Consider the following 446,245-nt stretch of genomic DNA (forward strand, 5'->3'; position numbering starts at 1 on the left):
GATAGGACCGGCGCCGACCCAGGCGGGCTGGATGTGCCGATCCGCCGCCAAACCCCTGAAAACCCACACGCCCGTACGCTGACCTTAACGCCTCTCCCTCCCCTATATGGGGAGGGTGGTCGCGCCAGCGACCGGGTGGGGAGGGCGAGGTGATCGCCTCGGCCCCGCCTGTCCCATGCGTCCTGGCCAAGACTCCACGGCAAAGCTAACCTCCGGTAGGCGGAGGGGCGATGATCGACCAATCTAAGGTAGGAACCGACTGGCAGGCGGACGAACTGGACGCCATCGTCGCGACCTATTTCACCATGCTGGCGGCCGAGCTTGCGGGGCGCCCTTACGTCAAGGCGCATCACGCCCGCGACCTGATGGCGCGCACGGGCCGTTCGCACCGCTCGGTCGAGTTCAAGCACATGAACCTGTCCTCGGTCCTGGCCGATCTCGGCCTGCCGACCATCCGCGGCTACAGGCGCATGGACAACATCCAGAACGCGCTCTTTCCGGCTGTCGAACGCTACCTCGACGCCCATCCCGACGCCTGGAGCCTCGGCCTGTCATTTTCCTCCCCATTCCATGGGGAGGGGGACCACGAAGTGGTGGAGGGGCCGACGCCACGCCAGCCTTCCGTCCACGAACCCGATCAACCCTTCGCCTCGCCATGGAGCCAGCCGGACGCGCCGCCGCCCGTCATCCTCCCCATCACCGCCCCGCCGCCCCTCGGCCCGGCGCGCAAGCCCCGGCCCGAGGGGCTCGCCCGCATCGTCCGCAAATACGACCCCGCCGCCCGCGATCACCGCAACCGCGTCCTCGGCCAGTGGGGCGAGCGTCACGTCTTCCACCACGAGCGCGCCTTCCTGATCGCCCATGACCGCCCCGATCTGGCCCGCAAGATCGAATGGACGTCCCAGGAGCGCGGCGACGGCGCCGGCTACGATATCAAGAGCTTCGATCCGGCGGGCCGCGAGCGCCTGATCGAGGTCAAGGCCACGCGCGGCGGCCCCGCCACCGACTTCTTCCTGACCCGCACCGAGCGCGAGGTCTCAACCGAATGCCCCGACGCCTGGCGCCTCTACCGCCTCCACGATCTCGCCGCCGCGCCGGGCCTGTTCCAGCTCAAGCCCCCGCTCGAAGCGGCGGTGACGCTAACCGCGGAGACGTGGCGGGCGGGGTTTTGAGGGCAAAAGAACAAAGGGCGGAAAGCACCGCCTTCCGCCCTTCATGATTTCATTTTCCTCGTACGAGGATCAATCCTCGTCCATCTTCAGGGCGGCGATGAAGGCTTCCTGCGGGATCTCGACCTTGCCGAACTGACGCATGCGCTTCTTGCCCGCCTTCTGTTTCTCCAGCAGCTTCTTCTTGCGGGTGGCGTCGCCGCCGTAGCACTTGCTGGTCACGTCCTTGCGCAGGGCGCGGACGGTTTCGCGTGCGATGATCTTGCCGCCGATGGCCGCCTGGATCGGGATGGTGAACATGTGGGGCGGGATCAGCTCCTTCATCTTCTCCACCATGCCGCGGCCGCGCGTCTCGGCGCGGGCGCGGTGGACCAGCATCGACAGGGCGTCCACCGGCTCGGCGTTGACCAGGATCGACATCTTCACCAGGTCGCCGACCTTGTAGTCGGTGATCTCATAGTCGAACGAGGCGTAGCCCTTCGAGATCGACTTCAGCCGGTCGTAGAAGTCGAACACCACTTCGTTCAGCGGCAGCTCATAGACGACCAGGGCGCGGCTGCCGACGTAGGACAGTTCGATCTGGCTGCCGCGACGGTCCTGGCACAGCTTGATCACGCCGCCGAGGTATTCGTCGGGCGTCAGGATGGTGGCCTTGATCCACGGCTCGCTGATGGTCTCGATCTGCATCACGTCGGGCAGGTCGGCCGGGTTGTGCAGGTCGATCTCGGTCCCGTCGCGCAGGCCGATCTTGTAGACGACCGAGGGGGCCGTCGCGATCAGGTCCAGGTTGAACTCGCGGCTCAGGCGCTCCTGGATGATCTCCAGGTGCAGCAGGCCCAGGAAGCCGCAGCGGAAGCCGAAACCCAGAGCCGCTGAGGATTCCATTTCATAGGTGAAGCTGGCGTCGTTCAGGCGCAGCTTGCCGATGGCGGCGCGCAGGTCTTCGAAGTCGGCGGCGTCGACCGGGAACAGGCCGCAGAAGACCACCGACTGCACGTCCTTGAAGCCCTTCAGCGCTTCGGCCGTGGGTTTCTTCTCGTCGGTGATGGTGTCGCCAACGGCGGCGTGGGCGACTTCCTTGATCTGGGCGGTGATGAAGCCGACCTCGCCGGGGCCGAGTTGATCGACCGGGGTGTTCTTGGGCAGGAAGACGCCGACGCGGTCGACCAGGTGCGACGAGCCGGTCTGCATCATCTTCACGCGCATGCCGGCCTTCAGCACGCCGTCGAACACCCTGACCAGCAGCACCACGCCCAGGTAGGGGTCGTACCAGGCGTCGACCAGCATGGCCTTCAGCGGGGCGTTGACGTCGCCCTTGGGCGCGGGCAGGCGGGCGACGATGGCCTCCAGCACGTCCTCGATGCCGATGCCCGACTTGGCCGAGCACATGACGGCCTCCGAGGCGTCGATGCCGATGACGTCCTCGATCTGGGCCCGCACCCGGTCCGGCTCGGCGGCGGGCAGGTCGATCTTGTTCAGGACCGGGACGATCTCGTGATTGTTGTCGATGGCCTGATAGACGTTGGCCAGGGTCTGGGCCTCGACGCCCTGCGAGGCGTCCACCACCAGGATCGAGCCTTCGCAGGCGGCCAGCGAACGCGACACCTCATAGGCGAAGTCGACGTGCCCCGGCGTGTCCATCAGGTTCAGGACGTAGGTCTCACCGTCCTTGGCCTTGTAGTTCAGGCGCACGGTCTGCGCCTTGATGGTGATGCCGCGCTCCTTCTCGATGTCCATATTATCAAGAACCTGTTCCGACATTTCGCGCGCGGTCAGGCCGCCCGTGAACTGGATCAGGCGGTCGGACAGGGTCGACTTGCCGTGGTCGATGTGGGCGACCACCGAAAAGTTGCGGATGCGTTCGATAGGGGGCGTCGTCATGGTTCGGCGCGCGTAGCACGGCCGGAGCGATTGCGCCACGACGCTGACGCGACCTTCAGGCAATCAGGCGCTTCGCCGTTCGGCATGAGCCCTTGCGGCTATACCTAGGCTTTTGAGCGTACGAGAATCGCCTTCCGATATGATTTCTTTGTTATTCCGTGGCTCACGCACGCGTCCCCCTGAGGGGCGATCAAAAATATGCCTAGCCGCGCACCCTGCTGCTGTTCCTAGTCCCCGTCACCTTAAACAGAATTCGAACAAGGCCCGCTCGGGTGGGCCTTGTCCTCCGAGTGCACTATCAAGAACCGCATGGAAACCGACACATAAAGCCCGCGGGCGAGGTGGGAAAGGCGCGTTCCTTGGGGGCGCGACAGGGGGCGGCATAGCCGAGCCGCAGTTCCTCATGCGTGCTTGTCAACCTTCGTCCGCTACCTCCGCCGCCTCAGTCGAAACCGCCGCGCGGCGGCTCGGCCAGGCGGGGCATCCCCTCCATCGGCGTCAGATATTCGCGCCAGACGTGGTGGGTGCGTTCCCGGATCAGCTCCATCTCGCAACTGGCGGCCATGACTGTACGGATCGTGCCCGGCTTCCAATAGGTGTCCACGGCACCACACGCCGTCTCCATGTAGCCCCGCCACAGCCGCTCACCCTCGCGGATTTCCGCGATCAGCGCCTCGGAATCTCTTTCGTCGTTCTCCCGCAGGACCGCATAGGCGGTGTCCGTATATAGGCGCAGGTTTTGCTCCAGGGCCCTGACGTCGCGCCCCGCACAGACGTTTTGTTCCATAGTCGAGCCTGCGTTGGCGCAGTCGACGTCGGACCAGTCGTCCTGAACCGCCGCCGAACTGATCGAAAGCGCACCAAACAAAACCACCAGCGCCGCCATCGCGATCTCCCTTGAATGGATCTAGTGCCCGATACTGGCATTGGCGGCGGATGATGGCCATTCGGGAAAAGGGCGACGCGCAGCCCACCCCCTGGCCCCCGGAGCCTTCCCATGTCCGACGCCCCATCGTGGGTTCGGCAGCCATTGAGCTGCGCAATGCGCCGGAAGATGAAAACCGACCTTCGCCAGGTGCAGGCTGGCCTCAAAGACTTCGGCGAGAAGGCTGGCCGACCGCTTCACGATGCGGGAGCACGACAACCTGGCGGACGACCTTCTCACCAACGCCGCCAAGGGATTGGGCAAGGAAGGCGGCGGCTTCTGGCCATCCATCGCCAGCGAGAGCCAACGGCAGCGGGCGGTGCGGATCGCGCCATATCGCAGGGGGCGGTGAGCTCCCCCGACGGCATGGCCGAGGGGCTCTTGCTACAAGCTTGCGCTTGATTCCCTTTATGTTACGGGCACATAAAGTAGGAAGTGAAGACTTTTGTAAGGTAATCGGCGGTGTTGCCAGTTCTGATTTCAGGCCCCTCGCAGAATAGCTGAACGCTGCCTACGGGCACGCCGTCGAGAAGATAAGTGATGATGAGGTACGGTTGTTCTGCCGCTACCGCGTTTGTCGGAAAGAGAGTTGCGGCGCCTGCAGCCGATGAAGCCATCAAAGCTGCAGCGAGGGCTAGATGGGCGAGTTTTTTCAAGGGTGTTCCTCCTATTTGCCTCCCTCCCGAAGGCACGGTCACGATTGGAAGTTGCGTAACTGAACGCCAATAACCTCTGCGTGATCGCGCTGTAGTGACGCAGTTGGTCGGCCGTGCTGCCAAATATCAGCGAATCCTTCTGCTGATCTTCCGCTCCCTGAAACTCGCGTATGGCCCGCTTTGGCGAGCCTTTTTCATTGGAGGCTGCATGGCCGTCCTTGTGCTTCCGTCTGTCCCAGCGCCAGCGGGCGTGGGCGTCGAACTGCTGACCCCTACGATGTCAACGCCGAGAATGCATTGTTTTTCCAACGTTTTCTGAAGGTTTGGGACTCAATTTAGGCCCCTTAATCCCCCGCTGGGCAGGAGTTTCGTGGGCGTATCCTGGGCTCTTGAACCCTGGGTTCTTTTACCGAAGACTGGCTTCGATCGTGTCCACGAAAGCGAGTTCGGCTGGGTCTAATACGCCATCTGCATCGACGATCCTTCGTAAGGATCGACGAAGGAGGCGGTTGTCCGCCTGCGCAACACGTGTGAGCGATTTATAGAAGCTGACGTGGTCAGGGGTCAAAAGAGACAGGCGCTGTCGCAGTCGTAATTCGTCTAGGGGACCCTCTTCGTAGCGATCGAAAACATGCACCAATAGTTGGTCTTGTTCATCTGGATCGAAACGCCCGTCGGCGGCGCCTACCGCAGTCAGGATAGTCAGGTCATCAGCGCAGAGACGGAATGCTCGATCCTCATGCGCCTCAGGGCGAGCGAGCAGGGGGTGACTTAGGAAAAAGGCTTTGGGTTCAGTGTGGACCTCGCCCGTTGAGGCGTCGAACACTTCCTGAACTCGCTCCAGGGCAAACCGACGAACCCTCTTCCTCAGATGACAGAAGCAAAACAGCATCGGGCCGGTTTTACCGACCTCAACCTTTCGGACAGTGACGATGCGTTGAGAGATACGGCTTCCAGCATCCTCGTAGATGATATGAAAGACGAGCGGTGCGGTATCCGCGGCGTCGATGTTCGCGTCCATCTCATCGCTATCGTCTTCTATGGCAGAAGAACGTCGCCCACCCGTGGCCAAGAAGCGTGCGGCGGCAGCTTCCCGGCCTAAGGCGGCCTTGACCGTCACGAAGTGATCCAAGCCCAACCAGCTCATGCCGTGGCCCTCACGATCAATTCGCCTTTTGTGCTAAAGATGCCGCCTTTTTCCAGCTCGGTGATGCGCTGTTGAAGGACTTCGCGCAGCTGCGCGCTGGTTGACGCGAACCCAAAGGCTCGTGACGCAGCCACGATGAGATCGTCACGACCCGCTCCGAAGTTTGTATCTACGATTTCCAGGAGGGCGGCGTCGATTTCAGCCGGAGGCAGAGCTCCAGGCTTGCGAAGGCTAGACGACCCCACCTGTGAGCGGTCTCTTACGACGATGGCCTGACCGGGCACGGTGTAGAATGGCCCACCCTCAATCAGCCCGTGCTGCGCCGCTGCTGAGACAGCGCGTTCCACGGCGGCGCGAATCCGCGATCCCGCACGACCAAGGCCCCATAAGATACGAATTCTGGCGATGATTTCATCAATGTGGACGGGGCCTTCGGCCTGCACGACTTTGACGACATAGGCCGCCATCTGGGCCAAGGGCGTCTCGTGAGGTTCGACGCTCCGGTTCACCAGAAAATCAGCTTCCGCATAAAGGCTGTGATGGTGCTCGAACGTCGAGCCCGTTTCCATCACTGCGGTGACGATATCCGTATGATCGTCAACTTGCTCGGCTTCGAATGACAGGGGCACTGCGCGGACGGGACGATAGCCGTCTTCGTCGCGGGCAGCCCATTCGGCTCGTGCAGCAGCGATGGCGTCTTCGATTTTCTTCAACTCAGCCTGCGGCCGCAGATACCAGTCAGCGCTCCATACACGGTGAATGATCCAACCATGGGATTCGAGCACCTGTTGGCGCAGCCGGTCACGGTCGCGAGCCGAACGAGAAGAGTGGAACTGAGCGCCGTCGCATTCGATGCCCAGCGTGAAGCGGCCGGGCTTGTCAGGGTCTGAAACCGCCAAGTCGACACGGAATCCGGATGCGCCGATCTGACGTTTGACGTCATACCCCAGAGCCTGGAGGCGTTCGCAGACTTGGATTTCGAACTCGCTGTCGAAGTCCTCGCCCGTCACCTCGCCGAGGCCAAAGTTCCCGGTCTCCGCGAAGGTCAGGAACAGCTTAAGAGCGGCCACACCTCTGGAGCGAGATCGCTCCAGGTCGATGTCCGCACCTGTGAAGTTGCAGAAAACTTCGCACCGCATCTTGGCTCGAGAGATCAAGACGTTCAGCCGCCTTTCGCCGCCCTCACCACTCAACGGACCGAAGGCGTGGGCCAGGTAGCCCGTTTCCGTCTTGCCATAGCCGACGGAGATGAAGATCACGTCTCGCTCGTCGCCTTGGATGTTCTCCAGATTCTTGACGAAGAAGGGTTCGTGTGACGCCCCGCTGAAGAACTCCTCAACGTCAGGGTTGCCGCGACGAAGGAGTTCCAGTTCCTTGAGGACGGCTTGGCGCTGCGCCACCGAGAAGGTCGCCACGCCGAGAGTTGTTCTGGGTGTTCCCGGGCATGCCGGATCACTGCTTCTGCGACCGCTTTCGCTTCTTTGGGGTTGGTGCGGGTGCCGCCCCGGTCATAGGCGGTGTCCTTCATCAGATTGAATTTGAGCCCCATGCCAGCGACAGCGTCATAGGGGCTGGGCACGATGAAGAGTTTGTTCTCGTAGAATTCTTTGTTCGAAACTGCGATCAGTGACTGATGCTTCGAACGGTAGTGCCAGCTGAGCATGCGGTGGGGCATGCCTTTGGCTAGGCAGAGTTCCAGTATGCTTTCAGCATCTTTCGCCTGAATGGTGACGCCGTCGTCTGTTTCCTCGCTATCGTCCTCACCGGTGAGCTTTTTGAAGAAGGCGGTCGGCGGAAGCTGACGCTCGTCTCCCACGACGACGATCTGGTTGACGCGTGCGATGGCGCCTAAGGAGTCGACAGGCTCGATTTGACTGGCTTCGTCCATGACCAGCAGGTCGAACTGGATGCCGCCCGGTTTCAGGAACTGGGCGACTGAAAGCGGGCTCATCATGAAGACAGGCTTCAACTGCTGAATCGCGGGGCCTGCCTCGTCCAAGAGGACGCGGATGGGCAGGTGCCTACGCTTCTTAGCCATTTCAGCGTTGAGCACGCCCAGCGGGCCTATGCCGCTGGCGCCGCGCGGACGGCCATCCGCATGGGCGGCGACAATCTGTTCTTGCGCGAGACTGATGCGCGCCTTGTCGAGTTGCCGGAAGGTCGCCACCCGATTGTTGTGATCGTCGCCATCGAACGCTCGAAGTTCGGGCCAGGTGGTGAACAACGCAACGCGCAGTACTTCTGCGTAGGCTTGTTCGAAAGCCGGAGGGAGCGACTTGTGGTCAAGCGTTCCATCATGGAGCGCGTTGACCAGAGATTCTCCGCCAAGATCAGACAGTGCACGCGCTCGGGAAGCGAAGGCGACAAAGCGGCTCAGCCCCTCGAGGTCATCTATCCATTCCGCCAGACGGGCTTCCAGAGTCTCTAGATGAACTTCCGCTACAGCACTGACTTCAAACGCACGCCGCAGATTAAGCGCCAGCTCCGTGAAAACTTGTTGGAGAGCAGTCTCCAATTCCGGCAGCGCCTCAGTCAGAGCGACGCGAGCGGATTCGATTGGTTTGATGTCTGTGGTTTCCGCCAAGAGACCCCAGGTCAGGCGCGGCAGGGCTTCGTGGGTGCGACGCCAAGTCAGTATGGCGTCCAACTGATCCCAGTTTGATCGTTCGCTTTTCCAGGCGGTGCCGAATGCCGTTCCGGCGGCTTCAGCGGCGACGAAGGCAGCCTTGGCGTTCTGAGCGGCGATCATGCGATCGATAAAAGCCACACGCTCTGTAGGTGACTTTGGCAATTCGATCGTCAGATAGGAGCGCAAAAGAGCGATCTGCGTGCGATATGCACCATCCAAGAAGCGCAGCAAGCTGGTCCCCTTGGTCACGACCGCCAATCGAACAGGAGCAAGGTCTGCCGTTCGGCCGGCGTCGTTGAAAACCTTTTCAGCATCTTCCCAGGCGCTGACGTAGGTTCGTCCCGCTTTGATAAGGTGCTGAAGCTCATCAAGGTCGCTCCATGAAGAGGAGACTAACGCAGTTCGATCAAGGCCAGCGGGCAGTGGCGTGATGGACAGGAAGCTGGACGCGCGTTGTAGATCAGCCATCGTCTTGACGATGGGTGCCGCAAGGCCTTCTGTTGCAACCTCCGCATGTCGCTTTGCATCCGCTAGGGACGCGGCGACTGCCTGAAGGCGGGTGTTGAGGGCTTGGCGCTGCGTCGGATCAAGGGCGTCACATTGTACGCCACGCCAGACATTGGCTGGAACAGGACCCAGGATACGTGATCGTTCCGCAACCTCAGCGACCATGGCGCGTCGAGTCGCGACGGCCTCGCGATCCCACTGATCAGCATTGGTAAGAGCGTAGCCAGACGGCGCTGTTGTTTCCTGAGAACGCGCCAAGAGGCCGAGGATGGCTTGGGGAGTGAGGCCGCTCGGTTGCAGAGGCTTGTGCAGCCGCTTGGCGAAGGAATTCAAAGCGCCGCTGGTCTCACCCAACTTTTCGATCACGCTGAGATCACCGCGTGGAGGCCGATGCTGCGCGTCTCGGGTACGCTTTAACTCTTCCAGGACTGTGCGCTTGTTCACCTTGTTCGAATGCAATTCGAGCGTCAGAGGGCCGAGGCCAACCTGTCGGAGTCGTCTGTGAACGACGTCCAGGGCAGCCATTTTTTCGGCGACAAACAGGACCTTTTTGCCCCGGGCGACGGCTGCGGCGATGATGTTGGTGATTGTCTGGGATTTACCGGTGCCTGGCGGTCCCTTCACAACGATTGAGCGTCCGCCTGCGGCTTCAGCAATGGCGACCGTCTGTGAACTGTCCGCATCAACGACGTGGTGAAGTTCCAAGGGGCGTATGACATCATCAATTGCGTCAGCGTCGCCAACGAGCGGCGTGCTTTCTGGGAAACCATCCCGTAGCAGTGCGCTGATCATTTCCCGGCTGTCTATGCCAGTTTGCTTGGGCCAATTGTCTGGGTCCAGATCCCGGTACATGAGGAATTTCGAGAAGGAGAAGAAGCCCAGAACCATCGCATCGGGCAGCACCTCCCAGCGTTTCTGGTTCGAAATGGTTTCAGCGATCCGGGCGCAATATCCAGCCAGATCGACTTCATCTTCATCTGTGAAATCTTCGATCGTGAGGGCAAACTCAGCCTTCATTTTTGCTTGAAGGGTCAAGTTCGGCGACGGAGGTTCGTCTCTCCAGCGCAGTTTGAATTTGTCGGCCGCGCTGGTGCGTTCCAGCTTTACCGGCAGAAGCACCAGCGGGGCGTGGCGTGCAACGTCGGAGCTGTCGCTGTCGAACCAGCGCAGCAGGCCGATAGCCAAGTACAGGATGTTGACACCCTGCTCCTGTTCCAGGGTCTGGGCGTCGTACCAGATATCGAACAGCCGCTTCTGAAGTCCTTCGGACGTCAGGCGGGTCTGAAGTCGGGTGTCGGTGTGACGGGAGGCGCGACCCTGTTCATCGACGTCGTTATTGTCCGGCTGGGGAATGCCACCGGTGACGTCATCGTCCGGATCGAGGTCAGCACGATCCGCTTCACTGAGCTGGACGCCAGGCACAAAGCTAAAAGCTCTATTCGACGTCAGCAACCGGAATACCTCGGCAGATTTTTCGTCGACGATTTCGATCGCGCGGTTGTTCTTGGTTCGCAGCGGCGTGTTCAGTAGGCGATTACGCGTAGACAGATCGAGCAGCGCATTGCGCTCTTTCAGCAGACGGTCGCGAATGGAAATAGTGACGTCGCCGTCAGCCATATCGAAGCCTTCCCCCAATTACGTGGCATTCAAACCCTATAATCATTCCCCAAGAGGATGCCAGATAGCGCAGATTTCTGAGTGAGGTTACGGTTTTTAAAACGCCAAGTGGGGTGCGGCTGGGGGTGAACCCCCCAGCCCCAGCCGCCCCCCTAAAACGGACAAATGAGTCACCCTTGAGGGGATTCGTGACTCAAAGATTTTTCCCTTGATATTTCAGCGTCTTACAGAAACGTGACTGCGTTTTTCCCTGTTTCGAGGCCAAATTCAACCAAAAGTAGCTCCAAAACGCCCGATCCGAGTCACGAATCTCGGCCGAAAACCTAAATGATTTCAACAAACGCCCGAATTCGCCCTGCCGCCCGGCTCCGAATTTCGTGACTGCCCCATTCGCGCCTCATTTGGCCCCGATCCGCCCTGGACCACCGCCTCCGACCGGCGAACCGCCCTCCAGCTCAATTCCGCCTTCACGAAAACCGCCCCATCCCCAGAGTCATCTTTGGAGGGTTTCGTGACAGTGGATTCCCCGCCCCGCCTGGCCCGCATGGCGATGCTTAACATGCAAAATCGCCTCCGCCTGTCCACCGCGCTGCGCCAGCCGCCGCCCATCTCGCAGGTGCGAAGACTAACGCACTGTTCATTCGATCATTGGCATGCCCTTGAAGATCGCCGACGACGGAAGGGGCGTCGTATCCAGCACGGTCCGGCCCAGGGCGGAGATGGTCTGGCGCAGGCGTCGCTGGATGTGGCTGTGCGACGCCTGCAACTCCCCGAAGCGCTGCGGTAGGCGATGTCGCGGCGGCGCGGATGGAGGATGAGGAAGTACTCCACCGCCGCGTCGCCCCAGGCCAGGTTCGTGTCACGCTGGGCGGTCGTGCGCGCGTTGTGGCGCAGAGACCTGAGCGAGATTGAGCGTCAGTTGGGTAATGTGATCGGTCGATCTGCTGATCGACTAGCAGGCGTATTGGGGGTGTCGATTGCGAAATTCTTCGTTCTGCCTGGGCCGGGAGAAGCCGCTCTGCAATCCCTGCCAAGTGGTCGTCACTCCAAGGCCTAAGGACGGCGCCTGACTCTTAAGAGACCTTCGGAGCGGCAGCTGGGAAGCCACGACACAAGGAGACCGCCATGGGTCGGGCGAGCCGCCGCGGACCTTCGAGCGGGCATGGAGTTGGGGCTCGGTCCCGGTCCCGTTTCACCCTTGCATGCAGTCGCTTGGGCAGGTTCCCAGCGGCGGCTCAACTTCGCCCAGATCCTGGAGAAGGTCGTGGTGCGCATGCCGACGCTGGAGCCGCGCTCCTATCCGTGCCGGCTGTTTATGTAGCGCAACGTCGGCTTGCTAGATCACGCCGATCCCAGCGGCGCCTAAGAATGGGCTCGGAGGATTGTTCCATCGATCCTGCTCCGCCACGTACATCAATAGGCGTTCTGCTCGGGTCACGCCGACATAGAACAGGCGCTTCTCGGCTTCGATGGCGTCATCGCCTCTTGCGTTGAAGTGTGGGAATGTGCCCTGGCGCAAGCCGATCATCGCGACGGCCGCGTACTCTCTACCCTTCGAGTAGTGGATCGTTGACAGACGGAGTGCTCTGGTAGGGCTTGCGAATAGTCCGAGATCGCTCACTGTCAGATTGGCGGTGTCGACTCCCTGGCGCGCCATGTCCACCTTCATCTCTTGGACTGACGCATAGAACATCCCCGCCTGCGCGCGATCAATGTACCCCGCGTTGAACAGGATTTCGCCGGTCCGGGCGGACATCTCGTCTAGCCACTGGATTGCGCCTCCGTACTCGGCCAGGCGCGTTGCTTCTCTTAAAAGACGTACAATGACTACGCGGCCCCCGTGGCTGAAGACATCGAGCCCAGCATGACCTGTTAGGTCTTGTACGGCGTGAAAGACGGCCCGCTCTAGTTGACGCATGGTGTCGGGTGCGACTTCTTCGGTGGCCGCGCATAGCTGCTCCGCTAGTCCCGCGAAGAGCCGCGACCGCCGATAGGGCCTCGCGCCAGGGCCCACTACCGGGGTGCCGTAGTCGCGGAGTTGCCGCGACAGCGCGATGAGCGAGGCCCAATCCTTGCCGAGGATGGTGGCATCGCCGAGCGAAATCCCTAACTCGTCCAGCTTTGGCAGGAAATGCTCGGTGATCGCTTGAAAGGAAGTGACGCCCCGAACAAGGATTGGGTCTGTGGAAGCATCGCGATTTCTGCCGTTGGCCGTCATCGGCGGCTTTCTCGGGAAGAGCCGCTCTGCATGGCCGACAATGCGTTCACTAGACCGGAAATTCTGACTTAATGAGAGGTCGGTACGTGCGTGAATGTGCGCGCCGAAAGGCGCGACAAGGCTTGGGTCAGCGCCGGTGAAGCCGAAGATCGATTGCGCGAGATCGCCGACCAAGAAGAAGCGAGATCGGCCCGTTGCGTGAATGAGCTTGAGCAACTCGATCTGAAGGTCCGTGGTGTCCTGAAACTCGTCGACAAGGAACCAAGGAAATTTGGCGGCCAGAGACATCGCGATCTGCGGATTGTCGCGAAGAACGCGGTACGATCCGTAGATGATGGTGCCGAAGTCGACGTAGCCGAGTTCGGCGCAGCGCTGCCACCAGTGGGGGGCGGCGCGCACGATTGCATCGTTTTTTGCAGCAAGTCCTACAATCTGCCCCGCCGCATTCATGGTCAGCGACTCGAACGCCTCGTAGTCGGCCGGCGTCAGGCGCAGCAAGTTCACGCGCTCGGCCGCGTACTGTGCGATGCGCTCGAAGTCTGGGTTTTCCCGGGTAATGACACGTGCCGCTCCGCGGAAGCCGGGGAGCAACCATCCATACGGGCGATAAATCTCGGTCAGGCAAAAGGCATGTATCGTTGAAACGGCGAAGTACTCCTCGTCGCCGGGTTGCGTCTCCAAGGCCGTTCGATGCTCGATCTCCTGCGCCGCGGTGTTCGTGTAGGTGATGCAGCAAATTTTTCGAGGTGTACCGCGGACGCGATCAATTTCCCGGATCGCCTTTGCGATCAGGGTCCGCGTCTTTCCGCTTCCTGGGCAAGCGGTGAGGAGCAAGTTCTCAGGGTGACTGACGGCCTGCCGCTGCTGTTCAGTCAACGTCACGGCTGCTGCAACCACTGAATAGCGTCGTGGATGTAGGCTGGTAGTTCCTCAGCCAGGGCAGCGTGCCCGGCTGTAACCTGTGCGAAGCGCGCCTTGCCGAAACGCTTGGCCGTTCGCAACACCTGCGCCTTGAGTGCTTCAGGAACAGGGCCTCCGATAAGTTCGTCCTGGAGGTTTAGTGCGGCCTGCAATCTGGGAGCGTGGAGTTCCTCTGCTGCCCGCGACAGCATCTTGAGGTTCCCGGGAAGCGTGATCTCGCGCTCAAAGGTGGTCGCGCCGACAAAGGCTCGCACGAAAGGGCCTTCGAGAGCCGCCAAGTTCTCCTGAACCGGTACATCTTCGTCCGCAACTACGTCGGCGGGCGGAATATCCGCATCTCCAACGATGGCGCATTTCTTGGGGAGGCTCGTCGCGCTGAATAGTCGACTGAACGCGCCAAAGTGGGTCCCATGAATCGCGATGACAGAAATGCCTTCGCGCTCCAAATCCACGCCGAGAACGCGCCTTGCTAGAGCAGGCACGAGCAGCAATTCCGCCGGACCTTCGACCAGCATCACCTTTCGTGCGAAGAGGAGATTCGCTTTCGTGGCGTCCAGAAACCGATTGAGGTCGCGCTGCTGCTCTCCAGTAAGCGCCGCAGCAGTCCCCGGGGTGGACACGAACGTCACACCGTCTGCCCCTGCGGTTAGGGTCACGAAGGACTTAATCGGGGCCTTTCCGGTGACCTGCGTGCTGTGGGTCGATACCATTGACTGGAAGGGAAGCGCCCGAAGGGCGTCCACCAGCGTTGCTTGCAGCTGCGGGTGAAGGTGCGCCTCCGGCTCCTCAATCAGGATCAGTTCACCGGCGGCCTTACCGATTGCGGCCCGCTTGCGAAAATACTCAACCAGCATGGCGATATAGAGAATGTTATTTAGGCCGAGGCCATTCCGACGCGCTTCGAATTGATTGACCAGGCCGTTGCTGAGCAGAACCACGAGATTGCGAACGATGGACTGGAATGTTGGGGCCGAGAGGCCTAGGTCCACGTCGAGGCTAAACGCCGGGCCGCTAATCTCTTTCAGGGCTTCATCAATGGACTCGGAGATCGCTTGGATCGTGGGCGATCCCTCAATCTCATCATTTGCTGTTTGAACTGCGGCCGTAAGCGCCGCCTGCTCGGCCGGAGGGATGGCGCACGCCTCCACCAGCCGTGCCAACGCGGAGTTGCGGCTCTGCTGGAGGTCAGCCTCCACGTTTCGCAGGGCGGGGAGGAACACGACCAGGTAGGATTGTAGATACTGCAAACCGACGCTTGTTGCGCCCAGGTCGCCGTTCTCATGGTTCCATTCAATGGCGGTCAGATCGACTTCCGGATTCCCCCCCCCAAAGAGCTCCCAACCGTAATCTTCAAGAGTTAAAGGATCGGCCTGCTGGTTCTGAGCAATGGCCTCGCGGACGGCACGCTTGGGCCTGAAGCGATAGAAGATCCGGGCGCGATTAGGCCCGATCTGCGTCCCGTGCAGGAGCGCTTCCTCGTTCTCATGACCTTCAAAGTCAGCAAACTCGACGCCGACTAGCACCTGGAACGGCTGGGTCTGGTCGACGTGACAGTGAACATCGTCCTTATGAAGTGAGCGGAAGGCAGAAGTTAGCTGGCTATCCAGGCAAAGGCGAATGGCCTGAAAAAAGTTGGATTTGCCTGTGTTGTTCTCACCGATGACCATCGTCGCTGGCTCGACAATTTGAACGTCGACGAATTTGAGCGACCTATAGTTCTTCACGACAACGCGGCTGATCCGCATATCCCCCCCCACCGATCGATTGTTTTCTCCAGAATGTCACTCTTGAGTTGAGTTTGGAACACAAACTTGGCCTTAGGCATCGTTTGGGGCTTCGCCTTCGGCGCGCCGATGGCTCCATGCGGCGGCTACCGGGAAGCGTGGTGGCGTGCACATGCAAGATGCTGCTGCGAGCCATGTAGGCGAGGTCCGCTTCTCGCATGGATGCCAAGACCGCTCCTGGCGGATTTCGTTGAAAAAGGCGGCTGTTAAGATCGCCGCCAGTAATGGGCGCGACGGCTTGGTGCCGCTTCAGGCGACCGCCGGAGCTGCTGGCGGGATCAGTTTGGCGAGTTTGCGCAGGTTCTGGGCGGTGGCGGCGAGGAGGAACTCGTCTTTGGCGCCGTTGGGGCCTCTCAGGCGCAGTCGGTCCAGCTTCAGAATGCGCTTGAGGTGGGCGAACAGCATCTCGACCTTCTTCCGTTCGCGCCGGGAGACGACGTAGGCGTCGGTCTTGGCGATGTCGCGGGCGAAGTCCCGGGCGCCTTCGTGGATGGAGCGCGTGACCTTGCGCATCGGCGTGTTGGGGCAGCAGCGGGGCTTGAAGGCGCAGGCCCGGCAGTCGGCCGTACTGGCGCGATAGCGCAGGGTGTCGTCAGGCGGCGCCTGGGTCCGGGGCGTCGAGAAGACGCGCCGACCGTGGACCAGCGTCTTGCCCGCCGGGCAGCGGTAGAGATCCTGGGCGTGGTCATAGGCGAAGTCGCTGCGCGAGAAGGTTCCGTCGATCCGCTCCGACTTGTCGATGACGGGGATGTGGGGCTCGATGCCCTGGTCGTGGACCAGCCAGTCCAGCATCTCGGCCGAGCCGTAGGCGGTGTCCGCCGCCAGCCGGGCCGGCCACAGATCATGATGCTCGCGCGCCCGCTCGATCATGGTGCGGGCCGCCGTCACCTCGGCCTGGCGCACCGCCGTGGACGGCTCGACATCGACGATGATCGCGTGGTCCAGGTCGATCAGGTAGTTGGTCGCATAGGCGAAGAAGGCCAGGCCCTTGTTGGCGCCGGTCCAGCGCGAGGCCGGGTCGGCCGGCGAGATGAACCTGGGCGTCACCGGGGTCGCGCCGCCGAAGGCCGCATCATCCAGCACGGCCAGGTACTCGTCGATGGCGCGGCTGGCGGCCTCGGGCGGCAGACCTTCGTCGCCGGGCACGCAGCGCTGGCGATTGGCGTCGGCCTTGATCAGGCTGGCGTCGACCGCGAAACCCTCGCCGCCGACCAGGCCCTCGGCGATGCAGCGGCGCAGCACCGTCTCGAACAACTCGCGCAGCAGATCACTGTCGCGGAAACGACCGTGGCGGTTCTTCGAAAAGGTCGAGTGGTCCGGCACGTCGCCGTCCAGGCCCAGCCGACAGAACCAGCGATAAGCCAGGTTCAGGTGAACTTCCTCACACAGGCGCCGCTCCGAGCGGATGCCGAAACAATAGCCGACTAGCAGCATCCGGATCAGCAACTCCGGGTCGATCGAGGGGCGACCGATGGCGCTGTAGAACGGAGCCAGATGCGTCCGCAGGCCGTCCAGTTCCACAAAGCGATCGATCGCGCGCAGCATGTGATCCGCCGGCACATGCCGCTCCAACGAGAACGCGTAGAACAGGGCCGACTGATCGACCCGCCGCTCGCCCATCATCGCTGCACCTCCGGTCTCAACGACCAGAGTGAATCAGCGCAGCGCCCTCATGCCAATTGCCCGGGACGCCTTTTTCAACGAAATCGGCGCGGAGCGGCTCATTGAAGGCGACAGAAGCGAGAGGTGGGCTCCGTTCCTAACTGGATCAGGCGTCGGCCGTTAGGCCCGCGCCAAGCCGTTGGGCTATACCAGCGATGCCAGACCTTGGCCTCAGGTGATCGGTCGTCGTAGCGTGCCACCGACTATTTAGGGTGGATTCACCGTGGCCGAATATTCGTCCGACATCAGTTTCATTTGCCCAAAGTGCAGTGAGCAAGTCGCGCTAACCGTGCGGGTCCCTGAACCGAACTGGTCGGGCGACAAAGCTGAAGAGCGCATGGTCGAGGACGAGACGGATGTCACCTGTCCCGAGTGCTCTACCACATTCGCCATAAACGTCTGGAATTCTGACGGAGCTGTACACGCTGAATTTGCTGAACATCTCGACGCGTTGATCGAGGCCAGCGGCGGTTACGACGCACTCCCCGATTACGATGAAGATTATTGGTTAGACGTTCCCCTCAAGCCGTTTGAAGTCCTCCGAGCGGCGATGAAAGAGGGTCACGATATAATCCGATCGACCGGTCATGACTTGGTGACTGTCGCCGCCAACCGAATGGTCCTCGTGCACTTTTTCGGCGCGTTGGAGGCCTACCTCAGCGACACCCTCCTGAATGCCGTTCTCAACGATCCTGACGCGCTAGCCGCCATCGTTTCGAAGGACAAAAATCTCGTTGGTGTGAAGATCGCCCTGAAAGACGTTTTGGCTGACCCGGACTGCGTCAAGCGCAAGGTGACCGACTACCTTCGAGGACTCAGCTATCACAACTTCAGTCTGATCTCTGAAATATACGAGGTCGCCCTTGGGCTGGAAATCTTCACTCAGCCCGAGATCAAGAAGAAATTGATGGCTAGCCTTCCGGTCCGGCACGACTGCGTCCATCGCAATGGTCAGACGAAGGAGGGCGAAGCGCGGCGAGGAATAACACGTCAGTATGTGGTGCAGGTTGGTGTCGCCATGTTCTCAATGGCCAGCTCCATTGAGAACCGGATTGTCGCCCGTCAGCTTGCAGAGGCTCGTCGAAAGGCCGGGATCATAGAGCCGGACGAGGTCTTCTGATTGCGGAGGCCCGTTAGAGCTAGTCGATCCCAGCCGCGTGCTAAATGTCGCCTTTGCGGCCCACAGTGAATGACCGCTCCTGGCGCTTAGTGGAAGTCCCGCGATCCCGGCAAGATGCGCACGTCGCGCGGATGCCGATGTGACGGGTGTCGCGGGGGTTGCGAGTTAGCGACGATATCGGCGCGGGCCAGTTGGATGTTGGTTTCGTGGTCTTCGGATAGGCGGGACAGTTCGGCGCTGCGGTCGATGACGCGGCGGGCGAGGACGTGGACCACGCCTTCGGGGCTTTTCTCAACCAGGCCTTCGATCTGCATCAGTCGGGCGCCCATGATCTCGCGTCGGTACTGGTCCAGCATGCGCGCCCAGAGGACGATGTTGGTGATGCCGGTCTCGTCCTCCAGGGTGACGAAGACGGCGTTGCCCTTGCCCGGCCGCTGACGCACCAGCACCACGCCCGCGACCTGCACCAGGGAGCCGCCGCGCCGGCCTTCCGTTTCGGCGCAGGTCAGGACTCGCTCGGCGGCGAAGACAGGACGCAGGATGGCCATGGGGTGGGCCTTCAGCGACAGGCGCGCAGTCTGGTAGTCGGCGGCGACGTGCTCGCCCAGCGGCATCAGCGGAAGTTGGGCGTCGGGCTCCGCGCCCAGTTCCCGGGCGCCGCGTTCGCGCGCCTCGGCAGCTGCGAACAGGGGCAGGGGATCGTCGTCGGGCAGGCGGCGCACCGCCCATAGAGCCTTGCGACGATCCTGGCCCAATGAGTGGAAGGCGTCGGCGTCGGCCAGCTTGCGCATGGCTGCGGCGGGCAGTTCGGCGCGCCGGGCCAGGGTTTCGATATCGGCGAAGGGCGCCTCGGCCCGCGCCGCCGACAGGGCTTTAGCCCACTCCTCCCTGAAGCCGTCGATCTGGCGCAGGCCCAGACGCAGGGCGGGCGCGTTCGCCGGCCCCTCCAGGCTGTTGTCCCAGTCGCTGTGCGAGACGTCGATAGGGCGCACCTCAACCCCGCCGACCTCCTCCGCCTCGCGCACGATCTGGGCGGGCGCATAGAAGCCCATGGGCTGGCTGTTCAATAGGGCGCAGGCGAAGGCCGCCGGGTGGCGGTGTTTGATCCAGGAAGAGACATAGACCAGCCGGGCGAAACTGGCGGCGTGGCTTTCGGGAAAGCCGTAGGAGCCGAAACCCTTGATCTGCTCAAAGCAGCGCCGCGCGAAGTCTGGATCGTAGCCGCGCGCGATCATCCGCCCGACCATGCGGTCTTCATAGGTGTGCAGCGTCCCGTCGCCCCGGAACGTGCCCATGGCCTTGCGCAGGCCGTTGGCTTCGGCGTCCGTGAAGCGGGCGGCGACCATGGCGACCTTCATCGCCTGTTCCTGAAACAGGGGGACGCCCAGGGTTCGGTGCAACACCTGCTTCAACTCGTCCGGCGGACCATAGAGGCCGCTGGGCGGGGGATAGTGAATTTCCTCCACGCCGTTGCGGCGACGCAGGTAGGGATGGACCATGTCGCCCTGGATCGGGCCGGGACGCACGATGGCGACCTGGATCACCAGATCGTAGAACTCTCGCGGCCTCAGCCGCGGCAGCATGTTGATCTGGGCGCGGCTCTCGACCTGGAAGACGCCGATGGACTGGCCCCGGCACAGCATGTCGTAGACCTCGGGTTCCTCCGGCGGGACGGAAGCGAGGTCGTGCTCGACGCCCGAATGGGCCTTCATCAGGTCGAACGCCTTACGGATGCAGGTCAGCATGCCCAGGGCCAGGACGTCGACCTTCATCAGGCCCAGGGCGTCGATGTCATCCTTGTCCCATTCGATGAAGGTGCGGTCCGACATGGCGGCGTTGCCTATGGGGACGGTCTCGTCCAGCCGCCCCTGGGTCAGAACGAAGCCGCCGACGTGCTGGGACAGGTGGCGCGGAAAGCCGAGCAGGCGCGTGGCCATGCGCACGGCGCGATCGACCATGGGGTTGGCGGCGTCCAGACCGGCCTGTTCGATCTGGCGGCCGCTGATCTCCGATCCCCAACTGCCCCACTGGGTCGAGGCCAGACGGGCGGTGACGTCCTCAGTCAGGCCCAGGACCTTGCCGACCTCGCGGATGGCGCTGCGGGGGCGATAGCGGATGACGGTGGCGGCGATGCCGGCGCGATGGCGGCCATAGCGCTCATAGACGTACTGGATGACCTCCTCGCGCCGCTCGTGCTCGAAGTCGACGTCGATGTCGGGCGGCTCGTCGCGGTTGGAGGACAGGAACCGCTCGAACAACAGGTCGTGACAGGCCGGATCGACGCTGGTGATCCCCAGGACGTAGCAGACGGCCGAGTTGGCGGCCGATCCGCGTCCCTGGCAGAGGATGCCCTTGTCCTCGGCCGTGCGGACGATGTCGTGGATGGTCAGGAAATAGGGGGCCAGGCTGCGCTTGGCGATGAAGGCTAGCTCCTTCTCAAGCAGGGCCGTGACCTTGGGCGACGCGCCGTCCGGATAACGGACCAGCGTGCGGTGGCGCACCAGCTTCTCCAGCCAACCCTGGGGTGTTTCGCCGGGCGGTACGGGCTCCTCTGGGTATTCATACTTCAGGTCGCTCAGATCGAAGTTCGCACGCGACAGGAAGGCGGTCGTCTCGGCCACCGCCTCGGGCGCGTCTTTGAACAGGCGGGCCATTTCGTCCAAGGGCTTCAGCCAGCGTTCGGCGTTGGCCTCCAGCCGGCGGCCGGCGGTTTCGATGGTCGCGCCTTCGCGGATGCAGGTCAGGACGTCCTGCAGGTCGCGGTCCTCAGTGGCGGCGTAGAGGACGTCGTTGAGCGCCAGCAAGGGAACCTGGGTCCGATCCGCCATGGCTTTGAGCCAGGCCAGCCGGCGCCGGTCGTCGCCGCGTCTGTGCAGGGCGGCGCCCAGCCAGACCGCGCCCGGCGCCGCCGCGTTCATGCGGGTCAGCGTCTCCTCCAGCCCTGCCAAACGATCAGGTGGCATGAGGATCAGCAGCAGGTCTTCAGGATCGGCCAGCAGGTCTCGCAGGCCGATCTCGCATTCGCCCTTCTTCGCCCGGCGGTTGCCCAAGGTCAGCAGGCGCGTCAGCCTGCCCCAGCCCGCCCGCGTCTCCGGATAGGCGATGACATCCGGCGTCCCGTCGTTGAACACCAGCCGCGTCCCTGTCAGCAGACGGAAGTTTGCCGCACGCGCCTTCACCTCTTCGGACAGGGCCCGATCGTTCAGCGGGTCCTCGATGAAGGCGATCTCGCCGGGACCGCCGCCCTCGCGCACCTTGTCCGGCGGAGCCAGACCTTCGGCTCGTAGCTCCTTCAGCGCGCTCCAGGCCCGCACCACGCCCGCCACGGTGTTGCGGTCGGCCAGCCCCAGTCCGGCGTGGCCGCGCAGGATCGCCGTCAGCACCAGGTCCTTGGGATGCGAGGCGCCGCGCAGGAAGGAGAAATTGCTGGCCGTCGCCAACTCCGCGTAGGCGCCGCAAGGATCGGGCGCGCTCATGCGAACAGGCCGTGGATGAACCAGCGCGGCTCGAGCGTTTCGCCATAGAGCCCCTGGCGGAACAGCCAGAAACGGCGGCCTTCGCGGTCTTCAACCCGGTAATAGTCGCGAGTGCGTTGGCCCGGCGCACGCCACCATTCGCCGCTGATCCGCTCGGGCCCCTCGGCGCGCGTCACCTCATGCAGGACGCGGCGCCAGCGGAACTTCAGCGGATAGCCGTCGGGCACCTCCGCCAGGGTTTCGACCGGCTGGGGCGGATCGAACATCTGCAGAGGGCGCAGGGGCGGATCGTCGGGATCGAGGTCGGGCCAGGTCTCGACGCCATGGCGGGCGGCGGCCGGGACCAGTCGCGCGGCGCGTTCGGGAATGTGCGAGGCGAAGGGTTCGAAGCGCAGTACGGCCTCCGGTCCCAGACGCGCGGTCAGCCGGTCGATCAGGCGGGTGAAGGCCTCCTCGCCGGGCGTCTCGCGCTCCAGCCCCTGCTGTGTGGGCGCCAAAGCCTGGGTCCAGGGCGCGGACATCCGCATCTGATCGAAACCGAAGCCGGGGTCCAGCGGGGTGGCCAAAGCCGCCATCCGCTCGCGGAACAGCCGCAGGGTCGCGGGGGCGTCGCGGGTCGGACGGCCGGTGCGGACGACGATGCGGCGCGTCTCGCCGTCCACGCGATAGAAGCCGGCCTCGAAGGCGCGGCCGCCCAGGCCCGTCTGATCCAGCCGGCTCATGGTCTCGACCAGCAGGTCGGACAGAACCCGCTCCACGTCCTCGGGCGCCGAGATCGGCTCGAAGAAAATGCGGTCGACGACCACGGGGGCGGGCGGGCGATGCGGGGTGATGCGCACGTTCTCATCGCCCAGAACCCGCGCCAGCCGGGCCGGAAAATCGGCGCCGAAGCGGGCGGCCAGGGGCGCGCGGGGCCGGTCGTCCAGATCGCCCAGCCGCTTCAGGCCCAGACGGCGCAGGGCCTCGTCCTCCTTGTCCGAAAGCTCCAGCGCGGCGACCGGCAGGCGGCGCGCAGCGGCGCGGTCCTGGCCGGGCTCGAACCGTCCGCCGGGTCCGAAACGGGCCAGGGCGCGGGCGACCTGGGGCGTGCCGGCTAGCGCGCATCGATTCTGAAGTCCCGCGCGTTCGGCCCGTGCCTGGACTGTCAGCATCAGGCCCGCTTCGCCGTCGAACAGATGCGCGCAGCCGGTGACGTCCAGCATCAGGCCGTGCGGCGGGTCCAGCGCGATCATGGGGGTGAAGCGGCCGAAATCCTCCAGCACCCGCCCCAGCAGGGCGTCGTCGAGTTCCGGTCGATGGGCGACGACGCGCAGGACGGGGGTCCGCGCCCGCGCATCGGCCAGGGCCAGGCCGGGCATTAGCCCCGCCCGCGCCGCCGCCGGATCGACAGCCGCCAGCCGCAGCGCGCCCTTGATCTTTTCAGCCAGGATAACGGGCGGCGCATCAGGCGGCGTGTCTGGTTCCTGACGCTGCAGCCGGTCGCTGGGCAACCAGGGGAACCAGACCGCCAGATAGCGGCGCGGGCGGGCGGAAGATTCGCTGTTCACGATCCCACTCCATGATCCAGGTCCCGGTCGCCCCGCCGCCGCGCCGCCGCAGCAGGGTCGCCGAAAAAGACGGCCGACCCGGCGCTCCGCCTTCCAGAGGTTCTGAAGCGCAGGACGCCACCGACCAGCGCGTCTCGGCCGCGCTGGGGCAGGGCAGGGCCCCCGCCCGCGCCAGGAACAGGGTCGCGCCGCCCGTCTCTGCCGCCAGAGCCAGTCGGCGGCTGGCCGTCAGGCTGAAGGCCTTGGCTTCGCCCCAGGCGCTCAACAACACGGCGCCCACGGCGGGACTGCGCAGGGCTTCTTCGCCGACGGCCAACAGTGTCTGCACATCGCGCGCCCGCACCAGCAGCAGGTCGCGCGGCGACAAGCCCATCTCATGCAGGCCCGGACCGTGCGGCCGTCCCGCCTCCTGCGCCATCATCTCATGCAGGCCCCAGACGATGGGACGCCCCGCCGTCGCCTGCAGCGCCATGCCCAGCCCAAAGGCGTTGACCGCCACCGCGTCGGCAGGGGCGACTGCATAAAGATCATGCAAAACGCCTTTGGTCAGTGGCGCAAAGACGTCGTCGCTTCCCGTGCGCACGCCCGCTCCAACGCGACGACCGCCGGCCCGATCCAGGGCCTCCAGGCGAGTCTTCAGCGCTATCAAAGAGTCAGGCTGTGAACAAATGTTCCTCATTTGTTCTATATGCGCGCTAACCCCCTGGGGGAGTCAAGCGAAGCGGGAGGCAAGGCTCAATACGGTTATCGACAACGACCGATTCTGGCGTTTGGTTGGCCTCACTCCCCACTTCGACGTCGTGCAAACGCGGGCGTGTCTGAAGCCTCCAGCCGAACGCCTGCCCCAATCGTGTCTTCAGCGGGCAAAAAAACCACCCCCAAGTTTTGAAGCACTGTGACCAACAGGTTGGCGTTTGCGCGGTTGACCGGCGCGAAGTCGTTCGTCGCTTCGGCACGCTTGATGGTGTTGACGGCCAGACCTGTGCGCTCCGACAGGTCCAGGACCGACAGATTCAGAAGGCCTCGCGCGCCGCGCAGCTGGGCGCCTGTCGGGTGATTGGGAGAGCGCGCTCGAGGTGTCTTCATAATTAAATTTGACTCTTTAGACTCATTTTGAATTTATAGACTCATTATCAACGAGGAGTCTTATCTGTCCATGAAGAACCAATTCGAATTGAATTGTCCCATTCATGGGGCGCATTTGAAGCGCGCGAAATGTCGGCGCTGCAACGCCCTCTATATGAGCGCCTACATGCGACAGCGACGTCGCCGCGATCCGGTGGCGGCCTTGCTGGAACGGGCGCGGGAAAGGGCGGCGCGCCTGGGCCTGCCGTTCAATCTGCACCGTCGCGATGTGGTGGTGCCGCCGGTTTGCCCTGTGCTTGGTGTGCCGCTGGCGGCAGGTTCCGAACGGTCGAGCGGATCGCCTTCGCTGGACCGCGTTAGGCCTGCCCAAGGCTATGTACGCGGGAATGTTCGCGTGATCAGCGACCGGGCCAATCGCCTCAAGGGCGCCTGTACGCAGGAGCAGGCCAGAGAGCGCGCTCAGTCGGCGCTCCCGCCGCGTCGACCTGATCTGGAAAAGATCGCGGCCTATATCGAACGGGAGGAACTTCTGGCGGAGGTGCGCCGGAAGGCCGCGCAAGGCGGTCGTGCGGGGGCCGAATGGGAGAAGGTGGCGATCTTTTTAGACAGGGCGTTTGTTTCTGCGGAGTGGTTGCAGAAAAAATAGAAGAGGCGCGGTCCAGATCAAGACCAATCAGAGTGGATTAGCAGAGTGAATCTATATGTTGCCTCTCACCTGTAACCGCTCACCGACCAGTTAGAAGATCAAGTGGATCAACATTCAGGACCTCTGCGATTCGCTCTATGACGCCCAGCGTCGGGTTCCTTTGTCCGCGCTCCAACTGCCCCAGGTAGCTGTAGGCCAGCCCGACCTCATGAGCGAGCGTTTCCAGAGTCATTTCCCGCTCACGCCGGATACGCCTTACATTTTCGCCAAGAACTTGGGCCATTCGCATTGCCCCAAGCGCAAGGAAATCTTCACCTTCATCCAGTCATTATAGTGACCAAATTGGGAGGGCGTGATGGAAGCTGTGGTTGTTATGTGTCTGGCCGCCTTAGCGTGGTTCGGTCGATGGATACATTTGCGGCTTCGTGTGACCGAGGTGCGGGTCGATGAGCTCCGCAGAGATTTAGATAGTCTGTCTGAACGACAAACGGTCAAATTCCCAGAATTTGGCCGACGCCTACAACGGCCTGATGTGTAAGAGATCGCGCGCTCGTAAATGGGACGGCTTCTAATGTCGCAGCGCGCGTGGAGGCTCTAAAGAACGTGACCTGCTGCTATACGCATATCATTTCTTAACAAAAACAATAAGATAACTGATTTTTCTTGTTGCGATCGGAACGCTGTTCGGTATATATAAACGGCGACGACAAATGACGCCCGCCGGGGTGTCTGTCCCGGTATCCTGCCGGTCGCCTCTAGCGATTGTCGTCTTTGACGATCGAGTTCGCTGTTTTGCCCCATGTAGAGCGTTATCTTCACGACCGCAGGTCTGACGCCATCACGTCTTCGACCCCGCTTCGCCTGACTGTGGCGGCGCGTCTCGCCTTTCCTGACGGCTCCGTCTCGGTGCGCACCCTGCGGCTGGAGGCCAGCCGGGGGCGCCTGGTCATCGAGCGGATCGGCAACAAGGATTTCACCACTCTGGCCGCCATCGAAGCGATGAGGGAATTGTGCCGCGTCCCGCCCAACCCCCGCGCCTCTATCTGCGCGAACGAAAGGGCCGTGAGGCCCGCTATGTCATCCTCGACCGTGGACGTGAAATCGGCACGGGCTTTGGCGAGTCAGACCAGCGAGGCGCTGAAGAAGCGTTCGGCCGCTATCTAGCCGACAAGCACCGGCCTGATTTCGGCGATGGCCATCCGTCCAAGGTCGCCGTCGCAGACGCGCTGACCTACTATCTGGAATCTCTGCGGGACGATCATTCCGGTCCGGAGCCCTATCATGTCGACCGTCTGCTGGAGGGGTTGGGAGACCTGACTTGCGACGCGATCAACATCGATGCCTGCCGGAAGTACGTGAAGGCAAGAACCGGCGGCGCCCATGGGCGCAGACCGGTGGTGGAGGCCACCGCCCGGCGTGAACTCGAGACCTTGGCGGCCGCGCTGAACCTGCTTCATCGGCATGGAAAACTGGATCGGCCCATCCCGATCGCGAAGCCGGACGCGGGACAGCCCAATGAGCGCTGGCTCACGCGGATGGAAGCGGCGCGACTTCTACGCGGGGCGTTGGGGTATGAGGCTGTCGGCGTTGACGATCAGGGCGGCGTCAAAGGGTGGCGTCGTGTCGCCGAGCCCAACTATCACGTGGCCCGTTTCATCCTGATCGCTCTTTATACGGCGACGCGCCATTCGGCCGTGCTGGCCTTGCGCTGGACGCGGAACCCGACGGCAGGTTCGGTCGATCTGGTCACGGAAACCATCCATCGTCGGGGCACGGCGGAGCGGGAAACGCGGAAGCGTCGGCCGCCCTGTCCGATCCCGCATCGGCTGATGCCTCATCTGCGGCGGTGGCGCAGACTGACGATCCACGGCCCCTGCGAATACGATGGGGAGATCATCCAGCGTCAGCGCAGCGGCTTTGAAAGCGCCAAGGAGCGAGCAGGTCTGGGAGCGGACGTGACGCCCCACACGCTGAAGCACACCTGCATCACCTGGCTGCTTCAGAAGGGCGTTCCCACCTGGCAGGTCGCCGGCTTCACCGGCACCAGCGAGGGCCTGATCACCAGGGTCTATGGGCACCACAGCCCGAACTACATGGAGGAGGCGCGCTCAGCGATTGGTCGGCGATGACCTGGGCGGGGAGCGTTTCCTGGGCGTTTCCTGGGCGGCGCACTCTCCCGAAAGAGGAGCAGTTCCAAAAAACCTAGGAAAGAGAATGGTGGACGCGACAGGGATTGAACCTGTGACCCCTACGATGTCAACGTAGTGCTCTCCCGCTGAGCTACGCGTCCGCCTGTTCTGCGGCCCGGCCGACTGATGTGTCGGTGGGCGGGAAGGCGGCGTCTATAACCCGCAGTTTGCGGGGCCTGCAAGGGGCTTTGACGCCTTTCTTCGACTTTTCTTTTGGTTAGGCCGCGATCATGCGTTCGACCTCGTTCACTAGGTCGCGCAGGTGGACGGGTTTGGACAGAACCTTGGCCTGGGGCGAGGCCTGGGCGGCGCTGAGGGCGACGGCGGCGAAGCCGGTGATGAACATGATGCGCAGGCCCGGCTGGCGGGCGGCGGCGACGCGGGCGACCTCGATGCCGTCGGCGCCCGGCATGACGATGTCGGTCAGCAGCAGGTCGTAGGGGCCCTGGTCCAGGGCGTCGATGGCGTCGTCGCCGTTCTCGCAGGCCACGACCTCATGATCGGCCCGCTCAAGGGCGCGGGTCAGGAAGCCGCGAAGAGAATTGTCGTCTTCGGCCAGAAGAATGCGCGCCATGATCGTATCGAAACCGTTGGGGAATTGGCGGCCAGCCTAGGCCCGACCGGGTAAACCGGCGATGAAGACGAACGGGGCAGCGCGGCATCGGGGCGCGCCTTCCGCTGCGAAGCAGGCTATGGCGAAGGCATGGATGCGCCTCAGTCGCCCTTCTGGATCGTTCCGGCGGACGCCGGGCGGGCGACGCCCCTGGTGTTCGCCTCGCCGCATTCGGGTGATCTCTATCCCGATGACATGGGGGCGACGGCTTCGGCGCGGGCGGTCCGCAGCGCCGAAGACGCGGCGGTGGATCAGTTGATCGACTGCGGGCCAGGAGAGGGGGCGAGCCTGATCGCCGCGCGTATCGGCCGGGCCTATGTCGATCTGAACCGGGCGCCGGACGAGTGGGATCCGGCCCTGATCGTCGATGCGGTCGCGCCGCGCGCCAGCGCCAAGGCTCAGGCCGGCTATGGCGTGGTGGCGCGGCTGGCGGGGGACGGGACGCCGCTCTATGGGCGTCGGCTGACGCGAAGCGAGGCCGAGGCGCGGGTGGCGCGGGTGCACGCCCCCTATCATGCGGCCCTGGCGGAGATGATGCAGGCGGCGCGGGCCGAGTTCGGGCGGGCGGTGCTGATCGATTGGCACTCCATGCCCGCACGGGCGACGAACGGGGTCGTGGACGTGGTGCTGGGGGACCGGCATGGGACCAGTTGCGAGGCGCTGCTGACGCGGCGTCTGCGGCGGCTGTTCGAGGCGCAGGGGCTGACGGTCGGGCTGAACCGGCCCTATGCGGGCGGCTATGCGACCCAGATCTGGGGGCGGCCGGAGGACGGGTTTCAGGCGGTGCAGATCGAACTGAGCCGGGGCCTGTACTGGGACGAGGCGGCCTGGGCGCCGTCGCCGGGATGGAAGCGCTGCCGCTCGGCCCTGCGTCGGGTGATCGCCGAGCTTTGCGTCGACTGGCGCGCCTGACGGCTGCGCTCGAGGCAAAAAAAGAGCCGCGCCAAACGGCGCGGCTTTGAAAGTCTATAGGGAGGAAACGCCCAGGAAGGGCAAGACGCTCGAAAGCGTCGAAAACCAAGTTAGTTTGCAGCGCACAAAAATACAAGTCTCGATTCAATCTTATACAATCACGGGATGTTACCGAGTTTGCCGCTCAATCCCATGATCCTGAAATGCGGCGCGTGCCGTTGATTTCGCAGTTGCGAGATCGTCAGCCCCGTTCAAGCAGGCGGCGCGCCTGCCGGATGGCGCCGGCGGCGGGCGATGCGAGCTGACGCCAGGCCAGGAGGGCGAACACCGACACGGCCCCCAGCATCAGCCACAGCGGTCCGAACAGCCAGGCGGCGGCCGCCAGGGCGAAATAGTAGCCGCGAACGCCCTGGTTGAAACTGGTCAGGGCGGGGTTCAGCACGCGCGCCACGGCGCGGCCATAGGCGACGCGGTCGGCCTCTTCATGGATTTCGGGCGCGGCGCCGATCAGGGCGACGGTGTAGTTCAACTGGCGCAGCGCCCAGATGAAGTCGAGGAAGCCGCGGGCGAGGCACAGCAGCACCACGGCCAGCTTGGCTTCCATCAGGCGCGGGGCGACGGGTTCGGCGCCGACGGCGGCGAAACCGCGCATGGCCGCCTCGCCGCCGAACAGCACGCCCGCTACGGCGGCGATCAGCAGCAGATTGGTCGAGGCGAAGAAGGAGGCGGAGTTGATCGAATGACCCATCAGCTGGCTGTCGATCAGCCGCATCTCGCGATGGGTCATGGCGCGCATCCAGGCGTCGCGCACCGACAGCATGTCCATGTTGAGGGAGCCGCTGCGTCGCGCCACCAGGCGGATCAGCGGGCCGTAGCCCAGCCAGGCGACGACAAAGACGAACAGGGCGATCCAATCGAACAGACTCATGCCTGATTGACGCCACGTCGGCCCGCGCAAGGCAAGCGTGATCGCCGCGACGCTTGCCGTAAAGCCGCGCAAAGCTTATCACGCGCGTCAATTCTCCCCGTTCGCACCTGCAACAAGAGCGTATCATGAACATCGACGCCATCCCGGTCGGCCCCAACGCGCCGTGGGACATCAACGTCATCATCGAGATCCCGCAGGGCGGCCTGCCGGTGAAGTATGAGATGGACAAGGAATCGGGCGCCCTGTTCGTCGACCGCTTCCTGCACACCGCCATGTACTATCCGGGCAACTACGGCTTTGTGCCGCACACCCTGTCGGACGACGGCGACCCCTGCGACGTCATCGTGCTGAACCCGACGCCGGTGGTGCCGGGCTGCGTCATCCGCTCGCGCCCGATCGGCGTGCTGAAGATGGTCGACGAGGCCGGCGGCGACGAAAAGATCCTGGCCGTGCCGGTCGACAAGCTGAACCCCTACTACACCGAGGTTTCCAGCTACCGTCAGCTGCCCGCCATCCTGATCGAGCAAATCGAGCACTTCTTCACCCGCTACAAGGATCTGGAGAAGGGCAAGTCGGTCACGGTCAACGGTTGGGGCGACGCCGGCGAAGCCGCCGAACTGATCGCCGCCGGCATGGCCGCCCACCAGGCCAAGCTGGCCGCCAAGGGCGAAGCCGCCGCCTGATTGGCGTCTGCATCTGAATATGAAGAGGCCCCGCTGGAAACGGCGGGGTCTTTTTTGTGGGCGAGGCGATCCTGACCTCGGTGCCTGAATGACCCGACCGCCCCCACCCGACTTGGCTGCTCCGCGCCGCCCTTCGGGTCGGCCTGACGGCCTCAGCCACCCTCCCCATGAAGGGGAGGGAGAGCCGTTTCTACTTCTTTCTGAACGCCGCGATCGCCTCGACGGTCTGGCGCACCTTGGCCTCGATGCCGGCCCAGTCTTTCGCCTGAATGGCGGCGTCGGTGATCAGTTTCGAGCCCATGCCGGTCGCCACGATGCCGGCGCCGAACCATTTGGCGATGGAGACTTCGTCCGGGTCGACGCCACCGGTCGGCATGATCTTGCTCCAGGGCATCGGCCCCAGCACCGCCTTGACGAAGTCCGGCCCGCCGACCGAGGCGCCGGGGAACAGTTTGACGATCTCGCAGCCCAGTTCCTGCGCTTCGGAGATGTCGCGCACCGAGCCGCAGCCAGGCGAATAGGCCACCTGGCGACGGTTGCAGACCTTGGCGACCTCTGGGACCAGGCAGGGGCTGATGACGAAGCGCGCGCCCGACGCCAGATAGAGGGCCGCCGTCGGCGCATCCAGAATCGAGCCGACGCCCATGATGATGTCGGGGTCGGTGCGCGCGAACTCTTTTGACAGGGCGGTGAAGGTCTCCCAGGCGAAGTCGCCGCGATTGGTGAACTCGATCGCCTTGGCGCCGCCACGCGCGCAGGCCCGGATCACCTCGGCGCAGACCTCGAAATCGGGGTGATAGAAGACCGGCACTACGCCCTGGGTTTCAAGGGCGGTGAACACGCTGAGGCGGTCGTGGCGCATGGGAACTCCTTCACTCTGAGGGGCGAAGCCTATTCGGCGGTGGCCAGCTCCACCAACCGCTTCACCATGGCGCTGTCGGGATCGGCCAGCGAGTCCAGCACGGTGAAATGGTCGGCCCCCTCGACGATCTCGACATGGGTGTCGGCGCCCTTGCCGCCCCAGGCGGCGGCCATCTCGCGGCTCTGGCGCACGAATTCATTGCTTTCGTTTCCGCCCACCCAGCAATCGAGCGCGGTGCCGCCGGGCGTCGCCCCGTTCGGCGCGGGCCAGTGGATCGGCGACAGGGCGCGCGCGACCGGCGCGTCCAGTCCCAGCGCCTCGTTCAGCGAGGTATGGACCAGCGGCTCCAGGTCGAACACGCCCGAGATCGCCAGCGCCGCGCGCGCCCGGCCTTCGGACAGCATCCCCGCCGCCATATGGCCGCCGACCGAATGGCCGAACACCAGCGGCCGCTTGCCGCTGCGGGCGCGGACGAACTCCGTCGCCTCGCGCATCTGGCTGATGATCTTGCCGACCGGGACGCCCGGCGCCAGGTCATAGCCCGGCACGGCGACGCTGATTCCGTGGTCCAGCAGAGCGGGCGCCACCCAGGCGAACCAGCCCCGGTCCAGCGCCTGCCAATAGCCGCCGTGCATGAAGACGGCGACCGGCGCGCCGGGCCCGGCGTCGAACCATTCCATCTTCTGGCGCTCGGACGGGCCGTATTCGAGGGTTTCAGGGCGGCGGGCGTCGATCACCCGCAGCGAATCCTTGCGCCAGCGGTCCAGAATGGCGGGGTGGCCCGGCACGCGGGCGCGGTTGTTATAGGCCGCCTCATAGGCCGCGGCCCGTTCCATCTGCGTCGCCTCGGGCGACAAAGCCTTACCCATGTCGTCTCCATCCGCTAGAGACCTCCGCTTGAACGGGAGGCTTGAAGGCCATGATGACCGCCATTTTCGTCTTCATCAAATGCGAGTTGGGCTACGCCAACGATGTTGCGGCCGATCTGGTCGATAATGTCGAGAATGTGAGCGAGGTCTATTCGACGTCGGGCCAGCATGACCTGCTGGCCAAGTTCCAACTGCCCAAGGACGCCGACATCGGGACGTTCGTAACCAAGCAGGTCCAGACGCGCCCGCACATCCGCGACACCTTTACCGTCATCACCTTCTCGCCCTTCCTGCCGTCGAAGAAGTAAGACGCACTCTTTCTCCCTCCCCTTCATGGGGAGGGTGGTCGCGCAGCGACCGGGTGGGGTGGGCTTGGTGATCCTGAGCGCACTGTGATTCCCTCCGCCCCTCATCGGCCCCCGCGCCTGAACAGCCTCGCCGCCCCACCCGACTTCGGCCTGACGGCCTCAGCCACCCTCCCCATGAAGGGGAGGGAGAAACCCTGTTCCGTTTTCAAAAAGGACCGGCTAGCGTCCTCTCCAAGCAAGAACGCGAGGGAGGGCGGCCATGGCCGATCTGGAGACGTTCCGCGCGCAAACGCGCGCCTGGCTGGAGGCGAACTGCCCGCCGGAGTGTCGCGGCGCGCCGCCGCTTGAGGCGGACATGGTCTGGGGCGGGCGCAACGCCGTCTATCCGACCCCTGCGCACAAGGTCTGGCTGGACCGCATGGCCGAACGCGGCTGGACCGCGCCGGAATGGCCGCGCGAATACGGCGGCGGCGGGCTGAATCGGGAAGAGGCCAAGGTGCTGGCCGCCGAGCTGCGCCGCATCAAGGCCCATCCGGCGCTCTACAGCTTCGGCGTCTGGATGCTGGGCCCGGCCCTTCTGGCCTTCGGCACGGAAGAACAGAAGCAGCGCTTCCTGCCGCCCATCGTGCGCGGTGAAATCCGCTGGTGTCAGGGCTATTCCGAGCCGGGCGCGGGTTCCGATCTCGCCTCGATCCAGACCCGCGCTGTCGATCAGGGCGACCACTGGATCGTCAACGGCCAGAAGATCTGGACCTCCTACGCCGACAAGGCCGACTGGATCTTCTGCCTGGTCCGCACCGACCCCGAGGCGCCCAAGCATCTGGGCATCAGCTTCGTCCTGTTCGACATGGCGACGCCGGGCGTGACGACGCGGCCGATCACGCTCATCAGCGGCAAGTCGCCCTTCTGCGAGACCTTCTTCGACGATGTGCGGGTCGAGAAAGAGAATCTGATCGGCGCGCTGAACCGCGGCTGGGACGTGGCCAAGGCCCTGCTGGCGCATGAGCGGACCATGATCGGCGCCATGGGCGACACCGGCGTCGGCCGCCCGCTGGGGCAGGTCGCGGCCGATCATCTGGGGCTGGACGAGGCCGGGCGACTGGACGCGCCGCTCCTGCGCGCCCGCATCGCCGACTATGACATCGACGCCGCCGCCTTCCGTCTGGCGATGGAGCGGGCAGGCGATCAGATGAAGGCCAAGCAGGCCCACCCGGCGATCGCCTCCATGTTGAAATACTACGGCTCCGAACTGAACAAGCGCCGCCACGAACTGGCCATGGCGGCGGGCGGATCGGACGCGCTGGAATGGGAAGGCGAGCGCTCGAACGACGGTCAGGCCGCCCGCGACTGGCTGCGCACCAAGGCCAACTCCATCGAGGGCGGCACCAGCGAAGTCCAGCTGAACATCATCGCCAAACACCTGCTGCAACTGCCGGGAGCCTGAGTTCATGCCCCTGATCCTGACCGAAGAGCAGACCCTGCTGCAGGACGCCGCCGACGGCTTTCTGAGCGAACGCGCGCCCATCGCCCACCTGCGCCAGTTGCGCGACAGCCGCGACGCTGACGGCGTCTCACGCGACCTGTGGCGGGCGTTCGGCGAGATGGGCTTTTCCGGCGTCGTCATCCCTGAGGAAGACGGCGGCTCGGGCCTCGGCGCCGTCGAGGCGGGCGTCATCGCCGAAAGTCTGGGCCGCACCCTGACGCCGTCGCCCTTCATGGGCTCGTCCGTGCTGGCGGCGACGGTGCTGAAGGCGGCGGGTTCGGAGGCGCAGAAGCAATGGCTGGGCAGGATCGCGGCGGGCGAGGCCATCCTCAGCCTCGCCGTCGATGAAGGGCCGAAGCACGCGCCGGCCAAAATCACTACGCGCGCCGAACGCTCCGGCAACGGCTTCAAGCTGAACGGCGCCAAGGGCTTCGTGCTGGACGGCCATGTCGCCGACGCCCTGATCGTGGCGGCGCGAATTCAGCAAGAGGGGGCCGACGACGGCCTGACCCTGTTCCTGATCGATCCGGCGACGCCGGGCGTGACGGTCGAGCGCACCGTCATGGTCGACGCCCACAACGCCGCCCGCGTGACCTTGAGCGAGGTTCAGGTCGACGCCGACGCCGTCATCGGCGCTGTGGGCGAAGGGCAGGGGCCGCTGGACGCCGCCCTGACGCTGGGCCGCGCCTGCGCCGCTTCGTCGCTGGTCGGGGCGGGCGATCAGGCGTTCAGGACGACGCTGGATTACCTCAAGACCCGCAAACAGTTCGGCAAGCTGATCGGCGAGTTTCAGGCCCTTCAGCACCGCGCCGCCCACCTGTTCACTGAGCTGGAACTGGCTAAGGCGGCGACGCTCGCCGCGCTTCAGGCCCTCGACGCGGGCCGCTCCGACGCCGAACAGGCCGCCGGAATCGCCAAGGCCAAGGCCGGCCGCGTCGCCGAACTGGCGGTGCAGGAGGCGGTCCAGATGCACGGCGGCGTCGGCATGACCGACGAGTTCGACGTCGGCCTGTTCATGAAGCGCGTCCGCGTCCTGAACGAGCTGCTCGGCGACGCCCACTTCCACGCCGAACGCCTGGCCCGCGCGCAAGGATTCTGACGCTTCCCGTTTGATCCAGGGCAAAGCCGTGCGGCTCGGGGTGACGGTTGGGCGAGGATCGCTTACACCTCCCGACAAGGGAGAAACGACATGACGCGATCCAACGCGCCCGCCTATCAGACAGGCTTCGCCAACCACTTCGCCACCGAGGCGGTGGACGGCGCCCTGCCGGTCGGCCGCAACTCGCCGCAGCGACCGGCGCTGGGCCTCTATGCCGAACAGCTGTCGGGCGCGGCCTTCACCGCCCCGCGCGACCACAATCTGCGCAGCTGGCTGTATCGCCTGCGGCCCTCGGCCCAGCACGGGCCGTATCAGCCGTTCGCGCAAGGCCGCGTGCGCTCCGGCCCCTTCACCGAGACGCCGCCCAATCCCAACCGGATGCGCTGGGATCCGCTGACCATGCCGGACCAGCCGACCGACTGGGTCGAGGGGCTGACCACCTATGGCGGCAACGGCGACGCCGATTCCGGGACGGGCGTGGGCGTCCACCTCTATGTCGCCAACCGCTCGATGGTCGACCGCGTCTTCTATTCGGCCGACGGCGAGCTGCTGATCGTGCCGCAGCAGGGAGCTTTGCGTTTCGTCACCGAGATGGGCGTGATCGAAGCGGCGCCCGGCCACTTGGTCGTCATCCCGCGCGGCGTGCGCTTCCGCGTCGATATCGACGGCCCAAGCGGCGCTGAAGTGCGCGGTTATGTCTGCGAGAACTACGGCGCGCCTTTCCGCCTGCCGGACCTGGGACCGATCGGCTCCAACGGCCTGGCCAATCCGCGCGATTTCGAGACGCCGGTCGCCGCCTTCGAGGACGTGGATCGCCCGACTGAGTGCGTGCAGAAATACGGGGGCCTGCTGTGGGCCACGACCTTCGACCACAGCCCGCTGGACGTCGTGGCGTGGCACGGCAACTACGCCCCCTATCGCTATGACACGGCGCGGTTCAACACCATCGGCACGGTCAGCTTCGACCACCCGGATCCGTCGATCTTCACGGTCCTGACCTCGCCCAGCGACACGCCGGGCACGGCCAACTGCGACTTCGTCATCTTCCCGCCGCGCTGGATGGTGGCCGAGGATACCTTCCGTCCGCCGTGGTTCCACCGCAACGTCATGAGCGAGTTCATGGGGCTGATCTTCGGCGAGTACGACGCCAAGGCGGGCGGCTTCGCCCCCGGCGGCGCCAGCCTGCACAACCGCATGAGCGGCCACGGGCCGGATCAGGCCAGCTGGGACGGCGCGACGAAGGCGGACCTCAAGCCGCACAAGATCGAAAACACCCTGGCCTTCATGTTCGAGACGCGGATGCCGATCCGCACCACGGCCTGGGCAGAGGCGACGCCGTTGATGCAGCTGGACTACGACGACTGCTGGACCGGCTTCGAGAAGGGCAAGGTCTGACCGCCTTCAAAGCGATATGGAAAAGGGCCCCGCCGCGATCGCGACGGGGCCCTTCTTCTGTGCGGTGTCCGCTTAGGACTTCGGCGGCGTGTTCGAGGTGGTCATGCCGCCATCGGCGTTGCCGGCCTCGGCCTTGATGGCGTCGGCTTTTTCATCGGCCTTCTTCTCCACGGCGTCCGCCTGGGCGTTCAGGGCGTCGGCCTGGGCTGCGGTCGGGGCGGCGTCGGCCTGGTTCTCAAGCTGGGTCGCCGTCACATCGGCCTGAGCCTCGACGGCGTCGGCGCGGGCGTCGGCCTCCTTCTCAACCGGGTTCTGGCAGGCGGCCAGGCCGGTCAGGGCGGCGACGGAGACGGCGGCGAGAACGAGTTTGCGCATGATGGTGCTCCAGATGGTTGAGCCTAGGAAACTCGCTGGATCACATTCGGTTCACACGCCTGTGATCACATTTTCAGCCCGCCTCGGCGAAGGCCACGCGCGCGGCGCCCAGAAGGGCGGCGTGCTTATGCAGGATCACCTTGGTCGGAATGGCGGCCATATAGTCCTGAAACCGACCCTTGCGCTCGAACCGTCGACGGAAGGGGCTGACCTGGATGAAGGGCAGGATGCGCGGTACGATTCCGCCGGCGATATAGACCCCGCCGCGCGCGCCGGTGGTCAGGGCGATGTCCCCGGCGACAGCGCCCAGCATGGCGCAGAAACGGGCCAGGGTGGCGCCGCAGGGGCTGTTCGGATCCTCCAGCGCCTGAGCCGTGATCTGGGCGGGATCGTCGATATGGGTCTCGCGTCCGTCGATCTCGGCCAGGGCGCGGTGCAGGTTCAGCAGGCCCGGCCCGCAGATCAGCCGTTCGATGGAGACGCGGTCGTAGCGGCGACGCAGGATGCGCAGGATTTCATCCTCGACTTCGTCGCCAGGCGCGAAACAGGCGTGGCCGCCCTCGCTGGGCAGGGCCATCTCGCGGCCGTGGGCGTCGCGCGCCAGGGCGGAGACGCCGAAGCCCGTGCCCGGTCCGACCAGGGCGATGGCGGCGTGCGGATCGCCTTGGGCCGGGCCGCCCAGGGACGCCAGTTCGTCTTCGGGCACGACCGGCGCGCCCCAGGCCAGGGCTTCGAAATCGTTGATCAGTCGGATCGGGTTCAGTCCCAGCGTCTGAAGCTCGCCCTCCGATACGCGCCAGGGCGAGTTGGTCAGGTCGATGGCGCCGTCCGTCACCGGCCCGGCCACGGCGATGACGCCGCCCGTCGGCTTGACCGGACAGCCGTCGAGGTAGGCCTTCACGCCGTCCAGAAAGGTCGGGTGAGTCTCAGCGGGGAAGCTCTCGAAATGCTCCAGAACGGGGCGGCCGTCGATCATGCGAGCCAGGGCGAAGCGAGCGTTGGTGCCGCCGACGTCGCCGACCAGAAGCAGGGGATCGGTCATGCGGTTCTCCTTCAGGCGTCCACGGCTCGGTCGACCAGGTTGGGATCGGGCGGGCCGTCGTCGTGGCCGTTCGCGCCGATGGGGGCGGCGAAACAGACGCTGGCCCCTTCCTCCGCCGTCGACACCGCCTGACGGAAGGCGCCGAACAGCTCACGGCCATAGCCCCAGGACGAGCCCTCGGCATGGGCGCGCGACCGCACCGCCGCCGGGCGCGCGCCCAGGTCGTCGATCCCCACGGTGGTCAGCACCCCCGCCTCCGGGTCCAACCGGATCACGTCGCCGTCGCGCACGTGGGCCAGGGGGCCGCCCGCCAGCGCTTCGGGGCTGACGTGGATGGCGGCGGGCGTCTTGCCGCTGGCGCCCGACATACGGCCGTCGGTGACGAAGGCGACCTTGAAGCCCTTGTCCTGAAGCACGGATAGAGCCGGCGACAGGCTGTGCAGTTCGGGCATGCCGTTGGCGCGCGGCCCCTGGAAGCGCAGCACCACCACCACGTCGCGGTTCAGCTTGCCGTCCTTGAAGGCTTGCAGGGCGTCCTCCTGCGTCTCGAACACGGCGGCGGGGGCCTCGACGATGCGGTTCTGCGGCTTCACCGCCGAGATCTTGATGACCGCCCGGCCCAGATCGCCCTGCACCAGCCGCAGGCCGCCCTCGCGGTCGAACGGGTCCGAGGCCGGGCGCAGGATGGTCAGGTCCAGACTCTCCCTCACCGTGTCGCGCCAGACCAGGGCGCCATCCTCCAGCCGGGGCTCCTTGAAATAAGATTCCAGCCCTTGGCCCATGATGGTGGTCACGTCGGGATGCAGGTTTCCGGCTTCGACCAGTTCGCGGGTGACGAAGGCGACCCCGCCCGCCGCCTGAAAGGCGTTCACATCGGCCGAACCGTTGGGATAGACCCGCGCCAGCAGCGGCGTGACCGACGACAACTGGTCCATGTCGGTCCAGTCGATCAACACCCCCGCCGCCCGCGCCATGGCGACCAGATGGATGGCGTGATTGGTCGAGCCGCCGGTGGCCAGCAGGGCGACGATCATGTTGACGATGGTCTTCTCCGACACGACGTCGGCCATGCGCCCGCGTCCTTCGCGCGCCAGCTCGATCGCCCGCCTGGCCGCCGCCGCCGTCAGGGCGTCGCGCAGGCCGGTGTCCGGGTGGACGAAGGCGGTCGAGGGCATGTGCAGCCCGGCGATCTCCATCATCATCTGGTTGGAATTGGCCGTGCCGTAGAAGGTGCAGGTTCCGGGCGAATGATAGGAGGCGATTTCGCTCTTCAGCAGTTCGGCGCGGCCGATCAGGCCTTGGGCGTATTCGGCGCGGACGCGGGCCTTTTCGGCGTTAGGAAGACCGCTGGGCATCGGCCCGGCCGGGGCGAAGACGACGGGCAGATGGCCGAACGCCAGCGCCCCCATGAACAGCCCCGGCACGATCTTGTCGCACACTCCCAGCATCAGGGCGGCGTCGAAGGCGTCGTGGGTCAGGGCCACCCCCGTCGACATGGCGATGACGTCGCGGCTGAACAGACTCAGCTCCATGCCGGGGCGCCCTTGCGTGACGCCGTCGCACATGGCCGGGGTTCCTCCCGCCACCTGGGCCGTGGCGCCGACCTCGCGCGCGGCCTTGCGGATGATCTCCGGAAAGCGCTCGAACGGCTGATGCGCCGACAGCATGTCGTTATAGGCGGTGACGACGCCGAGGTTCGGCTGGGCGCCCGTCATGGCCGTCAGCTTGTCCGTCACCGTCTGCCCGGCGAAGGCGTGGGCCCAGTTGGCGCACGACAGCTTGGCCCGCCCGGACCCTGATCCCGTCGCCGCATCCATGCGGCGCAGATAGTCGGCGCGGGTCTTGCGGCTGCGTTCGACGATGCGGGCGGTGACCTCGGCCACCACAGGATTGAGCGCCATCAGTCGGCCTCCGTCCAGAACACTTCAAGGGGGGCGTTCGCCGCGATCAGGGCGGCGATGGGGCTGGCGGCCGGATCGCCCGCCGCCTCACGTTCGAACACGGCGCGCTTCCTGCCCCCGGTCAGGGCCAGCACCACGCACCGCGCCGAGACCAGCCACGGCAGGTTGAGCGTCAGCCGCTCCTGCGGCGGCGCCGCGCCGTCGCGCCCGGCGGGCACGCCGTAGACGGCGGGTTTCAGGCTGGGCGTCAGCAGGGTGGTCAGCGTCGGACTGCCCGGAAACATGGAGCAGATATGCCCGTCCTCGCCCATGCCCAGCAGGACGGCGTCCAGCGGGCGGCCCTCGGCGTCCAGCGCCTGAGAGGCGAGGGCGGCGGCGCGATCCACCGTCACGGCGGGGCTGTAGAGGGGGATGAACCGCGCGGCGGCGGCCGGGCCGGTCAGCAGGGTGTGTTTCAGCAAGGCCGCGTTCGAGTCCGGCGACGTTTCGGGCACATAACGCTCATCCACCAAGGTCGCGGTGACCTCGGCCCAGTCGAGATCGGCCTGCGCCAACCGCGCATAGCTGGGCGAGGGCGTCGATCCGCCCGACCCGGCGAACAGGGCGCGGCCGTCGGCGGCCAACGCATCCGCCAGCGCTCCGGCCAAGCGGTCGGCGGCCGCCTCGGCCCAGGCCTCGCGGGTGGGAAGGGGCTGGATCATGCCGACACGCTCCTTCTCCCCTCGGGGGAGAAGGCGGCCTGCGGAGCAGGACGGATGAGGGGGACGCCGGATGCGGACACAACATCAAAGGTTGAGCGGTTAGACACAGCCCCCTCATCCGTCTCGCTCCGCGAGCCACCTTCTCCCCCGAGGGGAGAAGGAAGAGTGCTTGCGTTTCTCATCGCACGTTCCACTTCCGTCCCGTGCGCGACAGCAGCAGGTCGGCCGCCTCCGGTCCCCAGCTGCCCGCCGCATAGTCCAGCGGCTTGCACTCGCGACACGACCAGGCGTCGGCTACCTCATCGACCCATTTCCAGGCCTGCTCGGCCTCGTCCCGGCGCACGAACAGGGTGGAGTCGCCGTTGAGGGCGTCCAGCAGCAGCCGCTCATAGGCGACGCGGCGGCGCGGCGGGGCGGCGTCCTTGCCGTCTTGCCCCCACGACAGGCTCATCCGGATCGGTTGAAGCTGCATGCGCTGCTCCAGCCCCGGCTTCTTGTTCATCACCGACAGGGAGATGTCTTCGTCCGGCTGGAGCTCGATCACCAGTCGGTTGTCATAGATGTCGCCGCGCTCGCCGTGGCCGAAGATGGAGTGGGGCACGGGCTTGAACTGGATGACGATCTCGGTGCGCTTTTCGGCCAGCCGCTTGCCGGTGCGCATGAAGAAGGGCACGCCCGCCCAGCGCCAGTTGTCGATGTCGGCGCGGATGGCGACGAAGGTTTCGGTGTCCGACGGCTGGCCGCGTTCGGTCTCATAGCTGTCGACAGGGCGGCCCTCGACCTCCCCGGCCGTATACTGGCCGCGCACGGTCACGCGCTCGGCGTCCTCGGCCATGATCGGGCGAAGGGAACGCAGCACCTTCACCTTCTCATTGCGCACCGAGTCGGGGTCCAGATCGCTGGGCGGCTCCATCGCCACGAGGCACAGCAGTTGCAGCATATGGTTCTGCACCATGTCGCGCAGGGCGCCGTACTCGTCATAATAGGGCCAGCGGTCGCCGACACCGACCGTTTCTCCGACCGTGATCTGCACATGGTCGATGGTCAGATTGTTCCACAAAGGCTCGAAGATGGCGTTGCCGAAGCGCAGGGCGATCAGGTTCTGCACCGTCTCCTTGCCCAGGTAGTGGTCGATGCGGAATACCTGCCGTTCGTCAAAGGCGTCGGCCACGGCGTCGTCGATTTCGCGGAAGCTTTCCAGATCGCGCCCGACCGGCTTCTCCAGCACGATGCGGTCGTTCTTCTCGGCCAGGCCTGCCGCCTTCATGGCCGTGACGATGCGGCCGTAGAGGGACGGCGACACCGCCAGGAAGGCCGTGATCGCGCCCTTGCCGCAGCGCGCCTTCAACGGCTTCAGGCTTTCGGCGTCGGTGGCGTCGACGGCCACGTATTCCAGCCGCTCAGTCAATCGGCGCCAGCCGGCCTCGCTCCAGGCGTCGTCGGTCTCGGCGCGGGGCTGCACCGCCGCGCGCGCCTTCTCCAGATAGGCCTCGGTCGTTTCTTCGGTGCGGGCGGCGGCGATGATCTTCAGCCCGTCCGGCAGCAGGCCGTCGTGATCCAGAAAATACAGCGACGGCAACAGCATCCGCATGGCGAGGTCGCCCCCGCCTCCGAACAGTATCAGCGCCGCCATCCAGGTCTCCTTCGTCCGAGGCCCACCCGCACAGCGGGCCGTCAGCCTTGATCTGTAGCCGGTTCCGCCCTCCGGGCCAGAACGTCCAGCACGTCCTGGAACATCATGTCACGCGCGTGCAGAAGAACCAGCAGGTGATAGATCAAATCCGCCGCCTCGCTGGCGAGTTCCGCATTATCTCCCGCCGCCCCGGCCAGAGCCGTCTCGACGCCCTCTTCGCCGACCTTTTGCGCGGCGCGTTTGGGCCCCTGGGCGATCAGGCGGGCGGTCCAGCTGTCGTCGGGATCGGCCTGCGCGCGGACATGGATGGTGCGCTCCAGCCGCCCGATGCGGCCCAGGCCCGGCGCGTCCTCGTCGCCGAAGCAGCTGATGCGGTTCAGATGGCAGGCGTTGCCGACCGGGCGCACCTTCACCACCACGGCGTCGCCGTCGCAGTCGGGCGTCACCGAGACGACGTTGAGGAAATCCCCCGACGTCTCGCCTTTCCTCCACCGCCCGCCGCGCGAGCGCGAGAAGAAGGTCGCCTGTCCGCTGTGCAGCGTCTCGCGCAGCGCCGCCTCGTCCATATAGGCGAGGGTCAGCACCTGCAGGGTGTCGGCGTCCTGCACCACGGCGGGGATCAGGCCGTTTCCTTTGGCGAAGTCGATGGAGGTGATGTCGAGCATCATTCTAACCCGCTCATCCCGGCGGACGCCGGGATCCAGTAAGAGCCACGCGACGCGGCGTTGGAGATCATGCGTCCGAAAGCCTGCAAGTCTGCGCTTGCGGCCAAAGCACTGGATCCCGGCGTCCGCCGGGATGAGCGGGGGAGAGAGGCCAGATCATATCCTCACCTCCACGCCCTGCTCGTTCAGGTAACGCTTGAGTTCCGGGATCGCGATCGCGCCTGAGTGAAACCCGCTGGCCGCCAGCGCACCCGACACGTCGGCCTGCTGGAACACATCCCTGAAATGCTCCACCGCGCCCGCGCCGCCGGACGCCACCAGCGGAATGGTCAGCCGCCGCCGCGCTTCGGCCAACTGGTGCAGGTCATAGCCGCGCCGCACCCCGTCCTGATCGATGCAGTTCAGCACGATCTCGCCTGCGCCCAACCTCTGAGCCTCGACGATCCACTCCATGGTCAGCCGCCCGGCGCCGCGCCTTGCATTCGGGTCGCCGGTGTATTTGTGCACCCGCCATTCGCCGTCCTGAAAGGCGCTGTCGACGCCGACGACGACGCACTGTCGCCCTAGCCGCGCGGCCATCTCGCCGATCAGTTCGGGCCGCTCCAGCGCGGGGGAGTTGATCGACACCTTGTCCGCTCCGTGGTCGAGGCACCGCGCCGCCTGCTCCACCGTGCGGATGCCGCCCGCCACGCAGAAGGGAATGTCGAGCAGCCGGGCGATGTCCTGCACCCAGCCATAGTCCAGCGTCCGCCCCTCGGGGCTGGCTGTGATGTCATAGAAGACCAGTTCGTCCGCGCCCTGATCGCGATAGCGCGCGGCCAGTTCGGCGGCGTCGCCCATGTCGACGTGGCCCTCGAACCGTACGCCCTTGACCACGCGGCCGTCCTTCACGTCGAGGCAGGGGATGATGCGCCGGGCTGTCATCGGATCGCCTTCAACGCTTCGGCCACGGTGAAACGACCCTCATAGATGGCCCGCCCGACAATGGCGCCGTCGCAGCCGATGGCGCGCGCGGCGGTCAGGTCGTCCAGCGTCGCTACACCGCCCGAGGCCTGTATCTTCAGCTCCGGCCGCCGCGCCCGCGCCTCGCCCAGCAGGTCGAGGTTCGGCCCGGTCAGGGCGCCGTCGCGGCCCACATCCGTCATCAGCACATGGGTCAGCAGATCGGACGGATAGCGGTCCAGCACGCTCCACAGATCGACGCCTGCCGACTGGGTCCATCCCTTCAGCGCCGGGACCGGAACCCCGTCCTCATACTTCACGTCCAGCGCCAGGGTGATGCGCTCGGACCCGAAACGGTCCAGCCAGGCCAGCACCTCGTCCGGCTTCGTCACCGCCAGCGATCCGACCACGACGCGGCTGACGCCCGCCGCCAGCAGGCGCTCGACATCGGCTTCAGAGCGCACCCCGCCGCCCGACTGGATCTTCACCGCGACGCTGGCCGCCAGTTCTCCGATCAGGCCGTGCTGCATGGCGCGCCCGGCCTCGGCGCCGTCCAGATCGACAACGTGAACCCACTGGGCGCCCTCGGCCGCAAAGGCGGCCAGACGTGCGGGCGGAGACTCGTCATAACGGGTCACCTGATCAAACCGCCCGTGCATCAGCCGCACGCAGACGCCGTCCTTCAGGTCGATGGCGGGATAGACGATCACGCGGGCAGCTCCAGAAAGTTCTTCAGGATACGCGCCCCGGCGGCCGCCGAGCGTTCCGGGTGGAACTGGCAGCCCCAGCGATTGGCGCTGTTGACCACAGCGGGCACAGGCGCGCCGTAATCGGCGGCCGCCAGCGTCGCCGGGCCGTCGGGACAGACGAAGCCGTGGACGAAATAGGCCCAGTCGCCGTCCTTCACCCCATCCAGAAGCGGGTCGTCGCGACGGATCGTCAGGCGGCTCCACCCCATGTGCGGCGAGGGGCGAGACGGGGCGGGCAGGATGGCCTCGACCCGGCCGGGGATCAGCCCCAGCAGGTCGACGTCGCCGTCCTCCGCGCTGGTCTCGAACAGCAACTGCTGGCCCAGACAGACGCCCAGCAAGGGGCGCGTGAAGCGCCGCAGCGGCTCGACCAGATCCAGCGCCTTCAGCCGCTGCATGGCGTAACCGGCCGCGCCGACGCCGGGCAGGATGATCCGCTCGGCCTCGGCCACATCGGCCGGATCGTCGGTGATCCGCACCCGCGCGCCCAGCCGCTCCAGCGCGAACCGCACCGAGGCCACATTGCCCGAGCCGTAACCGATCAGGGTGACGTTCATCGCCCTTCTCCCCTCGTGGGAGAAGGTGGCTCGCGGAGCGAGACGGATGAGGGGGCTGTGTCCGCGCACGAGATGGAGGAGGGCGAAGCCAGCACACCCCTCATCCGAGCGCCTCTGGCGCCCACCTTCTCCCACAGGGGGAGAAGGAAAGCCGTCGCCTTCATCACAGCACCCCCTTTGTGCTGGGCACCACATCACCCTCGACCCGGATCGCCTGTCGCAGCGCGCGGCCCAGCGCCTTGAACACGGCCTCGGTCTTGTGGTGGTCGTCGTCGCCTGTGACGCGGACGTGGACCGCCGCGCCCAGATTTTCGGCCAGCGACCGCACCACGTGTGCCGTCAGATCGGTGCGGTAATCGCCCAGCATCGGCGTAGCGAACGTCCCCTCGAACACCGGATAGGGCCGCCCCGACAGGTCGATCGAGACAGCCGCCTCCGCCTCGTCCATCGGCAAGACGAAGCCGTATCGTCCGATGCCGCGCCGCTCGCCCAGCGCCTGCTTCAGCGCCTGACCCAGCGCAATGGCGCAGTCCTCGATCGTGTGGTGCGGGTCGATGTGCAGGTCGCCTTCGCACGCCAGACGGATCGAGAACCCGCCGTGCGCCGCCACCTGTTCGATCATGTGGTCGAAGAAGCCGACGCCGGTCTCGATCTTCACCGGCCCGGCGCTGTCCAGATCGACAGCGCAGACGATGCGCGTCTCCTTCGTATCGCGGATGGCCTGACCCGTGCGGTTGCGGCGGGCGGCGGGGCTTGCGACGCCGAGCGCGGCCAGCAGGCGGTCGTTGACCTCGGGCTTCAACGAGACGGGCAGGCGCAGCCGCTCGCCCGCCGGATCGGCGGCCAGACCATAACGGCGCAGGGCCTCCGCCGCGCCCGCCGGGTCGGAGGGCTTGGCGATGATCACCGGCCCGACCCCGGCCTCCAGCGCCATGATGCGCGACAGGGCTTCGGCCACTCGGGCGCGCTCGCGGCGCACGGCGCTGATGCGTTCGGCCGTCTCCATCATCCGCGACGGATCCAGCGCCTGCATCGCCAGCCGCACCGAGACCTCGGGCAGGGCGTAGGGCTCCAGCACCTCGGCCAGCCGCGCCAGCGTCTGCGCTTGCGCGATCGCCGCCCCGACCCGCGCCCCGGCCAGCCCATAGGCCAACGACAGGCTGCGCAGCACGACCAGATTGGCGTGATCCTTCACCACCGCCACAGCGGACGGCGCCTCGGTGAACTCGACCAGGCCTTCGTCCACGACCAGCAGGGCGGGGGCGACGCGCTCGGCCATCTCGGCCACGGCCTCGGGCGAGCCGAGGGCGCGGACGACCACGGCGGCGGTGTCGGCGTCTTCGGCCGAGCGGGCATAGAGGGCGGCCAGTTGCGTATAGGGCTCGGCGTCGGGCGCCTGCACCTTCAGTCCTTCACGCGCGGCGCGGCGCCAGATCAGTTCCAGCCCATGCGTCAGTCCGCGCGTCGGCAGCACCTGATCGGCGTCCACGCCATAGAGGGCGGCCATGCGGGCCGCCAGCGCGGTCGGCTCGGCCGGATAACGATCCAGACCGTCGCCGCCCGACACCAGCGGGGGATAGGGGGCGGGCAAACTCATGACCCTTCTGCCCCGGCATACTGTCCTTCTCCCCTCGTGGGAGAAGGTGGCCTGCGGAGCGGGTCGGATGAGGGGGTTGTGTCCGGGCACACGACGCGGGAGGGCGAAGCCAGCACACCCCTCATCCGAGCGCCTTCGGCGCCCACCTTCTCCCTCAAGGGGAGAAGGAAGAGGTCGTTGGTCATCCCGCGCTCCTCAGATCGGCGGCCCTGGCGTGGGCTTCCAGCCCCTCCAGCCGGGCCAGGGCGGCGGCGACGGGAGCCAGGGCGGCGGCGCCCTGTTCACTGACGGTCTGCACCGACATGGTCGTCATGAAGCTGGCGGTGGTGACGCCGCCCAGCGTCCGGGCCGCGCCGTCGGTCGGCAGGACGTGGCTGGGCCCGGCCGCATAGTCGCCCAGCGTCTCCGCTGCCCAGCGTCCGACGAAGACCGCCCCAGCCGCGCTGATGCGTTCGACCAGCCGTTCGGCTTCCTGCGTCTGGATCGACAGGTGTTCGGGGCCGTAGAGGTTCGCCACCTCGCACGCCTCGGTCCTGTCGCGCACGCGGATGGCGCGGGCCTCGGCCAGCGAGGCGCGGGCGATGGCGGCGCGCGGCAGGCTGTCGACCTGGCGTTCGACCTCGGCGATGATCTCGCTCAGGGCCGTGCCGCTGTCGGAGACAAGGATCACCTGCGCATCGGCGTCATGCTCGGCCTGACTGAGCAGGTCCGCCGCGACGATCTCGAAATCAGCGTCGCGGTCGGCGATGACCAGCAGTTCCGACGGCCCTGCCGGCAGGTCGCAGGCCGGGCCGCCGGGCAGGGACGAGGCGTAACGCTTCGCCTCGGCGACATAGGCGTTGCCGGGGCCGAACAGCTTGTCGACGGGGGCGATGACGCCGTCTTCCAGTTCGACGCCGAAGGTCAGGGCGGCGATGGCCTGCGCCCCGCCCAGCAGCCAGAGTTCATCGAGGCCCGCCTCGGCGGCGGCGGCGATCATGGCGGGGTGGACCGAGCCCTCCTTCGACGGCGGGGTGACGGCGACGCGCCGCCCGACCCCGGCCACGTCCGCCGGTATGGCCAGCATCAGCAGCGATGAAAACAGCGGCGCCGTCCCGCCCGGAACATAGAGGCCGGCCGAGCCGATGGGCCGCCAGACCAGCTTGGACTTCACACCGGGCGTCGTCTCGATGAAGGGCGTGTCCTCGGGCTTCGTCGCCTGATGGAAGACGCGCACATTGTCGGCGGCGACGCGCAGGGCGCGGGCGGCGGCGGGCGGCAGGTCGCGGCGGGCCTGGGCGGCGGTCGCCTCGGTGACTTCGATGCGGCGCGGGGCGGCGCCGTCCAGTCGGGTCGCCCAGTCGGTCACGGCCTCGCCGCCGCGCGCCTGCACGTCGTCGAAGATCTCGCGCACCACGTTGGAGACAAAGCCTTCAGTGCGGCGCTGCGGTCGGGCCAGGGCGTCTTTGCGCCCGGCGGCGTCCAGTTGGTTCCAGTCGATACGCTTCATCACATCATCTTCTCGATGGGCAGGACCAGGATGGCCGAGGCGCCCTCGGCCTTCAGCTTCTCCAGCGTCTCCCAGAAGACCGCCTCCTGGCAGACGGCGTGGACGGCCACGGCGTCGTCGCGTCCCGACAGCGGCATGACCGTCGGGGAGCCTGCGCCGGGCAGCAGGGCGGTGATCCGGTCCAGCGCCGCGCGCGGCGCGTTCAGCATCACGTATTTGGCCCCCTGCGAGGACACCACGCCCGCCATCCGCTCCACGATGCTGTCCAACAAGTGTTGAAGGCCCGGCTCGGGCGGGCTCGGCGCCTTGATCAGCACCGCCTGACTGTCCAGCACCGTCTCGCGCGCGCTCAGGCCGTTCGCCTCCAGCGTCGCGCCGGTCGAGACCAGATCGCAGATGGCGGCGGCCAGCTTCAGCCGCGGCGCCACCTCGACCGCGCCGCGCATGGTGACGATGTCGGCCTGGACGCCCGCCTCATCCAGAAAGCGGCGTAGGATCCTGGGATAGGAGGTGGCGATCCTCAGGCCCTGCAACGACGACGGTCCGGCGTAGTCCAGCCCCGGCGGCGTCGCGATCTTCAGCGTGCAGCGGCCGAAGCCCAGCGGCATGACGACCTCTGCGTTTGGCCCGCCGTTCCTGACCTCTTCCAGCACATTCTCGCCGACGATACCCAGATCACAGACCCCGTCCGCCACGAAGGTCGGGATGTCGTCGTCGCGCACCCGCAGTAGGTCGATCGGATAGTTCTCGATCCGATACAGCAGGTCGTTGTTGCCCTTGATCACGCGCAGGCCCGCATCGCGGACCAGATCGAGGCTGCGTTCGGCCAGACGGCCGGATTTCTGGACGGCGATGCGCAGCCGCCCCTGAACCGTACTCATGATCTCAACTCAGGCTTTCAATCTGTCCAGCACCAGCCGGTAGCCCTGGTGCGGCATGTCCTTCAGGGAGCGCGCGACACGCACCACGGTGGTCGGGCTGGCCGGAGCCTCGGCGGCGATCTCGCGATAGGTCTTGTCCCCGGCGTCCAGCATCCGCGCCACCTGCCACCGCTCGGCCATGGCGCGCAGCTCGGCCGGGGTGCACAGGTCGGCCAGGAAGGCGTCCGCCTCCGCTCGCGTCTTCAGCGAGAGCAGGGCGTCCAGCAGGGCGATTTTGGCGGCGTCGGTGCTCATGGCGCGTTCCATTATGCTGTAACAATGGAACGGTCAACCCGCTTTCCGATCTGTCGCGTGGGGAATGGGTGCAAAGGCGGTGGCGCTTCGCTTCCGGCGTCTCTATCTGCGCTGTCATGAGCAAGGTAGTGATCATCGGCGCGGGACACGCGGGGGGCTCGGCGGCGGCGCTGCTGAGGCAGTATGGGCATGAGGGCGAGATCGTCCTGGCGGGGCAGGAGACGGCGCCGCCCTATCAGCGGCCGCCCCTGTCGAAAGCCTGGCTGAAGGGCGAGGCGGGTCTGGAAGACCTGCTGCTGCGCCCCGAGAGTTTCTACGCCGAGCAGGACATCGTCCTGCGCACCGGCGTCACGGCGACCGCCATTGACGCGGACGCCAGGACCGTGACCTTCGCCGACGGAACGGTCGAGCCTTACGACACGCTGATCCTCGCCACCGGCTCGACGGCCCGCAAACTGACCATCCCCGGCGCGGACCGGCCCGACCTGCTGGAGTTGCGCACCCTTGAAGACGCGGAACGGCTGAAGGCGGTGCTGGCGCCCGGCAAGCGGCTGGCGGTGGTCGGCGGCGGCTATGTCGGGCTGGAGGCGGCGGCCTCGGCCCGCGCCCTGGGCGCCGAGGCGGTGGTGATCGAGCGCATGGACCGGGTGCTGGCCCGCGTGGCGTCGCAGCCCTTGTCGGCCTTCTTTACTGACCTGCACAAAAAGCACGGCGTCGAAATCCTGACCGGCGCCGAAGTGGCGGGGTTCGAGGATGCGGGCGTGCGCCTGGCGGACGGGACGCTGATCGCGGCGGACGCGGTGCTGGTCGGCGTCGGCGCCTTCGCTTGCGAGGCCCTGGCGCGTACGGCGGGACTGACGTGCGAGAACGGCGTGGTGGTCGATGAGACCGCCCGCACCAGCGATCCGAACATCTACGCGATCGGCGATGTGACGCGGCGGCCCATCCCGGTCCACGGCGGCGTCATGCACCGGCTGGAGAGCGTGCCCAACGCGCTTGAACAGGCCAAGCAGGCGGCCAGCGCGATCGTCGGTCGCGCGGCCCCGGCGCCGGAAGTGCCGTGGTTCTGGTCCGACCAATATGACGTCAAGCTGCAGATCGCGGGCGTGCCCTTCGACGCCGACCGGCAGCTGGTGCGCGGCGATCCGGCCGGCGGCGCCTTCTCCGTCTTCCATCTGAGTGGAGAACGCATCGTGGCGGTGGAAGCGGTCAACGCCCCCGCCGACTTCATGGGCGGGCGTCTGCTGATCGGAAAGGCGGCGCCGGTAGACGACGCCCTGCTGGCCGATCCGACGGTATCGATCAAGGCGGTCGCCAAGCCCCAGGTGTGACCTGCGTGTGACACCTGTTCCGCAAGTGCGATTTAGTCGCAGGAGTCAGATTGTCGCACCCTGAAATGGTGCTAATGCGAGCCGGTCTCATTCATTGACCGGTTCCTCCCCATGTCCGACACCCGCTCCGCCGCCCTCAAGGCGCTCCTGTTTGCGTCCAGCGCCGCCGGGATGCTGTGCGCCGCGCCCGCGATCGCGGCGGCTGACGAGGCTGCGCCCGCCGATGGGGTGATCAGTCAGGACGCCACCAACCTGGGCACGGTGGACGTGCACGGCCATCGCGTGAAACGCGAGCCGAAGGATCCGCAGTTCGTCACGCCCCTGGTCGATACGCCGCGCACCGTGACGGTGATCCCGCAGCAGATCATCGAACAGACGGCCGCCACCTCCTTGCAGGACATCCTGCGCACCTCGCCGGGCATCACCTTCGGCGCGGGCGAAGGCGGGCAGCCCCTGGCCGACCGGCCCTTCATCCGCGGTCAGGCGTCGGGCAACAACATCTTCGTCGACGGCATCCGCGACACCGGCGGCCAGCAGCGCGAGGTCTTCAACCTGGAGCAGGTCGAGGTCATCAAGGGCGCCGATTCCGTCTATTCGGGGCGCGGTTCGGGCGGCGGCAGCATCAACCTGGGCTCCAAGTCGCCGCGTCTGACCAACTTCGTCCACGGCTCGGCCGGTGTCGGCACGGACGACTATCTGCGCGGCACGGTGGACGCCAACTGGCAGGTCGGGCCGACCGCCGCCATGCGCCTGAACGTCATGGCTTCGCAGGGCGATGTGCCGGGTCGCAACGGCGTCGATTTCGACAAGTGGGGCGTGGGGGCTGCGGTCGCCGTGGGTCTGGGTACGCCGACGACGTTGACGGCCAGCTACTACCATCTCGACAGCAATCAGACGCCCGACTACGGCGTCCCGCTCTACACCAAGCTGGGCGGGGCGAACGCGCCGCGTCCGAACGCCTCGGGCATTCTGGATGTGCCTTATGACAGCTTCTACGGCCTGAAGGCGCGTGACTATCTGAACAATACGGTCGACAGCCTGACGCTAGAGGTCGAGCACCGCTTCAGCGACACCCTGGCCCTGCGCAACGTCACCCGCTACTCGCAGACGCTGAACGACTATGTCGTCACCAACCCCGGCGACGGCGGCGCGGCCCAGCAGATCAACGGCGTCTGGTGGATGAAGCGGGGCCTGAAGTCGCGCTGGAACCCGGCCGAGACCCTGGCCAACGTCACCGACCTGCACGGCTCCTTCCTGACCGGTTCGATCAAGCATGACTTCGACGTCGGTCTGGAGCTGTCGCGTGAGAAGAACCGCAACGCCTCCTATACGGTCACGACCCTGACCGGCACGGCCTGCCCGGCGCCGTTGACGGGCCTGGACTGCACCCAGGTCTATGCGCCGAACCCGAACGACCCGTGGACGGGTACGATCAAGCGCGGCGTGGTCAGCACGACCGACACGGATTCCGTGGGGGTCTACGCCTTCGACGCCATTCACCTCAGCGACAAGCTGATCGTGAACCTGGGCCTGCGCTGGGACGATTATTCGGTCGACGCGGTCAACGCCTCGGGCACGGTTTCGGCGCCGGTCTACAAGCCGGTCAGCAGCGGCTGGGACTTCGTCAACTATCAGGTCGGCCTGGTTTACAAGCCGACGGCGAACAGCAGCATCTACGCCTCATATTCCACGGCCTCGACGCCGCCGACCATTTCGGCCGGCGATCAGAACGGCGGCACGGGGACGGGATCGGGCGATCTGGCCAATGTCGTGCTGGACCCGGAAGAGACCGAAAACTTCGAGATCGGCGCCAAGGCCAATCTGTTCGGCGACCGCCTGGCGCTCAGCGGCGCCCTGTTCCACCTGACGCGCAAGAACGCGGCCATCCTGATCTCCGGCTCCGACTATGAGCAGGTCGGCGAAGCCAAGGTCCAAGGGCTGGAACTGGGCGTGTCGGGCAACGTCACCGACAAGTGGCAGGTCTTCGGCGGCTACACCTGGATGGATTCCGAACTGGTCAACGGGGCGGTCAACAAGGGCGCGCAACTGGCCAATACGCCCGAGCACAGCGCCAGCCTGTTCACCACCTATCGCGTCCTGCCGAAGCTGAGCCTGGGCGGCGGCGTCTACTACGTCTCCAAGTCCTGGGGCGGGAACCAGGGCGGGGCCGGCGGCGGCGCCAACCGCGTCTATGCGCCGGAATACACCCGCGTCGACCTGTTCGCCTCTTACGACATCAGCGACCGCGCCTCGGTGCAGTTGAACGTCCAGAACGCCGGGGATGAGGAGTACATCATCCGCACCAACGGCGTGCACCACGCCGACGTCGCCCCGGCGCGTCAGGCGATCCTGACGCTGAACGTCCGCTACTAAGAGGCCGCGTTTCGCGTCATCATGTCGGCCCCGTCGTTCGTTCGAGCGGCGGGGCCGATGCGTTTCCAGACGGTGAGAGAGCCATGCTGCTGCATATCCCCGAAGTCTTCACCAATGCCGAGGTGAAGGCCCTGCGCCAGACGCTGGACGCTGGACCCTGGGCCGATGGCAACATGACCTCGGGCCATCAGTCGGCGATGGCCAAGCGCAATCAGCAACTGCCCGAGGACAGCGCCCAGGCGCACGAGGTGTCGGCGCTGGTGGTCCAGGCGCTGAACGCCAATCCGATGTTCGTCTCGGCCGCCTTGCCGCACACGATCTTTCCGCCCCTGTTCAACCGTTATGAGGGCGGCGGCGAGTTCGGCACCCACGTCGACAACGCCATCCGCCAACGCAACGGCCATCGCATTCGCAGCGATCTGTCGGCCACCCTCTTCCTGTCGGAGCCTGAGGATTATGACGGCGGCGAACTGATCATCGAGGAGATGTACGGCGTCCAGTCGGTCAAGCTGCCGGCGGGCGATCTGGTCCTCTATCCGTCCAAGAGCCTGCACCGGGTGACGCCGGTCACACGCGGGGCGCGCGTCTCCAGCTTTATGTGGCTGCAGAGCCTGATCCGCGACGACGCCGACCGCGAGAACCTGTTCCGCCTCGACGTGGCGATCCAGCGGGTGAATCTGGACAAGGGGCCGAAGGATGCGGCCGTGATCGAACTGACCGGCGTCTATCACAACCTCCTGCGGCGCTGGTCCGAGGTGTGACGCCTCGGCGCGCTCAGGCCGCCTGCGCCGCCTCGCTGCGCGACAGGACTAGGCGGACGGCGTTCAGCAGGGCCTCGGGCTGGATCGGTTTCTGGGCCACGCCGTCCATGCCCGCCGCCAGATAGTTCGCCTCGTCGCGCGGATCGGCGTTGGCGGTCAGGGCCAGAATGGGCAGGGTTGCGACCGGGCCGGGCAGGGCGCGGATCGCCCTCGTCGCCGCCACCCCGTCCATCACCGGCATCTTCACATCCATCAGGATCAGGTCGAACGGCGCAGCAGCTGCGCGCTCCACCGCCTGCCGGCCGTTCTCGGCGGTCTCGTGGGTGCAGCCGAACAGCTCCAGCACCTTGCCCGCCACGAAGCGGTTGGCGGCGTTGTCGTCCACCACCAGCACATGCAGGGTCGCGTGGGCGGTTGGGTCGGCGACGGCGCCGTCTTCGCGCCGTCCGTCGGCCTCGGCCAGCGGCAGACGCAGGTCGAAGCGGAAGCGGGCCCCGCCCTGGGGCGAGCGCTCGACGCTCAGACGTCCCTCCATGCGATCGATGATCTGGCGACAGATGGCCAGACCCAGCCCAGCGCCAGCCCCCTGGCGTCCCGCTTCACCGGTGTTGAACGGCTCGAAGATGGCGCGCGCGGCGTCTTCGCTGACGCCGGGGCCGCTGTCGTCGACCGTGGCCGACAGGCGCACCTGTCCGTCCTCCAGCGCGGTGGTCAGGCGCACCTCGACGGCGCCGCCTTCCGTGAACTTCAGGGCGTTGCCGATCAGATTGTTGAGCAGCTGCTTCAGCCGCATCTCGTCGCCGATGATCCAACGCGCGGCGCGCAGATCGCCGTGGACGCGCAGGTCCAGCGCCTTCTCCTCGGCGCGGGGGCTCCACAGGGCCGACAGGTCCGCCGTCACCGTCTGCAGGTCCAGCGGGGCGGGCTCCAGCGTCAGCATCCCGGCTTCCGCGCGGGACATGTCCAGCGCATCGGTCAGCAGGCGCAGCAGGCTGTTTCCGGAGTCCAGTATGGTGCGGACATGGGGGCGCAGATCCTCCTGCGTCAGTTGGCGCTCCATCAGGGCGGCCACCCCCAGCACCCCGTTCAGCGGCGTGCGGATCTCATGGCTCATCACGGCCAGGAATTCGGACTTGGCCCGGCTGGAGGCGCGGGCTTCGGCCTCGGCGCGGACCAGGTTCTGGGCCAGCTCGGCCATGGCCTCGGCGCGGCGCTTGTGAATCTCCACCCCGGCCTGAAGCACGTGCAGCCCGGCGCCGACCCCGACATAGCGGCCGCGCGAGACGACGATGAACCCTTTCAGCAAGGCGCCCAGCCCCGCCGTGTCCATCGAGGCGAACAGGACGTCGGCGGAGGCGTCGGCCTCGACGATCATGGGCGCCGGGTCCATCAGCGCCGAGACCGGGCGCCGGGCGTAGAGGGCGCGGCCGAACTCGGCGGCCAGCTTCAGGGTGAAGGCGTTGCGCTCGATCAGGCCGACGGGCCGTCCGTCGGCGTCGGCCACGGCGATGACCAGGGTCTCGGGCTCGGCCTCGAAACGGGCGAGGGCGTCGGCCCCCGGCGCGTCCGGCGCTATGGGCGCCGAGGCGTCCATGAAGTCTCCGATCCTGGCCATTTCCAGCCGTCTCCTGCATCTTGCGAGAGCAGGGTTAGGCCAGGGCGCTTAACAGGCGATTTGCCGGAAGTGAATGTTTTGCAAGGCTAATCTGACAGATGATCCGAGAGCGGATGATCATAGGCGCGCCAGCAGTTCGGCCGCGAAGGTCGACAGGCTGTCGTCGCGCGCGCCCATGACCACGATCCGGTCGCCGGGCTGGGCGATCTCGACGATGCGGTCGCCGCAGTCGGCGCGCGTCGCCAGCGCCTGCGCCTGACGACCCGCCGCGCGGACGCCGGCCGCGATGTCCTCGCTGCCGACGCTGCGGTCGGTGGTGCCGCCGTAATAGACCGGCTCGGGCATCAGCAGCACGTCGTCACGGCGCATCAGACCGGCGAAGCCTTCGATGAACTCGCGCTGCATCAGCTTCAGCGGGCCGAAGCCGTGCGGCTGGAACAGGATCAGCAACCGCCCGTCGAAGGCGTGCAGGGTCTTCAGGGTGGCGGCGATCTTGTCCGGGTTGTGGGCGAAATCGTCGATGACGGTGACGCCGTTTCGCGCGCCCACCACTTCCAGCCGCCGCCGGATGCCGCTGAAGGTCTCCAGCGCCGTGAGCGCCTGATCCATGCCGACGCCCAGCGCCTTGACCGCGCCCAGCGCCGCCAGGGCGTTGGCGACATTGTGCGCGCCCGGCACGTTCAGCCGCGCGGCCCGCGCCGCTTCGCCGCGCGCGCGCAGTTCGAACGTCATTCCGGTGGGCAGCGGGTGCAGGTCGTGCGCCGACAGATCGGCCTCTTCCTCGCCCAGGGCGAAGGTGATCGCCTTGCCCGTCTCCAGCGTTTGCGCCAGCGCCGCCGTCTCGGGGTTGTCGAGGTTCAGCACCGCCGTCGTCGCCCGGCCGACGAAGCCGCCGAACAGGTCGCGCAGCTCCTCCATCGACTTGTGGTCCAGCGAGATGTTGGAGACGACCGCCACCGTCGGCTCATAGCGGGCGATGGAGCCGTCGCTCTCGTCCACCTCGGCCACGAACAGGTCTGGTCCGCCGATCAGGGCGCTGGCGAACGGATGGTCTGCGTCGGCGAAATTCTTCATCACCGCCCCGTTGACCACGGTCGGGGCGCGGCCCGCCTGATCCAGGATCCAGGCGATCATGCCGGTGATGGTCGATTTGCCGCTGGTGCCCGCCACGCCGATCGAGGTCGGGGCCGCGTTGAACAGTTCGCTGAGCAGCTGCGGCCGGGTCTTGATGAGGGCGCCGACGCGCTTGGCCGCGCCGATGTCGGGCACCGTGTCCTCGACGGCGCCGGTGGCGACGACCACCTGATCCTTGCTGACCACGCCCGATCCGTCCTGCGGGTGCAAGGTCACGCCGTGGGCGCGCAGCCAGTCGAACTTGTCCGGCGTGCGGCCCTGATCCAGGGCGCGATCCGAGCCCGCGATGCGGTTGCCTTGCGCCTGAACGATCATCGCCAGGGGCAGCATGCCGGAGCCGCCGACGCCGCAGAAGAAATAGTCTTTGTTCATCGGCTTGATTTCAGGGCTGGAAACCGGGGAATGTCCGGCGGCCTGACTAGCACGTGAGGCGCCCGAGGCCACCCCGTCCATGCAGACCAGACCGTTCCGAATCGGCGTCGTCAACGCCAGCTCCCGCCTGGACCCCGCGCGGGGCGAGGCGATCCGGGCCTGGGCGGCGGCCAACTGGCCGAACGGCGAGGTCGAACTGGTGCTGCATCCGGCCCTGTTCGAGGCGCACGGCCATTTCGGCGGCGACGACGCCACCCGCGCCCGCGCCTTCGTAGAGACCGCCAACGACCCCGATATCGACGCCGTCTGGTTCGCGCGCGGCGGCTACGGCGCCTGCCGCATCGCCGAGGCGGTGATCCCCGAGCTGACCGCCCACGCCTACGCCAAGCGTTACCTCGGCTATTCCGACGCGGGCAGTTTGCTGGCGGCGCTGTATCGCGCGGGCTTCCCCCATGTCGCGCACGGGCCGATGGCCTCGGACGGATCGCGCCATGACGCCACGGGTTTGCGGGCGGTGAACTGGCTGCGGAGCGGCGACGCGGCGTCGTTGGAGCCGTCCCTGCTGACCGACCCCCGGCCCGCCGTCGGCTTCAACCTGACCATTCTCAATGAACTGGTCGGCACGGGGATCGAGCCGGACCTGACCGGCCACGTCATCATGCTGGAAGAGGTGTCCGAGGCCCTCTATCGCGTCGATCGGATGATGTTCCACCTGACCGGCCAGGCCTCGATCCGCCGCGTCGCGGGCATTCGTCTGGGCCGGGTGTCGGACGTGACGGCCAATGATCCCGACTTCGGTCTGACGGCCGAGGAGATCGTTCGCTACTGGTGCGTGCGCTCCGGCATTGCCTATCTGGGCGGCGCCGACATCGGCCATGACCGGGACAACAAGGTCGTGCCCTTCGGTCGGCGCGGCTGAGGCGCGTTCAGCCCCTCAGGATCAGGCCGTCGGGCCGCGCCTCGAAGGCCGACAGCCGGCCGAGGAAGCTCATGCCCAGCAGGGCCGCAGGCATGTCGCGGTCGACGACCAGGGCCTCGACCGAGGTCATCTCGACCCCCGCCACCGAGAGGGAGGTCAGCAGCACCCGCGCGGCGGGCACCTGGCCCGAGGCGGTGTTCAGCGTCTGGTTGAAGTCGTGCGGTTTCAGCCGCACGCCCAGCCGTTCGGCGTCGGCGCGGCTCAGCGTCACCACGCTGGCGCCGGTGTCGACCAGCATCCGCATCGGCCGCCCTTCGACCGTCGCCTCGGCCCAGTAGTGGCCGTCGGCCGCGCGCGTCACAGACGGCGCCTCCTTCAAGGCCACGGCGGCGTAGGCCTGAGCCGGGCCTTCCCACCACATCAGGGCGCCGGCGCACGCCGAGGCCGACGCCAGGGCGGCGGCGAAGACGACAGCGGAGCGCGGGTCAAAGCGGATCATGAAGCGGACTATGCCGCCTTGGTCTTCCCATGCGGTGAAGCGACGTGGCGAACGAAAGGTTGACGCCAGACCGCTGATCGCTCCGCTTCATTCGCCCAGCAAGCGGGGGTCGATCCGACCTTTGCGGCTGGGCAGGTCGCGCATGACGGCGGCGCGAGCCTCATCTGTCATCCGGCTCCAGGTGGCGATCTCCTGAAGCGTGCGGAAACAGCCCAGGCACAGGCCCGATGCGCCGTCGACGGTGCAGACCATGACGCATGGGCTGGCGACGGGGCGCGGCGGGCGAGGAGCGGGGGCTTCGGTCATGATTCGTGACGCTATCGCTACAATGAGTCCGAGAACGGACTATAATTCTTGACTTTTTCCACAGCTTCGCTATCTTCATCCTCGACGCGAAACGACTGACAGGGTGAGAGTCCCAATAAGCACGACGTGTCTTCTTTCATCGTTCAACGAAAGGAGACGCCAAAAATGAACGAAAACAAAGAGCGCAATCTCCAGCACGCCATGATGTCCTTCGCCCTTTTCGGCGGGATGCTGGTGAACACGAAACAGATGAACGGCGCCGCCGACCGCGTGGTCAGCCACCCGTCCAACTTCGTGCCCATAACGATCAAACGGCCGCGCGCGTAGTCGCGAGACTGGATGATCCAGCCAGAAGCCCCGGTCAGAACGACCGGGGTTTTTCAATTCCGCCCTTGCCATTGCGCCGCCCCTTGGCCGACACCCGAGGCTCCATTTCAGAAGAGGAAGCGCGGCATGGGTCTGATCGTTGAAGAGCGCAAAGGCGCGGTCATGGTCTGGACGCTGGACCGGCCAGATCGCCTGAACGCCCTGCCGGATCTTGAGGACGGCGACGCCTTCGCCGCCGCCTGCGCCGCCATCAACGCCGACCCCTCGATCCGTTGCGTGGTGATGACCGGCGCCGGGCGCGCCTTCTCGGCGGGCGGCGACCTGAAGGCGATGAAGGACCGTCGCGACCTGTTCGAGGGTTCGGGCGCCGCCATCCGCGAGCGCTATCGCCGTGTCGTCCATCGCATCGTGCGCGCCCTTTACGGGCTGGAGGTTCCGCTGGTGACGGCGGTCAACGGCCCGGCCATGGGGCTGGGCTGCGACATCGCCGGGCTGGGCGACATCCGCATCGCCTCGGACCGCGCCAGCTTCGGCGTACCCTTCATGAAGCTGGGCATCATTCCCGGCGACGGCGGCTCATGGCTGCTGCCGCGGAACATCGGCTACAACCGCGCCGCCGAACTGTTGTTCACCGCCCGCTCGATCGACGCCGCCACGGCCGAGCAATGGGGTCTGGTCAATCGCGTGGTCCCGCATGAGACCCTGATGGACGAGGCGATGGAGACGGCCAGCCAGATCGCCGCCCAGCCGCCCCAGGCCCTGCGCATGGCCAAGACCCTGTTGCGCCAGGGCCGTGACATGAATTTCGACCAGATGCTGGAGCTGTCGGCCGCCATGCAGGCCCTGGCTCACCTGACCGACGACCACATTGAGGGCGTGACGGCGGTGCTGGAGAAGCGGAGCGGCGAGTTTACGGGGCGCTGAATCCCCGTTTGCCCCGGCGGACGCCGGGATGAGCGAGACAGTAGGCGGAAACAAAAAAAGGGGCCTCCTGCGAGGCCCCTTTCCTTATGCGGCGTGCGGCGGTCTTAGGTGCGCGCCGGCGTCTTCATGGCGCGGGCAGCGGGCACGCCGGTCGAGGCGGTCTCGCGCTTGGCGCCGGCCGTTTCGCCCGGCTTCATGAACTTCACCAGGACGCGCTGACCGATCAGCAGCGGGGCTTCGTCGACGGCGACCACCACCTCGACCACGCGCTCGTCGGTGCGTTGCGAGGGATCGTCCGAAGCCAGCTTGCGGGCGCCGAAGACAGCGGCGCGGCGCAGCACCTTGCCGACATAGACCTTGGACGGGTCGCCTTCGGGGGTGATTTCGACGGCCTGATCGACGGCGACGTTGGGAATGTCGGCCTCGACGATCTCGGCGCGGGCGATGCGCGGGGCGGCCGGCTCCAGGTCGAACATGTTCGACACGTTCAGGGTCGAGGCGCCGGCGCCGGGGTTGGCGTAGCGACGTACGATGCGGCCGTCGGCGGGCGCGCGGATGACCGTCATCTCGACGTTGTAGGCGGCTTCGTCGCGACGGGCGCGGGCGCTCTGCACCGCCGACTGCTGCGAGCCGAGGCGGGCCTGGGCCTGGGCGATGGCGTCGCGGGCCTGGTCCAGACGCTGGGCGGCGACGAAGTTGGTGGCGACCAGCTTCTGCAGGCGGTCATACTCGCGCTGGGCCGTGGCGATGTCGACGTTGATCAGGCGCAGCTGGCTTTCGGCTTCGCCCAGGGTGGCCGAGGCGGTCTGCAGCGCCAGGCGCGGCTCGTCGTCTTCCTGACGGGCCAGGATCTGACCGGCCTTCACCAGGTCGCCTTCCTGCACCAGAACCTCGCGCACCACGCCGCCGCGGCGGGCTGCGATCTGGATGATGCCGCCCTCAATGTCGATCTTGCCGTTGGCGATGGCGGAGTAGGGGCTTTCGACCTTCTTCTCGGCGGCCTGCGCCAGCTCGGCCTTCTTCGCGGCGCCGGCCTTCTGCATCATGCTGAAGCCGACGATCAGCACGATCAGCAGCGCCAGGCCGATCCAGAGCCATTTGTTTTTCAGAAATGCGGGCATGTGAGTCCTCAGAGGATCGGGGTCAGTGCGAGGCCAGGACGGCTTCGGGATTGGGGGTGCGGCGCTGATCGTCGATGATCACGCCGTCTTCGATGTGGATGACCCGGTCGGCCCAGGCTTCCAGGCGCGGGTCGTGGGTCACGCAGATGACGGCGGCGCCGTGCTCGGTCGCCGCGCGCCGCAGCAGGCGGATCACGATCTGGCCGTTCTCGCCGTCCAGAGCCGAGGTCGGTTCGTCGGCGAACAGGATCTGCGGGTCCTTGGCCAGGGCGCGGGCGATGGCGACGCGCTGCTTCTCGCCGCCGGACAGGGCCGCCGGGCGTTGATGCAGGCGATGGCCGAGGCCGACCTCCTCCAGCGCCAGGGTCGCACGCTTCCTGGCCTTATCCGGCGACAGGCCCTGATATTTGAGCACCGTCGTCACCTGCTGCAGGGCGGTCAGCGCCGGAAACAGGTTGAAGCCCTGGAAGATGAAGCCGCAGTGATCCAGGCGGAATTTGTCGATCCGACCGGCCGATAGCTTCCACAGGTCGTCCACGTCCAGGGCGTCGACGCGCCCTTCTTCGGGCCGCAGCAGGCCGGACAGGGCGGCGATCAGCGTCGACTTGCCCGAACCCGACGGCCCCATGACCATGGTCAGGTCGCCGTGGCGGGCGTCGAAATTCACGCCCTTCAGCACCTCGACGAAGGAGCGGCCGGACTTGAACCGCTTGGTCAGTCCCTTGGCCTCCAGGGCGAACTCGCCGTGCTTACCGTGGACCTTGGTGTGTCCGAGTGACAGGTCGTTCATCGCAGCAGGTCCGCAGGTTGGCTCTTCTTGAGGATGCCCATCGACAGGAACCCTGACAGCATGGAGATGCCGATCAGGCCGCCGCCGACCACGAGCAGCAGGCTCGGGGGCATGGAGATGATGACGGCGTTGGACAGGGCGAACAGCGACAGCAGCCAGGTCAACAGGATGGCCGCGCCGACCCCGACCATGCCGACCCAGAAACTCAGCTCCATGACGATGCGGCGCAGGGAGCCCATGCCGACGCCCAGGGCGCGCAGGGAGGCGAACTCCTTGATGTTGGCCATGATGGCGCCGCGCAGGGTCTGCCAGGTGATGGCCACGCCGATGATGATGCCCAGCACCACGCAGCCGCCGATGATGATGACCAGTATGCCTTCCTCGAACATGGCGCCGGCGTTGGCGTCGGCCAGTTGCTGACGGGTCCAGGCCTTCCACTGGCCGTTGCCCATGGCGTTCAGCTGGGCCACCACATGCTCGGCGCGGGCCGGATCCTTGATCTTGATCATCAGCGGCCCGACACGCGGGCCTTCGAATGCCTGACCCAGCATGCGCAGGCTGTCGCGCGACATGACGATGGTTGGCTGCATCATGTTGGGATAGCCGCGCAGCACTCCGACCACGGTCACGGTCTGGCCGTTGAACAGGGCTTTGTCGCCCAGCTTGACGCCCAGCGGCGTCAGCGCGGTCTCGTCCACCGCCACGGTGAAGGGCTGACGCAGGGCCTCGACCAGTTCCTCGGAATAGTCGCGCGGAATGGTGACCGAGCCGGGCGCCGTGTCGATGATGTTGACCAGGACGCTCTTCTGCTTCGGCGCCCCCTGCTTGGCGCGGTCCGCCGCCGACATCGTCGGGTCGACATCCTTGATGTTCTGGAAATTGCCGCCCGACATGTCGAGCGTCTTCACCTCGACCACCTCGGGGTGGTTATAGGCCAGGGGCACGAAGCGGCGCGGCATCCCCATCGGGCCGCTGAACAGCGCCTTGGCGCCCGGCTGCATGATGAAGATGTCGGCGCTCGAGCGCTCGATGGCGGCGGTGAACCCCTTGCCGATGCCGATGAAAACCCCGGTCATGGCCAGCACGAGCAGACCCGAAAGGGCCAGCGCCATGACGGCGGCCATATAGCGGCGCCACTCGAAGAGCAGCGTGGATAGCGCGAGCGACATGACGCGTTCTTATTCCCCTGACTTGCGCTGTTATCTGACCGCGCGCTGGTCCGGGGCCAAGTTAAATCGGGGTAAGGCTTCGGCTTCCCCCGGACGGCTTGCGGGATTAAGGGGGCTTGAGGCGCGTTCTTCGACGGCGCTAGTTATAAGATAACAATTGCGGGGCGTTGGGCCCTGCGCTCCGGGAGAGCCTGAATGTCGCTTCGCCGCACCGTTTCCTTCACCGCCTCGCTGGCCGCCCTTGGCGTGGCCGCCGTGGTGGTCAACGCTCCCGCGTCGGCCGCCCGCGCTGACGAGGGCATGTGGACCTTTGACAACTTCCCCATCCAGACGGTGAACGACAAATACGGCACGCGCATCGACCAGTCGTGGCTGGATCGCGTGCGCAATGCGGCTGTGCGCCTGCAGGGCTGCTCGGCCTCGTTCGTGTCGGGCGAAGGCCTGATCCTGACCAACCACCACTGCGTCATCTCCTGCGTCCAGGATCTGTCCACGGCCCAGAACGACTACGTCAAGAACGGCTGGATGCCGGCCACGCGCGAGGAAGAGAAGACCTGCCCCGGCCAGACGGCGGAAGTCCTGACCGACATCACTGACGTCACCGAGCGCGTCCTGGGCGCCGGTTCGGGCCTGGAAGGCGCGGCCTTCGTCGCCGCCCGCTCGGCCGAGATCGACGCGATCCAGAAGGAAGCGTGCGGCGACGACCGCAAGCTGACCTGCCAGGTCATCAGCTTCTATCGCGGCGGCAAATACGCCCTCTACAAGTTCCGCAAGTATGAGGACGTGCGCCTGGCCTTCGCGCCGGAGTTCCAGGCGGCCTTCTTCGGCGGCGACCCGGACAACTTCAACTTCCCGCGCTATGCCCTCGATGCCGCCTTCCTGCGCGCCTATGAGGACGGCAAGCCGGTCGCCAGCCCCAACCACCTGAAGTGGAACCCCAACGCCCCGGTCGACGGCGAAGTCACCTTCGTGGCGGGCAACCCCGGTTCGACCTCGCGCCTGCTGACCATCAGCCAGCTGGAGCGTCTGCGCGACCAGCAGATCCCGATCACCCTGATCCAGAGCGCCGAACTGCGCGGCCGTCTGGTCGAATATTCGACGACCGGCGAGGAAGAGAAGCGCGTCGCGCTGGACCCCATCTTCGGCCTGGAGAACAGCTTCAAGGTTTATTACGGCCAGCAGGGCGCCCTGACGGACCCGACCTTCATGGGCAAGAAGCGCCAGGAAGAGGCTGAACTGCGCCAGCGCGTCGCCGCCGACCCGGCCGTGGCCGAGCGCATCGGCGACCCGTGGGCCGATCTGGAAAAGGTGCAGGCGACCGCCCGCGACCTCTATCTGCCCTATCGCCAGCTTGAGGCGAACGCCGGCGGCGGCTCGACCCTGTATTCCTACGCCCGCGCCATCGTCCGCGCGTCGAAGGAACGCGCCAAGCCTGTCGCCGAACGCCGCGCCGGATACGCCGACAGCGATATCGCCGCCCTGGGCCGCCGTCTGGCCTCGGAGGCACCGATCCCGGTCGGCGTCGAGGAGATCCAGCTGTCGCACTGGATGCTGAAGACCCGCGAATATCTGACGGTCGACAGCGCCGACGTGAAGGCCATGCTGGGCGCTGAAAGCCCCGAGACGATCGCCGCCCGCCTGGTGCAGAGCCGCCTGATCGACCCGGCCTATCGCGCGCAGGCCCTGGCCATGACGCCGGAGCAGCTGGCCGCCTCGGGCGACCCGATGATCGCCTTCGTCCTGGCCAACGATAACGCTGCTCAAGCGATCCGCACCCAGTGGGACGCCGGCGTCAACGCCCCGACCGCCCGCGCCGCTGAAAAGGTCGCCCAGGCCCGCTTCGCCGTCTATGGCGACAACCTGTACCCCGACGCGACCTTCTCCTTGCGCCTGTCTTACGGTCAGGTGAAGGGCTGGACCTATCGCGGCGTGACCGTGCCGTCCTTCACCCACATGGGCGGTCTGTACGAGCGCGCCACCGGCGCCGAGCCGTTCAACGCTTCCGAGCGTTTCGTCGCGGCGCAGGACCGCATCAACAAGAATGTCGTCTACGACTTCGTCTCGACCAACGACATCATCGGCGGCAACTCGGGCTCGCCGGTGATCAACGCCAAGGGTGAAGTGATCGGCGCCGCCTTCGACGGCAACATCCACTCCCTGGGCGGCTCGTTCGGCTACGACGGCGAGCTGAACCGCACGGTGTCGGTCTCGACCGCCGCCGTCACCGAGGCCCTGCGCACCGTCTACAACCAGCCGCGCCTGCTACGCGAACTGGGCGTGCGTCGCTAAGCCTGTCGGATTCAGGTCCGGGATTTGAGGGGCGTCTTCGGGCGCCCCTTTTTCTTGACCTGCTTAGGACTACTGCGGCTTGCCCCGGCTTTTCTCGACGAGCACCGCCTGCTGCCAGCGACTGGGCGCCTTGTCGGTGCGGTGGATGCATCCCGCCCAGCAGCAGGGCCGCCGCTTGCCTTCGCGCAGTTCCTCGACCGCGCGCTCGATCCGCTTCTGGCGGGTGGCGTCCTGTTTGGCGTCTTCGACCCAGCAGATGAACTCATTGCGGCCCAGCGGGGTCAGGCCTCGCCACAGGGCCAGGATGTCGGCGTCGGAGGACAGCCGCGCCTGCATGTCTTTTCCGGCGACGTGCACCACGCCTTGGGGGAAGTCGTCAGACATGGCGTCAATCCCGTCCCGTTTCGTTATTCGCCGAATCTAGACCCGCGAACGCGCGCTGTGAATGCGCTCGTCAGGGGTTGCGGTTTCACTCCAGGTTCTGTTCAGACTGACCGCAAGACGGCTCTGGTTTCCAGAAGCTGCAACCTGGGCCTCGACGAGGGTCGAGGCGGCGACGCCGAGGATATTTCATGCGCCCTGCTCACACCCGTTCGCTTTTCGCCTCGGCCGCCGTTCTGGCCTTCGCCGCCGCGTCTTCGGCCAAGGCGGAGGAGGGCATGTGGACTTATGACAACTTCCCCATCGCCCGCGCCAACCAGACGCTGGGCACCGGCATCGACCAGGCCTGGCTGGACCGCGTCCGCCAGTCGTCGGTGAAGTTCGGCGGTTGCTCGGCGGGCGTCATCTCGGCCGAGGGGTTGGTGATGACCAACAACCATTGCGTCGCCACCTGCGTCGCCAACCTGTCCACGCCGCAACTGCAATACGCCGAGACCGGCTTCACGCCGAAGAGCCGCGAGGAGGAGCTGAAATGCCCCGGCGGCTCGGCCGAGATCCTGACCGACATCACCGACGTGACCGCGCGTGTCCAGAAGGCCGGCGAGGGCCTGGACGGCCAGGCCTATACCCAGGCGCGCGAGGCCGAGGCCGGCCGCATCGAGACCGAGGCCTGCGGCTCTGATCCCAAGATCCGCTGCCAGGTCGTCAGCCTGTATCGCGGCGGTCAGTTCAAGCTCTACAAGTTCCGCAAATACTCCGACGTGCGCCTGGCCTGGGCGCCGGAAGACCGCGCCGCGACCTTCGGCGGCGACCTGGACAACTTCTCCTTCCCGCGCTTCGCCATCGATGCGGCCTTCATCCGCCTGTACGAAGACGGCAAGCCCGCCGCGACGCCGACCCATTTCACCTGGAACCCGAACAAGCCGACCGAGGGCGAACCCGTCTTCGTCACCGGCAACCCCGGCTCGACCCAGCGCCTGCTGACCCAGGCCCAGCTGATGACCATTCGCGACGTGGTGCTGCCGCTGGATCAGCTGATCGCGTCGGAGCTGCGCGGCCGTCTGATCCGTTATTCGAAAGAGGGCGAGGAACAGGCCTTCATCGCCATGGATCCCATCGTCGGCGTGGAGAACACCTACAAGCGCGGACGCGGGCGCATGGCCGCCCTGATCGACCCGGCCTTCATGGACCAACTGGCCGGTCAGGAGACCGTCTTCCATCGTCGCGTCGCCGAGAATGAAGCCCTGTCGGCTGAGGTCGGTGATCCTTGGGCCGCCCTGGCCGAGGTGCAACCGATCGCGCGCGAGCTCTATGCCCCGATGGCCCTGCTGGAAGGCGGCACGGGCATGGGCACGACCTCGGTCGCGGGCGGCTCGCCGCTGTTCAGCTGGGCGCGGGCCATCGTGCGCGGGGCGCAGGAGCGCGCCAAGCCGTCGGACCAGCGTCTGCCCGAGTTCGCCGACAGCCGCCTGTCCGGCGTGCAGTCCAGCCTGTTCGCCGAGCGCCCGACCTATCCGGAACTGGAGCAGATCCGTCTGGAGTGGTGGCTGTCAAAGACCCGCGAATGGCTGACCGTCGACAGCCCCTACGCCCGCACCCTGCTGGGCAAGGAAAGCCCCGAAGTTCTGTCGGCGCGCCTGATCGAAGGCACCAGGCTGGCCGACCCTGCCGTGCGCCGCGCCCTGTGGGAAGGCGGCCTGCCCGCCGTTCAGGCCTCGACCGATCCGCTGATCCAGTATGTCCTGGCCATCGATGCCGACGCCCGCGCCGTCCGCACTGAGTGGGACAACAAGGTCAAGGCGCCGACCGACCGCGCCTCCGCGCAACTGGCCGCCGCCCGCTTCGCCGTCTTCGGCGACGCGGTTTATCCGGACGCCACCGGCACCCTGCGCCTGACCTACGGCCGGGTCGAGGGCACGGACGTTCCGGGCCAGCGCATCGGCGCCTTCACCACCTTCGCCGGTCTGTGGGATCGGGCGACGGGGGCCGAGCCCTTCAACGTCGCGCCCAAGCTGCTGGCGGCCAAGGACCGCATAGACCCCAACGCGGTGATGAATATGGCCGTCTCATCCGACACCATCGGCGGCTCGTCGGGCTCGCCCGCCGTCAACGCCAAGGGCGAGATCATCGGCGCCAACTTCGACTCCACCGTCCTGACCCAGCGCAACGCCTATGGCTATGATCGCAACGTCAACCGCAGCGTCATCGTCACCACCCAGGCCGTGACCACGGCCCTGCGCGACGTCTACGGCATGGATCACCTGATCCGGGAACTGGGCGTCCAGTGAGCGAAGCGACCTTCCGACCCGCCGCGCCGGACGATGTTTCGGCGCTGCACCGCCTGATCGAGAGCGCCTATCGCGGCGACAGTGCCAAGGCGGGCTGGACGCACGAGGCCGACCTGCTGGGCGGCCAGCGCACGGATGAGGCGGAGCTGCGCGATATCCTGACCGATGCGTCGCGGATGATTCTGCTGGCCGAGGTCGACGGCGTTCTGACCGGCTGCGTCCAGGTGGCGGATCAGGGGCAGGGGCTGTCCTATCTGGGTCTGCTGACCGTCGATCCGGCGCGTCAGGCAGGCGGTCTGGGCCGCTTGCTGATCGACGCCGCCGAGGCCGAAGCCGCCGCCCGCTTCGCCGCCACGCGCATGGAGATGACGGTCATCCGTCAGCGCGCCGAGCTGATCGCCTGGTACGAGCGGCGCGGCTATCGCCTGACCGGCGAGACGCGGCCCTTCCCGATGGATGACGAGCGTTTCGGCCTGCCGCGCACACGCGAGCTGGAGTTCGTGGTGCTCGAAAAGACGCTCTGACGTCCTTCTCCCCTTGTGGGAGAAGGTGGGCGCCGAAGGCGCTCGGATGAGGGGTGTGAGCGCGACGGCAAGAAAAAAGGGGCGCAGGCTGCGAAGGCTGAATTTTCAACCCGCGCCGCCGACACCCCTCATCCGTCAGGCTCCGCCTGCCACCTTCTCCCTCAAGGGGAGAAGGGCTTATAAATCCCGCATCTGCTTCTGGGCGGCGCTGAAATACTGCCAGCCGGTCCACAGGGTGACGATTGCGGCCAGCCAGATCAGGGCGTCGGAGAACAGCTGGAAGGCAGGCAGATAGTCGAACGGCAGACCCCAGCCGTCCCAGTTGCGGGCGAACAGCTGGCAGCCTAGCGCCACCATCTGCAACGTCGTCTTCCACTTGGCGGCCAGGGTGACGGGCAGGTTGATGCGGCCCGCCATCGTCTCGCGCAGGGCCGAGACCGCGAACTCGCGGAACAGGATCAGGCCGCAGGGAATGATGATCTGCTGCACCGAGCCGCTCGTCAGCACGCCCAATACGGCGCCTGTCACAAGAATCTTGTCAGCGATCGGGTCCAGGATGGCGCCCCAGCGCGTCGTGGCGTTCCAGCGACGGGCCAGATAGCCGTCGATCCAGTCCGTCGAGGCGGCGATGACGAAGATCCAGAAGCCCGTCCGGTACATGGCGAACTGGTCGTCGGGGCTCAGCCAGGCCGAGACGAAGGGAAAGCCGCTGGTCGCGCCCGCCAGCAGCAGGAACATGACGATCCCGGCCGCCAGGCGCAGGCTGGTCAGGATGTTGGGGATGGCTTTGTAGGCAGGGGCCATGACGTCTTCCGTTGCAACACGCCGGGTGTGCCACGGTTCGCGGCCAGAGGCGAGGGCGCCGTGCCGGACCGAACGCCTCAGTCCAGCCGCTCGAACCGCTTCGCGCTCGTCAGCTTGGTCAGGATGCCGGCGGCGATGCCGAAGTGCAGGCCGCTGAGGCGCAGTTCGCCCGCCGCTTCCTTTTCGGCGATCCAGGGGAAGGTGCGTAGGTTGTCCAGGGACAGGCGCACCACGGCCTCCTCGGCCACGGTCTCCCGCTCGTCGGCGGGAACGCCTTCCAAGGCGGCGCTGACGGCGGGCACGCCCTGAGCGACCCAGGGAGCGACGAAGTCCTGGCAGTTGGAAGGGGCGCCGTTCATCATGGCGTTCACCCCGCCGCACGAGGCGTGGCCCATGACGACGACGTGTTTGACCTTCAGCACATTGACGCCGAACTCCAGCGCCGCTGAGACGCCGTGCAGCTTGCCGTCGGGCTGATAGGGCGGGACCAGATTGGCGACGTTGCGCACCACGAACAGCTCGCCCGGCGCCGTGTCGAAGATCAGGGCCGGGTCGGCGCGGCTGTCGGAACAGGCCACGACCAGGGTGTGCGGCTTCTGACCGTTGGCGGCCAGGGCTTCGTATTCGGCGCGTTCGGACGGCCACCGATTCTGGCGGAAGCGGTGATAGCCCTTGGTCAATTCGTTGGTCATGAAGCGCTTCCTAGACCCGCGACGGTTGGTCGCTCAACCCGAAATCGGCGTCCCTCACGACTTGTGAAAGAAGCCGTGGATGCGTTCGGCCAGCGCCTGGCTGACGCCGTCCACCTTGACCAGATCGACGACCGAGGCGCGGCTGACCCCCTTGGCCGAGCCGAAGGCGTGCAGCAGGGCCTTCTTGCGCCCCGGCCCGACGCCCTCGATTTCGTCCAGCGGATTCTTCTTGATGTCCATCGAGCGGCGCTTGGCGTGGGCGCCGTTGGCGAAGCGGTGCGCCTCGTCCCGCAGCCGCTGGATGTAGTAGAGGGCCGGGCTCTTCAAGGGCAACATGAAGGGCGGCTTGCCGGGCATGAAGAAATGCTCCTTGCCCGCGTCGCGGTCCGGCCCCTTGGCCACGCCGACCACGGCGATGTCGTCCACGCCCAGGTCGGCCATGACGGCCAGTACCTCGGCCAACTGGCCCGCCCCGCCGTCGACCAGCAGCAGGTCGGGGCGCTCGACCGCCTCTCCGGCCTCCTCGTCCTTGACCAGCTTGCCGAAGCGGCGGCGCATGACCTCGCGCATCATGCCGTAGTCGTCGCCGGGGGTCAGGTCGTCGCCCCGGATGTTGAACTTGCGGTACTGGTTCTTGCGGAAGCCGTCGGGCCCCGCGACGATCATGCCGCCGACGGCGTTCGTTCCCTGAATGTGGGCGTTGTCATAGACCTCGATCCGCTCGGGCCGGGCGTCCAGACCGAAGGCCTCGCACACCTCGTCCAGAATCTTCGACTGGGCCGAGTTCTCGGCCAGCTTGCGGCCCAGCGCCTCGCGGGCGTTGGTCAGGGCGTGGTCGACCAGGCTGGCCTTGCCGCCGCGCTGGGGCCGGGCGATCTCGACCCTGTGTTCGGCCTTCATGCTGAAGGCCTCCTCCAGCAGCTCCAGCTCATGCGGGCGGACGTTGGACAGGATCAGGCGCGGGACCGGCTTGTCCTCATAGAACTGGCCCAGAAAGGCGGCGAGGATTTCCGAGTCGCTGTCGCTCTTGTCCACGCGCGGGAAATAGGCGCGGCCGCCCCAGTTCTGGCCGGCGCGATAGAAGAAGACCTGAACGCAGGCCTGACCGCCCTCGGCATGCAGGGCGAAGACGTCGGCCTCGGCCACGCCCTCGGCGTTGACGCTGTTCTCCATGGCGATGGCCGACAGGGCGCGGATGCGGTCGCGCACGCGGGCGGCGGTCTCGAAGTCGAGGTCGTCCGAGGCGGCCTGCATCTCCTGCGACAGGCGGCCGATGACGGCGCGCGACTTGCCGCGCAGGAACTGCTCCGCCTCCGTGACCAGATCGCCGTAGTCCTCAAGGCTGATCAGGCCGGTGCAGGGCGCCGAGCAGCGCTTGATCTGGTGCAGCATGCAGGGGCGGGTGCGCGTCTCATAGACGCTGTCCGAACAGGACCGCAGCAGGAAGGCCTTCTGAAGCGTGTTCAGGGTGTGGTTGACCGCCCAGGTCGAGGCGAAGGGGCCGAAGTAGTCGCCGGGAATCGTATGGGCGCCGCGATGCTTCCTGACCTGAGGCGCGCGGTGGTCGCGACGGATCATCAGTTCGGCGAAGGACTTGTCGTCGCGCAGCAGGACGTTGAAGCGCGGCTTCAGCTTCTTGATGAAGTTGGATTCGAGCAGCAGGGCCTCGGTCTCGGACGCTGTGACCACCAGCTCCATCGCGCGGGTCAGCGACACCATCAGGCCGATGCGCTGGGTGTGGAAGCGGCCTTGCGCATATTGCACTACGCGCTTCTTCAGCGACTTGGCCTTGCCGACATAGAGGCAGGCGCCGTCCTCGCCGTACATGCGATAGACGCCGGGCTTGTCCGGCGCGCGCCGGGCCTCGTCCGCGATCAGTTCGGCGGCCTGAAGCGGAAGGGCGTTCGCCTGAGAGTCGGGCGTCTCCGGAAGGTCGGGCGTCGGGTCGGTCATCAGCCGGGATATAGGCTCAGCCGCGCCGGACCAGAAGCACCCCGCCGATCACCAGCAGAACGCCGGCGACGCGGGTCAGGCTGATCGGCTGCTGCGGCACGCCCATGACGCCGAAATGATCGAGGATCAGGCTCAACGCCAACTGGCCCGCCACCATCAGGGTGATGGTCAGCGCCACGCCGATCTTGGGCACGCCCCAGGCGGCGGCCACCACGAAGACGCAGCCGTAGAGGCCGCCCAGCCACGCCCAGGCGGGCAGGGTCTTCATCGCCTGCACGTCCGGCCGGGCCTGCAGCGTCACGGCGACGAGGGCCAGGGCGACCGTTCCCACGAAAAAGGAGACGAGCGCCGCATTGACCGGCGAGCCGACGGCGCTGGCCAGCCGCGCATTGGTCGGTCCCTGCAGGGCGGTGGCGGCGCCGCCCAGGATCATGGCCAGCAGGGCGAGGACGGGAAGCTGCATCGACGGTCTCACCAGTTCGGATCGGGCGCGGCGCCGCCGAAGATCTCGGCCAGGCGGTCGCGGGTGGCGCGGGTGGCGCGGGTGGCGTCCTCGGGCAGGGCGCTCGGATGGAACCAGCCAATCTCGGCGATCTCGCCATGGCTGGTCCGCTCGGTCAGGTCGAAAGTGTCGACGCGGAAGACCAGGACGTGATCCCCGGGAAAGAAGCGTTCGTTGGAGTGAACCGACAAGAGGCGCGGCTCGCCCCGGACGATCAGTCCGGCCTCCTCGCGCAGTTCGCGGATGGCGGCGCCATGCGTCGTCTCGCCCTTGTCCACCCCGCCGCCGGGCAGCCACCAGCCGGCCAGATAGGTGTGCTTGACCAGCAGGACGCGACCTTCTGCGTCGACCGCGACGCCACGCACGCCCAGCGTCATGCCCCGGCTCATCCGCGACCAGGCGAAGAACAGCGGCCGGGTGAAGGGTTCTATGCGAGTGCGCCAGGTGGTCATTCGGCAAGCATGGCATGGCGGATGGTACGGCGCACCATGGCTTGTGGTAGGCTGCTGTGAAGAGGAACGGGGGACGACGATGTTGCTGGCGGCGGTCATGTTGGGGCTTCAACTTCAGGCGCTTTCGCCTGAGACGCAGGAGATCATCGCGCCAGTGAGCATGGCGATTGAAGAGGTGCGCGCGCGGCACGCCGTCCTTGGGACGGCGCTTGACGACAGGGCGCGCTTGGAGCGGATGGGGGAGTTGGATCAGGCGGGGCGGCAGGTCATTACCCGCTTGGATTTCTCGCGCATACCGGACACGGAGCGCATGGCGGCGGTTCGAGCTGCGGGAGCAGTGATCGAAGCGGTGGACCAGGAAAATCAGCAGGCGCTTCTGGCGATGACGCCGCCCGAAGGCTGGTTTCTGAAAAGTCGATATGGCGACAAAGCCTCTGCGGCCGCTTTCCACATTATCCAGCACTCGGACGAGGGTCTGTGGCGGCGTTTCCTTCCCGTACTGGAGCCGCTGGTCGCGACGGGCGAAATCGACGGTCAGAGCTACGCCATGATGTTTGATCGCTTGGCGACATCCGAGGGACGGCCCCAGCGCTATGGGACGCAGTTTCGTTGCGACAACGGCAAATGGCGGCCCTATCCGATCGAGAGTGTCGAAGACTTGGAGGCTCGCCGCGAGGAGATGGCCTTCCCCGTCCCCTTCGCCGACTATCGCGCGCACTTTGAAAGTCAGCCGCAATGTCCGCAGACCTTGTCGCCGCCTCCGCCCGGCATGGTCGTTGACGACTGAGCCATGGCTTGAACAGGGGCGCGCTTGCCCCTATTCGGGGGCGGAACAGGAGACCCATCATGCTGGCCATCGCCACCATCTTCGCCTTCATCGCCGTCGTCGCCGCCTTCAACTACTTCGAGTTCGGCCGGGTTGACTGAGCCCAGGTCGGCTGACGCCCCTTCGGGGGGCGTGGCGCTGGTCACGGCCGCCTCGCGCCGGATCGGGGCGGTGTTGGCGAAGGCGGCGGCCCAGGCGGGCCATGACGTCGTCGTCCACTATCGCTCGGACGCGCAAGGCGCGCAGGCCGTGGTCCGGGCCATCGAGGCCATGGGACGGCGCGCCGTCGCCGTCCAGGCCGAGCTGACGGACGCCGGGGCGCGCGCCGCCCTGATGGATCAGGCCGCCGCCTTCGGGCCGTTGCGGGCGCTGGTCAACAACGCTTCCCTGTTCGTCTATGACCAGTTGGAGACCTTCCAGGAGGCGGACCTGCGCCTTCACCACGAGGTCAACGTCCTGGCGCCCCTGGCCCTGATCCGCGACTTCGCCGCGCGCCTGCCTGACGGGGACGAGGGCGTGGTGGTCAATATGCTGGACTATAAGGTCACGGCGCCGAACCCGGACTTCTTCTCCTATACCGTCAGCCGCGTGGGCATCGCCCATATGACCGGGGCCCTGGCCCTGGCCCTGGCGCCGCGCATTCGGGTCTGCGGCATCGCGCCGGGTCTGACCCTGCCTTCGGCCGGGTGGCCCGAGGCCGACTATCTGGCCGGAGCCGAGGCCACGCCGCTGAAGCGGCCGGTGGCGGTCGAGGATCTGGCGGCCGCCCTGACCTTCATCCTGACGGCGCGCAGCCTGACGGGGCAGAACCTGGTGGTGGACGCCGGCGCCGGCCTGACCCGCCGCGATCGCGATCTGGAGTTCGCCTGAGGCGGTTCGTCCAAGGGCGTTCGTCGTCACATGACCTTTATTTGCCGATAGGTTGGTGCTTTAGCTGCCGCCATTCATCCTGAGACCTTCATGCCCGCTGTCCGTTTCACTCGCCGCTTCTCGATGGCGCACCGGCTGATCGCCGATGCGGGGTCGAAGTGCGCCGTGCCGCATGGACACAATGAGTTCGTGACGGTGACGCTGGAGCCGACGGCCGAGATCGCCTTCGGCGGCTCCAACCACGCGGCCTCGTTCGAGCGGCTGAAGGCGCGTTGGCACGGTTTCGTCGACCGCAGCCTGGATCACGCCTTCCAGCTGAACCGCGCCGACCCCCTGCTGGCCTGGTTCCAGCAGCATGAGCCGCATCGCCTGAACCAGGTGCTGACCGTGGACGGCGATCCGACGACCGAGGCCCTGGTCATCGCCCTGTGGCGCAAGCTGGAGGCCATCCTGGCCGCCGAGGGCCTGCCGTTCCGCCTGGCCGAACTGGCCATCGAGGAGACGCCGACCAACACCGTTCTGACGCGCGGCCTGACCGAGGCGGAGCGGGCCTGGGAGCTGGGCGCCTGGTGCGACCGGGCCGATTTCAGCATCAATGATCTTCTGCCGCCGGAGACCTGGTCTTGAGCGCCGTCGTCACCCCCCTGCCGTCCGTCGAACCGCGCCGCCTGGGCCTGAAGGTCATGGTCCGCGCCCTGAAGGTCGAGGCCTCCATCGGCTTCTACGATCATGAGCATGGGCGGCTGCAGCCCCTGGTGGTGGACGTCGAACTGGACCTGGGCGCCGCCCCGGTCGAGCGCCTGGCCGATACGCTGGACTATGACGGCGTGGCCCGCATCGTGCGCGAGCTGGCGGCGGGGCCTCACATCGCCCTGATCGAGACCTTCGCCGAGCGCGCCGCCGTCGCCTGCCTGGCCGATCCCCGCGTGCTGAGCGTCGTCGTGCGGGTCGAGAAGCCCGGCGCCATTCCCGATGCGGCGGCCGCCGCCTGCGAAGTCGCCTATTCGCGCTGAGGCCGGTTGCGCGGGGCCGTTCGTCCCGCCATCATCCCGGCCTGACAAGAGGTTCCGATGGTTCAGTCCGGCGATTACAGCAGCAACAGCGGCGGCGAGGTCTCGGCCGATCTGACGGGCCTCTATGCGGGTTACGCCCTGATCCTGCTGGCGGCGCCGACCTTCGGCGCGGCGGCGGCGATTGGCCTGCTGCGCGTATGGCGTCGGCCCGCGCCCGCCGATCCGATGCTGCGCAGCCACTTCGTCTTCCAGCAGCGGACCCTTCTGGCGGCGGTGATCGCCATTATCGCCGGGGCGGTGCTGATCTTGGTCAACGTCGGGGTCTTCGTCCTGTTCGTCATGGCGGTGTGGACCATCGTGCGCGGCGCCCTGGGGCTGAAGGATCTGCTGACCGGGCGACCCATCGCCGAGCCGCGTCGTCTCTTCTACTGAAAGGCCCGCCGTCATGAGCGATCAGAACCCTGCCGCGCCCGTCGCGGGCCGAGACGGCGCCGTGGTGGCGTGGATCCTCTATATTCTGTCGATCCCCAGCGCGAACCTGTTGGTGCTGGTCGGGCTGGTGCTGGCCTATATGAACCGGGGCTCGGCGACGGGGCTGGCGGCCCAGCACGTCGAGGCGCAGATCAGGCTGTTCTGGTCGGTGTTCTGGATCAGCGCCGTCCTGTGGGTGCTGGTGGCGGTGAGCGCCGTGGCCTCGGCCTTCCTGATCGGGATTCCGTTCCTTCTGCTGTTCGGGCTTCTTTTGCTGCTGGTGTCGATCTGGTTCACGGTGAAAAGCGTTCTGGGTCTGATGGCCCTGCTGACCGACCGGCCGGCCTGAACTGATCCATTCGGGAGGAGCCGCCGTGCCCGCCTTCAAAGACCACGCCGCCGACCGCCGCTTCCAGCAGATGTTCGCCGACGCGGACGGGACCGAGCATCCCGTCTGGGCCGAGTATGCGGTGCGCGGCCACGCCCGCGTCATCCTGCATGTCGAGGCGCACCCAGCCCTGCGCGGCGCGGGCGCGGCGGGCCGCTTCATGCAGGCCCTGGCCGAGCACGCCCGCGCCGAGGGGCTGACCCTGATCCCGCATTGCAGCTATGCGGTCGCCTGGCTGAAGCGCCATCCCGAGTACGAGGATGTGGTGGGGTCGTAGCGGGCCGCGCGGTCAGAAGGATCCGCCTTCTGGCTGTTCCGCGCCGCCCTTCGGCTCGACCCGACGCGGCCTGGCGCTTCGCGCGCGCTCAAGCAGCGAGCCGCCGCGCGGCGAGCGGTAGCGCCCTTAAATCAAGGATGACTCTTCGCCACGATGGCCTTCATGGTCTCGGCCTTGGCGGGCAGATCCTGGACCAGCCGGGCGGCCAGTTCGCGGGCGCCGACGGGATAGGCGTCGCCGCCGTCGGCGATCTCCTTGGCCATGTCGGCGGCCTTGCACAGGGCGGCTTCGAGGGCCTCGACCTGTTCGAGCGCCAGGGCGCGGGCTTCGGCCTGCAGGCGCTTGACCCGTTCGGCGGTGGTTTCGGGCGCGCGCATCAGGTCATAGACCTCGGCTTCCGGCGAGGAGACCACGCGCAGGGCGGCGCGGGCGTCGGATTCATTGCTGGACTTGGTCATCGGCGTCTCTCCTTAACGCACCATGCCGCATTTTCGCCGCAAGGTCGCATCCCATTTTGCGGCCAAGCTCAAGGGCGCGCCGCCATGTTGCCCGCAAGCCTCATGAACCGGGCCTCATGATTCGGAGATGAAAGGCGGCGTCGCCCAGCGCGCGCGGCGCCGCTCGGCGATGGCCCACAGATGGTCGATGCGGCTGGCCAGTTCGCGCCGTAGCCGACGCTCCTCGGCCGGATGCAGGGGGCGGTCGTCGTCATCGGGGACAGGCGAGGACGCAGCGGCGCGCGGCGGTCGGGGATGGGTCATGGAGTCCTCTTTCTTTGCAATAGTCGACACATTGCCTTCTCCCCTTGTGGGAGAAGGAACGCGGATGGCCGCCGCGCCTTTCGGCGGGCGGTTGGAGGGCTGGGCGGAGCGCCGGGCCGACGCCCGGAGTGTGATGTGTATTACCGTTTCGACGCCGACAGACGCTCCGCGCGGACGGGCTTCCACGAGCTCGGGGCAGGCGTCGGTCTTATCGGCTACCCCCGGCGCCCGCGGCGGGCGGGGGCCTGCTTGCGACAGGCCTCCCGGAACGGTCCGCGTAACCCCCGCGACCCTGGCCGGAACCTCTCTGACGGACGGGTCGAACGCCCCGTCACCAGGCTCCGTCGGCTCCTTGCTGGCTGCGGCCTACCGCCCTTCGGGCTACTTGAGGCCGCCTAAGCAGCCAGCGCCCGTTGGGTGGCAAGCCGGGCGACAGCGCCGGCGTTCGCCCGCTTTGCCGCCCTTCGCATCCTGGACCGCCCGGCGCGCTCCGCCCGACGCGCCGCTGGGCTCCCGCCCTCGACCGGCCGCCGCGACGGACGCCGCACGGTCCGACAAGAACCCCGCTCCATCCGCTCCCGCCGCCCGCAAGGTCGCAGGCCTCACGAGCCCTCCATGCGACGGAACGAGCGCAGGGTGGCATGGCGGGGAAGTAGGGCGGGCTGAAAGGGGATGGCGGAGGGGGGAGGGCGGGGATTTGCTGGGATTGGGGTGGGGAGGTAGGCGGGTTCGTCCTTCTCCCCTTGTGGGAGAAGGTGGCGGCCAGAGGCCGACGGATGAGGGGTTTCTCACCCGAGGGCAAAGGCGATCGGCCACCCGCAGCGCGACCCCTCATCCGACCTCGCTCCGCTCGGCCACCTTCTCCCGCAGGGGGAGAAGGAAAGCTTTAGGCCGCAGAGACCTTCGCATCATTCCGTCCCTTCGTCTTCGGCGAGGAGTCGGCGATTTCGTGAATGAGCGGCATGAACTCTAGTGCGTCCGAGAGCATCATGTGCATCATCTTACTGTCTGATCCGATCATCTCCATGAAGGGGCCATGACGTAAGAGCAGTATTGTTTCTCGAAAGCGCTCAGCGGATCGCTGGGCAGCGACGTGGTTGCCTTCACGTATTGTTCGATACGTGTCGCAGGCAAGTTCGTATAACCATGGAATCTCTTCGCGAAATAGGCTTGCGAATATGAGAATTTGGATGGGATCGTTTGGGCCTTGCGAAATGCGATGGGACAATTCCATCATCATGCCCGGATGAATGCGACGACGATACTTGCGCTGTATACGTGGCTCTTCGTCGGAAATGTCTCGGACGCGCATTTCCACTGAACGAACGCCAGCAACCAATTCTTCAAGAATTTCTGCTTGAGGACGCGCTCGTTTTTGTGCTGTTCCGCTTGCCGGAATTGCATCGATCTTCGCTTTTAGATCGGGCCACATTGGTTCGAATAGTCGATTGAGGCGATCGTCAGCGATTGCATTTGCAGCGCATTTGTTGAGGCTGGAGATGAGCCGCTTGACCCCTTCGTCATCTGCTTTTTCAGATTGAAATTGGGTAAGCGGGCCGGAAATGTCGCTTACATCTATATCTAGACGTAGAGGAATGACACGTCCGTCTTCCATTGACTTGGCTAAGGCGCCGGATTCAAAAAGAAGCCAAGGGGCCTCGAGATTGTCTCGTGTTACGCAAATAATTCCAAAGTTGGAATCCTGAAGACCCTTGGCAATTTCATTGCCCCAGCGGTCGCCGGATTTTATGTCCGCCGTGGAGAGCCAAGGCTCCGCATAGTGCAGTACTAAAGGGAGCCAGTCCCGGAGTGCGACAGCCATTGCTTGGCTCCGTTGACCACTCCAACTGATGAATATCTTCACGTTGCCCCCATATGTGCCTGCAGTATGGATACGGTGGAGCTTGTCGCAAAGCAACGTCTGGCAAGCGTCTCTACCGCCCCTTCCTGAACGCCTCCGCCTTCTCGGCCGCCGCCTCCTTGCGCCAGCGTTTCGGCGCTGACCTGTCGACCTCTTCCCCCGCGCCCGTTAGCGCTTCGTTGGCGAATTCGAGGTCGAGGAGCTTCATCTTCTTGATCTCGTCGCGCAGGCGGGCGGCTTCCTCGAACTCGAGGTTGGCGGCGGCTTCGCGCATGCGGCCTTCCAGATCCTTGAGGGCGGCCTGGAAGTTGGAGCCGACGAAGGGCTTGGCCTCCTCCGCCACGCCGGGGCGAGTCAGGCGGTCCAGGTCGCGGGACTCATAGGGGCTCTCGAGGATCTCCTTGATGTCGCGCTTGACCGTCTCGGGCGTGATGCCGTGTTCGAGGTTGTAGGCCTGCTGCTTCTCGCGGCGGCGGTCGGTCTCGGCGATGGCGCGCTCCATCGAGCCGGTCATGCGGTCGGCGTAGAGGATGACGCGGCCGTCGACGTTGCGCGCCGCGCGGCCGATGGTCTGGATCAGGGAGGTCTCGGAACGCAGGAAGCCCTCCTTGTCCGCGTCGAGGATGGCGACCAGGCCGCACTCGGGGATGTCGAGGCCCTCGCGCAGCAGGTTGATGCCGATCAGCACATCGAATGAACCGAGGCGCAGGTCGCGCAGGATCTCGATCCGCTCCAGGGTGTCGACGTCGGAGTGCATGTAGCGGACGCGCACCCCCTGTTCGTGCATGTATTCGGTCAGGTCTTCGGCCATCTTCTTGGTCAGGGTGGTGACCAGGGAGCGGTAGCCGGCGCGGGCGGTGGCCTTCACCTCGTCGATGACGTCGTCGACCTGGTTGCGGGTGGCGCCGGAGACGGGGCGGATCTCGACCGGGGGGTCGATCAGGCCGGTGGGGCGGATGACCTGTTCGGTGAAGACGCCGCCGGTCTTGTCCAGCTCCCAGACGCCGGGGGTGGCCGAGACGAAGACGGTCTGGGGCCGCATGGCGTCCCATTCCTCGAACTTCAGCGGGCGGTTGTCGATGGCGGAGGGGAGGCGGAAACCGTATTCGGCCAGGGTCGACTTGCGGCGGTAGTCGCCGCGGAACATGGCGCCGATCTGGCCGACGGTGACGTGGCTCTCGTCGACGAACAGCAGGGCGTTGTCGGGGATGTATTCGAAGAAGGTGGGCGGCGGCTCGCCCGGCGCGCGGCCGGTCAGCCAGCGGCTGTAGTTCTCGATGCCGGCGCAGGAGCCGGTGGCCTCCATCATCTCCAGATCGAAGCGGGTGCGTTGTTCGAGGCGCTGGGCCTCCAGCAGCTTGCCGTTCTCGACCATCCAGTCGAGCGTCTCCTTCAACTCGGCCTTGATGCCGTTGACGGCCTGATTGAGCGTCGGGCGCGGGGTGACGTAGTGGCTGGCGGCGTAGACGGTGACCTCGTCCAGCGCATTGGTCTTCTTGCCGGTCAGGGGATCGAACTCGTCGATGGCCTCGATCTCGTCGCCGAACAGGCTGATGCGCCAGGCGCGGTCTTCAAGGTGGACCGGGAAGATTTCGAGGGTGTCGCCGCGCTTGCGGAACATGCCGCGCTCGAAATGCAGGTCATTGCGCTTGTACTGCAGGGCGATCAGGTCGGCGCGCAGCTTGGCCTCGTCGATCTGGTCGCCGACCTTCAGGTTGAAGGTCATGGCGGTGTAGGTCTCGACCGAGCCGATGCCGTAGATGCAGCTGACCGAGGCCACCACGATCACGTCGTCCCGCTCCAGGATCGCGCGGGTGGCGGCGTGGCGCATCCGGTCGATCTGCTCGTTAATCGACGAGTCCTTCTCGATGTAGGTGTCGGTGCGCGGGACGTAGGCCTCGGGCTGGTAGTAGTCGTAGTAGGATACGAAGTACTCGACCGCGTTGTCGGGGAAGAAGGCCTTGAACTCGGAATAGAGCTGGGCCGCCAGGGTCTTGTTGTGGGCCAGGATCAGGGCCGGGCGCTGAGTCTGTTCGATGACCTTGGCCATAGTGAAGGTCTTGCCCGAGCCGGTGACGCCCAGCAGCACCTGTTCGCGATCGCCCTCGTCGGCCTGGGCCACCAGTTCGGCGATGGCCGAGGGCTGGTCGCCGGCGGGCTGGTATTTCGTCTCCAGCCGGAAGGGGATGCGCTTCTTGTTGGTCGGTCGATCGGGGCGGTGAGGAACCCAGTCGGCGGGGGCGGCGGGGGCTTCTTCAGGCGTCAGGCGCGGGCCGTTCACCGGCGCGAACATCGGCGCGCGGCCGTGGTCAAAGGCGACCGGCGCCTCGCTGAGACCGGGATTGGGCGTGTGGACGGGCTTGGTCGGTTTCGCGGGAGAACGGGCCATGAACATCAAGGTAATGCGCGCGCGCGCAAGGCGCTAGGGTCAAGCGAGCGGAGATCGAGGTCGGTGCGGCCGTCACGGCTTCGACGAAGCGTCGCCATAATCAGGCGATGAGGCTGCCGCATTTGAGGCGGTAATGGCTCAATGGGGACATATTTCGGAGAAAAATGTCCAAATTGGACAATATATCGGTATGAACTCGGCATTCGAGCGTCAAAATTGCCTCACAAATCTGCCTAACAACGATTTTTTGAAAGATTTTGGTTGATGGTATGTCGTTGCATCCATAGCCATGCTTTCAGCCAAGAAACGTAAAGTCGAACATTGGTATTCGCCTACGTTCATCGAACGTGGTGATGTTTATTAGTAATCGTACAGGTACACAGAGGCATATGCGCACTCGTAAAGACTACCTGCTTGGCACGACGATGGCGGCTGGAGCCGCTGCACTGTCGATGGCCATGCTTGTTCCGGGGGCGGCGCTTGCTCAAAGCGCCACGAACACTGACCAGGAAGCGACCCAGGTCGACGAAATCGTCGTCGTCGGCTCGCGCATTCGTCGCGACAACTACAATGCGCCGTCGCCGACCCAGGTCGTGACGCGCGAAGAAGCCACGCTGCAAGGCTTCGCCTCGACCACGGAAGCTCTGCAGAGCACGGCCGTCACCGGCGGTTCGTCGCAAGTGACCAACGCCTACAGCGGCCTAGTTACGGACGGCGGACCGGGAGCCAACACGATCGGCCTGCGCGGCATGGGGCCCAGCCGCACCTTGGTGATGCTGAACGGCCGTCGCGTCTCGCCGGCCGGTTCGCGCGGCTCGGTCGGCTCGGCCGACCTGAATGTCCTGCCGACCGCCATGATCGACCGCGTCGAAGTCCTGCGCGACGGCGCCTCGTCGGTGTACGGCTCGGACGCCGTGGCCGGCGTGGTCAACATCCAGACCCGCAAGAATTTCGAAGGCCTGATCTTCGAGGCCCAGCACAACGCTCCCATGGAAGCCAACGGCAATGGCGGCTCGACGCGCCTGTCGCTGACGGCCGGCGCCCGCGGCGACCGCTGGCGCGCCGCCGGTTCGATCGAACGCTATGAGCGTGACGAACTGACCATGCGCGACCGTGAATTCACGCGCTGCCAGACCGACGGCCGCCGCAACGGCCGCGACTACATCGATCCGATGACTGGAATGTCGAAGTGCTATCCGATCACCGGCACGGGGTCGAACGGTTCGTCGATCAACACCATCGGCACTGGCGCCCTGACCAGCGACGCCATGCTGGCCGGTCTGGGCGGGATCGCCCTGCGCCCGGATCTGGTGGCCGCCGCAGGCGTGCCGGCTGGAGCTTTGGCCAACGGCGCCTATTTCGACCGCTGGCGCCCGAATGTCGGCGCGACCACGGGCGTGGAGGGCTTTGAAGCTGTCGGCGGCGCCTATCTGGTCGATCGCAACGACCCGAAAAAGGGTCTGGCGGCGCTGAACTCCAACATCCGCGACACCTTCGACGATCGGATGCTGAACCGCTCGCTGATTTCGCCGGTCGACATCACCACCCTGTACGGTGAAGCCGGCTATCAGCTGAACGCCCTGGGCGACGCCGAAGTCTACGGCGAGTTCCTGCTGAACGTGCGCGAGTCGTCGCAGACGAGCTATCGCCAGCTGGCGCTCGACTACGCCAAGGACAGTCCGCTGATCCCGGGCAGCCTGACGTGGAGCACCTTCTCGGCCGATCAGGGCCTGAGCAAGGACAAGGACGTCGGCGTGCGCGCCTTCATCGGCTTCGGCAACGACCGCTCGACCCAGGAACAGCGTTTCAACCGCAACGTGATCGGCATCAAGGGCGACTTCTTCGTCCCGGAATGGCGCTATGACCTGTCGGCCAGCTATTCCAAGTCGCGTTCGGAATACACCAGCCAGCAGTTCCTGACCGATCGTCTGAGCGAGAGCCTGGACGTTGTCAGCAACGGCGCCGGCGGCTTCCAGTGCCGCGAGCTGGCGTCAAACCCGGGCTGCGTCGCGGCTCCGGCCCTGACGTCCCAGACCATCGGCGGCGTCCTGCCGAAGGATTGGGTCGACTACGTCTTCCGTCCGATCACGGGCGTCACCGAATACGAAGAGAAGATCGTCAGCCTGGGGCTGGACGGTCCGCTGTTTGACCTGCCGGCCGGCAAGGTGATGGGCTTCTTCGGCGCCGAATGGCGCGACTCGGAAATCGACGACACGCCGGCGTACGACTCGCAAATCGGCAACACCTACAACTTCTCGACGGCCGCCATCACGCGCGGCTCCGACTCGGTGTGGGAGGTGTTCGGTGAAATCGAAGCGCCGCTGCTGGCCGACGCGCCGTTCGCCAAGGAACTGACGCTTAACGCCTCGCTGCGCTACACGGACTATGACTCCTACGGCGACGACACGACCTACAAGATCGGTCTGGTCTACCGTCCGATCGACTGGGTGACGGTCCGCGGCACCTACGGCACCTCCTACCGCGCCCCGGCGCTGTTCGAGCAGTTCGTGGGCGCCACCACCGGCTTCCTGTCGGCAGGCGCGGACGTCTGCAACGACTATACCGGCGGCGACGTCAATCCGAACCGCGCCGCCAACTGCGCCGCCGACGGCTTGCCGTCGGGCTTCAACTCCAAGAAGGGCGTGACGGTCATCAACGAGGGCGGGGCCGCCGCCGGCCTGGCGGCTGAAACCTCGACCAATATGACCATCGGTCTGGTGCTGCAGCCGCCGCTCCCGCTGGCATGGGGCGACCTGGCCTTTGCCGTCGACTACTATGAAATCGAAGTCGAGAACGGCGTGGCTCAGTACGGCGCGACCAACATCATGGAGCGGTGCTACGATTCCAATCCGGAAGACTACACGGCGGGCGTTGGTTTCTGCTCGCTGGTGGACCGCGGGGCCGACCTGGCGCTGACGGTGCAGAACGGCTACGTCAACCTGGCGACCGACATCGTCAAGGGCCTGGACTACACCGTGCGTTACCGCAAGGATGTTGGACCGGGTACGGCCCTGGTCAACCTGGCCGTGACGCAATACACGGAAATGTCGAGCAAGCTGTTCGCTGACGATCCGCTTATTGACTACAAGGGCATGTTGAACACGCCTGAGTTCACCGGAACGGCGGACGTATCCTATGCCTGGGATCAATGGCGCGTTCGCTATGGCGTCGAGTGGATCCAGGGCATGGACAGCTACGACTACTATCGCCAGAATCCGTCGACTAGCCAGTACGACCTGGAGGTCGATGACTACTTCCAGCACAATGTCTCCGTGCAATATACGAGCGAAGGCTGGACGGTTACGGCCGGCGTACGCAACTTGCTGAACGAAGACCCGCCGACGATTTCGTCGGGCTATTACAACCGGGTCGGCAACGCCCCGCTGTACTCGGGTTACGACTACCTGGGCCGGACGGCCTTCGTGAACCTCACGAAGTCCTTCTAAGCCTGACCTGATTTCAGGTTGAGGAGAGGGCGGCGGACTTCGGTTCGCCGCCCTTTTTGCACGTCGCAATATGGCGAAAATGTTTCATCTGGAAGGCAAATATCAAAATAGCGACGCTATGCGGACGTAATTGCTTGCGCAGCGGAGGCGTTCGGGCGGAAAAGTCGCGCGTTGCGGACGAGGGGTCTCGCAACGCGTCTAGGAAAAACAAAAAATGCTCAGCAAAAATAAGCTGTTGGGATCGACGCTGATCGCCGGGATGGCGATCGCTGGCGGCATGGCCGTCGCGCCGACCGTCGCCTACGCTCAGGACGAACAGGTGAGCCAGGTCGACGAGATCGTGGTCACCGGTTCGCGCATTCGCCGCAGCCCGGCCAACTCGCCAACGCCGCTGATCCAGATCGGCCAAGAGGAGCTGATGCAGTCGGGACAAGTCAACGTCATCGACTTCCTGGCTGATATTCCCGCCCTGTCGACTTCTGTCGTGCCGGAAGACACCACTGGTTCGAACCTGAACGACGGCGGTCTGTCGCTGCTGAGCCTGCGCGGTCTGGGTTCGGTGCGCACCCTGACCCTGGTTGACGGCCGTCGTCACGTGGGCTCATCGCCGGGCGGTCTGTCGGTGGACGTCGACACCATTCCGCGTTTGCTGGTCGCCAGTACGGAAGTGATCACCGGCGGCGCCGCCGCCGTTTACGGCGCTGACGCCGTTTCGGGCGTGGTCAACTTCGTTCTTCGCAAGGATTTTGACGGCCTGGAGATCGACGGATCAATCGCCGAGATCAACCAGGACCACCAACTCAGCCAGCGTCTGTCGGTGCTGTGGGGCCAGAACCTCCTGAACGACCGACTGAACTATTACGTATCGGGCGAGTATCAGCGCAGCGACGAGGTGCTGGATGCGGATGTCGACTGGCGTCGTGAATCGTGGGCCCTGATCGGCAATGACTCCGATCCGGCCTCGGCGCCGTCGGACGGCGTGCCGGACCAGATCCTGATCCGCAATGCGCGCACCTACATCCGCGGCACCAACTTTGGCGGCATGACCGTGCTGGCCACCGGCGTGAAGCCCAGCCCGTCCAGCGATCCAGACGTGCCGTTCGGTAGCTGCTCGTCGACCTCCTTCGCCGCCAACTGCTTCGGCCTGGCGCCCGACAACCGCCCGGACAATGCCTATCTCTACGATGAGAACGGCGTGTCGCGCGGCGTGACCTTCGGTTCGATCCGTCAGGGGACGGGCATCAATCGCACCACCAGCAACGGCGGCGAAGGCCAGGTGTCGAACACCGAGCAGGGCCAGGCCAGCCGCTTGCCGGAATCGACCAACTACCGCTTCCAGACGGGCCTGAATTTCGACATCACGAACAACATTCAACTGTTCGCTGAAGCCAAGTATGTCGAGGAAGAAACCTACGACGCCGGCCAGCGCGTCTTCCATGACTTCAACATCCGCCAGCTGGCGCCGAACACCATGGGCGCCATCACCAGCACCTCGGCGTTCGAGATCGGTCTGGATAACGCCTACCTGCCGGAAAACGTGCGTACTGCGATCCAGAACAATCGTCGTGACGTATACAACTCGGCCGGCGTCCTGACAGGCAACGTCGCCGACGCACGCGCGCAGCACAAGCTATACGGCCCGGCCCGCAATCAACTGAACAACCGCGACCTGCAGCGCTACGTCGTTGGTCTGCGTGGTGATCTGGGTGACATCGGTTTCGTCAAGGACGTCAACTGGGAAGCCGGTTACACCTATGGCGAGATGAACAACAAGAACCGCGAACTGGGCGTGGACGTTGTCCGCTATCAGGCCGCCGTGGACGCCGTGGTCGACACCGCGGGCATCGTCAACGGGCGTGCGGGCGAGGTCGTCTGCCGCGTGCAACTGATGAAGGCGCGGGGCGTCGCCGTGCCGGACGCCCGCGTGACCAGCGGCGGCGTGACCACCACCTACTCGCGTCAGGGCGCGGTCATCGACGAGTGCGCGCCGATCCGCGTCTTCGGTCCGGGCGGCTTCAGCCAGGAAGCCCTGGAGTACATCCAGGCCTCGGTCACGGTCACGGACCAGAACAAGCAGCACGACTTCATGACCTATGCGTCGGGCAAGCTGTGGGACTTCTGGGGCGCCGGCCCGATCGGCGCATCGATCGGTTATGAATACCGCAAGGAACTCACCAGCGGCACCGGTCGCGACCGCGATCGTGCGGGCCGGTATCTGTTCCTGAACGCGGGGCCGGACTTCCCGGAAGCCAGCTACGACACCAACGACATTTTCGCTGAAGTCAGCATTCCGCTGCTGCGCGACTCCGTCCTGGGCCGCTCGGCTGAGATCAGCGGCGCCTATCGCTTCTCTGATTACTCGCACGTCGGCAAGCAGGACACCTACAGCGCTCAATTCCAATGGCGTCCGGTCGATCAATTCATGTTCCGCGCCACGACCGCAACCGCGATCCGCGTTCCGAACCTGGCCGAGACCCATGACCCCTACAGCCAGACCTTCGCAAACGGTTTTGTTGATCCCTGCAGCGCTACGGTCATCAATAACCTGGCTGACCGTTCGATCGCTACGAACCGTATCGCCAACTGCGGCGCCCTGGCCAAGGCGGCGGGCCTGGATCTGAGCTTTGCGGATCCTTCTGCGGCCAACGCCTATCTGCCAAACTATGGCAGCGGCTCAGTGACGGGCCTGGCGGGCGGCAACCGCTTGCTGAAGCCTGAAACTTCTGAGAGCTTCACAGTCGGCGGCGTCTGGACTCCTGACTTCCTGCTGCCGAACCTGCAGGTCGTAATGGACTACTATGACATCGAGATCAGCGATGCGATCGACTCGGTGACGGCGCAGGACGCGGCAAATCAGTGCGTGAACGGTGACGCTGTGAACACCGGCGCGTGCGCCACCCAGACCCGCGACGCCACGTCCTTCCTGGTCACGAGTTTCGTTCAGGGCTCGTTGAACTATGCGGCGCTGACGGCCAAGGGTGTGGATTTCACGGTCTCCTACCGCACTGACCTGCCGGAGTTCTTCGGTCGTCCGTGGGGCGAATTCAGTCATTCGGTCCGCGGCAACTGGTTGATCGAGCAGCACGACTTCGTCAACATTGAGGATCCGTCGGATGCGGACATCAATGAAGACACTGTCGGGAATCCACGCGTGCGCTTCCTCTCGACCGTAACCTGGTCGCCGACCTCGACCCTGGCCTTCTCCTGGGCCTGGGACTGGCAGGCCAGCCAGGAAATCCTCGACATCGACAACATGCGGGATAACCCGGACCTGTACGCGACCTCGAAGTACCTGGAGACGGGCGACTTCTCCCAGCACGACTTCTCGGTCCGCTGGGCGGCGCGGGACAACCTGACGATCCGCGCGGGCGTGGTGAACGCGTTCGACGCTGAGCCGGCGCGTTGGCTGGGCAATACGACCTCGGATAACTTCGACCTGTTCGGACGTCGTTTCTTCCTGAGCTTCAACTATCGTCCGTTCTAAGCCTGACCTGATTTCAGGTTGAGGAGAGGGCGGCGGACTTCAGTCCGTCGCCCTTTCTGCTTTTGAAACGGCAGTTTCCGGGTTGTGCGAAGCGGGGCGGGTCGCCAAGCTCCGCGCCATGAGTGAGCTTCGCGACGTCTTCATCACCGGGATCGGCGCCGTCCTGCCCGGCGAGCGGATCGGCAACGATCGGATGGAGGACTTCATCGGCCGCATCGGCGGGCGGGCGTCCGCCGTCGGGCGGCGCGCCCTGCGCTGGAACGGGATCGAGGGGCGGCATTACGCCCTGACGCCGGACGGGCAGCCGCTGCATTCCAACGCCTCCATGTGCGCGGACGCCGTGCGGGCGGCGCTGGATGGGGCGGGTCTGAGCCTCGGAGATTTGCAGCATCTGGGGGCGGCGGCGACGCAGGGGGACTATCTGGTGCCCGGCCACGCCAGCGCGGTTCAGGCCGAATTGGGCGCGGGGCCGCTGGAAGCGTTCAGCTATCAGTCCGTCTGCGCCAGCGCCCTGATGGCGGCCAAGGGGGCGTGGCTGAGCGTGCGGGCGGGGGAGGCGGAGGTCGCTGCCGCCTGTGCGGGGGAGTTTTCGTCACGCTGGTTCCGCCCTCATTTTTATGAGGGCACGGCGCTGGTGGACGAGAAGGGCCGAGCGCGGATCGAGGCGGACTTCCTGCGCTTCACCCTGTCGGACGGGGCGGGGGCGGTGGTGATGGAGCCGAGGCCCAGGCCCGAGGGCCTGAGCCTGAAGGTCGAATGGATCGACATGACCTCTCTGGCCGGGCGCTTCGATCCCTGCATGTGGGCCGGATCGACGCCGGAAGCGCGCGCCGACATGACCAGCGCCTGGAGCCACGCCGGACCGGCAGCGGCCCATGCGGCGGGGGCGGTGGCCCTGTTGCAGGACTTCGACCTGCTGAAGATCGTCATTCGCGCCTGGATCGGCGTCTGGCTGGAGAAGGTGGACGCCGGGCGGATCGTCCCCGATCAGGTCGATCATCTGCTGTGCCATTACTCAGCGCGGTCGCTGCGCGAGGAGATCGTCGGCCTGCTGGAAAGCACGGCCGCCATGATCCCGGAAGAGAAGTGGTTCACGACTCTGGCCGACAGCGGCAATGTCGGCTCGGCCTCGATCTGGGTCATGCTGGACGCCTTCCTGAAGTCGGGACGCGGAAAGCGCGGAGACAAGGTGCTGTGCATCGTGCCCGAGAGCGGGCGGGCGATGATCGGCTTCATGATGCTGGAGATTGTGTGATGGCGGAACAACTGGCCGAGGCGGCGGTCGCCGACACCCTACGGAAGCTGGCGGTTGTCTTCGCCGATTTCGAACAGCGGCTGGAGGCGACGCCGCTGATCCGCAAGCTGACGCGGGGGCGGTTCGAACTGGCCGACTACCACGCCTTTCTGATCAACCTGCGCCAGCAGGTGAAGGACGGGGCGCTGTGGATGAGCCGGGCGGCGTCGAACATCGGCGAGGATCATCTGGAGCTGCGCTCGACCCTGATGCGCCATGCGGTGACGGAGCATCGCGATTTCCGCCTGCTGGAGGCCGACTTCACAGCGGCGGGCGGGGCGCTGGGCGACATTCAGTCGGCGCCGAAGAACGTCGGGTCCGAGGCCCTGTCGGCCTGGATGTTCCATGAGGCGTCGAAGCCTGATCCCTTCGGCCTGCTGGGCGCCATGTTCATCATCGAGGGGCTGGGCTCGATCAAGGCGCGGCCCTGGGGCCTGAAGGTGCAGGAGCGGCTGGCGCTGCCCGACGAGGCGGTGCGCTTCCTGCTGTATCACGGCGACAACGACGCCGAGCATATGAAGGAGTTCGAGGAGATGCTGGGCATGGTCCTGCCCGACCCCTTCATCGCTGAACGCATCGTCACGACGGCCAAGGTGACGGCCCGGCTCTACGCCCTGCAGATCGAGGAGATCGCGGCGTGAGATACTACAAGCCGGGGGAGGATCCGTTCGACCCGGCGCGGTTCGACCCCAAGGATCCCGATCCGTGGATGGCGCTGTATCTGGACCACAGCCTGCCGATCGACGACGGGGCCAAGCGCGACCTGTTGCTGGGCGCGCGGTCGCGGTCGCGGCGCTGGCTGTTCCCGGTGGCGCGGCCGCTGGTGTTCCTGTTCTTCTGTCTGGTGAAGGTGCTGCGGGTCATCTCGCCGAAATACCCGAACCTGAATGGCCTGCTGCACAAGACCATCCATTGGGGACTGCGGACCTTTGTGACGCCCGAGGGCAACCGGGTGATCCTGCGTCACTTCCACGTCGGCTCCGAACTGACCGCCTTCGTGCGCGAAAACGCGGGGGTGGGCGACAAGGTGACGAAGTGGCCGCTGACGCCGACGCGGCTGAAGGACATCGAGCCGGACCTGTTCCTTCAGCACGACCTGAACATCTTCAACTTCGTCATCGAGATGAACGCCGTGCTGCGCGCCGAGGGGCGGGAGCTGACGCCGCCCGAGCGGATCGACTTCTCCATGATCTCGGACGAATTCCCGCCGTTCGAGGAGTTTCCGCGCAAGTGGCACAACTTCGTCGACGTGCAGACGGCGGTGGAGTTCTACACCCCCATCTATGCGCTGATGCTGCCGCGCGACGACTTCGTGCGGGCGTCCAGTTCGCTGCAGCTGGACGAGGTGATGGCCATCTATATCGCCCGCATTCTGGGGACGAGCTACCACATGGCCTTCGTCAAGAACGGCCATCCGCTGGTGGCGCTGTCGACGCTGCAGGCGGGCTATCGGTTGATGATGCACGGGTTGGATTCCGAGGCCATGCACGGCTGGCTGCGGGTGATGAAGGCGCGTCAGGCGGCGGGCCTGCCGCTGGACCCGGCCAACTCGGGCGCGCCGAAGTAGGGCGCTGCGGTCCAACACCGTCACCCTCGGGCTTGTCCCGAGGGCCCATGGCGGCTGCAAGCTGAAGGGTGCGTCGTTTTCATACCTGCGCCTCCACATCCTGCGCCAAGCCAAGAGGAACGCTGGGCCCTCGGGACAAGCCCGAGGGTGACGAGGGAAGAGGGTTGATTTCCGCTGGCGCGCGGCGCGGCGGCTGCTAGCGTGGCCGTCATGAAATCGGCGCGCTCCTTTCTGACCTCCCTCAGCACGATGGTGCTACTGTCGCTTGTGCTGGGCCTGCTGGCCGGGGCGGCGGCGCAGGCGTGGGGTCTGCCGGGCGGCCATGTCACGGCGGACTTCATTCAGGCGTTGGGCCAGCTGTGGCTGAATGCGCTGCGGATGACGATCATCCCGCTGGTGTTCAGCCTGCTGGTGACGGGCATCGCCTCCATCGCCGATGCGGCGCGGACCGGGCGGCTGGCGCTGAAGGCGGTGTCATGGTTCGGCGGGCTGATCGTCTTTGCGACCGTCTACGCCGTCGCGGCGGCCTATGGTCTGCACGCTCTGTGGCCGATCGATCCCGAAGGCGCGCGCCTGCTGCTGGCGATCAAGCCGGAGAGCGCTGAGGGCCTGGGCGCCGGCGCGCCGTTCAGCGAGTTCTTGAAGACCATCGCCCCGGCCAATCCGATCCGCGCGGCGGCTGAGGACGCCATCCTGGGCATGGTGGTGTTCGCGGTCTTCTTCGGCTTTGCGGCGTCGGGCCTGCCGGAACGGCTGCGGGTTCCGCTGATCACCTTCTTCGAGGCGGTGGGCGAGACGATGATCGTCATTGTCCGCTGGGTGCTGAAGGCGGCGCCGCTGGGCGTCTTCGCCCTGTCGATCGGGGTGGGGCTGACGGCGGGGGCGAGCGCGGCGGGGGTGCTGCTGCACTATGTGGCGCTGATCTCGCTCGCCTGCATCGGCATCGGCCTGATTTTCTATCCGCTGGCGGTCATCTTCGGCCGGGTGTCGCTGGGTCGGTTCGCGCGGGCGGCGGCCCCGGCGCAGGTGGTGGCCTTCTCCACCCAGTCGTCGCTGGCCAGCCTGCCGGTCATGGTCGAGCGGGCGGTCGACGAACTGGGCGTCAAGCGGTCGACGGCGGGACTGGTCCTGCCGCTGGCGGTGGCGGTGTTCCGCATCACCAGCCCGGTCGCCAACCTGGGCGTCGCCATCTATTGCGCCCATCTGTTCGGACTGGAGCCTTCGGCGGGGCAGTTGCTGGCCGCCATGCTGACGGCGGTGCTGATCTCGATCGGCACGGTGGGGCTGCCGGGTCAGGCCAGCTTCTTCGCCTCCATCGCCCCGATCTGCATCGCCATGGGCGTGCCGCTGGAACTGCTGCCGCTGCTGCTGGCGGTCGAGGTCGTGCCCGACATCTTCCGCACCCTGGGCAACGTCACGGCCGACCTGGCCGTGGTCCGCATCGTCCAGGGCGGAGAGGTCGAAACTTCAGACTGAACGTCGGTTGACGAGGCGGGCGCGCCGAGGTCAAGCTTTCCCCCGGGGCGTAAGGGGAATGACCATGAGCAAGACGATTCTGCGTGCGGCCGCCGTGATGGCGACGGTCGCGGCCATGACGTGCGGCGCGGCGGCGCCCGCCCAGGCCCAGCAGGCGGCGACGGTCGAGGCGCGCTCGGCGCCCGGCGGCGTGGCCGTGACCTGGCGCCTGGCCGAGCCGACGACGCGCGCGGCGTTCCTGACCACGGCGGTCATTCGCGACACGTGGACGGTGACGACGCTGGGCCTGACGCTGGCCGACGGCGCGGTTGAAGGCGCGGCGCCCTTCCAGGCCTTCGAGATCCTGATCACGCCCGACAAGGCCGAGGTGGACCGCATCTACATGAGCCTGTCGAAGGCGGGGGAAGGCCACGTCCTCTACGGCCCGGCCCTGACCTTGAAGGGCATGGACGCCGAACTGACGGCGCAGTTGGCGGCGGGCGAGGTCGCCGTGCCGACGGCCGAGGCGGTGAAGGGCTACCTCTATCTGGGGCCTGAGGCGGCGCTGATGCGTCGCGAGGGCGCGGCGGTGGTGACCAGCCCCTCGGCGCCGCCCGCCTTGACGACGCTGTTGCGGGACGGCTTCTTCGCCGCCCAGAAATTCTATGGGGCGCGGTTGGGCCATGTCCTGCCGAACGAGCCGACGCTGATCATTTCGACCGACAGCCCCGGTCCTACCGGGTTTCGCGGCGATGTGACCGATACAGGGCTGATCTCCCTGCGTTTCCACGGCGATATGTGGGCGTCGCCGCCGCCCGACGTGGCGGTGCCGCTGGGCACCTTGGTCTGGCACGAGGCTTTCCACCTGTGGAACGGCAATGGGGTGAAGATGAAGGACAGCGGCTCGGCGCCTTGGCTGCACGAAGGCATGGCCGAGTACGCCGCCCTGACCGCCGCCGTTTCCAGCGGCGTAATCGACGAGGCGCAGGCGCGTACGGCGCTGAACGCGCGGATGCGGGACTGCCGTTCCATGCTGGGCGACGACGACTATGATCCTGAGCGCCTTCGCAAGGGACAGGCCATCTACGACTGCGGCGTAGTGGTGCAATGGCTGGCGGATCTGGAGGAGCGTCGGGCTTCTGACGGCCGGCGCGACGTCTTCGATCTGTGGAAGGAAATGCTGGACGCCGGCCGTGGCGGAGACGGCTATGGCGTGACTGAATTCCGCGCCCGACTGCGCCCCGACACCGCGGTCGCCGTGCTGATGGACGGGCCGGGGGCGGAGCGGTGGGCTGAACTCGAAGCGAGGTTGACGGCTCTCGGCGTGACATTCGAGGACAAGCCTGGCGCTGGGGACTATCGCCGCACCGCCCTGTGGCACGTGGCGCGCCAGCACTGCACCGGCTCGCTGGGTTTCTTCGAAAATCAGGACGGATTGCAGCTGGATACGGGGAAGCGGTGTGGCGTCCTCTCGGGTGATCCCAAGATCGCCGCGGTCGAAGATCATGATCCGATGACCGGGGCGGAGGCCATGTTCCGCGCTGTTCAGGCGCGCTGCGCGGCGACTCAACCCGTACGCTATCGTATCTTTGAGGGGACGATTATCGAGGCCGAGTGCAACGCCGAAATGGTCATGCCGAGGGTGGCGGCGATAGGCGACGCCCCGCCGCTGGCGACGCGGGCGCAGTGATCGCCGGGAACTCGTAGCGGATCGCGCTGCGCTGGACGGAGGGCCAGGGCAGGAAGGCGTGATGGCGGCGCTCTGTCCGGGTCTGGATGATCAGGCCGCCGTCAGGGCCGACGGACAGGACGCCGAGGGCGCGGGTCTCGGTCATGGTCTCATACTGGGTGCGGACGGTGCTGAGGCCGATCCACAGCCGTCCGTTTGCACAACCGGCCACGCGGGAGCCATGGGCCGACCAGTCAGGGTCGAGGGAGGCGGGCGCTCTGTCAGCGGCCAACCGAACCTTGCCGTTAGCGTCGGACAGGAGCCAGGCGTCGTCGCCTGCGGCGCGGGCGATGGTCACGGTCGCGGCCGGTTCGGCGTTCACGGCCAGCAGCCGCGTAAGGCCCAGCTCACGGCCGAGCACGGACTGAAGCGTCGCCGCCTTCGTCTCGTCGCCCTGGGCCTGGCCGGTCGAGTCGTAGGCGCCGTCGAGCGCCGGACAGTCGCCGGGCGGGGCGGTCACGACCGGCGGGCCGTCGGCGCGCCACTGCACGGGCAGGCCGCCCACGCTGGAGGCGCAGCCGCTGAGCAGGACGGCGCCCGCCAACAGGGCGGGCCAGGCGGCGCGGCTCAATCCTCCATCGCCTCGAACATGGCCTCGGCCTCGTCGAAGGTGTCGTAGTCGAGCCGCTCGGGCGGGCGCAGGATGACGAAGCGGCTGATGACGGGCGCGTCCAGCTCGGGACGATGATCCCACTGCCAGAAGCTGCGGTCGATCCGGCTTTGCAGCAGGGTCCAGTCGCCGTCGTCGGCGGGCGGTTGCGGCGTCTGGACGGTCATGCGTGGTCAACTTCCCTGCGGGTGAAGGCAGGAAAGCCTTTGCGGCGTCTGGTGTCAAAGCCCGCCTGGTATTCCTTCTCCCCTTCTGGGAGAAGGTGGCCGAACGGAGTGAGGTCGGATGAGGGGTTGCGAGACCTCAGCCTCGGCCTCTCGTCAAACCTCAAACAGACCCCTCATCCGTCCGGCTTCGCCGTCCACCTTCTCCCACAAGGGGAGAAGGGATGTCAGTCGCCCTTCGTGCCTGACGTATGCGCCGGGCCGCGGAAGACGGCGTTGAGGAACAAAGGCTTCAGCCCTTCCAGGAAGGCGCGCATGGTCACGTCCTGGGTGAAGGCGACGACCTGGCCGCGACCGACTTCGGAGGCCATGGCGACGGGCTTGTAGGCCAGCTGGCGGCGGTTCTCGGCCCACAGCTGGCCGGACGCCAGCACCTGGTCCGGTCCGGCCAGGCGCACGACGTTGGTTCCCTGGTCGCGGGCCAGCGGCGCATAGATGTCCGAGCCGCGCACCATGACGCTGAGGGTCGGGGCGACGCCCGCGCCCAGCCAGTGCTCGTTGTCGACGACGGCGCTGGCCAGGACGCCGGCGACCGGATCGGGCGCCCCGCCGTGGTGGCCGGTCAGGGCCAGGTATTCGGCGTCGGTGGCGATTTCGCTGCCGCCGTCCTTTTTGTCTTTGTCGCCGTCGCCGGAAGCGGCGCTTTCGCGGCGGCTCTCCAGCAGCTTGGAGTCGGGGTCGGTCAGCAGGCGGCTGGCCGAGCCGACGCCGATCAGGACGCCGCCCGCCTGGACCCAGGCGCGCAGATTGGCGACGCCGCTCTCGCCGAGGATCTGCTCATAATTTCCGCCCGAGGGCAGGATCAGCACCTGGTAGCGGGACAGGTCGGCGTTCGCCAGGCGGCGGGTGCGGACGGCCGTGACGGGCCAGCCGTATTCGCGCTCCAGCACATGGCGGATGGAGCCGGCGGATTCCGGCTCGGTCGGGTCGTCCCAGGCCATGGCGACGCGCGGGGCGGCGATGACGGTGGCCTTGTCCGAGCCGATGCTGGGGCCGCTGGAGACCCAGGAGGTGGCCAACGGCGTCACCTGGGCGCCGCTGCCGGCGGCCAGGCGGCGGACGCGCTCGTCCAGGTCGGCGGGCGAGCCGGCGCGCGGCACGATGAAGGTTCCGCCCGGATAGGCGCGGCCGTCCAGGGTGAAGGGCTCCTCGACCGAGCGGACCGGCAGCTTGTCCGTCAGGGCGGCGGTAAGGAAACGCATCCCCGCCGTGCCCGGATGGATGGCGTAGCCGTAGGCCGCGTCGCCGGACGCCACGGCGGCGGGACGGATCAGTTCGGGGCCGACGGCGGCCGTCTGGACCGAGGGAGCGCCGGTGCAGCGCTGGCTCGGCACGTTGAACAGCAGGGGCAGGGACCAGCCGGTCAGGTCATAGATCTCGTCGCCCAGCCCGCGCGCGCGGCGGGCTTCCTGTTCGGCCAGGAATTTGGGGTCCAGCGGCACGTCCTTGGCCAGCAGGGTCTCGGCCATGCGGCGCTGGGGCTGGGCCAGGTTCACCACGTAGTCGCCCGCCTGATAGCTCTGGCCGCAGGCGGAGAAGGCGGCGGTGGCGCGTCCGACCTCCAGACCCGAACGCACCAGCAGGCCCGCCAGCTTGTCGGCCGCTGCCGGATCGGCGGCGGCGGAGCGCGACAGGACATAGGCGCCGCGTCCGCCCGAAATCCCGTCGCGGTGGAAGGCGTAGAAGTCGCTGAGCAGCTTTTCGCGGTCGCGGGCGGCAGTCTCGATGGTCGACAGGGTGGCGGTCAAATGGCCCTTGACCGTGTCGGCGTAGGTCAGCATCTCGCCCGATGAGCGGCGGGCCAGCAGACCGCGCGACGAGCCCTGTTCATAGGTCATGGAGACGGCGCCGAAATAGGCCGGCCAGCCGTCGCCGTAGCCGGGATAGAAGGCGTCGAAGGTCTCACGCGTGAAATAGTCCAGCCCGGCCTGGTCGAAGCGCCCGGCGGTGTTGCGGCCGAACCGTTCGCGGGCGTCCAGGATCGGCGGATAGATCCACGGGTTCAGCGGCTGGGCCTCGGGCGGGAAGAAGAAGCTGGAGTCGGTGCCCATCTCGTGGGAATCGACCACCACCTGCGGACGCCATTCGCGGATCAGGGCCGAGTGGCCCTGCGTCTCGGGCTGGGACTGGATGAACCAGTCGCGGTTCAGGTCGAACAGATTGTGGTTGAAGCGGCCGGACGGCCACGGCTCGGCCCGCTCGGCCGACAGGGGGTCGCCGTTGGGCTGGGCGCCGAGGCCCGCCTCGAAGCTGTTGATGAAGCGCTCGCGGCCGTCGGGGTTCTGGGTCGGGACGAAGACGACCACGACGTTTTCGAGCCAGCCCTGCGCCTCGGCGTCGAGGCCGTCGGTCAGGCGGCGCGCGGCGGCCAGGGCGGCGTCGGCGGGGCTGATCTCATTGCCGTGGACGGAATAGGCCATCCAGACGATGGCCGGGGTGTCGTTGATCAGGGCGCGGGCTTGTTCGGGCGAGGTCTTGCGCGGATCGGCCAGGGCGTTGGTCGCGGCCTTGACGGCGTCGAGCCGGGCGATGTTGCGCGGTGAGCCGACGGCGGCCCAGAACAGGGGGCGGCCTTCCCACGACTGGGCGTAGTCGCCCATGACCATGCGGTCGGGATTGGCGGTCCGCAGCGCCTCGAAATAGCGGCGCACGTCGGCGGAGCGGGTGATGCGCTCGCCGCTGTCGTGGCCGACGACGGCCAGAAGTTCGGGCGGGTTCTGTTGCGCCAAGGCGGGGGCGGCGCCCAGGGCCAGGCTGAGCGCCAGCAGAGAACAGGCGGCGCGGCGACGATACGACATGAGAATACTCCCCCTACGGAGCGCCGACCTTAACCGTGGAGCCGAGGCGAAGGGAAGCGGCGCCGCGCCGTCATTTCTTCCGCTTTTAAGCCAGAACTCAGCGGTAAGCGCAGGCGCGGCGCCATCGCCGAGCGACCGTCTCACCGCCGATAAAGGGTGCGCCCTTATGGCGAATGGGTCGATGCCGTGATCCGGCCTATGGGCGTGTTCTCCGGTCGCAAGCGTGTGTTTCCTCCATGATTTCCCTGCAGAACCTCGAAGGCTCCGTGGTCGTCGTTTCGGGAGCCGGCAGAGGCTTGGGCGCGGCCCTGGCCATCAGTCTGGCCGAAGCGGGGAGCCGGCCGATCCTGTGCGGACGCCGTCGCGGGGCGCTCGAGAGCGTCGCCTTGACCATTCTGGAGCGCACGGGCGTGCAGGCGAAGGTCGTTGAACTCGATCTCGGCGACGCCGCCAGCGTGGGGCGGGCCGTGGCGCAACTGAAGGCCGAGCACGAGGTCGTCGACATCCTGATCAACAACGGGGCGATGTGGCTCGAAGGGAGCACGGAGGACCATCGTGCCGAAGAGGTTCTCGGGGTGGTGAACGCCGCCGTCTCAGGAACCTTCCTTCTGACACAGGGGCTGATGCCCCTGTTGCGCGGATCGAGCCGCCCGGACATCGTGACCGTCGGATCGATCAGCGGCCTGCCCGGCGCGGCGATCCAGACCACGTCCGTGCCCTTTTACGCCGCCAAGCGCGCGCAGGCCGCCCTTGCTGAAGGCTTCGCCCAGATGTTGGTCGGGACGCCCGTGCGATCCCTCGTCGTTCACCCGCCCTATCTCGATGACGTCGAGCCGGGCGCAGAGGCGTGGGAGACTGCGTCCGAGCGCCGCAAGGGCGAGCGCGCCACCAATCGGGACATCGTGGAGGCGGTGCTGTTCGCCGTGACGCGGCCCCGGCACGTCTCCCTGTCGATCACCGTCGACGCCGACGAGGGCGGGCGCTTTTCACATCTCTAGGCGCCGGTGACCGCCTCTGCGGGCGGTCATGCGATGATGTCAGATAGCGAAGATCGTTGACAGCCTCGTGCAGTATGTCGCATACACTGTGTGTCACACACTATGTGGCGGCAGGTGAGGCGGCGCCGTGGACCGGGAACTGTTCGAGACGATGCGGCTGGAGCTGCGGCGCGGGACGCTGGTCCTGGCGGTGCTCGCCTGCCTGCGGACCGAACGCTACGGCTACACCCTGCGGCAGGCGCTGGCGGCGGACGGGCTGGAGATGGAGGAATCCACCCTCTACCCCCTGTTGCGGCGGCTGGAGGGGCAGGGGCTGCTGACCAGCGAATGGCGCGAGGAGGAGAAGCGAAAGAAGCGCTTCTACGTCCTGTCGCCGGGGGGCGAGGCCATGCTGGCCGCCCTGACCGAGGAATGGCGCGGCATCAACGCCTCGCTGGAACGGATTCTCTAAAAGGGATGGGAGAGGGCGCGATGAACATCATCGAACGCTATCTGGAGGCCGTGGCGGCGCAACTGCCGACCGAGGACCGCGAGGACATCGTCGCCGAGCTGCGCGACCTGATCCTGAGCCGCGTCGAGGCGCGCGAGGAGGAGCTGGGCCGGGCCCTGACGGATGATGAGAAGGAGGCGATCCTGCACGAGATCGGCCACCCGCTGATCGTCGCCGCCCGCTATCGCAAGGGGCCGGACAGCCTGATCGGCCCGGAGCTGTTTCCCTATTGGCTGTTCGGGGCCAAGGCCGGGCTGATCGTCATCGCGGCGGTTCAGGCGCTGGGGCTGCTGATCAGCGTGCTGGGCGCGCCGGCCGATTTCGGGCGGGCGATCAGCCAGGCCTTCCACGGCTTCTTCTCCGGGGCGCTGACCCTGCTGGGGGCGCTGACGCTGGCCGGGGCGACCTGGGAGTATTACGGCATCAAGCCGAAGTGGCTGACGAACTGGCGGGTGCGCGACCTGTCGGCCTTCGGTCTGGCGGATCCGGCGAAGTGGGGCGCGTCGATGGCTGGAAGCAACAAGGCTAAGGCCGAGTGGCTGCCCAAGGGGGCGAAGGTCTGGGGCGTGCAGGTTCAGACGCCGGCGGCGGCCGAGGCCCTGTGGTCGCTGATCGGCGGCGGCATTTTCGTCCTGTGGTGGATCGGCGCCCTGCACGTGCCCGGCCTGAACAATTTCGGCATGAGGGGCGGTGACGTGGTGGTGAGCGCCGCGCCGATCTGGAGCGTCTTGTTCGCGCCCATCCTGGCCTGGGCCGTGGCGGGGATCGCCGTGGACGCGACCGGCTTGATCTGGCCGTACGCAGTGAGACTGCGGGCCATGCTCAAGATTCCGCTGGCGGCGGGCGGGCTGTGGCTGGGCTGGCGACTATTACAGGCGGATAGCTGGTTCACCCTGACCAAGGGCGGTCAGGCGGCGCAGGTTGAGGGCGGCCCGACCAACCTTAGCATGGAGGCTTTGCGCGCCATCAATGAGGCCGGGCGTGGGGTGGTCGACACCGCCGCGACCCTGTCGACGGTGCTGAGCTGGGTTCTGGCGGCGTTGATGTTGGGGCTAGCGCTCGACATCCTGCGGCAGGTGTGGCGCATCGCGACGGTGCGCGAGCGCTGAACTCGCGCGGCGCCGTCATGTCCGAAAACCGCGAGACAGGGCGGCGCGGCGGGCGCATGTTGCGGGCATGGAAAACGCCCGCGACATGCTGGATCAGGAGGCCTGTTACCGGGCCGTCCTGACGCGCGACCCGCGCTTCGACGGGCGCTTCTTCACCTGCGTGAAGACCACCGGGATCTATTGCCGTCCGGTCTGTCCGGCCAGAACGCCCAAGCGCGAGAACATGCGCTTCGTCGCCAGCGCGGCGGCGGCCGAGGAGGCGGGCTTTCGCGCCTGCCTGCGCTGTCGGCCGGAGACGGCGCCCGACATGGGGGCGTGGCGCGGCACCTCCAACACCGTCAGCCGGGCGCTGAACCTGATCGAGGCGGGGGCTCTGGATGAGGGCGACGTCGACGCCCTGGCCGCGCGGCTGGGGGTGGGTGAGCGGCACCTGCGCCGTCTGTTCCGCCAGCACCTGGGCGCCGCCCCGGTCAGCGTGGCCCAGACGCGCCGCGTCCTGCTGGCCAAGGCCTTGATCCACCAGACCGATCTGCCGATGGCCGAGGTCGCCATGGCGTCCGGCTTCGGCAGCGTGCGCCGCTTCAACGAGACGTTTCAGGCCCTGTATGGACGGCCGCCGTCGGCGCTGCGGGCGCGGGCCGAGCGGCCGTGGGATGGAGGCGTGCGGCTGAGCCTGCCCTATCGTCCGCCCTATGAGGTCGAGGCCATGCTGACCGCCCTGAAGGCGAGCGGCGAGACGGTCGACGGCGGGGTCTGGCGCCGCGTCCTGACGCCCGCGACCGACGGGGCGACGGGCGAGGTCACGGCCCGGTTCGAGGCGGGCGACCGGCTGACGGTGACGGCGGCGCTGGACGATCTGAAGGCCCTGCCGGGCGTGCTGGCGCGGGTGCGGCGGCTGTTCGACCTGTCGGCCGATCCCGAGGCGATCCGGCGCGACCTGGCGGCTGACCCTGTGCTGGCGCCGCTGGTCGAGGCGCGGCCCGGTCTGCGCCTGCCCGGCGTCTGGAGCGACGAGGCGTCCGACATGGCCAGCGACCGGCTGGAAGACGAGCGGCTGGCGGGGCGGGCCGAGCGATGGCGGCCCTGGCGGGCCTATGGCGTGCTGCACCTGCGCGAGGCGGGGATCGACGGCGCGCAAATCATGGAGAACGACGATGAAAAAGACGCAGCCTGAAGCCTTCACCCTGGACCGCATCGCTACGCCGGTGGGCGAGGTGCTGCTGGTCACGGACGCGGACGGAACCGTGCGCGCCTTCGACTTCACCGACTATGAGGCGCGGATGATGAAGCTGCTGGCCCGCCACTACGGCGAGGTGCGGTTGACGCCGGGGCGGGCTCCTGAAGCGGTGCGGAGCGCCGTGGTCGCCTATTTCGACGGCGATCTGACGGCGTTGGACGGCCTCGCCGTGAAGACGGGCGGCACGGCGTTCCAACGCGCGGTCTGGGCGGCGCTGCGGACCATTCCGGCGGGCCGGACCTGGAGCTACGGCCAACTGGCCCAGGCCATCGGCAAGCCCGCCGCCGTGCGCGCCGTGGGCCTGGCCAACGGGGCCAATCCGATCGGCGTCATCGTGCCTTGCCACCGGGTCGTCGGCGCCAATGGAACCCTGACCGGCTACGCGGGCGGGCTGGAGCGCAAGCGGTGGCTGCTGGCGCACGAAGCGTCGCAGGAGGGAACGGTGCAAGGGGCGTTTGCGCTAGACTGACAGCGCCCTCCCTTTCGGCGCTCATTTCTGGAGTCTGATGATGAACCTGCCCAACGGGGCCCTGGTCGCCGTCGCCGACGGCGAGAAGCTGAGCCTGTTCCGCAACACCGGCCACAACCTCGACATCCAGCTCAAGCCGATGGCCGCGCCCGAGATCCCCGAACGCCTGTCCGGCGCGCCGGGCCGCCGCTCCAGCGACGCCAACCCCGACAACGACACCCAGGCCGAGGACGGCTTCGCCATGGGCGTGGCCGAGGCGCTGAACCACATGGCCCTGACCAATAAGATCGAGGCCCTGGCCGTCGTCGCCGCGCCCAAGACCCTGGGCCAGTTGCGCAAGCATTGGCACAAGGCGCTGGAAGAGCGTCTGGTCGGCGAGATCCCCAAGGCCCTGGCCGGCCGTCCGGCCGAGGAAATCGCCGAGGCGATCAGCCGAGCGTGAAGCCGGCGCTGCGGCGTTGACATCGGCCCGCCGGGCTTTTCTGGTTCAGGTCATGACGACGCCGCGGCGCAAGGCCCTGATCGATTCCCTCTGGTATGTGATCCCGCTGGCGATCGCGGTGGTTCTGAACGCGGTGGTGCGCCCGGTCATGACCGAGCGTCTAGGCGGTGAGATGATCCGCAGGGGCGCCGGCGTCAGGGGCTCGGATACATGGTGGACGTTCGACGCCGCCACGCGCGCCGCCCATCCATGGCAGACCGGCTTTCTGGAGATGTCGCACGGGACGGTGGCCTTTGCGACGATGGGGGTGATTGCGGTGCTGTTCGTCTGGCGCTGCGTCGCTCGGCTGAGAGGTTAGGACGCGCCGTCCAGGAACAGGCGACAGGCCGGGTTGTCCGTCTCGTCGACGTAGGGGTAGCCCAGTTCGTCCAGCGCCGCCTTGAGGGCCGCCTGTTGATCCGGCGGGACGCTGACGCCCGCCAGCACCCGGCCCGCGTCGTCGCCGTGGTTGCGATAGTGGAACAGCGTCAGGGCCCAGGCGGGCTGAAGGCTGTTGAGGAAGCGCAGGAAGGCGCCCGGCCGCTCAGGAAACTCAAAGCGCAGCAGCCGCTCGTGCGGCAGGCCGATGGTGCGACCGCCGACCATGTGGCGGACGTGCAGCTTGGCCGTCTCATTGTCGCTCATGTCCACGACGGAATAACCGTCGGCGGTCAGATGTCTGAGCAGGCTTTCGCGCTCGGCGGCGCCGTCGCGCAGGGCCACGCCGACGAAGATCTGGGCCGTGCCGTCGCCGGACCAGCGGTAGTTGAATTCCGTGATCGAGCGGCCATCGAGACTGCGCAGGAAGCGGTGGTAGTCGTCGCGCCGGTCGGGCATGGCGACGGCGAACAGGGCCTCGGCGCCCTCGCCGATCTCGGCTCGCTCGGCGACGTGGCGCAGGCGGTCGAAGTTGACGTTGGCGCCCGAGTTGATCGCGACCAGCGCGCCTGATCCGGGGTGGCGCGCGGCCCACGCCTTGAGGCCCGCCAGCGCCACGGCGCCTGACGGCTCGGCCACGGCGCGCACGTCGTCGAAGATGTCCTTGACCGCCGCGCAGATGGCGTCGGTGTCGACCAGAACAATCTCGTCCAGCAGGTCGCGGCACAGGCGGAAGGTCTCAGCTCCTGCGCGGCGCACGGCCACCCCGTCGGCGAACAGGCCGACCTGATCCAGATCGACGACGCGCCCGGCCTCGATGGCGCTTTTCATCGTCGGAGCCTCGGCGGGTTCGACGCCGATCAGCCGCGTTTCAGGCCGCAGGAAGCGGACGATGGCCGCGACCCCCGCCGCCAGACCGCCGCCGCCGATGGGGATGAAGACGGCGTCGATGGGGTCCGGGTGCTGGCGCAGGATCTCCAGCCCGACCGTGCCCTGGCCCGCGATGACGTCGGGGTCGTCGAAGGGATGGACGAAGGTCGCGCCGGTCTGTTTCTCCAGCGCGCGGGCGTGGGCGTAGGCGTCGTCGAAGCTTTCGCCGTGCAGCACGACCTGGCCGCCCAGCCCCTGAACCGCCGCCACCTTGATGCCCGGCGTGGTGGTCGGCATGACGATGGTCGCCGCCGCCCCGCGTCTGGCCGCCGCCAGCGCCACCCCCTGCGCGTGATTGCCCGCCGAGGCGCAGATGACGCCGCGCGCCAGTTCGGCCTGCGTGAGGGCCGCGATCCGGTTGTAGGCGCCGCGGATCTTGAACGAGAAGACCGGCTGCAGATCCTCGCGCTTCAGCAGGGCGGGGCGCCCGATCCGCGCCGACAGCCGCTTCAGCGGGTCGAGCGGGGTCTCCTCGGCCACGTCATAGACGCGGGCGGTCAGGATGCGGCGGACGGTGTCTTGCACGATGATCTCGGTCAGGCGGCGCAGGGGAGGATGAAGCGTGTCCCGGTCTAGGCGATGCTGCGGCGTATGAGAATGAAAATTGCGTTCTCGCCTTCTCCCCTTGCGGGAGAAGGTGGGCGCCGGAGGCGCTCGGATGAGGGGTGTCGGCGCGAGGCTGGGTCATTTTCGCTCCGACACGATGCAGAATCGGACGCCGGGGCGCGCACACCCCTCATACGTCTCGCTGCGCGAGCCACCTTCTCCCGCAAGGGGAGAAGGAAGGTTTAGGCTTGCGCCGGGTACGGAAGAGCCTACATTGCATCTGCTTATGCTAAGTTTGAGCATAAGTCGAGGCCGCGCAGACGGTCGTTGAGGGAGTAGGGACGATGGCGGACGGCGCTTTCGGTCTGACGAAGGAACTGGCGGAAGAAACCGCCCCGGTGTGGGAGAAGGTCAAGGACCATGTCACCCCGCTGGAATGGCCCGAACAGGCGCGGCTGATCAGCGAGATCAACCGGCTGAAGCGCGAGCGCGACGCGGTCATCCTGGCCCACAACTATATGACGCCCGAGATCTTTCACGGCGTGGGCGACTATGTCGGCGACAGCCTGGGACTGGCCAAGGAGGCCGCCAATTCGAAGGCCAAGGTGATCGTTCAGGCGGGCGTACACTTCATGGCCGAGACGTCCAAGATCCTGTCGCCGGACAAGACGGTGCTGATCCCCGACCTGCGCGCGGGTTGTTCGCTGGCGTCCTCGATCACGGGGGCGGACGTGCGGCTGATCAAGGAACGGCATCCGGGCCTGCCGGTCGTCACCTATGTGAACACCACGGCCGATGTGAAGGCCGAGACGGACATCTGCTGCACCAGCGCCAACGCGGTTCAGGTCGTCGAATGGGCGGCGAAGGAATGGGGCGTCGACAAGGTCATCCTGATCCCCGACGAATATCTGGCGCGCAATGTCGCGGCCCAGACGACGGTGGGCATCATCGCCTGGGCGGGGCATTGCGAGGTGCACAAGCGCTTCACCACGCAGGACATCGCCGACATGCGCGACGCCTGGCCGGACGCCGAGGTTCTGGCTCACCCCGAATGCCCCGAAGAGATTTTGCGCGCCGCCGACTTCGCCGGTTCGACCGCCGCCATGACGGAGTATGTCGAGCAGCGTCGGCCCAAGCGGGTGGTGCTGATCACCGAATGCTCGATGGCCTCGAACATCAAGGGCGACGTGCCCGAGGTGGAGTTCGTCGGCCCCTGCAACCTGTGCCCGCACATGAAGCGCATCACGCTGGAGAACATCCGCGACTGCTTGCTGCACATGCAGTTCGAGGTGACGGTCCCCGAAGACATGCTGGAGAAGGCGCACCTGGCCGTGCAGCGGATGATCGACCTGCCGCCGCCGTCGAAGCCCGCGCGCTATGATCTGGTCAAGGCGCGGCATCATGTCGATGTGGAGCTGATCTGACGGCCCTGCGGCGACGCGGCCCGTTGCGGGTCCGTCGTCGTGCGCCCAGTTCAAATCCATGAGCGACACAGACAACACCCTTCCCCCCGGCGGCCGCAGACCCGGGCCCTGGGATGCGCGGCCGGAAGAGGCGACGCCTGCGCCCGCGCGCGAGGCGCCCCGCTACAGCGCGCGCCATGAGGCGCCGTCGCAGGAGGACAAGGGCCAGCACCCGGTCTGGGCGGTGGTCTCGACCCTGCTGATGGCGGGGTTCCTGTGGTTCCTGACCGGCAGCTGGGTCGTGGCGGGGGCGGTGCTGTTCGGCCTGTTCGTGCACGAGTACGGCCATGTGCTGGCGATGAACCGGGTCGGCATGGGCCCGGCGCGCATCTACATCATCCCATTCCTGGGCGGGCTGGCGAAGGGCCAGCGCGAGCCGAAGAGCGAGTGGCACGGCGTGCTGGTGTCGCTGGCGGGACCGGCGTTCGGCCTGCTGGCCATGATCCCCTTCGTGGCCGTGGGTCTGGCGATGAAGTCGCCGGAATGGCTGATGGGCGCCTTCTTCATCGCCATGATCAATCTGTTGAACCTGCTGCCCGCCCCGCCGCTGGACGGGTCCAAGGCGCTGGGGCCGGTGTTGACGCGGGTGCATCCGCGGCTGGAGCAGGTGGTGTTGCTGCTCATCGGCGGCCTCGCCGTGTGGTGGGGCGTATCGACGGGGCGGTTCATCCTGGCGGTCTTTCTGGGGCTTGCGGTGTTCGGCCATCTGAAGCGCGGCGTCTGGCGCGCGGCGTGGGGGCGGCTGAGCTGGCCCGAGGCGGGGCGCAGCCTGGCCCTCTATTTGCTGACGGCTGTGGTCTGCGTTGCGGCGGCGATCGGCGCCCTGCTGCCGCTGACGGGCGGGGCGGTTGAACCGGCGTTCGAGATGGGCCTGCGGTTCTTCGGGCTGGGAGGCCGCTAGGCGAATGGCGCGCATCCGGCATGACGGGCCGCTGATCATAGGCGGCGGGCTGGCGGGCCTGTCGGCGGCGCTGGAGGCCGAAGCGGCGGGCGCGGAGGTTCTGGTGGTGACGCCTGAGCCGCTGTTGAGCGCCTGTTCCTCGGCGTGGGCGCAGGGCGGGATGGCGGCGGCCCTGTCGCCGCAGGACAGCGCGGCCCTGCACGCCAAGGATACTGAAGGCGCGGGCGCGGGTCTGGTCGAGGCCGAAGCGGCGCGCGCCCTGACGACGCGGGGACGCGAGACGGTCGAGTGGCTGGCGGCGCTGGGCGCGCCGTTCGACCGCGACGCCGACGGCGACTTCTCCGTCAGCCTGGAGGCGGCGCACAGCCTGCCGCGCGTGGCGCGGGTGGGCGGCGACGGCGCGGGGCGGGCGATCCTGTCGGCCGTGGTCGCCGCCGCGCGGGCGGCGAAGGCCATTGAAATCTGGGAGGACGGACGGCTGCGCGGCCTGATCCGCGACGTTGACGGTCGGGTACGCGGCGCGGTGATCGAGCGGCGCGGCGGCCGGTTGGACGAGGTGTTCGCGCCCGCCGTGGTGCTGGCCACCGGCGGGATCGGCGGCCTGTTCGAGGCGACGACTAATCCATCGGCCTTGCGCGGCGAGGGGCTGGCGCTGGCCTGGCAGGCCGGGGCCGAGATTCTGGACCCCGAGTTCGTGCAGTTCCACCCGACGGCGATCGATGTGGGACTGGACCCGGCGCCGCTGGCGACCGAGGCCCTGCGCGGCGAGGGGGCGCGGCTGGTCGATGGAGACGGCGCCTTCCTGCTGGGCGACCATCCGGACGCCGATCTGGCGCCGAGGGACATCGTGGCGCGGGCGGTTCATGCGGCGCGCATAGAGGGACGCGGTGCCTTTCTCGATGCGACCAGGGCAGTGGGCGAGGCCTTTCCGCATGAGTTTCCGGCCGTCTTCGCCGCCTGCATGAGGGCCGGGCTGGACCCGCGCGTCAGCCCGATTCCGGTGGCGGCGGCGGCCCACTATCACATGGGCGGCATCGTCGCTGACGACGAGGGGCGCACCACGGTTCCCGGCCTGTTCGCCATCGGCGAGTGCGCGGCGACGGGGGTGCATGGGGCCAACCGACTGGCGTCCAACTCCCTGCTGGAGGCGGGCGCCTTCGGGCGGCGCGCGGGCCGGGCGGCGGCGGCGGAGGTCCAAGCCGAGCGGCGGTCGCTGGCGGCGGTGCAAACGATGACGGATCTGCCGCCCGAGGCGCTGGCGGCCTTGCGCGCCGCCATGACGCGCCATGCGGGCGTGGTGCGGGACGAGGCGGGGCTGACGGCGCTGCTGGCCCTGATCGACGACCTGGCGAAGGCGCATCCGACGGCGGCGTGCCTGACGGCGGCGCGGCTGGTCGCCGAGGGGGCGCTGAACCGGCGCGAGAGCCGGGGCGGCCACTATCGCCGCGACTTCCCCGACAGCCTGCCGAGGGCCGAGCACACGCGGATGCGCGCAGCGCCTGCGCCTGCGCGCGACGAAGAGGCCGAGGCGGCGACGCTCGCCGTTCTGGCGGCTGTGATCTGAATGACGAAGGACGTTTCCGTGACCCGAACCCTGCCGGACCTGCTGATCGAGCCCGTGGTGCGCATGGCGCTGGCCGAGGATCTGGGGCGAACGGGCGATGTGACGGCGCAGGCCTGCATCCCCGAGAACGCCCGCTTCAGCGCTGTGTTTTCAGCGCGACAGGCCGGGGTGATGGCGGGCGGGGCGGTCGCGCGGATCGCCGTCCACGTGCTGGATCCGCAGGCGACGGTGGCGGTGAAGGTCGCCGACGGCGAGGCGTTCGAGGCTGGAACCGCGCTGATCGCGGTCGAGGCGAACGCGCGCGCCCTGCTGGCGGCCGAGCGGACAGCGCTGAACCTGCTGGGCCGGATGTGCGGCATCGCCACCCTGACGCGGACCTATGTGCAGGCGGTCGCGGGGACGAAGGCGCGCATCGCCGATACCCGCAAGACGACGCCGGGCCTGCGGGCGCTGGAGAAGCACGCGGTCGCCTGCGGCGGCGGGCTGAACCATCGCTTCGGTCTGGATGACGCCATCCTGATCAAGGACAACCACGTCGCCGTCTGCGGCGGGGCGGGCGAGGCGGTGCGCCGCGCCAGGGCCTTCGCCCCCCACCTGATGAAGGTCGAGGTGGAAGTCGATAGCCTGGGTCAGCTGGACGAGGTGCTGCCCGAGCGGCCGGACGTCGTCATGCTGGACAACTTCAGCCTGGACGACATGGCCGAGGCGGTGCGCCGCGTGCGGGACAGCGCCTTCGGGCCAGTGGTGCTGGAGGCGTCGGGCGGGGTGAACCTGAGCACCGTCGCAGGCATCGCCGCGACGGGGGTGGATGTCATCTCCGTGGGCGCCCTGACCCATTCGGTCATGCAGCTGGACATCGGCCTGGACGCCGGCTGAGCGGACGCGAACCGGGGTTTTTCGGGGAACGGGCCCGACGGAGGCCCGTTTTCATGGGCGGGAGGGCGCGACCTCGAAGGAGAGACCCCATGACCAGGGCCCCACAGCCGCCCAAGGAGCAACGCAGCTTCGCCGACCGCGGCGCGCAGTTGATGGACGCGGCTGCGGCGACGGCCGCCGACCGGCGCGATTGGGCGCACGGCGTGCAGTCCGGCCAACCGGGCGACGCGGACGTCAACCTGAGCCAGCAAGGGCGCTACGGCAATCTGCAGCAGAATCTGACGACCCACCGCAAGACGCACCCTTAAGGCGCGTGATCAGGCTTCGGCGTTGAGCGTGGCGGTTGCGGCGGGCTTGGCGGAGGCCGGGGTCACGGCGACCGGGGCGGCGGGCGCAGCGGCGGCGCGCGGCGCGGCGGCCGGACGCTCTTCCGTCTTGGCCGGCGTCAGGGCTTCGCGGGCCAGGACGGCGGTGTAGGCCACGGCGCCCGAAGCGTTGCGGGCGGTTTCGACCGGATCGAGGCTGGCCTGGATCAGGCGCGGAGCCTGCTCGACCGGACCCGACGGACGCGGGTTATAGGCGAAGGCCTGATTGGCGCCCGAACGACCGCCGAAGCGGTAGAACAGGTGGTCGCCGACCTGGTTCACGCGCACCAGGCTGTTACGCCACGACGGCGAGACGGCGGTGGTGTGGAAGTGGGTGGCGTTGCCGACGGCGGCGAACACCTGGCCCGACAGGGCCTTGGTCGCCACGTCGCGGGCGCGATCCCAGGCGGCGCGGTTGACCCGGCCGCGCATGGCGCCGTTGCAGGTGAAGCTGAATTGGCAGCCCGTGCCGCGGTTGGCGCCCTGATAGACGACGGCGCAGACGGTGTTGGGGAAGGCGGGGTGGCGGGCGCGGTTCAGCACCACCTGGGCCACGGCCTTCATGCCGTCGCGGCCTTCGCCGCGCGCTTCATAATAGGCGGCCTGGGTCAGGCAATCGAGGTCGCGCGACTGGTCCAGGGCGCCGTCGAGGCGGAAGGGACGGGCGGCGGAAACCTTGGTCGCGCCGTTTCCCTGCAGGCTGGCGCGGCGCAGGCCGTCCTGGCCCTGAAGCTGCTCCAGGCGGGCGGTCAGCAGTTCGGCCTGGCGATCACGCTGGGCCGAGCCGGCGACGGAATAGGGGTCATGGCGATGGGCGATGGTCAGGGCGCTGGCGTCCAGGCCGCCGGCCGCTTCGGCCAGGGCTTCCTGGGTATAGCCGCCGGCGCCGGCGCCCTGCAGGCGCTCGGCCTGGGCGCGCACGGTCGAGGCCTGGGCGGCCAGGCCGCCCAGATAGGCCCCTCCGACTGCGAGGCCGACGACGCCGCCGAACGCCGCCGCAGCCGTCGTGGGGCGCAGGCGGAATGAGCGGGCGGCGTGCATCAGCGCACGCGTCTGCGAGGAGAGAAACAAAGGCGTAGTCCTGTACAACAGGGCGAGGATGCCGCCCCCGTAGATCCCGAACCCCGGCGACAAGGACGCGTCGCGCTTAAGCAGGTCAGGCGAACGCCGACTGAACGCCGGCCCTCGAAGGCGGGCCTTTATCCACCCGATCATGGCCTCAATGTGACTGATTCGCTAGAATTGTAATTTCCTCAGCATAGTGGGATGTGGTGTTTAGTCGTTGTTTTATTTTTTTTAATCGTGACGAAAATGCGCCTTAGCATTTCTTGCGAGAACTGTATTTGTATGCTGGCGGAAGATTGTCTCTGATGTTTGTGGTGTGCGAATAAGCTATTGGGCGGGGTGTGACATCTTGTTCGTCAGAGTCGCGCCATAGATGGGAACTCGCCTGCGACTCTCGCGTTGCAAGCTGTGCTATTTCAAGGAGTTGACCCATGACCCGCATCGCTTCCCGCCTGACCGTCCTGGCGCTGGCCGGCGCCGGAGCCCTGGCCCTGTCGGCCTGCGGCCACAGCATTGAACAGAAGGCGGCCACCGGCGCGGTCGCCGGGGCGGTGGTGGCCGGCCCGGTCGGGGCGGCGGTCGGCGGCGCCGCCGGGGCGGCCGTCGGCCACGCCGAGAAGCCGCACTGATCCGCCGACATGGATGCGGCCGCGTCGTGCGGCCGCATCCTGCGTCTTGGCGGCCCCATTGCCGCTAAATCCCATGAAAACGGGCCGTAGAGCTTGATTTCGGCGCGAAATTCGGCTTTGGCCTCGCGCCGGGTCGAGCGCGTCGAGACGCGTCTTCCGACCTGATCTATGGCCGTCGCTCTGGCGATCGGCCTTTTTCGCCGTCTCCATTCCCTATCAAGGACACCCGCCTCTCAGCATGCGCGACCTCAAGAACACCGGCTTCAACGACCGCCTGTCCGCCCAGAAAGACGCCAAACAAGCCCTGCTGGCCCGGTTCAAGCCGAAGCCGACGGTTCAGGATCCCGAGTTCGAGAAACTGGCCGAAAAGCGCGCCGCCGAGAAGGAGGCGATCCGCCAGCAGCACGAACTGGCCAAGGCCGAGATTCGTCGCGAGAAGGCCGAGAAGGACGCCGCTCGTCTGGCGGCCGAAATGGCCGCTCAGGACGAGGTCGACGCCGCCAAGCGCGCCGCCCGCAAGGAGCGCAAGCAACTGACCAAGGAAGAGCAGAAGGCGGCCCGCGACGCGCGCTACGCCGCCCGCAAAGCGCGCCAGCGCTAAGCATGGGTCATGCGCCCCTTCCTTGACCGGGAGGGGCAACGCTCATGCGGCTTCAGCGTTACAGGAGCGAAGATTCCTGCGACGCGTCGCCGCCCGCCCCTTGGATCGTGCGTTCGACGACCTAACTGCAAGGCTGATCTTCACCCAGCACTGCCAACGGGAGCCGTCATGAACGCCATCGACACCGGTCTCAAGCCCAAGGAACGCGCCGACGTCGCGCGCGAACTGTCCAAGGCTCTGGCCGACAGCTACGCCCTCTATCTGAAGACGCACGGCTATCACTGGAACGTGCGCGGGCCCGAGTTCTTCAGCCTGCACAACCTGCTGGAAGAGCAGTACCGCGAGATCTGGGCCGCGCTGGACGATATCGCCGAGCGCATCCGCGCGCTGGGCGAGCTGGCCCCGCAGAGCGGCTCGGCCTTCGCCAATCTGACCTCGATCAAGGACGGCGATCCCGAGAAGGATTCGGCCGAGATGCTCAAGGAGCTGATCAAGGATCACGGCGTGGTCATCTCCACCGCCCGCGCGGCCCTGGACGCCGCCGACGAGGTCGGGGACGAGGCCTCGGTCGATCTGATGACGCAACGCCTGGCCGCCCACGAAAAGGCCGCCTGGATGCTGCGCTCCAGCCTGGGCGATCGTTAAGGCGAAGGGGATGGCCGTTCCCGCCTCACGGAACGGTAATCTTCGCGTCTGAAAAGCGCCGGATTGGGCGGTCATGCAGATCGCTGATTTCCGGCGCCGCCAGACGCCGCTATACGGACATCGCATGAAACTCGGCCGCCTCACGCCGCTGAAGACGACCGGACGCCGGGCAGCCGCTGCGGCGCCCGCCGTCATGGCCGTCACCGTGGCGGTTATGGGCGTGGCCATGTCGGCCAGTTCGACCCCCCGTCCCGACATCGACCGCACCGCCGAGGCGGTGGCGCGCGCCACCGGCGGCGACCTGGGCCCGAACGGCCTGGCGGCGGTGACGACGCGGATGGATGCGGGACAGTTGGCGATCGCCCGGCGGCACGACCCGGCCCTGGGCCTGCCCGAGCTTTACGGCCTGACCCCCGGTTGGGAGAGCCTGACCCTGGGCGGCAAGCCCTCTCTGGATCAGGGCGTGGCCGGCGTCGCGGCGCAGCAGTTGAACGCCGCCATGCCCAACGCCTTCGGCGCGTTGCAGCCCGCACGGCCCTTCCTGTTCCGCCCGGTGGACGAGGCGTCGCGCCGGCGCGCCCTGCGCTGTCTGACGCAGGCCGTCTATTACGAGGCGGCGCTGGAGCCGACCGAGGGGCAGGAGGGCGTGGCCCAGGTCGTGCTGAACCGGGTGCGCGATCCCAACTATCCGGCCAGCGTCTGCGGCGTCGTCTATCAGGGCGCCGAGCGGACCACGGGTTGCCAGTTCAGCTTCACCTGCGACGGCTCCCTGGCGCGCGGGCCGGTGCGCTGGGCCTGGGACCGGGCCGAGCGGGTCGCGGCGCGCGCCCTGAACGGCCATGTGTCCGAGCGCGTGGGCACGGCCACCCATTACCACGCCGACTACGTCCACCCCTGGTGGTCGCCCAGCCTGGCCAAGATCACCCAGGTCGGGGCGCATATCTTCTATCGCTGGAAGGGCGCGGCCGGAGAGACCGCCGCCTTCGTCACCGCATACTCAGGCCGCGAGCCGTCGATCGACGAGGCCCGCTTCGCCCAGTCCCGCGTCCTGCTGGCCACGGCCGCCGATAGCGTCGAAGCGGCGCTGGACGGCGCCAAGTCGGGCGAACTGCGCACGGTCGAGATCGACGGCCAGACCCGCGTCGTCGGCGTCGCCAGCCTGGGCGGCCGCCGCCAGGCCGGCAAGGACGAGATCGCCGCCATCAACGAACGGCTCAAGGCCTTCGAGAGCGGCGCCGTCCCCAGCGTGACCGTGACCGCCCCGCCGCCCGCCGGCGTCACCCCCATGGCCGTCGAAGAGGTCGGCAAACCGCAGGGGTGAGAGCGGGAGGGCGTTCAGCCTGTTCTGAGGGTTGCGTCGGGTTCAGCTTCAGGGGGCTCGACCGCCTATCTGGTCAACGCCGTGGACGGGCCGAAGCTGGTGGTAGGCGACGCGGTCAGCACCCGCCTGGGCTGGGAGCAGCGGATGCCGCAGCCGGTTGCGCCCGCCGCTCGCGCCGCCGCTGAAACCTCTGCCGAACGGCTACGCAGCTTTGCGGCCGCGCATCCTGGTGTGACGGTCTTCCTGGGCCATCAGTCCCGAACAGGGCAGGCGGAGGCGCGCTGAGGCGCCTCCTGTCTTCCCTCACCAGGCGCCGATCTTCTCGGCTTCCTTGTGGCTGATGGGGTGTTGGGCGGCCTTGTGGTCTTCCTCGGCGAGGAAGCGGGCGGCTTCGAGGGCGGCCATGCAGCCCATGCCCGCCGCCGTGACGGCCTGGCGATAGACGTCGTCGGTGACGTCGCCGGCGGCCCAGACGCCTTCGATGGCGGTCGCGGCCGTACCCGGCTTGACCCGCAGATAGCCGCCGGAGTTGGTTTCCAGCTGGCCCTTGAACAGTTCGGACGAGGGGGCGTGGCCGATGGCGATGAAGACGCCATCGGCGGGGATTTCGCTGATCTCGCCGGTCTTGACGTTCTTCAGGCGCACGCCCGTGACGTTGCGGGCCACGCCGTCGACGACGCCGACCACTTCCTCGACGGCCACGTCCCAGATCACCTTGATCTTGGGATGGGCGAACAGGCGGTCCTGCAGGATCTTCTCGGCGCGGAACTCGTCGCGGCGGTGAACCACGGTGACGGTCTCGGCGAAGTTGGTCAGGAACAGGGCTTCCTCGACGGCGGTGTTGCCGCCGCCGACCACCACCACCTGCTTGCCGCGATAGAAGAAGCCGTCGCAGGTGGCGCAGGCCGATACGCCGAAGCCCTGATACTCAGCCTCGGAGTCCAGGCCCAGCCACTTGGCCTGGGCGCCGGTGGAGATGATGACCGTCTCGGCCAGGATCTCGGCGCCCGAGTCCAGCGTCAGGCGGAAGGGGCGCTGGGACAGGTCGGCCTGGGTGACGATCTCGTGGATGACCTCGGTCCCGACATGCTCGGCCTGGGCCTGCATCTGCTGCATCAGCCAGGGGCCCTGAATGGTTTCGGCGAAGCCGGGATAGTTCTCGACGTCCGTGGTGATGGTCAACTGGCCGCCGGGCTGCAGGCCGGCGATGATCACCGGGTTCAGCGAGGCGCGGGCGGCGTAGATGGCGGCGGTCCAGCCGGCGGGGCCGGAACCGATGATGGCGACGCGGACGGTACGGGCTGGGACTTTGGCTTGGGTCATGACCCCTATTTAGGCGCTGATTCCCGATTTCGCGACGCCTGTCGTTCCGTCACGCTTCATGGAGGGATATGAAACGGGCATGACCGCCGAAACGCCCGCCGCCGCCCAGACCCGAAACCTGCTGCGCCGCCTGCTGGTCAGCGCCCGGCGCGGCGTGGATCACGCCGAGGCCGCTCAGGCCGTCTATGAGAACGGCGGGCTGAGCGGCCGCTATCTGATGATGACGGTGATCTCGGCCGCCATCGCCGCCCTAGGTCTGATGCTGTCGTCGCCGGCGGTGGTGATCGGGGCCATGCTGGTGTCGCCGATGATGGGGCCGATCGTGGCCCTGGGCTTCTCCCTGGCCCTGCTGGACTGGAACGAGCTGAAGCAGTCGCTGACGGCGCTGGGCGTCGGGGTGGGGCTGGCGCTGTTCGTGGCGATCCTGCTGACCCTGCTGTCGCCGCTGAAGGAGCCGACGGCCGAGATTCTGGCCCGCACCCGGCCCAACTTCTTCGACCTGCTGATCGCGGTCTTTTCGGGGGTGGCGGGCGCCTACGCCGTGATCCGCCAGCGCGGGGAGACCATCATCGGCGTGGCCATCGCCACCGCCCTGATGCCGCCGGTCGCGACGGTGGGCTTCGGCCTGGGGACCGGCGACCTGTCGATCGCGGCGGGCGCCTTCTTCCTGTTCATGACCAACCTGGTGGCCATCGCCCTGGCGGCGACGGTGACGGCGGGCTTCTACGGCTTCCGGCCGCGCCTGCTGGAGCGGCCCAAGCCGTGGCGCGGCGTGGCGGTCATGGTGGTCTTCGTTCTGCTGGCCGTGCCGCTGGCCCTGTCGCTGCGCAGCATCGCCCTGGAGAGCCGGGCGACGGCCGAGACGCGGCTGGCGGTCGAGGACATCTTCGCCGGCGGCGAATCCCGCATCACCCTTCTGGACGCGCGCAGCGAAGGGAAGGGCGTGACCGTCTCCACCCTGGTCAGCACGCGCAAACTGGTGGCCGACGCCCAGAACCGGCTGCAGGAGCGGCTGACGGCGGCCCTGCATGTGCCGGTGTCGGCGACCCTGGATCAGATCGTCGTGGCCGATCCGCAGGCGGCGGCGCGCGCCGTCCAGACCAGTCAGGCGAGCGCGCCCGATCCGGCGGCGGCCCTGCGCAACCGTCTGGCCGACGCCGTGCCCTTCGCCACCGATGCGGTGATGACCGACGCCGAGGGACGGCGGGCCATCGTTCTGCTGCGGCCCGACGCGGGACTGGATCTGGACAGCGCCTATGCTCTGGAGGCGGCCTTGCGGGCGCGGTTCGACGGGGTGGACGTGTGGGTGACGCCGCCGGTGCAGGAGCCGAAGGCGGTCGATTTGGGCGACGCTGCGGTGCGCGCCCGCATGGTCTGGGCCCTGGCGCGCTGGCGAGCCGCGCCGGCGGTGAGCCTGTGCCGACCGGCGCCGGGCGCGCCCGCGGCCGAAGGACGCGAGGCCCAGCCGGACGCCGGACAGGTCTTCCTGTCTGAACTGGCGGCGGCAGGGGTGTCGATCCGCGCCGAGAGCGGGCCGGCCTGTCAGCGCGGCGATCAGAATCTTGCCCGGCTGTCGCTGGGCTAGGTCGGGACTTCAACGAGGGGAGACGAGATGAAGCAGGTGAACAAGGCGGTCTGGATGCCGGTCGGCATCGGCGCGGGCATCGCGATCGGCGCCGGGATCGGCGCGGCGACCGACAATCTGGCGATGTGGCTGGCGCTGGGCGTGGCCATCGGTTCGGGTCTGGGCGTGGCCCTGATGGGGCTGAGCGGCGTCAAGCGAGCGGACAAGAAGACCGAAGAGGCTGCGCCGCTGACGGACGGCGTTCCCAGCGTGAACAGCCACCACAGCGACGGTGGAAGCGGAGGCACCGGCGGCGACGACTAGCCTCGACGTATCGCCGCCAGCACGGCGCGGGCCGCGCGTTCGGTCTCGTTCAGCGGTTCATAGGTCCACGGCGTCAGGGCGCCGTCGAAGGGGCGGGCGGCGCCGCGCGCCTGAAGATCGGCGTGCAGGCGGGCGAACTTGCCCGGCGCCTTCTTCGCGACCATCGGCAGGATGTGGACGGGTTTGCCGGTCGAGGCGGCCTCGGCGGCCATGTTGGCGCTGTCCTCGGTGACGAGGATGTGGTCGGCGCCGTCCAGCATGGCGAACAGGGGGTTGTCGCCCTCGCCGTCCCAGATCCAGCCGGGCAGGGCCGACAGGCGTTCGGTCATCGCCGCCTTGGCGGCTTCGGGCGTGCGGCGCGAATAGGTCAGCAACAGGGCGCCGTTCGCGGCCGATACGGTCTCGGCGATCCGCTCGGCCAGGTCGGCGGCGTGGGCGGGCGGCAGGTCGAAGGCGGCGGACGCTCCGCCCACCATCACCGCCACGCGCGGATGGGGCAGGGGGGCGATGCGCGCGGCGAAGGCGGGCGCGGCCTCGGCCAGACGCTCGCGGGTGATGCGGTGCGGGCTGCCGGTGATCGACAGGACGTTGGGGCCGTTGAGGCTGTCATGGGCTGGGGCGACGATCAGGTCGTAACGGTCGTTGCGCCAGCGCGGATCCTGGGTCTGGACGACGAAGGTCTTGCCGCCGCTCCAGTCGCGCACGCGCGCCGACAGCGGCAGGCTGGCGCGGCCCGTGGCGATCCACAGGTCGGGCCATTGCGTCACGGCGCGCGGATCGAACGACCCCGGCGCCAGCATGGCGGGGGTCTTCAGCGCCGACGGCCAGCGGTCGAAGGCGGGGCGCCAGCGGACGGTCTGGATCTTGATTTCGGCCGGGGTCAGGCGGGCGACGGCCTCGGCCAGCCCCAGGGCCTGGTTCTGGATGCCGCTGCGGCCGTCGGACACGACCCAGATGGAAAGAGGGCGCGCGGCTGTGCCGCGCGCCCTGCCTTCAGCCTCGATGTCGGCGGAGGTTACTTCCACTCGACCTTGAGGATCTCATAGGCCTTCACGCCGCCGGGCGTGTTGACCTCGACCACGTCGCCGACCTCTTTCGAGATCAGGGCGCGGGCGATCGGCGAGGCGATGGAGATCTTGCCCAGCTTCACATCGGCTTCGTGTTCGCCGACGATCTGATAGACGCCCTCTTCCTCGGTGTCCTCGTCCACGAAGGTGACGGTGGCGCCGAACTTGACCTGGTTGCCCGACAGCTTGGACACGTCGATCACCTGGGCGCGCGACAGCTTGTCCTCGATCTCGGCGATCGAGCCTTCGATCCAGCCCTGGCGTTCCTTGGCTGCGTGGTATTCGGCGTTTTCAGACAGATCGCCATGTTCGCGGGCTTCCGCGATGGCGGCGATCACGCTGGGTCGTTCCACCGATTTCAATTGCTTGAGTTGATCGTCGAGGGAGCGATATCCCTCGGCCGTCATCGGCACTTTTTCCATTGTGTCGTGAGTTTCTTGCTACGCCCGAAGACAGGTGAGAGACGTTCCGGTACCGCTGCGGCCACGGGGGCGTTGCGTGACCGGCCAAGGAAGGTAGGGCGCCCGACGCCCAAACTCAAGATGGCGAAACGGCGCCGCCCGGCGCGGCGCAAGCGCGCAGCCGTGTTTCAACGTTTTCTTACGGCCCGGAGGGCGGTGCGGGCGGGGACGACGGCCCGCGATCCTTGCTGAACGCGCGTCGCAGGGCCGTCCAGGCGATGAAGCCCAGGGCGGCGACGGCCAGAAGCATGAAGACGCCCGATACGACCGCGACCCCCGCGGCGATGAAGGCGATGACGAGACAGACGGCCGCGAACAGGGCGGCGATGACCTGGATAACGGACAGACGCATGAGAGGTTAACGCGGACGGCCGATCGAGGTTTCCTCTGCCTGATACAGTGCGGTCAGCGGCGCCGTCCGCTCCAGCGCTGACGCCGGTGCGGCGCGCGGGCGGCCCCTCCGCCCGGCGGCGCGCCCTGGATCGGCGCGCGGCGGCTCTTCCACAGCCGCCAAGCCAGGGTCGCCAGGGCGATCTTGCCCGCGTGGCGGGCGGCCAGACTGCGTCCTCGGCGTGACAGCAGCAGGCCGCCCAGCAGGGTGGAAAGGCGAGACAGGGGCATGGGCGGCGTTTCCTCTGGAAGCGGGTTCCTTAGAGGAACGGCCGGGACGCCGCCGGGTTCAGCGCCCTTGCCTGGCGTTTGGGCATCAGGGCTTCTGCGGCCCGGACCGGGCCTTCGACGCTCAGGGTCACGGCGGGCTCGGGCGTTATGACGCGCATGCACACTCTCTGCCGTCATCCTCGGGTCAAGCCCGAGGATGACGGCGACTATAGGGTGATGGCGGCGCCTAGGCGGGGCCACGAAAAAGCCCCCGGCGATCGCTCGCCGGGGGCTGTTGTTCAGCACGGGGCCTGATCTCAGTTGTAGCTCTGGATAGGGCGCACATCCATTTCGCCGTGGCGGACGGCGGCGATGGCCTGGGCGGCGGCAAGCGAGCCGGACGCCGTGGTGTAGTAGGGGATCTTCATCATCAGCGCGGTGCGGCGGATCGAGAAGCTGTCGGCCAGGGCCTGCTTGCCGTCCGTGGTGTTGAAGACCAGCTGGACCTCGCCGTTCTTCATGGCGTCGACGATGTTGGGACGGCCTTCCAGCACCTTCTTGACCAGACCGACCTCAAGGCCCTGTTCGGTCAGGTAGCTGTGGGTGCCGCCGGTGGCGATGACGGCGAAGCCTTGCGCCAGCAGGGTCTTCACCGCCTCGACGATGAAGGGCTTGTCGGCGTCGCGCACCGAGACGAAGGCCGTGCCCTCGGTCGGCAGGATGGTGCCGCCGCCGGTCTGGGACTTGGCGAAGGCGCGGGCGAAGGCGGGAGCCAGGTCGGCCTCGCCTTCGCGCTTCCAGTCCAGGCCCATGACCTCGCCGGTCGAGCGCATTTCCGGGCCCAGGATGGTGTCGACTCCGGCGAAGCGGGCGAAGGGGAAGACGGCTTCCTTGACCGCGATGTGGTCCAGTTCCTTGTCGACCAGACCGAAGGACGACAGCGGAACCCCGGCCATGACCTTGGCGGCGATGGCGGCGACCGGCTGGCCGATGGTCTTGGCGACGAAGGGCGCCGTGCGGCTGGCGCGCGGGTTCACTTCGAGGACAAAGATGCGCGGGTTCTCACTGTGCGGCTCCTCGATGGCGAACTGCACGTTCATCAGGCCGCGCACCTTCAGGGCCTTGGCCATGGCGGTGGTCTGGCGCTTCAGCTCGGCCACGGTTTCGGGGCGCAGGGAGAAGGGCGGCATGGAGCAGGCGCTGTCGCCCGAGTGGACGCCAGCTTCCTCGATATGCTCCAGAACGCCGGCGACGAAGACGGTCTCGTCGTCGCACAGGGCGTCGACATCCACCTCGGTGGCGCGGTTCAGATAGTGGTCGATCAGCACGGGGTCGTCGCCCGAGACGCGCATGGCCTCGCCGACGTAACGGTCCAGACCCTCGCGGTCGTGGACGATCATCATGCCGCGGCCGCCCAACACATAGGACGGGCGCAGGACGACCGGATAGCCGACCTCCTCGGCCTTGATCGCGGCTTCTTCAGCGGAGCGGGCCAGGGCGTTGGGCGGCTGTTGCAGGCCGATGGCCTGAAGCATCTGCTGGAAGCGCTCGCGGTCCTCGGCCAGGTCGATGCTGTCGACGCTGGTGCCCAGGATCGGCACGCCGTCTTCCTGAAGCGCATGGGCCAGCTTCAGCGGGGTCTGGCCGCCGAACTGGACGACCACGCCGATCAACTCGCCCTTCGAGCGTTCGACGTCGATCAGCTCCAGCACGTCCTCGGCCGTCAGCGGCTCGAAATACAGGCGGTCGGAGGTGTCGTAGTCGGTCGAGACCGTCTCGGGGTTGCAGTTGACCATGATGCTCTCGACGCCGATGTCGTCGAAGGCGAAGGCCGCGTGGCAGCAGCAGTAATCGAACTCGATGCCCTGGCCGATGCGGTTCGGTCCGCCGCCCAGGATGACGGCCTTCTTGCGGTCCGACACCTCGGCCTCGCAGGCCGGGATCTGGCCCAGGGCGGCGGTCTCATAGGTCGAATACATATAGGCGGTGGCGCTGGCGAACTCGGCGGCGCAGGTGTCGATGCGCTTGAACACCGGGCGCACGTCAAGGGCGCGGCGGGCCTTGCGGACCTCGCCCTCGGTCTTGCCGGTCAGGGCGCCCAGACGGGCGTCGGAGAAGCCCTTGGCCTTCAGCTTGCGGAAGTTGGTGGCGTCCGTGGGCAGGCCCTGAACGCGGACGTGGCCTTCGGTGCGGATCAGGTCGGCGATCTGGCGCAGGAACCACGGCTCATAGGCGCAGGCGGCCTGAACTTCTTCCACGGTCAGGCCGTGGCGGAAGGCCTGGGCGATGACGCGGATGCGGTCCGGCGTCGGCAGGCCCAGCGCGCGGATGACGGCGGCCTTGATCGCAGCGTCGTCCTCGGCTCCGGCCACGCCGTCGATCTCGATGTCGTCGAAGCCGTTCAGACCCGTCTCCAGCCCGCGCAGGGCCTTCTGCATGGATTCCTGGAAGGTGCGGCCGATGGCCATGACTTCGCCGACCGACTTCATCGCCGTGGTCAGCGACGGCTCGGAGCCCGGATATTTCTCGAAGGCGAAGCGCGGAATCTTGGTGACGACATAGTCGATGGCCGGCTCGAAGCTGGCCGGGGTCACCATGGTGATGTCGTTCTTCAGCTCGTCCAGCGTATAGCCGACGGCCAGCTTGGCGGCGATCTTGGCGATCGGGAAGCCGGTGGCCTTGGACGCCAGCGCCGAGGAGCGCGACACGCGCGGGTTCATCTCGATGACGACCAGGCGGCCGTCCTTGGGGTTGACCGCGAACTGGACGTTCGAGCCGCCCGTCTCGACCCCGATCTCGCGCAGCACGGCGATCGAGGCCGCGCGCATCATCTGATATTCCTTGTCCGTCAGCGTCATGGCCGGGGCGACGGTGATGCTGTCGCCGGTGTGGACGCCCATCGGGTCGATGTTCTCGATCGAGCAGATGATGATGCAGTTGTCCGCATGATCGCGGACGACCTCCATCTCATATTCCTTCCAGCCCAGCACCGACTCCTCGATCAGCACTTCGGTGGTCGGCGACAGGTCCAGGCCCCGCTCCACGATCTCGTGGAATTCCTCGACATTATAGGCGATGCCGCCGCCGGTGCCGGCCAGGGTGAAGGACGGGCGGATGATGGCGGGCAGGCCGACGAAGGCGAGGGCGTCGTCGGCTTCCTCAATGTGGTGGATGGCGCGCGAGCGGGGCGATTCCAGACCCAGCTTGTCCATCGCGTCGCGGAACTTCTGACGGTCCTCGGCCTTGTCGATGACCTCGGCCTTGGCGCCGATCATCTCGACGCCGTGACGGGCCAGGGCGCCCGAGGCGTTCAGAGCCAGCGCCGTGTTCAGCGCCGTCTGACCGCCCATGGTGGGCAGCAGGGCGTCCGGCTTCTCCTTGGCGATGATCTTCTCGACCATCTCGGGCGTGATCGGCTCGATATAGGTGGCGTCGGCCACCTCCGGGTCGGTCATGATGGTGGCGGGGTTCGAGTTGACCAGGATGACCCGGTAGCCCTCGGCCTTCAGCGCCTTGCAGGCCTGAACGCCCGAATAGTCGAACTCGCACGCCTGGCCGATGACGATCGGGCCGGCGCCGATGATCAGGATGGACTTGATGTCTGTGCGCTTGGGCATCGGCGTTCGTCTCAGTTCGTCACGACCGCGCACTCCCAGCCGTCGTAGTCGAGCTGGAAGGCCGCGGCCCAGGTTTGCATCATGGCCGACACAGGCGAAAACGACGCCTCGTCGACCGGCATGGTGGTCTCCAGGACGGTCATGTCGCCCTGGCCCCGCGTCAGGAAGCCCGCACGGCGGGCCACCTCGCACAGGTCGCCGTGCGCCTCTTCCTCGCCGTAGAAGTAGAACAGCGTATGGCGCGGAGTGATCCCGCTGTCGCCCTGCTCTGCGAGCGCGGCGCGCACCATGGCGTCCTTTTCTTCGTGGCTGGCCATTTCTTCTTGGCAGGTCAGGGCGGCGGTCTCCACGCGCGCAGACGGACGGGCGCGAGCGCGCTCGCGGCCGATCCGTTTGGGTTGTCGGTTAAGCGGCCCGTTTAGAGAGGGAGGGGCCGGGGGGCAAGACCCTATTGTCAGCATGCGCGCGATAGACGGATCCCGAACCTGGCGAGCTTGCGCGAAGATGGGGGCTTGCCCCTTCGCGCAAGAAAAACGGGGCGGCCCGTAAGGACCGCCCCGCAGATTTTCGAACCTTGTCCGTTCTTAGAAGGGACGGAAGTTCAGGCCGACGAAGAAGCGACGGCCGTAGGGGTCGTAGTTCGAGTAGATGGTGGTGCCCAGGATGTCGCGCTGTTCCGCGTCAAACAGGTTCACCACGCCGGCGCGCAACGTCAGGTCGTCACGGACATTGTAGCGAACCGTGATGTCGTGGCGCGTGAAGGCGCCGGTTTCCATCTGGTCACCCAGACGAGAGTCGGCGTTGTTGATGAAGTTGCGGGCGCGAACGATGTTCGCGCTCGACTGCCAGTCGGCCGTCCAGTTGACATTCCAGATGTCGTTCGGACGCCAGGACAGCGACGATGCCAGGCGGACACGCGGATAGGCATTGGTGCCGCTCAGGGTGATGCTGCCGGCCAGTTCATCATAATCCGACGGATCGGACTCGTTCAGGAACTGCTTCTGCTCGATCAGCCACGAACCGTTCAGACGCCAGTCGAAGGCGCCCCAGTTCTTGCCCCAATCCGCGGTGTCCCACGAATAGTTGGCGCCGAAGTCGAGACCACGGGTTTCCAGAGCGGCGTAGTTGAACGAACGCTCGATGAAGCCGCCGATCGGATCGCCGTTCGGCGCGCCGACGCCGAACGGAATGTTCGGGTTGTTGCGGAAGACCGAGTTACAGGCGTCCATGTTGAGTTCGGCGCCGCTGACGCAGTTGGCGGCGATGCCGGCGGCCGACACCGAGGCGATGACCTTGTCGATGCTGATCTCATAGTAGTCCAGCGACACGGTCAGGCCCGGCGCGAAGCGGGGCTGGAAGACGGTCGAGAAGGTGAACGATTCCGACTCTTCCGGTTGCAGGTCCGGGTTGCCGCCCGAGACGCCCGTCAGGCCCGAAGTGTAGTTCGGACGGAAGTCGTCGGTGTTGGTGGCCGTGGCGCCGGCGAAGTCGAACGACAGGCCTTGTTGAGCGGCCAGGGTCGTGCAGTTCTTCACGCGGTTGGCCTTGGTCTCCTGGTCGTCAAGACCAGCGATCGCGGCGGTGGAGCAGGGGTCGACAAAGTTGTTGGCGAACGTTTCGCCGTACGGCGAGAAGTTCTCACCCAGGTTCGGCACGCGAACCGAGGAGTTGAAGCTGGTCTTGAAGGTGATGTCGCGGATCGGACGGTAGACCAGGTTCACGCCATAGACATCGACGTTGCCGACGGTCGAATAGTCGGCCCAGCGGTACGAGCCGCTGAGTTCGGCGTACTCGCCCAGCTTGGAGTCGCGGAACAGCGGCACCGAGACTTCGGTGAACAGTTCCTTGGACTCGTAGCTGACTTCCGGGAAGTCCGCGCCGCCGTTCAGGAACAGCAGACGGTCGCCGGCGGTGGTGCTGCGGCCAACGGCCGAAGTGCTTTCCTTGCGCCATTCGCCGCCGAAGGCGAAGCCGAGGTTGCCCGCGCCCCAGAAGTCCCACAGCTCGGTCGAGATCGAGCCGATGGCCTGGTGCTGTTCGTTCATCTCCTCGACGCGAACGAAGGCGTCGACGTATTCCAGAGCTTCAGCCGACTGGTTGCCCGCGCCGAAGATGTTCAGCGGGGTGCACTGAGCGATGGCGTTGCGGCCGTACTCGGTGTCGCGCAGGTCGCCGCCACGGTGACGGTCGGCGATGACGGCGTCGCCGCGAGCGTTCATCAACGACGAACGGCAGACGATGGCGCCCGGGGTGCCCATGATGCCGGCCGTATCGACAACGGCGTCAGCGGCCAGGGCCATGCGCTGGCTGTCGACGGCGCGTTCGATGTTCTCGATCTCGGCCTTGCCGTAGGTGTAGCCCAGATCCCAGGACAGCGACTTGGCGAAGCCCACGGGGCCGTGGTTGCCGTCGAAGCCGACGACATAGCGTTGGATGTCGCGGGTGTTGGCTTGCGTGCGTTGCGGACCGAAGAAGGTGTGACGCGCGATCGGCAGGCTTTCGGTGCCGATCAGTTCGCCGGCGTTCGCGGCGGTCGGCGGCGCATAGATGTCGATGCGGTTGTTGGCGATGGCGTCCTTCACCGTCTGCGGCAGGAAGGCGTTGTCATCCCAGCGCAGGTCGAAAGCGGACGAACCCCAGATGGAGTTGGTTTGACCAGCGTCGTAGGAGTCGTTGTCCAGATCGACGTCGAAGAACGTCCGCTGGCCGCGCATGAAGGTTTCTTCGGTGACGTACTTGGCCGACGCGTGGAAGTTGATCGAGTCGGTGATCTTGAAGTTGGTCCCGACCTGATAACGCTGCGACTCCGAAGCCGGAACGCGGCTGAAGCCGGCGACTTCGCCCAGCGGCATGCCGTCGCCGCCGATGTTGTACGGGCGGTTGATGCCGACGTTGCCGACGCGTTGGCCGAAGTTGGCCGGGCGGGCGCCGCCGTTTTCATACCAGAAGGTCTTGCCCGGCATGATGCCGAAGCAGTTGGCGGCGTAGGAGAAGTTGCCGCCGGGGAGGCAGTTCTCGTAAGGCACGTTCGGGTTGGTCAGGTCGCTGGGACGCTGCAGGTTGGCCAGGGTGGTCTGGCCCCACGGCACGATGTCCAGGCGGTTCACGCCGTAGAAGACGCCGGCGTCCAGCAGGCCGTCGTACGGACGGTTGGTCGGGTCGGCGTCGATGGCCAGACGGATCGGGCCGCGACGGATCCAGTCGATGTCCATCGAATCGACGTTGTCGATCTTCTCGTACTCGGCGTGAGCATAGACGTTCAGGCGATCGTCCATGAAGTTCTTGCCGATCAGACCCGAGATGCGGCGGGTGGCTTCGCCGTTGTCGTTGATCTGACCGTAGTTGGCGTCGATCTCCAGGCCTTCGAAATCCTTCTTGAGGATGAAGTTCAGCACGCCCGAGACGGCGTCTGCGCCGTAAACCGACGAGGCGCCGCCGGTGATGATTTCGACGTTCTGGATCAGCAGGCGCGGGATGGTGTCGACGTCAACCGACAGGTCGCCGCCCGATGAGCCGACGTGACGGCGTCCATCGACCAGGGTCAGGGTGCGGTTGGAGCCGAGCGAACGCAGGTTGGCCAGCGACAGGCCGCCGGCGTTCAGGCTGGAGCCCGTGGTGTCGGACGGCACCGTCGAGTTCTGCAGGGCCGGGATGGTGGACAGGTAATCGATCAGGCTGGTCTGGCCCGTCGACAGGATTTCCTCCTGCGTGACCTGGATCAGCGGCGTCGGCGCATTGGCGGCGCTACGACGGATACGCGAACCAGTGACGACAATTTCACCGACTTCGGTGGCTTGGGCGTCTGAGGTGGGTTGTTCGACGACCTGGGCGGAAACGGCGCCGGCGGCGACGAGGGCGCCGATCAGGACAGTGCTGCCCAGAAGGCGGGAGCGGGTGAATCGCATACAGTTAAGCCTCACATAACGACACGGTATGAACCATGATCCGCCACAGGATTGCCTCATCCGTGTCGGGTCAAGTTGGATCATGCGCGATGTGGAGCAAGTGCGACGGTAATGTTGCCGTGTTGCAAATTTGGGACGAATTTTGTCCAATAAAGACGGAATTGTGTCTCGTTATTGCGTCAATTGAGGCAATTTGCGTTCGAAATTGGGCAAAGAAATCGTGTTACGGGTTGAGCGTGCGCAGCCGGTCCGGAACCTCGTCGAAACGGCTCAGGCTGACGTAGCGAGGGTGGCTTTCGGGCGCGTCGGCGAGCTCATGGGCCCAGGTAATATGGTACGGAATATGGATTCCCCAGGCGCCCGCAGCGATTGCCGGGAGAACATCCGACTTCATGGAATTTCCCACCATAGCTGCGTCGTCTGGTGCAACGCCATGGCGCGAAAAGATCGTTTCATAGGTCAAACGATCCTTTTCGGACACAATCTCGACGCCAGAGAAGTAGTCGCCGAGTCTGGAGGCGGCGAGCTTGCGTTCCTGATCCATCAGATCGCCCTTCGTGATCAGAATGAGGCGGTATCGCGTCGATAGATCGGCGACGGCTTCCGCGACGCCGGGCAGGGTCTCGACCGGGTGGACCAGCATCTCGCGACCGGCGGCCAGGATCTCGCGCACGATGTGGGGCGGGGCGGAGCCGTCGCACAGCTCCATCGCCGTCTCCAGCATCGACAGGGTGAAGCCCTTCACGCCGTAGCCATAGAGCCGCAGGTTGCGGCGCTCGACCTGGGCCAGGCGGTCCATCATCACCGGCTCTTCGGCGTGGTCGGCCAGAAGTTCGGCGAACCGCTTCTGGCTCAGGCGGAAGATGGTCTCATTGTGCCAGAGGGTGTCGTCGGCATCGAGGCCGACCGTGGTGACGGGCATGGGGGAGGCTCCAGAACTTCTGGCCGGGGCATTAGCATGGTTCCCTGTCCCGCTCATCCTGAAGGGAAGGCGGGAAAATCTTCATGGCGACGGCTGCGACATTTCGGTCTATGCGGCGAGCATGAGCCAAGTCGACATCCTGCCTGAACCCTCGCACCGCATCGGCTGGGGCCTGGCCGCCCTGGTGGTGGCGGGGAACATGATCGGATCGGGCGTTTACCTGCTGCCCGCCACCCTGGCGCCGACCGGCAGCAGCAGCGTCATCGGCTGGCTGGTCTGCGGGATCGGTGCGGTGACGCTGGCGCTGGTGTTCGGCGGTCTGGGGCGGATGCAGCCGGAGGCCGACGGCCTGTCGGACTTCGCCCGGCGCGGTCTGGGGCGGTTCCTGGGCTATCAGACGGGGCTGGCCTATTGGGCCGCCTGCCTGACCGGCAACGTCGCCGTGGCGGTGGCGGGGACCGGCTATCTGGCCTTCTTCTTTCCGGCGCTGAAGGAGCCGATGTGGGGCGCGGTCAGCAATCTGGCGCTGATCTGGCTGACCACGGCGGCCTATGCGGCCGGGTCGAAGACGGCGGCGCGGTTCGGGGCGATCACCCTGGTGCTGGGGCTGATCCCGATCGGTCTGGCCATCATCGCCGGCGTCATCGCCTTCAGCGGCGACACCTTCGCCGCCTCGTGGAGCCCGGCGGGCGAGCCGCTGATGAAGACGGTTCCGGCGTCGCTGGCCGTGATCTTCTGGGCCTTCCTGGGCGTCGAGAGCGCGGCGGCCCTGTCCAGCCAGGTGAAGAATCCGGCGACCGACGTGGGCCGCGCCTCGCTGGGCGGGGTTCTGCTGGCCTTCGTCGTCTATGTGGCGGCCAGCGTGGCGGTGTTCGGCGTCATTCCGGCCGATGTCCTGGCCCATTCGACCAGCCCCTACGCCGATCTGGTGGCGCGGGTCATGGGGGCCTCGGTGGCCGGGCTGGTGGCGGCCTGCGCCGTTATCAAGGCGACCGGCACCATCGCGGGCTGGACCATGATGGGCGGCGAGACGGCGCGCGCCTCGGCCGAGGCCGGGTGGCTGCCGCGCTGGTTCGGCGGGGCGCAGAAGGGCAAGACGCCCCTGTCCAATCCCCTGATCAACGGCGTCATCATGAGCGCCATGGTGATCGCCAGCGCCCAGCCGACCCTGGGCCAGCAGTTCGGCGTGCTGATCGGCGTGACTTCGGTGCTGACGCTGTGCCTCTACGCCCTGTGCTCGGTGACGCTGTGGAAGCTGACGACCAAGCCGGGCTGGCGTCTGCTGGCCGTCGGCGGGGCGGTGTTCTCGGCCTTTGCGGTCGCGGCGGCGGCGGGCGGCTACATCTGGCCCAGCGTCGGCTTCTTCGCCGTGACCAGCCTGGCCTGGCTGTGGGTTCGCAAGCGACAGGGACGCTTCCAGGCGGCATAATCAGAGGCCGTGTTGACACGGCCTCTTCATCTCTTTAGCGACGCCGCCGTTTGTCCGCCCGTATTCACTGCTAGGAGCCCTGCGCCATGACGACTCAAATCCTGTCCGGCGCCACCGGCGTCCTCGTGCTCGCAGATGGAACGGTCCTGTCGGGGATCGGCGTCGGGGCGACCGGCTCGGCCCTCGGCGAGGTGGTCTTCAACACCTCGATGACGGGCTATCAGGAAATCCTGACCGACCCTTCGTACATGAGCCAGATCCTGGCCTTCACCTTCCCGCACATCGGCAATGTCGGCGTGAACCTGGAAGACGTCGAGCAGATCGGCGAGGCGCCCGAGCGCGCGGCGCGCGGCGTCATCCTGCGCGACGTGCCGACTGATCCGGCCAACTGGCGCGCCTCGGGCGGGCTGGACGCCTGGATGAAGTCGCGCGGCGTCATCGGCCTGGCGGGCGTCGACACCCGCGCCCTGACCCAGCTGATCCGCGAGAAGGGCGCTCCGCACGCCGTCATCGCCCATGACCCCGAAGGCCGGTTCGACCTGGAGGCCCTGACGGCCCAGGCGCGCGACTGGAAGGGCCTGGTCGGCCTGGACCTGGCCAAGGACGCTTCGACCACTCAGGCCTTCGAATGGACCGAGGGCGCCTGGGAATGGCCGACCGGTTACGCCCAGCCCGAGGCCGGCGACAAGTCGGTGGTGGTCGTCGACTACGGCGTGAAGCGCAACATCCTGCGCGCCCTGGCCTCGACCGGGGTGAAGATCACCGTGGTCCCCGCCTCGACCACGGCGGAAGAGATTCTGGCCCGCAACCCCGACGGCGTGGTTCTGTCGAACGGTCCGGGCGATCCGGCCGCGACCGGCGAGTACGCCGTGCCCGAGATCAGGAAGCTGCTGGACAGCGGCAAGCCGCTGATGGGCATCTGCCTGGGCCACCAGATGCTGGCCATCGCCCTGGGCGCCAAGACGCTGAAGATGGAGCAGGGCCACCACGGCGCCAACCACCCGGTCAAGGATCTGACCACGGGCAAGGTCGAGATCGTGTCGATGAACCACGAGTTCTCGGTCGACCGCGACAGCCTGCCCGAGGCCGTGGTTGAAACCCATGTGTCGCTTTTCGATGATACGAATTGCGGGATTGCGCTGAAGGATAAACCCGTGTTCAGCGTACAGCATCACCCGGAGGCCTCGTCGGGTCCGACCGACAGCCTCTATCTGTTCAAGCGTTTCGTGGATTCCATGAGGGCGTAAATGGGGGCTCCCGCAGCGAAGTCCGCTTATCTCGGTTGGGTTTCTGCTGCGATCGCAGGGGAGAGGGGGGCCTCTCTCGCTGCTGCGGCGGCCGAGCATGATCTGATCCTGGGCTACGCCACAGGGTATGAGGCCGCCGACGTGGCGGTCTTCGTGCGCTCATTGCGCGCGGTCTACGCCGGCCCGGTGGTGCTGGTGACGGATCAGGAGCCTGAGCTGCTGGCCTTCCTGGCCGAGCATGACGTGGAGTCCGTACCGCCCGCGTGCCTGTGCAACAGCGCCTGGCGCCCGCATCCGGTGATGCAGCGGTTCGCCGCCTTCGACATGCTGATGAGCGAACGGCCCTGGGCGCGCAGCGTCCTGCTGACCGATGTGCGAGACGTGGTCTTCCAGGCGCCGCCGTTTGATCCGCCGCCCGCCAGGCCGGAATTCTTCGTCGAGTACGACGGGGGCCTGAAGGGGCATGCCTTCAACATGAAATACCTGCGTGGCGTCGGCGGCGAGGACGTGGCGCGCGCCCTGGCGGACAAGCCGTGCGTCTGCGTCGGCACCGTCATGGGGCCGCGCGAGTGCATGATCCGCTTCTGCCGCACCCTGTTGATGCTGGCGGCCATTCCCCGATCCGAGATCGGCGGCGCCTTCGGGGCCGATCAGGCGGCCTGCAACATCGCCCTGCATCTGGGACTGGTCGAGGGGGAGGCGGCGGCCAACTACGGCCGGATCTCCACGATCGGCCTGACGTCGAGCGAGACCCTGTCGCTGGCGGACGGCCGGATCGTGAACCCGGACGGCGGGACCAGCGCGATCGTGCACCAGTACGACCGTCACCCGGCCCTGATGGCCGCCATGCACGAACGCTGGGGCCAGGGCTTTGAGGTGCGCGAACGGCGCCGTGGCAAGAGCCTGTCCGAGCGCGGCCGCAAGCTGAAGGAATCCCTGGCGCGGCGCCTGCCCGAACTGCGTTGAGCCTCTAGGGCAGGGACGCAGGTTCGGCGCGACGCAAGGCGGCCGCCTTGCCGATGGCGATGACGGCGGCGTGCAGCCAGTAGTCGGCGTCCTCGCGGCGATCCTCCTGCCGCCGCAGCCAGCCGCGTTGACGCCGCAGGGCGGCGTTGGCCAGCAGGCGGGCGTGCAGGGCGCGAGGCTTGAGCAGGGGAACAGCGGGAGAGCCGGGGACGGCGACGGCGTCGGGGCCTTGGGGCTCCACCGCCGGGCGGGCGATGGCGATGAACATGAGAAAACCCATCTGACAACGGCGTCGTTCGCGGTCTGCGGCGGCTCCGTCTGGAACAGTCCCTGCTTCTCAGGGGTGCAGGAAGAATCCACAGGCTCTGTGGACAGTTCCGCCGTTATACGAAAAATATTGTTCGTAATCAGGTGGTTGTGGCCGCATTGCGGACAATATGGTTAACCGATTCCTAACCGACAGGCGGGGTGATGACGACCGCCGGCGGCGTTTGTTCCCTGTGGCGGCGGCGGGATTGACGTGGTTCCGACGGATCAACGCGCCGCTCGAAAGCGCGACCGGCCTGGGCCTCGTTCTCGCCCGCCTGGAACAGGGCGGTCATGTGGGCCTGGGTGAAGTCCAGGGTGTTGGCCTCGACGTGGTCGGGGATGGCCGCCACCGACAGGGTCAGGTCATAGCGGCGGGCGAACTGGGTGATGGCGGTCAGGTCGGAGCGCTGCAGGGCCTTCATCATGGTGTCGAAGCTGCGGGCGGCGATGCTGATCGCCGAGATGCGCGAGACCTCGAAACGCGGATCCCACTTGCCGTTGACCACGACCCAGATGCGGGCGTCGCCCAGGGGGCGGGCGTCGGGCGTCTCCAGCAGCAGGGCCTGGGGCACGACCAGGAAGCTGGAGACCGTGCCGCCGTCGACGTGCAGTTCCTGAATGCGGCGGCCCTGATGCTCGACGTCCAGCAGGACGGGCGGGAAGGCGCCGGGGATGCTGGCCGAGGCGATCAGCACATTGACGAACAGCAGGCGCGAGGCCGGGTCGGTGCGCTGGGCGATGGCGCCCATGTCCCAGACGACCTGGGTCTGGGTGTCCAGGCTGGTGGTCGAGACATAGAGGCGGCGGCCCTTGCGGTGCTCCTCGGCGATGGCCGCCAGCAGCTCGGGCGAGATGTTGTTCAGCACCAGATTGGTCAGGGGCTCGGGCTTGAAGACGCCGGGCAGCATCAGGGCCAGCACGCCGCGCGACTTCAGCAGGTCATCGGTCTGGCCGCTGGTGTAGGCGTGCTCCAGCGCCGGATCGAAGCGCGGGCCTGCGAAGACGAAGGGGGCGATCAGGGCGCCGGTCGAAACGCCCGTCACCACCTCGAACTGGGGCCGGTTTCCGGCCTGGCTCCAGCCGACCATGACGCCCGCGCCATAGGCGCCGTTGGCCCCGCCGCCGGACAGGGCCAGGATGTCGAAGGTTCCATCGCGGGTGGCGTTCTGGGTGTTGACCGTCTCGCGCACGAAGCGGTCGCGGGCCTCGGGGGTCAGGAAGTCGTAGCGCCAGGGCGGGCTGGCGGCGGCCAGATCGGCGGCGTCGAAGGCCGGGCGCGGAATGGTCTGGCAGGCGCCGAGGGTCAGGAAGACGGCGGGCAGCAGCAACAGAACAAGCAGACGAAATCGGTGCATGATCGCAAGGGCTCCGGCAGGGCTGGAACGACTTAAAGCCCAGTCGTGCGACAGAAGGAAGTCAGGCGGTTGTCCACGGACTTATCCCCAGGCGGTGTTTTGGTCGGGGGCCGTCGTCGCGGCGAGCGGGCGAGGGCTGGCCTTTGCCCGCCATCGGACGGCATAGGTCAGGCGTGCGATTTGACGAACGGTTCATCGAGGAGCTGAAGGCCCGCCTTCGGCCGTCCGACATCATCGGGCGGACGGTGAAGCTCAAGCGTCAGGGACGCGAGTTCGTCGGCCTGAGCCCCTTCTCGAAGGAGAAGTCGCCCAGCTTCTTCGTCAATGACGACAAGGGCTTCTTCCACGACTTCAGCTCGGGCAAGCACGGCGACGTCATCAGCTTCCTGCAGGAGACGGAGCGGCTCAGCTTCGTCGAGGCGGTCAGCCGCCTGGCGGGCGAGGCGGGCATGCAGTTGCCCGCCGAAGACCCTCAGGCCGCCGAGCGCGAGCAGAAGCGCCAGGGCCTGGCCGACTGGATGGATCTGTCCCAGAAGTGGTTCGCCGCCAATCTGCGCCGCAGCGTCGGCAAGGCGGCGCGCGAATATCTGGAAAAGCGCGGCCTGCCGGAAGACCAGTGGGAGCGTTTCGGCCTGGGTTATGCGCCCAACGACCGCGAGGGGCTGAAGCAGGCGCTGGTCCAGCGCGGGGCGCGGCCGGGCGATCTGGTCGAGGCGGGGATGCTGATCGCGCCGGAAGGCGGGGGTCAGCCCTATGACCGCTTCCGTGACCGGCTGATGTTCCCGATCCTGGACGCGCGCGGGCGCATCGTCAGCTTCGGCGGCCGGGCGATGAACCCGGACGACCGGGCGAAGTATCTGAACGGGCCGGAGACCTCGCTGTTTCACAAGGGGGCGACCCTGTACGGCCTGCCGGAAGCGCGGCGGATCATGGGCGCCGAGAGCCGGGGCGAGCAGGGCATCATCGTCGTCGAAGGCTATATGGATGTCATCGCCTGCCACCGGGCGGGCCTGCCTGCGGTCGCGCCGATGGGCACGGCCCTGACCGAGGAGCAGATGGAGCGTCTGTGGCGCGTGTCAGCCGAGCCGGTGCTGAGTTTCGACGGCGACGCGGCGGGCCTGCGGGCCGCCTATCGATCGATCGAGCGGGCGCTGCCGCTGCTGAAGCCGGGCAAGTCGTTCCGCTTCGCCCTGCTGGAGGGCGGGCAGGATCCGGACGACATTCTGCGCGATCGCGGGGCACCCGCCCTGCGTCAGGCGATGGCGACGACCCGGCCCTTCGCCGAGGTGCTGTTCCGCCGCGAGGTCGAGGCCGAACCGCTCGACACGCCCGAGCGCAAGGCGGGGCTGAAGGGGCGTCTGCGTCAGGCGGCCAACGCCGTGCAGGACAAGGATCTGGCCGAGCAATACAGGCGCGACCTGTTCGACCGCTTCGACGCCCTGTTCCCGCGTCAGCAACAGCAGCGGCCGCCGCAGTCGGGCGGACGGCCGGGGCCGGGCGGGCGCTGGCACGGTCCGCCGCCCTTGCAGGGGCAGACGGTGGAGGGGGCGCAGGCCATGCAGGCGCTGTTCCGCTCGGTCGAGCCGATCGCCGCCGCCCTGGCCCACGGCGCCATCGACGACCCGGAGCGGCTGGACGATCACATGGAGGCGGTGGCGCGCTACGGCTTCGGCGATCCGGCCCTGGACGGGCTGGCCCAGGAACTGGTTCGATTGCGTTTCTCGGGTCGGACCCTTGACTCCGCCGCCCTGCGCCGCCATCTGGCCCAATCGGGTCATGATGCCTTGATGCACGAGGTCGAGAAGGCGGCGGCGAAGTCCGGCGCGCCATTCCTGGCTGCAGACAAGCCCCTCGGCGAGGCGAGGATCCGGTGGTCGCAAGCGTTCGACGCTCTGACCCGCGCAGCGGCGTTGGACGAGGCGCTGGCTTCAGCGAAGTCGGAGGCTCATCGGGCCTTCGATAACTCGGCTTTCGCTCTGGTGAAGGCTGAGCGCGATGCCCTGCGGCGAGCCATCAAGACCGGAACGATTTGGGAAGACTCGGCTTCTTCGTAACCAACGAAGTCGTCGGGCGTTGTATTTTCGCCGCAGGGGACTGATCACCCCCGGCCGGCCGTGGAGACAGACTGAATGAGCGCGCAGACCGAGACGCAGGACGCCGAAACCAACGCCGACGGGCCCCTGCTCGATCTCACCGACGCCGGGGTGAAGAAATTCATCCGCCAGGCGAAGACGCGCGGCTACGTGACGATGGAGGAGCTGAACAAGGTTCTGCCGTCCGAAGAAGTCACGCCGGACCAGATCGAAGACATCCTGGCCATGCTGTCGGAGATGGGCGTCAACGTCGTCGAAGCCGAAGAGGACGCCGCCGAGGCGACCGGCACCGACGTGGCCGCCGCCGCCGAGACCTCGGTCGCCGAAGCCCCGGCCAAGGCGGCCTATGACCGCACGGACGATCCGGTGCGGATGTATCTGCGCGAGATGGGCTCGGTCGAGCTGCTGAGCCGCGAGGGCGAGATCGCCATCGCCAAGCGCATCGAGGCCGGCCGCGACGCCATGATCTCGGGGCTCTGCGAAAGCGCCCTGACCTTTGAGGCCATTATGGTCTGGCGCGAGGAACTGGCCAACAACCGCATCCTGCTGCGTGAAGTGATCGACCTGGACGCCACCTACGGCATCCTGAATCCCTCGTCCCTGCCGCACAACCAGCCCGCCCCGGCCCAGCCGACCGGCGAGCCGGACGGCGACGGCGAAGAGGATGACGACGAGGACTTCGACGACGGCGGCGCCATGTCGATCTCGGCCCTGGAGGCCGAGCTGCGCGACGGCGTCATGGAGGTGCTGGACGCCATCGCCGTCGATTTCGGCGAGTTCCGCAAGCTGCAGGACAAGCTGGTCGAGGCGCGCCTGAAGGGCGAAGTCCTGACCGCCAAGGACCAGAAGATCTATGAATCCCTGACGGCGTCCATCTCGGACCGCCTGAAGACGATGAAGCTGAACAACGCCCGCATCGAGGCGCTGGTCGAGCAGCTGTACGCCATCAACAAGCGCCTGATCGGCCAGGAAGGCCGCCTGCTGCGTCTGGCCGACGGCTACGGCATCTCGCGGCCCGAGTTCCTCAAGGCCTATTTCGGTTCGGAAATGGATCCGAACTGGGCTGAGCGCATCAAGGAGATGGGCGTCCGCTGGACCAAGTTCAGCGAGAACGAAGCCGCTCAGATCGACGCCATCCGCACCCATATCGCCAGCGTCGCCACCGAGGCGGGCGTGCCGATCGACGACTATCGCCGCATCGTGCAGATGGTCCAGAAGGGCGAGCGCGAGGCCCGCCAGGCCAAGAAGGAGATGGTCGAGGCCAACCTGCGCCTGGTCATCTCCATCGCCAAGAAATACACCAACCGCGGCCTGCAGTTCCTGGACCTGATCCAGGAAGGCAACATCGGCCTGATGAAGGCGGTCGACAAGTTCGAGTACCGCCGCGGCTACAAGTTCTCGACCTACGCCACCTGGTGGATTCGTCAGGCGATCACCCGCTCGATCGCCGACCAGGCGCGCACCATCCGTATTCCGGTGCACATGATCGAGACGATCAACAAGATCGTCCGCACCCAGCGCCAGATGCTGCACGAGATCGGCCGCGAGGCGACCCCGGAAGAGCTGGCCGAGCGCCTGGCCATGCCGCTGGAGAAGGTCCGCAAGGTGCTGAAGATCGCCAAGGAGCCGATCTCGCTGGAAACTCCGATCGGCGACGAGGAAGACAGCCACCTGGGCGACTTCATCGAGGACAAGAACGCCGTCCTGCCCATCGACGCCGCCATCCAGTCGAACCTGCGCGAGACGACGACCCGCGTTCTGGCCTCGCTGACCCCGCGCGAGGAGCGCGTTCTGCGGATGCGCTTCGGCATCGGCATGAACACCGACCACACCCTGGAAGAGGTCGGCCAGCAGTTCTCGGTCACCCGCGAGCGCATCCGTCAGATCGAGGCCAAGGCCCTGCGCAAGCTCAAGCATCCCTCGCGGTCGCGGAAGCTGCGGAGCTTCCTGGACAGCTGACAAAAAAAGGGCGGCTCGCGATGGAGCCGCCCTTTCTCATTCACGCGGGCGCCTCAGATATCCAGGATGGGCGTGAAGCCGCCGTAGATCATGCGCTTGCCGTCGAACGGCATCTCCATATTCGCCATGCGAGGGTCTTCCATCATTTTGGCCCAGCCCGCGTCCCGCGTCGCCTTGTCGGGCCAGGCGATCCACGAGAACACCACGCTCTCACCATCCTTGCGCTGAACTGACCGGCGGAAGTCGGTGACCTTGCCATCGGGGACGTCGTCCTCCCAGCATTCGACCACGCGCTCGGCGCCGAACTCTTTGAAGATGTCTGCGGCGGTGCGGGCGTGCTCCAGATAGGCGTCCTTCTTGTCATCCGGCACGGCGGCGATGAAACCGTCGACATAGGGCATGGGTCGTCTCCTTGGGTTGGGCTCAGGAAGGGGTGTGGACGTCGTATCGGACGAAAGTCATGCCGTTCTGAAACCTGCGCTCGTCTGTCAGGGTCAGGGACAGACGCAGGTCCGGAGGGAACATCGCGAGCCCGCCGCCCACGATGATTGGTGCGATGAACGCATGAATTTCGTCCACCAGGCCCGCCTTGAGGGCATGAGCCGCCAGTGTCGCGCCGCCGATGGCGATGTCGGTGGGCGCGTCCATTTTCAAGCGTCGAATTTCGTCGGCATCGAAGCTGGATTTCAGCCGGGTCTTTGTGGTGGCGATGTCATGAAGCGAGGTCGAATAGACAATCTTCTCGGCGGCGGACCAGATTTTGGCAAAATCGGCGCTTCCGTCTGACATTGCGGCGTACTGGGAATCCAGTTCCCAACCCTTCATCATCTCGTACATGCGCCGGCCGTAAAGGTAGCTGCGGATGGGCGCTTCCAGGGCATTGATGAAGGCTAGAACCTCCTCGTCCGGCCTGGCCCAGCCGAACCCCCCATCCTTGTCAGCGACGTAGCCGTCCAGAGAGACGAGATAGGAATAGATCAGGCGGCTCATGGGCCTTCTCCTCGCAAAGATCAGGCCTCGGCGGCGGCGCGCTCGATGGCGGCGATGTCGATCTTGTGCATCGTCATCATCGCCTCGAAGGCGGCCTTGGCGCGGGCCGGGTTGGGATCTTCGTAGAAGGCCATCAGGCGGCGCGGCGTGATCTGCCAGTTCACGCCCCAGCGGTCCTTGCACCAGCCGCAGGCGCTCTCGGCCCCGCCGTTTCCGACGATGGCGTCCCACAGGCGATCGGTCTCGACCTGGTCGTCGGTCATGATCATGAAGGACACGGCCTCGGTCTGGGGGAAATTCGGACCGCCGTTCAGCCCGACGTAGCGTCGCCCCGCCAGGGTGAACTCGACCACCAGTTCGGCGCCTTCGGGATTGGACGGATTGTCGGCGGGGCTGGCGACGACGCGGTCGATGCGGCTGTCGGGCAGACCCAGCGAGACGTAGAACTCGGCCGCCTTCTTCGCCTGGCCGAGGTCGTACCAGATACAGGGAATGATCTTGTCGTTCATGACGCGCTCTCCTGCGGGGTGAGGTTTTCGGCGACCTGGGCAAGTTGGTCGGCGGCGGCGCCCCAGCCGGTCTCGAAGCCCATGTCGCGGTGGGTCAGCATGGCCTGCTCGGTCCAATGGCGGGCGCGGGCGGTGTAGCGCGTGCCGTCGCCCTCTAGCTCGAACGTGTCGATGCGGACGAAGTTCATGTCGCCCGGCTGCGGAATCCAGCCCTCGGTGAAGGCGCCGGTCGTCACCAGGCGGCGGCCCGGCTCCACCTCCAGCACCACGCCGCGATACTCATGCCGCTCGCCCTCGGGCGACTGCATGACGACGTCGGCGCGGCCGCCGGGACGCAGGTCGTGGTCGACCGACACCGTGCTCCACGGGCGCGGGGTGAACCATTCGGTCCCGTGTCGGGTCCAGGCTCGCCACACCGTCTCGGGCGGGGCCTTGATGAAGCGGCTGACGCTGAGTTCGTAGAGGTCGCTCATGACTCAGCCCCCGCCGACCTGAGAGGCGAAGGCTTCCGGCCCCTGGGCGGCGGCTTCCGGGTCCATCCACATGACCTCCCAGATGTGGCCGTCGGGATCGGCGTAGCTGCGGCCGTACATGAAGCCGTAGTCCTGTCTGGCGTTGGGATCGGCCTGGCCGCCGGCGGCGGCGGCGCGATCGACCACGGCGTCGACGCCGTCGCGGCTGTCCTCCGACACGCAGATCAGCACCTGGGCCGTCTTGTGCGCGTCCGGAATGGCGCGGTCGGTGAAGGTCGCCCACTTCTCATGCGTCAGCAGCATGGCGTGGATGGTGTCGGAAAAGACCATGCAGGCCGCCGTCTCGTCCGAGAACAGCGGGTTCATGGTCGCGCCGACCGCCTCATAGAAGGCGACGGAGCGCGGAAGGTCGGCGACCGGCAGGTTGATGAAGATCAGCTTGGGCATCGGCGGTGGTTCTCCCTTGCGCGGCCCTCCCTCCCCGGACGGCCTGCCCTATGATGTTGGTCGTTCTGCGCCTTGATGTTATGTTAGTCAACCATGAAGTTAGAAAAAGTAACTACTAAGTCCGAATCCCGATCCCGGCGCTATCACGACGCCTGCGGGGCGGCGCATGGGCTGGACCTGGTGGGCGAGCGGTGGGCCTTGCTGGTCATCAGAGAACTCATGATGGGGCCGCGGCGTTTCAGCGACCTGCGAAAAGACCTGTGCGGCCTGTCCGCCAATGTGCTGACCCAGCGGCTGGAGGGGCTGGAGGCCTCGGGCGTGGTCCGGCGCCGCAAGCTGCCGCCGCCCGCCTCGGTCCAGGTCTATGAGCTGACCGACTGGGGCTATGAGATCGAGCCGGTCTTCATGGTGCTGGGCCGCTGGGCCGCACGCTCGCCCCAGCACGACCCGACCCTGCCGATCAGCGCCGTCTCCATCATGCAGTCGTTCAAGACCATGTTCGATCCCGCCCGCGCGCAGGGCGCCGAGATGCGGCTGGGCTTTGTTCTGGGCGAGGACCGGATGGTCGTAAGCGTGGCGAGCGGCGCCATCGACGCCGTGCGCGGTGAGGTCGAGGGCTGCGACGTCGTGGTGCGCGCCTCGGCCCAGGTCGTGGCCGCCGCCGTCTACGGCAAGGTTCCGCTGGAGGCGCTGGAAGGCGAGGGGGCGATGACGATCGAGGGCGATCGGGCGACGTTCGCGCGGTTCGTCGACTTCTTCCACCTGCCGGAAAAGGCGGGGTAACGGCTAGAGCCTAGACCAGAATATCCAGCAGGGTTCCCGTCATCTCATCCGCTGTTCGGGCGACGGCGGCGTTGGCCGAGAACTCGCTCTTGGCGCGGATCTGCTCGACCGCCTCGACGGCGTAGTCGTCCATGCGGCCCGAGGCGACGCGGCGGGCGCTGTCCTCCAGCCGGGCCGAGGCGGCCTGCATCCCGGCGGCGGCGGTGCTGAGCGGCGAGATCATGGATGATCCTTCGGCGGACGGATGTCTGAACCCAGCCAGCATCGCGCCTGCGTGGTCAACGCCCGGTCAATGGACGTGGTGAACGGCGGTCGATTTTGTACGATTCGGCCCCACCTCGGCCCTTATTCGTGTATAGGGAGCGCCTTCCCCGACGCCCGGCAGGCTGCGACGCCTCGCCGGGCGCGGCCGTTTGACGGTCGCCCTACATCTGCTTACCAGCATCTGAACTCCAGGCCTTTCATGCCCTTTCCCGCGATCCATCCCGCGCTTGACCGCGCCCTGCTGAACAAGGGCTACCTTGAACCGACGCCGGTTCAGGCCGCTGTCCTGGAAGGCCATGGCGAGGCGGACCTGCTGGTCTCCGCCCAGACCGGATCGGGCAAGACGGTGGCCTTCGGTCTGGCGGCGGCGCCGACCCTGCTGGGCGAAGACGAACGGTTCGGCCAGCCGGATACGCCGCTGATGCTGGCCATCGCCCCGACGCGCGAACTGGCGCTGCAGGTCGCGGCTGAGCTGGAATGGCTGTACGCCGAGGCGGGCGCCAAGATCGTCACCTGCGTCGGCGGCATGGACGCCCGCAAGGAAGCCCGCGCCCTGAACTACGGCGCCCACGTCGTCGTCGGCACGCCGGGCCGTCTGAAGGACCATATCGATCGCGGGGCGCTGGACCTGTCGGCCGCTCGCGTCGTCGTGCTGGATGAAGCCGACGAAATGCTGGACATGGGCTTCCGCGAGGATCTGGAATACATCCTCGATCAGGCGCCCGAAGAGCGCCGCACCCTGCTGTTCTCGGCCACCATCGCCCGCGACATCGCGATCATGGCCAAGCGCTATCAGAAGGACGCGGTGCGCATCGACACTGTCGACCGCAGCCAGCCGCACAACGACATCGAATACCGCGCCATGCGGATCGCGCCGAACGAGATCGAGCGCGCCGTGGTCAACGTGCTGCGCTATTTCGAGGCGCCGGGGGTGCTGGTCTTCTGCTCGACGCGGGATTCGGTGCGTCACCTGCAGGCCTCGCTGGTCGAGCGCGGTTTCGCCTCGGTCGCCCTGTCCGGCGAGATGGGCCAGCGCGAGCGTAATGAGGCGCTGCAGGCGCTGCGCGATCGCCGCGCCCGCGTCTGCGTCGCCACCGACGTGGCCGCGCGCGGTCTGGACCTGCCCGACCTGGGCTTGGTGATCCACGCCGAACTGCCGATCAACAAGGCGACCATGCTGCACCGTTCGGGCCGCACTGGCCGCGCGGGCAAGAAGGGGATCTCGGTCCTGCTGGTCCCGCACAGCCGTCGCCGCAAGGCCGAGATGCTGCTGGGCTCGGCCGGGGTCGAGGCCGTCTGGTCCGGCGCCCCGACCGCCGATGAAATCCGCGCCCAGGACGAGCAGCGCCTGCTGGCCGCCCCCGTCTTCGCCGAGGAAGGCGCGGACGAGGACGCGGGTCTGGTCGAAAAGCTGGTCAAGGAGCGCACGCCGGACGATCTGGCCCGCGCCCTGCTGGTGCTGCTGCGCAAGAACCTGCCGGCGCCGGAAGACCTGACGGATCCGGGCGAGGGCCCGCAGCGCAAGCCGCGCAAGGATCGCGATGCGGCGGGCGACGACGCCTACGCCCCCGCGCCGTGGCCGGGCGACCGGCTGCAGCCGGACGAAGTCACCTGGTTCCGTCTGGACATCGGCCGCAACCGCAACGCCGATCCCAAATGGCTGATCCCGCTGATCTGCCGCATCGGCGGCGTGACCAAGCAGCAGATCGGCTCGATCCGCACCTTCCCCGAAGAGACGCGCTTCGAGATCGCCCTGAGCCACGCCGATGCCTTCCGCGCGGCGGCGGCCCAGAGCAAGGAAGAGGCCCGCATCACCCCGTCCGAGGCGCCGACGCCCGGTTCGATGAAGGGCGCGCGCAACCGTAACTTCGAGCGCGACGGCGAGGCCCGCCCCTACGCCAAGAAGCCCTTCCGCCGCGACGAGGACGGTCAGGGCCGCCCGCCGTTCAAGAAGAAGCCGTGGAGCCCGGACGGCGACGCGAGCCGCAGCGCGGACGGTGAACGTCCCTTCAAGAAGAAGCCCTATGCCCCCCGTACGGATGCGGCGCCGGGCGAGGGCGGTTTCAACAAGAAGCCCGGCTTCAAGGACAAGGGCGACAAGAAGCCCTTCACGCCCAAGGCGGGCTTCAAGGGCAAGCCGGACTTCAAGGGCGGCGCCAAGCCCTTCGCCAAGGGGCCGAAGAAGGCCGGCAAGCGTTTCGATTGACCTCTGATCCCTGACTTGCCCCCGGCGCGATCCGGGGGCAGGCTGGGGTCATGAGCATCGAGCAACCCCAAGGGCGGTACGCCTCGTTCGAGGCCTTCTATCCCTATTACATCCATGAGCACTCCAACCGGACGTGCCGCCGCATCCATGTGGTCGGGACCGGGCTGGTGATCGCGGCCTTTCTGGCCTTCTGCTTCACCCTGAACCCCTGGTGGCTGCTGGCCATGCCGCTGGTCGGCTACGGCTTCGCCTGGGTGGGGCATTTCTTCTTCGAGAAGAACCGGCCCGCGACGTTTAAATATCCGCTGTGGAGCCTGATGGGCGACTTCCGCCTGTTCTTCGAGACGGTCAGCGGCAAGCGGAAGTTCTGAAGACGGGCCGAGGCCTAACGAAAAAGGGCGGCCGGTTCGATCCGGCCGCCCTTTTTGTCGTCAGGCTGAAAAGCCTCAGTTCGAGGCCGTTTCCCACGCCGGGGGGCAGCCGTCGAAATCGCCCGCGTCGGCGATGGTCAGGGTCTTCATGTTCAGGCTCATGGCCGGGCGCATCGAGGCGCGGCCGTGGCCGGTGTAGAGGTCGATCTTGGCGCCCTTGATCGCGCCGCCGGTGTCGGAGGCGTACCAGTAGCCGTCGTGCACCGTGCCGTCGTTCATGCGCAGGCCGACCGTCTCGCGGATGAACAGCTTGGTGCGGCGCGGGATGACGCGCGGGTCGACCGCGACCGTGCGCATCGGAATCGGGCGGCAGCCCAGGGAATCGTTGCCGGTCGCTCCGCCGCCGCCGGCGTGATAGAGGCGGGCCGAGGCGCGCCAGTCGGGATCGCCGGCCATCAGCTCGAGCTGTTCAGCCGACAGGTCCGCCGTTTCGGCGGAATCGATGGAACCGGGGGCCGTCGCGGCGGCTTCTACGATTGCGGCGTCGCGGGCGACGGCCGTTTCGTAAGGGACAGGCTCTCCGGACCCGGAGAAGGCCATGGTCCACAACATGGCAAGCGCGGCGGCCGTGCTCAACATCGATCAAACTTCATGCAGCACCGGTCCCGACACGCTCCGGCAGGGCGGTTTCTGACGACGAATTACGGCGCAATTGCGGCGAATAAGATCAGTCGCTGTATCGGTAGTGGATAAGGCGCAAATGGGGCCAGTCTATCGCGCATCTGTCTCAGACTATCGCGACTATATGATATCAGTATTGGTCGAATTTAAGTTCTATACTGGTGCGCGTCTCTTCGCCGTTAACATCTTGATCGTGCGCGCTAACACTTTATTGGCAAGAAAAGCTGGCCGCGGCGCCAAGATAACGACGGCGTGATCGGTGTTGCAGCTGGCGTGATCGGCGGGTGGAGGCCGGCGCGGGAATGGGATAAGCCGTCGTTTCCCCTTCTGAAATTTCCCACGGCGCCGTCTCATGAACCGACAAGTCAAACGCCTGATGATTTCCGCCGCCGCCTTGATGCTGGTCGCGGCGCCCGCCGTTCAGGTCGAGGCCTGGGGCAGTTCGGGCCACCGGGTGATCGGCGTGGCGGCCATGCGGGCCCTGCCGGGCGATCTGCCCGCCTTCCTGCGCACGGCCGGGGCCGCGTCTGACGTCGGCGAATATTCGCGCGAGCCGGATCGCTGGAAGGGCGCGGGCCAGCCGCACGACCGTGAACGCGACACCGCCCACTTCGTCGACATGGACGATCAGGGCCGGGTGATGGACGGGCGCGGCATGACGATGGCCGACCTGCCGCGCCTGAAGTCGGAATATGACGCCGCCCTGATCCGCGCCGGTCTGGACGTGGATAAGGCGGGCTACCTGCCCTACGCCATCATGGACGCCTGGCAGAATCTGGAGCGCGACTTCGCCTATTGGCGCGTGCTGACCGCCGCCGAAGCGCGCGAGCCGGACCTGGCCAAGCAGGCCTGGTATCGCGCCGACCGCGAACGCCGCGAGCAGTTGATCCTGCGCGACATCGGGGTGCTGAGCCACTTCGTCGGCGATGCGTCCCAGCCGCACCACACGACCATCCACTTCAACGGCTGGGCGGGCGAGACCAATCCCGAGGGCTTCACCAAGTCGCGCCGCACTCACGGGGATTTCGAGGGCGCCTTCACCAGCCGGACCCTGCGTCTGGATGCGGTCGAGGCGGCCATGGCGCCCATGAACGTCGAAGGCTTCGACCTGCGCGCCCGCACGGCCTCGCATCTGAACGCCACCCTGACGACCGTCATCCCCTTTTATCGGATGGAGAAGGCGGGCGCGTTCAAGGACACGGATCCGCGCGGCGCCGTCTTCGTCAATGAGCGTCTGGCGGCCGGGGCTTCGGAACTGCGCGACTTCGTGTCGGCTGCCTGGCGGACCTCGGCAAACAGCAATATCGGCTGGCCCGCGGTCAAGGTCGCCGAGGTCGAGGCGGGCCGCGTCGATCCCTGGACCTCGATGGTCGGCGAGGATTGAGTCGTGTAAAGGGCGATTGATTCAGGCGGCGGCAGGCGGCACACCGGATCGGTGAAACAGAGCCTGATCATTGATTGCGACCCCGGCGTGGATGACGCCACGGGGCTGCTGACCGCCTTCGCCTCGCCTGACCTCGACCTGCTGGCCGTGACCACGGTCGGGGGCAATGTCAGCGCCGCCAAGACCGTGCGCAACGCTCGCATCCTGCGCCAGATCGCCGGGCGCGAGGACGCGCCCGTGTTCGCAGGCGCCGACCGCCCCCTGCGCCGCGATCCGGCCGGGGCGGGCGAGTTTCACGGGCCTGAGGGGTTGGGCGATCTGACCCCCTTCGAGCCCGCCGCGCCTGTGGCCGAGGGAACGGCGGCTGAGGCGCTCGTGCGGCTGGTGATGGCGCGGCCTGCAGGGGCCGTGGCGCTGGCCGTCATGGGGCCGATGACCAATCTGGCGCTGGCCATGCGGGCCGAGCCGGCGCTGGCGGCGCATCTGGGGCCGGTCGTGGTCATGGGCGGCGCGCGCTCGGAAGGCGGCAACATCACCGCCTCGGCCGAGTTCAACATCTGGGCCGACCCGGACGCGGCGGCCGAGGTCTTCGCTTCGGGCTGCCGCATGATCGTCATGGGGCTGGACGCCACCCATCAGGTGCGGGCGACGGAAGGTAGGATCGCGGCGATCGAGGCCCTGCCCACGGCCTCGGCCCGCACGGCGGCGGCCATGCTGCGCTTCTCCCAGCGGGTGGAGCGGCAGGTGGTCGGCTGGGACGCAGGGCCGCTGCACGACCCCTGCACCGTCGCCTGGCTGCTGAAGCCGGACCTGTTCGAGCTGACGCCCTGCCGCATCGCGGTGGAGACGGACAGCGACCTGACCCGAGGCCACACGGCGGTCGAGTTCCGCGTCGAGGCGGCCGGGGCCAACCATTTCTGGGCGACGAAGGCCGACGCGGCCGGGATCTTCGCCCTGATCACGCAGAGGCTGGGAGAAGCCGCATGAGGATCACCGTCGTCGGCTCGATCAATCTGGATATTGTGGCGGCGGCGCCGTCCCTGCCTGCGCCGGGCGAGACGGTGACGGGGGCGACCTTGTCGCGCCATCCCGGCGGCAAGGGCGCCAATCAGGCTCTGGCGGCGCGTCGGCTAGGCGCCGAAGTCTCGCTGATCGGCCGGGTCGGCGATGATGAGATGTCGGGCGCGGCCGTGGCCCTGATGCTGGCCCACGGCGTTGACCTGTCGGGGGTGGAGACGGACCTCGCGGCGCCGACCGGCGTGGCCCTGATCACCGTCGATCCGACGGGCGAGAACCAGATCACCGTGGCCGCCGGAGCCAACCACTTCGTGACGCCTGAGCAACTGCCCGCCCGGATCGAGACGCCGCTGATCGCCCAGTTGGAGCTGCCGATCGAGACGGTGGAGGCGGCGGTCGGCCGCGCTACGGATTTCGTCTGCGTGAACCTGGCGCCCGCCGCGCCGGTGTCGGAGGCCCTGCTGCGCCGCGCCGACCTGCTGGTGGTCAATGAGACGGAGGCCGCCTTCTACGGCGACGCCCTGCACGTCGGCGGCGGGCTGGTGGTCGTGACCAAGGGCGCGCGCGGAGCGGTCATGTATCGGCGCGGAGTGGCGATGGCCTGGGCCACGCCGCCGCGCATCACGGCCGTGGACGCGGTGGGGGCGGGCGACGCCTTCGTCGGGGCGATCGCCGTGGCCCTGCTGGAAGGCATGGAGCCGGACGCCGCGCTTCACTTCGCCTGCGCCGCCGGGGCGCTGGCGGCGACCCGGCCGGGGGCGCAGCCGTCGCTTGGCGACCGCGCTGAGGTCGAGGCTCTGATGGCGGGCTAGGGGAGGCCTAGTCCCGGTCGTAGAGACGCAGCACGGCCAGGGCGCCGATGGTGGTCAGCACGCCCAGCGCAAAGGCGCCGACCAGCGAGCTTGTGGCCGCCGCGGTCGACACCGTGACGGGCCGCTTGGCGTACCACTGAACGATCTCGCCGGCGTGGGCGTGATCGATGCCCTCGTCATAGGCTTCGTCCAGATAGGTGTCGTCGGCGGCGGCCATCGGCGTCTCCAATTCATGCCTGCGCATAATCCCCGGCGCGTTCGGGCGGTTCCCCTCTCGTGACAGAGGAAGCGCCATCCAGTAAAGGGCGCCCCTCAGCATATTCGACATCTGGCGAGCGACTCCATGGCCGGCCATTCCAAATTCAAGAACATCATGCACCGCAAGGGCCGCGCAGACGCGGTCCGCTCAAAGCTCTTTTCGCGCCTATCACGGGAAATCACCGTGGCGGCCAAGTCGGGGATGCCCGACCCGGCGATGAACCCCCGGCTGCGTCTGGCGGTGAACAACGCCAAGGCCGAATCGATGCCGAAGGACAACATCGAGCGCGCCATCAAGAAGGCCTCGGGCGGCGAAGTCGATGCGATGGAGGAAATCCGCTACGAGGGCCGCGGCCCCGGCGGCGTCCAGGTCATCGTCGAAGTCCTGACCGACAACCGCAACCGCGCGGCGTCGGGCGTGCGCTCGGCCTTCGCCAAGAACGGCGGCGCCCTGGGCGAGAGCGGCTCGGTCACCTTCATGTGGGACCGGGTCGGCAAGATCCACTATCCGGCCGAAGCGGGCACTGAAGACGCCGTGATGGAGGCCGCCATCGAGGCCGGCGCCGCCGACGTCGAGAGCGACCTGGTCAAGCCCGACATCTATGAGGACGCGCCGGGCCACACCATCTGGACCGCCTTCGAAGACCTGAACGACGTGGCCGAGGCCATGTCCAAGGTGCTGGGCGATCCCAAGTCGACCGCCATCGTCTGGAAGCCGCAGTCGGAAATCGACCTGACGGGCGATTCGGTCGGCGTCCTGTTCAAGCTGCTGGACGCGCTGGACGGCGAAGACGACGTGCAGCAGGTCTATTCGAACGAGAACATCTCGGACGAAGACGCAGCCAAGTTCGCGGGCTGATCCGTACGCAATGATCCTGACCCCGGCGCCCTTCCCCTGCGGGAGCGGCGTCGAGGGTTCAGGAACCGGACCTGAGTCCGAAGGCTTCTTAAGGCGCAAGCCTTGCTGCGAGGAGCCCGCACTATGGACATCACCCAGCTGATTCTGGACGATCATGCCGAACAGCGCAGGCTGTTCTCGCTGATCGAGCAGATCAGCGCGGACAATGTCGAGGCGCTGGAGGCGGTCTGGGGACGGCTGTCGGCCTTTTTGGACGCCCACGCCGAGGCCGAGGAACGGCATTTCTATCCCGAACTGCTGAAGCTGGGCGAAGGCGCCAACGACGCCGAGGACGGCACGGTCCAGGGCGAGACCGAGGACGCCATCGAGGATCACAACAAGCTGCGCGATGCGGTCAAGGCCGTGGCCGGCCACACGGTCGGCAGCCGCGCCTGGTTCGACGCGGTCGGCGCCGCCAACGTCGTCAACTCCAAGCACATGGGCGAGGAGGAGCGGCAGGGGCTGACCGATTTCCGCCGGAACGCCGACCTGCAGACTCGGCACGATCTGGGCGTGCGCTTCGCCGCCTTCCAGGCCCGCCACATCACCGGGGTGAAGCCGGTCAACAAAGACCCCGAAGCCTACGTCGAGAAACATGGCTGACGCCGCCTGGCTGGAAACCGTCGTCCTGCCCATCGCCGGCGCCCTGATCGCCGGCGGGATGATCGGCTTCGAGCGCGAGTGGCGCGGCCGACCGGCGGGGTTCCGCACCCACATCCTGGTCAGCCTGGCGTCCTGCCTGCTGATGCTGGCGGCCATGACCCAGGCCGACTGGGCTTTCCGCGCGCTGCCGGACGAAAACATCGTCACCGACCCCACCCGCATGGCCCACGGGGTGCTGACGGGAATCGGCTTCCTGTGCGCCGGGGTGATCTTCCGCACCGGCTTCTCCATCCACGGCCTGACGACGGCGGCCTCGCTGTGGATCACCTCGGCCATCGGCCTGCTGTTCGGGGCCGGGCTGTTCGCCCTGGGCGCGGCTGGGACGGTGATCACGGGCCTGATCCTGGTCGCGCTGCGGCTGGTCAGCGCGCGGCTGCCGGACCGCACCCTGACCGACGTGGAGGTGTGCTGGCGTCGTGACGGCCCCTCGCCCGAGGCCGAGGTCGAGGCCGCCCTGCGCGCGATCGATCCGAAGCCCGCGCCCGACCGTTTCGAACTGATCGACGACGGCGCGGTGGTGCGCCGCAGCTGGCGCGTCCACGCCGAGGGCGAGACGGCGCTCAAGACCCTGGCGGGGCGACTGTCGGCCCTGCCTTCGGTCTGCGGCTACGTGCTGAATCCGCGCGACGACTGACGACTTGCCGAGGCCTGCGCGGAGGTCCAACCTGCGCGGTCGTTGGGAGCGTTTGGATCATGGCGATCGACTGGGGCGTGACGCATTGGGGCGTCGAGGAACTGAGCCTGCTGGCGCCGGTGGCCTCGGCCATGGTGGCGGGCGGGCTGATCGGCATCGAGCGGACCTATCACGGCCACCCCGCGGGGTTCCGCACCCACATCCTGGTCTGCATGACCTCCTGCGTCCTGATGCTGGCGGCCATGCATCAGGCCAGCTGGGGCTTCGTCGCCCTGCCCGAGCAGCGGCTGGTGATCGACCCGACGCGGATGGCGCACGGCATACTGACCGGCATCGGCTTCCTGTGCGCCGGGGTGATCTTCCGCGAGCGGTTCTCGGTGCACGGCCTGACCACGGCGGCGTCGCTGTGGACCACCTCGGCCATCGGGGTGATGTTCGGCGTAGGCCTGTGGAAGCTGGGGCTGATCGCGGCGGGGGCGACCCTGCTGGTGCTGGCCATTCTGCGCTTCCTCGACGCGCGCCTGCCGCACGTCGGCGTGCTGGACGTCACCCTGCGCTGGACGCGCGGCGCGGCGCCGGAAGAAAAGGCGCTGCGCGCCCTGTTGGCCGAGAACGGCCTCAGCCCCACGCGCATCGGCCATGTCGTCAGCCCCGACGGCCAGATCCACGAACAGCACGTCAAGGCGCGCGGCCCCATGCCGCTGAAGGTCGACGCCCTGTCCCGCGTCCTGGCCGACCAGGCGGGTCTGGCCGGCTTTTCCGTCATGCCGAGGGATGACTGAGCCAACGACTGAGCGCCCGGTCATTGTTCGCTAACCCTCTTTGGGGCAATAGGAACGGATGGCGAACGAAACGACTCGGATCTTGGGGCTGGACCCCGGCCTGCGCCGCACCGGCTGGGGCGTCATCGAAAGCGAGGGCAGCCGCCTGCGCTGGATCGCGCACGGCGTCGTCGCACCCGATGAAAAGGCGCCCTTCTCCGAACGGCTGCTGCATCTGCTGGAGCAGGTGGGCGAGGTCTGCGCCGCCTATGACTGCGACGAGGCGGCGATCGAGGAAGTCTTCGTCAACGTCAATCCGGCCTCGACGCTGAAGCTGGGCCATGCGCGGGCGGCGGTCATGCTGGCTCCGGCGCGGGCGGGTCTCAGCGTCGCCGAATACGCCCCGACCCTGATCAAGAAGGCGGTGGTGGGGGCCGGGCAAGCGGACAAGAGCCAGATCGCCTTCATGGTCAAACGTCTCCTGCCCGCCTCGGGCGATATGAAGGCCGACGCCGCCGACGCCCTGGCCGTGGCCGTCACCCACGCGCATCACCGCCGGTTCAAGGCGGTCGCGGTACGAGGCGCGGCATGATCGGTCGCCTGCGCGGAATCCTGGCCGAGGTCGGCGAGGCGGAGTGCCTGATCGACTGCGGCGGCGTGGGCTATGTGGCGACGTGCGGGGCGCGGACGCTGGGCCGCCTGCCGGCCCCGGGCGACGAGACCCTGCTGTTCATCCAGAGCCAGTGGAGCCAGGATCAGGGGCCGCGCCTCTACGGCTTCCTCAGCCGCGACGAGCGCAAGGTCTTCAACCTGATGCTGACCATTCAGGGGGTGGGGCCGAAGGCGGCGCTGGGCGTGCTGGACGTGCTGCCGCCCGCCGAACTGGCCGCCGCCGTCGCGCGCGAGGACAAGGCCGCCGTGGGCCGCGCCAACGGCGTGGGCCCGAAGCTGGCCCTGCGCATCGTCACCGAACTGAAGGGCAAGAGCCTGAGCGAGGGCGTCTTCGCTCCGACCGCGCCGGGCGTCCACGCCGAAACCGCCGTCGCCCCGCCGCCGCCCAGCGTCACCGGCGAGGCGGTCGCCGCCCTGCTGGGCCTGGGCATCGCCGAGGTCAACGCCCGTCGCGCCGTCGATCACGCCCTGATCAAGCTGGGCGAGGACGCCGAACTGCCGCTGGTCATCCGCACGGCCCTGCAGGAGCTGGGACGATGAGGGGCGCTGCATGACCGACGACCGCATCATCTCGCCAGCCCCCGCGCCCGGCGAGCAGTACGACCGCGCCCTGCGGCCCCAGACCCTGTCCGAGTTCGTCGGCCAGTCGGCGGCCAAGGGCAATCTGAAGGTCTTCATCGACGCCGCCCGCGCCCGCTCTGAGGCGCTGGACCACGTCCTGCTGTTCGGCCCCCCCGGTCTGGGCAAGACGACCCTGGCGCAGATCGTGGCCCGCGAACTGGGCGTGGGCTTCCGCGCCACTTCCGGCCCCATCCTGGCCAAGGCGGGCGATCTGGCGGCTATCCTGACCAACCTCGAACCGCGCGACGTCCTGTTCATCGACGAGATCCACCGCATGGCCCCCCAGGTGGAGGAGATCCTCTATCCGGCGATGGAGGACCATGTGCTGGACCTGATCATCGGCGAAGGCCCGTCGGCGCGCAGCGTGCGCATCGACCTGGCGCCCTTCACCCTGGTCGGGGCGACGACGCGGGCGGGGCTGCTGGCCACGCCGCTGAGGGACCGCTTCGGCATTCCGCTGCGGCTGGAGTTCTATACGCCCGAAGAGCTGACGGCGGTGATCCGCGGCGCGGCGCGCAAGATGGGTGCGGCCATCACCGAGGACGGGGCCATGGAGATCGCGCGCCGGGCGCGGGGCACGCCGCGCATCGCCGGGCGCCTGCTGCGGCGCGTGCGGGACTTCGCTGATGCTGAAGGCGGCCCCATCGACCGGCTGGCGGCGGCGCGGGCGCTGGCGCGGCTGGAAGTGGACGAAGCCGGGCTGGACAGTCTGGACCGCCGCTTCCTCAAGGCCCTGATCGAGAACTACGGCGGCGGACCGGTCGGCATGGACACACTGGCCGCCGCCATCGCCGAAGCGCGAGACGCGGTCGAGGACGTGATCGAGCCCTATCTGCTGCAGCAAGGTTTCATCCAGCGCACCCCGCGCGGCCGCATGGCCTGTGCCCGCGCCTATGAGCATCTGGGCCTGGAGGCGCCGCAAGCGCCGCCCTCGCCGCCGCCCGACCTGTTCGGAAAGTAGCGCGACTCTTTCGCAAGAGGGCTTCACCTCGACGGCAAAGCCGGTCATCCTTCGATTTCCCAGAAGGAGGCGGCCTTGGCCCATCCCCGCAGGATGAACCGGATGATCGTCGTGCTCGGCGCGGCGGTCGTCGTGCTGGGCGGTTTCAGCGTCTACGCCCTGATGCAGGGCGCGCATTTCGGACCGAGGCAGACGACCCCGGCCGAACGCGCCCTTGATCAGGTGCGCGAGCAGATGGGACCGCAGGCCGAAGTGCGCCATGTCGAGTCGGGGCGCGGCCGCGCCGCCTGCGGCTATGCCGGATTGAAGGGCAGCCGGGAGGCGGTGGCCTTTGTTTCGCGGCCCAACCGCATCCTGATGAGCAATGATCCGTTGACCGGCGAGTTCGCGACGTTGAAATCGCGCTATTGTCCGGGCTTCGACGCCCCGGCGCCCGTCGCTGCTTCCGGCAAGAGCTGAACCATGATCGACCAACCCAGCGCCGGCCGCTTCGACGGCCGCGATCATCTGTTGCCCGTGCGGGTCTATTACGAGGACACGGACTTCACCGGCCTGGTCTATCACGCCAACTACGTCCGCTATTTCGAGCGGGGTCGGTCGGACTTCCTGCGTCTGGCGGGGGTGGGGCATGTCGACCTGTTGGAGCAGGACGAGCCGCTGGCCTTCGTGGTGTCGGACCTGGCGATCAAATACCTGAAGCCCGCGCGGATCGACGACGCCCTGGTGGTGCGCACCCGCTATGAAGCGATCAAGGGGCCGCGCCTGATCATCCGCCAGACGGTCGAGCGCGACGGCGACGTATTGTGCCGGGCCGATGTGACGGCCGTCTGCATCCATCTGGACGGGCGTCCGCGCCGTCCGACGAAGCGGCTGGTCGAGCTGGTGACGCCCTGGCTCTCCGGTGAAGCTTCGCAATAACGAGGTTGTCAGCGGGCGCCCTCGTGACGCCGGGCGCGACGCCCGTTAGACCCGCCGCCATGAAACCGCCATGTCCGCCCGGTGCAAAAGGCAGATGAACGGACTTTCCGCCAAGGACCAAGCATGACTCCGCCCGCCGACGCCTCCCTGCTGAATCCCATCGAGCTGTTCATGACCGCCGACTGGGTGGTTAAGACGGTGATGATCGGCCTGGCCGCGGCCTCGGTCTGGTCCTGGACCATCATCATCGACAAGGCGGTGCGCTTCTCGCGCATGAACGCCCGCGCGACCGAGTTCGAGAAGCAGGTCGAGAGCGGCCGCTCGCTGGAGGAGGTCGCCGCCCAGGCGGGGCCGCAGCCCGTCGATCCCCTGCCGCGCATGCTGGTGCTGACGCTGCAGGACTGGCGCGAGGCGCGCACGCGCGGCGCCATGACGGACACGCAAGGCTCCATGCTGATCGCCCGCATCGACCGCGCGCTGGATTCGGTCATCGCCCGCGAGAGCCAGAAGGTCGAGAACGGCCTGGGCGTGCTGTCGGTGGTCGCCACGGCCTCGCCCTTCATCGGCCTGTTCGGCACGGTGTGGGGCATCATGAACGCCTTCGACAGCATCGCGGCGGCGGGCAACACCAATCTGACGACGGTGGCCCCGGCCATCGCCGAGGCCCTGTTCGCCACGGCCATCGGCCTGGCGGCGGCCATCCCGGCCTATATCGCCTTCAACGCCTTCTCGGTGTCGGCGGGCAAGTTCACGGGCCGTCTGGAGGCCTTCGCCGACGACCTGCAATCGGCCATCGCGCGGCGTCTGGGCGCGCCGGCGACCCCACCGCCGCCCCCGCCGCCGCCGTCCGACCTGAACCTGCGCCGGAGCGCCTGATCCATGGCCATGGGTGGTGCAGGAGGCTCCAGCGGCGGCCGCGGCCGTCGCCGCGCGCGCAAGCGGCCGCTGAGCGAGATCAACGTCACGCCGCTGGTGGACGTCATGCTGGTGCTGCTGATCATCTTCATGATCTCGGCGCCCCTGCTGACGGTCGGCGTCCCGGTCGAACTGCCCAAGACCGAGGCCAGCGCGGTCGAGACGACCGACAAGCCGGTCACGGTCAGCATCGACCAGAACGGCGTCATCTTCATCGGCGAGGGCGAGGTCCGCTGGGAACAGCTGGCCCTGCGCGTGGCTGAAGAGGGCGGCGAGAAGGCGCGCGAAAAGGCCATCTTCATCCGCGCCGACGGCCGCGCCCCCTATCAGGCCGTGGCGCGCGTGATGGCGCGTCTGTCGGCCTCGGGCTTCACCAAGCTGAACCTGATCACCGACACCGCCGCCGACGAGCCGACGGAGGGCTGACGGACCTTGCGCCGCCCCAGCCCCGCCATCCTCGGATCCATCGCCCTGCACGCGGGGGTGGTGGCGCTCGCCTTCGTGTCCTGGTCGTCGAAGGACGAGCCGAAGCCGCTGGTGAACTCCGTGCCGGTGTCGATCGTCTCTGACATCGAGATCGCCGCAGCGCCTGCCGACAATCCGCAGGAAGAACCTTCTCTGGAGGATGGCGAGACGGCCCCCGTCGAGGCGCCGCCCGAGCCGACTCCGCCTGAGCCCACGCCGCCGGCGCCGCAACCGCGCCCGACGCCGCCCGCGCCGCGCCCGACCCCGAGCCCGCCCGAGAAGAAGGCCCCGACGCCGCGCCCCACGCCCACGCCGCGTCCGACCCCGACGCCGCCTGAGAAGAAGGCGCCGACGCCGTCGCCCCGGCCCACGCCGACGCCGCCCGAGAAGAAGGCCCCCGCCACGCCGCCGCGCGCGCGTCCGACGCCCGGACTGGACCTTGACGCCCTGGCCGGTCCGCCGCGCCCGACCCAGAACCGGGGCCGTCCGGCGCCGGGCCAGCAGGGCGCGGGCTCCGCGCCGCGCGCGACCGGGCCGCAGCTGGCCGCCCTGGGCGCCCAGGTGACGCCGAACTGGAACCTGAACTGCGACATGCCGGGCATGGACGACCTGGTGATCCGCGTGACGGTGCGGTTGAGCGCCGACGGCCAGATCATCGGCACGCCGCGCCTACAGGACACCCAGAACGACCCGACCTGGCGCGCGGCGTCCGAGGCCATGTTGCGTGCGCTGCGGGCGACCTCGCCCTTCACCGTGCCTGACGGCTTCCAGGCGCAGGAAGTGCCCTTCCGCTTTGAAACCAAGCGTCAATGCGGGAACCGTTAGGACGTAAATCGCCTATCACCCCAAAGTCGCCCAAATCCCCGTGAAGCTGGCGATCATCCGCCGCGCTGATGCTAAAGAGGGGCGGCCAGCCTGACCGTAACGACCCGAAGGATCGACCCATGCGCCTGAACCGCCTTCTCGCCTCGGCCGCCGTGCTTGCGATGACCGCGCCCCTGGCGCTGGGCGGGTCTGTCCAGGCGCAATCCGCCCCCGCCGTCGGGGCGCCGATGCAGGATGTGGTGGTGGACGAAGGCGTGCTGCGTCCTCTCCAGATCGCCGTCGTGCCCTTCACCGGCCAGAACGGGTCGCAGATCTCGGGCGTCATCAGCGGCAACCTGAAGCGATCCGGCTTCTTCGATCCGCTGAACCCGGCCAGCTTCGTGGAGACGGGCCTGACCCTGGCCAACGCTCCGAACTTCCCGCAGTGGACCTCCATCGGCGCCCAGGCGGTACTGTACGGCGGGGTGACGCCGCGCGCGGACGGGCGGATCGACGTGGGCTTCCGCCTGTACGACCCCTATCGCCAGTGCCAGCTGGTCTCCTATCAGTTCACCGCCACCTCTGAGCAGTGGCGCCGGATCGCCCACAAGATTTCGGACGTGGTCTATCAGCGCCTGACCGGCGAGGCGGGCTTCTTCGATTCCCGTGTGCTGTTCGTTTCGGAAAGCGGCACCCAGTTGAACAAGCTGTCGCGCCTGACCATCGTCGACCAGGACGGCTACAACCCCGTCTTCCTGACCCAGGGCGACGAGGTGATCATGTCGCCGCGCTTCTCGGCTTCGAACCCCGATGAAGTGACCTATGTGGCGCTGGGCAAGGACTACAGCCGCATCTACCTGTACAACCTGTCGACCGGTCGCCGCGAAAGCCTGGGCGAGTTCGACGGCCAGGTGCTGGCGCCGCGCTTCTCGAACGACGGGTCGAAGATGGCCTTTTCGATCATCCGGGGCGGCAACACCGACGTCTATGTGATGAACCTGCGCAGCCGCCAACTGTCGCGCCTGACGACGGACCCCGGGATCGACACCTCGCCGTCGTTCAGCCCCGACGGCAATCAGATCGTCTTCACCTCGGACCGCTCGGGCTCGGCGCGGCTCTACACCATGCGGGCGGACGGCTCGGGCCAGCGCCCGATCAGCCGCGGCGGCGGCAGCTACACCGCCCCGGCCTGGAGCCCGCGCGGCGACCTGGTGGCCTTCACCAAGCAGCAGGGCGGCCGCTTCCACATCGGCGTGATGAAGTCCGACGGCACGGGCGAACGCATCTTGTCGTCCTCCTATTTCGAGGAAGGTCCGTCGTGGGCGCCGAACGGCCGCTACATCGCCTTCGCGCGTCAGAGCCCCGGCGGCGACACCCGTCTGTGGACCGTCGACCTGTCGGGCCGGGTGGTGTCGCAAGCGGGGTATGACGGACGCGGTTCGGACCCGGCCTGGTCGGGTCTGCTGGACGCCCCGCCGGTCAACCTGGGCGTCGGCCAGGGGCCGGATTCCTGCCCGGCCTGACGGGCTTACGGCTTCGTGAGATCACGAGCGGAGCCATTCCCATAAACTGTGCGTTATCGCGTCTGGCGCGGCGCTGCGCCGCGCGTTAGCAGCGCTCGCATACAGTCAAGCTAGAGGCGTCGGCCTCGAACCGAATGAGAAGGAGACGATCCATGAACACCTCCACCCTGATCCGGCTCGCCGCTGTCGGCGTCGCCATGGCCTCGCTGGCCGCCTGCACCAAGCCCAAGGTCGAGCCGGCCGTGCCGGTCGAAACGCCGCCGCCGGCCGTCGGCCCGCAGTATCCGACCGCCCCGACCGGCCCCGTTAGCGGCGGCAACGTCGGCGCTCCGGCTCCCGGCTCGGAGCAGGACTTCGTCGTCAACGTCGGCGACCGTATCTACTTCGACCTGGACTCCTATTCGGTCCGTTCCGAGGCCCAGCCGCGTCTGGACGCCCAGGCCGCCTGGCTGGCCCGCTATCCGCAGGTCACGGTCCGCATCGAAGGCAACGCCGACGAACGCGGCACGCGCGAATACAACCTGGCCCTGGGCGCCCGCCGCGCCGAGGCCGTGCGCTCCTACCTGATCAGCCGCGGCGTTCCGGCCGCCCGCATCGACACCATCAGCTTCGGCAAGGAACGCCCGATCGCCGAGGGCTCGAACGAGTCGGCCTGGGCCCAGAACCGTAACGGCCGCACCGCCATCGTGTCGGGCGCGCCGCGCTAGGCCGCACGGCGAAAAAAAACAGACGGATAGAGGCGTCGGCGCAAGCCGGCGCCTCTTTTCTTTGCGCCTTCACGCGGTCAAAGTCCGCCGCGAATCCTGGGGAGGGACGGCATGGATCTGGAAGCGGCGGGCGGGGCGGTGACGGCGGGCGTCATCGCCGGAGCGATCGAGAAGCCGACCGGCCATGCGGGCGCGCCTCATGGCGCGTGCGCCGACTGCGGGGCCGAGGTCACGGGCAACTTCTGCTCCAACTGCGGCCAGGCGGCTCATGTTCACCGCACCCTGCTGCACCTGGGCGAAGAGATTCTGCACGGGGTCATGCATTTCGACGGGCGGTTGTGGCGGACCCTTCCTCTGCTGATCCTCAATCCAGGGCGGCTGACGCGCGAATGGGCCCAGGGCAAGCGTACGCGCTACGTCTCGCCGCTGGCGATGTTTCTGTTCACCCTGTTCGTCATGTTCTTCGCTCTCAGCTTCATGCCGCATCAGGCGGTGACGCTGCCGTCCCTGCCGCAGCAGATCGAGGCCCAGAAGGAGGCGATAGCCGAAGCGGAGCAGGTCGCGGCCGCCGCCCGCAAGGAAGTCGATGCGGCTGCGACGGCGATGGAGACGTCGGACGGTTCGCCGCCGGCGTTCAACAGCGGCGCGCGGGCCGGCGCCGCCGCCGGCGTTCTGGCCGGGGCCGAGGCTGGCATCATCGCTGAAAAGGCCAAGCTGGAACGCCTGCAGAAAGACGCGATCGAGGGCCGCAAGGACGGTCTGGCCTCGGGCAGCTGGCAGGCGCAGGTGGCGGACATCGCCGCAAGCGCGGGCGAGAGCGGGCAGACCAACGGCCTGACCAAGGCCGTCGCCAAGAAGCTGAAGAACCCGGACCTGGCGCTCTATAAGTTGCAGCAGACCATCTACAAATTCGCCTTCCTGCTGGTGCCTTTGTCGATTCCCTTCGTGGCCCTGCTGTTCCTGTGGAAGCGGGGCTTCACCCTGTACGATCACGGGGTCTTCGTCCTCTATTCCCTGACCTTCATGTCGCTGTTGCTGATGGCTGTGGTGCTGGTCGCGACGACGCTGAAGGGGGCGGGCGCGGCGGCGGGAACCATCGCGGCCCTGATCGTGCCGGTGCACATGTTCGCCCAGTTGAAGGGCGCCTACAGCCTGAAGGTCTTTTCGACCCTGTGGCGGACGGTGGCGCTGCTGATCTTCTGCGAGATCGCGGCGACGCTGTTCATCGTCTCCATCATCTATCTGGGCCTCGGACATTGATCGGGGCCTTGCCGTCGCCGCAAATCGATGGGACGACAGGACCATGCTGAAGACGCCATTCCGCCTCACCAAACCCGCCGTGCTGACGGTGATCGGCCTGACCCTGATCGGGGGCGCGGTTGTCGCCCAGGTCCAGCCGATGGAGCCGATCCAGTGGGACAAGCGCCGCCTGGACCAGTTGGACCGCAACGTCCGCCGTCTGGAGCGCGCCCTGACCCAGCGCAACGCGGCCGGCGAGCCGGTGCTGGTCGAGACGGACCCCGAGGTCGTAGCCCTGCAAGGCCAGGTCTCGATCATGGAGCGCCGCCTCAGCGACGTGGAGCAGACCTTCCAGCGCATGAACGCCGACAGCGAGCGTCTGACCTTCCAACTGGACGAGGTCACGCGCGAAAATACGCAGATGAGCCGCCGCCTGCGCGATCTGGAAGGTCGCGTCGAGCGCGCCGAAAAGGCCGCCGAGGAAGCCGCTGAACTGAACGGCCCGATCGTCGCCCACTCGCCGACCGGCGACGCGGCGCAGGATCTGCAGGCCGCCATGCGTCTGGCGGGCGAGGACGCGGCGCGTGGCGGACGCGCGCTGGAGACCGTCATCGTCACCTGGCCGAACACGCCCCAGGCGCGCGAGGCTAACAGTCGTCTGGGCGACCTGCACGTCGCCTCGCGCGACAACGCCTCGGCCGTTCAGGCCTACGCCGCCGCCCTGAACGGCTGGCCGCGCACGCCGTGGGCGCCCGAGACGACGCTGAAGCTGGCCGAGGCCCTGCGCGCCACCGACCGCGCGACCCAGGCCTGCGGCGCTCTGACCGAGTTCGGCCGCCGCTACGCCGAGGCGGCCACGGCGGCGCAGAAGACCCGCGCGACCCAGCTGCGGACGCGCGTCAGCTGCAGCTGATGGGCGACCTGGCCGGCCGGGATCTGCTTCGGCGGATTTGGGCCCGGCTGGACGCACGCCTGAACCACACCGGGCCTGAGCCGGTCGCCCTAGCTTTATCGGGCGGGGGCGATTCCATGGCCTTGCTAGACGTCGCCGCCGAATGGGCGAAGGCGAGGGGGCGGCGATTGCTGGCCTTGACGGTCGACCACAATCTCCACCCCGACAGCGCGGGCTGGACCCGTTTCGCCGCCGAAGCCGCGCGCGCGGCGGGCGCTGACTGGCGGGGGCTTGTGTGGGAGGGCGCGCGCGGCGGGCCCGGCGCCCCTGCGCGGGCGCGAGCGGCGCGCCACGCCCTGCTGGCCGAGGCGGCGAGGGAAGCAGGCGCGCGCGTCATCCTGATCGGCCACACCGTTGACGATGTCGCCGAGGGCGACTGGATGCGGGCGGACGGCGCGACGCTGGGCCGCCTGCGCGAGGCGTCGCCGTCGCCTGCCTGGCCGGAAGGGCGCGGGCTGTTGCTATTGCGGCCTGTGCTGGGCGAGGGGCGTGTGGCGCTGCGGGATCATTTGCGCGCGCGCGGCCTGACATGGCTGGAAGACCCCGCCAACGCGGACCTGCGCTACGGGCGGGGCAGGGCGCGGGCGGCGCTGGCGCAGGCAGAAGTCCCTGCTGCGTTATCGGCGACTGTTGCTTATGCGAGCGCGGCCCATGAGCCGGGCGATCAGGCTTGGGCAGGGGTTCTGTCTTTGTCGCGTGATCTGCCCGCCTCGACGCTGGCCGCCGTCTTGTTGTGCGCAGGCGGAGGCGCGACGCCGCCGCGCGGAGACAGGCTGGCGGCTCTTCACGCGCGGCTGGCGGCGGGGGAAGACTTCACCGCGGTCCTGTCCGGCGCTCGCGTCGAGGCGTCAGGCGAGCGCGTTCAGGCGATGCGCGAACCGGGCGAGTGGAAGCGTCGTCCGCTTGCCTCTCTGGCCCTGACGCCGGGGCGGCCGGCCGTCTGGGACGGGCGTTTCGAGATCAAGACCGAACAGCCGGGTCTGCGCGTCGCAGCGGCGGCTGGACGGCTGGCGCAGTTGTCGGAGCGGGATCGCGCGGCTCTGGCGCCGCTTCCGCCCGCCGCGCGGGCCGCCGCACCGATTCTGATCGACCCCGAGGGGCGGGCGGTGCTGGCCTGGCGCGGGGCGGATGTAAGGGCGCTGGGGCTGCGTCGCCTGGCGCTCGCTTTGGCGGCTTTCGGGGGCGAAACGACGCAGGAAGACGGACTCTTTCAAACCCTTCATGGCGAAACGCCGCCGTCTGACCTATTTTCAGACGAAGACTGCTGATCGACGGGCCGAGCGCGGCCCCGTCGAGGAACCGAGGACCGAATGAACCTGCGCAATTTCGCCATCTGGGGCGTGATCCTTCTGGGACTGGTGACGGTCTACGCCGCGATCAGCCAGAACGGCGGCGCCCCCGCCATGCCGGGCGCCAAGGGCGCGGCCGCCGCCGGCCGCCCCGAACCCATCACCTATTCCCAGCTGATGACGGCTGTGGAGCGTCAGGAGATCAAATCGATCGTCGCGCGCGGCGAGACGATCACCGGCGTCTTCAAGAACGACAGCAAATTCACCGCCGTGACGCCGGTGCCGAACGCCGAGCTGGTCGAGCAGATCCGCAAGTCGGGCGTCGAGGTCGAAACCAAGAGCACGCGTCAGCCGTGGTGGTCGGGCCTGCTGGGCCTGCTGCTGCCGGTGGCGCTGATCATCGGCTTCTGGCTGTTCATCATGAACCGCATGCAGGGCGGGGCGAAGGGCGCCATGGGCTTCGGCAAGTCCAAGGCCAAGCTGCTGACCGAGCACAAGGGCCGCAAGACCTTTGACGATGTCGCCGGCGTGGACGAAGCCAAGGACGAGCTGCAGGAGGTCGTCGACTTCCTGAAGGATCCGGCCAAGTTCCAGCGTCTGGGCGGCAAGATCCCCAAGGGCGCGCTTCTGGTCGGCCCTCCGGGTACGGGCAAGACCCTGCTGGCGCGCGCGGTGGCGGGCGAGGCGGGCGTGCCCTTCTTCTCGATCTCGGGTTCGGACTTTGTCGAGATGTTCGTCGGCGTCGGCGCCAGCCGCGTGCGCGACATGTTCGAGCAGGCGAAGAAAAATGCCCCTTGCATCATCTTCATCGATGAGATCGACGCCGTGGGCCGTCACCGCGGCGCCGGCCTGGGCGGCGGCAACGACGAGCGCGAGCAGACGCTGAACCAGCTGCTGGTCGAGATGGACGGCTTCGAGGCGTCCGAGAACATCATCCTGATCGCCGCGACCAACCGTCCCGACGTGCTGGACCCGGCCTTGCTGCGTCCGGGCCGCTTCGACCGTCAGGTCGTGGTGCCGAACCCCGACGTTTCGGGCCGCGAGCGCATCCTGCGCGTCCACATGAAGGACGTGCCCCTGGCCGCCGATGTGAACGTCAAGACTCTGGCGCGCGGCACGCCGGGCTTCTCGGGCGCGGACCTGGCGAACCTGGTCAATGAGGCGGCCCTGATGGCGGCCCGCAAGGACCGTCGCATGGTCACGCACCGCGACTTCGAGGACGCCAAGGACAAGGTCATGATGGGCTCCGAACGGAAGTCCATGGCCATGAACGAGGAAGAACGCCGCCTGACCGCCTATCACGAGGCGGGTCACGCCATCGTCGCCATCAACGTCAAGATGGCCGACCCGGTGCACAAGGCGACCATCGTCCCGCGCGGCCGCGCCCTGGGCATGGTGATGCAGTTGCCGGAAGGCGACCGCTATTCCATGAAGTTCCAGCAGATGATCGACCGCATCGCCATCATGGCCGGCGGCCGCGTCGCCGAAGAGTTGATCTTCGGCCCGGAGAGCATCACCTCGGGCGCCAGCTCGGACATCGAACAAGCGACCAAGCTGGCGCGGGCCATGGTCACGCGCTGGGGCTTCTCCGAAAAGCTGGGCACGGTGGCTTATGGCGAGAACCAGGAGGAGGTCTTCCTGGGCCACTCGGTGTCGCGCAGCCAGAACGTCTCGGAAGAGACGGCCCGGATCATCGACGAAGAGGTCCGCCGCATCGTCACCGAAGGCTGGGAAGAGGCGCGCCGCATCCTGATCGACAAGGCCGGGGACCACGAGAAGCTGTCCCAGGCCCTGCTGGAGTACGAGACCCTGTCGGGCGACGAGATCAAGGATCTGCTGGAGAACGACCAGCCGCCCAAACGCGACGACGAAAACGACACGGTCGCCAAGCCTTCGGTCTCGGTGCCGGTGACGCCGGTGTCGGACGGCGTCGAGGTCGAGACGGTCAAGTCGTCGGAACCGGCCGCCGCGCCGACGACAAGCGTGCCGACCGTCTGATCTTCCGGACAGGCTGAATGAAGGAGGGGCGGGCCGCGAGGCTCGCCCTTTTTTCGTGCGTGCTGACACATAATTCGACTCATGAAGACTTGTTTGTAATTTAAACTAGTCTGTGAGATATGGCGTTATCCGAAGCAGGAGGGCGCCATGACGGCATCCGCATTCGAACAAACCGAACGCGTTCACGGCCTCGACGGGCTGCGGGGCGCGGCCTTGCTGCTGGGGGTGGTGCTGCACGCCACCCTGTCCTTCTTTCCCGCCCAGATCTGGGTTGTGGCCGACGACCAGAAGTCGGTCTGGGCCAGCGGGCTCTTCTTCGTCATTCACCTGTTTCGTATGGGGAGCTTCTTCCTGATCGCCGGCCTGTTCGCCCGCATGATGCTGAAGCGGCGCGGCGTGATGGGCTTTATCAAGGATCGGATGGTCCGCATCGCCGGGCCGCTGGCGGCCTTTTGGGGGCCGGTGCTGGCGGGGATCGTGGCGGTGCTGATCTGGAACGCTTCGCTGATGGGGCTGGCCGCCGCCGACGCCCCGCCGCCGCCCAAGTATGACTGGACCAACATCCCCCTGACCCATCTGTGGTTCCTGTGGGTGCTGCTGTGGCTCTACGCCGCCCTGGTGATCGTGCAGGTCGTCGTCGCTCGGCTGGACCAGGCGGGGCGTCTGGGGCGAGGGCTGGACCGGCTGGCGGGCGGCCTGATCGGGCCGTGGGGGCCGCTGGTGCTGGGCGCGCCTTTGGCCCTGGCCCTGTGGTTCGAGCCGAACTGGATCGCCTTCTTCGGCATTCCGACGCCGGACGCGGGTCTGGTTCCCGAGTCTTCGGCCCTGGTCGGGTTCGGGCTGGCCTTCGGCGTAGGCGTGCTGCTGGACCGTCGGCGCGACCTGCTGAAGCGGATGGAGGTCTGGACGCCGGCTTGGCTGGGGCTGGCCCTGGGCGCGGGGACGACGGCGCTGATGCTGTCAGGCGGACCGGCGCCCGTGCTGACGCCGATGATCGATCCGGCGACCAAGGCCATGACGGCGGCGGCCTTCGCCGTGGCGACCTACGCCAGCATGTTCGCCGTCGTTGGCCTGGCCCTGAGGTTCTGGTCGGGCCACAGCGCCCTGAGGCGCTATCTGGCCGACGCCTCCTACTGGATCTACATCGTCCATCTGCCGCTGGTGATGGCGGCCCAGGTGGTGGTGAAGGACTGGCCGCTGGTCTGGCCGGTCAAGCTGGCGATCGTGACGGTCGGGGTCATGGCCGTCTGCCTGGCCAGCTATGAGCTGATGGTGCGCCACGGCTTCATGGGGCGCTGGCTGAACGGGCGGCGCGTGCCTTGGCGCAAGGCGCGTGTCAGCGTCCCCGTCGCCGCCGAATAGCTTGCCAACCTTGGCGGCTGCGTCCATCCGAGAAGGCAGCCGCGTCGCGCCAGGAATCACCCGATGATCGACAAGTCCCGCACGCCCGAAGCCGACCTCGCCTTCATGCGCTCGATCGTTGAGGGCAACGGGCGACCGCCGATGACCCTGGCGGTCTGTTATCTGGCGGGGGGGCTGCTGTACGGCCTGCAGTGCCTGTTCCACGTCGGACAGGTGATCGGCCTGATCCGCTGGCCCGATCTGGCCAATCTGGTCTTTGTCGTCGGCATCACCGTCGCCTTCCTGGCGGTCCTGACCTGGGCGATCCTGAAGGACCGCAAGGCCGGCGCGTCCAACCGGGGGCCGCTGGCGACGCGGGTGACGAACGCCGCGTTCAGCGCCACGGGCATGGCCAACGCCGCCGTGGTCATCGTCTTCGCCGTGGGGGCGGTGCGGGACCAGGACTTCGCCGTCTGGCTCTATTACGCCGCCATCGTCTTCGCCCTGCAGGCGGCGGCCTGGTATGTGGCCTGGGTGCTGAAGAAGAAGGGCTGGATGCTGGCGGTGTCGCTGGGCGGATGGGTCACGGCGGTGGCCCTGGGCGTTTTGGTGCGCCAGCCGGTGGCCTATCTGGGCGTCTGCACCCTGGCGCTGTTCCTGCTGTTCGCCCTGCCGGGCTGGATTTTGTTCCGCGACGCCCGCGCAGGCGTGAAGGCCGACTGACGCCATGGGTCTGGCGGACGACTTTGGACGGATCGACGAGGTCATCCACGGCCGCATGCGGCTGGGGATCATGGTCTATCTGGTCGATGTCGAAGCGGCGGACTTCACCGAACTGAAGACGGTGCTGGAGGCGACCCAGGGCAATCTGTCGGTCCATCTTAAGAAGCTGGAGGAGGCGGGCTATGTCGCCATCAGCAAGAGCTTCGTGAACAACAAGCCCCTGACCCGCATCGCCATCACGTCGGAGGGGCGGGCGGCGTTCGCCGCCTATCTGGACGCCCTAGGCGGACTGATCGGACGAAAGGGCTGACGCCGGGGCGGCGTCAGCACCGATTATCTAGTGAGCGGCGGCCTGGGCGAGATCTTCGTCCTCGACCTTGACCAGGGTCAGCTTGCGCACGGCGCCGGACGGGTCCGGCCAGGTGATCGACTGGCCTTCCTTCAGACCGATCAGACCGGCTCCGACATAGGACAGGATGGAGACGCGGCCGGCGTCGATGTCGGCTTCCTTGGGCAGGACCAGCTGAACGCGACGCACGTCGGGGCTGTGATCGTCTGAGTACTGAAGCCATCGATTCAGGGTGACGACGTTCTTGGGCATGGCCTTGGGCTCGCACACCTTGGCGCGGTCCAGTTCCTGTTGCAGCAGGCCTGCGGGGCCCGAGCCGGGCAGGTCGCCGACCAGGCGGTCCAGGGCGTCGAAGTCGTCGCTGCGAAGCGTGATGGCGGGCAGGGCGCCCTTGCGGGGGGTGGTCATGAGGAAAACTCTCTGGAAATTCGGGCGACGTCAGGCGGCCGAGGGGCCGTCATCGTCGGGATGTTTTGGGTCAAGGTGTTCTGGGTGGGCATGTTCGGGGTCGGACGGCGCCTCGGGCGCGGTCGGCCTCCGAAAGGGAATGATGTCGGCGCCGCGCGGCGGTTCGCCGGGACGGTTGTCGTCCGTGGTGTCTGGGCGGCGTGTCATGCGCAAATCTACGCGAGCGGCCCCAGGCCGGCGCGGTCCTGCAAAATGAATGGGGAAACAGGAGACTTAAAGCAACTTGGTCCCGTAACGGGCGCCCGGCGCAGGGCGCACGGCGGACCGCTACGGGTTAAAGGCCTTCGACGCGGCGTCCCGCGTGGGTGAGGCGTCGAGCCTGGCTGACGAAGCGTTCCATTGCCTTTAGAGGCTGGACCCAGGCGCGGTGAAAGTCAAACCGCGCTCTCTGGAGTCGATGTCGCATGACCCATCAATCCCTCGTGAAGCCGCCGCTCGTCATGGGCATCGTCAACGTCACGCCGGACAGCTTTTCCGACGGCGGGCGGCACGCCACGATCGAGGCCGCCCTGGCGCATGCGATGAGGATGATCGACCAGGGCGCCGATGTGCTGGACATCGGGGGCGAAAGCACGCGGCCCGGCTCGGAGCCGGTCGGTGAAGCCGAAGAGATCGCCCGCGTCACGCCGCTGATCGCTGCGATCCGAGCGCGCTGGGACGGCCGGATCAGCATCGACACCATGAAGCCCGGCGTCGCCCGCGCCGCCGTCGCCGCCGGGGCGACGATGTGGAACGACGTGACGGCCCTGAGCCATGCGCCCGACAGTCTGGCGACCGCCGCCGAACTGGGCTGCGAGGTGGTGCTGATGCATATGAAGGGCGCGCCCAAGACGATGCAGGACGACCCGCGCTATGACGACGTCGTGGCCGAGGTCGTCGCCCATCTGGCGGCGCGGGCCGAGGCGGCCATGGCGGCGGGCGTGGCGCGCGAGAAGATCTGGCTGGACCCCGGCATCGGCTTCGCCAAGACGACGGCGCATAATCTGACGTTGACGGCGCGGTTGGACGCCCTGGTCGATCTGGGCTTTCCCGTTCTCTATGCCGCCAGCCGCAAGCGGCTGATCCAGGATGTGGACGAGACGGCCGTCGCCGCGACCGACCGGCTGGGCGGCTCCTTGGCTTTGGCGATGGAGGGGGCGCGCCGTGGGGCAAGGATGGTTCGGGTCCATGACGTGCGCGAGACGGTCCAGGCGCTGAAGGTTCAGGCCGCGGTGGCTGACCTGTTCTCAGTCCGGCGTTGACGTCGCGGACGCGGCGGCCGGCTCCGCCTGGTCGCGGCCTTTGGCGTAATAGCCGCCGCACAGCTTGATAGTCCCGTCCAGAGACCGGCCGGTTCCGAACACGGCGGGCGTATGAACGGCCTGGGTGATGGGGGCCGAGACATTGGGGAAGTTGGCGGACAGATAGGCGCGAACATTGTCGCGCCAGCCTTCGACCCGGTCTGGCGGGGTGAGGTCCGGCCGCGGCGTATCGAACAGGTAGAAGAACTGGTTCTGCATGGCCTGACGCGGAACCCGGCCGTCTCTCGTCGCTTCTTGCAACTCCGTCAGGCTGGTGTTGGGGTTGTAGCGACCGACGAAGACGACTTCGCCTGGCCGGACGTCGAAACGAACCGTGCCGTTGTTGTAGCAGACGCCCCATTGGCTGATCCGCAAATCGGCAATCGCATAGACTCCGGGTTTGGCCTGTCCGACCAGGTAGGATCGCTCGCTGACTGCGGCGGACTGGGGATCAATGCCTGCCCAGCCGCCGAAGAAGTTGGCGGTGATCTTGCCGGTGGCGGGGTCGAACGCCATGACGCCGAGATTGTACTGGGCGTGAGCGCGCAAGTCTTCGGTCGGCTCCACCTCGATGACTACAAGGCCGATATCAGACGAGGAAGAAACGCTGATGTCCTTTGGCGTAGCCGCGCAGGCGGCCGTCATAAGAACGCCCAAGGCCACGAAGACCATACGCAGGTTCATGTCATCATTCCCTGATACCGGCGTTCACTGGTACGGTAGGAGCGAGACTTCGCCAAGAGGGAAGAGCGCGGCCCAGGCAGGCGGTCGGCTTAAACCTCGGGCTTCCAGGCGGCTGCGACCTGATCGGGAAAGCGGTCGATGATGAAGGACGGCTCGATGGCTCGTTCCAGCCAGAGCTTGGCCCCGGCGAGGACAAGGGTGAAGCCTTCCATCGCTTCGAGAGCGGCCTTTACGCCTGAATCGGAGGTTGCGAAGCCGCGATTGGTGATTTCGACCCAGGTCGCGATTCCACGATCCTCGAATGTCCATTCGACCTCGGTGGGAACCTCGTCCAGATCCCATTCAATCAGGATGCGGCGGTTCGGCTCCAACGCCTTGACCAGCAGTCGACTGACGACGCCGTACATGCCCCATGTCCAGGTAACGTGGGCGCCTGGCGTCAGGCGCCGGTCCGCATGGGTGAACCAGAACCATGACGTCACCCCTGGCTCGGTGAAGGCCTGATAGACTTCGTCGGTCGGCCGACGGATCAACATTCCAGTCTTCACCAAAGGTGCTTCCATGTACCCATCCTTACCATGAAATTCGTGTGACGAAGCTCATCAGATCGCGATCTTTGCATCGGACTTGCTGAATTCTACCAAATCCGTCTGCTCTTTTCTTAAGAACGGTGTGCATTGTTTTTTGGTCTGAGTATCAAAGTTCGATCTTCAGCCCTCTTTTGAGGGGGGCAGTCGGGGCTGGGCAAGAAGACGGTTCTGTCTTGTCTGAGGCGCCGCCATCGGCCATGCAGCCGTCATGTCCTGGCTTCTGTCTATCAATCCGTGGTTGGTGCTTGTGGTTGCGGGCCTGTTTGAGGTGGGCTGGGCCTCCGGCGTCAAATATGTCGGTGTTCAGAGACCGCTGATCTCATTGGGCGTGGCCGTGGCCCTGGCCGCCAGCATGGTGGGCCTGTGGGCCGCCACGCAGAAGTTGCCGGTGGGCACGGCCTATGCGGTCTGGACCGGCATCGGTGCGGTTGGCGCGGCTGTGGTCGGGATCGTGGTCTATGGCGAGCCGGCGACGGCGGTGCGGGCTGTCTGCATCCTGTTGATCGTGGCCGGCATCGTCGGGCTGAAGCTCTTCTCGGGGGCGCACTGATGACCCAGGATGCGGATTTGGTGAAAGAGGGCGGGCGCGGGCGCGTGCTGATCCTGGCGGGCTCGGACTCCGGCGGCGGAGCGGGCGTGCAGGCCGACATCAAGGCCGTGACCATGCTGGGCGGGTTCGCCGCTACGGCGATCACGGCGATCACAATCCAGAACACCCTGGGCGTTCACGGCGTCCATGCCTTGCCGCTAGAGGTCATCGAGGCCCAGGCCAAGGCGGTGTTGGACGACATCGGAGCCGATGCCCTGAAGACCGGCATGCTGGGCTCGATCGAGGTGGTCGAGACGGTCGCTGAACTGATCGACTATGCCGGCAACACGCCGACGGTGGTGGACCCCGTGATGATCGCCAAGGGCGGCTCGCCGTTGCTGGAGGACCGTGCGGTTGAAGCGGTCCGGCGGCTGATGGTGCCGCGCGCGGCCCTTTTGACCCCCAATGCGCCCGAAGCCGAAACCCTGACAGGGATCGCCGTGGCCGATCTGGACGGACAGCGACGAGCCGGCGAGGCCCTGCTGGCGATGGGCGCGCGGGCGGTGCTGATGAAGGGCGGCCATGTGCCCGGCGAGACGGTCGTCGATCTGCTGCTGACCGCGAACGGCGAGACGGTGCTGGAGAGCGAGCGGGTCGATACACGTCATACGCATGGGACCGGCTGCACCCTGGCCAGCGCATGCGCTGCGGGGATCGCCAAGGGCCTGCCGCTGCAGACCGCCGTGGCCGAGGCCTGGGCTTACGTCGCCGAGGCTATCCGCCGCGCGCCGGGACTGGGCCAGGGGCACGGCCCGCTGGATCACGGCTGGCCCTTGCGCTGAAATCCCATGCCCCATGGATCGTCCATGAACCTTGAGACCCGACTGATCGACATCATCCGCGCGGATGCGGACGTGATGCAAGTCCTGATCGTGGTGCGAGAACTGGATCTGCCGGATTGGCGGCTGTTCTCGGGGGCGGTCTATCAGGGCGTGTGGAACGCCCGGACGGGACGCGCCCCAGGCTATGGCGTCAAGGACTACGACATTGGCTATTTCGACCCTGACACCTCCTGGGCCGCGGAGGATGCGGTGATCAAGCGGGTCGCGGCTGCTTTCGACGCGCCGGTGCGCGAGCGGGTCGAGGTGCGCAATCAGGCGCGGGTCCACATATGGTTCGAAGGCAAATTCGGCGAACCATACGAGGCCCTGACCAGTACCGATGAAGCGCCGGCTCGGTTCGTGGCGCCGGCGTTTGCGGTCGGGTTGCGGTTGGAGAAGGACGACGCCCTCAGCGTGGTCGCGCCGTTCGGGCTGGAGGACGTATTCGACATGGTGATCCGCCCCAATCCGACGCGGGGTCTGGCCAAGGGCTGGGACAAGGCGATCGCCAATGCGCGCGGGCGCTGGCCCGAGATCACGGTGATCGAACCGGCATAGGAAAAGGGCGCGACCCTTGCGGATCGCGCCCTCGGCAGAGCCCCTGACAGGGAGGGATGGAGCCCTGATTCCATGCCGCCGTCAGTGGCGGCGGTCGTTGTGGTCGCGGCGCTCATAGCGGATGCCGGCCGACAGACGGTCATAGCGGCGATCCAGATCCTGGCGCTCCCAGCGAGTCAGGCCGCCGCGCTGATAGCTGCGTTCCAGACGAACCAGTCCGTTCAGCTGGTCCTTCAGGCGCGATGCCTCGCGGTAGCTGAGCTGGCGGTTACGCAGACCCTGGTCGATGCGGCGATCCAGGTTGTATTTGCGCTGGTTGATCGATTGCCAACCGCCGTAGTTCTGCTCGTAGCCGTGGCCGCGCGAGGGACCGTGGCGATCATAGGATTGAGCCGCAGCGGGCAGGGCGGTCGAGGCGACCGTGACGGCCAGGGCGGGGATCAGCAGGTTTTTCATGATCTTGCTCCTTCGGTACTTCGCAACCGGATCGGGCTGCGTTGACGCCACAAGACCACCCCGGGCCTGAGCCGCATCTGAACGGCGCGTTTCAGACAGCGTTCATCAGCATGAGACTTTCGTCATGACGGGCGGGTGACGAATTCGTCCTGCGGCGCCGGGGCGACAGCGACGGAGAATCCCTGCGCGAGCGTTCCTTGTGCGGGTGAACGGCGATAGACTGCACGTTCAGCCCCCGTTCAGAGGCCCCTGTCTAGAAGACAAACCATGATGCGTATTCGAGCCCTCCTGCTGGCCGGCCTGATCGCCATCGTCCCGTTGACGGACGCGGCGGCCCAGTCGCGCGGCCGCGACCGGGATCGCAACGACGATCGCTTCCAGGATCGTCGCGAGGAACCCCGGAGCTATCCGGGCCAGGGGCTGCGGGACGCGCCTCGCTCGGCCCCTCGCGCCGATCCCGGCGACATCGCCCGCCGCGTCCAGTCGGGCCGACCTGGTCGGATGCTGGGCGTACGCGAGCGCGGCGGCGACTATGTGGTGCGTTGGGAGTATCCGGGCGGACGCGTGTCGGACATACAGGTTGACGGCCAGTCCGGCCGGGTTCGCGGAGACGACTGAATGCGGGTGCTGCTTGTCGAGGACGACGTCGATCTGTCGCGCCAGTTGAAGACGGCCCTGAGCGACGCCGGATACGCCGTGGACCATGCCCCGGACGGCGAGGAGGCCTGGTTCCTGGGCGACACCGAACCCTATGACGTGGTGGTGCTGGACCTCGGTCTGCCCAAGATCGACGGGGTCTCGGTTCTGGAACGCTGGCGGCGCGAGGGCAAGGCGACGCCGGTGCTGATCCTGACCGCGCGCGGCGCCTGGTCGGACAAGGTGGCCGGCTTCGACGCCGGGGCCGACGACTATCTGACAAAGCCCTTCCACACCGAGGAGCTGCTGGCCCGCCTGCGCGCCCTGCTGCGCCGCTCGGCCGGTCATGCTGCGGCGACGCTGAGCTGCGGCGGCCTGCGCCTGGACCCGCGCGCGGCGCGGGCGACGGTCAACGGCGAGCCGCTGCGGCTGACGTCGCTGGAATACCGGCTGCTGCACTATCTGATGATGCATCAGGGCCGGGTCATCAGCCGGACCGAACTGGTCGAGCACCTGTATGATCAGGACTTCGATCGAGATTCCAACACCATCGAGGTTTTCGTCGGGCGCCTGAGAAAGAAGATCGGTTCGGACCGGATCGAGACGGTGCGCGGCCTGGGCTATCGCCTGTCGCCGTTGGCCGGTGAAAGCGACGCGGCCTGATCGTCCTTCCATGATCGAGCACATCACCGACCTTGGGGGCGAGGACGCGGCGTCCCTGCCGCCCGTCAGGCGCGAATGGGCCCGTTGGTTCGGCCGCCCCGGTCGGTCGCTGACGCGGCGGCTGATCTGGTTGGCGGCGGCGTGGATCCTGATTGGCCTGGCGGTGGCGGCGGTGGTGCTGACGTCGGTGTTCCAGGAGGCGGCCTTGCGCCGGCTGAGCAACACCCTAGGCGACACCATTGACGAGGCCGTGGTCGCCTCCGTCATCACGCCCGAGGGCGAGGTCTTCGTCGGCGAGATCCAGGACGCCCGCACCCAGCGTCTGCTGTCCGGCAAATACTGGATGGTCGCTGAGCCGGGGCGCGACGGCAGGCTGCACGTCCTGGCGCGGTCCGCTTCACTGGGCCAGGCCGAACTGGACTACGGTCCCGAGTTGGCCGAGCGACTGCGGTCGGCCTTCGGCCAGACCATCAGCTACAACGCCGAAGACGGCCCCAAGGGCGAGCCTCTGCGTATCGCCGCCAGTATGAAGCAATTGCCGGATCGCCAGCGGCCGGTGGTCTTCTTCGCCGGTATCGATCGTTCGGACGTCGACGCCGACACCCGCCAGTTCGCCACGGTGACGTGGATCGCCATGCTGCTGCTGGGGGCAGGGCTGGTCTCGGCGGTCTTTATCCAGGTGCGGGTGGGTTTGCGCCCGCTGTTCGACCTGGGCGACGAGATTTCCAACGTCCGCCAAGGCCGCACGCATCGGGTCGAGGGCGACTATCCGCTGGAAATCCAGCCCCTGGCCGAGCAGGTCAACCGCCTGCTGGCCCACAATCAGGAGACCGTCGAGCGTCAGCGTACCCACGTCGGCAATCTGGCCCACGCGCTGAAGACTCCGCTGGCGGTCATGCTGGCCGAGGCCAACGGCCAGCAGGGCGCGCTGCCCGATCTGGTGCGCCGTCAGACCAAGGTGATGCAGGATCAGGTCGATCACCACCTGCGCCGCGCCCGCGCCGCCGCTCGCGCCGCCCACGGTCTGGGCGAACGCACCGACGTCAGCGAGGTTCTGGATGAGCTGGCGGTCATGCTGGAGCGGGTGTTCGAGACCAAGGGCGTCGAGATCGACTGGCGTGCTCCGGACGATCTGGCCTTCCTGGGCGAGCGGCAGGATCTGCAGGAAATCTTCGGCAACCTGCTGGAGAACGCCGCCAAATGGTGCAAGCGCCGGGTGCGTATTTCGGCCGGACCATCGACGCCGGGCCAGATGATCGCCGTGGTCGAGGACGACGGCCCCGGCCTGCCCGCCGACCAGCGCGACACCGCCCTGAAACGCGGCACGCGCATGGATGAGGACACGCCCGGCACGGGCCTGGGCTTGTCGATCGTCGACGAACTGACCCGCGCCTACGGCGGCCGCGTCACCCTGGCCGACAGCGACATGGGCGGCCTGAAGGTGGTGCTGGAACTGCCCGCGGCGGAGGGGTGAGGCGGACAGTGTCGCAGCAATGAGCGTGAAGCTGTTAGATCTGGGTTGCAGACAGTCAGCCTTTGGCGCCTACTTTATCAAAGCAACTGAGGGGAAAGCTGCAATGAGACTTGAGAAGAATTTTCTTGCGGTGACCGCATACGTTGGCCTTGGCGTGTTGGCTATTGCGACGATCACAGTCGGTGCGCTTTACCACTTTGCGAGCAATGGTGATCGTTTTCAGCCTTGGCTGCTTCCCATGTGTATTTTGACTTTATTCGGTTCTGTTGTGGTTGATCGTTTTGTGAAGAGCCGATCGAACTGATCGCACAGAGTAAGCGATGGGAAGTCCCTAGCGGCTTGTGAACGCTCGTTACGACTTGTCGCTCAACTCTGGGATCAAGGAGCTGAGCGTGGCGCCGGGGGTCCAGAGCGCCACGCGCCACCCGCGCGCACGTGCGGCTTCGACATTCTTTTCGGTATCGTCGATGAAGGCGATCGCCGATGCGGGCAGGCCCAGGCGTTGCTCGACCGCCGCATAGAACTCCTGTGACGGCTTCGAAACGCCAAGCTGCGCGGCGTAGTGCATGTCGTCAAACCGGTCGCGAAGCTTGAGCGTATCCCACAGATAGGACGCGCGTTCATGCTCCTGAACGGTCGCCAGATGTAGAGGCGTTCCTGACGCCCGGACCTCGGCCAATTGAAACAGCAGGGCCTCGTCCAGATGGGCGTCGCTTTCGAACCAGTAGCGGATCAACTGATCACAGCTGACGTGCGGCGCGACGTCTGCGAGCGCAGGCGCCAATCGGTCCCGAAGCGTTGCGCGACCATGAACGACGTCGTCCCACCATGGTTTGAAAAAGCGATCTTGCAGAGCCCGGCGTGGAATGCCCAGATCCTCTTCAATACGAGCGGACCATCCTGATGGATCGGGGTGACGAACCACGACGCCATCGACATCCACCATCAACACGGCCGGTTTCATCAGACCTGCAGCCCATCACACCTCGAGACAGAGGCATTCTGCTGGTTTGCAATCCGGCTGCAAGGGACGCGAAACGAGGTTCGCTTATAGATCGGTGGAGACGTCACTGGCGAAGGGCGTGCGATCCTGCCCCTGCTGTCGCACACGTCTCAAAATCCCCTGTTAACCCGCGACGGGGCACCCTCAGCGTCTTGGCCGGGAATCAGTTCGGTCGAAGGAGCCGGGATGGCGGACCTGTCGGGCGTCCAGAGGGCCGCCTTGGCCCATTTGATCGAACGGTGTCCGGACCGGATCCTGTCGCAGCTGCTGGGGCTGGCGGGAGCGATGGCGGGCGACCGGGCGGGCGCGATGCGCGAAATGGTCGAGGTCGAGTTGCTGGACCGTCGTCGTCGCGATGTCGCTTTCGGGCCTCTGGCTCCGTTGTTTCATCCGCGTGAAGACGGGCTGGGCGGGCTGGATTTTCCGGCGGACCTTCTGGTTCGGCTGTGGCGCGCGGCGACGCGCGGCGAGCCTGAGCTGCTGCCTCAGCTGGATCGCGACGACGACCTGTCGCGCATGGTCGCCGACCGCCTGTGCCACAGCGCCGCCGTGGTGCTGCGCGATGCGCCGGATGTGGTCTGGCCTGACGTCGGGCCGGAGCGGGTCGAGACCATGGCGGCCTGTCTGGATCTGGCGCCGGTGATGCGGCGGGCGCTGCCGTATCTGCCGGCTTGGATCGGACGGCCGGGCGTCGCCGAGCTGGCGGAACTGAAGCTGGCTTTGCGGCAGGCTTCGGCGGTTGGTCCGGGCGGCGTCGAGCGGCTGCTTGAGATTGTCTTCGCCCATATGCCGGACGCGCGGCTGATGTTGCGTGTGCTCGGCTTGATCGGCGCGTCAGGGCGCGAGGCGGCGACTGGGCGTGAGGAAGCGGATCGATTGATCGATCGGGTCGTGTCGGCCCTGGCGCAGCGCGCCGCCGAGGTCGTCGCACTCAACCCCGTCGCAGATGAGAATGAGCATAGGCGGCTGGCGGCCGGGCTGAACTGGTGCGCTGAAACCCTGGCCGAGATTGATGTCGCACTGTCGCTTGGAACCGACAGCGTCTGGGCCAAGGCCGTGCGTCAGGCGCGCCTGAAAATAGCGCTGCGCCTGTCCGAGCATTTCGCCGCAGCGGAGAAGGCGGTCGACGCGGTTCTGCCGGTCGAACGGACGGCTTTGGCGGGACGGATGACGCGGCCTACCCCGCGTCTGGATCAGACGCCGGACCTGCAGGCGGCGGCGAAGGCGCGTGCGCTTTTGGCGCTGACGGGGCAGGTGCGCGACATCACTGCGGTGTTCGGCTGTGAAGCCGAGCGCCGCCAGACGGCCGAGGCCCTGACCGGGCGGTTGGCGACCTGGGCGGATGAGGCGATCGAGCGGTTGAACGACGGCCGGGCCACGGATGAGGTCGTGGCGCGCAAGCGCATCGGACTGACCGCCGAACTTCTGGGCCTGCTCGGAGCGCGGGACGCTTCGCGCACGGTGCGGCGGCGATTGGCTATTGCAGGTTCCAACGCAGGTGCGGCGTCGCGCGCCTCGCCTCCGGCCGCCTGATCCGCTACAGCGGCGGCCATGACGATCTTCTGGATCATGACGGCCCTGGCGACGGCGCTGGCGGGCCTGGCGGTGCTGTCCGCCGCGCGACGCGGGGCGGAGGCCGAGAGCGTGGCGGATCGTGATGCGGGCGCGCGCGAACTGGCCGAGCTGGACCGGTTGAAGGCGCGGGGCCTGCTGGACGAGGCGAGCTGGACCGCCGCGCGAGCCGAGGCCGGGCGTCGCCTGCTGGCCGCCCACCGCGCGGATCGCCGTCCGGTGTCGCGCCCGGCCGACCGCTATTGGGTGCTGGGGGGGATCGGAGCCGCGGCCGCCGCGTCGCTGGGCCTCTATGTCGTCTTCGGCGCGCCCGGCATGAAGGATCAGGCCTATGAGACCCGCGTGCGCGAATGGGCCTCGACGCCCGAGGCGCTGGAGCCGGCGCAGGTCGCGGCCGTGCTGGGACAGGTGGTCAAGGACCGGCCAGATGACCGCCTGGCCCTGACCATGCTGGGCGCCGCCCGGTTCGAGGCGGGCGACCCCATCGGCGCGGCTTCGGCCTTCCGCCGCGCCCTGGCCATACAGCCGGACGACGCCCAGAGCTGGGCGCGTCTGGGCGAGAGCCTGGTGCGGGCCAATGACGGTGCGGTCGACGGCGACGCCGAGGCGGCCTTCCGCCAGGCGGTCAAGCTGGACCCCGACCAGCTGGGCGCGCGCTTCTATCTGGGCGAGGCCGCCCTGGCGCGCGGCGACCGGGCCGAGGCCGAGGCCATGTGGACGCCCCTGATCGCCGTGCTGGCGTCGTCGGATCCGCGTCGCGCCGACCTGCAGAACCGCCTGGCCGAGGCCGCCCTATGAGCCGTTGGCCCGCCCTTAACCTCGTCCTATACGCGGTGGTGTTTTCCGCCGTCCCCGGATCGTCGACATGAGCTGGTTGCCCAAATCGCCCAAGGCGCGCCGCCGCCTGTGGGTCGTCATCGCTGCGGCGCCGGTGCTGGCTCTGGCCGTCGGCCTGTCGCTGTGGGCGATGAAGGACAATGTGACCTTCTTCTATTCCCCCTCGGAGGTGACGCCGCAGAAGGTTCCGGCCGGTCAGATGATCCGTCTGGGCGGTCTGGTCGAGGCGGGCAGCGTGCACAAGGCCGCCGACGGCTCGGTCGTCTTCGTCGTCACCGACAACGGCGCGACGGCGCAGGTGATCTATCACGGCGACCTGCCCGACCTGTTCCGCGAGGGGCAGGGCATCGTGGCGCAGGGCGCCTTCCGTCCCGACCGCACCTTCGAGGCCAGTCAGGTGCTGGCCAAGCACGACGAGACCTATATGCCGCGCGAAGTCGCCGACCGGCTGAAGGAAAAGGGCGAGTGGCGGCCTGACGATGCGACGGCGCCCGCCGTCGCAGCGGCGACCGTGCAGCAGGGGGCCTAAGCCTTGATCGTCGAACTGGGCGCCTTCGCCCTGATCCTGGCGCTGGTGCTGTCGGTGCTCAGCCTGGCGCTGACCACGGCGGGCCGTCTGCGGCTCAGCCCGGTGCTGGCCGGGGCGGGGGGCGGCGCCATGCTGGCCTCGGCCGCGGCGATCGCCCTGGCCTTCGCCGCCCTGATCTACGCCTTCGTGGTGTCGGACTTCTCGGTGTCGAACGTGGCCATGAACAGCCACACCGACAAGCCGGTCTTCTACAAGGTCGCCGCCGCCTGGGGCAGCCATGAAGGCTCCCTGTTGCTGTGGTGTCTGGTGATGACGGTCTTCGGCGGGGCGCTGGCGCTGGCGCGCGGCCTGCCGTTCGGGCTGAAGACCTCGGCCGTCGCGGTGCAGGCGGCTCTGTCGAGCCTGTTCCTGGCCTTCGCCGCCTTCACCTCCAACCCCTTCTTCCGGCTGGACCCGGCGCCGGTGCAGGGCGCGTCGCTGAACCCCCTGTTGCAGGATCCGGCGCTGGCGGTGCACCCGCCGCTGCTCTACGGCGGCTATGTCGGCTTTTCGGTCTGTTTCTCGCTGGCGGTCGCCGCCCTGATCGAGAAGCGCGTCGATCCGGCCTGGGGCCGCTGGGTGCGGCCGTGGGCGCTGGCGTCGTGGGCCCTGCTGACCGTCGGCATCGCCCTGGGCTCCTTCTGGGCCTATTACGAACTGGGCTGGGGCGGCTGGTGGTTCTGGGATCCGGTCGAGAACGCCAGCTTCATGCCGTGGCTGGCGGGCGCGGCCCTGCTGCACTCGGCCATCGTCACCGAGCGGCGCGGGGCGCTGGCGGGCTGGACGGTCTTTCTCGCCATTCTGGCCTTCACCTTCTCCATGCTGGGCGCCTTCCTGGTGCGCTCGGGCGTGCTGACCTCCGTCCACGCCTTCGCCGTCGATCCCCAGCGGGGGATGATGCTGCTGGCCATTCTGGGCGTGGCTGCGGGCGCGGCCTTCATCCTGTTCGCCCTTCGCGCCCCGGCCATCCGCTCAGGCGCCGCCTTCGCCCCGGTCAGCCGCGAAGGCGCGCTGGTGCTGAACAACCTGTTTCTGACGGCGGCGGCGGCGACGGTGCTGTTGGGCACCCTTTATCCGCTCATTCTGGAGGGCGCGACGGGGGCGACCATCTCGGTCGGCCCGCCCTATTTCAACGCCGTCTTCAACCCGTTGATGATCGTGGCCTGTCTGATCCTGCCCGCCGGGCCGTTGCTGGCGTGGAAGCGGGGCGATCTGAAGGGGGCCTTGCAGCGCCTGTGGCTGGCCGCCGCCCTGGCCATCGCCGCCGCCTTCGCCGCCTTCTTCCTGTTCGAGCCGAAGAAGGCGCTGGCCGCCGCAGGCCTGGGCGTCGGGGCGTGGCTGATCTGCGGCGCGCTGGCGGAGCTGGGCGTGCGCACCAAGGCGTTGCGCGCGCCCTTGGCCGAGACCCTGCGCCGGGCCAAGGGCTTGCCGCTGGGCGCCTGGGGCATGGCGCTGGCCCACGCGGGGCTGGGCGTCTTCATCCTGGGGGCCGTGGTCGAGACCAGCTTCAAGGCCGAGGCCGCGCTCGCCCTGCCGCTGGGCGGGGAAGTCGCGGCGGGGCCGTGGAAGGCGCGGCTGGATGCGGTTCAGGTCATCGAAGGTCCGAACTACCTGGCCGAGCAGGGCCGTCTGACCATCATGCCGGTCGACGGCCGCGCGCCCGAGCGCGTCATCACCGCCGAGCGCCGCTTCTTCCCGGCGGGCGGCCAGACGACGACCGAGGTCGGCCTCGACTTCCGCGGTCTGGACGATGTCTACGCGGTCATGGGCGACCGCGCGGCGACCGACGACGGCGAGCGCGCCTGGATCGTGCGCATCTACTACAACCCGTGGGCGCGGCTGATCTTTCTGGGACCGGCTCTGATGGCGCTGGGCGGACTGATCTCCCTGCTGGACCGGCGCCTGCGCGTCGGGGCGGGTTCGCGCGTGAAGAAGGCCGCCCAGCCGAGCGAGCCAGTCGAGGCGCAGGCGTGAGGCGCGCCGCCGCCCTGTTCGCCGTCGTCCTGCTGGCCGGCGCCGCCGCGCCCGCGCTGGCCGAGCCGCCGCCTGCGCCCGACCGGCCGCTGACCGACCCGGCTGACGAAGCCCGCGCCCGCGCCCTGTTCGGCGATATCCGCTGCGTCGTCTGCCAGCACGAATCCATCGCCGACAGCCCGGCCGGCATCGCCGCCGACCTGCGCGGCCTGGTGCGCGAACAGATCGCCGCCGGAAAGACCGACGACGAGATCAAGGCCGACCTGCTGCGCCGCTATGGCGACTATGTGCTGTTCCAGCCGCCGCTGCGGATCGGCACCTGGCTGTTGTGGTTCGGCCCCTTCGCCCTGGCGGCGGGGGCGGGCGTGGTGCTGGTCCTGCGGGCGCGTCGGCGCAGTGCGGGCGAGGCCGCGCCCCTGACGCCGGAAGAAGAACGCGCCCTGGCCGCCCTGACGGCGGACGACGAAGCGGGGCGCTGAGCTACGCCCTATCTCCCGCTCATCCCGTCGGACGCCGGGATCCAGGTCTTTGGGTGTAAACGTGGCGGATGATGTTCTCACTGAGCCCCGGCGTCCGCCAGGGTGAACGGAGAGAAGGGGCTGGCTCCTGTCCATTTGGAAAGCCTTTCGCCGCCTTCCTGACGCAGACGCGCCACACGTCGAACGACGATCAGGAACAATCATCGCGACGGCGTGCATTGGCTTGAGCCGTAACGCCCTATATCCATGGGCGAACGGAGCTTTTCCGTATCCGCCAGTAAAGACTGCAAGGACGACGATGCTGAAACGCAAGGAGTTCATTCTGGGGGCCGCTGTCGGCCTGACCTTCGCCGCCGCCGCGACGGCGGGCGGGGTCATCACCTGGCCGGGCGCCAACGCCGCGCCCGCCGCCAAGGTCGGACAGCTGGTTCCCTCGGCCGGGGCCGGAGCGCTGGCCTTCGCCCCGCCCCAGGGCGCGCCGCTCAGCTTCGCCGACATCTTCCAGCAGGTCGCCCCCGCCGTGGTGCAGATCGACGTGAAGACCCGCGTCCAGCGCCCGCGCGGCGGCGTGTTCCAGATCCCCGGCTTCGGCGCCGTGCCCATCCCCGGCGCGCCGGGCGGCTCGGGCGAGGAAGGCGAAGACAACTCGACCACGGCCCTGGGCGCCGGTTCGGGCTTCCTGATCTCGGCTGACGGCTTCATCGTGACGAATAACCACGTCGTCGAGAACGCCGAGGAGATCAACGTCAAGTTCAGCGACGGCCGCGAGTTGAAGGGCAGACTGATCGGCCGCGACGAGGGCACCGACCTGGCGGTCATCAAGGTCGAGGGTTCGGCCTTCCCCTTCGTCAGCTTTGAAGAATCCGCCGAGCCGCGCGTCGGCGACTGGGTCATCGCCGTGGGCAACCCCTTCGGCCTGGGCGGCACGGCGACGGCGGGCATCGTCTCGGCCAAGTCGCGCGACATCGATCCGGCCGGCTACAACGAATATCTGCAGATCGACGCCGCCATCAACCGGGGCAACTCGGGCGGACCGACCTTCGACATCTATGGCCGCGTGATCGGCGTGAACACGGCGATCTTCTCGCCGTCGGGCGGCTCGGTCGGCATCGGCTTCGCCATTCCGGCGACCACGGCCAAGGCTGTCACCGACAAGCTGATGCGCGGCGAAAGCGTCGAGCGCGGCTATCTGGGCGTTCAGATCCAGACCCTGTCCAAGGATGCGGCGGCCGCCCTGGGGCTGAGCGAAGACACCAAGGGTGCCTATGTCGCCGAGGTGACGGCCGGGGCCCCTGGCGAACGTGGCGGAATGCAGATCGGCGACGTGGTCGTCAGCGTTAACGGCGATGCGGTCGACAGCTCGACCGAACTGACTCGCCGCGTGGCCCGCGCCAAGCCCGGCGACACGCTGCGGCTGGAAGTTCTACGCGACGGCAAGCGCCAGACGTTGAACATCCGCGCGGGCACCCGTCCGTCGGAAGCCGAACTGAACGGCGGCCAGGATTCGGGCGCTCAGCAACCGGGCGAGGATGGCGCAGCTGTCGGCCAGTCGATCGAGGGCATGACGGTGACGCCGATCACTGCGGCCCTGCGTCAGCGCTACTCGATACCGGAGGATATGCAGGGCGTGGTGGTCACCGCCGTCGCTCCGCGTTCGGAAGCAGGCAAGATGCGGATGCCGGTCGGTACGGTCATCCAGCGCGCCAACAACCGCGTGGTCCGCACCGAGGCCGATCTGAAGGCGGCTGTCGACGCGGCGCGGGCGGCGGGGCGGCCGGGGGTCTTCCTGTTGGTGCGAACCCCGGCGGGCAACTCTTCGGTGGTTCTGCCCTTCGCCAAGTCTGAATAAGGCGTAACTCACGAGATCGGCGGCGATGCGCTAACATCGCCGCCGAATCTTTTTTGGGAGGCTGCATGCGTATTCTGGTGGTTGAGGACGACGCTGAAGCCGCGACCGCCATGGTGCGCGGCCTCAGCGAGGCCGGGCACGAAGTCACCCATGCGGTGGACGGCGCCTTCGGCCTGCTTGAGTCGCAGAAGGGCGGCTACGACGTCTATGTCGTGGACCGCATGATGCCGCGCCTGGACGGCGTCGGCATGGTCGAGACCATCCGCAAGGGCGGCGATCAGACGCCGGTCCTGTTCCTGTCCGCCCTGGGCGAGGTCGAGGATCGCGTCACGGGTCTGAAGGCGGGCGCCGACGACTATCTGGTCAAGCCCTACGCCTTGGCCGAACTGGTCGCGCGGGTCGAGGCCCTGTCGCGCCGCCGCGAGACGGGCGGGGTCCAGACCGTGCTTAAGGTCGGCGACCTGGAGATGAACCTGATCGCCCGCACCGTCCACCGCGACGGCCAGGAGATCGACCTGCAGCCGCGTGAGTTCCAACTGCTGGAATTCCTCATGCGCCACGCCGGCCAGTCGGTGACGCGGACCATGCTGCTGGAGAAGGTCTGGGAGTACCACTTCGACCCACAGACCAACGTCATCGACGTCCACATCAGCCGCCTGCGCTCCAAGATCGACAAGGGCTTCGACAAGGCCATGCTGCAGACCGTGCGCGGCGCGGGGTACCGGCTGGAGGCTTGAATCTTTCTCCGTCCCCTTCATGGGGAGGGTGGCCGGCGCAGCCGGACGGGTGGGGAGGGCTTGAAGACGATGGCGATCATCGCCCGGGCCCGCGCCATGCGGAAATCGCTGACGCCGCCCGAGGCGCGGTTGTGGACGCAGTTAAAGCTGTTTCGCGCTCAAGGGTTTCATTTTCGGCGGCAGGCGCCGTTTCGAGGCTATTATCTCGACTTCGTCTGCTTTGATCGGCGTTTGGTCATAGAGGTTGACGGCGTCACTCATGTGGTCGAGGCGCAGGCGAACAAAGACAGGGTGAGAGACGCCGTGCTGGCAGGCGAAGGGTTCACGACGCTGAGGTTCGACAACGTCGCTGTTCGCGATGATCTCGACGGCGTGATGGCGGGGATCATGGGCGCGCTTGAAGCCCGCCCCACCCGGTCGCTGCGCGACCACCCTCCCCATGAAGGGGAGGGAGAAAGCTGAAGTGAAACTGCCCTCGCTCTTTCGACGGACGCCCTTCCGGCTGACGCTGCTGTTTCTGGCGCTGTTCGTGGCGACGGCCAGTGCGGTGCTGGCTTATGTCTACTTCGCCTCGGCGTCCGAGGCGCGGGCGCGGGCCGAGGCCAGCGTCAAGGCCGAGGTCGAGGGGCTGACGGCCGTCTATCGCACCCGGGGCCGCGACGCCCTGAATCAGGTGTTGGTTGAGCGCACGCTGAAGGGCGGGCCCTACCTCTATCTGCTGATGGCGCCGGATCGTTCGGTCATTACCGGCAATGTCTCGGAATCGCCGCTGGATCCGCCCAGGGAAGACGCGCCGCCGTCCACTGCGCGCTGGGACGACTTCCGGCTGACCGATACGGACGAGGACGGCCGCGTGCGCCGTCGCGGGGCCATCGGCGTGGAGATGACCCTGTCCGGCGGCGAGCACCTGTTCGTGGGAGAGGACATCGGAGACATCGAAGCCTATCTGGCGCGGCTGACCCAGGCCCTGTGGGGGGCGATGGTCATGGTGCTGGTGCTGGGCGTCGGCGGCGGGCTGTGGATCAGCCGGGGCGTCGAGCGCGCCATGGCCGGTCTGAACCGCGTGGTGGCGGCGGTGCAGGAGGGCGACCTGAAGACGCGCGTCCCGATCCGCCACTCCGGCGACGAGCTGGACGAACTGGCCGAGGGGCTGAACGGGATGCTGGACCGGCTGGAGGGCTCGATGGCCTCGATCCGCCACGCGGGCGACGCCATCGCCCATGACCTGCGCACCCCGCTGAACCGGATGAAGGCCAAGATGGAGGTCGCCCTGATCGACGCCGAGGCGGGGCGGACATCGGGCGTCGACGCCCTCAGCGTGGCGCTGGACGAGGCGGACGCCCTGCTGAAGACCTTCAACACCGTGCTGGCCATCGCCCGTCTGCAGGCGGGCGGGGCGCCGGATCCTAAGGTGTTCGACGCCGCCGACCTGGCCGCCGACATGGCCGAGCTGTACGAACCGGCGGGCGAGGACAAGGGACTGGAGTTCGCCGCCGAGATCGAGAAGGGGCTGATGATCGAGGGCAATCAGCCCTTCCTGGCCCAGGCGCTGGCCAATCTGATCGACAACGCCATCAAATATACGCCGGAGGGCGGGGCGGTGATGTTCCGCGCGCGCCGCCGTTCGTCGGGCGATGTGGAGTTTTCCGTCACCGACAACGGGCCGGGCGTGCCGGACGAGGATCGCGAGCGCGTGCTGCAACGCTTCGTCCGTCTGGACAACAGCCGCACCGAGCCGGGGTCGGGCCTGGGTCTGTCGCTGGTGACGGCGGTGGCCGAGGCGCACGGCGGGCGCATCCAACTGGACGAGGGGCCGGGCGTCTATGACGGGCGCGGGCCGGGCCTGCGCGTGGCCCTGATCCTGCCCGCCGCCAGCCGGGCGCTTGAGGCTGAGGCGTGAGCGAAGTGTTGGCGACGCGGTTGCGCCCGTGCGGTCCCGTGCGCGACGCCGAGGCGGCGGCGCGCCTGCATGAACGTCTGGCCGAGGCGGCGGACGCCGACGGCTGGCGCGCGCCGCTGGATGCGGCATGGACGGCGCTGACGCCGGTCTTCGCCGCCTCGCCCTATCTGGCGGGCTTGGCGCGGCGCTGGCCGGATCGGCTGCGGCGAACGCTGGACGCCGATCCCGAAGCGCGGCTGGCGGAGATTCTGGCGGCGACCGACGCCCTGACCGGCGCGCCGGACGAAGCCAAGGCGCCGCTGCGCTGGCTGAAGGCGGAACTGCATCTGCTGACGGCGCTGTGCGATCTGGGCGGGGTCTGGGATCTGGATCAGGTGACGGGCGCCCTGTCGCGCTTCGCCGATGCGGCGGCGCGGGCGGCGCTGAGGATCACGGCCGACGATTGGCGCAGGCGCGGGCGGTTGATCTCGGCGCCTGACGATCCGCGCGGGCCGGTGCCGGGCCTGTTCGTCCTGGCCATGGGCAAGGGCGGGGCGTTCGAGCTGAACTATTCCTCGGACATCGACCTGTCGCTCTTCTACGAGCCGGAGGCGCTGGAAACGGCGCTGGCCGAGGGCGTGGAGATGCAGGGCTTCGTCAACCGCCTGGCGCAGGGGCTGACCGCCCTGCTGGCCGAACGGACGGCGGACGGCTACGTCTTCCGGGTCGATCTGCGGCTGCGGCCTGATCCGTCCTCGACCCCGCCCGTGGTCGCGGCGCCGATGGCGCTGGCCTACTATGAATCCGTCGGCCAGAACTGGGAGCGGGCGGCCTTCATCAAGGCCCGCGTCTGCGCCGGGGATGCGGCAGACGGCGTCGACTTCCTGAAGGCGCTCGTCCCTTACATCTGGCGGCGCAGCCTGGACTATCAGGCGGTGCTCGACATCCAGTCGATCAAGAAGCAGATTCACGTTCATAAGACCGGCGAAGGACTGGAGGCGGCGGGCGCCAATCTGAAGCTGGGTCGGGGCGGCATCCGCGAGATCGAATTCTACGTTCAGACCCAGCAACTGATCCTGGGCGGCCGCGACCGGTCCCTGCGTTCGCCGCGCACCCTGGAGGCGCTGGACGCCCTGAGCGCCGCCGGCCACGTCGCGCCCGAGGCGCGCGATGAACTGCGCGCCGCCTATGTCGAGTTGCGCGCGCTGGAGCATCGGGCGCAGATGCTGGCGGACGAACAGACCCACATCCTGCCCGTCGATCCCGAACGTCGCGCCGATGTGGCGGCCCTGGCGGGGCAGGGCGATCTGGCGGCCTTCGACGCCGAAATCGAGCGCCTGCTGGTGCGGGTCAACGCCCGCTATGGCGAACTGTTCGAGGGCGGCGAAGACCTGTCCTCGCCCTACGGCAGCCTGGTGTTTACGGGGGTGGAGAACGACCCCGGCACGCTGGAGACCCTGGCGCGCATGGGCTTTTCCGAACCCGCCACGGTGTCCGACACGATCCGCAGCTGGCACCACGGCCGCATCCAGGCCACGCGCACGGCGCGGGGGCGAGAGCTGTTCACCCGCCTGGCGCCGCAACTGCTGACGGCGGTGGCCAAGACGGGGGCGCCGGACGCGGCCTTCCGCCGGTTCGCCGTCTTCTTCTCGGGCCTCAGCGCCGGGGTGCAGGTGCAGGCCCTGTTCCTGAACCAGCCCAAGCTGTTCGACCTGGTGGTCGGGGTCATGGCCTTCGCGCCGCGACTGGCGCGGGCGTTGGGGCGTCAGCCGCAGGCCCTGGACGGGGTGCTGGACGCGCGCTTCATGACGGCCCTGGGCACCGACACCGGCCTGGCCGATCAGGTGGTGCGCGAGGCGCATGAGGCCGGCGATTTCGAAGGGGCCATGAACGCCGTGCGCCGTCTGCACCGCGAACAGACCTTCCGCATCGGCATGCATGTCGTCACCGGCCGGACCACGGCCGAGCAGGCCGGGCTGACCTACACCTCCCTGGCCGACGCCTGCATGAAGGGGCTGGCCCCGGCGGCCCTGGCCGAGGCTGAGCGAATGGGCGGGGCCTTCGACGGCGCGGTCGCCGTGGTGGCCCTGGGCAAGGCCGGGTCGCGTGAGATGACGGCGGGGTCCGATCTGGATCTGATGACCGTCTATGCGGCGCCGCCCGAGGCGGTGTCCGCCGGGCGCGGCTGGAGCGCCGAGACCTTCTACGGCCGCTTCACCCAGCGGCTCATCGCGGCCCTGTCGGCTCATACGGCCGAAGGCGGCCTGTATGAGGTGGACATGCGATTGCGGCCGACCGGCTCCAAGGGGCCGGTGTCGGTGCGGCTGGAGACGTTACAGGCCTATTACGCAGAAGAGGCGGACACATGGGAGTTCATGGCCCTGACGCGCGCCCGGGTGGTCTGGGCCAGTGATGCGACGTTCGGTCCGCGCGTCACGACGGCGCTGGAGGAAGCCTTGCGGCGGCCTCGACCGGGCGTTGACGTGGCGCACGACGTACGCGCCATGCGCGACCTGATGGACCGCGAGCGGCGACCCAAGGGGTTCTGGGATCTGAAGCTGTCGGCGGGCGCGCAGGTGGATGCGGAGTTCGTCGGCCAGTATCGTCAGCTGACGGCCGCCGCCGCCGGCCGACCGTTGACCGTCTCGACGCTTGAGGCGCTGAAGGATGACCCGATCCTGGCTGACAGCTGGCGCACGCATCAGCAGTTGTCGCAACTGACGGCCTGCGCCTTCGAGGACAGGAACGACCCGGATCAGGAGCCGTCAGGCTTTCAGAAGCGCCTGGCCGCCACGATAGGCGCGCCCGATTTCGATACGCTGAAAGCGCGCCTGATTGATCTGCGGATGCGGGCGCGGCGGGCGTTCGATGCGGTCCTGCCCCCTATCCGCGACGGAAACTGATCCGGATCGCGTTCAATCTCTCGACAGGGATGCTTTCGGGGCGGCTTCGCCCCAGGAGACCATCGAGATGAAGACCACATTCGCCGCCGCCGCTGTTTCCGTCTTGCTGTTGACGCTGGGCGGGGTTGCCGCCGCACAGACCACGGCCCCCGGAACGGCGCCCCAGCGCCAGGCGCGTATGGCCCAGCCGGTCACTCAGGCCGACTTCGTTCAGCGCCGCGTCGAGCGGCTGCGCGCCGCAGATGCGAACCGCGACGGCCAGGTCACGGCCGAGGAGATGCACGCGCACGCTCAGGCGCGCCGCGCCGAACGTCGCGCCGCCCAGTTCGACCGGCTGGACGCGGACAAGAACGGCGCCGTCAGCCGCGCCGAATTCGAGGCTCCCCGCCAGCAGATGCGGGGGGATGGTCGTGAACGCGGCGGCCGTTGGGGCCATGCGCGCCGGGACGCAGGACAGGGGCGTGACATGCGCGGTCGGAACATGCGCGGCGAGGCTGACCGCTTCCCCATCGCCATCGCCGAGGTTGAACGCAAGGCGGCCGAGACCTTCGCCCGCATGGACGCGAATCGCGATGGAACGCTGACGGTGGAGGAGCGCCGCGCCGCCATGCAGGCGGGCCGCGCCGAGATGCGTCAGAGGCGCGAGCCGCGCCCGGCGTCGCCTTCGGCGCCGGTTTCGGAGTAAGGTGATGTCGGGGACGGCGGATGGACCGCTCGCCCTTTTCTCGGCCGACCAAAGAGGCGTGATTGGCGAAGACCGCCGACCCCGACGAGGACCTGGTGAAGCGCGTAGGCGCGGGCGATCCTGCAGCCGTTCAGGCCATGGTCGCACGCAAACTGCCGCGCATGTTGTCGCTCGCCCAGCGAATGCTGGGCGATGCGACGGAGGCTGAGGACGTGGCCCAAGAAGCGATGCTCAGAGCCTGGAGGCAGGCGCCGCGCTGGACGCCGGGGCAGGCGCGCTTCGACACCTGGCTGCATCGGGTGGCCCTGAACCTCTGCTACGACCGGCTGCGGCGACGGCGCGAGATCGCGACCGACATGCCGCCGGATGGAATCGACGAGGGCCCGGCGCCGGACCGGGGCCTGCTGGCCGCCGAGACCGGGGTCCGGGTTGAAAGCGCGCTGGCTCGCCTGCCTGAGCGCCAACGCGAGGCCATCGTCCTGTGCCACTATCAGGAGCTCGGCAATATCGAGGCGGCCGCCCTGATGGAGATCAGCGTCGAGGCGCTGGAAAGCCTGTTGTCGCGCGGGCGACGGGCGTTGCGGACGGCGCTCGCGGACATGGCGCCGCATGGCGCTGCGAAGGCGATGGGGAGATAGGGGGCTGAAGATGACGACGATGAACCTGGAACGTTTTGAGTATCTGGCCGACGCCTATGGCGCAGACCTGCGACGCTGGCCCGAGGCCGAGCGCGAGGCGGCGCGGCTGCTGATGGCCGCTGATCCGCGCGCCGGTGTCGTGCTGACCGAGGCCGACCTGGTGGACGCCTTCCTGGACGCCGCGCCGCGCCAGGCGCCGTCGCATGCGCTGCGTGAGCGGGTCATCGCCGATGCTGCGGGCGCGCGCCTGGGACAACGCCGGCGCGGGCTGGGGCCTCTGGCCTGGATGTCGGGCGCAGGCTGGGCGGCGGCGGCCTGTGCGGGCGTGGCCTTCGGCATAGTGCTGACCGGTCAGATGACGGCTGAGACCCGCGCCGACACCGTGCTTTATCAGGCCAGTCTGACGGCGCCTGACGACGCAGAAATCCTGGCCGCAGGCCTGGGGAGATAAGCATGAATAAGGGTCTGAAGATCGCCCTGGCCGCGTCGGTCGCTTTGAATATCTTCGCCGTGGTCGGCGGGGGCACCGCCTGGGTGCTGTCGCGCAAGGCGGCGGAACAGGCGGCCGAGGGGCGCAAGCCGGGCCGCAGCGAACCGGTCTGGGCTGTGGTCGAGGCGCTGCCGTCGGCCGTTCGTGACCAGGTGAAGGGCGAACTGCGCGCCAACGCCCTGCAGGCGCGACCGGACTTTGAGGACTCGCGCGCGGCGCGACGCGAGGCCATTGCCTTGACGGCGTCCGACAGCTTCGACGCGGTGGCGGTCGCAGCCTTACTGGAACGCTCTCGCGCGTCCGAGATGCGTGGACGCGCCCGTCTGGAAGCCGGGGCGGTCGAGACCCTGGGGCGCCTGACGCCGGAAAACCGCAAGGCTTTGGCGCCCATTCTGTCGCGTCACAAATCGAAATCGCGCGACAAGTGCAATCCGACGCCGCCGCAGGCGACGGAAAAGGCCAAGGATCAGGCGGGTGATCAGGCCGCCCGCTGAACCCGTTGAATCGGGGCGCCGAGCGGGGCCATAGCGCCTGCGGGAGCGCACACGGGCAGATCAAACCAGACCGTGGTGCCGCGTCCAGGTTCGCTGTCGATCGTCATCTGGCCGCGATGCAGCTCGATCAGGGACTTGGTCAGGGCGAGGCCCAGTCCCGTGCCCTGCGTCGATTTGGAATGCTGGCCCTCGACCTGTTCAAACGGTTGAGCCAGACGGCTCAGATCCTGCGCCGAGATTCCGATGCCGGTGTCCGCGACGGCGATCCGCATCGTCTCATTGTTCAGCGGGACGACGCTGACTTTTACGGCGCCGCCTTCGGGGGTGAACTTCACGGCGTTTGAGATCAGGTTCAGCAGCACCTGCTTCAGTCCGCGCTGATCGGCTTCCACGCGAAGGTCGTCGGGGCAGGACAGGCTGAGGCGCAGTTGTGATTCCAGCGCCTTGCCGCGCATCAGCCGCACGGCGTCGGCGCACAGCTGGTCCAGGGCCACGACTTCATAGTGGAGCGTCAGTTTGCCGGCTTCGATCTTGGCCATGTCCAGGATGTCGTTGATCAGGCTGAGCAGGTGCTGGCCCGAGGCGTGGATGTCGGCGGCGTAACCCTTGTAGCGATGGTCGCCCAGGGGGCCGAACATCTCGCCCGCCATGATTTCCGAGAAGCCGTTGATGGCATTCAACGGCGTGCGCAGTTCATGGCTCATATTGGCCAGGAACTCGGACTTGGCGCGGTTGGCGTCCTCGGCGCGGGTCATGGCGACCTCGTATTTGCGCGCCAGCAGCGACAGCTTGTCCTGGCTGGCCTCCAGTTCCTCGACCATGGCGCGCAGTTCGTCGGCGGCGCGGCGGCGTTCAGCCTCCTGGCGACGCACAACGGTGATGTCGGCGCAGATGACCACCGTGCCGCCGTCGCCGGTGAACCGTTCAGCCATCTGCAGCCAGCGACCGTCCTTCAACTCGACCTCGCGCACGCCCGCGCGCCCTTCGACGGAGGGCCGTTCGGTCTTGATGGCGTCTGCGGCGATCCGCGTCAGCTCGTCCTTCAAGGCGCCGCGCCGCACCACGCCCGGCGGAAAGGCGAAGGCGTCCTGGAAGCCCTGGTTCCACAGGATCAGCCGCCCGCGCCGGTCGAACAGGACGAAGGCGTCGGACACGCTTTCGATGGCGTCGCGCAGGCGGCTCTCGGCGGCCTGGGCCTGCGCCTTGGTGCGGCGGGCGTCGGTGACGTCCAGCGCAACGCCCATCAGGCTGACGAAAGCGCCGTCGCGGCGCGGCTGGCGCGACTGGCCGCGTGCATCGATCCAGCGGATGCTGCCGGACTTCAAGGGGACGGGGAAGGCGGCCTCGAAGGCGCCGTTCAGGGCGGCCTCGTCCAGCGCCTGATGCAGGGCGTCGCGATAAGAAGGGTGGACCCGGTCCATCAGCGCCTGCGTCGTCAGACGCGACCCGTTCTCGACCTCAAGCAAGGCGGCCATGTAGTCCGAGAGGACCATTTCGCCGCGGCCGATGTCCCATTCCCAAACGCCGCAGCGCGCCGCCTCGACCGCCACGCGAAAGCGTCGCTCGGTTTCGGCCCAACGCCGCCCGGCGCGCATCTGACGCCAATTTTGCACTGCGATCACAGCCAGCATCAGCACCACCAGCAGCAGAGGGCCGGCCAGCACCCAGGCGTCTTCGAGCCAGGCGGCCAGGCCATGGGCGTGCGGCAGTGCGGCGACGACTGACAGGCCCGTGTCGCCGATGGGGGCGACGGCCGCCAACTGCGCCCGACCGTCCGGCCCCTTGACCGCGCGGCCCGGCTCGGCCGGAGTCTGACCGGACGGCATGACGCTCAGGGCGGCGTCTTTCAGCGTGGCCTTCAGCGACGGCAGGGGCGTGCGGGCCAGAAGCACCGTCCCGCCCGCTGCCGTGACGCTTTGGGTCAGGCCGTCGTCGCCCAACTGGACGGCGTGAAGGGCGATTGCCGGCGCGGAGAGCCGTGCGCCGCTGGCGGCCAGGACGCGGCCTTCGGCGCTCAGGATCATGAAGGCGGCTTCGGGGGCCAGGGCGCGGGCCTGATCCAGGGCGGCGGCGGGTTGACCGGGGGCCTGGGCCAGTGCGCGCGCGCCGGCGCGCAGGGCCAGGGCGGCGCGATCCGCCTGGGCCTCGACCTGAGAGGCGGCCAGGCGGGCCTCCAGCGCCAGAGCCTCGATGCGAGCGGCTTCGGCTTCACGGCGCGGACGGTCCGCCTCACGCAGCACCAACAGAGCGTAGGCGGCCAAGGCCAGGGCGACGGCGAGCGCCAGGATGCGCACCCAGGGCGCGGATCGCGCGTCCTGCCGGTCCGTGGCCCTGCGGCCCGGCCCATAGCTGCGCCGCTCTGTGCCCTGCAAAGGCGACCTCCTGTGCCGATTCAACGCGGAATCTAGGCTGCGTCGCAGACTCCTGTCGAGGGTCGGCGGGGCCGGAGGCTGCGCCGGGGCGCTAAGCGTCGGTTTCGGAAAGGGTTACATCTTCGCGGGCGGCGGGCCGCGTCGCTTCAGGCGGGGGCGCCAGGACGTCGGTGATCCGGCGCAGCACGGTCTGGGCCTGACGCGCCAGGCGCACGGTCTCCGGCGGGGCGTCCTCGGGCGCTTCCGCGACCGAGGCCAGAAGTTCTCGCGCCAGCCCCATCAATTCCGGCGCGGCGGCGATCAGACGCGACTGGAATTCGATGCGTTGGGGATCGCGGTCGTATTCCGCGCCCGGCACGCGCCAGCCGCCCCAGTCCGCCTTGTCCGTGACGACGACCGGATAGCTGCCGGGGAAGGGATGATGGGCGCAGTCGGCGGCGTCCTGCCACTTGTTTCGGGCGCGCAGGACGCGCCAGTCGCCCAGGGCCGTGGCCGCGCGATCCTCCGTCGGGAGTTGCAATTCGCCGCCGGCGAATTCGCGGCCCAGGCCCACGTCGTAAGTGATGCGGACAGGCTCGTCGAAGCCCTTGGCCCAGACAGGGTTGACCTTTTCGACCTGGGCCCAGACGCCGACGCTCTCGACCCAGACCTTCTGGCCCTTCTGGAACTGGGCGCGCGCCATGCCGGTCTCCCCTCGCGATCAAGGGGAGAGCATGGCGCGCCAGCCGTTATCGCGGGGTTCCGCGAGATGGTTAGCGAGACCTTAAGTCATCATCCGGGGCGGGAAATCTCTTCCAGCGCCTCGCCGGCGTAGCGTTCCTTGACCCGCGTCGACAGGTCGCCCAGCGAAACCACGCCGACCAGGCGACCGTCCTTGTCCACCACAGGCAGGCGGCGAATCTGGCGCGAGGACATCAGGTCCAGCGCGACCTTCAGGTCGTCGTCGGCCCGCACCACCAGGGCGTCGCGCGACAGGACGTCCAGCACCCGCGCCTCCGGCCCCGCGCCCGAGGCGACGGCGCGCACCACGATGTCGCGGTCGGTCAGGGCGCCGATCAGCCGGTCGCCGTCGGCCACGGGGATGAAGCCGAAATCGCCCGCCGCCATGCGTCCGGCGACGTTCTGAAGGGTGTCTTCGGGGCGGGCGACCTGCACGTCCTTGCTCATCACGTCGCGAATCTTCATGGCCATCTCCCTTGGCGCGGCCGTTGCGGCCTGGCCTTAAGGAACCCGCGCCGGCGGTCGCGGTTCCGGCGGCGCGGGCAGGCTAGGGTTCGCGACGTTCGGGCAGGCTCTGGGCGGCGCGAACCAGTTGCACGAACTCGGCCCGCTCGCCGTAGGGATCGGCGCCGCGCGCGCCCTGGGCCAGGTCCAGCACCCGATCCCAGCCGTAGTCCGGCGCCATCCAGGGATCGCCGCGCAGCTTCTGGCCGAAGGCGGCGACGGCCAGGGCCCAGCGGGTCGCCTCGGGCGGAGTGTCGGCGCGCGAACGGTCGGTCAACGGCTGTTGGATCAGTTCCGAACGCTGCTGGCCGGGCTGTTTGTATCGCACCTGGATGAAGCCCAATTCGCCGTTCGGATCGCCGCCGCCGGTCGCGATGCGGTTGTCGGCGTAGCGGCGCTCGGGAATCTGGGTCGGCCCGCCGACGGGCGTGATTTCATACAAGGCCGTGACGGAAGCGCCCGAGCCGACCTCGCCCGCGTCGACGGCGTCGTTGCTGAAGTCCTCTTCGTTCAGCAGGCGGGTTTCATAGCCGATCAGCCGCCATTCGGCGACGCGCGCCGGATTGAACTCGACCTGGATCTTCACGTCGTCGGCGATGGGAAAGGCGCCACGGTCGAACATCGGCCCGAACAGACGACGCGCTTCTTTCAGGTCGTCGACATAGGCGGCCGTTCCGTTGCCCGCCTGGGCGATCGCCTGCATCCGGGCGTCCTGATAGTTGCCGCGTCCGAAGCCGTAGACGGACAGGTAGATGCCCGTCCTGCGCTTGTCGGCGACGTAGTCCTCCAGCCGCTTGTCGTCGGTGACGCCGACGTTGAAGTCGCCGTCGGTGAACATCAGGATGCGGTTGACCTTGTTCCGGCCGAAGCTGGCCTGGGCCTGGTCATAGGCGTTGGTCATGCCGGTGGCCCCGGCCGTGCCGCCCGAAGCCCGCAAGGAGGCGACGGCGCAGCGCAGCTTCAGCTTCTGCGTCCCGGCGGTGGGGGCCAGCGTCGTGCCGGCGCCCTCGGCGTAATAGGCCACGGCGACGCGATCCTGGGGCCGCAGGCGGTCGATGATCAGGTTCATCGACTGCTTGGCCAGATCCAGCTTGTCCGGGCTGTTCATCGAACCGGACACGTCGACCAGGAAGGTCAGGTTCAGCGGGCTGCGCTGGTTCTCGGGCAACTCATAACCCTGAAGGCCCACATGGACGATCCGGCGACCTTCGGACCACGGCGAGGCCGTGGTGGTCGCCGTGACGGCGAAGGGCCGCGCGGCCGAGGTCGGTCGGGCGTAGCCGTAGTCGAAGTAGTTGATCATCTCCTCGACCCGCACGGCGTCGCGCGGCGGAGCCCTGCCGTTGTCGATGAAGCGACGGACGTTGGCGTAGGCGGCCGTGTCCACGTCGATGGAGAAGGTCGAGACCGGCTGGTCCGCCGTGCGCTTGACCGCATTGAGCGTGGCGTCGGGATAGCGTTCGGTATCGACGGGACGCGGCGGCAGGGGAGGGCCGGGGGGATAGGGACCGATGCGCGACCCGCTGACGACCACGCCGTTCACCGTGGGGGGCGGGGCGGCGTATTCGACCCGGTCTTCCTTCTTGGTCGCTTCGATCGGCAGGGTGACGGGCGGCGGAGGAGGCGGAGGAGGAGGAGGCGCAAGCGGCGCCGGATGGGGCGGCCGTGATCGCAGGACGGGCGGACGCGCACGGGACGGCGGCGACAGGTCGAAGCCGAGTTCGCGACAGGCGGCCGGGCTGGGCGTTCCGTCCTGCACCACAGGCGGCGGAACGGGCGCGGCGCCGACCGGGGCGGCGGTCATGAGGGCGGCGACGGCGATTAGCGTCAGGCTCGCCGGGCGACGCTGGAATCCGGCGGCGCGGCGCCGTGGATGCTGGGACATTGAGCGATCTCCTCCAACCCTGTCTCGTCCATGAAGAATGACGATGTTCGGCGGAACTAAGGCGAAGGTTCTTCGCGTGGGCGCATCGCCGTCGTCCTGTGGCGCAGATGCTGTGGTGAGGAACCCCCTCGCTATTCAGTCCTTTCGTCCCCACTATGAAGGCTCAAGCATAAGGGTGAGCGATGGCCGAGGCTGCGACGGGACTGGAACTGGGCCATGTGGCGGCCCTGCTGGCGGCGGGCGTGGTGGCCGTGCCGATCTTCCGCAAGCTGGGGCTGGGCTCGGTGCTCGGCTATCTGGCGGCGGGCGTCGCCATCGGTCCTTTCGGCCTGGCCCTGTTCCGCGAGCCGCAGACCATCCTGCACGTCGCCGAGTTCGGCGTGGTCATCTTCCTGTTCATCATCGGTCTGGAGATGCGGCCCAAGCGGCTGTGGGGGATGCGCAAGGAAATCTTCGGCCTGGGGTCGGCTCAGGTCGGTTTGGCGGGACTGGCTCTGACGCTGGTGGCCATGGCGGCGGGCGTGTCGGCGCCGGTGGCCTTTGTCGGGGCCATGGGCTTCGTCATGTCCTCGACCGCCGTCATCGTGCAGATGCTGGAAGAGCGCGGCGACCTGCCGACGCCCAGCGGACAGCGGGCCGTGTCCATCCTGCTGTTCGAAGACCTGGCCATCGTGCCCCTGCTGGCCATCGTGGCCCTGCTGGGCGCCTCGATGGGGCAGTCGGCCGAGAGCACGACGCCGCTGTGGCAGTCGATCGGCCTGGCCCTGGCGGCCCTGGTGGGCGTGCTGGTCGTGGGCATCTACGCCATCAATCCGGTGTTCCGCTTCCTGGCCCGCAACGGCGGGCGCGAGGTGATGACGGCCGCCGCCCTGCTGGTGGTGGCGGGCACGGCCTGGATCATGGACGGGGTCGGCCTGTCGATGGCCATGGGCGCCTTCCTGGCCGGGGTGCTGCTGTCCGACTCGACCTTCCGGCATCAGCTGGAAGCGGATGTCGAGCCGTTCCGCGCCATTCTGCTGGGCCTGTTCTTCCTGTCGGTCGGCATGGCGCTGGACATCGGCGTGGTCGTCAACGACTGGCGCATCGTCGTGGCGGGGCTGGCGGCCTTCATGGTGGTCAAGGCCCTGGTCATCTATGTCGTCGCCCGCGTGTTCAAGGCGCGTCACCATGAGGCGATCGAGCGTGCGGCCCTGTTCGCCCAGGGCGGCGAGTTCGCCTTCGTCCTCTACAGCGCCGCTGCGACGGCGGGAGTGATCGACGCCCAGGCGGGCGCGGCCCTGACGGCCATCGTCATCCTGTCGATGGCGCTGACGCCGCTGACGACCCTGGCGCTGAAACGGCTCCTGCCCAAGGAGGCGGACCTGTCGCCGGAAGACGCCGAGGGCGTGGACGCCGCCGACGGCCTGGGCGGCCAGGTGCTGATCATCGGTTTCGGCCGTTTCGCCCAGGTGGTGTCGCAGCCGCTGCTGGCGCGCGACGTGGACGTGTCGATCATCGAGAACGACGTGGAGATGATCCAGGCGGCCGGCAACTTCGGCTTCAAGGTCTATTACGGCGACGGCACGCGCCTCGACACGCTTCGGGCCTCGGGCGCGGGCAAGGCCGAGGCGGTGCTGGTCTGCGTCGACAAGCCGGAGGCCGCCGACAAGATCGTGCAACTGGTCAAGTCCGAGTTCCCCGGCGTGAAGCTGATGGTGCGGGCCTTCGACCGCGGCCACTCGCTGCGCCTGATCCAGGCGGGGGTCGACTATCAGGTGCGTGAGACCTTTGAGTCCGCCCTCCGGTTCGGCCAGGCCGTTCTGGAGGAGCTGGGCCTGCCGGAAGACGAGGTCGCCGACGTCATCGCCGACGTGCGCCGTCGCGACGAGGCGCGCCTGGACCTGGACCTGACCGGCGGGCTGAAGGCCGGGGCCGCCCTAATGCGGGGCAATATGCCGACGCCGCAACCGACGCCCTACATCAAGCCGCACCGCGAAGGGCGTCTGGTCAATGAGGACGAGGCCCCGCCCGAGGCTGTCATCGAGCCGGCTGCACAGAAGGCGGACTGATCCGGCATGGCGAGCATCGACCTGGCCAAGCGGGCCTATGACCACGGCTGGCGTCTGGACCCCATCGTCCGCAGCCTGCTGGACACGGACTTCTACAAGCTGCTGATGCTGCAGCTGATCTGGCGCCGGTTCCGCGACGTGCCGGTGAGCTTCTCGGTCATCAATCGCACGACTTCGGTGCAGCTGGCCGAGGAAGTGGACGAGGCTGAACTGCGCGCCCAGCTGGACCATGCCCGGTCCCTGCGCTTCACCAATCGCGAGCTGATCTGGCTGGGCGGCAACACCTTCTACGGCGTGAAGTCGATCTTCAGTTCGGACTTCCTGGCCTGGCTAGCTGAGTATCGCCTGCCGGACTACGACCTGTCGCGCAGCGCCGACGGCCAGTATCGGCTCGAGTTTTCGGGAAGCTGGGCGGACGTCACCCTGTGGGAAATCCCCGCCCTGTCGATCCTGAACGAGCTGCGCAGCCGCCGCGCCCTGCGCCGCATGGGCCGGTTCGAACTGGACATCCTCTATTCGCGCGCCAAGACCAAGCTGTGGAGCAAGATCGAGCGCCTGCGACAGCTGGAGCCGCTGGCCCTGTCGGACTTCGGCACCCGCCGCCGCCACGGCTTCCTGTGGCAGGGCTGGTGCGTCGAGGCGCTGAAGGAGGGGCTAGGCGGCGCCTTCATCGGCACCTCCAACGTACTGCTGGCCATGAACAACGACCTTGAGGCCATCGGCACCAACGGTCACGAACTGCCCATGGTGCTGGCCGCCATGGCGGGCGAGGACGAGGCGGCTCTGCGCGCGGCGCCTTATCGGGTGCTGGAGGAATGGCGGGCGGCCTATGACGGCAATCTGCTGATCGCCCTGCCGGACGCCTTCGGCACGCAAGCCTTCCTCGACGACGCGCCCGATTGGCTGGCCGACTGGAAAGGCTTCCGCCCCGATTCCGCCCCGCCGATCGAGGGCGGCGAGATCATCATGAAGTGGTGGGCGTCCAAGGGCCGCGACCCGCGCGAGCGCCTGCTGGTGCTGGCCGACGGGCTGGACGTCGACGGCATCGAGGCGGCCCACGCCCATTTCAAGGGGCGGGTGCGCACCAGCTTCGGCTGGGGCACCAATCTGACCAACGACTTCCGTGACTGCGCTCCGGTCGAGGCGCCCGAACTGCTGCCCCTGTCGCTCGTCTGCAAGGTGACGCAGGCGGCGGGCCGTCCGGCGGTGAAACTGTCGGACAACGTCGAAAAGGCCACCGGCGACCGGGCCGAGATCGAACGCTATCTGCGCGTGTTCGGCGAGGCGGGGCGCGGGCGTCAGGCCGTGCGCGTCTGAGACGGAACCGCTAAGCTTGGTTGGACATTTGGCTATCAGCGGCGCCGGGCGCCGCCCATAATTTCAGCGGGACGCCTCTCATGACCACCTATAACGTCGGCTACATCATCGGCAGCCTGTCCAAGGGCTCGATCAACCGCAAGCTGGCCAAGGCCTTGGTCAAGCTGGCGCCCGAGAAGCTGCATTTCCACGAGATCGGTTTCGCCGACCTGCCGCTCTATTCCTATGACTACGACGCCGACTATCCGGCCGTGGCCGAGACCTTCAAGGCGGCGATCAAGCGCTCGGACGCCATTCTGATCGTCACGCCGGAATACAATCGCTCCATGCCCGGCGGGCTGAAGAACGCTCTGGACTGGGCCAGCCGCCCCTATGGAACCAACGCCTTCAAGAACAAGCCGACGGCGGTCATCGGCGCCTCGCCCGGTTCGATCGGCACGGCGGTGGCCCAGCAGGCGCTGCGGCCCGTCCTGGGCTTCCTGCAAGCGCCGCAGATGAACACGGTCGAAGCCTATATCCAGATGACGCCGGGCCTGATCGACGACGACGGCAACGTCACCGTCGCCAGCACCGAACAGTTCCTGCGCGACTATATGGAAGCCTTCCATCAGCACATGGCGCGGGTGCTGACCGTCCTGCCGCGCGACGCCTGAGGCGCTTCTACGCCTCCAGCGCCCAGACCCGCGTGCGCTTGACCTCCTGGTCCTCCAGCTCGCGCGTGGTCGGCACGCGGTATTCGGCCAGCAGGCTGAGGCCCTCCTTCGGGAAGTAGGTGCGGCCGGGGTCGCCGACCCGCACCTCGGCCCCCGCCGCGCGCGCCTGCTTCAGCCAGGCCAGCATCGCCTCGGCCATCGGTCCTTCATAGAAGACGTCCCCGGCGCAGATCAGATCGAACGCTTGGGGCGGGGCCTCCAGCAGGTTGTCGGCGGTGAAGGCGATCTCGACGCCGTTGGCCTCAGCGTTCGCCGCCACCGCCGCTGCGCAGAAGGGATCGATGTCGGCGGCCAGCACCGAGACCGCGCCCGCCTTCATCGCTGCGATCGCCACCAGACCCGAACCCGTCGCCAGGTCCAGCACGCGACGCCCGGCGACTTCGTCGGGGTGGTCCAGCAGCCAGCGCGCCAGCGCCTGTCCGCCCGCCCAAGCGAAGGCCCAGAACGGCGGCGGCAAGCCCATCTCGCCCAGTTCTTCCTCCGTCAGCTTCCAGATGGGCGTGACCTCGTCGGCCAGCCACAGGGCAATCTCGGGCGTGTGGGAGACGGGCTGAAGGCGGGTGTTGTCGCGAATGAAACGGGCGGGGTCGGCGATCCGTCTAGTCGAGCTCACGGGCGCCCTCGATCACGGCCTGATAGACCAGCGACCGATCCGGTCCGCGCGTCATGTGCAGCAGCACCCAGGTCGAACCCTTACGCGCCACGACCACCCGCAGCTGATCGTTGAACACGCCGTCGGCGAACCCGGCGGGCGCGACCTTGTCGCTGAGCAGGATCAGCGACCCCATGCCCGAGCCGCAGCGGGCGATGCCGGTGCAGGCGAAAACGGTTTCATAGCCGCCCTCGCGCAGAGCCTCCTCATAGTGGCGCGCCATGTCGATCGGCGCGACGGCGGGGCGGATGGCGTAGTCCAGGTGACTGATCTGGCCCTGCAGGCGCAGGGCGTTTTCGGGGGCGGCGCCTTCAGCCACCGGACCGGTCGGCAGGGTGATCTCGGCCACCGACAACTGACGCCAGGCGCGGATGCGCGCGCCGTCCATGCGCGGCAGGTCGTCATGGTCTCTCGCGCCCCGCACGTCCTGCTCGACCGGGGGCGGGGCAGGCGAGGCGGCGGACGCCGCAAGGGGCGCGACGGCCGTTAGGACGGCCAGGACGAAGGCGGGAAGGCTACGCATGACGACAAGCTAGGGGCCGCCGAAGGCGCTGGCAACAAAGTCAGGACAGGCTGATAAAAAGTCAGGTTGACATGACATGAGGTCGGTGTCAGGTTCGCCTTACACAAAGTCAGGAGCGCCTGCCATGATGACTTTCTCTTCCCGAACCGCGACGCCGGCCGCTCGTCGGTACTTCCTGCGTACCTTCGCCTTCATGGTTCCGTATGTGGCGATCTGCGTGGCGATGATAACGACGGACGCATTCGACAGCATCATGGGGCGCCCGGCCGCATGGTTGCTGGCCTTGGCTGTCGCCGCCCCGATCGCCGGACATATCTGGGCAATGCTCAGCTTCATGCGCGATTCTGATGAGTTCGTGCGCGCGGTGACGGCCAAGCAGTTCATTGTCGCCGCTGGGGTGGCCATGGCGCTGTTCAGCGCCTGGGGCTTTGCCGAAAGCTTCGCTGGAGCGCCTCATATCGAGGGTTGGCTGATTGTCCCGTTGTTCTGGGGTGTTTTCGGCCTGGCCTCAGCCTTCATCCGGTCGTCGAACTGATGAAGAACCGGCTGAAACTGCTGCGAGTCGAGCGCAACTGGACCCAGGAGCAGCTGGGGCAGGCGCTGGGGGTGTCGCGCCAGGCGGTCAACGCCCTGGAGACCGAGAAGCACGACCCCTCGCTCGACCTGGCCTATCGCATCGCCGCCCTGTTCGAGCGACCCGTCGAGGATATCTTCGAGAACCCGCACGCCTGACGCGTAAAGTCAGGAAAACCTTACTTCATAATCTCCCGCTTCACCGTCATCCTCGGGCTTGACCCTAGGATCGAGCCCCGCTGCGCGCGTCATGTCGCTAGGGTCGCGCAGGCGGACAACGCGATCCTAGGGTCAAGCCCGAGGATGACGGGGCGGGGGGAGCGATCAGTGAAGCGCCAACACACAAAGGAAGAGCCATGACCAAGATCTCCGCACCCGCCAAGACCCTGCGCGCCTTCATCCTGGCCGCCGCCGTCGGCTTCAGCGCCGCCAGCATCGTGTCTCCCGCCCAGGCCGAACCGGCCCGCGCCCAGGCGCCCGCCTTCGTCTCCGATCGGCTGTCGGTCGAGGTGATGGGGCAGGGGCCGGACGTGATCCTGATCCCCGGTTTCGCCTCATCGCGCGAGGTGTGGCGTCCGCTGGCCCGGCGCCTGTCGGCGACACATCGCGTCCATCTGGTGCAACTGGCCGGTTTCGCGGGCGAGGCGTGGACGCACGGCGACGGCGCCTTCGTCCAGCCCGCTGTCGATGAACTGGCGCGCTATGCGGCGACGCTGGACCGGCCCGCCGTCATCGGCCATTCGATGGGCGGGCTCAGCGGCCTTCTGCTGGCGCAGCAGCACCCCACGGCGGTCAGCCGCGTGATGAGCGTCGACAGCCTGCCCTTCTTCAGCGCCATGTTCGGCCCGCAGGTCACGCCGCAGACAGCCCGGCCCTTCGCCGATCAGGCCGCCGCCTCCATCCTGAACGCGGACGATGCGGCCTTCCGTGTCCAGCAGGAACGCACCGCTGTCGGCATGATGCGCGACGAGGCCGGGCGCGCCGCCATGGTCGACTGGTCGATGGCCTCGAACCGCCAGGCGATGGCCTCGGCGATCCGCGAGGTGATGACGACCGACGCGCGTCCCGGCCTGGCGGCCATGACCACGCCGGTCTGGGCGGTCTATGCCTCGGACGCGGACGGCGGGGCGCCCGCCGCCATGGCCGACGCCCTGTGGAGCCGCGAATACGCCGCCCTGCCGGGCGTGACGCTGAAGCGCGTCGACGACGCACGGCACTTCATCATGATCGATCAGCCCGAACGGCTGGACGCCCTGGTCGACGCATTCTTGAAGAACGAGGACTGATCGCGGATCAGGCGGCGGGCGCCTTCAGCCGCAGGTCGTCGGTGACGTCGCCCGCCTTGGTCGGGGCGCCCGCGAACTCGCCCGCGTATTCCGGCGACAGGGCGCTCTGGAAGGCCGACAGCGGCAGGGTCAGATAGTAGGCGCCCTCGACATAGGGACCGACCGCATAGGCGTCGAGCAGGAAGGTCAGACCCCCCGCCTTGTCCGGCGTGGAGCCCGGCGCCAGCGTCACGGCCACGTCTTTCAGCTTGGGGCAGGTCCACATCTCGCCGGTGGTCGAGACGGGCGTGGCGCCGGGACGCTTGGTCTTGGCGGTGTTCACCGCCTGGCACAGGGCGCGCTCCAGATTGGTCGTGTCGGCCTTGTCGGCGAACAGTTCGGCGGCGGCGATGCGACGGGCCTCGGCCTTGTCCCACAGCAGGCCGGTGGCGACCGTGTTCGGGTGGGCGCCGCCCGAATAGTCGAAGTCGGTCCGCATCAGGCTGAACAGGCGGCCGGTCTCGACCGGGGCGCCGTAGACGATGGTCTTCTCATAGGGCGGCATGCCCTCGGGCGAACCGGCTTCGGTGCGGTCGGCCTGGGCGCCCTCGGCGTATTCCTTCAGCTTGGCCACCTCGTCGCGGTACAGCGGGGTGTAGAGCGCCGGATAGGACAGCACGTTTTCCGGCAGGTTCAGGCTGACCTTGGCGTAGGGCGTGGCGCTGTCGTACTTCAGCGGCCCCTCGACGGCGTGGGCGGAGGCGGCCGGCGCGGCGGGCGTCTCCTTCTTCTCATTGCGCTGGCAGGCGGCGAGCGAGGCCGCGACGGCGGCGGTGACGAGAAGGACGCGAAGGGGGCGCGAAGGGATCATGCCGGGCTCCTTGGGAACGGTTCGATCAGAAAGCTAGGCCGTTGAACGCGATGGCGGCCAGAAGGATCAACCCCGCATCGCGATTTGATTTGAAAAGACGCAGGGACAGCTTCGGATCGTCCGGCCGCAGCCGCCGCACCTGCCAGACGAAATGCAGGGCGTAGAGCGCCAGACCGACATAGAAGACCGGCCCCAGACCCGCGACGTAGCCCGCTGCGCCGGCCAGGGCCACGGCCAGGATGTAAAAGACGGCCACGCCTTCCTTCACCTTGCCGCCCAGCGCCCGCGCCGAGGACTTCACCCCGGCCATGACGTCGTCCTCGATGTCCTGAAGCGCGTAGATGGTGTCGTAGCCCAGGGTCCAGAAGATCCCGCCCGCGTAGAGCAGCCCCGCGGACAGGGCCAGGTTCCCCATGCGGTTCAGCCCTTCCGCCATCCAATAGCTGTCGCCGCTGAGCTTGACCTGCAGCACATAGAGCCAGCCCAGGGCGAACAGCCCCCCCGTCGCGGCGGCGAAGCCCAGCAGAGCGCCCCAGTTGAAGGTCAGGCCCAGCCACGCCTGCGGCCACCAGGTGATGCGCTTCATGAAGGGATAGGCCGCCACCAGCCCCAGCGACAGGGCGCCCAGCAGCACCGATATCAGGTTCATCGTCAGCAGGATGCACAGGCTGACCAGCGACAGGCCGCCGACGAAGGCCCAGGCCTGTTTGACGCTGATCTGGCCCGCCGGAATGGGGCGCAGGGCGGTGCGGGCCACCTGGGCGTCGAAGTCGCGGTCGACGATGTCGTTCACGGCGCAGCCTGCTCCGCGCATCAGGGCGGCGCCGATGGCGAAGCCGACGACCAGCCACAGCTCATAGCCGCCGAACGGCCGGTCATACTGGTTCAGCGCCAGCATGATCCCCTGCCAGCCGGGCAGCAGCAGCAGCCACGTCCCGATCGGCCGGTCGAAGCGGCCCAGCTTCAGCCAGGGCTTCAGCCGCTCGGGCGCATGGCGGTCGACCCAGTTCTGGCCGGCGGCGTCGGGAAGCGGGGCTGTGTTCATGCAAGGCGTCTTAGACCTGGATGACGCTGCGGGTGAAGAGGGGGCCGTTGAAACGATGTTTTGCAAGACGTTGCATCGGCGCGTCAGGCCGCCTTTACTGACGCCGAAGCAGAGAGCGAGTCGCCGATGATCGAAGCGCCGATCAAGGGCCCCGCGTCCTACTTCCCCTCCATCGAGAAAAAGTACGGCCGCCCCGTCGCCGAGTGGAAGGCGGAGATTCGCGCCGGCTATCCGGCCAAGCACATGGAATTGGTCGCCATGCTGAAAGACGAGCACGACATGGGACACGGTCACGCCAACGCCCTTGTGGCGCACACCCTGGCGGAAGACGGATTGAAATAGCGCTCTGACCGCCCTCTGGAGGAAAGGCAAAGTCGCAGATTTATGAAGTTTGCGGCCCAGGCTGGACAGTGAGCGCCGTATCCGCCACTGGGCGCGAATGGCTCGCAGCTCCATCCCCCGCAGCGTCTGGATTCTGGGCGTCGTCAGTCTGTTGATGGATGTCTCGTCGGAGATGATCCAGACGCTTCTGCCCATCTATCTGGTGGTGGGGCTGGGCGCCTCGGCGGTGATGATCGGTCTGGTCGAAGGCTTCTCCGTCGTCGTGGCGACGGCGGTGAAGTTCCTGTCGGGCTTCTGGTCCGACCGCATTGCGCGGCCCAAATGGCTGGCGGTGGCGGGCTATGGACTGGCGGCCCTGTCCAAGCCGATCTTCCCTCTGGCGGCCTCGGTCGAGGGGGTGCTGCTGGCCAAGGGGGTGGACCGGATCGGCAAGGGCATCCGCACCGCCCCGCGCGACGCCCTGGTCGCCGCCGTGACGCCGCCGGACATTCGCGGCCGCGCCTTCGGCCTGAGAAAGTCGCTGGATACGGTCGGGGGCTTTGTCGGCCCCTTGCTGGCGATCGGGCTGATGGTCCTGCTGGCGAACGACATCAAGGCGGTGTTCTGGCTGGCCTCCATTCCCGCCTTCCTGGCTGTGGCCCTGCTGGTCGGCGGCGTGTCCGACCCGCCGCGCCCGGACGAGGGAGCGAAGAAGCCGCCCAGCCTGAAGGGGGCGCTGCGTCTGGACGCCGCCACCTGGACCATGATCGCCCTGACGGCGGTGATCGGTCTGGCGCGGTTCAGCGAGTCCTTCCTGCTGATGAAGGGGCTGGACGTCGGCGTCCCTGCCGCCTTCGCGCCGGCGGCCATCGTTCTGCTGCACCTGGTGTTCGGTCTGGCGGCTTTCCCGGTGGGGGCGCTGTCGGACCGCATCGGCCGCACCTCCCTGCTGCTGCTCAGCCTGGTCTTCCTGGCCGCCGCCGACGTGGCGCTGGCGCTGGCCGGAAACCAGGTCGTCTTCTATCTGGGCGTGGCGCTGTGGGGCCTGCACATGGGCTTCTCGCAAGGCCTGCTGATGACCCTGATCGCCGATGCGGCGCCCGCCCATCTGCGCGGCTCGGCGTTCGGCCTGTTCGCCCTGATCTCGGGCCTGATCGCCTTGTTGGGCAATGTGGCGGCGGGTCTGTTGTGGGACGGCTTCGGCCCGCAGGCGACCTTTGCGGTCGGCGCGGTGTTGAGCCTCGTCTGCACCCTGGGCATCGCCGGGTGGATGCGGCTTCAGGCGGCGCGCAGCCGCTCCAGCGCCTCGGAGTAACGACGCGACAGCGGGGCCTCCAGAACGCCCAGCTCCACGGTCCAGTCGCCTGAGCCTTCGGGCCGCAGGCCGGTCATCCGCGCGGCGTTGACCAGCCAGCCCCGGTGCGTCCGCACGAAGCCGAAGCGCGCCAGCTCGCCCTCGACCGCCGCCAGGGTGACGCGCATCAGGGGCCTGCGCCCATCGGCCAGCACGAACTCGACATAGTTGCCCGCCGAGGTCGCGGCCAGAATGTCGTCCAGCGGCGCCCGGATCAGCCGCGTCCCATCGCGGATGTCGAAGCTGACGGGCCGTAGCGGCGTCTCGCGCGCCTCCCGCAGACTGCGCACGCCCCAGAAGACGCCGATGAACAGGGCGTAGCTCAGCCCATCCTTGCGCAGCTCATAGATGAACTTCTCCAAGGGTGGGCCATAGTCATAGACCTCGCCCAGCAGGGCGTAGACGCCGTGCCGCATCGCCACCATCAGCACGACGTGCAGTAGGCTGTAGAGGCAGGCGGCGCCCAGATGCACGGCCAGAAACCGCCCTCGCGCCCGCCAGCCTTCGTGCAGCAGCGATGACGGCGCGGCGCCCGCCGCCAGCCACGGCAGCCAGATCACCAGCGCCAGCGCCAGCGCGCTGGACCCCTCCCACACCCACGGCGCCCATGCCCGCAGGCCCGGCCAGTCGGCCTGCACCGTCAGGGCGTTGACCACCAGGAAGCCCAGGGTGACGGCGATGATGATCGGCCCGCCGGTCAGCAGGTCGCGCCGGTCCGCCCCGTTCGTCCCGACAGACGCGCCGCTCGTCCCGACGCTCCGCGATCCGGCCCCGGCGTCCGACCGAACGGCCCCTGCGCCTTGTCGGGGGTGCGGCGCACGCGGCACGGCGGATGGCGTCGTTTCCGTCATTTCAGGTCGTCCATGTCGTCAGAACCCCTCGCACCCGAAAGCCTCGCAGTCGCCCGCCGTCATGACCTGGACTGGATCCGGGTCGGGGCCTTCCTGCTGCTGATCCTCTACCACGTCGGCATGTTCTACGTGCCCTGGGACTGGCATGTGAACAGCCCGCAGCCGGTCGAATGGCTGGAGCCGGTGATGCAGTTGACCAATCCCTGGCGGCTGACGCTGCTGTTTCTGGTCTCGGGCGCCGCGACCCGTTTCCTGTTCGACAGCTTCCAGCGTGAGGGAAGGGGCGCCGCGCGCCGTTTCGCCGGATCGCGCACCTGGCGGCTGCTGCCGCCGCTGCTGTTCGCCATGTTCGTGATCGTGTCGCCGCAGTCCTACTACGAAGTGGTCGAGGCGGCGCAGGGGTTGGGCGTGGTCGATCCGGCGCGCTCGCCCTGGCTGGCTGACTTCTGGTTGAAATACGCCACGGCGTCCGGCGGCTGGTGCGACGCCGACGGCTGCCTGACCACGCCGACGTGGAACCACATGTGGTTCGTGGCCTATCTGTTCGTCTACAGTCTGGTGCTGGCCGGTCTCCTGGCGTTCGGGCGGGGGTTGCTGCCTGTGATCCAGTCAGGGCTGGAGCGCGCCCTGAAGGGCTGGGGCCTGCTGATCTGGCCGGTGCTGTGGCTGTTCCTGCTGCGCTGGACTCTGGCGCGGATCTTCCCGACGACCCATGCCCTGACCGACGACTGGTACAACCACGCGGTGTCGTTCAGCGCCTTTCTGTTCGGCTTTCTCAGCGTCCGCTCGGCGGTGCTGAAGGCGGCCTATGAGCGGCTGCGGCGACCGGCGCTGATCCTGGCCCTGTGCGCCTGGGCGGGATGGGCCGCCTATGCCTGGACCTATCGCGACGCGGGAACGCCGCCCGAAGCGCTGAGGGCCGCCATGCGCCTCGTCTATGCGCTGGATCAGTGGGCCTTCATCGCCGCCGTGCTGGGCTATGGCGCGCGTTATCTGAACCGGGGCGGGCCGTGGCTGCGCTATCTGACGGGCGGCGTCTTCTGCTTCTACATCGTGCATCAGACGATCACCGTGGTCGCGGCCTATCACCTGTCGAAGCTGGGCCTGCCGCAGGGGCTGGAGGCGGGGCTGCTGATCGCCGTCACCTTCGGCGGCTGCTGGGCCGCCTATGAGGTCGCGCGTCGCCTGGGGCCGCTGGGCCTGCTGCTGGGCGTGAAGACCCGCGCCGGGCTTGCGCGCCGGGATCGTCCCGTTACGCTCGACCGCCAGGAACATCAGCCGGTCGGACAGGACGGATGACGACACGCACCAAGCCCCCATTCCCCTGGCTGCTGGCCTTGACCTGGCTGGTGCTGCTGGGCGCGGCTGTCGGGGGCTTCCTGACCGGCGAGTTCAGCGTCACCTTCGTCGGCGCCGGGACGTTTCTGCTGACCCTGGTTCCGTTCTGGCTGGCGCCGCGCGTGGGGCTGAACCTGCCGATCGGCTTCGTCACCGCCATCGCCGTCTTCCTGTGCGCCACCCTGTTCCTGGGCGAGATGGGCGACTTTTACGAGCGTTACTGGTGGTGGGACGTGGTGCTGCACGGCGGTTCGGCCGTGGCCTTCGGCCTGGTCGGGGCCCTGCTGATGCTGATGCTGGTGCAGGGCAGCCAGTTGAAGGCCGCGCCCCTGACGGTGGCCTTCTTCGCCTTCTGCTTCGCCGTGACCATCGGCGCCCTGTGGGAGATCTGGGAGTTCATGCTGGACCAGGTGTTCGGCCTCAACACCCAGAAGTCCGGCCTGGTCGACACCATGTGGGATCTGATCGTCGATTCCATCGGCGCGCTGATCGGGGCGGGCGCCGGCTGGGCCTATCTGAAGGGGCGCGAAGGCGGGCCGCTGGTGCGGGCCCTGCGCGCCTTCATCGATAAGAACCGGCGGCTGTTCGACGGCTGAAGAGGCCTATTCAGCCAGCCGCCCTTTCGCCTCATCGGCGGAGAAGACGACCGACGGGTCCGGCTCGCGGCACTCCAGGCCGGGGCGGTTCAGGCGGCGCAGGACGTGGCGCAGGATGTTCAGCCGCGCCGTCTTCTTCTTGTCGGTCGCCACCACGGTCCAGGGGGCGTAGTCGACATGGGTCCGCTTCAGCATCTCGTCGCGAGCGGCGGAATAGGCGCTCCAGCGGGCCTGGGCTTCGGCGTCCAGGGACGAGACCTTGAAGCGTTTCAGCGGGTGGTCGACGCGCTCCTCCAGGCGGCGGGCCTGTTCGTCGCGGCTGATGTCCAGCCACAGCTTGATCAGGATGACGCCCGACTGGGTCAGCATCCGCTCGAAATGCGGGGCGTCGTGCAGGAATCGCTCATGCTGTTCGGGCGTGCAGAAGCCCATGACCGGCTCGACCCCGGCCCGGTTGTACCAGGAGCGGTTGAAGATCACGATCTCGCCCGCCGCCGGCAGATGGGCGGCGTAGCGCTGGAAATACCACTGGGTCGTCTCGCGGTCGGTCGGCTTGGGCAGGGCGACGACGCGCGTCTGCCGCGGAGCCATGTATTCGGTCATGCGCTTGATCGCCCCGTCCTTGCCGGCGGCGTCGCGCCCCTCGAAGACGATGACGACCTTCAGTCCCTGTTCGATGGCCCAGGCCTGGGTCTCGACCATCTGGATCTGCAGGGCTTCCAGGATGTCGGCGTAGTCGTCCTTGGCCATGGGCGTGTCCTTGTGTCGCGATCGGCGAACCTTGCGGCGAATTCACTGGCGTCGCCAGCCTCGCCGTTCAGGGTGCAACGCAAAAGGAGCCGAAAATGATCAATCGTCGTCATGTCCTGGCCGTCGGCGCGGCGGCCGCGGTTGCACCCACGGTGGTGCGCGCGGAAGGCGAGGCGGCGTTCGACGCCGCCCTGACGACAGCCTTCGAGACGGTCAAGCCGGTCGCCCTGGCCGGCGGGCTCGTGACGGCTCAAGGTCTGGCCTGGTCCGGCGTGCGCGGCGTGCGGCGCGCGGGAGGGGACGATCCGGCGACGACGAATGACCGCTGGCACCTGGGCTCCAACACCAAGGCGATGACGGCGGCGCTGTTCGCCCGCCTGGTCGAGCAGGGACGGGCGCGCTGGGCCATGCCGCTGACCGAGGCCTTTCCCGACCTGGCGATCGACGCGGGCTGGGATGGCGTGACGCTGGACGACTTCATGACCCACACGGCGGGGCTGAAGGACGAGGCGGTCATGGGCATGGCCTGGCTGATGACGGCCCGCGCCGATCCTCAGTCCCTGGCGGAGCAGCGCCGCGCCATCGTCGAGAAGGCGCTGGCCGCCCCGCCGACGGGCGCGCGCGGGACGTTCGCCTATGGCAACGCCAACTATGTGCTGGTCGGGGCGGCGATCGAGGCCGTCACCGGTGTATCGTGGGAAGAGGCCATGCGGGCCGAGGTGTTCGGCCCTCTGGGCCTGGCCTCGGCGGGGTTCGGCGCTCCGGCCGGAAGCGACAACGCCTGGGGCCACCGCCGCATGGGCGAGACGGCGGCGCCGATGGATTCGGCTGATCCGGGGGCGGACAATCCTCTGGCGCTCGGCCCGGCGGGGACGGTTCATATGACGGCGGCTGACTACGCCCGCTTCCTTCAGGTCTTCCTGACCGAGGGCGGCGGCTGGCTGAAGCCGGAGACGGTGCGGCGTCTGGTCACGCCGAGCGAGGGGCGCAACTACGCTCACGGCTGGATCGCCCTCCCGCCCCAACCCTGGGCCAAGGGGGCGGTGATCGCTCATGAGGGCTCCAATACCCTGTGGCACGCCATCGCCCTGGTCGATCCGGCGGGCGGACGCGCGGTCTTCGGCCTGTCCAACGACGGCGGGCGCGGCGGCCCGGCCTGTCAGGCTCTGGCGATGGGGATCCTGCACGCGCTCTGAGCATTGGCTCAGCGATGACCTCCCCTCCAGCGCCGCGAAGGTCCAAGCCACCGCCGTCCACGCCGCTGGCAGATCTCTGGAGCGAGGCGTGGATGCTGGCCCTGGCCGCCTGCGGCGCCTTCGCCATGATCGATGCATGGGCCCCGCCGCAGGATCTGCCGTGGAAGCCGCTCGACCTGCGCCTGCCCATCGGCGCCGCCACGGCCGCAAAGATACGGGCGCTGGACCTGCCGCCGACGGCGACCGCCGCCGAGGTCGAGACCGGCACGACGCGCTGCATCATCCTGCTGCGCCAGGCGGGCGTCGCGGTCGAGCGGGCGTCGGATCGCGACGACGGCGGATTCTGCGTCGTGCAGGGGGCGGTGCGGCTGACCGGCGGCGATTTGACGCCCCTCGACCCGCCGGGCGTGGCCATGCGCTGCCCCATGGCGGCGCGGCTCCTGTTGTGGGATCGCGAGGTCGTGCGTCCCGCCGCTCGCGAGATCATGGGCGCAGAGGCCGTCCGGATCGACAATCTGGGAACCTACGCCTGCCGTCGCGTCTACGGCTCGGCCGACACGGCGGCGCGCCCCAGCCAGCACGCGCGCGCCAACGCGCTCGATGTGGCGGGCGTGGGCCTATCGGACGGCCGCCGGACGACGCTGGCCGCCGATTGGGACGGTCAGGGCCCTTCAGGGGCCGCCGGGGCGGCGTTTCTTCGGCGTTTGCGCGAGGGGGGATGTCGTCTGTTCGGCAATGTGCTGACGCCGGACTATAACGCTGCGCATCGCGACCACTTCCACCTGGACGCAGCGGGCCGGGGAGTATGCGCGCGGCGACGAAATTAACTGTAACGACTGTCAGCGGGATTTCGCTTTACAGTTGACCGCTGTGGATAGTCGGGTGACAACATCGCTGCAGCCCGGATTTCACGTGGGGTCCAAACCCGCGTCTTGCTCCTTCGCCTGAACGAGCTTGTCCAGATGGGCTGACGGGCGCTCCTGCTAGGACGTCCGCCTGGAAAAGCGCGTTTACGGAGACGCAATATGGCGACCGGCACGGTCAAGTGGTTCAACCCCACGAAGGGCTTCGGCTTCATTCAACCCGACACGGGCGGCGCGGACGTTTTCGTCCACATCACCGCTGTGCAGAAGGCTGGTCTGGCTGGCCTCGATGAAAACGCCAAGGTCGAGTACGAGCTGGAATCCCAGCGCGGCAAGACCTCGGCTGTGGACCTCAAGGTTCTCTAAGGCCCCGAACCCATAGGGTTCTAGGAAAGGACGCGGGGGGCGACCTCCGCGTCTTTTTTATTTTGCGCCTGTTTTGGGATCAGAGCTTCAACTCGGTCCTGAGGTCTTCTGGCGTCAGCCCGCCTTCCCGCAATTCGGCCAGCGTGACCGAGCGGTCGCGCTTGGCGTAGCGGCGGCCATCCGGCCCAGCCAGCAGGCGGTGGTGATGATAGACAGGTTCGGGCCAGCCCATCAGCGCCTGGATCAGCCTCTGGATGTGAGTCGCTTCGAACAGATCCCGGCCCCGGATGACATGGCTGATCGCCTGCAGGGCGTCGTCGTGCGTCACGGCCAGATGATAGGCGGTCCCGGCGTCCTTGCGCGCCAGCACCACGTCGCCCGCCGTTTCGGGCCGCGCCCTGACCCGGCCGGTCTCGCCGTCGAGGCCTGAGCCTTCCTCGACGAAGCTCAGGGCGTCCCACGCGGCGCCGCCCAGCGCCTCCTTGGCTCGATCCAGCGACAGTCGCCAGGCGAAGGGGCGTCCTTCCGCCAGCAGTCGCGCCTCTTCATCGGCCGGATGCGGGCCGGGGCGGGCCGCCTCGGCGGGGCCGTGGGGCGCATCGCCGATGGCGTCCAATATCTCCTTGCGCGTGCGGAAGCAGCGATAGAGCAGGCCGCGCCCATTCAGCGCCTCGACCGCGGCGGCGTAGTCGGCCCGATGATCCGACTGGCGCCGCACCGGCGTCTCCCAGTCCAGCCCCAGCCAGGTCAGGTCTTCATGGATCCCGACCTCGAACTCGGGCCTGCACCGCGTTGGGTCGATGTCCTCGATCCGCAGCACGAAGCGCCCCCCCGCTTCCTTCGCTGCGCCCCACGCCGTCAGGGCTGAGAAGGCGTGGCCCCTATGCAGGCGACCGGTGGGCGAGGGAGCGAAGCGGGTGGCGAACATGGCGCATCAGAGCGGGTCAGACCCGCTTCAATACTCCGGACTTTTCGGCTTGGTCCACGGTGGCGCGAATGTCGGATTCGGGCACGAAGTCGAACTGGGCGATAAGGTCTTCCAGAGCAAAGACATGTTGGGACAGCGCCCAGTGCATCGCGTGTGCGACGGGACCGGCGTAGAGCGGAGCCATGACGGCGGTGCGGCTGTATCGGGTCAGCGGCGCTCGCTCGGGCAGAGTGAAACGGTGCGTGCGCGGCGTCAGCCGTTCCTGGGTCATGGCGACTTCATCGCGGAAGGCGGAAGAGGCTGCGAGTTGCGCCAGCTTCTGGCCCAATCCGGCCAGGTGTTGCTGCAGGGCGCGACCGCCGTCCTTGTCCGGTGACGGCAGATAGGCACGGAAAGCCGGATCCTGCATTGCGGCCTGCTCAAGCAGATTGAAGATGATGCGGCCGTAAAGGGAGGCGATGGAGAAGGTGACGTGAAGGGAGGCCGCGTCCTGGGCCAGGGCGTCATGGTAACAGCCGCGCGGCAGATAGAGGACGTCGCCGGGACGCATCATCACTTCGGCCTGCAGTCGGCCCCGCGTCTGCTCGAACCAGCGTCGCATGTCACCCACGCCGGACGGCATCTCGACCGGGGCGTCTGCGCGATTTTCATAGATGCGCCACAGCTTCTCGCCTTCGGTCTGGACGGCGAAGACGTCGGTCAGGTCAAAATGGGCGCCGAAGGCCTGAACCCCCTTGAACGAGCAATAGATGTTGGCGCCCATGCTGGCGGCGAAGGCGCGCCCCAGCACGGACGATAGATCGGCGATCGGCGGGGTCAGATCCTGCACGTCGCCTGCGATCAGACTGGCGCCGTCGGCGACGAAAAGCGCGACCTTGGCCGGATCGGGGCGGAAGACGGCGCCGGACTGGGTCTGGACCGTGCGGCAATAGCGTTCGGGCGGAACCGGCTGGGTATTGTGCACCAGCTTCAGGCTCTGGGCGGTCCAGATCGATGGTTGGTTCAGCAGGCCGTTGAACGTGGACCAGTCCAGCAGCGCACGCTTCGGCTCACCCTCGCCGGCCGGGATGTGCAGCGGCTTTCGGGCATGGAAGTCGGCGAAGAAACGATCAGGGGTGATCGGGTGAAGAAGATCGTCCAGAGTGCGCATGGGCGCGATGCTAGAGCGGCGCTGTTTTCCTGTCGATACAACCTCATGGCCCTTGCTCCCTCCGCTTCTTCCGTCGCCGCCGCCCGTGAGGCTCTGGCCGCCGCCGATCCGGCCCTGGCCAAGGCGCACGCCTCGACGCCCGTGTTCGAATGGCGGCTGCGGCCCGGCGGCTATGAAGGTCTGTTCCGCATGATCGTGGAGCAGCAGGTCTCGGTCGCCGCCGCGGCCTCGATCTGGAAGCGGGTGGTCGAGGGGCTGGACGGTCAGGTGACGCCGGACGCCGTGCTGGCGCGCGATGTCGAGACGCTGCGCACGTTCGGCCTGTCGGGGCAGAAGGCGAAATACGGCCATGAGATCGCCCGCGCCCATGCCGACGGCCATATCGACTTCGACCACCTGGAGCGGCTGGACGACGCTGAGGCCATCGCCGCCCTGGTCGCCATCAAGGGCGTGGGCAAGTGGACGGCCGAGACCTTTCTGATGTTCTGCGAGGGGCGGCTGGACGTCTTTCCCGGCGGAGACGTGGCCTTGCAGGAAGCCATGCGCTGGGCCGACCGCGTCGAGGCCCGTCCGAACGAGAAGCAGGCCTATGCCCGCGCCGAGATCTGGCGGCCGCATCGCGGGGTGGCGGCGCATTTGCTCTGGGGGTGGTATGGTGGCGTTCGGCGCGGCGAAATCGCGCTGGACGAGGGCGTCTAGCCTTCGGCATTCATGAAGGTTGGGGGCGACCCCGAAGACGGCGCCGCGCGGCGCCCTGGGGATGATGACGATGTTGGAGCCGATCGCGGGCGCAGACCTGGTTCGCCCGGCTGCGGTGCTGCCGCTGCTGGATTTTGCGGGCGTGGCCGTGTTCGCCGCCACCGGCGCCCTGGCCGCCGCGCGTGAGAAGCATGACGTCCTGACCTTCGCCTTCTTCGCCGCCGTGACCGGCATGGGCGGCGGCACCCTGCGCGACCTGCTGATCGGGGCGCCGGTCTTCTGGGTGCAGGACTGGCGCTATGTCGCCGTCTGCATGGTGGCGGCGGTCGGCTTCTGGATGCTGGGGTCGCGGTCGTGGCGTTTCCGCGCCCTGCTGTGGCTGGATGCGGTCGGGCTGGCGGCCTATGGCGTCATGGGGGCGGCCAAGGCGGCGTCCTATGGCGTGACGCCGCTGATCTGCATCGTCATGGGCGTGCTGACGGCCTGCTTCGGCGGCATCGTGCGCGACGTGCTGGCGCACCAGCCCTCCATCCTGCTGCGGCGCGAACTGAACATCACCGCCGCCCTGGTGTCTGCGGCCCTGTTCGTCGGACTGAAGGCCGTGAGCCTTCCCACATGGCCCGCCGTGGCGGTGGCTGTCGTGGCCGGGTTCGGCGTGCGGGCCGGCGCCCTGAAATGGGGCTGGAGCCTGCCCGCCTTCCCGACCGCCGCTTCGCGATATTGAACCCAACTGACGAGAACGCAGATGAACGACCTTCCCGCCGCCTATGCGGCCGCGCCCCGTTGGCCCTTTGGCGACAGCCCCGAATTGGCTGATGAATTGCTGGCCCTGGTGCTGGCCGGCGGTAAGCGCGCGACCTGTTCGTCGCTGGCGTCGTGCGAGGCCGACATCATGCCGACCGTGGGCGAGGTCAGCGTCATTCTGGACGGCGCCGGCGTTCCTCGCTGCGCGATCCGCACGACCGAGGTCGAGATCATGCCCTTCGAGCAGGTCAGCGAGGACTTCGCCCGCGCCGAGGGGGAGGGCGACCTGAGCTACGAATGGTGGCGCGACGCCCATGAGGCCTATTACCGCCGCGAAGGCACCTGGGCGCCGGGCATGAAGGTGGTCTGCGAACGTTTCGAGCTGGTCGAGGTCTTCTAGGGGCGCGTCACGAAAACGCGCCGTATCTGTCATGGCGATGCGGGAGAATCAGGCGTAGGGTTTCGCCATCAGACCAAGGAAGGAGACGTGTCTTCAGTCCTGTCGCGTCGATAACCCCCCGTATGAGCGGGAGGGCCTGATGCAGGTCCTGTCCCGCCCGCCGTCCGGCTTTCCGGCCCTGGTGCTGAACGCCGATTTCAGGCCCTTGTCCTATTTTCCCCTGTCGCTCTGGCCGTGGGAGGAAGTGGTCAAGGCCGTGTGGCAGGACCGCGTCGACGTGGTCGCCACCTATGACAAGGTCGTCCGCAGCCCCTCGCTGGAGATGCAGCTGCCCAGCGTGGTCTGTCTGAAGTCCTACGTGGATCAGGACCGCAAGCCGGCCTTCACCCGTTTCAACGTCTTCCTGCGCGACGGTTTCGCCTGCCAGTATTGCGGCGCGCCCGGCACGTCCCAGGATCTGACCTTCGATCACGTCATCCCCCGTTCGCGCGGCGGGCGCACGACGTGGCAGAACATTGTCGCGGCTTGCGGTCCCTGCAACCTGCGCAAGGGCGGCCGCACGCCCGGTCAGGCGCACATGCCCCTGCGCCGCACCGCCCACCAGCCCAGCGCCTGGCAGCTTCAGCAGGCGGGGCGGCGTTTCCCGCCCCACTTCCTGCACCAGAGCTGGCTCGACTACCTCTACTGGGACATCGAGCTCGAACCCTAGGGTTTACCGGTGTTTCTGTTTGTTGCCCAAGTGCCTGTTTTCATGGCGCAAAGAGGGCAAAGGGCGATTGCCCGTGATGACCGCCTTATCCTCCGACTTGCTCCGTTCTGGTGGCCATGTGGTGACCAGAAATCGGGCTCTAACCCCGCCGCGGCGGGACGGAGGAAATATGTCTGGTGGCCATGTGGTGACCAAGCGGCTCACGAAAAGGGTAGTCGAGGCTTTGGCACCTCGGGACGAGCGGTACGTCGTGTGGGATTCCGATCTCAAGGGATTTGGCGTCCGGATCTCTCCGCAGGGGCGGCGAACTTACCTCGCCAGGTTCCGAACGCACGGCGGCGCGGACCGGCTGATGGCGCTGGCCCCACACGGAGTCATCACTGCGGAAGAAGCGAGGGAGCGGGCTCGGCTCGCCATCGCTGAGGCAGCTCAAGGTGGAGATCCTCAAGCCGACAAGATGGAGCGGCGAGGCGAGATGACGATGGGCGAGCTGTGCGAGCTCTACATGGCCGAGGGTACGGCGATGAAGAAGGCGTCGACTCTCCGGATCGATCGCATCCGCATCGACCGGCACATCAAGCCTCGCGTGGGACGGATGAAGCTGGGCGATGTTTCGCGGGCCGACATCCAGCGCCTGATGATTGATGTCGGGAACGGCAAGATCCGGGCAGAGGCCACGCCCCATACCCGGGGCGGCAAGCACGCGGCTGCGCGTACCGTTGGGCTACTCGGCGGTATCTTCAGCTTTGCGATCGAGCGCGAGCTCATGACCGACAATCCGGTCCGCGGATTGAGGCGTTACAAGGACAATCGGCGTGAACGTTTCCTGTCCGCCGCGGAGATGGCGAGGCTTGGAGACGTGCTGGCTCGGCTTGAGCAGGATGGTGGTGATCCCCGACACGTGGCCATCATCCGCTTGCTGACCCTGACTGGCGCGCGCAAGAACGAGATCGCGCACCTTCGCTGGCAGGAGGTGGATCTTGAAAGCGGGCTGCTGCGCCTGAAGGACTCGAAGACGGGCCCCAAAGTGATCCGGCTGGGCAAGGCTGCGAGGACGCTGGTGGGTTCGCTGCCGGTTCATGATCGCGAGTGGGTCTTTCCGGATCGCCGCCATGCGGGGAAGCCGGTGGCCAACCTGGACTGGGCTTGGGTGAACATTCGCAATCAGGCCGGTCTGCCGGATGTGCGCATTCATGATCTCCGACACAGCTTCGCCAGCGTCGGGGTAGCGGGCGGCGAAGGTCTCACGCTGATCGGCAAGCTCCTGGGGCACCAGCATGTGGTTACGACAAGCCGGTATGCCCACCTCTCCGACGATCCCTTGCAAGCGGCGGCAGACCGGATCAGCGATCGGTTGTCGTCGATGATCATGCCCGCCCCAGCGGATGGCGCAGGCGAGCCAGAGAGCCCTCAAGGCAGCACTGGTTGGCCCGACGAAGTGGCCGGATTTAACAAGTCGGTTTCAACGTGTTAAAAAAAACAAGAATAACGAACACCTCCGGCTGGTCATGTTAAAACCTACCTATTCCATTCCTCGCCTTCCGCCGAAGGGGGATCTTGAAACGGCGGCGGTGCTTCGCGAAGCGGCTCGCGCGCACCGCCATCTGGCGGAATTGAAGGGGCGCGCCCGGAGTATTCCGAACCAGGCCATCCTCATCGACACGCTCGCGCTTCAGGAGGCAAAGGCAAGTTCGGAAGTCGAGAATATCGTCACGACCCAGGACGAGCTGTTTCAGGCGAGCCTGCACTGGGATGGCGCCGGCTCCGCCGCGGCCAAGGAGGTCGCCAGTTATCGTGACGCCCTCAAGAGGGGGTGGGACCAGCTCCACGCGAACCAGGGGCTGCTGACCAACAATGTCATCGTCGAGATGTTTCAGGTGCTCAAGCGGACGGATGAAGGGTTCCGCGCGACCCCCGGGACGGCTCTGCGCCATCAGGCGACGGGGGAGCTCGTTTACGTGCCGCCACAGGATCGCCGGGAGATCGAAGCCCAGATGACGGCTCTCGAAGCCTTCATCAACGACGACGCGGCGAGCGATCTGGATCCTCTCGTGAAGATGGCGCTCATCCATCACCAGTTCGAGAGCATCCACCCCTTCTCGGACGGCAACGGCAGAATCGGCCGGATCCTGAACGTCCTCTACCTGACGCGAACGGGGCTGCTGGACATCCCGGTGCTCTATCTCAGCCGCTATGTGACGGCCAATAAGGCGGACTATTACCAGATGCTGCAGAGCGTTCGGGACAACGGCGACTGGGAGCCTTGGTTGCTTTACATGCTCCGCGCCGTATCCACGACGTCCCGCCAGACGCTAGCTCTGATCGACGGCATGAGCGCCTTGATGGCGGACTACAAGCAACGGCTGCGGGCGCACGCGACAATCCGCTATTCGCAGGATCTGCTGAACAACCTGTTCCGGCACCCCTACACGCGGATCGAGTTCCTCCAAAACGATCTCGACGTCACCCGTCAAACCGCTGCCAAGTATCTCGACCAACTCGCCATTGCGGGGTTTGTTGAGAAGCATCAGGCCGGCAGGAACAACTACTACATCAACCGCCCCCTGGTGGACCTGCTGATGCGAGTGTCGGACTGAGCGGGGAAAACGCGGTCGGTCCGTCGGTCATCAGAATCCACCAGCGGTAAGCAGACGCAGAATGAGGGGGGCGGGAGGGCAAGATAAAAGAGGGGTGTGTTCGCTTCGCTTTTGTCCTTTCGTTTCCACTCGCTAGCGAGCGCTCCCGACCGGTTCTGCGACTTGTGACGACTTGCGGCGGTTGAGGGCGTTTTCGCTCCCCTTGGGAGGCGTCGTCATTACTGTCCGCAGCATCATCGAAGACCGCATTTCCGCCCTGTCCGCCTCGGACGATGGCGAGCTTCAAGTACGCCTTGCGACGAGCCTGAAGCGAGACGGCTCTGTCCGCACGTCGATGCTGAAGCGGCTCTCGTCGTCGATGCGGTTCAGCTATGGCGCCAGGGCGGGCGCGCTGAAGACGGCCGCGAAGCGATCCGGCAGCGCCTTCCGCGTGGACGTGCGCCAGCGGGTCATCGTCAAGGCGCTGGTGTCGCGACACATGGGAAAAGGCATGGCGCGCGCCGGGGCGCTGGCCGCCCATGTCCGCTATCTCGGTCGTGAGGGCGCCGGCCACGAAGGGGAGGCGGGGACCTTCTTCGACCGGAACGAGGAGGCGGTGGACGGCGCGGAGCGCATCAAGGACTGGGCCGAGCATCGGCACCATTTCCGCTTCATCATCTCGCCTGAGCATGGCGACCGGATCGCCGACCTTCAGGACTACGTGCGCGATGTCATGGGGCGGGTGTGCGCCGATCTGGGCGAGCCCGAACTGCCTTGGATGGCGGTATGCCATTACGACACGGACCAGCCCCACGCCCATGTCCTGATGCCGGGGCGTCGGGCGAGCGGACGGGACCTGGTTATTCCCCGCGACTATGTCGCCTATGGCTTCCGGGCGCGGGCCCAGGAGGCGGCGCAGGAGGAGCTGGGCGACCTGTCACGACTCGACGCCGAGCGCCGCGTTTGGCGCGAGACGCAAAGAGACGGCTTCACCAGCTTCGACCGGCGGCTGCTGGCGTCGATGGACGGGGAGGGTGGCGTCGGTGACGCAATGGGCGGCAAAAGCGCCTGGGCGGCGCTGACCCGGGGTCGGTTGGCCCATCTGGAGGCTCTGGGTCTCGCGGAGCGTCAGGGGCGGCGCTTCAGGCTCGACGAAGATCTGGAGGGCGAACTGCGGCGGCTGCAGATTTCGAAGGACGTCATCCGCACTCTCAACCAACGTCGGCTGGAGACAGGCAAGACCGCCGAGGTCTTCCGGCAGGGCAGGGTGACCGGAAAGGTGATGAAGGTGGCCTTCCACGACGAGCTCGGCGTTTCGCCGTTTGCGGTTGTCAGGGATGCCCAAGGCGTCGAGCACTATGCGCGGCTGGCGGTAGGGGCGGCCTTGCCGGCGGTCGGCGCCCCCGCGACGCTGGGCATGGACGCGCGCGGCGTCGCGCAGGTCATCCCGGGCGTGGGGCGAGGCGGGGAGGGCCTGGGGCTGTAAGCCGAAGCCGCCCCCAGTCAGGGGCGGGCTTCTTCTCCATGGCGTGGCGCGCTCCAGTCGCCGGAGCGCCGGGGCTGGCTGGAGGACGAGCGAAGGGCCGTCAGCTGGCTGCGCGCCCATTCATGCAGCTTCTGGCGCGGATAGTAAGGCGTGCGGCCCAGATGCATGCATGGCGGGCCGTCGGATCGCGTGCTGAAGACCTTGGCCAGGGTGGCCGGCGAGCGGCGGATGCCCATGCGCAGCAGTTCGGTCGACGCCTCCTTGCGGTTCAGCAGGATGTCTTCAGTCTCTCCAAGGTAAAGGCCAGTCATTGCGGGTGCTCCTCTGTGAGGGCGCTATCCGGCGACGATTATCCACAGGCGGTCAATGCGGGCGCTGGAGGGCGATCACGGACAGGATCGTTTCAGGAATGTTCAGGCGGTTTCAGGCGGTTTCAACAGGTCCGATCCGTTCACGCGGTCTCTCGCGAACGTGATGGGAGGCAGCCGTTTGCGTCCACAGATTAGGCGGTCTCGGCCTTCGCTTTCAGCTCGGCGATCCTGGATTGGCAGTGGTCGGCGACGAGGTCGCGCAGGATGCGGGCGCGGGCCGTCAGCCAGTCCAGGTCCTCGGCCGAGGCGTCGTACTGGTCGCTATAGCGGGCCTCGACATAGGCGCGCTTGAGCAGTTCGAAGCGGCGGCGGTCAGCGCGCTGCTCGCGGGGCCAGGCCTCGACCAAGCGCGTGTCCACGTCCTCGGCGAGCGAGCGCAGGAACTTGATGTTGTGGGAGCGCGGGAAATAGAAGGTGTGGACCAGCAGGAAGCAGGCGTAGGCGGCTTCGACAGCCTGGTGGAGGCTGAAGGCTGCGAGCTTGCGGAAGCCTTCATCTGAGGCAGCCTTGAGCGTCTGGTATTCCGCCGTGTCGATCCATCTGGAGAGATCGGCGGCTTTAGCCGTGTAATGCCGGATTGCTATCTCGACGGCATCTTCCGGTGTCATCGGCTGCGGCGTCGCTAGCGGATGACCCGGCACGCTGTAGAGCGAGACGCCATCGCGCACGATGTCGGTCCAGAAGTACTCGCCGCGCTTGAGGGCGTCGTTCACCTCCTGGAGGTCGTGTACGATGATGTTGACGGTCCGGCCGATGGACGGGTCCCGCAGGATCTGATCCTCGGAGTTCCACCAGTAGTCGGCGATGTTGGTCATCTTCGCGGTGTTGACGACGATCAGCAGATCGAAATCCGACAGATAGCCGTTCTCCGGCTCATCGACCCAGTCACCGCGCGCATAGGAGCCGAAGAGGATGATCTTCAGCACCATCCCGCCGCGACGCCATTCCTGCGTGCCGCCCCCGCCGCCGTTCTTGGCAGCCTCGAATCCGGCCAGCAGGGTATCGCGCACACGCTCAAGCTCGCGCTGCTGCCGTTCCGGAAGATGGTGCAAATCAGACCGCATGAATGGAGTCTAGCCGAAAACTCCGAGGCTGCACCAACCAACGATCAAGGTGGCGGCGCTTTAGGCCTGCGACGACTGCTTAGCGCCATAAGCGGACTTCCGGCCATGTGCATAAAGCGGACGTCGTATCGGCCTTAAGGGGCGGGGCACGGGGCTGAGAACCACTAAGCCTGAAATATACTTTGCCTATGAAACCGCAACCTCTAATGGTTTTCTGCTGTGAGGCTTGGGGGCGTTTGTGGCCGCGACAACACCGACTGAATCCGCGATCCTGTTCGCCCAAGCGGCGTTGAGCGCGACTCCTGTGATCATCCTGGGGAGCGGCGCATCGGCGGCGCACGGTGTTCCCGGCATGGATCGGTTGGGCAAGCATCTCGCATCACTCAGCGTGCCGGCTGCATGGTCGACCGGGGAGTTGGATGAGTGGAACGGCTTTCTCGCGAACCTCGCCAAGGGCGATGACCTGGAGACAGCGCTCGGCGCGGTGAGACCAAGCCCGCGACAGAACCAGTTTGTAGCCGAAGCGACGCGGGCCTTTCTCTTCCCTTCCGATCGCCAAGCCCTTGTCGGCCTGATTTCCGATCGACGTCACCTGCCGTTGTCGCGGCTGTACAAACATCTGTTCACGAGCACGCATAAGACCCTGAATGTCGTGACGCCGAACTACGATCGGCTCGCGGAGTACGCCGCCGACGCCGTGGAGTTCGCCGTCTTCACGGGTTTCAATCACGGTCATCTGCAACTGAGAGCCAGAGAGGCGGACACCCGCCTGATGCCCAATGGCCAACAGGTCCGGACTGTGAAGGTCTGGAAGGTCCACGGGTCGCTTGACTGGTTCCAAGACGCCGATGGTGGCATCATCGCCCTGCCCCAGATGGAGCACACGCCCGCCGGATTCACGCCGTTGATGATCACGCCGGGTCTCGAGAAATACCGTCTGGCCCATGGCGAGCCATTCCGCACCATCTTCACCTGCTCGGACACCGCCTTGGAGAGCGCGCGCTCTTATCTGTGCGTTGGCTACGGGTTCAATGACGAGCATCTTCAGACCAAGCTAGTCGAGCGATGCAACACGGATTCCGTCCCGCTCGTGGTCGTCACGCGAGACTTGACTGACACGGCCAAGGCTTTCCTCAAGGGCGGGAAGTGCCGCAAGTACCTCGCCATCGAGGCCGCCGGCTCGGGAAGCCGTTTCTACACCCACGAGCACCCGGACGGCTTCGACGTGCCGCACCTGGAAGCCTGGCGGCTTTCCGCATTTCTCGACATGACCATTGGAGTACAGGCGTGAGCATTCTCGACTTCAGCGACAGCGACGCACTCGGACGCGTGCTGTCCGTGGACACGGCGACGGTCGTTGTGCGGGTGGACGACATCGACTCGCTTCGGTCCCTCCAAGTCAACCGGCTGGTGGCCCTGCAGAGCAGCTTGGCGGGCCAGAAGCTGATCGGGATCATCCAGAAGATCACCCGCACCGCGGTCGAGGAAAGCAAGGCCGGCGATCTCGAGAAAACGGATGCGGTCCATCCCGAGATCAACCTCGTCAAGATCACCCTGATCGGCACCCTGATCGATCTCGTGGGCGGACGGCCCAATGTGTTCCGGCGCACCCTGGAGACGGTGCCCGAGATCGACGCGAGCTGCTTCGCGCTCGAGGGCGAGCGGCTCACCCGCTTCATGGGGGTGATCTCCGCAGTGACGGCGACCGGCCAACGCCTGTCTCTGGGGACCTACACTCTAGATGCTGAGGCGGAGGCCTTCATCAACGGCAACAAGCTGTTCCAGCGCCACGCCGTCGTGGTCGGCAGCACCGGCTCCGGTAAGTCCTGGACAACGGCCCGACTGCTGGAACAAGTCGCCGAACTGTCCAGCGCCAACGCCATCGTGTTCGATATGCACGGCGAGTACGCGGCCATGGCGGGTGATGGCTTCGTCCACCTGCGTATCGCGGGGCCAGCGGATATCGAAGCCGCTCGCGGACTGGCGGAAGGCGTGCTGCACCTGCCGTACTGGCTCATGAGCTACGAAGCGCTCCAGTCGATGTTCGTCGACCGGTCGGACCAAAACGCGCCGAACCAGGCCATGGTCATGTCGCGGACGATCGTCGAGGCCAAGAAGGACTTCCTCACAAGCGGCGGCCATAAAGAGGTGCTGGCCAACTTCACCATCGACAGCCCGGTCCCGTTCCACATCGCTGCGGTGTTCGAGGAGCTAGAGCGGCTGAACGCCGAAATGGTGCCGGGTGCGTCACCGGGGAAGGAAAAGCAGGGCGACTTCCACGGCAAGCTCAGTCGGCTCATGCAGCGGCTCGAAGGCAAGCAGACGGATCGACGCTTGGGCTTCCTCTTCCCGCCGACAGGGATCGCGGACGACTACGACTGGCTTAACAAGGTCGTGGAGCTTCTGCTCGGCGGTAGGTCCGCCAAGGGCGGCAAGGGCGGTGTCAAGGTCATCGACTTCTCCGAGGTCCCCTCGGACATCCTGCCGCTCATGGTCGGCATGGTCGCGCGCCTGGCCTTCTCGATCCAGCAATGGCTCCCCTCCGGATCGCGGCACCCGGTCGCCCTCTTCTGCGACGAGGCCCACCTCTACATCCCGCAGGAAGCAGGATCCGGCGCCGCCGAGAACGCCGTCGCGACATTCGAGCGGATCGCCAAGGAAGGCCGCAAATATGGCGTCGGCCTGGTCGTCATCACCCAGCGCCCGGCCGAGGTCAGCCGAACGGTCGTCAGCCAGTGCAACAACCTCATCGCCATGCGCCTCACCAACGGCGAAGATCAGGCGGTGGTTCGCCGGCTGTTGCCGGACAGTCTCGGCGGCTTCGGAGACCTGCTGCCCGTGCTCGACACCGGCGAGGCTCTAGTCGTTGGCGACGCCATCCTACTGCCCACGCGGATCCGGATCGCCAAGCCGGACAACGAGCCGCTCAGCGGCACGATCGACTTCTGGGATCGCTGGTCGGATGACAAGAGCGCCGCGGCGCTGGACAAGGCCGTGGAAAGCTGGCGGCGACAGACACTTATTAAATAGTGCGTCGGCCTGCGTCGGATTCGCTAGCGGGTTGGCGAGTTGTCACGAATGCCTTGGAAGCGCCAAGAGCGGACACTGGCGCGCCGGCGTGGTCGCGGGGGAAGAGGGCAGACGGCGGCGGTCGATGGGCGTGCTAGCGGACGGCGTTGCGCGCGCCGCGACAACCTGAAATCGTCAAGCCGAACAGGAATCATCCATGTCGTCCGCTCATAGCCAGCCCCATCTCGCACGATGCGACCGACATCGGAACCCCGGCGGCGCGCGCGGGTGAGCACGCCAAGCGAACGGATCCGGGCCAGCCACGACGGCAACACGTTCCACGTCCTGTGGGCCGGGCGGCGCGCGCTCGAGCTGCTCTCGCCGACCAGCGATCTCGTGGCGGTGGTGGTCGAAGGCCCCTCCCCTCGAGAAGGCGCGGAACGGTCGGTGGAGACCGGGGAGGAGGTCATCGACGTCGCCGAGTATCGCGGGTCCGAGGTCCTCGCCGAGGCGACCCGGATCGACTACATCCAGCTCAAGCATTCGACCTTACGGGAGACCGAGGTCTGGACCGCGTCTGATCTCGCGACCACCCTGAAGGGCTGGGGAGCGCGCCTGCCCAAGCTCGCGGCGGCGCGGGACGTCGCGGCGCTTCTGGGCCGGATGCGTTTCCGGTTCGTGAGCAACAGGCCGATCGCGACCTCGGTCTTGGACAGCGTCGCCGACCTTGCGTCCGGCGCGGCGCCGCGCCATCCGAAGGCGGCCGAGGCGCTCACCAAGGCCACAGGCTTGCCCGAGCCTTTCATTCGGCCTTTTTTCGACAGACTGGACGTCTCGGGCCGCGAGGCGGGGTTCCGCGTCCAGAAGCAGCTTCTGGACGCGGAACTTCGAGAAATCGTCGTCGATCCGGAAGACGAGCCGGCGCTCAGGATCAAGAACCTCTTCTACGACAAGCTCGGTTCGGGTCCCGCCGACAATGTCGTCCGAAAGAGCGACCTTGAGCTCGCTCTGAACATCGGACCGGAAGATCTGCTGCCGGCCGAGGTCAGGATCGACGACCTGCCGCACGCGGTGGCCCGCGAACAGGAAGAGGACCTTCAGGCCAGGATCCTCGCAGCGTCGGCGCCGCTAATCATCACGGCCGACGGCGGCGTCGGAAAATCGATTGTGGCGACCCGGCTTCACCTCGGCCTCCCCAAGGGCTCCGCCTGGGTTCTCTACGATTGCTACGGGGGCGGGGACTATCGCCGCGAGCCGCATGAGCGGCATGCCTATCGCGTGGCCCTGACCCAGATGGCCAATACCTTGGCCGTGCAGGGCCTTTGCATGCCGCTTCTGCCCCGCCGCGCCAATGACGCCCTGATCCTGGCGGCCTTCCTGAAGCGACTGCGAGCCGCCGTGCGTCATCTGCAAGCCTCGGAGCCGGACGCGCTCCTGCTGCTGGTGGTCGACGCGGCGGACAACGCTATGATGGGTGCCAAGGGTTCGGCGGAGCGGGCTTTCGTTCCGGGGCTGCTTCAGGCGGACCTGCCGGCGGGCGTCCGCCTGGTCATGCTGTGCCGCCCCGATCGTCTCGATCTGCTGAAGGCGCCCGCCGGCCTCGATACGGTTCCGCTGCGGCCGTTCAGCCTGGCCGAGACCGGCCGGCATCTACGCGCGCGCCATCCGGACGCGTCTGACGCCGACGTCGTCGAGTTCGATAGACGGACCTCTAGCAATCCGCGCGTGCAAGCCAACGCCTTCACCGCCTCCACGACCCTGGCCGGGGTTCTGAGAGCCTTAGGCCCCAAGCCCCAGACCGTCAGCGCCATTATCGCCGGACAGCTGGAGGGCGCGCTCGACAAGGTTCGGAACGAGGCGGAGGACCCCGGTGCCATTGACGAGCTGTGCAAGGGGCTCGCCACCCTGCGCCCCCTCATACCGATCGAGACTCTCGCTCGGCTCGCCGCAGTGGACGCCAGCGCGGTGCGCAGCTTCGCCCATGACTTCGGCGACGGCCGGTGGCTGCTCACCGCCGGCGACGGCGTCCAATTCCGCGACGAGCCGGTCGAGGATTGGTTCCGCAACCGATATGCAGCGACGCCGGAAGCGATGGCCCGGTTCGCCGATCGGCTCGCGCCCCTGGCCGACGGTTCGGCCTACGTCGCCGCCGCGCTTCCCGGTCTCTGGCTTCAGGCGGAGCGGCCGGATCGCCTCACCACCCTGGCGCTGTCGACCGAGCGTTTGCCCTCCGGCAGTCCGCTGGAAAGGCGCGAGATCGACGCCATGCGCGTCCAGTTCGCCCTGCGCGCCGCCCTGAAGGCCGGACGAATGCCAGACGCCGCCCGCCTAGCGCTCAAGGCGGGCGAGGTCGCGGCGGGGTCGGGCCTCCAGGACAAGCTTCTGCGTGATGAGACCGACCTGTTCGGCGTCGCCCTGGACGTCCCTCGGCTGCAAGACATTGGCGCACGCCGGATGTTGGGCCGCTGGGTGGGTTCGCGCTACGCCGCCGAGGCGGCGGTGTTTTCGCAGAAGCCGGAACTGGAAGGCGACGCCCGGTCCCGGCTGAGAAGCGCCGAAGACCTGCTGGACGCCTGGTCTCGGGCGGGGCCAACGGAGCAGGGAAAAAAGCCCTATGACACCCGCGAGCGGGCGGATTTCGCCTTTGCCTTCCTCAATCTCGAGGGGCCCTTGCGGGCCGTTCAGGAGATCACCCGTTGGCGGCCCAAGGAGATTTGGTTCGAGACCGCGCACGCCCTCGCGGACCGGTTGATCGACCACGGCCGGGCTGAAGAGGCGCGCGTCATGGCCGAACTGGCCATGACCCGGGCGCCCGCCCTCGCGGCCGGCGTTTGTTTCGCCTTGGGGTCGCTGGATCTGCCTCTGCCGCCGGCCGTCATCAAGGCACTGCTCGCACGGCGCACGGAGCCTCGGCCGTCTGACCCGGGACGTCGTACCGTCTGGGATCGCAGCCCCGCCGTCGTCGTGAGACTCGTGGAGGGGGCGCTCCGATCGGGCGGCTTCGACCCTGACACGCTGGCGCGCCGTCTCGACAAGGTGCTGCCCCCGCATCGGCCGCGCACCCTCGCATCCCGTCTGGTCGATGAACGCACCCGCTATCTGCGGGCTCGCACCCTCCGTGACGCCCTGCGCGGAACGCCGACCGCCTTCGAGAGCCTGAAGCCCGAGCCGCGGCGGCGCGGCAAGCCGAGCCATCTCGTCGATCCCGACCCGTATGAAGATCGCGAACTTCGCGTTCGCGCCGGAGCCGTCCTGCCCTGGTGGAACGCCCGGGCGCAGGTTCTCGCGGCGGCTCCGGTCTCGGCGACGCAACTGGACCACCTGATCGCCGAGGCGACTAGGGGCATGAACGCAGCGGTCGCACGCCATTCGAACGACGTCGAGGAAGTCCAGGACGAGATCGTGGAGATCTGGCACGACCTCCTCGTCGAAAGCGGACACGCGACCCCGGACCGCCTGGGCGCGCTCGATTCGTGGATCGGGGCTTTGCGCCGACCGCTCTATCTCCCGACATGGCGGAAGCTGGCCCGGAAATCCGGGTGCCGGCCCGAGCTCGCCGACCGCGCCGTTCGATACGCCCGGCGCGCCGGCGCTAACGAATGGAACAGCGCGGCGGTGGCGGCGCGCGATCAGATCGAAACCCATGTGGCGGCGACCCGGGCTCTGCTCGAGGCCAACCGCCCGGAGGCGCTCGCCCATCTTGATCAGGCCGTCGAGGTCGCCGGTCTGCTGGGGGACGAGGTTCCCACCCGATGGGCCGCCCTTCTTGCCCTGGCGACCCGGGCCGGTCCCGTCTCGGGCGCCTGCGCGCCGGAAACCGCCTGGCGATTGGCCCGGGCGGCCGAGTTCGCGGCCGGCTACATCGAGGACCAGTTTGACTGGAGCGGGACCGTCTCCGCCCTCACGGCGATCCATCCGCCCTCGGCTGCGGCCGCGGTCAGTCGCTGGCGGGACCGAAGCGTCGGCGAAACGTCCAGTCTCCTGGTGCTACTTGAGGAAAACCTCCGCAAGGCGGGGGCGCTCGATCCCGTTGCGGGGCTCGCGCTGCTCGGCTTCGAGGGCGACTGGCCGGTGGCGGAGATGTTCGAGGCGGCGCTCATCGCGGAACCCCCGCTGGCGAAGGAGATCGTGGACGCCGTCTCGCGCCATGCGATCCGGGCCCGCTTCAGTCCCGGCGCACGGCAGACACTCGCCGACGTCGCCCGGCGCCATGGTCTGGACGCGCGCGCCTTCGGAAGGGCCGGGCGCTCGCCGGCCATATCCCGGCGGGTGGAAACTCGGCGGCGGCGCGCCGATCCCTGGCTCAGAGACCTGAGCCGGGCGTTGGCGGACCACGCGCCCCGCACCTATGCCGACGCCGCGGCGCTGCTGACCGATTTGAAGACCCGCCACCGGTACGTGTCCCCGGGCTGTGCCTGGGGCGTGATCCTCGCCGCCGTCCCGGCCGCATCGCTACCCGAGGTGATCGAAACCCTCCTGGCGACCGACGAACTCCGCCCATCCCTGCTGGCGGATGTGCTGGACAGCCTGCCCGAACCGGCTCGCGAAGCGCTCGCCGTTCGGAATGCCGTGCAGCGAAGCGTTCTGGCGCGGGCGCGGCGGGATTGCTGGTCGATTCGGGGCTGGGGCGGATACGGCGACGTCATCGAGGATCTTGCGGCCGCGTCCGGCCTGCCGCCCGGCGCGATCGCCGGGGCGGTATTGGACGGCGTGGCGGAGGATGTTCGGGGTGCCGACTCGGAAGACCTGTTCAACCTCCTGCCCCTGATGGCGCCCGAACTCTCCCCGGCGGACGCGCAGGCCGCGCTGGAATTCGGTCTGTGTCAGTTCGAAAACGTCATGCCCCCCGGATTCGGAGACGGTCCGTTCGATCCCCTGACCGCGCCGTCGTCAGATCCGGACATGGCGGTCGCCGGCCTGATCGCCGTCGCCCTCGCCGCTCCGGCCTATCGCGTGCGCTGGCAGGCCGCCCATGCCGCGCGCACCGTCCTGACCCTGGGCCGGACGGGCGTCGTGACTGCCCTGGCGTCGTTCGTCGCGTCCGGCAAGGCCGAAGGCTTCGCCGCTCCTGGCCTGCCCTACTACGCCTTGAACGCCGAGCTCTGGTTCCACATCGTCGTGGCCCGGGTCGCGGGAGATCGCCCTAATCGGGCCGCGGCCTTGGAGCCTCGATTGCAGGCTACGGCCCAGCCGACAAACGACCATGTCCTCCTGCGGGGTTTCGCCGCCGACGGTCTGTTGAGCCTGCACGCCGCGGGTGAGATCGTGCTTTCACCGGGTCGAATCGCCGAGCTTCAGCGGCTGAACACGCCTTCGAAGCCGTCGAAATCCACCGAGCGGATCGGCGGCCGCGACTGGTATTCGGAGTCCCGCCGACCGAGCCGTCGGTTCAGCTTTTCCTACGAACAGGCCAAGGGCAGCGCCGGGCGTCTCGCGTCCGCCTTCGGCCTGTCGCCGGATCAGCTCGAGCGAAAAGCCGAGACCGTCATCTTCCGAACTTGGAAGTCGAGCTACGACCACAAAGCCAAGGATCCGCGCGCGGGCGATCCCGCCTGGTCGGATGCTGACAGCCGAGGCGGTTATCACGGATTCCGCGAATACCTCGGCTACCACGCCCTGTTCTGTATCGCGGGGCAACTCGTTCGGACGACGCCGCCGTTGCGCTATCCTGGCGCGAGCCGCGACGAGTTCGCCGACTGGTTGGCCGGTTTCCAGCTGACCCAGCTCGACGGAAGCTGGACGTCCGACCGCCTCGATCTCGCGCCGCCCCTGCCCGCCCTGCCGTCGCTCGAGGAAGAGGAAGATCGGGCCTTCTGGCCGTGGTCCGTCCAGCTCGCGGAGTTGGACGGCGTGCTTCGCCACGCCGACGAGATCGTCGTCGCCGGCGACTGGCATCAATGGCGGGGACAGGCGGAACAGGACGTGGCGGTGTCGAGCGTGCTCGTCTCGCCCGCAACCTCGGCCGCCCTGCTCGCCGCCTGCCAGACCATCGAGAACCCTTGGGAATACCACCTTCCGTCGGAAGACGACGCGAAGATCGACGCCCCGCCCTATCGGCAAAAGGCCTGGATCAACGACCATCGGCCGGAGCCGCGTCTGGACCGATCCGACCCGTGGATCGGCGCCATGTCGAGCTCATCCCCGCGACCGGCAAGCTGGCTCGTTCGTCGTCTCCGGCTCCGCCCGACCGGTCTTGAGCGCGCCTGGCGCTCCGCGGCGCGCGGCCGGCCGCTCTTCCGCGCGGAAATCTGGGCTGGCGCAACATCCCGCCGGTCAGAGACCCTGCCGCCCCACGGTCAACGCCTGCTGATCCCGGCGGCTCGCCTGCCACGTCTTCTCCAGCGGTTCGACATGGATCTTCTCGTGCACGTCCAGATACGTCGCACGCTACGGTCGGACCACGACGAGTCCCGGTGGGACCGCACACCCTCCCCGCCGTACTTCCGGCTCTTCCTGTTTCGCAAGGACGGCTCCCTTGAAACGCTCTGACGATGTCATCGCTCTTGGCCGACGGCTCGTCGACCTGCTCGATCGCGACGGCCGCAACGACCTTCTGCAGCGATGGATGGCGCATCATGTCGCCGAACTGATGGACGCCGCGGCGGCCCCGGGGGCGTCGGACGACGACAAGGCGCGGTGCCGAGACGCCGTTCTCGCGCTCTGGGCGCATCGGAACGACCTGCCCGAAGCGGTCCGACCCTTCAGGAATCTGGCGGTCGTCGTCCGCACGCTGGAACGGCTCGATCCCGCATGGAAAGGCAACCTCTACCTGCCCCCGGAGATGCCGCCGGCCAACGATCCGTTGCGCGCCGCCCTAGCGATCGACAAGTCGGCGCGCGAAGCGATCGCGCTCTGCCTGGAAGATGCGCTCGCGACCCTTCGCGACGAAGATCGCGCAATGGTCGAGGCCGCGTCTGCCCTAGACCTATCCGGGCCGGAGTTTCCGTTCCTGGAGATCATTCTGTCGGCGGAGCGCGAGCCGGCCGAGAAGCGGGCGCGACGGCGTAGCCTGCAGAGCCAGCTCGAGGCGGCGCGAACCCTGAAACGGGAAGCTGATCGGGTGTCGCGTCGCATCCGGGCCGAACTCGGGGCCCTCGGGCCTAAGCCGCCGCCCAGCGACGACGAGCGTGTATAGACATCCGGCGGAGCCGCGAGCCGGACGGGGCCGACACACGACGTGGCCAAGAGATCGACCGACTGTTGGATAAGCCGGTGAGGCGGACTGGCGGTTACTTCCGCGAACAGATCCTCAAGCCGGTGAAGCGCGTCCGGCGCGGAGGTCGCATGGATCGTGGATAGGCCGCCCAAACGGCCGGTGTTCCAAGCCTCAAGGGTTTAACGGGCGGCGTCGTCGCGCATCTCCTCAATCACGATCCGGTCCGATTTCCTCTTCGATAGAGCTATATCCCCAACGCTCCGCCTGCCTTGAGATCGGCGGCCCTGCGTCGGAGTGAATAGAGTGACACCCTCTCGCATCGTCTTGCCTAAATACGCCGTCAATTGTGCTCGCCCGAGCTAAAGCCCGCTCCAGAGTTCAGATCGCGCGTCGACGATAACCGTCAGCGCATGGCTGATGGCCTGACCTAGCTGGTCAGGACCCTAAAGCGGACGTTGCCAACGGCTCTGATGAGTCAGGAACTGTCATTGCCTTCGATCTCTCCGCGAAAGGCTGAAGCTGACTCAAAGCGGAATTTGGCAAGGACCCTTTTCGGCCGGGCTATCGATCAGCCGTCGGACGGGCAAATCTGACTCGTTACGTCTCCCCCTGCATTGGCCGACGAGCGGCAGTTCGCGGATGCCGCCAGAAATCACCTGGCATCCTGCAGATCGTGCAAACCTTCGCGCCAGACAATCATCGCGTGGAGCGCTTCGGCTCTAGTGTTGCATAGCGTTGGGATGCATCCTCGCCATCGGTTCAGTGCGGCGGTGCCGGCCTATGGGGGATTTTCAGTGACCGACTTCCGATTTCTTCACGCCGCCGACATCCATTTGGATAGCCCGCTGCACGGCCTGTCCCGCTACGAGGGGTTGCCGGAAGCGGAGATCCGGGGCGCGACACGGGCTGCGTTTGACAATCTGGTTCGCTTGGCGATCAACGAAGCGGTGAATTTCGTCGTCCTGGCCGGGGACCTGTTCGACGGCGACTGGAAGGACATGGGCACGGGACTGTATTTCGCCCGGGCGATGGGCGAACTCCATCTGGCGGACATCCCGGTCTTTCTCCTCGCCGGCAACCACGACGCTGCCTCCGTGATCAGCCGCAGCATTCCCTGGCCGCCCAATGTGCGGGTGTTCGACGCGCGCAGACCTCAGACGCACCGCCTTGACGATCTAAAGGTCGCGGTTCATGGCCAGAGCTTCTCGACTCCCGCCGTGACGGACAATCTTGTCCTGGCCTATCCGGATCGGCTGGAGCACCACTTCAATGTCGGCATGCTTCACACCGCCCTGGCTGGGCGGTCAGGCCATGCGCCCTACGCCCCCTGCAGCCTCGACGACCTCAAGGCCAAACACTACGACTATTGGGCGCTCGGACATGTGCATGAGTTCGAACGGGTCTGCGAAGCGCCGCACGTCATCTTTCCCGGGAATCTCCAAGGTCGGACTATCCGAGAGGCCGGCCCCAAGGGGGTGGTGCTAGTCTCGGTGCGGGACGGCGCGGTCGAGGCGGTGGACCGGGTCGCTTTGGACGTCCTCCGATGGGCCGCCGTCACCGTCGATTGCACCGATGCATCGGCGCAAACAGCGGCGGATCTGATTCAGGCGGCGCTAGCGTCGGCCTGGCAGAGCCAGACCCAGAGCCTGCCGCTGATCGCCCGCCTGACTCTCGTCGGACAGACGGATGACGCCGGCGCCCTGCTCGATGGCGCGAGCGGTCTGCGGGACGTCGCCCGGGCGCTGGCGGCGGCGATCTCGCCGTACCTCTACATCGAAAAGGTCCGCGTGCAGGTGCATGCCAAACCGGTCTCGACCAAAGATTTCGTGAGCGAGGACTTCACCGCGGCCCTGGCCCAGGCGGCGTCGGCCCCCGAGCTGGCCGCCCTGCTGGCCGAAGATCTCCAGCCCTTCCTGCTGGCCGCCCAGACGGGGCTGGACACGCCGGATGATACGGACCTCAGACGGTCGGCGGCGGACGGAGATTGGGGCACCATCCTCGACGCCGCCGCGCTCGCTTTGCAGTCGCGTCTGCTGAGGGCGGCATAAAATGCGGTTCTCCAGCCTGAATCTCGAACGGTACGGCCGCTTCGAGGGATGCGAACTGCGTTTCCGCGCGGGCAGCCCGGACTTCCACATAATCTACGGACCCAACGAGGCGGGAAAATCGACATCCCTGTCCGCGGTGTCGGATCTCTTGTTCGGTTTCCCCGCCCGTTCTGCTTATAATTTCCTGCACAGCTATCCCTTGCTCCGGGTCGGCGCCGTACTCGAAGACGAGGTTGCGAGCCTAGCGGTCCGACGCAAGAAGGGAACGAGTGGCACCCTGCTGGACGCTGACGACCGGGTCATCGACGAGGGGCCGCTGCTGGCGATGTTGAGGGGGCAGACGCGCGAAACCTTCGCCTTGGGCTTCAGCCTGGACCAAGACGGTCTACGCGAAGGCGGGCGCGCCATGATCGCGGCGCGTGACGATGTCGGCCGGGCGCTGTTTGCGGCGGGAGCCGGACTGACCGGCGTCACCGAAGAACTCGCCCGACTGGAGAGTGAAGCCGACGCCATCTGGGGACCGCGCGCCGCCGCGCGTCGGACGTTTACCCAGGCGCAACGCGAGTTGGACGACGCCATGCGTGCAGTGCGCGACGAGGCGCTCAAGCCCAAGGCTTGGTTGGACGCCAGGACTGCGCTGGCGCAAAGTCAGGCCCGGCTGGACGACGCGCAGCGCCGGCGCGACACCTTGCTGTCGAGCGCCAGCCGGCTGGAGAGAATCCGCCGAATCGCGCCCCACGTCCGGGTACGGGCGGACCAGTTGGCGGCGCTGGCGGCGCTGGCAGGCGTCGTCGACATGGGTGAGGCGCGCGAAGCGGCGGCCGAAGCGGCCATGGTCGAGGCGGACACGGCGTCGCGGGATAAAAGCGTGGCCGAGCGACTCCTCGCCGAAGCGAAGGAACGCGCGACCCGGTATGCACCCGATCGAACCGTCCTGAACGCCGCAGCGGAGATCGACGCCTTGGTCGTCGCCTCCGGCGCAATCCACAAGGCGCATCAGGATCTCGGGCGGATTGAAGCGGAGTACGCCGCAGGCGCGACACGAGTCAGTAGGCTGCGCGAGGAAGCCGGGGCGCTCGGCGCAGCCCCGCCGACACGGATCGTCAGCGGCGGACTGCGTGAACTCGCCGCGGATCAGACGCGCGACAAGGCCATTTTGCGCGAGATCGAAGAGGCGGAGCGTCAACTGGCGGTGCGGCACCTAGAGGCGGCGCCGGACGCCGCCTCCCCGGTGCCGGAGGCCGAAATGGCGGCCCTCAAGGCGGCCGTGGCCGCCGCCCGAGGTCTGGGCCTCGACATCGACGAGCGCTGTCTCACTTTGCAGCGGCGTGCAGAAGCGGCCGCCGGGGCCCTGGATGCGGCGATCACGCGTCTGGCGCCTTGGAAAGGCGAGATCGGGACGCTGCGCAGGCTGCCAAAACCCGCCGTGCGCGAGATCGATGAGGTCGGACAAGGCTTGGCGGCGAATGCTGCGGAGGTCGCTAGGGAGACGGCCAATGCGCGGCGAGCCCGTGAAGAGGCCGAGGAACTGGCGCTTCAAGTCGAGCAACTGGTCGCAGGCGCGGGCGTATCCGAAGCGGATATCTCCGAGGCGCGGGCGACGCGGCAAGACCGTTGGACGCCGATCCGTGACCATGTCGTCGCCGCCGCGCCGCTCGAGGCGGCGCGTGAGGCAGTCTTGGCGTTCGAGAGCGCGCTTGAGCGTGCAGACGAACGCAGTGATCGAAGGTTCGCGGCTGCCGACGCCTCTAGCCGCCTGATGGACTTGGGACAACGCCGCGCGCGGCTGACGCTCGAGGCGGCTCAGGCGGACGCGAGAGCGATGAAGGCGGCGGAGGAGAGGGCGGCCGTTCTTCAGGCCTGGAGCCTGCGGTTGACGGCCGACGGTCTGCCGGACCTTGAACCGAGTCGGTTCCAGGACTGGTCGGGCGAGCGCGACGCGGCCCTCGTCGCCGCCGCTGCGGCGGACCTGGCCGAGGCGGAGACTCGCTCGGCGCGCGAGGCGCGTGACCGCGCACGCGAGACCCTGCAAGGCTTGCTGGCACCCTCATTCGAGGCGACCGGCGACGAGGCGCTTCACCCCCTGTTGCGCGAGGCCGAAGAGCGGGTCGACGCCGCCGAGCGTCTGGCCCAGAAGGCGCAGGTCGATCAGGCGGCCCGCCTTCAGGTCGATCGGGAGGCGGCCGCCCTAGAGGCCCGACGCGCGACGCTGGTTCAGGCGATGTCGATTCGAGAGGCCAACTGGTGCGATCGCACTGCTGCCGCCGGACTCGGGCTCGAGATGCAAGATGCGGCGACCGCGCTCGTTGTGGTCGAGGAACTCCGCGCCGCCCTGAGCGCTCAGGCGGATCTCCAGGCGCGCATCGACGGGATCGACCGCGACAGTCGCATCCACGCGGCCCAGGTGGCGGCCTTGCTCGGCCCGGAGATCACGCCCTCGCAGGACGCGAACCAGGATTTGAACCGGCTCAGGGAGCGGCTTGCAGAGGCGCGCGCCGCCGCAGCCGGGCTCGCGACCCTTGAGGAGACCATCGAGGGCCGTGAGGCCGAGGTGCGAATGGCGCGCGCGCGCGCGGACGCCGCCTCGGAGACCCTTTCGAGCTTGGCGACGGATATCGGCCTGGCGGACCGCGAAGCCTTGTCTGCGGCGATCAGCGGATCGCGCACTCTGAGAAGGCTGCGCGCTGGCTTGGCGGACAGCGAGCGCGCAATCCTTGCGGCCGGAGACGGCAAAACGGTCGAGGCGCTCGTCGCCGAGGCGCAGGATGCGGACATGGACGCCCTGTCCGGACGCACCGAGACCCTGGCGGCCGAGATCGACGTTTTGAACGCCGAAGTCGCGGAGTGCGCCGCCGCCAACGGCGACGCACGCCGGGCCTTTGCGAACCTCGAAACAGACGGCCTGTCCGCAAGCGCAGCGGCGGGGGCGGCGGAAGAGGCCCGCGCCGAACTCGGTGAACTGGCCGAGCACTACATCCTCAAGCGGGCCCAGGTCGTCATGCTGCGGTGGACCATCGAAACCTACCGGGCCCGACACCAGGATCCGCTTCTTCAACGCGCCAGCACACTGTTCAGCCGCCTGACCTCAGGGCGATATGCGGCGCTGCGGGTCGAGGCGGACGGCGCGTCGCCGCAGCTTCTGGGGGTTCGGGACGACGGACGGACTGCGGTCGAGATCGATGGGATGAGCGAGGGAACCACCGATCAGCTGTTTCTGGCCCTGCGGCTCGCGGCGGTCGAGCAATCCGTCGCCAAGGGCGTCCGCCTGCCGTTCATCGCCGACGACCTGTTCGTCAACTTCGACGATGAACGCGCCGAAGCCGGAATTCGGGTCCTGGCGGAACTGGCGCGATCGACCCAGGTGCTCTTCTTCACCCACCACCCCCATCTCGTCGCGATCGCTCGCGAGGTCGTGGGATCAGACCTCCACTCGGAGTGCAGACTGGCCTGAGCCCGCGACCTCAGGCGGCGGGGGCAGGGGGCATATCCGGCTCCTGGCCGTCGGCCGCGGCAAGGCCCGCACCGGCCATCAGTTCGGCCGCCTCGGCTTGCCCAGCGACATCCGCAACGACCTCTTCAGGGGTGTCGTGCGGCAGCTTCATCATCATCCGATAATGGGCGTCGTGACCGCTCCGATCGAAGATGGCTTTGAACACCGCGAGGTAGCGGTCGGCTGTGGCTCCATCGGCGGCGACGTAGAGATCATCGGCGAAATTGTGGGATCCGTCGTTGATCCACGAGAACAGTGACCCGCAGACCATTTGGTCTTTGCCCTGGAATTTGGCGATGATATCGTCCCGGTCTACCCCGCCCAGAATGGTGAAATAGTGCTCCAGAATGCGGCGGAGGACATTCTGGATGGTCAGCTGCGACCGGCTCGGGCTGCGCACCTCTTCCCACAGGAGCTCGTAGCCTGTCCGGATCGGATTGGTCTCGTGCCCTTGGAGCGTCGACAGTTCACCGACCTTGCGCACGGTCCAGAAGGTCTCGGACTTCAGGGCGTCCCGCTGTGACCGCTTGGCGTCGAAGGTCACCTCCTTGTGGAAGTAGATGTTGTGGGTCAGGATGAAGACCTGCTTGATCCGCCCCTTGCCGCCGGTCGCCTCAGCAAGCAGCCGCTTGATCAGGGCGCTGACGATGAACAGCACATCGCTGTCCAGGCTGGACACAGGGTCGTCGATGACGACGATCCGATCGTGGGTAACGCCACTCGCGGTCGTGCCGCCCTGCGTCAGGTGATAGAAGTACAGGAAGGTGACGAAGCACCGCTCGCCTTCGCTCAAGGTCTCACGGGCGTCGGCACCGTCGCCCCTGACGATCTCGTAAAACTCTTCCTTATCGCCGGCCGTTTTGAGCCGGAAGCTGGTGAACCCAAACGAGGCGAGGGTCGCGTTGATCGCGTTGACCGTCGGCTTGACGCTGGTGACGCCTTTTTCCAGGTTCGCCAGGACGGTCATGGCCTGCCCCAGCTTCTCGCGCTTATCCTCCAGCGCCTTGCCCATGGACTCGATCGCCCTGTCGAGCCCTCCGCTGTCCGTCGAATAGGCCGTGATGGACGCCTTGCGGTCTTCGACCAGCCGGCGCCAGATCTCACGCGTCAGGGTGGCGCGTTCGGTCTTGATGTTGGCGATCAGCGTATTGTGGCGCGCAATCTCCACATTGGCAGCATCGACGACGGCGCGGACCGCCTTGTAGGCCTCGGCGACGGGTTCAAGCGCGACGGGCGTGCTCGGTTCCTTGCGCTTGCGTTCCAGGTGGCCGTGGTTGAGCGCGATCTGGGCGGCCAGCCGTTCGACGAGGGCGGCGAGGGAGGGCTGGTCGACATAGGAGCACGGCGTATCGGCTGCGGCCCGGGCGGAGGCGAGCAGGCGAGCCCCTCTATCCTGATAGGCGGCCTCGACCCGGGTGATCGCAGCGATGTCGGCGTCGTAGGCTGCGTCGAAGAAGTCGGTCAGTTGATGATGGAGCGAAGCCTCCAGCGGCTTCTGACAGAAAGGGCAGGGGGCATCGGACTCGGCGTAGACTAGGCCCTGGCGCACCCAGTCGCTGTTGCCCAGTCGTTTGATCAGACTGGCGACGTCGATGTCTTCCTTGCCGACGATCTTCTTCGTGAGGATCGGGTCCGCCTCGAGGTCGAGAAGGTCGTCCGCCTCAAGGATCGCAAGCGGAGCCATGGGCGCGGCGACGTCAGCATAGACGACGGCTGCACGGGCTTTCAGCGCATCCACGGAATGGAGCTGCGTCGTGCTTACAGCGGCCTCGGTCAGGACGCGGTCGCAGAACTTCACCTTTGAGGATCGTATTCCCTCGAAAGCTCCGGCGAAGTGGGCGTCGTGCGCCGCCTTGATCTCCCAGCATTCCGCTTCGAATTTTGTGCGCAAGCCTGCCCGTTCTGCACGCCGTCCCGCCGTGTCGTCATGTCCGATCAATCCGCTCAGGGAGGTGATTTCGCCCTGCAGGTTCTCGACGGTTTTGCGGGCAGCTTCGACGTCCTCGAGCGCCTTTGCGGACGTGTCGCCCAGGGTGAAGACGCCCTTCAACCGAGCGCCGTAGTTCCGGCTGGTGAAATCGCTGTTGTAGACTAGGGCCGGCAAAGCCTGCGCCTTCTTCCACGCGACCCCGCAGGATGGAAATGCAGCAGGATCCGCGACCACGCGCGATAGGGTGGTCTTGCCCGAACCGTTCGTGCCGAAGACGAAGTTGACCGGCCGCAGGCCCGCCATGACCTGGGGCGGGCCGCGATAGGTAGCCGTATCTTCAATCCGAATTTCTTCGAGCATGGCTCGCTTCCCCACATAGCGTCTTAACGACGTCTCGGTGGAATAAACGGCTCCGTAGCGTGTTTGGCAACATGGGCGCGTAATAGGCGAACGTCTGGTTTGTGGCGTCCCGCCAATGACTGCTTCTGGCGCGTCGCAGCCGTTGGCGGCGACTTTTCCGCTGGTTTCTGGTAGCCTCTGTCGCGTGCTGGAAATCGCTGCGATTTCCGTCGCTGTGGTGGCCATATGGTGACCACGGGCATCGGACAGATTGGCCGATGTGAAGTTCTGTCAATGCTCTCAGGAGCTTATCGGCGCGGATACGGCGGTTTCAGCTACCTCTACTGGGACATCGAGCTGGAGCCGTAGGGCGGGCGTCTTTGATCGTCGTGCGACGGTCTGCGTCGTTCGGGCGCTTCACAGCTCTTGCAAAATGCCCTTCAACAGGTGTTGGAGGGGGCATGAGCCGGGATACGAATTGGCAGCGGCTGACGGAACGGGAGCGGCAGGTTCTCGCCTATGTCGCCGCCCACCATCAGAGCAAGAGCATCGCCAGGATGCTCGGCACGGCTCCGAAGACCGTGGACGCCCAGATTTCGTCCGCCTGCAGGAAGCTGGGCGTCGCCAATCGCAACGAGGCGGTGCGCCTTCTGCTACAGGATGAGAACGCCTTTCTGGACATAGGGGGTAATCCCCCACCGGCTTCGTCCCCAATGGCTGTGGGCGTCGTGGGCGGCTCCTTTCTCCCTGTCGATTTCAGGGGAGTTGATGGAGACAGCCACGATGCTTGGAACCTCGCCAGAGGACGTTCTGCCGACCATGACCTACGCGGATCTGGCGGCGGCGTTGGAGCAGGTGGCGTCGAACGAAGCGCATCGGAACATGGCGCCCTATCTGGTTTCGGCATTGCGCCGACAGGCCCCGTTTCTGACGGGGCGGATGGTCCTGTTCGAGATTCTTCGCTCGGCCAACTGTTTGGCGGACATTCCGGCGGCAAGTTCGAATTTCTGACCCAATCGGCTGGCTGGCGACGGCTGGCCTGGGCGGTGGCTGGGTCATTGGTCCTGGCTTTCGCCTTGCCGCTCGCGCTGAAAGGCGCGTTGTGGCTCCAGAAGCTCGTGCACTCGATTCAGTAAACCCTGACCGACGTCTTTCAGACGCGCCGCTGCGGCGGCAGGAGGTCCCATGTCTCAACGAGAAGCGACGGCCACAAGGGTCGCCGCCTATATCAATCACGCCGAGCAATCGCTCGACGAAGCCCTGTCGCGCACGTCGATCCTGGTCAGCGAACTGCCTAGCCTGCAGCGTGACGCAGGGCTGAACGCGGCCTGGGCCCAACCCGCCGTGGCCTCGGTCTGCGTCGCCTTGAACAACCTGACGAGCGCTCGGGCCGCTCTGATTGACGCACACAAGTCGCTCTCGGCCGTGCAACGCAAGCTGGGCGTGACCACGTTGGAAACTCCAAACAACGACAAGCCAGCTGAAACCGGGCCGTTCGCCCGACAGGCGGAGGCTGCGGTCGTCGTGCCGATGCGCGCCTAGGCGTCTTGACGCGGGCGAGGAGCGCGGCGACCTAGGCACATGGCCGCGCTTCTCGCCCCGTTCGATCAGATTCAGGAAATCCTCGGACTTGCGGCTGTGGTCGTCACTGGTCTGTTCGCCGTCTTCATGGGGCGCCGAGAGGTCAGGGTCGCAGGGGTTCTGCACCTGATCGACGGGTTCAGCCTGACCCTGGTCGGGGCGCTGAGCCACGGTGCGACAAGCTTCATCTCTGCCGATGTGAAGGCGATCCTGATCTGGTTTGCTTACGCGCTGATGACCTTGCGCTGGCCCGGCCGGTGGCTGGTGGTGCTGACGGCGTTGCAGGGCCTGGCGGTGCTGATCCGTTGGTCCTTCTGGCTGGATGCGGAACTGCCGCGCGCCACCACCTCGCTGATCCTGAACCTGACCGGATGGATGATGCTGTTCATCCTGCTGGGCGCGACGGTGGCCTATCCGCGCCGTCCCTGGTTCTCGGCCAAGCCGGCCTGATGCGCGATCCGTGGTTAGCCGCCTGACTTGTTCTGCGACGCCTTCCAGACCTCCAGATACTCGAGCCGACGCAGAACCTTTGAGCCGGGGTCCAGCAGGATGTGGGCGCCCGCCGGAGCGGTGAAGGTCGCGCGGCCATTGGTCATGGGCAGGGCGCGCAGAACGCCGTCCACCTCGACCTCGACGGGCAGGGGGAAGGAGCGGCTGTTTCCGGTCTTCCATTCCAGGCTTACGCGCTCGCCGTCGCGGGTCATGACCAGATCGGGCAGAGCGGCCTGATAGAGGTAGGCGTCGAAGAACCAGCCCATGTCGCGGCCTGTCACCTCATTGACAATGGCCACATAGTCCGACGTCGTGGCGTAACGCGGCTTGAAATTCCCCGGTTGCGGATCGGGGCGGCCATAGACCAGACGGCGCAGGCTCTCATAGAAGGCGTCATCGCCGATGAAGAGGCGCAGGGTGTGGGCGATCAGGGCGCCCTTGTAATAGAGGTCCAGCGCCGGGCCGGTCTTGTCGTCATAGACGGTGGCCGCGTCCTGCGGCCTGCCTGACACCACGGGGAAGCGGTTGGCCAGGGTCAGCCGCATGGTCTGGAGCTCGGCCTGCATGGCCCGTTCGCCGTTCAGCCAGCGGGCGTAGAGGGGCTGCATATAGGTGCCGAACCCTTCGTGTAGCCACATGTCGTCCCAGTCGGCGTTGGTCAGCTGATTGCCGAACCATTCGTGCGCCAGTTCGTGCTGCAGCAGCCAGTCGTAGCCCTTGCCGTCCAGCTTGTAGCCGTTGCCGTAAGCGTTGATGGTCTGGTGCTCCATGCCCAGGTGCGGCGTCTCGACCACGCCCATCTTCTCGTCGCCGAAGGGGAAGGGGCCGATGCTTGCCTCATAGAAGTCGAGCATCTGCGGGAACTCGTCGAACAGCGCCTGCGCCTTGGCCGGATCGGCTGTAGCCAGACGCCAGAAGCGCAAGGGGATCACATTGCCGAACCGGCTCTGATAGTCGGCGGCCATCTCCACATAGGGGCCGACGTTCAGGCTGATGGCGTAGGTGTCGGGCTGGCGCGCGGTCCAGTTCCAAGTGGTCGTGCCGTCGCCGTTGTCGCTCTTACCCAGGAAGCGGCCGTTGGCGGGGGCGCTGAGGGTCGAGGGAACGGTGATGTGCATATCCACCCGCTCCGGCTCGCCCTGCGGATGGTCGATGCAGGGCCAGAACAGGTCGCAGCCCTCGCCCTGAACCGCGCTGGCGATCCACGGCTGGCCGTCGGGCGTCGTGGTCCAGACGAAGCCGCCGTCCCACGGCGCGCGCTTGGCCTGATGCGGGCGGCCCGCATAGGCGATGCGGACGGAAACTCTGTCGCCCGCTGTCAGGGGCCAGGGCAGGGGGATGGTCAGCCGTCCTTCGGGGTTGGACCAGTCGGCGACCGCCTGCCCGTCCACGGCGATGGCGGCGATGGCGAAAACAGCGTCCAGCTCGACCACGACCGCCGACGTCGGCGCCGTGGCGGTGAAGTCGAGGACCGCGACGCCCTCCAGCGACTGGCTTTCCGGCAGCAGCTTGAACGACAGGTCCGCCTTGTCGAAGCGCAGCGCCAGCTGCTCCGCCGTGCGCGGCGCGCCGCTGGACAGGGTGAAGGCGGTGGTTTCGCGCGCCGCTTCCTGCGCCAGAACGGGCGACGACAGCAGGGCTGTGGTCAGGCAGAGGGCGACGAGAGGACGCAAGGCTGAAGCTCCGGCAGGACGAACCCTGAGGTTAGCCGCGCGGCGCGCAAAAGAAAAAGGCCGGTGTTTCCACCGGCCTCTTCAAAATCCGTCAGTCGACGCCGATCAGGCGGCGGCTTGCTCGGCCAGCTTGGCGCGGACCTGACGCTTGATGCGCTGGGCGGCGATCGACAGCTGTTCGTCGCGAGCCTTGACGATGAAGGCGTCCAGGCCGCCCTTGAAGTCCAGGGTGCGCAGGGCGGCGTTCGAGATACGCAGCGAGAAGGTCTGGCCCAGAGCTTCCGACTGAACCTTGACCGTCTTCAGCGACGGCAGGAAACGGCGCTTGGTCTTGATGTTGGAGTGGCTCACGTGATGGCCGACCATGGGGCCGATACCGGTGAGTTCGCAGCGACGCGACATCTGAAGATCCTCAAGGTCACATCCGCGATATCGGTGCGGACGCATGAAACAGGGACGCAACGAACAAAGAGGCCCGCGCGAGAGGGGGCCGTATAGAGGAATGACTCGCCGGGCGTCAAGGCTGGAGTCATCGGGCGACGGGATTGGAGTCATTCTGAAGGCGAGGGATCGCCTTCGTTCAGCAGTCGTTCAAGGCGTGACTATATAGAGCAGACCCATGATGAGTCCCATGAACGGCAAATCCATGAAGACCTTGATCCCCTTCGCCCGGCTGATGGCCGTCGTCGCCCCCGTGGCCGCCGGCGCCGTGATGCTGGCCGCGCCCGCGTCCGCGCCTCAGGCCCAGTCGGCCGCCCAGTCCGAGGTTCTGCCCGGCTACTGGGAATACACCACCAGCGTCATGGGCGCCCGCGACACAGAGCAGAAGTGCGTGCGGCCCAGCGAGATCAACCGATTCTTCGGCGGCTTGTCGACGCGCAAATGGCGGTGCACCTACCCGACCCGCGAGGTCGGGGACGGCCGCGCGCGCTTCGAGGGCAGCTGTCAGGACCGCAAAGGCCGCCGCATCAACGTGCGCCTGAACGGCACCTATGAAGAGCAGGCCTTCCGCTTCAACGGCGGCGCGCAGCTGGCGCGCGGCACGCCCTATATTCCGGCCAGCATCACCGCCCGTCGCCTGGCCGCCCAGTGCCCGGCCGGGGCGGAGTATTTCTGATCTAGGACGCCGCGCGCGGCTAGATGCGAAAAGACCTCGGCGCGGCGCACCGAGGTCTGATCTTCGTCACGGTGATCGACGGGGTTACAGGCTGCGGGCCTGCTCGCGCATGCGTTGGGCCGAACGGACCATATCGTCGGCCTGTTGCGGCAGGGTGCGTGACAGTTCGATCAGCTGGGCGTGAGTGACCTCGTTCCCGCGGGCGCGGTTTTCGGCGATCACCTCGGCGCGACGGGCTGGATCGCGCAGACGCAGGGCGTTGGCGCGCATGGTCTCGGCGCCCTGATCCATGTCGTCGGCGCCGCGCAGCATGCTGGCGCGCGCATCGATCATGGCGACGCGGGCGTGTTCCCTGGCCGCGTCGGCGGCGACGCGGGCGCTTGCGGCGGCCGCCGCGGCGTCGCGAGTGACCCGTTCAATGGCGTCTCGGCTGCTGCGGGCGGCGGCTTCCGCTTCGCGACGACCGTCCTGGGCGTCACGCCGAGCGGCGTCAGCAGCCAGGCGGGCTTCGGCCCTGGCGGCCTCGATGTCGCGCCGCTCGCCGTCTTCCAGCATGTCCAGATGGATGGTGCGGCCGTTCTCGACGATGAGGCTGGACGTGGTCTGGACCGATTTCGCAGGCTGCGCCGGGCGTTCAGGGGCGGCGGGCGGAGCTGGCGGCGTAGGCGGGACCGGCGGGGCGGGCGGCGTCCAGGCGACGCTTTCGGCCGCCGCTTCGGCGGCGCGCGGGATCAGCTCAATGGCGGCCAGGGGCGTGGCCACAGCCAGCAGGGCGCCCACGGACAGGGCCAGGGTCAGCGGGCGGGACGGAGTCTTGCGAGGGGACGTCATGATGCGGCTTATCCTTTTGGTGAGAGAGGCGTGGGATCCGGCGATGCCCAGGGCGGCGCCGGTGGAAGAAAAGGGGGCGGTCGAGGCCAGGTCGACCAGGACGCGGGCGTAGAGACGGCGGTCCATGCCGGCGACGGCCAGGGCGTCGGCCGCCTCCTCCGTCCGGGCGGACAGGCTGTGGTGCAGCAGCCAGACCAGGGGGTTGAACCAGAACAAGGCCAGAGCCAGGCGCGACAGCAGGGCGAAGATCCAGTCGCCACGGCGAATATGGGCCAACTCGTGGGCGAGCACGGCTTCGGCGGCGGCGGCGCGCGAGACGCAGTCCTCGCCGATCAGGATGACGCCCGGCGGCAGGCCCCAGCTGAGCGGCGTCTTGACATGAGCGGAGGCGATCAGGCGCGTGCGGCCGTCGGCGTTCAGACGGCGCAGGGGCGTCGTCCAGGCCGGTGCGGATACCGTGCGGCCCTGGCTGGTCCAGCGGCGCAGGGTCCACAGACCGACGAGGAAACGGGCGCAGACCGCCAGAAGGCCTGCGGCGTAGGCGAGAGCGATCAGTAGGGCCCAGGGCGCGCCGGCCGGCAGCTGTCCGGCGACCGAGGCGTCCGCCATCGGCTGCAGGCTGACGGACCAGGAAGCCGCCGAGGCAGGCTCGACCGAGGGCGGCGGCGTCAGCCAGGCCAAGGGCAGGCTGGGCCCGACCCACAGGAAGACGGGCAAGGCGACCAACAGGCAGACGGCGATGCGCAGCACCAACGCCCGTTCCGCGGCCGGACGCCGGCTCAGGAAGGCGGACAGGGCCAATCCCGCAGCGGCGACGCCGCCAGACTTGACCAGAAGCTCCAGCAGCAGGGCCCCGGTCACGCCTTGCTCTCCCCAGAAGCGTTGTCGTCAGCATCGTCGATGGCGCGGCGCAGGGCGGCCGCCTGCTCTGGGCTCAACGTCTTGGCCATGCCCAACAGGGCGGTGGCGGCCGTTACGGCTGATCCGGCGAAGAAGGTGTCGACCATGCGCCGCAGAGCGCTGTCGGCCAGGGCGCCGGTCTCGGGCGCCGGGCGCCAGACAGAACCGGACGTGCGCTCGACGAGCTTCTTGGCTTCGAGCCGTTTCAGCAGGGTGCGGACGGCTGAGTCGCTGAGCGGGTCAGTCAGGGCGTCCCGGACGGCGGCGGTCGAAGCCTGGCCCAGACGGCACAGGGTCTCGAACACCTCTCGCTCTCTGCGGGGCAGGGTTTCGATCATGGCGCGCCCTTTTCTTTCGCTACATATGTAACGCTACAAGCGTAGCGAAATGCGGCTTAATTGGGGCGGATCATGTGAACTTTCGGAAAGGCGCAGCAGGGGGGGCGGGCAAAGAAAAAGGCCCGGCGTCGCCGCCGGGCCTTTCGCGTCGTTTGCGGATCGCCTGAGGTCAGGCGGCCTCGGCTTCAGCCTCGGCGGCCGGCGCGACCGGCTTCTTGGCGCTGAGCGACTTGCCCAGCAGGGCCATGGCGGCGTCCTTGTCGATCTTGTTGGCGGCGGCGACTTCGCGGGCCATGCGGTCCAGGGCCGATTCATAGAGCTGGCGCTCGGAATAGGACTGTTCCGGCTGGGTCTCGGCGCGGTGCAGGTCGCGGACCACTTCGGCGATCGAAATCAGGTCGCCCGAGTTGATCTTGGCTTCATACTCCTGGGCGCGGCGCGACCACATGGTGCGCTTGACGCGGGCGCGGCCCTTCAGGGTCGTCAGGGCCTTGGACACGGTGTCGTCGGCGGCCAGGGTGCGCAGGCCGGCGGTCTTGGCCTTCTTGGTCGGGACGCGCAGGGTCATCTTCTCGTGCTCGAAGGTCACGACATAGACTTCCAGCGCCATGCCGGCGACTTCCTGAGTCTCGATCGCGGCGACCTTGCCGACGCCGTGCGCGGGATAGACCACCGCATCGCCAACCTTGAATTCCAGACCGGTCTTGCTCGTCATGTCATTCCTTTCCCGAACCGTAGGGATGAGATCGTCGCCACGCTGATAGTGAAAAACCGCCCCTCCGCCGAGCGCTGGGCCCGGCGGTTGAGGCGGAGGATCGCACTGTCAGACGCGAAAACGGATCACCAAACCTCTGGCCGACCTCGTCTCTAGCGGCGAGGTTCTGTCGTAAATGCGGGCGGCGCGCAGAGTTGCGGAACCGCCCGTTTCGAATAGGGAGGAACCTATCATAAAATTAGGAAATCTCAAAACATCCACAGGGCGCGCGGCGATGACCGGCGCATTGTGACCGCATTGTGGCGAATTCTTAGGAGCCTTTGCCCGGCTTGGGGCTGAAGTACTTCTCGAACTTGCCGGTCTCGCGCTCATACTGTTCGCGATCCGCCGGGGGCACGCCCTTGACTGTGATGTTGGGCCAGACCTTGGCGTATTCGGCGTTGACCTGCAGCCACTTGCCGTCGGGCTCGTCCTCGGTGTCGGGGACGATGGCGTCGACGGGGCATTCCGGCTCGCACACGCCGCAGTCGATGCATTCGTCGGGCGCGATGACCAGGAAGTTCTCGCCCTCATAGAAGCAGTCCACCGGACACACCTCGACGCAGTCCATGAACTTACATTTCACGCAGGCGTCGGTGACGATGTAGGTCATGGCGTTCGGGCGGGCCTGTGGCAGCGAGGGAGGTCGAGGGCGGGCACATGGCCCCGACGGAACCAACTGTCAACCGAAGGCGCTGTTGCAAAGCTGTTCAGGCCCGATGTCGCCGGGCTTTGCTCTACATTCGTGACGCCCGATCATCGTCCATCAGGAGGCTCCACCATGCGTTTCATCACTCGCTCAGCCATCGGCCGTCTCGGCGCGGCGAGCCTGGCGCTCAGCCTGCTGGCCGGCGGCGCGGTCGTCGCCCAGTCCGCCCTGACCAAGGTTCCGTCCGAGGTCCAGGCCGGCGACTACAAGCTGGACCCGGAGCACGGCAAGATCACCTGGTCGGTCGATCACCTGGGCTTTTCGACCTATGTCGGCCAGTTCGTGAACGTCCAGGCCGAGCTGAAGCTGGACCCCGCCAACCCGTCCGCCAGCACCCTGACCGCGACCATTCCCCTGACGGACGTGGCGTCGAACTCGGACGGGCTGAACCGCCATCTGCAGACGGCGGACTTCTTCGACACCGCCAACCATCCGGTCGCGACCTTCCGCTCGACCCGGATCGTGGTTGACGCCGATGATCGCGACGAGGCGACGGTCCACGGCGAGCTGACCCTGCGCGGCGTGACCCGTCCGGTGGTCATGGAGGTGGAGTTCAATCAGGCCGGGCCGACGCGCGGCGGCTACAAGGCCGGCTTCGACGGCGAGGCGACCATCAAGCGTTCGGACTTCGGCATCACCTTCGGCCTGCCCGCCCTGGGCGACGAGGTGAAGCTGCACATCGAAGGCGAGTTCGTGAAGGCGGCGGGCTAGGTCGGCGCGTCCAGCGGCTCATAGAGGGCGCGGGCTTCCTCGGGCGGGCCGCGCCTTTCGCCCATCTGCACCACGCGCACGGCGATAAGGCGCCCGCCTTGGGCGAACAGCACCTCGTCGCCGGGGTGGACGCTGCGGCTGGGCTTGTCGAGCCGGGACTGGGCGCCGTTGTGCGTCAGACGGATCGCGCCCTTCTCGACCATGACGGCGGCCAGGCTGCGCGTCTTGGCGAAGCGCGCGCGCCACAGCCAGACGTCGATGCGGCAACTCTCGAGGCTCATTCGGCGTTCTGGCCCGCCCCCTGGGACGCGGCGCGTCGCGGGCGACGCCGGGATCTGCGCGCCGCCTTGGGTTTGGCGGAGGAGGCGGGACGGGGCGGCTGCGTCAACTGCGCCAGGGCGGCGAAGGGCGAATCCTTGGGCGGCGGCGCCGACTTGCCGGGATGCGGCGCCCGTTCGGCGCGCGGCATGCGCAGGGCGGCCTGGATGGCCCTGGCCTGATCCGCCGTCCAGCCGAGGCTGTTCAGGGCTTCATCCGACAGCGGCGTTTTGCCTGCCGCCCGTTGAGCCTCGGCGAAGGTCTCCAGCGTCTCGACCGGCGCGGTCCAGCGCCCGACCGCGCGTCGCCCGAAGGCGGACAGGGCGCGCGCCGACGGCGGCGGTTCGGGCAGAACCGACAGGCCTTCGCTCACGAGGCCGTTGATCGCCTCGCGCGGCAGGAAGGCCTGCGCCAGGGCCGCGCCGCGCGGTTTCATCACGCCGGGCAGCCACACCGAATGGACGCCGACCCGGATGGCGAAGGTCTTCAGCGTGCGCCGCTCATGCTGGCTCAGGGCTGCCAGATCGCGCTCGACCTCGCGTCGGGGGATCAGGCCGCCCGCCTCGATCAGCCGGAAGGCCAGACCGCGCGGCAGGCCGGTCAGGGCGCCGCTCTCGATCGCATGGCGCAGCCGCTTCAGCGGCTTCAGCGCCCGCCCGGCCTCGGCCGCCAGCCAGGCCTCCATGCGCCGCTCGGCCCGCTCGCGCGCCGGGATCGGCCCCAGTTCGCCCAGCAGCCGCACGCGGGGCGAGAACGGGTCTTCATTGACGATCCGCCCGGTCAGGGCGCCGTTCCACAGCACCCCGCCGTCGGGCGTGACGGAAAAGGCCGCATCCTCGTCCGCCGCCAGCCGCCCCAGCCGCCGGGCCACCTCCGGCCCCACGGCCCGCGTCGCCGCCTGCCGCAGCGCACGGTCGGCCAGGGCCGAACCGCCCGCATCGACGGTGAAGCACACCCCGTCCAGATGGCCGACCACCTCGCCCTCGACCGTCACCTCGCCGTCCTCGGCCACGCCCGCCAGCACGTCGCAGCGCACGTTCAGCGCCCGCATCAGCGCCGCCGTGCGCCGGTCGACGAAACGCGCCGTCAGCCGCTCGTGCAGCACGTCGCTGAGCCGTTCCTCCAGCGCCTTGGTCCGGTCGCGCCACTCCTGGGCGCCCGCCATCCAGTCGGGCCGGTTGGCGATGTAGCTGAGCGTCCGCACCCCCGACAGCCGCGCCGACAGCTGGTCGATTTGCCCGTCGTCGCGATCCAGATCATTGAAGCGCGGCGCCACCCAGTCCTCGGTCAGCCGCCCGCGACGGCTGGTCAGGGCGGTGAAGATTTCCTTCGACAGACGGGCGTGTTCGTCCAGCGTCGTCTTCTGGAAGTCGGGCAACTGGCACGCCTCCCACAGCCGCATCAGAGCGCCGCGCGAACGGGCGATCTTCCTGACGTCTTCATCGACCGCAAAGCGCCGCAGCAGCGTCTCGTCCAGCGCCTGCGCCGTCAGCCGCAACCCATGCCGGTCCGGCGTCACGGTCAGCGACCGCAACAGATCGGGCAGCGTGTCGAAATCCAGTCGTCCGCTGCGCCACTCGGCCGCCTCGACCGGGTCGAAGCGATGCTCGACCACCTGTTCGACCAGATCCTCGTCCAGCTCTTCGGCCTCGCCGGTGACGCCGAACGTGCCGTCGCGCAGGTGCCGCCCCGCCCGCCCGGCGATCTGGCCGATCTCGGCGGCGTGCAGCCAGCGCGTGCGCCGCCCGTCGAACTTCCTCAGACCCGCAAAGGCCACATGGTCCACGTCCATGTTCAGCCCCATGCCGATGGCGTCGGTGGCGACCAGGAAGTCCACCTCGCCCGACTGGAACAGCTCGACCTGGGCGTTGCGGGTGCGGGGCGAAAGCGAGCCCATGACCACGGCCGCCCCGCCTCTCTGGCGACGAAGCAGTTCGGCGATGGCGTAGACCTGCTCGGTCGAGAAGGCGACCACGGCGCTGCGCCGAGGCAGGCGGGTCAGCTTCTTCGATCCGGCGTAGCTCAGCGTCGACAGCCGGTCGCGGGTGACGATCTCCGCATCCGGAACCAGCGACCGCATCAGCGGCGCCATCGTCCCGGCGCCCAGGAACATGGTCTCGAACCGGCCGCGCGCGTGCAGCAGTCTTTGCGTAAAGACGTGGCCGCGCTCGGGGTCGGCGACCAGCTGGATCTCGTCCACCGCCAGAAAGTCGACCGACCGCTCCAGCGGCATGGCCTCGACGGTACAGACGAAATAGGCCGGGCGCGGCGGGACGATCTTCTCTTCGCCGGTGATCAGGGCGACCGAGGCCGCCCCGCGCCGCTTGACGATCCGCTCATAGATCTCGCGCGCCAAGAGGCGCAGCGGCAGGCCGATCATGCCCGAGGCGTGACCCAGCATGCGCTCGACTGCCAGATGGGTCTTGCCGGTGTTGGTGGGGCCCAGGATCGCCGTGACGCGCGAAGGGGCCATGCCTGCAGAACGGTCGCTCATGACCGGCCCAAGGTGGCGAACCTCGTCGGGTTTCACAAGCGACGCGGCGGTTTGGGGGAGGGCGAAGAAGGAATGGTAAGCGGAACCTTGCCGCCCCCTGGAACACGGGCGAAACGAATCATGACCGAATCGGCGACGTCCGCCGATTCAGGCTTTGTTCCATACTAGGGATTGTAGCTTAACGGCTCTTAACCACAAGGCGGAACCATCGCCGCCGCCTCATCCCGCGCCCGTGGCGCGCAGGGGCTTCCCTGACGCCGCAACCTCCTTTAGGCAGACGCGCGTGGCCCCGTAGCTCAGCTGCATAGAGCAAGGCTTTCCTAAAGCCGAGGTCGGAGGTTGGAGTCCTCCCGGGGTCGCCATCGCTTTGGGTCGCAAACACCTTAGGGTTCGCGACCAGACGCGGCCAACTTCCTGGCGGATGCTTCGGGTGCTCACGGAATCGGGTCGTCATCTTTCATGCGAGTCGGCGCCGGTTTTAGTTCAGGGCGCGGCATTTGCAGTTGGCGTCGTTTACCGATGGGCTGTCGATCATGCTGGTGATGTATTTTCTGCCGTCGGTGAGGATGAACGAAAACGAGTTCTCGTTGTTCTGAAACATCTCGGTCTGGTCGTTGCTGTAGGCGACGATCCTCCATCCGGCGTCCAGGAGTTCGGTCATCGACTGGGGTACGGGTGTCCATTCGGTGGCGCGCTCATGAAGATCGGCGCGAGGTCTTTAGCGTGATTGGGCTTCTGCGATCGTGGGCGTGATTGCCGGCAACGCGAGAAGCAGGCCGAGTTTTCTCATTAATTTCGTCCTTGAGGATCAATCAGACCGACCCTTGTTGACTAATTGAGCGCCGTAAAGATCTTGGCGGCCTTCGTTTCCAGTGCCGCAAAGAGCATGGAGCAGAGGTGTTGACCTTCCCTTGATGGGAAGGTTTACAGGTGTCGTCGTCAAAGGTTTACGAGGACGACGTCATGGCCGCCGAAGGCTTGAGAACACTGGATCTGCCTGTCCTGGGCATGACCTGCGCCAGCTGCGTAGGGCGCGTCGAAAAGGCCATCCGCGCCGTGCCGGGCGTGACGGAGGCCCAGGTCAATCTGGCCGCCGAGCGCGCTCACGTCGCCTTGTCGAGCGAGGGTTCCGCCGCCGCCGTCGCGGCCGCCATCAAGAGCGCGGGCTATGAGCCGATGGAGGAGGAGGTCGTCTATCCCGTGCGGGAGATGACCTGCGCCTCCTGCGTCGGCCGCGTCGAAAAGGCGCTGGCCGCCGTGCCGGGCGTGCTGTCGGCCAGCGTCAATCTGGCGACCGAGCGGGCGACGGTGCGCTTCCTGTCGGGGGCGACGACGTTCCAGGATCTGGCCGCAGCCGTCGAACAGGCCGGCTATGTGCTGGAGGCGCCCGAGGACGCGGGGCCGGACGCCAGCGATCGCGAACAGGCCGCCCGCGACGCCGAGATCAAGAAGCTGGGCCGCGCGGTGCTGATCGCGGGCGCGGCGACCCTGCCGCTGTTCGTGCTGGAGATGGGCTCGCACTTCGTGCCGGGGATGCATCACTGGGTCAGTGAGACGATCGGCGCCTTCAACTGGAAGGTGATCAGCTTCGTGCTGGCGACCTTCGTGCTGTTCGTGCCGGGGATCATCTTTTATCGCAAGGGCGTGCCCGCCCTGCTGCGCTGGGCGCCGGACATGAACTCGCTCGTCGTGCTGGGCGCGACGGCGGCGTGGGCCTTCTCGACCGTGGCGACCTTTGCGCCGCAGTGGCTGCCTGCGGGCACGGCCAACATCTATTTCGAGGCGGCGGCGGTGATCGTCACCCTGATCCTGGTCGGGCGCTGGATCGAGGCGCGGGCTAAGGGCCGCACCGGCCAAGCCATTCGCCGCCTGATGTCGCTTCAGGCCAAGACCGCGCGCGTGGTGCGCGATGGCGTCGAGCAGGACGTGGCCGTCGATGCGGTCAAGGTCGGCGACGTGGTCGTGGTGCGCCCCGGCGAGCGGGTGCCGGTCGATGGCGTGGTCACGGACGGCGCCTCCTTCGTCGATGAATCCATGCTGACGGGCGAACCGATCCCGGTCGAGAAGACCGCCGGGGCTGACGTCACGGGCGGTACGCTGAACACCACGGGCGCCTTCCGCTTCGAGGCGCGTCAGGTCGGCTCGCAGACCGTGCTGGCCCAGATCGTCAAGATGGTTGAGGCCGCGCAAGGGGCCAAGCTGCCGATCCAGGCGCTGGTGGACAAGGTGACGGGCTGGTTCGTGCCGGCCGTCATGGCCATCGCGGCCCTGACCTTTGTGGTGTGGTTCGTATTCGGACCCGATCCCGCGATGGGGATGGCGCTGGTCGCGACCGTGTCCGTGCTGATCATCGCCTGTCCGTGCGCCATGGGTCTGGCGACGCCGACCTCCATCATGGTGGGCGTAGGGCGTGCCGCCGAACTGGGCGTGCTGTTCAGAAAGGGCGAGGCGCTTCAGGCCCTGCAGGGCGTGGACGTGGTCGCCTTCGACAAGACCGGCACCCTGACCGAGGGCAAGCCGACCCTGACCGATCTGGTCACGGCCGAGGGCTTTGACGAGGCGACGGTGCTGGCCCAGGTGGCGGCGCTGGAGATCCGCTCCGAGCATCCGGTGGCCCGCGCCCTGGTCGCGGCGGCCGAGGCGCGCGGCGTGACGGTGGTCGATCCGCAGGACTTCGCCTCCATCCCCGGCAAGGGGGTGACGGGTCTGGTCGACGGGGCGCGCGTCGCCGTCGGCGCCGACCGCTACATGGCTGAGCTGGGCTGCGACGTGGCCGTGTTCGCCGAGGCGGCGGCCCGTCTGGGCGACGAGGGCAAGACGCCGCTCTACGCCGCCGTGGACGGTCGACTGGCCGCCATCATCGCCGTGGCCGATCCGGTCAAGGCGACGACGGCCGAGGCCATCGCCGCCCTGCACGAGCTGGGGCTGAAGGTGGCGGTCATCAGCGGCGACAACCGCCGCACCGCCGCCGCCGTCGCGCGTCGCCTGGGCATCGACGAAGTCCACGCCGAGGTCATGCCGGACGGCAAGGTGGCGGTGATCGAAGCTATGAAAGAAAAGGCTGGGAAGGCGGGCGGGCGCAAGGTCGCCTTCGTCGGCGACGGGGTGAACGACGCCCCGGCCCTGGCGGCGGCGGACGTGGGTCTGGCGGTCGGCGGCGGCTCGGACGTGGCGATCGAGAGCGCGGACGTGGTCCTGACCGGCGGCGACCTGCGCGGCGCGGTCAGCGCCATCGGCCTGTCGCGGGCGACCATGGGCAACATCCGCCAGAACCTGGCCTGGGCCTTCGGCTACAATGTCCTGCTGATCCCGGTGGCGGCGGGGGTGCTCTATCCGGTCTTCGGCCTGATGTTGTCGCCCATGCTGGCGGCGGGGGCCATGGCCCTGTCCAGCGTCAGCGTGGTGCTGAACGCCCTGCGCCTGCGGGCTTTCAAACCCCATATCGGTTCGAACAGCGTCAATGGAGCGGCATGATGAACATCGGCAAGGCTGCACAGGCCAGCGGCGTCACCCCCAAGATGATCCGCTATTATGAGGCGCAGGGGCTGATCCGCCCGGCGGACCGGACCGAAGGCAACTATCGCGACTTTTCCGAGCGCGATCTGAACGACCTGCGCTTCATCCGCCGGGCGCGGGGGCTGGGCTTCTCGATCGAGGAGATCAGCCGCCTGCTGTCGCTATGGCGCGACGGCGCTCGGCCCAGCCGCGAGGTCAAGGCCATGGCTGAGAAGCATCTGGTCGACCTGGACGCGCGCATCCTCGAGATGCGCGAAATGGCCGACACCCTGCGCCATCTGGCCAATTGCTGCGCCGGGGACGAAAGGCCGGACTGCCCGATCCTGTCCGACCTGGCGGGCGATCCGTCGCAGGGCGTGGCCGATGCGTCCGCTTGACCTTCCTATGATGGCAAGGGGTCCAATGAACCGTCGCGTATCAAGAAAAGGAGCATCGTCATGATCTCGCTCAACATCCCGAAAATCCGCTGCGGCGGTTGCGTCGCTTCGGTCGAGAAGGCCGTCCTGTCCGTCGATCCGGCGGCCAAGCTCACGGCTGACGTCCCGGCGCGCCGGGTCGAGGTCGAGACGACGGCGTCCCCTCAATCCCTGGCCGACGCCCTGGCGGCGGCCGGCTATCCCGTTCAGGAGAACTGAAGATGAAGATGCCTGTTAAGCTGGCGGCGATCGCTGTCGGGGCGCTGGCTGTCGGCGGCGGCGTGGTCCTGGCCGAGGGCTTCGCCCGGCCCGCCGAGGCCGCCGAGATGACCGTCTACAAGAGCGATTCCTGCGGCTGCTGCGGCGGTTGGGTCGATCACATCCGGCGCTCGGGCATAGAGGTGAATGTGATCGCGACCGACGATCTGGCGCCGGTCAAGCAGCGGCTGGGCGTCCCGCAGTCGCTGTGGAGCTGCCATACGGCTGTGATCGACGGCAAGGTGATCGAGGGCCACGTCCCGGCGGCGGGCGTGAAGGCCTTCCTGAAAAAGCCCGGTCAGGCGCGCGGCATCGGCGTGGGCGGCATGCCGACCGGCTCGCCGGGCATGGAGGCGCCCGGCTATGCGCCCGAACGCTATGACGTCATGAGCTTCGGTGCGGGCGCGCCGGCGCGCTTCATGACTTTCGTGGGCGCTGATCCGGCCTGATCCGGCCCCGGATAGGCTGCAAAGACGACGGCGGCGCCCCTTGCGGGACGCCGCCGTTTCTCGTTCCGGCCGGGGCATGAGGCCGGAGCGAAAGCCTTCAGCCGTTAGGCCAGAACCATGATGGCGACGCGGCGGTTTTGCGCGCGGCCGTCACGGGTGTTGTTCGGCGCGACCGGCTTGGAGGCGCCGTAGGAGATGGTCGCCATGCGGTTCAGGGCGATGCCCTGATCGCTCAGGAAGCGACGCACCGCTTCGGCGCGTTCCTGGCCCAGACGCTCGTTGATCTGGTCATTGCCGGTCGAGTCGGTGTGGCCCTGGATTTCCAGATAGACGTTGGCGTTCTCGGCGCGCAGGCGCTGAACCAGTTCGGCCAGGCGCTGCTCGGCTTCCGGCGACAGCTCGGTGTGGTTGACCGGGAACTTCACCGAGTTGTCCGACAGCACGACCTCGTACAGGAACTTGCCCTGCGCCAGTTTGTGCGCGGCGTTGGCGCGGGCCAGGGCTTCGCCCGCCGTGCCTTCAACCTGGGTGACGTGAGCGTCGACGCCGTCGACGCGCTCATTCACGACCTGCACGTTGTCGCGGACGAACCGGTGGCTGGCGCAGCCGCTGACGGCGATGCCGAGAACGGCGACGGCGCCGATGACAGCGGTCCTAGATGCCAATTTGATCAAATTCAGTCTCCTTCGTGCCCGGCCCAACTCCGGGGGATGTTACGCGCCGCACCGGTGTCGGTTGCAAAACGGCGGAGCAAAGACGCGCGAAGAAGTGAAAAGGTTCAGCTTGACTGTAAAAAAATTTCAACAATCGACGTTTTGCTGTTTTGAGTCGATTTATGGTCTGGCTTGTTGGCGCCATTTTCCTGACGTGCTGGGATGGTCATTGTCGAATATCAAAGGGCGAGGAGAATCTATTGATAGCTTTGGTGTTTGGGGGCGACCAAAACTACAAGTCCCATGACGGCAAGGCTTGGGGAGTTTCGGGGTGAAGCCGGGGCCTCGTCGCCATCGGAACAAGGCCGGCCCGATCCTGGGCAGCTTGATCGCGCACGGTTTGATCCTGGCGCTGATCATTGCTGCGCCGGTTGAACGACCGCCGGAGGCTCCGGTTCCGCCGGTGATCGAGGTGATGCTGGTCGAACCGCCGCCCCCACCGCCGCCGCCGCCTTCGGAACCTGCGCCGGGCGACGCGCCTGCAGGCGGCTCGGAGCCTGCGCCGGCGCCCAAGCCGGAACCGGCGCCCGCCGCGCCTGCGCCCGTTCCCGCCCAAACGCCCGAGAAGGCGCGGCGCACCGCGCCGACGCCGCCGACCCCGCGGCCCAGCCGTCCGACGCTGCGCCCGGCGACGGTCGAGCCTCTGCCCATCTCCGCGCCGGAGCCCAGCGTCTCCTTCGTCCTTCTGGGCGAGGGGGCCCTGAGCGGCGCCCTGACCGCAGGACAGGGCTCAGGCGGGGGCGGCGGCGCAGGGGCGGGCGTCGGCGGCGGCAGCGGCGGCGGGTCCGGTTCGGGCGTGGGCGGCGGCTCGGGCCAGGGCTGCGACATGGTCAAGCGCATCCAGGACGCCCTGCGCAACGACGCGCGCATCAACGCCGCCATCGGCCAGGCCTATCGCACTTCAGGCGCTTCGGGCCGCGCCATCTTGATGTGGAACGGCGACTGGCTGCAAAGCCCCGGCGAAGAGGGCAAGGGCCTGGCCGGGGTGCGTCAGGCCATCGCCGTGACGGTCGGCTTCTCGTCGCGCGCCTGCAAGGCCGAGACGGTCAACGGCTATGTGCTGCTGACGCTCAGCGACCAGCCGGGCGCGCCGCGCGTGGCGCTGGGCGGCGGGCGCTGGCGCTGGTCGGACCTGCTGTCGCTCTAGGCGCCGAAGGCCAGGCCCAAGGGACCGTAGAGCCAGGTCAGCCAGGCCCCGACGGCCAGGAAGACGCCGAACGGCAGGCGGTCGGTGGAGGCCACGGGACGGCGCAGCACGAGCTTGGCCGCCACCAGGCTGAGGCCGGTCAGCGACGCCCACAGCAGCACGCTGGGCAGGCCCATCCACCCGACCCAGGCGCCGATCGCGCCCAGCAGGAACGGGTCGCCCCCGCCCAGACCGTCGCGCCCGCGCAGGCGCTTGTAGAGGAAGGCCAGCAGCCACAACCCGCCGAAACCGGCCGCCGCCCCGATCAGGGGCGTCTTCAGCGGCCCGATCAGCGACCACTTCATTCCGCTCTGGATGTTCGCCGGGTCCAGGGCCACGGCGGCGAACAGGCCGCTGAGGAACAGCGGCAGGGTCAGGGCGTCAGGCAGCCAGAAATGCTCGGCGTCGATCACGGCGATCAGCAGAAGCTGCCAGCCCAGAACGGCCCCGGCCAGGGCCCAGGCCGGATCGGGAAAGCACAGGGCCGCCCAGACGCCGACGGCGCCGGACGCCAGCTCGATCAGGGGATAGCGCAGGGGAATGACGGCGCCGCAGTCGCTGCACTTGCCGCGCGACAACGCCCAACTGACCACCGGGATCATCCGCCAAGGCTTGAGCGGGCGCCCGCAACCGCCGCACCGCGAGCGGCTGACCACGATGTCCTCGCCGCGCGGCAGGCGCAGGCTGACCAGGCTCAGGAAACTGCCGACGATCAGCCCCAGCCCGCCCATCAGTAGCGCCAGCATCATGTTTTCGTCCCATGGTCTGTTTTCGGAAGGAGTGTGGCGCGGGGAGCGCAGAATGGCGCCATCATTTGCCTTGCTCGCCTTGGTTGTGACTCTCTATCGAGAGAAGAGAGCGGCTAGACTGGACGGACGCCGTTCTGAACGGATAGTCGGATTCTGTGCCCATGAACGCGAAGATCGACAAGCTGACGCCGCGCGAACGGGAAATCCTCCTGCTCGTGTCGCATCGCCTTGGCGACAAGGAGATCGCGCAGCAACTCGGTCTGTCGCCACGCACCGTTCAGAACCATCTGCATCGCGCCTATGAAAAGCTGGGCGTTTCCGACCGTCTCCAGGCCGCGCGCGTGTTGAGTAATTCCTACTCAGGGGGATCATTCCCCCTGTCGCCGTCCCCCGTCGTATCGGCAGAAGGGGGCGTCCTCGCAGGGTCTTCGGAAGATGTCGAGGGCGGGAGAACGCCGTGGCCGACACCTTTCTATCGGTCGTATGCGAGCCTCAGAACCTGGCGCCGGCCGCGCAAGATCGGCGGCTCCGTCTTGTGGCTGATCGTGGGCTGGGCTTTCGCCTGGATCCTGATCGCCGTGGTTGCGGCCACTCTGATGCGTCCCGTCCTGGAGATGATCCACGCTCTGCGCTGACGCTCTTTGCTGGTGGAGAAGCGCATGACTGACGGGAAATAACGGCTTGGCGCTTGGATAGGCTGGTCAGCCGGAGGCTTTGATGGACTTGGTTCAATTGGCTTTGCTGTTCCTCGGTTTCGTGGGGCTGGGCCTTTTGTTGTGGCGTGGCGGTCCTGGCGATCGCGCGGCTGCCGCCGTCATGCTGATGACCCTGGCCGCTTCCTATGTCGTCGAGGATTTGACGTGGAACGGGCTCTATCTCGGCCTGATGATCGTCGATGGCCTGGCTTTCGTGGCGCTGTGGCTGATTGCCGAGCGCGCGGGTCGCTGGTGGATCGTCCTGGCGTCCGCGTTCCAGCTTGTCGGCGTCCTGGCCTACTGCGCTCCGCTCCTGTCGTCGGAGCCTCTGGCATGGGCGCTTTTCACGCTGATTTGGGGCCTGTGGTTCCTGATCGTGCTCACATTCTTCTTTGGCGTCTGGGAGGTCGAGGCCGACCGGCGCTTCGCCCTGGGGGGGCGAGATGGCTCAACAATGGACGATGGAGGCCGCGCGCGCGCTGCTCCGTCAATGGAATGACAATCGGCTGGAGGTCTCGGTCCGCGAGGGGGGGCTGACAGCCGAACTGGGGGCGCTTGAGGTCTGGTTGCTGGAACAGCGACCGGAGACCTTGGCTGAGGCCGAGCGCCTGCTGGATTTGATCACATCGCATCAAAGCGGCGGCGGGCGCGGGTTGGAGCAACTGTGTCGCATCGGCGGCGGCGTGCGCAACGACGTGGCCCCGCATCGCAGCCGGGTGGAGCATAGCTTCGCGCCGCGCGCTTCGGGACCGCTGGCCGGGCGGGCCTGAAAGTCATCGTTTGATGATCGTCGGTCGGGGTTCCGCCCCGCCGACGGGGCTGTTACATCCGCTGACAGTCCGCGACGAAGCCTTGCGCCGTCGCTCCGCAAAGCGGTTTTTCCTCCCATGATTTCTGCTGTTCGCGCCGCGTCCCTCGCGTCCGCCTCCTTGTCTGTGCTCGCTTTCGCCGCGCCCGTCATGGCCGAGACGGCCATTGACGAAGGACCGACCCAGGTGTCCGAGATCGTGGTCACGGCCGAGCGGCGCGAGGCGCCGCTGGCGGCCACGCCCCTGTCGCTGACGGTGGCCGGCCAGCCCCTGCTGGACGGCGTCGGCGTGCGCGACATCAAGGATCTGCAGATCCTGGCGCCGGGGCTGATCGTGGCCTCGACCTCGAACCAGACCTTCACCACCGCCCGCATCCGCGGCGTCGGCACGGTGGGCGACAATCCGGGCGTGGAGAGCTCGGTCGGCGTCATGATCGACGGAGTCTATCGTCCCCGCAACGGCGCGGCCCTGGGCGATCTGGGCGAGGTCGAGCGCATCGAGGTGCTGAAAGGCCCGCAGGCGACCCTGTTCGGCAAGAACACTTCGGCGGGCGTCATCAACGTCGTCACCGCCGCGCCGTCGTTCGATACGCGCATGGCGGGCGAGGCGACCTTCGGCGACTATGGAATGTATGGCGGCTCGGTCTCCCTGACCGGCCCGATCGTGGACGAGGTTCTGGCCGGGCGGTTGTATGTCGCCGCGCGTCGCCGCGACGGCCTCTATGACGTGAATACCGGGGAGGGGCCGCGCACCTCGACCGACGATCAGACCGAGAATTACGACACCGTGCGCGGTCAGTTGCTGTGGCGCGCCACGCCGAACCTGACCGCCCGCCTGACCGCCGACTGGACCGAGCGGAACGAACGCTGCTGCGTCGGCGTGCAACTGGTGACCGGCGCGACGGCGCCTCTGCTGGCGACCTTCGCGCCCGACGGCGGCGTGGCGGCGACGCCGAAGCCGTGGGATCGCGTGGCCTATTCCAACCGCGACACCAACACTCGCATCCGCGACAAGGGCCTGGTCCTGCACCTGAGCGCCGATCTGGGCTGGGCGAGGCTGGACAGCACCTCGGCGGTGCGCGACTGGCGCGGCGTCATCAGCCAGGACTGGGACTTCACCTCGGCCGATCTGGCCTATCGCCCGGACGACGGCAGCTGGTCGAACCGCTTCCGCACCCTGACGCAGGAGTTCCGTCTGTCGGGTCAGCGCGGAAAGCTGGACTGGTCGGCGGGCGCCTTCTTCGCCGATGAGAAGCTGACCCGTCGCGACAGCCTGTTCTACGGCGCCGATTACGAAGGCTACGTCAGCCGCCTGCTGTCGCGCTCGGCGTCGACCCCGCTGGGCGACCCGGCCTTCGTGTCGAGCATCACGGGGCTTCCAGTCGGCGCGAGCTTCGTCGAGGGCGAGGGGCAGCTGGACCGCTATTGGCAGACGGCCCGCAGCGCCGCCCTGTTCGGCCAGGTCTCCTACGCCGTGACCGACCGCCTGACCCTGACCGGGGGCCTGCGCCGCACCCATGAGACCAAGGAGATGACGGCCGCCTATCACAACACCGACGGCGGCCGGGCCTGCGCGGCGGCGCTGGCCAACGGCGTCAGCAACGCTATCCTGTGCCTGCCGTGGTCGAACCCGGCCTTCAACGGCCTGAGCCAGTCCGAGACCGTCAAGGACGAGGCCTGGACCGGCATGGCCCGCGCCGAGTTCAAGGCGACCGAGGGCGTGCGCTTCTACGCCTCCTGGTCGCGAGGCCGCAAGAACGGCGGCTTCAACCTGGACCGCGGGCAGACCAATCTGGTCCCCGACGCCTCGCGCGCCTTCCCGGCCGAGAGTGCCGACGCCTTCGAGGCGGGGATCAAGAGCGTGATGCTGGACCGGCGCCTGCTGGTCTCGGCCGCCGCCTTCCGCCAGACCTATGACGATTTCCAGCTGAACACCTTCCTGGGCACGACCTTCCTGGTCCGCTCCATCCCCGAGGTGCGGGCCAAGGGCGTCGAGGCGGACTTCATGTTCCTGCCGTTCGAGGGTCTGTCGCTGCAGGGCGGCCTGACCTACGCCCAGACGGAATACGGCGACGACGCCGTGCCGGGCCTGCCGCTGCTGGCGGGCAGGCGGATGAATTTCGCGCCCTTGTGGAGCGGGTCGCTGGCCGGCACCTATGAGCGGCCGGTGGCGGCGGGGTTGACGGGCCGCGTCACCCTGGCGGCCAAATATTCGTCGGAATACAACACCGGCTCGGACCTGGACCCGGCCAAGAGCCAGCCGGGCTTCTGGCTGGTCGACGGCCGCGTCGCGCTGGCGCGCGACGACGCCTGGAGCGTCGAGCTGTGGGGCCGCAACCTGTTCGATCAGGACTATCGCCAGGTGGCCTTCGGCGCGCCGTTCCAGACGGGGACGCTGGGCGCCTTCCTGGGGGCGCCGCGCACGGTGGGCGTGACCCTCCGGGTGGTGCGATAGACGTCTTTATTTCAGGGAGAGAGCAGGCTGGCGATCCCTCCTTCTCCCGGAGGGGGAGAAGGAGGGAAGGGGAAGAAAGAGCGACGAGAACGTCAGTCCTTGTCGCGGGCGGCGGCCTTGGCGGCGCGTTCAGCCTGACCGCGCCAGCCGTAGCCTTCGCCGTGCTTGCCGACGCTGACGAAGGTGGCTTCCTCGGCCTTGTGGAAATACTGCTCGGCCACCATCCAGCCCTTGAAGGGCCGCAGCACCCACAGGCACATGGCCGCCAGGATCGGGAAGGTCACGACGAAGTGGACCCAGATCGGCGGGTGCACGGTGAACTCGAAGATCATGAAGGCGATCATGCCGACAACGCCGACCGCGCACATGACGAAGAAGGCCGGGCCGTCCGCCGGATCGGCGAAGCTGTAATCCAGGCCGCATTCCGGGCAGGATTCGCGCAGGCTGAGATAACCCTTGAACACCGGGCCCTCGCCGCAGCGGGGGCAGCGGGCGCGCAGGCCGGTCTTGAGCGGGCTCAACGGGGGATAGACAGGGTCGGACACGAGGCTGTTCCTGAAAAGAACGATGGCTGATGGTTTCGGCCTTCGGGCGCCCCGACGCAAGCGGGTGTTTTGTCCTATCCACGTGGGAAGGTTGGCGGGCAGGGCTTTGTTTTCCGCGATTTAAGCCCCGTTAACCGCGATTAAAGCCCTTCGCGCGAGCATGCGCGCGATATGTCCGGGGCCACCGCCAAGAAGCGCGTTCTGCAGACGACCGTGGCGGCCGCCGCGGCGGGCGTCGTCGTCTTCGCGCCCCTGGCGCCGGCGCCCTCGCTGGCCCAGGGACAGTCTCAGGCGGGCGCGCCGGTCGAGATCCGCATCGGCGCCAACGCCGGCTTCACCAAGATCGAGTTCGCCGGGGTCGTGGGATCGCGCGCGCGGGTGCGCCAGGACGGCCGCACCGTCGTCGTCCGCATCGGCACGACCGCCGCCCCCGACGTCAGCCGTCTGCGCGTCGATCCGCCCAAGGGGCTGGAGAAGATCGAGACCCGCGCGGCTCAGGGGGCGACCGAACTGATCCTCACCCTGGCCGAAGGCGCGGGCGCGACCAGCGGGACCGCCGACGGCGCCGTCTGGCTGAACCTGTATGCGCCGGGCGCGCGGGCGGACGGCTCGCGACCCTCGCCCGTGCCGATCGGCGGGGCGGTGCCGGTGGCGGCCGAGGTCAAGGGCCAGCAGACGGTGATGCGCTTCGCCTGGAACGGTCCGGTCGGCGCCGCCGTCTTCCGACGCGGCGAGGCGGTCTGGGCCGTCTTCGACCACGCCGCCCGCATGGAGATGAAGGGCGAGGGGCTGAACGGCGCCCGCTGGGCCGCCGGACCCGACTTCACCGCCGTGCGCATTCCGATCGAGCCGGGCCAGGCCGTGGCCGCCCGCGCCGAAGGCTCGACCTGGGTCGTGACCATCGGCGGAACCGCGCCCTCGCCCAGCGGCGTGGACATCGCGCGTGACGACGCGGTCAAGGCGTCGCTGACCGCGCGCATGGCCGGGGCGACCCGCACCGTCTGGCTGACCGATCCGATGATCGGCGACCGCTTCGCCGCCGTCACCGCCCTGGCCCCCGGCAAGGGGCTGAAGACCGCACGCCGCACGGTGGACGCGGGCTTCCTGCCCACCGCCCACGGCCTGGCGATCGAGACGCCGACCGATGATCTGAGCGTCACCGCCGACGGCGACCTGGTGACGGTGACGCGCCCGCGCGGTCTGACCCTGTCCTCGCCCACGGCGGGGTTGGAGGCGGCCGAAGAGGGAGGGGACGCCCCGCGCGCGGCGTCACGGCCGTCCCTGATCCTAGCCGACTGGTCCGCCGATGCGGGCGAGGGCGGCTTCACCGCCCGCCATCGCGCCCTTCAGGACGCCGCCGAGCGTGAGAGCGGCCGCGCCGTCGAAGATCCGCGCGCCCCGATTGAGGCGCGGCTGGCCTATGCCCGCTTCCTGGTCGGGCACGGTCTGGGGTTCGAGGCGGTCGGCGTGCTGAACGCCCTGATCAAGCAGACGCCCGCCATGCAGGGGGTGGCCGAGGTGCGCGGTCTGCGCGGCGCCGCCCGCGCCTCCATCGGCCGCTTCGCCGAGGCCGAGGCCGACTTCTCGTCCGGCGCCCTGGCCGGGGATCCCTCGACCAAGGTCTGGCAGGGCTATATCGCAGCCCAGCAGGGCGACTGGGCCAACGCCCGGCGGCTGTTCGCGGCCGGGGCGGGCGTGGTCGACGGCTTCGCCCCCGAATGGCGCGCGCGCTTCGGCGCCGCCCACGCCATGGCGGCGGTCGAGACCGGCGACGCCGACGCCGCGCGCGAACTGCTGGCCTATGTCTTCAGCCAACCGAACGTCTCGGCCCCGGACCAACTGACCGCCCGCCTGGTGCAGGCGCGGCTGTTCGAACTGGATCAGAACCCCGAGCGCGCCCTGGCCGTCTACAAGGCGGTGGCGCGTGCGCCGCTGGACGGCATCGCCACGCCCGCGCGTCTGGGCGTCATCAAACTGGAGATGGCCAAGGGGACGCTGAAGGCCGACGCGGCCGCCGCCCAGCTGGAGGCGCTGAAATGGCGCTGGCGCGGGGATGCGACCGAGCTGGCGGTGATCCGCACCCTGGGCGAGCTGTACCTGTCGCAGGGCCGCTATCGCGAGGCGCTGACCACGCTGAAGACGGCGGGGCCGAAGATCGTCACCCTGCCGGGCGGCGACCGGCTTCAGGCCGATCTGGACAACGCCTTCCGCGCCCTGTTCCTGGAAGGGGCGGCCGACGGATTGCAGCCGGTGCAGGCCCTGGCCCTGTTCTTCGACTTCCGCGAGCTGACGCCCGTCGGCGCCGACGGCGACGAGATGGTGCGGCGTCTGGCGCGGCGCCTGATCGACGTCGACCTGCTGGATCAGGCGGCGGAGCTGTTGAAATATCAGGCCGAGAACCGACTGGACGGGGTGGCCAAGGCGCAGGTGTCGACCAATCTGGCCGCCGTCTATCTGATGAACCGCCAGCCGGAAGAGGCGCTGAAGGCCCTGTGGTCGTCGCGCACGACCCTGCTGCCGACGGCGATGAACCTTGAGCGCCGCGCGCTGGAGGCCCGCGCCCTGATGGAGCTGGGCCGTTATGAGCATGCGCTGGAGGTGCTGGGCAAGGACGCCTCGCCCGCCGCGCGCGACGTGCGCGCCGACATCCTGTGGAAGCAGCAGCAGTGGGGGGCGGCCGCCGCCCTCTATGAACAGCGCCTCGGCGACCGCTGGAAGGAGACGGCCGTGCCGCTCAGCGAGGTCGAGGAGACGCGCCTGATCCGTGCAGGCGCGGGCTATTCCCTGGCGCAGGACGCCGGCGCCCTGAGCCGCCTGTCGAAGAACTACGCCCGTTTCGCCGAAGGGGCGCGCTCGCCCGGCGCGATCCGGGTGGCGCTGGCGGGGCTGGATGGAGCCGACGGTTCGGGCCGCCCGCAGGACTTCGCCGCCCTCAGCGCCGGGGCCGACGCCTACGCCGGCTGGATCGCCCAGACCAAGGCCGAGTTCCGGGCGAAGAGCGGGGCGGGACAGTAGTCGCTCCACCTTTGCGGTTATCGAACTGCCCCAAATCCCGCTCATCCCGGCGGACGCCGGGATCCAGTGCTTTGGCTTCAAGCCTCTTCGCAAAAAGAGAGGAAATCACCAGTTCGGCGCTCTTACTGGATCCCGGCGTCCGCCGGGATGAGCGGAGAGGGAATGTCTGCGCCTAATAAAAAACCCCCCTCCCGACGGGAGAGGGGTCTTTTGCGTCTATCCCCGCGAGGGGGATCGAACGCGCCTGTAAGGCTTAGCCGTTGACGGCGTCCTTCAGAGGCTTCGACACGCGGAAGCGCACGGCCTTCGAGGCCGGGATCTTGATCGTCGCGCCCGTGGCCGGGTTGCGGCCTTCGCGCTCGGCGCGCTCGGCCGTGTCGAACACGCCCAGGTTCGAGATGCGAACGTCGTCGCCGCCCTTCAGGGCCTTGTGGATGTTCTCGACAATGGCGGTCAGCACCTTGCCGGCGTCAGCTTGCGACACGCCCGCGTCTTTGGCGACGGCGGCGATCAGTTCAGCTTGAGTGGTCATGAGGGTATTTTCCCGATGGTGGTCGCCCGGAAAGAAGCGCCGGACGAGGACCGGGGGATCAACGACGGTTTTGGGGAGCTTGGCAAGCCCGCATCAGCGCGCAGGCCTTGCAGGCTGGGGATTTATCCGGTTCCGGAGGCTCTCTGGAAGCTCTCGACCAGGCTTCCGGCGACCAGTCGCCACCCGTCCACCAGCACGAAGAATATCAGCTTGAACGGCAGGCTGACCACCACCGGCGGCAGCATCATCATACCCATGGACATGAGCACGCTGGCGACCACCAGATCGATCACAAGGAACGGAACGAAAAGAAGAAATCCGATAGTGAAGGCGGTCTTCAACTCACTGATCATGAAGGCCGGCGTGACCACCCGCAGGGGCAGATCCTGCACGTCCGCCGGGGCCTCCACACGCGACAGGCGAGTGAACAACGCCAGGTCGTCCGGCTTCACCTGGGCCAGCATGAAGGTTTTTACCGGTTCGGACGCCGCATCGAAGGCCTGAGGCAGCTCCATCTGCTGATCCATCAGGGGGCGGATGCCCGAATCATAGGCGTCCTGCCACGTCGGACCCATGACGATGGCGCTCAGAAACAGGGCCAGGGACACCAGGACGGCGTTCGGCGGCGACTGCTGCATCCCCAGCGCGGTGCGCAGCAGGGACAGCACCACGACGATTCGCACGAAGCTGGTGGTCATGATGACGATGGACGGCGCCAGCGACAGCACTGTCATCAGCCCGACCAACTGCACCACGCGCTGCGTCAGGCCGGCGCCGCTGCCCAGGTCGATGTTGATGGCCGAGCCGCCCTGCGCCGCCTCCTGCGCCAGGGCGCCCAGCGGCCAGATCAGGCACAGGGCGGTGGTGGTCAGCGACAGCAGGGCCGCGCGCTTCAACTCGTCGCGGGTCGGCATGCCGAACAGGCTCTGTTTCTCCCTCCCCTTCATGGGGAGGGTGGTCGCGCAGCGACCGGGCGGGGAGGGCTTTACGCAACGCGCGGCGCTCGTCTTTGCGGTCGCCCCCACCCGGCCTCGCCCTTTCGGGCTCAGCCACCCTCCCCATGAAGGGGAGGGAGAGGCGTTACGACGGCCGATCATTTCACGCCTCCCGGCTGGCGGGGCTCGATCAGTTCGCGGCCTTCGCCCAGCAGGATCAGCCGCTCTTCGTCATCGACGCGGATCAGCACCAGGCGGCGCGATGGGTCCAGCACCAGGGTCTCGACCACCTTCATGCGCCGCACTTGGCCTTGCGGTCCCTGGAAGCGGGCCAGGATCTCGGGCGCATAGCGCCGCGCCGCCCAGGCGGCCAGGCCGATGATGCCCAGGGTGATGGCCAGGCCGAAGATCGCCCGGAACAGATCGAGGAAGTTCATGCGGATGCAGCCCCAGACGCATACGGCGGCGGCGCGCGGACGCGGCGCTTCGGGGGCATGTTTCAACGGACGTGGTTAACGGCGCGTTTAGGGATACGAGATATTAACCATGCAGGCGGCAAATTCTGCCGATCACCGTCCGAGGGATTCGCGTGTCCGTCACCGACCTGCCGCTGCTGAATCAGATCAAGGGCCGCCTGGGCTGGCTGGACGACCGCCAGCGGGTGATCGCCCAGAACGTCGCCAACTCCGACACGCCCGGCTATGTCGCCCGCGACCTGAAGACGCCGACCGACTTCGCCGAGGCGATGCGGACGGGCGGCGGCCTGCGCATGACGGCGACCAACGCCCGGCACATCTCGCCGCCCGGCCAGGCGGCGCGGTTCGACGCGACCCGCGCCCCGGATTCGGAGACCACGCTGGACGGCAACTCGGTCGTGGTCGAGGAGCAGATGCTCAAGATGGCCGAGAGCCGCATGGCCTATGACGCCGCCATCGGCTTCTACCAGAAGTCGATGCAGATGATCCGCCTGGCGGCCAAGAAGCCCGCAGCCTGAGGGAGACTGAACCATGCCTGATCCGATCAACGGTCGTCCCGTCACCCCGCGCAACACCGCCATGGCCGTCGCCTCCAGCGCGCTGAAGGCGCAGCAGTCGCGGATGCGCATCATCGCCGAGAACATCGCCAACGCGGAATCCACGGCCAACGTCGCGGGCGGCCAGCCCTATCGCCGCCAGACCCCGGTGTTCCAGGCCCGCAATGTCGCCGGGGCGACCGGCGTGGTCCTGGCCGAGGTGCGGCCGGACCAGAGCGACTTCCGCATGGACTACGACCCCTCGCACCCGGCGGCGAACGCGGAAGGCTATGTCCAGAGGCCCAACGTCGACACCCTGGTCGAGGCCATGGACATGCGTGAGGCGCAGCGCGCCTATGAGGCCAACCTGAACGTCATCGAGACGGCGCGGAACATGGACTCCCGCACCCTCGACATCATCAAGAAGTAAGAGGGTCTAGGGCATGAACCCCATCATGGCCGCCCGCGCCTACGCCTCCGTTCAGGGCGGGGGCGGCGTCAATGTCGCCACCTCGGCCAATGCGGCTGCAAGCACCGGGCCGAACGCGGCCGGCGGCTTCGCCGATCTGCTGCAGAACGTCATGACCCAGACGACGCAGCAGACCCGCGCCGCCGAGACCCAGATGGCCCAGTCGGTGCAGGGGCAGGGTAATCTGATCGACGTCGTCACGGCGATTTCTTCGGCCGAGGCTTCGCTGGAGACGGTCATGGCCGTCCGCGATCAGGTGATTTCGGCCTATCAGGAAATCATGCGGATGCCGATCTGAGGGCTCGCGATGATCGGCGGCTAGTCGGCGAAATAGCCTGAGGCGTCGACGAAGGCCTGGACGGCCGCCTGGTCCGAATAGTCCAGTTCGAGCATGGTCTTCAGCGCCGCCGCCTTGTCCGGCGCGCGATCATGATAGCCGCGCGTGATCGCATAGCCGACGTAATAGCCGAGATCGCGTACGCCGAAGGGGTTGTCGGCGCTGTTGTAGAGCCAGCCGCTGAAGTCCTCGCCCGCCATATCCTGGCGGAAGGCGGCCTTGATCGCCGCGTCATGCGCCGGGCCATAGGTCACATAGGCCAAGTCGGGCATCCGGCCCGTCACCTGTTCGGCGACGAAGTCGGCCACGCCCTCATAGACGGCCTGGGCCAGCAGGCTGGGGCGCTCGCCTTCTTGCTGGGTGTGGACCACCTCGTGCACCGCCAGCAGGTCCAGGTTCTCCAGCGGCTTGCTGGCGAAGTAGGAGGCGAAGAAGCGCTGAAGCCCGGCCGGCATTTCAGAGGTGTCGACGCTTTCGTCGCCGGTGGCCATTTCGACGCCCAGCAGAACCTTGTCGCCCTGCGTCGTCCCGGCGGAGCGCAAGGCGCCGACCTCGAAATAGATCCCGGCCGGGCGCAACTCGGGATAGAGGGCGCGGAACCGTTCCAGATGCCCCTCAAGCCGCGTCAGGGCGCCGGCGGCCAGCGCCGTGCGGGGCCGCACCGAATCCCAATAGGCCGGATAGGCGCGGATCGCCTGAAGATAGGTGTCCGTCGTATAGCCCTTGGCCTCCATGAAGGCGGCCAGACCCGGCGTTCCGGCGTCGATGTAGAGTCTTTGGAACACGGCCTTCTGGGCTTCCGGCGACGTCTCCGCGCGAACGGCGTCATAGGCTGTCCAGAAGCGGGCGACGTCGCTGTCCTCCAACCGGATCGGGGAGGAGCTCGATTGAGCGGCTGCGCCCGTCGCCAGCAGGCTCAGGCCCAGGGTGATCGTCAAAGCCAGTCGGCGCATGGGTTTTCCTGTTCTCAATGGATCGGAAAAGGAGAACCGCTACGCCTGCTGTGTCAAATGAAACGCCGGTAATGTCGGGGCGGAGTCACGCGACAGGGATCGTCCTCGCCTGCGGTTGGTTGTCTCCTGACAAGGGAGAACCATCATGCTCAAGGACAAGAACTCCTCGGCCATCGTGGCGGTGAAGGATCTGGAGGGCGCCAGGGCCTTCTATTCCGACGTGCTGGGTCTGAACCTGGCGGACACCGGCATGGACGGGGTGCTGGGCTATCGCACCGGGAACACCTGGCTGACGGTCTATCGCTCGGACTTCGCCGGGACGAACCAGGCCAACGCCGTGACCTGGGACGTGGGCGTCGAGGTGGACGACATCGTCGCCGACCTGAAGACCAAGGGCGTCGTCTTTGAACGCTATGACGGCATGGCGCATGACGGCGACGTCCATGTCGCCGGGCCGCTGCGTCTGGCCTGGTTCAAGGATCCGGACGGCAACATCCTGCATCTGGTCGGCGGGGCGGGCGGGGCCTAGCCCTCCAGCGAGACGACCGGCTGGCTGACGGCGGCGCCCTTGCCGCGCGCCTTCAGCCAGGCGCGGATGCGGTTCTGGATCGGCTGGTCGATCAGATAGTGCAGGCCGAAGGCGAAGACGAAGGCCGCCAGCACGCCCAGAACCCACAAGCCCCAACGCCAGGTCTCGCCCAGGGACAGCTTGTTGGCGAAGGCTTCGGCCAGGCCGAACCAGGCGATGCGCACCACTTCGTTCGATATGAACATGGAGAAGGAGACCATGGCCGCCGCCTCGACCAGCCTGGACGGCCGCTTGGTCGGCACGGCGCCCGCCGCCAGGATGATGATGGAGATGAAGACCAGCGACAAAAGGGCGTTCTTGTCGAAATACTGGGCGACGGCCAGGCCGACGGCGGCCAGCACCCCGGCCCAACCGGCGACGCGGGCGTTGATCCACACGCCTTGCGCGAACCAGGCCAGCCCCATGCCCAGGATGAACAGGGGCAGGGCGCGCCAGATGCCCAGGTTCAGCGGCATCTGATAGACGGGATATTTCAGGATCGCCCAGCTCAGCTCATTGGCGGCCAGATAGCCGACGACGACCAGGATCAGCGCCGTCCACGGCCCGATCCGGCTGAGCCCTCGCAGCACGAAGGGGAAGGCGACGTAGCAGCCCAGCAGGGCCGAGATCGACCAGGTCGGGGCGTTCCAGCCCAGGCCGCCGTGCACGCCGAACGACTGCACCAGGGCCGCCTGGGCGGGAAGCTGATCCCAGGCGAACCACTCGGGATGGCTGGGCGGCATGCCTGCGGCGGTCGCCGCCAGCACCAGCGCCACCAGCAGGCCCAGTACGATCAGATGCGCCGGGTAGACCCTCAAGGCCCGCTTCAGGAAGAAGTCGCTCTTCGACATCCGGCCCGACCCGACGGCGCGGCCATAGACACGCATCAGCACGTATCCGCTGTCGATCAGGAAGAAGTTGGTCAGCAGGAAGCCGCCCCGCTCGAACACGGGATGCAGCCCCTCGGCCAGGGGGACGGGCGCCGACATCTGAAAGTGATGCAGGATGATCAGGGCGGCCACGATGAAGCGCAGCGCGTCCAGCCAACCGCCGCGCATGATCGGCGGCGGTTCATTCCGGGACGAAAACACAGCCTGCAGCATCACGACCCCCTTGTTCGAATGCTGTTACGCAAGAACGGGGCCGTGCCCTCCTTCACAGTCAGAAAAGGAGGGAAAGTGGCTTTTAGCCTCGCGCCAGCCGCATGAATTCCTCGCGCGTGCGGGGGTCTTCGCGGACGACGCCCAGCAGGCAGCTGGTGATCAGGCTGGCGCCGGGTACGTCCACGCCGCGCATGGTCATGCAGCTGTGTTCGGCCTCGATGACCACGCCGACGCCGTGGGGGCGCAGCACGTCCTGGATGGCGTTGGCGATCTCGGACGTCATCTTCTCCTGGATCTGCAGGCGGCGGGCGAAGCCGCGCACCACGCGGGCCAGCTTGGAGATGCCCACGACCCGGTCGGTCGGCAGATAGGCGACGTGCGCCTTGCCCACCACCGGCAGCATGTGATGCTCGCAGAAGCTGACGAAGCGGATGTCCTTCAGGACGACCAGTTCGTCGTAGCCGCCGACCTCTTCGAAGGTCTTCTCCAGATAGTCGCGCGGTTCGACTTCATAGCCCTGGAACAGCTCGCGATAGGACTTGGCCACGCGCTTGGGCGTCTCGATCAGGCCTTCGCGTGCAGGATTGTCGCCGGCCCAGCGGATCAGGGTGCGGACGGCGGCTTCGGCTTCTTCCTGGGAAACGGCGGGGGAGGAGGGGGTCTGGTCGCTCATGACAGGCTGCATACCTCCCCTGCACAGGTTTTGGAAACGGCGCCGCTGTTTAAAACCGCTTCTGCCCCGATCAGGGCAGGCGAACCAGTTCGACGCGGCGATTGCGGGCGCGGCCCTCGTCGCTGGCGTTGTCGGCCAGCGGCTTGTCGGCGCCGAAGCCCTTGGCCTCCAGCCGCTTGGCGTCGATCCCTTGCTGCGTCAGGGCGGCGACCACGGCGCGGGCGCGTTCTTCGGACAGCGGACGATTGCGGGCGGGCGCGCCGGTATTGTCGGTGTGGCCCTCGACGGACAGGCGCAGGTTCGTTTCGTCCTTCAGCATCTGGGCCATGGCGTCGATCTGGGGGCGCGAGGCGTCCAGGATGTCGGCCTTGTCCAGCGCGAACTCGACCGGCACCGCGACGCGGCCGTCGGCGGCGATCTTGCGCGCCAGTTCGCCGGCCGGCAGCAGGCCGGCGGTCGGCGCCAGGGCCTTGGCCTCGACCACCGCCATCGAGCCTTGCGCGCTGCCGACATACAGGTGGACCCAGACCGTGCGGTCGGCCTGGCGGATCACCCAGGTTTGCGACGGACCGTTATAGATGTCGCCGATGCCGTTCAGCGACGCCATCTGCACCGCCTCGGGCAGGGCATGGGCGGCGTCGCTGGGAATTTGGCCGTCAAAGATGCGAACGGCGCCCGCCTCCTTCAGCGCGTGCTCCATGTTCCGCAGCAGCTCCAGCCGCGAGAAGCTCTTGCCGGTGTCGTTGGTGATCTGGGTCTGATCAACGCGGCCTTCGATCATTTCGAACCGGGCGCCGGTCCAGAAGGGGAAGTCGGCGAAGTCGTGCGCCTCGCTGTTCTGCGGCTTGTAGCCCTCGGGCAGGCGCAGATAGGGGAAGTCGCCCAGGCTGGCGGTCGACAGGGCCACGCTGTTCACGTCGAAGGGACCGACGGCGGCGGCCGAGGCGCCCTCGGCCGGAGCCGTCGCCGTTTCAGTCTGTTCCGGCGCCTTGTTGTCGCACGCGGCGACCAGCAAGGCCGAGGTCGCGATCGTCAGGACGGAGGCGAGACGCAGGAACGGTTTCATGAGGCATCCTTCAGGCGTTGATCGGGGGGAGGAGGAAAACGTTCGTCTAGTCGCCGCTGTTGTCAATCGCATGAAGCGGCATCGACCGGAACATCGGTCTCATTTCATCGTCCTAACGTCGCGTTAACCATCCTGTCGGCATTTTCTGCCCACTGTCCCGTGCGTGTGTTCGGGGCGTCTCGGGGATCGGCGATGAGCGGCGCGGAAGTTCTGGATGTGGGTCGCGACGCCCTATGGCTGACGATCCAGCTGTGCCTGCCGGCCCTGATCGTGGCCCTGGTGGTCGGCGTGGCCATCGGCCTCTTCCAGGCCCTGACCCAGATTCAGGAGCAGACCCTGGTCTATGCGCCCAAGATCATCGCCATCTTCGTGTCGTTGCTGCTGTTCCTGCCGCTGATGGGCGCCCTGCTGGGCGGCTTCATGCGCGAGATCGCCGCGCGCATCGCGGGCATGTAGGGCGGGCTGTAGGGCAGGGACATGGAGCCTTACGCCACGGCGGAACAGGTCTGGGCCGGGGGGCTGATCTTCGCGCGCGTCGGCGCGATCCTGATGATGCTGCCCGGTTTCGGCGAATCCTATGTGCCGCCGAGGGTCCGTCTGTCGTTGGCCCTGGTGCTGTCGCTGGCGTTGTGGCCCATCGTGGGCTCCAGCCTGCCAGCCCTGCCCGCGACCCTGGGCGCCACGGTCGGTTGGGTGATGCGCGAGGTGCTGACCGGCCTGGCCATCGGCGCCATCCTGCGCAGCTTCATGACCGCCCTGACCACGGCGGGCGAGATCGTCTCCCTGCAGACGACGCTGGGCTTCTCCCAGACCGCCAACCCGCTGCAGGCCCAGCCGGGCACGACCCTGTCGGCCTTTCTGATGCTGCTGGGCGTGACCCTGGTGTTCGCCACCAACACCCATCACCTGTTCATCGGCGGCATGGTCGGATCGTATGAGGCCATCGCCCCGGCCAAGCCGCTGATCGTGTCGGACTTCACCGAGATGGCGGTGAAGACCCTGAGCCAGAGCTTCATGCTGGGGGTGCAACTGGCGGCGCCGGTGCTGGTCTTCGCCCTGATCTTCAACCTGGCCTCGGGCCTGGTGGCGCGGGTCATGCCCAGCTTCCAGGTCTATTTCGCCGCCGCGCCTTTGAGCGTCATCCTGGGTCTGTCGGTGTTCGCGCTCAGCCTGGGCGTGGTGGGGACCGTCTTCATCGACCGCTACCGCTCGGTGGCGGCCTTCTTCACGGGAGGCGCCGTTGGCTGACGGCCCCGATCCCGAGTCGAAAACAGAAGACGCCACCCCGCGAAAACTCGAAGAGGCGCGGAAAAAGGGCGACGTCGCCAAGTCGCCGGACGTGGCGGCGGCGCTGTCTCTGGCCGGGGCGGCGGCGGTGCTGCTGGCGGGCGGCGGCTGGTTTTCGACCCGGATCGCCCAAGCCCTGACCCCCTTCCTGGCCCAGCCGCACGCCATGATCGGCGGGCTGGAGGCGGGCGGAGGCGTCGAGATCGGCATGCACGCCGTCTGGGCGGCGGCGCCGTTCCTGGCGGCCCTGATGTTCGCGGTCATCATGGGCGGGGTCGGCGGCAATCTGGCTCAGTCAGGCCTCATCTTCACCGCCGACAAGGTCAAGCCGAAGTGGTCCAAGGTGAATCCGCTGGAGGGCTTCAAGCGCATCTTCGGCCCGGACGGCCTGGTGCAGTTCCTCAAGACCTTCATCAAGCTGGTCGCCATCGGCGCCGTCTGCTGGTGGGTGCTGAAGCCTCACGCGCGCGAGTTCGAGAACCTGGCCGCCATGAGCCCGGCGATGATCCTGCCGTTTGCACGCGACCTGGCGTTGGCGTTGATGCTGTCGGCCCTGGTCTTCCTGTCGCTGACGGCGGGGGCTGACTATCTGTGGCAGCGGATGCGCTTCGCCAAGCGGATGCGGATGACCAAGGAAGAGCTGAAGGAAGACTTCAAACAGTCCGACGGCGACCCGCACGTGAAGGCCAAGCTGCGTCAAATCCGCATGCAGCGCGGCCGTCAGCGGATGATGCAGGCCGTGCCGGACGCCACCGTCATCATCACCAACCCGACCCACTATTCGGTCGCCCTGCGCTATGAGCCGGATCAGGGCGACGGCGCGCCCGTCTGCGTCGCCAAGGGCGTCGACGCCCTGGCCCTGCGTATCCGCGAGGTGGCCAAGGAGCATAATGTGCCCATCGTCGAGAACGTGCCCCTGGCCCGCGCCCTCTATGCGGCGGTCGAGGTGGACGGCGTCATTCCGCGTGAACACTTCGAAGCGGCCGCCAAGGTCATCGGCTTCGTCATGCAGCAGAGGAAGCGGCGATGAGGGCTGCGGCGGAGGAACGGCGTATGCTGACGAACCCTGATTCGCGAGGGCGAGACGCCATGACCATTTCCCGCCCCCAAGACCGGCTGAAGGCGCGCTCGACACGACGACCGACGTTCGATCCCTTGCTGGTGGTCATGGCTGTGGGGTTCGCCCTGGCGGTCGCCGCTATCGCCTACCCGGCGTTTCGCACCAACGCCTTCAGCGCGCCGGGCCTGATCTTGATCTTCGCGGCGGGCGCCACGGCGCTGATCTGGCTGTTCGCCTTCGGCCGGGCCGAGGTGCGGCGCGCCACCGGCGACACGGCGGTCGAGATGCTGGACGCCCTGGCCGAGCCTGCCGCCCTGGTATGGCCGTCGGGCCAGGTGCTGGCCTACAACGCCGCCTGGGCCGAGGAGAACGGGACGGTCACCACCCTGCCGCGCGGCAAGTCGGCCCAGGCCCTCTACATGGCCTTCGCCCAGGCGCGCGAAGGCGATCAGGGCCGCGCCATCGTCCAGATCGGCGCGCGCGAGAAGGAGGTGCTGATCGGCCTGGCGGGACAGGGCCGTTTCCTGGTGCGCGCGGCGCCGGACGCTGTCCTGCCGATGGCGCTGCCACAGGCTGTGGCTCCCCAGCCCGCGGCTCCCACCGGCGAGGCCCGCGCCATGGCTGCGGGGGCGCCTTTCGGCTCAGCCGTCATTGGCGGCGAGGATCTGTTCGCGGGCCGGGTGGAGGAGCCCAACGCGGCGCTCGCGCTGCTGACCGGCCCGGCCGTTTCTGGCGACGCCGCCTTCGGCCATCTGTTCGATCCGGCGGGCGTGGCCGAAGCTCGCGCCAAGCTGGAGGCCGGATCGTTTGGCCCGATCGAGTTGATCGCTCGCGCCCATCCGGATCGGCAACTGCACCTCTATGTCGCGCTCGAAGGCGACAAGCGCCGCGTCTGGCTGTTCGACGTGGCGGCGCAGAAGTCGATGGAGCTGCAGCTGTCGCAGGCCCAGAAGATGCAGGCCGTGGGCCAGCTGGCGGGCGGCGTGGCGCACGATTTCAACAACCTGCTGACGGCGATCCAGCTGCAACTGAGCGGCCTGCTGGAGCGCCATCCGGTCGGCGATCCCTCCTATGATGGGCTGAACGAGATCCGCCAGACGGCCATCCGCGCGGCGGATCTGGTGCGCAAGCTTCTGGCCTTCTCGCGCAAGTCGACCGTGCGACGCGAGCGGTTGGACCTGGGCGAACTGGTCGGCGAGTTCGCCGTGCTGCTGCGTCGCCTGCTGCGCGAGGACGTGCGGCTGGAGACCGACTACGGCCGCGACCTGCCGCTGGTGCTGGCCGACAAGAGCCAGCTGGAGACGGCGGTGATGAACCTGGCCGTCAACGCCCGCGACGCCATGCGCGGGGTGGTCGAACCGGGCGCGGGCGTGGTCACCATCCGCACCCGTCGTCTGACGGGGGGCGAGGCGCGGGATCTGGGCTGGCGCGAGGCGACGGACGAGGTCGCCCTGATCGAGGTGTCGGACACCGGCCCCGGCGTGCCGACGGCCCTGCTGGACAAGATTTTCGAGCCCTTCTTCACCACCAAGGCGGTGAACGAGGGGACGGGCATGGGTCTGGCCACCGTCTATGGCATCGCCCAGCAGGCGGGCGGCCACATCACCGTCGCCAATCTGGAAAACGCGGGAGCCGCCTTCCGCATCTTCCTGCCCGCCGCCACCGCCGAGGAACTGGTCGAGGCCCCGGTGGTCGAGAAGGCGGTCAAGGCGCCGCGCGACCTGTCGGGCGCGGGGCGTATCCTGTTTGTGGAAGACGAGGCCGCCGTGCGCGGCATCGCCGCCCGCCTGCTGCGCCAGCGCGGCTATGAGGTGATCGAGGCCGCCGACGGCGAGGAGGCTCTGATCCTGGCCGAGGAATGGGCGGGCCAGATCGACATGCTGATCTCGGACGTCATCATGCCGGGGCTGGACGGGCCGTCGCTGTTGCGCAAGGCGCGTCCCTTCCTGGGCGATGCGCCGGTGATGTTCATTTCGGGCTATGCGGAGAGCGACTTCTCGGACCTGTTGCAGGACGAGGTCGGCGTGTCCTTCCTGCCCAAGCCGCTGGACATCAAGACCCTGGCCGAGCGCGTGAAGCAGGAATTGCACGCGGGCTGAAAGCGCGCCTGCGGGGCGCGCCTAGGAGCGCTGGGCCTCGTCGCCGGTCTGCGTGCGTTCTACCGTCGTAACGCTTTCACCGTTCGGCCCAACGGTCGTGGTGGTGGTCGTCGTCGTGCCCCGCTCCCACAGGGTGCAGTTCGTGGATGAGCCGCCGCCCGGCTGCGGCGTGGTCCGGCATTGCGCATTGGCGGCAGCAGTGTCAGCGGACCTCAACATTTGCGCCGGGCTAGTAGAGCAGGCGGCAAGCGTAAGCCCTGCCGCCGCGACGGCGCAGTATCGCAACATCATGAATCCTCTCCTGCAATCCCGATCGCGATCTTGCTCAGCCTGGGGCGCAGCGCAAGCGGCTGGGCTTGCAGAGGCGTGCTGGCGCTTTGAGAGGTTCAGATTCTCAGGTCCAGCCGGTCGTCGCTCCAGCGGCGTTCGCGCGCGGCGTCGTGCAGGGTGTCGGCCAATTCCAGCAAGTGGCGTCGTTCTAGACGCGGAATCACTTCGAGAAGCTGTAGGCGCAGAGCCTCAACCTCAGCGTCCGTCATCAGCAGTGGGCGGGCGTGTTCGGGCATGACGTGCTTTCAGCCGTTTTCAACGCGACCTGATCAAACGGTTCGAGCCTGATCCGGTTCCGATATGCGAGAAAAACGGGAAAACTGAACAAAGGTCGTGGTGAAGGCTTGGGTATGGCGCGTGCGGCCCTAGATAGGGTCCAGAGGAATCAAACGCCGTAAAGAGGAGTCTCCCATGGCCTTCACCCTGCCCCCGCTGCCCTACGCCTATGACGCGCTGGAGCCGGCCATCGACAAGGAGACGATGACCTTCCACCACGACAAGCACCATCAGACCTATGTCGACAACCTGAACAAGTTCGTCGACGCCACGCCCGAGGCGCAGGGCAAGTCGCTGGAAGACATCTTCGCGATCATGTCCAAGCTGCCGAAGCCGATCCGCAACAACGGCGGCGGCGTGTGGAACCACAGCCTGTTCTGGGAGCTGCTGGCCCCGGTCGGCGCGGGCGGCGAGCCCTCGGCCGAACTGGCCGCCAAGATCGACGCCGAACTGGGCGGCATGGACAAGTTCAAGGCTGACTTCGACGCCGCCGGCGCCGGTCAGTTCGGTTCGGGCTGGGCCTGGCTGATCCTTCAGGACGGCAAGCTGAAGGTCACCTCGACCCCGAACCAGGACAACCCGCTGATGGACGACGCGGCCGAGAAGGGCGCCGTCCTGCTGGCCGCCGACGTGTGGGAGCACGCCTACTACCTCAAGTACCAGAACCGTCGCGTGGACTACCTCAAGGCCTTCTGGTCGGTGGTGAACTGGAACAAGGTCAACGAACTGTACGAAGCCGCCAAGGGCTGAGCCGGTTCTCGACTGAAATGAAGACGGCCCCGGAATCGCTTCCGGGGCCGTTTTTCTTTGGCCGTCGGCGGCGCCTCAGGGCGCGGTCGGCAGACGCATGGCCAGGATTTCGCGCGTGCGGCGCGTGATGCCGTAAAGGACGCCGGGCGTGCTTTCGTCCCAGTCGACGGCCTGGCCCTCGGCCTCCATGCCCAGGGTCTCGACGTGATCCAGGGTTCCGCCGCCCTGGGGGAAGGCGACGACATAGAGTTCGGGATGGTCGTGGCCGCTGAGGTAGAGCCGCCCGTCCGGCCCCCAGCCGCCGCCGGAGATGCTCATCGGCGCCACCCGCTCCAGGATGGAGGCCGGGACGGCCCAGCTTTCGGTGCGCCGCCACTGGTCGTCGAAGCGGACCAGGGTGGTGTGGCGGTGATCGCGCGGGGCCTCGCCGCCGCGGCCGTCATAGTTGGCGAACATGCCCCACCAGGCGCCGTCGCGTCGCTCGATCCAGGTCAGGGAGCCGGTTCCCAGGCCCAGGGCGACGGTGCGCTTGTGATGCAGGTCGACGGGGTCGAACACCTCGACCGTGCTGACGTGGGGCGTGGCGGGAAAGTTGGAGGCGGCGCAGACCAGCTCGGCCTCGATCAGGGTGCAGGAGTTGATGTGGGGAAAGCGCGCGGGCTCTCCGGCCCATGCGGCGCGCTTTTCGCCGGTGGCCTTGTCGTAGCGGGTCAGCGACCAGTTGGAGACGGCGTAGACGTCGTTGGGACCGACAGCCACGCCCTGACGCGCGTCCGAGGCGTAGCGCCGGACGGTTTCCAGACGGCTGGTGATCGGGGCGGCGGCTTGAGGCGCGGCGTCGGGCGCGCTCAGGGCCAGAAGGGCGAGAGTGGAAATCAGCATGGCGGGGCCTTTGGAAGCAGGAAGGCCGCCCTCCGGTCTGGAAGGCGGCCTGAAGGGGATCAGAAGCTGGCGGAGACGCCGAACCAGAAGGTGCGGCCGTATTCGGCTGATTCTTGCAGATAGCCCTGGTTCGGGCCGGTCACTTCGCGGCGGCCCGCATCGTTCAGGTTCTGACCTTCGGCGAAGATCGTCACCCCGTTGTCGAAGCGCCAGCTGATCGAGGCGTCATACAGGTGACGGCCCTTCCAGTACTGATCGGCGTTGGGGACGGTGTCGTTGATCGTCTCCAGGAAGCCGCCGACGTAGTTGTGCGAGATCCGCGCCTCCAGCGGCCCGCGCTGATAGTAGATCGAGGCGTTGGTGGTGGTGTCCGGCTGCTGGAACAGGCCGGTGTGGCGCTCGCCCTTCGAGGTCAGGAAGGTGAACTCCGTGTCCAGGAAGGTGGCGTTGGCGCTGACGCCGAAGCCGTCGAAGGGCGCGGGCAGCATGGTCAGGGCCTGCTGGAAGCCCAGTTCGATCCCGCGGATTTCGGCCGACTGGGCGTTCATCGGGGTGGAGACCTGGACGTCCTCCATGCCCCGGCCCACGTCCATGCGCTGGACGGAGCTGAGGGTGAAGATCTCATTGTCGATCGACTTGGCGAAGACCGCGACCGAGATCAGGCCGTCCGTCGGATAATATTCGAACGACAGGTCGAAACCCTCGCTCTCGCGCGGCTCCAGATTGGGGTTGCCCCGCGACAGGGTCGGCTGGGAGCCGTCGAAGCTCAGGCTCTCGCTGGCGGCCAGGGAGCCGAAGTCCGGGCGGCCGATGGTGTTGGTCCAGGCGGCGCGCACCACCATGTCCTCGCGCACGTCCCAGCGCAGGTGGACGCTGGGCAGCCAGTTCTCATAGCCGCCCTGGTTGTGCGCGGGCGTCAGGACGCCGCCGGTGTTGCGGGCGGCCTGGGATTCCACCTCGGTCTTCTCGTAGCGCACCCCGCCCAGGACGGTGACGTCGCCGATGCGATAGCTGGCCTGGCCATAGGCGGCGTAGACGTCTTCGGTCACCTCATAGTCGCCGGTCGGCAGGGCGGTCGTGGCGACGAAGCGGTCGCGGTTGGCCTCGAAGAAGCGCTCGGCCAGACCGGCGTCGATGCGGGCGCCCAGGTCATAGCGGCCCTGGATCAACTCGCTGGGGCCGGCCACGTCCACCTCGTCGAAGGTGAAGGCGAAGCCGGGCGCGGTCTTATAGTCGGTGCGGCTGCTGGCGTAGGAGCGGTCGCTGGAGCGGATCAGGCCGCCGAACTTCATCTTCAGGTTCCGCTCATGGCCGCCGTCGTCGAAGGCGGCGTTGAAGCGGGCCTGCACCGTGTCTTCATCGCTGGTGGTCAGGGACACGCGGCGTTGTTGCAGGTTGTAGAGCGAGGCGTCGCGGAAGGCGGCCGGATCGGTCGGCGTGAAGACCGGGAAGAAGTCCGACGTATCGTAGCTGAAGCCGAAGTCGGAATGGGCCGCCGTGCGGAACTCATACGAGGTGTTCGGCGTCTCCAGCGAAGCCTTGGAGTAGGAGAGGTCGCCGTCCAGCGTCCACTGGCTGGTGGCGTCCCACTGGAATCCGCTGCGGACCAGGCCGATCTCGCGCTGGGTGATCGGCTGGTTCAGGCCGACGATGTTGCGTCCGGTCGCGAAGACGCCCGAAGTCTGCGTCTGGTTCGAGACGTTGCCGTTCGGCTCGGTGCGGAACTCGATGCGCTCCTCGTCGTCCTCCATGCTGGCCCACAGGGCCGAGGCCTCCCAGCGGAAGGTGTTGGACGGACGCCATTCCAGCTTGCCGTTCAGGCCCGAGCGCTGCTTGGTGTTGTTGTACCAGAACAGGCGGTTCTGCGTCGGAACCTGGATGCCGTTGCCGGTCGCAGAGCCGGAATCCACCGGCTTGCCGTCGGCGTCGTACTCGCGCACCGACGGCGCGGCGACCTCGACCTGAGGGATGTCGTAGTCGAGCTGTTCGTGCGAGGCGCCGACCACCACGCCCCATTCGTCATTGGCGCCGAAGCGGCGGCCGGTGGCGAAGCTCAGGCGATAGGACGGATCGTCGTTGCGCACGTCGCCGTGGCGCTCATAGACGCCGTAGGAGGCCATGCCGTCGAAGAAGGGGCCGTTGCGGTCAAAGGCGCTGCGGGTGCGCACATTGATGACGCCGCCGATGGCGTTGCCGTCGTTCTCGGGCGTCACCGTCTTGATGACCTCCAGACGGCCGGCCATGACCGAGGGAACGATGTCCATCGGCACGGTGCGGGCGCTCTCGTCGACCGAGCCGACGAAGGCGCCGTCGATGGTGGTGCGGTTATAGGTCGAGGCCAGGCCGCGCAGGATCGGCCAGCGCGGCTCGCCCTGGTCCTCCATGATCGACACGCCGGGAATGCGGCGCAGGGCGGCGGCGGTGTTGTGGTCGGGCAGCTTGCCGATGTCGTCCGACGACACGGCGTCCATGACCTCGAACTGGCGGCGCTTGACGGCGATGGCGGCGCGCTGGGCCTCGCGCTGGCCGGTGACGACGATCTCGCTGACCTCGACGGCGGCGTCCTGGCCTTCGGCCTGGGCCGAAATTTGGGCCGAAATTTGGGCCGAAGTCTGGGCCTGGGCGAGGGCGGGCGCGCACAGGGCCGAGGTGGCGAGCAGCCAGGCGGCGGCGGGGCGAACAGAGGTCATGTTGGGAATCCCCGAAAGCGATACTGATGTCAGGGGGCGAGCTAGGCTTTAGCGGCGACGAAACGGTTTCAGCTCGATGGGGCTTTCATCACCGTTTGGCGTCCGTTCGGCGAAGAGTGATCCAGAACCGGAATTCGCCAAGACTGGAGGGACCGCCGACATTGACTCCCGGCCGCGTCGCCTTCATAAGCCCGGCCTTCTCGCATCGGGTTCCGCCCGAGGCGCGAACTGACTACGGACGATGCGTGAACCGCCGTTGAGATCGCCGCTCCAATCGGGGAGCAGCCGGGCCGCATCATGATAAAGAGTGACACATGTCCAAGCGCCATAGCGCCAAGTACAAACTCGACCGGGCCATGGGTGAAAACCTGTGGGGTCGCGCCAAGTCTCCCGTCAACAAGCGTTCCTACGGCCCCGGCCAGCACGGCCAGCGTCGCAAATCCAAGGTCTCGGACTTTGGTCTGCAGCTGAAGGCCAAGCAGAAGCTGAAGGGCTACTACGGCAACATCACCGAGAAGCAATTCGCGGCGACCTACGCCGAAGCCGCTCGTCGTAAGGGCAACACCTCGGAAAACCTGATCGGCCTGCTGGAATCGCGCCTGGACGCCATCGTCTACCGCGCCAAGTTCGTGCCGACCGTCTGGGCTGCTCGCCAGTTCGTCTCGCACGGCCACGTGACCGTCGACGGCAAGAAGGTCGACATCGGTTCGTACCGCGTCAAGCCGGGCCAGGTCATCGAGGTCAAGGAAAAGTCGCGCAACATGGCGCTGGTGCTTGAAGCCCAGCAGTCGAGCGAGCGCGACCTGCCTGACTATCTGGAACTGGGCGATCGTGGTTTCTCGGTCCGCTACGGCCGCGTGCCGGAACTGTCCGACGTGCCCTATCCGGTGAAGATGGAGCCGAACCTGGTCGTCGAATACTACTCCTCGTAAATTCGACGGACCTTTCTGGTTCATGGAAAGGCCCCGACATCGTCGGGGCCTTTCTTTGTCTGGATTGAGGCCTTTCCGGTTCACTTTCGGACCGAACGGGCGCAATATGAATTGTTGCCAGCATCGCGCCAAGGGAGGCCGAACATGAGAGGCGTCTTCTTCGGCTTCGTTCTTGCGGCGGGGCTCGCCGCTTGCGCTCATGCGCCCGGCGAACTGGTGCGAACCGAAGGCATGCCGGGCCAGTTGGAACCGATCCACGCCGCCGCCTTCACCCGCGACCTCGCCGTATTCCGAGTCAGCTCCAACGGCTGCACCGACAAGAGCGACGTGAAGCCCTTCATCACCCAGTTGAAGGACTCGGCGGTGATCACCTTGCGCCGCATGGGCGAGGACGTCTGCACCCGCCCGGTCAAGGACGGGGTCCAGATCCAGTGGACCTTTGAAGAGTTGGGCCTGCCGGCCGGCGCCAATGTCGTGGTCAATAACCCCTATCTGATGAACGGCGATCAGGGCGTAGCGCAGTAGGGGGACTGAATCTTCAGGCTTCGTTAGCCATGCTCAAACAGCGGCGTTTAAGACCTGGACGATAGAACGGTCGACCCGTTCCTGTCTGCTTGGCATCGCCACCTATGCGCGTTCTTTCGTGTCTGACTGAAGACCATCATTTCGGTCTTGTCGCCTTGGCCGCCCTTATCTGCCTCTTGGGCAGCTGGATCACCACAGGCCTGTTGCGCAGGGTGCGAGAGGAGCGGGGCGTCGCCCAGGCGTCCTGGATGTTCCTGGGCGCCCTGGCTGGCGGGGCTACCATCTGGTGCACCCATTTCGTCGCCATGATCGCTTACCGGCCGGGCGTCGGCGTGGCTTACGAGCCGCTGCTGACAGGCGTCTCCCTGGCTATCGCCATCCTGGGCGTGGGGCTGGCGCTGGGCGGGGCGACGACGCGGGGTCGCTTCGCGCCCGCTGCCGGCGGCGCGTTGTTCGGCCTGGCCGTCGCCGCCATGCACTTTGTCGGCATGGCCGCCATGGCGGTGGAGGGCGTGGTCCACTGGTCGAACGGCTATGTCGCCGCCTCCATGATCGGTTCGGTGGCGTTCGGCGCGATCGCGTTCCAGATGGCCGCCGACGTGCAGGATCGCTTCGCCCGCCTGAAGGGCGCGGCCGCCATGGTCCTGGGCATCGTCTGCCTGCACTTCACGGCCATGGCCGCCATGACCATCATTCCCTTTGCGGCGGCGGACGGCGTGCTGACCGGCCAGGACGCGCAGAACGTGCTGGCGCTGGGCGTCGCGGGCGTTGGCCTGCTGGTGCTGGGCGCGGGCGCGGCCAGCCACGTGCTGGATCGTCAGTCGCACGCCCTGCACAGTGAACGGCAGCAGTATCTGATCGAGAGCGGCGTCGACGGCATGGCCATCGAGCGCGACGGCGTCGTCATCGCCGCCAATGAGGTTCTGGCCGCCCTGCTGGGCGTCTCGCGCGAAGCCCTGATCGGCGCCAGCCTGGAGCAGTGGGTCGAAGACGCGCACCGTCTGGGCGACGGCTCGGTGGCGCAGACCGTCCTGCGGTCCGGCGGCGAGGAAATCCCCGTCGAATTGTCGGCGCGTCGCGATCAGACCACGGGCAGCCGCACCATGATCTATGCGGTGCGCGACCTACGCGCCCGCATGGCCCAGGAGCGCCGCATCGCCCACCTGGCCCGCAACGACAGCCTGACCGGCCTGCCGAACCGCGCCTCCTTCCTGGAACGCCTGACCCGCCAGAAGCAGACGGCCGCCGAAGGCGAGGCGCTGGCCCTGTTCGCCCTGGACCTAGATCGCTTCAAGGAGGTCAACGACCTGTACGGCCACGCGGTCGGCGACCAGCTGCTGTGCATCATCGCCGAGCGCATGAAGGGCGTTCTGCGCGAGGGCGAATTCATTGCGCGTCAGGGCGGGGACGAATTCCTGGCGCTGGCCTCGGTCTCCACCCGCGATGAAGCTCGCGCCGTAGCTGAGCGTCTGCGCCAGGCCGTGATCCAGACCGTGACCCTGGACCATGCCGACGTGTCGTGCGGCGCCAGTATCGGCGTGTCGCTGTGGCCGGAAGACGCCCAGGACGTGTCGACCCTGATCAACAACGCCGACCTGGCCATGTACCGGGCCAAGGCGTCGCTGACGCAGGATGTCTGCTTCTATGAAGCGGACATGGATCAGGCCGTCCGCGCCCGTCGCCGCGTCACCCAAGCGCTGCGCGAAGCGCTGGAGCGCGAACAGTTCGAACTGCACTATCAGGTCCAGGCGTCGGTCGAGACGGGCAAGGCGACCGGCTATGAAGTGCTGTTGCGCTGGAAGAACGACGAAGGCCGTTACATTTCGCCAGCAGACTTCATTCCTGTCGCCGAGGAGACGGGGCTGATCCTGCCGATCGGCGAGTGGGTGCTGCGCCAGGCCTGCCGCCAGGCCGCCGCCTGGGCCGAACCGCATCGCATCGCGGTCAATCTGTCGCCGGTCCAGCTGAGCCATGTCGACCTGCCGCGCCTGGTGCATCAGATTCTGATGGAGACGGGCCTTGCGCCGTCGCGTCTGGAGCTGGAGATCACCGAGACGGCGATGATCACCGATATGGAGCGGACGACCCACGTCCTGCGTCAACTGAAGGCTCTGGGCGTGACCATCGCCATGGACGACTTCGGCACCGGCTATTCCTCGCTTTCGACGCTGAAGGCCTTCCCGTTCGACAAGATCAAGCTGGACCGCTCCTTCATGCTGGAGCTGGAAGGCGAGGCGCCGCAGTCGCGAGCCATCATCCGCGCGGTTCTGACCATCGGCGAAAGCCTGTCGATCCCGGTGCTGGCCGAGGGCGTGGAGACGGCCGAACAGCTGGCCTTCCTGCGCGCCCAGGGCTGCAATGAGGTTCAGGGCTATCTTCTGGGTCGTCCTCAGCCGGAAGCCGACGCCCTGTCGAACGGCGCCGCCGTGATCGCGACGATTCCGTCCGTCGAGGATCAGGCCGAGCGCGCAGCCGCGTAGCCGGGCCAGTGTTCGGCGGCTGCTCGTTCATACTGAACGGGCAGGGCTTCGGCGGCTCCGAGGGAGACGGCGGCGTGATGGCCCCAGTTGGGGTCGTCCAGCACGGCGCGCGCGACCGCGACCAGATCAGCCTTGCCCTGGACCAACAGCGCCTCCGCCTGTTGCGGGGTGACGATGAGTCCCACGGCCATGACGTTCGCTTCGGGAATCGCCGCCTTCACCGCCTCGGCGAAGGGAAGCTGATAGCCTGGCTGGTCTCCAGGGATGCGGGCGGTCGCGACGTTGCCGCCGCTGGTCAGGTGCAGGTACTCATAGCCCATGTCGTGCAGGGCGCGGCCGAAGACGGCCGCCTCGACCGGCGTGATGCCGCCGTCGGCCCAGTCCGAGCCGTTGAAACGGGCGCCTAGGGCCTTGGTCCGTGGCCAGGCGTCGCGCAGAGCCTGGGCGACGCGCAGCGGGAAGCGCATCCGGTTCTCCAATGAGCCGCCGAATTCGTCGGTTCGTTCGTTCGATAGCGGCGAGAGGAACTGTGTCAGCAGATAGCCGTGGGCGGCGTGTAACTCGACCAGGTCGAAGCCGGCGCGGTCGGCGCGCGCGGCTGCATCGACGAAGGCCGCGACCACGCGATCCATGCCCGCCGGATCCAGCGCCGTCGGCATGTGCCAGTCGTCGCGATAGGGTTGGGGAGAAGCTGAAAACGTCTCCCACGCCTTGTCTGACGGGGCGGGGCCGCCATGATTGACCCACGGCGGATTGGTCGAGGCTTTGCGGCCGGCGTGACCCAACTGCACCCCGATCGGCGTGTCCGAATAGGTGCGGATGTCGCGGATGATCCGGGCGAAGGCGGCTTCCTGTTCGTCGTTCCACAGGCCGGTGTCGGCCCAGGAGATGCGGCCCGCCGCCTCGACGCCCGTGGCCTCGACGATCACCAGGCCGGCGCCCGACAGGGCCAGTCGGGCGATGTGCTGGGCGTGCCAGGGCTGAGGCACGCCGTCCACGGCCGAATACTGGCACATGGGGGCGATGACGATGCGGTTCTTCAGCGTCAACGGCCCAATGGCGCGCGGGGTGAACAGCAGGCTCATGCATGACTCTTTCGATGGCCCCCGGGGAGGCGGGTCACAGTAGCTATGACTGTGGCGGTTAGGTTCAAGCCCACCCTTTCCGATTATTCACGTGATCCCGAACCGCGACGCTGGCAGTTTGCCGCCAACCAACAAGGGGAACACCTCATGCGTCGTCTCGTTATCGCTCTCGCCGTCGCCGCGCTCGCCGCGCCCGTGCTGTCGGGCTGCATCATCATCGCCACCGAAAAGCCGACGACGCGCGTCATCCACTCGTCCCCCGCCGAGGCGAACTGATGCGCCTCGGTGCTGCCGCCGTCGCCGCCCTGCTGCCGCTGCTGGGCGGCTGCGTCATCTATTCCAACGAGGGCGGTGAAAAGGTTTCGGTCGTCACTGACCAGAATGCAGCCCGCACCGAAGCGCTCGAAGCTGTCCGCAAGGTCGACTTCGACGGCCAGCGGCTGAACGTCGTGGTCGGCTCCAACGGTTGCACCGAGGCGTCCAGCTTTGAGGTGCGTATCAAGGACGCCGATCCGGCGGAGCTGACGCTGGTGCGCCGCTCGCCTGATATGTGCAAGGCCCTGGTCCCCGAAGGCAAGACGGTTAGCTGGGGCTATGATGAACTGGGCCTGGAGCGCGGCCAGCCTGTACGCGTGCTGAACCCCATCAGCCTGTAAGAGGAACTTCTTCTACAAGAGGAGAAGGGCCGCCTATGCCTTGAACGGCCCCAGCATCTCCGCCGGGATGCGGGCGGGGCGCAGGGTCTGGGCGTCGACCAGGCACCATTCGGACAGGCCTTGCGCGCACAGGCGGCCCTCGGTGTCCTCGATGCGGACATAGCGGTTGAAGCGCGGCCCCTGCGGATCGCCGACCCAGGTGCGGGCGACGACGCCGGTCGCGTCGGGCGCGATGGCGCGCAGGTAGTCGATCTCGTGTCTCAGGGCGATCCACGACCAGCGGGCGCGCGTCTCGTCGTCGAAGCGCGCGTTCCAGTGGGCCGTGCCCACGTCCTGAAGCCAGCCGACGTAGACGACGTTGTTGACGTGGTTGTTCTCGTCAATGTGTTCCGGCCGCACGTCCAACGGGACGACGAAGACCTCGCGGTCCTCACGCGGTTGCAGCTGCGGCCGGGCCATCGGCGCTTAGGCCTCGCCGAGGGCGACGCCCTTTTCGGCCATCAGGGCGGCCAGTTCGCCCGACTGGAACATCTCGCGCACGATGTCCGAGCCGCCGACGAACTCGCCCTTCACATAGAGCTGGGGGATGGTCGGCCAGTCGGTGAAGGCCTTGATGCCTTCGCGCAGAGCTTCGTCCTGCAGCACGTCGACGCCGACGAAGGCCGCGCCCACGTGGTCGAGAATCTGGACCGTGACCGAGGAGAAGCCGCAGCGCGGCGAATCCGGCGTGCCCTTCATGAAGAGCACCACGTCATGCTCGGCCACCGTCTGGGCGATGAAGGCGTGGACGGGATCGGCGGCGGTTTGTTCGGTCACTGTGTCGGAACCCTTCTGCGAAGCCCGTGAGCTAGGCGCCCAATGGGGCCGGGTCAAGGCCGGGCGGACGTTCAGTCTCAGGCCGATTGCGTCCGCAAGGACAGACGCTCGGCCCGTTCCGCCAGCACCTGGGCGCCATGTTCACGCGCGGTTTGCGCCGCTTCAGTCAGCATCAGACCGACGCCGCGCGGTATTTCGCCCGTCCAGCGCGCACGCGCCAGCGCCACGCGCGCCAGGCCGATCTGTTCGGCCGCCCAGTCCAGCGGCGTGGCCGTGACTGAAGGGCGCACCAGACGTCGCCGCAGGCTGGTTTCAATGTTCATCAGGGCCGTCAGGTCGCCTGCCGCCCCGGCGCGGGCCGTGTCTTGGGCCACGCGCTGTTCATGGGCCAGCGCGCCTAGGATCAGGCCGCCGCCTTCGGTCAGGGTTTCCGCCTGAATCAGTACGACCGGCGACAAGGCCTCGCGCTCGGCGCGCAAGACCTGGATAGCGGACCAGTCCAGCGGGCTGTGGTCGGGGGTGAACATCTGGGCGGCGGCGTCGAACATGGCCTTGGCCTGATCCCGGGCTGCTGGAGCTTCGGCTATGGCGGCCAGGGCGGCCATGCCGGCCGCACAAAGCGCCAGGGCGCGGGCGCGGCTCAGCGGTCTCTGTTCGGGAGCGGCGGCCTCGACCAAGGCGCGCAGGTCGCGCCCGGCCTTGTCCAGCATCCTGGCGTCGCGCGTATTGAGCCCGGTTTCCAGCGCCAGGGCGGCGCGATCGAGGCGCAGTTCGTCCTCCAGCGTGCGCGCGCCCTTCAGGTTCGCCAGGGCGGCGTCCAGGAGCTTCGCCGCCTCGCTCAGTTCCGACAGTCGGCCGGACAGCAGGGCCAGTCGCGCGCGCAGGCGGGCATGCAGGGCTGCTGCTGCGGCGACCGTATCCAGTCGGCGCGCCGGCGGCAGCTCGCTGAGAAGGTCCAGGGCGGCCGTCAGCCGATCGGGACCGCCGCGCAAGTCAAAGGCCAGCATGGCGGTCTGAGCCAGGTCCAGGGCGGCTCGAACAGCCTGATCGCCGTTGGCGGCGTGCTTAGCGGCGTCGCGCCCGGCGCTCTCGGCGCGTTCCAGGCTGGAGGCGACGCCACAGCGGCGGGCGTGTTCACGCCACAGGGCGGCGGCGCGCAGTGAGGCGTCGAAGGGGCGGGGGCAGGAGACGCGACCCGCGTCGGTTGATTGTTGACGCGCTTCGATCTCGACCAGGCCGACGCCGATCAGCTCGAGCCAGCCCAGGTCGTCGCTGTCGCGCGCCTTCTCGAACAGCCGTCTAAGGTCTCTGCCGAATTCGAACATTCGCCTGTGTCGTCCCGCTTCGGGATTACGGGGGGGATCCCGCTGCCGACCAAGCAAACGCAGCGCCGTAGGAAGGGTTCGCCTTAACCATACCGACAAATTGTGAACTCGAAGTCGACCGACAGCCTCGCGGAGGAAAACTGCTGGAGAGGTCAGCCCAGTTGCGGCGCTTTCTGACGGCAGCGCTGCAGAGCGGCGCGAGCCTCGGATTCTCCGGCGGAAAGGCGACGCACGGCGTCCAGGCGGGCGCGTGTCTGTTCGGCTTCCGCCACCGCCGGGTTGCGGCCGGCGACGGTCGCGGCCTGCATGGCCGCGAGCGACCAGTAGAGGGCGGCGTCATAGAGCGCGCGGCCGTATCGGCTTTCTCCGCCCTCAAGTTCGGACGCCGCTTGTGTCAAACCGGCGCATCTGACCGCCTCGTCATAGGAGACGAGCCGGGCGCTAGGTGCTTGAGCCGGGGCCTGGGCGGGCGCCGAGGCCTGGGCCAGCGCCATGGCGGCGGTGACGGCGACGATGAACATCAGAACTCCACGGGCGCGGGGAGCGCCGATCAGGCTCTACTAAAGAACCACGTCCGGGTGACGGATGAAAGCGGTGTTCAGAAAAGCTTCAGGTTGCATCCGCGAAAGGCGGCATGGCGCGTCCTAAAACACGGCGGGCAGGAGCGGATCGAGCGCCGTCCGCCGCGGCGCCTTGCGGTCCAGTCCGCCCCAGGCCGCCGCCAGCCTGACCACCGCCAGGTCCAGCTCCGCCTCTTCGCGGCTGAAGGGCAGGCGGATGAAGCGGTCGAAGGCGCCGTTGATCCCGAACCGCATGCCGGGCGCGATCCGCACCCCATGATCGGGCGCGGCGATGGCCAGGCGCACGCCGTCCGGCCGGGGCAGCTCGACCCATAAAGACAGGCCGCCGTCGGGCCGTCGCGTCCGCCATTGCGGCAGATGCTCGGCCAGCCGCGTCCGCAGATGGGCCTCGCGGCGCGCCAGCAGTCGCCGCCGTGCGTGCAGCGGCGTCGGGTCGCCTGTCAGCAGCATGGCGGCCGCCAGCTGCTCCATCACGGGCACGCCCAGATCCAGAGACGGCCGATGGCGCACCACCGCATCGATGACCTCGACATGGGCGCGCAGCCAGCCGACGCGCAATCCGCCCCAATAGGGTTTGCTAGTCGAGCCCAGCCGCACGACATGGGGGCCGTGATCGACGGGCGGCGGCGGCGGGCGGTCGAACCACAGCTCGCGCAGGCTGTCGTCCAGCACCAGCATCGCGCCGACGCGGGCGGCGGCGGCGGCGATGTCGGCCTCGTCCTGGGCCGACAGGACATGGCCTGTCGGATTGTGGTGCGCGCCGATCAGATAGATCAGTCGCGGGCGGACGCGGGCGATGGCGGCCAGCATCCCGTCCATGTCCCAGCCCTGGGGCGTCATGGCGACGGGGCTGAGCGCCAGACCGGCCTGGGTCAGGGCGTCCAGCGCGTGGGGATAGCCGGGGTGTTCGACCACCGCCCGGTCGCTGGGCCGCGTCGCCGCCCGCAGCAGCAGGGCCAGACCGCCCAGCGCGCCCGCCGTGACCACCACCTGCTGCGCCGTGGTGGCCATGCCCTCGTCGCTGTAGCGGTCGGCGACGACGCGGCGCAGGGCCTCGACGCCGATCGGCTCATAGCCCGGCCCCGGCAGATGAGCGGGCAGGGCCTCCAGCGCGCGGGCGTAGGCGGCGTGCACCTGTTCGTCGGCGGCCATGGCGGCCGAGGCCATGTCGATGACGCCCGGCGCATCGACCCTCTGCATCGGCCCGTCCAAATAGGTCACCGGCGGGGACGCCGGGCTGGCGGGCAGGGCGGTGAAGCTGCCCGACCCAGTCCGACTGACGATGAAGCCGTCGGCCCTCAATCGGTCCAGGGCGGCGCTGACGGTGATGCGGCTGACGCCCAGGGTTTCGGCCAGCCGTCGCTCGCCGGGCAGGCGCGCGTTCAGCGACAGCCGCCCGTCCAGGATGATGAGCTTCAGCGCCTCGGCCAGGCGGCGATAGGCGGGCTCGCCGTCCGGCCCGCGCCAGCCGTTCAACTGACGCGACAGGGAGGCGGCGTTGACCAGGGTGTCGCGCATAAGGCCACCGTCTCGAAATTGGCCCTATAAAGCAAGGCCGATCTAGGGGCCTATGGCGCACATGTTCATGCGTCGTTTCATCCAGCTTCAACTGGGCCTGTGCCTGTACGGCGTGGCCGCCGCCCTGATGGTGCGCTCCAACCTCGGGCTGGACCCGTGGAACGTCTTTCACCAGGGCCTGTCCCTGCGGACGGGCATCAGCCTGGGGACCGCCTCGATCATCATGGGCGTCCTGGTGATGCTGACCTGGATTCCGCTGCGTCAGAAGCCGGGCCTGGGCACGCTGTTCAACATCTTCGTCATCGGCCTGTCGATGGATGCGGCCCTGGCCGTCCTGCCCGAGATCACAGGCCTGCCGCTGCGGCTGGCCTTCATGACGATGGGCGTGCTGCTGACCGCCATGGGCGGGGCCGCCTACATCGGCGCCGGCATGGGCACGGGGCCGCGCGACGGTCTGATGATCGGCCTGAACCAGCGGCTGGGCTGGTCGATCCGGGTGTCGCGGATGCTGATCGAGGTCAGCGTCCTGGCCGGAGGCTGGCTGCTGGGCGGCTCGGTCGGTCTGGGCACGGTGGTCTTCGCTGTGGGGATCGGCCCGCTGATCCAGATCTTCCTTCCGTGGTTTCAGGCGCTGGGACGCGAACCTCGCGTGGCGCCCTCGACCTGAACGCCGAGTCCGAACCCCGCCAGACCACGCGGTGAAGGCATGAAAGGAAGACGGCCTCTTTCACGCACGAGGTCGTCATGCCTGCACTCATCGACAAGGTCGCTGTCATCACCGGAGCCAGCTCCGGCATCGGCGCCGCCGCCGCCCGTCTGTTCGCCCGCGAAGGCGCGGCGGTGGTCGTCACCGCCCGGCGCGAGGCCGAGCTTCTGGCCCTGGTTGCGGGGATCGAGGCCAAGGGCGGCCGCGCCGTAGCCGTGCCGGGCGACATTCGCGACGAGGCCCTGGCCGAGCGGCTGGTGCGGACGGCGGTCGAGTGCTTCGGCGGTCTGGACATCGCGCTGAACAACGCCGGGGCCATCGGCGCCAATGAACCGACGCCGGAGATCGCGCTGGAGCGCTGGCGCGAGACGCTGGACGTCAACCTGACCGCCGCCTTCCTTGGCGCCAAGCATCAGATCCCGGCCTTGTTGAACCGGGGCGGCGGCTCGCTGATCTTCACCTCGACCTTTGTCGGCCACGCCATCGGCATGCCGGGCATGGCGGCCTATGGCGCGGCCAAGGCGGGGCTGATCGGCTTATCGCGTGTCATCGCCACCGAGTTCGGGGCGAAGGGCGTGCGCAGCAACTGCCTGCTGCCCGGCGGCACGGACACCGAGGCGGGCCGCGAATTCGCCCACACGCCCGAGATCATCGCCTTCGTCGAGGGCATGCACGCCCTGAAGCGGATGGCGAGCCCGGAGGAGATCGCTCGCGCCGCCCTGTTCCTGGCGTCGGACGCCTCCAGCTTCATGACCGGAACGGCCATGCTGGTCGACGGCGGGGTATCGATCAGCAAGACCTGAGGGGTCAGCCCCGTTCCTTGGTCTTGGTGAAGGCGATCTTGGGGAAGCGTTCGGAGACGTAGCCCGTCTCCCAGCTCGACTTGGCCAGGAAGACCGGGTTCTGGTCGATGTCGACCGCCATCTGGGGGCGGTATTTGCCGGCGAAGTCTTCCAGGTCGGCCTTCTCGCCCGCCACCCAACGCGCCTCGGCGTAGGGCGACGGTTCGAAGATGACGTCCAGGCCGTATTCCTCGCCCAGGCGGTCGGCCATGACCTCGAATTGCAGCTGGCCGACGGCGCCGACGATGAAGTCCGCGCCCAGTTCGGGGCGGAACAGCTGGGTCACGCCTTCCTCGGCCAGACCCTCCAGCGCCTTCTTCAGGTGCTTGGCCTTCAGCGGATCCTTGACGCGGACGCGCTGCAGGATTTCCGGGGCGAAGTTGGGCAGGCCCGCGAAACGCACCAGGCCGCTCTCCGACAGGCTGTCGCCGACGCGCAGCACGCCATGGTTCGGAATGCCGATCACGTCGCCGGCGAAGGCGTCCTCGGCCAGTTCGCGGTCCGAGGCGAAGAACATGATGGGGGCGTTGACCGACAACTGCTTGCCGGTGTTCTGCACCTTCAACTTCATGCCGCGCTTGAAGCTGCCCGAGGCCATGCGAAACATGGCGATGCGGTCGCGGTGGTTGGGGTCCATATTGGCCTGAACCTTGAAGACGAAGCCGGTGACTTCGTCCTTGCTCGGTTCGACCGCGATGTCCTCGGGCGCCGGGGCGTTGCGGGTTTCTGGCGGAGCCTCCTTGCGGGCCTTCATGGTCTTGGGCGGCGGGGCCCATTCGCCGATGGCCTTCAGCAGTTCCTCGATGCCGAAGTGGCGCAGGGCCGAGCCCCACAGCACGGGCGTCATATGCCCTTCCAGAAACGCCTGATGATCGAACGGCTTGTAGCCCGCCTCGACCAGTTCCAGCGCATCGACCATGTCGGCCTGCTCCGCGCCTTCGAAGAAGGCGGCGGCCTGATCGAAGGGCAGGGGGGCGGGGTGCTCGCCGTCGTTGTCGGAGGTCTTGCGGGTGTAGGGCTGGAACCGGCCCTGGCCGCCGACCTCGGCCAGACCGCGCAGGCGGTTGCCGCTCTCGGCCGGCCACCAGATGGGCGAGGGGTCCAGCTGCAGGCGGGACGCGATCTCGTCCAGCAGGGCCATCGGATCTTGAGCCTCGCGGTCCAGCTTGTTGATGAAGGTGATGATCGGAATGTCGCGCAGGCGGCAGACCTCGAACAGCTTCAGCGTCTGCGGCTCGATGCCCTTGGCGGCGTCCAGCACCATGATGGCGCAGTCGGCGGCCGTCAGGGTGCGATAGGTGTCTTCTGAAAAGTCCTCGTGCCCCGGCGTGTCCAGCAGGTTGAACATCTTGCCGTCGTGCTCGAACGTCATGACCGAGGCGGTGACCGAGATGCCCCGTTCCTTCTCGATCTTCATCCAGTCCGAGCGGGCGCGGCGGTTTTCCCCGCGCGCCTTGACCGCCCCGGCCGCGCGCACGGCGCCGCCCGCCAGCAGGATATGCTCGGTCAGGGTCGTCTTGCCGGCGTCCGGGTGGGCGATGATGGCGAAGGTCCGACGGCGGTCGGCCTCCTGGGCGAGGGTCAGTTTGGACATAGAGCTTCCTTTAGGACGCGCGACCTACCGCGCCGGGGCTCAATTGTCGACGTTCACGATGTCGTGAAAGACCCTTCGCGTATGATGGTTATTCGAGGCATGCTCGTTTTCGGGAGACGGCGGGCCATGAGTCCGTCGTACAAGGGAAGGGAAACGTCATGGCTCTGGTTCACCCAGGCAAGGTCGCGCCCGTACAGAACGAGCGCAAGATTCACCCGTTGGTCTGCTTTCTGGCGGGGTTCGCCCTGATCGTCCTGGCGGCGATCGTGGTGCACACAGTGTTCGGGGTGCTGCTCTAGGAGGCAGGGAGCGGCCTCGCATCGGACGTCGTGTCTGGCGCGCCTATGTCATCCTGCGGTTCTTCGGGCTCGGGGGCCTCTTCCAGCGGGGCCTGACCCAATGCTTGTCGCGCCTGGTCGATCATTTGTCGCGCTCGACGTTTGTAAGCGCTTTGGTGAGGGCTGTTGGAAACAGGCGTGAGAATCGTGATCGCTTCAGCATTCATGTCGCGCGCCATATAGGCATGCCCCAGACGGGTGCGGCAGTCGAACGATTGCGGAGCCAAGGTGCAGGCGACCTCCAGCGTGGAGATATCGTTGTCCGTCGGATAGCGGGGCTGCCCGCGCCGCACGTCGTTCAGACCCAGATAGATGCGGAAATCCAGCGGTTCGGCGTCCATGGCGCGCGCAAGATAGGCGGCGGCCTGACGGCGAAGCTCGTTGGCGTCGTCGATCGAGGACGCTGACTCGGTCTGATCCAGCAGGGCCAGGGCGGCGACCCGCAAAACCTTGGCGTTGGTTGCGTGGTCGCCGAGACTGGGTTCCAGCACTGCCAGCGCCAAGTCTGGGCGCTGTGACAGCCGGTGTGCGCGAGCCGTGAGCAGTCGACCGACATCGGAGTCCGCATAGCGTTCACCCAGGGCGAAGGCTGAGCGGATGAGTTCGGCCCGGTTCTCATTGGTCTGTCGTCGATCCCGAGCCCGGCGCGCCTTTTGAGCGTCGGATTGCGTGTCGCCCTCCGCCTCTTCCTCTGCGGGAAGCTTGATCGGCGCATTATCAAGGCGAACATCCAGCCAGATGGCGTCAGCTTCGGCCTTGGACATTTGGCTGACCGTCACCTCGGGATGTGTGACCGGGATCTGTGGCGAGGTCACATTGATGGAGCCGGAAGTATAGCGCCACACGTCATCCTGAAGCTGAGCCGCAGTCCGGCCTGTCGCCGCCTGCATGGCGACGACGGAGTCCTCTCCGCTGGCCACAGCCGCCAGATAACGTCTCAGCATCTGGGTGCGTTCAGGCGTGCTCATGAAGTAGTGAGTCATCGCCCATGATTGGGCGTAGTAGAGATGCGCGGGGAAGCGCCCGGAATCTGAAATGCGCCACTTCAGAACGTCTTCCATCCTGGCCCAGGTGTTGAAACCCATGTTCAGCGAATTTACCCGGCCTGGGTTGTGTCGTCCGAATTGGATGCGCTCGTCTGTAAGATTGGCGGTGGAATAGTATTCTGCGAAGCCTTCAACAAACCATGAGGGATAGGCGTTAGCCTTCATCTGGAACATGAAGTGGTGAGCGTATTCATGGAAGACGACGACATCGCCCATGGAGCTACGTGTGTCGACGACTGTATAGATTCGGCCGCTGTTAGGCGAATAATAACCCGCCACGCCTTCGCCTATGCCGGGAGAAATGCGATTCATGTCCCGTCGTCCTTCGGCCATGAAGATCTCCAACTTGGGAATCTCATGATCAGTCTGAATCGGGTAGTAGGTTCGCAACAGGGCGTCGAAGCGCTCGACCTTGCGTGCGTAGCGTCTTAGGCTCGCTTCCGACGTGTCGCCGTAAACGACGAAATGCTGGGTTTCCGCTTTTAGCCATTCAGCTTGGGCAGGCAGCGCGATGAATGCGCTCAACATGACCCCAGTTGTCAGGATGCGCAAAGGCTTGGCCTGCGCGCGTTCGCTTCTCTTGGTCATGCTCTGCCCCATGTCACCGTTCAAGGCATAAAGAACGGCGGTGTTTTAGGGAAGTGGTCAGGCCGCCAGACGCCCCCAAACCGCCTTGTCGGCGGCGACGGTGGACAAGCGGCCGTGGGAGGCGCGCGACTGGAGCTGACGCATGACGGCCTCGGGGAGGGCGCAGAAGCGCGGTTCGACCAGTTCGGGCGCGCAATCGGCTTCGGGCGCCGCAAACAGGGCGGCGTTGACCCCTTCGGTCCGGTGGGCGATCAACCACGCGAGGCGACGCGCCCTCGCCGGATCTTTGCGGTGCAGCAGCGGGTCTTCGGCGAACAGTTCGCAGCCCATCTCCAGCACATAGTCGAAGGACAGGCTCTCGAACCGGCGCACGTCATGACTCGGGGCCGGGCAGGCCTCGTCCAGATCGAAGACGACATCGTTCAAGAGAAACAGCATGGACCGCGTCCGCTCACAGGACCGTTCTGGCCCCCATGCGACGGGTTGTAGGGCGACCGCGCTTGCGGTCCGGTTCACGAACGCGGTGAACAGGCCGGTTACTATTTTTAGTTCGCCCTAACGCGCTTTGCGCTGCTTGAGGGCTTTGTAAAGAGGCCCTACCGGCCTTCGGCCTGCTTGAGGGCCGATGAAGCCTTTCGCGGCGGGAGAGGGTCAGCCCTGCGTCTTTTCGGTCAGGAAGTGTCGTCCCTGCCGGTCCTCGATCTCGATGATCCAGAGGTCGGGGTCATAGCGGCGCTGGCGGTCCAGATAGGCGTCTAGTTCGCTTTCGAATTCGCTGGCGACGGGCTGGATCCACAGGGGGTCGCCGTCTTGGCCGGTCGCCTCGGTCCACAGGCGGGCGCTGCGGTTGGCGGTGTCATAGGCCTTGACGATGACGGCCCCGGCGCGGGCGTCGCCCTTCTTCACCACCACGGCGTTGGCGCCCTCCAGCTCGGCGCGGCGGATCAGGGCGCCGACCCAGACGTCAGTGGAAAGAAGCAATTGGTTCACCCTGTTTGGACACGGACCCGGAACCGGCGGCGGCTAGGGTGGCGGCATGAAGATAGCGCCGTCGCCCCGCATAGTCAGCAGAACGCTGGCCGCGATCGTCGCCCTGACCCTCGCGGCGGGGACGGCGACTGCTGGCCAGAACCTTGGGGGCGACGTCTATTATGAGCGGGCCTTCGTGCGGGCGGCGCAGGACAAGTGCCGCCTGTTCGAACCGCGTCTGACACAGGCGCTGGAGGCGGCGACCCTGCAGGCGCGCGGGGCGGCCCTGCGCGCCGGGCGCCCGGCGACCGAACTGGCCGCCACAGCCGCGCGGGCCACGGCGCGGGCCGAGGCCACCCCCTGCAACGACGCCGAGCTGGGCCGGGTCAAGGCGCGGGTGCGCCACGCCTTCGCCGGATGGTCGCGCGCGGCGCGGATCAACTTCCCCGGCGACAAGGCCGTGTGGAGCGCCGACCGTTTCGAGAGCAGCCGCGACGGCTGGCGCCTGTTTCAGGACGGGGCGACCGGCGCCTCGCCCGTGCGGTTCGGCCTGACCGGCAAGGCGCCGCAGGATGCGCGCCCGGCGGCGGTCGTCTCCTTCGTCGGCAAGCCCCGGCCCTATGCCGCGCGCATCGTCATGCGGGATGCGGCGCGCTCGCCCCGGCCGTGGCTGGCGGGGGACGGCCTGCCGCCCGAGGCCGCGCGCCGCGCCGTCTTCGCCGCCGGATCCGATCTGGCGCCGCGCGACCTGCTGGCGTCCGGGGCGCGGGCGGGCGAGGTCTGGCGCTTTCCCGACAGCGCGGCCGAGGCTCTGGCGGCGCTGGACCCGCGCGAGCCCTTCCTGATCGAGTTCCTGTTCCGCGACGACAGCGTGGCGACGGCGCGGTTCGAGGCGGGCGACTTCGCCGCCGCCCGCGCCTTTCTGGCCATGGGGCCGGTTTAAACGGACATACCGCATCGTCACCCTCGGGCTTGTCCCGAGGGCCCATCGTTTTGACAAGCACCGATGTTTGGGCAGCACGCGGCGGTTTGGCATCGTCTTCTCGCGTGACCTGATCCGCCTTGGGCCCTCGGGACAAGCCCGAGGGTGACGATCAAATCAGGGCTCCAGCCGACGCGGGGCGGCGGAGCCGTAATCCTCATCGCCATAGATCATGACGGGGACGGGCGCGCGTCCGGCGCGGGGCCACAGGGACTCGATCCAGTCGGCGGCCGTATCGACGATGGCGTCCTGAACGCTGAAGCCCGGATCGCGTCCGAACATGGGCAGGTCAGGCTCGAAGCCTTCCTCGCCGTGGATGACCTCGAACAGGGTGCGGTGCGGCTCGATCGCCTTGTTCAGGACGTAGAGATCGGGGCCGTCCAGACTGACGTGGACGCTGAAGGCGCCTTCGCCGTCCTGATCGGGAAAGACGACGACGTTGATCTCGCGCGCCGCCTCGGGCAGGGCGGTCAGCAGGGCGCGGATGCGCTCCAGCGCCGGGCCGTCGTGGGCGTCGAGCGTGGCGCGCAGGGCGGCGCGATAGGCGGTTTCGTCCATGAGCATCCTCGTCGGGCCGGAGGCGTCTTTCCTATGCCGGGCGCGGCGGCGTCGTCCAGTTTGGCGGTTGCGGCAGGGGCGGGCGGCGTGTTCCAGTGCGCGCCATGTTCGATCCCGCCCTGTTCGCCGCCTTTCTGGTCGCCATCACCCTTCTGACGATCACGCCGGGGGTGGATACGGCGATGGTGCTGAGATCGGCCGCGGCCGAGGGCGGGCGTTCGGCCGTCTTCGCGGGGGCGGGCATCCTGCTGGGCTGTCTGATCTGGGGCGCGGCGGTGTCGCTGGGATTCGGCGCCCTGCTGCGGGTGTCGGAGCTGGCCTATACGGTGGTGAAGTGGGCGGGCGCGGCCTATCTGGTCTGGCTGGGCGCGCAGATGCTGTTCAAGCCGCGCAGGAGCCTGGGCGCGCCGGGCGCCGCATTACCCCCCAGCGGCCCGGTCGCCTTTCGCCGGGGCCTGCTGACCAATCTACTGAACCCCAAGATCGGCGTCTTCTACGTGACCTTCCTGCCCCAGTTCGTGCCGCAGGGGGCCAATGTGGCGGCCTTCACCTTCTTCCTGGTCGGGGTGCATGTTGCGCTGACCATCGTCTGGTTCGCCGGGCTGATTTTGGCGACGGCGCCGCTGGGCCGGTTCCTGCGCCGACCGGCCGTAGTGCGGGGCATGGACCGGGTGGTCGGCGTCGTCTTCATCGGCTTCGGCCTGAAGCTGGCCGCGTCGCGGATCTGACGGATCAGACGTCGGCCAGGACCGGCAGGCGCAGGGCGGCCGCCGTGCCTTCGCCCAGGGTGCTGTCGAGGCTCATCGTTCCGTCATGCAACTGAGCCAGGGCGCGGACCAGGGCGAGGCCCAGTCCCGTGCCCTTCGCCTTTTGCGCTGCCTCGCCCGCCTGTTCGTAGGGGCGCCCCAGTCGCGCCAGATCAGCCTTGGCGATGCCGACGCCGGTGTCGGCGATGGTTAGTTCCAGCATGGTCCCTGCCGTCTGGGCTGTGGCTGTGACCGTTCCTCCGGCGGGGGTGAACTTCACCGCGTTCGACAGCAGGTTCAGCGTCATCTGCTTCAGCGCCCGACGGTCGGCCTGGATCATCAACGGTTCGGACGGAAGGACGGAGGTCAGCTCGACCCCCTTGTCCTCGGCCTGGAGGCGGACCAGGGCGAGGGCGGCGGCGACCGTCTCACGCACGTCGAACCGTTCCAGCGACAGTTCGTAGCGGTCGGCCTCGATCCGGCTGACGTCCAGAACGTCGTTGATCAGGTCCAGCAGGTGGCCGCCCGCCTCATGGATGGAGCGGGCGTAGTCGGCGTATCGTGGCGGGACCGGGCCGAACAATTCCTGCCGCATGGCGTCGGAGAAGCCGATGACGGCGTTCAAAGGGGTGCGCAACTCGTGGCTCATGTGGGCAAGGAACCGCGACTTGCCTGCGCTCTGAGCCTCGGCCTCGACGCGGGCGGCGTCCAGTTCGACCTCGCGGGCGTACTGCAGGGTGGCGTCCAGCGCTTGAACGATCAGGCGTGGTCCTTCGCCCATTCGCCGTGCAGCCAGAAGGATGCGGCGGTCCAGCGCCAGACGCGGGGTAAAGCGGACCTGGGCTTCGCCAACGCTACGCGCGCGGGCCAGGGCGACGAGGACGGCGGGACGGTCGGCGGCGTCGACGGCGGACAGCAGGCCGTCCTTGAACAGAGGCTCGACCGGCAGGGCGGCGGGCGCCGCGCCATAGGCGGCCAGGGCGCGCAGATCCTCGTCCAACGCCAAGGTCAAGCCGGGCTGGCCGGCCAGCAGGGTTTCGACCCCCGCCACGTCGGCCGCGGCGGTGTTGAAACGACGGGCCGCCCGGCGAGCGCCGAGGATCAGCGCCGCCGTCGCCGCTCCCGCCACGACCAGCGCGGAGACGCTTGCCGTGGTCGTCGCCGTGGGCGGCGCGCCCAACAGCCAGCCGGAGAGCAGGCCCGCCGCCGTCGCGCCTGTCGCGGCCAGGGCGGCGAGCAGCACCCGGCGGCGTCCGCCCAACGCTAGCCCGGCGGCCAGGGGCGCAAAGACGAAACCGGACAGGGGGCCGCCCGCGCCGCCGCTGAGCGCCGCCGCCGACAGGGCGGCCAACATCCACAACGTCATAAGGGCGGAGCGCGCTTCATCGGTGTCGCGACGCAGCAGGATCAATCCCGCCAGTCCGGGCCCGGTCATGACCGCCAGGGCCAGAAGCACGGGCGAGGCTGCGCCCGAAACCTGGCCGGTCATGGCGCCGGTCGCGACCAGGGCCGTCACCCCGACCGCCGCGGCCCAACCCGCATGCCAGGCGGCCACGGCCGCGCCGTCCCCGGGTGCGTGGACTTCGGGGCGTCGGATGGGATCAAGCAGGGCGGCGTGAGGCTTCAAGTCCACCTGGTCGGAGAAGGATCAAGGACAACTCTATAGTCTAGGCCGCGTCGCGCCCGGCCCCTAGGCCGCTCGCCTGTGGGGGGAGCATTATCCGACGGCTGGGGCGCCCGGTTGTGATCGCTGTCGCCGCGGCCTATGTCGCGGCCATGACCTTCACTGCCGCTCCCGCCCGCTCCATCGACGAGACCCTGGCCGAACTGGTCGAGGAGTTCGACCTGCTGGGCGACTGGGAGGGGCGCATCGAATACGTCATCGACCTGGGCAAGGACTTGCCGCCCTTGCCCGAAGAGGCGCGGATCGAGGCGAACAAGGTGTCGGGCTGCGCCGCCCAGGTCTGGCTGTCGACGCGGGCCGAGGGCGATCGCCTGTTCTTTGACGCCGACAGCGACAGCGCCCTGTCGAAGGGCAACATCGCCTTGCTGCTGCGGCTCTATTCGGGACGGCTTCCGGCCGAGATCCTGGGTTTCGACGCCAGGGCGGCCCTGGACCGTCTGGGCCTGCCTTCGGCCCTGACGCGGCAACGCGCCAACGGCCTGAACAGCATGGTCGGCCGTATCCGCGAAGCGGCGCTGGCGGCGGGCTGACCGCGCTTCTCGCTTCCGGTCGAACGCGATCGGGCGCATGATGGGGCGTCTCATCCTGTGCGGAGCGGTCCGATGTCGGTCCTGACGAAACGCGCGCCTTCCTTCTTCAATCCGATCCGCACGGCCGGCTGGAGCGCGGTCGGGCTGATCCTGCTGACGCCGCTGGTGGCCATGCAGTTCACGTCCGAGGTCGCCTGGGACGCGCAGGACTTCCTGTTCGCCGCCGTGCTGCTGATCGGGGCGGGGCTGCTGCTGGAGCTGCTGTTGTGGAAGGCGCGGACGCCGCTGGCGCGGCTGGCGCTGGCCGGGGCGGTGATCCTGGCCGTGCTGGTGATCTGGGCCGAGGCGGCGGTCGGGATCTTCTGAACCCCGACCGACTTGTCGCGGCCTACTGTTGCGGGCCCAGGAAGGGGAAGGCCCGCGCGTTGCTGAACTTGGCGGTGGCGTCGCCCGCGTGGGTGTTGATCTGGTTCTCGCCCAGCTCCAGCCGCTTGACCGCGGCGCGTGGCGAGAAGTCGATCTTCTTCAGGTCCACCCAGAAGGTGTTCGGCGTCAGGGCCGACTCGAAGAAGTAGAGCTGACGCTTGTGATCCACGACCGTCCGCCAGCGGGTCGAGGAGATGTTCGGCTGGTCCGGGGTCGAGATGCCGAACGGCACAGAGACGTTGCGGATTACGCTGAACACGCTGGCCACGGCCATGTTCTGGTCTTCGAACTTGGGGATGGCGTTGACGTAGAAGGAGGCGCGCGCATAGCGGTCGGCCGCCCGGTTGGTGCCCGGCAGCATGACCGTGCCGCCGATGCCTTCCCAATAGGTGTTCAGCGCCAGCTGCTGGTCGAAGGTCGGCGAGTTGGTCATCACCTGGTAGTCGCGGCTGTGGTGGATCACCAGCTTGCCGTCGATGTATTCGAAGATGGCGCTGTCGCCGGTCGAGTCCGACAGGGACAGGTGCAGGGTGGTCAGGCGTTCCTGACCGGGCACATTGTCGCTGACCAGAACGAACGGCTCGTCGCGCAGGCCTTCGACGGCTTCGGCCACGGTGGCGTAGTTGTCCAGCGCGTATTGCGCCCAGGCGGCGATGCTGCGGGCGGGCTTGTTCGGATCGTGGGCCGGGTATTCCGACTCCACCAGCCACAGGACGTTGGCGACCAGGCCCATCTCGTTCACGCCGTCGACGGTCGAGATGTCGTAGCCGCTGGCGATGACGCTGCCGTATTTGGACGTCCACGTCAGGGAGTTCGGGCCGCCGGACCCGTCCCGCGCCATGCCGCGCGGAAAGATCCAGAGGTTGGTCATGATCTCGTCCTTCCAGTCCATCGACCGGGCGGTGATCACCGCGCCGTCGTGACCATGGTAGACAAGGCGGGTGCAGGCCTCGGCCGCCGGAACGGCCAGCATGAAGGCTGCGGCCAGGGCGGCGACGCCCTTCTTCATTCCAATACGCATGTCGTCTCCTGAGGTGAGAGGATCGTCGGGGGAGGGAGGATCAGTAGGTCAGCGACAGGCCCAGCACCGGGCCGTGGCGGGTCACTTTCCAGTCGAAGCGCTGGCCGGTGAAATCGTCCTGCTCATAGTTCTGATACAGCATGCGATAGCCGGCGTTGATCGAGACGGCGCCGCCCGCCAGCGGGGTGCGATAGGAGGCCAGGGCCTGCCAGGCCAGGCTGTGACGGTCGTTGTCGCCCAGACCGCCGGCGTCGACCTGGGTCCGCAGGGTCCAGCGTTCGGACACGTCGCTCTCGACCCGCAGGCCCAACAGCAGGTCGGTCCATTCGGCGCCCTTCTGCGTGGCGCCCAGCGGGGTGTTCAGCTCGGCCCGCAGCTTGCTCCAGCGGGCGCCGATCAGCGGCTCGACACGGAAGCTGCGCGCGTCGCCGAAGGCGGTGCGGCCGCCCACGGGATCGTCGATCAGGCGGAACAGCACGCCGCCCGAGACGGTGGTCGACCGGGTGCCCAGCTCGGCCGGAACGCCCATCAGGGACACGCCCTCATTGGTCTTGGCGTACTGATAGTCGACGAAGGCGCCCCAGCGGCCCTTGCGCACCTCGACGTCGCCCATGACGACGCTCTCCAACTGGTCGAAGGCGGCCGAGGCGGACACGTCCACCGGCGCCTTGTGCCCGGCCAGGGTGACGTTGCCGTCCAGGGAGGTGGCCCAGACATAGGGGCTGACGGTGACGCGCCACTGGTCGTCGGCGCCGGTCTGGGCGCTGGCGGAACCGGCGACGGCGAGGCCCGCCAGTCCGAGAAAGAGCGAGACGGGGCGGAGGAACGTCATGGGGAGTCTACTCACTGCGACCGAGAGGATCGCCCTTGGGTAGAACGGCCATGCTTAAGTAATCGTAGATCAGCAATCTTTGATTGCATCCTCCCGCTCGGCTCGCTCCGTCATCTGAAGCCGTAGTGATCGGCCAGCGCCTGCAGTCCCTGTTTCAGCAGGGTCTTGCCCTGACGGCGGCGCAGGGACAGGGCCTGCTCCGCCAGTTGCAGCGACGTGCCGTGGATGCAGACCTGTTCGACCAAGGCGCGCAGTCGCGGGCCGCAGGCGTCCAGCGCCGCCTTGACCCGGCCTGAGGCCGACAGGGCGCGGTCGCCCGGCTCGATCCGCCCCGTGCCGCCGCCCGAACCCGAGCGCGGCAAAGCGTCCCAGCGCATGGTCAGGGACGGACCGGCCGCCGCGATCTCGGCCTCGGCGCGCAGCCGTTCGCCCGCCGCGACCTCGGCCGGGGTCAGCCAGGGACGGCCCGACTGATCCTTGCGACGCGCCAGCCACAGGATCGGACTCTCGCCCAGATTGGCGCGGCGCATCGTCAGGCGGCCGTCCGTTTCCATCACCGCCCGTTCGCCCTCGATGACGCCGGGGCGGCCGGGCGGGGACGAGGCGGGAGCATGGTCGTTGGCGGCGCGGGGCAGCCAGCCGCCGCCTTCGCGCAGCCGCAGGCCCGGCCGTTCGATCACGGCGCGGAAGACGGCCTCGTCCAGGGTCAGCACCACCCGGCTGCGCCGGTCGCCGCCGAGGCGCAAGGGATAGGCGCCGTTCGCCTGATCCAGCCAGGCGCCGGGGCGTTGCAGCAGGCTGCGGGCGCGTTCCAGTTGACGGCTCATCGGCGGGCTCCGATCTCGGGCGCCAGATCGACCAGGGGCAGTTCCATCACCGCGCGCAGCGCCCCCTCCAGCCCGTCCATCAGGGCGTCGTAGTCGGGCCGGTCGCGCTCGTCCTCGGCCCAGCGGCAGGCGGCGCCCGCCGTCGCCCGGTTCAAGCCGAAGGCGTGGGCCACCCGCTCCAGCGGCCAGCCGAAGGAGACGTGCGCCAGATACATGGCCGACCAGCGCGCCCGACAAGCCCGAGGCCGCACCCGCTCGCGCCGCGTCATCTCGGCGGTCGGCACGCCCAGGGCCAGGCCCGACAGCGACAGGGCCGCGTCCGCCCGGATGCGGTCGCCCTCCGTCACCGGCACGCGATAGGGTTCCATGATCTGCGCTTCCTCCCGTCATTCCTGTGGATGCCGCCATTATGAGTGCGTTCGGCGACCGAGATAGGAATGTTGTCCTATAGAACGTCAGAAACGGTCGCTTCCCCAGGCGGGGTCCGGCATCGGCGGGGGCGGTTGTGCACGTCCCCTGTGGAAGACGCGTCAGACGTCAACAGGGGAATGAGGGGGCGACGCCAAATAAATTAACGAATCCTTGACTCAGAACTCTGGACGGCGATTCGCAAATCACCTTAGGCGTTTCATATCGGGATGCGTTAACCCTTCTTAAGGTTTTGGCCCGTTAACGTTGGAACAAGGTTACCCGGCCGTCGCTCCCGCGCGGCTATCCCAAGCTTTGCCTGGAGGGGCAAGAATGCGCGTCCTGCTGATCGAAGACGACCACGCGACAGCCCAAAGCATTGAGCTGATGCTCAAGTCGGAAGGCTTTAACGTCTATACGACGGACCTGGGTGAGGAAGGCATCGATCTGGGCAAGATCTATGACTACGACCTCATTCTGCTGGACTTGAACCTGCCGGACATGAGCGGGCTTGAGGTTCTGCGCCAGCTGCGTAACGGCAAGATCAATACGCCGGTGATGATCCTCTCGGGCAGCCATGAGATCGACACCAAGGTCAAGACCTTCGGCGGCGGCGCTGACGACTATCTGACCAAGCCCTTCCACAAGGACGAGCTGATCGCGCGCACCCACGCTGTGGTCCGTCGCTCCAAGGGTCACGCCCAGGCCATCATCCACACCGGCGAGATCGCGGTGAACCTGGACGCCAAGACCGTCGAGGTGAACAGCCACCGTGTGCATCTGACCGGCAAGGAATATCAGATGCTGGAGCTGCTCTCCCTGCGTAAGGGCACGACCCTGACCAAGGAGATGTTCCTGAACCACCTGTACGGCGGCATGGACGAGCCGGAGCTGAAGATCATCGACGTCTTCATCTGCAAGCTGCGCAAGAAGCTGGCGACGGCCGCCGGCGGCAAGCACTACATCGAGACCGTCTGGGGCCGCGGCTACGTCCTGCGCGACCCGGCCGAAGGCGCGATCACCGTCGCCGCCTGAACAGATCCCGTCTGAGCCTCCACTCAGGAACGATCCAGAAACGCCCGCCGATGAACTCGGCGGGCGTTTTTATTTGTCCTTCTCCCACAAGGGGAGAAGGGATTACCGCGCGAACGCCTCGGTCAGCACGCCGAACAGCGGGTTGGGCCGCCCCTCGTCATTGAACAGCAGGGGGCTGTCCTGGCCGTCGTCGTTCTCGCCGCGACGCAGCCAGGAATCGCTGTCGCGCACCCCCCAGACGGTGAAGGCGAACCGCTGGGCGGGCGGCAGGGCCATGAAGGCCCCGGCCAGTTCCGCCACGCGCGCCGTCTGCTGCTCGCGCCGCTGGGCGCGAGGGCGTAGGTCGGGCAGACGGCCGCCGCGTTTCAGCGAGGCGTCCAGTTCGGAGACATGGATGGGCAGGCCGAACTGGCGGGCCTCGTTCATGAAGCTCGCGATCTGGCCCTTGGGGATTTCGATATCGAGGTGGGACTGGACGCCGATGCCCTGAACCGGGGCGCCCGCCTTCAGCAACCGCTCGACCAGACGCAGGAAGGCCGCGCCCTTCTTGGGCGTGTTCTCCAGATTGTAGTCGTTCAGGAACAGGGTCGCCTCGGGCGCGGCGATGCGGGCCTGTTCGAAGGCGCGGATGATATAGGCGTCGATGCCGCCCAGGCCCCGGCTCCAGACGCAGTCGCGATAGCCGCTGCCGTCATCCTCGACCGGCTCGTTGACCACGTCCCAGCCGATGATCTGGCTGCGCCAGCGTCCGGCGACCTCGGCGATGTAGCGGTCATGCTCGGCGATGAAGCGCGGTCGGTCATTGACGATGGCGGTGAACCAAGGGTGGTCCTGCGCATACCAGATCAGGGCGTGGCCGAAGAGGCGGACACCCAGATCACGCGCGAAATAGGCGATGCGGTCCGGCGCGTCGAAGCGCAGGGAGCCGTCCTCCTGAAGGATGTACTCCATCTTCATCTCCCACTCGGGCGTGAGTTGGGAGAAGTGGGTGGAGACCAGCCGGAACCAGTCCTGATCCGACAACTGGCCCGACATGGCGACAGTGCCGACCGGGAAGGGGGCGACGGCTTTCAGCGGACGGATGGGGCCGGTCGGCGGCGTGGCGGGCGCCTCGCCCGCGCCGCAGGACGCAAGCGCGAGGGTCGAGGCCAGCAGGGCGCGACGGTCGATCATGACGCTTCTCCCTCCCCTTCATGGGGAGGGTGGTCGCGCAGCGACCGGGTGGGGAGGGCCTGGTGATCTTGGCCTCGGCGCTTGAATGGCCTCGCCGCCCCCACCCGGCTTCGCCCTGACGGGCTCAGCCACCCTCCCCATGAAGGGGAGGGAGAGGCGCAGGCGCCGTTGCGTCGTTCAGCCACGGCGGCGCAGGCCCATTTCGTCATAGGCGGCGGCCTCACGCTTGGCGGCGGCCGTCAGCTTGTTCAGCCGGGTGGTCTCGGCGACATGCTCGAACTTCTTCAGCTCCTCGAAGGCGCCGGTCAGGGCGTCGCGGGCGCCTTCCTCTTCGGCGGCGACGGCGGCGACCTCGGCCTCGGCGTCGGCGCGGCGCTGCTTCCAGCCGGCCAGATAGGCCTGCAGCATCATGCCGGAGGACGGGTCGTGCCGCGCGTTCTCACGCTCGACCTCGGCCTCGGCGTCCAGCACGGCGACGCGCATCTCGGCCTCGGCCTTGCGGGCGCTGATCTCGGCCAGCCGCTTCTGCAGCGTCTCGACCTCATAGTTGGAGATGCGGATCAGGGATTGGGCCCAGGCCGTCATGCGTCGTCTCCCGCGATCATTGGTCCACCATGCCCTGGTTCAGGATGGTTTCAAGTCTGTCGAAACTGTCGTTCAGCCGCGTCACGTCGTCCTTGTCCTGGGTCAAGAAGCCTTCCAGGGCCGGATTCAGGGCGATGGCGCGGTCGACGATGGGGTCGGCCCCGGTGCGATAGGCGCCAATGCGGATCAGCTCTTCCATGTTGGAATAGGCGCTCAGGCACTGGCGCGCACGTCGGTTCAGTTCGCGCTCGGGCGGGGACTGGTTGCCGGGCATGGTGCGGCTGACCGACTTCAGCACGTCGATGGCGGGGAAGCGGCCGCGCTCGGCGATCTTGCGGTCCATAACGATGTGACCGTCCAAGATGCCGCGCACGGCGTCGGCGATCGGCTCATCATGGTCGCCCCCGTCCACCAGCACGGTGAACAGGGCGGTGATCGGCCCCGCCTCGGTCCCGTCCGGCCGGATCGGCCCCGGCCCGGCGCGCTCCAGCAGCTTGGGCAGTTCGGTGAAGACGGTGGGGGTGTAGCCCTTGGTCGTCGGCGGTTCGCCCGCCGCCAGGCCGATTTCGCGCTGGGCCATGGCGAAGCGGGTGACGCTGTCCATCAGACACAGCACCTCCAGCCCCTGATCGCGGAAGAACTCGGCCACGGCCATGGTCATATAGGCGGCCTGGCGCCGCTTCAGCGCCGGCTCGTCTGAGGTGGCGACCACGACGACGGCGCGTTTCAGCCCCTCTTCGCCCAGGGTTTCCTCGATGAACTCGCGGACCTCGCGGCCCCGTTCGCCGATCAGGCCGACGACGACCACGTCGCAGGTCGCCTGACGCGCCAGCATGGACAGCAGCACCGACTTGCCCACGCCCGATCCGGCGAAGATGCCCAGACGCTGGCCCCTGCTGGTGGTGGTGAAGACGTCCATCGCCCGCACGCCCAGATCCAGCCGCTCGCCCACCCGGCCGCGCGAATGGGCGGGCGGCGGCGGCGCGCGTAAGGGGTAGGGGACGAGGCCGGGCGTCAGCGGCCCCAGGCCGTCGATCGGCTCGCCGAAGGAATCGATGATGCGGCCCAGCCACGCCGTCGTCGGGCGCACGCTCGCGGCGGCGTTGACGATTCTGATGTCGGCGCCCGGCGCCACGCCCTCGACCGGGCCGAAGGGCATCAGCAGGGCCTTGGCCTCGCGAAAGCCGACGACCTCGGCGGGCAGGGGCGGCTGGCCGCGCCGCTCGATCTCGGCGCGGGCGCCGACGGCCAGACGGGACAGGCCGCCGCGCGACTCGATCAGCAGGCCGCTGACGCCCGCCACCTTGCCGGTGACGACCAGCGGGTCGATCGCTTCGACGGCGGCGACGAGATTGCGCAAAGAAGGCCCCTGGGCCGCAAGAGGCGCAGCCGTTCCCCGCAAACATGCTCGATCATGGTTAACAGGCGATGAAGTCAGGCATAATTTTTCAACTTATGATTGCAAGTAATAAAGATGAAACCTTTGAAGCGCCGTTGTTATCGACAGGCTTGTCTAATCCATCGCCGTTATTCTGAAGGGGAGCGGTTCGGATGTTCAGTGGAAGTCGTCGGTTAAAACAGGCTGCGGATCGAGAGCGGCTCGAGGAACTGGACCGCCGCATGGCGGCGATCGGACGATCCCAGGCGGTGATCGAGTTCGACCTGGACGGCACGATCCGGGACGCCAACGACAATCTGCTGCAGACCATGGGTTACGGCATGGACGAGATCCGGGGCCAGCATCACCGGGTGTTCATGGACCCGACCGAGGCGGCGACGTCCGACTACGCCGCCTTCTGGCGCGAGTTGAACGAGGGCCGCTTCGTCGCTCGCAAGTTCCGCCGCATGGCCAAGGGCGGGCGTGAGGTCTGGCTGGAGGCCTCCTACAACCCGGTGCTGGACGAGACGGGGCGGCCGCTGAAGGTGATCAAGCTGGCCGTCGACATCACTGAGGCCGAACAGGCGTCGCAGCGGGCGGAGCAGGCGCGCATGGCGGCCGAGGCGGCGCAGGCCCGGCTGGCCGGCGCTCTGGCCGAACAGCTTTCACGCCTGTCGGACGGTGATCTGAGGGCCGCCATCGAACAGGAGATGGAGGGCGCCCATCAGGCCGTGAAGGCGGACTTCAACGGTGCGGTGGCCAGTCTCAGGACGGCGTTGGAGCAGGTGCTGGCGGCGGTGACGGCGCTGCGCGGCGGCTCGGACGAGATCAGCCAGGCGTCCGACGACCTGTCGCGCCGTACGGAACAACAGGCGGCGTCGCTGGAAGAAACGGCGGCGGCGCTGGATCAGATCACCGCCACGGTTCAGCGCAGCGCCGAGGGCGCGCGGCAGGCGGCGTCGGTCGCGTCAAAGGCCCATACCGAAGCGGGTCGCTCGGGCGAGGTGATGCGCCGCGCGGTCGCCGCCATGGACGGCATCAGCCGCCGCTCGTCCGAGATCGGCGACATCGTCGGCGTGATCGACGAAATCGCCTTCCAGACCAATTTGTTGGCCCTCAATGCGGGGGTCGAGGCGGCGCGGGCGGGCGACAGCGGGCGCGGCTTCGCCGTGGTCGCGTCCGAGGTGCGGGCCCTGGCCCAGCGTTCGGCCGAGGCCGCCAAGGAGATCAAGACGCTGATCGCGGCGTCAGGCGTCGAGGTGGCGCAGGGCGTGGAGTTGGTCGCCGAGACCGGCCGCGCCCTGGAGCTGATCGCTGGACAGGTCAATGAGATGGACAGCCTGGTCGCCGAAATCGCCGCCTCGGCCCAGGAACAGGCCTCGGGCCTGGGGCAGGTCAATCAGGCGGTGAATCAGATGGATCAGGTCACCCAGCAGAACGCGGCGATGGTCGAGCAGACGACGGCGGCGGCCGCCAATCTGAAGACCGAGGCCGAGCACCTGGCCGAACTGGTCGGTCGCTTCCGCACGGGCGCGAACGACGGCGTGGGGCGCGAGCTGTCGAAGCGCGGCGGCCCGCCGCCGGCGCTGGAGGCGCAGCGCGCCCGCCTGCGCGCCGTGGTCAACGGTCCGGCGGTGGAGGAATGGACCGAGTTCTAGAACCTAGAACAGCAGCTTCACCGCCACGCGCATCAGCAGGGCCAGCACGGCGCCGAACACCAGGCAGGCGATCAGGTTGGGGACCGGCCGTTGCAGCCGGGACAACAGGAACTTCATCGAAACGCGCCTGTGGTCAGGCCGGAGCGGCCGGATCCTGCAGCGGCTGATCCTCGTCCGACGGAGAGGTCAGGACTGCGCCGACCGAGGCGGTGATGATGGCGGCGATGGCCAGCCATTGCAGGGTGCTGAGGTGTTCGCCCAGGACGAACAGCCCGGCCAGGGCGCCGATGGCCGGATCGCCGCTGACCGCCACGCCGAAGGTGCGCTTGGGGATGTGGCGCAGGGCGATCATGTCCAGCGTATAGGGCAGGGCGCTGGACACCAGGGCGACCACCAGGCCCAGGACCAGGATCTTCGGGTCGAACAAGGCCAGGCCCGCGCCGGCGATGCCGAACGGCACGACCGTCATAGCCGCCACCGACATGCCGATGGCGACCGTCGCGCCGCTGGGCAGGTGGCTGACGCGCTTGCCGAAGACGATGTAGCCCGCCCAGAACACCGCGGCCGCCGCCGCATAGGCGCAGCCGACCGGATCCAGCGTCGCCACGCCGCCGTCCAGCGGCAACAGCAGGCCCAGACCCAGGATCGCCAGGCCGACCCAGGCGAAGTGGATCAGACGGCGCGAGTTGAACAGGGCGACCGACAGCGGTCCCATGAACTCGATCGCCAGCGCGACGCCCAGCGGAATGGTGTTCAGCGCCATGTAGAAGCTGAGGTTCATCAATCCCATGACCGCGCCGTAGATGGCCAGGGCGCGCAGGTCGCTGCGGGTGAAGGCGCTGCGCCAGGGCCGGAAGACCAGCAGAAGGAACAGGGCCGACAGCCCGACGCGCAGGGCCGCCGTCCCGGCCGGTCCGACCATGGGGTACAGCGTCTTGGCGAAGGAGGTGCCGGCCGAAAGCGACACCATCCCGCCGATCAGGGCGAGGTAGGGCAAAATGGCCGCGATGCGCGGCGTGCGAAGGGCGAGCGTCAGGGAGGACATGGCGCGGAACCTAGCCAAAACCCGTCTGTGTTTCTCGCTGATTTCACCTGCCATGATGCAAGAAACAGGCGTATATTTTCATCCAATGCAAGAAAACATCGATCTCGATTCCTTCGATCGCCGACTGCTGGCCCTGGTCCGCCGCGACAACCTTCAGCCCGCGCGCGTGCTGGCGGAAAAGGTCGGCCTGTCGGAATCGGCGGTGTCGCGACGGCTGCGGCGCCTGCGCGACGAAGGGGTCATCATCGCCGATGTCTCCGTGGTCGATCCCGCCCGGCTGGCGCGCGCCCTGACGATGCACGTCCTGGTCGAGATGGAGCGCGAAGGCACCGCCGTTCTGGACGCCCTGATCGACAAGCTGACCGCCCGACCCGAGGTCCAGGCCGCCTGGTATGTGACGGGCGACACCGACCTGATCCTCTATGTCGTGGTGCCGACGATGGAGGCCTATGAGGTCTTCACCCGCGAGATGCTGAACGATGACGCGCGCGTGCGCGCGTTCAAGACCCTGATTTCGATCCGGGAGGTGCTGCCTTTCGACCCCGCGCGGCGGGCCCTGGCGCGATGAAATTCGGTTTCAGGCCTTGATTCAGTTTCGCCGCTGAATCGCCTTGAGAATCCGGATAGGCTGATTTCATGCATGGTCGTTTTCCGATCCTCTACATCGCCGAGGCGGACGCCGAGGAGGCGGTCCTGTCGTCGGGGGCGCTGGCCCAGCTTGTCGAGGCCATCCCTCAGGCGACCTTCACCGTCGTCGGTTCGCCGGCCAGCGCGCCGCTGTTCGCCGACCTGCCGCGTCTTCAGCGGCTGATCACCCTGGACCGCGACGGGCGCTGGGACTGGATCGCCCTGTGGAACCAGGTGCGCGAGACCAACTGGGGGCTGGTGGTCGACATGCGCGGCTCGACCCTGTCGGGCAAGCTGCGGCGTCAGCGTCGGGCGGTGAAGGACAAGGCGGCGCCGGGCGTGCATCTGGTCGAACAGGCGGCGCGGACCCTGCAACTGGACGAGATTCCGGCGCCGAAACTGTTCATCAGCCGCGACACGCAGGAAGCCGCCGACGCCCTGATCTCGCCGGGTTCGGGCCCGATCCTGGCCATCGGGCCGGGCGCTGACTGGATCGGCAAGCGCTGGCCCGCCGATCGCTACGCCAAGATCGCCATCTCTCTGCTGGGCGAGGGCGGACCGCTGGCCGGCGGGCGGCTGATGATCGTGGGCGAGGAGGCGGACCGCGACGCGGCCCAGACCGTCCGCTCGGCGGTCAAACGCGACCGGGTGATCGAACTGCAGGGGCGGCTGACGCGACTGCAGACGGCGGCGGCCCTGTCGCACGCAGACCTCTATCTGGGCGGCGACTCCCTGTGGACCCAGCTGGCCGTGGCGGCGGGCGTTCCGGCGGTGGCGGTGTTCGGCCCTTCGGATGAGACGCTGAAACGCCCGTGGACCGGCGTCGCCGTACGCGGCCCGCGCACCCTCGACGAGTTCCGCGAACTGGACCCGCGCCTGAACCAGCACATCCAGCACATGATGGACCTGCCCTATGAGCGGGTGCTGAAGGCGGCGAAGAAGCTGCTGGCCGAACGGGCGGCCTGATCGCCCCTCGGCTTGCGTCTCTAAGCCTTCGGCGCGCATAAGCGCCGGAGTTTCAGGAGATGCGCGATGACCCAGACCTATGACCTGATCGTTCGGGGCGGCGAAGTGGCCAACCACGCCGGGCGGGGCAAGGCCGACGTCGGCGTCATCGACGGCCGCATCGCCTTCATCGGCGACCTGTCGCAGGCTTCGGCGGGCGAGGTGTTCGACGCCACGGGCCTGACCGTCCTGCCGGGCGTCATCGACACCCAGGTCCACTTCCGCGAGCCGGGGCTGGAATGGAAGGAAGACCTCGAGACCGGCAGCCGCGCGGCGGCCCTCGGCGGCGTCGTCGCCGTGTTCGAGATGCCGAACACCAACCCCAACACGACCGATCCCGACACCATGGCCGACAAGCTGGCGCGGGCGCGCGACCGGATGTGGACGGACCACGCCTTCTACGTCGGCGGCACGCATGAGAACGCCGAGCATCTGGCCGATCTGGAGCGCCTGCCCGGCTGCTGCGGGGTCAAGGTCTTCATGGGCGCCTCGACCGGCGACCTGCTGATCGCCGACGATGAGGGCGTGCGCAAGGTGCTGTCGAACGTGCGCCGCCGCGCCACCTTCCACTCCGAAGACGAATACCGCCTGGTCGAGCGCCGCAACCTGGCTCGCACCGGCGACTGGACCAGCCACCCCGAGGTCCGCGACGCCGAAAGCGCCATCATGTCCACCCGCCGTCTGGTCGGACTGGCGAAGGAGACCGGCGCCCGCATCCACGTCCTGCACGTCACGACGCGCGACGAGATGGAGTTCCTGCGCTTCCACAAGGACGTCGCCACCGTCGAGATTACGCCCCAGCACCTGACCCTGGTGGCGCCCGAAGCCTATGAACGCCTCGGCGCCGACGCCCAGATGAACCCGCCGATCCGCTCGCAGGAGCATGTCGACGCTCTGTGGCTGTGGGGGATGCAGCAAGGTGTGGCCGATGTGCTGGGTTCAGACCACGCGCCGCACACCAAGGAAGAGAAGTCCAAGCCCTATCCGGCCTCGCCCTCGGGGATGCCGGGGGTGCAGACCCTGGTGCCGCTGATGCTGACCCATGTGGCTGAGGGCCGCCTGTCGCTGGAGCGCTTCATCGACCTGACCTCGGGCGGGGCGCAGCGCGTGTTCGGCACCGCGAACAAGGGGCGGATGGCCGTCAGCTATGACGCCGACCTGACCATCGTCGACCTGAAGGCGAAGAAGACCATCACCCACGACCAGCAGGCCACGCGCTGCGGCTGGACCCCCTTCGACGGCTTCGAGGCGACGGGCTGGCCGGTGGCGACCATCGTGCGCGGCCGCGTGGTGATGAAGGACGGCGAACTGATCGGTCAGGCGCATGGCCGCCCAGTGCGGTTCCAGGAGACGCTGGCGGGGTGAATCAGACCGTCACCCTCGGGCTCGTCCCGAGGGCCTAGGGTTGAATGGGCAAGAGGGCCGGATCGTCTGGCCTGATCCAATTGGACGGGAACCGGCGGCCGCAGAGATGGACCCTCGGGACAAGCCCGAGGGTGACGAGAACTTGGGAAGCGGCGCGACACTCCAACTCGGCCTGATCGGCTTCGGCGCCTTCGGGCGACTGACGGCGAAACATCTGTCGCCGTGGTTCGACATCCTCGCCCATGATCCGGAGGCCGGCGATGACGAGGGGCTGGCGCGGCTGACCACGCTGGAAGAGGCGGCCGCCTGTCCGGTGGTGGTGCTGGCCGTGCCGGTCGGCGTGTTGGCGGAAACGGTCGCGGCGATCGCGCCGCATCTGACGCCGGGCGCCCTGATCCTCGACGTCGGCTCGGTGAAGGTGAAGCCGGCCAAGGTCATGCGGGAGGGGCTGCCCGAGGGCGTGCAGATCGTCGGAACCCACCCCCTGTTCGGCCCCCAGAGCGGCAAGGACGGCATCGCGGGGCTGAGGGTCGCCGTCTGCCCGGTGCGCGGCGACAAGGCGGCGTGGCGCGTCGCCGCCTTCTGCAGGAAGGCGCTGGGGCTGAAGGTCTTCGTCGTCACGCCCGAGGATCATGACCGCGAGGCGGCGACGGTGCAGGGCCTGACCCATCTGATCGCCAAGGTGCTGCTGGCGATGGAGCCTCTGCCCACGCGAATGACGACGACCAGTTTCGAGCGCGTCATGCAGGGCGTCGACATGGTCCGCCACGACAGCGCGGCGGTGTTTCGCGCCATCGAACACGACAACCCCTTCGCCGCCGAAGTCCGCCGCCGCTTCTTCGATTTGGCCGAACAGGCGCGGGCGGAACTGGACGATTAGAGCCTAGCGCGGTTTCAGGATGAAATCCGCCACGGCGGGCGCGACTTCGGCGCCCAGGGGAATGGAGGCGTCGCCATAGGTCGCGGCGTTGCCGGCGCGGTCCATCGGGGCCGGGCGCAGGACGTGGTTAAGGCCGTCGAAGATCACGACCTCAGCCCTGGGTTGGGCCTTCGCCAGGCGCTCCGTATTGGATGGGGGCGCCTGGATATCGGTGGAGCCGTGACCGAGCAGGATCGGACGGTCGTAGTCAGCGATCAGCGCCTCGGGATCGACCACGAAGTAGGAGATCAGGTACGGCTGGACCGACGGGCGAAACAGGGCGGCCAGGGCGGGCGGCGTCTGGGCGACGGTGCGTCCCGCTTCCAGTTCGTCTAGAATGGCGAAGGCGTCGGCCTTCATGGCTTCGGGCAGGGCGGCCTCAAGCTGGCGGCGTACGGCGACGCCCGCACGCTCACCGACCGGCGACAGCAGGACCAGGCCGCAGACCAGAGGGTTGTCGGCCGCCGCGGCCTGTCCGATCAGGGCGCCTTCGCTGTGTCCGATCAGCCAGACGCAAGGCTGGCCTGTCCGCTCCGCCGTCGACCGGGCCCAGGCCTTGGCGTCGTCGATCATGGTGTCGAAGGTCAGATTGGCCTCGTCCGTCGCCGCCGCCGTGCTGGCGGCGATACCGCGCTTGTCATAGCGGACGGTCGCCACGCCGCGCTCGGCCAGGCCTTCGGCCAGTTGGCGATAGACGCCGCCCGTCACGCCGATCGGACTGTTCCCATCGCGGTCGGTCGGGCCGGAGCCGGCGATGATGACGGCGGCGGCGCGTGTCTGATCTTCCGGTGTCAGCAGGGTTCCGTGCAGGGGAGCGGGCGTCGAGGCCAGCTCGACCGGCGTCGAAACCGGCGAGAGCAGCAGGGCGGCGGCGAGGGTCAGCATGCTTGTCTCCGTCTTGAGATCAGAAGGGTTGGCGGTCGGGATCGGCGCGCCACACACGCCAGCTTTCGAACACGGACCAGAGGGCGGCGATCAGGACGCCGCCGATCAGCAGGCTGAAGCCCAGGGGCTGGGGCGCGACGGGGGCGGTGATCAGGCCGAGCACGCCCAGCCAGAAGAAGAGGCGGCCCGCCAGCCGGTTGGAGCGGTCCCAGGCCAGGCGGCTCTTGTAATTCCAGGGGGTGCGCAGGCCGACGATGGGATTGGGCGCGACCCGGCCCATGAAGGCGCCCATGACGGCGAACAGCAGGCTCATCAGGGCGCCGATCAGGGTCATCGACGGAGCCGCTTGCGACGCAGCGTGGCCCAGGATCGTCCAGACCATGAAGGCGCTGACGCCGCCAATGGCCAGCAGCGAGACGAGTTGGCCGACCTCCAGCCCGCGCCGCCGGGCGGTGTCAGGCGTGCGCTTGGCGTACCAGCTCATCGGTCCGGCCGTGATCGCGGCCATGACGGCCATGAAGCCGATTACGCCGGCCAGTTCGTTGCGATCGCCCCAACGATCGGGCTGGCCGTGGATGTCGAAATGCATGGGCAGGGGCGTGGTCGGACCTGCGGTCAGAATCCAGACGGCGAGGGCGACGAGGCCTGCGACCGTCAAGGCGGTGAAGGCGTCCAGTACTGTGAAGCGGGTTCTCGTCATGTCGGCGTCTCCTTCTCGTCCGTTCCGCCTGTTCCGCTGAGGTCCATCAGGAAGGCCAGGGCCTCCTCGACCGCCGAGATCTCCAGCCGATAGCGGATCGACTGGCCGTCGCGCTCAGGGCTGACCAGACCGGCTTCCTTCAGCGCGTTGAGGTGGCCGGTGATGGTCGGCCAACTCATGTCAAAGGCGGCGGCGATGTCGCCGGACGCCAGCGGTCCCTTGCGCAGCATGGCGATGATGCGCCGTCGCACAGGATGGGACAGGGCCTTGAACAGGCTGTTCATAGGCAGAACCCTAATTAGGAAATTTCCTAAATGCAACCCTTGTTCTTTAAGGGGCGGCTGGCCTTGGCGGCGGGCGCGGCCTATGGCTGAGGTTGGTTCAGAATTTGCGAGTTGTTCTCATGGAAATCCGCGATCAGATCGTTCTCATCACCGGCGGCGCGCGCGGCGTGGGCGCGGCGGCGGCGCGGGCCTTTGCGAGGCAGGGCGCGCGGGTGGCGATCAACTGGCGCAACAGCGGCGAGCAGGCCGAGGCGCTGGCGGCGGAACTGGGCGAGCGCGCCTTCGCCGTTCAGGCTGATGTGACGGACCGCGCGGCCGTGGACGCCATGGTGGCGAAGGTTCAGGGCCATTTCGGCGGGGCGGTCAGCACTGTGGTCAACAATGCGCTGGACTACAGCTTCAACGGCGACGCCCGCGCCCAGATGGCCGACATCCCGTGGGAAGATATGGAGCGTCAGTTCGCGACCGTGATCCGCGGCGCCCTGAACGTCATTCAGGCGACGGCGCCAGGCATGGGCGCGCAAGGCTTCGGCCGGGTGATCAACATCGGCACCAACCTGTTCCAGAATCCGGTCGTGCCCTATCACGACTACACCGCCGCCAAGGCCGCCCTGCTCAGCCTGACGCGGACGGCGGCGGGCGATCTGGGGCCGTCGGGGATCACCGTCAACATGATCTCGGGCGGGCTGCTGCGGACGACTGACGCCAGCGCGGCGACGCCGGAAGCCGTGTTCGACCTGATCGCCAGCATGACGCCGCTGCGCTCTGTCACCACGCCGCAAGAGTTCGCCGACGCCGCCCTCTTCTTCGCCTCGCCGTGGAGCCGGGCGGTGACGGGGCAGAATCTGGTGGTCGACGGCGGGCTGGTGCGGGATTAAGTCGGCTGGGCAGTAAAGCCTCAAGGACGGACATCATGAGCGGCGTCATTCTGATCACCGGAGCCACCTCGGGCATCGGCCGGGCGGCGGCGCGTCGTTTTGCGGGCGCGGGCTGGAAGGTGATCGCCACCGGCCGCCGTCAGGAGCGTCTGGACGAACTGGTCGCCGAACTGGGCGCGGATCGGGTCCACGCCGCCCCCTTCGACATGAGAGACGAGGCCGCTATCGATGCGGCGCTTGATGCGCTTCCCGAAGGTTTCCGCGACATCGACGTGCTGATCAACAACGCCGGACTGGCGCTGGGCACGGCGACGGCGCAGGAGGCGGACCTGGCCCAGTGGCGCCAGATGATCGACACCAACATCACCGGCCTGGTGACGCTGACGCACCGCCTGCTACCGCGCCTGATCGCGCGCAAGGGGGCGATCCTGAACATCAGTTCGGTGGCGGCGACCTATCCCTACAAGGGCGGCAACGCCTATGGCGGGACCAAGGCCTTCGTGCGCCAGTTCTCGCTGGGGCTGCGCTCGGACCTGCACGGGACGGGTGTGCGCGTCACCTCCATCGAGCCGGGCATGGCCGAGACGGAGTTCACCCTGGTCCGCACCGGCGGCGACCAGGCGGCCTCCGACGCCCTCTATGGCGGAGCGGCGCCGATGACCGGCGAGGACATCGCCGAGACACTGTTCTGGGTCGCTGCCCTGCCTGCGCACCTGAACATCAATGCGCTGGAGCTGATGCCGGTCAGCCAGTCCTTCGCGGGCTTCCAGGTGGCGCGCGGCTGATCCCGACAGGGCCGGTCGCCAATCCGCCCCCTTTTCTCTATAGGGGCGGGCCATGAGCCAGCATCCGCCGCACCGGTTTTCCGTCGCCCCCATGATGGACTGGACTGACCGCAATTGTCGGGCGTTCCATCGGGCCCTGAGCACGCGCGCCCTGCTCTATACGGAAATGGTGACGGCCCCGGCGGTGATCCACGGCGATCGCGACCGCCTGCTGGGCTTTGACGCGGTCGAGCACCCGGTGGCGTTGCAACTGGGCGGGTCGGATCCGGCGCAGTTGGCCGAGGCGGCGAAGATCGGCGAGGCCTATGGCTATGACGAGATCAATCTGAATGTCGGCTGCCCCTCGGATCGGGTGCAGTCGGGCCGGTTCGGCGCCTGCCTGATGCGCGAGCCGGAGCTGGTGGCCGACTGTATGGCGGCGATCAAGGAGGCGGTCCGCGTCCCCGCCACCGTCAAATGCCGCATCGGCGTGGACGATCAAGACCCTGAGATCAGCCTGTTCGCCACGGTCGACGCCTCGGCGGCGGTGGGGATCGACAGCTTCGTCGTCCATGCGCGCAAGGCGTGGCTGAAGGGCCTGTCGCCCAAGGAGAACCGCGACGTGCCGCCGCTGGACTATGCGCTGGTGCGCCGGCTGAAGCGCGAGCGGCCGCATCTGACCATCTGCATCAACGGCGGCATCGGCGATCTGGATCAGGCCGAGGCGCATCTGAGGGCCGACGACGGCGTGCAGCTGGACGGCGTCATGCTGGGCCGCGCGGCCTATCATGAGCCTGCGCTGATGGGGCAGGTGGACCGCCGCCTCTTCGGCGAGACCACGCCGGACGTCGACGTGTTCGAGGCGCTGGAGCGTTACCGACCCTATATGGCCGCGCGGCTGGACGAGGGCGCCAATCTGGCGAGTATGACCCGGCACATGCTGGGCTTGATGCATGGCCGGGCGGGGGCGCGCGCCTTCCGCCGCATCCTGACCATCGAGGGCGTCAAGTCCGGCGCGGGGCTGGAGGTCGTCGATCGCGCGGTCGAAGCCGTGCGCGAGGCCGAGGCGCGCAAGGCGGCTTGATATGCGTTCTCCTCTCCACCTGGTGGGGAGGCGGCGCGCCGCCGAAGGCGACGTGACGGAGGGGCTGCTCGTTTCCGCCGTAGGCCCCTCCACCACTTCGTGGTCCCCCTCCCCATTGCATGGGGAGGAAAAGGCTGACGGCGTGACGGCGGACGGCTAAGCCATTGGCCATGACTCTGCCCTTGTCCGAACTTGTCCTGATGGTCGCCGCCCTGGTCGGGGCGGGGGCGGTCGCGGGCGTGATCGGCGGCCTGTTCGGTGTCGGCGGCGGGACGGTGCTGGTGCCGGCGCTGTTCTACGCCTTCTCGGTGCTGGGCGTGGGCGGGGAGGGCAATCTGCACGTCGCCATCGGCACCTCGCTGCTGACCATCGTCGCCACCTCGCTGCGATCGCTGGCGACGCATCGGGCGCACGGGGCGGTGGACGAACAGGTGCTGAAGACCTGGACGCCCTGGGTGGCGTTCGGGGGGCTGGTCGGGGCGGCGGTCGCGGGTTTCACCTCCATGGAGGGGCTGGCGATCGTCTATGGCGTCTGTCTGCTGCTGATCGCGGCGCAGATGGGGCTGCTGCCCGAGCGATTCACCCTGCGAAAGGATCTGCCGACGGGCTGGGGGCGGCGCGGCGTGGGCACGGGCATCGGCCTGCTGTCGGCCATGATGGGCGTCGGCGGCGGCAGTTTCGGCGGCATGACCATGACCCTGTGCGGGCGGCCGATCCATCAGGCGGTGGCGACGGCCTCGGGCTTCGGCCTGGCCATCGGGTCTGCGGCGGCCCTGGGATTCGCGGTGTTCGGCTGGGACGCGCCGGGGCGGCCGCCGCTGTCGCTGGGCTACGTCAATGTGCCGGCGGCGGTGATCATGGGGCTGCTGACGGCGCTGACGGCGCCCTATGGCGCGCGGCTGGCGCATCGGCTGGATCGAAAGATGCTGCGCCGGGCCTTTGCGGTCTATCTGTTGCTGACGGCCCTGTCGGTGGTGCTGAAGGCGCTGTGACCGCGATTAAGTAGATGCCCGCAGGCGGGCGCTAACACTTTGTCGAACAACCGCGGGCTAGGAGCGAGGCTGAACCTCCCTCCCCGAGCCTTGAAGTCATGTTGCAGAACCTGTCGGTCCCCAAGAAGCTGATCCTGTCTTTCATGGCGGTGATCGCGGCGTGCGGGGCGGCGACCCTGATCGTCCTGTGGTGCGTGGCGTCCTTGCAGCGCGCCGATGCGGCGGACACGGCCTCACGCGAGGTGATGAAGGCGTCGGACCGCCTGATGGCCGCCGCCGTCGAGCAGCAGAACGCCATGCGCGGCTATGTCGCCAGCCGCGACCCCGGTTTCATCGAAGCCTTCAATCAGGGCGGCGCGGACGTGAAGTCGCGGATGGCGGACCTGGCCGCGTCGGACGTCGACGGGGCCTACGCCGCCGAGCAGACGGCGCTGATCGCCGCCACCGCTGAATTCGAGAAGAGCGCCCAGGGGGTCATGGCCCTTGCGCGCGAGCCTGCGACGCATGAAGCCGCCCTGGCTCAACTGGCCTCGGCCGCGCGCCTGTCGGACATTCGACAGGCGGTCGGTTCGATCCAGAAGCAGGAAGTCGTGCTGGCCGAGGAGCGGGCCAAGGCCAAGGCCTTCGCCTTCACCGAGGCCTATGTCGCCTTCGCTGTGGGCGGGGTGCTGGCGCTGGGCATCGCCGTGGGCGCGGCCCTGTGGCTGATCGGGGCGTTGAGCCGTCCGGTCGAGGCCATGACCCGCGCCATGGGGCGCCTGGCGGGCGGCGATCTGAATGTGGCCATCCCCGCGATCGGCCGCCGCGACGAGATCGGCCGCATGGCCGACGCTGTCCTGACCTTCAAGCAGAACGCCGAGGAAAAGGTGCGCCTGGAAGCGGAGGCCGAGGCCGCGCGCGCCGCCGCCGAAATCGAACGCCAGGCGCAGGGCGCGCGCGACGCCGAGGCCGCTCGCCAGCAGGCCCGCGTGGTCGAGGGCGTGGCCAAGGGTCTGGACCGGCTGTCGCACGGCCAACTGGCCTTCCGCCTCAACGATCCGTTCGCGCCGGAGTATGAGGGGCTGCGCGCCGACTTCAATGCGGCGATGGACAAGCTGCAGGGCGTGATGCGGGTGATCGTCGAGCGCGCCGCCGCCATCGGCGCCAGCGCCCGCGAGATTTCACAGGCGTCCGACGACCTGTCGCGCCGCACCGAACAGCAGGCCGCCAGTCTGGAGGAAACCGCCGCCGCCCTGGAACAGATCACGGCCACCGTGGCCCGTTCGGCGGAGGGCGCGACGGAGGCGGGCGGCGTGGTGCGCGGCGCCCAGTCCGAGGCGGTGGACGGTCAGGCCGTGGTCGGACGCGCCATCGCCGCCATGGGCGAGATCGAACGCTCTTCGTCCGAGATCGGCGCCATCATCGGCGTGATCGACGAGATCGCCTTCCAGACCAACCTGCTGGCGCTGAACGCGGGCGTCGAGGCGGCGCGCGCCGGCGACGCCGGTCGCGGCTTCGCCGTGGTGGCCTCTGAAGTGCGCGCCCTGGCGCAGCGTTCGGCCTCGGCGGCCAAGGAGATCAAGACCCTGATCACCGAGTCGGGCCGTCAGGTCGGCGCGGGCGTGGCCCTGGTCGGCGACACCGGCCATGCGCTGGAGCGCATCGCCGGTCAGATCCAGCGCCTGACCGTCATCGCCGAAGAGATCGCCGCCTCTTCGCACGAACAGTCCAGCGGCCTGCAGCAGGTCAACATCGCCGTGAACCAGATGGATCAGGTGACGCAGCAGAATGCGGCCATGGTCGAGGAATCGACCGCCGCCAGCCATGCCCTGGCCTCCGACGCGATCGAGCTGGATCGCATGATGGGGCAGTTCGCCCTGGACGATGTGCGCGACCTGGACGCGCGCGGACGCATGGACGCCCTGGCGCGGGCCGTGGCTTAAGCGTCAAACTCTCCCTCCCCATGAAGGGGAGGGAGAGGCGCGCGCTTTCCGCGCCTACGCCGCCGCCTTCAGCGTCACCGCGTTCAGGGCCTGGGTCAGGTCGGCCAGGATGTCGTCCTGATGCTCCAGCCCGACCGACAGGCGTAGCAGGCCGTCGGTGATGCCGGCCGTCACGCGGGCCTCGGGCGTCATGGCGGCGTGGGTCATGGTGGCTGGGTGGGCGATCAGGCTTTCGACCCCGCCCAGGGATTCCGCCAGGGTGAAGACGTCCAGCCGCTCGATCACCTGACGCACCGCCTCGGTCCCGCCGTTCAGTTCGAAGCTGAGCATGGCGCCGGGGCCCGACTGTTGCCGCGCCGCCAGGTCGTGACCGGGATGGCTGGTCAGGCCCGGATAGTGGACAGCCTTGACCGCCGGGTGCAACTCCAGCACCGCCGCAACCAGGCTGGCCGTCGCCTGCTGGCGCTCGATGCGAGTGAACAGAGTCCGCAGACCGCGCAGGGTCTGATAGGCGTCGAACGGCGAGCCGGTGACGCCCAGGCAGTTGGCCCACCAGGCCAGCTTTTCATGATCGGCCGGATCGGCCGCGACCACGGCGCCGCCGACCACGTCGGAATGGCCGTTGATGTATTTGGTGGTCGAGTGGACCACGATGTCGGCGCCCAGCTCCAACGGCCGTTGTAGGGCCGGCGACAGGAAGGTGTTGTCGCACACCACCTTGGCCCCCACGGCATGGGCGCGGCGACAGACGTCAGCGATGTCGGTGACGCGCAGCAGGGGGTTGGACGGGGTCTCGACCAGCACCAGCTTGCACCCGTCGGCCAGGGCGGCGTCCAGGGCGGGGCCGTCGTTCTGATCGACGAAGGCGACGCGGAAGTGACCCTTCTTGGCGCGGGCGCACAGCAGACGGTGCGTACCGCCGTAACAGTCATGCGGCGCGATCAGCAGGTCGTCCGGCTCCAGCAGGCTGAGCGGCAGGTCGACCGCGGCCATGCCGGTGGCGGTGATGACGGCGCCAGCGCCGCCTTCCAGTTCGGCCAGGGTCTCGGCCAGGACGTCGCGGGTCGGATTGCCCGAGCGCGAATAGTCGTATCTGCGCGGCTGGCCGAAGGCGGCGAAGGAATAGTTGGACGACAGATACAGCGCCGGCATGACCGCGCCGTGGGCCGTGTCCGTATCGACGCCCGAGCGGGCGGCGATGGTGCGGGGATCGGCGGGACGGGCGCGGCTCATTGGTCGATGTCCTTCAATACGGAGGTCAGGATGTCGGCGACCAGCCTGTCTTCCTTCAGGAAGGCGTCGTGGCCGTAGACGGAGGGGTGTTGTTCAAAGCGCCAGAGGTTGGGCAGGCGATCGGCCAGCTCTCTCATGTCGTCGATGGGGCAGAGGCGGTCGGTGGTGAAGCCGACCAGGGTGACGGGGGCGCTGATCGCCTCGGGCTCGACGCGATGGCGGTCGATGGAGTCCGACAGGGTCAGCCAGCGCGAAGGCGTGGTGCGGTCGCGATAGGCCCGGCCGCGCGCCTGCAGATAGTCGCACACCGGATAGGCCTGGCCCGCGTGGCTGGGAGCCTCGGAATCGAAGCGGTCGCCGAACTCTTCCTGGGTGCGATAGGTGGTCATGGCCAGTTCGCGCGCCAGGCCGACGGCCTGATCGATGCGGCCAGTCTCAAGGCCCAGTTGCAGGATGCGGCGCTGAATACCGCGCCAGGCGGTGGCCAGCGGGTGCGGGCGGTGGGCGGCCGACACCACCACCAGTTGCTCGGCCCAGTCAGGGAATAGCTCGCCAAAAGCCAGGGCGATCATGCCGCCGTAGGAACAGCCGATGAAGGCGGCGACCTTCTCCACCCCAAGATGGTCCAGCAGCAGGGCCAGAAGCCGCGCCTGATCCTGGGTCGTGATGGTCAGCGGGGTCTTGGCGTCCTTGACGCCTTCGCCGAATTCAGGCGCGAAATCAAAGGCCAGGACGCGGAAGCGGGTCAGGTCGATCGGGGCGCGCACGCCGACGGCGCCGGACCACCAGCCCAGCCCCTTCGTCTCGGTGCGGTGGACGTAGCGGTCGGCGGAAATGCCGCCTGCGACCACGATCAGCGGGGCGTTGGCCTTGCCGTGCAGGCGTCCGATGATCCGCTTTTGGGTCAGGGTTCCGCCGAAATCCAGTTCGAAGCCGTCGGGGATCGCAACCGCGACGTCATGGGCGCCGTCGCGCTGAAGCAGTTCCGACGGACGGCGCGCGGCCCGGGCGCCGATCTGGGTGCCGCCCTTGGGCGCAGGCGCAGCGGCGGAGACCTTACAGGAAGGCTCTTCGGTGGTTTCGGTGGAAATCAGGGCCAGGGTCATTGCATCACTCAAAGGTTCGGCTCACCGGCGAAACCCATGCGTGACAGATCTGTGGCGCGCCGCCTTATCGACGCTCCACCCATCTCTCGCGGTCCTTTCAGGCAAGCCCGAAGAACCCCGCAGGAGTTGGCACCGTTTCGGGCGGAACCCGATGGTTGCCCCGGCGTCAAAGGGCCTAATCCCTCAGCCGGTCTTGATGAGTGAGCTTACGGTGCGGTTGCGAAGAGCGCCGGTCAAGCGAAAAATTTCACCCCATTTCTGCGCATGTGGCTCATGTGGGTGGCGAAAATGGCGTCCTGAGACGATGTTGCGAAAAATTCTTTCGAGACGGGGTTGACGCGGCGCGGCACCCTGGCTCACCCTAAGGCACGATTTTCAACCGGACGCCGCCTGTGCCTTACCGCCTCGCCAGCATGAAGACGACCGCGATCGCCGCCTCGGCGACGGGCCTCTTTGCGTCCATGATTACGACCACCGGTACCACCACCATGCCCTTGCGGGCGGGGACCGGATGATGCGCGCCGTCTAGGCGAGAAAACGCAGAAAACCGATCACCCGCCCGGACCCCCGGGCGGGTTTTTTATTGGCCCGAACCCACCTCCGACCTCTCCCGAAATCCCCCCAGATCCAGCCTTCAGGAAACGCCCATGTCCGCCTCTCTCGCCCTCGTCGCCGATCAGTCGAAACCGGTCGCAGCCCTCGCCCCCGCCGCCGATGTGGTGGTGCTGAAGTTCGGTTCGTCGGTCCTGCGCGATGCGTCCCAGGCCCCCGCCGTCGCCAGCGAAATCTACGGCCACGTTCGCGCCGGCCGGAAGGTGGTGGCGGTGGTCTCGGCCCTGGCCGGGCAGACGGATCAGCTGCTGGCCGACGCCCGCAGCCTGGGCCTGGATCACGAGAACGAGCTGCTGCCCGCCTATGTCGTGCTGGGCGAGGAAAAGGCCGCTGCCCTGGTCGCTGTCGCCTGCGATCGGGTGGGACTGGACGCAGTGGGTCTGTCGGTGCGCGAACTGGGCATTGTGGCGGAAGGCCCGGCCCAGCACGCTCGCCCGGTCGGCGTGAAGAGCGAGCGCCTGCATCAGGCGCTGGCCGAACATGAGGTCGTCGTGGTGCCGGGCTTCGGCGCCGTGCGTCCGAACGGCCGGGTGGCCCTGCTGGGGCGCGGCGGATCGGACCTGACGGCGGTGGTTCTGGCCGCTGAACTGGGCCTGAAGCGGGTGCGTCTGGTGAAGGACGTCGACGGCCTCTACGACCGCGATCCGGCCTGTGAAACGGGCACGCCGCTGCGCTATCGCCGCGCCAGCTGGGACACGGCGCGCCAGGTCGGCGGCGCCCTGGTCCAGCACGATGCGATCGACCTGGCCCAGGCGCGCGGCGTGGACATTGAAGTCGCTGCTCTGGGCCGCGCCGAGGGCACGATCGTCGGCGAACGCGGGGCTCCTCCCGGCCCGGTGCAGGCGGCTGAACCGCTGAAGGTCGCCGTGGCCGGCTGCGGCGTCGTCGGCGGCGGTCTGCTCAGCCGCCTGCTGCCGGATGACCGCTTTGAAGTGGTCGGCGTCCTGGTGCGCAACCCCTTGAAAAAGCGCGACGTCTCGGCGCCTGCCGAACTGTTCACCAATGACGTCGAGGCCCTGCTGTCGAAGAAGCCGGACCTGGTGCTGGAGGCCCTGTCCGAGGGCGAGGCGGGGCATGCCCTGATCCGCCGCGCGCTGGAGGCGGGCTGCGACGTGGTCAGCGCCAACAAACAGGCCGTGGCCCGCGATCCCAAGGGGCTTCAGGCCCTGGCCGACGCCAACGGCTGTCGCGTCGCCTGGTCGGCCTCGGTCGGCGGCGGCTCGCCGATGATCGAGACGTTGCGCGCCGCCCGCGCCGGCGGTCCGGTGGCCGGTTTCGAGGCGGTGCTGAACGGCACGGTCAACTTCATGCTGCAGCGTCTGGGCGAGGGGGCGACCTTCTCCGACGCCCTGGCCGACGCCCGCGCCGCCGGCTTCGCTGAGGAAGACCCCTCGTCCGATCTGGAAGGCTTCGACGCCGCGGCCAAGGTCAAGCTGCTGTCGTTTGAGGCGTTCGGCCGCTCGCCCGACGACCTGCCGCGCGATGTCCTGGCCGCCGAGACGCCGCTGGGCGAGGCGCCGGTGCGCCAGATCGGAGCCTGTTTCGAGCGCGAGGGCGCCCTGGACGCCTATGTCCGTCTTGACGGCGCGCTGGAGGACGCGCTCTTCCTGTCGCTGAACGGAGAGCGCAACGCCTTGAAGGTCTATGGTCAGGACGGCCGGGTGTGGACGTGCAAGGGGCGCGGCGCCGGGCGCTGGGCCACGACCGAGAGCGTGCTGGCCGATGTCGCCGACGTCATGCGCGCCCGCCGCGCCGCTGCGGAGCTTGTCTAGTCATGGCCGTCTTCACGCCCGTCACGCCGCAACAGGCCGACGACTATCTCATGCGCTACCCTCTCGGCGGGTTGGTCGAACTGACCCCGATCGCCGAGGGGGTCGAGAACACCAACTATCGCCTGGTCACGGAGCAGGGCGCCTATGTCCTGACCCTGTTCGAGGGGCGGACCGAGGCCTCGGCCCTGCCGTTCTGTCTCGGCCTGACGGGGCGGCTGGCGGCGCAGGGCTTTCCGACGCCCGCGCCGGTGGCGGACCTGCACGGCCAGGTGATCGGCCGCCTGAACGACCGCGCCGCCGCCATCGTCGAATGGACGCCGGGCGCCTGGAAACGTCAGCCGACGGACAAGGATCAGTATCGCGCCGGTCAGGTGCTGGCCCTGCTGCATCTGGACGCGGCCGACTATGACGGCGTGCGCGAGAACCCGGTCGGGCCGCGCGCCTGGGCGGACCTGGCCGCGCGCTGCGATACGGTCGCTGCGGGCGAGGATCGCCGGATGCTGGAGCAGATGCAGCGCCTGCTGCCGGATCTGGCCCGGCCGTGGAGCGACCCTTCGCTGCCGCGTGGGCCGATCCACGCCGACTACTTCCCCGACAACGTCCTGTTCGCGACGAACGAGCATGGGGCGACGGATGTGGGCGGGGTGATCGACTTCTACTTCGCCTGCGTTGACGTGCTGGCCTATGATCTGGCCATCGCGCTCAGCGCCTGGGGGTTCGACGCCGAGGGGCGGCCCATGCCGTCGGCTCTGCGCGCCTTCCAGAAGGGCTATGAGTCGGTGCGGCCCCTGTCGGACGCCGAGCGTCAGGCCCTCCCCGAGCTGGGCGCGGCGGCGGCGGTGCGCTTTACCCTGACGCGCCTGCACGACCGGCTGTTCCACGACCCTGCCAACCTGGTCACGCCCAAGGATCCGACGCCCTTCTTCCGGCGGCTGGACTACTGGAAGGCGGCGGAGCCGGCTTAGGTCTCACATACGCGCCAGCATCCATACGGCCATGGCGATCATCATCAGGTTCTCGGTCAGCGACAGGAAGCCGAGCGGAACCTTGCTGTCCCCGCCGACGCAGGCGCACTTCAACTCGCGCCTGTCGATATAGACGGCCTTGAACACCGAGGCGGCGCCGATGCCGCCGATGAAGAGGGCGACGGGCGCGGATAGCCAGGTGAGGGCGTGGGCGGTCATCAGCACCCCCGCGCCCGTCTCCGCGAAAGGATAGACCCAGCCGTAGGGAACCCAGCGTCGCGCCAGAAGGTCGTAGTTCAGGAACATGGTGGCGAAGCCGTCGAGGTTCTGCAGCTTCAACATGCCCAGGACGCACATGCTGAACGAGATGAACCACTCAATCGTCCGGCCGGTCAGCGGCGCGCCATAGGCGGCATGGCTGGCGGCCAGCGCCGTCAGAGCCGTGACCGCGAAGACGACCAGGACGGGCGTATAGCTGGTCGCCTCGGGATCGCGCACCCGAAGCCCGAAAAAGCGGCGCAGGTCGTCGAAGCCGCCGATGCGGCGCTCGTCGATGAAGGTCTGCGGCGTGGTTTTCACGCCATGCTCGGCCTTGAAGGCGTCGGTCGCTTCGCGTGTCTCCAGCCAACGGTCATCAACCTGATAACCTTTGGATTTCAGCAGGTGTCGCGCTCTCAGACCCCAGGGGCAGACATGATCGGGCATGACCATGCGATAGAGGACAGCGACAGGACGTGTGTTGCGGGTCATCGGCGTCTCCTTCGCCGATGACAACGAACCAGGACGGTTCAGGCTCCTCTGGGGATGGTCCTACCCCGCAAACCCCTTCACCGCCGCCAGGGCCGCTTCGGGCGTGTTCTCGATCACCGTCAGCCGCTCGGGACGGTCGCCCAAGGCGCGGATGACGGGGGCCGGTTCCGGTTCTACGCCGATGACGCTCGAGACGAAGGCGCCGAACTTGGACGGGTGGGCGGTGGACAGGGCGACGATGGGCGCGCCGTTGCGGTCCAGACGGCGCGCGGCGGCCAAGGCGACCGCCGTATGCGGGCAGACGATGCGGCCCCAGGCGGCGTGGGCGTGGGCGATCTCGGCCTTGGTCGTCGCCTCGTCGACTGAGACGGCGGAGACCTCGGCGCGCAGGGCGGCCAGCAGGTCGGCGGGCAGGCTCACGGAACCTTCGCGCGCGAAGGTTTCGAACACTGCGCGGGTGGCCTCGGCGTCGCGGCCGGAGGCCTCGAACACCAGACGTTCGAAGTTGGACGGCGCCTGAACGTCCATCGACACGCTGCCGCTCTCGACCGCCGGGCGGCGGGCGTAGACGCCGTCGTTGATGGCGCGGGCCAGGGCGTCGTTCTGGTTGACGGCGGCGACGAAACCGGCGGCGGGCAGGCCCATCTTGCGGGCGGCGATGCCGGCGAAGGCGTCGCCGAAATTGCCGGTCGGCACCACGAAGGTCGCCGCCTGGCCCAACTGGGCCGTGGCCGAGACGTAATAGGGAATCTGGCCCGCCAGACGGCCCCAGTTGATCGAGTTGACCGAGGACAGGCGGCCCTGTTCGCGCAAGGATTCCTCGGCCAGCAGCCCCTTCACCAGACGCTGGCAGTCGTCGAAGTCGCCACGCACGGCCAGGTTCAGGACGTTGTCGGCCTGAACCGTCGTCATCTGTTTGCGCTGCACCGGCGAGACGCGATCCAGAGGGTGCAGGACGACCAGTTTGATGCGCTCGGCGCCCGCAAAGGCGCGCACGGCGGCGGCGCCGGTGTCGCCGCTGGTGGCCGTCAGCAGGGTCAGGGTCTCGCCCGTCGCGGCCAGGGCCTCGTCCGACAGGGCGGCGACCAGTTGCATGGCCAGATCCTTGAACGCCGCCGTCGGGCCGTGGAACAGTTCGAGCACGAACAGTCCGGGCTCCAGCTCGACCAGCGGCGTCACCAGCGGATGGTCGAAGCCCTTGGTCAGGCGGTCCAGGGCGCGGTCCAGCGCGCCCGCAGGCAGGGCGTCGCCGATGAAGGGCGCCATCGCCGCCTTGGCGATCTCGGCGTAGCCGCGGCCGGGACGGGTGGCGTCGGCGGGCAGGGGAGGCCAGGCCTGCGGCATGTAGAGGCCGCCGTCCGGCGCGATGCCGCGCAGCAGGGCGTCGCTGAAGCGAGTCGGAGCGGCGTCGCCGCGCGTCGAGAGGTAACGATCAGGGGAGGCTGGCATAACGGGTTGTTTCTAGCCGTGATCTGCGACTTCGTCATGAATATTTTGCGCGTGCGAACGGAATTGTTGCAATACGGCGCAACAACCTGGCTCAACCGGCGCCAAGGCGGCGGCCGGCGCGCGGAGATGGGAAAGGGGGCTGGCGCCGCGCCGCCGGCCGGTTCATGTCAGGCGGATGAACCGCCGTTCCCTTCTCATCCGTGCCGGAGCGATTGCCGCCGCCGTCGGCGGCGGCCTGTGGCTGAAGGACCATGTGCTGTGGCGGCGACCCAGCGTGACGTTCGGCGCCGATGGGACCAGCGGCTGGCTGCCTTTCGTCGCGCCACGGACCCTCTTGCCGACGGTGCGCGTTCGGCTGGCGGGGCGGGAGCTGACCGCCCTGATCGACAGCGGGGCGCAGTATTCGGTGATCGACCGGCGGCTGGTGACGGAGCTGGGGCTGGACGACCTCTTCGACATGCCGTTGATCGCCTATGGCGTGGACGGGCGCGCCCAGATGGGGCGGGGCGTGACGCTGGATCTCGCCGTTGGGACGGCGCGCGTGGGGCGTCTGCGTGCGGGCATTCTGGACCTGGGGCCGTTGGGGGGCGACGAGGGCCTCGGCGCGCCGCTGATCCTGGGGCAGGATCTGTTGATGGAGGCGGTGCTGGAGATGGACTTGCGTCGACGGCGGTTGCGGCTGTTCGGCGAGGCCCAGACGGGGCTGACGCCCGCCTATCGGTCCTTGCCCGTTCGACGTTCGGGCACGGCTCTGATCGCCGAGGTCGTGGTCGAGGGCGCGCCGGTCAAGGCGGTGGTGGACACCGGTTCGTCCTCGCTTCTGGCGCTTAGCGACGTGGCGGCGCAGGCATCGGGTCTGTTGGACGGACGGCCCGAGCAATCGGGGTCCAGCATCGTCCTGGGCGGGGTGGCCAGAACGCGGATGATCCGTGCCCAAAGCGTGGCGCTGGGCGGCGAGGCGTGGCGCAATGTGGCGACCGCTGTCTACGCCAGCCGGGCGCTGCCGAACTATCCTGAAGCGCTGCTGGGCATGGAGGCTTTCGCCGATCGCGACGTTATTTTGGATTTGGGCGACGGACGGCTGCACCTCGCACCGTTGATGGATGTGACCATTGTTTAGTCTTGTTGATTTCCCAATGGTCGAATCCATTTTATCCGCAGCCTGAACGAGGATAAGCGGCCCGTATGACCGCCTTGCCGCCCAGCATCACATCGGCGTCGTCCAGTCAGCGGCTGGAGAGCTTGGATCTCCTGCGCGGGTTCGCCCTGTGCGGCATCCTGCTGGTCAACATCATGATGATGGGCGGGCTTTGGGGACAGTATCATCCGGACTTGCCGCCGACGCTGGCCAATCCTGACTGGTCGGCGTGGATCATCCAGCACCTGTTCGCGCAGGGCTCGATGCGCGGTCTGTTCACCCTGTTGTTCGGGGCGGGGATGCTGCTGATCACCCTGCGCGGCGAAGACGGACGCGGGACGATCCAGGCGGCCGATGTCTATTTCCGCCGCTGCATGGCCTTGTTGGCGCTGGGCGTGTTCAACGCCACCGTTCTGCTGTTTCCGGGGGACATTCTCTATGTCTACGGCCTGTCAGGGTTTCTGTTGTTCGTTTTTCGGGCAGCCCGGCCGCGCACGCTGATCGCGCTGTCAGCCGCTCTGCTTCTGCTGCTGACCGTCGAATCGGCCGTGGTTGGGGCGTATCAGGCGATGGAGGCGCGACGCGGCGCCGAACTGGCGACCCAGGTCGAGGCCGGTGCTGTCCTATCGGCCGAGGACGCAGAGGCGATGAAGGTCCATGTGCGCGCGCAGGAGGCGCAGACCCTGACGCCTGAGACCATCGCCGAAGAAACCGCCACGCGCACGGGGGGCGTCGTCGGTCTGCTGAAGTGGAGCGTGCGGACCTGGCTGGACTATGCGGCTTCCAGCTACACCATCACCCTGGTCATTGAATCGGTCGCCTTCATGTTGCTGGGCATGGCGCTGTTCAAGCTGGGGGTGTTGGGCGGGGCGCGGTCGCTCGGCTTCTATCTGGCGCTGGCCGGGGGCGGTTACGCCCTGGGTCTGGCGGTGAACGGCGCCCAGGCCGTGATGCTGTGGACCAGCCAGTTCTCGTCCGAATCCTGGACGGCTCAGACCAGCTATGAACTGGGTCGCTGCGCCATGACCCTGGGGCACGTCGGTCTGCTGCTGTCGCTGTGGAAGATGAACGCGCTCGGCGTCGTGGGGCGCGCCCTAAGGAATCTGGGGCGCATGGCCCTGACCAACTACCTGGGTCAGTCGGCGATCGCGGGCCTGCTGTTCTATGGCCTTGACCTGTGGGGCAGGCTGGACTGGTGGGGCCTGTGGGGCGTGGCGGCGGGAATCTGGGTGTTCCAGATGGCTTTCAGCGCTCTGTGGCTGCAGGTCTTCAGCATGGGGCCGCTGGAATGGGCGTTGCGCTGGTTCGCCTATGGACGGCCTTCGCCCCTGAAACGCACGAAGGCCGCCTGATCCATCAGGTCTAGAGCTGGGCGAAGGTGTCGCAGGCGGCCGGATCGCCGGTCTGATAGCCGCGCTGCAGCCACTCGACCCGCTGAGCCGAAGAGCCGTGGGTGAAGCTTTCGGGCGAGACGCGGCCGCCGCCGCGGCGTTGCAGGGCGTCGTCGCCGATGGCCTGGGCCGTCTTCATGCCTTCCTCCAGGTCGCCCGGCTCCAGCGCCACCTGGCCGTTCGACACGGCGGCGGCGTTGCTGGCCCAGACCCCGGCGTAGCAGTCGGCCTGAAGCTCCAGCGCGACGGAATAGCGGTTGCCCTCGGCCTGTGACCGCGCCGCTTGCTGGGCGCGCTGCACCTGCTGGCTGGCGCCGGTCAGGGTCTGGACGTGGTGGCCGAACTCATGGGCGATGACATAGGCCTTGGCGAAGTCGGCGCCGGACGCGCCCAGCTTGCTTTCCATCTCGCGCCAGAAGCTCAGGTCCAGATAGACCTTCTGATCGGCTGGGCAGTAGAAGGGCCCCATCGCCGCCTGGCCGTAGCCGCATCCGGTCTGGGTGCCTTGCTCATACAGGACAGTGGTCGGCGGCGTGTAGCCGCGCAGCTTGGTCTCCCACACGTCGTTGATGTTGGAGCCGACGACTTCGACGAACTGGCCGTCCTGATCCTTGGGCGAGCCCATCTGGCCCTGCTGCTCGGCCTGGCCGGCGCCGCCGAACTGGCTGGCCAGCTGCTGGGTGGTGTTCGGGTCGATGCCGAAGACGAAATAGCCGATGGCCGCCAGCACCAGCACGCCAATGCCGCCGCCCGCGACTGCGCCGCCGCCCATGCCGCGCCGGTCTTCAACCCCGCCGCCGCGCCGTCCGCCCTGCCAACGCATCTGTCGCTCTCCGCTTTCGTCGTCTGGTCCGAAGCTAGGCTGAAACGCAGGGGCAGGTGAAGAGATGCAAATGTAACGCTGTGGTCAGTGCGGCGAACGGCTCAGCCAGGCGTCGATCTCCGTCACGCCGGGCGCGGTCTGGTCGAGCGGCGGCGTCAGGGTCGCCGGTGCGGGCAGGGTTGTCGGGCGCGGCGCATAGGCCGTCGCAGGCGGCGTCGCCGGGAGCGGCGACCGCGCAGCTTCAAGCCGCTGCAAGGTCTGACTGGTCTGAAGCCTCATGCGGGCGGCCTCGGCCTCACGCTGGTCGGCCTGAAGGCGCAGACGCTCCATGGCCTGGGCGTGCTGCTCGGCGCGGGCGATGTGGGGATCGTAACCCGCCGGAGGAGGGCCGGGCCAGCCGGGCCAGGTCTGGGCGCTCGCCGCCAGGGGCGCGGCGCAGAACAGCAGGGTCAGGGCGAACAGGCGCGTCATGCCCATACAGATGGGTGTGTTACGCCTCGCCGCCAAGCGAGGCCGTTTGCGCGGTTCAGATCGCGAAGCTGACGCCGCAGCCGCAGCTGGAAGAGGCGTTGGGATTGCGGATCACGAACTGGGCGCCCGCCAGTTCGTCCACGAAGGCGATCTCGGAATCCTTCAGGAAGGGGATGGAGACCGGGTCGATCACCACGGCCTGGCCGTCGCGACGCACCACCAGATCGTCGGCCTCGGGACCGTCGACCAGCTCGAAGCGATACTGGAAGCCCGAGCAACCGCCGCCGTCGACGGCGACGCGCAGCAGGACCGGCTTGCCTTCCGCCTCGGACAGCTTGGCCAGACGGCGCGCGCCGCTTTCGGCCAGGGTGATGCCCTCGGGCGACCGGGTTGCGACCGACAGCGACGGGTCGCGGGCTGATTCTGTGGATTGGACGGTGCTCACGGCCCTCTATATGAGGGGCCGACAGGCGTTCGCAAAGGCCTGTCGCCATCACGAAGTCCTGCCGCCTTGAGCCAGACCCGCGCCCCCTACGCCGAAAACCCCGCCGCCAGCCGCGGCCGCCATGTTTTCGAGCCCGCCAGCCGCACCCGCACCGCCTTCGCTCGCGACCGCGATCGCATCATCCACGCCACCGCCTTCCGCCGCCTGAAGGAGAAGACGCAGGTCTTCGTGGCGCATGAGGGCGACCACTATCGCACTCGGCTGACGCACAGCCTCGAGGTGGCGCAGATCGCCCGGTCGTTGGCCCACGCCCTGCGGCTGGACGACGATCTGGCCGAGACGGTCGCCCTGGCCCACGATCTGGGCCACCCGCCGTTCAGCCACGCGGGCGAGGACGAACTGCACGCACAGATGAAGGCGTTCGGCGGCTTCGATCACAACGTCCAGAGCTTCCGTGTCGTGACCGAGCTGGAGACCCGCTATCCTGGCTTTCCCGGCCTGAACCTGAGCTGGGAGACGGTCGAGGGCGTGGTCAAGCACAACGGCCCGGTGGCGCATCAGCTGACGGACCCTGCGTGGAAGGCGGTCGCCGCCTATGCGCCGGGCGGGGCGGCCGACTGGGACTTGCGTCTGGGCACCTTCGCCTCGCTTGAGGCCCAGTGCGCGGCCATCGCCGACGACATCGCCTATAACAACCACGACGTGGACGACGGGGTGCAGGCGGGGCTGTTCAGCCTGTCCGATCTGGCCGACGTGCCGCTGATCGGGCGCTGTATCGCCAGTGCGCGCGCCGACTGGCCCGACATCGACGAACGGATGCTGCGGCTGGAGGCTGTGCGCCGCATGATCGGCGTCATGGTCGATGACGTTCTGGCCGAGACCGAGGCTCGTCTGGCCAAGCACCGGATAGAGACGGTCGAGGATGTCCGCAACGCGCCCGAGACGCTGGTGCAGTTCTCAAGCGGCATGATGGCGGAACTGGCGGTGCTGCGCCGCTTCCTGTTCGAGCGGATGTACCGCCATTACCGCGTCAACCGCACCCGCAGTCAGGCGCGCCGCGTGCTGGCCCAGCTGTTCCAGCTGTTCATGGCCGAGCCGGAGGTGATGCCGCCGGAATGGCAGGCCTCGGCCCTGACCGACGACCGGGACGCGCGGGCGCGGGCGGTGTGCGACTACATCGCCGGTATGACAGATCGTTACGCTATCGAGGTCCACAGGAAGCTGTTCAGCCTCGACCTCGCCCTCGATCTGTGATTCGAGAAGGGCTTCACGGCGCGTTAGACTGAGCGCCGACGCGCGCCGATTCGCGCGCGTGTCCCACGACCATCAAGGCGCGACCCAATGTCCTACGACGACGATCACCGAGGCAACCCTAACGCCGGCCCCGACCGGGGCGCCTATACGCCGCCGACCGACGACGACCTGCCCTTCACGCGCGGCGGCTATGACCCGCGCCGGGCCCCGGCCGCCAAATCGCCGCCGATCACCCTGATCATCAGCGCCATCGTCCTGCTGCTGCTGATCGTGGCGGTGGTGGTCTTCTATCGCTCGGGCGTGCGCTCCTCGACGGACGCGCCGCCTGCCGTCGGCACGCCGGTCGAGAGCATGAAGGTCGAGGCCCCGCTGGACGCCCAGCCGGTCGACCCGGAAGCCGACATCCGCGTCTATCGCGACGGCGGCGCCTCGACCGACGCCGCGCCGACCTTTACCCCCGGCCCGGAAGAGGTGCTGCCGCGCCCCGCGCCGACGACCCCGGCCGCGCCGGTCGAATCCTCGACCCTGCCGCCCGCCGCGCCTGCACCGGCGACCAAGGCTCCGGCCGCGCCTGCGCCCGCAACCCCCGCTCCGGCGACGAAAGCCCCGGCTCCCGCGCCCGCTCCGGCCGCGACGGGCGGATCGTCAGGCGTGCAGATCGGCGCCTTCTCCTCGACCGCCATCGCCGACCGTGAATACGCCGCCGTCGCCGCCCGCTTCGGCCAGTACGCCTCGGGCGCCGAGAAGCGCGTGCAGGAAGTCACCGCCGCCAACGGCTCGACCGTCTATCGCACCACCTTCACCGGCATGAGCCGTGACCGAGCCGTCGCCTTCTGCAATGCGCTGAAGGCCGCGGGCCGCGACTGCATCGTCCGTTAGGGATCGCGCGCAACATGACCTCCGCCGCCATCTACGGCTGTTCCGGCCACCGGCTGACGGCGGAGGAACGCGCCTTCTACGCCGAGGCCAAGCCCTGGGGTTTCATCCTGTTCCGCCGCAATGTGGACAGCCCCGAACAGGTCAAGGCGCTGGTCTCCGAACTGCGCGACAGCGTGGGCCGCGACGACGCGCCCGTTTTGATCGATCAGGAAGGCGGCCGGGTCCAGCGCCTCGGCCCGCCGCACTGGCCGAAATATCCGCCCGGCGCCGCCTATCTGAAGGCGACCAATGATCCGGCGGCGGCGCGCGAACTGGTGCGTCTGGGCGCGCGCCTGATCGCCCATGACCTGCGCGAGCTGGGCATCACCGTCGACTGCGTGCCGGTGCTGGACGTGCCGGTGCCGGGCGCCCACGACATCATCGGCGACCGCGCCTATGCCCAGGATCCCGCGACCGTGACCCAACTGGGCCGGGCCGCCGCCGAGGGTCTGCTGGCGGGGGGCGTCCTGCCGATCATCAAGCACATTCCCGGCCACGGCCGCGCCTTCTCGGACAGCCACCACGACCTGCCGGTGGTCGAGACGGCGATCGAGGAGTTGGACGCCTGGGACTTCGCGCCGTTCAAGGCGCTGTCGGACATGCCGATGGCGATGACGGCGCACGTCGTCTTCACCGCCGTCGACGCCAAGCGCCCGGCCACGACGTCGAAGAAGGCGATCCGCCTGATGCGCGAGCGGCTGGGCTTCTCCGGCCTGATCCTGTCGGACGATCTGTCGATGCAGGCCCTGTCGGGCACCCTGACCGAGCGGGCCGAACAGTCGCTGAAGGCGGGCTGCGACGTGGTGCTTCACTGCAACGGCGACCTGAAGGAGATGGCCGAGGTCGCCGCTGGAACGAAGAAGCTGAAGGGCGAGGCCAAGCGCCGCGCCGAGGCCGCGCTGAGCCGCATCGTCCGCGCGCCTGAGCCGCTGGACGCCGCCGAAGGCCGCGCCCGGCTGGAGGCGGCGCTGAACGGCCGCTTCGACGCCGCCAAGGGGCCGGATGTCGGCGAGGCTCAAGCCTAGATGGCGGGGGAGGGCGCATGAGCGAGGCCTTCCAGCCGAATCTCGACTTCACCGCCGTCGAGCAGGTCGAGGCGCAGGAGGCCTTCGTCGTCGATCTGGAGGGCTATGAAGGCCCGCTGCACGTCCTTCTGGCCCTGGCGCGGACGCAGAAGGTGGACCTGCTGAAGCTGTCCATCACCCGTCTGGCCGAACAGTATCTGGCCTTCGTGCATGAGGCGCGGCGGCGCAATTTCGCGCTGGCGGCCGACTATCTGGTGATGGCGTCGTGGCTGGCCTATCTGAAGTCGCGCCTGCTGATCCCGCGCAACGAGAAGGACAAGCCGGAGGAGCCGCCGGCCGAGGAGATCGCCGCCGCCCTGGCCTTCCGCCTGCAGAAGCTGGAGGCCATGCGCACGGCGGTGGAGGCCATCACCGGCCGCCCGCAACTGAAGCGCGATGTCTTCACGCGCGGCGACCCGCAGGCGACGGTCATCATCCCGTCGGACCGGGTGGACGCCAGCCTCTATGAACTGATGAGCGCCTATGTCGCCCAGCGCCGCCGTGAGGAGCGCCGCAAATACGCCCCCGGCCAGCGGGTCGAGGCCTTCCAGCTGGAGGCCGCGCGCGACTGGCTGCGCGAGATCATGCCGCGTCTGGCCGAATGGACGCCGCTGGAGCGCGTGGCGCCCCAGAAGCCGGAGGGGCAGGAAGGCCCCAGCCAGGCCAGCTATACCGCCTCCACCCTGTCGGCCAGTCTGGAACTGGTGAAGGAGGGCGGCATGGACATCCGGCAGGAGCGGCCATTCGACGCGGTGTGGCTGAAGCGCAGAGGGCTGGGCCAGCCGCTGGAGCTGACGCCGTGAGTCTCGACTTCACCCCGGACCACCTCGAGATCGAACGCCGGGTCGAGGCCCTGCTGTTCGCCGCCGCCGCGCCGCTGTCGCTGGCCGAGATCGCGCGCCGTTTGCCGCAGGGCGCCGACGTCGGCGGGGCGCTGACCGCGCTTCAGGAACGCTATCAGGGACGCGGGGTCGAACTGGACTGCGTGGCCGAACGCTGGCGGTTCCGCACTGCGCCCGACCTCGGCTTCCTGATGACCGAGGAGCGCGAGGAGCCGCGCCGCCTGTCCAAGGCCGCGCTCGAGACCCTGGCCATCATCGCCTACCACCAGCCCTGCACCCGCGCCGAAGTCGAGAGCGTGCGCGGCGTCTCCTTGTCCAAGGGCACGCTGGACCTGCTGCTGGAGATGGACTTCGTGCGCCTGCGCGGGCGTCGTCGTACGCCGGGCCGGCCCGTCACCTACGCCACGACCGACCGCTTTTTGGAGCATTTCAGCCTGGCCGGCCTCTACGATCTTCCGGGCGTGCAGGAGATGAAGGCGGCGGGCCTGCTGGACCTGTCCATGCCGGTCGGTTTCGAGGTGCCGGACCCCTCGCGCGCTGGGGATGACGAGGGCGAGGATCTGCTGACCGGGCTGGACGACGGCGCGCCGGAATTCGCCCAGGATTTCGTCAGCGAGGACGAAGAGTCGCAACCTTAGCCGGGACGGAACGTCGCGCCCCCAAGAAGTGTCGGAAAGTCATGGACTTAAGTCCAAGGCGCGCCGCCTTGACCTGAAGCCGTCTCGCCTATAGGTTCCGCGCCGAAATTCAGACCCGTTTCGGCCCTGCGCCGGACGCTGAGCGAACAGGCCCATGTCCCCGACGAAGGAATCGCGCGAAGAGGCGATCAAACGCCTCCACGAAAGCGCATCCGCATTGGAGGCGAAGGCCCAGGCCGGGCAATCGGCCGAGTTCGCCGCACACGCGGTCACGGGCCAGGCCTATAAGATCATCGCCGAGCTTCTCGGCGGTGTTTTCGTTGGTTTGGCTATCGGTTTCGGGGTGGACCGGTTCTTTGGAACCTCGCCCTGGGGCCTTCTGGTCGGAGTTCTTCTGGGCTTCGCACTGGCGATCTACATGGCGCGTCGCACAGCCAACCGGCTGATGGCGCAGGCCAAGGCGGCGGGTGTGACGGGTGAAGCCGTTCCCTACGTCGAGGCCGGCGAAAAAGAAGACTAAGGAGCGAGAGGCCCGTGGCCGATCCGATTCACCAGTTTCAGGTTACGCCTCTGGCGGATTTCGGCAGCGTCACGCTTCCGTTGGTCGGCGAGGTCAGCCTGGCCTTCACCAATTCGCACCTGGCGATGACCATCGCCTTCGGCATGGCCGTGCTGTTCCTGACCGTGGCCACCTCGGGCGCTAAGGTGGTGCCGGGCCGGATGCAGGCGGCGGGCGAGACCCTGTTCGGCATGATCGACAACCTGGCCGCGTCCACGATCGGCCATGAGTCGCGCAAGTATTTCCCCTTCGTCTTCACCCTGTTCATGTTCATCCTGATGATGAACCTGCTGGGCATGTTCCTGACCTTTACCGCCACCTCGCAACTGGCCGTGACGGCCACCCTGGGCGTGCTGACCTTCCTGGTCGTGGTCGGCGTCGGCATCGCCAAGAACGGCTTGGGCTTCTTCGGCCTGTTCTGGCCGACCAGCGCGCCGCTGGTGCTGCGCCCGGTCGTCGGCCTGATCGAGTTCTTCTCCTTCCTGCTGCGCCCCTTCACCCTGGCCCTGCGTCTGTTCGGCAACCTGCTGGGCGGCCACCTAGCGCTGAAGATCTTCGCCGGCTTCGTGGTGTCCCTGGGCGCCCTGGCCGTCGCCGGCGGCGTGGGCCTGTTCGCTCTTCCGGTCGCCGCCCTGTCGCTGGGCATGGTGATCGCCCTGACCGCTTTCGAGTTCCTGGTGGCCTTCCTCCAGGCGTTCGTCTTCGCCGTTCTGACCTGCATCTACCTCAATGATGTGGTCAACCTGGGCCATGGCCACTAAGGCTGCGGACCAGTAAGTAAGCCCACCCTCCAAACGCTCCAAGAATTAGGAATATCATCATGGAAGCTGAAGCCGCCAAGTTCATCGGCGCCGGTATCGCCACCATCGGTATGGTCGGTTCGGCTCTGGCCGTCGGCAACATCTTCGGCCAGTTCCTGGCCGGCGCCCTGCGCAACCCGGCTGCCGCCGCTTCGCAAGTCGGCAACCTGTTCGTGGGCGCCGCCCTCGCCGAAGCCCTGGGCATCCTGGCCTTCGTGCTCGGCATCCTGATCTGGCTCGGCTAATACCGAACCCCTGATCTGCGGCGGCGCGCCCATCAGCGGCTGCGCCGCCGCATTTGCTTTCACGACGGATCATTATGGCAGCCACTCCCTCAGCTCCGCCGCCGGTCTTGCCGGTGGAACAGGCCGTTGAATACGCGGCCGAAACCGGGCACGTGCCCGCCAACGCGGCTGCCGCCGCCGCCGAGCATGACGCTGGCGGACTGCCGCAGTTCGAGTTCCAGCACTGGGCCGGGCAGGTCGTTTACCTGCTGATCCTGTTCGTCATCCTGTACCTGCTCATCGCCAAGATCTTCGCGCCGCGCCTGCGCCGCGTGATCGACGAGCGGGCCGACACCATTTCCACGGCCGTCGCCACGGCGCGCTCGGTCCAGACCGAGGCCGCCGCCCAGGCCGACGCCGCCCGCGCCGAGGTCCAGAAGGCCCGCGCCGACGCCCGCGCCGCCTCGATCGCCGCCAAGGCTCGCGTGACCGCTGAAATCCAGGCCCGTCAGGCCGAGGACGAAGCCGCCGTCGCCGCCCGCATCGCCACGGCCGAAGCCGGCATCGCCGCCACTCGCGACGCTGCGCTGGCCCACGCCGGCGCCATCGCCGCCGACACCACTCGCGCCATCGTCGAGCGTCTGACGGGCCAGGCCCCCAGCGCCGATGAAGCCGCCGCCGCCGTCAAGGGAGCCGCCTGATCATGCCCGCCTTCCTGCACGGCAGTTTCTACGACCTGTCCAACGCCGAACTCTGGGTCGGCGTCGGCCTGCTGATCTTCTTCGGCATCCTGGTCCTGGCCAAGGTTCCGCGCATGGTCGCGGGCGCCCTGGACGGCAAGGCCGCCAAGATCCAATCCGAACTGGACGAAGCCGCCCGCCTGCGCGCCGAAGCCGAAGCCATGCTGGCCCAGATCCGTCAGGAGAAGGCCGAGGCTGAAGCCCAGGCCGCCGACCTGCTGGCCACGGCCGAAGCGGACGCCAAGCGTCTGGAAGCCGACGCCAAGGCGCGTATCGAGGAATCGACCGCCCGCCGTCAGGCCCTGGCCGAGCGTCGCATCGCCCAGGCCGAGGCCGAGGCCACGCAAGAGGTCAAGGCCGCGGCCGCCGACCTGGCCGCCAAGGCCGCGCAACAGATCCTGGCCGCCCGCATCGCTGGCGCCAAGACGGACGCTTTGATTGATCAGGCCATCGCTCAGATCGGCGGCAAGCTGAACTGATCGCGTTCAGCCGTGCTGAAAAACATCAGGCCCCGCCGGCGACGGCGGGGCCTTTTGCTTTGTCCGGATCCGGTTGTCGGGATGGCGGACGGATCAATGCGCCGGCGCTGCGCCGATCGGGGCGGAGCCGCGCTTCTCACGCTCGACCAGTCGAGCGTAGATGTTGCCCATCACGGCGCCGAAGACCATGTGGAGCGCCAGCATCCAGCCGATGGTGCCGAAGCCGGACGAGCCTGTGAAGGTCCGATAGTCGCCGACCATGGTGATCAGCAGCATCATGCCGACCCAGGCGCCTACGGCGAAGGCGATGCCCTTGGTGATGGGCGTGCGGGTCGGAAGCCGCGGATAGGCGACGCCGAACAACGACCCCAGCACGAAGGTGCCGATCACCAGATGCAGGGCCCATCCGGCCGCCATGTTTCCTGGCATGCCGAACAACTGGGCGACGATCCCCGGAAAGGGATCGAACATATGGTTGAGGAACAGATTGGCGAGCTCAAGCACGGAAACCGCGACGGTAGCGACGAAGCCGGCGATGATTCCCTTTTTTACGCGTGACATCATGTGAACAGCGCCTCCCAACGCTATCAACTTCGAGACTACGCAAGGGGGAGCATACGCCGTTCCAGGCGGAAACGGCGTGAACGTCGTTCACATTCCTGTGTTTGCCTTAGCTTGGCCTTTATCGCCGGAAGGCGCGCCAGGCGCGGCGCAGACGCCGACGGAAGCGCGCCAGGGGGCGACGACGGCGGCGCAGCACCATCTTTTCGGCGCGCAGGGTCTGCTGCCAGAAGACCGGGGCGATCTCGGGTTTTTTGCGCATCAGACGGCGGAAGGGATAGATCCATTTCGGCCGTGCGCGCTGGGCGCGGATGAACTGCCGCTTGGCCCACCAGGAGTTGCGCAGGACGATGACGAGGCCGAGCGCGATGACGGGCACGCCGCCGGGGCCGGGCAGGGGCGCGATCAATATGCCCAGCAGGATGATGACGAAACCCACGGCCATCAACGCCAGACGACGCAGACGCCGCGCCAGCCCCGGACGGGGCGGCGGAGGCGGGCGCAGCGATGGCAGGACCAGGGTCACGGGGCGGCGTCTCGAACAAGGGTTCGGCCAGGGAGGGCCGACAATCAGTAAACGCACGAGACAAGGCCGAAAGGCGGCGTCGCCATGACGCTTTCGTAAGTCGGCCCCGAAATGCAGAACGCCGTGTCCCGAAAGACACGGCGTTCTCTATGTTCAGGCCTGTTCCGACCGGGTCAGCCGGCGCGGTTGGAGCCTTCCGGCGCGGCCCAGCGCAGACGCGGCGAGCGCGCGGCGCGGGTCTCGTCCAGACGCCGCAGGGGCGCATGGAAGGGCGCGCCCTTGAAGCGTTCGACGTCGCCGGCCTTGGCGGCGCCCGCCAGCAGGCGCATGGCGTGGATGAAGCGGTCCAGCTCGGCCTTGGACTCCGTCTCGGTCGGCTCGATCAGCATGGCGCCGTGGACGACCAGCGGGAAATACATGGTCATCGGGTGGAAGCCCTCGTCGATCATCGCCTTGGCGAAGTCGAGCGTGGTGACGTCCGTGCCCTTCAGCCATTCGTCGTCGAACAGGGCCTCGTGCATGCAGGGGCCGTCGGGGAAGGCCGGGCTCATCAGGTCTTCCAGACGGGCCTTGATGTAGTTGGCGTTCAGCACGGCGTCCTCGGCCACCTGACGCAGACCGTCGGAGCCGTGGGACATCATGTAGCTGAGGGCGCGCACATACATGCCCATCTGGCCCTGGAAGGCGCACAGGCGGCCGAAGGCCTGTTCGGCCTCGTCTTCCTCACGCTCGACCAGTTTGTAGCCGTCGCCGGTGTTCACCACCCACGGGGCGGGCGCGAACGGGGCCAGGGCCTCCGACAGCACGACCGGACCGGCGCCCGGACCGCCGCCGCCGTGCGGCGTTGAGAAGGTCTTGTGCAGGTTGATGTGCATGGCGTCGACGCCCAGGTCGCCCGGGCGCACCCGGCCGACGATGGCGTTGAAGTTGGCGCCGTCGCAATAGAAGTAGGCGCCCGCCTCGTGCGTCAGGCGGCTGATCTCCAGGATGTCGCGCTCGAACAGGCCGCAGGTGTTCGGGTTCGTCACCATGATGGCGGCCACGTCCGGGCCCAGCTTGGACGCCAGATCGGCCACGTCGACGCGGCCGTCGTCGGTCTGGGCCACTTCGACCACCGAATAGCCGACGAAGGCGGCCGTGGCCGGGTTGGTGCCGTGGGCCGAGGTCGGGACCAGCACCTTGCGGCGCTGCTCATGCTCGCCCTTGGCTTCGTGGGCGGCGCGGATGGCCATCAGGCCGCACAGTTCGCCGTGGGCACCCGCCTTGGGCGACAGGGCCACCGCAGGCATCCCGGTCAGCGTTGTCAGCCAGTGGGCCAGCTGGTCCATCAGCTCCAGCGCGCCCTGCACCGTTGACTGCGGCTGCAGCGGGTGGATGTCCGAGAAGCCCGGCAGGCGCGCCATCTTCTCGTTCAGGCGCGGGTTGTGCTTCATCGTGCACGAGCCCAGCGGATAAAGGGCCAGGTCGATGGCGTGGTTCTTCTGGCTCAGGCGCACATAGTGGCGCATGGCCTCGGGCTCGGACAGGCCGGGCAGGCCGATCGGATCTTTGCGGACCAGATCGCCCAGGTCCGAGCCGTTGCCGGCGGGCTTGGGCAGGTCGACGCCGGTCTTGCCCCAGCCTTCGCCTTCAAAGATCAGCGGCTCGTCCTGCAGCAGGCCGCGCCCGCCGGTCAGGGTGGCGGGCTTGTAGGACGCGTCCGAGGCGGCGTTCGGGGCGGTCGGGCGGCCGACAGTGTTCATCGTGCTCATGGTTCCAATCTCCCCTTAGGCGGCCAGAACCTTGGCGAGCGCACCCGCCAGGATCCTGATGTCGGCGTCCAGCGTCGTCTCGGTGGCGGCGACCAGCAGCACGTCGTCCAGGCCCGCATCCGGGTTCAGGCGGCTGTAGGGCACGCCGCACAGGACGCCGTTGTCGGCCATCGTCTGAACCACCTCAGCGGCGTTCTTCGGCAGCTTGACCGCGAACTCGTTGAAGAAGCGCGGGGTCAGCACCTCGACGCCCGGAATGGCGGCGAGCGCGTCGCGCGCGGCGAGCGCCTTCTCGTGGTTCAGCAAGGCCAGCTGGCGCAGGCCCGTCTCGCCCAGCAGGCTCATGTGGATGCTGAACGCCAGGCAGCACAGGCCCGAGTTGGTGCAGATGTTCGACGTGGCCTTGTCGCGGCGGATGTGCTGCTCGCGCGTCGACAGCGTCAGGACGAAGCCGCGCTTGCCCTCGGCGTCCACCGTCTCGCCGCAATAGCGGCCGGGCGTCTGGCGCAGCAGCTTCTCGCGGGTGGCGAACAGGCCGATGTAGGGGCCGCCGAAGTTCAGGGCGTTGCCGATCGACTGGCCCTCGGCCGCGACGATGTCGGCGCCCATTTCGCCGGGCGATTTCAGCAGGCCCATCGACACGGCTTCCGTCACCACGACGATCAGCAGGGCGCCGGCGGCGTGGGCGGCCTCGGCGATCCTGGTCACGTCCGTGGCGGTGCCGAAGACGTTGGGGGTCTGGACGACGACGCAGGCCGTGTCCTTGTCGATGGCGGCGATGACGGCGTCTTCGGCGTCGACGGCGGCGGTCAGGGCCTCGGTTTCGACGCCGACGGCGTGGACCACGGTTTCGGTCGCCTTGACGTAGTGGGGATGCACGCCGCCCGAGATGACGGCCTTGTTGCGGCGGGTCACGCGGGAGGCCATCAGCACGCCCTCGGCCATGGCGGTCGAGCCGTCATAGAGCGAGGCGTTGGCGACTTCCATGCCGGTCAGGTTCGCGACCTGGGTCTGGAACTCGTACAGGTACTGCAGCGTGCCCTGGGCGATTTCCGGCTGGTAGGGGGTGTAGCTGGTCAGGAACTCCGACCGCTGGATCACATGGTCCACGGTAGCCGGGATGTGGTGCTTATAGGCCCCGGCGCCGCAGAAGAAGGGTGCGGTTCCCGCCGTGGCGTTCTTGCTCGCCATGGCCGAGAGGGCGCGTTCGACCTCCAGTTCGCCCGCCACGCGGGGCAGGTCGACGAAGCCGTCGCGGCGCGCGGCCTGCGGCACGTCGATGAACAGGTCGTCGATGGATTTGGCGCCGATGGCGGCCAGCATGGCCTCACGGTCGTCGGGCGTCAGGGGGAGGTAGCGCATTACAAGTCCTCGGCGGCATCCCGGAGGTCGCGCGGGCGACGCTCCGGGAGCGCTTCAAGCGGCGGGGAATCCGGCGATCCCGGATCGGCGCGCCGCGCCGTCCGGGGACGACGGCGGGTCTTAGAGGGTGGTCAGATAGGCGTCGTAGGCGGCCTGATCCATCAGGCCGTCCAGCACAGAGGCGTCGGACACCTTGATCTTGGCGAACCAGCCTTCGCCTTCGGGATCGGCGTTGACGGTTTCCGGGGCGTCGGCCAGGGCGGCGTTGCCCTCGATCACTTCGCCGGCGATGGGGGCGTAGACGTCCGAGGCGGCCTTGACCGATTCCACGACGGCGAAGCTGTCGCCGACCGAGACGGTCTTGCCCGCTTCCGGCGTCTCGACGAACACCACGTCGCCCAGGGCGTCAGCGGCGTGCTTGGAGATGCCGACCGTGGCGACGTCGCCGTCCAGGCGAACCCACTCGTGATCCTTGGTGAACTTCATGTACTGACCCCTCTTCAGGCCTTGGGTTTGCGATAATAGCGGGTCGCCACGAAAGGCGTGGCGATGACTTCGGCGGCGGCGGGACGGCCGCGCACCAGAACCTTCAGGGTCGTGCCCAGCTCGGCGAAGGCCGGCGGCACATAGCCCATGGCGATGTTGTGACCCAGCGTCGGCGAGGGGCCGCCCGAGGTGATCTTGCCGATCACGGCGCCGTCGGCGTCGGCGATCTCAGCGCCTTCGCGGGCGGGGGCGCCTTCCTTGACGTGCAGGCCGACGCGGACGCGAGCCGGGCCGTCCGCCAGTTGTTTCAGGATGACGTCAGCCCCGGCGAAGTCGGCGCGTTCCTTGCGCGACTTGGACAGGGCGAAGGTCAGGGCGGCCTCGACCGGGGTGGTCTCGGCGTCGATGTCGTGGCCGTGCAGCGGCAGGCCGGCTTCCAGACGCAAGCTGTCGCGTGCGCCCAGGCCGACCGGCTTCACGCGGGCGTCGGTCAGCAGCAGGTTCCACACGCGCTCTGCGGCGGCGGCCGGAACCGAAATCTCATAGCCGTCCTCGCCGGTGTAGCCCGAGCGCGAGACGATGCAGTCCTCGTCGAACAGACGGATGGTGCGGCAGTCCATGAAACCCATCTCGCCCAGCGCGGGTTCGTGCTGGGCCATGACTTCGGCGGCTTCCGGCCCCTGGATAGCCAGCAGGGCGCGGTCCAGCACCTCCAGCTTGGCGTCGCCCGACAGATTGGCGTTCAGGAAGGCGAAGTCGGCGTCCTTGTTGCCCGCGTTGACGACGACATAGAGGCCGTCCTCGAACGGCTTGCCCGCCATCAGGTCGTCCATGATCCCGCCCTGGCCGTTCAGCAGCAGGGAGTATTTCTGCTTGCCGGGCTTCACGATCGCATAGTCGCCGGGCACGAAGCGCTCGAACTGGGCGATGGCGTCGGCGCCGGTGATGCGCGCCTGGCCCATGTGGGAGACATCGAACAGGCCGGCGTGCTCGCGGGTCCAGCGGTGCTCGGCCAGAACGCCTTCATACTGGACCGGCATGTCATAGCCGCCGAAGCCGACCATGCGGGCGCCAAGCGCGCGATGCGCGGCGTTGAGGGGGGTAGTCTTAAGGGCCTGATCGCTCATGGCGTCGCCTCCGGGTCGCGGGTTGCGGCGATAGCTCCGCCGTCGTCGCGCCCCCGCTGTCCTGAAGCCTGAGAGATTCCGACCGTTCCCTCCCAAGGGGCGGCCTTGCTCCGTCGGCGCGCCCTCGGATTCTTGACGATCCTTCGGCGACTTTCCAGCGTCCGTGCGCTTTCGCGGTCCTTTTGCCTGAGCGTTTCCGGGGCGGTTGCGCCTTCGGCTCCGGGCGCCGCGAACGGACCCGATCTCTCCCGCGAGAGCGTTCGACCTAAGGCCCCGACTCCGGCGCGAAGTCAAGCGGCGCCGGACTTGCCGCCGACGATCTGAACGGCCATGAGGGGGCGGAACCGCGCTTCGCCCACAGGATTTCAAGGACGTCATGACCGCCCGCACCGATCTCGCCGCCCACCTCGCCTCCCTCGACCTGCCGCAGGGACTGGTCGCGACGCTGACGACGGCGGCCGCCGCCTGCGTCGAGATCCGTCAGGTGGTGGCGGGCGGCGCCCTGGTCGGCGCCCTGGGGGCGTCGGGCGCCGTCAATGTGCAGGACGAAGAACAGAAGAAGCTGGACGTCATCGCCGACGACCTGCTGACCGACGCCCTGCTGGCCTGTCCGGCCGTGGCGGGCGTGGCGTCCGAGGAAAAGGACACGATGCAGCCCTCCACCAACCCGGCGGGCGAATATCTGGTGCTGTTCGACCCGCTGGACGGCTCGTCCAACATCGACATCAATGCGCCGGTCGGCACCATCGTTTCGGTGCTGAAGGCGCCGCCGGCCCAGCCGACCGAGGCCGACTTCCTGCAGTCGGGCCGTCAGCAGGTCGCCGCGCTCTACGCCGTCTACGCCGGTCAGGCCATGCTGGTGCTGACGACGGGCAAGGGGGTGGCGGGTTTCACCCTGGCGCCCGACGGCCGCTGGCTGATGACGCATGAGGACGTGCGCATCCCGGTCGATACGAAAGAGTTCGCCATCAACATGTCGAACCAGCGCCACTGGGCCGAGAGCGTCCAGCGCTACGTCGACGGCTGCCTGAAGGGCGCCGACGGCCCGCGCGGCAAGAATTTCAACATGCGCTGGGTCGCCGCCATGGTGGCCGACGTGCACCGCATCCTGATGCGCGGCGGCGTCTTCCTCTATCCGTGGGACAAGCGCGAGCCGAACAAGCCGGGCAAGCTGCGCCTGATGTATGAGGGCAACCCCATGTCCTTCCTGGTCGAACAGGCGGGCGGCAAGTCCACCACGGACGGCAAGCAGGCCATCATGGACGTGACCCCCACCGAATTGCACCAGCGGGTGCCGGTCGTCCTCGGCTCGGCCAACGAAGTCGACCAGATCGCGGCGGCCTGAGGCCATGCAGATCGCCGCCACTGACGCCCTTCTGGTCATCGACGTCCAGAACGATTTCTGTGAGGGCGGCGCCCTGGCGGTGCAGGGCGGGGCGGCGATCATGCCCCTGATCAACGGGCTGGCTGAGCGGTTCAGCACCGTCATCGCCACCCAGGACTGGCACACGCCGGATCAGATCAGCTTCGCCTCCAACCACGCAGGCAAGGAGCCCTTCACGCAGATCGAGGTCGCCTACGGCCCCCAGATGCTGTGGCCGGATCACTGCGTGCAGGGGACGCCGGGTGCGGACTTCCACCCCGACGCAGCGCCTGCCGTGACCAGGGCGCGGGCCGTGGTCCGCAAGGGCTACAGCCCGGCGGTCGACAGCTATTCGGGCTTCTATGAGAACGACCACAGGACGGCGACGGGGCTGGCGGGCCTGCTGCGCGATCTGGGCGTGAAGCGGCTGTTCCTGTGCGGTCTGGCCTATGACTACTGCGTCCGCTTCACCGCCGAGGATGCGGTGCGCGAAGGCTTCGAGGCCGTGGTCATCGCGGACGCCTGCCGCGCCATCGCCCCGGACACGGCCGCCGCCGCCAAGGCCAGCTTCAGCGCGCTGAAGATCGCCGAGATCGCGGCTGCAGACCTGATTTCTCACTCATAGAAATCCGCCTCGTCGGGGATGCGGGTGAAGGCGATCTTGGCGCCGATATAGTCGGGCAGGCCCGCCTTGGGGCCGATGCTGACCGTGTCCTTGCCATAGCGTTTGTTCAGCGCATCCAGCGCCTGCGACAGGCGTAAGGACGGCGCGTCGCCGCCCTGATCCGGGCCGATGTCGAACAGATCGGCCTCAAAGGCGTCGCGCGCCTTCAGGCCGTGGACGCCGACGCCGACATAGCTCAGCCGTCCGGCCTCCAGCTCCGGCTCGACCCGGCGCCACAGCGCGTCTAACGCGGCTAGCAGGGCGAAGGTGTCCTGCGTCGGGGCGACGGCGCGGGTCAGGCCCGTCGTGTCCCAGCCGCGCTTGGCGCCCTTCGGCCCCATGTCGAGATGCAGGCTGATCCCGGCGCCGGTCAGCCGCATCCGCCGCAGTCGCGCCCCGCATTTGACCATCAGGCGCCGCGCCACCGCCCGCGCCTTGTCCGGGTTGCGCATCGCCTGGGCCAGGACGTGGCTGTGGCTGATTGAGGCGGGGGGCTTTTCCGGCGTCGGCTCGCTGTCGAGGCCGTGCAGGCCACGCCAGATACGCTCGCCCTCGATGCTGTTCCAGACCGCGCGCGCCTCCTTTGCCGACATATTCCACAGGCCCGCCGTGTCCGTGACGCCCGCTGCGGCCAGCCTTTGCTGCATGCGCGAGCCGACACCCGGATACTGCGACAGCGGCAGGTGCAGGATGGCGCCGGGCAGTTCATGGGCGCGCAATATGGTCAGCCCGGCGGGCTTCTTCATGCCGCAGGCCGTCTTGGCCAGAAACCGTGAAGGCGCCAGCCCGATGGAGGACCGCAGGCACTCGCCCACATTCTCCATGATCCCCGCCTGAATGCGCCGGGCCAGGGCGACGGCGTTCGCCTCGCGCCGCTCCGGCCCGATCAGTTCGCACGAGCATTCGTCGATGGAGCCGACCTTCCACACCGGCACGTGCTGATCGATCTCATGCATAATCTGTTTGTGGACCTGAACGTAGAGGTCGGGCCGCGCCTCGGCGACGATCAGGTCGGGGCACAGGCGGCGCGCCTCGGCCACCTGCATCCCGGTGCGGACGCCGAAGGCCTTGCTCTCATAGCTGGCGGCGATGGCGCCGGAGTATTCGCTCTCGACGGGGCGGACGATGACCGGCTTGCCGCGCCAGTCGGGGTTCTGCTGCTGCTCGACGCTGGCGAAGAAGGCGTTCAGGTCGATGAACAGCCAGCGTAGGCCTGCGGCGTCTTCATCAGGCTGTCGGCCGGGGTGTTCCATGACGTGAACATATCAGGAACATTGTGCGTGTGGGAGTCGGATGTCGGATGACCGGCCTGCTCCCCACTGCCGTCATCCTCGGGCTTGACCCGAGGATCCAGCCAGGCCGACAGCCACGGTATGAAACACTGGCACCTGCACGGATCCGGCCGGAACGGTTCTGGATCCTCGGGTCAAGCCCGAGGATGACGGCGAAGAGGGGGAGGGCGGCTCAGTTCGCCGCCGCGTAGGCCTCCACCTCGGCGATCCGCGCGGCCTTGTCGGCGTCGCTGAGGAAGCTGCCCTCGAAGCTGTTCTTGGCGAGTTGCACCACCTGTTCGCGCGTCAGGCCGACCGCCTCGGCTAACTGGCTGTAGTTGGCGTTCACATAGCCGCCGAAATAGGACGGGTCGTCCGAGTTCAGAGTGACGTGCAGGCCGCGGCGCAGCATCTCGGGGACCGGGTGGTCCTTCAGATCCTTGACCACGCACAGCTTCAGGTTCGACAGCGGGCAGACCGTCAGCGTCATCTGTTCGGCGGCCAGACGGGCGATCAGGGCCTCGTCCTCCATCGAGCGGTTGCCGTGGTCCATGCGGTCGATGTGCAGCAGGTCCAGTGCTTCGCGGACGTATTCGGGCGGGCCTTCCTCGCCGGCGTGGGCGCACAGCTTAAGGCCTAAGTCGCGGGCGGCGGCGAAGACGCGCTGGAACTTCGACGGCGGGTGGCCGACCTCCGACGAATCCAGTCCGACGCCGATGAAGTGATGCAGATACGGCTTGGCCATTTCCAGAGTGGCGAAGGCTTCGTCCTCGCTGAGGTGGCGCAGGAAGCTGAGGATCAGGCCCGACGTCACGCCCAGGTCCGCCTTGGCCCGGTCCATGCCCGCGATCAGGCCCTCGACGACAACGGCAAAGGGCACGCCCCGGTCGGTGTGGGTCTGGGGGTCGAAGAAGATCTCGGCGTGGCGGACGTTGTCGGCGGCGGAGCGCTGGAAATAGGCGAAGGCCAGATCCTCGAAATCCTGACGGGTCAGCAGCACGGCCGCGCCCGCGTAATAGATGTCGAGGAAGTCCTGCAGGTTCGAGAAGTCATAGGCCGCGCGCACGGCCTCGACGCTGTCATAGGGGATGGCGACGCCGTTGCGCTGCGCCAGCTCGAACATCAGTTCGGGCTCGAGCGAGCCCTCGATGTGCAGGTGCAGTTCGGCCTTGGGCAGGCCGGCGATGAAGGCGTCGAGGGACATGAGGGGAGGCTCCTTGGCGGTCGCCTCCCCCTTATCACATTACATCCGCTCGGGGGTCTCGATGCCCAGCAGGCGCAGCGCCGTCTCCAGCTGGTGCAGGGTCGCGGCGGCCAGGGCCAGGCGCGAGCCCTTGGTCGCGGCGTCCGGCGCCACCAGGATCGGGCAGGCGGCGTAGAATTTCGAGAAACTCTGCGCCAGCCGATAGGCGTGCTCGGCGATCAGGTTGGGCGAGCGCTTGTCATAGGCGTCGGCCGTGGCCGCGTCAAAGGCGTCCAGTGTCAGGGCCAGGTCGCGTTCGGCGGCTTCCTCGATGACGATGGGGGCCAGGGCCACGCCCTGTTCCGCCGCCTTGCGCAGCAGGGATTTCACCCGCACGGCCTGATACAGCAGATAGGGGCCGGTCTTGCCCTCGAAGCTCATGAAGCGGTCGAGGTCGAAGACGTAGCTGGTCGTGCGGTTGTTCGACAGGTCCGAGAACTTCAGCGCGGCGACCGCCACCTTGTGGGCGATGTCCTCGAACTCTTCGGCGGGCAGGTCGTCGCCCAGCTTGGCCTCGTGCAGACGCTCGCGCGCCTTTTCCGTCGCCTGATCGATCAGGTCGCGCAGCTTCAGCACGCCGCCCGCGCGCGTCTTGAACGGCTTGCCGTCCGCGCCGTTCATGGTGCCGAAGCCGAGGTGCTCCAGCGACTTCTCGGGCGCGTATCCGGCCAGATAGGCGGCGCGGAAGACCTGTTCGAAATGCTCGGCCTGACGCTCGTCGACGACGTAGAGGATCAGGTCCGGCGCAATCGACTTCTTGCGGTCCAGGATCGTCGCCAGGTCGGTCGTGCCGTACATGGCTGAGCCTTCGGAGCTGATGACCAGCAGGGGCGGAGGCGACGGGGCCTCGATCACCGAGCCGTCGGCCAGCTTCTTCTTGCGGGTCTCGCCGTCGCGGGCGACGTGGACCACCTGGGCGCCGTCGTCCTCGACCAACAGGCCCTTGGCCTTCAGGTCGGCGATCATCTCGTCCATCAGGGGGTCGGCGTCACTTTCGCCGTTCCACAGGTCGAAGTCGACCGATAGGTCGTCATATTCGCGCTTCAGCGCCTCGCGGCTGACGGCGACGAAGTGGCGCCACAGGGCGCGATAGCCGGGGCGGCCGCCCTGCAGTTCGGCCGTCGCCTTGCGGGCGCGGTCGCGGAAGGCGGGGTCTTCCTTGGCCTTGCCCGCCGCCAGCGGATAGAGGCGGTCCAGATCAGCCAGAGTCACCGGCGTCTCGGCCGGGAAGGGGCCGTCGCCTTCGGCCATGAAGGCGTCGGCCAGACCTTCGTCGCCGCAGGCGGTGATCAGCAGGCCCATCTGGAAACCCCAGTCGCCGAAGTGGGCGTCGCCGGTCACGTGGTCGCCGCGCAGGCGGAACAGCCGCTTCAGGCTCTCGCCGATGATGGCGCTGCGCAAATGGCCGACGTGCATCGGCTTGGCCACGTTCGGGCCGCCGTAGTCGATGACCACCTTGCGCGGTTCGACGCGCGAGGCGCCGGCCAGTTCCTTGTCCGCCGCGACCTCGGCTGCGCGCTGGGCCAGGGCCGCATTCGACAGCTTCATGTTGATGAAGCCGGGACCGGCGACCTCGACCGACGATAGGCGCGGATCGGCGGCCAGACGCTCGGCCACCTTGGCGGCCAGTTCGCGCGGATTGGCCTTCAGCGCCTTGGCGGCGGCCAGGGCGCCGTTCGACTGGAAGTCGGCCAGATCGGGACGGTCGGACGCGGTGATGCGGGCCAGGGCCTCGTCCACGCCTTCGGCGGCGAAGGCGGACCCGACCGCTTCGCTGAGAGAAGTCTTGAGGTCGGTCATGTCTTAGTTGGTCTGCTGGCCCGAAGTCGGGCGGAATCGGCTGCCGGATCGGTTGAACTCGGCCATCTGCGGCGTGACGTCGAAGCCGATCAGGACTTCGAAATTGCCGCCGCTGGTGGTGGCCTCGGCGCGCGGGATGACGATGGTCTGGCTGGCTTCGGCCTGGGTGCGATCGGCGCCGCCGAAGGTCACGGGCAGGTCGAAATATTCCTTGGCCAGGACCGCCGAGTTCCGCTCGGTCACGGCGATCCAGTAACGATAGGTGCGGGCGTCGCCCTGCGCCTGCGGACCCTTGCCCAGGCTGAACAGCAGGTTCATGTCCAGGCGGATGGGGTCGTCTTCACGATAGACGCAGTCGGAACTGACGCCCTCGATCTCGCCGGTAAAGCCCACGCCGTTGGCCGAGGGGCGCTCATAGTCCGACAGTTCGACGTAGCGGGCCGCGTCGTAGAGAATCTTCACGAAGGGGCAGGGGCCGGCGTTGGCGCGACGGCTCAGCGGCGCGATGCGCGCGGGACGTGCGGGGGCCTTTTCGGCCTGCTGGCCTTGTTGCGGGCGTCCGCTTTGCGCCTCAGCGGCTTGGGGGATCAGCGCGGCCGTGACAGAGAAGGCGGCGAGGGCGGTCAGGACGCGACGCATCAGGAGCTTTCCGGCAGTCGATGGGGGCGCGGACGATCAAACATCCGATCGAACCACGCTGGGTGGTGATAGCGGCTAAAGAGAGGCGCGGCAAACGGCCTGCGCATCCTTGGGTGATGAAGGTGGCGACGACGCCTGCGAAGGACTAGGTTCCGGCTCATGAACGCGCCCGTGCCGACTTCCGATTTTCAACGCCGCCCCCTGTCCATTCGCATGGCGACGCCGCGCGGCTTCTGCGCCGGGGTGGACCGGGCCATCCAGATCGTCGAACGCGCGATCGAGAAATACGGCGCGCCCGTCTATGTGCGCCACGAGATCGTCCACAACCGTCACGTCGTCGACCGATTGAAGGGGCTGGGGGCTGTCTTCGTCAAGGATCTGGACGAGTGTCCAGACGACCGGCCGGTGGTCTTTTCGGCCCACGGCGTGCCCAAGTCGGTGCCCGCGACGGCCCGCTCGCGCGAGATGCTGTTCCTGGACGCGACCTGCCCTCTGGTGTCCAAGGTCCACGTCGAGGCGGAGCGCAACTTCGCGGCGGGCCGCCACGTCATCCTGATCGGCCACGCGGGCCATCCCGAGGTCGTCGGCACCATGGGCCAGTTGCCCGCCGGCGCCATCAGCCTGGTCGAGACGGTCGAGGATGCTGAGGCGTTTCAGCGTCCTGGCGACCAGCCGCTGGCCTACGCCACCCAGACCACTCTGTCGGTGGACGACACGGCCGAGATCCTGGCGGCGCTGAAGCGGCGCTTCCCCGAACTGCCCGACCCGCACAAGGAAGATATCTGCTACGCCACCACCAATCGGCAGGAAGCGGTGAAGCGTCTGGGCGAGGGATGCGATCTGGTGCTGGTGGTGGGGTCCAAGAACTCGTCCAACTCGGCGCGGCTGGTTGATGTGGCTCTGCGCGCCGGCGCCAGGTACGCGCGTCTGGTGGATGACGCCGGCGATCTGGACTGGGCCTGGTTCGAAGGAGTCGCGGACGTGGGACTGACGGCTGGAGCCTCGGCGCCCGAACCGCTGGTGCAAGGCGTTATCGCCGCGCTTGAACAGCGATTCGACGTGACCGTGACGGAAGACGACGGCGCCCGCGAGACCGTGACCTTCAAGCTGCCTCGCGTCTTGACGACCTGATCCGGGCACAGAAGAAGGGCGCGTCCGTCGAAACGAACGCGCCCTTGAACATGCGGAATGTTCGGTAGCCTTACAGGCCTGGCAGCTTGAAGCGGGTGTCGCGGCGCGGCGCGATGGTGATGCCTTCGCGGCCGCCTGTCAGGGCCTGCAGACGCTCATGTTCGGTCGAGGCGTCGATGGTCCGGGCGCCTTCGCCGGTCTGGGCCACGGTTGCAACCTGGCTGGCGGCGTCGTCCTTGCGCCAGAACATGATTCGATTGGCCCAGCTTTCTTCCTTGTGGGCGATGTTGCCGAACTCGTCATCGACAACATAGCGGGCTAGGGGGTCGGCGCGATCGGCGCCGGCCTGGGCGGTCAGCGCCTGCTCGCCGGCGGTGCGGGTCACGGCCTGGCGCTGGCCCAGCAGAATCTGACGCGCGGCGCTTTCAGGGGCCAGCTCCTGCGGGCGCGGGGCGCCCGGTGAAGGCGGGGTCAGGCCGTATTCCGGCGGCACCACCAGCGGGGCGCTGGCCACGGTGACGAATTCGTCCGGCACGACCTTGGACAGGCCGACGCTCTGCTTCATCGATCCGCAGGCGCTCAGGCTGAGGGCCGCGCCGGCGGCCAGGGTCACGATCAGGACAGGACGGTTACGCATGGGTCGTTCGGCTCCGGGAGGCGCGCCGCACGGGCGCAGGCTCGGGTCGATAAGTTAAGTGGGTGTGATTACGACTTTTCGTGGGCCGCGCCAACTGTCGAACGGCGCTCGAACAGGAAGCTGTCCAGGATCAGCAGGACGACGCCGACGGTGATGCCGCTGTCGGCGATGTTGAAGATCCAGGGGAACAGGCCCGTGCCGGAAAAGTCGAGGAAGTCGACCACGCCGCCGAAGCGAATGCGGTCGATGACGTTGCCGATGGCGCCGCCCATGACCAGGCCGATGGCCGCGACCAGCAGACGGCGGTCCGCCCGCGTCGCCCACCAGGCCAGAAGCCCAGCCACGACGACGGAGAAGACGCTCAGGATCCAGCGCCCGGCGCCGCCGCCGAACAGGCCGAAGCTGACCCCGGTGTTCAGCACATAGGTCAGGTTGAACACCGGCGGCGCCACCTCGGCGATGCGGAAGCCGTCGGGAATGTAGGTGATGTGTTCCGCGCCGATGGCGCTCAGCACCCAGGCCTTGGTCAGCTGGTCCAGCACGATGACGGCGAGGGCGATCAGATAGGCGCCCAGGGCGAGACGGGAAATCTTCATGCCGAGCGGGTTAGCAGGAAGACGTTCGGCGGCGAAGAGGGAAATCGAAGAGGCGCGGATCGTCCGCACGGCCTTTCCCCCCGGTTTTCCCCCGCTATAAGCGGGGCATGACCCTGCCTCATCCGCTGCCCCGCCTGTCCGCCGTCGCCGACGACTACGACATCCTGCTCTGCGACGTCTGGGGCGTGATCCACAACGGGCGCGAAAGCTGGCCCGCGGCCAGCGACGCCCTGACCCAGTTCAATGAGAAGGGCGGCCATGTCGTTCTGATCTCCAACTCGCCGCGCCCCTCGCCGGACGTGGTGGCGCAGCTGGACGCCCTGGGCGTGCCGCGCAGCGCCTGGAAGGCCTTCGTCACCTCGGGCGACGCCACCCGCATGGAACTGGCGCGCCGCGCGCCCGGACCGGCCTGGATCATCGGGCCGGACCGCGACTTCGTCCTCTATGAAGGTCTGGACCTGACCAGCGCCCACGACGCGGGCGACGCGGCCTTCATCTCCGTCACCGGCCCCTATGACGACACGACCGAGACGCCCGAGGACTATCGCGAACGCCTGACGCCCGCCGTCGAGCGTGGGCTGGAGCTGATCTGCGCCAACCCCGACCGCATCGTCCAGCGCGGCGATTCCATCATCTACTGCGGCGGCGCCATCGCCGATCTGTATGAGTCCATGGGCGGCCGCGTGGTCATGGCGGGCAAGCCGTTCGCGCCCATCTACGCCCTGGCGCTGAAGGAGGCCGAGGGGCTGATGGGGCGGCCGGTCGATCGTTCGCGCGTCCTGTGCATCGGCGACGGCGTGGTCACGGACGTTCTGGGCGCCGCCGAGCAGGCGCTGGACTGCCTGTTCATCGCCCAGGGTATTCACGGCGACGCCGCCAAGGGGCCGGACGGAACGCTCGATCCCGCCCGCGCGGCCGAATTGCTCCGTGCCGAGACGACCTTCGCCCGCTACGCCGCTCTGGAACTCACGTGGTGAGTCTCGCCATTTCGTCGCACCTGCCTTAAAGGGCCGCTCATGGTTGATCTGGTCCAAGCGCACCCGTCGGGCGGTTACATCCTCGACGAACTCCACGTCGGCATGGCCGCAGAGAAGACGGTTCACGTCACCGAAGAGCGGATTCGTCTGTTCGCCGAGGCGTCCGACGACTTCAATCCGGTGCACCTGGATGAGGCCTTCGCCGCCAAGACGGCCTATCGCGGCCGCATCGCCCACGGCCTGCTGTCGGCGGCTTTCGGCTCGGCGGTGGTGGGGACCATCCTGCCGGGCGCGGGCTCGATCTACATCTCCCAGACGCTGGCCTTCCACTTCCCGGTGCGGATCGGCGACACGGTGCGGATCGTCATCACCGTCATCGCCCTGGATCATGACAGCGCGCGCGGCGAGCTGCGCTGCGAAGGCTTTGTCGAGGACAAGCTGATCATGGACGGCGTGGCCGTCGTGCGCGTGCCGCGCCGCCGCAAGCCTTCGGCGCGCTGAGAGCCGTCCGCATGGTCGAGGTCATTCGCGACTGGCGCGGTCTGACCGCCGCGCAGCAGGGGGCGGCCGTGGCCGTCGGCGCCTTCGACGGCGTGCATCGCGGCCATCAGGCGGTCATCGCCTCGGCGCGCGAGGCGGCGGATCGCCTGGGCGTTCCCTTGGCCGTCGTCAGCTTCGACCCCCATCCGCGCCGCCTGTTCCAGCCCGAAGCCGCGCCCTTTCGCCTGATGACGCCGGACCAGATGGCGCGCGCCCTGGCGCCGCTGGGCGTCGACCGCCTGTATCTGTTGCCGTTCGATCGCGAGATGGCGGGCATGTCGGACGAGGAATTCGCCCGCCGCGTCCTGTCCGAGGGCCTGGGGATCAGACACGCCGCCGTCGGCTTCGACTTCACCTTCGGCAAGGGCCGTTCCGGCTCGCCGGCCCTGCTGCGGACCTATGGCGAGACGCTGGGCTTTACGGTCTCCGTCACCGACCGCATCGACGACGCTTCGGGTCTGAAGCTGTCGTCCAGCGCCGTGCGCGAGGCGTTGAAGGCCGGCGACATGGATCGCGCCGCCGCCATCCTGGGCCGCCCCTTCGCCATCCAGGGCGAGGTGATCCACGGCGACAAGCGCGGCCGCACCATCGGCACGCCGACCGCCAACATCGCCATGGGCGACTATATGCGCCCGGCCTATGGGGTCTATGCGACCCGCACCCGGCTTCCGGACGGGCGGGTGGTCAAGGGTGTCGCCAATCTGGGCGTGCGTCCGATGTTCGAGGTCGAAGAGCCCCTGCTGGAAGTCTGGCTGCTGGACTTCGACGAAAGCCTCTACGGCCAGGTGCTGGAGACCGAGCTGATCGCCTTCCTGCGCGGCGAGATGAAGTTCGACGGCCTCGACGCGCTCAAGGTCCAGATCGACGCCGACGCCGCCGCCGCCCGCGCGCTTCTGGGCTGAGGCCTGGGCGCCCCTGCGGCGTGACTCATTTGTAAGTCGGAACGGCGTTCGTCCTGAGCTAGCCTCTGCGTTCAACAGCGGAAGAGGCTCGCCATGAGGCAGGGATTTTCGCGTGTAGTTCTGGCGGCGGTTCTGGCCGTCGCGGCCGGATCGGCGGCGGCCCAGGCGCCGCAGGTCGTCACCTATAAGACGGCGGGCGAGCAGGCTCTGTCCGCCCATCTGTTCGCCCCGAGCGACGCCGCAACGGGGCCGCGACCGGCGATCCTGATGTTCCACGGCGGCGGCTGGGTGGCGGGCGAACCGGCCTGGACCTATCCGGCCGCGCGGCGGATGCAGGCGCAGGGCCTGGTCGCCATCCCCATCGAGTATCGCCTGTCCGGCGAGACGGCGACGCCCGCCAACGCCTTGTCCGACGCCTGCGACGCCTTCGCCTGGGTGCGCGCCCATGCGGCGGAGCTGGGCGTCGACCCGCAGCGAGTGGCCGGCTACGGCGTCAGTGCGGGCGGGCATCTGGCCGCCGCCGCCGGGCTGGGCGGCTGTGCGGAAGGGATCAAGGGGCCGGACCTGCTGCTGCTCTGGTCGCCCGCGCTGGACCTGGCCCAGGACGGCTGGGTGCGGCGGCTGCTGGGCGGAGCCGATCCGGCGACGATCTCACCGCTGAGTTTGGCGGCGCGAGGCGGTCCGCCCGCCGTCATCGTGCAAGGCGCGGCCGACACCTTGACCCCTGCGCGCGGCGCTCAAGCCTTCTGCGACGCCCTGGTTCAGACGGGCGGGGCCTGCGATCTGCATCTCTATCCGAACCTGGGGCATCTGCTGACCCGCAACCTCGACAATCAGGAAAGCGACTTCGACCCCGATCCCGTCGCCCGCGCCGACGGCGAAGCGCGGCTGGACGCCTTCCTGGTCGCGCACGGTTACGGATCAAAGCCATAGCGGGCCGCTTGCGCGCCGCGCCCTGCGCGACCAGATGAAGAACGGCGTTCACGGGAGCGGCGAATGCAGAGTGATAATCCAATGGCCTGGCGAGCGATCGCGGGCGTCTGCGCCCTGTGGGCCGCCGCGGCGGCGTTCAGCGGGGCGGGCGTGTCGGCGCCGCTGCTGATCGGAGCCTTGGCGCTGATTTGCGGAGTCAACGCCGACGCCCGGCGCTGGACGACAGGCAAGCTGTCGTGGGCCTTGTCCGGCTCGGCGTTGCGGCTCGTTCTGGTGATGATCGGCGTGATGATGCTGTGGCAGACCGTCGGCCTGGAACTGGCCCTGTTCGCCGCCGGTGACGTGCTGGCCTATCTCGAAGTCCTGACGGCGGTCAGCCTGATGACCGCCCAGGCGCGGCTGGCGCCGGTCAGGGCGGCGATGACGCGGCGCGTGACGGCGCTCATGCAGCCGCTGCGCCGCTTGAAACTCAGAAGTCGGGCGCGCCGTATCCGGCCGAAGACGCCGCCGTCTTCCAGCGACGCCGACGGACCGGCGGGCGTCTGGGCCTTCGCCTGAGGCTCTAGCCCTCCGCCTTCTCGGCGATGGCCATCAGGTCGTCGTGCAGCGACTTGCCCTTGTCGTCGATGATGTCGGCGATGCGCCACATCGGGCCTTCCTTCACCAGCTTCAGCGTCTGGCGACGCTCGCGGCCGTGGTTGGTGAAGACGACCTCGGCGGTCGCGGCCTGGGGGCCGTCGGGCGTCATCGTCACCGTCTTCAGGGCGAAGCTGTCGGCGTCCTGGCAGGCGCAGATGGGGTCGTAGTTCAGATAGGGAACTTCGTCGCGAGACTGAGCCTCGCGGAAGTCGACGCCGATCAGGGCGTTCAGGGTGCGTGAATAGAGCGGGTCGCGGCCGGGGGTGATCGCCGCCTCGGCCGGGTCTGGCGCATCACGAGGTTCCGCCGCGCGGGCGTAGAGAGCGCGCACGAAGGCTTCGGCATCCTTTTCGCCTGCCGCATAGACGGCGGCGCGGCCGGTCAGGGCCGACGCGGCGGCCTCAGCCGGAGCGGGCGCCTCCTTTTCCGCCGAGCAGGCCGCCGCCGTCAGGGCCAGCACCGCCGCCGTCGCCAAGGCCTGAAGTCGCATCCGATCCGTCTCCCGTCTGTTCGCCTGGACTATGGCGCAGGGGGCGTGCGGTCTGCTAGAGCTTTCCCATCATGACCGTTCGCGTGATCCGTCCGATTTCGATTAGCCGCCCGGCGTAGCGCTGCAGGGCTGACAGCCCCGCGCACGTCGGGATTTCTCGAAACATTTCGCCGAGACGACGCCGCCTTGAGCCATCAAGGCATGGGCCGTCCGGCGCCTTCACGCTAGACTGACGCTCGACGCCGTTTCCAAACGGCCGCGCGCGCAAAGACGAAAAGACATTCCATGGCCGACGCCGACACCCAGACCCCTTCCGGCCGCGACTATCGCGACACCGTCTTCCTGCCCGAGACGCCGTTCCCGATGCGCGGCGGCCTGCCCAAGAAGGAGCCGGAAATCCTGGCCCAGTGGGGCGACCTGTACGGAACCTTGCGCGCCCTGCGTCAGTCGCAGAAGGCGCCGCTCTATGTGCTGCACGACGGCCCGCCCTACGCCAACGGCGACATCCACATCGGCCACGCCCTGAACAAGACGCTGAAGGACTTCGTGGTCCGCTCGCGCTTCCTGCTGGGCTATGATGTCGACTACGTCCCCGGCTGGGACTGCCACGGCCTGCCGATCGAGTGGAAGATCGAGGAGCAGTTCCGCGCCAAGGGCCGCCGCAAGGACGAGGTGTCGAAGGAAGAGTTCCGCACCGCCTGTCGCGATTACGCCGGCAAATACATCGACCTGCAGCGCGACCAGTTCCTGCGTCTGGGCATCACCGGCGACTTCGCCAACCGCTACGCCACCATGGACTTCACGTCCGAGGCGGCCATCGTCGCCGAGTTCCACAAGTTCAAGAACTCGGGCCAGCTGTATCGCGGCTCCAAGCCGGTGATGTGGTCGCCGGTCGAGCGCACGGCGCTGGCCGACGCCGAGGTCGAGTATCACGACCACGTCTCGCCCACGATCTGGGTCAAGTTCCCGGTGGTCGGCGCGACCGACAGCCACCCGGACGACCTGCTGACCTTCCGCGCGGCGACGCCCTCGATCGTGATCTGGACGACCACGCCGTGGACCATTCCGGCCAACCGCGCGATCAGCTACGGCCCCGAGATCAACTACGGCCTGTATGAGGTCACGGCCCTTGAGGAAGGGCTGGACTATGAGCCCTGGGCCAAGCCGGGCGACCGCTTCATCCTCGCCGACAAGCTGGCCGAAGAGGTGTTCAAGGCCGCCAAGATCGCCGCCTGGACGCGCGTCTACGACATCGACCCGTCGGGCCTGGAGTGCGCCCACCCGCTGGCCGCGCTGGACAGCGGCTATGGCTTCTCCGTGCCGCTGCTGGCGGGCGATCACGTCGCCGACGACGCTGGCACCGGCTTCGTCCACACGGCGCCGGGCCACGGCGCGGACGACTTCAATGTCTGGCTGGCCCACGGCCATCGCGAGGTGCCGGACACGGTCGATCCCGACGGCGCCTATTATGAGCACGTGCCCCTGTTCGCCGGCCTCAAGGTGCTGGAGACCGAGGGCAAGAAGACCGGCAAGTTCGGCCCCGCCAACGGCGCGGTGATGGACAAGCTGATCGAGGCGGGCAACCTGCTGGCGCGCGGTCGGATGGAGCATTCCTATCCGCACAGCTGGCGCTCCAAGGCGCCGATCATTTTCCGCAACACGCCCCAGTGGTTCATCCGCATGGATGAGGAACTGGAAGACGGCGCGACCCTGCGCGACCGCGCCCTGAACGCCATCGACGCCACCGCCTTCCACCCGGCGGCGGGCAAGAACCGCATCCGCTCCATGGTCGAGGGCCGCCCCGACTGGCTGATCAGCCGTCAGCGCGCCTGGGGCACGCCCCTGGCCATGTTCGTGGACAAGCAGACCGGCCAGCCCCTGCACGATCCCGAGGTCGACGTCCGCATCGTCAAGGCCGTGGCCGAGGGTGGCGCCGACGTCTGGTTCTCGGCGCCCGACGTCGACTTCCTGGGCGCGCATGATCCTGAGCGCTTCGAGAAGGTCACGGACATCCTCGACGTCTGGTTCGACAGCGGCTCGACCCACGCCTTCACGCTCGATCCGCGCACGGCCGCGCACGGCTATGCGGGCGACCGCCCGTCGCACTGGCCCGCCGACCTCTATCTGGAAGGCTCGGACCAGCATCGCGGCTGGTTCCAGTCGTCGCTGCTGGAAGGCTGCGGCACGCGCGGCCGGGCGCCGTTCAACGCTGTCCTGACCCATGGCTTCACCCTGGACGAGAACGGGGAGAAGATGTCGAAGTCGCGGGGCAACACGACCGACCCCCTGACCATCATCAAGGAGTCGGGCGCCGACATCCTGCGTCTGTGGGTGGCCCTGGTCGACTATTCGGACGACCAGCGCATCGGCAAGCAGATCCTGCAGACCACGGTCGACGCCTATCGCAAGCTGAGGAACACCGTGCGCTATCTGCTGGGCGCGCTGAACGGCTTCGACGAAGCCGAGCGCCTGACCGACTATTCGCAGTTCCCGCCGCTGGAGAAGTTCATCCTGCACCGCCTGTGGGAGCTGGATGGCCAGGTGCGTCAGGCCTACGCCGAATACCGCTTCCAGGACGTGGTGCGGCCGGTGCTGGAGTTCTGCTCGGGCGATCTGTCGGCGCTGTATTTCGACGTGCGCAAGGACAGCCTGTATTGCGACCGTCCCGACAGCATCAAGCGCCGCGCCGTCCGCACGGTGATGGACGAGGTGTTCAGCCGTCTGACCGCCTGGCTGGCCCCGCTGACGCCCTTCACCATGGACGAGGCCTGGATGACGCGCTTCCCCGAAGCCGGCACCAACTGCGCGCGGGTGATCCCCGAGACGCCGGGCCAGTGGCGCAACACGGCCGAGGCCGAACGCTGGACCAATGTCGAGACGGTGCTGGAGGTCGTCAACGAGGCGCTGGAAGCCGCGCGTCGCGACAAGGTCATCGGCGGGGCGCTGGACGCCTGGCCGGTAGTGACGGCCCCGGCCGAACTGCTGGCGCCGTTCGAGGGCCTGGACGCCGCCGAGGTGTTCCGCACCTCGGGCGCCGAGCTCAAGGTCGGTGGCGAGGCGGTGACGGTCGAGGTGAAGACGGCGGACTATCCCAAGTGCGCCCGCTCCTGGCGCCGGGTGCCGGACGTCGGCTCCGACGCCGACTATCCCGACCTGTCGGCCCGTGACGCCGACGCCGTGCGCTGGCTGGACGCGCAGAAAGCCTAAAGGATCAGGCCCCTCCGCTCCGGCGCAGGGGCCTTTTTCTTCCTTCTCCCCTTGTGGGAGAAGGTGGCAGGCGGAGCCTGACGGATGAGGGGTGTGTGCGCCTGCGCCTAAACGACTGTCGCGGCGCACGGACCGCCAGAACGTCAAACGCTGCGCCGACACCCCTCATCCGAGCGCCTCCGGCGCCCACCTTCTCCCACAAGGGGAGAAGGGATCAGACGGCGTCGTGGAAGATCAGGCCCAGCGTCATCCGCTTGCCCGCGCGCACCGTGCTGACGCCGTGGCGCATCTGGACGCGATAGTCGCCGCGCGTGCCGGCGACGGGGCGTTCGCGCACGGCGAAGATGACGGCCTGTCCTTGTTTCAACGGCACGACATGGGCCTGGGACTGCGAGCGGGGTTTCTGCTCGACCAGGACGAATTCTCCGCCTTCGAATTCCGCCGGATCGCTCAGCAAGATGGCGGCCTGCAGCGGGAAGACCAGTTCGCCGTACAGATCCTGATGCAGCCGATTGTAGTCGCCCGTACCGTAGCGCAGCATCAGCGAGGTCGGCCGCGTCTGTCCCGCCGCGCGGCAGCGGGCGGTCAGTTCGTCCAGTCGCGCCGGAAAGCCCGGTCGGCCCATCCGCCTCGCCCAGTCGTCGGCGATCGGCGCCAGACCTTCGTAGAGGTGCGCCCGCAGTCGCGGCAGGGGATCGGGCAGGGGTTCGGCGAAATACTGATACTCGCCCTGACCGAAGCTGTGGCGCTGCATGACGATACGGCTGCGGAACCGCTCGGGCTGGTCATAGAGGGTCTGCAGCACCTCGCAGGTCGCGGGCGTCAGCAGGGGGCCGGTCAGGGCCCAGCCCTGAGCGTTCAGGGTGGCGGCGATGCGGGGCCAGTCGAGGGAGGCGTCGGTCATGCCGCCATAAGAGCGCGCAGCGATCCGGCTGTCTGGCGGCTTTCGGCCGTGGGTTTAGAAGCGCACCCTCTGCTCGGCCGATTTCAGCGTCGAGCGGACGAAGTCGGCGGGCGGGTCGGTCTCGGCCAGGACGGCTTCCTTGATGGCGCGCGGCTCGCCGAACAGATGGCCCTGGCCCATGGCGATATCCAGTTCGAGGATGTCGACGACCTGTTTCTCGCTCTCGACCTTTTCGGCGATCAGTTCCAGGCCGTGGCGGCGGGTCAGGGGGGCGAAGTCCCCGGCGCGGATGTCGGGCTGGCTGGGCAGGGGCGCGGCGCCGTCCAGATCCAGCAGTTGTTCGATCAGCAGGTCGGCCGCCACCTTGATGAAGCGCACGTCCGAGCGCTGCAGATCGGCGAAGTCCAGATCCAGCGTCTGCACCTTGTCGATGGAGAAGCGGAAGCCCAGATCGGCCAGCTTGGCCATGTTGCGCGCCTCGACGGCGCCGCGCGCGTCGAACGTCGCCTGACCCAGTTCGAAGATCAGGGCGTCCTTCAGGTCGCGGTTCTGGCTCAGGAAGTCGAGGAACTGCGGGAAGAAGGTCTCGTCGCCCAGAGATGCCAGTGAGATGTTGCAGAAGACGCCGACCTTGCGGTCCTGTCCGGCCAGGCGGCGCACGATCTGGGCGCAGCGGAACAGCAGCAGATTGTCGATGGCGGGCAGCAGACCCTCGCCCTCGGCCACCGACAGGTATTCGGCGGGCATCATCACCCGGTTGGACGGGTCGCGCAGGCGGGTGAAGCTCTCATAATAGACCGTCCGCCGCTGGGGCAGGGTCACGACGGGCTGCAGATACAGGTCGACGCGGTTCTCGCTGAGGGCGTCGTGGACGGTCTTCAGCAGGGTGTTCGACTGGACCTGACGGCGACCCTCGAAGGTGTCGGCGGTCAGGGTGGAGGCGGCCAGCCGTTCCTCGATGGATTCGCTCATCTGCTGGACCAGGCCTTCCAGCATCCGCACCTCGCCGGTCAGGGCGTCGGTGCGCGACAGGGCGCCGGTCTCGATGGCCTGCGCCAGTTCGGTCAGGGCGCCTTGGGTCGACTCCATCGCATCGGCCAGCAGGCGATGGGCCTCGCGCACCTTGGCGATTTCCAGACGCAGGGCGCGACGGTCGGCCATGCCCGTGACGAGGGCGTGAACGCCGGCCATGATCCCCAGCGCGCCCAGCACCCCGGCCGCGCCCGCGCCGCCGCCCAGACCGGCGCGCCAGATCGCCGCCCCGATGGTCAGGGCGAGGAACAGGTAGCCGAAGAAGAGGAAGCCGCCGGTGATCTTTCGCATGGGGCCGGTCAGAACCGCCTTTCCCTATAGAATCGATCAAGTATCACGTTAACGAAGGCTAACGGCTAGGGTCCGCGCGGATAAACGGGCGGTAAAAGGAGGTTAACGCATGGAATTGTTCGATCTGAGCGGCAAGGTCGCCATCATCACCGGCTCTTCCAAGGGAATCGGCAAGGCCATCGCCGAGCGTCTGGCCGAACACGGGGCGCGCGTCGTCATCTCCTCGCGCAAGGCCGGGCCGTGCGAAGAGGTCGCCGTCGCCATCAATGAGAAGCACGGCGAGGGCCGCGCCATCGCCATTCCCGCCAACATCGCCTCCAAGGAAGACCTGCAACGGCTGGTGGACGACACGCGCACCGCCTTCGGCCAGATCGACATTCTGGTCTGCAATGCGGCGACCAATCCCTACGCCGGGCCGATGGCCGGCATCGCCGACGAGCAGTTCGAAAAGATCCTTCAGAACAACGTCATCTCCAACCACTGGCTGATCGGCATGGTCGCGCCCGAGATGCTGGAGCGGAAGGACGGGGCGATCCTGCTGATCTCCTCCATCGGGGGCCTGCGCGGCAACGCCCTGATCGGCGCCTACAACATCTCCAAGGCGGCGGACATGCAACTGGCGCGCAATCTGGCGGTGGAGTTCGGTCCGTCGAACGTGCGGGTGAACTGTATCGCGCCGGGCCTGGTTCAGACCGATTTCGCCCGCTATCTGTGGGAGAACCCGGAACTGCTGAAGACCGTCACCGAACCGGCGCCGCTGAAAAGGATCGGCCAGCCGGATGAAATCGCGGGCACGGCGGTCTATCTGTGCAGCCCTGCGTCGGCCTATGTGACCGGCCAGACCCTGGTGGTGGACGGCGGATTGACGATTGCCTGGTGAGAACAACAAACCGCGCCCAAGCAGCCCGAAGGGCGACAGCGCCGCTAAACTGGGCCAGGAATTAGTCTGGCGGTTGGAGGCGGCGGCGTTCCAGGGGCTGTTCGGCTTCCTGCGTCTGCTGGGCGTCGAGCGGGCCTCGGGCTTCGGCGGCAAGCTGCTGCGGACGCTGGGGCCGCTGACCGGCACGCACAAGACGGTGACGCGAAACCTGCGCATCGCCTTCCCCGACATGGACGCCGCCGAACGCGACAGTCTGGCCGTCGAACAATGGGAGCAGACGGGGCGCACCTTCGCCGAACTGGCCGTGATGGACCGGCTGACGCCGGAAAGCGGGCGGATCGACATCGTCGGGCTGGAGCGGCTGCATGCGGTGCGCGACAGCGGCAAGCCGGTGGTTCTGATCTCGGGCCATCTGGCCAATTTCGAGGTCATGGCAGCGGTTATCATGTCGGCGGGCGTACCGTGTCAGGTGACCTATCGCGCGGCCAACAACCCCTATGTCGACGCCCTGATCCGCCAGAGCCGCGAGCGTTACGGCATCAAGCTGTTCGCGCCCAAGGGCGACGGCACGCGCGAACTGATGGCGGGGATGAAGCGCGGCGAATCCATCGCCCTGCTGGTCGATCAGAAATACAGTCAGGGACCGGAGGTCGAGTTCTTCGGCCAGCCGGTCAACGCCTCGCCCGGCGCGGCGCGCATGGCGCTGAAGTTCGGCACGGTGATGCAGCCCCTGTCGGTGGTGCGCCTGCCCGGCGTGCGCTTCCGCGTCACCGCGCATGAGCCGATCGCCGTGCCGGATACGGGCGACAAGGCCGCCGACGTGCAGGCGGGCGTGCAGGCGGCCAACCGCTTCGTCGAGGACCGGGTGCGCGAACATCCGGTCGACTGGTTCTGGGTCCACAAGCGCTGGCCGCCCCAGGTCTATGAGGCGCTGCGGGCGTCGGACGCCTAATCCAGCACGCCGTCGTCGGCCCGGCGGAAGGGGCCGGTGAAGCCTGTCGTCCCTGTGCGGCGGCGATCCGGTCCGAAATAGCTGGGCGAGCGCACGAAGGGGCGGGGGCGCAGGATCACCGCCTCGATCCGCGTCAGCAGGGTCTGGGCCTTCACCGGCTTGGCGACGAATTCGGTGACCCCCGCGTCGCGCGCCTCGGTGACGCGGCTCTTCTCGGAATGGCCCGTCATCATGATGACCGGCAGATAGGGGTTGGCGCTGTCGCCCTCGTTGCGGACCGCGCGGGTGAAGGCGGCGCCGTCCATAGGCTTCATGCGGAAGTCGACGATGGCGATATCGACCGCCTCCTGACGCAACAGCTCCAGCGCCGCCGCTCCGTCCTCCGCCTCGGTCAGGCGGCCCACGCCGACGGACTTCAGCATGGCGGCGACGATGGCGCGCATATTGGGATTGTCGTCGACCAGCAGGACGTGGATCGAACTCAGGGCGGACATCTGCGGGACACCGACGAACAGGGGCGCCGGAGGCGATCCGGCCATGACATTCAGAAAGGGCTCAGCGCCCGGCGGCGGCCAGATACTCGTGCGGTCCGGCGTAGGCCTCCTGCTTCTCGACCGACCAGTAGCGCAGGGCGGTCAGGGGAATGACCGCGCCGCTGACGGCGCACCGCACATAGGCCCCGGCGGACAGGACCGCGAACTCGCCGTCGCCGTAGTGAAGGCAGGCCTCGCTGGAGACGGAAGAAGGGGGCTGGGTGCTCATGCCGCCATCATAGCGTGAAGCTTGTGCGGGACGAGAGCCGAATCGCCGTCATCTGACCGCCTGTCGTTCACAATTTCGGATGTTCCATGTCCCGCTCGCCCGCTGACATCCTGGCCGCCGCCGTTTCCGCCGCTGTCCTGGCCGCCGCGCCCGGCGCGATCGCTCAGGACGGTGCGGCCGAGCGCCCGACGATCCGCGACCTGGGCCGGGCGCCGGGCATCCTCTCGCCGGGGCCGCTGAACGCCATCACCGACGTGGCCGGGGTGAAGGTGGGGCAGGTGGCGCTGCGTTCGGGCGACAGCGTCCGCACCGGCGTCACCGCCATCGTGCCGCACGGCGGCTCCCTGTTCCGCGACAAGGTTCCGGCCGGACTGTCGGTGGCCAACGGCTTCGGCAAGCTGGCGGGGGCGACCCAAATCATGGAGCTGGGCGAGATCGAGACGCCCATCGTCCTGACCAACACCCTGTCCGTGGCGCGGGGGATCGACGGCGTTCTGGACTGGACGCTGAAACAGCCGGGGCATGAGGACGTCCGCTCGGTCAACGCCGTGGTGGGCGAGACGAACGACGGCGGGCTGAACGACATCCGCGCGCGCGTCGTCACGGCCGCCGACGTGGTGCGGGCCATCGAGACGGCGACGCCGGGGCCGGTCGAGCAGGGCGCGGTCGGCGCCGGGACGGGGACCATTGCGTTTGGCTTCAAGGGCGGGATCGGCACCAGCTCGCGTCGCCTGCCGGATAGCTTGGGCGGCTTCACCGTGGGGGTGCTGGTCCAGTCGAACTATGGCGGCGTGTTGAGCATCGACGGGGCGCCGGTCGGGGTGCGGCTGGGCCGCTACTACCTGCGCGAAGAGGTGGAGAATGAGCGCGCCGACGGCTCCATCATGATCGTGGTGGCGACGGACGCGCCGCTGTCGGACCGCAATCTGGAGCGTCTGGCGAACCGGGCCTTCGCCGGTCTGGCGCGGACGGGGGCGGCCTTCTCTAACGGGTCGGGGGACTATGCGATCGCGTTTTCGACGGCGGAAGACGTGCGCCGGACGCCTGAGCGTCGGGCGGGGCAGACGACGGTCGCGGACTGGCCGAACGACCGCATGTCGCCCTTGTTCGTCGCGGTCGCCGAGGCCACGGAGGAGGCCATCCTCAACTCCCTGCTGAAGGCGCAGACGACGACCTCGGTGATCGACGGCAAGCCGGTGATGATCGAGGCGCTGGACATTGAGGCGGTGAAGGCGGTGCTGGCCGAGACCGCCAGCCGTTAGGGCGCTGCCCCTCTAACCCGCTCATCCCGGCGGACGCCGGGATCCAGTAAGAGCGACGCGCTCGGTCTTCTGAAGTCTGCCGCCGAGCTTTCAGGCGCAGAGGTTGAAGCCAAAGGGCTGGATCCCGGCGTCCGCCGGGATGAGCGGAATTTTCAGGGCTCAGAACAGGTCGCCCTGGCTTGCAGGCGGGGCCTTGGGGCGCGGGGCGGGTTTAGGCGTCGGGCGCGGCGTCGCGCCCTCGCCGTCGATGGTGGCGCCCTTGGCGCCGTCGCCGAAGACGATCTGCACCGCCTGCCCCGGCGACAGCGCGGCGGCCGAGGCGATCATCGCGCCGTCGGCGTCCTCGATGCGGGCGAAGCCGGGCTTGGGCGTCTTGGGGTTCAGCGTGGTTAGGGCGCGGGATAGGGCGGCGAGGCGGTCCTCGGCGCGCTCGAGCCGACGCGGCATGACGCCGTCCAGACGCAGGCTCAGGGCTTCCAGCCGCGCTTGCCGTTGATCGAGGCGGCGATGTAGGGGCGCGGGGCTGAGGCGTCCCGCCGTCTGAAGCAGGCGGCGCTCGTTGCGGGCGACGCCCGCCTGAAGCGCAGAGCCCAGACGGTCGGCGGCGCCGCGCAGGCGGTCCTGACCGCGCTCGACGCGGGCGCGCAGCAGGCCGGGCGTCAGCCGACCGGCCGCAACGGCCAGCTGGCGTTCATGCACGGCGACGTTGCGGTGCAGGCCGGAGCCCAGACGGCTGGCGGCGTGGTCCAGCCGTTGCTGCGGCAGGGCCAGCAGGTCTTCGGGCCGGGCGGGCAGGCCGCGCGCAGCGGCGCGCAGGCGGGTGCGGCGGTCCTCCAGCATCCGCGCCCCGGCGCGCGACAGCCGTCCCTCCAGATCGCTGAGCGCCCAGCGCAGGTCGGCCAGAACCGGCGTCGCGATCTCGGCCGCGCCGGTCGGGGTCGGCGCGCGGCGGTCGGACACGAAGTCGATCAGCGTGGTGTCGGTCTCGTGCCCCACGGCCGAGATGATGGGGATGCGGGCGGCCGCGACCGTGCGCGCCAAAGCCTCGTCGTTGAAGCACCACAGATCCTCGACCGAGCCGCCGCCGCGCGCGACGATCAACAGGTCGGGGCGGGGGATCGGCCCGTCCGGTGTCATCTGGTCGAAGCCGCGGATGGCGTTGGCGACCTGACCGCTGGCGGCGTCGCCCTGAACCACCACCGGCCAGACGATGACGCGGCTGGGCCAGCGCTCGGCGATGCGGTGCAGGATATCGCGGATGACCGCGCCGGTCGGGCTGGTGATGACGCCGATGGTCGCGGGGAAGGTCGGCAGGGCCTTCTTTTTCGCCGGGTCGAACAGGCCCTCGTCGCGCAGTTTGACCTTCAGCCGCTCCAGCTGGGCCAGCAGGGCGCCCGCGCCCGCCGCCTCCATGCTTTCGATCACGATCTGATAGGAGGACCGCGCCGGATAGGAGGTGATCTTGCCGGTGACGATGACCTCCAGACCCGTCTCGGGCTGGACGCCCAGACCGCGCACCACGCCTTTCCAGATCACGCCGTCGATGGCCGATTTGTCGTCCTTCAGCGTCAGATAGACGTGGCCCGAGGCGTGGCGGTTCACCTTGGAGATCTCGCCGCGCAGCCGCACATGGCCGAAGCGTTCCTCCAGGGTGCGCTTCAGCGCGAAGCTCAGCTCCGAGATCGACAGCGGCGGATTGTTGTCGCGGGCGGGCTGCGGGGCCGCGCCCTCGAAGGCGTAGTCGTCGTCGGAGGTCATGGCTCCACCCTAGCCGCCGCCGCCGCGCCCGCAAAGACATGGTCGGCAAGCGTGGCGGAACGGCCGCGTCCCCGCGCGCGTTCGCCGATCATGGTGCAGTCTCCAGACCCATTTCCGGAAGAGCCGACGGCCGACGACCTGCCGCCCGACCAGGCGCGCGAGCGCGAACTGGCGCGTCGCAGTAACAATCCGACGCTCAGCCCGTGGCTGGTTTTGGGGCTGATTCTTCTGGCCGGCGCCGGCGTCTATGTGGTCTCGGCCCTGATCTAGAGACAGGAGGGTTCGATGATGAAGACCTTGTTCGCGGCCGCCTCGGCCGCGGCTCTGCTGGCGGCCTGTTCACAGCCGCCGGCCAAGCCCGATAAGACGCCCGAGGCCTCGCCCGACGCTGCCTCGGCGCCGACCATGGCTGGCGCGCCCGCCGCTGGGGCCGTGGTCATGGCGCTGGGCCTGACCGTGGCTCAGTTGGAGGGCGCCGACATCATCACGCCGGCGGGCGTCGATCTGGGCGATGTCCAGCGGGTCGATGTGGACGCCTCGGGCGCTGTCACCGGCCTGATCATCGAGCCGGCAGGCGAGGGCGGGCCGCGCTGGGTTCGCATTCCGCTGGATGGTCTGACCACCCGCAAGGAAGGCGACGACTACGACCTGGTGTCGACCATGACGCTGGCGCAGTTGAAGGCCTTGCCCGCCTGGGTTCCCTGATTTGCGTGACCCAAGGGGCCGCTAACCCTTTCCGGCGCTTGACCGGGACGGCGCGCGCGGCCATTCCGCCGGGATGAACATTCTGCTCGTCGGATCGGGAGGGCGCGAACACGCCCTGGCCTGGAAGATCGCCCAGTCGCCGCTGGTCACGCGGCTTGTCGTCGCGCCCGGCAATCCCGGCATGGCCGCGCTCGGCGAGATGCGGCCCGATCTGAAGGTGACGGACGCTGAAGGGCTGGCGGCTCTGGCGCGCGAGATGAAGGCTGATCTGGTCGTCGTCGGCCCCGAATCGGCCCTGGCCGAGGGTCTGGCCGATCGGCTGCACGCGGCGGGCATCCCCTGTTTCGGTCCGACGCAGGCGGCGGCGCAGCTGGAGACGTCCAAGGCCTTCTCCAAGGCCTTCCTGCAGCGCCACGGCATTCCGACGGCGGGCTACGGCGTCTATGAGGACGTCGCCTCGGCCAAGGCGGCGCTGGATCGGTATTCGGCTCCTTATGTCATCAAGGCCGACGGTCTGGCGGCGGGCAAGGGCGTGGCCATCAGCCCCGATCGCGCCGACGCCGAAGCCGAGATCGAGCGGATGCTGGGCGGCCGGTTCGGCGCGGCTGGATCGCGCGTGGTGATCGAAGAGTTCATGGACGGGGAGGAGGGCTCCCTCTTCGTCCTGTCGGATGGGACGCGGTCGGTGTTGTTCGGCGGCGCGCAGGACCACAAGCGCGCCTTCGACGGCGACATGGGCCCCAACACCGGCGGTATGGGCGCCTATTCGCCCGCGCCCGTTTTCACGACGGACTTCACCGAGGCGGCCAACGAGCGCGTCGTCGTTCCGACCATCCAGAAGATGGCCGAGGAAGGCGTTCCCTATCGCGGCGTCCTCTACGTCGGCCTGATGGCGACGACCGAAGGCCCCAAGGTGGTCGAGTTCAACGCCCGCTTCGGCGACCCCGAATGTCAGGTGCTGATGATGCGGCTGGACGGCGATGTCGTGCCGCTGCTGCTGGCCTGCGCGCGCGGCGACCTGACCCAGGCCCCGGCGCCGGTCTTCAAGCCCGGGGTGGTCATCTGCGTGGTGCTGGCGGCCAAGGGCTATCCCGACAGCCCGCTGGAAGGCTCGGTCATTCGCGGCGCGGATCAGGACTTCGGCCCGCACGTCCAGGTCTTCCACGCGGGGACCAAGCTGCGCGACGACGGCGCCCTGGCGGCGGCGGGCGGCCGGGTGCTGAACGTCTGCGCCTATGGCGACGACGTGGCCCAGGCGCGCGAGCGCGCCTATGAGGCCATCGCCAAGATCGACTGGCCGGGCGGTTTCCACCGCACCGACATCGGCTGGCGGGCGCTGGAGCCGCGCTAGGCGGCCCTTCTCCGCTTCAGGTCATGGCGAACAACAGCCGACCTTCGCCCATGCGTTCGCGCAAGGGGATCAGGTCGGCGTGGGACACCGAGAAGCAGCCGTAGGACCGGCCCAGCTTGCCCTGCCGCGCCAGGAAGGCCGGGTCGGCGTAGTCGGCGCCGTGGATGATGATGGCCCGCTCGCGCGCCAGGTTGTTGGAATACTCCAGCCCGTCCAGCAGGACGTTCGGCCCCTGCTGGCTGCCCCAGCTGGCGCCCGCCGTGGCGTAGGCGCCGATCGAGGACATATGGCTGTCCGGGCGGTTCGAGAACTGCTGCGCATAGCCTGAATGCGCCGGGTCCGATCCGCGGCCGTGGCTGGTGCGGTAGGCCGTGACCCAGCCGCCTTCCAGATCGACCTCATAGAGGCGGTCCTCGCCCGAGAACTTCTGGAAATCGACCAGATACATCCGGTCGCGCTTCGAGATCTTGTGGCCGTGCACGTCCATAGCGGCGCGGGCGCGCTCGATCAGGTCGGGGCGCACAATCCCGTGGGGGTCGATCGTCGTCCCGGCGTCCGCCATCTGCACATGGGCTGTGCGCGCGCGCTCAGGTACGATCGGCAGCGTTGGAGCGACGGCTCCGGCGAGCTGAAGGTGGGAGGTGGAGGCGGCGGAGGAGCACCCCGCCAACAGGGCCGAACCGCCCAAAATCAAGCCACGTCTGGAAAGCCGCATGCGACGCCCCTCGCACGGTTAAACAACTGTATCGGCTTGTTTCATGAACCGTCGTTAGAACGCAACCTTGGCCTTGGCGTGAAGATTGGAATGGTTATGTTGCGCGCTTCAGTAACGGGAGGGATACATGAAAAAGCTTGCCCTGATTGTGACCGCAGCTGTTTTGGCCGCCACCGGCGCCGAGGCGCGCCAAGCCCCGGCGGCAGCGCCGGTTTCGGCTGAACAGGCGACGAAGTTCGTCCAAGTGGGGCGGCTTTTGGCCGATCCGGCCAACGGTCGCGTGCTGCGCGATAAAACTCTCGTGATCAGAGGGAACCAGGTTGTCGAAATCCGCGACGGCTTCGTCGGCGAGGGGAACGTCGTCGATCTGCGCTCGGCCTTCGTGCTGCCCGGCCTGATCGACAGCCACGTCCATCTGGGCAGCGAGCAGAGCCCGAACAGCCGTCTGGACCGGCTGACCATGTCGAACGCCGACCAGGCGATGGTCGGGGCGCGTCACGCCCGTCGCACCCTGAATGCAGGCTTCACCACGGTGGCGGACCTGGGCGGCGCCAATGAGTCGATCTTCGCCTTGCGCGACGCGGTGCGGCGCGGCGACGTGGTCGGCCCGCGCATCATCGCCGCTGGTTCGTCCGTCTCGGTCCACGGCGGCCACGGCGACGCCAACGGTTATCGCGAAGACATCCTGCACGTCCTGTCGAACGAGAGCGTCTGCTCGGGGGCCGAAGATTGCCGCCGCGCGGTGCGGACCCAGGTTCGCGCGGGCGCCGACATCATCAAGATCACGGCCACGGGCGGGGTGCTGTCGAACACCGCCGCCGGTCTGAACCAGCAGTTCACCCAGGATGAACTGGCCTCCATCGTCGAGGTCGCGCACCGCATGGGCCGTCAGGTCACCGCGCACGCCCACGGCGTCGACGGCATCAACGCCTTCCTGCAGGCTGGCGGCGATTCCATTGAGCACGGCACCTATCTGGACGACGAATCCATGCGTCTGTTCAAGACGAACGGAGCCTGGCTGGTGCCGACACTGCTGGCGGGAGATTTCGTGGCGCGGGTCGCGTCGAGCCCTGACAACTTCTTCACCCCGGCCCAGACGGCCAAGGCGTTGGAAGCCGGACCCAAGATGCTGGACATGGCCGCGCGCGCGCATCGCGGCGGGGTCCGGATCGCCTTCGGCACCGATTCCGGCGTCTCGGCCCATGGCGACAACGCCCAGGAATTCGCCCTGCTGGTCCGGGCGGGCCTGACGCCGCTGGAGGCCATTCAGTCGGCCACCGTCGGCGCGGCCGAGCACCTGAAGATCTCGGGAGAGGCGGGCCGCATCGCGCCGGGCATGCCCGCCGACCTGATCGCGGTCACGGGCGATCCTTTGACCGATGTGACTGAGCTTGAGCGCGTCCGCTTCGTTATGAAGAGCGGCCAGGTCTTCCGTCAGGACTGAGGTTTCAGTTGATCCAGCAGGAAGGCGGCGAAAGCCGCCTCATCCTCGAAACGCGCGACCACGGGCCAGGGCGATACCCTGGCCCTTCTTTCCGGGGTGAGGCGCACCCAGTCCTTTTCCGTCGTCACCAGTCCTGCGTCGTAAAGGGCGGCGCGGTCGGTCAGGAAGGCGAAGTCGCGATCCGACAGTTCGGCGTGGTCGGGAAAGGGGACGAAGTCCTTCAGGTCGCACCCGGCGGCGATCAGCGACCGCTCCACCTTCCACGGCTTGGCGATGCCCGCGAAGCCGACCTGCGGTCCCGGCGGCGGCGGGCCTTCAGGCTCCAATCGGGCCAGGAAAACGGGCAGGCTGGCGAATGTCTCGAGCAATTCCGGATCGACCTCGTCCAGATCGGTCGGCAGCAGAATGATCACCCCGTCGGCGCGCGCCAGGCCCGCCTTCAACGGCTCGCGCATCGGGCCGGATGGAAAGACGGAGCCGTCGCCGAACGGCCATTCGCCGCCCCGCGTCTCGCCATCCACGACGATCAGGCTGATCGTCTTCTTCAGCGACGGGTTCTGATGGGCGTCATCCAGCACCAAGACGGCGACGCCGGTTTCGGCCGCCGCGCGGGCACCGGCGACGCGGTCGCGAGCGATCCAGGCGGGCGAACCCAGCGCCAGCATCAGCGGCTCGTCGCCGACGTCGGCGGCCGTGTGGGCGGCGGAATCGACACGGACCGGGCCTTCCAGCCTACCGCCATAGCCGCGCGACAGGGCGGCGGCCTCGATCCCCCGATCCCGCAGCAGGCGCAGCGCCTCACGCGCCACGGGCGTCTTGCCCGAGCCGCCGACGGTCAGATTGCCGATGGAGATGACCGCCGCGCCCGGATCGACCGGCGTGGCGCGGGCGATCTTGCGCGCCGTGACGCCCGCCCACAGCCATGAGGCGGGCTTCAGCATCATCCGCGTCATCGGGGCGTGGCGGCGGTCGCGGCTATACCACCAGCGGGGGGTGTTCAGTTTCATGGGCGCCTGCGTGAAGGGGCGGCGGGCAGGTGGGTCTGAAGCGCCAGCCACAGGCGGTCCAGCCCGGCGGCGGCGGCCTCTGCGGAGCGGCGGGCGCGTTCGCCCATGTCGCGGGCGGCCTCGGGATCGGCCAGCATGGGGCCGACGACCGAGGGCAGTTCGGCGGGCGACAGGACGGAGACGAGGCCGCCCGCCTGTTTCAGCATCCGGGTCACGGCCTGCCAGTTGCTGGCGTCGGGGCCGGTGACGATGGGCTTGGCCAGGCGCGCAGGCTCCAGCGGGTTGTGGCCGCCGACCGAGCCGCCGCCCAGCGCCGGGGCGAAGGAGCCGCCCATGACCACCACATCGGCCAGCCGCAGGAACAGGCCCAGCTCGCCCAGGGTGTCGGCCAGGTAGATGTCGGTCTGGTCGCAGATCGGCTGGCCCTGACTGCGGCACGCGAAGCCGTAGCCGTCGTGGGTCAGGGCTTCGGCGATGGCGTCGGCGCGTTCGGGGTGGCGCGGCACGACGATCAGGAACAGGCGGTCGGCCAGATGATCCAGCGCGCCGACGATGGCCATTTCCTCATGTTCATGGGTGCTGGCGGCGACGACGACGGGGCGGTCGTCGATCAGGGCCGACAGGCGGGCGAACTCGCCCTTGTCATAGGGCAGGGGCTCGCCGGACAGCTTCAGGTTCACCTGGCCGTCGACGCGGGCGCCCAGCGCGCTCAGCCGGTCGGCGCTGTCCTGATCCTGAGGCCAGACGTGCTGGAACCCGTTCATCAGGGCGCGGGCCATGCCGGGGGCCTTCTTCCACCCTTGCGCCGTCTTGTCGGTGATGCGGGCGCTGACCAGAGCCAGCGGCACGCCGCGTTTGCGGGCGGTGGTCAGGAGGTTGGGCCACAGCTCGCTCTCGACAAAGACGCCGACATTGGGCCGCCAGTGGTCGAGGAAGGCCGCGACCGCCGAGGGGGCGTCCACAGGGGCGAATTGATGGATCACGCCGCGCGGCAGGCGCGTCGCCAGCACCTGGGCCGAGGTCAGGGTGCCGGTAGTGACCAGCACCGTCACGTCGGGGCGGTCCTTGCGGATGCGCTCGGCCAGCGGAAGGATGGACAGGGCCTCACCGACGCTGACGCCGTGGATCCAGACCAGAGGCCCTTCGGGGCGCGCCATGCCGGGTAGGCCCAGCCGTTCGTCGACGCGGGCGGGGTCTTCCTTGCCCTTGTTGACGCGGGCGTCCAGCAGGCGCGGGGCCAGCGGCTCCAGCAGGCGCGTCAGCAACTGATAGGCGATCAGGGCGGGGCTGAAGGCCACGGTCAGACGCGCTCCAGCCCGGTGAGGGCGTCGGCCCGCGCCTCGACGGCGGTCAGGCGCGCGGTCCAGTCGGCGGCGACCTCGGCCAGGTCGGCGCCTTCAGGATACCAGGCCTTGTCCCAGACAATGGCGCCTTTCCCGAACGGCAGGGGCAGGATCGCCCTGTCCCAGCTGTTCAACCGGATCGCGGGTTTGCACGACAGGCCGATGAACAGAACCGGCGCGCCGGACATCTTGGCCATCAGCGGCAGGCCCTCGGCCATCTGGCGCGCCGGGCCGCGCGGGCCGTCCGGCGTGATGGCCAGACCGCCGACCTTCAGCTGCTTCAGGCCGTCGCGCAGGGCCTGTGCGCCGCCCTTGGACTGTTTGGCCTTGTCCTTGTTGGCCGAGGAGCCGCGCACGGCGGGAATGCCCAGGCGGCCGACGGCCTTGGTGAAAAATTCACCGTCAGGGCTGAGGGAGACCAGACCCTTGACCGGCTGTGCCCGCGTCATCGGCCAGCAGACCGGCGCCAGGGCGAGGCGCGAGTGCCAGAAAGCGCACAGGACGCCGCCGCCGTCGTCCCAGACCTCTTCGGCCGCCTGTTCGTTCTCATGCGTCCAGCGGGTGGTGGCGTAACAGAACCGCATCCACTCGGACAAAAGCCAGGCGGCGGCGTTCTGGATGGCCGGATTGCGGAGGGGTCTCATGCGCCGGTCTCGTCGGGTAGTTCAGCCAGCGGGGGCAGGGCGATCGGATCGCTGTCCAGCGACTGTTGGCGGGCCAGGCGAGCGTAGAGGCCGCCTCGCGCCACCAGGGCGTCGTGAGTTCCTTCCTCGACGACGCGGCCGCCGTCGATGACGTAGATGCGGTCGGCGTTCTTCACCGTCGACAGGCGGTGGGCGATCATCAGGGTGGCGCGGCCGTCCATCAGCCGCTCCAGCGCGGCCTGAACCAGGGCCTCGCTCTCGGTGTCCAGCGCGCTGGTGGCCTCGTCCAGCAGCAGGATGGGCGCGTCCTTGAGGAAGGCGCGGGCGATGGCGAGGCGCTGGCGCTGGCCGCCGGACAGGCGGGCGCCCGCCTCGCCCACGCGGGTGGCGTAGCCGTCGGGCAGGGCGGCGACGAAGTCGTGCGCGGCGGCGGCGCGGGCGGCGGCCACGATGTCCTCGGCGGTCGCGCCGGGGCGGCCATAGGCGATGTTGGCGGCGATGGTGTCGTCGAACAGGAAGGGCTCCTGCGTCACCAGGGCGATATGGTCGCGCAGGGACGACAGACTCAGCTCACGGATGTCGCGGCCGTTCAGCGTCACCCGCCCCGCCGTCACGTCGTAGAAGCGCGGCAGCAGGCTGAGGATGGTCGACTTGCCCCCGCCGGACGGGCCGACCAAGGCGACGGTCTCGCCCGGCGCGACATGCAGGCTTACGTCCGACAGGGTCGGGGCGGACCCGTCCTCGTCGGCGCGATAGGCGAAGGAGACCTGCTCCAGGGCGACGGTGACGGGGCCGGGCGCGACCTCGGCGGCGTCGCTGGCCTCGCGGATCTCCGGTTCGATATCGAGGGCGGCGAACAGGCGGCGCGCGGCGGTGAAGCCCTCGCTCAGCACCGTCGTCAGGTTCGTTACTTGCCGCAGGGCCTGACCGGCCAGCAGCAACATGCCGATGAAGGAGGCGAAGGCGCCGACCGTCATCTGGCCTTGGCTGGCGCTCCATCCGGCATAGGCCATGACGGCGGCGACGACGCCGTAGGCGACGATGTCGCTGGCCGGGCCGGAGAAGGCGCGGCTGTCGGCGCCCTTGATGACGTGACGCTGGCGGCGATTGATGACGCTGGAGACGCGGGCCTCTTCGGCCGCCTCGCGGTTCTCGATCTTGATGACGCGGACGCCGTCCAGATTCTCCATCAGGGCGCTGGACAGGGCCTCGGTCTCGACCATGGCGCCGCGCGCGGCCTTGCGCGACTTCTTGCCGAAGCGGCGGATGATCCAACTGACGACCGGCACGCCCAGCAGCACGATCAGCGTCAGCGGCAGGTCGATGAAGCCCATGGCGACGATGACGCCCAGCAGCATCAAGGCGTTCTGGGTGTAGTTGACCACGCCCGAGGTGAAGGCCTCGCGCACCAGGTTGGCGTCGAACAGGACGGAGGAGACGAACGTCCCCGAATGCTGGCTGCGCAGGCGCGACAGGTCCGCCCGGATCATGCCCGAGAACAGCTGCTTCTGGATGTCGCCGACGATGCCGTGGCCCAGCCGGTTCACCAGCGCCGCCTGGCCCGCCATGCTCAGCGAGCGGATCACCGCCACGACGATGATGAACAGGGGGATGGCGATCAGCACCTTGTCCGCCGGGATGGTGACGGTCTTCCAGATCGTCACGGGCCCCTGATGTTGGCCGAACAGCAGGTCGATGGCCGGTTCCAGGAACTTCAGCAGCAGGGCCGTCAGGCCGCCCGACACGCCCGCCAGCAGCATGGAGGTGAAGAAGGCCGGCTTGTGCCGCGACAGATACTCGCGCCAGATGCGGGCGAGCAGGGGCCGCAGCGGCTCGCGGGCGTCGTCATGAGGGGCGGGAACGGTCATCGGCCTTCGGTCGAACGGCTGAGGCGTCAAGTCAAGCGGCCGCGCGCGAGAGAGACGGCCTTGGGACGGGTGACGCCGGGTGCAAACGGCGCTATCTCGCCGTCATGGGGCGCTACGATCTGACTACGCCGTTCGGCCGTTTCAAGGCGCGCTGGTCCTATTTCTGGAAGGATCACGCCTTTCTGCGCACGGCGTTCACCAACGCCCACTGGCTGGGACCGGACCTGGTGCGGACCAATCAGCCGTCGCCGCGCCAGCTGGCCTGGTGGAAGCGGCAGGGCGTCCGCACCGTCGTCAATCTGCGCGGTCAGAGGGACGAGGCCTATTATTGGCTGGAGAAGGACGCCTGCGAACGGCTGGGGCTGACCCTGATCGACGCGCCGCTGGATTCGCGCGATCCGCCGGGCAAGGACCGTGTGCGCCGGGCCAAGGCCCTGTTCCAGACGATGGAGTATCCGGCCCTGATCCACTGCAAGTCGGGCGCGGACCGGGCGGGAATGATGGCGGTCTTCTATCGCCACTTCCACCTGGGCGAGCCGATCTCGGCGGCGATGGAGGAGCTGGGCAAGCGCACCCTGCACAGCCGCGAGGGGCTGACCGGCGTGCTGGACTATACGCTCGAGAAATATGTCGCCGAGGTCGAACCCACGGGCGTCAGCTTCGAGGACTGGGTCGAGAGCGACGCCTATGACCCCAGGGCGATCCGCGCCGAGTTCAAGGCCGGCTGGTGGGGCAAGCTGGTCGTCGACCGCCTGTTGAAACGCGAATAGGGGTCAGCCCCAGGGGCCGCGTCCGGCGGCGGGCGGCGGGGCGTTGCGCGCCGTCTGTTCCTTCTTCCAGCGCTTGATCTGACGGACGTGATCGCGTTGGCGGGCCAGGACGATCAGCCATAGCGCCAGGACGGCGATCAGGGAGACCACGCCGAAGATCTGCTGGCCGTCCAGCGTCTGGCCGAATAGCGTCAAGGTCTGCGGTCCCGATCAGAAGGGGTGAAGGGGTCGTTCCAGGCGGTGTCCTGATCCTCGCCGGGGCGGGCGACGTGCGGCGGCCCCTTGCGCACGACCCAGACGATCGCCGCCACGGCGACAATCACCAGAAGCAGGACGATGAGGGTCGGCAGCATGGCGAATCCTGTTCATGACAAAGGCGACTGATGAGAAAGCGCATCAGCCGCCCCTGCGGTTCCTGAACAGCGGCGTAACTGCGCCGTGAACGGTGGGTCAGGCGTCGGTGCGCGGGTCGATCAGCTTGTGCGCGTGCAGGATGAAGTAGCGCATGTGGGCGTTGTCGACGGTCGCCTGGGCGCGGGCCTTCCAGGCCTTCTTGGCTTCTTCGTAGTTGCCGAAGGCGCCGACGAACTCGACCTGCGACAGGTCGCGGAAGACGGGCTCGGCCGGGTGGCGCATTTCGCCGCCGATGACGAGGTGAAGCAGTTGGGGGTCGTGAGAGTCGGCCATGGAGAGGGGGTCCATTGCGGGAGGAATGTCAGATGGCCAGCGGGATAGGCGCTGTGCGCCTCACGATCAACGGGTGAAGGGCCGGCGCGGCGCATATCAGGCTGGTTTGGCGCGGATCGGGGCGATTAAAGCGCCAAGCGCGGCCCATATGGTCGCTGACCCTGGCCCCGGCTTCTTCGGCGATCAGGGCGCCGGCGCAGACGTCCCAGTCCCATTTGGGGCTGATGGCGATGGCCGCGTCGAAGGCCCCCGCCGCCACCAGCGCCATGCGATAGGCCAGGGCGTTGCGTTTGGAGAAGCGCATCGAGGGCCAGGGTTCGTCCCATTCGCGCGCCTCCATCAGCCGGGCGTCGGCCAGAAGCTCGGCGTCCTCCAGATCGTCGGTGTCCGAGGCGCTGATGGGGCGGCCCTGAAGGCGGGCGCCGCCGCCCAGGGTGGCCTCGAACATCTCGTCCATCATCGGGGCGTAGATGACGGCGGCGACGGGGCGGCCGTTTTCGACCACGGCGATGGGCACGCACCACCACGGCTTGTTCTTCATGAAGGCGACGGTGCCGTCGATCGGGTCGACGACGAAGATGCGCTTCTTCGACAGGCGGTCCGTGCTGTCGGCCGTTTCCTCGGACAGCCAGCCGTAGTCGGGGCGGGCGGTCAGAAGCGCATCGCGCAGCAGTTCGTCCACCGCCAGATCGGCGCTGGTGACGGGCGAGCCGCCGTCCTTGGACCAGACCTTCAGCCCGGCCTCGCGGTGTTCGAGCGCCAGCCGACCGGCGGCCAGGGCCGCGTCGCGGATCAGGGCGAGGTCGGCGCTGTAATCGCTCATTTGCCCGCGATCGCTACCTTGTCGAACAGCAGGGAGGGGCTGTTGAACGAGCCGCGGAACTCCAGATCCCCGGCGCGCTGCAGGCGGGCGTAGAGCTCGATCAGATTGCCCGCCACGGTGACTTCGCTGACCGGATAGACGCGCTGGCCGTTCTCGAACCAGAAGCCGGACACGCCCGCCGACCAGTCGCCGGTGTTGCCGTTCAGCGAGGGGCCGAACATGGAGGTGATCAAAAGGCCCGTCCCGGCCTGCGCCATCAGGGCGTCCAGATCGCCTTCGCCCGGCGCCAGGTGCAGGTTGTGGGTCGAGACGCCCGACGGTCCCGCCAGCCCGCGCGAGGCATGGCCGGTGGTTTGCAGGCCCAACTGGGCCGCCGAGGCCGTGTTCAGCAGCCAGGTGGTCAGGACGCCGTTGCTGACGATCTCGCGCCGTTCGACGGCCACGCCCTCGTCGTCGAAGGGGGTGGAGCCGAGGCCGCGCGGGCGGAACGGGTCGTCGATCAGATCGACGCCGGTCGGCAGGACGCTCTGGTTCAGCTTGTCCTTCAGGAAGGAGCTGCCGCGCGCGATCGACGGGCCGGAGATGGCGCCCAGCAGCGGCGACAGCACCTGGGTCGCGACGCGGTTCTCGAAGATGACGGGGGCGGTGGTCGAGGCGATCTTGCGCGGGCCGACGCGGGCGACGGCGCGCTCGCCCGCCTTCAGGCCGATGAAGGCGGCGTCCGGCAGGTCGGACAGGTGGCGCACGGCGCGGCTTTCGCCGCCGCGCTCCATGGCGCCGTCCTTCTCGGCGATGACGCCGACGCCCAGCGAAAAGGCGCTGCCGCGATGGCGGCCGTCGAAGCCGTGCGAGGTGACGAGGCGCCACTCGCTGGCCGACCATGAGGCGTGGCCGCCTTCGGATTTGGACACGCCCGATACGGCCAGGGCGGCGGCTTCGGCTTCGGCGGCGGCGGCTTCCAGCGCCTCGGCCGAGCGCTCGGCGGGATCATAGAGGTCAAGGTCCGCGTGCGGCGCGGCGGCCAGCCGGTCCTGCGGCGCGAGGGACGCATAGGGGTCTTCCGGCGCCAGCCTGGCCATCGCCACGGCGCGCTCGACCAGACGGGCGCGGGTGGCGTCGGACAGGTCGGAGGCGGACACCGTCGCCTGACGCCGCCCGATGAAGACGCGCAGGCCCAGGTCGCGGGCCTCTTCACGCTCCACGTCTTCCAGCGCGCCGTTGCGCACGCCGACGGACAGGGAGGCGCGATGGGCGGACACGGCCTCTGCCGCATCGGCGCCGGCCTTCAGCGCGGCGGAGATCAGATCGTTCAGGATGTCGGGGGAGGGCGTCTTATCGGACATGCCCCGATATGGCGGAGGGAAGTCCGGGCTGCAACAGCATACCCTCTCCCGGCGGGAGAGGGCTTGAGCGCACGAGAGCGTAGCGATCGTTCTGGCGCGAAAGGGTGAGGGGCTTGTCCCGTCAGTCGGCGCAAGCCGTGGCGCGACGGCCTTGCGGCCGACCTCACCCGCGAACCCTCACCCTTTCGCCTTGCCAATCGCTTCGCTCTTGGAGGCTCAAGCCCTCTCCCATCGGGAGAAGGTCAGAGGATCGACCACGCGATCAGGCTGACGGCCGCCACCAGCAGCGCCAGCCAGGTCAGGATCATGCCGACCGAACGGCCCAGCGACGGGCCGTCCTGGAACAGCAGGCCCAGCGCATGGATCACACGCCCCGCGAACAACATCCCGCCGACCGCATGGATCAGCATGGCGGGGGCGCCGAGGAAGGCCAGCAGGATCAGGCCGCACATTCCAGCCGGGATGTATTCGGCCGCATTGGAGAAGGCGCGGGTGGCGCAGACCAGCTCGCGCACCCCGCCGTCGCCGAACTCGACCAGATGCTGACGGCGGCGCCGCACCACCACGCCCGACAGGACGAACAGCAGCAAGATCAGCAGACCGCCCCACAGGGCGGCGGCCTGAATGGTCGGGATCAGGCTCAATTTTCACGCCCCACCGGATAGAGGCGATAGCGCTGGTCGTAGAAGGGCGTGCGCTCATAGAACCAGGCGAGACGCGCATCGCCGTCGGCGGCGAAGGCGGGATCGGCGGCCAGCTTCGCCTCGAACTCGGCCTTCAGCGCCGGGTCGGCGGCCAGCATCTTTTCCGCCAGCGGGGCGATGGCGTAGGCCTCGATGTATTCGACGCGGTTCAGCACTTCGGGGAACATCCCCCAGGCGAAGAAGCTCTCGTTCGACTGCGGCTCCAGCAGCAGAATGGCGACGTCGCCCATCGGCTGATCGGTCGGCACGCGCACCGATCCGATGGGGAAGGTCCAGTCGTGGGCCTCGGGCCGGACCTCGCTGACCGAGATCGGCACATGGCCTTCATTGGTGCGGCCCGACACCTTGGGATCGACAAGGCGCAGCATGTCGACGGCGACGGTGCGCGGGGCGTCCAGCGTCTGCATCTGCACGCCGTGGACGCGCAGGCGCTCGATCACGTCCTGACGATAGGACGGCACCCAATAGGCGGTCGGCCGCTTCAGCGTCAGCGTGGGGTGCGAGCCGTAGAAGGGCATGGGCCACAGTTCAGCGTCCGGCTGGCCCAGCCAGCGGATTTCGGGGCGGCCCGAGGCGACGCTGTCGAACGTCTCATAGCGGATGCCCTTGAAGGGGCGGGTGCGCGAGGGCGTCTCGTCGCTGTCGAAATTGGCGGGCAGTTCGGCGGGGCGCAGGGCGCGGTCGGCGGCGATGGCGGCGCGCAGGTCGCCGGATTTTTCGGCCAGCAGCTTCAGCGCTTCCTCGAGGAAGACGTAGGTGCCCAGCACCCGCTGCTCATGCGGCTTCAGGCTGTGGTTCTCGATCAGAATGGTCGGGACGTGGGCCGCCGAGCCCCAGCCGTTGGAGTAACGCTCGCCCAGCCCGCCGTCGTTCAGACCCTTCTTCGGATCGCGGTCGTCGATGGCGAAGACCAGTTCGCCGGGGATGTGGCCCTGCGTCTCCAGCGCCTCATACATGGCGGGCTTGAAGGCGGCGTCCAGCCATGAGGCGATGGCCGGGCTGCGGCTCCAGACGCCGTCCTCGCCGTTGTAGCCGAAGGTGACGTCGTATTGATAATCGATGCCGTCGGTGACGTGGATGTCGACGTAGAGGTCCGGCTGGTATTTGTGGATCAGGCCCATGACGGCCTGCATCTCGGTCTGATCCAGCTTCATGAAGTCGCGGTTCAGGTTCTGGTTGGTCGCCGTGTGGCGCCAGCCCTGGATGCGCGGCCCGCGCTGGTTGGGGCGCGAATAGGCGCCTGCGCGCTCGTGCCCGTCGACGCTGAGGATCGGGATCAGGATCAGGTTGGCGCGATCCAGCAGGCTGTCTTTTCCGTAGAAGGCGATGTCGCGCAGCAGCATCATGCCCGCGTCCTTGCCGTCGATCTCGCCCGGATGGATGCCGGCCTGGGCCAGCAGGACGGGCTTGGACGGAGCGAAGGCCGCGCCGTCCTTGGAGGCGATCACGGCGTAGATCGGGCGGCCTTCCGGCGAGGTTCCGAACTGCTCGATGCGGATCAGGTCGCTGGCGGCGTCCAGCCGATCGAACCAGGCGCGGGTGTCGGCGTAGTTGGGCGAGAAGTCATGCGCCGCATCGGCCTCGAACCCCGTGACCCAGGGATCGGCGGCGCCTCGCAGCAGGGCGCGGCTGGGGCCGTCCCAGGCGAGAGCGGGCGGCAGGAAGGCCTGGTCCCACGGGGCTTCGTTGGGAACGGAAGCGGACGGGGTCTGGGACATGGCGGGGCTCGCGAGACAAACTAGGGCGGCGACGGCCGCTGTGACGAAACGGTCTAGGCGCATAGGCCCTTCGTGATCCGATCACAGCCGTCTGGCAACCCCGGCGCAGTTCGCGAGAAGCGCGTCCGGCCGCGCGTGACGGCCGGACGCAGGGTCGTTACGCGGGCAGTTCCACGCGGTTCATGTTGCCGATGGCGCTGTTGTAGCGGTCCACGACGGACTCGCGGTAGCTGTCCGAGTTGGACTGCTTGAAGTCGCGATAGGCGCCGACCATGCCGCTGAGGTTGTCGGCGATGCTGGACAGGTAGGACTTGTTGCTGTTGTCCGCCGGCATCTTGGCCTGTTCCTCGCGCAGCTTGGCGATGGCCGCTTCCATCGCCGGCAGCTGGGCGTCCGCTTCGGCCTTGTTGTCCTCCATCACCGCATTGGTGAACAGGTCCGCCTTCTGCATGGCGTCCAGCAGGCTGGCCTCGGCGGCGTGGCCACCCTTGCGCATGGCCTCCATCTTGGCGGCGTTGCTGGCGCGCTGGTATTCGGTCAGGGCGACGTCCAGTTGTTCGATGCCGGCGACGCTGCCCTGATAGGCCTGCGTCTGGGCGGCGTGGGCCGCCTTGGCCTTGGCCAGGCCGTCGTCACGATAGGCGCGGGATTCGAAATAGGGGTCGAGCGCCTGCCACTGGGCCAGCAGGGCCTCCAGTTGCGGGATCAGCTTGTCGGCCGCCTCATCGGCCTTCTTGCCCTGATTGCCGCCGTTCAGCGCCCGGCCTTCCTTCAGCTTCGCGATCGCGCGCTCCAGGTGGGAGATGTTCTCGGGGAAGTAGAGATTCGCCGTGGCCGAGGCGTTCGGGATGTCCAGCTTCTGATAGTCGCCGAAGTATTTCGACACGCCCCAGTGGTCGTCGATCAGCGCGTTGAAGGCGTCGATGTAGAGGTTCATCTTCTCCTGGGTGGCCTCGTTGCCCGCCGCCTGAGCGACCGACTTGGGCGCCGGATTCTCGGCGTTGCCCTTGCTGTCGCCGCACGCCGAAAGGCTGAGCGCGGCGGCGAGTGCGAGCGTGGCGACGCCGGCGCTGGTGCGTGAAATCATATGGATTCCCCTAGGCCGATCAGCGCGCCCCAAGCGTCGCCGTTCCTTCGGCCGGGAAACTGAACGCCGATCAGCCATTTGGGTTCTCTCGCGAGACGAGTTTTTGCAAACTGCTCACAGGAACCGCGTCAGGCCTTCCAGATCGGCGCCCCGTCGCCCGGCAGGCCCAACGAGGCCCACTTATCGGAGACGCGGTCGATCACGTCCTGCTCCATGCGGATTTCCTTGCCCCATTCGCGCTTGGTCTCGGGCTCCCACTTATCGGTGGCGTCCAGACCGATCTTGGAGCCCAGGCCGCTCTCAGGCGAAGCGAAGTCCAGATAGTCGATGGGGGTGTTCTCGATGACGGTGATGTCGCGCGCCGGGTCCATCTTGGTCGAGACGGCCCACATGACGTCCTTCCAGTCGCGGGCGTTGATGTCGTCGTCCACGACGATGATCCACTTGGTGTACATGAACTGGCGCAGATAGCTCCAGCAGCCCATCATCACGCGCTTGGCGTGGCCGGGATAGGCCTTCTTCATCGACACTACGGCGATGCGATAGCTGCACCCCTCGGGCGGCAGCCAGAAGTCGGTGATCTCGGGAAACTGCTGGCGGATCAGGGGGATGAAGACCTCGTTCAGGGCCTCGCCCAGCACGGACGGCTCATCCGGCGGACGGCCGGTGAAGGTGGTCAGATAGATGGGGTCTTTGCGCATGGTGATCGCCGTCACCTGGAAGACCGGGAACTTCTCGACCGAGTTATAGTAGCCGGTGTGGTCGCCGTAGGGGCCTTCGTCCTCGAACTCGTCCAGCAGGACGTGGCCTTCCAGCACGATCTCGGCGTTGGCCGGCACCATCAGCGGCACGGTCTTGCACGGGACCAGTTCGGCCTTGGAGCCGCGCATCAGGCCGGCGAACTGATATTCCGACAGGGTTTCCGGCACCGGGGTCACGGCGGCGAGGATGGTCCCCGGATCGGCGCCCAGAACGACGGCGCAGGGCAGGGGCTCGCGCTTGCCCGCCTTCTTATGCCGGGCGTAGTGCTGGGCGCCGCCGCGATGGGCCAGCCAGCGCATGATGGCCTTGTCCTTGCCCAGCACCTGCATCCGATAGATGCCCAGGTTGAAGTCGTCCTCGCGGTCGTCCGACGGCCCCTTGGTCACGACCAGCCCCCAGGTGATCAGGGGCGCGGGCTCGCCGGGCCAGCAACCCTGGATGGGCAGGCTGGTCAGGTCGATCTGATCGCCCTTCAGCACCACCTCCTGCACCGGGGCCTTCTTCACCGTCTTGGGCCGCATGGACATGACGGTCTGGGCCAGCGGCAGCATCTCCATGGCGTCGCCCAGGCCGCGCGGCGGCGTCGGATTGCGCAGGAAGGCCAGCAGCTCGCCGACCTCGCGCAGCTCGCCCGCCGTGGTGCGCTGCTTGCCCTCCAGCGTCACGCCCATGGCCACCCGCTTCACCGTGCCGAACAGATTGGCGAGGCAGGGGATGGGGCTGATCGAGCCGTCGGGCATGACCGGCTTCTCGAACAGGACCGCCGGGCCGCCGTTGCGCAGCAGCCGGGTCTGGATCTCGGTCATCTCCAGATGGGTGGAGACGGGCTCCGACACGCGGACCAGTTCGTCGTCGGCTTCGAGGGTCGCAATGAAATCGCGCAGGGACTTGTAGGCCATGCGCTGACGCTTAGGCGGACGCGAGCCGTCTGTCACGCCGTCCGAACGCGCGATCGATCGCCACGACGACCAGCCCCAGCAGCAGGAAGAAGATCAGCAGGCCCGCGAAGTTCGCCGCCGCCCGCGCCAGGCCCAGTTCGCTGACATTGACGAACCAATAGGGCCACCAGCCCGTCATCGCCCCGTGCGCCAGGGTCCAGCCGCCGTAGAGCAGCGGAAAGGCCAGCCATTTGACCGCGTCGATCCAGCGCAGCCGCCCCTTGGCCGTGAACAGCAGCCAGTCGCCGACGAAGGCCAGGGGCATGACGGTGTGCAGCAGAGTGTCTGCGACCTTCTGCCAACCCTGCGGGTTCCAGGTCTGGGCCAGCAGCAGATGATAAACGACGCCGACCACGACGATGTACATGGCGACGGCGGCCCGCACGCCCTCGCTTCGGCTCCATCGGCCCAGAGGACTGTCGGGCGCCAGCGCCGGTCCCGTCAGGGCCAGCGCCGCCAGCAGATTGGTCAGGATGGTGAAGAAGCTGAAGAAGTTCAGCGTCAGCTCGCCTGCGCCGGAGCCGGGATTGTTCCGCAGCAGCAGGCCGTATTGCAGGGCCAGGGCGCCCCAGCCGACCACGGCGAACAGTCCGCGATAGAGCCGCGCCGTCATCAATAGGCCGGGGCGTCGGACACCAGCGCCCACACCGGCAGGCGCAGGGCGCGGGTGGCGGCGTCCAACTGGGCGGCGTCCAGGTGCTCGCGTCCCGCCTCGACCCGGCGCAGCGCCTCGGGCGTCAGGTCGATGGCGGCGGCCAGGTCGTCGAAGGCCACGCCGCGCTGGTCGCGCCAGCGGCGGATGCGCGCGCCGACGACGGCGTCCATCGGATCAATCCCCGGAAAGCCCAGAACCGAACCCATGGCGTCCTCCTCGGCGCATGCGCCCTAGAACCGTGTCGGATCAGGCATCCTGATCCCATTGGAAGGCCTCGTCCAGCCAGTCGCCGATGCGGCCGTCGGGGCGGGCCAGGGCGCTGATCCACGCCATTTCGTCGGTCGACAGCTCAAAGTCGAAGATGCCGAAGTTTTCGGCCGCGCGGCTTTCCTTGGCGGTGCGCGGAATGGCGATGACGCCCTGTTGGATGATCCAGCGCAGGGCGATCTGGCCGTTGGTCTTGCCGTGGGTCTTGGCGATCTCGCCGATCACGGCGTCGTCGGCGATCTTGCCCTGCGCCAGCGGCGACCAGGCGGTGATGGACGAGCCTAGTTCCCGCGCCGTTTCGATCAACGTCTTTTGCGACAGATAGGGGTGGTATTCGACCTGATTGGTGATCAGCGGCGCGCGCGACAGGGCGGCGGCCTCGCGGAACAGGGTCGAGGGGAAGTTGGACAGGCCGATGTTCTTGGTGAAGCCCTGATCGCGCGCCGCGTTCAGGGCGTCGATGGTTTCCGCCAGCGCCGGCGTCGGCTTGGGCCAGTGCAGCAGCAGCAGGTCCGGCGTCAGGCCCAGGCTGAGCGCGGACTCTTCGGCCTGACGCAGCAGGGCGTCGTGATGGAAGTGATCGACCCAGATCTTGGTGGTGACGAAGATGTCGTCGCGCGTGACGATGCCTTCGGCCACGGCGTCGGCGATGCCGTCGCCGACCGCCTTCTCGTTCTTGTAGATCCAGGCGGTGTCGATGTGGCGATAGCCGATGCGCAGGGCTTCGCGCACCATGCGGCGGGCGTCGTCGGCCTCCAGCTGCCAGGTGCCGAAACCGAGCAGGGGAATCTCAACGCCCGAGGCGGTCACGGTCGGCTGATCGGAATAGGGCATGGGGGGAGGCTCCGGTGGGACGATGAGCCTGGGATATAGGCGCCCGCTCAGGCGTCGCCATTGTTCAGCCAGTGGAAAATCCGATCCCACAACGGCTCCATCCCCTTGCGAAAGGCGCCTTCGTGGCCGATCCGCCGCGCGCCGAAATCGCCGGCCGCATGGACGTTCATGTTCGAGCGAGCGTTGGGATAGACACTCAACAGATCGCGCGCCGTGCTGGGCGTGGCGATGGGGTCGTCGGTGAAAATCCATGAGCGGATCGGCGCGGTCACGGCCTCATAATGATGGGGCCGCAGGCTGGTCTCCAGCTCCTTGGAGAAATACGCGCGCTTCATGCACCAGCGCCGCCATGTGGTGAAGACCCCGCGCGGCAGGTCGGTCCCGGCCCACAGGCCGCCGCCCTTGATATAGCCGTGGCGCATCAGGCTGAACGGTCCGAAGCCCAGCCAGAAGAACAGCTCCATCGGATTGTAGCTGCGGTGGTGCCCGCCCCACCAGCCGGTCCCGACCGAGACGAAGGCGTGCCGCTCGATCCGGTGGTGATTGGGCATGAAGCCGATGAAATGGCCGCCGACGCTGTGACCGACATGGACGACGCGCAGGCCCGGCGCCGCCTCGATCAGGGCGTCCAGCGCGGCGGGCATGTCCAGCCGTCCCCAGTCGGGATAGTCGATGGTCGAGCTCTTCAGGTCATCGGGCCGCGACCCGGCGATGCCCCGAAAGTCATAGGTCAGCACCGCCGCGCCCCGCGCCGCCAGATAGCGGGCGAAGCGCTCGTAGAAGCCCTTGGGAAAGCCCGTGCCGGACGAAACCAGCACGGCGATCCGAGGCCGGGCGGCCGACACCAGCCGCATCGACAGCGGATAGCCGTCGGCGGCCGGGGCGGTGAAGTCGCGAGTCACGAGATCGGTCATAGGTCCGTCCTGTTTGGAAACGAACCTTAGCCGGTTGACGCCGCGTCAGGTCAAGGCTTTGCGGGGGCGGACGCCGTGGTCGGGCCCAGCGCCAGCAGGCCGTCAAATTTGCCATCCTGTTGCGATGCGAGAATGATGCCGCGCGTTCTGGCGGCGTCGACATTGGGGATCGGTGCGCCGCCGCAGTCGTCACGACACATCCACGCCTCGCCGCCTTGCTGGGCGACGCTGAGAGACAAAGTTTCTTCCGGGCGGATATGGGCGGCGGCGGGCAGGCCCAGCGGCGAGCCCACGCGACGAAGCTTCTCGGCATGGACCCGCCCGACCAGCGCCAGCACGCGGGAGTGAGGCTGGGCCATGGCCTGACGGCTCCATAGAACCGCCCGATCCATTTCTGCATAGGATTGGCGGAAGCCTTCGACACGCGGGCTGTTCGGGACCGAGGCGACCACGGTCATGTCGGCGGCCTCCCGCAGCATGGCGCGCAACCGCAGCAAGAGGTCCAGCATGGCCTCGCTGCCGCGTCCGTCATGATGGACGAAGGAGCCGTGCGGATAGGCGGCGAGCGCCGCACGGGCTTCGGCTTCGGTGTCGGCCTCCATGAAGGCGTCCAGCGTCGGTTGAAACTCGACCGGATACTCCAGCGAGACGACGACCGGCCCCTGTTCCAGCGCCGCGCACACCAGATCGGCGAAGGCGGCGGGGGCCTCGACCGTGCCGTGGGTCTCGCCGACGAAGACATAACGGACGTCATCGCGCCAAAGGGCCTCGGACCCTGCGACGGGGCGGCATCCATCGGACCAGTCGAGCATCGACAGCAGACCGGCGGCCACGAGAGCGGTGATCATGGGCGTCTCCTGACTGGGGCCCGATCAATAGGCCAGGGCGTTGCCGTCCTTGCGCATTTCGGTGGCGGCGCCGTAGGTCCAGCGGCCCTGTTCGTTGATCTGCTTCATCACGTTCTGATAGCCGCCGAAGCCGCCGTCGGGCGGACCCAGATCCCAGCCCATCGCCGTCAGTTGCTGCTTGGTCGCTTCGGGCACGCCGGATTCGAGGTGCAGCTTGCCCACGCCTTCGGCCGGTTGGCCGGTCGGTTCGGATGAGCCGTAGTGCTGCCAGCGCGGGCTGTCGCCGGCTTCCTGCGGATCGAGGCCGTAGTCGACCATGTTGATGATGATCTGGGCCTGTCCCTGCGGCTGCATCCCGCCGCCCATGACGCCATAGGCCATCCACGGCTCGCCGTCCTTGCAGGCGAAGCCGGGGATAATGGTGTGGAACGGGCGCTTGCCGGGCGCATAGACGTTGGGGTGGCCGTCGGTCAGGGCGAACAGTTCGCCGCGGTTCTGGAACATGAAGCCCAGCGTCCGGCCGTCCGGGCCGTCGGCGACCAGGCCGCCGCCCATGCCGCGATAGTTGGACTGGATCCAGCTGACCATCATGCCGTCGCTGTCGGCGACGCTGAAATAGGTGGTGTCGCCCTGCGTCGGCGCATCGCCGGGGAAGACGCGGTCCATGACGCGGTCGGGACGGATCAACTTGGCCCGTTCGGCGGCGTATTCCTTGGAGTTCAGCCAGGCGGTCGGGGCCTTGGCGAAGCGCTCGTCGGCGAAGTAGCGGGCGCGGTCCTCGAACGCCAGGCGCTTGGCCTCGGCCTGGACGTGGATCGAGGCGGCGGACTGGAAGCCCATGGCCTTCAGATCGAACTGTTCGCAGATGTTGAGGATCTGGTTGGTCGACAGGCCTTGCGTGTTCGGCCCCAGCGAATAGACCTCGACCCCGCGATAGGTGGTCATCAGCGGCTCGACCCATTCGGTGCGATGGGCGGCCAGATCGGCGCGGGTCATCCAGCCGCCGATGCGTTTGAAATAGCGCTCGATATGATCGGCGATCATCCCGTCATAGAAGGCGTCGCGGCCGCCCTCGGCGATCAGGCGGTAGGTGCGGCCTAGGTCCGGATTGGCGAAGATTTCGCCCGTTTTCGGCGTGCGGCCGCCGGTCAGCCAGACCTTCTTTCGGTTGTCGTTTTCCTCGATCGTCGCGGCGCTGCGGTCGAAGCCGGCCATGTTGCGTTCGAGGTAGTAGGCCACGACCTGCGGCACGGGCACGCCCTGTTCGCACAGTTCGGCGACGGGCAGCAGGACATCCTTCCACGGCAGTTTGCCGTAGCGCTGGTGTGCGCTCCACCAGGCGTCGACCGCGCCGGGAACGTTGACCGTCACCGCGCCGTAGCGGGGCAGATAGCCGTCAGCCCCGGCCTTTGAACGGGCGGTGGCCAGCGACAGGCCGCGCGGGCTGTTCCCCGAGCCGTTGAAGCCGACGACCTTCTTCTGCGCTGGATCCCACATCAGGCCGAAGGCGTCGCCGCCTATGCCGTTGGCGGTCGGCTCCAGGAAGCCCAGGGCGGCGTTGATGGCGATGGCGGCGTCGATAGCCGAGCCGCCGCGCCGCAGGGTGTCCAGGCCGATCATCGTGGCGGCGGGGTGGGCCGTGGCGGCGGCGCCGTTCGCGCCCCAGACGGTTGAACGGCCCACGAACTTCGGCCCGGTGATGCGGTCGCCGATGCCGACGCCGGCGTAAGGATCCGGCCGGGGCGTGGAGCGGGCGGGAGGCGCCGCGTATGGGGCCGGGGCTCCGGCCGCCTGTTGTGCGCTGGCGGCTCCCGCCATCAGAGCGCCCGCGGGCAAGGCGGACAGGAACGTACGGCGACGCATGGCGATAAACTCCCCCTCTTTCGAGGTCCGCATTGAGGCGGGAACGGGAGGGCGATGCAAGCGGTCGAATGACTGCCGGGCAAAGAAAAAGGGCCGCCGAGGCGACCCTTGATCCGATGGGATCGAAACGATCCTATTCGATGTCTTCGTTCAGCAGGCCGACCTTGAAGAAGCCGTTCTCCTGAAGCTTGTTCATGACTTCCATGAACTGGTTGTATTTCACTTCCGGCTGGGCGCGGACGAAAACGCGCTCGTCGCGGCAGTTGGCCACGGCGCCCTGGGCGGAGCAGACGTCAGCCGGCAGGGTGGCGATCGAGGTTTCCTTCTCGGCGATGTAGAGCGAGCCGGATTCCTGGATGGTGATGTACACCGGCTCCTTCGGCTTCTCGGCGTCCGGCGCCGGCGGCGTGGCCGGCGGCAGGTCCAGCTTGATCGAGACGGTGGCCATCGGCGCCGCGACCATGAAGATGATCAGCAGAACCAGCATGATGTCCACGAACGGCGTGACGTTGATGTCCGCGTTCTGTTGGGCAAGTCTGCCGCCGCCGCCGCCGCCGCTCGAGGAAAGTTTCGCGCCCATACGCAGTCGTCTCCATCAAGGCCCGCACCCTCCGGCGGACCGCACTGAAATTCAAACTCGTCTCTTGGCGTCCCAGGGCGGCCTTGTAAAGCCGTCGAATGCGAGGAAATGACCATGCAGGGGAATAAGATTGCGAATTCGGTCAGAGGCCGCCTTCTCCGCGATCAATTCAATCCCTGACGACCAACGCCAGCGTTCTTCGGCTCAACCCTTGGCCAGCTTGAGGAATCGTTCGGCCAGGGCCGGGTCGTCCTTGAAGGCGCCGGTGAAGCGGGTGGTGATGGTCGAGACGTGGCGGTGATGCACGCCGCGCGTCGTCATGCACTGGTGCGCCGCATCGACCAGCACCGCCACGCCCTTGGGCTGCAAGTGCGATTCGATGGCGTCGATGATGTCGTTGGTCAGGGTCTCCTGGTTCTGGAGACGACGGGCGAAGATCTCGACCACGCGCGCCAGCTTGGAGATGCCCACCACCTTCTCGCCCGGCAGATAGGCGACGTAGGCCTTGCCCAGGAAGGGCGCCAGGTGGTGCTCGCAGTGGCTCTCGACCTCGATGTCGCGCAGGATGACCATGTCGTCGTAGCCGGTCACGTCCTCGAAGGTGCGCGACAGCTCCTTGCCCGCATCGGCGTCATAGCCGTCGAACCATTCGCCATAGGCGTCGACCACGCGCTTGGGCGTGTCCAGCAGGCCTGGGCGGTCGGGGTTGTCGCCGGCCCAGGCGATCAGGGTGCGCACGGCCTCCAGAGCCTGTTCGCGGCTGGGACGCTGCGGCGCCTCATTGGCGACGAGGACGGGCTTGGCGGGGGTGGTGCTCATGAAACGATCCGGCGGCGGCGAGAGCGCCTGTTCAGAATACTAATTTATATGGACTTGGGCGCGCGGCCCTGACTGTCTATCAGGCCGCTATATGGGACACCTCGTCCGTCCCGCAAGAAAACTCGCAAAAGACCTGACCCATGGCCCTGCACATCCACGACACCCTGCGCCGTGAAAAGCGCCTGTTCGCGCCACGTGATCCGAACCGGGTGAGCCTCTATGTCTGCGGCCCGACGGTCTATGACTACGCCCACATCGGCAACGCCCGTCCGCCGGTGGTGTTCGACGTGCTGGTGCGCCTGCTGCGCCGCACCTATGGCGCGGACAAGGTGGTCTACGCCCGCAACGTCACCGACGTGGACGACAAGATCAACGCCAAGGCCGCCAAGGAAGGCGTCGCCATCGGCGAGATCACCGCCCGCTATGAGGCCGCCTATCTGGCCGACATGGGCTTGCTGAACGTCTCGCCGCCCGACATCGCGCCGCACGTCACCGACTATATCGAGGCGATCACCAAGCAGATTCAGGCCATCATCGACGCCGGCTGCGCCTATGCCGCCGAGGGTCATGTGCTGTTCGACGTGTCGTCCTATCCGTCCTACGGCGCGCTGTCGGGGCGCAATCTGGACGACATGATCGCCGGCGCCCGCGTCGAGGTGGCCCCCTACAAGAAGAACCCGCACGACTTCGTGCTGTGGAAGCCGTCCAAGGCGGACGAGCCGTCATGGCCCTCGCCGTGGGGCGAAGGGCGCCCCGGCTGGCACATCGAATGCTCGGCCATGATCGAGGAGACGCTGGGCCTGCCCATCGATATCCACGGCGGCGGGATCGACCTGGTCTTCCCGCACCATGAGAATGAGATCGCCCAGGGCGTCTGCGCCCACGGCCATGCGCATGGCGATGAGGCGCATGACGAATACGCCCGCTACTGGATGCACAACGGCTTCCTGACTGTGGACGCCGAGAAGATGTCCAAGTCGATCGGCAACGTCCTGCTGCTGCACGATCTGGTGCAGGCCATGCCGGGCGAGGTGGTGCGCTGGGCCTTGCTGAGCGCCCACTATCGTCAGCCGCTGGACTGGAACCAGACGCTGCTGGAGCAGAGCCGGAAGAATCTGGATCGCCTCTACGGCGCCTTGCATCGCGCGGCCGGGGTCGAGGCGGCGGACGTGGAGCCGCCGGTCGAGTTCCTGAAGTCCATTGAGGACGACCTGAACACGCCGGGCGCCATGGCGGCCCTGTTCGCCCTGTCCAGCGACATCGAGCGCGGCATGACGGCGGGCGATGAGGCGGCGGTGGCCGAAGCCAAGGGGCGGCTGATCGCGGCGGCCTCCATCCTGGGCGTGCTTCAGGCCGATCCGGCGGAATGGTTCTCGGGCGTCGATGAAGGACTGAAGGCCGAGGTCGAGGGCCTGCTGGAGCAACGCGCCGCTGCCCGCACGGCCAAGAACTGGGCCGAGGCCGACCGCATCCGCGATCGGCTGAACGAACTGAACGTCGTCGTCATGGACGGCCCGCAGGGCGCGACCTGGCGGATGAAGGGCTAGGAAACCCTCTCCCGGCGGGAGAGGGCTTGAGCGCACGAGCGCGTCAGCGATCGTTCTTGCGCGAAAGGGTGAGGGGCTTGTTCCGTCAGTCGGCGTAAGCCGTAGCGTGACGGCCCTTGGCCGACTTAAGCCCCGAACCCTCACCCTTTGGCTGCTTCGCGCCGCCCTACGGGTCGCCTTAGCCAATCGCCAGCGGCTCTTGGAGGCTCAAGCCCTCTCCCAACAGGAGAGGGAAAAGCTCAGCGCGCTCGCCTGATCAGCTCTTCCGCCAGCACGTCGGTCAGATACCCGTCCGCCGTCCGACCGTTCGCCTGTTGCCAGCGGCGCAGGGCGGCGCGGGTGTTGGAGCCGATGACGCCGTCGACGCCTTGCGTGTCGAAGCCCATGCGCGTCAGGGCCTGCTGGGCGCCGACGCGCTGGTCCCGCGTCAGAGGGCCGTCGTTGGGCCAGGAGGCCTTCAGCGCAGGCTTGCCCGACACGCCGTCGGCGATCATGCCGATGGCCAGGGCATAGCTGACCGAGTTGTTGTAGCGGCGGATGACGTAGTGGTTGGGCAGGGCCAGGAAGGCCGGGCCCTTGGCGCCTTGCGGCAGCAGGATGGCCGCGCCCTCGGCCGCCTCGGCGCTGTTGGGCGAGGAGCCGTCGGCCAGGCGCACGCCGCGGGCGGTCCAATAGGACCAGGGGTGTTTCGGCCCCTCGGCCTGGCTGTAGTCGAAGTTGGAGGGCAGGGTGACTTCATAGGCCCAGCCCTGGCCGCGCTTCCAGCCTGCCTGAGCTAGCAGATTCGCCGCCGAGGCCAGGGCGTCGGCGTCCGAGCCCCAGATGTCGACCTTGCCGTCGCCGTTCTGATCGACGCCCAGCCGCAGATAGTTGTCCGGCATGAACTGGGTCTGGCCCATGGCCCCGGCCCAACTGCCCTTAAGCCCTGCACGGTCGCGCTTGCCCGTCACGACGATGTCGAGGGCGTGCTTCAGCTGGTCCTCGGCCCAGGCGCGACGGCGGCCGTCATAGGCCAGGGTCGCCAGGGAGCGGATGACGTCGAAATCGCCCTGGACCTGGCCGAAGGCGCTTTCCTGCGCCCAGACGCCCAGCAGGATTTCGGTCGGCACGCCGTACTTCTGGGTCACGTCCCACGGCACGCGGTCGACGCGCTGGCGCGCCATGGCGATTCGCGCGGGCGTGGTGGCGTTCTGGATATAGACCCCGGCGGGGCGCGAGAATTCGGGCTGGTTACGGTCCAGACGCACGACGCTGGGGTTGGGCGTCACGCTCTCCAGCTCGCGGGCGTACTCCCATTTGCGGGCGCCGCCGTGGCGCTCCAGGAAGCTCTGCTTCCAGGCGTCGAAGCTGGCGTGGTCATAGGCCTCGCTGAGGTCCGTCTGGGCGGGCGGGGGCGTGGGGGCCGGCGTGGCGGGGGCAGGCTCGACCACGGGCGGCGGCGCAGGCTGGGGCTGCGGCGGCGTGGGAACCATGGGGGTGCAGGCGGCAACCGAACCCAACAACAGAAGACGATAAGCGATACGCATAGTCACAGGCTAACGCCCCCGAATTCCTCGACCAATCACAAGCGCGCGAAGGCTGGATCAGTTTCCGTGATAAGGGTGAAAACGGCGTTAACCATTCTTGAAAGCAGGCGGTTAATCCGCCGAATTTACATTGCAGCGTTCCCTGAGCAGGGCCTGGTGGCGGAGGGGCGACGCGCCGGACGTGCAAGTCCGGAGATCCTCCGTTCGACTCGGGGGCCAGGCCTCCAGTGGATTCCCCGCGCGGAATGTTGACGAAAGGCGAAGGCCTCTCTATACGACCGCCTCCGCCGCTGGTTCGCCCGCGGCTCTTTTGTTTTACTCGCCCTCACGGGCCTCCAACCGGGACATCCGACCATGAAGGTCCGTAGCTCGCTGAAGTCGCTGAAGGGTCGCCACCGCGACTGCAAGATCGTTCGTCGCAAGGGCGTTCTGTACGTCATCAACAAGACCGACCCGCGCTTCAAAGCCAAGCAAGGCTGATCACGCGCGATCGGCGCGCCCGGCCTGTCTATAGGTCAGGCGCGCGCCGAGCGTCGGTGGATGGGATGACTATCCACAGGGCCGCGGGCGTTGTCCGCGGCTTTTTCGCGTCCGGCGTTGAGCCGGGCGCCTGTGCGTGATTAGTGATTCTACTTCTTCGCCCTAACGGCCTTCGGCCTGCTTGAAGGCGTGGTTTTCTCTTGCCCTGACGGCCTTCGGCCTGTTTGAGGGCGCAGCCTGATTTTGAGTTCTGGAGTTCAGTCATGGACGACGCTTCCTTCGACGCCAGCCCCGACGTCCTGACCGCCACGGCCCAGGGCCGCCTTCGCTCGATCATCGAGCGCCTGGAGCGCCTCGAAGAGGACAAGCAGGCCGTCATGGTCGACATGAAGGAGGTCTTCGCCGAGGCCAAGGGCGAAGGCTATGACGTTAAGGTGCTGCGCAAGGTTCTGCGCCTGCGCAAGCAGGACAAGGCCAAGCGTCAGGAAGAAGAAGCGATTCTGGACCTCTACCTCTCTGCTCTCGGCGAGATCTGAGGGAGGCGGGCCTGAAGCGCACGCCCTTCAAGCCCTCAGGCGACGGCCCTTCACGCTCCAACAGGCTGAAGGGGGGCGGCGCCCTTAAAACCAAACCTTCTCTGAGCCCCTGGGAGCAGCAGAAGGAAGCGGCGAAACGGTCTGCGCTCAACGCTCTGAAACGCGCCCGCCGCTCGGCAGAGAAGGCGGGCGTTTCCCTGTCCGAATGGGAGGGCGAGTTCCTCGATTCGGTGGGTGAACGAATCCAGACCCACGGCCGCGCCTTCGCCGACCCGGAAAAGGGCGCGCCGGGTCAGGCCCTGTCGGCCATGCAGGGCCGCAAGCTGAAAGAGATCACGGCCAAGGCCAAGGGCGAGCTGCGTCGATTCGGACGGCGTCGTGGAGAGGCCGCGCCCGATGAGGGCGAATGAGGCCTGCAACCGTCCAGCTTGGCCGAGCGTTGCGCCTGCGGATTTCCAAACCCTTTGAGAGGGAAGACTGATGAAACGCTTCGTCTCCGCCGCCCTGACCGGCGGCCTTCTGAGTTTGAGCCTGGCGCTGGCCGCGTGCGGGGACCGGCCGGGCGCGGCGCCCGAGGCGGCTTCGGAAGCGACGCCGGATCTCAGCGGCGGTCCCGCGGCGGCGCCCCAGGCGGTCAGCCCGGCGCCGGACGCCGCCCAGGCGCTGCCCGCCGTTGATGAAGCGGCGGCGCGCGCCTTCGTCCGCGAGGAAGGCTCGACGCTGGAGGTGCTGACATTCGACCGGGTCGGTTCGGTGACGAAGGAGGGGACGGTGAAGGGCTATGCGGCGCCGGTGTACGCCGTGCCCGTGGCGTCGGGTCAGACGCTGAAGGTCGCCTTCAAACCGTCGAACGCCAACCTGTATTTCAACATCAGCGACGCAGCGGATCAGAGCGGCGCGGCCGTGTTCCGGGGCGAGGTCGAGGGCGAAACGGCCGAGCTGAAGGCCGCCAAGGACACGACCTATGTCATCACCCCGTTCCAGCCGCGCGCCACCGCGCGCCGAGAATCGGAAGGCGGCTACAGCCTGACGGTCAGCCGGAACTGAGCCAGGGCATGAAGACGAAGGGCGGCGGAGACGAACTCCGCCGCCTTTTTCGCATCTAGGGCAGGGCGTTCAGGCGCATGGCCGACAGATAGGGCTGATAGGCCGCGCGGGCGGCGGCGGCGCCGGACAGGTGGTCCTGCTCGATGTGGATGGTCAGGCCGTAGCGGTCCTTCAGCACGCTGATCAGAGAATCGACGTCGCCGCCTGAAGCCATGGACTCGATGCCGATGACGGCGACTTCGCCGGTCGGGCCGTCCATGACCACGGAAAGATAGTTCTCGCCGCCGATCGAGGCGAGGGCTGTCGGGGAGGACAGGGCCAGCTCGCGTCCGCCCTTGGTTATCTCGACGGCGGCGACGGCGCTCTTGTAGGCGGTCTCCTGAGCGCCGGCGATGAGGCCGGACAGGGGACCGCTTTCCTCGGGAACCGGCGCCTTGGAATCGATCAGCAGGATTTCGGTGCTGGTCCCCGGCTCGCCATAGGTCATGGAAACCGAGAAGGCCTGGCAGTCGATCTCGGTCAGCGGCTTGCCGGCGATGGTCTGGGCCGTCGGCATGGCGGCCAGCAGGGGATGGTTCTCGCACTCGGGCGGCAGGGCGACCTTGAACGCGGCGGCTTCGGCCTGGGTCGGGGCCTCAGCGTTGGAGCAGGCGGCGGTCAGGGCGGCGACGGACGCCAGGGTCAAGGCGACGGCGAGGTGGCGAAACAAGAGGGGCGGCTCCCTTTCGTGAACAGAACGCAGGGAAGGTGTGGCCCGTAAAGTTCGCCTTTGAAACCCCGAACGGAAACGACGGGCCCTGTTTCGGGCCGCGTCCGGGCCTTCTTCAGCCGGCTTCCTTGAGCTGTTCCTCCAGGCCCTGTTCGCGAACCTTGCGGTAGAGGGTGGAGCGGCCGATGCCCAGGCGGCGGGCGATTTCCGACATATGGCCGGAATAGACCTCGATCGCGTGCTGGATCAGGTCACGTTCGATCTGTTCCAGGGTGCGGACGTGGCCGCGGTCATCGGTGATGCGGACGGGGCTGTCGTGCTGGCCGTCGTCATCGGTCGAGGCGGACGCGGAAGCCGAGGCGGGGGCGTCTTCGCCGCCCGGCGCGGCGGCCACGGCGTCCAGCGGCACGGCGACGCCCGAGATGGCCGGGAAGTCGTGCGGCTGCAACAGGGGCGAGTCGGCCAGGACCAGGGCGCGATAGACGGCGTTCTCCAGCTGGCGGACGTTGCCGGGCCAGTCGTGACCCTGCAGCAGGGCCAGGGTCTCGGGCGAGCAGCCGATGACGCGCTTGCCTTCCTCAAGGTTGAAGCGGGCGATGAAGTGCTCGACCAGGGCCGGGATGTCCTCGCGCCGTTCGCGCAGGGCCGGGGCCTCGATCGGGAAGACGTTCAGGCGATAGAAGAGGTCTTCGCGGAAGGCGCCTTCCTTGACCTGCTGGGCCGGGTCGCGGTTGGTGGCGGAGACGATGCGGACGTCGACCTTGACCGGGCGCTTGCCGCCGACCGGATCGACCTCGCCCTCTTGAAGGGCGCGCAGCAGCTTGACCTGCATGTCCAGCGGCAGTTCGCCGATCTCGTCCAGGAACAGGGTGCCGCCGTTCGCCTCGACGAATTTGCCGGCGTGTTTCTCATGGGCGCCGGTGAAGGCGCCCTTCTCGTGGCCGAACAGGATCGACTCGACCAGATTGGCGGGCAGGGCGCCGCAGTTCACGGCGATGAAGGGCTTGCCCGCCCGGTCCGAGGCGCCGTGCAGGGCGCGGGCGATGACTTCCTTGCCGACGCCGCTTTCGCCGGTGATCAGCACGGGGATGGAGGACTTGGCCGCGCGCTGGCCCAGGGCCTTGACCATCCGCATGGGTTCGCTGTCGCCGACCATGTCGTCGAAGGAGGAGCGGCCCGCAGCGCGCTTCTTCAGGCGACCGATCTCGGCGGTCAGCTGGGTCATCTGCAGGGCGTTGCGGACGCCGACCAGCAGGCGGTCGGGGCCGACCGGCTTGACGAAGAAGTCCTGGGCCCCGGCCTGCATGGCCTTGACCACCGTCTCTATGCCGCCGTTGGCCGTCAGCACGATGACCGGCGTGGCCACGCCCGCCGTGCGCATCTCGGCCAGAGCCTCCATGCCCGACAGGCCCGGCATGACGAGGTCCAGCAGAACCACGTCGGCGCCGCCGCCCTTGGTCAGGCGGTCGATGGCCTCGCCCCCGCTTTCGGCGTGGACGACCGCATAGCCTTCACGGTCGAGCACCGCCTGAATCAGGCGGCGCTGCGTGGGATCATCGTCGACGACCAGAACGGTCTTGGCCATTGGAGCACACCCTTCAACATCACCATCGAACGGCCGTCCTCATTGGTTCGGGACTGGCTCGTTTCGACACAACCCTAGAACGGAGGGAATGAAGATCGGGTTTCGGAGACCTGAGTCAGGGGTTAACGGCGACGGGTGTTGGGCAGGCGGCTTCCGGTTGCAGCCGCCCGGTCACGGCGCCCATGCTCAAGTTCGGCCAGGGCGAAGCGACGGCCTTGAGATCGGGATGCTTGAGCGCCTCACGCAGGTCGCGGCCGCCGGGGCCGGGGCAATGCGGAACGTGATAGTCGCCCTGATGAATCCAGCGGCCCTCGGCGTCCTGTGCGAACAGGGCGATGTTGTAGGCGGTCGCCAGCAGGATCTCATCGCGGCCGTCGCCGTTCAGGTCGCGCTGCGCGGCGAGGCAGTTGTCGTCGCGGCCGCAGGCGAAGCGCGGGTCGCCGGTCGTCGTCGGAGCCAGGAAGGCGGCGGGCAGGGGCTTGTCCGCCGGCCACGGGGCGATGACCGGCTGGCGCGGAGGCGTGCCGACCTCGACCAGATCATAGCGTGAGGTCGAGGCCTGGGCCGCCTTGGCGCGGCGGGCGACCTCGGCGTCGGAGGATTTCGCCAACTCGGCCAGGGCGGCGCGTCCCGTCTTACCAGCGCCGAAGCGCAGGAAGGCGTAGTCGAACTGGGCCGCGCTGACGGCGCCGCGCTTGAGCCGGGCCATCTGGTCGTTGACCGACAGGCGGGCCGGATCGGCCAGGGGGCTGAACAGGGCGAGGATGACCAGCACCGTCAGGACGGCGGCCAGGATGTTGGTGCGCTCCAGCGGCTTCATCCAGGCGGTCTTGCGCCACAGGGGCGACAGGGCGGCCCAGCCGTATCCGGCGGCGTAGAGGACGCCGACCAGGGCGCAGGCCGCGGCGATGATCCGGTCGGGCGTCAGGCCGTGCTGGCCGATGCGAAGGCTCAGGCCCCAGACGGCGATCAGGATCAGCGGCGCCAGCAGCACCGAGGCGACCCGCACCGCCAGGCGCAGGGCGGCGGGCGGCAGATTGTCCTCGCGTCCGTCCTGGTAGGCCGTGTTGATCAGCACGATCAGGGCGGCGGCGGCCGACAGCACCAGGGCCGTGGCGCTGCCCGTCTTCCACAGCCCGTCCAGTCCGGTGAAGGGCAGGGCGGCCAGGAAGCCCGCCACCAGGACGGTGATGACCAGCAGCAGCCACGACAGCAGCATCAGCGCCACTGTCCGCACGCCCCGGATCAGGCCGCCGCGCACGTCGGTCAGTTGCACCGCCACGGCGAAGACCAGACAGGTGACGGGGATGGAGAACCACTCCTTGCCCAGCAACTCGCTCAGGAAGTTGAGGCCGATGACGCGGAACAGGGCCGCGCCCAGGAACAGCAGCAGCCAGAAGGCGCCGGTAAAGCCCAGCGACAGCACCAGCTGCACGCCCGCCTTCCACGCGGTGTCGAAATAGTCGTCGTAGTCGGCGATCCAGCGTCGCCCCTCGACCGCCGGAACGATCAGGTGATGGGCGATGAACAGAGCCGCCGCCGCGAAGGCCACGACCGGGAAGCGCAGATAGGGCGGGCGGAAGTAGTCGCTCGCCTGCTGGGCCGCGTCGTGCCAGCCCAGCAGCGCCAGAACCGCCGCCGCCACCGCGCCCCACAGCGCCAGCGTCTTCCATCCCATCCGCCCGACGCCCGCCAGCAGCATGATCGGCGCGAACGTCGTCGCCAGCACCAGGGCGGCGAACAGCGAAGGCTGGGTCGCGGGCCAGACCAGGGCCGTGGTGTCCGACGCCGAGCGATACAGCAGATAGAGAACCAGCCCCTGGATCAGGCCGATCCCGATGCGGAAGGCGGAGAGCCCGCGCGCGCCTTCCAGCGAGGCGCGGCCGGTGGGGTCGGGGGCGGAACGGGTCATATTTGAACAGTGCTCGATTTTTAGGGCGAAGGGAAGACGCTTTTCATAGTCCTGGCTCGAGGCTGCCCCCCCTGAAAGAAGGGCGGCTTGCATCGCGCCGTTCGCCTCCCCACAACCAAGGGCATGAACGCGCCCGTCAAACCAACCGAATTCGCCGACGCCCCGCTGTGGGATCTGTCCGACCTCTACGCCTCGCGCGAGGATGCGCGTATCGCCGCCGATCTGGAGCGGGCCAGGGGGCTGGTGGAGCGGATGAACGCCTGGCAGGGGCGGCTGGCCGCGCTGTCGGGCGCCGAACTGGGCCGGGCGCTGGACGAGGCGATCGGGCTTTATGAGCAGGCGGCGGATGTGATGGGGGCCTTGGGCGCCTACGCCTTCCTGGCCGCCTCGACCAACCGCGAGGACGCGGCGGCGCAGGGGTTTGAGGCCGATGTGCGCGAGAAGCTGACCGTCATCGCCACCCCGACCGTCTGGCTGACGCTGGAGATCAATGCGCTGGACGAGGCGGCGGTTGAGGCGGCGCTGACGGCCCATGCGCCCGCCGCGCGCTGGGCGCCGTGGCTGCGCCGGGTGCGGGCGATGAAGCCGCATGAACTGTCGGCCGAGCTGGAGACCTTCATCGCCGAGCGCGGGCCGATTCAGGCGCAGTGGCCGCGCCTGTTCGACGAAACCCTGGCCGTGCTGCGCGCGCGCGTAGGGGATGAGGAGCTGACCCTGGCCGAGGGGCTGAATCGTCTCAGCGACGCGGACGGCGCCAAACGTCAGGCGGCGGGCGAGGGCCTGTCGACGGCCTTTTCCGGCATCGCCCGGACCATGGCCATGGTGTTGAACACCGTCGCCGCCGAAAAGGCGCTGGAGGATCGCAAGCGCGGTTTCAAACGTCCCGCCGACAGCCGCCATCTGGGCAATGAGGTCGACGGCGAGAGCGTGGACGCCATGGCCGAGGCGGTGGCCGAAGCCTATCCGCGTCTGGCGCATCGCTATTATGCGCTGAAGGCCAAGGCGATGGGCAAGGATCGGCTGGCCCACTGGGACCGCAATGCGCCGATCGAGGCGGCGGCGTCGCGCGCCTATGACTGGGCGGGCGGGCGCGAGGTGGTGCTGTCCAGCTTTGCTGATCTGGGCGGGGACTTCGCCGAGCGGGCGGGCTGGTTCTTCGACCGGCCGTGGATCGACGCGCGGGCGCGGGCGGGCAAGCAGTCCGGCGCCTATGCGCACCCGGTGACGGCGGATCGGCACCCCTATGTCTTCCTGAACTGGATGGGCGAGCGGCGCGACGTGCTGACCCTGGCGCATGAACTGGGCCACGGGGTGCACCAGACGCTGGCGGCGGGGCAGGGATCGCTGCTGGCCGATACGCCGCTGACGCTGGCCGAGACGGCGTCGATCTTCGCCGAGGGGCTGACCTTCGACCGCCTGCTGGCCGAGGCGACGCCGGACGAACAGCGCGCCCTGCTGGCCGGTCGGATCGAGGACGGGCTGAACACGGTGGTCCGCCAGATCGCCTTCCACCGCTTCGAGACGCGCTTCCACGACGAGCGGGCGGCGGGCGAGGTGCCGGTCGAGCGCATCCGCGACATCTGGATGGAGGAGCTGGGCGCCAGCCTCGGCCCGTCCGTCGACCTGACCGGCTATGAGGACTGGTGGGCCTATGTCAGCCACTTCGTCCACGCGCCTTTCTATGTTTACGCCTATGCGTTCGGCGATCTGCTGGTCGCGGCGCTGATGGAGACGCGGGCCAAGGATCCGGCGGCCTTTACGCCCCTGTATCGCGACCTGCTGTCGGGCGGCGGGGCGCGGACCTATGTCGAGGCGCTGAAGCCGTTCGGCCTGAACCCGCGCGACCCGGCCTTCTGGACCATCGGAACCAAGCGGCTGGAAGGCCTGATCGATCGGTTCGAGGCGCTGGGATGAGGCGCGGGCTTGAGCCGTGCGCAGGCCTCGCTATAAGGGCCGTCGAAATCTCGACTCTTTTTTGGATGCCCCATGGCCGACCAGCACGCTGAAGCGACCGCCCCCCACGTCCACGGGGAAATGAACATCACGGAGCAAGCGGGCACCTGGACGCTGTTCATGGGCCTGACCAAGTGGTTGTCGTTGGCCACGGCCGTGCTGATTCTGTTCCTGACGGTGTGGTTCGCCGTCGGCGCCGGTTTCATTCCCGCCTTCATTAGCGGTGTCGTGCTGTCGGTCGCGGGTTTCTTCATGCTGCGTTCCAAGTCGTCGCACTGAGTTTCGGCTCTCTGGAAACAGAGGTGTCCTGAAGGCCCGCCGGTTCGTCCGGCGGGCCTTTTGCTTGTGGGGCTTTGACGCCGCTTCCAGCTTCGGCCTAACGTCGCTTTCGGACCCTGGGGATTGGGAGGATTCGCTTGGCCGTCGCCATCGCCGTGACCCGTGAACGCCGTGAAGGCGAGACGCGCTGCGCCGTAACCCCGGAAACGGTCAGGAAGCTGGCCGATCTCGGCGCGACCGTGACGGTCGAGGCGGGAACAGGTCTGGGCTCGTCCATTCCGGATGACGATTACGTCGTGGCGGGGGCCAGCGTGCGGCCCGATCTGGCGGCGGCGTTGGCGGGAGCTGACATCCTGCTGAAGGTGCGCGGCCCGACGGCGTCGGAGATCAGCGCCCTGAAGCCCGGCGCGGTGGTGGTCAGCCTGCTGGACGCCTGGCGCGACAAGGCCACGCTTGAGGCGTTGAGGGGCGCCAACGCCACCGCCTTCGCCATGGAGTTCGTGCCGCGCATCACGCGCGCCCAGGTGATGGACGTGCTGTCGTCCCAGGCCAATCTGGCCGGATATCGGGCGGTGATCGAGGCGGCCTACGCCTATGGAAAGGGCTTCCCCATGATGATGACGGCCGCCGGGACGGTGGCTGCCGCCAAGACCTTCGTCATGGGCGCGGGCGTTGCGGGGCTTCAGGCCATCGCCACGGCGCGGCGTCTGGGCGCGGTCGTTACAGCCACCGACGTGCGCCCTGCCGCTAAGGAGCAGGTCGAGAGCCTGGGCGCCAAATTCGTCGCGGTCGAGGATGAAGAGTTCAAGGCGGCCGAGACAGCGGGCGGCTACGCCAAGGCCATGTCGGCCGAGTATCAGGCCAAGCAGGCCGACCTGACCGCCGCCCACATCATCAAGCAGGACGTGGTGATCACCACCGCCCTGATCCCCGGCCGCCCGGCGCCGAAGCTGGTGACGGCGGCGCACGTCGCCTCGATGAAGCCGGGCTCGGTCATCATCGACCTGGCGGTCGAGGCGGGCGGCAACGTCGAAGGCTCCAAGCTGAATGAGGTCGTGACCACGGCCAATGGGGTGAAGATCGTCGGCTGGAGCAACATGCCCGGCCGTATCGCCGCGGACGCCAGCGCTCTTTATGCGCGCAACCTGGTCGCCTTCCTGGGGTTGATGATCAAGGACGGCGCCCTGGCGGTCGACCTGGAGGAGGAAATCCTCCAGGCCGCCGTCGTCACCCACGGCGGCGCCGTGGTGCATGAAGGAGTGAGAGGCTGATGGAACACGTTGATCCCACCGTCTTTCGCCTGGCGATCTTCGTCCTATCGATCTTCGTCGGCTACTATGTCGTCTGGAGCGTGACGCCGGCGCTGCATACGCCGCTGATGGCCGTGACCAACGCCATTTCCAGCGTCATCATCGTCGGCGGCCTGATCGCGGCGGCGGCGATGAGCGCGCAGGCGGGCGGGCCGAACGCCTGGATCGCCAAGGGCGCGGGCGTGGCCGCAGTCACCCTGGCCAGCGTCAACATCTTCGGGGGCTTCATGGTCACGCGCCGGATGCTGGCCATGTACAAGAAGAAGGAAAGGCCCAAGGCTTCGTGACCCTGTCGCCCATCCTGCTGGCCTTCTATGCCTCCTGGGCCGTCACGGGTCTGGGCGTGGCCCTGTGGATCTGGAGCTGGGTGCGGGTGAAAGACCCCATCGGGCGCCTACGGTTCCAGGACTGCGGGGTCGTGCTGGTTTTCGCCGCTGTCCTGACGCGCATCATCATTCAGGATCGTCAGATGACGGTCTTCGACTGGGCGATGATCCTGCTCGGGCCTCTGTTCATCGCGGCCGCCCTGTGGCGGTTGTCGCGCACCCAACCCGTCAAACGCTAGCAAGAGTATCGCGTGATGAAGACTGTCTTGATTTCTGTCGCGGCCGTGTCGGCTGTTGTCGCCCTGGCCGGGGCCGCCTCTGCGCAATCGACCCGCGAAGTGGGCAAGAATCCCTACGGCGGCCTGCACTGGTCGGTTGTCGCGCCGCAGGGCGCCAGCTGGGCGCTGGAATGCGGTTTCGCGCCCGTGACGGTGCGCGGCGTTCACATGAATCGCATCAAGCACACGGGCTCGGGCCGGATGACCGGGCGGTTGCCGGGCGCGGACGGCCGCTGCCAGGTGATCAAGACGGGCGGCCAGGGAACGGTCGGTCTGGCGGTGGTCAAGAACGGCCAGGCCACGGCGGCGGGCACCAACGGCGGCGCGCCCGCCATCGTCAACGTTTTCTGATTCAGGGTTGAAGGAAGGGGGAGGGGATGAACGCATCGATCGCGGCGCTGGCCTATCTGGCGGCGGGGGTTCTGTTCATCCTCTCGCTTCGAGGGCTGTCCAGCCCTGAGACCAGCCGTAAAGGCAACACCCTGGGCATGGTCGGCATGGCCCTGGCCGTCGGCGTCACCCTGCTGACGCTGGGGACCAGCGGGGCGCTGGATCCCCTGACCCTGGCCCTGATCGCGGGCGGGGTCGTGGTCGGCGGCGGCGCGGGCGCGGTCATCGCCAACCGCGTGCCGATGACGGCCATGCCGCAACTGGTCGCGGCATTTCACTCCCTGGTCGGCCTGGCGGCCTGTCTGGTGGCGGTGGGGGCGGTCTATGCGCCCGACGCCTTCGGCATCGTCACGGCGACGGGCGGGATCAAGACCCTGTCCATCGTCGAACTGAGCCTGGGCGTGGCCATCGGGGCCATCACCTTCACCGGCTCGGTTATCGCCTTCGCCAAGCTGGACGGGCGGATGAGCGGGGCGCCGATCATCCTGCCGGCGCGGCACCTCATCAACATCGCTCTGGCGCTGGCTCTCGTCTTCCTGATCGGCATCCTGATCGGGACGGGCGGGACGGCGATCTGGGCCTTCTGGGGCGTGTTCGCCATCGCCCTGATCCTGGGCGCGACCCTGATCATCCCCATCGGCGGGGCGGACATGCCCGTCGTGGTGTCCATGCTGAACTCCTATTCCGGGTGGGCGGCGGCGGCGCTGGGGTTCACGCTGGAGAACATCGCCCTGATCATCACCGGGGCCCTGGTCGGGGCGTCGGGCGCGATCCTCAGCTACATCATGTGCAAGGGCATGAACCGCAGCTTCATCAGCGTCATCCTGGGCGGTTTCGGCGCCGAGGCGGGCGCGGCGGCGGGCGGCGGCGCGGTCGAGACGCGGCCGGTCAAGCAGGGCTCGGCCGAGGACGCCGCCTTCATCATGAAGAACGCCTCCAAGGTCATCATCGTGCCCGGCTACGGCATGGCGGTGGCCCAGGCCCAGCACGCGCTTCGCGAAATGGCTGACACGCTGAAGGAAGAAGGCGTCGAGGTGAAATACGCCATCCACCCCGTCGCGGGCCGGATGCCGGGTCATATGAACGTCCTGCTGGCCGAGGCCAACGTGCCCTATGACGAGGTGTTCGAGCTGGAGGACATCAACAGCGAGTTCGCCTCGGCTGACGTGGCCTTCGTCATCGGCGCCAACGACGTGACCAATCCGGCGGCCAAGACCGATCCGCAATCGCCCATCTACGGCATGCCGGTGCTGGACGTGGAGAAGGCGGGCACCGTCCTGTTCATCAAGCGGTCGATGGGCAGCGGCTATGCGGGGGTCGAGAACGAACTCTTCTTCCGCGACAACACCATGATGCTGTTCGCCGACGCCAAGAAGATGGTCGAAGGGATCGTGAAGGCCCTTTGAGTTCGTGCGCGAGAACCCTTCGCGCGGCGGTGCGTTGGCTTGCGACGCTCAACCTGAGCCGTGGAGAGATCATGACCGCATTCCAAGGACTGAAAACCGTCGCCGTGCTGGGCGTCCTGGCTGGACTGGCCGCTTGCGGTCAGGCGGAAAAGACGGCCGACAAGGCTGACGCTACGGCCGAGGCGACCCAGGCGGCGCCTGAAGCCGCCTCTGCAACGGGCGGCGCGCCGACCATCGACCAGATGATGGGCGTGCAGGTGGCCTATCTGGAATCCAAGCTGGGTCCGGCCCGCACGGTTCAGGACAAGGAGCGCACTTATGAGATCGGCGGCTGCACGGTCCGCGTCCGCGCCGAGGGCGACGAGGTCGTCGGCTACGCCGTGCCGATGACGCCGGCCTGCTCGACCCAGGCGCTGGCGGCGCTGAAGGACTATGATCTGCCGCAGAAGATCGACCTGACCATGGGCGAGTTCGCCGCCGCGCGCGGCAACGCCGACTTCAAGGCCGACTGCCTGATGCTGTGCGGCAATGCGGCCGATCCCTGGCTCTATCTGGAAAGCGCCGGTCCGCGCGTCTCGCCGGGCATTCGCGCCTCGGCCGTGATGGTCAGCGACGCCACGATCGACGCCTCCTTCCGCATCCGCGACGCCATCAAGGCGGCCAAGGGCGAGGACTATGTGATCGACACGACCTTCAACTGCAGCGCGGACTTCGACCAGATGGCGGTGAGCGAGCTGAAGGCCGTCCGCATCGACGAGATCGAGGTCGGCTACATCCCCTACGGCCGCTGCTGAGGGCGAGGGCGAGGGCGATGAAACGCGGCGCGGTTCTGCGAGTCGGAGCGGCGCTGGCGACGGGGGCCGTCGTCCTGGCGGCGTGCTCGGCGATGATCCCGGTCAACGTCAGCGGCGGGCTGGAGCGGCCGGTCGCGACCTTCGGCGCCGATCCCGCCAAGCCCGAGAAGGCCTGTCTGGGCGGCATCGCCGTGCATGAGCGGTCGAACGCCATGATGCGGCCGGTCTGGTCGATCGAGGCGCGCGGCCGCGACTGTCGGGGCGTGAGGCAGGTGGTCTATGGCGAGACGCCCGAGGGGTTCGAAACGACAGTAGAGGCGGCGGCGCTGAAACCGGGCGTGCGATACAGCGTCTTTGGCTACGGCATGACCGGCGGCCCGTTGAGCCGCGTGCCCTGGCGCGGCGGGGATGAGGTGGTGTTCGAGAATGGTCAGTGGCGTCCGGCAGGCGGGTCCGCTGCTGTCGGGCAGGAGCCGTAGGCCTCACTATACGGTCGATCGAAGCAGGCGATGAAGCCGTCGAGAACCTTGAGGTTGACCGGCCATTCCAGATCGAAGCCGTACTGGGCCTTGAAACGCGCGGCCGCCTGATCAAAATCGGGCGGCTTGGGCAGGGCGGCCAGCCGCTCTCTTGCGGCGATCAGGCCTACGCGGTCCTGGTGAAGGAAGGCGATGGTCCCAAGCGCATAATCGGAAAAGCCACTGCGAGACATGTCAGGATTCACCCCGGCCATCATCAGCCGCGTCGCCGCCTGCGTCTGGCCCAGCCCCGCACGGAGCTGGCCCTCATGCCAGTAGTTGGTGTGGAGTTCGCTCGGCGTCAGGTCGCTCCAACGCGCCTTGCGATAGTCGGCCAGCAGGTCAGCGGCGACGGCAGCGCATTCGGGCTTTTCAGCCAAGGGGCGCCAGCCGCCCTGAAGATCCTGGTCAAAGGCGGCGGGCGGCAACGCGAGAAGCGCCACCCGGTCGTGAGAGCAGGTCTCACTGACGGAAGAAGGCGTGGCCTGCGCGATAGCCAGCGACATAAGAACGATCAGCATTCTGAGCCCCCTGAATGTCTGGCCATGAGAACGACGTTCTGTGTCTGGAATGTGGCTGTATCGCAGGGGCATTGGGCTGACAGGCGAAGCGCGCCATCAAGCGTGTGGCGTTCGTGTTGAAACTCAGTGGCTGGCGAGGGGAAGTGGAATTCACTGTGGATGAGGTCGTCGAGAACCTGGGGCTGCGGCCGCTGGTCGAGGGCGGCTGGGGGCGACCCATGGCGGGGGCGGACGCCGCCGCGCGCGGAGAGGCGGTCGGCGCCTATCGCCTATTGACGCCCGAGGCGCCGGACGACTGGCGCGCCACCGAAGCCGAGGAGCTGTGGACCGCCTATATGGGCGCGGCGCTTCAGGTCGAGCAGGCCACGGAGACGGGCGTGCGGCGCGAGACCCTGGCGGCCGGATCGGGCCAGTGGGTCACGGTTCCCGCGGGCGGCTGGCTGAGAACGCGCGCGCTCGGCGGATGGTGTCTGGCGGGGCGGATCGGACAGGCGCAAGGTGACGGCCTGTCCTGAGCGGGAGGCCGGGAATGAGCGAGCCGAAGACCAAGCCCACCGACGCCTCGGTCGAGGACTTCCTCGCGGCGGTCGAACCGGCGCGGCGACGCGAGGAGGGGCGGACGCTCTGCGCCCTGATGCAGGCGGTTTCGGGCGAGGCGCCGGTGATGTGGGGGCCGTCCATCGTCGGCTTCGGCCGCTACGCCAACGTCACCGCTGACGGCAAGAGCGCCGACTGGCCGCGCATGGGCTTCTCGCCGCGCAAGGCGGCGCTGACCCTGTATCTCGCCTCGACGCCGCAGACGGAGGCGCTGCTGGCGCGGTTGGGTCCGCACACGACCAGCACGGCCTGCCTCTACATCAAGCGGCTGGATCAGGCGGACATGGACGTGCTGCGAGCGCTCTGCGTCGCCGGTTGGGACGAGATGAAACGCCGCTATCCCTGATTGGCTTGCCGAGGGCGGCGAACGGATTATAGCGGATTCATGCGCACCTTTCTGATCGCCGCCGCCGCCCTGCTGTCCGCCTGCGCCCTGGCGCCGCTGGCCGCCGCCGAAACGCCGGTCCAGCCGGTCGACCTGCTGCTGACCTCGGCCACGGTGGTCGATGTCGAGAAGGGGACGACGACGCCGGATCAGCTGGTCGCCGTGCGCGGCGGCGACATCGTGGCCGTAGGCCCCGAGGGCGAGGCGGGCCGATATCAGGCCGTGCGGACGCTGGATCTGGGCGACCGCTACGTCATGCCGGGCCTGTGGGACATGCACGTCCACTTCGGCGGGGGCGAGACCCTGATCGAGGAGAACGCCGAGCTGATGCCGCTGTTCGTGGTCAACGGCGTGGTGGCGGTGCGCGACGCGGCGGGCGACCTGGCGCAACAGGTGCTGGACTGGCGCGCGTCGCCGCCGACCGCCGATGCGCCGCGCATCTTCACCTCCGGCCCCAAGATTGAGGGCATAGCCCCCGTCTGGAAGGGCGTGATCGAGACGGGCAGCGAGGCCGACGTGGACGCCGCCCTGGACCGGCTTCAGGCCCTGCGCGTCGACTTCGTCAAGATCACCGACAACACCCTGACGCCCGAGCTTTTCCTCTACGCCGTGCGCGAGGCGAAGAAGCGGGGCATGAAGACCTCGGCCCACATTCCGGCCAGCATCACTGTGCTGACGGCGGCGGAGGCGGGCCTGTCGTCGATCGAACACCTCGACTACGCCATGAAGGCGGGTTCGCGCGATGAGGCCGCCATCGCGGCCGACTATTTGGCGGGCAAATACACTTACGCCCAGACCATGCGGCGCTACGCCGACACCTTCGACGTTGAGACGGCGCGCCGGGTCTATGCGCGGTTGGCGGAGCTGGGCACGGCCGTGTCGCCGACCCTCTACGGCTCGACCACCCTGGCCAATCTGGACAAGGACGACCATTCGCACGACGACGGCCTGGCCTATGTCGGGCCGGGCATCCGGGCGACCTATGACTGGCGCGTCCAGCGCGCCGCCCAGGCTACGCCACAGCAGGTCGAGGATCGCCACTTCGTGAAGGACGTCACCGCGCGCACCCTGCCCATGCTGCGCGACGCGGGCGTGACGATCCTGACCGGGACGGACGCGGGCTTCCTGAACTCGTTCAACTATCCGGGCTTTTCGCTGCACGATGAGCTGGAGCTCTATGTGTCGCTGGGCCTGACGCCGCGCGAGGCCTTGGCGGGCTCGGTCGTGGACGGGCCGCGCTTCCTGAGCCAGGGCGAGCGTTACGGCGCGGTGGCGGCGGGCAAGTCGGCGGATCTGCTGGTGCTGGAGGCGAACCCGCTGGCCGACGTCAGCGCCACGCGCGACGCCGAGGCTGTGGTGCTGCGCGGCCGCCTGATCGATGCGGTTGAACTGGAGCGGATGCGCGCCGAGATCCGCGCGCGGGTCGCGGCGCGCAATGCGGTCTTCAAGCCTTCGCCAGCGTCCTGACCTTGAAGGCGACCCAGATCAGCAGCAGGCCGAACAGCACGGCCCAGGTCGCGATCAACCACAGCAGGCCGATGGCCCCGGCGCCGGGCATGAAGACCAGGATTAGGCCGAAGATCACCGACAGGGCGCCGGCGGCGCCCAGCGTCCACTCATTGGCGATCTCGTTACGCAGGCGGACGGCGCCGATGATCTCGAGCACGCCGCGCAGGATCGACCAGAAGCCGATCAGATAGACCAGGACCAGGGCCGTCAGGCCCGGCCAGGCGAAGACGATGACGGCGGTCAGGATGCTGACCACCCCGCCCAGGGCCAGCCACCAGCGGGGGACCATGCCGCCGCCGCGGATCGCCGCGATCAGGGCCAGAATCCCGTCTGCGAGGGCGTAGATCCCATAGACCATGATGAGGGTCAGCAGGCTGATCTGCGGCCAGACGAAGGTCAACACGCCGAACGCCACTGCGGCGAAGCCGCGCAACAGCAGCAGCCACCATGACCGATGCAGGGCGGATTTGACGAAGCCTTCCAGCGAAGGCGCGGCGTTGGAAGAGGTCATGAGTTCAGCTCCCCTTGGGCGTGGCGGCATACGGCCACGCTGGGCCAACGCGGGCGCGTGGGGGAGGGTTCCTCAACCTGCTTTCCCGCTCAGGCCGCCGCGCGCCAGTCGGAGCGGGCGTTGAACGGCGGGGTGTGGAACTCGTCCCACAGGGCGTCTTCGTTGGTGTAGCGGCTGGTCGAGGCGCTGATGACGTCCACGACCTGTTCCTCCTGACGGTCCCAGATGACGGCCAGATCGCTCTCGGTCTCGCACGGCACGATCATGTAGCGGTCGGCGAAGGTCTTGCGGGCGGGCTTTTGAACCGTCGGGGTGCGGGCGAAGGCCATGTCGTGATCTCCTGAAGCGATTGCCTCTTGCTGATGATGAGAGGATGCGACAGCATTACGCCAGTTTCGGACGTATCTCTGTGGAGAAGTCATTTGCGGCACGACAAGGCGGCCCTGGTCATCGATCTGGCGCGAGGCATGGCGGCCAGCGCCGAGGGGCTGACGCTGAACGAGATGGCGGCCCAGATGAACGTCGGGCGCCGCACGGCCGAGCGGATGCGCGACGCCGTGCTGATGCTGTTCCCGCAGGTCGAGGAGGTGTCGGATCCGCCAACCAAGCGCTGGCGCATCCGGGGCGGGCTGTCGGCTTTTGAACAGGCGCCGGCGGCGACCGAGATGCTGGAGCTGACCAAGGCGGCGGCCGCCCTGCGCGCGGCGGGCGAACCGGCGCGGGCGGCGGCGCTGGAAAGTCTGGAGCGCAAGGTGAAGGCGGCGATGCGCTCGACCACATTGAACCGCATGGCGCCGGATCTGGAGGCCCTGGTTCGGGCCGAGACGATCGCCGTCCAGGCCGGGCCGCGCCCCAGCGCCGATGAGACGGTGCTGGCCGAGATTCGCGGAGCGGTGCTGGCCGAGCGGCCGCTGAACTTCATCTACGCACGACCGGGGGCGGAGGCGCGCACCCGCACCATGACGCCGTGCGGCCTGATGTTCGGGCGCGCCAACTATCTGGTGGCGGCCGACCGCGAGAGCGGGCGCATCCAGACCTTCCGTCTGGACCGGATGAGCGCGGTCGAGGCGGGCGAAGGCACGGCGCGTCCGCCCGCCGATTTCGACCTGGGGGCCTTCGCCAGCCAGTCTTTCGGCATCTATCAGGACGAGATCGAAGAGGTGGCCGTCCGTATCACGCCCGAGGGGGCGGACGAGGCGCGCGGCTGGCGCTGGCACCCGACCCAGACGATCGAGGATCAGGCCGACGGCTCGGTCGTGGTGCGGTTCCGCGCCTCGGGCATGCGCGAACTGGCCTGGCACCTGTTCACCTGGGGCGAGCGGGCGACCATCGTGGGGCCCGAGCGGCTGAAGGCGGTGATGGCCGAGGAGCTTGCTGCGGCGGGGCGCGCCCTCGAACGGGCGTAAAGCTGAGCAAAGCGTAAGATGACGATGATGCAGCCGAACCTATACCTTCCCTGCGTCATCCTCGGCCTTGTGCCGAGGATCCATAAACGCGCCGGTTCGTCATCTGGATGGGACGGTTGAACGTCTTGCCGTCGAGGGTCTGGATCCTCGGCACAAGGCCGAGGATGAGGGCGTGTGAGTGGCGGATGAATAAGCAAAACAGGAGCCGTGCGTGCGTCTGAAAGTCCTGTCCACGGCGGCTGTCGCGGCCGCCATCCTGCTGACCGCCTGCGCCGCCAGCCCTGCGCCCGGCCCCTGGAACGTTGAGGCGGCGCCGCAGGTGACGGTGACGCGCAAGGACGGGCGGTTGACCGTCGACTATGTCTTCAACCGCGACGCCGTGGTCTGGGCCTTCATGGACTCGGCGCTGATTTCGGAGGTGCGCGAGCCGTGGCGGCCGCGTCAGTGGACGGTCGAGACGCCCGGCGTGGTGATGGAGCGACGCGGCCACTACGACATCATCCGCAGCACGGATGGCGGCCCGGTGCCGCGCCACGTCCGTTTCAGCGTGACGCCTCAGGCGGTCGAGCTGGAGGCGGAATACAAGACCCTGGTCTTCTCGGACGGGGCCGTGGCCCTGCCGACGCGGCAGATGGACGTCTTCGCCCTGGGCTCGCCCGAGGCGGCGGAGGCGATGCCGGCGGACCTCAACGGCGTCAATCTGGACGGCGGGGCGTCGCGCGTGACCTGGCGCGACCTGGACGGGCCGGTGCTGTTCAACGGCGAGCGCCACGCGGAACTGACGACGACGGGCGAGCGGTCCTATGTCCTGCTGGGACAGGCGCGGGTGACGCCGGGCGAGGGGCTGACCACCGTCATGGACCCCAATCTGCCGCCCTGGATCGGCGAGAAGATCCGCGACTTCGCCCCGCGCGTGGGCCAGTTCTATCTGCAACGTCTGGGACGGCCCGGTTCGGGCGGCGAGAAGCCGGTGGTCATGGTGTCGTGGAACGGCCCGACCGAGCGGATGACCAGCATGGGCGGCAGCGTCCTGCCCGGCCTGATCGTCATGTCGTTCGAGGGGACCGGCGTGACCCGGCCGACGGCGGAGATGGAGCGGGTGTCCCGCTGGTTCATCGGCCACGAGAGCGCCCACTTCTGGCTGGGCCAGACCGTGCGGTACGAGTTCGCGCGCGACGCCTGGATCACCGAGGGCGGCGCCGACCTGATGGCGGTGCGGGCGCTGAAGGCGCTGGACCCGGCCTATGACGACCGCAAGGCCCTGCAGGAAGAGGTCGACGACTGCGTGAGCCTGAGCCAGGGGCGCGGCGTGGCCGAGGCGGGCGAACGCGGCGAACACCGCGCCTATTACGCCTGCGGCGCCGTCTTCGCCCTAACGGCCGAGGGCGCGCAGAAGCGGCGCGACGGCGGCGACTGGTTCGGCTTCCTGCGGCCGCTGCTGGACGCCAACCGCCGGGACGGCGTGCTGAGCCGCGCCGAATGGCTGAACGCCCTGACGCGCGTGTCGGGCGATCCGACGCTGGCGGCCGACATCGGGCGGATGCTGGACCAGGGCGCGGCCGATCCCGCCGTCGAGATCGCCAGCCTGTTCCGCCGCGCGGGCGTGCCGCACCGGGTCGAGGGCGGTCGCATCATTCTGGCGAATTGATCCTGCTCAAGGCGCGGAACGGCGGTTTGTGCGTTGATGGGGCGTATCCTGAAGCAGGAGGCCCCAATGCCCTGGACCAGTCTGATCGTCTATGTCGACGATGAAGCCGACAACCCCGCCCGCCTGACCGAGGCCTGCGCACTGGCCGGCGCTCACGGGGCGCGGCTGATCGGGGTGTCTGCCTGCGCGCCCGAGACGCCGGTGGCCGACGCCTATGGGGCGGGCATTCTTCTGGGCGAGGTGATGGCGGCTCAGCAGGCGCGCAACGAAACCACGCTGAAGTCCGCTGAGCAGCGCTTCCGGGGCGCGATCGAGGCGGCGGGCGTCGAGGGCGAGTGGCGCGGCGACGTCGGCGACCCGACCGGCCTGACCCTGCGCTGCCTGCGGGCGGCGGACGCGGCCCTGGTCGGGCGCGACGCGGGCGGGGCCAGCGCCTGGCGCGCGCCGCATCCGGCGGATCTGGCCATGCGCTCGGGGCGGCCGGTGGTGGTGCTGCCGCCCAATCCGATCCGTTCGATGGTGGATGCCCCGGCGCTGCTGGCCTGGACCGACACGCGCGAGAGCCGACTGGCGGCGCAGGCGGCCCTGCCTCTGTTGAAGCGCGCCGACGGGGTGCGGGTGGTCGAGCTGTGCGACCCTGAAGACATGGACGGCGCCCGGTTGCGGACGCAGGATGTCGTACGCTGGCTGGCGGGGCACGGGATTGCGGCTGAACCAGACGCCCGCGCCCATGACGACCGCTCGGGCGGTCGGCGGCTGATCGACTGCGCCGAGGAAATGGGGGCGGGGCTCATGGTCTCCGGCGCCTGGGGGCATGCGCGGATGCGGCAGTGGATCTTCGGCGGGGTGACGCAGACCTTGCTGAACGAAGCGCCCGTGTCGCTGATGCTGGCGCACTGACTTTCCTTCTTCCCTTGCGGGAGAAGGTGGTCCGTAAGGACCGGATGAGGGGTTGCACTGTCGGTTGAGAGACCCCTCATCCGACCTCGCTTCGCTCGGCCACCTTCTTCCACAAGGGGAGAAGGGGAAATTAGGCGAACGGATAGGGGCTGACGGATTTCGACCAGTCGTCCACCGTCAGGGCGCGGCCGACCGGCGGGGCGGCGCGTTCGGCGCAGGGGTGGCGTTCGCACAGGCGGCAGGCCGGGCCGATGGGGGTGACCTCGGGCTTCTGCAGGTCCAGACCGCGGGCGTAGATCAGGCGGTGGGCGTGGCGAAGCTCGCAGCCCAGGCCGATGGCCAGGTCATGCCCCTCGGTGAAGGCGTCCTGGCCCTGACGGTCGACGGTGCGGGCCAGGGTGAACCAGCGCGATCCGTCGGGCGTCTCGATGATCTGGGTGACGATGCGGCCCGGCGTGCGGAAGGCCGAGTGCAGCCGCCAGCGCGGACAGGCGCCGCCGAAGCGCGAGAAGGGAAAGGCGCCCGACGCATAGCGCTTGGACACATTGCCCGCCTGATCCACCCGCATCAGGAAGAAGGGCACGCCCCGCGCCGTCGGCCGCGACAGGGTGGTCAGGCGGTGGGCGACCTGTTCGAAGCCGACGCCGAAGCGGGCCTGTAGCCGGGACAGGTCATAGCCGGTTTCCTCGGCCGTGCGCTGGAAGGCGGCGTAGGGCATCAGCACGGCGGCGGCCAGGGTGTTGGCCAGCGAGGCCTTCAGCAGGTTGCGTGTCGGGGCGTCGGGGGCGTTCGCCGCCTCGGTCAGAGCCTGAAGCTCAGGCCCGTGCTCCATCAGGGCCAGTTGGTTGGCGACGGCGAAGGCGCGCGAGGACGGGCCCAGCGCATCGGACAGCAGAAGGCGCCCCCGGTGCGGATCGAAGCGGCGGGTCCATTCGACCATGACCTCGGCGGGCAGGGTGCGGACCGTCAGGCCGTGACGGGCGAACAGGCGCGCGCGGGCCAGGGCCTCGAATCCTTCGTCGGGGGCGGGGGCTTCGGCGCGCAGGGCGTCGTGCAGGGCCTCGCCGAGGGCATCGAGGTCGGGGAAGTGGTTGTGACGGGACTGGACGTATTCGCGCACCCATTCCGAAGGACTGTCGGTCGGGGCGGCGCCGCCGCCCGCCTCGACCTCGGCCCGGTCGCGCACCCGGCGGTCGGTGAAGGCGCGATAGAGGCGCAGCACGGCGTCGGCGACGGCGGGCTGATCCTCGGCCAGCTGCATGATCTCGTGGCGCGGCACGGCCAGCCCTTGGAACAGGGGATCGGCGAAGACCTCGGCCAGTTCCGCCTCTGACGCCGGTCCGCCGGACTGGCCGAGGTTCCTCAGGTCGACGTCATAGGTTTCGGCCAGGCGCAGCAGAAGCTGGGCCGAGACGGGGCGCTGGTTGCGCTCGATATGGTTCAGATAGGAGGGCGAGACGCCCAGATCCGCCGCCATCGCCGTTTGCGACAGGTCGAGGTCGCGCCGCAGCCGCTTGAGGCGGCCGCCCAGGAACAGCTTGCGATCGGCGGCGGCGTTCATGGCATGATCATGTCACATCATGACTTCATAGCAAGTGTCATGATGTGACTGTTTGACTTGAATGATGTGGCTATCGATGTGTCAATCGTGACGATGGCATGTTCAGGTTTCCGGGACAGCGGCTGCGGCCGCGCCTTATCGAGACCGAGACGAACATGACGACCTTCGCCGATCTGGTTCCTTCGCCCGCCGGCCGTTTCGACGGCATCGAGCGCCCTTATTCGCCTGAAGACGTCCTGCGTCTGCGCGGCTCGGTGCCGGTCACGCACACCCTGGCCGAGCGCGGCGCCAACCGCCTGTGGGAGCTGCTGCACACCGAGCCCTACATCAACGCCCTGGGCGCCGTGACCGGCAATCAGGCGATGCAGATGGTCCGCGCGGGCCTGAAGGCCATCTATCTGTCGGGCTGGCAGGTCGCGGCCGACGCCAATACGGCCGGCGCCATGTACCCGGACCAGTCCCTGTATCCGGCCAACGCCGCGCCGGAACTGTGCCGCCGCATCAACCGCACTCTGCAGCGCGCCGACCAGATCGAGCACGCCGAGGGCGGCGCCAAGCGCGACTGGTTCGCCCCCATCGTCGCCGACGCCGAGGCCGGTTTCGGCGGCCCGCTGAACAGCTTCGAGATCATGAAGGCGTTCATCGAGGCAGGCGCCGCCGGCGTCCACTTCGAGGACCAGCTGGCGTCCGAGAAGAAGTGCGGCCACCTGGGCGGCAAGGTGCTGATCCCGACCCAGGCGCATGAGCGCAACCTGATCGCGGCGCGTCTTGCGGCCGACGTCTGCGGCACGCCGACCCTGACGGTGGCGCGCACCGACGCCGAGTCGGCTCAACTGATCACCTCGGACATCGACGAGCGGGACCACCCCTTCATCGACCGCGAAAACCGCACGCCCGAGGGCTTCTATCGTCTGAGGCCGGGCACGGGTCTGGATCACTGCATCGCGCGCGGCCTGTCCTACGCCAAATACGCCGACCTGCTGTGGTGGGAGACCTCGCACCCCGATCTGGACGACGCCAGGAAGTTCGCCGAGGCGGTCCAGAAGAAATATCCGGGCAAGCTGATGGCCTACAACTGCTCGCCCTCGTTCAACTGGGAAGCCAAGCTGGACAAGGACACCATCGCCAAGTTCCAGCGCGAGCTGGGGGCCATGGGCTACAAGTTCCAGTTCGTGACGCTGGCGGGATTCCACAGCCTGAACAACGGCATGTTCGAGCTGGCCTCGGGCTATCGCGATCGCGGCATGGCGGCCTATTCCGAGCTGCAACAGCGCGAGTTCGCTAATGAGGCCGCCGGCTACACCGCCACGCGCCACCAGCGCGAGGTCGGCACCGGCTACTTCGATGATGTCGCCACGGTCATCTCCTCGGGCCAGTCCTCGACCACGGCTTTGAAGGACTCGACCGAAACCGCCCAGTTCCACGCCGCCTGAGTTCCACGTCTCACAGGAAAGGAAACGACATGGAGCCCATGACCCGTCCGCAAGCCATCATCGACTTCTGCCTGGCGCCGCTGGCGCTGGACGGATCGACCGAGGCCGAGCGCGAGGTGCGCCGCCGTCTGGAGCACGTCCTCAAGACCTTCGAGGCCAAGGCGGTCCGTCCGCTGAGCGTGGATTTCTCGACCATGCCCAGCCAGGTCATCAACGAGGCGGCGCACGGCTACGAGTGAGCCGCGTCGGCATTGAAAGAAGGAGACCTCAGGCCGCGGCTTCCGCGGCCTGAGGCGTCTGTGCCGTCAGGTCCGAGACCATGGCCAGAAGGTCTTCGACGCTGAAGGGCTTGGCCATATGGCGGTCGGCGCCGGCGGCCAGGGCCTCGTCCAGATGTTGGGCCAGGGCGTTGGCGGTCAGCATGACCACGGGAACGTGCGGCAGGCCCATGACTGCCTCGTGCAGGCGGATTTCCCGCACGGCGGACAGGCCGTCCATGACCGGCATCTGCATGTCCATCAGCACCAGGTCGAAGGCCTGGGCGCGATAGGCCTCCACCGCTTGGGCGCCGTTCTCGACCGAGACGATATCGAAAGCGGCGCTGTCCAGGATCAGCTCGACGACGCGGCGATTGGTCGGATGATCGTCGGCGGCCAGGATGCGCAGGCGGCGCGGCGCGGCTTCTGCGGCCGACGCGACGGCGACGGCGTCCTTCAGGGCGGGACGCAGCGGTACGGGCGGCGCCTGGGCCGGCTTGAGCGGCAGGCTGAGAATGAAGGCGGCGCCCGCGCCTGGCTCGCTCTCGCAACCCAGGTCGCCGCCCATCATGGCCGCCAACTCGCGGCAGATCGCCAGGCCCAGGCCAGAGCCGCCGTAGTGGCGGGTAATGTCGCCGTCGGCCTGTTCAAAGCGGTTGAACAGACGCGCTTGCGTCTGGGCGTCGAAGCCGATGCCGGTGTCCTGAACCACGAAGCGCAGGGTCTGGGGCGCCTCGGCCGGGACGGCGTCGACGGTCAGGCTGACGAAGCCGGAGGCGGTGAACTTGACGGCGTTGGAGACGAGGTTTGTCAGCACCTGCTTCAGGCGTACCGGATCGCCATAGGTCCACACCTGGGCCTCGGGCGCGACCTCGACAATGAACTGCAGCCCCTTGTCCCTGGCGGCGGCGGCGTAGAGGAGGGCGGCTTCCTCCACCGTGCGGGCCAGGTCGAGCGGTTCCTCCTTCAGCTCCAGTCGACCGGATTCGACGCGGGCCAGATCCAGAATGTCGCTGAGCAGGGTCTGGAGAGTGCGGCTGGACGACTGGATCAGCTCGAGCATTTCCTGCTGGTGCTGCGACAGTTCGGTGCGCGTCAGCGCCTGGGCCACGCCGATCACGCCGTTCAAGGGAGTGCGGATTTCATGGCTCATGTTGGCCAGGAAGCGGCTCTTGGCGCGATTGGCGGCGTCGGCGGCGTCGCGCGCCTCGGCCAGGGCGTCGGCGTTGCGCTTCAGGTCGCTGATGTCCGAGCAGACGGTGACGGCGCCGCCGCCTACGGTGGGGCGGTCCTGGACGCGCAACCAGCGGCCGGCGACTTGCATTTCGCGCGGCGCGAGGAGCGTTCGGCGGCTGGTCAAGCGCTCTGAGATCCAGGCCTCTTCGCGACCGATCGCGTCAGCGTAGACGCCGGCCTTGATGCCGACCTCGAGCACCTCGCGGAAGGAGACGCCGGGCCGCAGCACGGCGGCCAGATGCGGGTGAATCTCGCTGTAGCGCTGATTCCACATGACGAGGCGATCATCGGCGTCATAGACGCCGACGCCGTCGGGCATGGCCTGGACGGCTTCCAGAAGCTGCCCCAGGACGCTGCGTCGCGACCACCAGATCATGCCGGTGAAGAAGGCCGCCACGCTGAGGGTCAGGGCCACGCCGAGGGCGATCCACAAGGTGACGACGGCGGCGCTCGCCCCTTGGCTGAGAAGCACGCCCGGCGCGGGGGTCAGGCTTACCGCCGTCATGGCGATGAAGTGGAGCCAGGCGACGCCGCCGGAAGACAGGGCCGTGGCGGCGGCCAGACCGCGCCACTTGTTCATCGCAGGCAGCCAGGCGACCGCGCTGAACAGGACAAGCGCGCCCGCCACGGCCAGAACGACCCGCGGCGCGTTCCAGGTCAGGACCGCTCCGGACAGGCGCATCGCATCCATGCCGACGAAGTGCATGGCCGCGACTCCGGCCGTGATGGCGGCGCCGGCGGACAGGGCGGAGCGGCGCCGCCAGCCTGCCTCGGTCGCGCCGATCAGATGCAACTGCATGGCGACCCAGAAGGCGGCCGTGACGATCACCAGCGACAGGAAGGTCTGCAAGGGATCGTAGCGGATATCCACCCCAACGTCGTAGGCCAGCATGGCGATGAAGTGGGTCGTCCACACGCCCAGTCCGGCGACCAGCGGCGCCGACAGGGTGTAGGGACGACGCGCGCGGGGCGACAGGCGACGGGCGCGTTCGGACAGAAGCAGGGCGATGCCGATGCTGAAGACGCAAGCCAGGATGGCCAGGGAGGCGATTCGCCAGTCGTGGCGTTCAACCAGACAGCCCAGAACGCCGCCCATCATGATGCTCCCTCAGCCCCTAGCCGTTCCGCCGTAAATCCGTGAAGAAACCAAGCTACACATCCCGTGCGTCGATCCGGCCGACTCAGCGGGCTGCCGACGAACCATAGGTCGTGCTGCTGAATAATGAGATAACGTCGGTCTAGATGCCTTACGATCACTCTCCGTCACCTGTCGCGCCTACGGCGTCGTCCCGGCTGTGGACCGCCGGCGCCAGCGGGGGCGTCGCCATCCTGGTGATGGCGGTCCTGGCGGTGATGAAGCCGGAGCTGGCGGGCTGGCTGGCGGCGGGGGCCGTCGCGGTCGCGCTGGCGACCTGGCTGGTTAACCGCAACCCGCCGGCGGCCGCCGATGAGATGGAATTCGAGCCCGGCGCCGTCGATCTGGGGCCTGATGCGGCCCTGCTGGGCGATGTGTTCGAAGCGCTGGACGATCCTTTGCTGATCATCAGCGGCGGCGAGGCCGACGACATCGCCGGACGCCGCATCGCCCTGGCCAATGCAGCGGCGCGCGAGCTGTTCAAGCTGAACGGGACGGGCGGGGGGCTGCTGGTCTCGGTGCTGCGCGAGCCGCGCGTGCTGGAGGCGGTGGACGAAGCCCTGTTCGAAGGCGTCGGCGCCGAGGTCGATTATGTCGGCGGCGGCGTTCAGGAGCGGCACTGGCGAGCCTTCGTGCGTCCTCTGCCGACGCGCGAGGCTTCGGCCTGGGGCGGCGGGGCGCTGACGCTGCTAGCGCTGCGCGACGAGACGGACGTGCGCCGCATGGAGAAGATGCGCGTCGACTTCCTGGCCAACGCCAGCCACGAACTGCGCACGCCGCTGGCGTCGCTGTCGGGGTTCATCGAGACGCTGAAGGGCCACGCCAAGGACGACCCCAAGGCGCGTGACAAATTCCTCGACATCATGGCGGTGCAGGCCGACCGGATGCGGCGGCTGGTCGCCGATCTGCTGTCGCTGAGCCGGATCGAGCTGAACGAACACATCGCGCCCCTGGGCCGGGTCAACCTGGCGCGGGCGACGGCCGATGTGGTCGATGCGGTCAGCGTCATCTCCAGCGAGCGGCAGGTGACGATCCATGCGGAGCTGCCGCATGGCGGCGCGGCCGTGACCGGCGACCGGGACGAGATCGCCCAGGTGGTGCAGAACCTGATCGACAACGCTCTGAAATATTCCAGCGCAGGCGGGACCATCGAGGTCGGCATCGAGATCGACCGCACCCTGGACGAGGCCATGGCGGCGCGGATGGCCGAGGGCAACCGCCTGTCGTTGGCGACCCCCGACCGCGAGACGGGTCAGCGCTACGCCGTCGTCACCGTGCGAGACCACGGGCCGGGCATGGCGCGCGAGCACCTGCCGCGCCTGACGGAGCGATTCTATCGCGTCGAGGGTCAGAAGAGCGGCGATCGGCAGGGCACGGGCCTTGGCCTGGCCATCGTGCGCCACATCATCATTCGCCACCGGGGCGGCCTGTCCGTGGACAGCGCGCCCGGGCATGGGGCGATCTTCGCGGCCTGTTTCCCCCTGGCTCCGCCATCCGAAGCGTGAAGTCCGGGTTCGGAGCGATCGTCATGGGCCTGCGACATTGCGGCTGGGCGTCGTAACAGAACTGTCATCCAGCCGTCTTAATCCGCTGACGTATCGCAGGCAGTTTCCCGGCCGAAACGCACCGAACCCGGCGCGTTCCTGATTCCTGCGCTGATCGGACCGGATGATCTGGATTTTCCTGCTGCTGCTGATCGCCTTCGCCGTCCTGGCCTATGTGGCCGGGCGGGCCTTGGCCGTTCGCCGGAGCCAGGGGGCGAAGTCGCATTCGCGTCCTGGCCAACACGGGCTTTACGCCCTGATCTGGGTCGGGGTTCCGGCGCTGGCGATGCTGATCGCCGCCTCGGTCTTCTCGACCTCCATCGAGCAGCAGATGATGCGGGCGGGCGCGCCTGACAGCGTCACTCAGCTGGAGCCGTTCCGCCGCGAGGCCTTCTTCGCCGACGCCCGTCTGGTCGGGGCCGGTCAGGAGGCGCGCCAGATCTGGCCCGCGCCCTACGCCGAGGAACTGCCCGCCGAGGGCCGCCGCGCCCATCGCATCGCCGCGGCCCTGAACTGGGGCGGGGGCGTCGCCGCCCTGATCGCCGCCGTGCTGGGCGGCCTGTTCGTCTTCACCCGCATCCGTCCCGACCTGCGCGCGCGCAACAAGGTCGAGGGCTGGATCACCGGCGTCCTGTTCGCCTGTTCGGCGGTGGCGGTGCTGACCACGGTCGGCATCATCTTCTCGCTGGTGATCGATTCCTTGCGCTTCTTCAGCATGGTGCCGATCACCGAGTTCCTGTTCGGGACCAAGTGGAGCCCGCAGATCGCCATCCGCGCCGATCAGGTCGGGTCGTCGGGCGCCTTCGGGGCCGTGCCGCTGTTCGCGGGCACCTTCCTGATCATGGCCATCGCCATGGCGGTGGCCGCCCCGATCGGCCTGTTCTCGGCCGTCTATTTGTCGGAATATTCGGGCAAGAAGACCCGCGCCCTGGTCAAGCCGGCGCTGGAAGTCCTGGCTGGCGTGCCGACCGTGGTCTACGGCTTCTTCGCCGCCCTGACGGTGGGGCCGGCGCTGCGTGTCTTCTTCAACGGCATCGGCGACACGCTGATCGGCGGACCGTTCAACGATCTGGGCCTCTATCTGTCGCTGGTTCAGAATCAGATGGCCCTGGTCGCGGGCGCGGTCATGGGGATCATGCTGATCCCCTTCGTCAGCTCCCTGTCGGACGACATTCTGAACGCCGTGCCGCAGTCCCTGCGCGACGGCTCCTACGCCATGGGCGCCACCAAGTCCGAGACGATCAAGAAGGTGCTGCTGCCCGCCGCCCTGCCGGGCGTGGCCGGGGCCCTGCTGCTGGCCGTGTCGCGCGCCATCGGCGAGACCATGATCGTGACCATGGCCGCCGGTCTGGCCGCCAAGCTGACCCTGAACCCGCTGGAGACGGTGACGACCGTCACCGTCCAGATCGTCACCCTGCTGACCGGCGATCAGGAGTTCAACAGTCCCAAGACCCTGGCCGCATTCGGCCTGGGGCTGACGCTGTTCGTCGTCACCCTGCTGCTCAACATCGTCGCCATGCGCATCGTGCAAGCCTATCGGGAACAGTATGACTGACGCCGCCTCTCCCTCGACCGGCGTCAGCCCGCGCACCCAGCGCCTGAAGAGCCGCCTGCGCGCCCGCTATGCGCGTGAGACCCGCTTCCGCTGGTACGGCCGCGCGGCCATCGGCGTGGCCCTGACCTTCCTGGTGATCCTGCTGGGCAGCATCGTCACCCAGGGCTACACCGCCTTCTACGCCCATACCGTGACCCTGCCGGTCTATATGGACCCGGCGCGGATCGACCGTTCCTATCCGCAGGGCGCCAATTTCGAGCAGATCGTCGCCGAGCAGCAGATCCGCCGCCTGGGGATCCAGGACGACGAACAGGGAACCAAGGCCTCGGCCATGAAGGCCCTGCTGTCCTCGGAGCTGAAGTTCCAGGCCGCCAAGATGATCGCGCGCCAGCCTAGCCTGCTGGGCCAGACCGTGCCGGTCGCCGCGCCGCTGTCGGATGACGCCGAGATGTATCTGAAGGGCAAGATCACGCGCGATCAGCCCGAGGACCAGCGCCGCGTCACCAATGAGCAGATGGACTGGCTGGATCGGATGAAGGCCTCGGGCGCCGTGCGCGCCCACTTCAACGCCGCCCTGTTCACCAAGGGCGACTCGACCCAGCCGGAGCTGGCGGGCCTGTTGGGCGCCGTGGTCGGGTCGGCCCTGATGCTGATGGTGACGGCCCTGATCGCCATCCCTGTCGGAGTCGGCGCCGCCGTCTGGCTGGAGGAATATTCGCCGCGTAACCGCATCACGGCGATCATCGAGGTCAACATCAACAACCTGGCCGCCGTGCCGTCCATCGTCTACGGCCTGCTGGGTCTGGCGCTGTTCATCAACTTCCTGCACCTGCCGCGCGCCAGTCCGCTGGTCGGGGGCCTGGTGCTGGCGCTGATGGCCCTGCCGACCATCATCATCGCCACCCGTTCGTCGCTGAAGGCGGTGCCGCCGTCGATCCGCGAGGCTGCTTTGGCCATGGGCGCCAGCCGCACCCAGACGGTGTTCGGCCACGTCCTGCCGCTGGCCATGCCCGGCGTGATGACAGGGGCCATCATCTCCATGGCCCACGCCCTGGGCGAGACGGCGCCGCTGCTGCTGATCGGCATGATCAGCTTCGTGCCGGGCGTGCCGCACGCCATAGACGAGCCCGTCGGCGCCCTGCCGTCGCTGATCTACATCTGGGAGAACGCCTCGGAGCGCGCCTTCCACGAACGGACGGCGGCCGCCATCCTTGTCCTTCTCGCCTTCATGATCGTCATGAACGCCGCCGCAGTCTTGCTGCGCCGTCGCTTCGAACGCCGGTGGTAAATCTTATGAAGTCCCGCATCTTCCGCGCTCCCGACGGCTCGTCGACCGGCGCTGCCTCCTCTGAAGCCGCCACCCTGTCGACCGCCCCGGCCGTCGGCGCCCACGCCTCGGCGCCGCTGGGTCCGATCAAGATCGCCGCGCGCGACGTCTGCGTCTTCTATGGCGAGAAGCAGGCCCTGTTCGACGTCTCGCTGGAGATTCCGGACAAGACGGTGACGGCGCTGATCGGTCCGTCGGGCTGCGGCAAGTCGACCTTCCTGCGGACGATGAACCGCATGAACGACACCATCCCCGGCACCCGGGTGACGGGCCGGATCGAGATGGACGGCGAGGACATCAACGATCGCAAGATCGACCCGGTCCTGCTGCGCGCCCAGGTCGGCATGGTGTTCCAGAAGCCGAACCCCTTCCCCAAGTCGATCTATGAGAACGTGGCCTATGGGCCCAAGATCCACGGTCTGGCCTCGACCAAGGGCGAGATGGACGAGATCGTCCAGAAGTCGTTGAAGCGCGCCGGTCTGTGGGACGAGGTCGCCGACCGTCTGCACTCGCCAGGCACGGGCCTGTCGGGCGGCCAGCAGCAGCGTCTGGTCATCGCCCGCGCCATCGCGGTCGAACCCGAAGTCATCCTGATGGACGAGCCCTGCTCGGCGCTGGACCCGATCGCCACGGCCAAGATCGAGGAGCTGATCGACGAACTGCGCGAGCGGTACTGCATCGTCATCGTCACCCACTCGATGGCGCAGGCGGCGCGGGTGTCGCAGCGCACGGCCTTCTTCCACATGGGCAAGCTGGTCGAGACCGGCGACACCGAAGAGATCTTCACCAACCCGCGCGAAAAGCGCACGCTCGATTACATCACCGGCCGCTTCGGCTGAGGACGCGACGATGAACCAGCATACGGTCAAGGCTTACGGCGACGAGCTGAACCAGTTGACGGCCGAGGTGGTCCGCATGGGCGGCCTGGCCGAGGCCCAGGTGGCGGACGCCATCGAATCCGTCGCGCGCCGCGACGTGGCTCTGGCCAAGGCGGTGGTCGAGCGCGACAACCGCCTGGACGCTCTGCATCGCGACATCGAGAAGAAGGCGATCCGCCTGATCGCCCTGCGCCAGCCGGTCGCCAGCGACCTGCGCCGGACGCTGGGGGCGATGAAGCTGGCTTCGGACCTGGAACGGACCGGCGACCTGGCCAAGAACATCGCCAAGCGGGCGCTGATCCTGGCCGAGGCCGAGCCGATGCAGCCCCTGACGCGCTCGATCGAGCGGATGGGGCGTCTGGTGTCGAACCGCCTGCGCGACGTGCTGGACGCCTATACGGCGTCAGAGATCGAGCGCGCCCTGTCGGTCTGGCAGACCGACGACGAGGTGGACGAGCATTACAACGCCCTGTTCCGCGAACTGCTCACCTATATGATGGGCGACCCGCGCACGATCACGGCCTGCACCCACCTGCTGTTCATGGCCAAGAACCTGGAGCGGATCGGCGACCACGCGACCAACATCGCCGAGACGGTCCACTATGAGATCACCGGCGAGGACATGCTGGGCGAGCGGCCGAAGGCCGTGCCCGGTCCCGGCGAAGAGCCGACGCCGACCCCCCATCTGTCTGCGTCCCCCGACGCGGCGGACGACTGACACCCCTACATCGCTGACGACTTCGACGAACCGGAGAGGCTGACGTGCAACCCTATATCCTGGTGATGGAAGACGAGGACGCCCTGGCCACCCTGCTCCAGTACAATCTGGAGAAGGAAGGCTATGACGTGGCCGTCGCCGCCGACGGCGAGGAGGGGATGCTGCAGATCGACGAGCGCACCCCCGACCTGATCCTGCTGGACTGGATGCTGCCCAAGCTGTCGGGCATCGAGGTGTGCCGCCGTGTGCGCGGCCGGGCCGAGACCCGTAACCTGCCGATCATCATGCTGACCGCGCGCGGCGAGGAGACGGACCGCGTGCGCGGTCTGGACACCGGCGCCGACGACTATATGACCAAGCCCTTCTCGATGACGGAGCTGACCGCGCGCATCCGCGCCGTTCTGCGCCGCATCCGTCCGGGTCTGGCCGACGACCGGGTCAATCACGCCGACATCATCATGGACCGCGTCGCCCACCGCGTCAGCCGCGCAGGCCGCGAGGTGCATCTGGGGCCGACGGAGTTCCGCCTGCTGGACCACTTCCTCAAGCATCCGGGCCGGGTGTTCAGCCGCGAGCAGCTGCTGGACGCGGTCTGGGGCTCGGACGTCTATGTCGAGGCCCGCACGGTGGACGTCCACGTCGGCCGCCTGCGCAAGGCGCTGAACGTCGAAGGCACGGTCAACCCGATCCGCACCGTGCGCTCGGCGGGCTATTCGCTGGACCTGAATAACTAGGCGGTGACTCCTGTGGCGCGGGCCACGACGCTCCACGCCGCTCTACGACGCGCCACGGCTCCCCATCCCTTGCCGTCATCCTCGGGCTTGACCCGAGGATCCAGCCGTCCGCCTGCACGGCGTTGAACGGGTGAGCGCGCCGTCGCCCTGGATCCTCGGGGCAAGCCCGAGGATGACGGCGTGTAGAGGCGGGAAACGGCGCGTATGGGGCGAAGCCCGGGCGTGTGGGGCGGGGAGCAGGAGCTTAACTTTTCTTCATCTGCATCTGCTGGCCCCTGCCGCCGCCTCTGAACGACGACGTCGCATCGGGGGAGGAAAGAGCCATGCCGGACGCAGTGATCGCCATGTTGGGCTGGGTCGGCGCCGTCGCGCTGGCGGGCGGGGCGGCGGCCGTGCTGTCACGCGGCAAGGTGCGCTGGGGCTGGCTGGTCTCGGGCCTGTTGCTGATGGCGGTCTATGACGCCGTGCTGACGCGCGGCTATGGCCATATCCCGCTGGATTTCGGGCCCTCACGCTGGAACTGGGAGGGCAAGACGCTGGCCGTGCTGCTGTCGCTGGCGGTCGCCGGCCTGCCCGTCGTCGGATGGCGACGCAGCGGCCTGATCCTGCATCAGGACCGGCAGGGGCTGAAGGGGGCGCTGATCCTGTCGGGCCTGCTGGTCCTGCTGTTTCTCGGGCTGGCGATCGCGATGCCGGGCGAGGGGTTCGACGCCGACAGCCTAGCCTTCCAACTGACCATGCCGGGGCTGGACGAAGAAATCTTCTATCGCGGGGTGCTGCTGCTGATCCTGAACGAGGCGTTCGGGCGGCCGGTTCGCGTGCTGGGGGCGCAGATGGGCTGGGGCGCGGTTCTGACGGCGCTGGCGTTCGGTCTGACCCACGCGCTGGGCTATCAGCACGGCGCCTTCACCTTCGACTGGGCGCCGATGGCGACGACGGGGCTGGCGGGCCTGTTGCTGGTCTGGCTGCGCGAAAAGACCGGCAGCGTGCTGCTGCCGGTCCTGCTGCACAACTACGGCAATGCCGTCTTCATGCTGGTCTGAGGGATCAGGCCTCGGCCGTTTCCAGCTCGGCCGGGTCGATCTCATAGTTGGTCGAGCAATACTCGCACGTCACGCGGATCTTGCCGTCGTCCTCGACCATTTCGGCGCGTTCTTCCGCCGGGAAGGACTGCAGCACGGTGGTGATGCGATCCTTCGAGCAGCGGCAGACGGCGGCCAGGGCCTTGGCGCCTTCCAGTCGCACGCCGTCCTCGTGGAACAGACGGTACAGCAGGGTTTCGGCGCTGATGGTCGGGTCGATCAGCTCGTCGTCGCCCAGGGTGGCGAACAGGGCGCGGGTGCGCTCCCACACCTCTTCGGTCGAGCCGCGCGACTCGTCGCCGGCGATGACCTGAATCATCGCCCCGCCCGCGCGCCATGTGCGGCCCGCGTCCGTCTCGACCTCGCCGACGGCCAGGCGGACCTTGGTCGGCACCTGTTCTGACTGGGAGAAATAGTGTTCGGCGCATAGCGACAGGCTCTCGCCCTCGATGGGGGTCACGCCTTGGGTGCGTTCGAAGTCGGCGCCGCGGTCCACCGTCATGATGAAGACGCCGCCGCCCAGCAGGGTCTTGGCCCCCGGACGGGCGAAGCCTTCCGACGCCTTGGCCACTTCTTCCGGGTCGAAGCGGCAGAAGCCGCGCAGATGGCCGTCCGTGCCGTAGTCGGCGACGACATAGCGCACCGGGCCGTCGCCCTGAGCCTGAACGATCAGGCGGCCGTCGAACTTCAGCGCCGAGCCGACGATGGCGGCCAGGACGCAGGCCTCGCCCAGCAGGGCGGCGACCGGTTCGGGATAGGCGTGGGCCGACAGGATCTTGTCGACCGCTTCGCCCAGGCGGACCAGGCGGCCGCGCACCGGCCAGCCTTCGATCTGGAAGGCGGCGGCGAAGTCGTCCGTCGGGGCGGCGATGGGGGCGTCGGGCGCGTGATCGGTCACGGCGTGAAATCCTGAAAACTGTCGGAAGCGGCGCAACATAGGGAGCCGAAGCCCGCTTGGTAAGGGGAGGGCGTGTCGCCCGCGCCACGGCCCCGTGCGGTTTAACGTGCGGTTCGGCAAGCTTGACCGGACGCAGGGAACCCTTTGTGCTGAAGCTCGCTCCCTTAGGAACCGAAACCGCTTCCTTCCCCAAGAGGTCTGACATGATGGATCGTGAGTTCAACGTCGTGGACGAGGTCCGCAAGCACCCAGGCGTCGTGGCGGGCGTCGTGGCCGTCCTGGCGGGCGTGGGCCTGGCGACCATCCTGCTGAACCAGCGCAGCGGCCCGACCCGCTATGAGCGGATCAAGACGCGCATCGACCCGCGCGGCTGGTTCGACGCCGAGGCCCTGCGTCACCGCTTTGACGACATCGCGCGCGGCGTGCGTCACGGGGCGGACGACCTGACCCATCGCGCGGCCGACCTGGGCGACTACGCTCATGAACGGGCCGGACGTTTCGGCGCCGACGCCCGCGATCGGGCCGACCAATGGTATCGCCGGGCCAGGAAGAAATCGCGCCGTCCGATGCGCCGCTACACCAAGCAGGCGCGCCGCTATGCCGAGGACGCCGGCGACTTCGCCCGCGATCACGCCAAGGAGGGCGGCGCCCTTCTGGCCGTGGCCACCATCGCCGCAATGATCGGCGCGGCGGCCCTGGAGAGCCGCCGTCGGGGCGGAAACGGCGGCCGTTGAGCCGGTTTCCAGCGGTAAATAGAAAAATCATGCGGAAAGGGGTGCTGCGGCGCCCCTTTTTATTGCTGCGGATGCGAAGAGGGGCTAGAGGCCGCGCATGATCTCGCCTGTCTTCATCTTCGACTTCGATTCCACCCTGGTTCGCATCGAGACGCTGGAGGCGTTGGCCGACCTGGCGCTGAAAGACGCGCCCGACGCCGCCGAGCGCAAGGCCCGGATCGCGGCCCTGACCGACGACGCCATGAACGGCCGCATCGGCTTCGGCGAGGCGCTGAAACAGCGGCTGGACCTTCTGGCGCTGCGCCGCGAGCACGTCGAGGCCCTGACCGATCGGATTCTGGACGAGGCGACGGTCTCCATCCGCCGCAACGTCGACTTCTTCCAGCGCAACGCCGAGCGCATCTACATCCTGTCGGGCGGCTTCCGCGAGGTGATCGCGCCCTTGGCCGAGCGGCTGGGCGTGGCGGCCGATCATGTGCTGGCCAACGACCTGATCTATGACGACGAAGGCCGCGTGACGGGCGCGGACACGACCAACCCCCTGTCGCGCGAGAACGGCAAGCCCGAGGTGATCCGCGCGCTGGGTCTGGAAGGGCCGGTGGTCATGGTCGGCGACGGCTGGACTGACGCCGAGGTCAAGATTCAGGGCGCGGCCGACCGCTTCTACGCCTTCACCGAGATCGTCAGCCGCGCCAAGGTGATCGAGGCCGCCGACGCCGTCGCCGCCTCTCTGGACGAGGTGCTGTACGCCGAGGGCGTGGCCGGGCGCTGGTCCTATCCGCGCAACCGCATCCGCATGCTGCTGCTGGAGAACGTCCACCCCGCCGCCGTCGAGCGGCTGGAAGAGGCGGGCTATACCGTCGAGACGATGAAGGGCGCGCTGGATGAGGACGACCTGATCGAGGCGATCAAGGGCGTGCACGTTCTGGGCATCCGCTCCAAGACCAACGTCAGCCGCCGGGTGCTGGAGGCGGCGGACCGGCTGATGGCCGTGGCGGCCTTCTGCATCGGCACCAATCAGGTCGATCTGGACGCGGCGGCGGACAAGGGCGTGGCGGTGTTCAACGCCCCCTATTCCAACACCCGCTCGGTGGTCGAACTGGCCATCGGCATGATGATCGTCCTGATGCGCGACGTGGCGGACAAGTCGCGCGAGATGCACAAGGGCGTGTGGAACAAGTCGGCCACGGGATCACGCGAGGTGCGCGGCAAGACCCTGGGCATCGTCGGCTACGGCGCCATCGGCAGCCAGCTGTCGGTGCTGGCCGAGAACCTGGGCATGCGGGTGCTGTTCTATGATCTGTCCGAACGGCTGGCGCTGGGCAATGCGCGGCGGATGCGCTCGCTGGACGCCCTGCTGGCCGAGGCGGACGTGGTGACGCTGCACGTCGACGGCCGCAAGGAGAACACCGCCATAATCGGCGCCGATCAGTTCGCGAAGATGAAGCCGGGCGCCCTGTTCCTGAACCTGTCGCGCGGCCATGTGGTCGATGTGGACGCGATGGCGGCGGCGCTGAAGTCCGGTCGTCTGGGCGGGGCGGCGGTCGACGTCTTCCCCGAGGAGCCGCGCACCAACGCCGACCCGTTCGACAGCCCTCTGGTCGGTCTGGACAAGACCATCCTAACCCCGCACATCGGCGGCTCGACCGAAGAGGCGCAGGAAGCCATCGCCGAGTTCGCGGCCGAGCGGCTGCTGGGCTATCTGAACCGGGGCGACACCACCTTCTGCGTCAACCTGCCGAACGTGCAACTGGCCGAGGTGACGCGCGCGCACCGCCTGCTGCACATCCACAGGAACCAGCCGGGCGTGCTGGCCGAGCTGAATCGCGCCCTGTCGGATGCGGGGCTGAACATCCTGGGCCAGCACCTGAAGACGGACGAGCGGACGGGCTATGTCATCACCGACGTTGACCGCGACTATGACCGCGAGGCGCTGACGGCGCTGAAGCTGCTTCCCGGCACAATCCGCTTCCGCCGGCTGCATTAGGGGCGCGCTCTTTTGATGCCGCTCATCCCGGCGGACGCCGGGATCCAGTGCTTTGGCCACAAATTCAGCGTTCGAAGGTTCGCCCCTTTATGCGTCCTCACACTAACGGTGGAGGGCGTTGCTCTTACTGGATCCCGGCGTCCGCCGGGATGAGCGGGTCGCAATGTACTAGGCTGATCGTCGATCACCTTCCGTCACGTCATCTTGCGTCCTGAGAAAAGCGGCGCAGAGTGGCGGATAACGACCGCATACGGACGGTCGATGGGAGGGAAATCGATGTCTCGTCTTCTTCGCGGAGCGGCGCTGGCCGCTCTGAGCCTGGCCGCCGTATCCGCCGCCGGGGCCGCCTCGGCCCAGAGCTACAACCGTCTGGTGGTGTTCGGCGACAGCCTGTCGGACAACGGCAACCTGTATCTGGCGACGGGCGGATCGACCCCGACCTCGCCGCCCTATGGCGCGGGGCGATTCTCCAACGGGCCGGTGTTCACCGAGCGGCTGGGCTTCACCGCCGCCAACTTCATGGGGCCGGTGACGGGCAACATCAACTACGCCTTCGGCGGGGCGCGCACCGATAGCCAGGCCCAGCCGCTGGGGATGCGGCTGCAACTGGCCCAGTACCAGCAGCGCGGCGGAACTTTCGGCGCCAATGACCTGGTCAGCGTGCTGGGCGGGGCGAACAACATCTTTCAGGGACTGCCGGCGGCGGGGGTCTCGAGCAATCCCACGGCGAGCATTACGCCGGTGGCGCAGAGCGCCGCAGCCGACATCAACTTCATCGTCAACGGCATCGCCCAGGCAGGTGCGGGTACAGTGCTGGTCACGAACCTACCGAAGCTGAGCCTGACGCCGCAGTTCCGCGGCACAGCGGCCGCGCCGCTGGCTGACTTCGCCGTCACCACCTTCAACGGCGCTCTGTTGACCGGGCTGAACACGACGGCGGCGGCGCGGCCAGGAACGAACATCATCCTGATGGACCTGTTCAAGGTCGGGGACGTGATCGCCAACAACCCCAGCGCCTTCGGCGTGTCGAACGTGACCCAGGCCTGCTTCAACGGCGTGACGCTGTGCTCCAACCCGGACGACTACTTCTATTTCGACGGGGTTCACCCGACGGCCAAGGGGCATGCGGTGATCGCGCGTCTGGCGAACGACTACCTCTATTACGGCGATCTGGGCAGCCAGACGGCGGTGCTGGGCGAGACGGCCTGGCGGCACCGCGAGGACGCGCTGGACGGCTCGACCGCCGCCCTGTCGGGGCGTGAGGCGTGGACGGGCGGAACCTCGATCTCGGTCGAGGGGCTGGTCGACAAGACCGAGACCGACGCGCGCGGCGCCATCGGCGAGGCGTCCTCCGACGGCTACGGCGTGCGCATCGCGCTGGAAAGCGGCACGGAGAGCCTGCGCTTCGGCCTGGCCGGATCCTATCGCAACGCCGATGTGGACGCGGGCGCCCTGCGCGCCGACGTCGACAGCTTCGGGCTGGACGTCTACGGCGGCTGGCGCTCGGGCGACCTGTTCGTCAATGCGGCGGCGGGCGTGGCTCAGGACGACTTCAACGACGTCAACCGCCTGACCAGCCTGGCGCCGATCGTCCACAGCGGCTCGACGCGCGGCGTCTCGACGGGGGCGCGCCTGCAGGGCGGCATGTGGTTCGATCTGGGCGGTTTCGCCCTGTCGCCGCGCGCGGCGTTGGCCTGGATCAACGCCGACGTGGACGGCTTCAACGAGCAGGGCCCGGCGGCGCAGTACGCCTATACTGACCGTTCGGTGCAGGCGACGACGGCTGAGATCGCCCTGCGCGCGGAGGGCGGGACCGAGCGGGTCCGCTTCTACGCCGAAGGCGGTTACCGCGACACGCTGAGCGATGACAGCGACGACGTGCGCACCGGCATCCTGGGCAACCCGGCCCAAATTCTGGCCCGCGACGTAGATCTGCCGTTCGGCGGGCAGGTGCTGGCCGCCGCCGGGATCGAGGGCACGGTCATGGAGCGGCTGAAGGTGTCGATCGGCTACAAGGGCCGCTTCGGCGACCATGCCGACAGCCATATGGCGGCGGTGAAACTGAGCCTGCCGCTGTAGGTCTTGAAACGAAGGTTTCCGAGGTGCGACCCCGTGTCGCCCTCGGAGCGCCCCATTCATGTCCCGGTGAAATTGCAAAAGACGGTCAATTCCGGCCGTCGGCGACGTTGAATTTTCGCCATCCGCGCGCGTGTTTCGCGCCTTTCTGACGGCTCCTCCGCGCTGACCAAGCGCTCAGAATGAGTCGTTAGAGTATGCGTTTAGTTCCTCCGGCCGTGCGGCCGCATGTGATCCGTTTCGGCCAGACGGGCGTCCTGGCCGGTCTGGCGGTTCTGGCCATGGCGGCCGCGCCCGTCGGCATGATTTCCGGCGCGCCCGAGAAGGTCGTCGACATCTCTGCCCCTATCGCCCCGCCGGTGAAGGCGGTGGCTGAACCCGCCGGTCCGGTCACCCGCAAGATCGTCTTCGAGGCCCCGTTGAAGGGCTATCGCATCAACTCGCCCTTCGGCCTGCGCAAGCTGGCGATTGAGGCCAAGGCGCGGGCGCACAAGGGCGTGGACATCGCCGCCCCGACCGGCACCGGCGTCTTCGCCACGACCGAGGGCAAGGTGCTGCGCGCCGGCTATCAGGCGGGCGGCTACGGCAACTTCATCGAGATGCAGCACCCCAACGGCATGACCAGCCTGTACGGCCATCTCAGCCGCATCGACGTGCATACGGGCAAGGTGGTGGCGGCCGGCGAGCGTATCGGCCTGGTCGGCTCGACGGGCTATTCGACCGGCCCGCACCTGCATTTCGAGGTGCGTCGGAACGGCGGCCAGATCGATCCCGCCAAGATCGTCGGCCAGAGCTTCGATATCCGGGTGAAGGCCCCGGCCTGATGCGTCAGGCGGCGCGGCATCATGACCAAACCGTAATGTAAAATACCCTTTCCATTACCTGCGCGCTGTCGTTAGATTCGATCCTTGGGCTTTTTGCAGGGGGACCGAATGGTCGCGGCGCTGACGCTGGACGGAATCAGCAAGAGATATGGCGGCTTTCAGGCCGTCTCCGACCTGAGTTTTCAGGTGGAGAAGGGCTCGATCTGCGGCTTCCTGGGACCGAACGGGGCGGGCAAGACCTCGACCCTGCGGATGATTCTGGGGCTGCAACCGGCCACCAGCGGCCGTATCGACATCCTGGGCGCGGACGACGGGCGCAAGGTGCGCGACCGGATCGGCTTCCTGCCTGAGGAGCGGGGCCTCTACAAGAAGATGACGCCGGTGGACGCCATCGCCTTCTTCGGCGGGCTGAAGGGCCTGCCCCTGCCCGAAGGCCGCCGTCGCGGCCGCGAGATGCTGGAGCAGATGGGCCTGGGCGAGGCCAGCAAGAAAAAGATGAAGGAGCTGTCCAAGGGGATGGCCCAGAAGGTCCAGCTGATCGCCTCGGTGGTGC

The 446,245-nt window shown here is 67.8% G+C and carries 440 protein-coding genes, 3 tRNA genes and 2 riboswitches (1 of these 445 running past the window's edge); of the genes, 247 read left to right on the plus strand and 196 right to left on the minus strand.

Annotated features, from left to right (window positions below; translation table 11 throughout):
- The first annotated feature begins 230 nt into the window (after positions 1–230).
- Positions 231–1,172: a protein NO VEIN domain-containing protein gene (locus ABC419_RS03930; protein ID WP_088411008.1), complete on the plus strand. Its 942-nt coding sequence runs from the start codon at positions 231–233 to the stop codon at positions 1,170–1,172.
- 69 nt (positions 1,173–1,241) lie between these two features.
- Here ABC419_RS03930 and lepA read toward each other — a convergent pair whose 3' ends face one another.
- The 9 genes from lepA to ABC419_RS03975 form a co-directional block, all read right to left on the minus strand.
- Positions 1,242–3,050, minus strand: coding sequence for a translation elongation factor 4 (lepA, locus tag ABC419_RS03935; RefSeq protein WP_292060689.1), 1,809 nt, complete (start codon positions 3,048–3,050; stop codon positions 1,242–1,244).
- A 442-nt stretch (positions 3,051–3,492) separates the two neighbouring features.
- On the minus strand, positions 3,493–3,936 hold the full coding sequence (locus ABC419_RS03940) for a lysozyme inhibitor LprI family protein (RefSeq protein WP_200168736.1): 444 nt from the start codon (positions 3,934–3,936) through the stop codon (positions 3,493–3,495).
- Between the two features lie 452 nt (positions 3,937–4,388).
- Positions 4,389–4,631, minus strand: a complete 243-nt coding sequence (locus ABC419_RS03945) for a hypothetical protein (RefSeq protein WP_412876295.1) — start codon at positions 4,629–4,631, stop codon at positions 4,389–4,391.
- A 406-nt stretch (positions 4,632–5,037) separates the two neighbouring features.
- Complete coding sequence (locus ABC419_RS03950; protein ID WP_412876294.1) at positions 5,038–5,778, minus strand: TerB family tellurite resistance protein; 741 nt, start codon at positions 5,776–5,778, stop codon at positions 5,038–5,040.
- Complete coding sequence (locus ABC419_RS03955; RefSeq protein ID WP_412878794.1) at positions 5,775–6,917, minus strand: DUF3320 domain-containing protein; 1,143 nt, start codon at positions 6,915–6,917, stop codon at positions 5,775–5,777. The genes ABC419_RS03950 and ABC419_RS03955 overlap by 4 nt, the downstream gene beginning before the upstream one ends.
- A gap of 116 nt (positions 6,918–7,033) precedes the next feature.
- On the minus strand, positions 7,034–10,531 hold the full coding sequence (locus ABC419_RS03960; protein WP_412878766.1) for a DUF4011 domain-containing protein: 3,498 nt from the start codon (positions 10,529–10,531) through the stop codon (positions 7,034–7,036).
- A gap of 1,336 nt (positions 10,532–11,867) precedes the next feature.
- Positions 11,868–13,625, minus strand: a complete 1,758-nt coding sequence (locus tag ABC419_RS03965; RefSeq protein ID WP_412876292.1) for a UvrD-helicase domain-containing protein — start codon at positions 13,623–13,625, stop codon at positions 11,868–11,870.
- A 2-nt stretch (positions 13,626–13,627) separates the two neighbouring features.
- Entirely contained in the window at positions 13,628–15,415 is a 1,788-nt protein-coding gene (locus tag ABC419_RS03970) for an ATP-dependent nuclease (RefSeq protein ID WP_412878767.1), read from the minus strand.
- Positions 15,416–15,703: 288 nt separating this feature from the next.
- Entirely contained in the window at positions 15,704–17,077 is a 1,374-nt protein-coding gene (locus tag ABC419_RS03975; RefSeq protein WP_412876289.1) for a transposase, read from the minus strand.
- A 262-nt stretch (positions 17,078–17,339) separates the two neighbouring features.
- Here ABC419_RS03975 and ABC419_RS03980 point away from each other — a divergent pair, with 262 nt between their 5' ends.
- On the plus strand, positions 17,340–18,236 hold the full coding sequence (locus tag ABC419_RS03980) for a hypothetical protein (RefSeq protein ID WP_412876288.1): 897 nt from the start codon (positions 17,340–17,342) through the stop codon (positions 18,234–18,236).
- Between the two features lie 86 nt (positions 18,237–18,322).
- Here the strand turns inward: ABC419_RS03980 and ABC419_RS03985 are convergent, their stop codons facing one another.
- Genes ABC419_RS03985 through ABC419_RS03995 form a run of 3 tightly spaced genes read right to left on the minus strand, consistent with a single transcriptional unit; the run spans position 18,323 to position 23,842 of the window.
- Entirely contained in the window at positions 18,323–21,712 is a 3,390-nt protein-coding gene (locus ABC419_RS03985) for an error-prone DNA polymerase (RefSeq protein WP_412876287.1), read from the minus strand.
- Entirely contained in the window at positions 21,709–23,259 is a 1,551-nt protein-coding gene (locus tag ABC419_RS03990; RefSeq protein WP_412876286.1) for a Y-family DNA polymerase, read from the minus strand. Before ABC419_RS03990 ends, ABC419_RS03985 begins: the two co-directional genes overlap by 4 nt.
- On the minus strand, positions 23,156–23,842 hold the full coding sequence (locus ABC419_RS03995; RefSeq protein WP_412876285.1) for an ImuA family protein: 687 nt from the start codon (positions 23,840–23,842) through the stop codon (positions 23,156–23,158). Before ABC419_RS03995 ends, ABC419_RS03990 begins: the two co-directional genes overlap by 104 nt.
- Before the next feature lie 573 nt (positions 23,843–24,415).
- Here ABC419_RS03995 and ABC419_RS04000 point away from each other — a divergent pair.
- Positions 24,416–24,991 (plus strand): hypothetical protein, encoded by a 576-nt coding sequence (locus tag ABC419_RS04000; RefSeq protein ID WP_412876284.1) that lies wholly within the window; start codon positions 24,416–24,418, stop codon positions 24,989–24,991.
- Between the two features lie 79 nt (positions 24,992–25,070).
- On the opposite strand, the gene ABC419_RS04005 is transcribed toward ABC419_RS04000, so the two are convergent.
- On the minus strand, positions 25,071–25,280 hold the full coding sequence (locus ABC419_RS04005) for a helix-turn-helix domain-containing protein (RefSeq protein WP_200215585.1): 210 nt from the start codon (positions 25,278–25,280) through the stop codon (positions 25,071–25,073).
- A gap of 721 nt (positions 25,281–26,001) precedes the next feature.
- On the opposite strand from ABC419_RS04005, the gene ABC419_RS04010 reads away from it, so the two are divergent.
- On the plus strand, positions 26,002–27,120 hold the full coding sequence (locus ABC419_RS04010) for a tyrosine-type recombinase/integrase (RefSeq protein WP_412876283.1): 1,119 nt from the start codon (positions 26,002–26,004) through the stop codon (positions 27,118–27,120).
- 86 nt (positions 27,121–27,206) lie between these two features.
- Here ABC419_RS04010 and ABC419_RS04015 read toward each other — a convergent pair.
- Together ABC419_RS04015 and cpdR are read right to left on the minus strand one after the other, a co-directional pair.
- Positions 27,207–27,281, minus strand: a tRNA-Val gene (locus tag ABC419_RS04015).
- A 116-nt stretch (positions 27,282–27,397) separates the two neighbouring features.
- Positions 27,398–27,754 (minus strand): cell cycle two-component system response regulator CpdR, encoded by a 357-nt coding sequence (gene cpdR, locus ABC419_RS04020; protein WP_003166166.1) that lies wholly within the window; start codon positions 27,752–27,754, stop codon positions 27,398–27,400.
- A 129-nt stretch (positions 27,755–27,883) separates the two neighbouring features.
- On the opposite strand from cpdR, the gene ABC419_RS04025 reads away from it, so the two are divergent.
- Positions 27,884–28,705, plus strand: a complete 822-nt coding sequence (locus ABC419_RS04025) for an N-formylglutamate amidohydrolase (RefSeq protein ID WP_412876282.1) — start codon at positions 27,884–27,886, stop codon at positions 28,703–28,705.
- A 241-nt stretch (positions 28,706–28,946) separates the two neighbouring features.
- Here ABC419_RS04025 and ABC419_RS04030 read toward each other — a convergent pair whose 3' ends face one another.
- Positions 28,947–29,633 carry a DUF599 domain-containing protein gene (locus tag ABC419_RS04030; protein WP_125902162.1) on the minus strand — a complete coding sequence of 229 codons (687 nt, stop codon included), beginning with the start codon at positions 29,631–29,633 and terminating at the stop codon, positions 28,947–28,949.
- A gap of 125 nt (positions 29,634–29,758) precedes the next feature.
- On the opposite strand from ABC419_RS04030, the gene ppa reads away from it, so the two are divergent.
- On the plus strand, positions 29,759–30,316 hold the full coding sequence (ppa, locus tag ABC419_RS04035; protein WP_125902163.1) for an inorganic diphosphatase: 558 nt from the start codon (positions 29,759–29,761) through the stop codon (positions 30,314–30,316).
- A gap of 190 nt (positions 30,317–30,506) precedes the next feature.
- Here ppa and ABC419_RS04040 read toward each other — a convergent pair whose 3' ends face one another.
- Both ABC419_RS04040 and ABC419_RS04045 read right to left on the minus strand, forming a co-directional pair.
- Positions 30,507–31,178 (minus strand): bifunctional 4-hydroxy-2-oxoglutarate aldolase/2-dehydro-3-deoxy-phosphogluconate aldolase, encoded by a 672-nt coding sequence (locus ABC419_RS04040; protein ID WP_412876281.1) that lies wholly within the window; start codon positions 31,176–31,178, stop codon positions 30,507–30,509.
- Between the two features lie 29 nt (positions 31,179–31,207).
- The gene (locus tag ABC419_RS04045) at positions 31,208–32,047 is read right to left on the minus strand and encodes an alpha/beta hydrolase (protein ID WP_412876280.1); all 840 of its coding nucleotides are present in this window, start codon (positions 32,045–32,047) and stop codon (positions 31,208–31,210) included.
- A gap of 50 nt (positions 32,048–32,097) precedes the next feature.
- On the opposite strand from ABC419_RS04045, the gene ABC419_RS04050 reads away from it, so the two are divergent.
- The 4 genes from ABC419_RS04050 to hmgA all read left to right on the plus strand — a co-directional run bounded on the left by ABC419_RS04050 (position 32,098) and on the right by hmgA (position 36,332).
- On the plus strand, positions 32,098–32,355 hold the full coding sequence (locus ABC419_RS04050; RefSeq protein ID WP_040347054.1) for an Lrp/AsnC ligand binding domain-containing protein: 258 nt from the start codon (positions 32,098–32,100) through the stop codon (positions 32,353–32,355).
- Positions 32,356–32,614: 259 nt separating this feature from the next.
- The gene (locus tag ABC419_RS04055) at positions 32,615–33,799 is read left to right on the plus strand and encodes an acyl-CoA dehydrogenase family protein (protein ID WP_412876279.1); all 1,185 of its coding nucleotides are present in this window, start codon (positions 32,615–32,617) and stop codon (positions 33,797–33,799) included.
- A 4-nt stretch (positions 33,800–33,803) separates the two neighbouring features.
- Complete coding sequence (locus ABC419_RS04060; protein WP_412876278.1) at positions 33,804–34,937, plus strand: acyl-CoA dehydrogenase family protein; 1,134 nt, start codon at positions 33,804–33,806, stop codon at positions 34,935–34,937.
- A gap of 90 nt (positions 34,938–35,027) precedes the next feature.
- Positions 35,028–36,332, plus strand: a complete 1,305-nt coding sequence (gene hmgA / locus ABC419_RS04065) for a homogentisate 1,2-dioxygenase (protein WP_412876277.1) — start codon at positions 35,028–35,030, stop codon at positions 36,330–36,332.
- A 72-nt stretch (positions 36,333–36,404) separates the two neighbouring features.
- On the opposite strand, the gene ABC419_RS04070 is transcribed toward hmgA, so the two are convergent.
- From ABC419_RS04070 to ABC419_RS04130, 13 genes are all read right to left on the minus strand, one after another.
- Complete coding sequence (locus ABC419_RS04070) at positions 36,405–36,707, minus strand: hypothetical protein (protein ID WP_412876276.1); 303 nt, start codon at positions 36,705–36,707, stop codon at positions 36,405–36,407.
- Between the two features lie 73 nt (positions 36,708–36,780).
- Positions 36,781–37,749 carry a glucokinase gene (gene glk, locus ABC419_RS04075; protein ID WP_412876275.1) on the minus strand — a complete coding sequence of 323 codons (969 nt, stop codon included), beginning with the start codon at positions 37,747–37,749 and terminating at the stop codon, positions 36,781–36,783.
- Between the two features lie 11 nt (positions 37,750–37,760).
- A complete protein-coding gene (edd, locus tag ABC419_RS04080) occupies positions 37,761–39,650 on the minus strand; it encodes a phosphogluconate dehydratase (RefSeq protein WP_412876274.1) in 1,890 nt (629 codons plus the stop codon).
- Positions 39,650–40,351 (minus strand): 6-phosphogluconolactonase, encoded by a 702-nt coding sequence (pgl, locus tag ABC419_RS04085; protein WP_412876273.1) that lies wholly within the window; start codon positions 40,349–40,351, stop codon positions 39,650–39,652. Before pgl ends, edd begins: the two co-directional genes overlap by 1 nt.
- Before the next feature lie 178 nt (positions 40,352–40,529).
- A complete protein-coding gene (gene zwf, locus ABC419_RS04090; RefSeq protein ID WP_412876272.1) occupies positions 40,530–41,984 on the minus strand; it encodes a glucose-6-phosphate dehydrogenase in 1,455 nt (484 codons plus the stop codon).
- Positions 41,985–42,025: 41 nt separating this feature from the next.
- On the minus strand, positions 42,026–42,649 hold the full coding sequence (hisIE, locus tag ABC419_RS04095; protein ID WP_412877972.1) for a bifunctional phosphoribosyl-AMP cyclohydrolase/phosphoribosyl-ATP diphosphatase HisIE: 624 nt from the start codon (positions 42,647–42,649) through the stop codon (positions 42,026–42,028).
- Positions 42,650–42,805: 156 nt separating this feature from the next.
- Positions 42,806–43,573: an imidazole glycerol phosphate synthase subunit HisF gene (gene hisF / locus ABC419_RS04100; RefSeq protein ID WP_412876271.1), complete on the minus strand. Its 768-nt coding sequence runs from the start codon at positions 43,571–43,573 to the stop codon at positions 42,806–42,808.
- A complete protein-coding gene (gene hisA / locus ABC419_RS04105; RefSeq protein ID WP_412876270.1) occupies positions 43,570–44,301 on the minus strand; it encodes a 1-(5-phosphoribosyl)-5-[(5-phosphoribosylamino)methylideneamino]imidazole-4-carboxamide isomerase in 732 nt (243 codons plus the stop codon). Before hisA ends, hisF begins: the two co-directional genes overlap by 4 nt.
- On the minus strand, positions 44,298–44,897 hold the full coding sequence (gene hisH, locus ABC419_RS04110) for an imidazole glycerol phosphate synthase subunit HisH (protein WP_412876269.1): 600 nt from the start codon (positions 44,895–44,897) through the stop codon (positions 44,298–44,300). The genes hisA and hisH overlap by 4 nt, the downstream gene beginning before the upstream one ends.
- 163 nt (positions 44,898–45,060) lie before the next feature.
- Positions 45,061–46,494 (minus strand): imidazoleglycerol-phosphate dehydratase HisB, encoded by a 1,434-nt coding sequence (gene hisB, locus ABC419_RS04115; protein WP_412876268.1) that lies wholly within the window; start codon positions 46,492–46,494, stop codon positions 45,061–45,063.
- Positions 46,495–46,675: 181 nt separating this feature from the next.
- Positions 46,676–47,983 (minus strand): histidinol dehydrogenase, encoded by a 1,308-nt coding sequence (hisD, locus tag ABC419_RS04120; protein WP_412876267.1) that lies wholly within the window; start codon positions 47,981–47,983, stop codon positions 46,676–46,678.
- A complete protein-coding gene (gene hisG / locus ABC419_RS04125; protein WP_412876266.1) occupies positions 47,983–48,864 on the minus strand; it encodes an ATP phosphoribosyltransferase in 882 nt (293 codons plus the stop codon). The genes hisD and hisG overlap by 1 nt, the downstream gene beginning before the upstream one ends.
- Positions 48,865–48,873: 9 nt before the next feature.
- The gene (locus tag ABC419_RS04130; protein WP_411914340.1) at positions 48,874–49,170 is read right to left on the minus strand and encodes a YerC/YecD family TrpR-related protein; all 297 of its coding nucleotides are present in this window, start codon (positions 49,168–49,170) and stop codon (positions 48,874–48,876) included.
- Between the two features lie 104 nt (positions 49,171–49,274).
- Between ABC419_RS04130 and ABC419_RS04135 the strand changes: the two genes are divergently transcribed.
- From ABC419_RS04135 to ABC419_RS04145, 3 genes are all read left to right on the plus strand, one after another.
- Positions 49,275–50,489, plus strand: a complete 1,215-nt coding sequence (locus ABC419_RS04135) for an NAD(P)/FAD-dependent oxidoreductase (protein ID WP_412876265.1) — start codon at positions 49,275–49,277, stop codon at positions 50,487–50,489.
- Between the two features lie 111 nt (positions 50,490–50,600).
- Complete coding sequence (locus ABC419_RS04140; protein ID WP_412876264.1) at positions 50,601–52,862, plus strand: TonB-dependent receptor; 2,262 nt, start codon at positions 50,601–50,603, stop codon at positions 52,860–52,862.
- A gap of 83 nt (positions 52,863–52,945) precedes the next feature.
- On the plus strand, positions 52,946–53,623 hold the full coding sequence (locus tag ABC419_RS04145; RefSeq protein ID WP_412876263.1) for a Fe2+-dependent dioxygenase: 678 nt from the start codon (positions 52,946–52,948) through the stop codon (positions 53,621–53,623).
- Between the two features lie 13 nt (positions 53,624–53,636).
- Here ABC419_RS04145 and ABC419_RS04150 read toward each other — a convergent pair whose 3' ends face one another.
- Both ABC419_RS04150 and ABC419_RS04155 read right to left on the minus strand, forming a co-directional pair.
- Positions 53,637–55,238, minus strand: coding sequence for an ATP-binding protein (locus ABC419_RS04150; RefSeq protein WP_412876262.1), 1,602 nt, complete (start codon positions 55,236–55,238; stop codon positions 53,637–53,639).
- Positions 55,239–55,355: 117 nt separating this feature from the next.
- Positions 55,356–56,744, minus strand: coding sequence for a UDP-N-acetylmuramate--L-alanine ligase (locus tag ABC419_RS04155; RefSeq protein ID WP_412876261.1), 1,389 nt, complete (start codon positions 56,742–56,744; stop codon positions 55,356–55,358).
- A gap of 79 nt (positions 56,745–56,823) precedes the next feature.
- Between ABC419_RS04155 and ABC419_RS04160 the strand changes: the two genes are divergently transcribed.
- Positions 56,824–57,663, plus strand: coding sequence for an LD-carboxypeptidase (locus tag ABC419_RS04160; RefSeq protein WP_412876260.1), 840 nt, complete (start codon positions 56,824–56,826; stop codon positions 57,661–57,663).
- Between the two features lie 7 nt (positions 57,664–57,670).
- Here ABC419_RS04160 and ABC419_RS04165 read toward each other — a convergent pair whose 3' ends face one another.
- Together ABC419_RS04165 and ABC419_RS04170 are read right to left on the minus strand one after the other, a co-directional pair.
- Positions 57,671–58,162 carry a retropepsin-like aspartic protease family protein gene (locus ABC419_RS04165; RefSeq protein ID WP_200168421.1) on the minus strand — a complete coding sequence of 164 codons (492 nt, stop codon included), beginning with the start codon at positions 58,160–58,162 and terminating at the stop codon, positions 57,671–57,673.
- A gap of 87 nt (positions 58,163–58,249) precedes the next feature.
- Positions 58,250–58,468 (minus strand): DUF1289 domain-containing protein, encoded by a 219-nt coding sequence (locus tag ABC419_RS04170; RefSeq protein WP_412876259.1) that lies wholly within the window; start codon positions 58,466–58,468, stop codon positions 58,250–58,252.
- A gap of 165 nt (positions 58,469–58,633) precedes the next feature.
- Between ABC419_RS04170 and ABC419_RS04175 the strand changes: the two genes are divergently transcribed.
- Positions 58,634–58,795: a hypothetical protein gene (locus ABC419_RS04175; RefSeq protein ID WP_003167825.1), complete on the plus strand. Its 162-nt coding sequence runs from the start codon at positions 58,634–58,636 to the stop codon at positions 58,793–58,795.
- A 126-nt stretch (positions 58,796–58,921) separates the two neighbouring features.
- Positions 58,922–59,719 (plus strand): crotonase/enoyl-CoA hydratase family protein, encoded by a 798-nt coding sequence (locus ABC419_RS04180; RefSeq protein ID WP_412876258.1) that lies wholly within the window; start codon positions 58,922–58,924, stop codon positions 59,717–59,719.
- Positions 59,720–59,823: 104 nt separating this feature from the next.
- On the opposite strand, the gene ABC419_RS04185 is transcribed toward ABC419_RS04180, so the two are convergent.
- From ABC419_RS04185 to ABC419_RS04195, 3 genes are read right to left on the minus strand one after another with little or no spacing between them, the layout of a single operon-like run.
- Positions 59,824–60,840: an HlyD family secretion protein gene (locus tag ABC419_RS04185; protein WP_125900504.1), complete on the minus strand. Its 1,017-nt coding sequence runs from the start codon at positions 60,838–60,840 to the stop codon at positions 59,824–59,826.
- Positions 60,841–60,862: 22 nt separating this feature from the next.
- Positions 60,863–61,630 (minus strand): ABC transporter ATP-binding protein, encoded by a 768-nt coding sequence (locus ABC419_RS04190; RefSeq protein WP_200168418.1) that lies wholly within the window; start codon positions 61,628–61,630, stop codon positions 60,863–60,865.
- Positions 61,627–62,799 carry an ABC transporter permease gene (locus ABC419_RS04195; protein ID WP_200168417.1) on the minus strand — a complete coding sequence of 391 codons (1,173 nt, stop codon included), beginning with the start codon at positions 62,797–62,799 and terminating at the stop codon, positions 61,627–61,629. The genes ABC419_RS04190 and ABC419_RS04195 overlap by 4 nt, the downstream gene beginning before the upstream one ends.
- A 195-nt stretch (positions 62,800–62,994) precedes the next feature.
- Here ABC419_RS04195 and ABC419_RS04200 point away from each other — a divergent pair, with 195 nt between their 5' ends.
- Positions 62,995–65,088: a S46 family peptidase gene (locus tag ABC419_RS04200; RefSeq protein WP_412876257.1), complete on the plus strand. Its 2,094-nt coding sequence runs from the start codon at positions 62,995–62,997 to the stop codon at positions 65,086–65,088.
- Between the two features lie 69 nt (positions 65,089–65,157).
- On the opposite strand, the gene ABC419_RS04205 is transcribed toward ABC419_RS04200, so the two are convergent.
- A complete protein-coding gene (locus tag ABC419_RS04205; RefSeq protein ID WP_125900508.1) occupies positions 65,158–65,472 on the minus strand; it encodes a YdeI/OmpD-associated family protein in 315 nt (104 codons plus the stop codon).
- 188 nt (positions 65,473–65,660) lie between these two features.
- On the opposite strand from ABC419_RS04205, the gene ABC419_RS04210 reads away from it, so the two are divergent.
- Together ABC419_RS04210 and ABC419_RS04215 are read left to right on the plus strand one after the other, a co-directional pair.
- Positions 65,661–67,757, plus strand: a complete 2,097-nt coding sequence (locus ABC419_RS04210; protein WP_412876256.1) for a S46 family peptidase — start codon at positions 65,661–65,663, stop codon at positions 67,755–67,757.
- Complete coding sequence (locus ABC419_RS04215) at positions 67,754–68,281, plus strand: GNAT family N-acetyltransferase (RefSeq protein WP_412876255.1); 528 nt, start codon at positions 67,754–67,756, stop codon at positions 68,279–68,281. The genes ABC419_RS04210 and ABC419_RS04215 overlap by 4 nt, the downstream gene beginning before the upstream one ends.
- Before the next feature lie 177 nt (positions 68,282–68,458).
- Here ABC419_RS04215 and pgsA read toward each other — a convergent pair whose 3' ends face one another.
- The 5 genes from pgsA to ABC419_RS04240 form a co-directional block, all read right to left on the minus strand.
- On the minus strand, positions 68,459–69,085 hold the full coding sequence (pgsA, locus tag ABC419_RS04220) for a CDP-diacylglycerol--glycerol-3-phosphate 3-phosphatidyltransferase (protein WP_003166118.1): 627 nt from the start codon (positions 69,083–69,085) through the stop codon (positions 68,459–68,461).
- A gap of 77 nt (positions 69,086–69,162) precedes the next feature.
- Complete coding sequence (locus ABC419_RS04225) at positions 69,163–69,777, minus strand: carbonic anhydrase (RefSeq protein ID WP_368923757.1); 615 nt, start codon at positions 69,775–69,777, stop codon at positions 69,163–69,165.
- Between the two features lie 54 nt (positions 69,778–69,831).
- Complete coding sequence (gene uvrC / locus ABC419_RS04230) at positions 69,832–71,730, minus strand: excinuclease ABC subunit UvrC (RefSeq protein WP_412876254.1); 1,899 nt, start codon at positions 71,728–71,730, stop codon at positions 69,832–69,834.
- A 16-nt stretch (positions 71,731–71,746) separates the two neighbouring features.
- Positions 71,747–72,193, minus strand: a complete 447-nt coding sequence (locus ABC419_RS04235; protein WP_412876253.1) for a DMT family transporter — start codon at positions 72,191–72,193, stop codon at positions 71,747–71,749.
- A gap of 8 nt (positions 72,194–72,201) precedes the next feature.
- Entirely contained in the window at positions 72,202–72,684 is a 483-nt protein-coding gene (locus ABC419_RS04240) for an NUDIX domain-containing protein (RefSeq protein ID WP_412876252.1), read from the minus strand.
- Between the two features lie 79 nt (positions 72,685–72,763).
- On the opposite strand from ABC419_RS04240, the gene ABC419_RS04245 reads away from it, so the two are divergent.
- From ABC419_RS04245 to ABC419_RS04280, 8 genes are all read left to right on the plus strand, one after another.
- Positions 72,764–73,471 carry a DUF6624 domain-containing protein gene (locus ABC419_RS04245; RefSeq protein ID WP_046652239.1) on the plus strand — a complete coding sequence of 236 codons (708 nt, stop codon included), beginning with the start codon at positions 72,764–72,766 and terminating at the stop codon, positions 73,469–73,471.
- A gap of 8 nt (positions 73,472–73,479) precedes the next feature.
- Complete coding sequence (locus ABC419_RS04250) at positions 73,480–73,611, plus strand: hypothetical protein (protein WP_003166112.1); 132 nt, start codon at positions 73,480–73,482, stop codon at positions 73,609–73,611.
- 31 nt (positions 73,612–73,642) lie between these two features.
- On the plus strand, positions 73,643–74,380 hold the full coding sequence (locus ABC419_RS04255; RefSeq protein ID WP_412876251.1) for an SDR family oxidoreductase: 738 nt from the start codon (positions 73,643–73,645) through the stop codon (positions 74,378–74,380).
- 90 nt (positions 74,381–74,470) lie between these two features.
- The gene (locus ABC419_RS04260; protein ID WP_138140802.1) at positions 74,471–75,007 is read left to right on the plus strand and encodes a 6-pyruvoyl trahydropterin synthase family protein; all 537 of its coding nucleotides are present in this window, start codon (positions 74,471–74,473) and stop codon (positions 75,005–75,007) included.
- The gene (gene folB / locus ABC419_RS04265) at positions 75,004–75,393 is read left to right on the plus strand and encodes a dihydroneopterin aldolase (protein ID WP_200168408.1); all 390 of its coding nucleotides are present in this window, start codon (positions 75,004–75,006) and stop codon (positions 75,391–75,393) included. The genes ABC419_RS04260 and folB overlap by 4 nt, the downstream gene beginning before the upstream one ends.
- A gap of 57 nt (positions 75,394–75,450) precedes the next feature.
- A complete protein-coding gene (locus tag ABC419_RS04270) occupies positions 75,451–75,825 on the plus strand; it encodes a serine/threonine protein kinase (protein WP_412876250.1) in 375 nt (124 codons plus the stop codon).
- Positions 75,826–75,838: 13 nt separating this feature from the next.
- Positions 75,839–76,213: a hypothetical protein gene (locus ABC419_RS04275; protein ID WP_200168406.1), complete on the plus strand. Its 375-nt coding sequence runs from the start codon at positions 75,839–75,841 to the stop codon at positions 76,211–76,213.
- Between the two features lie 25 nt (positions 76,214–76,238).
- The gene (locus ABC419_RS04280; RefSeq protein WP_083674022.1) at positions 76,239–76,529 is read left to right on the plus strand and encodes a GNAT family N-acetyltransferase; all 291 of its coding nucleotides are present in this window, start codon (positions 76,239–76,241) and stop codon (positions 76,527–76,529) included.
- Between the two features lie 131 nt (positions 76,530–76,660).
- Here the strand turns inward: ABC419_RS04280 and ABC419_RS04285 are convergent, their stop codons facing one another.
- From ABC419_RS04285 to uvrB, 4 genes are all read right to left on the minus strand, one after another.
- Complete coding sequence (locus ABC419_RS04285; RefSeq protein ID WP_003166105.1) at positions 76,661–76,987, minus strand: hypothetical protein; 327 nt, start codon at positions 76,985–76,987, stop codon at positions 76,661–76,663.
- A 114-nt stretch (positions 76,988–77,101) separates the two neighbouring features.
- The gene (locus ABC419_RS04290; RefSeq protein ID WP_368923739.1) at positions 77,102–77,290 is read right to left on the minus strand and encodes a hypothetical protein; all 189 of its coding nucleotides are present in this window, start codon (positions 77,288–77,290) and stop codon (positions 77,102–77,104) included.
- A gap of 886 nt (positions 77,291–78,176) precedes the next feature.
- Positions 78,177–79,154, minus strand: a complete 978-nt coding sequence (locus ABC419_RS04295; protein WP_412876249.1) for a toll/interleukin-1 receptor domain-containing protein — start codon at positions 79,152–79,154, stop codon at positions 78,177–78,179.
- Between the two features lie 70 nt (positions 79,155–79,224).
- On the minus strand, positions 79,225–81,540 hold the full coding sequence (gene uvrB, locus ABC419_RS04300) for an excinuclease ABC subunit UvrB (RefSeq protein WP_412876248.1): 2,316 nt from the start codon (positions 81,538–81,540) through the stop codon (positions 79,225–79,227).
- 389 nt (positions 81,541–81,929) lie between these two features.
- Between uvrB and ABC419_RS04305 the strand changes: the two genes are divergently transcribed.
- The 7 genes from ABC419_RS04305 to ABC419_RS04335 all read left to right on the plus strand — a co-directional run bounded on the left by ABC419_RS04305 (position 81,930) and on the right by ABC419_RS04335 (position 94,476).
- Positions 81,930–84,986: a TonB-dependent receptor domain-containing protein gene (locus tag ABC419_RS04305; RefSeq protein WP_412876247.1), complete on the plus strand. Its 3,057-nt coding sequence runs from the start codon at positions 81,930–81,932 to the stop codon at positions 84,984–84,986.
- A gap of 214 nt (positions 84,987–85,200) precedes the next feature.
- Entirely contained in the window at positions 85,201–88,470 is a 3,270-nt protein-coding gene (locus ABC419_RS04310) for a TonB-dependent receptor domain-containing protein (RefSeq protein ID WP_412876246.1), read from the plus strand.
- A 118-nt stretch (positions 88,471–88,588) separates the two neighbouring features.
- The gene (locus ABC419_RS04315; RefSeq protein WP_412876245.1) at positions 88,589–89,725 is read left to right on the plus strand and encodes a beta-ketoacyl-ACP synthase III; all 1,137 of its coding nucleotides are present in this window, start codon (positions 88,589–88,591) and stop codon (positions 89,723–89,725) included.
- Entirely contained in the window at positions 89,665–90,405 is a 741-nt protein-coding gene (locus tag ABC419_RS04320) for an iron-containing redox enzyme family protein (protein ID WP_412876244.1), read from the plus strand. The genes ABC419_RS04315 and ABC419_RS04320 overlap by 61 nt, the downstream gene beginning before the upstream one ends.
- A complete protein-coding gene (locus tag ABC419_RS04325) occupies positions 90,402–91,331 on the plus strand; it encodes a DUF6999 family protein (RefSeq protein WP_313392989.1) in 930 nt (309 codons plus the stop codon). Before ABC419_RS04320 ends, ABC419_RS04325 begins: the two co-directional genes overlap by 4 nt.
- A 210-nt stretch (positions 91,332–91,541) precedes the next feature.
- Entirely contained in the window at positions 91,542–92,807 is a 1,266-nt protein-coding gene (locus tag ABC419_RS04330) for a dicarboxylate/amino acid:cation symporter (RefSeq protein ID WP_412877971.1), read from the plus strand.
- Between the two features lie 64 nt (positions 92,808–92,871).
- Positions 92,872–94,476, plus strand: coding sequence for a hypothetical protein (locus ABC419_RS04335; RefSeq protein WP_412876243.1), 1,605 nt, complete (start codon positions 92,872–92,874; stop codon positions 94,474–94,476).
- On the opposite strand, the gene ABC419_RS04340 is transcribed toward ABC419_RS04335, so the two are convergent.
- The 3 genes from ABC419_RS04340 to ABC419_RS04350 all read right to left on the minus strand — a co-directional run bounded on the left by ABC419_RS04340 (position 94,418) and on the right by ABC419_RS04350 (position 98,147).
- The gene (locus ABC419_RS04340; RefSeq protein WP_412876242.1) at positions 94,418–95,086 is read right to left on the minus strand and encodes a hypothetical protein; all 669 of its coding nucleotides are present in this window, start codon (positions 95,084–95,086) and stop codon (positions 94,418–94,420) included. The genes ABC419_RS04335 and ABC419_RS04340 overlap by 59 nt on opposite strands.
- Positions 95,083–95,292, minus strand: a complete 210-nt coding sequence (locus ABC419_RS04345; RefSeq protein WP_412876241.1) for a hypothetical protein — start codon at positions 95,290–95,292, stop codon at positions 95,083–95,085. Before ABC419_RS04345 ends, ABC419_RS04340 begins: the two co-directional genes overlap by 4 nt.
- 224 nt (positions 95,293–95,516) lie before the next feature.
- Complete coding sequence (locus ABC419_RS04350) at positions 95,517–98,147, minus strand: M14 family metallopeptidase (RefSeq protein WP_412876240.1); 2,631 nt, start codon at positions 98,145–98,147, stop codon at positions 95,517–95,519.
- A 236-nt stretch (positions 98,148–98,383) separates the two neighbouring features.
- On the opposite strand from ABC419_RS04350, the gene ABC419_RS04355 reads away from it, so the two are divergent.
- From ABC419_RS04355 to ABC419_RS04385, 7 genes are all read left to right on the plus strand, one after another.
- On the plus strand, positions 98,384–99,145 hold the full coding sequence (locus ABC419_RS04355; RefSeq protein ID WP_412876239.1) for an SDR family oxidoreductase: 762 nt from the start codon (positions 98,384–98,386) through the stop codon (positions 99,143–99,145).
- A 127-nt stretch (positions 99,146–99,272) separates the two neighbouring features.
- Positions 99,273–99,596, plus strand: a complete 324-nt coding sequence (locus ABC419_RS04360; RefSeq protein WP_003166092.1) for a PadR family transcriptional regulator — start codon at positions 99,273–99,275, stop codon at positions 99,594–99,596.
- Positions 99,597–99,616: 20 nt separating this feature from the next.
- A complete protein-coding gene (locus ABC419_RS04365) occupies positions 99,617–100,744 on the plus strand; it encodes a hypothetical protein (RefSeq protein WP_412876238.1) in 1,128 nt (375 codons plus the stop codon).
- A 67-nt stretch (positions 100,745–100,811) separates the two neighbouring features.
- Entirely contained in the window at positions 100,812–101,918 is a 1,107-nt protein-coding gene (locus ABC419_RS04370; RefSeq protein WP_412876237.1) for a bifunctional transcriptional activator/DNA repair enzyme AdaA, read from the plus strand.
- On the plus strand, positions 101,899–102,450 hold the full coding sequence (locus tag ABC419_RS04375) for a methylated-DNA--[protein]-cysteine S-methyltransferase (protein ID WP_412876236.1): 552 nt from the start codon (positions 101,899–101,901) through the stop codon (positions 102,448–102,450). The genes ABC419_RS04370 and ABC419_RS04375 overlap by 20 nt, the downstream gene beginning before the upstream one ends.
- A gap of 37 nt (positions 102,451–102,487) precedes the next feature.
- On the plus strand, positions 102,488–102,892 hold the full coding sequence (locus tag ABC419_RS04380; RefSeq protein ID WP_412876235.1) for a host attachment family protein: 405 nt from the start codon (positions 102,488–102,490) through the stop codon (positions 102,890–102,892).
- A gap of 52 nt (positions 102,893–102,944) precedes the next feature.
- Positions 102,945–103,250, plus strand: coding sequence for a hypothetical protein (locus tag ABC419_RS04385; RefSeq protein WP_412876234.1), 306 nt, complete (start codon positions 102,945–102,947; stop codon positions 103,248–103,250).
- On the opposite strand, the gene ilvA is transcribed toward ABC419_RS04385, so the two are convergent.
- Positions 103,247–104,764, minus strand: a complete 1,518-nt coding sequence (ilvA, locus tag ABC419_RS04390) for a threonine ammonia-lyase, biosynthetic (protein ID WP_459562590.1) — start codon at positions 104,762–104,764, stop codon at positions 103,247–103,249. The two genes, ABC419_RS04385 and ilvA, sit on opposite strands and share 4 nt — an antisense overlap.
- A 365-nt stretch (positions 104,765–105,129) precedes the next feature.
- On the opposite strand from ilvA, the gene nadA reads away from it, so the two are divergent.
- From nadA to ABC419_RS04415, 5 genes are all read left to right on the plus strand, one after another.
- Positions 105,130–106,209: a quinolinate synthase NadA gene (gene nadA, locus ABC419_RS04395; RefSeq protein ID WP_412876233.1), complete on the plus strand. Its 1,080-nt coding sequence runs from the start codon at positions 105,130–105,132 to the stop codon at positions 106,207–106,209.
- Between the two features lie 58 nt (positions 106,210–106,267).
- Entirely contained in the window at positions 106,268–107,149 is an 882-nt protein-coding gene (locus ABC419_RS04400; RefSeq protein ID WP_412876232.1) for a metalloprotease, read from the plus strand.
- A gap of 4 nt (positions 107,150–107,153) precedes the next feature.
- Positions 107,154–108,713, plus strand: a complete 1,560-nt coding sequence (locus ABC419_RS04405) for an L-aspartate oxidase (protein ID WP_412876231.1) — start codon at positions 107,154–107,156, stop codon at positions 108,711–108,713.
- A complete protein-coding gene (nadC, locus tag ABC419_RS04410; protein ID WP_412876230.1) occupies positions 108,714–109,589 on the plus strand; it encodes a carboxylating nicotinate-nucleotide diphosphorylase in 876 nt (291 codons plus the stop codon).
- 89 nt (positions 109,590–109,678) lie between these two features.
- Positions 109,679–109,897, plus strand: coding sequence for a hypothetical protein (locus tag ABC419_RS04415; RefSeq protein ID WP_200167013.1), 219 nt, complete (start codon positions 109,679–109,681; stop codon positions 109,895–109,897).
- A gap of 9 nt (positions 109,898–109,906) precedes the next feature.
- Here ABC419_RS04415 and ABC419_RS04420 read toward each other — a convergent pair whose 3' ends face one another.
- The gene (locus tag ABC419_RS04420) at positions 109,907–110,995 is read right to left on the minus strand and encodes a cell wall hydrolase (protein WP_200167169.1); all 1,089 of its coding nucleotides are present in this window, start codon (positions 110,993–110,995) and stop codon (positions 109,907–109,909) included.
- 455 nt (positions 110,996–111,450) lie between these two features.
- On the opposite strand from ABC419_RS04420, the gene ABC419_RS04425 reads away from it, so the two are divergent.
- From ABC419_RS04425 to ABC419_RS04445, 5 genes are all read left to right on the plus strand, one after another.
- Positions 111,451–111,648, plus strand: a complete 198-nt coding sequence (locus ABC419_RS04425; RefSeq protein WP_200167015.1) for a hypothetical protein — start codon at positions 111,451–111,453, stop codon at positions 111,646–111,648.
- A 238-nt stretch (positions 111,649–111,886) separates the two neighbouring features.
- Complete coding sequence (locus tag ABC419_RS04430) at positions 111,887–112,249, plus strand: DUF6481 family protein (RefSeq protein WP_200167017.1); 363 nt, start codon at positions 111,887–111,889, stop codon at positions 112,247–112,249.
- A 168-nt stretch (positions 112,250–112,417) separates the two neighbouring features.
- Positions 112,418–112,894: a Dps family protein gene (locus ABC419_RS04435; RefSeq protein WP_200167019.1), complete on the plus strand. Its 477-nt coding sequence runs from the start codon at positions 112,418–112,420 to the stop codon at positions 112,892–112,894.
- Between the two features lie 124 nt (positions 112,895–113,018).
- Positions 113,019–114,215: a cell wall hydrolase gene (locus ABC419_RS04440; protein ID WP_412876229.1), complete on the plus strand. Its 1,197-nt coding sequence runs from the start codon at positions 113,019–113,021 to the stop codon at positions 114,213–114,215.
- 99 nt (positions 114,216–114,314) lie between these two features.
- Complete coding sequence (locus ABC419_RS04445) at positions 114,315–114,500, plus strand: hypothetical protein (RefSeq protein WP_234287617.1); 186 nt, start codon at positions 114,315–114,317, stop codon at positions 114,498–114,500.
- Positions 114,501–114,518: 18 nt separating this feature from the next.
- Here the strand turns inward: ABC419_RS04445 and trxB are convergent, their stop codons facing one another.
- The gene (trxB, locus tag ABC419_RS04450; RefSeq protein WP_412876228.1) at positions 114,519–115,538 is read right to left on the minus strand and encodes a thioredoxin-disulfide reductase; all 1,020 of its coding nucleotides are present in this window, start codon (positions 115,536–115,538) and stop codon (positions 114,519–114,521) included.
- A gap of 79 nt (positions 115,539–115,617) precedes the next feature.
- Here trxB and ABC419_RS04455 point away from each other — a divergent pair, with 79 nt between their 5' ends.
- Together ABC419_RS04455 and ABC419_RS04460 are read left to right on the plus strand one after the other, a co-directional pair.
- The gene (locus ABC419_RS04455; protein WP_412876227.1) at positions 115,618–117,123 is read left to right on the plus strand and encodes a TIGR00341 family protein; all 1,506 of its coding nucleotides are present in this window, start codon (positions 115,618–115,620) and stop codon (positions 117,121–117,123) included.
- 27 nt (positions 117,124–117,150) lie between these two features.
- Positions 117,151–117,426 (plus strand): glycine zipper domain-containing protein, encoded by a 276-nt coding sequence (locus tag ABC419_RS04460; RefSeq protein ID WP_412876226.1) that lies wholly within the window; start codon positions 117,151–117,153, stop codon positions 117,424–117,426.
- On the opposite strand, the gene ABC419_RS04465 is transcribed toward ABC419_RS04460, so the two are convergent.
- From ABC419_RS04465 to ABC419_RS04505, 9 genes are all read right to left on the minus strand, one after another.
- Entirely contained in the window at positions 117,423–118,451 is a 1,029-nt protein-coding gene (locus tag ABC419_RS04465; protein ID WP_412876225.1) for a mitochondrial fission ELM1 family protein, read from the minus strand. The two genes, ABC419_RS04460 and ABC419_RS04465, sit on opposite strands and share 4 nt — an antisense overlap.
- Positions 118,442–118,915, minus strand: coding sequence for a transcription elongation factor GreA (greA, locus tag ABC419_RS04470; protein WP_087139933.1), 474 nt, complete (start codon positions 118,913–118,915; stop codon positions 118,442–118,444). The genes ABC419_RS04465 and greA overlap by 10 nt, the downstream gene beginning before the upstream one ends.
- Positions 118,916–119,093: 178 nt before the next feature.
- Positions 119,094–119,306 carry a hypothetical protein gene (locus ABC419_RS04475; RefSeq protein ID WP_200167031.1) on the minus strand — a complete coding sequence of 71 codons (213 nt, stop codon included), beginning with the start codon at positions 119,304–119,306 and terminating at the stop codon, positions 119,094–119,096.
- A gap of 53 nt (positions 119,307–119,359) precedes the next feature.
- Positions 119,360–119,575: a cysteine protease gene (locus tag ABC419_RS04480; RefSeq protein WP_412876224.1), complete on the minus strand. Its 216-nt coding sequence runs from the start codon at positions 119,573–119,575 to the stop codon at positions 119,360–119,362.
- 29 nt (positions 119,576–119,604) lie between these two features.
- Positions 119,605–119,733: a hypothetical protein gene (locus tag ABC419_RS04485; protein ID WP_412876223.1), complete on the minus strand. Its 129-nt coding sequence runs from the start codon at positions 119,731–119,733 to the stop codon at positions 119,605–119,607.
- A gap of 138 nt (positions 119,734–119,871) precedes the next feature.
- Positions 119,872–123,171, minus strand: a complete 3,300-nt coding sequence (gene carB, locus ABC419_RS04490; RefSeq protein ID WP_412876222.1) for a carbamoyl-phosphate synthase large subunit — start codon at positions 123,169–123,171, stop codon at positions 119,872–119,874.
- An 11-nt stretch (positions 123,172–123,182) separates the two neighbouring features.
- The gene (locus ABC419_RS04495) at positions 123,183–123,488 is read right to left on the minus strand and encodes a ribonuclease E inhibitor RraB (RefSeq protein WP_412876221.1); all 306 of its coding nucleotides are present in this window, start codon (positions 123,486–123,488) and stop codon (positions 123,183–123,185) included.
- 267 nt (positions 123,489–123,755) lie between these two features.
- A complete protein-coding gene (locus tag ABC419_RS04500; protein ID WP_412876220.1) occupies positions 123,756–127,076 on the minus strand; it encodes a TonB-dependent receptor domain-containing protein in 3,321 nt (1,106 codons plus the stop codon).
- A 223-nt stretch (positions 127,077–127,299) separates the two neighbouring features.
- Positions 127,300–127,998, minus strand: a complete 699-nt coding sequence (locus ABC419_RS04505; protein ID WP_412876219.1) for an HAD family hydrolase — start codon at positions 127,996–127,998, stop codon at positions 127,300–127,302.
- 121 nt (positions 127,999–128,119) lie between these two features.
- Between ABC419_RS04505 and ABC419_RS04510 the strand changes: the two genes are divergently transcribed.
- From ABC419_RS04510 to ABC419_RS04520, 3 genes are all read left to right on the plus strand, one after another.
- On the plus strand, positions 128,120–129,427 hold the full coding sequence (locus tag ABC419_RS04510) for an amino acid permease (protein ID WP_412876218.1): 1,308 nt from the start codon (positions 128,120–128,122) through the stop codon (positions 129,425–129,427).
- 86 nt (positions 129,428–129,513) lie between these two features.
- The gene (gene carA / locus ABC419_RS04515) at positions 129,514–130,674 is read left to right on the plus strand and encodes a glutamine-hydrolyzing carbamoyl-phosphate synthase small subunit (RefSeq protein ID WP_412876217.1); all 1,161 of its coding nucleotides are present in this window, start codon (positions 129,514–129,516) and stop codon (positions 130,672–130,674) included.
- Positions 130,675–131,640 (plus strand): hypothetical protein, encoded by a 966-nt coding sequence (locus ABC419_RS04520; RefSeq protein ID WP_412876216.1) that lies wholly within the window; start codon positions 130,675–130,677, stop codon positions 131,638–131,640. It abuts the gene before it with no gap.
- A 4-nt stretch (positions 131,641–131,644) separates the two neighbouring features.
- On the opposite strand, the gene ABC419_RS04525 is transcribed toward ABC419_RS04520, so the two are convergent.
- Together ABC419_RS04525 and ABC419_RS04530 are read right to left on the minus strand one after the other, a co-directional pair.
- Positions 131,645–131,908, minus strand: coding sequence for a hypothetical protein (locus ABC419_RS04525; RefSeq protein WP_412876215.1), 264 nt, complete (start codon positions 131,906–131,908; stop codon positions 131,645–131,647).
- A gap of 184 nt (positions 131,909–132,092) precedes the next feature.
- Positions 132,093–133,304 carry a patatin-like phospholipase family protein gene (locus ABC419_RS04530; RefSeq protein WP_412876214.1) on the minus strand — a complete coding sequence of 404 codons (1,212 nt, stop codon included), beginning with the start codon at positions 133,302–133,304 and terminating at the stop codon, positions 132,093–132,095.
- Between the two features lie 173 nt (positions 133,305–133,477).
- On the opposite strand from ABC419_RS04530, the gene dnaG reads away from it, so the two are divergent.
- Both dnaG and rpoD read left to right on the plus strand, forming a co-directional pair.
- Positions 133,478–135,358 carry a DNA primase gene (dnaG, locus tag ABC419_RS04535; RefSeq protein ID WP_412876213.1) on the plus strand — a complete coding sequence of 627 codons (1,881 nt, stop codon included), beginning with the start codon at positions 133,478–133,480 and terminating at the stop codon, positions 135,356–135,358.
- A gap of 75 nt (positions 135,359–135,433) precedes the next feature.
- The gene (gene rpoD / locus ABC419_RS04540; protein ID WP_315026731.1) at positions 135,434–137,356 is read left to right on the plus strand and encodes an RNA polymerase sigma factor RpoD; all 1,923 of its coding nucleotides are present in this window, start codon (positions 135,434–135,436) and stop codon (positions 137,354–137,356) included.
- A gap of 53 nt (positions 137,357–137,409) precedes the next feature.
- On the opposite strand, the gene ABC419_RS04545 is transcribed toward rpoD, so the two are convergent.
- Genes ABC419_RS04545 through ABC419_RS04565 form a run of 5 tightly spaced genes read right to left on the minus strand, consistent with a single transcriptional unit; the run spans position 137,410 to position 139,775 of the window.
- Positions 137,410–137,757 carry a DUF1428 domain-containing protein gene (locus tag ABC419_RS04545; RefSeq protein WP_412876212.1) on the minus strand — a complete coding sequence of 116 codons (348 nt, stop codon included), beginning with the start codon at positions 137,755–137,757 and terminating at the stop codon, positions 137,410–137,412.
- Positions 137,758–137,779: 22 nt separating this feature from the next.
- Positions 137,780–138,346: a dihydrofolate reductase family protein gene (locus ABC419_RS04550; protein ID WP_412876211.1), complete on the minus strand. Its 567-nt coding sequence runs from the start codon at positions 138,344–138,346 to the stop codon at positions 137,780–137,782.
- A gap of 20 nt (positions 138,347–138,366) precedes the next feature.
- Entirely contained in the window at positions 138,367–138,855 is a 489-nt protein-coding gene (locus tag ABC419_RS04555) for a VOC family protein (RefSeq protein WP_412876210.1), read from the minus strand.
- Positions 138,852–139,328, minus strand: coding sequence for an SRPBCC family protein (locus tag ABC419_RS04560; RefSeq protein ID WP_412876209.1), 477 nt, complete (start codon positions 139,326–139,328; stop codon positions 138,852–138,854). The genes ABC419_RS04555 and ABC419_RS04560 overlap by 4 nt, the downstream gene beginning before the upstream one ends.
- A gap of 3 nt (positions 139,329–139,331) precedes the next feature.
- The gene (locus ABC419_RS04565) at positions 139,332–139,775 is read right to left on the minus strand and encodes a VOC family protein (protein WP_412876208.1); all 444 of its coding nucleotides are present in this window, start codon (positions 139,773–139,775) and stop codon (positions 139,332–139,334) included.
- Between the two features lie 93 nt (positions 139,776–139,868).
- Here ABC419_RS04565 and ABC419_RS04570 point away from each other — a divergent pair, with 93 nt between their 5' ends.
- The gene (locus ABC419_RS04570; protein ID WP_368923670.1) at positions 139,869–140,558 is read left to right on the plus strand and encodes a winged helix-turn-helix transcriptional regulator; all 690 of its coding nucleotides are present in this window, start codon (positions 139,869–139,871) and stop codon (positions 140,556–140,558) included.
- Positions 140,559–140,568: 10 nt separating this feature from the next.
- Here the strand turns inward: ABC419_RS04570 and ABC419_RS04575 are convergent, their stop codons facing one another.
- On the minus strand, positions 140,569–140,781 hold the full coding sequence (locus ABC419_RS04575; RefSeq protein ID WP_200167059.1) for a flagellar hook protein FlgE: 213 nt from the start codon (positions 140,779–140,781) through the stop codon (positions 140,569–140,571).
- Positions 140,782–141,021: 240 nt separating this feature from the next.
- Here ABC419_RS04575 and ABC419_RS04580 point away from each other — a divergent pair, with 240 nt between their 5' ends.
- Positions 141,022–143,028: a DEAD/DEAH box helicase gene (locus ABC419_RS04580; protein ID WP_412876207.1), complete on the plus strand. Its 2,007-nt coding sequence runs from the start codon at positions 141,022–141,024 to the stop codon at positions 143,026–143,028.
- A 50-nt stretch (positions 143,029–143,078) separates the two neighbouring features.
- Positions 143,079–143,399: an Mpo1-like protein gene (locus tag ABC419_RS04585; RefSeq protein ID WP_024353661.1), complete on the plus strand. Its 321-nt coding sequence runs from the start codon at positions 143,079–143,081 to the stop codon at positions 143,397–143,399.
- 75 nt (positions 143,400–143,474) lie between these two features.
- Here the strand turns inward: ABC419_RS04585 and ABC419_RS04590 are convergent, their stop codons facing one another.
- A complete protein-coding gene (locus ABC419_RS04590; protein ID WP_269298861.1) occupies positions 143,475–144,038 on the minus strand; it encodes a 3D domain-containing protein in 564 nt (187 codons plus the stop codon).
- A 394-nt stretch (positions 144,039–144,432) separates the two neighbouring features.
- Here ABC419_RS04590 and ABC419_RS04595 point away from each other — a divergent pair, with 394 nt between their 5' ends.
- From ABC419_RS04595 to ABC419_RS04605, 3 genes are read left to right on the plus strand one after another with little or no spacing between them, the layout of a single operon-like run.
- The gene (locus tag ABC419_RS04595) at positions 144,433–145,464 is read left to right on the plus strand and encodes a phospholipase C/P1 nuclease family protein (RefSeq protein WP_412876206.1); all 1,032 of its coding nucleotides are present in this window, start codon (positions 144,433–144,435) and stop codon (positions 145,462–145,464) included.
- A 51-nt stretch (positions 145,465–145,515) separates the two neighbouring features.
- Complete coding sequence (locus ABC419_RS04600) at positions 145,516–146,451, plus strand: nucleoside hydrolase (protein WP_412876205.1); 936 nt, start codon at positions 145,516–145,518, stop codon at positions 146,449–146,451.
- Positions 146,448–147,293 (plus strand): ribokinase, encoded by an 846-nt coding sequence (locus tag ABC419_RS04605; RefSeq protein ID WP_076223382.1) that lies wholly within the window; start codon positions 146,448–146,450, stop codon positions 147,291–147,293. The genes ABC419_RS04600 and ABC419_RS04605 overlap by 4 nt, the downstream gene beginning before the upstream one ends.
- A gap of 7 nt (positions 147,294–147,300) precedes the next feature.
- On the opposite strand, the gene ABC419_RS04610 is transcribed toward ABC419_RS04605, so the two are convergent.
- Positions 147,301–147,510 carry a hypothetical protein gene (locus ABC419_RS04610; RefSeq protein ID WP_087140890.1) on the minus strand — a complete coding sequence of 70 codons (210 nt, stop codon included), beginning with the start codon at positions 147,508–147,510 and terminating at the stop codon, positions 147,301–147,303.
- A 126-nt stretch (positions 147,511–147,636) separates the two neighbouring features.
- Here ABC419_RS04610 and ABC419_RS04615 point away from each other — a divergent pair, with 126 nt between their 5' ends.
- The 21 genes from ABC419_RS04615 (at position 147,637) to ABC419_RS04715 (ending at position 165,945) form a co-directional block, all read left to right on the plus strand.
- Positions 147,637–148,410 (plus strand): YebC/PmpR family DNA-binding transcriptional regulator, encoded by a 774-nt coding sequence (locus ABC419_RS04615; protein ID WP_412876204.1) that lies wholly within the window; start codon positions 147,637–147,639, stop codon positions 148,408–148,410.
- Positions 148,411–148,533: 123 nt separating this feature from the next.
- Positions 148,534–149,052, plus strand: coding sequence for a hemerythrin domain-containing protein (locus tag ABC419_RS04620; protein ID WP_412876203.1), 519 nt, complete (start codon positions 148,534–148,536; stop codon positions 149,050–149,052).
- Positions 149,045–149,746 carry an MgtC/SapB family protein gene (locus tag ABC419_RS04625; RefSeq protein WP_128719511.1) on the plus strand — a complete coding sequence of 234 codons (702 nt, stop codon included), beginning with the start codon at positions 149,045–149,047 and terminating at the stop codon, positions 149,744–149,746. The genes ABC419_RS04620 and ABC419_RS04625 overlap by 8 nt, the downstream gene beginning before the upstream one ends.
- 59 nt (positions 149,747–149,805) lie before the next feature.
- On the plus strand, positions 149,806–150,528 hold the full coding sequence (locus tag ABC419_RS04630) for an MgtC/SapB family protein (protein WP_125900573.1): 723 nt from the start codon (positions 149,806–149,808) through the stop codon (positions 150,526–150,528).
- 58 nt (positions 150,529–150,586) lie between these two features.
- Entirely contained in the window at positions 150,587–151,099 is a 513-nt protein-coding gene (gene ruvC / locus ABC419_RS04635) for a crossover junction endodeoxyribonuclease RuvC (RefSeq protein ID WP_412876202.1), read from the plus strand.
- The gene (gene ruvA, locus ABC419_RS04640; RefSeq protein ID WP_200215631.1) at positions 151,096–151,719 is read left to right on the plus strand and encodes a Holliday junction branch migration protein RuvA; all 624 of its coding nucleotides are present in this window, start codon (positions 151,096–151,098) and stop codon (positions 151,717–151,719) included. The genes ruvC and ruvA overlap by 4 nt, the downstream gene beginning before the upstream one ends.
- A gap of 10 nt (positions 151,720–151,729) precedes the next feature.
- On the plus strand, positions 151,730–152,761 hold the full coding sequence (gene ruvB / locus ABC419_RS04645) for a Holliday junction branch migration DNA helicase RuvB (protein WP_368923651.1): 1,032 nt from the start codon (positions 151,730–151,732) through the stop codon (positions 152,759–152,761).
- Between the two features lie 75 nt (positions 152,762–152,836).
- Entirely contained in the window at positions 152,837–153,220 is a 384-nt protein-coding gene (locus ABC419_RS04650; RefSeq protein ID WP_243637608.1) for a hypothetical protein, read from the plus strand.
- Positions 153,221–153,223: 3 nt separating this feature from the next.
- The gene (gene ybgC, locus ABC419_RS04655; protein ID WP_412876201.1) at positions 153,224–153,679 is read left to right on the plus strand and encodes a tol-pal system-associated acyl-CoA thioesterase; all 456 of its coding nucleotides are present in this window, start codon (positions 153,224–153,226) and stop codon (positions 153,677–153,679) included.
- 123 nt (positions 153,680–153,802) lie between these two features.
- Positions 153,803–154,555, plus strand: a complete 753-nt coding sequence (gene tolQ, locus ABC419_RS04660) for a protein TolQ (protein ID WP_412876200.1) — start codon at positions 153,803–153,805, stop codon at positions 154,553–154,555.
- Between the two features lie 3 nt (positions 154,556–154,558).
- Positions 154,559–155,020 carry an ExbD/TolR family protein gene (locus ABC419_RS04665; RefSeq protein ID WP_412876199.1) on the plus strand — a complete coding sequence of 154 codons (462 nt, stop codon included), beginning with the start codon at positions 154,559–154,561 and terminating at the stop codon, positions 155,018–155,020.
- A gap of 6 nt (positions 155,021–155,026) precedes the next feature.
- Entirely contained in the window at positions 155,027–155,884 is an 858-nt protein-coding gene (locus ABC419_RS04670) for a cell envelope integrity protein TolA (RefSeq protein ID WP_412876198.1), read from the plus strand.
- A 119-nt stretch (positions 155,885–156,003) separates the two neighbouring features.
- Positions 156,004–157,386 (plus strand): Tol-Pal system beta propeller repeat protein TolB, encoded by a 1,383-nt coding sequence (tolB, locus tag ABC419_RS04675; protein WP_412876197.1) that lies wholly within the window; start codon positions 156,004–156,006, stop codon positions 157,384–157,386.
- Between the two features lie 152 nt (positions 157,387–157,538).
- Positions 157,539–158,093 carry a peptidoglycan-associated lipoprotein Pal gene (gene pal, locus ABC419_RS04680; protein WP_292060255.1) on the plus strand — a complete coding sequence of 185 codons (555 nt, stop codon included), beginning with the start codon at positions 157,539–157,541 and terminating at the stop codon, positions 158,091–158,093.
- Positions 158,094–158,204: 111 nt separating this feature from the next.
- A complete protein-coding gene (locus ABC419_RS04685) occupies positions 158,205–159,353 on the plus strand; it encodes a DUF3667 domain-containing protein (protein WP_412876196.1) in 1,149 nt (382 codons plus the stop codon).
- A gap of 43 nt (positions 159,354–159,396) precedes the next feature.
- Complete coding sequence (locus tag ABC419_RS04690; RefSeq protein ID WP_412876195.1) at positions 159,397–160,245, plus strand: tol-pal system YbgF family protein; 849 nt, start codon at positions 159,397–159,399, stop codon at positions 160,243–160,245.
- Positions 160,245–161,552 carry a PP-loop family protein gene (locus tag ABC419_RS04695; RefSeq protein WP_412878067.1) on the plus strand — a complete coding sequence of 436 codons (1,308 nt, stop codon included), beginning with the start codon at positions 160,245–160,247 and terminating at the stop codon, positions 161,550–161,552. Before ABC419_RS04690 ends, ABC419_RS04695 begins: the two co-directional genes overlap by 1 nt.
- 42 nt (positions 161,553–161,594) lie before the next feature.
- Positions 161,595–163,571: an ATP-dependent zinc metalloprotease FtsH gene (gene ftsH / locus ABC419_RS04700; RefSeq protein ID WP_412876193.1), complete on the plus strand. Its 1,977-nt coding sequence runs from the start codon at positions 161,595–161,597 to the stop codon at positions 163,569–163,571.
- A 147-nt stretch (positions 163,572–163,718) separates the two neighbouring features.
- Positions 163,719–164,933, plus strand: coding sequence for an acyltransferase family protein (locus ABC419_RS04705; protein ID WP_412876192.1), 1,215 nt, complete (start codon positions 163,719–163,721; stop codon positions 164,931–164,933).
- A gap of 63 nt (positions 164,934–164,996) precedes the next feature.
- Complete coding sequence (locus tag ABC419_RS04710; RefSeq protein WP_200167094.1) at positions 164,997–165,635, plus strand: hypothetical protein; 639 nt, start codon at positions 164,997–164,999, stop codon at positions 165,633–165,635.
- Positions 165,636–165,639: 4 nt separating this feature from the next.
- Positions 165,640–165,945 carry a winged helix-turn-helix domain-containing protein gene (locus ABC419_RS04715; RefSeq protein ID WP_200167095.1) on the plus strand — a complete coding sequence of 102 codons (306 nt, stop codon included), beginning with the start codon at positions 165,640–165,642 and terminating at the stop codon, positions 165,943–165,945.
- A 27-nt stretch (positions 165,946–165,972) separates the two neighbouring features.
- On the opposite strand, the gene rnk is transcribed toward ABC419_RS04715, so the two are convergent.
- Positions 165,973–166,392 (minus strand): nucleoside diphosphate kinase regulator, encoded by a 420-nt coding sequence (gene rnk, locus ABC419_RS04720; protein WP_125900589.1) that lies wholly within the window; start codon positions 166,390–166,392, stop codon positions 165,973–165,975.
- A 464-nt stretch (positions 166,393–166,856) separates the two neighbouring features.
- Between rnk and folP the strand changes: the two genes are divergently transcribed.
- Positions 166,857–167,693 (plus strand): dihydropteroate synthase, encoded by an 837-nt coding sequence (gene folP / locus ABC419_RS04725; RefSeq protein WP_412876191.1) that lies wholly within the window; start codon positions 166,857–166,859, stop codon positions 167,691–167,693.
- On the opposite strand, the gene ABC419_RS04730 is transcribed toward folP, so the two are convergent.
- Positions 167,679–168,416 carry a hypothetical protein gene (locus ABC419_RS04730; RefSeq protein ID WP_125900591.1) on the minus strand — a complete coding sequence of 246 codons (738 nt, stop codon included), beginning with the start codon at positions 168,414–168,416 and terminating at the stop codon, positions 167,679–167,681. The genes folP and ABC419_RS04730 overlap by 15 nt on opposite strands.
- A gap of 89 nt (positions 168,417–168,505) precedes the next feature.
- A complete protein-coding gene (locus ABC419_RS04735) occupies positions 168,506–168,952 on the minus strand; it encodes an SRPBCC domain-containing protein (RefSeq protein WP_412876190.1) in 447 nt (148 codons plus the stop codon).
- Between the two features lie 262 nt (positions 168,953–169,214).
- Between ABC419_RS04735 and ABC419_RS04740 the strand changes: the two genes are divergently transcribed.
- From ABC419_RS04740 to ABC419_RS04750, 3 genes are read left to right on the plus strand one after another with little or no spacing between them, the layout of a single operon-like run.
- Positions 169,215–169,556 carry a DMT family transporter gene (locus ABC419_RS04740; protein WP_125900593.1) on the plus strand — a complete coding sequence of 114 codons (342 nt, stop codon included), beginning with the start codon at positions 169,215–169,217 and terminating at the stop codon, positions 169,554–169,556.
- Positions 169,556–170,377: a bifunctional hydroxymethylpyrimidine kinase/phosphomethylpyrimidine kinase gene (thiD, locus tag ABC419_RS04745; RefSeq protein ID WP_125900594.1), complete on the plus strand. Its 822-nt coding sequence runs from the start codon at positions 169,556–169,558 to the stop codon at positions 170,375–170,377. Before ABC419_RS04740 ends, thiD begins: the two co-directional genes overlap by 1 nt.
- 24 nt (positions 170,378–170,401) lie before the next feature.
- Complete coding sequence (locus tag ABC419_RS04750; RefSeq protein ID WP_412876189.1) at positions 170,402–170,974, plus strand: nucleotidyltransferase family protein; 573 nt, start codon at positions 170,402–170,404, stop codon at positions 170,972–170,974.
- Positions 170,975–171,055: 81 nt separating this feature from the next.
- Here ABC419_RS04750 and ABC419_RS04755 read toward each other — a convergent pair whose 3' ends face one another.
- The gene (locus ABC419_RS04755; protein WP_125900596.1) at positions 171,056–171,430 is read right to left on the minus strand and encodes a hypothetical protein; all 375 of its coding nucleotides are present in this window, start codon (positions 171,428–171,430) and stop codon (positions 171,056–171,058) included.
- A gap of 267 nt (positions 171,431–171,697) precedes the next feature.
- On the opposite strand from ABC419_RS04755, the gene ABC419_RS04760 reads away from it, so the two are divergent.
- Genes ABC419_RS04760 through ABC419_RS04775 form a run of 4 tightly spaced genes read left to right on the plus strand, consistent with a single transcriptional unit; the run spans position 171,698 to position 174,507 of the window.
- Positions 171,698–172,048, plus strand: a complete 351-nt coding sequence (locus ABC419_RS04760; protein WP_412876188.1) for a hypothetical protein — start codon at positions 171,698–171,700, stop codon at positions 172,046–172,048.
- Positions 172,049–172,729 (plus strand): response regulator transcription factor, encoded by a 681-nt coding sequence (locus ABC419_RS04765; protein ID WP_412876187.1) that lies wholly within the window; start codon positions 172,049–172,051, stop codon positions 172,727–172,729.
- A 10-nt stretch (positions 172,730–172,739) separates the two neighbouring features.
- A complete protein-coding gene (locus tag ABC419_RS04770) occupies positions 172,740–174,203 on the plus strand; it encodes an ATP-binding protein (RefSeq protein WP_412876186.1) in 1,464 nt (487 codons plus the stop codon).
- 19 nt (positions 174,204–174,222) lie between these two features.
- Complete coding sequence (locus tag ABC419_RS04775; RefSeq protein WP_412876185.1) at positions 174,223–174,507, plus strand: hypothetical protein; 285 nt, start codon at positions 174,223–174,225, stop codon at positions 174,505–174,507.
- A gap of 48 nt (positions 174,508–174,555) precedes the next feature.
- On the opposite strand, the gene ABC419_RS04780 is transcribed toward ABC419_RS04775, so the two are convergent.
- Entirely contained in the window at positions 174,556–175,167 is a 612-nt protein-coding gene (locus ABC419_RS04780; RefSeq protein ID WP_412876184.1) for an HAD-IA family hydrolase, read from the minus strand.
- 225 nt (positions 175,168–175,392) lie between these two features.
- Here ABC419_RS04780 and ABC419_RS04785 point away from each other — a divergent pair, with 225 nt between their 5' ends.
- The 14 genes from ABC419_RS04785 (at position 175,393) to ABC419_RS04850 (ending at position 190,311) form a co-directional block, all read left to right on the plus strand.
- Positions 175,393–176,739, plus strand: a complete 1,347-nt coding sequence (locus tag ABC419_RS04785) for a hypothetical protein (protein WP_412876183.1) — start codon at positions 175,393–175,395, stop codon at positions 176,737–176,739.
- Positions 176,740–176,757: 18 nt separating this feature from the next.
- Entirely contained in the window at positions 176,758–177,576 is an 819-nt protein-coding gene (gene ccmI / locus ABC419_RS04790) for a c-type cytochrome biogenesis protein CcmI (protein WP_412876182.1), read from the plus strand.
- A 67-nt stretch (positions 177,577–177,643) separates the two neighbouring features.
- A complete protein-coding gene (ccmE, locus tag ABC419_RS04795; protein ID WP_412876181.1) occupies positions 177,644–178,144 on the plus strand; it encodes a cytochrome c maturation protein CcmE in 501 nt (166 codons plus the stop codon).
- Between the two features lie 3 nt (positions 178,145–178,147).
- Entirely contained in the window at positions 178,148–180,157 is a 2,010-nt protein-coding gene (locus tag ABC419_RS04800) for a heme lyase CcmF/NrfE family subunit (RefSeq protein WP_412876180.1), read from the plus strand.
- Positions 180,154–180,636 carry a cytochrome c-type biogenesis protein gene (locus ABC419_RS04805; RefSeq protein WP_289648075.1) on the plus strand — a complete coding sequence of 161 codons (483 nt, stop codon included), beginning with the start codon at positions 180,154–180,156 and terminating at the stop codon, positions 180,634–180,636. The genes ABC419_RS04800 and ABC419_RS04805 overlap by 4 nt, the downstream gene beginning before the upstream one ends.
- Before the next feature lie 298 nt (positions 180,637–180,934).
- Positions 180,935–182,485: a Do family serine endopeptidase gene (locus ABC419_RS04810; RefSeq protein WP_412876179.1), complete on the plus strand. Its 1,551-nt coding sequence runs from the start codon at positions 180,935–180,937 to the stop codon at positions 182,483–182,485.
- 65 nt (positions 182,486–182,550) lie between these two features.
- Positions 182,551–183,222, plus strand: a complete 672-nt coding sequence (locus ABC419_RS04815) for a response regulator transcription factor (protein ID WP_292055863.1) — start codon at positions 182,551–182,553, stop codon at positions 183,220–183,222.
- A 69-nt stretch (positions 183,223–183,291) separates the two neighbouring features.
- Positions 183,292–183,684, plus strand: coding sequence for an endonuclease domain-containing protein (locus ABC419_RS04820; RefSeq protein ID WP_412876178.1), 393 nt, complete (start codon positions 183,292–183,294; stop codon positions 183,682–183,684).
- A 1-nt stretch (position 183,685) separates the two neighbouring features.
- A complete protein-coding gene (locus ABC419_RS04825) occupies positions 183,686–185,122 on the plus strand; it encodes a sensor histidine kinase (protein WP_200167110.1) in 1,437 nt (478 codons plus the stop codon).
- Positions 185,119–188,004 (plus strand): bifunctional [glutamine synthetase] adenylyltransferase/[glutamine synthetase]-adenylyl-L-tyrosine phosphorylase, encoded by a 2,886-nt coding sequence (locus tag ABC419_RS04830; protein WP_412876177.1) that lies wholly within the window; start codon positions 185,119–185,121, stop codon positions 188,002–188,004. Before ABC419_RS04825 ends, ABC419_RS04830 begins: the two co-directional genes overlap by 4 nt.
- A gap of 67 nt (positions 188,005–188,071) precedes the next feature.
- Positions 188,072–188,689 (plus strand): EF-hand domain-containing protein, encoded by a 618-nt coding sequence (locus tag ABC419_RS04835; RefSeq protein ID WP_412876176.1) that lies wholly within the window; start codon positions 188,072–188,074, stop codon positions 188,687–188,689.
- Between the two features lie 62 nt (positions 188,690–188,751).
- Entirely contained in the window at positions 188,752–189,327 is a 576-nt protein-coding gene (locus tag ABC419_RS04840; protein WP_368923605.1) for an RNA polymerase sigma factor, read from the plus strand.
- Between the two features lie 10 nt (positions 189,328–189,337).
- Positions 189,338–189,778 (plus strand): hypothetical protein, encoded by a 441-nt coding sequence (locus ABC419_RS04845; protein ID WP_412876175.1) that lies wholly within the window; start codon positions 189,338–189,340, stop codon positions 189,776–189,778.
- A gap of 2 nt (positions 189,779–189,780) precedes the next feature.
- The gene (locus ABC419_RS04850; RefSeq protein WP_412876174.1) at positions 189,781–190,311 is read left to right on the plus strand and encodes a periplasmic heavy metal sensor; all 531 of its coding nucleotides are present in this window, start codon (positions 189,781–189,783) and stop codon (positions 190,309–190,311) included.
- On the opposite strand, the gene ABC419_RS04855 is transcribed toward ABC419_RS04850, so the two are convergent.
- From ABC419_RS04855 to ABC419_RS04870, 4 genes are all read right to left on the minus strand, one after another.
- Positions 190,296–192,683: a PAS domain-containing sensor histidine kinase gene (locus tag ABC419_RS04855; protein ID WP_412876173.1), complete on the minus strand. Its 2,388-nt coding sequence runs from the start codon at positions 192,681–192,683 to the stop codon at positions 190,296–190,298. The genes ABC419_RS04850 and ABC419_RS04855 overlap by 16 nt on opposite strands.
- A gap of 91 nt (positions 192,684–192,774) precedes the next feature.
- Complete coding sequence (locus ABC419_RS04860; protein WP_200215649.1) at positions 192,775–193,365, minus strand: hypothetical protein; 591 nt, start codon at positions 193,363–193,365, stop codon at positions 192,775–192,777.
- Positions 193,366–193,454: 89 nt separating this feature from the next.
- Positions 193,455–193,868 carry a CBS domain-containing protein gene (locus tag ABC419_RS04865; RefSeq protein ID WP_125900616.1) on the minus strand — a complete coding sequence of 138 codons (414 nt, stop codon included), beginning with the start codon at positions 193,866–193,868 and terminating at the stop codon, positions 193,455–193,457.
- 82 nt (positions 193,869–193,950) lie between these two features.
- Positions 193,951–195,792, minus strand: a complete 1,842-nt coding sequence (locus ABC419_RS04870) for a vWA domain-containing protein (RefSeq protein ID WP_412876172.1) — start codon at positions 195,790–195,792, stop codon at positions 193,951–193,953.
- A 182-nt stretch (positions 195,793–195,974) separates the two neighbouring features.
- Here ABC419_RS04870 and ABC419_RS04875 point away from each other — a divergent pair, with 182 nt between their 5' ends.
- The 3 genes from ABC419_RS04875 (at position 195,975) to ABC419_RS04885 (ending at position 199,810) form a co-directional block, all read left to right on the plus strand.
- Positions 195,975–197,840: a monovalent cation:proton antiporter-2 (CPA2) family protein gene (locus ABC419_RS04875; protein ID WP_412876171.1), complete on the plus strand. Its 1,866-nt coding sequence runs from the start codon at positions 195,975–195,977 to the stop codon at positions 197,838–197,840.
- 6 nt (positions 197,841–197,846) lie between these two features.
- On the plus strand, positions 197,847–199,157 hold the full coding sequence (gene pncB / locus ABC419_RS04880) for a nicotinate phosphoribosyltransferase (protein WP_412876170.1): 1,311 nt from the start codon (positions 197,847–197,849) through the stop codon (positions 199,155–199,157).
- An 80-nt stretch (positions 199,158–199,237) separates the two neighbouring features.
- Entirely contained in the window at positions 199,238–199,810 is a 573-nt protein-coding gene (locus ABC419_RS04885) for an NADPH-dependent FMN reductase (protein ID WP_087140983.1), read from the plus strand.
- 7 nt (positions 199,811–199,817) lie between these two features.
- Here ABC419_RS04885 and ABC419_RS04890 read toward each other — a convergent pair whose 3' ends face one another.
- Positions 199,818–200,483 carry a class I SAM-dependent methyltransferase gene (locus ABC419_RS04890; RefSeq protein ID WP_412876169.1) on the minus strand — a complete coding sequence of 222 codons (666 nt, stop codon included), beginning with the start codon at positions 200,481–200,483 and terminating at the stop codon, positions 199,818–199,820.
- Positions 200,470–201,045 carry a hypothetical protein gene (locus tag ABC419_RS04895; RefSeq protein WP_292058847.1) on the minus strand — a complete coding sequence of 192 codons (576 nt, stop codon included), beginning with the start codon at positions 201,043–201,045 and terminating at the stop codon, positions 200,470–200,472. The genes ABC419_RS04890 and ABC419_RS04895 overlap by 14 nt, the downstream gene beginning before the upstream one ends.
- 124 nt (positions 201,046–201,169) lie before the next feature.
- On the opposite strand from ABC419_RS04895, the gene ABC419_RS04900 reads away from it, so the two are divergent.
- The 3 genes from ABC419_RS04900 (at position 201,170) to ABC419_RS04910 (ending at position 202,904) form a co-directional block, all read left to right on the plus strand.
- Positions 201,170–201,580: a hypothetical protein gene (locus tag ABC419_RS04900; protein ID WP_412876168.1), complete on the plus strand. Its 411-nt coding sequence runs from the start codon at positions 201,170–201,172 to the stop codon at positions 201,578–201,580.
- Positions 201,580–201,777, plus strand: a complete 198-nt coding sequence (locus ABC419_RS04905; RefSeq protein WP_003163619.1) for a helix-turn-helix transcriptional regulator — start codon at positions 201,580–201,582, stop codon at positions 201,775–201,777. The genes ABC419_RS04900 and ABC419_RS04905 overlap by 1 nt, the downstream gene beginning before the upstream one ends.
- A gap of 197 nt (positions 201,778–201,974) precedes the next feature.
- Positions 201,975–202,904, plus strand: coding sequence for an alpha/beta fold hydrolase (locus ABC419_RS04910; protein ID WP_412876167.1), 930 nt, complete (start codon positions 201,975–201,977; stop codon positions 202,902–202,904).
- A 7-nt stretch (positions 202,905–202,911) separates the two neighbouring features.
- Here ABC419_RS04910 and ABC419_RS04915 read toward each other — a convergent pair whose 3' ends face one another.
- Together ABC419_RS04915 and ABC419_RS04920 are read right to left on the minus strand one after the other, a co-directional pair.
- Positions 202,912–203,754, minus strand: a complete 843-nt coding sequence (locus ABC419_RS04915; RefSeq protein ID WP_412876166.1) for a PdaC/RsiV family protein — start codon at positions 203,752–203,754, stop codon at positions 202,912–202,914.
- Between the two features lie 25 nt (positions 203,755–203,779).
- A complete protein-coding gene (locus ABC419_RS04920; RefSeq protein ID WP_412876165.1) occupies positions 203,780–204,799 on the minus strand; it encodes a UbiA family prenyltransferase in 1,020 nt (339 codons plus the stop codon).
- A 126-nt stretch (positions 204,800–204,925) separates the two neighbouring features.
- Between ABC419_RS04920 and ABC419_RS04925 the strand changes: the two genes are divergently transcribed.
- Positions 204,926–205,141: a DUF4287 domain-containing protein gene (locus ABC419_RS04925; protein ID WP_368923590.1), complete on the plus strand. Its 216-nt coding sequence runs from the start codon at positions 204,926–204,928 to the stop codon at positions 205,139–205,141.
- A gap of 97 nt (positions 205,142–205,238) precedes the next feature.
- Positions 205,239–206,435, plus strand: a complete 1,197-nt coding sequence (locus ABC419_RS04930) for an MFS transporter (RefSeq protein ID WP_412876164.1) — start codon at positions 205,239–205,241, stop codon at positions 206,433–206,435.
- On the opposite strand, the gene ABC419_RS04935 is transcribed toward ABC419_RS04930, so the two are convergent.
- Positions 206,399–207,325 (minus strand): LytTR family DNA-binding domain-containing protein, encoded by a 927-nt coding sequence (locus ABC419_RS04935; protein ID WP_412876163.1) that lies wholly within the window; start codon positions 207,323–207,325, stop codon positions 206,399–206,401. The genes ABC419_RS04930 and ABC419_RS04935 overlap by 37 nt on opposite strands.
- A gap of 12 nt (positions 207,326–207,337) precedes the next feature.
- On the opposite strand from ABC419_RS04935, the gene ABC419_RS04940 reads away from it, so the two are divergent.
- Both ABC419_RS04940 and ABC419_RS04945 read left to right on the plus strand, forming a co-directional pair.
- The gene (locus ABC419_RS04940) at positions 207,338–208,624 is read left to right on the plus strand and encodes an acyltransferase family protein (protein ID WP_412876162.1); all 1,287 of its coding nucleotides are present in this window, start codon (positions 207,338–207,340) and stop codon (positions 208,622–208,624) included.
- Positions 208,621–209,259 carry a DUF2238 domain-containing protein gene (locus ABC419_RS04945; protein ID WP_412876161.1) on the plus strand — a complete coding sequence of 213 codons (639 nt, stop codon included), beginning with the start codon at positions 208,621–208,623 and terminating at the stop codon, positions 209,257–209,259. The genes ABC419_RS04940 and ABC419_RS04945 overlap by 4 nt, the downstream gene beginning before the upstream one ends.
- Before the next feature lie 6 nt (positions 209,260–209,265).
- On the opposite strand, the gene ppk2 is transcribed toward ABC419_RS04945, so the two are convergent.
- The gene (ppk2, locus tag ABC419_RS04950; RefSeq protein WP_125900628.1) at positions 209,266–210,009 is read right to left on the minus strand and encodes a polyphosphate kinase 2; all 744 of its coding nucleotides are present in this window, start codon (positions 210,007–210,009) and stop codon (positions 209,266–209,268) included.
- 95 nt (positions 210,010–210,104) lie between these two features.
- On the opposite strand from ppk2, the gene ABC419_RS04955 reads away from it, so the two are divergent.
- The 3 genes from ABC419_RS04955 to ABC419_RS04965 all read left to right on the plus strand — a co-directional run bounded on the left by ABC419_RS04955 (position 210,105) and on the right by ABC419_RS04965 (position 212,434).
- Positions 210,105–211,205, plus strand: a complete 1,101-nt coding sequence (locus tag ABC419_RS04955; protein ID WP_412876160.1) for a serine hydrolase domain-containing protein — start codon at positions 210,105–210,107, stop codon at positions 211,203–211,205.
- A 92-nt stretch (positions 211,206–211,297) separates the two neighbouring features.
- Complete coding sequence (locus ABC419_RS04960) at positions 211,298–212,032, plus strand: extensin-like domain-containing protein (RefSeq protein WP_412876159.1); 735 nt, start codon at positions 211,298–211,300, stop codon at positions 212,030–212,032.
- A 198-nt stretch (positions 212,033–212,230) separates the two neighbouring features.
- A complete protein-coding gene (locus tag ABC419_RS04965; protein ID WP_125900630.1) occupies positions 212,231–212,434 on the plus strand; it encodes a cold-shock protein in 204 nt (67 codons plus the stop codon).
- Positions 212,435–212,513: 79 nt separating this feature from the next.
- Here ABC419_RS04965 and gluQRS read toward each other — a convergent pair whose 3' ends face one another.
- Both gluQRS and ABC419_RS04975 read right to left on the minus strand, forming a co-directional pair.
- Positions 212,514–213,362: a tRNA glutamyl-Q(34) synthetase GluQRS gene (gene gluQRS / locus ABC419_RS04970; protein ID WP_368923580.1), complete on the minus strand. Its 849-nt coding sequence runs from the start codon at positions 213,360–213,362 to the stop codon at positions 212,514–212,516.
- Between the two features lie 16 nt (positions 213,363–213,378).
- The gene (locus ABC419_RS04975; protein ID WP_412876158.1) at positions 213,379–214,512 is read right to left on the minus strand and encodes a JmjC domain-containing protein; all 1,134 of its coding nucleotides are present in this window, start codon (positions 214,510–214,512) and stop codon (positions 213,379–213,381) included.
- Positions 214,513–214,557: 45 nt separating this feature from the next.
- Between ABC419_RS04975 and ABC419_RS04980 the strand changes: the two genes are divergently transcribed.
- The 7 genes from ABC419_RS04980 (at position 214,558) to ABC419_RS05010 (ending at position 221,126) form a co-directional block, all read left to right on the plus strand.
- Positions 214,558–215,211, plus strand: coding sequence for a DNA-3-methyladenine glycosylase family protein (locus ABC419_RS04980; RefSeq protein WP_412876157.1), 654 nt, complete (start codon positions 214,558–214,560; stop codon positions 215,209–215,211).
- Positions 215,212–215,272: 61 nt separating this feature from the next.
- Positions 215,273–215,935 carry a trimeric intracellular cation channel family protein gene (locus ABC419_RS04985; RefSeq protein ID WP_087141527.1) on the plus strand — a complete coding sequence of 221 codons (663 nt, stop codon included), beginning with the start codon at positions 215,273–215,275 and terminating at the stop codon, positions 215,933–215,935.
- Between the two features lie 21 nt (positions 215,936–215,956).
- Positions 215,957–216,355 carry an ASCH domain-containing protein gene (locus tag ABC419_RS04990; protein ID WP_412876156.1) on the plus strand — a complete coding sequence of 133 codons (399 nt, stop codon included), beginning with the start codon at positions 215,957–215,959 and terminating at the stop codon, positions 216,353–216,355.
- Between the two features lie 136 nt (positions 216,356–216,491).
- The gene (locus tag ABC419_RS04995) at positions 216,492–217,064 is read left to right on the plus strand and encodes an HNH endonuclease (protein ID WP_292060181.1); all 573 of its coding nucleotides are present in this window, start codon (positions 216,492–216,494) and stop codon (positions 217,062–217,064) included.
- Positions 217,065–217,233: 169 nt separating this feature from the next.
- The gene (locus ABC419_RS05000; RefSeq protein ID WP_412876155.1) at positions 217,234–218,538 is read left to right on the plus strand and encodes a site-specific integrase; all 1,305 of its coding nucleotides are present in this window, start codon (positions 217,234–217,236) and stop codon (positions 218,536–218,538) included.
- Positions 218,539–218,572: 34 nt separating this feature from the next.
- Positions 218,573–219,661: a Fic family protein gene (locus ABC419_RS05005; protein WP_412878073.1), complete on the plus strand. Its 1,089-nt coding sequence runs from the start codon at positions 218,573–218,575 to the stop codon at positions 219,659–219,661.
- A 202-nt stretch (positions 219,662–219,863) separates the two neighbouring features.
- A complete protein-coding gene (locus ABC419_RS05010) occupies positions 219,864–221,126 on the plus strand; it encodes a type VI secretion protein (RefSeq protein ID WP_412876153.1) in 1,263 nt (420 codons plus the stop codon).
- A 17-nt stretch (positions 221,127–221,143) separates the two neighbouring features.
- On the opposite strand, the gene ABC419_RS05015 is transcribed toward ABC419_RS05010, so the two are convergent.
- A complete protein-coding gene (locus tag ABC419_RS05015; RefSeq protein ID WP_412876152.1) occupies positions 221,144–221,437 on the minus strand; it encodes a hypothetical protein in 294 nt (97 codons plus the stop codon).
- 191 nt (positions 221,438–221,628) lie between these two features.
- Positions 221,629–222,561 carry a HEPN domain-containing protein gene (locus ABC419_RS05020; protein ID WP_412878074.1) on the minus strand — a complete coding sequence of 311 codons (933 nt, stop codon included), beginning with the start codon at positions 222,559–222,561 and terminating at the stop codon, positions 221,629–221,631.
- Positions 222,562–222,799: 238 nt separating this feature from the next.
- Here ABC419_RS05020 and ABC419_RS05025 point away from each other — a divergent pair, with 238 nt between their 5' ends.
- The 6 genes from ABC419_RS05025 (at position 222,800) to ABC419_RS05050 (ending at position 238,225) form a co-directional block, all read left to right on the plus strand.
- Entirely contained in the window at positions 222,800–223,852 is a 1,053-nt protein-coding gene (locus tag ABC419_RS05025) for an SIR2 family protein (RefSeq protein ID WP_412876150.1), read from the plus strand.
- A complete protein-coding gene (locus ABC419_RS05030) occupies positions 223,849–225,591 on the plus strand; it encodes an ATP-binding protein (RefSeq protein WP_412876149.1) in 1,743 nt (580 codons plus the stop codon). The genes ABC419_RS05025 and ABC419_RS05030 overlap by 4 nt, the downstream gene beginning before the upstream one ends.
- A 267-nt stretch (positions 225,592–225,858) precedes the next feature.
- Positions 225,859–232,059: a hypothetical protein gene (locus ABC419_RS05035; protein ID WP_412876148.1), complete on the plus strand. Its 6,201-nt coding sequence runs from the start codon at positions 225,859–225,861 to the stop codon at positions 232,057–232,059.
- Entirely contained in the window at positions 232,046–232,705 is a 660-nt protein-coding gene (locus ABC419_RS05040; protein ID WP_412876147.1) for a hypothetical protein, read from the plus strand. Before ABC419_RS05035 ends, ABC419_RS05040 begins: the two co-directional genes overlap by 14 nt.
- An 815-nt stretch (positions 232,706–233,520) precedes the next feature.
- On the plus strand, positions 233,521–234,774 hold the full coding sequence (locus tag ABC419_RS05045; protein ID WP_412876146.1) for a metallophosphoesterase family protein: 1,254 nt from the start codon (positions 233,521–233,523) through the stop codon (positions 234,772–234,774).
- A 1-nt stretch (position 234,775) separates the two neighbouring features.
- Positions 234,776–238,225, plus strand: coding sequence for an ATP-binding protein (locus ABC419_RS05050; RefSeq protein WP_412876145.1), 3,450 nt, complete (start codon positions 234,776–234,778; stop codon positions 238,223–238,225).
- A gap of 10 nt (positions 238,226–238,235) precedes the next feature.
- Here ABC419_RS05050 and ABC419_RS05055 read toward each other — a convergent pair whose 3' ends face one another.
- Positions 238,236–240,779, minus strand: a complete 2,544-nt coding sequence (locus ABC419_RS05055; protein WP_412878077.1) for an AAA family ATPase — start codon at positions 240,777–240,779, stop codon at positions 238,236–238,238.
- 215 nt (positions 240,780–240,994) lie between these two features.
- On the opposite strand from ABC419_RS05055, the gene ABC419_RS05060 reads away from it, so the two are divergent.
- The 3 genes from ABC419_RS05060 to ABC419_RS05070 are packed head-to-tail and all read left to right on the plus strand — an operon-like array spanning position 240,995 to position 242,564.
- Positions 240,995–241,669 (plus strand): LuxR C-terminal-related transcriptional regulator, encoded by a 675-nt coding sequence (locus ABC419_RS05060; protein WP_412876144.1) that lies wholly within the window; start codon positions 240,995–240,997, stop codon positions 241,667–241,669.
- Positions 241,670–241,718: 49 nt separating this feature from the next.
- Positions 241,719–242,075, plus strand: a complete 357-nt coding sequence (locus tag ABC419_RS05065; protein ID WP_125900638.1) for a hypothetical protein — start codon at positions 241,719–241,721, stop codon at positions 242,073–242,075.
- A 39-nt stretch (positions 242,076–242,114) separates the two neighbouring features.
- Positions 242,115–242,564 carry a hypothetical protein gene (locus tag ABC419_RS05070; protein WP_412876143.1) on the plus strand — a complete coding sequence of 150 codons (450 nt, stop codon included), beginning with the start codon at positions 242,115–242,117 and terminating at the stop codon, positions 242,562–242,564.
- A 14-nt stretch (positions 242,565–242,578) separates the two neighbouring features.
- On the opposite strand, the gene ABC419_RS05075 is transcribed toward ABC419_RS05070, so the two are convergent.
- Positions 242,579–244,279 (minus strand): M1 family metallopeptidase, encoded by a 1,701-nt coding sequence (locus ABC419_RS05075; RefSeq protein ID WP_412876142.1) that lies wholly within the window; start codon positions 244,277–244,279, stop codon positions 242,579–242,581.
- Positions 244,280–244,384: 105 nt separating this feature from the next.
- The gene (rpmB, locus tag ABC419_RS05080) at positions 244,385–244,681 is read right to left on the minus strand and encodes a 50S ribosomal protein L28 (protein WP_412876141.1); all 297 of its coding nucleotides are present in this window, start codon (positions 244,679–244,681) and stop codon (positions 244,385–244,387) included.
- Positions 244,682–244,910: 229 nt separating this feature from the next.
- Here rpmB and ABC419_RS05085 point away from each other — a divergent pair, with 229 nt between their 5' ends.
- Positions 244,911–245,396, plus strand: a complete 486-nt coding sequence (locus ABC419_RS05085; protein ID WP_234287632.1) for a DUF3617 domain-containing protein — start codon at positions 244,911–244,913, stop codon at positions 245,394–245,396.
- An 84-nt stretch (positions 245,397–245,480) separates the two neighbouring features.
- Here the strand turns inward: ABC419_RS05085 and ABC419_RS05090 are convergent, their stop codons facing one another.
- The 4 genes from ABC419_RS05090 to fdxA form a co-directional block, all read right to left on the minus strand.
- On the minus strand, positions 245,481–247,088 hold the full coding sequence (locus ABC419_RS05090; RefSeq protein WP_412876140.1) for a M56 family metallopeptidase: 1,608 nt from the start codon (positions 247,086–247,088) through the stop codon (positions 245,481–245,483).
- Complete coding sequence (locus tag ABC419_RS05095) at positions 247,085–247,465, minus strand: BlaI/MecI/CopY family transcriptional regulator (RefSeq protein WP_125900643.1); 381 nt, start codon at positions 247,463–247,465, stop codon at positions 247,085–247,087. The genes ABC419_RS05090 and ABC419_RS05095 overlap by 4 nt, the downstream gene beginning before the upstream one ends.
- A 169-nt stretch (positions 247,466–247,634) precedes the next feature.
- Positions 247,635–248,180 (minus strand): CarD family transcriptional regulator, encoded by a 546-nt coding sequence (locus tag ABC419_RS05100; protein WP_046652322.1) that lies wholly within the window; start codon positions 248,178–248,180, stop codon positions 247,635–247,637.
- A gap of 310 nt (positions 248,181–248,490) precedes the next feature.
- A complete protein-coding gene (fdxA, locus tag ABC419_RS05105) occupies positions 248,491–248,832 on the minus strand; it encodes a ferredoxin FdxA (protein ID WP_003166185.1) in 342 nt (113 codons plus the stop codon).
- A gap of 168 nt (positions 248,833–249,000) precedes the next feature.
- On the opposite strand from fdxA, the gene ABC419_RS05110 reads away from it, so the two are divergent.
- Positions 249,001–249,639, plus strand: coding sequence for a YceI family protein (locus tag ABC419_RS05110; protein ID WP_412876139.1), 639 nt, complete (start codon positions 249,001–249,003; stop codon positions 249,637–249,639).
- On the opposite strand, the gene ABC419_RS05115 is transcribed toward ABC419_RS05110, so the two are convergent.
- On the minus strand, positions 249,636–249,920 hold the full coding sequence (locus tag ABC419_RS05115; RefSeq protein ID WP_412876138.1) for an RNA-binding S4 domain-containing protein: 285 nt from the start codon (positions 249,918–249,920) through the stop codon (positions 249,636–249,638). The two genes, ABC419_RS05110 and ABC419_RS05115, sit on opposite strands and share 4 nt — an antisense overlap.
- Positions 249,917–252,451: a helicase-related protein gene (locus ABC419_RS05120; RefSeq protein WP_412876137.1), complete on the minus strand. Its 2,535-nt coding sequence runs from the start codon at positions 252,449–252,451 to the stop codon at positions 249,917–249,919. The genes ABC419_RS05115 and ABC419_RS05120 overlap by 4 nt, the downstream gene beginning before the upstream one ends.
- 285 nt (positions 252,452–252,736) lie before the next feature.
- Here ABC419_RS05120 and ABC419_RS05125 point away from each other — a divergent pair.
- Positions 252,737–252,813: transfer RNA gene (locus ABC419_RS05125), tRNA-Arg, on the plus strand.
- Between the two features lie 116 nt (positions 252,814–252,929).
- Here ABC419_RS05125 and ABC419_RS05130 read toward each other — a convergent pair.
- Positions 252,930–253,112 carry a hypothetical protein gene (locus ABC419_RS05130; protein WP_412876136.1) on the minus strand — a complete coding sequence of 61 codons (183 nt, stop codon included), beginning with the start codon at positions 253,110–253,112 and terminating at the stop codon, positions 252,930–252,932.
- A 302-nt stretch (positions 253,113–253,414) separates the two neighbouring features.
- Between ABC419_RS05130 and ABC419_RS05135 the strand changes: the two genes are divergently transcribed.
- From ABC419_RS05135 to ABC419_RS05150, 4 genes are read left to right on the plus strand one after another with little or no spacing between them, the layout of a single operon-like run.
- Positions 253,415–255,925 (plus strand): heavy metal translocating P-type ATPase, encoded by a 2,511-nt coding sequence (locus tag ABC419_RS05135; RefSeq protein WP_412876135.1) that lies wholly within the window; start codon positions 253,415–253,417, stop codon positions 255,923–255,925.
- Positions 255,925–256,344 carry a Cu(I)-responsive transcriptional regulator gene (gene cueR / locus ABC419_RS05140; RefSeq protein ID WP_412877968.1) on the plus strand — a complete coding sequence of 140 codons (420 nt, stop codon included), beginning with the start codon at positions 255,925–255,927 and terminating at the stop codon, positions 256,342–256,344. Before ABC419_RS05135 ends, cueR begins: the two co-directional genes overlap by 1 nt.
- A gap of 60 nt (positions 256,345–256,404) precedes the next feature.
- Positions 256,405–256,602 (plus strand): heavy-metal-associated domain-containing protein, encoded by a 198-nt coding sequence (locus ABC419_RS05145; RefSeq protein ID WP_412876134.1) that lies wholly within the window; start codon positions 256,405–256,407, stop codon positions 256,600–256,602.
- Between the two features lie 2 nt (positions 256,603–256,604).
- Positions 256,605–257,090, plus strand: a complete 486-nt coding sequence (locus tag ABC419_RS05150; protein WP_412876133.1) for a DUF411 domain-containing protein — start codon at positions 256,605–256,607, stop codon at positions 257,088–257,090.
- Between the two features lie 104 nt (positions 257,091–257,194).
- Here the strand turns inward: ABC419_RS05150 and ABC419_RS05155 are convergent, their stop codons facing one another.
- Positions 257,195–257,770, minus strand: a complete 576-nt coding sequence (locus ABC419_RS05155; RefSeq protein ID WP_412877967.1) for an OmpA family protein — start codon at positions 257,768–257,770, stop codon at positions 257,195–257,197.
- Between the two features lie 304 nt (positions 257,771–258,074).
- Between ABC419_RS05155 and ABC419_RS05160 the strand changes: the two genes are divergently transcribed.
- Entirely contained in the window at positions 258,075–258,950 is an 876-nt protein-coding gene (locus tag ABC419_RS05160) for a hypothetical protein (RefSeq protein WP_412876132.1), read from the plus strand.
- Here ABC419_RS05160 and ABC419_RS05165 read toward each other — a convergent pair.
- A complete protein-coding gene (locus ABC419_RS05165) occupies positions 258,947–259,738 on the minus strand; it encodes a prepilin peptidase (protein WP_412876131.1) in 792 nt (263 codons plus the stop codon). The two genes, ABC419_RS05160 and ABC419_RS05165, sit on opposite strands and share 4 nt — an antisense overlap.
- Before the next feature lie 161 nt (positions 259,739–259,899).
- Between ABC419_RS05165 and ABC419_RS05170 the strand changes: the two genes are divergently transcribed.
- The 4 genes from ABC419_RS05170 (at position 259,900) to ABC419_RS05185 (ending at position 263,696) form a co-directional block, all read left to right on the plus strand.
- The gene (locus ABC419_RS05170; RefSeq protein WP_200168180.1) at positions 259,900–260,373 is read left to right on the plus strand and encodes a helix-turn-helix domain-containing protein; all 474 of its coding nucleotides are present in this window, start codon (positions 259,900–259,902) and stop codon (positions 260,371–260,373) included.
- 82 nt (positions 260,374–260,455) lie between these two features.
- Complete coding sequence (locus ABC419_RS05175) at positions 260,456–260,932, plus strand: hypothetical protein (RefSeq protein ID WP_234287633.1); 477 nt, start codon at positions 260,456–260,458, stop codon at positions 260,930–260,932.
- Positions 260,877–261,203, plus strand: coding sequence for a hypothetical protein (locus ABC419_RS05180; RefSeq protein ID WP_234288793.1), 327 nt, complete (start codon positions 260,877–260,879; stop codon positions 261,201–261,203). The genes ABC419_RS05175 and ABC419_RS05180 overlap by 56 nt, the downstream gene beginning before the upstream one ends.
- A gap of 117 nt (positions 261,204–261,320) precedes the next feature.
- Positions 261,321–263,696: a TonB-dependent receptor gene (locus ABC419_RS05185; protein WP_412876130.1), complete on the plus strand. Its 2,376-nt coding sequence runs from the start codon at positions 261,321–261,323 to the stop codon at positions 263,694–263,696.
- Positions 263,697–263,788: 92 nt separating this feature from the next.
- Here ABC419_RS05185 and ABC419_RS05190 read toward each other — a convergent pair whose 3' ends face one another.
- On the minus strand, positions 263,789–264,160 hold the full coding sequence (locus tag ABC419_RS05190; protein ID WP_313576699.1) for a DUF983 domain-containing protein: 372 nt from the start codon (positions 264,158–264,160) through the stop codon (positions 263,789–263,791).
- Positions 264,161–264,412: 252 nt separating this feature from the next.
- Here ABC419_RS05190 and ABC419_RS05195 point away from each other — a divergent pair, with 252 nt between their 5' ends.
- Entirely contained in the window at positions 264,413–267,256 is a 2,844-nt protein-coding gene (locus ABC419_RS05195) for a tetratricopeptide repeat protein (protein ID WP_412876129.1), read from the plus strand.
- A gap of 253 nt (positions 267,257–267,509) precedes the next feature.
- Here ABC419_RS05195 and ABC419_RS05200 read toward each other — a convergent pair whose 3' ends face one another.
- From ABC419_RS05200 to ABC419_RS05210, 3 genes are all read right to left on the minus strand, one after another.
- Complete coding sequence (locus ABC419_RS05200) at positions 267,510–267,788, minus strand: HU family DNA-binding protein (protein ID WP_200168177.1); 279 nt, start codon at positions 267,786–267,788, stop codon at positions 267,510–267,512.
- Between the two features lie 122 nt (positions 267,789–267,910).
- A complete protein-coding gene (gene fliP, locus ABC419_RS05205; RefSeq protein WP_412876128.1) occupies positions 267,911–268,702 on the minus strand; it encodes a flagellar type III secretion system pore protein FliP in 792 nt (263 codons plus the stop codon).
- Positions 268,703–268,881: 179 nt separating this feature from the next.
- Positions 268,882–269,160, minus strand: a complete 279-nt coding sequence (locus ABC419_RS05210; protein WP_046652103.1) for a FliO/MopB family protein — start codon at positions 269,158–269,160, stop codon at positions 268,882–268,884.
- Between the two features lie 152 nt (positions 269,161–269,312).
- Between ABC419_RS05210 and flgB the strand changes: the two genes are divergently transcribed.
- From flgB to fliE, 3 genes are read left to right on the plus strand one after another with little or no spacing between them, the layout of a single operon-like run.
- The gene (gene flgB, locus ABC419_RS05215; protein WP_412876127.1) at positions 269,313–269,717 is read left to right on the plus strand and encodes a flagellar basal body rod protein FlgB; all 405 of its coding nucleotides are present in this window, start codon (positions 269,313–269,315) and stop codon (positions 269,715–269,717) included.
- 13 nt (positions 269,718–269,730) lie between these two features.
- Entirely contained in the window at positions 269,731–270,165 is a 435-nt protein-coding gene (gene flgC, locus ABC419_RS05220; RefSeq protein ID WP_412876126.1) for a flagellar basal body rod protein FlgC, read from the plus strand.
- A gap of 13 nt (positions 270,166–270,178) precedes the next feature.
- The gene (gene fliE / locus ABC419_RS05225) at positions 270,179–270,502 is read left to right on the plus strand and encodes a flagellar hook-basal body complex protein FliE (protein ID WP_200168174.1); all 324 of its coding nucleotides are present in this window, start codon (positions 270,179–270,181) and stop codon (positions 270,500–270,502) included.
- A 20-nt stretch (positions 270,503–270,522) separates the two neighbouring features.
- On the opposite strand, the gene ABC419_RS05230 is transcribed toward fliE, so the two are convergent.
- Positions 270,523–271,494: a DUF2268 domain-containing putative Zn-dependent protease gene (locus tag ABC419_RS05230; RefSeq protein WP_200168173.1), complete on the minus strand. Its 972-nt coding sequence runs from the start codon at positions 271,492–271,494 to the stop codon at positions 270,523–270,525.
- 145 nt (positions 271,495–271,639) lie between these two features.
- Here ABC419_RS05230 and ABC419_RS05235 point away from each other — a divergent pair, with 145 nt between their 5' ends.
- Entirely contained in the window at positions 271,640–272,023 is a 384-nt protein-coding gene (locus tag ABC419_RS05235; RefSeq protein WP_200168172.1) for a VOC family protein, read from the plus strand.
- Here the strand turns inward: ABC419_RS05235 and ABC419_RS05240 are convergent.
- The 3 genes from ABC419_RS05240 to ABC419_RS05250 all read right to left on the minus strand — a co-directional run bounded on the left by ABC419_RS05240 (position 272,020) and on the right by ABC419_RS05250 (position 274,904).
- Entirely contained in the window at positions 272,020–273,165 is a 1,146-nt protein-coding gene (locus ABC419_RS05240) for an acyltransferase family protein (RefSeq protein ID WP_412876125.1), read from the minus strand. The two genes, ABC419_RS05235 and ABC419_RS05240, sit on opposite strands and share 4 nt — an antisense overlap.
- Positions 273,166–273,247: 82 nt before the next feature.
- A complete protein-coding gene (gene folE, locus ABC419_RS05245; protein ID WP_412876124.1) occupies positions 273,248–273,838 on the minus strand; it encodes a GTP cyclohydrolase I FolE in 591 nt (196 codons plus the stop codon).
- 70 nt (positions 273,839–273,908) lie between these two features.
- Complete coding sequence (locus ABC419_RS05250) at positions 273,909–274,904, minus strand: OmpA family protein (protein ID WP_412876123.1); 996 nt, start codon at positions 274,902–274,904, stop codon at positions 273,909–273,911.
- A 192-nt stretch (positions 274,905–275,096) separates the two neighbouring features.
- Here ABC419_RS05250 and fliQ point away from each other — a divergent pair, with 192 nt between their 5' ends.
- From fliQ to cckA, 4 genes are read left to right on the plus strand one after another with little or no spacing between them, the layout of a single operon-like run.
- Positions 275,097–275,360: a flagellar biosynthesis protein FliQ gene (fliQ, locus tag ABC419_RS05255; RefSeq protein WP_003163604.1), complete on the plus strand. Its 264-nt coding sequence runs from the start codon at positions 275,097–275,099 to the stop codon at positions 275,358–275,360.
- 21 nt (positions 275,361–275,381) lie between these two features.
- Positions 275,382–276,152 (plus strand): flagellar biosynthetic protein FliR, encoded by a 771-nt coding sequence (gene fliR / locus ABC419_RS05260; RefSeq protein ID WP_412876122.1) that lies wholly within the window; start codon positions 275,382–275,384, stop codon positions 276,150–276,152.
- The gene (flhB, locus tag ABC419_RS05265; RefSeq protein ID WP_412876121.1) at positions 276,145–277,221 is read left to right on the plus strand and encodes a flagellar biosynthesis protein FlhB; all 1,077 of its coding nucleotides are present in this window, start codon (positions 276,145–276,147) and stop codon (positions 277,219–277,221) included. The genes fliR and flhB overlap by 8 nt, the downstream gene beginning before the upstream one ends.
- Positions 277,222–277,280: 59 nt before the next feature.
- Positions 277,281–279,350 carry a cell cycle histidine kinase CckA gene (cckA, locus tag ABC419_RS05270; RefSeq protein ID WP_412876120.1) on the plus strand — a complete coding sequence of 690 codons (2,070 nt, stop codon included), beginning with the start codon at positions 277,281–277,283 and terminating at the stop codon, positions 279,348–279,350.
- Between the two features lie 21 nt (positions 279,351–279,371).
- Here cckA and ABC419_RS05275 read toward each other — a convergent pair whose 3' ends face one another.
- Both ABC419_RS05275 and ABC419_RS05280 read right to left on the minus strand, forming a co-directional pair.
- Positions 279,372–279,569, minus strand: a complete 198-nt coding sequence (locus ABC419_RS05275) for a hypothetical protein (RefSeq protein ID WP_412876119.1) — start codon at positions 279,567–279,569, stop codon at positions 279,372–279,374.
- Between the two features lie 167 nt (positions 279,570–279,736).
- Positions 279,737–279,916 carry a hypothetical protein gene (locus ABC419_RS05280; protein WP_125902122.1) on the minus strand — a complete coding sequence of 60 codons (180 nt, stop codon included), beginning with the start codon at positions 279,914–279,916 and terminating at the stop codon, positions 279,737–279,739.
- Positions 279,917–280,091: 175 nt separating this feature from the next.
- On the opposite strand from ABC419_RS05280, the gene ABC419_RS05285 reads away from it, so the two are divergent.
- The gene (locus tag ABC419_RS05285) at positions 280,092–280,706 is read left to right on the plus strand and encodes a superoxide dismutase (protein WP_003163596.1); all 615 of its coding nucleotides are present in this window, start codon (positions 280,092–280,094) and stop codon (positions 280,704–280,706) included.
- Positions 280,707–280,781: 75 nt separating this feature from the next.
- Here the strand turns inward: ABC419_RS05285 and ABC419_RS05290 are convergent, their stop codons facing one another.
- Together ABC419_RS05290 and ABC419_RS05295 are read right to left on the minus strand one after the other, a co-directional pair.
- Positions 280,782–281,588, minus strand: coding sequence for a hypothetical protein (locus ABC419_RS05290; RefSeq protein ID WP_125902124.1), 807 nt, complete (start codon positions 281,586–281,588; stop codon positions 280,782–280,784).
- A gap of 59 nt (positions 281,589–281,647) precedes the next feature.
- Positions 281,648–284,278 carry a TonB-dependent receptor gene (locus tag ABC419_RS05295; RefSeq protein ID WP_412876118.1) on the minus strand — a complete coding sequence of 877 codons (2,631 nt, stop codon included), beginning with the start codon at positions 284,276–284,278 and terminating at the stop codon, positions 281,648–281,650.
- A 314-nt stretch (positions 284,279–284,592) separates the two neighbouring features.
- Between ABC419_RS05295 and rpsD the strand changes: the two genes are divergently transcribed.
- The 3 genes from rpsD (at position 284,593) to ABC419_RS05310 (ending at position 288,215) form a co-directional block, all read left to right on the plus strand.
- On the plus strand, positions 284,593–285,210 hold the full coding sequence (gene rpsD / locus ABC419_RS05300; protein ID WP_003169687.1) for a 30S ribosomal protein S4: 618 nt from the start codon (positions 284,593–284,595) through the stop codon (positions 285,208–285,210).
- Positions 285,211–285,354: 144 nt separating this feature from the next.
- Complete coding sequence (locus tag ABC419_RS05305; protein WP_368925225.1) at positions 285,355–285,735, plus strand: hypothetical protein; 381 nt, start codon at positions 285,355–285,357, stop codon at positions 285,733–285,735.
- A gap of 155 nt (positions 285,736–285,890) precedes the next feature.
- Positions 285,891–288,215, plus strand: coding sequence for a bifunctional diguanylate cyclase/phosphodiesterase (locus tag ABC419_RS05310; protein ID WP_412876117.1), 2,325 nt, complete (start codon positions 285,891–285,893; stop codon positions 288,213–288,215).
- Here ABC419_RS05310 and ABC419_RS05315 read toward each other — a convergent pair.
- Positions 288,191–289,300 carry an NADH:flavin oxidoreductase/NADH oxidase gene (locus tag ABC419_RS05315; protein ID WP_412876116.1) on the minus strand — a complete coding sequence of 370 codons (1,110 nt, stop codon included), beginning with the start codon at positions 289,298–289,300 and terminating at the stop codon, positions 288,191–288,193. The two genes, ABC419_RS05310 and ABC419_RS05315, sit on opposite strands and share 25 nt — an antisense overlap.
- Positions 289,301–289,447: 147 nt before the next feature.
- Between ABC419_RS05315 and ABC419_RS05320 the strand changes: the two genes are divergently transcribed.
- Both ABC419_RS05320 and ABC419_RS05325 read left to right on the plus strand, forming a co-directional pair.
- Complete coding sequence (locus ABC419_RS05320; RefSeq protein WP_256375798.1) at positions 289,448–289,576, plus strand: hypothetical protein; 129 nt, start codon at positions 289,448–289,450, stop codon at positions 289,574–289,576.
- Complete coding sequence (locus ABC419_RS05325) at positions 289,576–289,956, plus strand: hypothetical protein (RefSeq protein WP_412876115.1); 381 nt, start codon at positions 289,576–289,578, stop codon at positions 289,954–289,956. The genes ABC419_RS05320 and ABC419_RS05325 overlap by 1 nt, the downstream gene beginning before the upstream one ends.
- A 33-nt stretch (positions 289,957–289,989) precedes the next feature.
- Here ABC419_RS05325 and ABC419_RS05330 read toward each other — a convergent pair whose 3' ends face one another.
- From ABC419_RS05330 to yczR, 5 genes are all read right to left on the minus strand, one after another.
- Positions 289,990–290,415 carry an acyl-CoA thioesterase gene (locus ABC419_RS05330; RefSeq protein ID WP_412876114.1) on the minus strand — a complete coding sequence of 142 codons (426 nt, stop codon included), beginning with the start codon at positions 290,413–290,415 and terminating at the stop codon, positions 289,990–289,992.
- 6 nt (positions 290,416–290,421) lie between these two features.
- Positions 290,422–290,772 (minus strand): Grx4 family monothiol glutaredoxin, encoded by a 351-nt coding sequence (grxD, locus tag ABC419_RS05335; RefSeq protein WP_087141491.1) that lies wholly within the window; start codon positions 290,770–290,772, stop codon positions 290,422–290,424.
- A 77-nt stretch (positions 290,773–290,849) separates the two neighbouring features.
- Positions 290,850–292,097 (minus strand): hypothetical protein, encoded by a 1,248-nt coding sequence (locus tag ABC419_RS05340; protein WP_412876113.1) that lies wholly within the window; start codon positions 292,095–292,097, stop codon positions 290,850–290,852.
- Positions 292,098–292,249: 152 nt separating this feature from the next.
- Entirely contained in the window at positions 292,250–292,618 is a 369-nt protein-coding gene (locus ABC419_RS05345; protein ID WP_412876112.1) for a hypothetical protein, read from the minus strand.
- A 123-nt stretch (positions 292,619–292,741) separates the two neighbouring features.
- Complete coding sequence (gene yczR / locus ABC419_RS05350) at positions 292,742–294,196, minus strand: MocR-like transcription factor YczR (protein WP_412876111.1); 1,455 nt, start codon at positions 294,194–294,196, stop codon at positions 292,742–292,744.
- A 67-nt stretch (positions 294,197–294,263) separates the two neighbouring features.
- Between yczR and yczE the strand changes: the two genes are divergently transcribed.
- Positions 294,264–294,863: a membrane protein YczE gene (gene yczE / locus ABC419_RS05355; RefSeq protein WP_243637714.1), complete on the plus strand. Its 600-nt coding sequence runs from the start codon at positions 294,264–294,266 to the stop codon at positions 294,861–294,863.
- A 77-nt stretch (positions 294,864–294,940) separates the two neighbouring features.
- The gene (locus tag ABC419_RS05360) at positions 294,941–295,705 is read left to right on the plus strand and encodes an SDR family oxidoreductase (protein WP_412876110.1); all 765 of its coding nucleotides are present in this window, start codon (positions 294,941–294,943) and stop codon (positions 295,703–295,705) included.
- A 4-nt stretch (positions 295,706–295,709) separates the two neighbouring features.
- On the opposite strand, the gene ABC419_RS05365 is transcribed toward ABC419_RS05360, so the two are convergent.
- Positions 295,710–297,338, minus strand: coding sequence for a peptide chain release factor 3 (locus ABC419_RS05365; protein WP_412876109.1), 1,629 nt, complete (start codon positions 297,336–297,338; stop codon positions 295,710–295,712).
- A 158-nt stretch (positions 297,339–297,496) separates the two neighbouring features.
- Between ABC419_RS05365 and ABC419_RS05370 the strand changes: the two genes are divergently transcribed.
- Positions 297,497–297,637, plus strand: a complete 141-nt coding sequence (locus ABC419_RS05370; protein ID WP_200168151.1) for a hypothetical protein — start codon at positions 297,497–297,499, stop codon at positions 297,635–297,637.
- Here ABC419_RS05370 and ABC419_RS05375 read toward each other — a convergent pair.
- The 3 genes from ABC419_RS05375 to ABC419_RS05385 all read right to left on the minus strand — a co-directional run bounded on the left by ABC419_RS05375 (position 297,634) and on the right by ABC419_RS05385 (position 300,291).
- The gene (locus ABC419_RS05375; protein WP_412876108.1) at positions 297,634–299,310 is read right to left on the minus strand and encodes a DUF1570 domain-containing protein; all 1,677 of its coding nucleotides are present in this window, start codon (positions 299,308–299,310) and stop codon (positions 297,634–297,636) included. The two genes, ABC419_RS05370 and ABC419_RS05375, sit on opposite strands and share 4 nt — an antisense overlap.
- Positions 299,311–299,367: 57 nt before the next feature.
- A complete protein-coding gene (locus ABC419_RS05380; RefSeq protein ID WP_412876107.1) occupies positions 299,368–299,748 on the minus strand; it encodes a hypothetical protein in 381 nt (126 codons plus the stop codon).
- A gap of 213 nt (positions 299,749–299,961) precedes the next feature.
- Complete coding sequence (locus ABC419_RS05385; RefSeq protein ID WP_412876106.1) at positions 299,962–300,291, minus strand: DUF1491 family protein; 330 nt, start codon at positions 300,289–300,291, stop codon at positions 299,962–299,964.
- 55 nt (positions 300,292–300,346) lie between these two features.
- On the opposite strand from ABC419_RS05385, the gene ABC419_RS05390 reads away from it, so the two are divergent.
- Positions 300,347–301,222 (plus strand): hypothetical protein, encoded by an 876-nt coding sequence (locus ABC419_RS05390; protein WP_412876105.1) that lies wholly within the window; start codon positions 300,347–300,349, stop codon positions 301,220–301,222.
- Between the two features lie 156 nt (positions 301,223–301,378).
- Here the strand turns inward: ABC419_RS05390 and ABC419_RS05395 are convergent, their stop codons facing one another.
- A complete protein-coding gene (locus ABC419_RS05395) occupies positions 301,379–301,819 on the minus strand; it encodes a DUF6389 family protein (protein WP_412876104.1) in 441 nt (146 codons plus the stop codon).
- A 104-nt stretch (positions 301,820–301,923) separates the two neighbouring features.
- On the opposite strand from ABC419_RS05395, the gene ABC419_RS05400 reads away from it, so the two are divergent.
- Positions 301,924–302,547: a LysE family translocator gene (locus tag ABC419_RS05400; protein WP_412876103.1), complete on the plus strand. Its 624-nt coding sequence runs from the start codon at positions 301,924–301,926 to the stop codon at positions 302,545–302,547.
- 4 nt (positions 302,548–302,551) lie between these two features.
- On the opposite strand, the gene ABC419_RS05405 is transcribed toward ABC419_RS05400, so the two are convergent.
- Positions 302,552–304,120: a sensor histidine kinase gene (locus ABC419_RS05405; RefSeq protein WP_412876102.1), complete on the minus strand. Its 1,569-nt coding sequence runs from the start codon at positions 304,118–304,120 to the stop codon at positions 302,552–302,554.
- A 221-nt stretch (positions 304,121–304,341) separates the two neighbouring features.
- Here ABC419_RS05405 and ABC419_RS05410 point away from each other — a divergent pair, with 221 nt between their 5' ends.
- Positions 304,342–304,779, plus strand: a complete 438-nt coding sequence (locus ABC419_RS05410; RefSeq protein ID WP_412877966.1) for a SufE family protein — start codon at positions 304,342–304,344, stop codon at positions 304,777–304,779.
- Between the two features lie 72 nt (positions 304,780–304,851).
- Complete coding sequence (locus ABC419_RS05415) at positions 304,852–305,145, plus strand: hypothetical protein (RefSeq protein WP_312205434.1); 294 nt, start codon at positions 304,852–304,854, stop codon at positions 305,143–305,145.
- Between the two features lie 22 nt (positions 305,146–305,167).
- On the opposite strand, the gene ABC419_RS05420 is transcribed toward ABC419_RS05415, so the two are convergent.
- The 4 genes from ABC419_RS05420 to ABC419_RS05435 all read right to left on the minus strand — a co-directional run bounded on the left by ABC419_RS05420 (position 305,168) and on the right by ABC419_RS05435 (position 308,253).
- Entirely contained in the window at positions 305,168–306,226 is a 1,059-nt protein-coding gene (locus ABC419_RS05420) for a linear amide C-N hydrolase (protein ID WP_412876101.1), read from the minus strand.
- Between the two features lie 40 nt (positions 306,227–306,266).
- On the minus strand, positions 306,267–307,058 hold the full coding sequence (locus tag ABC419_RS05425; RefSeq protein ID WP_412876100.1) for a hypothetical protein: 792 nt from the start codon (positions 307,056–307,058) through the stop codon (positions 306,267–306,269).
- Positions 307,059–307,168: 110 nt separating this feature from the next.
- Complete coding sequence (locus ABC419_RS05430) at positions 307,169–307,885, minus strand: DUF6456 domain-containing protein (RefSeq protein ID WP_412876099.1); 717 nt, start codon at positions 307,883–307,885, stop codon at positions 307,169–307,171.
- Positions 307,882–308,253: a chromosomal replication initiator DnaA gene (locus ABC419_RS05435; protein ID WP_128116018.1), complete on the minus strand. Its 372-nt coding sequence runs from the start codon at positions 308,251–308,253 to the stop codon at positions 307,882–307,884. The genes ABC419_RS05430 and ABC419_RS05435 overlap by 4 nt, the downstream gene beginning before the upstream one ends.
- A 373-nt stretch (positions 308,254–308,626) precedes the next feature.
- Here ABC419_RS05435 and ctrA point away from each other — a divergent pair, with 373 nt between their 5' ends.
- Positions 308,627–309,328: a response regulator transcription factor CtrA gene (gene ctrA, locus ABC419_RS05440; protein WP_125899925.1), complete on the plus strand. Its 702-nt coding sequence runs from the start codon at positions 308,627–308,629 to the stop codon at positions 309,326–309,328.
- A 102-nt stretch (positions 309,329–309,430) separates the two neighbouring features.
- On the opposite strand, the gene ABC419_RS05445 is transcribed toward ctrA, so the two are convergent.
- The 3 genes from ABC419_RS05445 to fliI all read right to left on the minus strand — a co-directional run bounded on the left by ABC419_RS05445 (position 309,431) and on the right by fliI (position 312,446).
- Positions 309,431–310,501 carry an endo-1,4-beta-xylanase gene (locus ABC419_RS05445; protein WP_412876098.1) on the minus strand — a complete coding sequence of 357 codons (1,071 nt, stop codon included), beginning with the start codon at positions 310,499–310,501 and terminating at the stop codon, positions 309,431–309,433.
- A 177-nt stretch (positions 310,502–310,678) separates the two neighbouring features.
- A complete protein-coding gene (locus tag ABC419_RS05450; RefSeq protein ID WP_412876097.1) occupies positions 310,679–311,086 on the minus strand; it encodes a flagellar export protein FliJ in 408 nt (135 codons plus the stop codon).
- A gap of 16 nt (positions 311,087–311,102) precedes the next feature.
- Positions 311,103–312,446 (minus strand): flagellar protein export ATPase FliI, encoded by a 1,344-nt coding sequence (fliI, locus tag ABC419_RS05455; protein WP_412876096.1) that lies wholly within the window; start codon positions 312,444–312,446, stop codon positions 311,103–311,105.
- A 191-nt stretch (positions 312,447–312,637) separates the two neighbouring features.
- Here fliI and ABC419_RS05460 point away from each other — a divergent pair, with 191 nt between their 5' ends.
- Entirely contained in the window at positions 312,638–314,122 is a 1,485-nt protein-coding gene (locus ABC419_RS05460; protein ID WP_412876095.1) for a methyl-accepting chemotaxis protein, read from the plus strand.
- Between the two features lie 133 nt (positions 314,123–314,255).
- Here ABC419_RS05460 and ABC419_RS05465 read toward each other — a convergent pair whose 3' ends face one another.
- Complete coding sequence (locus ABC419_RS05465) at positions 314,256–315,167, minus strand: EamA family transporter (protein WP_200168138.1); 912 nt, start codon at positions 315,165–315,167, stop codon at positions 314,256–314,258.
- An 85-nt stretch (positions 315,168–315,252) separates the two neighbouring features.
- Between ABC419_RS05465 and ABC419_RS05470 the strand changes: the two genes are divergently transcribed.
- The 4 genes from ABC419_RS05470 (at position 315,253) to ABC419_RS05485 (ending at position 319,044) form a co-directional block, all read left to right on the plus strand.
- On the plus strand, positions 315,253–315,735 hold the full coding sequence (locus ABC419_RS05470) for an Lrp/AsnC family transcriptional regulator (RefSeq protein WP_292058739.1): 483 nt from the start codon (positions 315,253–315,255) through the stop codon (positions 315,733–315,735).
- Positions 315,736–315,803: 68 nt separating this feature from the next.
- Positions 315,804–316,760 (plus strand): glycosyltransferase family 9 protein, encoded by a 957-nt coding sequence (locus ABC419_RS05475; protein ID WP_200168137.1) that lies wholly within the window; start codon positions 315,804–315,806, stop codon positions 316,758–316,760.
- Positions 316,761–316,826: 66 nt separating this feature from the next.
- A complete protein-coding gene (locus ABC419_RS05480; RefSeq protein ID WP_412876094.1) occupies positions 316,827–318,164 on the plus strand; it encodes a dihydroorotase in 1,338 nt (445 codons plus the stop codon).
- Positions 318,165–318,270: 106 nt separating this feature from the next.
- Positions 318,271–319,044: a prephenate dehydrogenase/arogenate dehydrogenase family protein gene (locus tag ABC419_RS05485; protein WP_412876093.1), complete on the plus strand. Its 774-nt coding sequence runs from the start codon at positions 318,271–318,273 to the stop codon at positions 319,042–319,044.
- Positions 319,045–319,047: 3 nt separating this feature from the next.
- Here ABC419_RS05485 and ABC419_RS05490 read toward each other — a convergent pair whose 3' ends face one another.
- From ABC419_RS05490 to ABC419_RS05500, 3 genes are read right to left on the minus strand one after another with little or no spacing between them, the layout of a single operon-like run.
- A complete protein-coding gene (locus ABC419_RS05490; protein WP_412876092.1) occupies positions 319,048–319,968 on the minus strand; it encodes an alpha/beta hydrolase in 921 nt (306 codons plus the stop codon).
- Positions 319,969–319,987: 19 nt separating this feature from the next.
- Positions 319,988–320,668, minus strand: coding sequence for an SdpI family protein (locus ABC419_RS05495; protein WP_412876091.1), 681 nt, complete (start codon positions 320,666–320,668; stop codon positions 319,988–319,990).
- Positions 320,665–320,952, minus strand: coding sequence for a metalloregulator ArsR/SmtB family transcription factor (locus ABC419_RS05500; protein WP_412876090.1), 288 nt, complete (start codon positions 320,950–320,952; stop codon positions 320,665–320,667). The genes ABC419_RS05495 and ABC419_RS05500 overlap by 4 nt, the downstream gene beginning before the upstream one ends.
- Positions 320,953–321,071: 119 nt before the next feature.
- On the opposite strand from ABC419_RS05500, the gene ABC419_RS05505 reads away from it, so the two are divergent.
- The 5 genes from ABC419_RS05505 to ABC419_RS05525 all read left to right on the plus strand — a co-directional run bounded on the left by ABC419_RS05505 (position 321,072) and on the right by ABC419_RS05525 (position 326,592).
- Positions 321,072–321,830 carry a 3-oxoacyl-ACP reductase gene (locus ABC419_RS05505; protein ID WP_412876089.1) on the plus strand — a complete coding sequence of 253 codons (759 nt, stop codon included), beginning with the start codon at positions 321,072–321,074 and terminating at the stop codon, positions 321,828–321,830.
- Positions 321,831–321,865: 35 nt separating this feature from the next.
- Positions 321,866–322,615: an SDR family NAD(P)-dependent oxidoreductase gene (locus ABC419_RS05510; protein WP_412876088.1), complete on the plus strand. Its 750-nt coding sequence runs from the start codon at positions 321,866–321,868 to the stop codon at positions 322,613–322,615.
- A gap of 52 nt (positions 322,616–322,667) precedes the next feature.
- Positions 322,668–323,678, plus strand: coding sequence for a tRNA dihydrouridine(20/20a) synthase DusA (gene dusA / locus ABC419_RS05515; RefSeq protein WP_412876087.1), 1,011 nt, complete (start codon positions 322,668–322,670; stop codon positions 323,676–323,678).
- A gap of 182 nt (positions 323,679–323,860) precedes the next feature.
- Entirely contained in the window at positions 323,861–324,670 is an 810-nt protein-coding gene (locus tag ABC419_RS05520) for a sulfite exporter TauE/SafE family protein (RefSeq protein ID WP_412876086.1), read from the plus strand.
- A 98-nt stretch (positions 324,671–324,768) separates the two neighbouring features.
- Entirely contained in the window at positions 324,769–326,592 is a 1,824-nt protein-coding gene (locus tag ABC419_RS05525) for a methyl-accepting chemotaxis protein (protein WP_412876085.1), read from the plus strand.
- Between the two features lie 54 nt (positions 326,593–326,646).
- Here the strand turns inward: ABC419_RS05525 and metB are convergent, their stop codons facing one another.
- Both metB and metX read right to left on the minus strand, forming a co-directional pair.
- On the minus strand, positions 326,647–327,825 hold the full coding sequence (gene metB / locus ABC419_RS05530) for a cystathionine gamma-synthase (protein ID WP_412876084.1): 1,179 nt from the start codon (positions 327,823–327,825) through the stop codon (positions 326,647–326,649).
- Positions 327,822–328,931, minus strand: a complete 1,110-nt coding sequence (gene metX, locus ABC419_RS05535; protein WP_412876083.1) for a homoserine O-succinyltransferase MetX — start codon at positions 328,929–328,931, stop codon at positions 327,822–327,824. The genes metB and metX overlap by 4 nt, the downstream gene beginning before the upstream one ends.
- A gap of 76 nt (positions 328,932–329,007) precedes the next feature.
- Positions 329,008–329,134: riboswitch (SAM riboswitch) on the minus strand.
- Positions 329,135–329,578: 444 nt separating this feature from the next.
- Here metX and ABC419_RS05540 point away from each other — a divergent pair.
- Both ABC419_RS05540 and ABC419_RS05545 read left to right on the plus strand, forming a co-directional pair.
- The gene (locus tag ABC419_RS05540) at positions 329,579–331,315 is read left to right on the plus strand and encodes an amino acid kinase family protein (protein WP_412876082.1); all 1,737 of its coding nucleotides are present in this window, start codon (positions 329,579–329,581) and stop codon (positions 331,313–331,315) included.
- A gap of 2 nt (positions 331,316–331,317) precedes the next feature.
- Positions 331,318–332,280, plus strand: a complete 963-nt coding sequence (locus tag ABC419_RS05545) for a homoserine kinase (protein ID WP_412876081.1) — start codon at positions 331,318–331,320, stop codon at positions 332,278–332,280.
- Positions 332,281–332,283: 3 nt separating this feature from the next.
- Here ABC419_RS05545 and ABC419_RS05550 read toward each other — a convergent pair whose 3' ends face one another.
- Both ABC419_RS05550 and thrC read right to left on the minus strand, forming a co-directional pair.
- The gene (locus tag ABC419_RS05550; protein WP_200215840.1) at positions 332,284–333,030 is read right to left on the minus strand and encodes a glutaredoxin family protein; all 747 of its coding nucleotides are present in this window, start codon (positions 333,028–333,030) and stop codon (positions 332,284–332,286) included.
- Between the two features lie 60 nt (positions 333,031–333,090).
- Positions 333,091–334,479, minus strand: a complete 1,389-nt coding sequence (thrC, locus tag ABC419_RS05555) for a threonine synthase (protein ID WP_412876080.1) — start codon at positions 334,477–334,479, stop codon at positions 333,091–333,093.
- Between the two features lie 175 nt (positions 334,480–334,654).
- Here thrC and ABC419_RS05560 point away from each other — a divergent pair, with 175 nt between their 5' ends.
- Both ABC419_RS05560 and ABC419_RS05565 read left to right on the plus strand, forming a co-directional pair.
- Complete coding sequence (locus tag ABC419_RS05560; protein ID WP_412876079.1) at positions 334,655–335,599, plus strand: aspartyl protease family protein; 945 nt, start codon at positions 334,655–334,657, stop codon at positions 335,597–335,599.
- 65 nt (positions 335,600–335,664) lie between these two features.
- The gene (locus ABC419_RS05565) at positions 335,665–336,969 is read left to right on the plus strand and encodes a DUF418 domain-containing protein (RefSeq protein ID WP_412876078.1); all 1,305 of its coding nucleotides are present in this window, start codon (positions 335,665–335,667) and stop codon (positions 336,967–336,969) included.
- Positions 336,970–336,979: 10 nt separating this feature from the next.
- Here ABC419_RS05565 and ypfJ read toward each other — a convergent pair whose 3' ends face one another.
- The 3 genes from ypfJ to ABC419_RS05580 all read right to left on the minus strand — a co-directional run bounded on the left by ypfJ (position 336,980) and on the right by ABC419_RS05580 (position 338,705).
- A complete protein-coding gene (gene ypfJ, locus ABC419_RS05570) occupies positions 336,980–337,831 on the minus strand; it encodes a KPN_02809 family neutral zinc metallopeptidase (RefSeq protein WP_412876077.1) in 852 nt (283 codons plus the stop codon).
- Positions 337,832–337,915: 84 nt separating this feature from the next.
- Positions 337,916–338,302, minus strand: coding sequence for a hypothetical protein (locus ABC419_RS05575; RefSeq protein ID WP_412876076.1), 387 nt, complete (start codon positions 338,300–338,302; stop codon positions 337,916–337,918).
- 55 nt (positions 338,303–338,357) lie between these two features.
- Positions 338,358–338,705 carry a HesB/IscA family protein gene (locus ABC419_RS05580; protein WP_165906529.1) on the minus strand — a complete coding sequence of 116 codons (348 nt, stop codon included), beginning with the start codon at positions 338,703–338,705 and terminating at the stop codon, positions 338,358–338,360.
- Positions 338,706–338,813: 108 nt separating this feature from the next.
- Between ABC419_RS05580 and ABC419_RS05585 the strand changes: the two genes are divergently transcribed.
- The 10 genes from ABC419_RS05585 (at position 338,814) to ABC419_RS05630 (ending at position 346,265) form a co-directional block, all read left to right on the plus strand.
- Positions 338,814–340,001 carry a deoxyguanosinetriphosphate triphosphohydrolase gene (locus ABC419_RS05585; RefSeq protein WP_412876075.1) on the plus strand — a complete coding sequence of 396 codons (1,188 nt, stop codon included), beginning with the start codon at positions 338,814–338,816 and terminating at the stop codon, positions 339,999–340,001.
- An 87-nt stretch (positions 340,002–340,088) separates the two neighbouring features.
- Positions 340,089–340,880, plus strand: coding sequence for an SPOR domain-containing protein (locus ABC419_RS05590; RefSeq protein ID WP_412876074.1), 792 nt, complete (start codon positions 340,089–340,091; stop codon positions 340,878–340,880).
- Between the two features lie 14 nt (positions 340,881–340,894).
- Positions 340,895–341,944, plus strand: a complete 1,050-nt coding sequence (gene nagZ / locus ABC419_RS05595; RefSeq protein ID WP_412876073.1) for a beta-N-acetylhexosaminidase — start codon at positions 340,895–340,897, stop codon at positions 341,942–341,944.
- Positions 341,945–341,961: 17 nt separating this feature from the next.
- Positions 341,962–342,786: a segregation and condensation protein A gene (locus ABC419_RS05600; RefSeq protein ID WP_003163745.1), complete on the plus strand. Its 825-nt coding sequence runs from the start codon at positions 341,962–341,964 to the stop codon at positions 342,784–342,786.
- Positions 342,783–343,463, plus strand: a complete 681-nt coding sequence (gene scpB, locus ABC419_RS05605; RefSeq protein ID WP_412876072.1) for an SMC-Scp complex subunit ScpB — start codon at positions 342,783–342,785, stop codon at positions 343,461–343,463. Before ABC419_RS05600 ends, scpB begins: the two co-directional genes overlap by 4 nt.
- Positions 343,464–343,617: 154 nt before the next feature.
- A complete protein-coding gene (locus tag ABC419_RS05610) occupies positions 343,618–343,983 on the plus strand; it encodes an AtpZ/AtpI family protein (protein ID WP_087140841.1) in 366 nt (121 codons plus the stop codon).
- Between the two features lie 14 nt (positions 343,984–343,997).
- Positions 343,998–344,783: a F0F1 ATP synthase subunit A gene (locus tag ABC419_RS05615; RefSeq protein ID WP_046651757.1), complete on the plus strand. Its 786-nt coding sequence runs from the start codon at positions 343,998–344,000 to the stop codon at positions 344,781–344,783.
- 59 nt (positions 344,784–344,842) lie between these two features.
- On the plus strand, positions 344,843–345,067 hold the full coding sequence (locus ABC419_RS05620; RefSeq protein ID WP_046651755.1) for a F0F1 ATP synthase subunit C: 225 nt from the start codon (positions 344,843–344,845) through the stop codon (positions 345,065–345,067).
- Positions 345,068–345,141: 74 nt separating this feature from the next.
- Positions 345,142–345,747 (plus strand): F0F1 ATP synthase subunit B family protein, encoded by a 606-nt coding sequence (locus ABC419_RS05625; protein ID WP_412878087.1) that lies wholly within the window; start codon positions 345,142–345,144, stop codon positions 345,745–345,747.
- 2 nt (positions 345,748–345,749) lie between these two features.
- Positions 345,750–346,265 carry a F0F1 ATP synthase subunit B gene (locus tag ABC419_RS05630; protein WP_200168116.1) on the plus strand — a complete coding sequence of 172 codons (516 nt, stop codon included), beginning with the start codon at positions 345,750–345,752 and terminating at the stop codon, positions 346,263–346,265.
- Between the two features lie 93 nt (positions 346,266–346,358).
- On the opposite strand, the gene ABC419_RS05635 is transcribed toward ABC419_RS05630, so the two are convergent.
- The 6 genes from ABC419_RS05635 to gcvT form a co-directional block, all read right to left on the minus strand.
- Positions 346,359–346,829: a DUF6789 family protein gene (locus tag ABC419_RS05635; RefSeq protein WP_289647752.1), complete on the minus strand. Its 471-nt coding sequence runs from the start codon at positions 346,827–346,829 to the stop codon at positions 346,359–346,361.
- A gap of 118 nt (positions 346,830–346,947) precedes the next feature.
- Positions 346,948–347,352, minus strand: coding sequence for a PGPGW domain-containing protein (locus ABC419_RS05640; protein ID WP_412876070.1), 405 nt, complete (start codon positions 347,350–347,352; stop codon positions 346,948–346,950).
- A 173-nt stretch (positions 347,353–347,525) separates the two neighbouring features.
- A complete protein-coding gene (gcvPB, locus tag ABC419_RS05645) occupies positions 347,526–349,103 on the minus strand; it encodes an aminomethyl-transferring glycine dehydrogenase subunit GcvPB (protein WP_412876069.1) in 1,578 nt (525 codons plus the stop codon).
- Between the two features lie 15 nt (positions 349,104–349,118).
- Positions 349,119–350,465 carry an aminomethyl-transferring glycine dehydrogenase subunit GcvPA gene (gcvPA, locus tag ABC419_RS05650; protein WP_412876068.1) on the minus strand — a complete coding sequence of 449 codons (1,347 nt, stop codon included), beginning with the start codon at positions 350,463–350,465 and terminating at the stop codon, positions 349,119–349,121.
- 120 nt (positions 350,466–350,585) lie between these two features.
- The gene (gcvH, locus tag ABC419_RS05655; RefSeq protein ID WP_123155206.1) at positions 350,586–350,951 is read right to left on the minus strand and encodes a glycine cleavage system protein GcvH; all 366 of its coding nucleotides are present in this window, start codon (positions 350,949–350,951) and stop codon (positions 350,586–350,588) included.
- 14 nt (positions 350,952–350,965) lie between these two features.
- On the minus strand, positions 350,966–352,078 hold the full coding sequence (gene gcvT, locus ABC419_RS05660) for a glycine cleavage system aminomethyltransferase GcvT (RefSeq protein ID WP_412876067.1): 1,113 nt from the start codon (positions 352,076–352,078) through the stop codon (positions 350,966–350,968).
- Positions 352,079–352,242: 164 nt separating this feature from the next.
- Positions 352,243–352,339, minus strand: a riboswitch (glycine riboswitch).
- 115 nt (positions 352,340–352,454) lie between these two features.
- On the opposite strand from gcvT, the gene ABC419_RS05665 reads away from it, so the two are divergent.
- Both ABC419_RS05665 and pncA read left to right on the plus strand, forming a co-directional pair.
- Positions 352,455–353,423, plus strand: a complete 969-nt coding sequence (locus ABC419_RS05665) for a class 1 fructose-bisphosphatase (protein WP_412876066.1) — start codon at positions 352,455–352,457, stop codon at positions 353,421–353,423.
- A gap of 4 nt (positions 353,424–353,427) precedes the next feature.
- Positions 353,428–354,066 carry a bifunctional nicotinamidase/pyrazinamidase gene (pncA, locus tag ABC419_RS05670; protein ID WP_412876065.1) on the plus strand — a complete coding sequence of 213 codons (639 nt, stop codon included), beginning with the start codon at positions 353,428–353,430 and terminating at the stop codon, positions 354,064–354,066.
- On the opposite strand, the gene ABC419_RS05675 is transcribed toward pncA, so the two are convergent.
- The 4 genes from ABC419_RS05675 to ABC419_RS05690 all read right to left on the minus strand — a co-directional run bounded on the left by ABC419_RS05675 (position 354,057) and on the right by ABC419_RS05690 (position 359,058).
- A complete protein-coding gene (locus ABC419_RS05675; RefSeq protein ID WP_412876064.1) occupies positions 354,057–355,358 on the minus strand; it encodes a Y-family DNA polymerase in 1,302 nt (433 codons plus the stop codon). The two genes, pncA and ABC419_RS05675, sit on opposite strands and share 10 nt — an antisense overlap.
- Before the next feature lie 211 nt (positions 355,359–355,569).
- Positions 355,570–356,580, minus strand: coding sequence for an adenosine deaminase (locus ABC419_RS05680; RefSeq protein ID WP_412876063.1), 1,011 nt, complete (start codon positions 356,578–356,580; stop codon positions 355,570–355,572).
- Between the two features lie 39 nt (positions 356,581–356,619).
- Complete coding sequence (gene argS, locus ABC419_RS05685) at positions 356,620–358,419, minus strand: arginine--tRNA ligase (RefSeq protein WP_412876062.1); 1,800 nt, start codon at positions 358,417–358,419, stop codon at positions 356,620–356,622.
- A 3-nt stretch (positions 358,420–358,422) separates the two neighbouring features.
- Complete coding sequence (locus ABC419_RS05690; protein ID WP_412876061.1) at positions 358,423–359,058, minus strand: Tat pathway signal sequence domain protein; 636 nt, start codon at positions 359,056–359,058, stop codon at positions 358,423–358,425.
- Between the two features lie 159 nt (positions 359,059–359,217).
- Between ABC419_RS05690 and ispH the strand changes: the two genes are divergently transcribed.
- Entirely contained in the window at positions 359,218–360,189 is a 972-nt protein-coding gene (ispH, locus tag ABC419_RS05695; protein ID WP_412876060.1) for a 4-hydroxy-3-methylbut-2-enyl diphosphate reductase, read from the plus strand.
- Positions 360,190–360,259: 70 nt separating this feature from the next.
- Here the strand turns inward: ispH and ABC419_RS05700 are convergent, their stop codons facing one another.
- Complete coding sequence (locus tag ABC419_RS05700) at positions 360,260–360,826, minus strand: DUF3035 domain-containing protein (RefSeq protein ID WP_200168078.1); 567 nt, start codon at positions 360,824–360,826, stop codon at positions 360,260–360,262.
- Positions 360,827–360,894: 68 nt separating this feature from the next.
- Positions 360,895–361,422 (minus strand): signal peptidase II, encoded by a 528-nt coding sequence (lspA, locus tag ABC419_RS05705; RefSeq protein WP_412876059.1) that lies wholly within the window; start codon positions 361,420–361,422, stop codon positions 360,895–360,897.
- A gap of 107 nt (positions 361,423–361,529) precedes the next feature.
- Here lspA and ABC419_RS05710 point away from each other — a divergent pair, with 107 nt between their 5' ends.
- From ABC419_RS05710 to ABC419_RS05730, 5 genes are all read left to right on the plus strand, one after another.
- Positions 361,530–362,399, plus strand: coding sequence for a TIGR01459 family HAD-type hydrolase (locus tag ABC419_RS05710; RefSeq protein ID WP_412876058.1), 870 nt, complete (start codon positions 361,530–361,532; stop codon positions 362,397–362,399).
- 39 nt (positions 362,400–362,438) lie between these two features.
- On the plus strand, positions 362,439–362,900 hold the full coding sequence (locus ABC419_RS05715; protein WP_046652125.1) for a MaoC family dehydratase: 462 nt from the start codon (positions 362,439–362,441) through the stop codon (positions 362,898–362,900).
- Between the two features lie 11 nt (positions 362,901–362,911).
- Positions 362,912–363,841 (plus strand): bifunctional riboflavin kinase/FAD synthetase, encoded by a 930-nt coding sequence (locus ABC419_RS05720; protein WP_412876057.1) that lies wholly within the window; start codon positions 362,912–362,914, stop codon positions 363,839–363,841.
- Between the two features lie 93 nt (positions 363,842–363,934).
- Positions 363,935–364,774, plus strand: coding sequence for an alpha/beta hydrolase (locus ABC419_RS05725; protein ID WP_412876056.1), 840 nt, complete (start codon positions 363,935–363,937; stop codon positions 364,772–364,774).
- 81 nt (positions 364,775–364,855) lie between these two features.
- Entirely contained in the window at positions 364,856–365,332 is a 477-nt protein-coding gene (locus tag ABC419_RS05730; RefSeq protein WP_412876055.1) for a hypothetical protein, read from the plus strand.
- Positions 365,333–365,336: 4 nt separating this feature from the next.
- Here ABC419_RS05730 and ABC419_RS05735 read toward each other — a convergent pair whose 3' ends face one another.
- On the minus strand, positions 365,337–365,903 hold the full coding sequence (locus ABC419_RS05735) for a DUF3828 domain-containing protein (RefSeq protein ID WP_200168084.1): 567 nt from the start codon (positions 365,901–365,903) through the stop codon (positions 365,337–365,339).
- Between the two features lie 285 nt (positions 365,904–366,188).
- Here ABC419_RS05735 and ileS point away from each other — a divergent pair, with 285 nt between their 5' ends.
- Complete coding sequence (gene ileS / locus ABC419_RS05740) at positions 366,189–369,110, plus strand: isoleucine--tRNA ligase (protein WP_412876054.1); 2,922 nt, start codon at positions 366,189–366,191, stop codon at positions 369,108–369,110.
- A 214-nt stretch (positions 369,111–369,324) separates the two neighbouring features.
- On the opposite strand, the gene ABC419_RS05745 is transcribed toward ileS, so the two are convergent.
- Both ABC419_RS05745 and tipF read right to left on the minus strand, forming a co-directional pair.
- Positions 369,325–370,014 (minus strand): 2OG-Fe(II) oxygenase, encoded by a 690-nt coding sequence (locus ABC419_RS05745; RefSeq protein ID WP_412876053.1) that lies wholly within the window; start codon positions 370,012–370,014, stop codon positions 369,325–369,327.
- A gap of 54 nt (positions 370,015–370,068) precedes the next feature.
- Positions 370,069–371,337 carry a flagella assembly cyclic-di-GMP phosphodiesterase TipF gene (gene tipF, locus ABC419_RS05750; protein ID WP_412876052.1) on the minus strand — a complete coding sequence of 423 codons (1,269 nt, stop codon included), beginning with the start codon at positions 371,335–371,337 and terminating at the stop codon, positions 370,069–370,071.
- 109 nt (positions 371,338–371,446) lie between these two features.
- Between tipF and ABC419_RS05755 the strand changes: the two genes are divergently transcribed.
- Both ABC419_RS05755 and ABC419_RS05760 read left to right on the plus strand, forming a co-directional pair.
- The gene (locus ABC419_RS05755) at positions 371,447–372,217 is read left to right on the plus strand and encodes an SDR family NAD(P)-dependent oxidoreductase (protein WP_412876051.1); all 771 of its coding nucleotides are present in this window, start codon (positions 371,447–371,449) and stop codon (positions 372,215–372,217) included.
- A 49-nt stretch (positions 372,218–372,266) separates the two neighbouring features.
- Positions 372,267–373,169, plus strand: a complete 903-nt coding sequence (locus ABC419_RS05760) for a lysophospholipid acyltransferase family protein (RefSeq protein WP_412877965.1) — start codon at positions 372,267–372,269, stop codon at positions 373,167–373,169.
- Here ABC419_RS05760 and ABC419_RS05765 read toward each other — a convergent pair.
- Both ABC419_RS05765 and ABC419_RS05770 read right to left on the minus strand, forming a co-directional pair.
- Complete coding sequence (locus ABC419_RS05765) at positions 373,166–373,663, minus strand: response regulator (RefSeq protein ID WP_412876050.1); 498 nt, start codon at positions 373,661–373,663, stop codon at positions 373,166–373,168. The two genes, ABC419_RS05760 and ABC419_RS05765, sit on opposite strands and share 4 nt — an antisense overlap.
- Positions 373,664–373,724: 61 nt before the next feature.
- Positions 373,725–373,931 (minus strand): DUF2093 domain-containing protein, encoded by a 207-nt coding sequence (locus ABC419_RS05770; RefSeq protein WP_412876049.1) that lies wholly within the window; start codon positions 373,929–373,931, stop codon positions 373,725–373,727.
- Positions 373,932–374,017: 86 nt separating this feature from the next.
- On the opposite strand from ABC419_RS05770, the gene ABC419_RS05775 reads away from it, so the two are divergent.
- Positions 374,018–375,193: a DmpA family aminopeptidase gene (locus tag ABC419_RS05775; RefSeq protein WP_412876048.1), complete on the plus strand. Its 1,176-nt coding sequence runs from the start codon at positions 374,018–374,020 to the stop codon at positions 375,191–375,193.
- A gap of 159 nt (positions 375,194–375,352) precedes the next feature.
- Here ABC419_RS05775 and xseA read toward each other — a convergent pair whose 3' ends face one another.
- Positions 375,353–376,951, minus strand: a complete 1,599-nt coding sequence (xseA, locus tag ABC419_RS05780; RefSeq protein WP_412876047.1) for an exodeoxyribonuclease VII large subunit — start codon at positions 376,949–376,951, stop codon at positions 375,353–375,355.
- Positions 376,952–377,002: 51 nt separating this feature from the next.
- Here xseA and ABC419_RS05785 point away from each other — a divergent pair, with 51 nt between their 5' ends.
- The 3 genes from ABC419_RS05785 to purD all read left to right on the plus strand — a co-directional run bounded on the left by ABC419_RS05785 (position 377,003) and on the right by purD (position 379,007).
- Positions 377,003–377,221: a hypothetical protein gene (locus ABC419_RS05785; protein WP_412876046.1), complete on the plus strand. Its 219-nt coding sequence runs from the start codon at positions 377,003–377,005 to the stop codon at positions 377,219–377,221.
- A gap of 15 nt (positions 377,222–377,236) precedes the next feature.
- Positions 377,237–377,656 carry a PRC-barrel domain-containing protein gene (locus ABC419_RS05790; protein WP_412876045.1) on the plus strand — a complete coding sequence of 140 codons (420 nt, stop codon included), beginning with the start codon at positions 377,237–377,239 and terminating at the stop codon, positions 377,654–377,656.
- A gap of 73 nt (positions 377,657–377,729) precedes the next feature.
- Positions 377,730–379,007, plus strand: a complete 1,278-nt coding sequence (gene purD / locus ABC419_RS05795) for a phosphoribosylamine--glycine ligase (RefSeq protein ID WP_412876044.1) — start codon at positions 377,730–377,732, stop codon at positions 379,005–379,007.
- A gap of 16 nt (positions 379,008–379,023) precedes the next feature.
- Here purD and ABC419_RS05800 read toward each other — a convergent pair whose 3' ends face one another.
- Positions 379,024–379,722, minus strand: coding sequence for a murein L,D-transpeptidase catalytic domain-containing protein (locus ABC419_RS05800; RefSeq protein WP_412876043.1), 699 nt, complete (start codon positions 379,720–379,722; stop codon positions 379,024–379,026).
- Positions 379,723–379,849: 127 nt separating this feature from the next.
- Here ABC419_RS05800 and ABC419_RS05805 point away from each other — a divergent pair, with 127 nt between their 5' ends.
- Positions 379,850–381,166: a metal-dependent hydrolase family protein gene (locus ABC419_RS05805; RefSeq protein ID WP_412876042.1), complete on the plus strand. Its 1,317-nt coding sequence runs from the start codon at positions 379,850–379,852 to the stop codon at positions 381,164–381,166.
- On the opposite strand, the gene lpxK is transcribed toward ABC419_RS05805, so the two are convergent.
- From lpxK to ABC419_RS05825, 4 genes are read right to left on the minus strand one after another with little or no spacing between them, the layout of a single operon-like run.
- On the minus strand, positions 381,157–382,173 hold the full coding sequence (gene lpxK / locus ABC419_RS05810) for a tetraacyldisaccharide 4'-kinase (protein WP_412876041.1): 1,017 nt from the start codon (positions 382,171–382,173) through the stop codon (positions 381,157–381,159). The two genes, ABC419_RS05805 and lpxK, sit on opposite strands and share 10 nt — an antisense overlap.
- A complete protein-coding gene (locus ABC419_RS05815) occupies positions 382,170–383,471 on the minus strand; it encodes a 3-deoxy-D-manno-octulosonic acid transferase (RefSeq protein ID WP_412876040.1) in 1,302 nt (433 codons plus the stop codon). The genes lpxK and ABC419_RS05815 overlap by 4 nt, the downstream gene beginning before the upstream one ends.
- Positions 383,472–383,473: 2 nt before the next feature.
- A complete protein-coding gene (locus tag ABC419_RS05820; protein WP_412876039.1) occupies positions 383,474–384,160 on the minus strand; it encodes a lysophospholipid acyltransferase family protein in 687 nt (228 codons plus the stop codon).
- Positions 384,157–386,028 carry an ABC transporter ATP-binding protein gene (locus tag ABC419_RS05825; protein ID WP_412876038.1) on the minus strand — a complete coding sequence of 624 codons (1,872 nt, stop codon included), beginning with the start codon at positions 386,026–386,028 and terminating at the stop codon, positions 384,157–384,159. The genes ABC419_RS05820 and ABC419_RS05825 overlap by 4 nt, the downstream gene beginning before the upstream one ends.
- A 104-nt stretch (positions 386,029–386,132) precedes the next feature.
- Here ABC419_RS05825 and ABC419_RS05830 point away from each other — a divergent pair, with 104 nt between their 5' ends.
- Positions 386,133–386,798: a protein tyrosine phosphatase family protein gene (locus ABC419_RS05830; RefSeq protein ID WP_412876037.1), complete on the plus strand. Its 666-nt coding sequence runs from the start codon at positions 386,133–386,135 to the stop codon at positions 386,796–386,798.
- A gap of 3 nt (positions 386,799–386,801) precedes the next feature.
- On the opposite strand, the gene ABC419_RS05835 is transcribed toward ABC419_RS05830, so the two are convergent.
- From ABC419_RS05835 to folE (ABC419_RS05915), 17 genes are all read right to left on the minus strand, one after another.
- Positions 386,802–386,993, minus strand: a complete 192-nt coding sequence (locus ABC419_RS05835) for a hypothetical protein (RefSeq protein WP_412876036.1) — start codon at positions 386,991–386,993, stop codon at positions 386,802–386,804.
- Positions 386,990–387,151 (minus strand): hypothetical protein, encoded by a 162-nt coding sequence (locus tag ABC419_RS05840; RefSeq protein WP_412876035.1) that lies wholly within the window; start codon positions 387,149–387,151, stop codon positions 386,990–386,992. The genes ABC419_RS05835 and ABC419_RS05840 overlap by 4 nt, the downstream gene beginning before the upstream one ends.
- A gap of 97 nt (positions 387,152–387,248) precedes the next feature.
- Positions 387,249–387,500, minus strand: a complete 252-nt coding sequence (locus ABC419_RS05845) for a DUF4170 domain-containing protein (protein WP_003165766.1) — start codon at positions 387,498–387,500, stop codon at positions 387,249–387,251.
- Positions 387,501–387,513: 13 nt separating this feature from the next.
- On the minus strand, positions 387,514–388,308 hold the full coding sequence (locus tag ABC419_RS05850; protein WP_412876034.1) for a 3'(2'),5'-bisphosphate nucleotidase CysQ: 795 nt from the start codon (positions 388,306–388,308) through the stop codon (positions 387,514–387,516).
- Positions 388,305–389,651, minus strand: coding sequence for a TldD/PmbA family protein (locus tag ABC419_RS05855; protein ID WP_412876033.1), 1,347 nt, complete (start codon positions 389,649–389,651; stop codon positions 388,305–388,307). The genes ABC419_RS05850 and ABC419_RS05855 overlap by 4 nt, the downstream gene beginning before the upstream one ends.
- A 242-nt stretch (positions 389,652–389,893) precedes the next feature.
- A complete protein-coding gene (locus ABC419_RS05860; RefSeq protein WP_412876032.1) occupies positions 389,894–390,295 on the minus strand; it encodes an MAPEG family protein in 402 nt (133 codons plus the stop codon).
- On the minus strand, positions 390,292–392,073 hold the full coding sequence (locus tag ABC419_RS05865) for a M14 family metallopeptidase (protein ID WP_412876031.1): 1,782 nt from the start codon (positions 392,071–392,073) through the stop codon (positions 390,292–390,294). Before ABC419_RS05865 ends, ABC419_RS05860 begins: the two co-directional genes overlap by 4 nt.
- A gap of 157 nt (positions 392,074–392,230) precedes the next feature.
- Entirely contained in the window at positions 392,231–393,160 is a 930-nt protein-coding gene (locus tag ABC419_RS05870) for a DUF3829 domain-containing protein (protein ID WP_200168107.1), read from the minus strand.
- Positions 393,161–393,288: 128 nt separating this feature from the next.
- Positions 393,289–394,821 (minus strand): UbiD family decarboxylase, encoded by a 1,533-nt coding sequence (locus ABC419_RS05875; protein WP_412876030.1) that lies wholly within the window; start codon positions 394,819–394,821, stop codon positions 393,289–393,291.
- 10 nt (positions 394,822–394,831) lie between these two features.
- Positions 394,832–395,473 (minus strand): Pr6Pr family membrane protein, encoded by a 642-nt coding sequence (locus tag ABC419_RS05880; RefSeq protein ID WP_412876029.1) that lies wholly within the window; start codon positions 395,471–395,473, stop codon positions 394,832–394,834.
- Positions 395,473–395,721, minus strand: a complete 249-nt coding sequence (locus ABC419_RS05885) for a helix-turn-helix domain-containing protein (RefSeq protein WP_125900001.1) — start codon at positions 395,719–395,721, stop codon at positions 395,473–395,475. The genes ABC419_RS05880 and ABC419_RS05885 overlap by 1 nt, the downstream gene beginning before the upstream one ends.
- A gap of 40 nt (positions 395,722–395,761) precedes the next feature.
- Entirely contained in the window at positions 395,762–396,616 is an 855-nt protein-coding gene (locus ABC419_RS05890) for an aldo/keto reductase (protein ID WP_412876028.1), read from the minus strand.
- A gap of 47 nt (positions 396,617–396,663) precedes the next feature.
- Positions 396,664–397,530 (minus strand): alpha/beta hydrolase family protein, encoded by an 867-nt coding sequence (locus ABC419_RS05895; RefSeq protein ID WP_412876027.1) that lies wholly within the window; start codon positions 397,528–397,530, stop codon positions 396,664–396,666.
- 50 nt (positions 397,531–397,580) lie between these two features.
- Positions 397,581–398,378, minus strand: a complete 798-nt coding sequence (locus ABC419_RS05900; protein ID WP_412876026.1) for a hypothetical protein — start codon at positions 398,376–398,378, stop codon at positions 397,581–397,583.
- A 24-nt stretch (positions 398,379–398,402) separates the two neighbouring features.
- Positions 398,403–400,241 carry a gamma-glutamyltransferase family protein gene (locus tag ABC419_RS05905; RefSeq protein ID WP_412876025.1) on the minus strand — a complete coding sequence of 613 codons (1,839 nt, stop codon included), beginning with the start codon at positions 400,239–400,241 and terminating at the stop codon, positions 398,403–398,405.
- Between the two features lie 133 nt (positions 400,242–400,374).
- Entirely contained in the window at positions 400,375–400,821 is a 447-nt protein-coding gene (locus tag ABC419_RS05910; RefSeq protein ID WP_125900005.1) for a biopolymer transporter ExbD, read from the minus strand.
- A 204-nt stretch (positions 400,822–401,025) separates the two neighbouring features.
- Positions 401,026–401,640, minus strand: a complete 615-nt coding sequence (gene folE / locus ABC419_RS05915; RefSeq protein ID WP_412876024.1) for a GTP cyclohydrolase I FolE — start codon at positions 401,638–401,640, stop codon at positions 401,026–401,028.
- Between the two features lie 140 nt (positions 401,641–401,780).
- Here folE (ABC419_RS05915) and cysS point away from each other — a divergent pair, with 140 nt between their 5' ends.
- Entirely contained in the window at positions 401,781–403,187 is a 1,407-nt protein-coding gene (gene cysS, locus ABC419_RS05920; RefSeq protein ID WP_412876023.1) for a cysteine--tRNA ligase, read from the plus strand.
- A 239-nt stretch (positions 403,188–403,426) separates the two neighbouring features.
- Here cysS and ABC419_RS05925 read toward each other — a convergent pair whose 3' ends face one another.
- Positions 403,427–404,713 (minus strand): lytic murein transglycosylase, encoded by a 1,287-nt coding sequence (locus ABC419_RS05925; RefSeq protein ID WP_412876022.1) that lies wholly within the window; start codon positions 404,711–404,713, stop codon positions 403,427–403,429.
- Positions 404,714–404,863: 150 nt separating this feature from the next.
- On the opposite strand from ABC419_RS05925, the gene ABC419_RS05930 reads away from it, so the two are divergent.
- From ABC419_RS05930 to ABC419_RS05950, 5 genes are all read left to right on the plus strand, one after another.
- Positions 404,864–404,940 (plus strand) — tRNA-Ala (locus tag ABC419_RS05930).
- 127 nt (positions 404,941–405,067) lie between these two features.
- Positions 405,068–405,193, plus strand: a complete 126-nt coding sequence (ykgO, locus tag ABC419_RS05935; protein WP_003165750.1) for a type B 50S ribosomal protein L36 — start codon at positions 405,068–405,070, stop codon at positions 405,191–405,193.
- Positions 405,194–405,456: 263 nt separating this feature from the next.
- Positions 405,457–405,729 (plus strand): nucleoid-associated protein GapR, encoded by a 273-nt coding sequence (gene gapR, locus ABC419_RS05940; RefSeq protein ID WP_003165749.1) that lies wholly within the window; start codon positions 405,457–405,459, stop codon positions 405,727–405,729.
- Positions 405,730–405,830: 101 nt separating this feature from the next.
- Positions 405,831–406,139: a hypothetical protein gene (locus ABC419_RS05945; protein ID WP_200167788.1), complete on the plus strand. Its 309-nt coding sequence runs from the start codon at positions 405,831–405,833 to the stop codon at positions 406,137–406,139.
- A gap of 70 nt (positions 406,140–406,209) precedes the next feature.
- A complete protein-coding gene (locus tag ABC419_RS05950) occupies positions 406,210–406,776 on the plus strand; it encodes a hypothetical protein (RefSeq protein WP_412876021.1) in 567 nt (188 codons plus the stop codon).
- A 55-nt stretch (positions 406,777–406,831) separates the two neighbouring features.
- Here ABC419_RS05950 and ABC419_RS05955 read toward each other — a convergent pair whose 3' ends face one another.
- The 3 genes from ABC419_RS05955 to ABC419_RS05965 form a co-directional block, all read right to left on the minus strand.
- Positions 406,832–407,485 carry a hypothetical protein gene (locus ABC419_RS05955; protein ID WP_412876020.1) on the minus strand — a complete coding sequence of 218 codons (654 nt, stop codon included), beginning with the start codon at positions 407,483–407,485 and terminating at the stop codon, positions 406,832–406,834.
- 115 nt (positions 407,486–407,600) lie between these two features.
- The gene (locus ABC419_RS05960; protein WP_412876019.1) at positions 407,601–409,070 is read right to left on the minus strand and encodes a sigma-54-dependent transcriptional regulator; all 1,470 of its coding nucleotides are present in this window, start codon (positions 409,068–409,070) and stop codon (positions 407,601–407,603) included.
- Positions 409,071–409,185: 115 nt separating this feature from the next.
- The gene (locus tag ABC419_RS05965; protein ID WP_412876018.1) at positions 409,186–410,982 is read right to left on the minus strand and encodes a DUF4153 domain-containing protein; all 1,797 of its coding nucleotides are present in this window, start codon (positions 410,980–410,982) and stop codon (positions 409,186–409,188) included.
- Between the two features lie 123 nt (positions 410,983–411,105).
- Between ABC419_RS05965 and ABC419_RS05970 the strand changes: the two genes are divergently transcribed.
- The 9 genes from ABC419_RS05970 to ABC419_RS06010 all read left to right on the plus strand — a co-directional run bounded on the left by ABC419_RS05970 (position 411,106) and on the right by ABC419_RS06010 (position 418,197).
- Positions 411,106–412,896 carry a M3 family oligoendopeptidase gene (locus tag ABC419_RS05970; protein WP_412876017.1) on the plus strand — a complete coding sequence of 597 codons (1,791 nt, stop codon included), beginning with the start codon at positions 411,106–411,108 and terminating at the stop codon, positions 412,894–412,896.
- A 72-nt stretch (positions 412,897–412,968) separates the two neighbouring features.
- Positions 412,969–413,214 (plus strand): aa3-type cytochrome c oxidase subunit IV, encoded by a 246-nt coding sequence (locus tag ABC419_RS05975; RefSeq protein ID WP_165906523.1) that lies wholly within the window; start codon positions 412,969–412,971, stop codon positions 413,212–413,214.
- A gap of 137 nt (positions 413,215–413,351) precedes the next feature.
- Complete coding sequence (locus ABC419_RS05980) at positions 413,352–414,485, plus strand: Re/Si-specific NAD(P)(+) transhydrogenase subunit alpha (RefSeq protein WP_412876016.1); 1,134 nt, start codon at positions 413,352–413,354, stop codon at positions 414,483–414,485.
- Positions 414,485–414,811 (plus strand): NAD(P) transhydrogenase subunit alpha part 2, encoded by a 327-nt coding sequence (locus tag ABC419_RS05985; RefSeq protein ID WP_024353336.1) that lies wholly within the window; start codon positions 414,485–414,487, stop codon positions 414,809–414,811. The genes ABC419_RS05980 and ABC419_RS05985 overlap by 1 nt, the downstream gene beginning before the upstream one ends.
- A complete protein-coding gene (locus tag ABC419_RS05990) occupies positions 414,808–415,089 on the plus strand; it encodes a hypothetical protein (protein ID WP_368924684.1) in 282 nt (93 codons plus the stop codon). Before ABC419_RS05985 ends, ABC419_RS05990 begins: the two co-directional genes overlap by 4 nt.
- Positions 415,090–415,104: 15 nt before the next feature.
- The gene (locus ABC419_RS05995; protein ID WP_125900014.1) at positions 415,105–415,479 is read left to right on the plus strand and encodes a hypothetical protein; all 375 of its coding nucleotides are present in this window, start codon (positions 415,105–415,107) and stop codon (positions 415,477–415,479) included.
- A gap of 26 nt (positions 415,480–415,505) precedes the next feature.
- Positions 415,506–416,924 carry an NAD(P)(+) transhydrogenase (Re/Si-specific) subunit beta gene (locus ABC419_RS06000; RefSeq protein WP_200167772.1) on the plus strand — a complete coding sequence of 473 codons (1,419 nt, stop codon included), beginning with the start codon at positions 415,506–415,508 and terminating at the stop codon, positions 416,922–416,924.
- A gap of 71 nt (positions 416,925–416,995) precedes the next feature.
- Positions 416,996–417,718, plus strand: a complete 723-nt coding sequence (locus ABC419_RS06005; protein WP_412876015.1) for a hypothetical protein — start codon at positions 416,996–416,998, stop codon at positions 417,716–417,718.
- A gap of 17 nt (positions 417,719–417,735) precedes the next feature.
- Positions 417,736–418,197 carry a hypothetical protein gene (locus tag ABC419_RS06010; protein ID WP_412876014.1) on the plus strand — a complete coding sequence of 154 codons (462 nt, stop codon included), beginning with the start codon at positions 417,736–417,738 and terminating at the stop codon, positions 418,195–418,197.
- Here the strand turns inward: ABC419_RS06010 and ABC419_RS06015 are convergent.
- Positions 418,149–418,757, minus strand: coding sequence for a hypothetical protein (locus ABC419_RS06015; RefSeq protein WP_200167769.1), 609 nt, complete (start codon positions 418,755–418,757; stop codon positions 418,149–418,151). The genes ABC419_RS06010 and ABC419_RS06015 overlap by 49 nt on opposite strands.
- Positions 418,758–418,900: 143 nt before the next feature.
- Between ABC419_RS06015 and ABC419_RS06020 the strand changes: the two genes are divergently transcribed.
- From ABC419_RS06020 to ABC419_RS06030, 3 genes are read left to right on the plus strand one after another with little or no spacing between them, the layout of a single operon-like run.
- Positions 418,901–419,272: a cupin domain-containing protein gene (locus ABC419_RS06020; RefSeq protein WP_200167768.1), complete on the plus strand. Its 372-nt coding sequence runs from the start codon at positions 418,901–418,903 to the stop codon at positions 419,270–419,272.
- 14 nt (positions 419,273–419,286) lie between these two features.
- Positions 419,287–419,700 carry a DUF1801 domain-containing protein gene (locus ABC419_RS06025; RefSeq protein WP_412876013.1) on the plus strand — a complete coding sequence of 138 codons (414 nt, stop codon included), beginning with the start codon at positions 419,287–419,289 and terminating at the stop codon, positions 419,698–419,700.
- 39 nt (positions 419,701–419,739) lie between these two features.
- Positions 419,740–421,206: an amidohydrolase family protein gene (locus ABC419_RS06030; protein WP_412876012.1), complete on the plus strand. Its 1,467-nt coding sequence runs from the start codon at positions 419,740–419,742 to the stop codon at positions 421,204–421,206.
- Here the strand turns inward: ABC419_RS06030 and ABC419_RS06035 are convergent.
- Positions 421,184–421,759, minus strand: coding sequence for an HdeD family acid-resistance protein (locus tag ABC419_RS06035; protein ID WP_412876011.1), 576 nt, complete (start codon positions 421,757–421,759; stop codon positions 421,184–421,186). The genes ABC419_RS06030 and ABC419_RS06035 overlap by 23 nt on opposite strands.
- 89 nt (positions 421,760–421,848) lie before the next feature.
- Positions 421,849–422,088 (minus strand): hypothetical protein, encoded by a 240-nt coding sequence (locus ABC419_RS06040; RefSeq protein ID WP_191743326.1) that lies wholly within the window; start codon positions 422,086–422,088, stop codon positions 421,849–421,851.
- A gap of 93 nt (positions 422,089–422,181) precedes the next feature.
- Between ABC419_RS06040 and ABC419_RS06045 the strand changes: the two genes are divergently transcribed.
- The 3 genes from ABC419_RS06045 to ABC419_RS06055 all read left to right on the plus strand — a co-directional run bounded on the left by ABC419_RS06045 (position 422,182) and on the right by ABC419_RS06055 (position 425,713).
- The gene (locus tag ABC419_RS06045) at positions 422,182–423,165 is read left to right on the plus strand and encodes a WYL domain-containing protein (RefSeq protein ID WP_412876010.1); all 984 of its coding nucleotides are present in this window, start codon (positions 422,182–422,184) and stop codon (positions 423,163–423,165) included.
- Between the two features lie 211 nt (positions 423,166–423,376).
- Positions 423,377–424,813 (plus strand): hypothetical protein, encoded by a 1,437-nt coding sequence (locus ABC419_RS06050; RefSeq protein ID WP_412876009.1) that lies wholly within the window; start codon positions 423,377–423,379, stop codon positions 424,811–424,813.
- Positions 424,814–424,879: 66 nt separating this feature from the next.
- The gene (locus ABC419_RS06055) at positions 424,880–425,713 is read left to right on the plus strand and encodes a universal stress protein (protein WP_412876008.1); all 834 of its coding nucleotides are present in this window, start codon (positions 424,880–424,882) and stop codon (positions 425,711–425,713) included.
- A gap of 130 nt (positions 425,714–425,843) precedes the next feature.
- Here ABC419_RS06055 and ABC419_RS06060 read toward each other — a convergent pair whose 3' ends face one another.
- Complete coding sequence (locus ABC419_RS06060; protein ID WP_412876007.1) at positions 425,844–427,274, minus strand: helix-turn-helix domain-containing protein; 1,431 nt, start codon at positions 427,272–427,274, stop codon at positions 425,844–425,846.
- Between the two features lie 155 nt (positions 427,275–427,429).
- Here ABC419_RS06060 and aceA point away from each other — a divergent pair, with 155 nt between their 5' ends.
- Together aceA and ABC419_RS06070 are read left to right on the plus strand one after the other, a co-directional pair.
- Positions 427,430–428,707, plus strand: a complete 1,278-nt coding sequence (gene aceA / locus ABC419_RS06065) for an isocitrate lyase (protein ID WP_412876006.1) — start codon at positions 427,430–427,432, stop codon at positions 428,705–428,707.
- Between the two features lie 29 nt (positions 428,708–428,736).
- Positions 428,737–428,946 (plus strand): hypothetical protein, encoded by a 210-nt coding sequence (locus ABC419_RS06070; protein ID WP_003165718.1) that lies wholly within the window; start codon positions 428,737–428,739, stop codon positions 428,944–428,946.
- 28 nt (positions 428,947–428,974) lie between these two features.
- Here ABC419_RS06070 and ABC419_RS06075 read toward each other — a convergent pair whose 3' ends face one another.
- On the minus strand, positions 428,975–431,299 hold the full coding sequence (locus tag ABC419_RS06075) for an ATP-binding protein (RefSeq protein ID WP_412876005.1): 2,325 nt from the start codon (positions 431,297–431,299) through the stop codon (positions 428,975–428,977).
- A gap of 143 nt (positions 431,300–431,442) precedes the next feature.
- On the opposite strand from ABC419_RS06075, the gene ABC419_RS06080 reads away from it, so the two are divergent.
- The 7 genes from ABC419_RS06080 to ABC419_RS06110 all read left to right on the plus strand — a co-directional run bounded on the left by ABC419_RS06080 (position 431,443) and on the right by ABC419_RS06110 (position 439,134).
- Positions 431,443–432,840, plus strand: a complete 1,398-nt coding sequence (locus ABC419_RS06080) for a sensor histidine kinase (RefSeq protein WP_165906525.1) — start codon at positions 431,443–431,445, stop codon at positions 432,838–432,840.
- A gap of 163 nt (positions 432,841–433,003) precedes the next feature.
- On the plus strand, positions 433,004–434,434 hold the full coding sequence (gene pstC, locus ABC419_RS06085; protein WP_412876004.1) for a phosphate ABC transporter permease subunit PstC: 1,431 nt from the start codon (positions 433,004–433,006) through the stop codon (positions 434,432–434,434).
- Positions 434,427–435,722 (plus strand): phosphate ABC transporter permease PstA, encoded by a 1,296-nt coding sequence (gene pstA, locus ABC419_RS06090; RefSeq protein WP_412876003.1) that lies wholly within the window; start codon positions 434,427–434,429, stop codon positions 435,720–435,722. Before pstC ends, pstA begins: the two co-directional genes overlap by 8 nt.
- Before the next feature lie 5 nt (positions 435,723–435,727).
- Entirely contained in the window at positions 435,728–436,600 is an 873-nt protein-coding gene (pstB, locus tag ABC419_RS06095; protein WP_412876002.1) for a phosphate ABC transporter ATP-binding protein PstB, read from the plus strand.
- A gap of 10 nt (positions 436,601–436,610) precedes the next feature.
- On the plus strand, positions 436,611–437,357 hold the full coding sequence (gene phoU / locus ABC419_RS06100; RefSeq protein WP_003165712.1) for a phosphate signaling complex protein PhoU: 747 nt from the start codon (positions 436,611–436,613) through the stop codon (positions 437,355–437,357).
- 44 nt (positions 437,358–437,401) lie between these two features.
- Entirely contained in the window at positions 437,402–438,091 is a 690-nt protein-coding gene (gene phoB, locus ABC419_RS06105) for a phosphate regulon transcriptional regulator PhoB (protein WP_003165711.1), read from the plus strand.
- Positions 438,092–438,414: 323 nt separating this feature from the next.
- A complete protein-coding gene (locus tag ABC419_RS06110) occupies positions 438,415–439,134 on the plus strand; it encodes a CPBP family intramembrane glutamic endopeptidase, BDIM_20840 family (protein WP_412876001.1) in 720 nt (239 codons plus the stop codon).
- 4 nt (positions 439,135–439,138) lie between these two features.
- Here ABC419_RS06110 and ABC419_RS06115 read toward each other — a convergent pair whose 3' ends face one another.
- On the minus strand, positions 439,139–440,071 hold the full coding sequence (locus ABC419_RS06115) for an Hsp33 family molecular chaperone (RefSeq protein WP_289647745.1): 933 nt from the start codon (positions 440,069–440,071) through the stop codon (positions 439,139–439,141).
- Positions 440,072–440,274: 203 nt separating this feature from the next.
- Between ABC419_RS06115 and ABC419_RS06120 the strand changes: the two genes are divergently transcribed.
- From ABC419_RS06120 to ABC419_RS06145, 5 genes are all read left to right on the plus strand, one after another.
- Positions 440,275–440,805: a hypothetical protein gene (locus ABC419_RS06120; protein ID WP_412876000.1), complete on the plus strand. Its 531-nt coding sequence runs from the start codon at positions 440,275–440,277 to the stop codon at positions 440,803–440,805.
- A 97-nt stretch (positions 440,806–440,902) separates the two neighbouring features.
- Positions 440,903–442,792, plus strand: coding sequence for a phosphoglycerate dehydrogenase (gene serA, locus ABC419_RS06130; protein WP_459562591.1), 1,890 nt, complete (start codon positions 440,903–440,905; stop codon positions 442,790–442,792).
- Positions 442,793–443,068: 276 nt separating this feature from the next.
- Positions 443,069–444,871, plus strand: a complete 1,803-nt coding sequence (locus ABC419_RS06135; RefSeq protein ID WP_412875999.1) for an autotransporter domain-containing protein — start codon at positions 443,069–443,071, stop codon at positions 444,869–444,871.
- A gap of 194 nt (positions 444,872–445,065) precedes the next feature.
- Complete coding sequence (locus ABC419_RS06140) at positions 445,066–445,692, plus strand: M23 family metallopeptidase (RefSeq protein WP_292060289.1); 627 nt, start codon at positions 445,066–445,068, stop codon at positions 445,690–445,692.
- 108 nt (positions 445,693–445,800) lie between these two features.
- Positions 445,801–446,245, plus strand: the 5' end (the start) of a protein-coding gene (locus tag ABC419_RS06145) for an ABC transporter ATP-binding protein (RefSeq protein WP_412875998.1). 518 nt of this gene lie beyond the right edge of the window; 445 of the gene's 963 nt are visible here — the first part of the coding sequence; the start codon lies at positions 445,801–445,803; its stop codon lies off the right edge, out of view.

It is taken from the genome of Brevundimonas phoenicis (assembly GCF_047237745.1).
In the GTDB taxonomy this organism is placed as follows: Bacteria; Pseudomonadota; Alphaproteobacteria; order Caulobacterales; family Caulobacteraceae; genus Brevundimonas.

Excerpts from the sequence above, each read along its gene's own strand:
- ABC419_RS05295 (WP_412876118.1), bottom strand. The coding sequence starts at position 284,278 with ATGACCTCTGTTCGCCCCGCCGCCGCCTGGCTGCTCGCCACCTCGGCC.
- ABC419_RS05170 (WP_200168180.1), top strand. The coding sequence starts at position 259,900 with ATGAACGCGAAGATCGACAAGCTGACGCCGCGCGAACGGGAAATCCTC.
- ABC419_RS04965 (WP_125900630.1), top strand. The coding sequence starts at position 212,231 with ATGGCGACCGGCACGGTCAAGTGGTTCAACCCCACGAAGGGCTTCGGC.
- ABC419_RS03975 (WP_412876289.1), bottom strand. The coding sequence starts at position 17,077 with ATGATGGGCGAGCGGCGGGTCGATCAGTCGGCCCTGTTCTACGCGTTC.
- ABC419_RS04335 (WP_412876243.1), top strand. The coding sequence starts at position 92,872 with ATGAGCAAGACGATTCTGCGTGCGGCCGCCGTGATGGCGACGGTCGCG.
- ABC419_RS05845 (WP_003165766.1), bottom strand. The coding sequence starts at position 387,500 with ATGGACCCCCTCTCCATGGCCGACTCTCACGACCCCCAACTGCTTCAC.
- ABC419_RS04530 (WP_412876214.1), bottom strand. The coding sequence starts at position 133,304 with ATGCACCGATTTCGTCTGCTTGTTCTGTTGCTGCTGCCCGCCGTCTTC.
- ABC419_RS04865 (WP_125900616.1), bottom strand. The coding sequence starts at position 193,868 with ATGAAGATTCGCGACGTGATGAGCAAGGACGTGCAGGTCGCCCGCCCC.
- ABC419_RS04195 (WP_200168417.1), bottom strand. The coding sequence starts at position 62,799 with ATGTCGCTCGCGCTATCCACGCTGCTCTTCGAGTGGCGCCGCTATATG.
- ABC419_RS04380 (WP_412876235.1), top strand. The coding sequence starts at position 102,488 with ATGATGAACCTGCCCAACGGGGCCCTGGTCGCCGTCGCCGACGGCGAG.
- ABC419_RS05120 (WP_412876137.1), bottom strand. The coding sequence starts at position 252,451 with ATGAGCGACCGTTCTGCAGGCATGGCCCCTTCGCGCGTCACGGCGATC.
- ABC419_RS04735 (WP_412876190.1), bottom strand. The coding sequence starts at position 168,952 with ATGTTGATCCGTCGGCCGACCGACGAAGTCTATCAGGCCTTCACCGAG.
- ABC419_RS04225 (WP_368923757.1), bottom strand. The coding sequence starts at position 69,777 with ATGACCAACGAATTGACCAAGGGCTATCACCGCTTCCGCCAGAATCGG.
- ABC419_RS05020 (WP_412878074.1), bottom strand. The coding sequence starts at position 222,561 with ATGCGGTCTGATTTGCACCATCTTCCGGAACGGCAGCAGCGCGAGCTT.
- ABC419_RS05460 (WP_412876095.1), top strand. The coding sequence starts at position 312,638 with ATGTTCAGTGGAAGTCGTCGGTTAAAACAGGCTGCGGATCGAGAGCGG.
- ABC419_RS04985 (WP_087141527.1), top strand. The coding sequence starts at position 215,273 with ATGATGACGATGTTGGAGCCGATCGCGGGCGCAGACCTGGTTCGCCCG.
- ABC419_RS05110 (WP_412876139.1), top strand. The coding sequence starts at position 249,001 with ATGCGTTTCATCACTCGCTCAGCCATCGGCCGTCTCGGCGCGGCGAGC.
- ABC419_RS05285 (WP_003163596.1), top strand. The coding sequence starts at position 280,092 with ATGGCCTTCACCCTGCCCCCGCTGCCCTACGCCTATGACGCGCTGGAG.
- carA (WP_412876217.1), top strand. The coding sequence starts at position 129,514 with ATGACGACTCAAATCCTGTCCGGCGCCACCGGCGTCCTCGTGCTCGCA.
- ctrA (WP_125899925.1), top strand. The coding sequence starts at position 308,627 with ATGCGCGTCCTGCTGATCGAAGACGACCACGCGACAGCCCAAAGCATT.
- ABC419_RS04480 (WP_412876224.1), bottom strand. The coding sequence starts at position 119,575 with ATGCCCCTGTCTCGCCTTTCCACCCTGCTGGGCGGCCTGCTGCTGTCA.
- ABC419_RS04580 (WP_412876207.1), top strand. The coding sequence starts at position 141,022 with ATGCCCTTTCCCGCGATCCATCCCGCGCTTGACCGCGCCCTGCTGAAC.
- ABC419_RS04895 (WP_292058847.1), bottom strand. The coding sequence starts at position 201,045 with ATGCGTAGCCTTCCCGCCTTCGTCCTGGCCGTCCTAACGGCCGTCGCG.
- ABC419_RS04815 (WP_292055863.1), top strand. The coding sequence starts at position 182,551 with ATGCGTATTCTGGTGGTTGAGGACGACGCTGAAGCCGCGACCGCCATG.
- hisD (WP_412876267.1), bottom strand. The coding sequence starts at position 47,983 with ATGAAGCGTATCGACTGGAACCAACTGGACGCCGCCGGGCGCAAAGAC.
- ABC419_RS05445 (WP_412876098.1), bottom strand. The coding sequence starts at position 310,501 with ATGATCGACCGTCGCGCCCTGCTGGCCTCGACCCTCGCGCTTGCGTCC.
- ABC419_RS04850 (WP_412876174.1), top strand. The coding sequence starts at position 189,781 with ATGAATAAGGGTCTGAAGATCGCCCTGGCCGCGTCGGTCGCTTTGAAT.
- ABC419_RS04925 (WP_368923590.1), top strand. The coding sequence starts at position 204,926 with ATGATCGAAGCGCCGATCAAGGGCCCCGCGTCCTACTTCCCCTCCATC.
- ABC419_RS06035 (WP_412876011.1), bottom strand. The coding sequence starts at position 421,759 with ATGACCTCTTCCAACGCCGCGCCTTCGCTGGAAGGCTTCGTCAAATCC.
- ABC419_RS04770 (WP_412876186.1), top strand. The coding sequence starts at position 172,740 with ATGATCGAGCACATCACCGACCTTGGGGGCGAGGACGCGGCGTCCCTG.
- ABC419_RS04905 (WP_003163619.1), top strand. The coding sequence starts at position 201,580 with ATGAAGAACCGGCTGAAACTGCTGCGAGTCGAGCGCAACTGGACCCAG.
- ABC419_RS05880 (WP_412876029.1), bottom strand. The coding sequence starts at position 395,473 with ATGACGGCGCGGCTCTATCGCGGACTGTTCGCCGTGGTCGGCTGGGGC.
- ABC419_RS04365 (WP_412876238.1), top strand. The coding sequence starts at position 99,617 with ATGAACATCATCGAACGCTATCTGGAGGCCGTGGCGGCGCAACTGCCG.
- ABC419_RS05420 (WP_412876101.1), bottom strand. The coding sequence starts at position 306,226 with ATGCGTATTGGAATGAAGAAGGGCGTCGCCGCCCTGGCCGCAGCCTTC.
- ABC419_RS04435 (WP_200167019.1), top strand. The coding sequence starts at position 112,418 with ATGAACGCCATCGACACCGGTCTCAAGCCCAAGGAACGCGCCGACGTC.
- ABC419_RS06000 (WP_200167772.1), top strand. The coding sequence starts at position 415,506 with ATGAACGCATCGATCGCGGCGCTGGCCTATCTGGCGGCGGGGGTTCTG.
- ABC419_RS04505 (WP_412876219.1), bottom strand. The coding sequence starts at position 127,998 with ATGCCCGTCACCACGGTCGGCCTCGATGCCGACGACACCCTCTGGCAC.
- ABC419_RS05275 (WP_412876119.1), bottom strand. The coding sequence starts at position 279,569 with ATGTTGAGGTCCGCTGACACTGCTGCCGCCAATGCGCAATGCCGGACC.
- ABC419_RS04550 (WP_412876211.1), bottom strand. The coding sequence starts at position 138,346 with ATGAGCCGCCTGATCTATTCCTATCTCGTCTCTCTGGACGGCTACGTC.
- pstB (WP_412876002.1), top strand. The coding sequence starts at position 435,728 with ATGAAGTCCCGCATCTTCCGCGCTCCCGACGGCTCGTCGACCGGCGCT.
- ABC419_RS05890 (WP_412876028.1), bottom strand. The coding sequence starts at position 396,616 with ATGCCCTATTCCGATCAGCCGACCGTGACCGCCTCGGGCGTTGAGATT.
- ABC419_RS05590 (WP_412876074.1), top strand. The coding sequence starts at position 340,089 with ATGTCCTACGACGACGATCACCGAGGCAACCCTAACGCCGGCCCCGAC.
- ABC419_RS04910 (WP_412876167.1), top strand. The coding sequence starts at position 201,975 with ATGACCAAGATCTCCGCACCCGCCAAGACCCTGCGCGCCTTCATCCTG.
- ABC419_RS05150 (WP_412876133.1), top strand. The coding sequence starts at position 256,605 with ATGAAGATGCCTGTTAAGCTGGCGGCGATCGCTGTCGGGGCGCTGGCT.
- ABC419_RS04200 (WP_412876257.1), top strand. The coding sequence starts at position 62,995 with ATGTCGCTTCGCCGCACCGTTTCCTTCACCGCCTCGCTGGCCGCCCTT.
- ABC419_RS05005 (WP_412878073.1), top strand. The coding sequence starts at position 218,573 with ATGTTAAAACCTACCTATTCCATTCCTCGCCTTCCGCCGAAGGGGGAT.
- ABC419_RS06120 (WP_412876000.1), top strand. The coding sequence starts at position 440,275 with ATGATGGATCGTGAGTTCAACGTCGTGGACGAGGTCCGCAAGCACCCA.
- ABC419_RS04785 (WP_412876183.1), top strand. The coding sequence starts at position 175,393 with ATGGCGGACCTGTCGGGCGTCCAGAGGGCCGCCTTGGCCCATTTGATC.
- ABC419_RS05710 (WP_412876058.1), top strand. The coding sequence starts at position 361,530 with ATGACCCTGCCTCATCCGCTGCCCCGCCTGTCCGCCGTCGCCGACGAC.
- pal (WP_292060255.1), top strand. The coding sequence starts at position 157,539 with ATGAACACCTCCACCCTGATCCGGCTCGCCGCTGTCGGCGTCGCCATG.
- ABC419_RS05465 (WP_200168138.1), bottom strand. The coding sequence starts at position 315,167 with ATGTCCTCCCTGACGCTCGCCCTTCGCACGCCGCGCATCGCGGCCATT.
- ABC419_RS04900 (WP_412876168.1), top strand. The coding sequence starts at position 201,170 with ATGATGACTTTCTCTTCCCGAACCGCGACGCCGGCCGCTCGTCGGTAC.
- ABC419_RS05345 (WP_412876112.1), bottom strand. The coding sequence starts at position 292,618 with ATGTTCATCGTCGCCGTCACCGCCGCCATGGCGCTGGCCCAGGCCTCG.
- fliR (WP_412876122.1), top strand. The coding sequence starts at position 275,382 with ATGGAGCCTTACGCCACGGCGGAACAGGTCTGGGCCGGGGGGCTGATC.
- ABC419_RS04385 (WP_412876234.1), top strand. The coding sequence starts at position 102,945 with ATGACGACGCCGCGGCGCAAGGCCCTGATCGATTCCCTCTGGTATGTG.
- ABC419_RS05925 (WP_412876022.1), bottom strand. The coding sequence starts at position 404,713 with ATGCGTATCGCTTATCGTCTTCTGTTGTTGGGTTCGGTTGCCGCCTGC.
- ABC419_RS05135 (WP_412876135.1), top strand. The coding sequence starts at position 253,415 with ATGGCCGCCGAAGGCTTGAGAACACTGGATCTGCCTGTCCTGGGCATG.
- rnk (WP_125900589.1), bottom strand. The coding sequence starts at position 166,392 with ATGACCACCCCCCGCAAGGGCGCCCTGCCCGCCATCACGCTTCGCAGC.
- ABC419_RS04180 (WP_412876258.1), top strand. The coding sequence starts at position 58,922 with ATGGGTCTGATCGTTGAAGAGCGCAAAGGCGCGGTCATGGTCTGGACG.
- rpsD (WP_003169687.1), top strand. The coding sequence starts at position 284,593 with ATGTCCAAGCGCCATAGCGCCAAGTACAAACTCGACCGGGCCATGGGT.
- ABC419_RS06080 (WP_165906525.1), top strand. The coding sequence starts at position 431,443 with ATGCCTTACGATCACTCTCCGTCACCTGTCGCGCCTACGGCGTCGTCC.
- ABC419_RS05475 (WP_200168137.1), top strand. The coding sequence starts at position 315,804 with ATGCATGGTCGTTTTCCGATCCTCTACATCGCCGAGGCGGACGCCGAG.
- ABC419_RS05210 (WP_046652103.1), bottom strand. The coding sequence starts at position 269,160 with ATGAACTTCCTCGATCTGTTCCGGGCGATCTTCGGCCTGGCCATCACC.
- ABC419_RS06140 (WP_292060289.1), top strand. The coding sequence starts at position 445,066 with ATGCGTTTAGTTCCTCCGGCCGTGCGGCCGCATGTGATCCGTTTCGGC.
- pstA (WP_412876003.1), top strand. The coding sequence starts at position 434,427 with ATGACTGACGCCGCCTCTCCCTCGACCGGCGTCAGCCCGCGCACCCAG.
- ABC419_RS06060 (WP_412876007.1), bottom strand. The coding sequence starts at position 427,274 with ATGAACGCCGCCGCCGATCGCAAGCTGTTCCTGGGCGGCCGCCTCAAG.
- ABC419_RS03940 (WP_200168736.1), bottom strand. The coding sequence starts at position 3,936 with ATGGCGGCGCTGGTGGTTTTGTTTGGTGCGCTTTCGATCAGTTCGGCG.
- ABC419_RS04570 (WP_368923670.1), top strand. The coding sequence starts at position 139,869 with ATGAAGTTAGAAAAAGTAACTACTAAGTCCGAATCCCGATCCCGGCGC.
- ABC419_RS05165 (WP_412876131.1), bottom strand. The coding sequence starts at position 259,738 with ATGATGCTGGCGCTACTGATGGGCGGGCTGGGGCTGATCGTCGGCAGT.
- ABC419_RS04990 (WP_412876156.1), top strand. The coding sequence starts at position 215,957 with ATGAACGACCTTCCCGCCGCCTATGCGGCCGCGCCCCGTTGGCCCTTT.
- lpxK (WP_412876041.1), bottom strand. The coding sequence starts at position 382,173 with ATGAAACTGAACACCCCCCGCTGGTGGTATAGCCGCGACCGCCGCCAC.
- fliE (WP_200168174.1), top strand. The coding sequence starts at position 270,179 with ATGAACCCCATCATGGCCGCCCGCGCCTACGCCTCCGTTCAGGGCGGG.
- ABC419_RS06075 (WP_412876005.1), bottom strand. The coding sequence starts at position 431,299 with ATGATGGGCGGCGTTCTGGGCTGTCTGGTTGAACGCCACGACTGGCGA.
- ABC419_RS05965 (WP_412876018.1), bottom strand. The coding sequence starts at position 410,982 with ATGACCCGTTCCGCCCCCGACCCCACCGGCCGCGCCTCGCTGGAAGGC.
- hisH (WP_412876269.1), bottom strand. The coding sequence starts at position 44,897 with ATGAACGTCACCCTGATCGGTTACGGCTCGGGCAATGTGGCCTCGGTG.
- ispH (WP_412876060.1), top strand. The coding sequence starts at position 359,218 with ATGAACGCGCCCGTGCCGACTTCCGATTTTCAACGCCGCCCCCTGTCC.
- ftsH (WP_412876193.1), top strand. The coding sequence starts at position 161,595 with ATGAACCTGCGCAATTTCGCCATCTGGGGCGTGATCCTTCTGGGACTG.
- ABC419_RS04975 (WP_412876158.1), bottom strand. The coding sequence starts at position 214,512 with ATGCGCACTCTGGACGATCTTCTTCACCCGATCACCCCTGATCGTTTC.
- ABC419_RS04420 (WP_200167169.1), bottom strand. The coding sequence starts at position 110,995 with ATGCACGCCGCCCGCTCATTCCGCCTGCGCCCCACGACGGCTGCGGCG.
- ABC419_RS05725 (WP_412876056.1), top strand. The coding sequence starts at position 363,935 with ATGAGGCAGGGATTTTCGCGTGTAGTTCTGGCGGCGGTTCTGGCCGTC.
- ABC419_RS05970 (WP_412876017.1), top strand. The coding sequence starts at position 411,106 with ATGAACGCGCCCGTCAAACCAACCGAATTCGCCGACGCCCCGCTGTGG.
- thiD (WP_125900594.1), top strand. The coding sequence starts at position 169,556 with ATGACCCAGGATGCGGATTTGGTGAAAGAGGGCGGGCGCGGGCGCGTG.
- ABC419_RS05305 (WP_368925225.1), top strand. The coding sequence starts at position 285,355 with ATGAGAGGCGTCTTCTTCGGCTTCGTTCTTGCGGCGGGGCTCGCCGCT.
- ABC419_RS05320 (WP_256375798.1), top strand. The coding sequence starts at position 289,448 with ATGCGTCGTCTCGTTATCGCTCTCGCCGTCGCCGCGCTCGCCGCGCCC.
- ABC419_RS05360 (WP_412876110.1), top strand. The coding sequence starts at position 294,941 with ATGCCTGCACTCATCGACAAGGTCGCTGTCATCACCGGAGCCAGCTCC.
- ABC419_RS04665 (WP_412876199.1), top strand. The coding sequence starts at position 154,559 with ATGGCCATGGGTGGTGCAGGAGGCTCCAGCGGCGGCCGCGGCCGTCGC.
- ccmI (WP_412876182.1), top strand. The coding sequence starts at position 176,758 with ATGACGATCTTCTGGATCATGACGGCCCTGGCGACGGCGCTGGCGGGC.
- ABC419_RS05480 (WP_412876094.1), top strand. The coding sequence starts at position 316,827 with ATGACCCAGACCTATGACCTGATCGTTCGGGGCGGCGAAGTGGCCAAC.
- ABC419_RS05055 (WP_412878077.1), bottom strand. The coding sequence starts at position 240,779 with ATGGCCACCACAGCGACGGAAATCGCAGCGATTTCCAGCACGCGACAG.
- ABC419_RS05875 (WP_412876030.1), bottom strand. The coding sequence starts at position 394,821 with ATGGCCTACAAGTCCCTGCGCGATTTCATTGCGACCCTCGAAGCCGAC.
- ABC419_RS04050 (WP_040347054.1), top strand. The coding sequence starts at position 32,098 with ATGATGACCGCCATTTTCGTCTTCATCAAATGCGAGTTGGGCTACGCC.
- ABC419_RS05070 (WP_412876143.1), top strand. The coding sequence starts at position 242,115 with ATGGCCGCGCTTCTCGCCCCGTTCGATCAGATTCAGGAAATCCTCGGA.
- ABC419_RS04690 (WP_412876195.1), top strand. The coding sequence starts at position 159,397 with ATGCTGAAGACGCCATTCCGCCTCACCAAACCCGCCGTGCTGACGGTG.
- folE (WP_412876124.1), bottom strand. The coding sequence starts at position 273,838 with ATGAGCGACCAGACCCCCTCCTCCCCCGCCGTTTCCCAGGAAGAAGCC.
- ABC419_RS05490 (WP_412876092.1), bottom strand. The coding sequence starts at position 319,968 with ATGCTGACCCTCGCCGCCGCCCTGCTGCTCTCGCCGGTTTCGACGCCG.
- ABC419_RS06005 (WP_412876015.1), top strand. The coding sequence starts at position 416,996 with ATGACCGCATTCCAAGGACTGAAAACCGTCGCCGTGCTGGGCGTCCTG.
- ABC419_RS05765 (WP_412876050.1), bottom strand. The coding sequence starts at position 373,663 with ATGTCCGCCCTGAGTTCGATCCACGTCCTGCTGGTCGACGACAATCCC.
- ABC419_RS05690 (WP_412876061.1), bottom strand. The coding sequence starts at position 359,058 with ATGCGTCGCGTCCTGACCGCCCTCGCCGCCTTCTCTGTCACGGCCGCG.
- ABC419_RS05560 (WP_412876079.1), top strand. The coding sequence starts at position 334,655 with ATGAACCGCCGTTCCCTTCTCATCCGTGCCGGAGCGATTGCCGCCGCC.
- ABC419_RS03955 (WP_412878794.1), bottom strand. The coding sequence starts at position 6,917 with ATGCGGTGCGAAGTTTTCTGCAACTTCACAGGTGCGGACATCGACCTG.
- ABC419_RS05175 (WP_234287633.1), top strand. The coding sequence starts at position 260,456 with ATGGACTTGGTTCAATTGGCTTTGCTGTTCCTCGGTTTCGTGGGGCTG.
- ABC419_RS04500 (WP_412876220.1), bottom strand. The coding sequence starts at position 127,076 with ATGCGATTCACCCGCTCCCGCCTTCTGGGCAGCACTGTCCTGATCGGC.
- ABC419_RS05540 (WP_412876082.1), top strand. The coding sequence starts at position 329,579 with ATGTCCGCCTCTCTCGCCCTCGTCGCCGATCAGTCGAAACCGGTCGCA.
- ABC419_RS05400 (WP_412876103.1), top strand. The coding sequence starts at position 301,924 with ATGTTCGATCCCGCCCTGTTCGCCGCCTTTCTGGTCGCCATCACCCTT.
- ABC419_RS04960 (WP_412876159.1), top strand. The coding sequence starts at position 211,298 with ATGCTGGCCCTGGCCGCCTGCGGCGCCTTCGCCATGATCGATGCATGG.
- ABC419_RS04820 (WP_412876178.1), top strand. The coding sequence starts at position 183,292 with ATGGCGATCATCGCCCGGGCCCGCGCCATGCGGAAATCGCTGACGCCG.
- ABC419_RS04205 (WP_125900508.1), bottom strand. The coding sequence starts at position 65,472 with ATGTCTGACGACTTCCCCCAAGGCGTGGTGCACGTCGCCGGAAAAGAC.
- ABC419_RS04615 (WP_412876204.1), top strand. The coding sequence starts at position 147,637 with ATGGCCGGCCATTCCAAATTCAAGAACATCATGCACCGCAAGGGCCGC.
- pncA (WP_412876065.1), top strand. The coding sequence starts at position 353,428 with ATGCAGATCGCCGCCACTGACGCCCTTCTGGTCATCGACGTCCAGAAC.
- ABC419_RS05600 (WP_003163745.1), top strand. The coding sequence starts at position 341,962 with ATGAGCGAGGCCTTCCAGCCGAATCTCGACTTCACCGCCGTCGAGCAG.
- ABC419_RS05715 (WP_046652125.1), top strand. The coding sequence starts at position 362,439 with ATGGTTGATCTGGTCCAAGCGCACCCGTCGGGCGGTTACATCCTCGAC.
- ABC419_RS05365 (WP_412876109.1), bottom strand. The coding sequence starts at position 297,338 with ATGTCCAAACTGACCCTCGCCCAGGAGGCCGACCGCCGTCGGACCTTC.
- ABC419_RS04315 (WP_412876245.1), top strand. The coding sequence starts at position 88,589 with ATGAGTGAGCTTCGCGACGTCTTCATCACCGGGATCGGCGCCGTCCTG.
- ABC419_RS04000 (WP_412876284.1), top strand. The coding sequence starts at position 24,416 with ATGAAGAACCAATTCGAATTGAATTGTCCCATTCATGGGGCGCATTTG.
- ABC419_RS04575 (WP_200167059.1), bottom strand. The coding sequence starts at position 140,781 with ATGATCTCGCCGCTCAGCACCGCCGCCGCCGGGATGCAGGCCGCCTCG.
- ABC419_RS05195 (WP_412876129.1), top strand. The coding sequence starts at position 264,413 with ATGTCCGGGGCCACCGCCAAGAAGCGCGTTCTGCAGACGACCGTGGCG.
- trxB (WP_412876228.1), bottom strand. The coding sequence starts at position 115,538 with ATGACCCAAGCCAAAGTCCCAGCCCGTACCGTCCGCGTCGCCATCATC.
- ABC419_RS06010 (WP_412876014.1), top strand. The coding sequence starts at position 417,736 with ATGAAACGCGGCGCGGTTCTGCGAGTCGGAGCGGCGCTGGCGACGGGG.
- ABC419_RS05370 (WP_200168151.1), top strand. The coding sequence starts at position 297,497 with ATGGCTCTGGTTCACCCAGGCAAGGTCGCGCCCGTACAGAACGAGCGC.
- ABC419_RS04070 (WP_412876276.1), bottom strand. The coding sequence starts at position 36,707 with ATGCGCAAACTCGTTCTCGCCGCCGTCTCCGTCGCCGCCCTGACCGGC.
- ABC419_RS04330 (WP_412877971.1), top strand. The coding sequence starts at position 91,542 with ATGAAATCGGCGCGCTCCTTTCTGACCTCCCTCAGCACGATGGTGCTA.
- ABC419_RS05910 (WP_125900005.1), bottom strand. The coding sequence starts at position 400,821 with ATGGGCGCGAAACTTTCCTCGAGCGGCGGCGGCGGCGGCGGCAGACTT.
- ABC419_RS05230 (WP_200168173.1), bottom strand. The coding sequence starts at position 271,494 with ATGCGCCGACTGGCTTTGACGATCACCCTGGGCCTGAGCCTGCTGGCG.
- ABC419_RS04285 (WP_003166105.1), bottom strand. The coding sequence starts at position 76,987 with ATGACCAAGTCCAGCAATGAATCCGACGCCCGCGCCGCCCTGCGCGTG.
- carB (WP_412876222.1), bottom strand. The coding sequence starts at position 123,171 with ATGCCCAAGCGCACAGACATCAAGTCCATCCTGATCATCGGCGCCGGC.
- ABC419_RS03985 (WP_412876287.1), bottom strand. The coding sequence starts at position 21,712 with ATGAGCGCGCCCGATCCTTGCGGCGCCTACGCGGAGTTGGCGACGGCC.
- ABC419_RS04980 (WP_412876157.1), top strand. The coding sequence starts at position 214,558 with ATGGCCCTTGCTCCCTCCGCTTCTTCCGTCGCCGCCGCCCGTGAGGCT.
- ABC419_RS04935 (WP_412876163.1), bottom strand. The coding sequence starts at position 207,325 with ATGACGGAAACGACGCCATCCGCCGTGCCGCGTGCGCCGCACCCCCGA.
- ABC419_RS05730 (WP_412876055.1), top strand. The coding sequence starts at position 364,856 with ATGGCCTGGCGAGCGATCGCGGGCGTCTGCGCCCTGTGGGCCGCCGCG.
- ABC419_RS04045 (WP_412876280.1), bottom strand. The coding sequence starts at position 32,047 with ATGGGTAAGGCTTTGTCGCCCGAGGCGACGCAGATGGAACGGGCCGCG.
- ABC419_RS05675 (WP_412876064.1), bottom strand. The coding sequence starts at position 355,358 with ATGGAACACCCCGGCCGACAGCCTGATGAAGACGCCGCAGGCCTACGC.
- ABC419_RS05985 (WP_024353336.1), top strand. The coding sequence starts at position 414,485 with ATGGAACACGTTGATCCCACCGTCTTTCGCCTGGCGATCTTCGTCCTA.
- ABC419_RS06025 (WP_412876013.1), top strand. The coding sequence starts at position 419,287 with ATGAGCGAGCCGAAGACCAAGCCCACCGACGCCTCGGTCGAGGACTTC.
- ABC419_RS04370 (WP_412876237.1), top strand. The coding sequence starts at position 100,812 with ATGGAAAACGCCCGCGACATGCTGGATCAGGAGGCCTGTTACCGGGCC.
- gapR (WP_003165749.1), top strand. The coding sequence starts at position 405,457 with ATGGACGACGCTTCCTTCGACGCCAGCCCCGACGTCCTGACCGCCACG.
- ABC419_RS05410 (WP_412877966.1), top strand. The coding sequence starts at position 304,342 with ATGACCTTCACTGCCGCTCCCGCCCGCTCCATCGACGAGACCCTGGCC.
- hisF (WP_412876271.1), bottom strand. The coding sequence starts at position 43,573 with ATGACAGCCCGGCGCATCATCCCCTGCCTCGACGTGAAGGACGGCCGC.
- cysS (WP_412876023.1), top strand. The coding sequence starts at position 401,781 with ATGGCCCTGCACATCCACGACACCCTGCGCCGTGAAAAGCGCCTGTTC.
- ABC419_RS05900 (WP_412876026.1), bottom strand. The coding sequence starts at position 398,378 with ATGATCACCGCTCTCGTGGCCGCCGGTCTGCTGTCGATGCTCGACTGG.
- ABC419_RS04555 (WP_412876210.1), bottom strand. The coding sequence starts at position 138,855 with ATGAACGACAAGATCATTCCCTGTATCTGGTACGACCTCGGCCAGGCG.
- ABC419_RS05620 (WP_046651755.1), top strand. The coding sequence starts at position 344,843 with ATGGAAGCTGAAGCCGCCAAGTTCATCGGCGCCGGTATCGCCACCATC.
- dusA (WP_412876087.1), top strand. The coding sequence starts at position 322,668 with ATGAGCCAGCATCCGCCGCACCGGTTTTCCGTCGCCCCCATGATGGAC.
- nadC (WP_412876230.1), top strand. The coding sequence starts at position 108,714 with ATGACGAAGGACGTTTCCGTGACCCGAACCCTGCCGGACCTGCTGATC.
- ABC419_RS04310 (WP_412876246.1), top strand. The coding sequence starts at position 85,201 with ATGCTCAGCAAAAATAAGCTGTTGGGATCGACGCTGATCGCCGGGATG.
- ABC419_RS06055 (WP_412876008.1), top strand. The coding sequence starts at position 424,880 with ATGCCCTGGACCAGTCTGATCGTCTATGTCGACGATGAAGCCGACAAC.
- ABC419_RS04625 (WP_128719511.1), top strand. The coding sequence starts at position 149,045 with ATGGCTGACGCCGCCTGGCTGGAAACCGTCGTCCTGCCCATCGCCGGC.
- ABC419_RS05770 (WP_412876049.1), bottom strand. The coding sequence starts at position 373,931 with ATGAGCACCCAGCCCCCTTCTTCCGTCTCCAGCGAGGCCTGCCTTCAC.
- ABC419_RS03960 (WP_412878766.1), bottom strand. The coding sequence starts at position 10,531 with ATGGCTGACGGCGACGTCACTATTTCCATTCGCGACCGTCTGCTGAAA.
- ABC419_RS04590 (WP_269298861.1), bottom strand. The coding sequence starts at position 144,038 with ATGTTGAGCACGGCCGCCGCGCTTGCCATGTTGTGGACCATGGCCTTC.
- ABC419_RS05050 (WP_412876145.1), top strand. The coding sequence starts at position 234,776 with ATGCGGTTCTCCAGCCTGAATCTCGAACGGTACGGCCGCTTCGAGGGA.
- ABC419_RS04595 (WP_412876206.1), top strand. The coding sequence starts at position 144,433 with ATGAACCGACAAGTCAAACGCCTGATGATTTCCGCCGCCGCCTTGATG.
- ABC419_RS04780 (WP_412876184.1), bottom strand. The coding sequence starts at position 175,167 with ATGAAACCGGCCGTGTTGATGGTGGATGTCGATGGCGTCGTGGTTCGT.
- ABC419_RS05825 (WP_412876038.1), bottom strand. The coding sequence starts at position 386,028 with ATGACCGTTCCCGCCCCTCATGACGACGCCCGCGAGCCGCTGCGGCCC.
- ABC419_RS04585 (WP_024353661.1), top strand. The coding sequence starts at position 143,079 with ATGAGCATCGAGCAACCCCAAGGGCGGTACGCCTCGTTCGAGGCCTTC.
- ABC419_RS05960 (WP_412876019.1), bottom strand. The coding sequence starts at position 409,070 with ATGGCCAAGACCGTTCTGGTCGTCGACGATGATCCCACGCAGCGCCGC.
- ABC419_RS04765 (WP_412876187.1), top strand. The coding sequence starts at position 172,049 with ATGCGGGTGCTGCTTGTCGAGGACGACGTCGATCTGTCGCGCCAGTTG.
- ABC419_RS03970 (WP_412878767.1), bottom strand. The coding sequence starts at position 15,415 with ATGCGGATCAGCCGCGTTGTCGTGAAGAACTATAGGTCGCTCAAATTC.
- ABC419_RS05575 (WP_412876076.1), bottom strand. The coding sequence starts at position 338,302 with ATGACGCGCCTGTTCGCCCTGACCCTGCTGTTCTGCGCCGCGCCCCTG.
- ABC419_RS04860 (WP_200215649.1), bottom strand. The coding sequence starts at position 193,365 with ATGGCGCGCGCCCAGTTCCAGAAGGGCCAGAAGGTCTGGGTCGAGAGC.
- ABC419_RS06040 (WP_191743326.1), bottom strand. The coding sequence starts at position 422,088 with ATGGCCTTCGCCCGCACCCCGACGGTTCAAAAGCCCGCCCGCAAGACC.
- ABC419_RS05095 (WP_125900643.1), bottom strand. The coding sequence starts at position 247,465 with ATGATCGAAACCCTGCCCCGCAGAGAGCGAGAGGTGTTCGAGACCCTG.
- ABC419_RS04145 (WP_412876263.1), top strand. The coding sequence starts at position 52,946 with ATGCTGCTGCATATCCCCGAAGTCTTCACCAATGCCGAGGTGAAGGCC.
- ABC419_RS05665 (WP_412876066.1), top strand. The coding sequence starts at position 352,455 with ATGACCGCCCGCACCGATCTCGCCGCCCACCTCGCCTCCCTCGACCTG.
- ABC419_RS04400 (WP_412876232.1), top strand. The coding sequence starts at position 106,268 with ATGAGCGACACAGACAACACCCTTCCCCCCGGCGGCCGCAGACCCGGG.
- ppk2 (WP_125900628.1), bottom strand. The coding sequence starts at position 210,009 with ATGGCCAAGGACGACTACGCCGACATCCTGGAAGCCCTGCAGATCCAG.
- ABC419_RS04520 (WP_412876216.1), top strand. The coding sequence starts at position 130,675 with ATGGGGGCTCCCGCAGCGAAGTCCGCTTATCTCGGTTGGGTTTCTGCT.
- hisG (WP_412876266.1), bottom strand. The coding sequence starts at position 48,864 with ATGAGTACGGTTCAGGGGCGGCTGCGCATCGCCGTCCAGAAATCCGGC.
- ABC419_RS05790 (WP_412876045.1), top strand. The coding sequence starts at position 377,237 with ATGATGAAGACCTTGTTCGCGGCCGCCTCGGCCGCGGCTCTGCTGGCG.
- ABC419_RS05235 (WP_200168172.1), top strand. The coding sequence starts at position 271,640 with ATGCTCAAGGACAAGAACTCCTCGGCCATCGTGGCGGTGAAGGATCTG.
- ABC419_RS05200 (WP_200168177.1), bottom strand. The coding sequence starts at position 267,788 with ATGACCACTCAAGCTGAACTGATCGCCGCCGTCGCCAAAGACGCGGGC.
- ABC419_RS05115 (WP_412876138.1), bottom strand. The coding sequence starts at position 249,920 with ATGAGCCTCGAGAGTTGCCGCATCGACGTCTGGCTGTGGCGCGCGCGC.
- ABC419_RS05280 (WP_125902122.1), bottom strand. The coding sequence starts at position 279,916 with ATGCCCGAACACGCCCGCCCACTGCTGATGACGGACGCTGAGGTTGAG.
- ABC419_RS05800 (WP_412876043.1), bottom strand. The coding sequence starts at position 379,722 with ATGCGGCTTTCCAGACGTGGCTTGATTTTGGGCGGTTCGGCCCTGTTG.
- ABC419_RS04630 (WP_125900573.1), top strand. The coding sequence starts at position 149,806 with ATGGCGATCGACTGGGGCGTGACGCATTGGGGCGTCGAGGAACTGAGC.
- ABC419_RS05325 (WP_412876115.1), top strand. The coding sequence starts at position 289,576 with ATGCGCCTCGGTGCTGCCGCCGTCGCCGCCCTGCTGCCGCTGCTGGGC.
- lepA (WP_292060689.1), bottom strand. The coding sequence starts at position 3,050 with ATGACGACGCCCCCTATCGAACGCATCCGCAACTTTTCGGTGGTCGCC.
- ABC419_RS04290 (WP_368923739.1), bottom strand. The coding sequence starts at position 77,290 with ATGACCCATCCCCGACCGCCGCGCGCCGCTGCGTCCTCGCCTGTCCCC.
- ABC419_RS04240 (WP_412876252.1), bottom strand. The coding sequence starts at position 72,684 with ATGACCACCTGGCGCACTCGCATAGAACCCTTCACCCGGCCGCTGTTC.
- ABC419_RS05375 (WP_412876108.1), bottom strand. The coding sequence starts at position 299,310 with ATGACCAAGAGAAGCGAACGCGCGCAGGCCAAGCCTTTGCGCATCCTG.
- ABC419_RS06070 (WP_003165718.1), top strand. The coding sequence starts at position 428,737 with ATGGAGCCCATGACCCGTCCGCAAGCCATCATCGACTTCTGCCTGGCG.
- ABC419_RS05850 (WP_412876034.1), bottom strand. The coding sequence starts at position 388,308 with ATGAGCGATTACAGCGCCGACCTCGCCCTGATCCGCGACGCGGCCCTG.
- ABC419_RS04405 (WP_412876231.1), top strand. The coding sequence starts at position 107,154 with ATGGCGCGCATCCGGCATGACGGGCCGCTGATCATAGGCGGCGGGCTG.
- ABC419_RS04235 (WP_412876253.1), bottom strand. The coding sequence starts at position 72,193 with ATGCAGCTTCCCGTCCTCGCCCTGCTGGCCATGATCCTGGGCGGCGCC.
- flgC (WP_412876126.1), top strand. The coding sequence starts at position 269,731 with ATGCCTGATCCGATCAACGGTCGTCCCGTCACCCCGCGCAACACCGCC.
- ABC419_RS05330 (WP_412876114.1), bottom strand. The coding sequence starts at position 290,415 with ATGGCCCGGCCGCAGCTGCAACCGCGTGAGGACCGCGAGGTCTTCGTC.
- gcvPA (WP_412876068.1), bottom strand. The coding sequence starts at position 350,465 with ATGCGCTACCTCCCCCTGACGCCCGACGACCGTGAGGCCATGCTGGCC.
- ABC419_RS04025 (WP_412876282.1), top strand. The coding sequence starts at position 27,884 with ATGGATGCGCCTCAGTCGCCCTTCTGGATCGTTCCGGCGGACGCCGGG.
- nagZ (WP_412876073.1), top strand. The coding sequence starts at position 340,895 with ATGACCTCCGCCGCCATCTACGGCTGTTCCGGCCACCGGCTGACGGCG.
- ABC419_RS04030 (WP_125902162.1), bottom strand. The coding sequence starts at position 29,633 with ATGAGTCTGTTCGATTGGATCGCCCTGTTCGTCTTTGTCGTCGCCTGG.
- uvrC (WP_412876254.1), bottom strand. The coding sequence starts at position 71,730 with ATGACCGACCCGACGCCCGACCTTCCGGAGACGCCCGACTCTCAGGCG.
- phoU (WP_003165712.1), top strand. The coding sequence starts at position 436,611 with ATGAACCAGCATACGGTCAAGGCTTACGGCGACGAGCTGAACCAGTTG.
- ABC419_RS04610 (WP_087140890.1), bottom strand. The coding sequence starts at position 147,510 with ATGGCCGCCGCCGACGACACCTATCTGGACGAAGCCTATGACGAGGGC.
- ABC419_RS04135 (WP_412876265.1), top strand. The coding sequence starts at position 49,275 with ATGAGCAAGGTAGTGATCATCGGCGCGGGACACGCGGGGGGCTCGGCG.
- ABC419_RS04605 (WP_076223382.1), top strand. The coding sequence starts at position 146,448 with ATGAGGATCACCGTCGTCGGCTCGATCAATCTGGATATTGTGGCGGCG.
- ABC419_RS05500 (WP_412876090.1), bottom strand. The coding sequence starts at position 320,952 with ATGAACAGCCTGTTCAAGGCCCTGTCCCATCCTGTGCGACGGCGCATC.
- ABC419_RS04190 (WP_200168418.1), bottom strand. The coding sequence starts at position 61,630 with ATGAACGACCTGTCACTCGGACACACCAAGGTCCACGGTAAGCACGGC.
- ABC419_RS04485 (WP_412876223.1), bottom strand. The coding sequence starts at position 119,733 with ATGCGCGTCATAACGCCCGAGCCCGCCGTGACCCTGAGCGTCGAAGGC.
- folP (WP_412876191.1), top strand. The coding sequence starts at position 166,857 with ATGACCCATCAATCCCTCGTGAAGCCGCCGCTCGTCATGGGCATCGTC.
- gluQRS (WP_368923580.1), bottom strand. The coding sequence starts at position 213,362 with ATGTTCGCCACCCGCTTCGCTCCCTCGCCCACCGGTCGCCTGCATAGG.
- ykgO (WP_003165750.1), top strand. The coding sequence starts at position 405,068 with ATGAAGGTCCGTAGCTCGCTGAAGTCGCTGAAGGGTCGCCACCGCGAC.
- ABC419_RS03950 (WP_412876294.1), bottom strand. The coding sequence starts at position 5,778 with ATGAGCTGGTTGGGCTTGGATCACTTCGTGACGGTCAAGGCCGCCTTA.
- ABC419_RS04715 (WP_200167095.1), top strand. The coding sequence starts at position 165,640 with ATGGGTCTGGCGGACGACTTTGGACGGATCGACGAGGTCATCCACGGC.
- rpmB (WP_412876141.1), bottom strand. The coding sequence starts at position 244,681 with ATGTCGCGTCGCTGCGAACTCACCGGTATCGGCCCCATGGTCGGCCAT.
- pncB (WP_412876170.1), top strand. The coding sequence starts at position 197,847 with ATGGCGAGCATCGACCTGGCCAAGCGGGCCTATGACCACGGCTGGCGT.
- ABC419_RS04425 (WP_200167015.1), top strand. The coding sequence starts at position 111,451 with ATGACCCGCATCGCTTCCCGCCTGACCGTCCTGGCGCTGGCCGGCGCC.
- ABC419_RS04305 (WP_412876247.1), top strand. The coding sequence starts at position 81,930 with ATGCGCACTCGTAAAGACTACCTGCTTGGCACGACGATGGCGGCTGGA.
- ABC419_RS05830 (WP_412876037.1), top strand. The coding sequence starts at position 386,133 with ATGGGGCGCTACGATCTGACTACGCCGTTCGGCCGTTTCAAGGCGCGC.
- ABC419_RS04415 (WP_200167013.1), top strand. The coding sequence starts at position 109,679 with ATGACCAGGGCCCCACAGCCGCCCAAGGAGCAACGCAGCTTCGCCGAC.
- ABC419_RS04355 (WP_412876239.1), top strand. The coding sequence starts at position 98,384 with ATGATTTCCCTGCAGAACCTCGAAGGCTCCGTGGTCGTCGTTTCGGGA.
- ABC419_RS04565 (WP_412876208.1), bottom strand. The coding sequence starts at position 139,775 with ATGCCCAAGCTGATCTTCATCAACCTGCCGGTCGCCGACCTTCCGCGC.
- ABC419_RS05250 (WP_412876123.1), bottom strand. The coding sequence starts at position 274,904 with ATGAAACCGTTCCTGCGTCTCGCCTCCGTCCTGACGATCGCGACCTCG.
- ABC419_RS04155 (WP_412876261.1), bottom strand. The coding sequence starts at position 56,744 with ATGAACAAAGACTATTTCTTCTGCGGCGTCGGCGGCTCCGGCATGCTG.
- ABC419_RS05855 (WP_412876033.1), bottom strand. The coding sequence starts at position 389,651 with ATGTCCGATAAGACGCCCTCCCCCGACATCCTGAACGATCTGATCTCC.
- ABC419_RS04245 (WP_046652239.1), top strand. The coding sequence starts at position 72,764 with ATGTTGCTGGCGGCGGTCATGTTGGGGCTTCAACTTCAGGCGCTTTCG.
- ABC419_RS04165 (WP_200168421.1), bottom strand. The coding sequence starts at position 58,162 with ATGATCCGCTTTGACCCGCGCTCCGCTGTCGTCTTCGCCGCCGCCCTG.
- ABC419_RS04835 (WP_412876176.1), top strand. The coding sequence starts at position 188,072 with ATGAAGACCACATTCGCCGCCGCCGCTGTTTCCGTCTTGCTGTTGACG.
- ABC419_RS05380 (WP_412876107.1), bottom strand. The coding sequence starts at position 299,748 with ATGCTGTTTCTCTTGAACGATGTCGTCTTCGATCTGGACGAGGCCTGC.
- ABC419_RS05865 (WP_412876031.1), bottom strand. The coding sequence starts at position 392,073 with ATGTCCCAGACCCCGTCCGCTTCCGTTCCCAACGAAGCCCCGTGGGAC.
- ABC419_RS05700 (WP_200168078.1), bottom strand. The coding sequence starts at position 360,826 with ATGCGTAACCGTCCTGTCCTGATCGTGACCCTGGCCGCCGGCGCGGCC.
- ABC419_RS05745 (WP_412876053.1), bottom strand. The coding sequence starts at position 370,014 with ATGACCGACGCCTCCCTCGACTGGCCCCGCATCGCCGCCACCCTGAAC.
- ybgC (WP_412876201.1), top strand. The coding sequence starts at position 153,224 with ATGATCGACCAACCCAGCGCCGGCCGCTTCGACGGCCGCGATCATCTG.
- ABC419_RS03930 (WP_088411008.1), top strand. The coding sequence starts at position 231 with ATGATCGACCAATCTAAGGTAGGAACCGACTGGCAGGCGGACGAACTG.
- ABC419_RS05100 (WP_046652322.1), bottom strand. The coding sequence starts at position 248,180 with ATGACGAGCAAGACCGGTCTGGAATTCAAGGTTGGCGATGCGGTGGTC.
- ABC419_RS05510 (WP_412876088.1), top strand. The coding sequence starts at position 321,866 with ATGAGCGGCGTCATTCTGATCACCGGAGCCACCTCGGGCATCGGCCGG.
- ruvA (WP_200215631.1), top strand. The coding sequence starts at position 151,096 with ATGATCGGTCGCCTGCGCGGAATCCTGGCCGAGGTCGGCGAGGCGGAG.
- ABC419_RS04885 (WP_087140983.1), top strand. The coding sequence starts at position 199,238 with ATGACCACCTATAACGTCGGCTACATCATCGGCAGCCTGTCCAAGGGC.
- ABC419_RS04760 (WP_412876188.1), top strand. The coding sequence starts at position 171,698 with ATGATGCGTATTCGAGCCCTCCTGCTGGCCGGCCTGATCGCCATCGTC.
- ABC419_RS04755 (WP_125900596.1), bottom strand. The coding sequence starts at position 171,430 with ATGAAAAACCTGCTGATCCCCGCCCTGGCCGTCACGGTCGCCTCGACC.
- ABC419_RS05470 (WP_292058739.1), top strand. The coding sequence starts at position 315,253 with ATGCAAGAAAACATCGATCTCGATTCCTTCGATCGCCGACTGCTGGCC.
- fliP (WP_412876128.1), bottom strand. The coding sequence starts at position 268,702 with ATGCCGACCCGCGACGAGTTGAAGCGCGCGGCCCTGCTGTCGCTGACC.
- ypfJ (WP_412876077.1), bottom strand. The coding sequence starts at position 337,831 with ATGCGTTGGCAGGGCGGACGGCGCGGCGGCGGGGTTGAAGACCGGCGC.
- serA (WP_459562591.1), top strand. The coding sequence starts at position 440,903 with ATGATCTCGCCTGTCTTCATCTTCGACTTCGATTCCACCCTGGTTCGC.
- ABC419_RS05495 (WP_412876091.1), bottom strand. The coding sequence starts at position 320,668 with ATGACGAGAACCCGCTTCACAGTACTGGACGCCTTCACCGCCTTGACG.
- ABC419_RS04130 (WP_411914340.1), bottom strand. The coding sequence starts at position 49,170 with ATGGAACGCGCCATGAGCACCGACGCCGCCAAAATCGCCCTGCTGGAC.
- ABC419_RS05340 (WP_412876113.1), bottom strand. The coding sequence starts at position 292,097 with ATGTTCGAATTCGGCAGAGACCTTAGACGGCTGTTCGAGAAGGCGCGC.
- ABC419_RS05885 (WP_125900001.1), bottom strand. The coding sequence starts at position 395,721 with ATGGGTTCGGTTCTGGGCTTTCCGGGGATTGATCCGATGGACGCCGTC.
- ABC419_RS04510 (WP_412876218.1), top strand. The coding sequence starts at position 128,120 with ATGAGCCAAGTCGACATCCTGCCTGAACCCTCGCACCGCATCGGCTGG.
- ABC419_RS04560 (WP_412876209.1), bottom strand. The coding sequence starts at position 139,328 with ATGAGCGACCTCTACGAACTCAGCGTCAGCCGCTTCATCAAGGCCCCG.
- ABC419_RS05065 (WP_125900638.1), top strand. The coding sequence starts at position 241,719 with ATGTCTCAACGAGAAGCGACGGCCACAAGGGTCGCCGCCTATATCAAT.
- ABC419_RS06110 (WP_412876001.1), top strand. The coding sequence starts at position 438,415 with ATGCCGGACGCAGTGATCGCCATGTTGGGCTGGGTCGGCGCCGTCGCG.
- ABC419_RS04710 (WP_200167094.1), top strand. The coding sequence starts at position 164,997 with ATGATCGACAAGTCCCGCACGCCCGAAGCCGACCTCGCCTTCATGCGC.
- pgsA (WP_003166118.1), bottom strand. The coding sequence starts at position 69,085 with ATGGCCCCTGCCTACAAAGCCATCCCCAACATCCTGACCAGCCTGCGC.
- edd (WP_412876274.1), bottom strand. The coding sequence starts at position 39,650 with ATGGCGCTCAATCCTGTGGTGGCCGAGGTCACCGCCCGCATCGTCGAA.
- ABC419_RS05315 (WP_412876116.1), bottom strand. The coding sequence starts at position 289,300 with ATGAGCCTGCTGTTCACCCCGCGCGCCATTGGGCCGTTGACGCTGAAG.
- ABC419_RS05000 (WP_412876155.1), top strand. The coding sequence starts at position 217,234 with ATGTCTGGTGGCCATGTGGTGACCAAGCGGCTCACGAAAAGGGTAGTC.
- ABC419_RS05395 (WP_412876104.1), bottom strand. The coding sequence starts at position 301,819 with ATGGACGAAACCGCCTATCGCGCCGCCCTGCGCGCCACGCTCGACGCC.
- ABC419_RS04440 (WP_412876229.1), top strand. The coding sequence starts at position 113,019 with ATGAAACTCGGCCGCCTCACGCCGCTGAAGACGACCGGACGCCGGGCA.
- ABC419_RS04685 (WP_412876196.1), top strand. The coding sequence starts at position 158,205 with ATGGATCTGGAAGCGGCGGGCGGGGCGGTGACGGCGGGCGTCATCGCC.
- zwf (WP_412876272.1), bottom strand. The coding sequence starts at position 41,984 with ATGGCGGCGCTGATACTGTTCGGAGGCGGGGGCGACCTCGCCATGCGG.
- ABC419_RS05550 (WP_200215840.1), bottom strand. The coding sequence starts at position 333,030 with ATGACCCGCAACACACGTCCTGTCGCTGTCCTCTATCGCATGGTCATG.
- ABC419_RS05130 (WP_412876136.1), bottom strand. The coding sequence starts at position 253,112 with ATGACCGAACTCCTGGACGCCGGATGGAGGATCGTCGCCTACAGCAAC.
- ABC419_RS04175 (WP_003167825.1), top strand. The coding sequence starts at position 58,634 with ATGAACGAAAACAAAGAGCGCAATCTCCAGCACGCCATGATGTCCTTC.
- fdxA (WP_003166185.1), bottom strand. The coding sequence starts at position 248,832 with ATGACCTACATCGTCACCGACGCCTGCGTGAAATGTAAGTTCATGGAC.
- ruvB (WP_368923651.1), top strand. The coding sequence starts at position 151,730 with ATGACCGACGACCGCATCATCTCGCCAGCCCCCGCGCCCGGCGAGCAG.
- fliQ (WP_003163604.1), top strand. The coding sequence starts at position 275,097 with ATGAGCGGCGCGGAAGTTCTGGATGTGGGTCGCGACGCCCTATGGCTG.
- ABC419_RS04495 (WP_412876221.1), bottom strand. The coding sequence starts at position 123,488 with ATGGCCAGCCACGAAGAAAAGGACGCCATGGTGCGCGCCGCGCTCGCA.
- ABC419_RS05525 (WP_412876085.1), top strand. The coding sequence starts at position 324,769 with ATGTTGCAGAACCTGTCGGTCCCCAAGAAGCTGATCCTGTCTTTCATG.
- aceA (WP_412876006.1), top strand. The coding sequence starts at position 427,430 with ATGACGACCTTCGCCGATCTGGTTCCTTCGCCCGCCGGCCGTTTCGAC.
- tipF (WP_412876052.1), bottom strand. The coding sequence starts at position 371,337 with ATGCGAAAGATCACCGGCGGCTTCCTCTTCTTCGGCTACCTGTTCCTC.
- ABC419_RS05240 (WP_412876125.1), bottom strand. The coding sequence starts at position 273,165 with ATGCTGCAGGCTGTGTTTTCGTCCCGGAATGAACCGCCGCCGATCATG.
- ABC419_RS05635 (WP_289647752.1), bottom strand. The coding sequence starts at position 346,829 with ATGATGTCACGCGTAAAAAAGGGAATCATCGCCGGCTTCGTCGCTACC.
- ABC419_RS04350 (WP_412876240.1), bottom strand. The coding sequence starts at position 98,147 with ATGTCGTATCGTCGCCGCGCCGCCTGTTCTCTGCTGGCGCTCAGCCTG.
- ABC419_RS05425 (WP_412876100.1), bottom strand. The coding sequence starts at position 307,058 with ATGACGTTCCTCCGCCCCGTCTCGCTCTTTCTCGGACTGGCGGGCCTC.
- hisIE (WP_412877972.1), bottom strand. The coding sequence starts at position 42,649 with ATGCTCGACATCACCTCCATCGACTTCGCCAAAGGAAACGGCCTGATC.
- ABC419_RS05755 (WP_412876051.1), top strand. The coding sequence starts at position 371,447 with ATGGAATTGTTCGATCTGAGCGGCAAGGTCGCCATCATCACCGGCTCT.
- ABC419_RS04930 (WP_412876164.1), top strand. The coding sequence starts at position 205,239 with ATGGCTCGCAGCTCCATCCCCCGCAGCGTCTGGATTCTGGGCGTCGTC.
- ABC419_RS04060 (WP_412876278.1), top strand. The coding sequence starts at position 33,804 with ATGCCCCTGATCCTGACCGAAGAGCAGACCCTGCTGCAGGACGCCGCC.
- xseA (WP_412876047.1), bottom strand. The coding sequence starts at position 376,951 with ATGACCTCCGACGACGACTACGCCTTCGAGGGCGCGGCCCCGCAGCCC.
- folE (WP_412876024.1), bottom strand. The coding sequence starts at position 401,640 with ATGAGCACCACCCCCGCCAAGCCCGTCCTCGTCGCCAATGAGGCGCCG.
- ABC419_RS04275 (WP_200168406.1), top strand. The coding sequence starts at position 75,839 with ATGAGCGATCAGAACCCTGCCGCGCCCGTCGCGGGCCGAGACGGCGCC.
- ABC419_RS04170 (WP_412876259.1), bottom strand. The coding sequence starts at position 58,468 with ATGACCGAAGCCCCCGCTCCTCGCCCGCCGCGCCCCGTCGCCAGCCCA.
- ABC419_RS05435 (WP_128116018.1), bottom strand. The coding sequence starts at position 308,253 with ATGGAACCCTATCGCGTGCCGGTGACGGAGGGCGACCGCATCCGGGCG.
- ruvC (WP_412876202.1), top strand. The coding sequence starts at position 150,587 with ATGGCGAACGAAACGACTCGGATCTTGGGGCTGGACCCCGGCCTGCGC.
- tolB (WP_412876197.1), top strand. The coding sequence starts at position 156,004 with ATGCGCCTGAACCGCCTTCTCGCCTCGGCCGCCGTGCTTGCGATGACC.
- ABC419_RS05735 (WP_200168084.1), bottom strand. The coding sequence starts at position 365,903 with ATGCGACTTCAGGCCTTGGCGACGGCGGCGGTGCTGGCCCTGACGGCG.
- ABC419_RS04705 (WP_412876192.1), top strand. The coding sequence starts at position 163,719 with ATGACGGCATCCGCATTCGAACAAACCGAACGCGTTCACGGCCTCGAC.
- ABC419_RS05870 (WP_200168107.1), bottom strand. The coding sequence starts at position 393,160 with ATGATTTCACGCACCAGCGCCGGCGTCGCCACGCTCGCACTCGCCGCC.
- purD (WP_412876044.1), top strand. The coding sequence starts at position 377,730 with ATGAACATTCTGCTCGTCGGATCGGGAGGGCGCGAACACGCCCTGGCC.
- ABC419_RS04345 (WP_412876241.1), bottom strand. The coding sequence starts at position 95,292 with ATGACCGTCCAGACGCCGCAACCGCCCGCCGACGACGGCGACTGGACC.
- ABC419_RS04160 (WP_412876260.1), top strand. The coding sequence starts at position 56,824 with ATGCAGACCAGACCGTTCCGAATCGGCGTCGTCAACGCCAGCTCCCGC.
- rpoD (WP_315026731.1), top strand. The coding sequence starts at position 135,434 with ATGAGCGCGCAGACCGAGACGCAGGACGCCGAAACCAACGCCGACGGG.
- ABC419_RS05185 (WP_412876130.1), top strand. The coding sequence starts at position 261,321 with ATGATTTCTGCTGTTCGCGCCGCGTCCCTCGCGTCCGCCTCCTTGTCT.
- ABC419_RS04730 (WP_125900591.1), bottom strand. The coding sequence starts at position 168,416 with ATGAACCTGCGTATGGTCTTCGTGGCCTTGGGCGTTCTTATGACGGCC.
- ABC419_RS06135 (WP_412875999.1), top strand. The coding sequence starts at position 443,069 with ATGTCTCGTCTTCTTCGCGGAGCGGCGCTGGCCGCTCTGAGCCTGGCC.
- ABC419_RS04545 (WP_412876212.1), bottom strand. The coding sequence starts at position 137,757 with ATGCCCTATGTCGACGGTTTCATCGCCGCCGTGCCGGATGACAAGAAG.
- ABC419_RS05450 (WP_412876097.1), bottom strand. The coding sequence starts at position 311,086 with ATGACGGCCTGGGCCCAATCCCTGATCCGCATCTCCAACTATGAGGTC.
- cpdR (WP_003166166.1), bottom strand. The coding sequence starts at position 27,754 with ATGGCGCGCATTCTTCTGGCCGAAGACGACAATTCTCTTCGCGGCTTC.
- ABC419_RS05505 (WP_412876089.1), top strand. The coding sequence starts at position 321,072 with ATGGAAATCCGCGATCAGATCGTTCTCATCACCGGCGGCGCGCGCGGC.
- ABC419_RS04040 (WP_412876281.1), bottom strand. The coding sequence starts at position 31,178 with ATGCGCCACGACCGCCTCAGCGTGTTCACCGCCCTTGAAACCCAGGGC.
- ABC419_RS05085 (WP_234287632.1), top strand. The coding sequence starts at position 244,911 with ATGAACGGCAAATCCATGAAGACCTTGATCCCCTTCGCCCGGCTGATG.
- ABC419_RS05430 (WP_412876099.1), bottom strand. The coding sequence starts at position 307,885 with ATGAGCCGTCAACTGGAACGCGCCCGCAGCCTGCTGCAACGCCCCGGC.
- ABC419_RS05145 (WP_412876134.1), top strand. The coding sequence starts at position 256,405 with ATGATCTCGCTCAACATCCCGAAAATCCGCTGCGGCGGTTGCGTCGCT.
- pstC (WP_412876004.1), top strand. The coding sequence starts at position 433,004 with ATGATCTGGATTTTCCTGCTGCTGCTGATCGCCTTCGCCGTCCTGGCC.
- ABC419_RS04845 (WP_412876175.1), top strand. The coding sequence starts at position 189,338 with ATGACGACGATGAACCTGGAACGTTTTGAGTATCTGGCCGACGCCTAT.
- ABC419_RS05995 (WP_125900014.1), top strand. The coding sequence starts at position 415,105 with ATGAAGACTGTCTTGATTTCTGTCGCGGCCGTGTCGGCTGTTGTCGCC.
- ABC419_RS05820 (WP_412876039.1), bottom strand. The coding sequence starts at position 384,160 with ATGAGACCCCTCCGCAATCCGGCCATCCAGAACGCCGCCGCCTGGCTT.
- ABC419_RS04870 (WP_412876172.1), bottom strand. The coding sequence starts at position 195,792 with ATGTCCCAGCATCCACGGCGCCGCGCCGCCGGATTCCAGCGTCGCCCG.
- ABC419_RS05610 (WP_087140841.1), top strand. The coding sequence starts at position 343,618 with ATGTCCCCGACGAAGGAATCGCGCGAAGAGGCGATCAAACGCCTCCAC.
- metB (WP_412876084.1), bottom strand. The coding sequence starts at position 327,825 with ATGAGCCGCGCCCGTCCCGCCGATCCCCGCACCATCGCCGCCCGCTCG.
- gcvT (WP_412876067.1), bottom strand. The coding sequence starts at position 352,078 with ATGAGCGATCAGGCCCTTAAGACTACCCCCCTCAACGCCGCGCATCGC.
- ABC419_RS05415 (WP_312205434.1), top strand. The coding sequence starts at position 304,852 with ATGTCGGTCCTGACGAAACGCGCGCCTTCCTTCTTCAATCCGATCCGC.
- ABC419_RS04940 (WP_412876162.1), top strand. The coding sequence starts at position 207,338 with ATGTCGTCAGAACCCCTCGCACCCGAAAGCCTCGCAGTCGCCCGCCGT.
- ABC419_RS05950 (WP_412876021.1), top strand. The coding sequence starts at position 406,210 with ATGAAACGCTTCGTCTCCGCCGCCCTGACCGGCGGCCTTCTGAGTTTG.
- ABC419_RS05720 (WP_412876057.1), top strand. The coding sequence starts at position 362,912 with ATGGTCGAGGTCATTCGCGACTGGCGCGGTCTGACCGCCGCGCAGCAG.
- ABC419_RS05975 (WP_165906523.1), top strand. The coding sequence starts at position 412,969 with ATGGCCGACCAGCACGCTGAAGCGACCGCCCCCCACGTCCACGGGGAA.
- ABC419_RS05840 (WP_412876035.1), bottom strand. The coding sequence starts at position 387,151 with ATGCTGCCGACCCTCATCGTCCTGCTTCTGGTGATTGTCGCCGTGGCG.
- glk (WP_412876275.1), bottom strand. The coding sequence starts at position 37,749 with ATGACCGATCCCCTGCTTCTGGTCGGCGACGTCGGCGGCACCAACGCT.
- ABC419_RS05390 (WP_412876105.1), top strand. The coding sequence starts at position 300,347 with ATGAAGATAGCGCCGTCGCCCCGCATAGTCAGCAGAACGCTGGCCGCG.
- ABC419_RS04945 (WP_412876161.1), top strand. The coding sequence starts at position 208,621 with ATGACGACACGCACCAAGCCCCCATTCCCCTGGCTGCTGGCCTTGACC.
- ABC419_RS04740 (WP_125900593.1), top strand. The coding sequence starts at position 169,215 with ATGTCCTGGCTTCTGTCTATCAATCCGTGGTTGGTGCTTGTGGTTGCG.
- cckA (WP_412876120.1), top strand. The coding sequence starts at position 277,281 with ATGACCATTTCCCGCCCCCAAGACCGGCTGAAGGCGCGCTCGACACGA.
- ABC419_RS04920 (WP_412876165.1), bottom strand. The coding sequence starts at position 204,799 with ATGAACACAGCCCCGCTTCCCGACGCCGCCGGCCAGAACTGGGTCGAC.
- ABC419_RS05775 (WP_412876048.1), top strand. The coding sequence starts at position 374,018 with ATGTCCCGCTCGCCCGCTGACATCCTGGCCGCCGCCGTTTCCGCCGCT.
- ABC419_RS04775 (WP_412876185.1), top strand. The coding sequence starts at position 174,223 with ATGAGCGTGAAGCTGTTAGATCTGGGTTGCAGACAGTCAGCCTTTGGC.
- ABC419_RS05895 (WP_412876027.1), bottom strand. The coding sequence starts at position 397,530 with ATGACCGATCTCGTGACTCGCGACTTCACCGCCCCGGCCGCCGACGGC.
- ccmE (WP_412876181.1), top strand. The coding sequence starts at position 177,644 with ATGAGCTGGTTGCCCAAATCGCCCAAGGCGCGCCGCCGCCTGTGGGTC.
- ABC419_RS05630 (WP_200168116.1), top strand. The coding sequence starts at position 345,750 with ATGCCCGCCTTCCTGCACGGCAGTTTCTACGACCTGTCCAACGCCGAA.
- ABC419_RS04210 (WP_412876256.1), top strand. The coding sequence starts at position 65,661 with ATGCGCCCTGCTCACACCCGTTCGCTTTTCGCCTCGGCCGCCGTTCTG.
- ABC419_RS06030 (WP_412876012.1), top strand. The coding sequence starts at position 419,740 with ATGCGCACCTTTCTGATCGCCGCCGCCGCCCTGCTGTCCGCCTGCGCC.
- ABC419_RS04875 (WP_412876171.1), top strand. The coding sequence starts at position 195,975 with ATGGCCGAGGCTGCGACGGGACTGGAACTGGGCCATGTGGCGGCCCTG.
- ABC419_RS05805 (WP_412876042.1), top strand. The coding sequence starts at position 379,850 with ATGAAAAAGCTTGCCCTGATTGTGACCGCAGCTGTTTTGGCCGCCACC.
- ABC419_RS04955 (WP_412876160.1), top strand. The coding sequence starts at position 210,105 with ATGATCAATCGTCGTCATGTCCTGGCCGTCGGCGCGGCGGCCGCGGTT.
- thrC (WP_412876080.1), bottom strand. The coding sequence starts at position 334,479 with ATGCCAGCCTCCCCTGATCGTTACCTCTCGACGCGCGGCGACGCCGCT.
- ABC419_RS04915 (WP_412876166.1), bottom strand. The coding sequence starts at position 203,754 with ATGATCCCTTCGCGCCCCCTTCGCGTCCTTCTCGTCACCGCCGCCGTC.
- gcvH (WP_123155206.1), bottom strand. The coding sequence starts at position 350,951 with ATGAAGTTCACCAAGGATCACGAGTGGGTTCGCCTGGACGGCGACGTC.
- yczE (WP_243637714.1), top strand. The coding sequence starts at position 294,264 with ATGCGTCGTTTCATCCAGCTTCAACTGGGCCTGTGCCTGTACGGCGTG.
- ABC419_RS04375 (WP_412876236.1), top strand. The coding sequence starts at position 101,899 with ATGAAAAAGACGCAGCCTGAAGCCTTCACCCTGGACCGCATCGCTACG.
- ABC419_RS05060 (WP_412876144.1), top strand. The coding sequence starts at position 240,995 with ATGAGCCGGGATACGAATTGGCAGCGGCTGACGGAACGGGAGCGGCAG.
- ABC419_RS04140 (WP_412876264.1), top strand. The coding sequence starts at position 50,601 with ATGTCCGACACCCGCTCCGCCGCCCTCAAGGCGCTCCTGTTTGCGTCC.
- argS (WP_412876062.1), bottom strand. The coding sequence starts at position 358,419 with ATGACCGACCTCAAGACTTCTCTCAGCGAAGCGGTCGGGTCCGCCTTC.
- greA (WP_087139933.1), bottom strand. The coding sequence starts at position 118,915 with ATGGAAAAAGTGCCGATGACGGCCGAGGGATATCGCTCCCTCGACGAT.
- ABC419_RS06015 (WP_200167769.1), bottom strand. The coding sequence starts at position 418,757 with ATGCTGATCGTTCTTATGTCGCTGGCTATCGCGCAGGCCACGCCTTCT.
- nadA (WP_412876233.1), top strand. The coding sequence starts at position 105,130 with ATGGCGGACGGCGCTTTCGGTCTGACGAAGGAACTGGCGGAAGAAACC.
- ABC419_RS05545 (WP_412876081.1), top strand. The coding sequence starts at position 331,318 with ATGGCCGTCTTCACGCCCGTCACGCCGCAACAGGCCGACGACTATCTC.
- pgl (WP_412876273.1), bottom strand. The coding sequence starts at position 40,351 with ATGATCCAGCCCCTTCCCACCCGCGAGGCCTGGGCCGAGGCGGCCGCC.
- ileS (WP_412876054.1), top strand. The coding sequence starts at position 366,189 with ATGGCCGACGCCGACACCCAGACCCCTTCCGGCCGCGACTATCGCGAC.
- ABC419_RS05680 (WP_412876063.1), bottom strand. The coding sequence starts at position 356,580 with ATGTCCCTCGACGCCTTCATCGCCGGCCTGCCCAAGGCCGAACTGCAC.
- ABC419_RS05290 (WP_125902124.1), bottom strand. The coding sequence starts at position 281,588 with ATGCTGATTTCCACTCTCGCCCTTCTGGCCCTGAGCGCGCCCGACGCC.
- ABC419_RS04810 (WP_412876179.1), top strand. The coding sequence starts at position 180,935 with ATGCTGAAACGCAAGGAGTTCATTCTGGGGGCCGCTGTCGGCCTGACC.
- ABC419_RS05180 (WP_234288793.1), top strand. The coding sequence starts at position 260,877 with ATGGCTCAACAATGGACGATGGAGGCCGCGCGCGCGCTGCTCCGTCAA.
- ABC419_RS04270 (WP_412876250.1), top strand. The coding sequence starts at position 75,451 with ATGGTTCAGTCCGGCGATTACAGCAGCAACAGCGGCGGCGAGGTCTCG.
- ABC419_RS04525 (WP_412876215.1), bottom strand. The coding sequence starts at position 131,908 with ATGTTCATCGCCATCGCCCGCCCGGCGGTGGAGCCCCAAGGCCCCGAC.
- hmgA (WP_412876277.1), top strand. The coding sequence starts at position 35,028 with ATGACGCGATCCAACGCGCCCGCCTATCAGACAGGCTTCGCCAACCAC.
- ABC419_RS04185 (WP_125900504.1), bottom strand. The coding sequence starts at position 60,840 with ATGCCCGCATTTCTGAAAAACAAATGGCTCTGGATCGGCCTGGCGCTG.
- ABC419_RS04750 (WP_412876189.1), top strand. The coding sequence starts at position 170,402 with ATGAACCTTGAGACCCGACTGATCGACATCATCCGCGCGGATGCGGAC.
- ABC419_RS05015 (WP_412876152.1), bottom strand. The coding sequence starts at position 221,437 with ATGACTGGCCTTTACCTTGGAGAGACTGAAGACATCCTGCTGAACCGC.
- ABC419_RS04475 (WP_200167031.1), bottom strand. The coding sequence starts at position 119,306 with ATGCGTCTGTCCGTTATCCAGGTCATCGCCGCCCTGTTCGCGGCCGTC.
- ABC419_RS05905 (WP_412876025.1), bottom strand. The coding sequence starts at position 400,241 with ATGCGTCGCCGTACGTTCCTGTCCGCCTTGCCCGCGGGCGCTCTGATG.
- ABC419_RS04260 (WP_138140802.1), top strand. The coding sequence starts at position 74,471 with ATGCCCGCTGTCCGTTTCACTCGCCGCTTCTCGATGGCGCACCGGCTG.
- ABC419_RS04455 (WP_412876227.1), top strand. The coding sequence starts at position 115,618 with ATGACCGCCGAAACGCCCGCCGCCGCCCAGACCCGAAACCTGCTGCGC.
- metX (WP_412876083.1), bottom strand. The coding sequence starts at position 328,931 with ATGACCCTGGCCCTGATTTCCACCGAAACCACCGAAGAGCCTTCCTGT.
- ABC419_RS05485 (WP_412876093.1), top strand. The coding sequence starts at position 318,271 with ATGGACCCTCGGGACAAGCCCGAGGGTGACGAGAACTTGGGAAGCGGC.
- ABC419_RS05565 (WP_412876078.1), top strand. The coding sequence starts at position 335,665 with ATGACCGCCTTGCCGCCCAGCATCACATCGGCGTCGTCCAGTCAGCGG.
- cueR (WP_412877968.1), top strand. The coding sequence starts at position 255,925 with ATGAACATCGGCAAGGCTGCACAGGCCAGCGGCGTCACCCCCAAGATG.
- uvrB (WP_412876248.1), bottom strand. The coding sequence starts at position 81,540 with ATGGCCCGTTCTCCCGCGAAACCGACCAAGCCCGTCCACACGCCCAAT.
- hisB (WP_412876268.1), bottom strand. The coding sequence starts at position 46,494 with ATGAGTTTGCCCGCCCCCTATCCCCCGCTGGTGTCGGGCGGCGACGGT.
- ABC419_RS04695 (WP_412878067.1), top strand. The coding sequence starts at position 160,245 with ATGGGCGACCTGGCCGGCCGGGATCTGCTTCGGCGGATTTGGGCCCGG.
- ABC419_RS04055 (WP_412876279.1), top strand. The coding sequence starts at position 32,615 with ATGGCCGATCTGGAGACGTTCCGCGCGCAAACGCGCGCCTGGCTGGAG.
- ABC419_RS05625 (WP_412878087.1), top strand. The coding sequence starts at position 345,142 with ATGGCAGCCACTCCCTCAGCTCCGCCGCCGGTCTTGCCGGTGGAACAG.
- ppa (WP_125902163.1), top strand. The coding sequence starts at position 29,759 with ATGAACATCGACGCCATCCCGGTCGGCCCCAACGCGCCGTGGGACATC.
- lspA (WP_412876059.1), bottom strand. The coding sequence starts at position 361,422 with ATGAAGATTTCCCGTCTCGCCCTGGGCGCCTATCTGATCGCCCTCGCC.
- ABC419_RS04620 (WP_412876203.1), top strand. The coding sequence starts at position 148,534 with ATGGACATCACCCAGCTGATTCTGGACGATCATGCCGAACAGCGCAGG.
- ABC419_RS04430 (WP_200167017.1), top strand. The coding sequence starts at position 111,887 with ATGCGCGACCTCAAGAACACCGGCTTCAACGACCGCCTGTCCGCCCAG.
- gcvPB (WP_412876069.1), bottom strand. The coding sequence starts at position 349,103 with ATGAGCACGATGAACACTGTCGGCCGCCCGACCGCCCCGAACGCCGCC.
- ABC419_RS04150 (WP_412876262.1), bottom strand. The coding sequence starts at position 55,238 with ATGGCCAGGATCGGAGACTTCATGGACGCCTCGGCGCCCATAGCGCCG.
- ABC419_RS04460 (WP_412876226.1), top strand. The coding sequence starts at position 117,151 with ATGAAGCAGGTGAACAAGGCGGTCTGGATGCCGGTCGGCATCGGCGCG.
- yczR (WP_412876111.1), bottom strand. The coding sequence starts at position 294,196 with ATGCGCGACACCCTGGTCAACGCCGCCTCCCTGTCGCGTCAGTTGAAC.
- ABC419_RS04005 (WP_200215585.1), bottom strand. The coding sequence starts at position 25,280 with ATGCGAATGGCCCAAGTTCTTGGCGAAAATGTAAGGCGTATCCGGCGT.
- tolQ (WP_412876200.1), top strand. The coding sequence starts at position 153,803 with ATGACTCCGCCCGCCGACGCCTCCCTGCTGAATCCCATCGAGCTGTTC.